Consider the following 370,670-nt stretch of genomic DNA (forward strand, 5'->3'; position numbering starts at 1 on the left):
TGGAACATCCGGCATTACCACCCGTTTCCAGGAGCTATTCCGGAGTACGGGGCAGGTCGGTCACGCATTACTCACCCGTTCGCCACTCTCACCCACCAGCAAGCTGGCAGGATCCCGTTCGACTTGCATGTGTTAAGCACGCCGCCAGCGTTCATCCTGAGCCAGAATCGAACCCTCCACAAAAAAACATTGCAAAGAGAACCATAAATGACCCTCATTAAAAACAATTGACGGAACCTCTAATAAGGAAAGAGGTTCGCACAAAAACCCCGACACCCATCAAACCCCCTCGGGTACTCCGGCAAACCGAAGCGGGCATCGGACTGGCAATCATTGACTATAAAGAAGTAAGTAGTACAACACACTCTTGAGTTCTCAAACCACCACACACACCGAACAACCCCGGAAAACCAACCAGAAGGAAGAAACCGGACCGCTCAGCGGCAGCGAAAGAACAACTTACACCACCAACCACCACAACGCAAACCAACCCCAACACAACACCACCAAAACCACTGAAACAACAGCGTTCCACCGGCGTGTCGAAAACCAACAACAAACACCCAAACAAACCACCCACCGACGCTACGCGCCACCTCCCGCCAGCGGGAGGGGAGGGAAACGCGCAGCCCGCCAACACATACCGACGCCACCGTTACCAAGCCGCACACCACCCCCGCACCACCGGACCACCCACCGACACCCACACGCCACCTCCCGCCAGCGGGAGGAAAACATCACACGACCACACATGGGGAATGACGGAGTAACGGACATGCGACGGGCGTATACCTGTAGGTATGACGAAGAAGATCGCAGTCCTGACCGGCGCAGGCATCTCCACATCCGCCGGAATCCCCGATTTCCGCGGTCCGGATGGCGTGTGGACCAAGCATCCGGATCAGATGAGCGTCTACGACATCGATGCGTTCCTCACCGACAAGGAAGCGCGCGAATACTCGTGGCGCTGGCAGAAGGAATCACCCGTGTGGAACGCGCAGCCGGGCGTCGCGCACAAGGCGCTCGTCAAGCTCGAGAAGGCGGGCATGCTCACGTTGCTCGCCACGCAGAACTTCGACGCGCTGCACGAGAAGGCCGGCAACAGCCCAAGCATCATCGTGAACCTGCACGGCACCATCGGCACCTCGCACTGCATGAAATGCCATGCGAAGTACAACACGGCGGACATCATGGCCCGTCTTGACGAGGAGCCGGATCCACGCTGCCACCGCACGCTCAAATACCAGGGTGACATGCCCTGCAACGGCATAATCAAGACGGACGTCGTCTACTTCGGCGAGGCACTGCCCGACGGTGCGATGGAGAAATCCTACAAGCTCGCCTCGCAGGCCGACGAGCTGTGGGTGATCGGCTCGACGCTGGAAGTGTTCCCCGCCGCGAGCATCGTGCCGGTCGCCGCGCAGGCGGGCGTGCCGATCACCATCATGAACATGGGCCGCACGCAGTACGACCGTCTCGCCGACCGCCTTATCCACGACGACATCGCCGTCGCGCTGCCGAAACTCGTCGACGAAACGATCGCCGCGAACAGCTGAACCACCGCAGACCGTATATCAACGCGTTTCTTAGGTACATACGACGTTCCCTAGGTAGGTGAATCGGCAAGAGGGGTGTTGCAACCATCACGTTGCAACACCCCTCCGCGTATGGAGCCGGACAGAACCTAGGAAACGGCCAACCTACCTAAGAAACGACATCGCTCCCAGCCAGCTCTCCCCAGTCGGCTCAGCCGACGGCCCAACCGCAATCGCACTCAGTAGATGCGCTTCGGCTGGAAGCCTTCGGCGCGCAACGCGGCGAGGATGCGGTCGATGTGGTCGGGGCCGTTGGTCTCGACGGTCACGCCGAGCGACACCGCGTTCGTGTAGTGGCCGGAAGCCTTGAACTGGTCGTGGTCGAGCGCGATCACGTTGGCGCGTTCGCGCGCGAGCAGCGAGGCGACCTTGACAAGCTGGCCCGGCGTATCCGGCAGCTCCACCTCGAAGTTCATGATGCGGCCGCGGGCGATCATGCCCTTCTGGATGACCGCGCCCATCGTCACCGTGTCGATGTTGCCGCCGGACATGATCGGCACGACCACGTGCGGGCCGGGAGCGGAGGCGAACTTGCGCGAACGCAGGTTGAGATGTTCGAGCGCGGCGAGCGACACCGCACCTGCCGCCTCGACGACCAGCTTGTGCTTCTCGAGCATGAGCAGAATCATCTCGTTGATGTCGCGCTCGGTGACGGTGACGAGATCGTCGAGGAACTCGTTGAGCAGCGCATACGGCAGATCGCCCGGATGCTTGACGGCGACGCCCTCGGCGGAGGTGACGACCTGATCCGCCTCGGTGACTCGGCCTGCGGCGAACGAGTTCTTCCACGCGGGGCTACCTTCCGGAATCGCGCCGATCACGCGCACTTCCGGCTTGAACGTCTTGATGGCGAGCGCGACGCCGGCACCGAGACCGCCGCCGCCAAGCGGCACGACCACGTCGGTCACGTTCGGCACGTCTTCGAGGATCTCCAGACCGATGGTGCCCTGGCCGCAGATGACCTCGTAGTCGTCGAACGGCGGCACGTAGATCATGCCTTCCTTCTCGCTCAGTTCGGCGGCGTGTGCGGCGGCCTCGTCGAAGACGTCGCCGTAGAGGACGACGTCGGCGCCATACGCCTTGGTGGCGTCCACCTTGAGCGGCGGGGTGATGGTCGGCATGCAGATCGTCGCTTTGGCGCCACGTTCGCGCGCCGCGTAGGCGACACCCTGCGCGTGGTTGCCGGCGGAGGCGGTGACGATGCCGCGCGCCAGCTCCTCGTCGGAGAGGGAGGCGATCTTGTTGTACGCGCCGCGGATCTTGAACGAGCCGGTGACCTGCAGGTTCTCCGGCTTGAGCAGAATCTCGTGTCCGGTCATCTCGCTCAGCGCGGGAGACGGGATGATTTCGGTGTGGCGCGCGGTCCCCTTCAACCGCTCGGCGGCCTTCTTGAGTTCGGCCGCATGGTCACGCTGCAATGCTTTGAGGACGTCTTTCTGTTCCATAGTGCGTATTGTAGGCGGGCACACGGCCGGAGCATGGCCGTGTGCCCGCCTAGCGAATCGACGCGAAATCGACGAGGAATCGACGGCGAACCGTCAAAGAACCGTCAGAGCCGCACGACGACGCCTTCCCACGGGTCGAGCTCGCGGTTGGCGAGCGAGACGACGGCGTGGGACGCGCCATAGGTACTGATCACGATGTCGTGCTCGGTGACGCCGTTGTCGACCAAGGCATACGCTTCGGCCGACAAATCGACGGTGCGGCCAGACAGGTTGACGGCGACGAGCAGCGTGCCGCCAGCCACTCCCGGTGCGCTTTCGAGCGAACGCGTGAACGCGTAGACGTTCGGGTCGTCCGCGTCGATCAGTGTCCAGTCGCCGGCCGCGACGACCGGATCGTCGTGCCGCAACGCGATGAGCCGCTTGTAGAACGCGTACACGGAGTCGGGGTCGTCGAATTCGGCGGCCGCGTTGATGCCGACATGGTTCGGATTGACGCCGATCCACGGTTCGACCGGGGCGTCGGGCGTGGTGAAGCCGGCGTACTTGGACGCATCCCACTGCATAGGAGTGCGGGCGTTGTCGCGGCTGATGAGTTCCAGCGACGCCATCATCGATTCGGCGGATTGGATCTTCGCTTCCTCGACGCGCTGACGGAACGCGTTAATTGATTCGAGATCCCTGTACTGGTCGAGCGACGTGAAGTGCGCGTTGGTCATGCCGAGCTCTTCGCCCTGGTAGATGTACGGGGTGCCGCGGTGCATGTGCAGGAGCAGGCCGAAGGCCTTGGCGGAACGCACGCGCGCCTCCTCGCTGGTGTCGTCGCCCCAACGGGACACGATGCGCGGCTGGTCGTGGTTGCAGAAGAACAGGCTGGCCCAGCCGGCGTTCCTGACGGCGGCCTGCTGGTTCGCCAGCACGCCGCGCAGCCACGGGGTGCGGAACGGGACGAGCTCCCACTTGGAGCGTCCTTCGCCTTCGCCCATGTGGTCGAAGAGGAAGAGCATGTCGAGTTCCTTGTTCGCCGGGTTGGTGATGTGCTCGTTGCGTTCCGGGGTGATGCCCGGCGCCTCGCCGACGGTCATGAAGCCGTCGCGCCCTTCGAACACCTCGCGGCGCATTTCGGCGAGGAACTCGTCCTGACGCGGACCGTCCGCGCAGAACGGGTTCGGGCTCGAGTAGCCTTCCTCGCCGACCGGAAGGTCCTCGAGTTCGGAGCCGGCTTCGCCGGGCAGGCGTCCGGACGCGTCGGTGCGCTTGGAGATCAGGGTGATGACATCCATACGGAAGCCGTCGATGCCGCGATCGAGCCACCAGTTCATCATGTCGTACACGGCATGGCGCACAGCCGGGTTCTCCCAGTTGAGGTCGGGCTGCTTCTTCGAGAACTGGTGCAGGTAGTATTCGCCGCGTTCCGGGCAGTACTCCCATGCGGAGCCGCCGAAGTAGGAGCCCCACTGGTTCGGTTCGGCACCGGGCGTGCCGGGCTCGAAGCCCGGACGCGCGGGACGCCACCAGTACCAGTCGGCGTGCGGGTCGTCGGGGTTCTTGGAGGCTTCGAACCACGCGTGCTCGTCGGAGGTGTGGTTGACGACGAGGTCCATCACGATCTTGAGACCGCGCTTGTGCGCTTCGGCGAGCAGCTCGTCCATGTCGTCGAGCGTGCCGAACAGCAGGTCGATGTCGCGGTAATCGGAGATGTCGTAGCCGTTGTCGTCCTGCGGGGACTTGTAGACCGGGGAGAGCCACAGCACGTCGACGCCGAGGTCGGCGAGATAGTCGAGGCGTGAGGTGATGCCCTTGAGATCGCCGAAGCCGTCGCCGTTCGTGTCCTGGAACGAACGCGGGTAGATCTGGTAGACCACGGCGTTCGTCCACCACGGGTTCGGGGTGGCGCCGTTCGTGCGGATGGCGTCGGGCAGGTTCTCACGGTTGAAAGCGGTCATCGTCGACTCCTTGGTAGGTTGCGTTCCTACCGAACAGGATAGGATTCCACGATTTTCATTCCCATCGGAAAGTCTTCCGGGCGCGGCGGAAAGAAATAGCGACAGGGCGTTCATGCGACGATGACCTCTCGCCGAAGAAGTCGGCGAGAGGTCATCGTGGTCTGAGGCGTCGTCCACTCCCGACACCCTTCGATTGCGGGTTCTCCGCTACTTGACCGCTCCACGCATCACGCCACCGATTACCCACTTCTGGGCGAAGACGTAGACGATGATGATCGGAGCCATGGCCATCAGGTAGCTGGAGAAAGCCATCGGATAGTTGGTGGCGAACTGGGAGCTGAAGACGTACTGAGCCAGCGGGATCGTCTGATTGGACTGGTCGGTCAGGACGATGAGCGGCAGGAGGAAGTCGTTCCACGCCCACAGCGCGGTGGTGATGGCGATCGTGGCGTTGATCGGGCTCATCAGCGGGAAGATGATCTTCCAGAAGATGCGCCACGTACCGGCACCGTCAATACGTGCGGCCTCCTCGAGCGAAACTGGAATCGACCGGATGAAGCCCGTCGCAATGAACAGGTTCGTGCCGAGACCCAGCACCATGTACAGCAGGATCAGGCCGACCTGATTGTCGAGATGCCACGAGCCCATCTGCTTGGCGATCGGCAGCATGACGACCGGGAACGGCACGAACATGGCCGCGATGAAGAAGTAGTACAGGAAGCGGAAGAACCGCTTGTCCATGTTACGGGCCACCGCATACGCAACGAACGTGTTGGTCAGAAGGGTCAGCACGACGGCGGCGACGGTGATGATCGCCGAGTTGAGCGCGGCCTTCGGATAGTTGACCTTGGCGGACGCGTCGGCGAAATTGTGCCACTCCCACGTGGTCGGCAGCGAGAACGTGCCGGCCTCGGCGGGGGTCTTCAGTGCGGTGACGATCGTGAAATAGAGCGGGATCAGGATCGTCAGGGACAGGACCGCGACGGCGGCCGTGAGCCACCAGTTGATGTTGTGGTCCTTGCGGAACTTCTCGGACTTGACACCCGACTTGACGGCGGATTCAGACACTGCGGCACTCATGACACTCACACCTTTTCCTTGCTGCCGAAGAACTTGAGCTGGATGAACGCGATGATCGCGAGGACGATGAAGAAGAGCACGGCGTTAGCGGTCTGGTACGCGTACTCGCCACCGGTCAGGCCGCCCTTCCAGATGAGATAGGTCACGGTCTCGGTGGCGGAGTTCGGACCGCCGTCGGTCAGGGCGACCACCTGGTCGAACGTGCCGAGCGCGTTCTTCATGGACAGGACGAGGTTGATGGTGAAGAACGGTCCGATCAGCGGGAAGGTGATCTTCCAGAACTTCTGCCAGGCGTTGACGCCGTCAAGCGCCGCGGCCTCGTAGATTTCGTCGTCGATTGTCTGCAGGCCGGCAAGGTACAGCAGCACGGAGTAGGCGACACCCTGCCAGACGGCGAGGAAGACAATCGGCACCCACGAATACTGCTCGCTGGTGATCAGCGATTCGGACAGCCATGCGATGCCAAGGGTTTTACCCAGGGCCGGCAGCGGGTTCATGAAGATGTACTTGAACACGTAGCCGATGACCAGCACGGACAGCGTGTAGGGCACGAAGAAGATCGCGCGGAAGCCGTTCTTGAACGCGATCTTGCCGTTCAGCGCGACCGCGACGAACATCGCGATGACGTTGATGAGGATGGTGATCGCCACGGCGATGAGGAACGTGAACAGATAGGCGTGGCCCACGCGGTTGTCTTGGAACAAGGCGATGTAGTTCTTGATGCCGATGAAGTCGTAGTCACCATAGCCTTGCGAATTGGTGAACGAATACATCACGCCCTGTAGGAACGGCACGTACAGGAAGATGGCGAAGACGATGGCGGCGGGCACGGCCATCCAGTAGAAAGCGTGGTCGACCTTGCGGTCGGAGAACGCAGAACGCTTCCGCGCGCTCTTCGCGTGGCTGGCGGGTTTCGTTGCGGTTGTCATGTTCTCTCTCCTTCCTTGTCAGTTCGTGAAGGTCCTGGCCTGAACCTTGTCCCATTCGGTCTGCATCTGGTTCAGGAAGCGGTCCGTGTCGCCGCTGGTCACCATCGTCTGCAGGTAGCCTCCGATGTTGATCGAAGACGGGATGTAGTGGTCGCAGAAGTCGGCGACCTTGTTCTTCTCGAAGAACGGGCGCACGGTTTCAAGGGCCTTGTTGCCGAAGTGCGTCTTCTTGAGCGGGGTGATGGCGGAATTCGCGTCGGCGTAGTCGTTGAGCGTCTTCTCACTCATCAGGAATTCGATGAACTTCATCGCCTCGGCCTTGTGCTTGGTGGTGGCACCCATCGTGATCATCACGTCGTCGCCGGCGGTGAGAATCTGCTCGTCCGCATCGTCGGTGGCGGGCATCTGTGCGAATCCCAAGTCGGCATTCTTGTTGATCATGAGAATCTGCGGAATCGCGTAGGTGCCGAGCGGGATGATCGCCGCGGAACCCTTGGCGAAGTTCTGCGTACCCTGCTGATAGGTGATGCCCTTGTCTCCGTCGGCGTACTTGAAGAGCTCCACCTCCTTGGTCACCGTCTCCTTCCACATCTTCTGGAAGTTCGTCGTCCCCTGCTTGAGGTCCGTGTACTCGCTTTCACGCACGAGCGTGCCGGCAAGGGAGGAGAGCGGCGCCTGCGTGGTCCACGCGTCGGCGACGGTGGCCTCGACCGGGTTGATGCCCTGCTCGCGGAACTTCTGCAGCATCGCGGTGAACGCGCTCCACGTGGTCGGCGGATTCTCCGGATCGACACCGGCCTTGCGCCAAATCGCCTTGTTGTAGATGTAGCCGGAAGCGTTGCCGGCGAACGGCAGACCATACAGGCGCTTCTTCGACTGGTCAGTGGTCTGCACGAGGTTCTTCGCGATGTTCACCATGCCGGGGTTGAGCCTCTCGACGATCGGCTCGTCGGTGAAGTCATAGAAGACGCCGGATGCGGCGAAGTTGCCGAAGCTGATGTCGCCGTTGAACGTGATGACATCGGGCACACGGTTCTTCACGAACCTGGTGCGCAGGTCGGTCTGCGCATTGGCGGAGTTGTTGATGTTGATCTTGATGGTCGGATTTTCCTGTTCGAATTCCGTCGCAGCCTGCTTGAACCAGTCGGCCGCCTCGGACTTGAATTGGAAGAAATCAAGCGTGATGGTGCCGGCGGTGTTCGCACCACAACCGGCCAGTCCGACGCCGACCGCGATCGCGCAGATGGTCGCGGCAAGACGAGTGGCAACCATGCGCAGTGGACGCGACAGACGCGACGAACGCATCGATTCCACATTCGAATTGGGGGAATCGCACTTCATTCGTAGACTCCTTAACTGTTCTCTGACGCCTGCGGCTTCAATGCCGCCGGGCATGGCCCCAACGATACGGTTCGAGGTTTTTCATTCCAAGTGCGAGCGAGTCCATCGCCGCTGGAAACTAAACCCACTCGATTTATGTATCCTAGGAATGGAATTCGGGCCGGTCCGCGGCTGGCACGCGCCGGCGCGCACGGCCCATGTCGGAAGGTATCCGGCGAATCTCCCGGAAGGATGGTGTCATGGTCGACGGAACGGGAAGAACCATGCAATCGCAGGATGCCGAGCATACGGACGCGCATACGAACACACGCACGGACGCACAGGACTTCCCCCGATGGTTCGAAGGATCCGAATACATGCATCGGGTGGCGCGCACCATCGCGAAATACGGGCCGATCGCGCGCACCACGCTCGCGCAGATGCTGGGATTGTCGCAGGGGGCCATGTCGCGCATCACCAGCGACCTGATCTACGCGGGAGTCATCGAGGAGATTCCCGGCGACGCCGTCACCACCGGACCGCTGCCGCAGGGATTCACGCCGAAAGCGAAGGAAGGCGCGACGCGACGCGGCCGTCCGCAGACCGCGTTGCGGCTGCGCGCGGACGCACGCACGTTCATCGGCATCAAGGCGCAAGGCGCGTCGGCGATCGCGGCCGTCGTCAACGCGCACGGCGAAGTCGTATCGTCACGTCACGAACGCGCGTTCCCCGGACGCTCGCCGCAGCAGGTGACGGCGGCACTCGCGACGCTCGTACGCGAGTGCCGCGACGACGTGGCCGGAACGCCACTGCCCACGCCGACGGCGGTGGGCGTGGCGGTCGGCGGCCACGTGCGCGACGAACGCGACGTCACGTTCGCGCCGTTCCTGCGCTGGGATCACGACGTGCCGCTCGCCGCGATGCTGGAGGAGACGACGGGACTGCCGTGCACCGTGTACAACGACATCGATGCCCTGCTCGTCGACGCGAGTTGGTTCGGTCCGGGCGTGGGATTGGAGGCGTTCGCCGTGCTCACGATCGGTGTGGGCGTCGGCTATTCGCTTGCGGTGCGCGGCGAGCCGGTCACGTATCCGGATAAAAGCTACGGTCTGCTCGGCCACGTGCTCATCGACCCGGAGGGGCCGCGCTGCACGGCCGGGCATATCGGGTGCGCGCAATGTCTGACCGACGACGCGATCGCGGAACAGTACGCGCAGATAATCGGACATCCGTGCACATTCGAGGATTTCGCGGCGGACGCACGCGCCGGGTTGCCGCTCGCGTCGCGGCTGACGGACCGCACGTGCTTCCGACTGGGGTCGCTGATCGCGACGATCGCGAACATCGCGATGCCGTCGAAGGTGATGGTCGCCGGGGAATCCGCGTTCCTCGCGACCATCGGCATCGACGCGGTGCGCGACGGGATCCGCCGCTACCGGCACAGTCAGGCGGCGCAGGTCGAGTTCACCGTCGTCGACCATGACTGGCAGCTGTGGGCGAAGGCCGCCGCCTCCCGAGCGATCGTGCGCTACATCGGCTGATCACTGCCGCACGGCGGTGAACAGGACCGACTGAGCCGGGTGAAGGCTCGGCGGGCGCAGGCCGTAGGTGGCGAGCGCACGGCCGGTCATGAGGACGCCGTCGGGCGTCCACCAGCCGAGCGGGGACTGGCCGTTGCCGATGCCGAGCGCCGCGAGATCGAGGTCGAGGTGCAGCGGCTGTACGCGGTAGACGGCGTCCGGGTCGAGGCCGGGCAGGCGCACCGGCGAGGCCGGATAGGTGACCGAGGTGGTGAGCTGCGTGAACCGGTAGAACGCGGCGGTTCGGTCCGGCTTGACCATGCCGTCGACGCGCACGGCCGGGTCGGGGGTGTCCGTGTGGACGCACGCATCCACGGCGAACCAGGCGCGGTGCCTCTTGAACTCGGCGACCCATGCGGCGAGTTTGGCCACGTCGGCGTCCGGTTCCTTGAGCAGGTTCCATTCGATGCCCATGTGGCCGTAGAACGCCATCGCCATGCGCAGTTCCTGGCTGGTGGCGCGCTGCGTGGAGTGCGCGGGGCTCGCACCCACATGCTCGCCCATCATGCACGGCGGCACGAGCAGCGACGTGTAGCGTTGGATGTCGGCGCGTTCGACCGGGTCGACGCAGTCGGACACCCAGATGCGGCTCGCGAGTTCGAGAATGCCGAGGTCGACACGGCCGCCGCCGGACGAGCAGCTTTCGATCTCGAGGCCCGGATGCGCGGCTGTGAGGTCACGGAAGATGCGGTAGACGGCGAGCGTCTGCGCGTGCACGGCCGGGCGGCCGGTCAACGGCGAGACGGCTTCGGTGACGAGCTTGTTGTGGTCCCACTTGATGTAGTCGATACCCAACTCGCCGACGAGAGAATCCATGCACCCGTAGATGTACGCGTACGCCTCCGGGTTGGTCAGGTCGAGCACCTGCTGGGAACGGCCCTGCATCGGCAGGCGTCCCTTGGCAGGCGCCAGCACCCAATCCGGGTGCGCGCGGTACGTGTCGGAATCGGGATTGATCATCTCCGGTTCGAACCACAGGCCGAACTCCATGCCCTTGCCATGCACGTAGTCGGCGAGCGCCTTGAGGCTCTTCGGCCCGTCCGGCCAGACCGCGGGCGAGATCTGCCAGTCGCCGAGTCCGGACGTGTCGTCGCGGCGGGAGCCGAACCAGCCGTCGTCGACGACGAATCGTTCGACGCCGGTTTCGGCGGCCTTGTCGGCGAGCGCGGTCAACGTGTCGTAATCGTGCTGGAAGTAGACGGCCTCCCACGTGTTGAGGATGACGGGGCGCGTTTTGGACGCGAGTTCGGGGTGCAGGTCGCGCAGGTAGGTGTGGAAGCGCGCGGCGACCTGGTTGAGACCGTCGCCGGTCGCGCCGTACACCCACGGCGTCGTGTACGCGTCCGTCGCGGCGTCACCATGCAACGTGATTTCGCCGCCGAACAGGACTTCGCCGCCGCCGATCACGCCATCCGTGTACGGCTGGCGTTCGGCGGCGAGCACGCTGTTGCCGCTCCAGCCGACATGCACGGCGTAGACCTCGCCGTGCTCGAAACCGAAGCCGGGCACGCCGGCGGCGAGCAGGAGACTCGCGTCGAAGTCGGGGCGTCCGGCCAGCGAGACCTTCTCGAACCGGCCGACGGTGAGCGGTTGGCGCTGCGGGCTGCGTTCGCGCAGATGATGTCCGGTGGTGGTGAGGATCTCGGTGGCGACGGCGGGCAGCGGGAAGCCGAGTTCGACCTTGCCGATCTCGAGCGCGTCGCTTGCCGCATCGGTCGTGTCGGTGATGGTGGCGCGCTGGCGGATGAGGCCGCCGTGCAGCAGTTCGACGGTCCAGACGAGACGCACGCGCAGTTCGGCGTCCGCGGCGGTGACGGTGACGACCGGGGTCTCGACGGTCACGGTCGGCGCGTTCACGCGTGCTTCGGCGGGCGTGGATTCGGGGGCGTCGACGGCCTGCGTCACGTCGAGCGCGGGGCGTGCGTCGAGCGTCGTGGCGATGTCGGTGACGGTGAACTTCGGGAACAGTTCGATGCCGCCGCGGCGGATTTCGAGGCGTTTCTGGCCAATCCACGATTCGCTTTGCGTGGGCAGGATCGACGGCCACATGGTCTCGTCGAGCGCGCCGGACACGCGCTGCGGCTTGAGGGCGTCGACCTGTGAGACAAGCGTTTCGGGCGCGGCGACCAGCTTGCCCCAATGCACGAAACGCGGTAGTTCGTCGCCGGGGAAGGCGAGTGCGAACGCGACGGCGGAGTCTGGGCGGGCGGTGCCGGACTGCTCGGGGCCGGTTTGTCCGGGGCCGGTTTGCTCGGCATAGATGATGGTGATGGGGGTGCTGTCGGCGCTGGTTCCCGTGAATCGTTCGATACGCGTCATTGCTGCTCCTTGAGATGTGCGATTCCGGCTGGGTTCCGGTTCTCGACCGGTCCGGTTCCGATTCCCGATGGTAGGGCAATCGCCTTTCCTTGCCATCCTCCAGAGTGTCCTTTGCCGCAGGAAAGAAATTACGGGATGGCGGGCAGCAAAAGCTGTAGGAACATCGGCCATGCCTCGGAATGTTCCGACGCATCCGGACTTGGCCGCACGGGAGCGGTCCCGCCATGCTTCGCGTGCCAAACTCATCGAGAGGAATCGGAGGGGATCAGCACCGTTCATGCTTCTTTCTCCGTTATGAGGGGTACATCGCGCCTATTCCGGATGCGTATCTTCGTTGCGAGGGGTATCGCAGCAGGCATATCTCAGGTATGAACGGCACGATATCGCCAGATATACCCGGGATATGCGTCGTGGGATACCCTTTGTAAGGCAGATAGATGTCTGCACCACAACGAATCCACCCCCGCATCGCTTGCATGAACGGTGCCATGAACGGGAGCGGGCAGGAGGAGGCTCGGCGGTTCGGCGACTGGGCGGTTTGTTGGTCCAGCGGCTCAGCGCTTGGCGGCGAAGAAGTCGGCGAGGAGGGCGGCACATTCGGCTTCGCGCACGCCGCCGTGGACCTCCGGTTCATGGCCGACGTGCGGGTCGCGGGGAATGTCCCAGACCGAGCCGCACGCGCCGAGCTTCGCATCCCACGCGCCGAACACGATGGTTCCGATGCGGGTCTGGAGGCACGCGCCCGCGCACATCGGGCACGGCTCCAACGTGACGACGAGTGTGCAGTCGGCGAGATTCCAGTCGCCACGGGTCGCGGCCGCCTCGCGCATCGCGATGATCTCGGCGTGCGCGAGCGGGTCGCCGTCGGCCTCGCGGGTGTTGAATCCACGGCCGATAATCGCGCCCGTGGCCGTGTCGATCACCAGCGCGCCGACCGGCACGTCGCCGGCGGCCGCCGCGCGCCGGGCCAACGCGAGCGCCCCGCCCATTTCCTCGTCATATCGCATGGACGCATTCTATCGATGACCGGGGCCGACCCCCTCAGTCCGCTACGCGGACAGCTCCCCCTGAAGGGGGCGCAGGGAAGAGGTCAGATGCCGGAATCGGCATCGACCTGCATGACATAGACGTTGCGGCGGAGTTCTCGGGCCTGGGGGCGGGAGATGTCGCCGGCTTCGAGCATGTCCTGCACGATGCCGAGCTCGATCGCGTAGCTCTGCTTCTTGATCTCGTCGACCTGGCCGAACGCGGCCGCGCTGCCCTCCATGTTCGGACGGGACTTGAGCGAGGCTTCGGCGCGGCGGTAGTCGAGGATCAGCGCGGAGCAGAACTCCGTGTTGTACCGGTCGCGGCTCATCTCCTCGCCGAGCTTGCCGATCACGTGTTCGATGGCGTCGACCTGCAGCGTGCGCATGTGCGCGAAGATCTGGTCCTCGCTCACCAGCGGCGTGGTGCGGCGGATCTTGTTGATCGTGCGCTTGACGAGAATCGTGGTGCGATGCTGCCATCCGCGCAGACGGCCGCTCAGCTGCCAGCCGAGACGCCCGCTTTCCGGACCGGCGGTCGTGTGGCGCAATGTGTTCATGATCTGGTCGAGCATGCGTTCGCACGCCTCCACGTTGAGCTCCTGCACGGCCTTGTCCGGATCCGGATGGGCCTTGATCGCGGCGAGACGGTCGCGCACGAACTGCTTCTCCCAGTTGAGCGCCTCGATCTGCAGCCGCCCGTACCCCTGCGGGTCGAGCTTGCCGAGGCGGTGCTTCAGTCGGCTGATGCGCTTCGTGTACGAGTCGATGACCATGAGCACGGCGCGGCGGTTGTCGGGCGTGATGCGGCTGGTGAGCTCCTCGACGGTGCGCCGCAGCACCTCGATGGTGATCTCGTTGAGCTCGGTGCCCGTGTCCTTGTTGCGGTTGGGGGCGAGCAGCGGCAGGAGGAAGTTGGCGAGCAGCAGCGTCAGCACGATCACGCCGGACGCGATGAAGATGAGCTCGTCGCGCATCGGGAACGGCGTGCCGCCGGACAGGTAGTACGGGATCGTGAACATCAGGGACAGCGTGATTGTGCCCTTCGCGCCGCCGAACGTCATCACCGCGGCGGAACGCCAACGTTCCGGCGTCATCCTGCGGCGTTTGCCGGTGGTCACGTCGTGCGCGAGGCGCAGCATGGCCGACACCCACACGAACCGCAACGCGATGACCACGCCGGTGACGAGAAGAATCACGCCGATGAGCAGCTTGTTGCTCACCCACGGGTCGGACCAGCTGGCGGTCATCGCGCCGGGCAGCAGCATGCCGAGCAGGATGAACACGGCGCCGTTCAGCGTGAACGACAGCACACCCCACACGCTGGAGGCGACGATGTTCGTACGCGCCACGTTCGGGCCGATGCCGGTGCGGTCGAAGCGGACGAGCAGTCCGGCGGCCACGACCGACAGGATGCCGGAGACGTGCACCTCCTCCGCGCCGAGATAAAGCAGGAACGGCAGGAACAGTTCCATGAGGATGCGCGTGGTCGTGGTCTCCCAGCCGAGCGAGCGCACCGTCTCGAACAGCCAGTTGACGACCATGCCGACGACCATGCCGAACAGCGCGCCGCCGATGAACGAGACGACGAAGTCGCCGGCGGCCTCGCCGACCGCGAATTCGCCGGTCACGGCCGCGGCGATCGCGAACTGGAAGCCGACGATGCCGGACGCGTCGTTGAACAACGATTCGCCTTTGAGCACGCCGCGCTGACGCAAGGTGAGCGACGCCTCCTTGCCGAGCGAGCTGACGGCGACCGCGTCGGTGGGTCCGAGCGCGGCGCCGAGCGCGAGCGCGGCGGCCAGCGGCATCGCGGGCCAGATCGCGCTCAACGTGAATCCGACCGCCGCCATCGTCGCGATGGCGAGGCCGATGGCGAGCGACAAGCTGAGCTTCAGCGTCTTGAGCAGCGCCGACTTGTCGATCTCATGCGCCTCCAGGTACAGCAGTGGCGCGATGAACAGCACCATGAACACTTCAGGGTTGAGTTCAACGCTGGGGAAGAACGGCAGGAGGGTCATCGCCGCGCCGAGCACGATCTGCACGAGCGGCGTCGAGACCTTGGGAATGAACCGGCTCAGGAACGAGGACGACACGACCGCCGCGATGATGCACAAAATCAGTTCGAGTACGTCCATGGGTGTTCCGAATCCTCCCGCCTTCTCTCGCTGTCAAGAGTATAGAAAACGGGTAAGGAAATCGTTTCGCAGGGTATGGCCCAGCGCGAACGCCCGCCGCGTTCACCGCGAACTCCCGGTGCGCACGTTCAGCGCGAACGCGTCGTCTTCGTCGTCTTCATCGCCTTCATCGCGACGAACACGGAACGCACGAGCAGGATGCCCAGATATACGGTGAACATAATCGCGCCGGCGCGCGGCGTGACGGCCGCCGCCATCCACGTGCCGAGCGGCGCGGTGATCGCGGCGACGACGCCGATGATCACCGCCGCCTTCACGTGCACCATGCGGCGGCGCACGTTCGCGACGGACGTGGTGATCGCGTTCGGGAACATGGCGAGCAGCGACGTGCCGCGCGCGATCAGATCGCTCGCGCCGAACAGGATCGACAGCGCGGGCACGCAGATCGCGCCGCCGCCGATGCCGAGCAGTCCGGCGAGAACGCCCGCGATCACGCCGAACGCGATGAGGCCGATCACCGTGCCGACGCTCATCACGATGCGCGAGTCGCGCGACGGGTTCGACATGGCCTGATTGACCATCACGAACAGGAGGAACACGACGAACGCCCACCGGAGCACGATTTCGGGGAGTTTGGACAGCAGCCACGAGCCGATCTGGCCGCCGACGAACATGCCGCAGAACACGATGAGCGCGGCGATCCAATCCACGTCGCCCTCGAACGCGTAGGAGGCGACGCCGGAGACGGCAGTGGGCACGATCGCCATCATCGACGTGGCGGCCGCATGGCGCTGCGTAAGTCCCAGCCACACGAGCGCCGGCACGATGACGGTGCCGCCGCCGATGCCGAACAGGCCCGACAGGATGCCGACGAGCACGCCCACCACGGCCATGATGACGAGTCCGCGCGGGGATTCGTCCAGATGGTTCTCGTCGATGGAGATGGTGGCGGTACGCGTGCTGATGCTGGTGTCGGTTGCTGCGTTCATACCGCCACTCTAGGCACGGCCGGGCCGGCCGCGGCGGCCGGTTTCCACTTGTTGTACGGGGTTCGCGCCTCAACCCCCTCAGTCCGGCCTACGGCCGGCCGGCTCCCCCTGAAAGGGGGCGCAGATTGTCCCCGCGCCCCCTTTCAGGGGGAGCTGGCGCGCGAAGCGCGACTGAGGGGGTGCCGAGCGCAAGGAAACAAGGAGTCACAGCACGCCGGAGGTGATGTCGTGGCCGAGGAGCCATTCGCGCAGGTCGGCGAGCTCTTCGAGACTCACGTTGTGGTCGAGCGCGCGGTAGCTCTTCGTGGTGAGCCACGTGCGCTCGTTGAGCCACGCCTGCGCGGCGAACAGCTCGTATTTCGGCACGACCTCGTCGTTCTTGCCGTATGTGTAGAACACGGGGATGTTGTAGCGTTCGATGAGCCCGTCGGCGGGCGCGGTGCCGGGCACGAGCCCCGGTGCGATGTACCCGGACAGGGAGATGACGGCCCGGTACCGTTTCGGGTTGACGCGCAACAGGTGGATCGCGAGCAGGCCGCCCTGCGCGAATCCGAGCGGCACGACCTCGCGCTCGTTCGGCAGGTTGTTCGTCACCCACCGGTCGATCGACACGGCCATCTCGTAGGCGGCACGGTCGAGGTCCTCGCCGAACGGCACCTGCTCGCCGAACCAGGCGAACGCGCCGGGCGAGTACGCGTCGCCGGCGGCGAGGCGGATCGGCCCGCGCAGGCTCGCGAAATCGTTGTACGGCGCGATCTGGCGCATCAGGTCGGCGAGCTCCGCCTCGTTCGACCCCCATCCGTGCAGGCACAGGAACAGTGGGTGCGTGGGATGCGTCGCTCCCCCGCCGCGCGAATACCGTGCGATGTTCAAGTCGATGGTCATGATGATTTCGCCTCGCTGCCTGACGTCTCCACGGTGGCGAGCGTACCACCCCACTCGCTCTGGAGCGCGGTCATGTTCTCTTTGCTGCCGAACGCGATCCATCGTCCGGCGGCGAGCGTGCGCCAGTCGCCCTTCGCGCGCGCGTCATCGGCGTGCTCGTCGAGCAGTTCGGTGATCTTCGACGTCACGGCGCCCTTGTACATGCCCGCGACGGTGTCGGAGTCGAACGTGATGTACGCGACGCGCGTCGCGGCGCAGACCGACGCGCTGTCGACGCCCGGATAGCCGCCCACGTCGATGTCGTTCCAGCCGGACGTGCAGGCGCCGAGGACGCGCTCGATGCCGAACTTCATGCCGTCGGCGCTGCCGCTCGGCGCATCGTCGCGCACGGCGGGACGGATCAGGCCGAGCGGGAACAGCACGCCGACGACCACGTCGAGTGCGAGCAGCAGCACGGCGAGGACGAACGTGATGATGCCGCCGGACGCGACGCCGCGGTGGCTGGCGCGCCGCGGCATGGTCGCGCGGGCGGCGACGACGAGGATGAACGTGACGACGATGAACGCGGCGCACGCGCCGGCGATGAAGCGGCCCGGCACCTTGCCGTCCGGATCGAGGTAGGCGGGCGCGATCTCGTGCGCGGCGGAGATGCCGCCGAACGCGACGGCGACGAGGCCGGCGAGCAACGCGAGCACGGCGAGGCGACGGCTGGTCTTGTCGGGGCGGTCGCCGGCGTGGAAGGTGGATTCGTGCGGGGCGCGGGATGCGGCGGCCGCGGCGGTCGCGTTGGCCGTCGCGTTCGCCGTGACTGTCGCGTTCGCCGTGGACGCCGCGTCCCGACGTCGGGATTTTCGTGGACGATCGCGCCATTCGTCCGGCCCGTCGTCCCTCCCCTCGAAGAAGTCGTATTCTTCGTCCTGCATGATGTTCCCCTTCGTGCCGACTGCCTGTACCACCTTGTCGCCGGGCGTCCGTCGCCCGCTTCGCCCAGTCTACCGCGCGGCGGTTCGCCGATGCGTCATCCTCCGGGATGGTGTTCGTCACGGATGGCGTTTGCCGCGCCCCCGTCCGGGCAAAGGAAAACCCCGGTGGAGGGAACCACCGGGGCCAGAGAAAGGAGAGAGAAGAAGAAAGGTTCAGTTGTCGGGGCTTGCGCTCCATGTCAGCTTTCGTTGACAGTTCATAGATAACCATGCGTTTCTGGGTTTCCCGATGTGTTTCCCTGTGAGGTTGCTGAGAATCGGGGCCGCAGATTCCGCAGGGCCTTGCGCGCACCCCGCACGAGCCCCCCGCACGAGTTCCCCGCACGACCCGTGTTTTGGGTGGGCGCTACGCTTGTGGGCGATATCACATCCGTCCTATTTCGTCTGTGAGGAGCTTTCATGCTGCTGTCCGACCATGACATTCTGGCCGCGCAGGCCGATGGGCATATCTCGCTCGACCCGTGGACCCCGGAGATGGTCCAGCCGGCCTCGATCGACGTGAGGCTCGACCGGTTCTTCCGTCTGTTCAACAACCACGCCTACACCTACGTCGACCCGTCCGAGAACCAGGGTGCGCTCACCGAGGAGTTCGCCGTCGACCCGGACGAGCCGTGGATCCTGCATCCGGGCGAGTTCGCGCTCGGCGCCACGTGGGAGTACGTCAAGCTCGACGCGACGATCGCCGCGCGATTGGAGGGCAAGAGCTCGCTGGGCCGTCTCGGCATCCTCACCCATTCGACCGCCGGATTCATCGATCCGGGCTTCGAGGGGCACATCACGTTGGAGCTGTCGAACGTCTCGACGCTGCCGGTGAAGCTGTGGCCGGGCATGAAGATCGGCCAGATGTGCTTCTTCCAGCTGAGCTCCCCCGCCGAGCATCCGTATGGTTCCGCCGGCGTCGGCTCGCACTATCAGGGTCAGCGCGGCCCGACGCCGAGCCGCTCCTACGAGCATTTCTACCGCACGCACATCGACGACTGAGTCGTCCGGACGCACGTCCCGCGGCGCCGATGCCGGCGCGTGCGGGACGTGCGGTGAGTCCGGTGCCGTGCGGTGCGCGTGATGCGTGCGCAACGTGCGGGACGTGCGCAATGTGCGGTTCCGGCGTGGGTGGTTCCGGCGCGAGCGCGACGATGTGCGCGACGTCCGGTCCGGTCGTGATGGCGCGTGACCGGATGATCGCGATGTGACGGGCGATGACGGCCGTCGTTACTATGAATGATTAGAGAAACAGCGATGCGAGACAGATACGGGATTGAGGAGACGCGATGACCGATCCGAGCGGTGAATTCCAATTCGACTTCCAGAAAAAGAGCGCGCAGCAGCAGCCGACTCAGCCGGTTGCGCCGAGCGCGCCGGCGGTGCCGTCCACGCCTCGGATGCAGCCGGGCTCGGCGTTCGCCCAGCCGGTCGCACAGCAGCCGATCGCGTCACAGCCGGTCACGCCGTCGATGGCGCAACAGCCGGCGATGATGCCGACGCAGCCTGTGCAGCAATCCATGCAGCCGATGCAGTATACGCAACCGGGCGGGCAGCCTGTCCAACCGTCGCAGCCCGCGCAGTTCTCACAGTCCGTGCAGCCGGGCCAGTACGCGCAAACCGTACAGCCCCAGTCGACGCAGGTCCCGCAGTTCACACAGCCGGGCCAGTATGCGCAGCCGGTCCAACAGCCGGTCCAATTCGCGCAGACCGACCAGCCCGGATTCGCGCAGGCCGTCGATCAGCCGGCTTTCGCCGACCCCGCGGGCGCGAGCGTCCCACGCCACGGACGTCATTCCTCGCCGGCGGCACCCGCCTTCGACAGCGGCACTTCGATTGGAGAATCCACGCAGGCGTTCGACCCACTGAAGGAGTTCGACGAGCCGCTGCCGCCTCAGCCGGTGCAGCCGGCGCAACCGCAACCGGCGCAGCAGCCCGTGCAGCCGACCGCCCAGACCATCGCGCAGCCGATCATGCCGCAGTCCGCGGCGCAGCCGATCACGCAACGGCCGGTGATGCAGCAGCCGATCACACAGCAACCCATGCCGACCGTGCCGACGATGCAGCCGACGCAGGCCACGCAACCGGTGCAAATGCCGCAGGCCACGCAGGCCTTCGCGCAACCAATCATGCCGCAGTCCGCGGCGCAGCCGACGCAGGCGATGCCGATGGCCGCGGCGACGGGCTCGCAAGCGCAGCCCGTCGACCAGCCGACGCAGGCGTTCAACCCGTTGCAGCCGCAGACGGACCTCGCGCAAACGCAGGCCACGCAGGTCTACGGACAGCCTCAGACTCAGCCGGTGGCGGGTCAGACCGAGGCATTCGGCGATCAGGCCACGATGGCGTTCCCCGCGGCGCAGCCGTATGGCCAGCCGCAGCCGCTCGCCGGCACCGATCCGCTGGCGGCAGCGGACGACGCGCCGGCCGATCCGGCCGAGGCGGCCACGCAGGTGTTCACTCCGGAGATGATGGAACAGGCCGGCCAGGAGGCGCGTTCGGCGCAGTCCTCGCCGGAGGCGATGCCGCCGGCCATCGCCCCGGACGATGACGAGGACGATGAAGACGACGAGGACGACGGCAAGGCGTCGAAGAAGGACGGCAAGGGCCGGAAACTGTCGAACGGCAAGATCGTCGGCATCGTCGTGGCCGTGATCGCCGTGATTGCGCTGATTGTCGGCGGTGTGCTGTTCTACCGCGCGAACAGCGGCAAGATCCTGTACGCCGCGTGCACGAGCGCGCAGGACAAGGCCAATGACGAACTGAAGACCCTCCAGTCCAAGGTGACCGCGGCGCAGCAGACCGTCTCGTCCACGACCGGCAGCCAGGTGGCCGACGCGAACACGCTCACCACGCTCAACCAGACGATCACCGACGCGCAGAACGTCAAGACGGACGCCTCCTGCTCGGCGGACATGTCCAAGGACGATCTGAAGTCGAACACGCAGAAGTTCAAGGATACGCGCAAGCAGGCGAAGGAGATGGAGTCGAAGATCGACGACGCCGAGAAGGCCGTGAGCGACAGCAAGGGCTCGCAGACCTCGAACACGTTGAAGTCCGATCTCAACAGCTCGGTCTCCACCGCGCAGAGCCTGCTCAACAACTCCGCCGGCCAGGTGGCCGACGAGAGCACGCGCACCGCGTTGCAGAACGCCATCAACAACGCGAACAACGTGGCCGGACAGTCGAACCCGTCCGAATCCGACGTGAACAACGCGAAGTCACAGCTGGAGAAGGCGATGTCCGACGTGAACGCGTCGATGTCCGCCAAGCAGCAGGCCGACGCCCAGGCGCAGCAGCAGGCCCAACCGCAGCAACAGCAACAACAGCAGAGCCAGCAGAATCAGCAGAGCCAGAACGATTCCGGTTCGGGTTCCGGTTCCGGCAGCGACTCGGGCAGCGATTCCGGCTCCGATTCGGGAACCGGCAACAGCTCCGGTGATTCCGGCGCCACCGTCGGTGGCTCGAACAGCTGATCGCCGGATAGCCCGAACAACGACCCCCTCAGTCCGGCCTCCGGCCGGCCAGCTCCCCCTGAAGGGGACGCAAAAAATTCCTTGCGCCCCCCTGTCAGGGGGAGCTGTCGCGCGAAGCGCGACTGAGGGGGTCAATCGTAGTATCCGCCGCTCAGCGCTTCGCCATCGCGCGCAGGGCGCATTTGCGTAGTTCGGAGGCGACGAGGACGAAGGCGGCGAGGCCGATGCATTCGAGCCAGGCCAGCGGGCTCAGCGGCGTGGTGCCGAACGCGGTGTTGAGGAACGGCACGTAGATCACGACGAGCTGCAGCACGACGGACAGGCCGATCGCGCCCCACAGCCACTTGTTCGAGAACAGTCCGACGAACACGCTCTGCAGGTGGGAACGCGAGGCGAGCGCGTTGAACAGCTGGGCGAACACGAGGATCGTGAAGCCCATCGTGCGCGCCTCGGTCATCTGCGCCTCATGGCCGAGCGCGTCCACCGAACGGTCGGTGAACAGGCCGCCGGCGAGGTGCATGTCCATGCCGATCAGCGTGACGGCCGCCATGATGATGCCGATGAAGATGATGTCGCCCCACATCGAGGCGTCGATCACACGGTCGGTGATGCGCCGCGGCCTGCGGTTCATCACGTCCTCGGTCTGCGGGTCGACGCCCATCGCGAGCGCGGGCGCCGCGTCGGTGAGCAGGTTGATCCACAGCAGCTGCGTGGCGAGCAACGGCACGGTCACACCGGTGGATTCGGGCTGCGTGATGCCGAGGAATCCGGCGAGCACGACGCCGAAGAACACGGTGAACACCTCGCCCACGTTGGAGCTCAGCAGGTAGCGCAGGAACTTGCGGATGTTGTCGAAGATCACGCGGCCTTCGCGCACGGCGGCCACGATGGTGGAGAAGTTGTCGTCGGCGAGGATCATCTTCGCGCTCTGCTTGGTGACCTCGGTGCCGGTGATGCCCATCGCGACGCCGATGTCGGCGGTCTTGACGGCCGGGGCGTCGTTGACGCCGTCGCCGGTCATCGCGACGATGTTGCCTTGCCGTTGCAGCGATTCGACGATCTTCAGCTTGTGTTCGGGCGCGACGCGCGCGTACACGGACACTTCGGACGTGGCCTTGTCGAACGCGTCCCTGTCGTCGCCGAGCGCGTCGAGCTGGTCTCCGGTGAGCGCCCTGCCGCCCTTCTCGATGATGCCCAGGTCGGAGGCGATGCGTGCGGCGGTCAGCGGATGGTCGCCGGTGATCATGACGGCGCGGATGCCGGCGCGATGCGCCTCGGCCACCGAGTCGCGCACTTCGGTGCGCGGCGGGTCGATGATGCCGACCATGCCGTTCCAGATGAGGTCGGTCTCAATCGCATCTGACTGGTCGGCGATGTCCGCGACCTGTCCGGCCGCGTTCGCGCGCACGCCGTCCACTTCGGACAGGTTCGCGGTGCCGAGCGGACGGTATGCCTCGCCGAGCGTGCGGTACGCCTCGCCGGAGAGCCGTTCGACGGTCGCGAGAATCGTCTGGCGGTCGCCTTCGGTCAGCGGGCGCACATGGCCGCCGACCGCGATGCGCGAGCAGTACGAGAGCAGCACGTCGGGTGCGCCCTTCGCGAACACGGTGAGCTTGCCGCCTTCCGTCGCGTCCTTCGCGATCACGGACATGCGTTTGCGCTCGGACGTGAACGGCACTTCGGCGACGCGCGTGAACTGGCCGTATCCCTTCATCGCGCCGGTCTTGCGCGCGGCCACGATGAGCGACACCTCGGTCGGGTCGCCGACGACCTCCCATCGTCCGTTCTCCTCACGCAGGTCGCCGTCGTTCGCGATTGTGCCGGCGGCGAGCGTGGCGAGCGCCTCCGCCTTGAGCGACGGGTCGCCGGAGAGCGGCGAACCGTCGGCGGCCGTCATCTTGCCTTCCGGCGTGTAGCCGGTGCCGGTGAGATGCACTTCGCCGCTGGGGGTGACGATGCGTTCGACGGTCATCTCGTTGCGTGTCAACGTGCCGGTCTTGTCCGAGCAGATCACGGACGCGGAGCCGAGCGTCTCGACGGAATGGAGCTTCTTCACGATCGCGTTGTGCGCGGCCATGCGCTGCACGCCGAGCGCGAGCACGACGGTGAGGATCGCGGCGAGGCCTTCCGGCACGGCGGCGACGGCGAGCGACACGGCGAGCAGCAGCGAGTCGATGACGTCGTGGATGTCGTTGAAGCCTTCGAGGAACGCGAGCGCGGCGAGCACGACCACGGCGATGATGACCACGGCTAGCCCCAGAATCTTGGAGACGTAGTCCATCTCCTTCTGCAACGGGGTCTGCTCGTCCTCGGTGGCGGAGAGCATGCCGGCGATCTTGCCGACCTGCGTGGCCATGCCGGTGCCGGTGACGACGGCGCGGCCGGTACCCTGCGTGACGGACGTGCCGTTGAAGATCATGTTCGTGCGGTCGCCGAGCGCCTTGGCCTCACGCAGCGTGTCCGGCTTCTTGCCGACGGGCACGGATTCGCCGGTGAGCGACGCTTCGGCGATGCGCAGGCTCGCCGCGGTGATGAGGCGGCCGTCCGCGGAGACCGAGTCGCCTTCCGCGAGCACGATGATGTCGCCGGGGACGACGTCGACGGTGTTGATGCGCACGACTTTGCCGTCGCGCAACACGGATGTGGTGGGGGCCGTCATGCCGGCGAGCGCTTCGACCGCGGCCTCCGCCTTCGCCTCCTGGATGTAGCCGAGCACGGCGTTGACGATGAGGATGAGCACGATGACGATCGCGTCGAACGGCAGCGCCTCGCCGCCTTCCGCCCCGGGCACGGCGTTCGCCTTCTCGATGAACCACGCGATCACGGAGATGACGGTGGCGGCGAGCAGCAGGTAGACGAGCGGATCTTTGAACTGGGCGAGGAACTTCTTCCATTTCGGCACGGGCGGTGCTCCCGCCAGCTCGTTCGGCCCGAACCGCTCCAATCGGCGTGCGGCCTCGGCCGAGCTCAGGCCGACGTTCGGATCGACGTCGAGCGCTTTGGCGACGTCGAGCGCATCGGTCAGGCTCGGATCGGCGTCGTTCGGCAACCCCTGCCGGGTGGGCGCGCCCTCGATCGTTGCGGACGCGGCGGATTGATCCTTCGTGCGATCAACCATGATGGTCTCCTTGGTATAGCCGCGGAGTAGTCAACACACGGACGCCGGTTGTCTCTCCGGCGGCCCGCATGCTGCGCGGTTATGGGCGCCGACGCGACTGCCGCCGACGCATGTGGCCCCATTATTCCACACGTTTTCTCCCGCCGGCATAAACAGGCCCCCGCCCGTTGCCTACCGCGTGTCGCTCCCCACCCGTCACGCTTTACCCCTCTACCGCAACGTTTCACTCCCCGAATATCACGGTTCCCTCCGTGGTCCGCCACGTTTTTCCGCAGCAAACCCCGGAGGGAACCGTGAATATCATGGAGGAAACCCGTCCGCTCAGTGGCTCCAGACCGCCGCGTCGGGGTCGAAGTCGGGGTTGTAGCCGTCGTCGGGGTCGTTGTAGGTGTACTCGTCGTCGACGACGCCGGAATCGGCCTCTTCGAGAAGGGTGTCGATGTCCTTCTTGTCGAGCATCTGGTCGGGCAGGACGTTCTTGATGTAGCTGGTCACCGCCTCGCTCATCGGCACGTCGTGGCCCGCCTTCTCGGCGAGGAACCAACGGTGGGTGAGCACCTCGTGGAAGAACTGGGCCGGCTCGATCTGCGAACGGTATTCGCGCGGAATCGAACGCACGGTCGGCTCGAACACCTCGCGCATCCAGTCGGTGGCGACGATCTCCAGATCCTCGCCCTCGCGCCACGTGGAGGCACGGTAGGCATCGAGGTCGTTGAGCAGGCGGCGGGCCTGGTTCTCCTGCACGTCGAGGCCGGTGAGACGCAGCAGCTTGCGGTTCGCATAGCCGGCGTCGACGACGCGCGGACGCACGAGCACGCGCTTGCCGTCCTCGTCGGTCTTCATCTCCAGCTCGTCCACGTCGAAGCCGAGATCGTTGAGCTTGTTGACGCGCTTCTCGATCTTCCACATCTCGTCCGGACCGAACTTGTCGGTGTCGGTCAGCGCGCTCCACAGCGAGTGGTAGCGCTCGACCAGACGGTTGCCGACCTCGATCTCGTCCACGTCGCTGGGCAGCAGCTGGCCGGAGCTCAGATCCATCAGTTCACCGATGATGTTCGTGCGCGCCAGATCGATGTCGTATTCGCGCTGGCCCTCGGTGAGGTTCACCTGCAGATCGCCGGTCTCGGCGTCCACGAGGAACGCGGAGAACGCGTCGGCGTCACGCAGGAACAGCACGTTCGACAGGGACACGTCGCCCCAGTAGAAACCGGCCAGGTGCAGGCGCACGAGCAGCACGGCCAGGGCGTCGATGAGACGCTCGGCCGTGTCCGGGCGCAGGTTGCGGGCGAACAGGGCGCGGTACGGCAGCGAGAACTTGAGATGCTTCGTCACGAGGATCGCCTCGAGCGGCTCGCCCTCCTTGTTGTGACGTCCCGTCACCACGGCGACCGGGCGCACGGCCGGCAGCTCGAGCTTCTGCAGACGACGCAGGATCTCGTACTCGCGCTCGGCCATCTGGCGCGTGATCTCCTTCATCGCGTACACCTCGTCGCCGACGTGCACGAAACGCACCACGTGGCGGGAGATGCCGCGCGGCAGGTTGGCGAGCAGGTCCTCCGGCCAGGTGGCGAGCGGCTTGTGCCACGGCAGGGTGAACATCTTCGGATTCGAGCTCGCCGCCGTGATGTTCAGGGCCCGGGGCTCCGCGTTACCGGGGGTCTCGGCCTCGGCGAGGACGCTTGTCGCCTTCGCCGCGCGCGGATCCAGTTTCGACAGATTCATCGATGCTTGCATCGTCGTGCCTACCTACCTTGTTGCCTGCTTATGTTGCCTGCTTGTACCTGTTTGTGCTTATGCCTGCTCGCCGGCCTTGCGGCGCGCGTTCGCGACCGCGTACAGGCTGATGCCCGCCGCGACGGACGCGTTGAGCGATTCGACCTGGCTGGAGATCGGGATGCCGGCGACCGCGTCGCACGCCTCGCGCACGAGACGGCTCACGCCCTTGCCTTCCGAACCGAGCACGACGACCAGCGGATCCGTCTCGAAGCCGGTCTCGCCGACGAGGCTGCTGCCGCCGCCGTCGAGCGCGACCGCGTAGTAGCCGCGTTCCTTCAGGCTTTCGATCGCCTTCGTCAGGTTGACGACGCGGCACACTGGCAGGTGCGCGGCCGCGCCGGCCGACACCTTCCATGCGGCGGCGTTCACCGACGCGGAACGACGCTCCGGCAGGATCACGCCGTTCGCGCCGAACGCGGCGGCGGAACGGATGACCGCGCCGAGGTTCTGCGGATCGGTCACGCCGTCGAGCGCGATGAACAGCGGACGTGCGGCGATGCGTGCGGCCGGCGAGTTCGCGGCCTCCATCGCGCGAGCCTTCTTGTCCGCGCGGTCGGCCAGCTCGGCGAGCGAGGAGTACTGGTACGGATCCACCTTGAGGATCACGCCCTGGTGGTTGCCGGAGCGGGCGATGCGGTCCATCTCCAGACGGTCCGCCTCCATCATGTGCAGGCCACGGACGCCGGCGAGCTTGACGATCTCGCGGGTGCGGTCGTCGTGCTCGATGCGCGAGGCGACGTACAGCGTGTTGCTGGGCACGCCCACGCGCAGCGCCTCGAGCACCGAGTTGCGGCCGAACACCAGATCGGAGGTGTCGTTCGTCGAGAACTTGTCGGCGCGACGGCGGGCCGCGAGACGCGGATCGGCCATCTGGCGGCGCATCGCCGCGTTCTTCATCTTGTATGCCTTGTGGTATTCGCGGTTCTCGGCCTTCGGCGTCGGTCCCTTGCCGCGAAGCGCGTTCCTGTGCTTGCCACCCGACCCCTTGGTCGGTCCTTTCTTAGTAACCATAAGGGTCATTGTCCCAGCACCCCGCCCCAACGCCCGCCGCCGCAGGCGAAATCACCCCCAACCCGTCACGGTTCGATCGGCTTGGAACCCGTGGTCGAGCGGATATAGCGACGCCCACGGGTCTTCCCCTCCACGAGCAGCATGCCGGCATCGACCATGGCCCGCACCGCACAGCCGGCCGCGCAAGAAAACCCGGGAATCGGCCCTTTCGTCCGGGAATATTTGCACTGAGTCGAGCTGAGCACAAGAAATCCCGGAACAAGCGGCAGTTTCCCGGGAAAACTTGCGCTGGGAAGTGGTCAGTACAAGAAATCCCGGAACAAGCGGCAGTTTCCCGGGAAAACTTGCGCTGGGAAGTGGTCAGTACAAGAAATCCCGGAACAAGCGGGGGATTTCCGGGAAAACTTGCGCCTCCGGGCGGGAACGAGCCGGGAATGAACCAAGAATGACCCGGGGGAATAGAGTGGGAAACGCCCCGGGAAACGGAGCTGGCGACGACCCGGGAAAACAAACTGGGAAACCGTCACCGCCTGCGGACGTGCCACGAAGTTGGCGTAGACAAAGAAAGCCCCGCGGCGTAGCGGGGCTTTCTCCAACGAGACGGAATAGAGAGGAAGAGAAACGTCTCGTTGACATGGTTGGCCGAATCAGGCGGCACATTCGCCGCAACCCGACCAAGTCTTTATAACCGGAACCGGGCCGGGCGTCAGTTGATGCGGAGCTCGGTGGACGGGGCGAACAGGTGCATCTTGGCCGGATCGATCTTGATCTTGACGATCTGGCCGACCTTCGGCAGCGCACGCGGGTTCACGCGAACCGTGGTGAGCTTGTTCTGGTCGGACATGACCTGGGCCTCCTCGGCGGCGGAGCCGTCGGTGATGATGTTGCCGTAGATGTAGCCGTCGGAGCCGAGATCCTCGACGTTGACGACCTTCAGGGAGAAGGCGTTCGGATCGTCGGCCGGGGCCAGCGAAGCGTCCTCCGGACGGAAGCCGACGACGATCTTGCCGCCGTCCTCCGGGGTCAGCTTGTCGACGGCGTCGGCCGGCAGGTCGACGGTGTCCTCACCGATCTGGGCCTTGCCGTTGACGACCGGGTGCACGTTGATGTTCATCGACGGGGAGCCGATGAAGCCGGCGACGAAGACGTTGGCCGGGCGATCGTACAGCTCGGTCGGGGCGCCGACCTGCTGCAGGACGCCGAGCTTGATGACGGCGATGCGGTCGCCCATCGTCAGGGCCTCGGTCTGGTCGTGGGTCACGTACAGGGTGGTGACGCCGAGCTGACGCTGCAGGGCGGCGATCTGGGTACGGGTCTGGACGCGGAGCTTGGCGTCGAGGTTGGACAGCGGCTCGTCCATGAGGAACACCTTCGGCTTACGCACGATGGCGCGGCCCATGGCGACGCGCTGGCGCTGGCCGCCGGACAGGGCCTTCGGCTTGCGGTCGAGGTACTCGGTCAGGTCGAGGATCTTCGCGGCCTCTTCGACGCGCTTGCGGATCTCCTCCTTCGGGGTGCCGGCGATCTTCAGGGCGAAGCCCATGTTGTCGGCGACGGTCATGTGCGGGTACAGCGCGTAGTTCTGGAAGACCATGGCGATGTCGCGGTCCTTCGGCTGCATGGTGGTGACGTCCTTATCACCGATGAGGATGCGGCCCTTGTTGACCTCCTCGAGGCCGGCGAGCATGCGCAGCGTGGTGGACTTGCCGCAGCCGGACGGGCCGACGAGGACGAGGAATTCGCCGTCCTTGATGTCGAGGTTCAGATCATCCACGGAGGGCTTGTCGTTGCCCGGGTAGATACGGGTGACGTGGTCGAAAATGACTTCAGCCATGGTTGTTCAATCCTTTCAGAGGCAGGTACGTGCCTCACGATCCGTTGTAAAGGGATTATTCGGTTGGTTGCTGTGCTTTGATCCGTTCGTCACCGTCCATCGCATCGCTGCAACGTCGGGCGATCTGCAAACCTCAGCGTTTACTTATCCGGACCGGCGGAATCGTTTCCGTCGAACCTTCGGCTCACTATACACGTTGTTCGCGCTCACGCAAGGAAAGCGCTTTCGCATTGGCGTTTCCCGCGCGGCGCGCGGCCGGCCGATACAATCGGGAACCGGAGGCCCGCACGAGGTGCCCACGCGAGACAGGGAGGTTGGTCATGCGCGACATCAGAATCGGGGTGGTCGAGGACGACGCCTCGGCCTGCCAACAGGTCCTGGACTATCTCAACCGCTATCAGGCCGAGAACGACGGCATCCGCTTCACCGTCTCCGTGTTCGACGACGGCGCGAGGATCGTCGAGAAATACGCGCCCGTCTACGACATCCTCCTGCTCGACGTCGAGATGAAGGAGATGGACGGCATGGAGGCGGCGCGGCGCATCCGCGAGCGCGACAAGACCGTCGTCATCGTGTTCATCACCGCGGCGCCGCAGTACGCGATCAACGGCTACCAGGTGGGCGCGCTGTCGTACCTGCTCAAACCGGTGCCGTGGTTCGCGTTCAACCAGGAGCTGAAACGGTCGATCGACACGGTGCGCCGGCGCGGCGACGAGTCGATCCTCATCGACGTGGGCGGCGCGCAGCAGCGGCTGGAACTCGCCGACGTGCTGTACATCGAATCGATCCGGCACACGATCGTCATCCATACGCTCGGCGGCAAACTGTCGGTGACGGGCACGCTGAAATCGTTCGAGGAGCGGCTGGCGGAGAAGGATTTCTTCCGATCGAACTCCTGCTATCTGGTGAACCTGCGTCACGTGACCGGCATGGCGGACCAGGACTGCGTGCTGTCGAACGGCGAGCCGTTGCGCGTGAGCCGGCCACGCAAGAAGGCGTTCATGACCGCGCTGGCCGCGTACATGGGAGGCGTGTGATGGGCGGTCTCGGCGCGACGATCACGAACGCGATGCCGGACATCCCGCGGCTGTTCACCGCGATCTGCGAGTGGGCGGCGTGCGTCACCTATCTCGCCGTGATCCACCGCCGCGTGGCCTTGCGGCGCACGGCGGCGGTCGCGGCGATCGGATTGGCGGCGATGATCGGCGTGCAGTATCTGGCCGGAGCGATGCCGCTGTGGTTCTGGACGCTCGGCATGCTGCTCGCGTTCGGCTGCATGTGGCTGATTGTGTGGCGCGGCAGCGGCGGCGGCAAACGCGAGTGCCTGTATGTGACGGCGCGTGCGTTCGTGCTCGCCGAGCTGGTCGCGTCGCTGCACTGGCAGCTTTCGACGTTCCTCACGTACGGCGTGGACCTGCCGCCGCGCCAGCCGTTCGCGACGTTGATCCTGGTCGGCGTGTACACGGTCTGTTTCGCCGCGGCATGGGCGGTGGAGCGGCGCAACTTCAGCCAGTCCGCGCCGACGACCGTCAGCGCGCAGCTGGCCGTCGGCACGGTGGCGATCACCGTGGTGACGTTCGCGATGAGCAATCTGAGTTTCGTTTCGACGAACACGCCGTTCTCCGGCAAGATCGGGCAGGAGGTGTTCTACATCCGCACGCTCGTCGACTTCTGCGGGTTCGCGATCCTGTATGCGCAGCAGGAGCAGGCGCGGCGGATGGAGGCGAGCGCGGAGCTCGCCTCCATCAACGCGCAGTTGGAGAGCCAGCATCAGGAGTATCTCGCGTCGAAGGAGAATCTGGAGTCGATCGGGCGGCTCGCGCACGATCTCAAGCATCAGATCGCCGCGTTGCGCGCCGAGGTCGATCCGGAACATGCGGCGGCCGGTTTCGAGCAGTTGGAGCGTTCGGTCGCCGAGTACAGTGCGCAGCAACATTCCGGCAATCCGGTGCTCGACGTGATTCTGACGACGAAGACGCGCGTATGCGAGGAGCGTGGGATCACGTTCACGGCGGTCGCGGACGGTGCGCTGCTGGGCGCCGCGAACATGAGTTCGATGGACATCGCGACGCTGTTCGGCAACGCGTTGGACAACGCGATCGAGGCGACGTCGCGATTGGACGATCCGGAACGACGGTTGATCCGTCTCGCCCTGTACCGGCAGGGCGCGTTCACGGTGATCCGCGTGGAGAACTACTACGACGCGGTGTTGAAGAAGGATGCGGCGGGCAATCTGCGCACCACGAAACGCAACGCGACCGGCCACGGATTCGGCGTCAAATCGATCCGGCACATCGCCGCCCAATACGGCGGCGAAGTGTCGATCAAGGCCGAAGACCACTGGTTCACGCTCACCGTGCTGATTCCGGGAGCATAGAGCGGTGATGCGATAGGCCTCCCTCTGACGAGGGAGGTGGCCGCCGAAGGCGGACGGAGGGAGAGACGTCGCCGCAGGCGGCAATACGGAATCGGCCGAAGGCCGATGCGGTTTTCCCGCGACCTCATGGCCGCTCCACCTCTCTCCCCCAGTCCGCTACGCGGACAGCCCCCTCGTCAGAGGGGGCCGATTCAGAACCGCCGCTACTTGGTCTTGGGCATGATCCAGAACTTGAGGAGGGGGTAGCTGACGACGACGGCGAGGAGCGTGTTCACGACGGAGGCGATCGTGCCGGCCAGCCCCGCGTTCATGCCCCAGCCTTGGCACAGCGCGGTCACGTAGCCGGGCAGCACGAGGTTCACGACGACGATCACGACGGCGAGGATCGCGTACTTCCACGCGGCGTCGTGGAAACTGGAATCGGACTTGAACACCCACTTCATCTGCACGAAGAAGTTCACGACCTGCGCGATCACCTCGGCGAAGAGGAAGGTGAGGAAGCCGCCCACGCCGTTGCCGGATTCCGGGTAGTTGAAGATCAGGAAGTGGAACGGCGCGGTGAGCCCGAGCGCGGCGACGAACACGGCGGTGCCGATCCATGTGACCACGAAGCGCGCGATCGTGGAGATGTTCGACAGCACGTTGAACAGGATGAACTCCCAGATCGTCGGATGCGTGGCGATCCAACGGCGGATCGGGCCCATCTTTGCGAGCTCCTCGGCGGTGGGCTTGGCGGACTCGGCCGAGGCGGACGTAGCGGTTTCGGCGGTCTTCGTCGCGTCAGTCATGGTTGATCTCCTTCGCGGTGCGCTTGTTGGCGGATTGGTTGCGGAAGTATGCCCCGATGAGCGAGCCGAGGCCACGGAACGTGTGCCCGTTGCCGATCTCGACGATCGCGTCGACCATGGCCGCATCGACCATGCCTTGCGTCATCTTGCTCATCGCCCGCGGCGGCATGTTGAGGATGAACAGCGTGTTGAGGTCGGGCGCTCCGGTCTTCTCGCGCACGCTCGCCTCCCGCTTCTTGAGCGTGTTCGCGACGGTCTTCGCGATGAATCCGCGTGAACCGCTCCAGCTCGAGATCGGATCGTTGACGCCGAACGTCGCCGCCCCGTCGCGGCCGGAGCGCGCGATCACGTCATAACCGAACAGCGCGGCCGTCTCGGCGTCGGTCACGTGCTTGACGTCGCCGGTCAGATAGTGGCCGAGCGCGGGGTCGGGGCCGGTCGCGTCCACGTCGCCGGCGACGGCGAACGACTCGCTCAACGGCAGCGTCTCGGCGTCGAAGCCGACCGACAGCGTCCACACGCCCGACTCGGTGCGCCACGCGCCGGCACCGTCGCGCGCGGCGGCGTCGAAGTGGCGGAACGTGTACCGGTCGAAGTCGATGCGCACGTCGCGCGTCTCGTGCGCGGCGAGCGTCACCTTCGCGAATCCCTTGAGCTCGCGCGCGGGACGCAGCACGCCGGCGGCGCCGTGAGCGCCGTCCGCGCCGGCGTGCGCGCCTGCCGCGCCGCACGACGGGCCGCTCACGTACAGCTGGACGACGGTCGCGCCGGCCACGTCGGAGTCGTTGGAGACGGTCACGGTGACGCCGGTCTCGTCGGCGACGAGTCCCGTCATCGTGAACGTGGCGTAGGACAGGCCGTAGCCGAACGGGAAGCGGACGGGCACGCTCGCGGTCTCGTAGTAGCGGTAGCCGACGAACGGGCCCTCACGGTAGACGGCGTCGCGGCCGGTCGCCGGGTACCAGCCGGCGGACGGGCAGTCGTCGTAGCGCATCGGCCACGTTTCGGCGAGATGGCCCGACGGATTGACCTTGCCGGTGAGCGCGCGCACGGTGGCGGATGCGCCGGCCTGTCCGGACAGTCCGATGTAGAGGATCGCGGCGACGTCGTCGTGCCACGGCAGTTCGACCGGGGAGCCGGCGACGAGCACGACGACGATCGGCTTGCCGGTCGCGGCGAGCGCGGCGATCAGATCGTTCTGCGCCTGCGGGATGGCCATCGTCGCACGGTCGAGGCCTTCGGATTCGCTGCGTTCGTCAAGGCCGACGACGGCGAGCGCGACGTCCACGTCGTCGCGCGAGACAAGGTCGACGGCCTCGCGCACGAGTTCCGGCTTCACGGCGCCCTGGCGGTCATAGCCGGGCGCGTAGCCGGCGACTTCGGCGGCGTCGGACTTGCCGAGTTCTTCGAGGATGTTCTCTTCGCGCGTGGCGTTCACCTTGGACGAGCCGGAGCCTTGGAATCGCGGGGTCTTCGCCATGTCGCCGACGACGGCGACGCGCGCGCCCGGACGGAACGGGAGCACGGGGGTACCGTCAATGCCGCTGGTGCCCACGGACGCGTTCTTCAGCAGGACCATCGAGCCTTCGGCGACGCGGCGGGCGACCTCGTGATGCGCCTTGATGACGGATTCGTCGAGCAGGTCGTCGCGGCCGACGCCGTCGAGGCGCGTGCGGCCCGCGACCTTCGCGACTTCGCGGGCGCGGGCGTCGAGGTCGGCCTCGTCGAGCGCACCGGCCTTGACCGCGTCTTCGAGTTCGCGCACGGACGTGAATCCGGGACTCGGCATTTCGAGCGAGCCGCCCGCCTTGACGGCGGCGACGGCCGAGTTGGAGCCGCCCCAATCGGAGACGACCATGCCGTCGAAGCCCCATTCGTCGCGCAGGATGTCCTGCAGCAGATGCTTGTTTTCGTGCGCGTAGACGCCGTTGATCTCGTTGTAGGAGGTCATGATCGTCAGCGGCGCGGCTTCGCGCACGGCGATTTCGAAGCCGGTCAGGTAGATCTCGCGCATCGTGCGCTCGTCGATGACCGAGTTGGAGGCCTGACGGCGCAGCTCCTGGCTGTTGACCGCGAAATGCTTCGGGCAGGCGGAGACGCCGTTCGACTGGATGCCGCGGATGAGGCCGGCGGCCATGCGGCCGGCGACGACCGGATCCTCCGAGTAGTACTCGAAGTTGCGGCCGCACAGCGGGTTGCGTTTGATGTTGAGGCCGGGACCGAGCAGCACGTTCACGTCGAGGTCGTGCGCCTCGCGGCCGAGCGCCTCGCCCATCCGTTCGGCGAGCGCCGGATCCCACGAACCGGCGACGGTGCCGGCGGTCGGGAAGCAGGTGGCGGGCTTGGAGGCGCCGAGGCCCAGATGGTCGCCTTCGCCGAGCTGGCGTCGCACGCCGTGGGGGCCGTCGCTCATCACGAAGCTGGGCACGCCGGCGCGGTCGTTGCCGCGCGAATCCCATTCGGATCCGCCGGACAGCATCGCCGCCTTCTCGGCCACCGAAAGCTCTTCGAGTTCCATGTCACTCTCCCTTGCAGTGATTGGCTTGTTCGTTCGATTTCTTCATCGTCGTTGCTTCGATTCAATCAGGATTCGCGGGCGCGTGGGGCGGTGCGCACACAACCTGTCGTTTCCCCCGCACGAATGGCACGCAGGCTCTTACGGAACGATCCACGCATACCACTTCTCAAAATTCTTAAGAAGTTCACTGTATTACTTCTCAAAATTTTTAAGAAGTGATACCGTAAAGGTTGCGACGATAAACGTATGAGAGGAACGAGGCGACCATGGTTCCGGACAATCCGCGCGAATCCTATGCCATGCTGGTACGCGAGGCCATGCGCCTCGACATCCCCACCCCCTCGCGCCGCGACGAGGTGATTCGTCAACTCGACAAGCCCGCCATGTTCAACATCGTGCACATCATCACCGGCATCCGGCGTTGCGGCAAGACGTTCTACCTGTTCCAGAAGATCCATGACCTGCTGGCCGCCGGAGTGCCGCGCGACCGCATCCTCTACTTCAATTTCGCCGACGACCGCCTGCTGCCGATGCCGGATGACGTGCTCGACGACGTCGTCAACGAGTACTGGCGTCAGGTGCCCGAAGCGCGAAGCGAAGGCGCGTACCTGTTCCTCGACGAGGTGCAGGAATGTGCGAACTGGCAGGGATTCTGCCAACGCATCACGGAACATGAGAAGGTGACGCTGGTCATCACCGGCTCATCATCGAAACTGTCCAGCGAGGAGATTGCCACGAACTTCCGTGGTCGATCGCACGCGCACGCGATGATGCCACTGTCGTTCCGGGAATACTGCACGTTCCGCGGCATCGCCGTGCCGGATGCCGTTCCGGACGGCCACGGCGAATCCGATGATGCTTCCGCAGTGATTAAAGTGATTAATGAGGCGTTCTCGCCACAGGAGGTCACCGGATTCGAAGGCGCATACGAACGCTATTTGGTCGAAGGGGGATTCCCCGGTGTGCAACGGCTGATCGAGCCGGATCGCGTCGAGATGCTGCAAAGCTACATGCGCGACGTGGTGGCGCGCGACGTCGCGGAACGGTTCGGACGAGAGAACATCGCGATGGCCACGCAGACCGCACTCTACCTATTGCGCAACACGGCGTGCGAGCTGTCCGTCAACGCACTCGTCGCCGCATTGAAAGCCACCGGCTGGAAAGTGTATTGGGACAAAGTCAATACGCTGCTGGAACTGTTCAAGCAGGCGTATCTGGTCTACGAGCTGCCCGAATACCGCACGGCGCTCAAACCGGGCAGCACCAGCGTGCCGAAGATGTACGCGGTCGATCAGGGCATGGCCTACGCGGTTTCCCGCGCGAACCAGCAGGATCTCGGCAAACGATTGGAGACGGCCGTGTTCTGCGAACTGCACCGCCGCACCGCCGGACGCAGGACGGAGGCTGTGACGTCCTACACCATGCCCGGCCCCAAGCAGGAGAAGGTCGACTTCCTGGTCGGCGACGCCCTCGCCGCCGAACCATACGCGCTGTATCAGGTGACCGCGGACATGACCGCCACGAAGACGCGGAACTGCGAGATCGGCTCGTTGGCCGCGGTCATGGCACGCACTCACCTCGGTTCCGGAAGCATCCTGACGTTGCATGATGAGGAGACCGTCGCGGTCGAAGCCGGCACGATACACGTCATCCCCGCATGGAAGTGGTCGCTGATGCGGTGATGCGGTACGTCAGACCGGGAAGGCGGCGAAACGATTTGGCCAATCGTGACGGAGATGGATGGACTTGGAGCCCTGTTCGCGGCCCGTACCCGAACAACTACGAGAAAGGCCCCTATTGCCATGCTTTCACTTCTCTACGGAAATACAACGCAATCCGATTGAGCTGATTGAGGCGCCGTCGCATTCCGTCTCCGTCCCCGACTATCGAGGTAACCGGATGCGGATGCGCCAGGTTCCGTTGCGGGTTTCGTGGGATAGGGTGCCGCCGTGACGCTCGACCTGTTCGCGCAGGAGGGCGAGGCCGAAGCCCGATCGCAGAGTCCGCCGGCCGGTACCGGCAACGGCGTCATGGTCCGTGTCATGGTCCGTGACGCCGTTGCTCTGCTCGATGATGATGGCGCCGACGTCACGAACGTCATCGCGTTCGCCTTCGCACCGCACCGTCAGCCGGTATGGCACAGCCGCATCCGCATGACGGGCGATATTGGCGCATATCTCCTTGCCACACGTGCGGATCGGTCGCGCCATACCCGGGGCGATCCGGCGGCCGTCGACGTCCACCATCATCGTCCCGCGGAATCCCAGATTCCGCAGCCGTCGCTCCTGCCGCCCGAAATACCGGGCGACATCCGACGCGGCCGACACAGCCGCAGCCGGCACAGTCGCCACACTCGGCGCACCCGCCGGCACCCCATCGGCCTCGGACAGCAGGCGGATGACCTCATGGGTGTTGTCCAAAGCCGCGAGGGACAGCCGGTTGATGTCCCTCATCAACGCACGACCATCCCCCGAATCCCCCGAATCACCGGAATCACCCGAACCAACGGAATCACCCGAGCCAACGGAACCAACGCGACCACGCGCACCATCGGCACCGCCGTACTCCCCCTCTCCCGCGCTCTGCGACAACAGCGCGATCGCGGACAATTCCCCGGTGACGGCGTCGTGCAGCGCGCGCCATCGCACGCCGTGGACGGCCAGATCGTCGTCGACCGGTCTCAGCGTCGTTTCGCCTGATTCCATTTGACCAGCGCCTCCCCCAACGTCCGTGCGTTCAGTTTGATGCGCGCGTGCCGCGCGTGGGATCGTGCGGTGGGCGGCTGGATGCCGAGCCGTCGCGCGATTTCGTTGAGGTTGAGCCCCTGCGCGCTCAGGTTGAGCACTTCCATCTCCGGCCATGTCAGCGTCGCCGCCGGTTCGGCGGGCGTGCGGCGGATGCGTTGGAACGCCGTCCCGGCATCGTCGAAACGCACGTCGGGTGCGGCCTGCGACGGCACCGTTCCGCCGGCGGCCACGATCCGTATCGCCCGTTGCAGGTCGCGCATGTCCGTTTTGCCGATGATGCCCTGCGCTCCCGCCTCGGCCGCGTCCGACGCGTACAGTTCGATCGGGTACGAGGTGATGGCGAGCATCGGCGGGCGCGGCGCGGCGGACCGGATGAGACGGCACAGCAGCGGGCCGGGCATGTCCGCAAGCCCCATGTCGACCAGCAGCACGTCGGGGCGGTCGTCGTCCTCCACGCATCTGACGAACGCCTCCCGACCGGCCGTCGCCTCCCACGCCAGCCGCATGCCCGGCATCCGCGGGATGATCGCGCGCAGCGCGTACAGGGTGATGGCGTCGTTGTCGACGATGCCGACCGAGACGCCCGTCCCGCCGTCATCGTTTCCACGTACCTCTTCGGACCGTTCCATAATCCGCAGTGTATCGCCGATTCCCACGCGGCGACGGGCGGCGGCACCGTGCGCGCGACGGTTCATCATCAAACGTTGACGGGACGCTGTGATGCGGGCGACGCCGGTCGCCGTCACGACAAACGTTGATGCCTTCGGCCGTATGCGCCGGCGTCGCGGAACGCCGCGGATACGCTGGAATCACGGATACGGCATCCGACGGAAAACGACAGAAACGACGGACGATGAAGGAGCCCTCCCATGTTCGGCCATGACACGCATCTTCCGGCGACGGTGCGCACGCTGATGCGCTCCACGCTCGCCTTCTGCACCGCGGTCGCGCTCTGCACGGCAGCTCCCCCAGCCGCGTCGGCGATCGAGCGCACCGGCGCGCTCCCCGTCACGACGCTGCGCGGCGCATCCTGTCTCGGCAGCGATCCGATCGCGCTGACGTCCGCTCCCGGCGGCCGGTTCCTGTTCGCGATCGACAAAGGCGGCACGGTCTGCCGAATCCGCATCACGGACCTGTCCGCGGACGGCACCGCACAGGTGGACGGCGGTTTCGCCACGTCCCGGCCGCACGTCGAGTTCACGCCGGATGGCAGGACGATGCTCGTCAACGGCGCGAACGGCATCGCCGCGATCGGCGTCGACGATCTCACGGTCACATTGCATCCCTCGACCGGAAGCGACTACATGCTGTCGCCGGACGGCGCGCGTATCGGCGTGATCGAACCCGACGGCACCGGCGGCGACGATACGCCGCGCTCGTGGACGTTGCGCACGTTCGCGGCGGCAGGCGGCGAGAACGTCGCCGCCGTCCCGCTGCGATACGCCGATTCCGCCGCCGGCCCCGCCGCCGCAATCCGCGACGTCACGCCGTACACGACGAACTCGGCCGGGACGGTATGGTTTGTCGGCGTCGATGACACGACCGGTGCCGGCGATACGGACGGAGGCTCTGGTGATGCCGATACCACCGACGACGATGCCGCCGCCGGACGATCGTTGCGGCTGATGGCGGTCGACATCGCCACCGGCGTGATGGACGACATCGCGGACGACGTGTCGCCGACCGTCTACGCCACCGGAACAGCGGACCGTCACGCGCTGTACGTGGGCACCGCCGATTCGCGGGTGCTGGCGATCGACGTCGACGCCTATGAGCCCGGCTCGGATTCCGGTTCCGGCTCGGACTCGGGCACCGGTTCGGGCGAAGCGACGGTGGCGCGCACGATGTTCGGACGGCACCTGCCGCTCGACCGCATCCTGCTCGCGCCGAACGGCGCGCGCCTGCTCGTCGGCATGACGAACGGCAGACTCGTCGTCGACGAAGGCACCATGCAGTGGCTGGACACGGGCGATCTCGTCTCGGCCATCGATCCGGACGGCACGCTGCTGTACTCAATCGACCACGGAAACGGTGACGCGATCGCACTCCGTGTGAACACGTTCGACAGGAACGATCCCACGGTCACGCGCACGCTGACGTTCGAGACCGCCGACGGCACTGGTGATTCCGGTCTTTCCGGTGCGGCGACCGGCCATGCGGCAGGCTGGACGTTCTCGCAGGACGGCGGCATCTGGTACGTGCTGCTCGCCTCGGCAACCGATTCCGCGCAACCGGCCGCGCTGCTCGCGATGGACGTCTCCCCGTTCACCGCGGAATCCGTGAGCCGGTCGACTACGGAAGGCGACGGGCGGCGGCCGCTCAGCACGACGACGATCGCCATCGTCGCCGCCGTCGCGGCGCTGCTGGTCGTGGCGATCATGATCGTGCGCCGGCGAACGGACTGGTGAGACGTAGCACGCGAGAGAACGGCCTATGCACACAACTTCTCAAAAATTTTGAGAAGTTTATGGCGTAACTTCTCAAAAATTTTTAGAAGCAACGAAGCGGCCGCAGGCGGCGGGAGCGCATCGGCCAGTAACCGATACTGCGTCTCCCGCGGCCTGCGGCCGCTTCTCTCTCCCGGTCAGCCTGTGGCTGACAGCTCGACCGTCAGAGGGGGCCGAGGGCTGCTGACTACTTCGTGGCCTTCACGGCGCGGCGGGCGAGGTAGCGCTTGATGGTGAGGACCTCGAGTCCGATCGCGAGGACGGCGGTCACGCCCCAGACCACGTAGGAGATGGTCTTCCAGATCGGGGTGGCGACGTCGGGCTCGCCGTTCTCGTACAGCCAGCTGTTGGCGGCCGTGTAGAGGATGTTGTGCGAGGCGGTGCGCATCGCCTTGACCGAGGTGGCGGACTTGTCGGTGATGTGGTTCGTCACGTCGGTGGTGGCGAGCATCAGGTCGTTGCCGCCGCGGATCGCGCGGTCGCCGCTCTGGTAGCCGTAGCCGCCGAAGTAGTCGGTGAGGACCATGCCGCGGAAGCCCCACTCGTCACGCAGGACGGTGTTGAGCAGTCCGGAGTGCGAGCCGGCCCACTCGGTGCCGATGTAGTTGAAGGCGCTCATCACGGCGCCCGCGCCGCCTTCCTTCACGCTCATCTCGAACGGCTTCAGGTAGATCTCGCGGATCGACTGCTCGTTGGCCCAGGTGTTGAGCTCGCTCAGTCGGTTCGTCTCCTGGTCGTTCAGGGCGAAGTGCTTCATGAAGGCGTACACGCCCTTGGCCTGCGCGCCGGCCACCTGCTGGGAGGCCATCACGCCGGACAGGTAGCCGTCCTCGGAGAAGTACTCGAAGGTACGGCCGGCGAACGCGTTGCGGTGGATGTTCATGGCGGGGGCATACCAGCCGGCCACGTGCATGTCGTGGGCCATGTCGCCGATGCCGTCGCCGAACTGGCGGGCCAGATCCTTGTTCCACGTGCACGCCACGGAGGTGGAGGACGGGAAGCCGATGGAGCCGACGCCGGTGAAGTTGTTGTTCAGGGAGGCGGGGCCGTCGACGTCGGTCAGGGCGATCTTGCCGACGGAGTTCACGGCCTGCGTGCCGTAGCCGCCGAAGGCGATCAGGTTGTCCATCTGGTCGAAGGTCAGCTGGTCGAGCAGCTTGTCCCACAGCGGATCGTCGTAGTCCTTGCCGGTGAGGTCGGCCAGACGCACGCCGTTCTTCGCGCCGGTGGTCGGCATCTGGTCGGAGTCGTCGTTCGTCTCGGACGGCTTGTAGTTCGACAGGTTGCGGAACTTGGCCTTGAGGTCGGCGGACAGCGTGTAGTTCGTCGGCTTGGCGGTCGCCTGCTTGTAGTTGGCGAAGTGGTCGGCACGGGACAGGTAGGTGATGCCCTGCTCCTCGCCCTCGGCGTCGTCGAACACGTTGGTCGCGACGGTCTTGTCACCCGAGTGCGTGTTGGACTTGGAGTCGTAGGTGATCGTCTTGTCGACGGTCACGGTCTTCTCGTCGATCGTGGTGTGCGAATCGGACTGGATGGAGATGCCGTAGTCGCCCGCCTCGAGCACGTAGGCCTTCGCGGTCTTGGAATCGTAGGAGGCCATGTCGTCATCGTCGAACGAGATCTTCACGGTCTCGGATTCGCCGGGCTTGAGCTCCTTGGTCTTCTCGAAGGCGACCAGGTTGGCGCTGGCCTTCTCGATGCCGCCGTTGGTGTACGGCGGGTCGAAGTACGTCTCGACGACGTCCTTGCCGGCCTTGTCGCCGGTGTTGGTGACGGTCACGTCGAAGGAGACCTTGCCGTCGGAGTACGTCACGTCGCCCATCTTCTGGTCGAAGGTGGTGTAGCTCAGGCCGTAGCCGAACGGGTACTGCACGTAGTCGTCGTAGTCGATCGCGCCTTCGTCGGCCGCGGTCTCCCAGTACTTGTAGCCGACGTAGATGCCTTCGACGTAGTTGACGAACGCCGGGGAGGTCTTGCCCTCCTCGAAGTTCTCGGTGGCGAACTCCTTCATGTTGTCGTACTTGAAATCACCGGCGTTGTTGTAGCTCGGCTGCTGGGTGAGGTCCTTGACGAAGGTGTCGGAGGTCCTGCCGGACGGGTTCACGTCGCCGGCGAGCACCTCGCCGAGCGCGGAGAAGCCGGTCTGGCCGGCGGGCGGGCACCACAGCACGGACTTGATCTGCGGGTAGTTGTCGACGAAGCCGAGCTCGAAGGTGTTGGCGCCGTTGTAGACGACGGTGACCTTGTCGAAGTTCTTGGTGACCAGGTCGATCATGTCCTTCTCGGTCTGGCTGAGCTCGAGGAAGCTGCCGCCCTTCTGGAAGTCCTTGTAGTCCTTGGAGTTGTCGTGGTAGGTGATGCCCTTGGCGGTCATGTCCTTCGGCAGGTCGGCGCCCTCGCCGCCGACGCGGGTGATGACGACCACGGCCTCGTCGGAGAAGGCCTTGGCATCGGAGATGAGCTTGCTCGAGTACTGCTTGGCCGGCACTTCGGGCAGGGTCCAGTCCTGCTCGGCCATGGCCACGACCGGACGGTCCTTGCGGTAGTCGGTGTACAGCTTGCTCAGTTCGGTGTTGGTCTCGACGCCCGCCTGCTTGAGGCCGTCGAGGATGGAGGTGGTCTTGTAGGACTGGTTCATCGAGCCGGAGCCGGTGCCGCCGTAGACCGGGTTCGTGGAGCCCCAGCCGAACACGTTGACCTTCTTCGAGGCGAGCGGCAGGTTGGAGTCCTCGTTCTTCAGCATCGTGATCGCCTCGGACTGGATCTCCTTGGCGAGCTTGTTCGCGTTGGAGATCGTGGTCTCGGACAGCGTGTACTTGGTGGCGGTCGCGCTGTTGAGCAGCGAGGCCAGCGGGCCGAACAGCATCATGGACACGGCCACGACCACGGCGACCAGGAACACGATCCACGATTCGGAATGCACGAGTTTGCGGGTGGCGACGTTCTTCACCGTCTTCTTGTTCACGCCGATGGTCAGCGCGAGCGCCAGCACGAACACCACGCCGATGGCGATCAGCTGCGGCGCGATCGAAGCGATGACGTTCATCACGTCGCTCCAGTTGATGCTCAGCATCGTTCTCCTCCTTGATTCTGCTTTCATCCGACACGTCGTCGATGTCGTTATCCCCGATTGTGCACGACCGCCGCGGGCCACGCCGCCCGCTCACCCCATCCTGTCGTTTCGCATGCATATTCTGCACGCCCGCCCATTCCCCGCACGCATGGGCGGCACGGCCGACCGGCACATATATACCGGCATGCCAGGCCCAAGGATAGGATGGGCGGTATGAGTGATCTGACGGCGTTGAATCTGGAACCGGGCGAAGTGGTGGGCGGCTATACGCTCGTCTCCCGCCTGGGTTCCGGCGCGATGGGTTCGGTATGGCGCGTGCTCGACGACGGCGGTCAGGTGTACGCGATGAAGATCCTGCGCGATTCGCTCGCCGAGGACGGTTCGTCCGATGATCTCTCCGGCGATGGCGCGGCGGCCAGTCCGGGCGCCCCCGGCTCCCCTGCCTCCCGCCGCCCCGCGCAGGACCCGAACCTCAAGGAGAACGTGACGCCGCGCGAGCGTCTGCGCCGCGAGGCCCTCGCGTTGAAGAAGGTGAATCATCCGGGCGTGTGCGGCATCGTCGACATGGAGCTCGACGACGCCCTCGCGTTCATCGTCACCGAACTCATCGAAGGCAGGAATCTCAAGGACGACGTCGCCGCGAACGGCAAATACGTGGGCGACGATCTGGAACGGCTCGCGCGCAAGCTGATGGAGGCCGTCAAGGCCGTGCACGCGGCCGGCATCGTGCACCGCGACATCAAACCGACGAACGTGATGGTCTCCGCGTCCGGTCCGGTGCTCGTCGACTTCGGCATCGCGATGGGCGAAGGCGAAAGCCACGTGACGCGCACGGGCCTCGTGATGGGCACGCCCGGCTTCATCGCGCCGGAGATCATCGACGGCGCCGATTCGAGCGAGGCGACGGACTGGTGGTCGGTCGCCTCCGTGCTCGCGTTCGCCGCGATCGGCGAACCGGTGTTCGGCACGAAGCCGCTGATGGCCGTGCTGGAACGCGAGGCGAGCGGCAACGCGAACCTCGCCGGGCTGCCCACGCACACGCTCACCGCGTTCCGCAGCGCGCTCAATCCCAATCCGCGCCGCCGCTGCACTCCCGACCAGCTGCTCCACGCGATCGCGCTGGACGCGCTCAATCCCGTGAATTGGGATGACGACGGCTTCGGCGGCGATTCCGCGACCGATGCGACCGGCGCGACCGGCAACGGCGCGACCGAGGTGATGCGCCCTTTTGACGGCGGCCCCAACGCGGCGACCAGAGTGCTCGGCACCGGCGCCGGTAACGCAAGTAACGCGGCCGGAGCGCCCGGCGCGACCGCCACATTGCCGGCGACGTCGGTGATGCCGTCGACGATGCGCGGCGCAGGCACAGGCATGCCGGTCGCGCCGTCCACGCCGCCCATGCCACGCATGGCCACCGGCCGCGCGGCATGGCGCGACGACGCGGACGACGGCGTCGACGCGACGCGCGCGCTGACGCCGGACCAGTGCACGGTCACGCTGCCCAGCGACGTGCTCGGTCCGGGCGACGCGGCGAATCCGCCGCTCATCCCAGCCGCCGGCTCGGGTTCCGCCGCGGCCGCCGGCACGAATCCGAACCATCCGAACCAGAGCGCGAACGCGAACCGCACGCCGCGCACGGCCACCGGCCGCGCGGCGTCGGCGCGCGAGGCGGCGGCCGGCGACGACCAGTCGCCGCTGCAGCGCGTGGCGGACGCCTCGAACCGTACTGGCTCCTCCCTGCCGCCCGCCTACGTGCCGACCTCCTCGCGCGACATTCCGATCGTGACGCCGAAGCCGAAGGGCGACGTCCCGCCGTTCCTGCGCGACCAGCCGGACGCGACGGCGGTGATGCCGCAGAACATGCAGCCGCCGGAACCGCCGCGGCCGCCGGCCGAGCTGCTGCCGCCGCAGTACGAGCCGCCGCAGCCGGAATACGTCCAGCCGGATTTCGCGCAGCCGGGGTACGAGACGCCGCAATCGCCGCAATCGCAGTACGGCCGCAACGCGGCGAATCCGAACGCGCCGCAGCATCGCAACACCGCCGACTCGCGGCGGGCGCAGTACCTCGAGCAGGGCGTGGCCGTCCTGTGCATGATGGCCGTCGTACCGGCGGTCGCCGCGGTGTTCCAGCCGCTGATCGGCCTCGCCGTGGCGGCGGCGCTGATGTGGCTGCTGTTCACCGTCGGGTACAGCACGGAGGCGCAGATCGAGCGCGAAAGCCGCCGCGGCGGCATGCGCAAGGGATCGGATTCCGCGTTGCGCGTCGTGCAGCTGCCGTGGCATCTGCTCAAAGGGCTGCTCGCCGCGCTCGGCCGATCCGTACAGTTCGCGATCATCGACCTCGTCGGCGTGGTCGCCGCGACCGCCGCGCTGCAGCTGCCGTGGGCGATGACACCGCTGCCGGACGGCATGTGGCCGTACGAACTGCCGTGGCTCACCGACGGACCGTTCACGACGACCGGATTGGCGCTGGCCGGCATGGCCGCGATCGCGTGGATCCTCACCACGCTCTGGCCGAGCAGCGGCATGCTACGCCTCGGCGCGGGCGCGATACGGCGGTAGCGCGGTCCCGCAGTTCATATGGAGTTCAATCAGCGACGGGCGTATATGTCGATTCGTGGGCTAGACTGACCCTCAGATCAGTCATCAGAGATCAGTCATTCAGTGGTTGGGAAAGGATCGTCTCGCATGGCCACGAAAGCGAACAACACCAAACAGCGCAAGACCCGCGCCGCCCGTCGCGCAGCCGAGGAGGCCGCGGCGAAGGCGCGCGCCGAGCAGGCGGCGAAGGAGCGCAGGCAGCAGACCATCATCGGCGCGATCGTGATCGCCGTGGTCGTCGCGCTCATCGCCGTCGCCGGCATCGCGATTTGGCGTTCGCACGTCGCCTCGCAGAACTCCGGCGCGAACCTGACCGTCGACCAGGCGTACTCGAAGCTGCAGGAGGTCTCCGACAAGCCGTCCGTCGCCGATGAGAAGGGCGGCGTCATCGTCTCGAAGGACGGCGTGGGCGAGAAGGTCGACGGCGTGCCGACCGTCGAGGTGTACATGGACTTCATGTGCTCCGGCTGCGGCAACTTCGAGCGCGCGTCCGGCGCGACGCTGGAGAAGCTCGTCGAAGCCGGCCAAATCAACCTCGACCTGCACCCGATGTCGTTCGGCGACACCTGGAGCCCCGACAAGTACTCGACGCGCGCCGCAAACCTGCTGCTCACCATCGCCGAGCAGGACAAGGACGCCTCGCACATCCTCGGCTTCATCCAGAACATGTACGCCGACGACTTCCAGCCGGCCGAGAACTCCGGCGTGAAGACCTCCGACGACCAGATGCGCCAGCAGGCGATCAAGGCGGGCGTCTCCAAGAAGGTCGCGAACGCCGCGAGCGTCGACAAGTACACGGCATGGCTGGACGCGATCGACACGTACAACCCGAAGCGTTCCGAACTGTTCAACGTGTCCGGCAGCTACAAGGGCCAGATGACCACGCCGACCGTGCGCATCAATGGCAACTACTGGGATATGAACCAGCTGTCCACCGCGGGCATGACCTCCAACGAGGGCCTCGTCACCGCGCTGGGTCTTACCGACGACCAGGTCGGCGTCGAAGGCCAGCTCCCCTCGATCGGCGCCAGCGGCAAGCCGATCTCCGTCACCACCGGCAAGTAAGCCAAGAGGACTAGGGCGGGCCGCTTCCGGCACCCCCTCGGTCCCGCTTCGCGGGACAGCTCCCCCTGAGGGGGCGCAGGGAGACGAGTGCACGAAGTGCATCCGTTGTTCTTTGCTCCCCCTTTCAGGGGGAGCTGGCGGCCGCAGGCCGACTGAGGGTGCTGGCGCTCGTCCGCTGGTAACTGCTATGCTGGGTTTCCGCGTGCGCGACACACTGTTGCGTGCCACGCCTCTTTAGCTCAGATGGCCAGAGCGGCCGCCTTGTAAGCGGCAGGTCGTCGGTTCGATCCCGACAAGAGGCTCGTCATGCGTGAAAAAGGCGTATACTGTGTGATGCGCCGGGGGCGCGCAGGAAATACTTAACACGGGTAAGTCGTCTAGGAGCCTTCCCCCGATTATGGCTTCCTGGACAGGGCAGGAGAGTCCCCCAACCATCTCCTTGCCTTGATAATAGGGGGCGGGAACTTCCCCTTCTCTCCCGCCCCCTTTTTCTTTTTCTTTGCAGATGGTGCGCTACGATGGGCACCGAGTGCGCCCGGACCGATCGCGGGCGGGAAACGAGGTAATGGCATGGCACGGCGGTGGACCCCGCAACGATTCGTGATGTTGCGTCGTATCCGTGTGGCCGTGTGCGTCGTGACGGTGCTCGCGGCGTGTGTGGCGACGTTCGCGTTCTCCGCGCGCAAGTCGGTGGCGCTGACGGTGAACGGCAAGACGACGACCGTCCAGACCTACGCGATGAGCGTCGACCGTCTGCTCGAGGAGCAGGGCGTCAGCGTCAAGACGCATGATCTCGTGCAGTCCTCGTCCGGCAGCACGCTCGCCAACCATGCGGTCGTCACCGTGCGCAGCGCCTACCAGACCACCGTGAACGTGGACGGCGAGGAGATCCCGTTCTGGACGGTGGCGGACAGCGCCGACCAGCTCATCGGATTCTTCAAGGCGAACGAGAAGCAGGCCTCGAAGATCACCGTCGACATCGACAACATCTACAACCAGCTGACCGGCGGCCTCGTCATCAACAAGGAGGGCCCGGTCACGGTCATCGCGGACGGCAAGTCGTCCGAAGCGCCGAACGGCAAGCTTCCGGCGGCCTCCATCCTCGATTCCAAGGGCATCAACGTGGGCAAGGAGGATCGCGTCAGCGTCGAAGAGGACGGCGGCGAGACGATCCTGCGCGTCAGGCGCGTGACCCACGGCCAGGAGACGCGCACCAAGTCGGTGCCGTACTCCACGCAGACGATCATCGATTCCTCACTCGAATCCGGCCAGACGGAAATCCGCCAGCAGGGCCAGAACGGCGAGATCCAGCAGGTCTTCGACGTGACCTATGTGGACGGCGTCGCGGAGAGCGAGACGCTCGCCAGCGAGACGACGACGAAGGCCGCGGTCGACCAGATCATCGCGGTCGGTCCGGAGAAGGTCGAGGAGCCGAAGGAGGACACCGGCAGCGGCAAGGCCGATTCCGGTTCGAACCAGTCCACGAAGCCGAACACGTCGAACAAGAACGACGACAAGGACAAGTCCGACAAGAACGATTCCTCCGACAAGAAGAACGAGTCGAACTCCGGCAACAACTCGAACAACTCGGGCAACTCGAACTCGGGCAACTCCAACAATTCCGGCTCGAACTCCGGTAACTCGGGCAACAGCGGAAACTCCGGAAACAACAACTCCGGCGGCAACAACTCGGGGAATTCCGGCAACTCCGGGAACAATTCGGGCAACAGCGGAAACTCTGGAAATTCCGGCAACTCCGGAAATTCCGGCAACTCCGGCGGCTCCAGCTCCGGTTCGGGCCGCCTGTGGCACCCGAGCGTCGCCCAGGCGCAGACCTACGCGGCCGCGGCCGCCGCCCAGCGCGGCTGGACCGGCGCCGAATGGGACGCGATCGTCTGGCTGTGGAACAAGGAGTCCGGCTGGCGTTGGAACGCCGCCAACCCGTATTCCTCCGCCTACGGCATCCCGCAGGCGCTGCCCGGCTCGAAGATGGGCACCGGCTGGCAGGACGACGGCGCCGTGCAGATCGACTGGGGTCTGAGCTACATCGCCCAACGCTACGGCACGCCCACCAACTGCAAGCGCATCTGGGAGCAGCAGGGCTGGTACTGATATCGTGAATCCCATTTCGGAAGGTGTATTGAACGACGTGACGACTGAACCCACCGCAACCGCCGAGGAGACGGCCACGGGCCATCTGCTCGGCGCCGCCGACATCCGCCGCATCGCCGCCGAGGCGGGCGTGAGCCCCACCAAGAAGTTCGGCCAGAACTTCGTCATCGATCCGGGCACCGTGCGCCGCATCGTGCGTGAGGCGCACGTCGGCCCGGAAAGCCACGTGCTCGAGGTCGGCCCCGGTCTCGGCTCGCTCACCTTGGCGATTCTCGAGACCGGCGCGCGCATGACCGCCGTCGAGATCGACCCGCCGCTGGCCGAGCGTCTGCCGGACACGATCGCCGAGTTCATGCCGGAGGCCGTGGACCGGTTCGCCGTCGTCAACCGCGACGCGCTCACCGTCAATCCCGCGAACCTGCCGGACTTCGCCGGAGACGAGCCGTTCACGCTCGTCGCGAACCTGCCGTACAACGTCGCGACGCCGATCATCCTCACACTGCTGGAACGGTTCGCGAACCTCGAATCGTTCCTCGTGATGGTGCAGAAGGAGGTCGCCGACCGTCTCGCCGCCACGCCCGGCAGCAAGATCTACGGCACGCCGAGCGTGAAGCTCGCCTGGTACGGCGAGGCCTCACGCGTCGGCACGATCGGACGCAACGTGTTCTGGCCGGCGCCGAACGTCGACTCCGCGTTGGTCGCGTTCACGCGCACGCGGCACGACGGCGTCGCCGGCGACGAGGTCGCGGCGCACGCCGAGTCCCTGCGCAAGGAGACGTTCCGTCTCATCGACGCGGCCTTCGGCCAGCGTCGCAAGACCCTGCACGCCGCGTTGAAGAAGACGGTTCCCGCCGGCACGTTCGAGGCGGCCGGCATCGATCCGACACGTCGCGGCGAGACCCTCACCATCGACGAGTTCACCGCGTTGGCCGAGGCGGTCATGCGGCTTTCCGGCGATGGCGACGACGCGCATGCCGACGACGTCGCGGCGGAGGCACGCGCATGAGCACGCCCGTCACGGTGAGCGTCGACTGTCCGGCGAAGACGAATCTCACGCTCGAGGTCGGCCCCTCCCACGCCGAGTGGGGCGGACGCCACGAGCTCGACACGATCTACTGCGCGGTCAGTCTGACCGACACGGTCACCGCCACGGCGAAACCGGCCGGCGCCGGATTCTCGCTCGACCTGGGCGGCGAGCATCTCGGCGATCTCGCGTCATCGTCGGCGGACATGCGCCGCAATCACGCCGTGCTCGCCCTGTTCGCGATGGCGGAGGCGGCGGGCCGCGAACCGGACGTCGCGCTGACGATCGAGAAACGCATTCCGGTCGGCGCGGGTCTCGCCGGCGGATCGGCGGACGCTGCGGCGACGATCCTCGCGCTGAACGCGCTGTGGGAGCTCGACTGGCCGCTCGACCGACTGCGCGAGGTCGCGGCGACGCTCGGCGCGGACATGCCGTTCTGCGTGGCCGGCGGCTACGCGCACGGCACCGGATACGGCGAGATCATCGAGACGATTCCCGACGATTCGGATGCGGCGCGAGGACTGCGCGAACAGGGCTACGCGGGATCGCTGCTCGTCGGCGCCTACCAGGCGCAGCTGAGCACGCCCGAAGTGTACGGCGAATTCGACGTGGTCGGTGCCGGCGAAGGCGACCGGAACCACCTGCAGAAGGCGGCGGTCAGCCTGCATCCGCGCTCCGGCGCCGCAATCCGCGAGGCGTTGGCGGCGGGCGCGAGCCACGCGTTCGTCTCCGGATCGGGCCCGTCCGTCGTGGCGTTCACGCCCACGCCGTCCATCCGCCGCGACGTGATCGCCGCATGGGAACGGTCGAAGGCGGTGGACCGCATCATCGCGGCCGAAGCGCCCGCCGTCCCGTCGGTCAGCGTCACGGTTGCACGCTAAGGTAAATAGGCACTGCGTAAGTCAGGCAGCGAAGGAAAGGGAACCGAATGGCCGAAGAGTATGACGAGCGCGAGGCACGCAAGGCGTATGTGCTACGCCGTCAGAAGATCGTGTTCTCCATCACCGGCGCGATTCTCGTGGTCGTGCTCATCGTCGCGACGCTGTTCTTCACCGGCGTGATCCAGGTCGACCAGCAGGCCAAGAAGGCCACGAAGCCGAACTACGGCGTGGCCGTGCCGTGCGCCGCGAAGAACGAGGACGGCACCGCGATGAAGTGGGCGGACAACAATTCGGTGATCCTGCGCGTGCGCAACGGCACCGAGTTCACCGGTCTGGGCGCGGCCGTCGGCGAGGCGCTCAAGGACCGCCAGTTCGACGTGCGCACCATCGACTCGTACACGAGCGCCAAGGTGACCCGCACGACCATCTACTTCGGCGTGAACGCGATCAACCCGGCGTACACGGTCAAGGAGTACATCCCGGATGCGGTGCTCGTGATGGACGACCGTCAGGATCGTCTCGTCGACGTGGTGATCGGCGCCACGTTCAACAACCTGAACTCCGAGAAGGAAGTCAAGAAGCACGGCGACACGATCAAGGACTTCGACGGCTGCAAGACCGTCGAGGCCATGCAGCAGGCCGGCCTGAGAAAAGCCGACAAGCACACCGAGATCAACTGATCGATTATCTGCCTCCCTCTGATGAGGGAGGTGGCCGCCGCAGGTGGCCGGAGGGAGAGACACGAGCGGCCGTAGGCCGCGGGGAAAACGCATCGGCCAAAGGCCGATTCCATGTTTCCCGCGGCCTACGGCCGCTCTTCTTTCTCTCCCCCACCCGGCTCCGCCGGGAGCCCCCTCGTCAGAGGGGGCCGAGTCTACTCACTCGCCCATCGTTTCAATTCGGCAACGGCGACATCGTGGTCTACGGGGCCGTTATCGAGGCGGTATTCGAGCATGTGGCGGTAGGCTTGGCCGACCATCGGGCCGGGCTCGAGGCCGAGGATCGACATGATCTCGTTGCCGTCCAGATCCGGGCGGATCGCGTCGAAGTCCTCCTTCTCCTTGAGCTCCTTGACGCGGGCCTCCATCTCGTCCATCGCCTCGGCGAAGATGCGCGCCTTGCGGCGGTTCTGCGTGGTCGCATCGGCGCGGGTCAGACGGTTGAGCCGCTCGTACAGATGGCCGGCGTCCTTCACGTAGCGGCGCACCGCGGAGTCCGTCCACGGTTCGTCCACGTAGCCGTGGAAGCGCAGGTGCAGGTTCACGAGCTCGCTCACGTCGTCGACGATGTGGTGGTCGAAACGCAGCGCCTTGAGGCGCTTGCGCGTCAGCTTCGCGCCGACGGCGTCGTGATGGTGGAAGCTCACCTTGCCGCCCGGTTCGAACCGGCGCGTCTTCGGCTTGCCGACGTCGTGCATGATCGCGGCGAGACGCAGCGTCAGGTCGGGGCGCGGCACCGGGCCGTCCTCGCCGGTTTCGAGCGCGACGGCGCGGTCGAGCACGATCATCGTGTGCTCGAACACGTCCTTGTGGCGGTGATGCTCGTCGATCTGCAGTTCGAGTGCGGGGATCTCCGGCAGGACGATGTCCGCCAATCCGGATTCGACGAGCGCTTCGATGCCGGCGCGCGGGCGGTCGGAGAGCAGCAGCTTGGTGAGCTCGTCGCGCACGCGTTCGGCGGACACGATCGAGATGCGTTCGGTCATCGCGCTGATCGCCTCGGCGGTCTCCGGTTCGATGGAGAAGCCGAGCTGGGCGACGAAGCGCACGGCGCGCATCATGCGCAGCGGATCGTCGTCGAACGACTGTCGCGGGTCGACCGGCGTGCGCAGGACGCCCTTCGCGAGGTCGTTCGCGCCGCCGAACGGGTCGACGAATTCGAGGTCGGGCACGCGCAGCGCCATCGCGTTGACGGTGAAGTCGCGGCGGGACAGGTCACCTTCCAACGTGTCGCCGTACTGGACCTCCGGCTTGCGCGAATCCGGATCGTACGTGTCGGAACGGTAGGTGGTGACCTCCACCTTGACCTCGGTGCCGTCGTCGCGGCGGCGCATCGCGCCCAGCGTGCCGAACTTGCGGCCCATGTCCCAGAAGCCGTCGTGGCCGAAGCGACGCAGGATCGGCTCGAACTGCTCGGGGCGCGCCGACGTGCAGAAGTCGAGGTCGTGGCTGCGGCGGTGCAGCAGCAGGTCGCGCACGGGTCCGCCCACCAACGCCAGCTCGTAGCCTTCGGCGGCGAACATGCGACCCAATTCAATGGCTTCAGGCCAAACTTCGAAATCCACGCCAATCCTTTCGGACACGGTTCATACGCCGCGCATCGGTCACGGTGCATCGTCTTGGTATCTGTCGCTACCAGCATACCGTTACTCGACATGCACAGGGACTTGAGTAAGGTGGAAGGCATGATTACGCCCGCGGACCTTGCGCGCATGCTGGAGCATGCCGACGATGCCGCGGTCAACCATGCCCAAAACGGCCATGACGACGACGTGCTCATGTACACGTCCCAATCCCGTCCGAAGCCCGTTCCCGCGCCCGTCACACCATCACCGAAACCCGCTTCCGCGACCGCGCGGACCGAACCGGCAGCCGTGCCGAAGCCGCCGATGGTGAGCGACATCATCGACACCGCCGGCACGCTCGACACGGCGCAGACGGTCGCGTCGGTGGTCGCGCGGGAGGCGGCGAAAGCGACGCCGATGTCGACGCCGACTCCGGCGACCGTGTTCGCGCGCGTGCGCGTCACCGGTTCCGACACGACGCCCAGCGGCCAGCGCATCACGACGCGCGTCGAGACGTCGGTCACGGCGTCCGTCACGGTCGAGCCGGCGGGCGGCGTCACGGTGACCACCGTGGACGCCGCGACGCCGGGCGCGGCCGCGACGAACCCGCGCATCCCGACGCCGGCGATGATGCCGCGCAAACGCACGTCCGACGGCCCGACGACGTTCGCCTCGCTCGACGCGCAGGAGCTGCCCGTCGTGCGCGAGTATTCGGCCGGCGGACTCGTGTTCGACGAGCGCGGCCGGGTCGCGATCATCGCCCGCCACTCGCGCAGCGGCCACCTCGAATGGTGCCTGCCGAAGGGCCATATCGAGAAGGGCGAGACGCCGCAGCAGACGGCCGTGCGCGAGGTGCACGAGGAGACGGGCATCCTCGGTGAGGTGGTCGAGTCGATTGCGACGATCGACTACTGGTTCACCGGCACGACGCAGCGCGTGCACAAGCTCGTCCATCATTTCGCGTTGAAGCAGATCGGCGGCGACCTCACCGTGGAAGGCGACCCCGACCATGAGGCGGAGGACGCGATCTGGGTGGATTTCAAGGACTTGGACGATGTGCTCAGCTACCCTAATGAGCGCAAGATCGCATGGCTCTACTCCCGGAAACTGAACAGGCAGGCAAACGAGTGATTCCATACGCCCCCCTACGACGCATCCAGGCATGGCGCATTCTGACGGGTCTGCTGATCGCCGTGGCGGTCGTGGCAGGTGCCGTGCTGCCGCCGGCCACCGCCTTCGCCGCCGACGGCGACAACGGCACCGCAACGCAATCCGCACAGTCGACGAGCACCGGCACGACCGACGACAACTCCGACGCGACCGCCACGCAGACGCTCGCGCTGACCGAGATGACCGCGGTCGTCACCGACACGTCCGGATTCCACCTCAAGGCGACCGTCACGAACACCGGCGACTCCGCGTGGGCGGCCGGCGAGGTCACGCTCGAGACGAATCCGATGTTCACGTTCACCTCCCGCACCGACATGCAGGAGTGGGCGCAGTCCGACAGTCCGATTCCCGCGCCGGCGAGTCTCGGCTCGGCGTCCGTGCCCGCGCTGCAGCCGAAGCAGAGCGCGACGGTCACGATCGATCAGGACGCCGGCGCGGACGCCCTCACGCAGATGCTCAACTGGGGTCCGAAGCCGCTGCTCGTCACGTACAGCCACGACGACGCGAACGTCGAGGTCCACACGTTCCTGACGCGTTCGGCCGCCGGACTCGACAACGCGAACACGCCGGCGATGAACATCACGATGGCGATGCCGCTGACCAGCGACCATTGGACCGCCGACGCAGACACGCTCACGAAGCTCGTCACCGACGCGGACGCCGACACCGACGGCTCCACGAACTCCTCCGCCACCTCCACCGGCGCGGCCGTGCTGGACGGCGACCACACGCGCTTCGACCATGCGCTCGAACAGGCCATCTCGAAGCACTCCTCGCTGCAGACCATCGCCGACCCCACGTATCTGGACGCGCTGGCGATGCCGCCGCAGACGAAGGCGATCATGCAGCCCGCGAGCTTCGACATCACCGCCTACGCGGCGCAGGAGAACGCCGCGGCACGCTACACGAACGCCGGCATCACCGACGACGCGTGGAACGCGGACGCCGCCCTCGCCGACTACCGTGCGGCGCTCGGCGACCAGAAGGCCACGTCGCAGACGATCGCCTGGCAGGGCCAGGGCCAGTGGACGCTCGACGCGCTCACCGCCGCCCGCCGCCAGGGCTACACGACCGTCATCTCCACGCATGACTTCGAATCGTCCGAAACGGACACCGTGCACACGGGCACCGCGATCGTGCCGACCGACGCCGGCGACGTGACCGTGCTCGTCGAACAGCGCGAACTGAGCAACCTCGCCAAAGGCAAGGCCACGAACGCGAAGGCCACGGCCGAGTCGACGATGGCGGGCCGTCTCGCCCGCTTCGTCGCGCAGAGCGCGTTCTACCAGATGGAGCAGCCGTACAACGAACGCAACCTGCTCGTCTGCTTCTCCGCCGACACGGACGCCTCCACCGTGGACGCGTTCATGAGCGCCGTCGAATCGGCGTCCTGGCTCAAGACCACCGACTTCGACGCGCTGGAGCACGCCGATCCCTACGTGACCGGCGACGACGCGCGCGCGGCCGTGCCCGCCGAATCGGGCATGTCCGCGGCGGACTCCTCGGACGTGACGAACGTGATCGCCTCGCTGTCCGCGGGACGCGGCGACATCACGCGTTTCCGCGACAGCATCCTCGACGGCGGCGACGCGACGGACGACGCGCAGGCGCTGGCGCGGCAGGACGCGAAACGCACGGCCTCACGCGCGGCCGCCGGCGGCACGGCGGCCAACGCGTGGGTCAAGCGGCTGCTCGCCGCGCACGCGGAACTCGCGCTGCACGCCCTCTCCATCGACGGCGGCTCGGCAGGCGTCGACACGACCACATCGATGACGGCCGTGGGCGGCGCGCAACAGCTCGCCAACGACGTGCTCGGCGGCGTGAGCCTCACGCCGTCCGAGACGGTGACGATGGTCTCGGAAACCGCGACGATGCCGGTGACCGTCAGCAACGCCACCCCCTATCCGGTCACGATCCGCGTCTTCTCGATCACCGATTCGCCGGAAATCGTCACGTCGCGCCGCAACACGGTGACGATCCCGGCGCGCGGCGAGGCGCAGGTGACGTTCACGCTGCGCGCCGCAACCTCCGGTTCGGCCACCGCGCACGTCTCGCTGCAGGACCGCAACGGCGGCACGTTCGGCGGCTCGCAGGACACCGCGATCAACTGCGTGCTCAAGATCAGCGACAAGACCGGCTTCATCATCATCGGCCTCGCCGTGGCGCTCGGCGCGCTCGGCCTGTGGCGACAGTTCAACCGTAAGAAGGACCCCGACGAATGAGTTCCAACGTCGGCCGCAACTCCCTGATCATGGCATCGGGGACGATGGCCTCACGCATCACCGGCCAGATCCGCACGATCCTGCTCGCCGCGTGTCTCGGCACGACCGGCATCGCGGCGAACGCCTACCAGACGGGCGCGATGATCCCGCAGGTGCTGTTCACCGTGATCTCGGGCGGCATCTTCAACGCGGTGCTCGTGCCGCAGATCGTGCGCACGCTCAAGGAGCATGACGCGCAGGACCGCCTCAACAAGCTCATCACCCTGGCGATCGCGATGCTCGCCGGCATGACCCTGCTGATGATGCTCGCCACCCCGCTGCTCACGATGCTGTACCTCGACAACAGCTGGGGCCCGGCGGAGCGCGCGCTCGTCAACGCGTTCACGCTGTGGTGCATGCCGCAGATCTTCTTCTACGGCCTGTACACGGTGCTCGGCCAGATCCTCGCCGCGAAGGACAACTTCGTCACCTACGCGTGGAGCTCGGTCGGCGCGAACGTGATCAGCTGCGCCGGCTTCACGATGTTCCTGTTCCTGTTCGGCCCCGCCTCCCGCGCGCCGCTCGAGTTCTGGACCACCGGCAAGGTGATGCTCACGGCCGGCACGTGGACGCTGGGCGTCGCGTTCCAGGCGGTGATCCTGTTCGTCCCGCTGATGCGCCTCGGCCTGCACTACCGTCCGCAGTGGGGCGTGAGCGGCATCGGCCTCAAGGCGATGGGCCCGGTGGCCGCGTGGAGCGTCGGCGTGATGGGCGTGCAGGAGCTCGCGAACATCGTCAACGCGCGCATCACCAACGGCGCCCCGTTCGCCGGCAACGACCTGTACGGCATCGCCGGCAACGGCTCCTATCAGAACGCGTTCACGCTGTACATCCTGCCGTATTCGCTGATCGCCGTGTCGGTCGGCACCGCGATCTTCCCGAAGATCTCGCGCGCGGTCGCCGCGCACAACCTCGACGAGGCGCGCGAGGACCTGAGCGGGGCCCTGCGCAACGTCGGCGTGATGATGATGTACTTCACGATGGCGATCGTCGTGATGCCGGTGCCGATCACGATCGCACTGCTGCCCAGCGTCAACGTGCCCGAGGCGAAGCTGATCGCCGGGCCGATGGTCGCGCTGGCGCTCGGCCTGCCGCTCACGAGCGCGTACCTGCTCATCCAGCGCACGTTCTTCGCGTTCGAGGACGGCCGTCACCCGTTCCTGTTCCAGCTGCAGGTGAGCGTCATCCAAGTCGTGTTCGAGATCGCCGTGATGCTGCTCGCGCCAGCCCGCTACTGGACGGCCGGCGTGGGCCTCGCGATGACGGTCGGCTACCTGCTGAGCTTCCCGTCGCTGGTCATGATGCTGCGACGCCGCTTCGCCGGCAGTCTGGACGGCCGGCGCATCGCGGTCACGTATCTGAAGGCGCTGCTGGCGGCGGTCGTCGCCGGTCTGGTCGCGTGGCTGCTCACCGATCCGGCCATGGCGCTGCTGGGCGCGTCGATGCGCGACGACCGTCTCAACTGGTTCCAGGCGTTCGGCTTCTGCGCGCTGACGACGGTGGTCACGGCGGTCGTGTACGCGGTGATGCTCGTCGTGCTACGTTGCGAGGAGTTCACCGCGATCGTGCGGTCGGCGTCCGCGCGCGTGCTGCGTCGCCGGTGATGGTCCGGCGACGTTGCGGCGATGGCGACGGCGACGTGATGCGATGATGCCGTGATGACGCCTTCCTTTTCGACCATCCCCATGATTAGAATGACAGCAGCGCCATCGACTCGTATGGTGGCGTCGAAGCGCTTACGCATTACGGAGTCGAAGAAACTATGAAGCCTCAGCTGGGAGACACGCTTTTCAACCGCTATACCCTGGTCACGCTGCTTCGTGACGAGCCCGGTGTGCAGGCTTGGAGGGCCAACGACCGCGTGCTCGCCCACGATTGCCAGCTGTTCGTGCTCACGGATCCGGGCACGCTTGAGGACGTGTCGTCGCTGGCCACGCAGCTCGGCCGCAAGAGCGGCATCACGCCGGTGCTGCAGTTCCGCCGTTCGGGCGACGCCGCCGTGCTCGTCACGCGCGTGGAAAGCGGCCTGTCCCTCACCGAATATCTGAACGGACCGGCCCGCGGCACGATCAGCTTCGAGGCGATGCGCTCGATCATCGCCGAAACCGCGACCATCGCGACCGCGCTGGAGCAGCCGCGTCTGTCCACCGACACGATCCGCATCTCCGTGCAGGGCATCGAGATCGCCGATGCGCCGCTGGCCGGACTGCTCGTCGAACCGACGAAGGCCCCCAAGACGATTCAGGGCGAACAGCTCGCCATCCGTCAGCTGGCGTCCGTGCTGTACGCGATGCTGACGCGCCGCCCGACCTCGCTGAACACGACGTATGATCTTGCGTCGATCGGCGACATCCCCGGCGAATTCCACGTGATCCTGTCCCGCGGCCTGGAGCTCACCAAGGAGGACGGCCGCCGCAGCGAGCCGATGCTCACGCTGAGCGAGCTGACCGCGCTGCTGGGCGAGTGCAAGCCGCTCACCGACCTGACCGATCAGGACATCGCGCTGCCGTCCGACGCCGGTGCCGGCTCGATTGCCACCGTGCACGTGCGCGACATGCGCAATGAGCATCTGACCAGCCTGCCGCATCACGTGGTCACGACGGAGAAGCTGCCGGACCTCACCATCCACCGCCCGCTCACCGAGGCGGAGGCCGCGCGTCACGCCGAACAGGTGGTGGCCGAGCAGAACAAGCAGACGTTCGCCGAAATGCAGGCCGCGTTCGACAACTATTCGCCGCGCGTGCTCGGCGACCAGCCGGGCCGTCTGCCCACCGACGCGAAGGGCAAGCCGATGCGCATGCCGGCGCTGCCCGAACGTCCGGCTTCCGACGACTCCGGTTATCAGAACGACCAGGGGTACCAGGGTTATCAGGGTTATCAGGGCGACGACCTGTTCCACGAGTTCTCGTTCCAGACGCAGGCGTTGCCGACGATGCCGTCCGGCGCGAATCCCGGCGAGGAGACCACGCGTATCCCCGTGTTCGTCGATCCGAACATGGCCACCGAGGCGATCGACGTGTCGTCGGTGCGTCACGAGATGAAGGCGAAGTCCGCTGCTCCGGCCGCCGGTACCGCTGGCGCGGGCGCGGCGTCCGGTGCGGCGAGTGCGGGAGCCCCGGTTGCGGGCGCTGGTGCGGCCGGTACGGCCGTCGCCGGCGGCCTGGGCGCTGGCGCGCCTGCCGCGGCGGGGACGTCCGGTGCGAACGGTGCATCCGGTGCGTCCGGTGCGAACGGTGCGAACGGAACGATCGGAACGCAGGCCGGGAACGGCGTTGCCGGCGCGAACGCCGGTGCCGTTCCGCCGAGCATTCCCGTTCCCGACGCCGACGCGACGATCGTCGACATGGCGCCGATCGGACATGATGGTGCGGCCGGAACGCCGGTGGCGTTCGCGCCTGCGCCGCACGCGCGCGGCGTCGCCATGCCGGACGCGTCGATGCAGCAGCCGCCGAGCTTCACCCCGAAGGAGTCTCCGGTGCAGGCCGATGCCGCCCAGGGCGACGGTGATAATCTCGCGAAGCAGCGTCTGTTCGGCAAGATGACCACGACGGTGGTGGTGGTCATCGTCGCCAGCGTGCTCATCGTCGCGGCACTCGTGTTCGCGGTGCTGACGTTCATGCACAGCAACACTAACCCGGCGGACAGCGGCGTCGACAAGAACAACCAGTGGCCGAGCCAGAAGAACCTGGAGAACGTGCCGTTCGGCGACACGTCCAACAACGAGACGTCCAACGACTCCGACGGCGCCTCCACCAACGGCTCCGCCGAATCCGACATCGAATACATCAACGTCACCGCCGCCTACTACCGCTGAGTGACCCCGTTTTCGGCCCCCTCTGACGAGGGGGCTGTCAGCCGAAGGCTGACTGGGGGAGAGACCGCGCCCGCAGGCCGCGAAAAACTAAATCGGCCTATGGCCGATACTATTTCTCCGCGGCCTGACGCCCGCTCTTCTTCTCTCCCTCCGTCATCGCTTCGCGATGACACCTCCCTCCTCAGAGGGAGGCTTTCTTTATCGGCTCCTCTTGGCCGACTGAGGGAGAGAACCCCCTTGGCTAGGCTGTCAGTATGACTGTGCATAACGTGATCATCATCGGTTCGGGGCCGGCCGGTTACACGGCGGCCATCTATCTGGGTCGCGCCGGCTTGCGCCCGGTGCTCGTCACCGGCGCCCTCGCCCCCGGCGGCCAGCTCGTCAACACCACCGAAGTGGAGAATTTCCCCGGGTTCCCGGACGGTATTCTCGGCCCCGATCTGATGGACGCGATGCGCGCCCAGGCGGAGCGTTTCGGCACCGAGTTCATTCATGAGGACGTCACGTCGGTCGAAGTGCTTGACGGCGATGACTCCTCGCCGGAATCCACCGTCAAGCGCGTCACGTTGGATTCCGGCGACGTGCTGGAATCCCGCGCGGTGATCGTCGCCACCGGATCGTCCTACCGCAAGCTGGGCGTGCCCGGCGAGGAGGAGTATTCCGGTCACGGCGTCTCCTATTGCGCCACCTGCGACGGGTTCTTCTTCAAGAACAAGCCGATCATCGTGGTCGGCGGCGGTGATTCCGCGTTCGAGGAGGCGCTGTATCTGACGCGATTCGGTTCGTCGGTCACGCTGATCCATCGTCGCGACGAGTTCCGCGCCTCCGCGATCATGGTGGAACGCGCCCGCGCGAACGACAAACTCACGCTTCTCACCAACACCGTCGTCACCGCCATCCACGGCGGCACCACGGGAACCGATAGTGCTGGTGCCGCCGGCGCGGGCGCCGCGGCCGTGGACGTCACCGGTGCGAACGCCGCACCCTCCGCGACGTCCTCCCTCCCGACCTCGCTCTCCCTCAAGCCGATCAACGGCATCACCCTGAACGCCGGCAAAACAGGAGGCCTCGGTCTCGCCGGTGGCGCGGACAAGACCGCCGACGCGAACGGCGCTAGCGCGGCAGGTTTCCCGCTCAAGCTGGGCAACGCGCTGGGCGGCGTGACGCTGCCCGCGGCCGCACCGGCGGCCGGCAGCGTCACGTCCGTCGACATCCGCGATACGGTGACCGGCGAGACCGGCACGCTGGACACGGCGGCGGTGTTCGTCGCGATCGGCCACTCCCCCGCGACCGCGTTCACCGGCGATGTGGTGAAGAAGGATGACGACGGCTACATTCTCGTGGACGGCGCGAGCACGCGCACGTACACGCCCGGCATCTTCGCCGCCGGCGACTGCGTCGACCGCACCTACCGCCAGGCCATCAGCGCCGCCGGCATGGGCTGCCGAGCCGCCCTCGACGCCCAAGACTACCTCGCCGACTGAGGCAAGAACCGAACCACTTGGCCCCCTCTGACGAGGGGGCTCCCGGCGAAGCCGGGTGGGGGAGAGACCGCGGCCGTCAGGCCGCGAAAACGGAATCGGCCTACGGCCGATACAATTTCCCCGCGGCCTCACGGCCGCTCCCCTTCTCTCCCTCCGTCATCGCTTCGCGATGACACCTCCCTCATCAGAGGGAGGCATATCGGATTACGCGTGACGGATAATCCTCTTCTACTCGCCGAGGATGACTACGCTGGAATCGTGTGAAGGAATATAATCGCGGCAATGTGGCCAATGCGCGTTCCCTGCGTCGCAATATGACGCCGTGGGAGCGGAAGCTGTGGTACGAATTTCTACGAGGTCAGCCTGTCCGGTGGCAACGTCAGAAGCCTATCGCTGATTTCATCGTCGATTTCTATTGCGCCAAAGCCCAGTTGGCCATCGAATTGGATGGAGGTGGACACTACGCGCAATCCCAACGTAATCAGGATAATCAACGCACGGCATTGCTGAACCAACAGGGAATACAGGTCGTCAGATTCAGCAATCACGATGTGGACACACGATTCTACGAAGTATGCACGGTAATCGACCGCACGACAAAGGAGCGTCTTGCCGCATTAGGAAGATGCTAACCCGATTGCCTCCCTCTGACGGGACATCGCCGTAAAGCAAACGCCGGAGGCGTTTGTAGGCGATGTGCGAGCCGACAGGCGAGCCGATATGAGGCCAGCCGCAGGCTGTCCGTTGTTACGGACGAGGTGGCCGCCGCAGGCGGCCGGAGGGAGAGAAGAAGAGCGGCCGTCAGGCCGCGGAGAAATAGTATCGACCGAAGGCCGATTCAGTTCTTTGCGGCCTACGGCCGCGGGTCTCTCCCCCACCCGGCTCCGCCGGGAGCCCCCTCGTCAGAGGGGGCCAAGAATGCTGTCATGCGTCGTAGGCGCATGTCCGGGGATTAGCGCCAGTCGTCCTTTTTGTTGTCTTTGGGCATGAGGAGGCCTAGGATGCGGTCCATGTCTTCGGGGGACGAGAAGACGATCTCGATGCGGCCGTGCTTCGGGGTGCCCTTGATCGAGACCTTGGTGTCGAAGCGGTCCTCCAGATTGCTCTTGATCGGCGAACCGGCCCACGGATCGTTCTTGCGCGCCTTCGGCTTCTTCGGTTCCTTGTCGTCGAGGTTCGCCATCGCGACGATCTCCTCGGTGCTGCGCACGGACAGGCCTTCCGCGATGATGCGGACGGCGAGCTTGTCCATCGCCTCGGGGTCGTTGAGTCCGAGCAGGGCACGCGCATGGCCGGCGGTGAGGATGCCGGCGGCGACCTTCTTCTGCACACCGGCGGGAAGGTTGAGCAGTCGGAGCGTGTTGGCGATCTGCGGACGCGACTTGGAGACCGACTTGGAGAGCTGCGCCTGCGTCAGACCGAACTCGTCGATCATCTGCTGGTAGGCGGCAGCCTCTTCGAGCGGGTTCAGGGCGACGCGATGCAGGTTCTCCAGCAGGGCGTCGCGCAGCATGTCGTCGTCGGCGGTCGTCTTGACGATGGCGGGGATCGTCTCCAGTCCGGCGAGCTGCGAGGCACGCCAACGGCGTTCGCCCATGATGAGCTCGTACGGGCTGTCCATGCGGCCGTCGAACTGATTGGCGGGCTCATGGCCTTCCTGCGCCTTGCGGGCCGCCTCGATCTGGGCGGCGGGACGCTTCCGCACGACGATCGGCTGGAGGACGCCGACTTCCTTGATGGAGGCGGACAGTTCGTTGAGATCGTCCTCATCGAAGACAGTACGCGGCTGGTGGGTGTTCGGGCCGATGTCGGACAGCTTGAGCTCGGCCAGATAGCCGCCCTCAACCGGCTTCAGCTCCGGCTTCTCGTCGCTTTCCTTCTTCGCGGTTTCACGTGAAACATGCTGTTCGGTCGCCTTCTCCAACGGGGACTGGCGGGAGGTGATCGACGACTGGATCGGCTTCTCCACGACGGCGCCGGTGACGGTGTCGTTGAAGAACATGTCGCTCGGGTGGGCGATGTCGCTCAGCGCCGGCATTGCGGCGCGATGCTGCTTCTTCGGCTTGGAGGAGGACTTCGGCTCGCTCTTCTTCTTGGTTTCACGTGAAACAGAGACGGGCTTCACCTCCAGCTTCCTACGCTGGGGAATGTCGTGCTTGGGCTTCTCCTCCGGAGAGTCCTCCCCCGGCAGTTCAGGGAACAGCGCGCCGAGGCCTTTGCCGAGACGGGATTTCGATGACATATCAGGCCTCCTTCATCCTGGTCGCGATGGCTTCCAATACGTTTTCGGAACGGCGGGTGATCTCCAGCGCGGCCTCGCCGTAGGAGATGGCGCCCATGCCGTGCGGGTCGTAGACGATGACGCTCTTGCTGAAGCTCGGCGCCTCTGAGATCTTCACCGTGCGCGGAATCGTCGTGTCGAGCACGATGGACGGGTAGTGCTTCTTCACTTCGTTGTACACCTCGCGGCTCAGCAGCGTACGACGGTCGAACATCGTGATGAGCATCGTGGACACGGTCAGGCTCGGGTTGAAGTGGTCCTGGACCAGGCCGATCGTGTTGATGAGCTGGCCAAGACCTTCGAGCGCGTAGTACTCCGCCTGGATCGGGATGAGCATCTCGTGCACGGCGCACATCGCGTTGATGACGAGCAGGCCGAGGCTCGGCGGGCAGTCGATGAACACGTAGTCGTAGTGATGCTCGGATTCCCCGAGGAACTTGTCGACGGCCTCCTTGAGCAGGGAGTTGCGATTCGGCAGGTCGGCGACCTCGAGTTCCGCACCGGACAAATCGATGGAGGCAGGCACCACGTCTAGGTTGTCGAAGTCGGGGCACGGCTGCATGGCCTCGGCCAGCGTGAGACGGCCTTCGAGCACGTCGTACACGGACGGCTCCCCCGAGGCATGGCTCACACCCAAGGCGGTGGAGGCGTTGCCCTGCGGATCCATGTCGATGACCAGGACGCGCATCCCGTGCTCGGCCAGCGCGGCCGCCAGGTTCACCGTCGACGTGGTCTTGCCGACGCCGCCCTTCTGGTTCGCGATGGCGATCAGACGCGTCCGGGACGGCTTCGGGAACTTCTGCTGCTGCAGCTTGGCGTAACGATTGGACTCCAATGCGATCTCCGCACCGACCGGCGACTCCCCCTCGGCGAAGATGCGCCTGATGGTCTGTTCGGCGGACTCCATCGGATTCTGATTATCGGCCATGACCTCTCCTTGACAACACAACATGCCGGAATCCGACCCCATTCGGGATCGGATTCCAGTACTGCCCACTTATCCACAAAAATGTGGATAAGTGTGGATAACTCGATTCTCTGGCTGTGGACGGACTGTTTTCGTTGGTTTCAAATCCTCAATATATCAACGTTCTTCGGCACAGCCACCGTTCGGTTGACAATGTGGATAACTTTGTTCGACCTGTGGAAATGTGGAAAACCGCACCCCTATCGCTTATCGACCAGCACCACGTGCGTCGGCTCCAGACCGGGCCCGACCTGGGCCTCGACGACCCTCGGATTCACACCGCGGCGCTTGCCGATCTCCTTGGCGGCCTTGTCGATCTCCGCCTGGGCGGAACGTCCCTTGAGCGCGACGAGCCTGCCGTGGGGCTTCAGCAGCGGCAGCGTCCACCCGGCAAGCTTGGTCATCGGGGCGACGGCGCGGCAGGTCACCACGGCGTACGGATGCAGGTCACGGTCATGGCGCATGGCGTCGATGACCTCTTCGGAGCGGGCGCGGAACACGCTCACGTTCTTGAGCCCCATCGCGTCACGACATTCCTTGAGCCATTCCACGCGACGTTCCATCGGCTCGATCAACGTGAACTCATGGTCGGGCAGGCACGCTGCTGCCACCAGACCGGGGAATCCACCGCCACTGCCGACGTCGGCCACGGTCTTGAACCGCTCGTCTTCGGTCGCCTCGCGCACGAACGGCACAATCGCCGCCGAGTTGAGGATATGCCGCTCCCAGATGATGTCGACGTCGCGCGGGCCGATGAGCCCACGCGGCTCCCCTTCCTCGGCGAGTTTCACGTGAAACACGCGCAACGGCTCATAGGCGTCGCCAAGCACATCGCGCAGCACCGGCGAACCGTCCAGCTGGTCGGCCATACCACTCCCCTCTTCTCTCTACGGTTTCCTGCAGTCTCAATCGATCGTCACACGGACCGGACGGGACGTCACTCCTCGTCGGAGTCGTCCGCGTTGGCACGCAGGTAGATGGTGACGTAACGATGCGGCTCCTCACCATGGGAGCGGGACTTCAACCCCTCCTCGCGCACGACGTCGTGAACGACCTTGCGTTCGAAGGAGTTCATCGGCTTGAGATCGACCGGCTCGCCGGTCTCCTTGACCTCGTCGACGGCGTCGAGCGCGATGTCGTGCAGACGCTGGCGCTTGCGCTTGAGGAATCCGTCGACGTCGACGATGAGACGGGAACGCTCGCCGGTCTTCTGCTGCACGGCGAGACGAGTGAGCTGCTGGAGCGCATCGACCACTTCCCCGTTGCGGCCGATGAGATGCTTGATGTCGGTGTCGTCGTCGGCGACGATCTGCACCATCGGGCGGCCGTTGCGCACGCCCATCTCGATGTCGCCCTCGTAGTCGGCGATGTCGAGCAGTCCTTCCAGGTAGTCGGCGGCGATGTCGGCTTCGTCGTTGAGCTGATCCACCGTCTTGTCGTCATTCTGGGCCATGAGGTCCTCCTTCGATCATGGGTCTATGGGAATAGTCTAAACCAGCCATCCGCTCCAGCCACGTAGGCGAGCCGGGATAGCTCGGCCCGGTGCTTCACGGTTTCACGTGAAACACCGGGCCTTACTTACTCGTCATTTCTTTTTGTTCTTGTTCTTGCGCTGAGGCTGCTGGCGCTGATAGCCGCGCGATTCCTTCTGCTGCGCCTCGACCTTGGCCTTCTCCAGCGCCTCATCCTCGAGGGACAGCTGGCCGGCCTTGGCGCGGCGGGCGTTCTCCTTCTCGTGATCGCGGACTTCCTTGGCGTCGGCCGCGGGCGATCCGGGAGTCGGGAAGGCGTACATCTGCCAGAAGGTACGCAGCAGGTTGCACACGTTGTTCGTCAGCCAGTAGACCAACACGGCGAACGGCATCGTGATGCCGGAGAAGATGTACATGACCGGGAAGATCCACAGCATGGTCTTCTGCATCGTGGCCGCCTGGCCCTGCATGGTGGCCGGGTTCATGTTCTTGTTCATGTTGATCCACTGCATGAAGAACATGCAGCCGCACATGAGCGCCACGAACACCACGATGATCGCCTTGGCCGTCATGTCGCCGTTGCCGAACGTGCTGGTGGTGTTCACCAGGCCGAGCACCTTGGATTCGGAGAACTGCTTCGCGGTCTCCACGTCGAAGGCGCCGAGCGCCGCACGCTTGCCGCGCGCGATGTACGGGATGGCGGACAGCACGTAGAACATGCACATGAAGACGGGGCCCTGGATGAGCATCGGCAGGCACGAACCGGCCGGGTTCGCGTCGTTGTCCTGATAGAGCTTCATCATCTCGCGGCTCAGGGCCTCTTTGCTGGCCTGGTCCGTCTTGCCCTTGTACTTGTTCTGGATCTTCTGCATCTTCGGCTGCAGCGCCTGCATCTTGCGCATCGACAGCATCTGCTTGTAGAAGATCGGGAGGATGCACGCGTGCACGACGAGCACGAGCACGATGATGGACAGCACCCATGAGACGCCGACCGGGTTCATGCCGAGCATGACGAAGAAGTCATGGACGACCTTCATGATCTGCGTCATCAGCCACTCGACCGGGGTCAGGATCTTGTACAGCCAACCCCAGAAGCCGCTGTCCAGCAGGAATTGATTTTGGTTCATGGTAAGGGATTCCCCCATTCGTCAGTCGGCAACGGCGTCAATCGAGGTTCCTCGTGAGCCTTCGACCATCGGAAACGATAGAACAACGAGAAACGTCGGGGCACGTCGTCGATGCCGCCGCGACTCCACGGCCGACACCGCAGCAGGCGCAGCACGGCGAGCGTTCCCCCACGCAGGGCGCCGAACCGCGCCACCGCTTGGATGGCATAGTTCGAGCAGCTCGGATAGTACCGACAACACGGCACCGCACGATGCGCGGAGAACGTGCGCTGATACCAGCGCACCCCGCGGATCATCATGGCGGCCATGCCGTTCATCGCGTCACCGTTCCCGGATATCCCGATCGATCCGTTCGGCGATCTTCGCGAACGCCGAGGCCACCTGCCCGTCCAAGGACTCGAACGGAGCCGAAGCCGCGCTCGGCTTGGCGCGCATCACGATGTCGCACCCCTCGGGCAGCCGGTCCTCATACGCGCGCGCGAGCACGCGGAAACGACGTTTGACCGTATTGCGCGTGACGGCGTTCCCGACCGCTTTTGATACGGCGAGACCCATGCGCCGCGCTTCGGGCGCCACCAGGGTACGCGTATGCGAATCGTCGCGCACCAGATAGTGCACGACGATGTCGTTGCGCGAAACCTTGTGACGGCGTTTCAGCACGGCGACGAATTCGCTGTGGCTTTTCAGCCGTTCCACGACCGTCTTGAAAAGTCTAAGACGCCGACCGTCTGAATCAGGCGGCCAGGGTCTTGCGGCCCTTGGCGCGACGACGGTTGATCAGGGCGCGGCCGGAACGGGTGCGCATGCGCTGACGGAAGCCGTGCTTCATGTGACGACGGCGGTTGTTGGGCTGGAAGGTCCTCTTCATAGTTGTGCTCCTAAGTCTTTCGGCCACGCTGACGCGCGGCTCCCACGTGAGTCAAGCTATACCAAACTACCCTCACCCCTCCCCCAACGTCAACACAGGTGCATTTCATTCACAATTCACCGTTCCGACACGACACGCCGCGACACGCCGAAAGCGCCATATGACGCCGTTCCGAAGCCGCGAGTTATCCACAAATTACAGGAATGTTATTCACAATCCAATGATTGCAACACGCAAGCCTGTGGATAACTTCCAAGCTATGAGTAACAATGGTGTGCGCACTTTATTCGTTCGAGCAGTGGAAGGAGGACCGGCATGGCCGATGAACCCCGCGACCCGGTGACCGAGGCCAACCATATCTGGTCCGACACGCTGACGCTGCTCAAGCACAATTCCTCGCTTTCCCCGCGCGACAAGGGATGGCTGGAAGGCGTGTACCCGGAGGGCGTGTTCGGCACGACCATCGTGCTGTGCGTCGAGAACGCCGGAACCCGCCAAGCGCTGGAGAACGAACTGCGCCGCCCGCTGCTCGAAGCGATGAACATGGTCACCGGTCAGGACATGACGCCGGCGTTCAAGATCGCGCCGCGACGACCGTCCACGCCGAAGACGGAGACCGTCACGCCGTCGCGCCGCGCCTCCGCATCGAAGCGGGGAGGCGCGATGGACGCCGAGAACCCGCCGTCCATCGCCGATCTCGGCAAGGAGCCGTTCGGTTCGCGCGGTCCGGTGCCGAACGTGCCGACCTCGATGCCGGCCACGATTCCGACCCCGGTCGACATGGCGACCGCCGCCGGATACCCGATGAGCCGCAACAAGGTGGCCCGCGATCCGGAGACCCACCTCAACAAGAACGCGACGTTCGACACGTTCGTCCCCGGCGATTCCAACCGTTTCGCCCGCACTGTCGCCCTCGCCGTGGCCGAGGGATCGGGCCGCGACTTCAACCCGCTGTGTATCTACGGCGGTTCCGGTCTGGGCAAGACCCACCTGCTCAACGCGATCGGCAACTACGCGCTCGTCAAGGACCCGAGCCTCAAGGTGCGGTACGTGAATTCCGAGGAGTTCACGAACGAGTTCATCGAGGCGCTGCAGAACACGACCCAGAACCAGGGCCAGATTGCCGAATTCAACCGGCGCTACCGCGAGGTCGACGTCCTGCTCATCGACGACATCCAGTTCCTGGGCGGCAAGGAAGCCACCCTGGAGCAGTTCTTCCATACGTTCAACGCGCTGCATCAGGCGAACAAGCGCATCGTCATCGCCTCCGACGTCGCGCCGAAGAACCTCAAGGGCTTCGAGGCGCGACTGATCTCGCGCTTCGATTCGGGTCTGACCGTCGACGTGAAGCCGCCGGACCTCGAGACCCGCATCGCGATCCTGCGCATGATGGCCTCGATGAACCACAGCAACATCCCCAACGATGTGCTCGACCTCATCGCCGAACGCTTCACGGAGAACATCCGCGAGCTGGAGGGCGCGCTGACCCGCGTCACCGCCGTCGCCAGCTTGAGCAACCAGCCGGTCACGCGCACGATGGCCGAGCAGACGCTGCAGGATTTCTTCACCACCGACGTGGAGGTGAAGCCCACCGACATCATCAGCCAGGTGGCGAAGTACTTCCATCTGTCGTTCGACGACATCGTCGGCAAGTCGCGCATGAAGAACATCGCGATCGCGCGGCAGGTGGCCATGTACCTCACGCGCGAGATGACCAGTCTGAGCCTCGTCGACATCGGCAAGGTGTTCGGCGGTAAGGACCACACGACGGTGATGCATGCCTGCGACCGCATTTCCAACGGCATGCAGGACCGTCAGGAGATCTACAACTACGTGATGGAACTGACCGTCAGGCTGAAACAGGGAAACACCGACTTCAAGCAGAAGTAGAGGGTACATGGGGTCTCTCCCCCAGTCGGCTACGCCGACAGCCCCCTCGTCAGAGGGGGCCACAACTGAATAGGCTCCCCTTGTCAGGGGAGCTGTCATGCGCAGCATGACTGAGGGGTAGTCACGCAGCGAATCGAAGGTCATCGTCGACCTTGGCCGTGTCGATCGCGTGTGGCGAACGAATCCGCGCTCTTCCGAAACCCGTCCGAAAATCACCCTGAAAACGTTCGCCAGAATCGATTCTCCCGGCCGAAATCACCCCGCGACACTCCGTGGAACGAGAAAAAGTGGGGTAAAGTTATCCACATACTTATTCACAAATGTGGGTAACCTCAGTGGAAAACCGGTGGATGACCGCCCGTTTTCATGTGGATAACCAGTGGATGAACCCGCATCGAATGTGGAAAACCGAAAAGAGACCCGAAGCCTGTGGATAACTCGCCGATTTATCCACAATATCTCGATGGGTTATCCACATTTTTCCACTGCCGCCGAAACGAGACGCCACAAGCCCTCAGCGAGGGTTTTCCACACTATCCACAAGCCTTATTACGACTACTACTTACGTGTTCTCTTGACTCACCATAGTGGGAACGTCACCTTCCGCGCGAGCGAAGCGAAGCGCGGGGCGCAATCGCCTAGAATGAATCCCAGCTCAGGAAAAAGCCGAAAATCGTTCGCCACAACGCATCGTGCGGGATTCGCGCAAGGAGCCGTCCGGGAGAATCGCGTGTGGCGAACGAAAACGACGAAAACGAAACGAAAGCAGGCACCATGAAGGTCGAAATCAACTCCTCCGCGTTGGCGGACGCCGTCGCGTGGACCACCAGGGTCATCGACGCCCGCCCGTCGAACCCGATCCTCGCCGGCATCAAGCTCGAAGCGGTCGACGGAACGCTGCAGCTGTCGGCGTTCAACTACGAGATCTCCGCCCGTCACCACATCGAGGCCGGCGTCGACGAGGCCGGTTCGGTGCTCGTGCTCGGCAAACTGCTCGCCGACATCACCAAGTCGCTGCCCGGCGAGAAGACCTACCTCGCCACCGACGGCTCGACGATGACGATTACCTCCGGCAAGTCGACCTTCACGCTGCAGCTCATGCCCGAGGCCGAATACCCGGATCTGCCCGGAATTCCGGGCAAACTCGGCCAGGTCGACGCCCCGACCTTCGTGCAGGCGGTCGCCCAGGCGTGCGTCGCGGTCTCCCGCGAGGAGAACCGTCCGGTCCTGACCGGTGTGCGCATGCAGTTCGACGGCGACAAGGTGATCATGACCTCGACCGACCGCTTCCGCCTGTCGCGTGCCAGCTTCACCTGGACTCCGAACGACATGGACGTGAACACGACGACGCTGGTGCGCGGTTCGCTGCTGCGCGACATCGCCCGTTCGCTCGACGAGCACCAGAACGTCGTCGTCGATTTCGACGTGGACTCCCCCTCGCTGCTCGGTTTCGAGAACGCCGGCCGCACCTCCACCTCGCAGCTCATCGACGGCGAGTTCCCGGCGGTCGACCGACTGTTCGCCGACGACTACCCGATCCAAGCGGTGGTCGATCGCCAGTCGCTGATCGCCGCGATCAAGCGAGTCGCGCTGGTCGCCGAACGCAACGCCCCGATCCGCATGGTGTTCTCCGGCCAGGAGGTCACACTGTCCGCCGGCGCGATCGACGAGGCACAGGCCACCGAGGTGCTCGACATCGACATGGACGGCGACGATATCACCGTCGCGTTCAACCCGTCCTACCTGATCGAGGGTCTGAGCGCGATCACCGAACCGTTCATCCGCATGAAGATGACGACCGCGGTCAAGCCGGTCGAGTTCAACGGCCAGCAGGAGGCCGACTCCGACGAGTCGATGGACTACCGCTACCTGCTCGTCCCGATGCGCTTCAACAGCTGATTCGGAACGGCGGCGCTTGCGGTAGCGTTAGCGATATCGCAAATCCGTCCGCCGTAACGAATATCATCATCGATACCACGGCCGGGGCTCCACGCTCCGGCCTTCCCAATCCGCACAAGTCCCCGCGAACCGCACAAAACCGAACATCCCGGCACGTGCCCCACTTCGCCCCACTCCCCCGTCCCCGCCAATCGCCCATTAATCACCCGCGATTCCAGCCGAATCCCCGTCGATCACCCCACACCGAAAGGCCGCAAACCCATGTACGTCTCCCGCCTCGCGCTCGACCACTACCGCTCCTGGGGGCAGCTGGTGGTCGACTTCGCGCCCGGCGTCAACGTGCTCCACGGCGCGAACGGTCTGGGCAAGACGAACATCGTCGAGGCGGTCGAGGTGCTGTCCACCGGAACCAGTCACCGCACGTCGTCGTCGCTGCCGCTCGTCGAGCGCGGCGCGACGAAGGCCACGATCCGCGCGAACGTGACGGACGGCGACGGGCGCGCGGCGGACGGCGACGGGCGCGCGGCGGACGGCGCGGCTGCGGCCGACGCCGGCACCGCCGCCGCGACGCCCGCGCGCACCGTCACCTACGAGGCGACGATCGCGGCGCGCGGCGCGAACCGCGCACGCGTCGACGCCGGTCCCTCCCGCTACCTGCGCGACATCGTCGGCGAGGTGCCGTCCGTCGCGTTCACGCCGGACGACCAGCGTCTCGTCGCCGGCGACCCGGCCACGCGCCGCAACTTCCTCGACCAGGCGGGCGCGCTGCTCGTCCCGCGGTACGCGGAACGCCAGCAGCGCTTCACGCGCATCGCCCGGCAGCGCGCGACGCTCCTCAAGCAACTCCAGAGCCGCGAGGGCGCGTTCGACGCGGCCCTGAGCGGCCTGGAGATCTGGACCGGCCAGTTCATCGACGCGGGACTCGAGCTCACGCGCGTGCGTGCGCACATCGTCGACCGTCTCGCCGGCCCGTTCGCCGCGATCTACGCGCGGCTCGCGTCCGGCAACGGCGAGGCGGGTCTCGCCTACGCGCCGTCGTTCGCCGAGGCGACGGCCGTTCCGGCCGGCCCCGACGGCGACGCCGCGTTCGACCCGCGTCCCGCCATCGCCGCCCACTTCCAGCGCCTGTACGCGGGCGAGGTGGCGCGCGGCGTGAACCTCATCGGGCCGCAGCGCGACGACCTCGCCGTCACGCTCGACGGCGTCCCGGCGCGCGAGTTCGCGTCGAACGGCGAGATGTGGACGATGGCGTTGGCGCTCAAGATGGCGTTGTTCGAGGCGGTCGCCGAGGATCGCGGCGTCAGGCCCGTCGTCATCCTCGATGATGTGTTCGCGCAGCTCGACGAGTCGCGGCGCGAACAGATCCTCGATTTCGCGATGCATCAGGACCAGGTGCTCATCACCGTCGCCGCGGCCGGCGACATCCCCGCGATGCCGCCGAGCGTGGCCGGACGCACGGTGAACGTCATCGACGTGGACGAGCTGCGGCGCGCGTCGGAGGCCGGCGACGGCGTGGATGCCGCCGCGCCGGAAGCGGCGGCGACGCGATGAAGCCGCCGATCGCCGTGACGCTGAAACTCGACCCGCGCGAACTGCCGGCGCAGGTGTTCGAGCGCTACGCGGCGCGCGAATCGTCGCGCAAGGCGCGCGCCGCACGCGCCGAGGCCGCGTGGGAGAGCTTCGGCAAGCCCGGGCGCGACCCGGCGCGGCTCGGCGGCGTCGCGAACCTGATCGCGCGCAACGGCGACTGGATTCCGCATTTGAAGCTCTCCGAACTCAACAACCACTGGGACCGCGTCGTCGGACCCGCCATCGCGCAGCACTCGCACGTGATCGCCCTGCGCGACGGGGTGCTCACGATCGGCACCGAATCGCAGGTGTGGGCGACGCAGCTCACCTACCTGATCCCGCAGCTGGAAAGCACGATCCGGCGCAATCTGGAGGGATTGACGGTCGAACGGATCCGCGTGGTCGGCCCGGCCGCCGGATACACGCGCAAGTGGGCGCGGCGGCGGTAGGCAAATCTCGGCCCCCTCTGACGAGGGGGGGCTCCCGCGAAGCGGGTGGGGGAGAGACCGGACAGGAAGGGACTTCGTCTCCGATATGCCCCTAAACGCGTTTCTACGGGGTGCTATGGCGTTCGTCGGCAAAAACGAGTAGAATTACCCGCAGTATGGCCGAAACGCTCCATGACCCCGTAACGGGCGATTTTGGGGCATAGGCCCGCGAAACAACCCTTCGCGTGAAGAACATGCAGGGAACATGTAGGAAGGAAGCCCTGTGGCGGATTCGTTGGACAATGCCGAGAGCAAGGAAGAACAGCTCAAGGCCGCGGACGAACACATCAACACCACCGAACTGCAGGAAGGCGAGCTCGACGAGTCGATGACCCCCGAGCATTACGACGCCTCCGACCTGAAGGTGCTCGAAGGCCTGGAGGCGGTGCGCATCCGCCCGGGCATGTACATCGGCTCGACCGGTCCGCGCGGCCTGCACCACCTCGTGTACGAGATCGTCGACAACTCCGTCGACGAGGCGCTCGCCGGCTACGCGAGCCACATCGAGGTGTCGATCCTGCCGGACAACGGCATCCGCGTCGTCGATGACGGCCGCGGCATCCCGGTCGACATCGTGCCCGGCGAGGGCGTCTCCGGCGTCGAGACCGTCATGACCAAGCTGCACGCCGGCGGCAAGTTCGGCGGCGGCGGCTACGCGGTCTCCGGCGGCCTGCACGGCGTCGGCATCTCCGTCGTCAACGCGCTCTCCACGCGCGTGGACGTCGAGGTGCGCCGTCAGGGCTTCCACTGGACGCAGACGTACATCAACCAGCACCCGACCGACCGCCTCGCCAAGGGCGAGCCGATGGCCGAGGGCGAGTCCACCGGCACGTCCGTCACGTTCTGGGCGGACCCGGCGATCTTCGAGACCACCGTCTACGACTTCGAGACGCTGCGCTCCCGCTTCCAGCAGATGGCGTTCCTCAACAAGGGCCTCAAGATCTCGCTGACCGACCTGCGTCAGGTCGACCAGGCGGGCGACGAGGTGGCCGGCGACGGCGACAACGTGGCCGAGGAGCTGCACCAGAGCGTCACCTACCAGTACGCGAACGGCATCAAGGACTACGTCGACTACCTCGTCAAGTCCCGCAAGGCGACGCCCGTCGAGGACGAGGTCATCAACTTCGACGCCGAGGACCTCAAGCTCGGCATCTCCGCCGAGATCGCGATGCAGTGGACCACCGCCTACTCCGAGGCCGTGCACACGTTCGCCAACACGATCTCCACCACCGAGGGCGGCACGCACGAGGAGGGCTTCCGCGCGGCGCTCACCTCGCTCGTCAACCGCTACGCGCGCGAGAAGAACATCCTCAAGGACAAGGACGAGAACCTGTCCGGCGACGACGTGCGCGAAGGCCTGACGGCCGTGGTGTCCGTCAAGCTCACCACCCCGCAGTTCGAAGGCCAGACGAAGACCAAGCTCGGCAACTCCGAGGCGAAGACCTTCGTGCAGCGCGTCATGACCGACAAGCTCGGCGACTGGTTCGACGCGCATCCGGGCGAGGCGAAGAACATCATCCAGAAGGCCATCGAGGCGTCCCGCGCACGTCTGGCCGCGAAGAAGGCGCGCGAGAACACGCGCCGCAAGTCGATCTTCGAGTCGGCCGGCATGCCGGACAAGCTCAAGGACTGCCAGTCCTCGAACCCGGAGGAGTGCGAGCTGTTCATCGTGGAGGGCGACTCCGCAGGCGGCTCCGCGATTCAGGGGCGCAACCCGATCACGCAGGCCATCCTGCCGCTGCGAGGCAAGATCCTCAACACCGAGCGCGCCAGCCTCGACCGCATGATGAAGTCCGACACCATCGAATCGCTGATCACCGCGGTCGGCGGCGGCTACGGCGAGGACTTCGACCTGTCGAAGGTGCGCTACCACAAGGTCATCATCATGGCCGATGCCGATGTGGACGGCGCGCACATCGCCACGCTGAACCTCACCCTGTTCTTCCGCTACATGCGCCCGATGATCACCGCCGGATACGTGTACGTGGCCATGCCGCCGCTGTACCGCCTCAAGTGGACCAAGGGCCCGCACGACTTCGTGTACACCGACTCCGAGCGCGACCGCGTGCTCGCCGAAGGCAAGGCGAAGGGACGCCAGCTGCCGAAGGGCGAAGGCATCCAGCGCTACAAGGGTCTGGGCGAGATGAGCTACCAGGAGCTGTGGGAGACGACCATGGACCCGGAGCACCGCGTGCTCAAGCAGGTGCAGATCGAGGACGCCGCCGCGGCCGACGAGACGTTCTCGATGCTCATGGGCGACGAGGTCGAACCCCGCCGCCTCTTCATCCAGCGCAACGCCCGCAACGCCGCCTGGATCGACGCGTAGCGCGGGGACCGCAGAACTTTGCGCCCCCTTTAGGGGGAGCAAATCGCAGGGCAGCTGACAGCTTCCTTCACGGGAGCGAATCGAAGACAAAGGAAACGTAAGTGGCAGATGAGAACAACAACGATGACGGCCTGAATGAGGGGCAGATCGACGGCCAGCCGACCGGCGACGGCTCGATGGAGCCGTTGAGCCCGCAGGAGGCCGACAACACCGACTACGGCCTGATGACCGGCGAACGCATCCAGCGCAAGGACCTCCAGGTCGAGATGCGCGAGTCGTACCTCGCGTACGCGATGAGCGTCATCGTGGACCGCGCCCTCCCGGACGTGCGCGACGGCCTCAAGCCCGTGCACCGTCGCGTGATCTACGCGATGTACGACGGCGGCTACCGCCCCGACCGCGGCTACAACAAGTGCTCCCGCGTCGTCGGCGACGTGATGGGCAAGTACCACCCGCACGGCGACTCCGCGATCTACGACACCCTCGTGCGCATGGCCCAGTCGTGGTCGATGCGCTACATGCTCGTCGACGGCCAGGGCAACTTCGGCTCCCCCGGCGACGACCCGGCCGCCGCCATGCGTTACACCGAGTGCCGCATGGCGCCGCTGTCGATGGAGATGGTGCGCGACATCGACAAGGAGACCGTCGACTTCGTGCCCAACTACGACGGCAAGACGCAGGAGCCGACCGTGCTGCCCGCGCGCTTCCCGAACCTGCTGTGCAACGGCTCGTCCGGCATCGCCGTCGGCATGGCGACGAACATCCCGCCGCACAACATGCGCGAGGTGGCGGACGGCGTGCACTGGGCGCTCGACCACCCGGACGCGAGCCGCGAGGAGCTGCTCGACGCGCTCATCGCCCGCATCAAGGGCCCCGACTTCCCGACCGGCGCGACGATCCTCGGCCACAAGGGCATCGAGCAGGCGTACCGCACCGGCCGCGGCCTGATCACGATGCGCGCCGTCGTGAACACCGAGGAGATCAAGGGCCGCATGTGCCTGGTCGTCACCGAACTGCCGTACCAGGTGAACCCGGACCGTCTCGTCGTGTCCATCCGCGAGGCCGTGCGCGACGGCAAGATCCAGGGCATCGCCGACATGCGCGACGAGACGTCCGGCCGCACCGGCCAGCGCCTCGTGCTCGTGCTCAAGCGCGACGCCGTGCCGAAGGTCGTGCTCAACAACCTGTACAAGCACTCCCAGCTGCAGCAGACGTTCGGCGCGAACATGCTCGCGCTCGTCGACGGCGTGCCGCGCACGCTCTCCCTCGACGCGTTCGTGCGCCACTGGGTCGCCCACCAGCTCGACGTGATCGCCCGCCGCACCGCGTACCTCAAGCGTGAGGCCGAGGAGCGCGACCACATCCTGCAGGGCTACCTCAAGGCCCTCGACATGATCGACGAGGTCGTGGCCCTGATCCGCCGCTCCCCCGACGCCGACGCCGCGCGCACCGGCCTGATGGAGCTGCTCGACGTGGACCAGGTGCAGGCCGACGCGATCCTCGCGATGCAGCTGCGCCGCCTCGCCGCCCTCGAACGGCAGAAGATCCTCGACGAGCACAACGAGCTCATGCGCAAGATCGCCGACTACGCGGACATCCTCGCCAAGCCGGAACGCCAGCGCAAGATCGTCGGCGACGAACTCGACGAGATCGTCGCCAAGTACGGCGACGACCGGCGCACGCGCATCCTGCCGTTCTCCGGCGACATGACCGAGGAGGACCTGATCCCCGAGGAGAACGTGGTCGTCACCGTCACGCACTCCGGCTTCGTCAAGCGCACCAAGGCCGACGAATACCGCGCGCAGCACCGCGGCGGCAAGGGCATCAAGGGCGCCAAGCTGCGCGAGGACGACGTGGTGGACCACTTCTTCCTCACGTCCACGCACAACTGGCTGCTGTTCTTCACGAACAAGGGCCGCGTGTACCGCCTCAAGGCGTATGAGCTGCCCGAGGGCTCGCGCGACTCGAAGGGCCAGCACGTGGCGAACCTGCTGCAGTTCGGCCCGGACGAGAGCATCCAGGCCGTGCTGTCCATCCCGAACTACGAGGTCGCCAAGTACCTGGTGCTCGCCACGCGTTCCGGCAAGGTGAAGAAGACCGCGCTGTCCGAATACGATTCGCCGCGTCAGGGCGGACTCATCGCCGTGCGCCTCATGGCCGACGAGAACGGCGACGCCGCGGACGAGCTGATCGGCGCCGCGCTGTGCAACGCCGAGGACGACATCATCCTCGTCTCCAAGCTCGGCATGAGCCTGAAGTTCCAGGCCGACGACGCCCAGCTGCGCCCGATGGGCCGCCAGACCGCCGGCGTGCAGGGCATGAAGTTCCGCGACGGCGACGAGCTGCTCGCGATGGACGTCGTGCCGTCCGAGACCGACAAGGACCTGCTCGTCGTCACGAACGAGGGCTTCGCCAAGCGTTCCGCGATCTCCGAGTACCGTCTCCAGGGCCGCAACGGCCTCGGCATCAAGGCCGTGCAGCTCGCCGAGGGACGCGGCTCTCTGGTCGGCGCGGTCGTCGTCTCCGAGGACGACCAGGTGCTCGCCATCATGAAGTCCGGCAAGGTGATCCGCTCCGCCGTGGCCGAGGTCAAGCGCACCGGCCGCAACACGCAGGGCGTCACGCTCGCCAAGCCCGACAAGGGCGACGAGATCATCTCCATCGCGCGCAACGAGGAGACGGACGACGAGGAGCAGCCCGCCGACGGACAGACGCCCGTCGGCGCGGACGCGACGGACGCCGCGGAAACGACCGCCGACTCCGCCGCCGGCGCCGCCGTCGAGGCGGCCGGCGCGGAGACTGTGAACAACGGGCCGGAGCAGGCGTAATCGTCTGCGAAGATTGCTAGTCTCTCTAGAGATTCAGCGAATCGTGAAGGAGCAACATGAGCGACAACCAAGAAGAGCTGCACGAGGAGCGCGTGCCGGAAGTGAAGCTGCCCGAGCGGCCCGAAGCCGAGCAGGAGCATGCGCCGCGCGTGGCCCGTTCCGTATCCAACAAGCCGCTGATCGATGAATCCCAGGCACGCGAGCACGCCGAATCCAAAGCGCAGCCGTCCGCCGGCGTCTCCGGCGGCATCAAGGTCCGTCCGGCCGTGCGCCGCGGCACCCCGCGCGCCCGCCGCATGAACCTGTCCCTCACGCGACTCAACGTGTGGAGCGTGGCGAAGGTGTCGTTCATGATGTCCATCGCCGGCGCGCTCATCCAGATCATCGCCGCGGCCCTCGTCTGGCTGTTGCTCAACGTGGTCGGCGTGTTCGACCAGATCACGCAGATCGTCGCCTCCACCGGCCTCAACGCGGACGGCTTCAACCTGGCGCAGGTGTTCTCCCTGCCCACCGTCCTGTCCGCCGTGACGATCTTCTCCATCGTCGAGATCGTGCTGGTCACGATCCTCACCGTGGTCGTCGCCGCGATCTACAACGTCGTCAGCTCCCTCGTCGGAGGCGTCCACGTGACGCTCGGCGACGACTGATCGCCGGCTGACGGATAGGCCGGTATCCGACCGGTTTCGCAACGCAAAGGGCCCGCTTCGGCGGGCCCTTCGTCGTATGTGGGCTGTGTGGGGAGGGCGTGTCTGTATTTTGCGCTGTATTTTGCGCCCCTTCAGGGGGAGCTGGCGCGCAAAGCGCGACTGGGGGTGCGTGTGTGCATGTGCGTGTGTGTACATGTGCGCGTGCGTGGTGTGTGTGGGGTTGTGTGCGTGGGCATGCGTAGGGCGTGTGGGGTGTGTGCGTAGGTCGTATTGGGGCATAAGGGGTGGCGGGGATGCCTGCTCCCCCATGCTTGGGGGAGCTGTCGGCGAAGCCGACTGAGGGGGGCCTGAAATTGCGGAAGGAAGTCCGCCGATCGCTCCTCCGCGGCATGGTGCAGCCTGTCCGTTCGTCCCTCGATGAGAACCGGGGGTGTTTCCATGTCGAGGGACAATCGTTCAGCCGAAATCCTGCCCCTCGGCGAGGAATCGGTCTGAACTTGCGTCGAGGGACAAGTTTTCTTGCCCCTCGACGCGATTCGCAGGTGATTTCGCGTCGAGGGGCGGCGCCCGGCGGCGTGGGCGGTATCGGTGGTGCGCGGAATCGTTGGAAAACAAGGGTTTTGGTGATTTGTGGCGATCGGGTTCGTTGGCGATTCTTGCCCCTCGGCGTGAATGACATGTGATTTCGCGTTGAGGGACAAGGAAATGCGTCTCTCGACGAAGATTCGGAACGATTCCTCACCGAGGGGCAAGATGCCTGTCCCTCGGCGTGAATCAGGACGAATCGGCTATCGAGGGGTGCCCTCCTCCGAGGATGCTTCTCAGCCCGGCGAAGCCGGACGGTTCCCCCTGAAGGAGAACAAGGTATGGGGAATGTGTGATTCGGCGAAATAGCAGGGTTGTAAGCGGTCACAATATTGGGTTATGATAAGGGCAACCATTGTTGGTTGCGTTATCATTCGCGCGGTATCAACGCGGACATGGGAAGGATATGTCCGGTGCCGGCACGATTCGATGACGAGGAAGGAACAAGGAGGATCTTTCATGATCATCAGGAAACTGTTCGGAGGGGGAATCGCGGCGGCCACACTGCTGTCGGCCGGCGTGCTCGCCCTGCCTCTGAGCGCCCAGGCGGATCAGACCGCACCTGCCGCTGTGTCTGCGGAGACCGTGGTCGCAGCGCAGGAGACGACCAAGCCGAATCCGCCGGCGACGGATGTGCCGGCCACCGACAAGGTGCCGACGTACACGAAGTTCGAGGCGATCGCCGATCCCGGCTCGAAGGACAAGAACTATTTCCAGCCGCTCTGGTACGCGAAGGACTCCGACGAGGCGACCACCGGCCACCACATCCAGGCGCACGGTGGACAGGTCGTGCCCGTCCAGGAGAACGGCCAGACCGTCTACTACTGGTACGGCGAGGACCGCTCCTCCGGCTACTACAACTCGCACGGCGTGCACGTCTACCGCTCCACCGACGGCATGAACTGGGTGGACAAGGGCGTCGCGATGCGCTCCATCTACTATGACGGCGAGCTCGCCGACGACAGCTACTTCACCGACCTGTACGGCCTGAAGAAGGCGGACGGCACGTTCGACGAGGCCAAGGCCAAGAAGATCGCGTTCTACCTCAACACCAACACCGACGAGGACGGCGACGGCGTCAAGGACACCGCCAACGCCATCTTCGAGCGTCCGAAGGTGCTGTACAACGCGAAGACCGGCAAGTACGTGATGTGGTGGCACGCCGACGGCTCCCCGACCGTCGCGTCGACCTCCAACTACGCGCGCTCGCTGGCCGCGGTGGCCGTCTCCGACTCCCCCACCGGCCCGTTCAAGCTGACCGGCGCGTTCCGTCTGCCGAACCGCGAGGACTACACGACCGGCCACAAGGCTGCCGTGCCCGGCGGCTCGCGCGACATGACCGTGTTCCAGGACGACGACGGCACCGCGTACCTCGTGTGCTCCTCCGAGGAGAACCGCACGCTGTACATCGCCAAGCTGAACGACGACTACACCAACGTGGTCAAGACCACGAAGGACACGTCGAAGGTCAAGGACATCGACCTGCAGTACTCCGAGAACGGCGAATACCCGTACACGCTGGCCGACGGCGGCGAAGGTGCCCCGGTCGCGGGACAGGACTTCGTGATCGTCAAGGACCGCGGCATGCTCGAGGCCCCCGCCATGTTCAAGGCCGACGGCAAGTACTACATCATCGCCTCCGGCGCCACCGGCTGGGCCCCGAACAAGCAGACCTACTACACGGCCGACTCGGTGTTCGGATCCTGGATCCGCGGCGTCAAGGCCGACGACCAGTACGAGAACACGAACTTCGCGAACCTGCCGGAAGGCGCGGACGGCCTGCTCTCCGTGGGCGACACCCGCGGCACGACGTTCGGCTCGCAGACCGCCTCCGTGTTCCAGATCCAGCCCGGCAAGTTCATCTACATCGGCGACCGCTGGGATTCCGGCAAGTCCGACTCCACGTACGTGTGGCTGCCGATCACCATCGACAAGACCACCGGCGCGCTGACCATGCAGAACCCGGCCACCCAGGATCCGGCCACGTACGGCGACGGCTGGGACGTGAGCTACTGGGAGCAGTCCGCCGACAACCCGCTGAACCTCGCCTCGATCACCGTCGACGGCAAGGCCATCGACGGGTTCAACGGCGGCACCACCTCCTACACGGTCGACACCGGCGTGTGGGGCAAGGTCCCGACCGTCAAGGCGGTCGCCGCGAACGCTGCCGACACGACGGTGAGCGTCGACGCGAACATCGCGCGCGCGATCATCACGGTCGCCTCCAAGACGGACCCGGCCAAGACCCGCGTGTACACGGTTCGCTACACCTCGACCACCGAAGGCGCGAAGGCCGTCTCCGACCCGTGGAAGACCACGAGCTGGGGCAACGCCGGCGCGTTCGCGCAGGGCGAGACCGACGGGCTGTTCCGCATCACCGACGCCTCCAACACCGGCGCGTGGACGAACAAGGACAACCTGACCACCATCTACCAGCCCGCCAAGCTGGGCGTCGGCGACTCCATCGAGACGACCATCGTCTCGTCCCAGGCCGGCAACAACGAGGACCCGCGCGCCGGCATCATCGTGCGCAACGATCTGAGCGCGTCCGGCCGCGGCACGGCCCGCGGCTACGCGCTGCTCGTCGCCAGCCTCAAGGGCAGCTACTTCCAGACCGATTCGGACAACAACGGCTACATCGACAAGGAATCCGCCAAGGCGACCGACGCCGTCACCTCGGTCGATACCCCGATCGCGCTCAAGCTCGTGCGCACCAGCGCGACCGAGATCGAGGGCTTCTACCGTCTCGCCGGCGCTTCCGCGTCCGAGTGGAAGAGCCTCGGCACGGCCACGCTCGGCTCCGACGCAGCCGACAAGCTCGACGTGGGCGTCTTCGCCACGTCGAACAACGGCCGCGGCGACTACACCGCCATCTTCGACGGCACCACGGTGACCGCCAAGGGCGAGCCCGAACCCGAGCCGACCGTGACCGGCATCACGGTGGACGCCGGCGAGGCCAAGACCGACTACGCGGTCGGCGACACCTTCTCCGCGTCCGGCCTCAAGGTCGCGAAGACCCTGTCCGACGGCAAGACGGCCGACGTCACGGAAGACGGCTACACGCTGACCGGCGCCGACCCGGACGGCAAGGCGGTCGACCTGACCAAGCCGTTCGCCGAGGCGCTCGCCGGCAGGAAGGTCACCGTGACCGTCGCCCTCAAGGACGACGCCACGAAGACCGCCTCCTTCGAGGTGTCCGTCAAGGCGAAGGCGGTGACGCCCGAGCAGGCCACCGTCACGTCCATCGCCGTGACCAGGAAGCCCGCGAAGACCGAGTACACGGTCGGCGACGCGTTCGACCCGGCCGGCCTCGAAGTGACCGCCACCCTGTCCGACAAGACCACGCGCGTGCTGACCGCCGACGAGTACCTGCTCACCGGTTTCAGCTCCGCCAAGGCCGCGGACGCGGTCACCGTCACCGCCACCTACACCGGCAAGGACGCGGGCAAGAACCTCAAGCCCGCCACCTTCACGGTCAAGGTCAAGGCGCAGCCGTCCGGCGAGGGCGGCAACGGCGGTAATGGTGGCAACGCGGGTGACTCCGGTAACGCTGGTTCCGGTTCCGTCAACGGCAATTCCGGTAACTCCGGCAATTCCGCGACATCCGGCAACGCCGCCAACGGCTCCGGTTCCGGCCTCTCCGCGACCGGCTCCGCCGTCGCGCTCGCGGCCGGCGTGACCGCGCTGCTCGCGCTCGCCGCCGTCGCGCTGTTCGCCCTCCGTCGTCGCGACTGACCGACGATGACGCGATGACCCCCTCAGTCGCGTGAAACGCGACAGCTCCCCCTGAAAGGGGGCGCAGGGAGACGGTCATGCGCAAAGCGCATGTCAATCCCTTGCGCCCCCTTCAGGGGGAGCTGGCCGGCCGCAGGCCGGACTGAGGGGGTTTCACTACGCGGACTGGCGGGTGATGATCGAGGTGGGGAGGAGCTTCACGTAGTAGGACGGGACGTCGTCGCCGTGCAGCATGCGCAGCAGCGTCTCGGCCATCTCGCGGCCGTGCAGCTGCGAATCCTGCCGCACCGTGGTGAGTTTCGGATTGGTGAGCAGGGCGAGCGGCGAATCGTCGAATCCGGTGACGGCGATGTCGTCGGGCACGCGGCGTCCGAGACGGGTGAGCTGGTTGATGACGCCGATGGCGATGCTGTCGTTGGCGCAGACGAATCCGTCGATGTCGTCCAGCATCGGCTGGAACGCGACGGCCGCCATCTCGCCGCTGGTGATCTCCCAATCGTCGGCGTAGTACACGCGGCGATCGTCGTAGGCGTCGCCCACCGCGTCGCGGAACCCGTCGAGACGGTTGCCGGCCGTGGGCGAATAGCCGGGGCCGCACACGTAGACGAGACGGTTGCGCCCGGATTCCAGCACGTAGCGCGTGATCGCGCGCTGGCCCTCCCTGTTCTCGAAGTCGATGGCCGGGTACGGCAGGTCGCCGCGGTCGCTCACCTCGGCGCGCACGACCGGCCGCCGGACGTTCAGGAAGGCGTTGGCGAGGCTGTCGTCCTCGCTCAGCGAGAACAGCAGGTAGCCGTCGGCGAAGTCGCTGTTGACGAGCTGCGTGATGCGCTTCGTCGAGTCCGCGGAGTTCGCGATGAGGGTGACCATCTGGTAGCCGGCGTCGCCGAGCACCTGGTTGGCGCCGGCCATCGCCTCGGAGACGCTGGCCTGCACGAGCGTCTCGTTCGCCTCGACCTGGATGATGAGCGCGATGGTCTGCGTGCGCTGCTGGGCGAGCGAGCGGGCGGCGTTGTTCGGCGTGTAGTGCGCCTCCTTGATGGCGGCCGAGATGCGCGCGGCGGCGTCCTTGGAGACGTGCTCGTTGCCGTTGAGGTAGCGCGAGACCGTGCCGTAGGAGACGCCGGCGATCCGCGCCACGTCGCGGATGGTGGCCCGTTTGGGTGCTGCTGTCATGTAAGCCATCGTAGGTGATTCCTTTCCCGCGCCTTCGCTCCCGCGCGCTCTCGCTCCTCGTCGATGCGACACGCACGCACGTGTGACCGGTCACACTTCAGTGTATACTACGGAAGCGTAATCGGTCACACGAGAGTGTCGGCCGAAGCCTCAAGGAAGAGAAAGGCGATTGACATGAAGTTCTCGCTGAAGAAGACCGTGGCGGTGGTTGGCGCCGCGGCGATGCTGGTTTCCGTGGCCGCGTGCGGCGGCTCCGATCAGGGTTCCGCCGGCGACGCGAACGGCGACGTCACGCTGAACCTGTGGGCATGGGAGCCCACGCTCAAGCCGGTCATCAAGGCGTTCGAGAAGAAGTACCCGAACATCAAGATCGACTTCAACAACACCGGCAAGGCGGACACCACCGTCACCTCGCTGAACAACGCGATTCAGGCCGGCAGCGGCATCCCGGACATCGTCCAGCTCGAATACATGACCATCCCGCAGTTCGTGATCGGCGAGCAGAGCCAGCTGGCCAACATCAAGGACAAGACCTCCGGCTACGACAAGTTCTACACGCCGGGCACCTGGAACTCGGTGAGCCTCAACGACGGCGTCTACGCGCTGCCGATGGACTCCGGTCCGCAGGCCATGTTCTACAACAAGGCCACGTTCGACAAGGCCGGCATCACCGAGGCCCCGAAGACGTGGGACGAGTACTACCAGGACGCCAAGAAGATCCGCGCCCTCGGCGACAACTACTACATCACCGCCGACGCGGGCGACATCAAGGTCATGACCGCGTTCCTGTGGCAGGCCGGCGCCAAGCCGTACGAGTCCAAGGGCGAGAACGTCACCATCAACTTCACGTCCGATCCGCAGGTGAAGACCGTCGCCGACTTCTGGCAGAAGATGATCGACGAGGACCTCATCAACACGAAGGTCGCCACCTGGGCCGACGAGTGGAACCGCGGCATCGGCGACGGCACCATCGCCTCCATCTTCGAGGGCGCGTGGATGCCCGCCAACCTGGTCTCCAACTCCGCGGCCGCCAAGGGCAACATGCGCGTCGCCCTGCAGCCGAACTGGGACGCCTCCAAGCCGTCCAACGGCGAGAACGGCGGCTCCGCGCTGGCCGTGACCGCCGCCTCCAAGAACCAGGACGCCGCGTACAAGTTCATCGAGTTCGCCAACCACAGCAAGGAAGGCATCAAGATTCGCACCGACGGCGGCGCCTTCCCGGCCGACAAGGCCACGCTCAAGGACGCCGACTTCCTCAAGGGCTCCGATGAGGTGCGCGCCTACTTCGGCGACCAGGACTACAACCAGGTGCTCGCCGAGGCCGCCGACCAGGTGACCGAATCCTTCCAGTTCCTCCCCTACGCCGGCCAGGCCAACACCATCTACGGCGACTACGTGGGCAAGGCCTACACCGACAAGTCCACGACCCTGCCGAAGGGCCTCGCCGCCTTCCAGAAGGCGCTGGTCAAGTACGGCACCGATCAGGGCTTCACCGTCAAGGAGGGCTGATTCCCCGGAACTGATTCCCCGGAAATCGGTCCGCTGAGACCGATGATCCAAGACTTCTCCTGAATCCTCCTTCACATCAAGGCCGGGCTCCCGTTCGCGGGAGTCCGGCCTTTTCCTTGTGTGATGATCTGCGCGGGGTATCTCTCCCCCAGTCCGCTTCGCGGACAGCCCCCTCGTCAGAGGGGGCCAAGACGGCGGATACCCCCTCAGTCGCGCTTTGCGCGACAGCTCCCCCTGAAGGGGGGGGGCGCAGGGAAACGGCCATGCGCGAAGCGCATGTCAATCCCAATCCCTTGCTCCCCTTTCAGGGGGGAGCTGGCCGGCCGTAGGCCGGACTGAGGGGGTCTCTCCCCCAGTCAGCCTGCGGCTGACAGCCCCCTCGTCAGAGGGGGCCGATTCTCAGACACCGCCTCATCACGCGGATTCGCGAATCACCAGGGTGGTGGGGACTGGGGTGGGGCCTTCCGGGGCCTGTCCGTTGATCGCGGCGATGAGGGTTTCGGACATCGTGGCGCCGAATCGTGCGAGATCCTGGTCGACGGTGGTGATCGCCGGGTCGCAGGTGCGCGAGATCTCGGCGTTGTCGAATCCGGTGACGGCGATGTCGTCGGGCACGCGGTACCCGTCCTCCTGCAGGTGGCGGATGACGCCGGCCGCGAGCGGGTCGTTGGCGGCGACGATGCCGTCGACGCCAACGCCGCCGTGCCCGTCGTCATTCCGGCTTTCGTCTCGTCCGTCGCCGTGGTTTCCGGACAACAGGGGACGCAGTTCCTCCCACGCCGCTTCGGCGCCGTCCAGACTCCAGTCCGCGGCGTGCGTCACCGCGACCTCGACGGCGTCGTCCGTCTCGGCGACCGCGTCGCGGAATCCCTGCAGACGTTGGCGTGCGAAGCGGATCGTCTCCGGCCCGGAGACGTAGACGAGCCGCCTCCTCCCGCGCTTCAGCTGGTAGCGGGTGACGTCGCGCATGGCCGCGCGGTTGTCGTTGACGACGGCGTGGACGTTCGGCGAGTGGATGTTCCAGTCGCCGGCGGTGACGACCGGTGACGGTCCCTGCGCGAACGTGTCGAGCAGCGGGTCGTCGCCGTTGCCGGGAAAGTACAGATAGCCGTCCGCGAACCGTTCGTCGACGAGCCGCCCGAGTCGTTTCGCCGCGTTGGCGTCGTTCACGGTCATGCACAGCATCTGGTAGTCGTGGTCCGCGGCGGCGGCGGTCGCGGCCGCGTAGTGCCGGCTCAGTCCGGGGTCCTGCGTGATGAGCGAGAGTTCGCCGCGGATGACGTAGAGCAGCACGTGGGTGCGTTGCGTGGCGAGCGATCGCGCCGTGCGGTTCGGCGTGAAGCGCAGGTCGCTCATCGCCTTGACGATCCGGTCCGCGGTCGCCTTGGACACGTAGCCGCGTTTGTTGATGTAGCGCGACACCGTCGTCTTGGTGACGCCGGCCGCCGCGGCGACGTCGGCGATGGTGGCGCGGCGGCCGGTCCCGCGGTCGTGGTCGGTGATGGTGCTCATGTGTGTTTGCGTTCCCGTGTGGAGTGGTTCCGGTCGGTCGATGATGCCGCCGGCACCGCATTTCGACTGTCCACAGTAGCGTCCGCCCTGTCCGTTTCGGATGGCGGCGGGTAGGTCGACACGTCGACGATGTCAATATGTTACCGGTTGCACACGAGGTATGTTACCATAAGTAACCGGTAACACAATCGTGGTTGCGTGAGCCGTTCGCCGTCGGTGTTGCAGGCGTATTCGGCGCAATGAATGAACGATGACGATTGAGTTTTCCGCACAAAGAAATGTTTGCGCTATCAATGATGACGCAGATTCAAGGAGGAAAGACAGGATGAGGATAGCCCGTAAGATCGCGGCGATCGCCGCAGGGGCGGCGACCATGGTGGCGTGCGCATTGCCGACCGCCGCCACTGCCGCCGAAACGCAGACCATCACCCCGAACCCGTGGTACCAGTCCGACACCTTCAAGGGCTGGGGCACGTCGCTGGCGTGGTACGCCAACGCGACCGGCCACTACGCGCTGAGCGACAACGCGCAGGCCAAGCAGCTCGCGAACGACTTCTACGACCTGCTGTTCAGCAAGGACGGCCTCGATCTGCAGACCGTGCGCTACAACATCGGCGGCGGCAACGCCTCCGACACCACCGACTACCTGCGCCAGGGCGCGGCCGTCGAAGGCTGGTGGAAGGCCAACCCCGAAGGCGACGGCCACAGCGATACGCTCTACGGCGGCACCGCCACCACCTACGCGAACAAGGACGCCATGCTCAAGGCGTGGAACCCGGACGACGACTCGAGCTACGACTTCGACGCCGACCAGTCCCAGCGCTGGTGGCTCCAGAAGCTCACCGACAACAAGCAGGTCGCCAACTGGGAGCTGTTCTCCAACTCCGCGCCCTACTTCATGACCAACTCCGGCTACGTCTCCGGCCACTGGAAGGGCAGCACCGACGACCAGCTCGCCGGCGACGGCACCGAAGCGGCCGACTCCGACACCAACGCCACCGTCAAGTTCGCCAAGTACCTCGCCCGCGTCGCCAAGTACCTCAAGGACACCTACGGCATCACGCCCGACACCGTCGAGCCGCTCAACGAGCCGAACGACTGCACCAACTGCTGGATCACGCAGGGCAGTGCCTCCAACCCGAGCGGCCGTCAGGAAGGCATGTCCGTCAAGTCCAGCCAGCAGACCTACCTCATCAAGGCGCTGCGCGAGGCGATGGACGCCCAGGGACTCACCGCCACCACCGACGGCAAGCAGCTCGTCTCCGCGATGGACGCCTCCAACTCGGTGAACTTCCAGCGTGAGATCTCCGGCTCCATCGACAACGGCAACGGCTACCTGAAGAACACCTCGAACTGGGACACCGAGCTCGGCCAGTTCAACACCCACGGCTACGGCGACCAGACCTACGCCCAGTGGATCCGCGACTTCGCCAAGTCCACCGGCAAGCCGCTCATGATGAGCGAGTTCGAAGGCGACCTCGGTTCCGGCGGATTCGACCCGTACAGCTTCGAGCGCGCCCTCAACTTCGCCGCCCAGGTCAACACGCAGATGCGCAACTACGAGCCGAACTCGTGGGTGCTGTGGCAGCCCGTCGAGGACTACTACAACATGGAGCAGGACAAGGCCCACGGCGGCGAGAACCTCAACTGGGGCTCCATCTACATCGACTTCGACTGCCAGACCTACACCAAGGAGAACGGCCAGTCCGTCTTCGCTTCCAAGCGCCGCGTGAACAACCTGTACGGCGGCGTGAACGCCGACGGCAAGGTCGCGAACGACGTGCCCGCCTGCACCACGCAGACCAACTCCAAGTTCAACGTGTTCAAGAACTACACGCGCTTCATCCAGGCCGGCGACCACGTGATCGCCACCGACAGCAACGACGCGACCGCCGCCGTGCGCTCCTCCGACAAGAGCCTGCGCCTCGTCGTCTCCAACACGTCCGGCTCCGCGCGCGCCACCACCGTCAACCTTGCCGGCTTCGGCGCGATCGACGCGAACGCCGTCGCCAAGACCTACGCGACCACCGCGGCCGACAAGTCCGGCGGCGACCCGACCTCCAACACGCTCGTGCACGACGACGCGAACGACGTGGCCGTCGACGCGGCGTCCAAGTCCGTCACCGTGAACGTGCCCGCCAAGTCCGTCACCACGATCGTCGTGACCGGCGTCTCCGGCGTCTCCACCGACGCCGTGCAGATCAAGGACGGCGCGTCCTACCCGCTGATGGACAAGAACGGCAACCGCGCGCTCACCGCGGCCTCCGACGGCACCCTGAGCCTCAAGCAGCGTTCCGACGATCTCGCGGACCAGCAGACCTTCACCTTCACCCAGGTGCCCGCCTCCACCTCCCGCCCGTCCGACCGCGCCTACGTCATCAGCACGAAGGACGGCAAGGTGCTCACCGCACAGGGCGACGATCCGACCAGCGGCGACACCGCGGCCGTGACACTCGCCGACAAGACCGTCGACGCCGCGAAGAGCGACCCGTCGGCTGTGTGGATTCTCAACTCCGAGGACGGCGCCACCTTCGGTCTGCTCAACAAGAAGACCGTGAAGACCCTCGACCTCGACGGCGTGAAGGCCGTGGCCAAGCGCTCCACCAGCGCCGGCAGCCAGGCCTGGCGTCTCACCGAAGCGCCCGAGGATCCGAACTGCCCGACCGTCAAGAGCCCGTGGTCCGCGACCACGATGGGCAATGACGCCGGCACCGTCTGCCAGACCTCCACGACCGCCAAGGACTACGGCTTCGCCATCACCGACGGCGCGAACGGCGGCGCATGGACCAACAAGAACGAGTACACCGCCGCCTACCGCGCCGATGCGCTCAAGACCGGCGACTCCCTCACCGCCACCGTCTCAGGCTTCGACGCCGGCGGCAACTCCGACGCCCGCGCCGGCATCGTCGTGCGCAACGATCTGTCCGCCGACGGCCAGAACTCCGCCAAGGGCTACGCTTTCCTGCTGCTGAGCAAGAACGGCCTGTTCTGGCAGAACGACACCGACGGCAACGGCTACATCGACTGGGAGGCAGGCGACAAGAACACGGCCGTCACCTCCGAGACCGTGAGCGGCGGCACCCCGGTAACCATCCGCGTGACCCGCAAGGACGCCAACACCCTGGAGGGCTTCTACAAGGCCGCCGACGGCACGTTCGTCAGCGTCGGCACCGTCGCCGTGCAGGGCGCGGACGACGCGCTCGACACGGGCGTCGTCGCCGAGGCCAACAACGGCAAGGCCGGCGCCACGATGACCTACACCGGCGTCGACCTGTCCAGCGACAAGGAAGCACCGAAAGACACCACCAAGCCGGTCATCTCCGGCGTGGATGACGTGACGCTCGACTACGGCGCCTCCTTCGACCCGATGGCCGGCGTGACCGCCACCGATGACGTCGACGGCGACCTGACGGGCCAGATCACCGTGCAGGGCACGGTCGACACCTCCAAGGCCGGCGACTACACGCTGACCTACACGGTCTCCGACAAGTCCGGCAACACGGCCACCGTCACCCGCACGGTGACGGTCAAGGAGAAGGCCGTGCCGGATCCGGACAACCCCGGCAACCCGACCGACCCGGACAACCCCGGCAACCCGTCGAACCCGTCCGAACCGTCCAAACCGAACCCGTCGCAGCCTTCCCAGCCGTCCGGCAGCGGCAACGGCAGCGGAACGCTCACCGGCGGCAAGAACCAGTCCAACGACTCCGGCACGAAGAAGCACCTGTCCGCCACGGGCAGCGCCGTGCTGCCGGTCCTCGGACTCTCCATCGTGTCGCTGATCGCGGGCGCCTCCCTCCTCCTTAGGGCGAAGCGCGAACAGTGACAATCCCGTCGCGCGCGAGGTTCTTCCTTCGCGTCGCGCGCGGCGCTCCTTCCGTTGGCGGCGGTTTCCTTCCCGCCGCCAACGCTCCTTTTTCCCGTCCTCTCGCTTGACGTGTATGCCGTGTCACGTAGCGGTTGTAACCGATCACAAAGTGTTCTATAATCTGACATGTAACCGGTGACACGGTGTGGTGGCACATATTGCGTCAAGAGCCGCTTCGAGAGCTGTGATGTCTCGTTGCGGCTGACGGGTTGCATTCACAGGAAGAAAGACAAGGACAATCAATGAAGAAGATACCCATCGGGAAACTCGCGCGCCGCGCGGTGGCGGCCGTCGTCGCCGCCGGCATGGCGGTCACGCTCATGCCGTTCGCGGCGAGCGCGGCCACCGCCGCCGAAACCGACGCGGCGGCGCAACCGGCCGCCTCCGTCGAGAAATACGCCTCGCAGAAGGACCTGCGCGACCAGGTCAACTTCAACCGCGGATGGAAGTTCATCCGTCAGGACGTCACCGGCGCGCAGGCCGCCGGCTACGACGATTCGGAATGGACCGACGTGGCCCTGCCGCACGACTTCGACATGCCCTACGAGGTGGGCGGCGACAACGGCGGCCAGAACTGGTACGTCGGCTACGGCTGGTACCGCAAGGCGTTCCAGGTGACCGACGACTGGCTCGCGAACGGCCGCCAGGTCGAGATCGAATTCGAAGGCGTGTTCCAGGTCGCCGACGTGTACGTGAACGGCCAGAAGGTCGGCACGCACGAAGGCGGCTACTCCGGCTTCGCCTACGACCTCACCAAGTACCTGAAAGCCGGCACGAACGAGATCGCCGTGCGCGTCAACAACATCTGGCAGCAGGACCTCACGCCGCGTGCGGGCGACCACCAGTTCAGCGGCGGCATCTACCGCGACGTGTACCTGCGCCTCACCTCCCCCGTGCACGTGGCCCGCTACGGCACGTTCGTCACGGCCCCGGCGCTGACCAACCCGGAGTTCGATTCGAGCGCGCAGAACATCGACTTCAGCCGCTATCCGAACGACGATGCGCTCGCCGCCAACCTCAAGGCGAAGCGCTCCAACCTGAGCGTCGCCACCGACGTGACCAACGCCGCGGCCAAGGACCAGTACGTGCAGGTCAGGCAGGAGCTGGTGGACGCCAAGGGCAAGACCGTCGCGACCAAGGACGGCCAGGACGCCTTCTACTCCAAGGTGACCAAGATCGAGGCCGGCAAGACCGCCACCCTCGACGCGACGAGCGGCGGGCTCGGCGACACCGGCAAGATGTACGACGGCCTGGACCTGTGGGATACCGAGAACCCGAACCTGTACACCGTGAAGACCACCGTGGTCGCCGGCGACAGCGAGAAGCTCGACGACGCCGCGACCGTCGACGAGTACGAGACCAGCTTCGGCTTCCGCACCGCGCAATGGAAGAACGACGGCTTCTACCTCAACGGCAAGAAGACGCTGCTCAACGGCGCCAACGTCCATCAGGACCACGGCGGCTGGGCCAACGCCGTCACCGATGCCGGCTTCGAACGCGACGTGAAGATGATCAAGGAAGCCGGCATGAACTTCATCCGCGGCTCCCACTACCCGCATGACGTGGCGTTCGCCGAGGCGTGCGACCGCCTCGGCGTCCTGTTCTGGTCCGAGAACGTGTTCTGGGGCATGGGCGGCCAGGCCGGCAAGAACGACGACCCGTCCGGCCAGGCCAGCGACTGGCTGCGCGACGCCTACCCGCAGAACGCCGCCGACCAGGACTCCTTCGACCAGAGCGTGCTCGACGCGATGCAGGAGATGATCCTCGAGAACCGCAACTCCCCGTCCGTGATCAGCTGGTCCGCCGGCAACGAGGTGTTCTTCACCTCCGACGCCACCCAGCAGCGCGCCAAGGAACTGGTGAACAAGGAACGCAACCTCGCCCACCAGCTCGACCCGACCCGCAAGACCGGCATGGGCGGCGCGCAGCGCCAAGGCTACGACCAGCTCTCCGTGGCCGACGTCGCCGGCTACAACGGCGACGGCGGACGCATCTGCGGCGGCGGCCAGTGCCCGAACACGTGGATGCCGAACATGGTCGCCGAATACGGTTCCCCGACCATCGATCGCCCGGGCGCCGTCGTCAACGACAAGGCCCAGTACAAGCCCGGCACGTCCGTCTACGGCGAACTCGACAAGGACAACGACGGCAAGTACACGCTCACCAAGAACAGCGCGGGCCTCGCCCTGTGGGCCGGCTTCGACCACGGCACCGTCGGCGGCAAGGACCTCGCCAAGATGGGCATGATCGACTACTTCCGCGTGCCGAAGAACCTGTGGTACTGGTACCGCGAGAACCAGGGCGACGGCTCCAAGCCGGAAGTCTCCAAGTCCGGCACCGCCACGCACATGGAGATCGCCGAATCCGCCGACTCCCCCAAGACCCTGACCAACGACGGCAAGACCGACGCGCAGATCATCGTCACGATGAAGGACGCCAACGGCGACTGGGTCTCCGACAACCGTGAGGTGACCCTTAAGGTCACCGACGGCCCCGGCGTGCTCGCCGGCGGCAAGACCTACAAGTTCACCAAGAACGTCTCGATGAAGGACGGCAAGGCCGCCATCGAGTTCCGCTCCTACTACTCCGGCACCACCACGCTGACCGCTTCCGCGGAAGGCCTGCCTGACGCCACGTTCCAGATCACCACGAAGGACGTGACCGGCGGCAACGAAGGCACCGAGCCGAAGAACTTCTACGAGGCCGGCCAGTGGGCCACCGCGGGTCTGAAGATCCCCGAGCCGATGGCCTACGGCGACACCAACAAGGCGCTCAACCGCCCGACCAGCCCGACCAGCTCCGAGGCCGGCCATGAGGGCGCGCTCGGCGCCGACGGCGACGAGAACACCCAATGGATCGCGGGTACCGCCGGCTCCGGCCAGGCGTTCGTCCTGTCCACCGAATTCGCCCAGTACGTGTACAAGATCCGCCTCGGATTCGGCGACAAGACCCCGTACCCGTACACGCTGTCCGTGCAGAACGACAAGGGCGAATGGGTGAAGGTCTCCTCGTACACCGCCGACACCGTCGCCTCCCGCCCCGCCGAGGAGAACGTCGGCGGCCTGTACACCGGCGCCGTCAAGGTGGAGTTCACCGACGTGCCGGACGGCGAGCACGCGTTCCTCAACGAGCTCGAGGTCTACGGCAACGACCAGGCGCAGGCCCCGCAGTACGCCGAGGACGGCGCCTACCTCGCCGACCTCGTCGCCGGCGGCAAGCAGGTGACGATCGGCGGCGTGAGCTACGCCAAGGGCGTCGCGCAGGGCGCGAACGCCAGCACCGAAGCCAAGGCCGACGGCAAGTACAGCCGCGTGCTCGGCGTCGCCGGACTCGACTCCTCCGTCACCTCCGGCTCCGCCACGTTCACGATCAAGGCCGACGGCGTGACCGTCTGGGAGCGCCAGCTCGCAGCGGGCCAGAAGGCCGACTTCGACGTGTCCGTGAGCACGGCGAAGAAGATCGAATTCTCCACGTCGGACGCGCCCTCCACCGTCACCGCGGACTGGGGCGACGTGCGCCTCCTCGGCGCCCTGCGTTCCATCACCGCGCCCGGCTCTTCGCTCGGCGTGCGGTTCGCCGGCGTGACCGCGCAGCTCACCGGCGGCACCCCGTACCGCGCGGCCGTGCGCCTCACCAACTCCGGCGACGCCGCCGTCAATGCGAAGGTCGTGCTGACCGTGAAGCGCGCCTCCGATGATTCCGTGGTCTCCACGGGTGCCGCCACCGCGTTCGTCGCGCCCGGCGCCACGCAGGACGCCGACGTGAGCGTCCCGGTCGACAGCGCCGAAGGCCTCACCGCCACCATCCAGGTGGTCGACGCCGCCTCCGGCGACGCCCTCAGCAAGGAGGCGGTCATCGGAACGTCCGACACGACCGCCCAGGCCGAGGAGACGGTGAACGTCGCCGCCGACTCGACGCTGCAGGCGTGGAAGACCGAGAAGACGCAGAACTTCTCCGGCAAGACCTACGTCGGCGCGATGCTGCCCTCCGGCTACGACTCGCTCGGCGAAGGCTTCAAGTCCACCGACACGAACGACGGCACCGACGCGAAGATGGGCCTGCTGCGCTTCGACCTCACGAAGTACCAGGGCAACGCGCCCAAGTCCGCGAAGATCGACCTGACCTACATCGGGTACAAGGGCTCCTTCGCCGCCACCGATACCGACACGGTCAAGGTCACCGCCATCGACCCGTCCAAGTGCACCAACGGCGCCTCCTGCGCCGTCGAGGACGCGACCTGGGCTAACCGCCCCGACTTCGACGCCACCGCGGAAGGCACGGTCGTCGTCGAATCCGAACCGTTCGCACTCGGCGGCTACAAGCTCGCCGGCACGGACAAGGACATGAAGATCACCGGCACCAAGGTGAGCGTCGACGTCACCGATATCGTGGCGCAGGCGATCGCCGCCGGCAAGACCTCCGTGACGTTCGCGATGAACGAGACCAAGGGCGCCGACGTGCGCTTCGTCAGCTCCGAAGGCGCGCACGGCGGCATGACCAACGCCAAGGCCGACATGGCTCCGGTGATGACCGTCACCGTGGACCGCAAGACCGAGCCCGGCGTCGCGCTCGCCGGCCTCGCCGTCACCGCGCCGGCGAAGACCGACTACCGCAAGGGCGACGTGTTCGACGCCACCGGCATGACGGTGAAGGCCGTCTACTCCGACGGCTCCGAGCAGGAGCTCAACGCCGACCAGTACGGCTACGAGTTCTCCCCCGCGCTCGTCGACGGCGGCCACTTCGCCAAGGCCGGCACGTACATGCTGACCGTCACCGAGAAGGTGAGCGCCGCCAGCCCGAAGACCGCCACGCTGACCTTCACCGTGCCCGACGAGGGCGCCGACTACGTCTACGTCACCGGCATCGCGGTGGACAAGCAGCCCACCAAGACGAAGTACCAGTTCGGCAAGAACGAGCAGTTCTCCGCCGACGGCCTCGTCGTCGTCAAGACGATGTCCGACGGCTCCAAGGTCGCGCTCGCCGCCTCCGACTACACGCTGGAGGGCGCCGATTTCGACACCAACGGCGTGGGCGCGCACGTCATCACCGTCCGCTACGGCGACTACACCGCCGCGTTCACCGTGTACGTGGTCTCCGATGCCACCGGCGGCGACGACGGCGACACCTCCAAGGACGACCTGCTCTGGTACAACCAGCCCGCCTCCAAGACCGAATTCCGCCAGCTCACCGGTGGCCATGGCTTCACCTGGTGTTTCATGTCGAACTGCGACACCGACCAGGTGTGGCAGCAGGCCACGCTGCCGATCGGCAACGGCCGCATCGGCGGCACCGTCTACGGCGAAGTCGGCAAGGAGCACGTCGTCTTCAACGAGGAGACGCTGTGGACCGGCGGTCCCGGCTCCTCCGCGAACTACAACGGCGGCAATATCGAGTCCAAGGGCAAGAACGGTGCCACGCTGCGCAACCTCAACAAGAAGCTGCAGCAGGGCGGCACGCTCAGCCAGGGTGAGGTCAACGGCCTCGTCGGCGGCACAGACGACGCGGCGCACGGCGGCTACCAGACCTGGGGCGACCTGACCATCGACTACGGCTTCGGCGACGACGCCCAGTACTCGGACTACAAGCGCGACCTGAACCTCTCCAAGGGCAAGGCCGACGTGACGTTCAAGCATGACGGCGTCACCTACACGCGCGAATACCTCGCGTCCAACCCGGACAACGTGATGGTCGTGCGCCTGAAGGCCAGCGAGGCCGGCAAGCTCAACCTGAACGTCGCGATGCCGACGTACAAGAACGTCACCAAGGACGGGGAGAAGACGGTCGTCAAGGGCGATACGCTCACCACGTCCGGCGCGCTGAAGAACAACGGCCTGCGCTACGATTCGCAGATCAAGGCCGTGCTCGAGGACGGCTCCGTCGCCGCGGGCGACGACGACGCCTCGCTCAAGATCTCCGACGCGACCACCGTGACCCTGTACATCGCGGCGGCCACCGACTACAAGCAGGTCTACCCGACGTACCGCACCGGAGAGACGGCCGAGGCGCTCGCCAAGCGAGTGGCCGAGACCGTCACGAAGGCCGCGAACAAGGGCTACGGCAAGGTCAAGGACGCGTCCGTCAAGGACCACGCCGCCCTGTACGACCGCGTGAAGCTGAACCTCGGCCAGGCCATCCAGGACGAACCGACCGACCAGCTGCTCGCCAAGTACACCGACGGCTCCGCCACCGACGCGCAGAAGCGCGAGATCGAGACGCTGCTGTACCAGTACGGCCGCTACCTGACCATCGGCTCCTCCCGCGAGAACAGCCAGCTGCCCAGCAACCTGCAGGGCATCTGGGCCGCCCGCGGCGCCGACAAGGCCTACCAGAGCGGCAACAACCCGTGGAACTCCGACTTCCACCTCAACGTGAACCTGCAGATGAACTACTGGCCCACCTATTCGAGCAACCTCGCCGAATCGGCCACGCCGCTCATCGCCTACGCCAAGGGACTCGTCGAGCCCGGCCGTGTGACCGCGAAGATCTACGCGGGCGCCGAGACCAAGGCCGGAACCCCGATCGGCGAAGGCAACGGATTCATGGTGCACACGGAGAACACCCCGTACGGCTGGACCACGCCGGGCGCCGCCTTCTCGTGGGGCTGGTCGCCGGCCGTCATGCCGTGGCTGCTGCAGAACGTGTACGAGGAATACGAGTACACGGGCGACAAGGCGTCCCTCGAACAGGACATCTACCCGCTGCTCAAGGAGGAGTCGAACTTCTACGTCAACTCCATGCTGCACGAGGCGTACCTGAAGGACAAGGACGGCAAGACCCGCCTCACCACCGGTGTGGCGTACTCGCCGGAACAGGGTCCGCAGGGCACCGACGGCAACACCTATGAGAGCTCGCTCGTCTGGCAGATGCTCAACGACGTGATCGAATCCGCCGAGACCCTCGGCAAGGACGAGAAGCTCGTCGGCGACACCACCGCCTGCGCCACCGCCAACTGGGCGAAGGACGACGACGGCAACTTCACCGACAAGAACGCCAACCGTTCGTGGAGCTGCGCCAAGAGCCTCCTCAAGCCGATCGAGATCGGCGACGACGGCCAGATTAAGGAGTGGTACAACGAAGGCAAGCTAGGCCACGACAAGGACGGCAACGCCATCCCCAGCTACCAGCAGAACCACCGCCACATGTCCCACCTGCTCGGCCTCTACCCCGGCGACCTGATCACCATCGACAACCCGGAGTACATGGAGGCCGCCAAGGTCTCGATGAACGACCGCGGCGACGTGGCGACCGGCTGGGGCCGTGCGCAGCGCATCAACGCGTGGGCGCGCACCGGCGACGGCGACCGCGCGTACAAGATCCTCGGCGAGCTCATCGCGCAAGGCATGTACGCGAACCTGTTCGACGCGCACCCGCCGTTCCAGATCGACGGCAACTTCGGCTACACCGCCGGTGTGGACGAGATGCTCCTGCAGTCCAACTCCACGTTCACCGCGAAGGACGGCACGAAGTACGCGAACTACACCAACATCCTGCCGGCCCTGCCGTCCAGCTGGGCGACCGGTTCGGTGGACGGTCTGGTGGCCCGCGGCAACTTCACCGTGAGCACCTCCTGGAAGGACGGCAAGACCACCGCGGTCACGCTCGTCTCCAACAAGGGCAACCAGGCCGCGGTGAAGCTCACCAAGGGCGACGCCTCCGCCGTGGTCGTGCGCGACGGCGACGGCAAGCTGGTCAAGTCCAAGGTCGTCGAGAACAAGGATGGCGCCAAGTTGGTCGTGTTCGCGACCAAGGCGGGTGCCACCTACACGATCGGCGAAGGCACGATCGCCGCGCCGGGCGCCCCGGCCGACCTGACCGCCGCCGAAGTCGGCAAGACCTCGGTCAAGCTCACCTGGAACGCCTCCGTCTCCGAAGCGGGCGTCGCCAAGTACCTCGTGAGCGTCGACGGCAAGCAGGTCGCCGAAGTGGACGGCACCACCACCGAGTACACGGCCACCGGCCTGACCGCCGGCACCGAGTACACGTTCCAGGTGACCGCCGTCGACACCCTCGGCGTGAGCTCCGATCCTGCCTCGATCAAGGTCACTACCGCCGCCGAATCCACGGTGGACAAGTCCGCGCTGACCGCGCTCATCGATTCGACCGCCGGCCTCGTCGAGACCGACTACACCGCCGAATCGTGGACGGCGTTGCAGACCGCGCTCACCGCGGCCCGCACGGTGCATGACGACGCCAAGGCCACGCAGGCCCAGGTCGACGCCGCCGCCAAGGCGCTGGACGCCGCGATCAAGGCGCTCAAGCGCGTGGATTCCGGCAAGCCCGATCAGCCCGGCAAGCCCGACCAGCCCGATCAGCCCGGCAAGCCTGACCAGCCCGACCAGCCCGGTACCCCGGGCCAGACCAACCACACGATCACTCTTGACCCGGTGGAGGTCGAAACCGGCAAGACGGCGACGATCGACGAACCGAAGAACGTCGACGGCTACACGGCCCGCGAGATCGCCAAGGCGGCCTCGCTCGGCACGGTCACGTTCAGGCACGGCGCGCTCGCGTACCGTGCCGGCGACAAGGCCGGCGACGACTCCTTCACCCTGCGCTACACGATGAAGGACGGCACCACGATCGACGTGGTCTACCGGGTGCGCGTCAAGGCCCCGCTCTCCGCGACCGGCACCTCGGTCACGGCCGTCATCCTGGCGATGTTCCTCCTCGCCGGCGCCGGAGTCACGATCCAGTTCACGCGCAGGAAGGAGGGACGCCACGTCGCGTGAGTGATTGAGTGATGCGGCGGATACCCCCTCAGTCGCGCTTTGCGCGACAGCTCCCCCTGAAGGGGGCGCAAGGGAGACGGTCATGCGCGAAGCGCATGTCGATTCTTTGCTCCCCCTGTGAGGGGGAGCTGGCCGGCCGCAGGCCGGACTGAGGGGGTATCCGCCGTCAGACGGACAATCGTATCGGCCTGCTGCCGATTCTCAGACGCCGCTCTCACGCGGAATCGCGGATCACCAGGTCGGTGGGGAGGACGACGGTGTCTCCCGGCTTCACGCCGGAATCCCCGAAACGCCCGGAATCACCCGGACCGCACTTGCCGCTTTTCCCGCGGATCTCGTCGATCACCAAGCCCGCCATCACCCATCCGCGGCGTTCCATGTGCTGGTCGATGGTGGTGAGCTGCGGCGTGACCGACGTGGCCGCCGAACTGTTGTCGAACCCGGAGACCGCGATGTCGCCGGGAACGTCGTAACCCAGTCGCTGCAGCTCCTCGACCGCGCCCGCGGCGAGCGTATCGTTCGCGCAGATGACGGCGTCGCGCGTGGCGAGCGTGCCGTCGGCCGCCCACGCGCGGACGGCGGCGACGGCGCTCGCCGGCCGCCAGTCCGCCGCGTAGTGGATGGGCAGCGCGTCGGCGACGTCCGGCAGCAGTTCGCGCGTGACGTCGCGGAACGCGGTGAGGCGTTCCGGCGCGCCCGGCATGTTCATCGGTCCGCAGATGTAGGCGGGTCGCGTGCGGCGCAACGCCGCCGCCGCGCCGCCGCTCGCGCTTCCCGTGAGCACGTACCGGATGAGCCGGGCCATCGCACCGGTGTTGTCGACGTCCACCGACGTGCACTGGATCGGCCGCGTGTATCCGGTGCCGGAGATCACGGCGGGCGTCGAGCGGCGCATGAACATCTCCAGCAGCGGATCGTCGTCCTCCATCGTGTACAGCAGATAGCCGTCCGCAAAACCGCCGCCCACGAGACGTTCGATGTTGGCGCGCGATTCGTCGTTCTCGCTCATCAGTGTGACCATCTGCCATCCCTCGTGCGTGATGCGCGCGTTGGCGCTGGCGATGATGCGCATGATGTTCGGATCGGAGACGATGTCTTCCGAGACGGCGTGGATGATGAGCGCGACGAGCTGCGTGCGCTTCTGCGCGAGCGTGCGTGCGGCGGAACTCGGCGAATAGTCGATGTCGCGGATGGCCTGTTCGATGCGTTCCGCGGTCTTCTTGGCGACGCCGGCGCGGCCGTTGAGATAGCGCGAGACGGTCGCGTACGAGGTGCCGGCGCGCTTGGCGACGTCGTAGATGGTGGGACGGTGGCCGGAGTCGGCTGCGATGGGTTTGGTCGTGGTTGTGGTGGGTTCGGTTTCGGTTTTGGTGGAAGTGGGTTCGCTGGGAGTGGTTCCGCGTGTATCGTACTGCTGCTCGCGGGTCATGGATGTCCTTTGCACAATGGTTCGGCAGTTCCGTGGTCGATGGTAGGGGGCGGCATGCCCAGGTGGTCATGGAAACCCTTTTCGTGATTTTCGACATACGGATGGTGAGCGCTTACATCATCGTGTATGATGGCGTTGTAACCGGTCACAGGGAGGTGTGTCCGGGAAGGGGTCGACGTGATGACCTCGGACAAGGAAGACTAAGGAGAGCAATGAAGCGACAGACAACAACCGACGCCGTTCCGACGGCGTCGAAGCGTCCGTTCGTGCGGCGCGCCATCGCGGCCGTCGCATCCGCCGCCATGCTGCTGACGATCGTGCCATTGGCCGCGCAGACCGCGGTGGCCGACGAACCGTCGTACAGCGACAACGGCACCATCCACACGTACGCGCCCACCGGCGCGGGCACCGACGTGCTCGGCAACAAGACCGACAGCCCCGACGTGGCCTCGGACAAGTACCAGGTGAGCGTCAACGGCACCGACGTGGAGGCCGTGCAGTACACGGCCAAGGGCCACAACTTCGACATCGCGCGATTCGCGTCCAGCTCGCGCACGCCGGTCGTCAAGGTCACGATGATCGACGGCGAGACCATCGACAAGGTCAACATCTACCCGGAGCACTACTACGAAGGCAAGTACGAGGTCAGCGCCGACAAGAAGACCCTGACCTTCAAGATGGAGCAGAGCCTGATCTCCGCGATGGTCATGATCAACAGCGGCGACCAGGTCAATGCCAAGGGCCAGCCGTACCTCGCGCTCATCAATGACACCATCGAGGACAAGACCGCCGCGCCGAGCGACGCCGAAGGCACCAGCGCCGACGAGAAGGCGTGGGGCTACAACGAGGCCACCGGCGTGCTCAACTTCAAGACCTTCGCCAAGAAGTACCTGGAGTCCGAGGCCGGCGCCAAGCTGCCCGACGGCGAGACCACGGTGAAGAAGCAGGAGGCCATCAAGGCCCACGCCACCTCGCTGTACAACGACGGTGCGGGCGCCACGGTCGGCGGCCAGAAGGTCACCGGCATGACCTCCGACGGCCAGATCGTCGACCCCTCCAAGACGCAGGTCGGCTACCCCGACCAGCGCAGGATGAGCGACGACGACGCCACCTACGCGCTGCAGGCCGCGTTCGACTTCATCGAGAACAAGGGCGCCACGCTCAACACCCTGTACTTCCCGAACGGCACCTACACCTACGGCGGCCTCGACGTCAACGGCATCGACGGCGGCAAGGTCAAGGGCGGCACGCTCAAGATCTACGCCGACGAGGGCGCGCTGCTCAAGAACCACGTGCAGCCGTACCGCGAGGCCCAGGAGCCGGCCATCGGCATCTGGAACTCGAAGCACATCGAGCTCTCCGGCCGCGGTATCTACGACGGCCAGGGCGCCAAGAACTACTCCGACAAGAACGGCAACACCTCCGGCGACAAGAACGACGCCTACAACAGCCAGCACCAGGCCGGTGTCATGGTCGTGCAGTCCAGCGACATCGTCTTCAACGACACGTACATGCGCGGCGCGAAGCAGTGGAACTGGGAGACGCACACCGCCAAGAACGTCACCTTCAACAACATCAAGGGCCTGACCCCGTACGAGATGAGCTGGGGCGACGGCATGGACTTCGCGTCCGGACAGAACCTCACCGTCAACGGCGCCGTGACCTTCGGCAACGACGACACCTTCGCCTCCGGCCACTACAACCCGGGCCGCTGGTTCCAGCCCGACAAGCCCGACCTGTACAACAAGATGTTCAAGTTCAACACGGACTCCCCCAACATCCAGGGCTATGACAACGCGGTCGGCGGATACGACGCCTTCGTGAAGTCGCACGGCATCGACAACGACTCCTGGGACACCGCGGACAGCCACGACATCACGCTGAACAACACGCTCGGCTGGTCGTTCTCCGGCGGCAACGGCATCCGTCTCGGCCATGAGGCGCACGGCTACCAGCTGCGGAACTACACGTTCAACAACTTCAACTCCCTCGGCTTCAAGGGCGGCGGCCGCGCGGTCACCATCCAGAACCACACCGACATCTACCCGCGCTACGAGAACATCGTCATCAAGGACTCCTCCTTCGACACCTCGCGCGTCGGTACGAACTTCGACATCAACGGCGCCGACGGCTCCAGCAAGGTGACCGTCAAGGCCGCCGACCAGAAGGAGAACGGCTATCGCCCGAACCCCGACGGCAGCGGCGCCGACTACAACGTCGACCGCGAGCCGATCGCCAACGTGACGATCGACAACACGTGGTTCTCCAACGCGAACGCCGGATTCGGACTCAACAACGTCACCAACGCGACCGTCAACGACCTGCACGTGGGCGGCAAGCAGGTGCAGTACAGCAACCAGGCGAAGTTCGCGAAGAACGACTCCGTCGCCAAGCTCGCCTACACGTACACCGACGCGGACGGCAAGACGCAGGACGTCAAGCAGAACACCGTCCCGACGTTCACCTCCCCCGCCGGCGACCTCGTCACGGCGACCGCCGGCCAGAAGCTCGCGTTCGACGTGAAGGCCGACGATCCGGACGTGGCGAACGGCGACAACGTCAAGCTGTCCGTCTCCGATCTGGGCGAACTGGCCGGCGCCGCGTTCGACGCCGCCACCGGCGCGTTCACCTGGACCCCGACCGAGGAGCAGGCCGGCAAGAACTACACGGTCACGTTCACCGCGGCCGACGCCGGCGCCCAGGCGGGCGACTACGACGCGACCGTCAAGACCATCCGCATCCGCGTGGTCTCCGCCAAGTCCGAAGTCAAGTCGGTCGCCTCCACCGCCGACGCCTACGTCGCCTCCTGGAAGACCAACAAGACCACCGACTACAGCGCCAACCCGGGCGGCAAGAACACGGCCGGCTACTTCGCCGTGCGCAACGCCTCCGGCAAGGGTCTGCTCGGCGAGCAGAACAAGAGCACGAACACCGGCGACGGAACCGACGTGAAGATCGGCTTCGTCCAGTTCGACCTCTCCCAGTTCGCCGGTACCACCCCGAGCGCCGCGCAGCTCAAGCTCACGCTGATCGGCCGCCGCTACGACACCGCCAACCGCGCCGACGAGCAGATCACCGTCACCCCGGTGAACGCCGACAAGCGCCTCGACGGCACCGCGTTCGACGGCAAGCTGTCCGGCATGACCTGGAACACCCGCCCCGACTTCAACGCCGCGGAGGACGCGACCACCACGTCCGCCGCGTTCGACAACGGCAACAACGAGGTGCGCAACGACGTGCCCGGATCCGTCGCCGGCACCGAAATCACCGTGGACGTGACCAAGGCCGTGCAGGACGCGATCGCCGCGGGCAAGACCACGCTGCTGCTGGCCGTCGGCGGCAAGAACGCCAACGACGAGCTGTACTTCGTCAACACGAAGGGCGCCGCCGAAGGCATCTACGGCGCGAAGGCCGAGCAGGCCCCGACGCTCGACGTCACCCTGCCCACCGCGCAGCCCACGTCCGACGTGCTCGCCGACTTCACGTTCGACGACCTCAAGGACGGCACGACCGGCTACCTCGATGATTCGTCGTCCGCCGCGACCGCCTCGATCGAAGGCAAGGCCGCGACCGGCACGAACGACTCCGACAACACCACCGCCGCGAAGATCGGCAACGGATTCTGGCTGAACCTCGCCAAGGCCGACGGCACGCCGCTGCTCAAGGGCGCCGACGCGCTGACCGTCACCTTCGACGCGAAGCCCGACTCCGGCAACCCCGGCTGGGCGTTCTACGCCGCGCCGAACGCGAACGCGCCGGTCTACAACAAGTCCGAGCACTACCTCGGCGTCATGGCCAAGCCCGGTTCGGTGACCGTCGAACGCTACAACACCGACGGCAACCGCGACACCCGCGGCAACGCGTCCGGCGACGCGCCCGCCTCCGGCTGGTACAAGGTGGCCGTCACCGTGAGCGACGACTTCACCCGCCTGTACGTCAACGGCAAGCTCGTCAAGGAAAGCACCGACGTCTCCGGCCTGGGCCTGCCCGCCATCCTCGGCGAGGGCGGCGGCATCCTCCAGATCGGCAAGGCGAACTGGGGCTCCGGCGAGTACTACTCCGGTCTGCTCGACAACCTGAAGATCTACAACCGCGCGCTCACCAGCGAGGAGATCGCGGCCGGCCAGGGCGGCGGCGAGACCCCGTCCGACAAGACCGCCCCCGTGTTCTCCGGCGTCGACGACGTGACGCTCGACTACGGCGCCACGTTCGACCCGCTGGCCGGCGTGAAGGCCACGGACGACGTGGACGGCGACGTCACCGCCTCGATCAAGGTGAGCGGCACCGTCGACACCTCCAAGGCCGGCAAGTACACGCTGACCTACACCGTGTCCGACAAGGCCGGCAACGAGGCGAAGGCGACCCGCACGGTCACCGTCAAGGAGAAGCCCGCCGAGCCGGTGACCGTCACGGCCATCGCCGTGGACACCGGCGCGGCCAAGACCGAGTACACGGTCGGCGAGACCTTCTCCGCCGATGGACTCAAGGTCACGAAGACCCTGTCCACCGGTAAGACGGTCGACGTCGCGGCCGGCGAATACACGCTGACCGCCGCCTCCGCCGACGGCACCGCGGTCGACCTGAAGTCCGCGTTCGCCGACTCCCTCGCCGGCGCGACGGTCACCGTGACCGTCACCTACACCGGTGCGGACGCGGCCGAAGGCCTCCAGCCCGCCACCTTCGCCGTGACCGTCAATGCGAAGGACGTCGAGCCCGAGCCGACTCCGGCGACGGATGCTGAGTTCAAGGCCCTCGGCGAGGCGATCGACGCCGCGAAGACGCTGCAGGAGAAGGACTACAAGTCCGGCTGGGATGCGTTCCAGTCCGCGCTTGACGCCGCGGAGAAGGTCTTCGAGAACAAGGCCTCCACCTCCGATCAGGTGAACGGCGCGCTCAAGGCGCTGCAGGACGCGGTCGCGGGTCTGAAGTCCAACGGTACCGGCAACGGCGGCGGCAACACGGGCGACAATGGTGGCAACGGCGGTAATGCCGGTGCCGACACCGGTTCCGCTGTGAAGCCCGGTTCCGCGAAGCCGCAGCAGAAGCCCGCTCAGGGTGGTCTGTCCAACACCGGTGCCGATGTGGCCGTGGTGTTCGCGATCGCTGCCGTGCTGACCCTCGCCGCCGGCGCGGTCCTCGCCCTCAAGCGTCGCGCCTGACAGCGGTACCCCCTCAGTCCGGCAAGCCGGACAGCTCCCCCCTGAAGGGGGAGCAAGGTGATGGAATGCGCTGGGTGCGCATGCGATTTCCCTTGCTCCCCCTTTCAGGGGGAGCTGTCGGCGAAGCCGACTGAGGGGGTGCCGTAGGCCTACAGCCTCCTTCCATCATTCTTTCAGCCGCCTTCGGGCGGCGTTTGTATAGTGGGGCTCGATGCTTGGGTATTTGGGTTATTTCTCCACGTCGTTCGCAATCGCGCTGCTACTGTGGCCGCTGGTAGCGGCGGTGCTCACGTTGCCGATTCTTGCCGGCCTCTACCACCGCTATCATCGCCTGCGCGCGTTGTCGGTCGGCGCATCGTATCTGAGCGTCCTGTACTTCACCGGACTCATCGCGTTCACGCTCTACCCGATGCCCGACGATCCGGACGCGTTCTGCGCGACCCACGTGGGCGACTACGCGCCGCAGCTCAATCCACTGCGCTTCATCGAAGATCTCCAATACGGCGGACTGTACGGGCTGCTCCAACTCGTCATGAACGTCGTGTTCTTCGTGCCCCTCGGATTCGTGTTCGCCCGCTGGCTGCGCTGGCGCTGGTGGGCGGTGGTCGGCGGCGGATTCGCCGCATCGCTGTTCATCGAATCATCGCAACTCACCGGATTCTGGGGCCTCTACCCGTGCGCCTACCGCCAGTTCGACGTCAACGATCTGATGACGAACACGCTCGGCGCGATCGTCGGCCTCGGCATCGCGAAACTGTTCGGCGTCTGGGCGCCGGCCGCCGCGCTACCGGGCCGCGACGAGGTGAACGCGCGGCCGGGCGCGCTGCACCGCGCCGTCGCGTACATCATCGACATGATGCTCGTCGCCGCCGCCTACTTCCCGATCACGATGGCCGTCGTCCTGCTGTTCCACGCACTCGCCACGCCGCTCGCGAACGGTGATTTCGCGCTGCTCGGCGGACGCGTCACGGTGGGCGTCGGCTGGATGAACGCGATCGCGCCGACCGCGGCGGCGCTCGCGTTCCTCGTGTTCGAACTGCTCGTGCCGCTCACGCACCGTGGGCAGACGCTCGGCGGCATGTTCACGCACATGACCGTCGAGACGGTCGCGCGGCACGGGGGCCGTCGCGCCGCGTTCTACGCCGTGCGCACGGCCGTGCTCGGCGCGCTGACGGTCGCCGCGATCACGGGGTTCGTGGCGGCGGGGTCGGCGGATGCGGGCACCGGTTCGGATTCTGGGGCTGGTGCGGCTGGTGTGGCTGGTTCCGGGGCGTCCTCTGCTGTCTCGTCCGCGGTGTCCGCCGCGACCGACGGGCCGCTGCGCATCGCCGTGATCGGCTTCATCGCGCTGTTCGCGTTCGCCGTAATCGCCCGCCGCATGCCTTGGGATTTCATCCCGGGCGAGCGAGCTGTCCATGTGGACGGCGGGTCCGTTTCACCGATTTCTCCGGCATCTCATTGCTGACCGTCGGTTCTGTGCCATTTGCGTCGGTTCCTTGCCAAGCTTGGCGTGCAAACGACGCTGGTGAGCTCCTTGGCGTCGCTGCTGTGCCATGGTTGGCACGCATGCGCCGCTGGGGCGCCGCTTACCGTCGGTTCCGTGCCATGGTTGGCATGGCGACGACGGCGATGGCAGGCCACCTCCGCAACATGGCGGCTACTTCGCGACCAGAGCGGCGGCGGCGCGCTTGGCGAAGCGGATGCTGGGCTTTTCGACCGCGTAGTAGAACGCGATGGCTAACGCCAGCAATCCGGCCGGAATGTCGGGCTGTATGGGCCGCTTTCCACCCGATGCAGGGCAAGACAATGGACAATGGTTTTGGCCGGCGGGCGGTCTCGTTCAAGGGTGTTGTGATTACCTTAATCACAATTAAGGTAATCACAACACCCTTAGAAGTGTTATGGTGGGAACTGCAATCGAATCATCGAAGGAAACGGAGACTGACATGTTCGTGGCGCGAGAGCATGAGCTGGAGGTGCTGGAACGTCTGTATGACAGCGATTCGTTCGAGATGGTAGTGCTGTATGGTCGCCGTCGCGTCGGGAAGACCGCGCTGATCGATGAATTCGTCAAAGACAAGCGAGTGCTGTATTTCACTGCGATACAGCAGAGCGCCAAGATGAATCTCGATGATTTCTCCCGCGTGGTGATGGAGTTCTTCGGTATGCCTTCCTCTACGCCGTCATTCGGCGGATGGCGTGAGGCGCTGTCATACGTCTCCGAGCAGGCGGGGAAGACCGGCGAACGTATCGTGTTCGTGTTTGACGAGTTTCCGTATGCCGCCGCGTCCGAGCCCGCGTTGCCGTCCATCATGCAGATCGCGATCGATCACGGTTTTCTGAAGACCAATGTGACGATGATTCTGTCCGGCAGCAATGAAGGATTTATGGAAAATAACGTGCTGGGACGTAAGAGTCCGCTGTATGGGCGTCGAACCGCGCAGATTCGCCTGTTGCCCTTCGACTACGCCGACGCGGCGCGATTCCTCCCGGATACGCCCGCGCAGGAGCGGATTCGCTATTACGCGGCATTCGGGGGGACCCCCTACTATCTCGCGCGGATACGTGAACAGGACGGTTTCGAGTCCAATGTGCTGCGTCTGATGTTCGATGGCCTCGGCGTGCTGCGTGAGGAGCCGATGATGCTTCTGCGTCAGGAGCTGCGCGAGCCGGCGGCCTATTACTCGATTCTGCTGGCCATTGCAGGCGGCAACGCGACTCCGAAGCTCATCGCCGAACATGCCGGAGTCGACGCCGATTCGATCGGCGCCTACCTGAAGACGCTGGTGGGATTGCGTCTGATCGAACGCAAGGTGCCGTTCGGCGACGATCCGGCCAAATCGAGAAAAGGCATGTATATCGTCGCCGACCCGTTCTTCGCATACTGGTTCCGATTCGTCGGTCGCAATATGAGCATTCTGGAAAGCAACATCGGCGAAGCCGTGGCGAGAAAACTTGCGTTCGGCCCGGCGTTCGATACGTATGTGGGGCAGCAGTTCGAGACGGTGTGCGGGCAGTGGCTGATCCGACGCAACGCCGCTGGAGAGCTGCCCTTCATCGCCACGCAGTTCGGCAAATGGTGGGGCAACGATCCCATAGCGCGCGAGCAGACGGACATCGACGTCATCGCCGCCGACCCCATAGGGAAGTTGATTCTGCTCGGTGAATGCAAGTGGCGCAACGCATTCAACGAGTCCGAAGCCATCGAACGGCTTCGACGTCGATCCGCTCTGGTGAAGGGGTACAAGACCGAGGAGGCGTGGTTGACGTTGTTCACGAAGACCCCCGTCTCCGATGCCACACGAGCCCGTTTCGCCGGCGACGGTCACATGTCGTTCGTCACTGCGGATGATCTATATGCGGAGCAGTGACATCATGGAATCGGTCGGAATGAACGATGCCGGAACGCCGGATGCCGGCTTCATCGAACGGCTGTATGCGGTGATGGAGCGGGAGATCGGGCCTACGGACTGGTGGCCTGCGGAGACGCTGTTCGAGATCATGGTGGGCGCGGTGCTCACGCAGAACACCGCATGGGGCAACGTCGACCGCTCGCTGACCGCGCTGAAGGCGGCCGGCATGCTGAGCCCACACGCCATCGCGGCGACGGAGCCGGCTTCGGAATCCGGGACGGGGGCGAACGTGCCAATGCTGGAGGATCTGATTCGTCCGTCCGGGTTCTACCGGAACAAAGCGCGTGCGCTGCGCTCGCTGAGCCGCTGGTACATCGACCGCTGCGGTGCCGATCCGTCCGGCGCGGCCGACGTGCCGGACGGCGAGTTGCGCGCCGAACTGCTGTCGCTGTTCGGCATCGGGGGCGAGACCGCCGACGACCTGATGCTCTACGTGTTCTCCCGTCGCTCGTTCGTCGCCGACACCTACGCCCGCCGCCTGTTCGCATTCCTCGGTTTCACGGTGCCCGCCGGCTACCCGGCGTTCCACAAGGCGTTCGCGCCGTCCGTGCTCGCCTCCGGCCTCGACGTCGCGCAGCTTCAGGAGTTCCACGGCCTGATCGACGAGTTCGGCAAGGCCTACCGCGACGAGCAAGCCAAAGCCACGTCGTTCCTCGCCGGTTGGTGGTGATGCGCCACGTATAGTGCCCCTCGGCGCGTGATTGGTCTGAATGTGCGTCGAGGGGCAAGAAATGTTGTCCCTCAGTGAGGATTACGGGAGATTATGCGTCGAGGGGCGAGATCCGCTGCCACCATCAGCGATGGTGCTCAGCGGATCGTTGGAAAATGGCGGTTTCTGGCGGTGTGATTGCGTGGGATGACAGATGATGTCGCCCCTCGACGTGAATCGGGCTTGTTTCTCCGCCGAGGGGCGAGGATTCTTGCCCCTCGGTGTGATTTGCAGGTGATTCCGTGTCGAGGGACAAACATCGGAGACCCGTCCCAGGTTGTGGACTTCTCATCCGACTTCTCATCCGACCTCTGGGCGGTGCCCGATGCGGACAACAAAGGGAAACCGTTTGCGGGGAACGGGCGGGGCGTTGTTAGGGTGTGCGCAACGGGCGGGCCGTGTGGATGCGGCCCGCAATCCACGGCCAGATCTATGAGGTGACTATGACAGTCAAAGGCAGCAGACAAGACGTCGTCGGAAACGGTGCGTTCTATCATGATGACTCGGGAAGCGATATCCGCCGGCATGGTATGTTCCGCCACGGTGTGTTCCATTACGGTGTGCCCCTCGGCATGTGTCGCCGTGGTGCAGTCCGCGAGAACATCATCCGTCGCGGCGCCGTCGCGCTGACGACGGCGCTGACGGCCGCGTCGATGGCGGTCGGTCTGGGAGTCGCGGTGCCGGCCAGCGCCGCTCCCGCATCATCCCCGGCATCATCCGTATCCCCGTCCTCCCCATCATCCGCGACCTCGCCGGGAATGGAGAACCTGGGCCGCGGGCTCGTCGTGGTACGCACGTCGTCGACATCCGCGTTCCTCACGTGGCGGTATCTCGCCGCCGATCCGCAAGACATCGCGTTCAACGTCTACCGCGACGGCGTGAAGCTGAACGACGCGCCGGTGACGGGCGGGACGAACTACACGGACGACGGCTCCGACGCGTCCGTCGCGCACGTCTACGCGATCACGCCGGTGCTGGACGGCCGCGAACTCGCGTCGCAGTACGGGCGCGACACCGGACGCGCGGCAGGACGCCGGTTCACGCTCGCCGCGCACACGGCGGCGGAGCCGGCGGTGCGCGTGCATCTCGGCGGCGACGGCACCGACCCGATCAAATACGTGTGGCCCGCGGATCTGGACGGTGATGGCGAATACGACTACATCCTCGACCGGCAGCCGGCGCATACGAGCAGCGACGAGTCCGACAGTGAGAAGATCGAGGCGTACCGGTCGGACGGCACGTTCCTGTGGCGCATCGACATGGGACCGATGTCCACCATCGCGATGCGCGGCGGCAAGGTACGCGAGACCCCCGGCTCCACCGTCATCGACACCGGTTCCATCGACGGCGTGACCGCCTACGACTTCGACGGCGACGGCAAGGCCGAGGTGGCGTTGCGCATCGCCGACGGCGTGCGCTACCCGGACGGCGAGGGCGGTGTGACCGAATACGCGAGGTACGGCGACCTGCGGCCCTATGACCTGTCCCAGCCGCAGGTCGAGGTGCGCAAGGTACGCGGCCAGTCGCTCGCCGTGTTTGACGGCATGACCGGCACGCTCAAGGCGGACATCGCCGTGCCGGACCTCCACAAGGAGGATGGTCCGCTGGTCGCGCGCCTCGCCGTCGGTCACGTGGCCGCGGACGGGCACGCGAGCATCATTGCGACGTACAAGAACCGTCCGCTGCAGGGGAACTTCAATCTGATGGAGGCCGCCTACGATTATCAGGGTGATTCCGGTTCCAGTGATTCTGGCATTGCCACGCTCACCGAACGATGGGTGTGGGACCGCGCTTCGACGCCGGCCAGCGACGGGCACCAGACGCGCGTCATCGACGTGGACGGCGACGGCCGCGACGAGGTGTGCGAGATCGGCTTCTGCCTGACCCCCGACGGCGAACTGCGGCAGAACTTCTCGGTCAGCGACAACATCCGACACGGCGACCGCTGGTACATCACCGACATGGACCCCTCGCGCCCCGGACTGGAAGGCTACGGCATCCAGCAGGCGACCGACGACGGCATGCGCGAATACGTGTACGATCCCGCGTACACGGACGCGTCCGGCAGCGGCGCGCCCACCGCCGCCGACGCCGCCTGCTCGACGCTCGCTGACCCCTCGCACTCCGCCAGGTGCGCGATCATGTGGCGCACGCCGGACCCGTGGACCGGCAAGCCGCAGGACGAGGGTCATGGCGTCGCCGCCGACGTGGACCCGACCAATCCCGGTTTCGAGGTGTGGGGCTTTTCCGGCATCCGCAGCGCCGCCACCGGCGCGATGCTCGCCCCGCCGGTGGATGGCGAACAGCCGATTTACCCTGAGCGGACACTGTATTGGGACGGCGACCTCGGCAAGGAGATTCTGAACCGCTACATCCTGTCCGACTATCGCGCGGACGCGAAGCGCACGTCGCGCATCGCCGTGTTCAACAAGTTCAACACGGAGAACGGCGTGAAGACGGGCGTGACCGGCGCGGTGCGCAAGGACGAAAACCCGCTGTTCTACGGCGATATGCTCGGCGACTGGCGCGAGGAGGCCGTCTACCAGACCGCGGACAGCCGCGAGCTCGTGATCTTCACGACGAACGTGCCCACCGACTACCGGGTGCGCTCGCTTGCCCAGAACCGCGCCTACCGCAACAGCATGACGATGAAGGGCTATATCCAGGACCACGAGCTCGACTACTACCTCGGCTTCGACAGCGCCGTGGATGGGTACGGCGAGCCGGTCATGCCGAAGGCGTCGGAGTGAGGACGAGGTGAGACGGAGGCGAGGGGCCGGCTGGGCGGTCCCATCCTCGGCCCCCTCTGACGGGCTGAGCCGTGAAGCGGAGAGCCCGGTGGGCTCTCCGTAGGCGAAGGCGAGCGACAGCGAGCTGATGCGAGGCCAGCCGAAGGCTGTCCGTAATTGCGGTCGGGCTCCCGGCGAAGCCGGGTGGGGGAGAGATAGCGGCCGCAGGCCGCGGGAAATGGAATCGGCCTCCAGCCGATGCGATGTTCCCGCGGCCTGCGGCCGCTCATCATTCTCTCCCTCCGTCATCGCTTCGCGATGACACCTCCCTCGTCAGAGGGAGGCGAGATGGGGTTCCCTCGAGGGGCGACTCCCCCTACTTCCCCGCTGGGGTGAAGCTGCTGCGGACTACCAGTTTGGTGGAGAGGAAGGTGTGGCGTTTGACGTCGCCGCCGTAGCTGATCGATTCGGTGAGTTGCATGAGGGCCGTGTTCGCCATGGCCTTCAGATTGATGGCGTAGGTGGTCAGCGGCGGCGACGTGTAGCGGGCGATCGACTGGTCGTTGATCGAGATGAGCTCCACGTCGCGCGGCACGACGATGCCGGCCTGCGTGAACTCCTGCAGCACGCCCACGGTGATCGGGTCGGCGCTCACGATGAAGCAGTCGGGCAGGTTCGCGTGCAGTCCGCCCTCCTTGGCGGACATCTCCTCGACGACCTGCCGCGCGAGTTCGCGTCCGGTGACCGGACTGGTCCGGTCGCCCACGAACATCAGTCCCTCCGTGTCGAGCCCGAGGCGTTCGCACCAGTTGCGGTAGGCCATCGAACGCGTGTCCTCCGGGTACTCGTAGGAACCCATGATGTAGCCGGATCCGCCGATGAATCCGATGCGCGTCATGCCGCGTCCACGCGCTTCGGTGATCGCGTCGAGCACGGTCTGCGCGAGATCGGGCTGCACCGAGTCGAACAGGTCCGGCGCGGGGTTTACGTCGACGAAGACGCCGTGCGGCAGGGTGTCGTGCAGACGCTCGAGGCTGTCGCGGGAGTGGAGTTCCGGGCCGATCGAGATGAATCCGTCGTACTGGTCCGCGCCGGCGATGAGCTGTTCCACGTCGGTGTGGAAGGTGAGCGTGACGTGGCGTTGTGCGGCGGTGGCAAGCAACGTGTCGCGCAGTTCGGCGAAGTAGGCGTTCTGCAGTTCCTCATCGGTGCCGAGCGCGTCGAGCACGGCGATGTCGCGCAGCGCGGGCATGCCGCCGCGGCGCTCCTGCACGTCGTAGCCGAGTCGTTCGCTTGTTTCGAGGATTCTTCGGAGGGTCTCCTCCTTGACGGAGAACGTCGGGTCGCCGTTGAGCAGACGCGAGACCGTCGCCGGCGAGAAGCCGGATTGCCGGGCTATTTCCTTGATCGTGACCATGATGGTTGTTCCGTACGCTCCCTTGCGAAATCACAGGTAAATCCGTTTACTAATCCCATCATAACGCATGCCGGGCGATATGCGAGCCGACGGGATCACCTCCCTCTGACGAGGGAGGTGTCATCGCGAAGCGATGACGGAGGGAGAGAAAAAGAGCGGCCGCAGGCCGCGGGAATGTCGTATCGGCTGGAGGCCGATTCCGTTTCCTCGCGGCCTGCGGCCGCTGTCTCTCCCCCAGTCGGCCTGCGGCCGACAGCCCCCTCGTCAGAGGGGGCCGGAGTCATGGGCATGTGGATTTCACGCGGCCTTGACGGGGGTTTCCTTGCCGAGGAGGACGGACTTGGCGATCGCCTTGCCGTATTCGGGTTCGCCGCCGTCGGCCATGTCGGATTCGATCTTGGCGACGATGCGGGCGTGCGCCTTCTCGCTGATCTTCACGCCGAAGAAGAACGTGAGGAAGCTGATCACGATGAACGCGAGCGGCAGCCAGAACGCGAACCCTTCGAACGTGGTGATGTTGGCGGAGGTCATGTCGGCGGCGGTGGCGGAGCCGATCATGCCGGCGGAGACGGCCACGAATCCGACGAAGCCGTTGGACAGGGCGCCGGCGATCTTGTCGAGCATCGGGCGCACGGAGAGCGTGACGGCCTCGTTGCGGCGGCCGGTCTTGAGCTGGCCGTATTCGACGGAGTCCTCGAGGCACAGGATGGCGGTCATCTGGATGAGTGTCTGCGGCGTGTAGAAGAGGATGAGCGCGATGACGACGACCACGATGTTCGTGGAGGCGGCGATGAACAGCACGTAGGCGACGGCCATCATCGCGAGGCCCGTGAGGAACACGTAGCGGCGCGGGACGCGGCGGGTGACGATCGGGAACAGCGGGGCGAGCAGGATGCCGGCGACGACCGGCACGACGCCGGTGATGAAGAACAGATCGGAACGGTTGACGACGTACTTGAACAGGTACACCATCACGCCGCCGGTGGCCACGTTGGCGAACGCGTAGAACAGGTAGGCGAGGGCGGTCCACAGCAGCTGGTCGTTCTGGCCGAGCGCCTTGAACGCCTGCAGCGGGTTGCCGTTCGCCTCGGCCTTCTTGCGCAGGGCGCTGTCCTTCTCCTTGACGCCGAGGCCGACGGTCCAGCAGGTGATGATGCCGATGAGCGCGCAGATGACGCCGAACGCGGTCCAGCCGCCCTGCGTCTGCGTGGTGTGGTCGGCAGCGAACATCGTGGTGATCGGGATGACGGCGATGGTCAGGCCGTTGTAGCCGAGCGAGCCGAACAGCGTGCCGGCGGCGGTGTAGACGGAGCGTTCGTGCGAGTCGGAGGAGATGGCCGGCACCATGCCCCAATAGGAGATGTCGCGCAGCGAGTAGAACACGTCGAGCACGATGAACACGATGACGAACGTGATGATGAACGCGGTGGTGTTGACGTTCACCAGGCCGAACATGCCGGTGAAGATGATGAGCAGCAGGATGGCGGAGACGGTGCCGCCGATGAACTGCCATGGGCGGAAGCGGCCGATTCGCGTGGTGGTGTTGTCGACGAGGTTGCCGAGCAGCGGGTCGATGAAGATTTCGGCGATGCGGATGATCATCACGAGCGAGGTGATGACGCCGATGAGCTTAGCCGCGAGGGCCTTGTCGATGCCGGCGAACAGCGACGTGGTCGCGTAGACTACGAAGTAGGTGCTCAGCGCGTTGTAGAAGAGCGCTTGGCCGAAGTTGCCGAACGCGTAGGCGGCGAGACGCCCTTTGTGGATCGTCGGCGCGGTGGCCGCGGTGGTCGCGGTGGTCGCGGCGGATTGGTTCGGGTGCGGTGCTGCCGGTCGTTGCGGATCGGATTGCTGGGTTGGTGGCGTATGCGTGGGTTCCGTGGGCGTGGCGGACATCCTGTGCCTTCTTTCGACGGTGAAGCCGCCCGGACGTTGTTGTCCGGACAGGTGCGATTGAGTGTATCGCATTACTTAAAATAAGTAAAATCGTAACTAAATATCGTTATAAAAACGGCTGTCGGTAAGGCGTGTCGCGAGTGTGTTGGTGTGCTGCCGATGTGCTGTTGGAAGGCGGTGTCGGCGGTGCGGTGTGCGGCGTCGTGTGTGATGTTGCGTTGGTGGCAGTGCGGCGATTGAAATGCCCTGCCGTCGGAGTGGGCGCGTGTCGTGGTTGCGTTATCGTATTGGCGACGGTAAATTTAGTAAACGATTTATCCCGGTGGGAAATCACGAAGTCGTGGTGCACAACAATCAAGCATCGGCGCACCATCGGGACCAGCAGAAAGGCAATGATTATGACCAGTCTCACCACAGCCGGATGGACAGGCGGGCAATCATCCGCGCAACCGGTCGCCGCCGACCGCTTCGATCCGGCATGGCTCACCGACCCGCGCACGTTCGCCGTCAACCGCCTCGCCGCCCACTCCAGCCACCGCGCCTACGACCACGTCCCGGCCGCGGGTGAGGCGTCCGACCTCAAGCAGAGCCTCGACGGCACGTGGAAGGTCGAACTCGTGGACCTCGCCGACTACGGCAAGAGCACGCTCGCCGAAGCCGCCTTCGCCCAGCCCGCCTACGACGACTCCGCATTCTCCCCCATCGACGTGCCCTCCGCGCTCGAAGTCAAGGGATTCCTCAAGCACCAGTACGTGAACCAGCAGTACCCGTGGTCCGGCCATGAGGCCCCGGTTGCGCCCGGCATCCCCGAACACAACCACGTCGCCCTGTACCGCCGCGCGTTCGCCACCGCTCCGAAGACCGCCGCCGCGATCCGCGACGGACGCACCGTCACCCTCACCTTCCACGGCGCCGCCACCGCGATCGCCGTGTGGCTCAACGGCACGTTCGTCGGCTACGCCGAGGACTCCTTCACCCCCAGCGAGTTCGACGTCACCGGAATCATCCGCGAAGGCGCGAACACGCTCGCCGTCGCCTGCTTCGAGTTCACGTCCGCGAGCTGGCTGGAAGACCAGGACTTCTGGCGTCTGCACGGCATCTTCCGCAGTGTCTCGCTCGCCTCCCATCCGCGCGTCCACGTCGCGAACCTCACCGTCGACGCCGACTACGACACCGCGACCGGCGACGGCACGCTCGCCGTCGCCGCGACGCTCGCCGGCCTCGACGGCGCCGCCGCAGGCGCGACCGTCGACCTCGCGCTGCGCGACGCCGACGGCACGGTCGTGTGGGGCGAGACCAAGTCCGCCGCCGACGTGACCGCCGCCGCGGCAGGCGGCGACGCGGTCACGTGGCAGGCGAACGTCGGCCGCGTCACGCCGTGGAGCGCCGAGAACCCGGCCCTCTACACGCTGGAACTCGTCGTGACGGACGCCGCCGGCACGCTCGTCGAAGCCGTCCCACAGCGCATCGGCTTCCGCCGTTTCGCCATCGAAGACGGACTGATGAAGCTCAACGGCAAGCGCATCGTGTTCAAGGGCGTCAACCGCCACGAATTCGACGCACGCACCGGACGCACCGTGCCCGAATCGGACATGATCGCCGACATCCGCTTCTTCAAGCGCCACAACATCAACGCCGTGCGCACCTCGCACTACCCGAACGAGAGCCGCTGGTACGAACTGTGCGACGAATACGGCATCTACGTGATCGACGAGACGAACCTCGAGACGCACGGCAGCTGGACCTCCCCCGGCGACGTGCTCACGCCCGACCTGGCCGTGCCCGCGAGCCGCGACGAATGGCGCGAGGCGTGCGTCGACCGCACGCGCAGCATGATGCGCCGCGACTACAACCATCCGAGCGTCGTCATCTGGTCGCTCGGCAACGAGTCGTTCGGCGGCGACGTGTTCCGCTCCATGTACGACTTCGTGCACGCGAACGACCCGCACCGCCCGGTCCACTACGAGGGCGTGTTCTGGCAGCAGGAATTCAACGACGTGTCCGACGTGATGAGCCGCATGTACGCGAAGCCCGCCGAGATCGAGGAACTGTACATGGGCGATGACGCCAAGCCGTACATCTCCTGCGAATACAGCCACTCGATGGGCAACTCCACCGGCGGCCTGCACCTGTACACGGCGCTCGAGAAGTACCCGAAGTACCAGGGTGGATTCATCTGGGACTTCGTCGACCAGGCGCTCGTCCAGCGCCTGCCCGACGGCACCGAGCGTCTCGCCTACGGCGGCGACTTCGACGACCGTCCGAACGACTACGAGTTCAGCGGCGACGGCATCGTGTTCGCCGACCGCACCCCCTCCCCCAAGGCCGCCGAAGTCAAGCAGTGCTACGCGAACGTCAAGCTCGTGCCGGACGCGCACGGCGTGACGATCACGAACGACAACCTGTTCGTCTCCACCGCCGATTACGTGTTCACCGCGCGCGTGCTCGTCGACGGCGTCGAACGCTGGCACGCCGACTACCGCTTCGACGTGCCCGCCGGCGAGACCCGCCGCGAGGCCGTCGGATTCCCGGCGATCACCGATTTGGTGGACGTGGCCGGTGGTGACGGTGCCGCTGCTGGTGGTTGTGGTTGTGGTTGCGGTTGCGCGGCCGGCGGACGCTACGAGGTCACGTATGAGGTCGACCAGCGGCTCGCCGCGCCCACCGACTGGGCGCCGGCCGGCTACGAGCTCACGTTCGGGCAGCACACGGCCGTCGTGTCCGTGGACGGCGCGGGTTCCGGCGACGCGTGCGGCTGCGGCTGCGGCCGCCGCGCCGCGACGCGCGCGACCGTCGCCGCCGACGGCTTCAACGCCGGCATCCACGACGATCGCGACGAAATCATCCTGTCGAAGACGCAGGGCGGCATCGTGTCGTTCCGTCGCGACGGACGCGAGATGGTCATCCGCCGGCCCGCATTGACGACGTTCCGCGCGCTCGTCGACAACGATCGCGGCAACGGCTCCGGATTCGACCGCGCGCAGTGGTTCGCGGCCGGCCGGTACGCGCGTGTGACCGGCACGTCGGTGGAACCGACGGCCGACGGTCACGGCCTGACCGCACGCTACGACTACGAACTCGCCGACGCCGCGCACACGCCGGTCGTCGTGCGCTACGACGTGGACGACCGTCTGCGCGTGCACCTGACGGTCGAATACCCGGGCGAGGCCGGCGCGGCGACGCTGCCCGCGTTCGGACTCGAATGGAAGCTGCCCGCGCAGTACGACCGGCTGAGGTTCTACGGACTCGGACCCGAGGAGACGTACGCCGACCGTCTGCACGGCGCGAAGCTCGGCGTGTACTCGCGCACGGCCGAGGAGGACTTCGCGCCCTACCTCGTGCCGCAGGAGACCGGCAACCACGAGCAGGTGCGCTGGGCGGAGATCACCGACGAGTACGGGCACGGCATGCGCGTTTCGGCGGGCGAGGCCTCGCCGTTCGCGGTGAGCCTGCTGCCGTACAGCTCGCTGATGCTCGAGGAGGCCATGCACCCCGACGAGCTGCCGCCGGTCCGCAACACGTACCTGCGTCTGCTCGCTGCCCAGATGGGCGTCGGCGGCGACGACACCTGGGGAGCCCCGGTCCATCCCGAGTTCCAGATCCCGTCGGACCGCCCGCTCAAGCTCGACGTGACCCTCGAGCTGCTGTAGGCAAGTCTCACCTTGGCCCCCTCGTCAGAGGGGGCCATAATTGCGGACGGCCTGTGGCCGGCCTCATATCTTTGTTGCTGTCGTTTTGCCATGGTTTGCCATGTTCCGCCGGGCCGTCGGCTGGCGGTGTTAGCATGGGCGGGCCTCAATGGTTGCGTTACCATTGACGGTTTGACGATGACAGCGAAGGAGCTCATATGAATCGCAAAGCCATCACCGAGGAGGGCTTGCGCACCGCGAAACGACTGCTGCGCAAGGTGACGACTTCCTGCGTCGCGCTCGTGGCCGCGGTCTCGATGGCCGCCGCCGGCGCGCCCGTTTCACTGGCGGCGCAGAACACCACTGCGGACGGTACCGCCGCGCCCGCCGCGACCACGGCCGCCGCCACTGCGAAGTCCGCGAAGTCCGTGAAAGCCACCACATACGACGGCATCCCGGTCGGCGAGACCTGGTACGACACCGACGGCAACCCCATCCAGGCGCACGGCGGCGGATTCCTGCAGGACGGCGGCAAATACTATTGGGTCGGCGAAGACAAATCGCATAATTCCGCCAACTTCCTTGCCGTCAGCCTCTACGAATCCACCGATCTGCTCAACTGGACCAAGGTCGGTTCGATCCTGACCGAGCACAGCGCCACCACCAAGGCGGCGTCCGGCGGCCTGACCGACATCAAGCTCGAACGCCCCAAGCTGTTGAAAAACGCGGCCGGCAAGTATGTGCTGTACGGCCATTGGGAGGACGCCACCGGATACGCCTCCAGCCAGATCGCCGTCGCCACGGCCGACAAGATCGGAGGCCCGTACACGTTCCAGGGCCACTGGCGCCCGGGCGCCGGCACCGCGGCCAAGTACCGCAACTGGCGTTCCGTCTCCGGCTCCGCCGGCACCATCCAGATCAGCGACGCCGACTACGTGGCCGTCAGGGAAGCGAACCCCGGCAAGACCGTCGACCAGGTCTGGGACCAGCTCAAGGCGCACGCCATCACCGACGACGGCTTCTCCCTCGACTACGACGCCGACGGCAACGCCGTCGAATCGCCGATGTACGGCGTCGGCAAATACGGTTACGGCTCCCGCGACATGACCCTCTTCCAGGATGGCAAGAAGGCGTACCTCATCGATGCCGAGGATCACATGAGCATGCGCATCCATCAGCTCTCCGACGACCTCACCGACGTGGCGTTCACCGACGCGACCGACACCAAGGAGACGATGAGCTACCGCATGTTCCAAGGTGCGCGGCTCGAAGCGCCCGCCATCACCAACATCAACGGCACCTACTACCTCATCATTTCCACCCAGTCCGGTTGGTACCCTAACCAGGCCCGCTACTACACGAGCACCGACATCACCGATCCGAACGCGTGGAGCGAACAGCACCTCATCGGCAACAGCTCCACCTTCTACAGCCAGCCCACCAGCATCATGGCCGTCACTGAGAACGGCAAGACCAGCTACATCTACCTGGGTGATCGCTGGAATTCCAAGAAGCTCGGATCTTCCACCTACATCTGGTTGCCGTTGAGTCTGTCCAAGGACGGTGCGCTGTCGATGCAGTACGCGCCCGGCTGGCGATTGGACAAGACCACCGGCAGCATCGAACTGCCGAACATCGACCTCGTCTCCCAGAACCGGCCCGTGTACGCCGACGCCGGCGTGCCCCAGGCCGGCGCATCCACCGCCGAAGCCGCCGCCGCAGGCAAGGCCAATGACGGCAAGTACGAGATGACCGGCTTCTGGGACAAGGGCGTCGAATTCTACGCGCAGGACAAGGTCCCGTACACGTGGACCGTCGACCTCGGCGAAGTCAAGGACCTCTCCCGCATCGACACCACGTTCGCCACCGCCAACGGATCGGAATCGCGCTATGGCTACATCCTCAAAGGCAGCAACGATTCCATCGCCTCCAAGGCGGACGCCGACGACGCGAACTGGACCACGCTGTTCGACAACACCGCCAACACCCAGGTCGCCTTCACCAGCGACAAGGTGAGCGGCAGGTACCGGTACGTACAGATCGAAGTGACCAGCGTCGTCAACGACCACAACGGCAACTCGACCGCCAACTGGGAGAACGGGCTCATCGAAGTGCAGGTGTACGCCAACCGCCTCGGCAAAGCCATCACCGCACTGCCCGAAGCGTCACTCGCCTCCGGCGTCTACACCACGCAGGACGTGACCCTTGCGGCCGCGGAGGGCAGCGCCATCTACTACACGCTGGACGGCAGTGAACCCACCGAGAAGACCGGCACCAAGTACACCGGTCCCATCGCGCTCGCCAAGGGCAAGTACACGCTGAAGGCGATCGCCGTCGCACCCGGCAAGGCGGCCAGCGGCGTCATCACGCGTACGTACACGATTCACAGCGCCGACGACCCGAAGACGCTCCTCTCCACCGACCTGTCCGGCGCGATGGTCGCCGGAACGGACATGGCCTCGGCGTTGCCGAAGACCCTTGCGTTCGAATCCGTGGGTGGCAGGACGGTCAACGCGGCCGTCGACTGGAAGATCCCGAGCGCGGAGGATACGGCGAACGCCCCCAAGGCGTTCGACTCCCTCGACGTGCAGGGCACGGTGGACGGCTACGACGGTACCGTGACCTACCACCTCGAGGTCGTACCGGACGATCTGGTCTACTACATCGACTCCGGCATGGCAGGCAAGGATTCCGCCGCCTACGACGCGGTGAAGGGTTCCGTGCCCACGCTGCGCAACGACGCCGCGGACCGGCAGTATGCCGCCGGTTCCGGTGAAGGTTCGTGGGGCGCCAACATCGGCGACGTGTCCGTCTACTCCGTCGGCTCCGAGACCGACAAGTACAACACCGTGCTCGGCGGCGAGAAGGGCGGCTCCAAGAAGGATATCGTCTACACGTTGCCCGTCAAGGCCGGCACCTACCGGTTCTCCGTCGGATTCAAGGAGCTGTGGACCGGTCCACGCTCGATGAAGCTCACACTGAACTACACCGCCGCGGACGGCAAGAACACGACCGTGGCGCTCAACGGCGGCGACGCGCTGCACGTGGGCAAGGGCTACGACACCAAGCTCGCCTACACGAGCGACGCCTACGCCGTCGGCGACGGCACCGTGACGCTCACCGCCTCCTACGGCGGTGATGGCGATGCGGCCATGGTCTCCTGGCTGGCGGTCGCAGGCCTCGAATCCACGCAGGAGCAGGCGCCCCGCGCCGAGCTGCGCGCCGCCATCGACCACTACAAGAACACGGTCCAAGGCCAGTACACGGCCGGTACGTGGGCCGCGTTCGAGTCCGCTCTGAAGGCCGCTCGCGAGGTCGCCGCCAAGTCCGATGCCTCCGCCGCCGATATCCGGTCCGCCACGGACGCGTTGGACACCGCCGCCGGCGCGTTGCGCGTCGCCGCCGACGTCACGGCGCTGCGGGCGAAAATCGACGAGATCAACGGCGAAATCAAGGCTGGTACGCTGGTCGAATCCGACTACACGAAGACGAGCTGGGCCGCGCTTGCCGAGGCGTTGGAGAAGGCGACCGGCGTGGCCGGTGACGCCGAAGCCTCCCAGCAGGACGCCGACGACGCGCTCGCGGCGCTGACCGAGGCACGGGCCGCGCTGGTCAAGGATTCCGGCGATAAGCCGGGGAGCGGGGATGGTTCCGGCGATAAGCCGGGTTCCGGTGATGGAACCGGCAGCCAGCCGGGAACCGGGAGCGGTGACGGCGCGTCCGGTTCGGGTACGCAGGCAGCCGGTTCGGGTGCGTCCGGTTCCGTCAGCGCGCAGTCGTCTGGTCTGTCGCGGACCGGTGCCCCGGTGGCCGCTGTGCTGCTAGGCTCCGTCACCCTGCTCGGTGCCGCCGCCGTGTTGACCGTCCTGCGTCGCGCACGTCGCCGCGACTGACGGAGCAACCGATCGCGGTGTATCCAGTACCGACGGCGTCGTGCCTGGTCGGATTCCGACGGTCTTGGGCTTGACCCCCTCAGTCGGCCTTCGGCCGACAGCTCCCCCTGAAAGGGGGAGCAAGGGGTTCTCGCCGATAAAGTCATGGACCGTTCCGCACTCGTCACGGTTCGCTCCTGATGAGTCACGGTTCGCTCCTTGGTTTGCCACGTTTTTCCGTAGCAAACCAAGGAGGGAACCGTTACGTTGGAGGGCGGAACCGTGCTATTAGCGGAGGGAACCGTCGGCAAAGTCGGAAGGATAATCCACCACTTGGTACCCTCTGACGAGGGGCCGAGACGCGAATGGGGGGGGTCTCCCGCCGGGTTCGGCGGGAGACCCCCCCCATTCACTGCCTGACCCTCGTTCGGCGGGTCAGGTCACAGCCGATCACAGCACGCCCTGGGCGACCATGGCGTTGGCGACCTTGACGAAGCCGGCGGCGTTCGCGCCGAGCATCAGATCGCCTTCGTGACCGTACTCCTTGGCCGCCTTCAGCGACTCGGCGACGATCGACTCCATGATGGACTTGAGCTTCGCGTCCACCTCGTCGAAGGTCCAGCTCAGGCGGTAGCTGTTCTGGCTCATCTCCAGACCGGAGACGGCCACGCCGCCTGCGTTCGCAGCCTTGGCCGGGCCGTACAGCAGGCCGTTCTTCTGGTACACGGCGATGGCCTCCGGCGTGGACGGCATGTTCGCGCCCTCGCACACGACCTTGCAGCCGCCGGCGACCAGCGCCTCGGCCGACTTCTCGTCGATCTCGTTCTGCGTGGCGCACGGCAGCGCGATGTCGCACGGCACGGTCCACACGCCCGAGCAGCCCTCGTGGTATTCGGCGCCCGGCACGCGCTCCGCGTACTCCTTGATGCGGCCGCGCTCGACCTCCTTGATCTGCTTGACGACGTCCACCTTGATGCCTTCCGGATCGTAGACGTAACCATTGGAGTCGGACACGGTGACGACCTTCGCGCCCAGCTGCTCGGCCTTCTCGGTCGCGTAGATCGCGACGTTGCCGGAACCGGAGATCACGACGGTCTTGCCTGCGAACGAATCGCCGCGCAGCACGCGCAGCGCCTCGGCGGTGTAGTAGCAGACGCCGTAGCCGGTGGCCTCGGTGCGGGCGAGCGAGCCGCCGAACTCCAGGCCCTTGCCGGTGAGCACGCCGGAGTACTCGTCGCGGATGCGCTTGTACTGGCCGAACAGGTAGCCGATCTCGCGCGCGCCCACGTTGATGTCGCCGGCCGGCACGTCGGTGAACTGGCCGATGTGGCGGCACAGCTCGGTCATGAACGCCTGGCAGAAGCGCATGACCTCGGCATCGGACTTGCCCTTCGGGTCGAAGTCGGAGCCGCCCTTGCCGCCGCCCATCGGCAGCGTGGTCAGCGAGTTCTTGAGGATCTGCTCGAAGCCGAGGAACTTGATGACGCCCTCGTTCACGGTCGGGTGGAAGCGCAGGCCGCCCTTGTACGGGCCGATCGCGGAGTTGAACTGGACGCGGTAGCCGCGGTTGACCTGCACCTTGCCCTCATCGTCCGTCCAGGCGACGCGGAACTTGACCACGCGCTCCGGCTCGACGAGACGCTCGAGCACGCCTGCCTTCTCGTATTCCGGATGCTTCTCGACGACCGGCTGCAGGCTTTCGAAAACCTCCTGCACGGCCTGCAGGAACTCCGGCTGGTCGCCGTCACGCTTCTCGACCTGCGCATAGACGCGCTTGACGTACTCGTTCGTGAGCATAGTGAAACTCCCCTTTGGGTTGGACCATCAATAGACGTCTCCGATTGTAGGCGTGGAATCGGGAAACGCTCAAGGGGCGGAAGCGATATTCGCCATCAGGTGGACGCGCTCACGTCAGGTCGAGCGCCTCGGCGACCTCGTCGACAATCGCATGCATCGCCTCGCGCGCACGGTCCGGGTCGCCGCGCCACACCGCCTCGGCGACCGCGTCGTGCGCGTCGAGCGCGGCCGGTTTCGGCCGTTGCGGGTACATGTGCAGTTCGACGCGTCCCTTGATCACGATGCCGATGATGTCGGCCATGCCGGCGAATAGTTCGTTGCCGCTGTTGAGCAGCAGCGCCGAGTGGAAGCGCACGTCGAGCTCGTGGAAGTCGGCGAGGTCGCCGGTCTCGCCGGTCCTGCGCAGTTCGCCCGCCATCACGGGGAACATCGCCTTCGCCTCCATCGTCGCGTTGCGTGCGGCTGCGGCCGCCGCCGCCGGTTCGATGGCGAGGCGCAGTTCGGTGAGCGTGCGCAGCTGCTCCTTGCGCCGCGTGGACATGAGCTTCCAGCGGATGACCTGCGTGTTGAGCGCCGCCCATTCCGCGACCGGCCTCGGGACGAGGCCGACGCGGCGGCGTACGGTCACGGCGTTCATCGATTCGAGGTATTTCGCGACTTCGCGCGCGACGGTGCGTGACGTGGAGAAACGGTCCTGGATGGCTTCCAGCGTGAGCGGTTCGCCGGGATTCCAGCGTCCGTCGAGGATGTCGACGGCGAGTTCGTCGGTGATGGCTTGGTGCAGCAGCTCGCTCGGCGTCTCCAGATTCGGTTTCGTCTGCGCCGATGACTTCGGCTGTGATTCTGGCTTCGGTCCGGTGGTGTCGTCGCCCATGATGCCCTCCTTGACTCGTCTCATCATACTAATCCGCGGAAAAATCGAACGATTTTCGGAAAAGTAGTACTTTTGACTTGACAAGTACGATTAAATCATCGTATAGTCATATCAACAAATCAACGAGGTAGTTGACCGACGGAACCAAAGGAGATTCACCAATGAGCATTCATGTCGTCGTGATGGGCGTCGCCGGATGCGGCAAATCCACTGTGGCGGAAGCGATCCGCGACCGACTGGGCTACACCATGGCCGAAGGCGATGACTTCCACCCGCAGGCCAACATCGACAAGATGAGCGCCGGCCACCCGCTGACCGACGAGGACCGCTGGCCCTGGCTGCGCGTCATCAACACGTGGATGGTCGCCCGCGAAGCCCTCGACCAGAACACCGTCGTCTCCAGCTCCGCCCTGAAGCGCACCTACCGCGACCTGCTCAGCGAGAACGTGGACGTGTTCTTCGTGCACCTCGCCGGCTCCGAGGAGCTGATCTACAGCCGCCTGTCCGCCCGCAAGGACCACTTCATGCCGCCGTCGCTGCTCGCCAGCCAGTTCGCCGACCTGCAGCCGCTCGGACCGGACGAGAACGGTGTCGTCGTCCCCGTCGACGGCACCATCGACGAAGTCGTCGAGCAGGCCGTCGCCGCCGTCAAGGCCTACCAGGAAAGCAAGATCCCCGTCGCGGCCTGAGCCGCCGGTCCTCCATAACCCCCTCAGTCGCGCTTCGCGCGCCAGCTCCCCCTGAAGGGGGCGCAGCTCGAATCTTCCTCCCCCTTTCAGGGGGAGATGGCCGGCGAAGCCGGACGGAGGGGGTGCGCCCAGCCCAAGACATCCTTCCAACGACTGTAAGGAACAACCCATGAATCTCATCATCGCGGCCATCGTCGGCATCGCGGCCATCGTGCTGCTCATCGCCGTGGCCAAGGTCCACCCGTTCATCTCGCTCATGGTCGGCTCGTTCGTCATGGCCGTGTGCGCCGGCGTCCCGTTCGACGAATCGTGGAACAGCTTCACGTCCGGCGTCGGCTCGACCGTCTCCAACGTCGGCCTGCTCATCGGCTTCGGCGCGATCGTCGGCACCCTCCTGTTCGCCTCCGGCGGCGCCGACGTGATCGTCGACACGATCATGGAGAAGACGCCGCTGCAGATGCTGCCGTGGGCGATGGCGCTCATCGCGTTCATCGTCGGCATCCCGATGTTCTTCGAGGTCGGAGTCGTCATCCTCATCCCGGTGGTCCTGTTCGCCGCGCGCCGCGCCAAGATGCCCGTCGTGCTCATCGGCATCCCCGCGCTCGCCGGCCTGTCCACGCTGCACGCGTTCGTGCCGCCGCACCCCGGCCCGCTGGTCGCGATCTCCGCGCTCAACGCGAACCTCGGCGTCACCCTCGGTCTCGGCCTGCTCGTCGCCATCCCGACCGTCATCATCTCCGGCCCGCTGATGGGCCGCATCATGGCCAAGTGGGTGCCGATCCAGGCGCCCGAGCAGGCGGCCGAGAAGGAAGCCGTCAAGGACGAGTCCAAGCGCCCCTCCTTCGCCCAGGCGATGACCGTGATTCTTCTGCCCGTCGTGCTCATGCTCGCCGCCTCCGTCGTCGACCTGACCGGTCAGAAGGAAGCCCTGTGGGGTCGCGTGCTCGTCTTCATCGGCACGCCGCTCACCGCCCTGTTCATCACCGCCGTCGTTGCGATGATTCTGCTCGGCTTCATGCAGGGCCGCACCCGCGAGTTCATCAACGGCGAAGTCGGCAAGTCCTTCGCCTCCGTGGCCGGCATCGTGTTCATCGTGGCCGCCGGCGGCGGTTTCAAGCAGACCCTCGTCGACTCCGGCATCGGCGACGTGATCGCCAACGGCATCACCGAATCCGCGATGAACCCGCTCATCGCCGGCTGGCTGGTCGCCGTGCTCATCCGCCTCGCCACCGGTTCCGCGACCGTCGCGACCGTGACCGCATCCGGCATCATGGTGCCGCTCGCGCAGGGCATGAGCCCGACCCACCTGGCGCTGCTCGTGCTCGCCATCGGCGCCGGCTCCGTGTTCTTCTCCCACCTCAACGACGCCGGATTCTGGCTCGTCAAGGAATACTTCGGCATGTCCGTCTCGCAGACGCTGAAGACCTGGTCCCTGATGGAGACCGTGCTCTCCGTCGTCGGCCTCGCCTGCGTCATGCTCCTCTCCCTCGTCTTGTAACACTCCCCCACTTCGGCCCCCTCAGTCGGCCTGCGGCCGCCAGCTCCCCCTAAGGGGGGGCGCAATTCCCCGCACAATCCCCTTCCTCCCCCTTGAGGGGGAGGTGGCCGGCGAAGCCGGACGGAGGGGGTGTCCCACCCAACTGCCCCACCTACCCCACACCGCTGTGAAAGGAAATCTTGCAATGCAGATCGGAATGATCGGACTCGGCCGCATGGGCGGCAACATGGCCAAGCGTCTCGTCGCCGGAGGCCACCAGGTCGTCGGCTACGACATGTCCCCCGAATCGGGCCGCGACGTCGATTCGCTCGAAGCCCTCGTCGCCGCGCTCGACGCCCCGCGCGTCGTGTGGGTCATGGTCCCGGCCGGCAAGCCGACCGACGACACCATCACCCGCCTCGGCGAACTCCTCGAAGCCGGCGACATGATCGTCGACGGCGGCAATACCCGCTACGTGGACGACGCCCGCCACGCCGAGGAGCTCGGCAAGCTCGGCATCCGCTTCATGGACTGTGGCGTCTCCGGCGGCGTGTGGGGCATTGACCGCGGCTACGCGCTCATGGTCGGCGGCTCGAAGGAGGACTTCGAGTTCATGCGCCCGATCTACGAGACCCTGAAGCCGAACGACGACTACGGTCTCGTGCTCGCCGGCCCGGTCGGTGGCGGCCACTTCGCCAAGATGGTGCACAACGGCATCGAATACGGCATGATGCAGGCGTTCGGCGAGGGCTTCGCCACGATGGTCCGCTCCGAGCTTGTCGACGATCCGGCCGCCGTGATGACCTCGTGGAAGTCCGGTTCCGTCGTCGGTTCCTGGCTGCTCGATCTGCTCGCCAACGCGTTCAAGGACGATCCGACGCTCGAATCGATGCCGCCGGTCGCCAACGAGTCCGGCGAGGCGAAGTGGATGATCGAGGCGGCGCTCGAACTCGGCGTGCCCACTCCGGCCACCGCGGCCGCGCTGTACGCCCGCCAGACCTCGCGCGGCGGCGGCGACGACACATTGCGCGTCGTCTCCACGATGCGCGCCCAGTTCGGCGGCCACGTCACCAAGGCCTGACGTTCGGTTCTCTCTCCTTTCCTTCAACCACCTTCAACCAACATGAAGCGCCCGAGACGGTTTTCCCATTTCCGGTGAAAGCCGTTCCGGGCGTTTCGTCGGTGTATGGTGGATGTCATTCAGCGCACCGGCGGCATGGTCACCGGTCTGCCCCAGTGCCGTGCTCCTGCTCGCCGTCGCCGGCATCAGCCTGACGATCTGGCGCAAGCGTCGCGCCCTGATCACGCCTGTCTCGTGCCCCGCGCGGAAGCGGACCGGCGATTTGCGCCCCGCGTGGGAGCGGACTGGTGATTTGCGCCCCCTTTAGGGGGAGCTGTCCGGCGCAGCCGGACTGAGGGGGTATGCGCGCCCGAGCCACCCGCGAACCCCCTCAGTCGGCCTTCGGCCGCCAGCTCCCCCTGAAAGGGGGCGCAAACGACTAAATCACCAGACACACAATTTGGCCTATAACCCGGCGCGCATCAGTAGGGGCGCGGATGCGCGAGTAACGAAAAACCCTTGGAATCGATTTGATTCCAAGGGTTTTGTTCGGCAATCCGATTGTTGCGATGGTGGAGCATACCGGGTTCGAACCGGTGACCCTCTGCTTGCAAAGCAAGACACAAATAAGCCTTGAGCCCTTATAATACGCCATTTTTGGGGTGGCTTATGTACCGTCGTGCGATATACGTGCGATTAGCCGTGAAATTGGTAGTGCGACATGCCGTCAACCCATGCCCGCACATGCCTAAACCTTGGTATGTTGCAGGTATGACGAAACCATTGACGAACTTGGATGCGGCTAGGCGCTTGCATAGCGCAATGGCCGCGCATGGCGTTTCGTCTGTCGGCTCGTTTGATGATTATGTCAATGAACTGTCCGCGCAAGGATGCAACCGGGCTACACGTCGTCACAAGTTCGGCAATATGGGGATACATAGTAGATTTCCCGTGCTGTCCGCCAAGTCGCGGCTAGTTCGGGGCCATGTGGCACACGTTCTACGTGATTGCTTCAAGACCAAGGACTACAGACGGTTGGAAGCGTTGATGCTGGAAGCGATGGACGCTCAAGGCATGGATGCGCGGATTGCGGTAGAGCACGCGCGGCGATTGGTGGGTGTGCTCGAAAAAACGCCGGACGCGCAAGCGCTTGAGACTGTGATGTTCGTGTTGTGTATGGGAGTGGTGAGTCACGCGAACCGTCGCGCCGAAACATCAACCGAGTACATAGTGTTGATAGTCGAACACGGCGATGCCGACTTGCTCCACGCTAGTGCACAACTTGTTGCGGCTTTCGCGCTGTGTCTTCTGTTTCTTGACTGGTTAGGGGACTACCGTCCTGATAGCCCGCCCCCTGATGTCACGCCTGATGTCGCGTCTTTGGTTGCGGCGGCAATACTCACGCCGCGTGCTCCTCAGCTCGTGTCGGTATGGCGGCTTCGCATACGCGAGGGCCGTTTAGACCGGGCTCTATTGCTGGTTGTATTCCGCTAACTGACGCGCGCCCTTGTCTAGGCGGCCCCCTGTACCCGACATAGGGGGACACCATGGAGAACAATACGTATCGGCTGCTTGACCGTACCGAAGCCGCCGATTATCTCGGCATATCTACGACGGCGTTGGATAGGCTGACGCGAAAGGGACATATTGCCTATATCGATGCCCCAAGTAGCGGCGAAGCTGGCCGTCCTACACGTAAATGGACGATAGGCGACCTGAACGAGTTTGTAGACAGTCGTCGTCGCCGTGCCACGCCGCAACCGAGAGAGGTTAAGGCCGCGCCGAAACGACGACGTTCCCGCACTCGTGCTGTTGATTTGCAGAACAGCAGCGCCGCCGACGTTCTCGCCCGTAACAAGGCGGGTGAACGATGACGCGTAAGACTAAGACTGTTAGCCGTACCACGGGTGAACTCAAAACATACATAGTCCGCCGCATACTTGCATATCTTGTTCAATCGTGCAACGCTGTGACGTTCACTCGCGTGGATTACCTCACCCTTGCCCGCCGTTCCGGTCTGCCTTGGATATGGTACGGCTCCGACAATGCGGAAACCATAGTGACGTTACGTGCCGGTCTTGCCCGCCTTGAACGCGCCGGAATGGTGAATGTGAAGGGACTGACCCATAACGATGTGCTGGTGAGGTTGCGACAGTCAAGGGGTGGGCGATGAACGAATTGGACGGCAACGCATGTAAGCGCCTGTATCTCTATATCGTCGAACGGCAAAAGAACAGGTGCGGATATTACGATATGGCCTATTACGATATGGCCCGCCATCTTGGCTTGCCATGGCATACCGGCACGGTTCACGCGCTGCGTCGCGCTTTGGAAAAACTCATGTCGCTTGGCCTTGTGCGTGTGAAGCCGAGCGAACGCCCCAACTCGGTGCGTCTGCTCTTGCGTATGAATCCTAGACGCGCCGCCGAAGAACATGGCCCGTGGTGGCTTGACGACTCGCTGGAGACCTGGGGCGTGTCTGACCCGTGGGCGGTGTTCGCCAATGGGTAACGGGTTGACGAAATGGGCGGGGCGGATATGCGGCCTGTACAGGCTCTCGCCATTGTCTCAATGTGTCTTACTACGCATGGCGAACACGGCAACCGACCCCGACGCGAAGGATAGCACACAACCGGGCGGACGGCGGGCGGTCTACTGGAAGTCGCGCGCTGCCCTTGCGATGGAGATATACGGCGATTCCGACAAGGCCCGGTACCTCGATAGGCCGATAGCAGACCTACGTCGCGCGGGTCTCATCGTCCCTGAAGGCGCACCGTCCCACAAAGGACATGTGCAAGAGTATCGACTATGTGTCTATGAGGCAGTGGCATTGCGGTATGACGAGTTGAAAACTATATATCCCAACGACGCGCAACACCTCGGGCGTATCCTCCGCATGTTCGAACGAAGATAGAGACTATGGGCGTGTATCTGTACATACATCATGTGGGTGCAGATACACGCCCTATGCACCTACATGATGTGTAGCGATGCACATACATCATGTGTAGCGATGCACATACATCATGTGTAGCGATGCACATACATCATGTGTAGCTGCACCTACATCATGTGTAGTAATGCACATACATCATGTGTAGATAGCACCTACGTCATGTATGTGCCAAAGGTAGTAAGGGATTAAGAAGGGATGATAAGGGATTAAGAAGGGAGGTCAGCTTTTTGAGAATCATGGTTCATGCGCAAGAGCCCGGCACCTTTCTGTTTTCTCTCTAAGGGTGTTTGAAAAAACGTTTTTTTAACGATGATTCCGAAGGGACACCCCGCGCCCACCGTTTCACTTCCCCCAACTCAGAAAAATAAATTCCCCCACTTTGGTATAGAAAAACACACTAAAATGAGTATGTTTCCCCACTTGAATGCAAATAACGCCCTATTATAGGGATAGAACATCATTTGTGTAACGGTAGAGAGATTCAAGGGGCCGGCATCCCCCTATCGGAGTGACGGCCCCTGATTCATCCCGGCTAATCGGTCATATCGACATATCGGCTAGCTGATTCGTACATCTCGGCGCGCATGGTCTCAAGGCCGACCGAGATGTTTCCCGATATGGTGCCGTCGTTGGTGCTCTGCAACTCTATGAAGCCTCTCGCTTGCAGCAACCGCGCCCCGGCCCTTACCGTACTGCCGCGCCGCGCGTGGCCTTCGGGCGGAATGTGCCATGTCTCCGCGAACGCTTCGGCGGGGATGCGGAACGAACGCGGGTCGTCGCCGCGCACCATATCGACCAACGGCCCCGTCTCGCCTTGCAGCATGGAAACGAGGATACCGGCGATAAGCATATTCGCGCGTTCTACTGCGATGCTGTTCGTCGCCGTCCTGCGTGGTGCCTTGCGCCGCGTGCCGTGCCCATTCTCATAGCGGTAATGAATCTTGCCGTTCCGGTGCCGTCTCACTTGCGCCGTCGCGTCCTCCACCGGTTCCACGCTCGGCAGCGGCTCCGGCCGCTCGGGCTTCGGCGGCTCCGGTGTGGAAGGCTGCGCCGTCATCGTGGTGGCCGACACAAGGCCGCGTAGCCTGTCGTCCGGCAACGCCGTATACGCCATGGTGGTTTCCGTGCTCGCGTGGCCGAGCGCCTTGGACACGCCCAGCATGTCGTGAGATTCCGCGTAGGCGACCGTGGCGAAACGGTGCCGTAGCTTATGCGCCGTGTACCCATCCGGCAGCAACCGGCTGACGTGTTTCCCGATATAGGACACTTCCACATGCCCGCCGAAGCGGCCGGGGAACACATACCCGCGTGCGGCGACGATTGCGGCGGCTACATCGTTCGGCAACGGGATGATACGTTGCTTGTCGCCCTTGCCATGGATGATAAGCGACTTGCCGCCGCTGGAATCGTCCACCACGTCCCGGCTATGCACCTGTGCTATCTCGGCGCGCCTTAGTCCGCACTCGGCGGCTAGTAGAATCATCAACCGTTCCGAAGCCGTGGCGCGCTGCAATGCGTCACGTATCACGCTATCCGGGCACGGCATGGGCTTCGGCTTCGCCTTGCGCACGTTCGGCAGCGCTTCGGCCGGATTGTCCGCGCGCCCTTGCTCGATATGGCAATACCACTTGAAGAACGACGAAAACGAGTTCTTCACGCCCTTCTTATACTCACGACTGGGGCAACGCCCCAACGCCCGCACCAAGTCCTTGGTGGTGACTTCGGCCGGTGAGACACCGGCAGCTACCGCGAAACGCCGCATATGGCTACGCCGCGACGCTATCGTGTTCGGACTGTAGCCCATAGCCTCTAGGTAGTCGAAATAAGCTGCAAGCGGCTCGCGCCAAGCTTCGGGCAATCCCCGCGTCACTGTTCCACCCCCTTGACAGTCTGACGGTCTGCGACACTCGCCATAGCGTCCATGCGCGCGGCAAGCTGCAAGTCGTCTTCTTCGGTGGCGTGCTGGTATATAAGCGCCGCCCGCATGCTGCTATGGCCGATGCGCTGCATGAGTTCCTTGGTGGTGGCCCCGGACTTGGCCGCAATCGTTGCGCCCGTATGCCGCAAGTCATGGAAACGCAAGTCAGGACGGCCCGCTATCTCACGCGCATGCCTGAACATCTTGCCTACGCTGTTGTTCATCATGGGCGTTCCATTACGCGTGCCGAACACATACGCCGTGTTATCGGTTCCGGTGTACCGCGCCATATGCTCCATAAGAGTTTCCGTTAGAAACGCCGGTAGATACACCACACGACGCCCCGCATCCGTCTTCGGTGTCACGCCATCGTAAAGGATGCCGCCTATCTTATATGTCTGCTTATCGACGTTTAGCCGATAGAACGTCGCTCCGCTCTTGTCGGCCACAAGCACCACGTCGGCGCGTTTCAGTCCGGCTAGTTCACTGAAACGCAATCCCGACCACGCCGCCACATAGATAAGCGCCCGGTAGCGTTCCGGCATGTTCGCTGCGATTGTGTCCAACTCGGCAAGCGTGGCGGGCTTGCGCTCTGCCGCCTTGACCTGTGCCGCCCCCTTAAGGACGCAAGGATTGTGTCGTATCACCTCATCCCGCACGGCTTCGGCCATGATGGTGTGCAGCAATCGGTATGCCTGCGATATGCGTGTCTTGCCGGTGCTGCGTTTATTGGGCATATCGCCGGCGGCGGCGCGAAGCGCAAATTGCTTCACAAGTTCGTTCCGCCATTGCTTGACCGTCAAGGGCGTGATGTCGTTCATCGATATAGCCCCTAGCGTTGGGAACAACAGCTTGTCGAGCAAATTGGAGTACAACGCTTGCGTCTTCGGGGCTAAGTCCCCCATGTGCCCCTCGAACCACGTCAGCGCGTACACCTTGAACGATTGTTCGGCAAGACGTGGGTCTATCCACTCATTGCGATTGATGGATACACGCACGTCGCTAAGCCATGCGTCGGCTTCTGTCTTGTTCGCGAATGTGTCGGGCGCGGTGAAACGTTCGTCGTTCATCATGTATGAAGCTTGGTATCGGCCCGAAGGCAATTTACGGACATACCCAAAACCTCGGCGTGCCATGTCATTGTCCTTTCAATCTCGGTCGTGCGATATCGTGCGATAACTCCGGCAAGAAACTTCTCAGCCCGGCGTGTCGTGCGATATACGTGCGATTACGTCTGATGAATAGGGCCTAAAAATGCCTAGATTTGCTTGGAGGGAGTTCAGCCACGAACACCGAAGGCGGTAACGAAAAACCCTTGGAATCGGCTTGATTCCAAGGGTTTTATCCAGTCGTTCACATCGTCGCGTTCGTGGAGCATACCGGGTTCGAACCGGTGACCCTCTGCTTGCAAAGCAGATGCGCTACCAGCTGCGCCAATGCCCCGAATGGGTCGTGCACAACGAATCTGAACTTGTCCGGATAGAAAAAAAGAGCGGCTCAAACATGGCCGCTGGTTTTTCCTGTGGGCCCGGGAGGACTTGAACCTCCGACCTCATCCTTATCAGGGATGCGCTCTAACCACCTGAGCTACGGGCCCGTCCATCGCGCTTCAGCAGCGCAACGAGTAGATATACTACATGCGATTCGGGTGGTGTCAAAACGGACCGCTCTTCGGCGTGTCGCGGCTTGTTTCCGCCGTTTACGGTTCGTGGGTTCCTCCACCCTTTCGACGGTTCGCTCCACCCTTTCGACGGTTCGCTCCACCCTTTCGACGGTTCGATCTAGGGTTTGCGACGTTTTTCCGTAGCAAGTCCCGGAGTGAACCGTGACTATCAAGGATGGAATGCGGCATGACCTGGGTGGAGTGGGGCTGGGCTCCCTCTGACGAGGGAGCTGTCCGCCATAGGCGGACTGAGGGAGAGATAGCTGGGATGTGACGTCATGGCGGAATGTCGCGTTCGGAATGTCGCGTTCGGAATGTCGCGTTCCAGCTATCTCTCCCCCACCCGGCTTCGCCGGGAGCCCCCTCGTCAGAGGGGGCCGGGATCGTCGTGACTTGCTTCGCCGGGAGGCCGACCGCAATCAAGGACGCCCTGCGGCTGACCTTATGTTGGCTCGCCTGTCGGCTCGCACATCGCCTACAAACGCCTCTGGCGTTTGCTTGACGGCGATGTCCCGGCAGAGGGGGCAAGTGCCCGTGGACAGCCCGACGAACTGCCCACCTTGTCCGTCTTTGCGGGACAATGGCGGTATGCCGTATCGCCGTCGTCCTTCCGCTGCCGCGCCGCGCTCCGCCTCCTCCGTCCGTGTCATCGAGGTCGATGGCGTCGCGGTGACGGTGACGCGCAAGCGCATCCGGAACCTGTATCTGCGTGTGCAGCCGCCGACCGGGGCGGTCGAGGTGTCCGCGCCGATGCGCATGGCGGAACGCCGCATCCGCGAGTTCGTGCGCGAGCGCCGCGACTGGATCGCCGAGCAGCGGTCGCGCATCGCGCAGTCCCGTCGTCTCGTGGTCGAGGAGATGGCGGCCCACGGCGCGGCAGGTGCCGTCGCGGTGCCGCTGGAGGGCCTCGACGATGCGTCGTTCGAGGCGCCGCGGCCTTTGTTCGACGACACGGATGGGGAGGTCGGCGGTGCGCGGCGGTTGGACGGTCCGGAGAATCAGGAGGATGCCCCGGCCGATGCGAACGCCCGGAACGGCCAGAATCCCCAGAATCCCCAGAATTCCCCGGTCGGGCCGCCTCCCGCGTTCGAGTGGACGGACGAACGTCGTCGCGAGGCGGCGGCCGCGATCGAATCGCAGCTGCCGGCACTGCTCGACAAGTGGTCGCCGATCGTCGGCAAACGTCCCACGCACGTCACGCTGCGGCTGATGACGTCGCGATGGGGGTCGTGCACGCCAAAGACCGGCCGCATCCGCATCAACCTGCAGCTGGGGCTGATGGAGCCGCGATTCCTCGAATACGTGCTCGTCCACGAACTGACGCACCTGTGGGAGCATGGTCACGGGCCGCGGTTCCGCGCGCGCATGGACGCGTATCTGCCGGGATGGCGCGCGTTGCGCCGCGAGCTCAACCGTCGTGCGGTGCTGTAGCCCGTCATCGGCAACGTCGATGACGACGCTGGCGTGTTTCCCTTCCGAAAGCGTAATGTCCGTGGCGATTGTATGGTGATATGTCATCGCACATGTCGATTCGAGATATCACGAACGACCACGAGATATCGCAACCAACGGAAGCAACGGAAGAGGACCATCATGCGCACAGGATTCACGAAACGCATCACCGCCGCGATCGCCGCGACGCTCGGACTCGCGCTCGCGCTGTCCGGCTGCGGCGCGACGGGCGACACGAGCGCGAACATCGTCGAACAGACCGACGGCAAGCAGGTGGTCGTCGTCAACGACGTCGAACCGGCGAGCGGGCTCATCCCGTCCGACACGAACGACCTCGCCGGCTGGAAGGTCGTGACGCAGCTGTTCGAAGGCCTCGTCACGTTCAGCGACACCGGCAAACTGATCTACGCGGATGCCGAGTCGATCACGCCGAACGACGACGCTTCGCAGTACACGATCAAACTGCGCGACGGCCTCGAATTCTCCGACGGCGAGAAGATCACCGCCGAGACGTACGCGAAGTCGTGGTCGTTCGCCGCGAACGCCGCCAACGGCCAGATGGGCGCCGCGATCTTCGCGACGATCAAGGGCTACGACAAGCTGCAGGACGAGCACGGCGACAAGAACGCGCAGCTCGAAGGCCTCAAGGTGATCGACGACCGGACCCTGCAGGTCACGCTCGCCGCTCCCGACTCGTCGTTCGACTACAAGGTGGGCGACGTGGCGTTCCTGCCGCTGCCGTCCAGCGCGTACAAGGACATCAAGTCGTTCGGCGAGAAGCCGGTCGGCAACGGCCCGTACCAGTTCGCATCGTGGCGTCACGACAGCGAGATCAAGCTCACGCCGAACCTGAAGTACACCGGCCCGCGCAAGGCGCAGAACGGCGGCGTCACGTACAAGCTGTACACGAACCTCGAATCCGCGTACGCCGACCTCACCGCCGGCAACCTCGACGTGCTCGACACGATTCCGAACAGCGCGCTCGCCACGTACAAGAACGAACAGTCGATCCAGTCGTTCAGCAAGGCGGGCCCAGGGTTCAAGGCGTTCACGATCCCCTCGAACCTCAAGCACTTCACCGGCGAGGAGGGGCGTCTGCGCCGCGCCGCGATCTCGTACGCGGTGAACCGCAGCCGCATCGTCGACAAGGTCCTGCGTGGCACCGCGACCGTCGCCACCGACTTCACCGCGCCCTCCATCGCCGGCTATTCGAAGTCGCTCGCCGGTTCCGACGTGCTCTCCTATGATGCCGCGAAGGCGAAGGAGCTGTGGGCGAAGGCCGACGCGATCTCGCCGTGGGACGGCACGTTCCGTCTCGCCTACGCGTCCGACTCCGGCTCGAAGCAGTGGGTGGACGCGATCGTCAACTCGATCAAGAACGCGCTCGGCATCGACGCGAAGTCGTACCCGTTCCCCACGCAGAAGGACTTCTCCGGTGCCGTGCACGACCGCACGATCGACGCCGCGTTCACGCAGGGCCTCCAGTCCGACTACCCGCATCCGGAGGGCTACCTGGTGCAGGCGTACGACTCCTCCGCCGCGGACGGCAAGGGCCTCAACAACGGCGACTATAAGAGCTCCGAATTCGATTCGCTGATCGATGAGGCCGCGAAGCAGACCACGCTCGACGGTTCGGTCAAGTACTACCACCAGGCCGAGGAGCTGCTGCTCAAGGATCTGCCGGTGATTCCGCTGTGGTACGGCAACGTCTCCGCGGGCGCGTCCAAGTCCGTCAAGAATGTGAAGTTCAACTACATGGGCCTGCCCGAATACCAGAACCTGGTGAAGGAGTAGCGGGGTAGACAGGAGCCGCAAGACAGGCGGGTGGTGTTGCTTCCGTGGTGTCGGTCCCCATGGTGCCGCTCCCGCTGGCGGGAGCTGTCCGGCATCGCCGGACTGAGGGTGGTCGATGGTGGTTGTTCGTGGCAGCGAATAACCGCGTAAGCGTCCCGCAGCGTAAGCGTCAGCGTCCCGAGTGTAGGCTCCCGGGTGTGAGCGTCCCGCAGTGTGAGTGTCCCGGGTGGAAGCGTCCCGTAGTCCGGAAATCCTCCCATTGCTCCGGACTACGGGACGTTGACGTTTGCTCAGCGTCCCGCTGTCGGGAGCAAAGGGCCGTGTTCCCGGCTATGGGACGCTGACATCTGCTTAGCGGCGTTTTGTCGGGAGCAATGGGGTCATTTCCGGACAACGGGACGCTGGGAACCGGTAACCAGCGCCGGGAACCGGCAACAGGCACTGGGAACGGGACTTTGGGAACCGGGCTGGGACAACGGGACGCTGGGAACAGGCGCCGGGGCAGGCAACGGAGCGCTGCGAACGGAGCGCTGGGGACGAGTGCTGGAAACGGGGCGCTGCGAACGGGACTCTAGTAATGGGACGGCGTCGGAAACGGGACTCTAGTAATGGGACGGCGCTGGGAACGGGACGCTGCGAACCGGCGCTGGGAATGAATGAGCGGCGGAAACATTGGAGTAAGGGGTGTGTCTCATCTCTGTGTTTTCCGCCGCTCGGGGCTGTGCGCCCTCACGCGAAGTGACTGCGCCTCGGGCTAGGTGCGTGTTCTCACGCGAGGTGGCTGCGCATGAACCACTGGAACTTCTAATAACCCCTGAGAAATGGCAGAATAGAGCCAATTCTGAGGTTTCTACGAAACTTCATAGAGTCGCTACATAGAGTCGCTATAATGGTGGTATGAGTAGCAAGAAACAGCGTCGAGCCAAGGGTGACGGAAGCCTGTATCAAACCATGCACAACAACCGCGTCGAATGGTGTGCAGCATGGTGGGGCGAGGATAAGAAGAAACACAGAACCTACGGACTCACTGAAACCGAAGCGCTGGTTAAGAAACAGAAGCTAATCAGTAAGTTAGCTTTACCTGACAATGAGAAGCCCAAGCCAAGAAGAACAACCCTGGGCACGGCCAGTAATCCGACCGTGGAACAGTTCATGGAACGCTGGTTAAAGAACAGAACCACATTAAGTGAAGTGGTCCGCAGACAATACAGGATGAATCTGAGTAACCATGTCATGCCAATTATTGGTAAAAAAGCGTTACGCAGATTATCTGATACTGACATAACAGCAGTGATGGATTCCATGTCAGCTAGAGATATTGGAAAAACCGCAACAGCTCACACGCTGAAACAGCTGAATACCATGCTGAACTACGCGGTAAAAATGAAGTTCTTAAACCGTAATCCATGCGAGTATGTTGATTTACCAACAATACGACCAGCAGTAAGACATCTTGACAATGAACAACTTGATTGGAGAACCAGCACTTTTCAGAACATTCTTGATGAACTGAAAGACCCGTCAAACAAATACCACGACGATTACACAAGAATCCTGTTAATGGGGTTAGGACTACGAGGCAGTGAGTTAGTTGGATTGACATGGGATTGTTTCAGTTTTACTGAAAAAACGCTCACAATCAGGCAGCAGCAGAAGAAAGAAAAAGGTGGTTCATACTACATTGCAATGAACACTAAAAACAAGCATGAAAGAGAAATACCGTTACCACAACTGTATCTTGAAGCATTAACAGAAGAGATGACGAAAGCCAGAAAGCAGAAAGAACCACTGAAAACCGACGATGGTAGAGAAATCAGTAACTGTATGTTCTTACACGAAGATGGCTCAATCATCACTTATCACTGGCATTTTGACCGTTGGAAATTGATACTACACGATTATCTGAAATCCGAAGGTAGAACAGAAGAAGAAATCAAGAAACTCACATGGCGACCACACTACAACAGGCATATAGCAGCGTCGATTATGGCAAGAAATAAAGTGCCACTCACAACGGCGCAGCAGATTTTAGGACATCTTGATAAAGAGATGACTGAATGGTATACACACGCATATCAAGAAGATGTAAGAGAGGCAGCAGAAACACTGGCAAAAACTTACAGTGAAGACCCGTGGCAATTTGCAAAACAACCAGTGCAGAAAGCCAATTCGTTACCTGTAAGCTGGGAGTAACACAAAAAGGGTAAGAGCTTAAAAACTCTTACCCAATGAGAAGAAACGATTTAAACCAATAAGTGAACGAATAAACGCTCACTTACTTAATATCATGCTGAAAGTTCTTATTATGATAGTAATCCAATAAAGCAAGCATATCTTTTATTGTTGTATCACTGTTACCAGCAGCACGATTATACGCATCAAGAACCCTGATAACATCAGTTATTGTTCCATCTAAAAAGGATATCAAATCCTCTAAACGACGAGTCGAATAATCATCAATGCCTTGTTCATTGAATTGCTCAACTGAAAAGTTACCATCAATCAGATTTTCATCATAAAGAGGTGAATCAAGAAGATAATCTGAGACTTCATCAACAACATCAATATAACTCATGCGGCAACCTCCATGAAACGAGCGTGGATGTTCTCTTTAACAAAATCAGCCGTATCAGGATGAATGTTGTCTTCAAGTTCTTGAATGAATCTGAACTTCCAATACTTATACTGTTTTTCAGTCATTGCATCATTACCAGTAAACCAGTAAGCATATTTTCTAACAATGGAATAAGCTTCATCGCCTTCAAAATCGTATTCTTTAAGAGTATTCCACAGAATATGTTCAATCTCTTCTCTACTATCAAGAGCAATAATTTTCTTGTTCATAATGTATAATCTTTCTACTCAATTTTCTTACCATAGTTGTTTTTTCCTTTCACTACACTCAACGGAGCATGTAACCGTTTTATTCCCATCATGCAGAAATAATTTCATCGGGTAACGGGTAATCAACATCGAGTAAATCATCAACAAACATATCATCAGATAGTTCATTTAATGGTGTGTGATAGAACTCGTTTTTCAGAACATCACGACCAGAACCAATTCTGAAAGGTGACTGATATTTACCAGTTTTCAGATACACATTTGAAATACGACGGTAAAACGGTTCTCTTTCATTGTAAGTTTTGAGATTTCTATATTGCTCATTCAGTGACCAATTCGTGGTAATCCACACTTCATCCCATAAGGCGAACTTGTTACGGTAACGGGATTCCATTTCAAACTGATAATGGTCGAGCATGTCATATAAGTCACCAACATCCTTGACTTCTGAACGAAACTCTTCAAGTAGCAAAACAGGCTGATTGTTATAAGAATCAAACGGATGTGCTTTTGTAAGACGAGTCTTAAACACCTCTTGTGGTTCATGTAACACATGCTGGACATAGTAGGATTTACCAACATCAGAATTACCATACATATAGTTCACAACTACATTTCTGTTTTCTAACGATTTCTTCTTCATTAAAGCGTTGAAATATCTATCAACAAAAGCAGAACCAGTGGTATTCATCAACAAGGATAATGTATCATCAAGAACAATTTCATCAGGAGTCATACCATCATCAAGAGCTTCTTTTAACATTGCAAGGTCATTTCTAACACCTTGTTGTGAAGCAGTTGGTTTAGCACTCATTTCATTCTTAAAATCATCGGATGACCACCATGGTCCAGCTTGTCTTGTATCAAGTTTTGAACAATAACGAGCAGCTTGTATTTCAGATTTCTTAACAATCTGAATAGCAATTGCAATACCTTTATCACTAAACCACTTATTCACATCCTTGATACGACGAGGACTGTCACGATTAAGAAAGAAACAACCCTGATAATGCAAGAAACCATTCTCATTCTTATCAGTTGATTGTTTACCTCGTTCAAGTTGGAATACAAACTTTTCAATACAATCTTGTGATTTCAAAACATCAATAATTGCATCAGCTGATAAAGTTGGTAAACCAATACTTTTATCTTCCAATGCATCACAAGTAAAGAAAAAGTTTCTTGATTGCTTATTGATTTTCTTGATATCTACCATAAAAAACTCCTAATTTTTACCAAAGTCGATGATTTTTTACCAAAGTTATTCAAATTTTTACCATTTCATTTTCAAATGGTAGAAAGTAGTTTCAAGCTTTAAAAGCCTAAAAAACAATGCTCATTTACCATTTACCAAAGTCCCTATTGGAATCAAGAGGTTTCTTGCGAAACCTCGTCATGCGCCGCAAGCGCCACATGACTACGGGACTTTGGTCACATACCACTCACAAGCAGCAGTAACACAGCAGCAGAAAGCAAACCACGCGGCCGCGCTGTTCATGGAAAGCCACCACCGCAGGAAGCGCAGAAACCGCCCCATAGCCGCTGTTTCTTGCTGGCAGGCTGTCCAAGCCAGGCTGGCATCAGAAAGGCGGCAGAAAGCGATTCTGAGCCCCTACGAGGATACTAATCTAAACAGCGCAGCAGCAGAAGAAAAGCCACGGCCACTATGAACCGCAGCCCATGAGAAGAACCGTTCACAATCCATTGAACCAGTTCAGTAACGAAGAAGATTCAATCATCCATTGATTCATAACCTTCTTACAGGTAACATTCACACGCTGAAAGTCACCAGCACGGCACCATTTACGAACGGTTGAATCCTTCACATCAATCAGTTTTGAAACCTCATTTACTGTCAGATACTTCTTCATCATCATCACCACCTTTATTCTTCTTCATCAGCATTGAAACCTGTTTATGGTTCAAACCAATCAGAAAAGCAACAATGATTAGTAACACATACAAGATTGCAGTGAGTGTAAAGAAGCCCAATTCAATCCAGATATAAATAATCATGAAGCAATTCCAGATTGTGGTAATCAGATTCATCACAGCAGATGAACTGATTTTCTCTTTTGAAAGCTTACTGGCAGAACCACTTAAACCAACCAGAAAAACTTTTTGTGAAACCTGCCATCCAATAATAGCAGATAACACTATTGAAAATACAACACTAACATTAAACATCTTTTCTCCTCTTTTTATCATCAGAACCAGTAGGAATTAAGAAACCAACTGATAAACAGAACACGGCGAAAGCACCACCAGCTATCAACAAATCTTTTGAACCAGTAATAGCAAAACTATTCAATGACTTATTTTCATCAGAATTAATCCATTCATCTTTATCAGGGTCATACTGATAAGCCGGATTATGTTGGAATAGAAACACATCAGGAACACCTTGCGCAGTGGTTGACTTGTTGATTATGTAATTATCCGATTTTGAACCAAAAACACTATCATCAAACAAACAACCAGAAGCAAAATTGCACCAAAGTTTATGAAGATTACTATCAAGCCAATTGGTATAGAAACTATATTTATCTTCATGCACATAGACTTTTATCCAGAAACCGGCGAATCCGTTACCATCATTCGGTCCAAGTTTCAAACAGACTTTACCTGTTGATGGTTCAGTTTGAACCACACCAGGAAGATTATCATTGACATTCACAAACTGAATATTTATATAAGCTCTATCATGTTCAACATTGGTTGATTCATGGTAGATATCCAACGGCTTGTTTTTCAAATCTGTTAAAGGCTTACCAGTTTCTTTATCAAGAATGTAAAAACACCAATAGTAACTATTAGAAAAGGTTGGCATTACACCTTCCGGCCAAGCAATAAACGGCGTTATCTTATAGTTTTTGGTTACACCACGACCAACATAACCACCAGTATCAGAAGCAAGTGCCGTACCGGCATGAGCGCCGCATAACACGACGCCCATAACCAGTGACAAGAAGAGACAAATTATTTTCTTACATGTCATTATTCAAACCCCCATGATTCCCATCTCTTCCGAAGCGAGGCTGCAAAGTCGGCTGCTTCTTTTGATTGCTCATAGGATGGTTTTGATTTTGACTCATACGAGCCTTTTCTTGTTCTATTTTTCTGCGAACCATCACTAATTGGTCGTTCACAAACAGGCTCATTGGACTGTGATTTTCCCATGCTATATTCTCCCAATACTTATAATCATCATCAGTAACCCAGACGGTCATTTTTCTTTTACGAGGCTGACCCATAATCAAACTCCTTTTGTATACGAATCCCAATCTTTAACATTGCCTACTGCATCAAAAGCATCCGGGTCACCGCCATGTTCTCTTACGCGGTCAGAAACCCACCTATCAAAATCATTCAAAGCGAATGGGTTATAACGACCCGAATGCGCATCATGCAATTCTCGACAACTTCTGAACTTGATAAGAACCTGCAACCATTCAGAAGCCGTCATAGTTACTTAACCTCAACCAGTGAATCGGCGGTAACACTCCAAGCGATTTTGTTATCTCTTACATAGGGTGTAAAAACAGGATTCACAAGAGCGTATTTCTTCAAACCAATCACATCAACTGGTTGGAAAACACGAAGTGAAACAAAATCAACAACATCATCATCCTGCAGGAAGCTAACACCATTCACACGATAAACTTTTTTACCATTAACCAGAACATCTTCATCAGTGCGCTTATTATCTTTATAAGCTTTAACTGGTTGTAAATCAGCGGCCTTGATAGTAGCAACGCTTACAACGAAAATGTTACCGGCAGGAACCATATTGAATTGAGTCATTTTAAAAATCTCCTATATGTTTAATCTAATTCATCAGAACCTTTCTGATATAAACATTGAAAAGCAAGTTATCATTCATTACTATTTTTCTTCACTTTTCTTTTTGTTGTTTTCAATGTTATCTTATATCTATCAAACTCGTATTTTGCGTAAAACGATGTCAGTTATGACTAAAAAATGTGATAAATACGCTTAAAAAGCCAGATAATAACCAAGTGCAATTATTCATGCAATAAAAAAGTGTGATGTAAATCACATTTTTCATCAAAAAACAATAGAAAACCCGAGGTTTCCAAGCCCCGGGCAATCCGAATGTAAAAGTAATAGATATCCATTGAAAGTATATTCCAATGTATGAGTATTTCTCATATCACTATATATCTATCAAACTTTTGTCGAAGGTAACAGAGAACGCCTTACGGCTATAAAAGAGCGCTGGTAAACCAGCTTGAACGGGGGGTATTCCTATTCGGCCATAGGATTCCCCCGAACCCCCAAAAACGGTCATTTTGTTCTTACGCCTGTTTTCGCAAGCTCAAACCCAGTCGTGCGAACAAAATAGTGTGGTGGTTCTAATTTCAATTTTAAGAGCAGAAAACCAACCAATGTGAGTAATTGGTCAGAAAGCCCAGTTTTTGTGATTTCTATCCGAACGCTCGATTATATGAACTGATACACCAGCGTAAATAAGCGACACCGATTTTCAGCGAAAGAAAAAGCGACCCCGTTCATGGTAGAATAGAGTCGCTAAATAGAGTCGCTACTGCAAGTCAGTAACTAAACCGTTGAAATTTCAACGATAAAGGTGGCTTCTAAGGAACCACTGGAACTTCTCAAGCTCCTGCACGTGGTCCTGGATGATGTTGGAGCTCACGAGGTCGAGGTCGTCCAGTTCGGCGATGGCCTTGCGGTCGTCGGCGATGAACGCGTCGTAGTACTCGATGAGCGCCTTGAGATACTCCTCGGTGCCGGCGCGGCCCTCGACGTCGAACGGCTTCCACGTGCGGTTGCGCGTGATCGCGTCGGCGCGGCCGTCCGGAGTGCCGCCCAGCGTGGCGATGCGCTCGGCGGTCTCGTCCGCCTGCGCGAGCACGACCTCGACCTGCGGGTCGAGCATCTCGTGCACGGCGATGAAGTTCGGGCCGGTTACGTTCCAATGCGCGTGCTTGAGGACGAGCGCCGCCTCCTGCTCCTGGCTGAGACGGTTCTGCAGAATGGCGATGGCCTTCTCCGAGGTCGCTTCGTCAAGACCCGGGACGATGAATGCGAGTGTCATGGTGGGTGTCCTTCCTTTCCTGATGAGGGACGTTCCTTGTGGGAATCTCCCGTAAGGAACCCGTCCCCCAAGTCTACCATTCAACGGATGGACGGTTTCACTTCGGCTGCGCAGGCCCCGGCGTCTCGGCGTGGTCCGGCGCGCCGGCCTTTCTCACCTCGATCGTGTCGATGCGGCGTCCGTCGATCTTGGTGACGACCATGTTGTAGCCGTCGGCGTGCAGCACGTCGCCCACCTCGCCCATCTTGCCGGTGTGTGCGAGGAAGTAGCCGGCCACGGTCTCGTATGGTCCGTCCTCCAGTTCGATGCCGGTCAGATCCTCGAAATCCTCGAGCGTCATGCCGCCCTCGATCGTCGCCACGCCGTTGACGAACGCGTCGCGACGGTTGCGTCGCGCGCCGCCCGGCTCGTCGGGCAGATCGTATTCGTCGCGGATGTCGCCGACAAGCTCCTCGGTCATGTCCTCGAGCGTGACGATACCGTCCGTGCCGCCGTACTCGTCGATGACGACGGCCAGATGGATGCCGCGCTTGCGCAGCAGCTCGAGGCTCGGCAGCAGCTTCGACGTGCCCGGCAGCGAGATGCCCTCGCGCGTCACATCGGCCACGGTCGTCGCCTTCGGATCGCGCACGTCGAGCAGGTCGCGCACGTGCACGAAACCGAGCACGTCGTCGAAATCCTTGCCGGTGACCGGGTATCGCGAATACGGCATCTCACGCACATACGCGGCGGCGTCCCCGATCGGCATCGCGCCGTCGATGAACACGACGTCGGCGCGCGGGCGCATCACCTCGGCGACGATCGTCTCCGACGCGTCGAACACGTCGTCGAGGATCGTGCGTTCGTCCTTGCTCAGGTTCGTGTTCGAATTGACGAGCACGCGCAGCTCGTCGTCGCTCACCTCGGATTCGGTCTCGTTCGGGTCGAAGCCGAGCAGGCGCACCAGACCGTTCGTGTTCTTGCCGATGAGCCAGATGATCGGGCTGCACACCTTCGCGAAGATGTCGATCGCGGGCACTACGGCGCGTGCGATCTCCTCCGTGCGCTGCATGGCGATGCGCTTCGGCACCATCTCCGAGATCACGATCGAGCAGTAGGAGATGATGAGCGTGAGGCTGATCGTGGTCAGCGGTGCGGCGATGTGCGCGGGCACGCCCCAACCCTCCACGACCGGCGTGATGTACGGGGAGATCGACGATTCGCCGAACGACGCGGACAGAAAGCCGCACAGGGTCACGCCGATCTGCACGGTGGACAGGAACGTGTTCGGGTCGCGGGCGATCTTGGCCACGCGGGCGCCGCGGGCGTCCTCCTGCTCCATCTGGTCGACCTGGGAGCCGCGCAGGCTCACCAGCGCCAGTTCGGTGCCGGAGAAGATCGAACCCAGCAGCAGGAAGACGAAAATCAGCAGGATGTTCAGACCAAGTGACATGCCCCCCACTCTAAGGGGCCGGCACGTCAAATCGCGGCGGTCCGGGAGGCGGTCCGGGGGCGGTTCGGCAGCGGCCCGGCGGCGGCTGGTGGCGTTTGCCGGGCGCTCACGAATACCGCGGGTCGTCCTCGAGCCCCACGTAGATGGGGCCGGTGACAGTGTCGTAGTAGTGGAGCAGCATGTGGTCGGAGTGGATGCCCAGCAGGTCACGCGCGATGCGGTTGTTCGCGCTGATGCTGCCGTCGTCCTCGCACGATCCGGCATCGAACGTCAGCGCCGGCGTGAACGTCATCGCGCACACCTGGTAGTCGCCGTCGTCGTCCGATTTCGTTTCGCGCGTCACCGTCGGGCGTTCCACCGCCATCGTCTTCGGCCCTTCGGCCAGCGCGGTCGCATATGAACCTGTACAGACCAGGCCGTAGCCGAACGCTGCGACGGCGATCAGCGCGGCGATCATGGCCTTGAGGAATTTGTTCCGGCGATACCATCGGACCGTCAGCGCCGCGATGATGGCTCCGGCCGGTATGTACAGCACTCCGACGATCAGGCGGGTGTAGATTGCGTTCGCGTCGTAGCTGCCGTTGGTGTCGGAGATTAGAAACGGCAGCATGAAGGAGAGGATGACCGCGAGCAGCGCCAGATAATACAGACAAACTCCGAAGAGGGTGAGAATCCCCTCGAGGATCATGAGAACGACGTACCCCGCGCCTTTCAGCACGCGCATGGGCAGGGAATCGGTGTCGGTGACCAGGAGCGACTTCGGGCGCTTGAACATGGATGATTCGTCGTCTGAGTCACCTGAGTCGGATGCCTCGGACGGCTCACTGTCTGAGGTCTTGACACGCATATCGGCGTTTGCTCCAGCGCTTGTGTCGTCCTCTGTGCCGAATCCGATGCCGTCGTCGAAGGGGACCTGCGCCCCGTCGCGTGAACCGTTCACTGTACCTGCCTTCGCCCGTCGTCGTAGCGTTTCCGGTGTTCCCACTTCAACGATACGTCCGCGGCGGGCCGTCACTCGTCCGCCCGCATGAACATTCGATGAAATGCTGCTGGGACGGCAACGTAGCCGGCCCGGAGCGTCCTCAGATGTCGTCCGGGATGCGGCGGTCGCGCCAGTAGTATTCGCGGTCGTGTTCGCCGATCTCGCGGATGACGCGCGCCGGCGTCCCCACCGCGACGCTGTTCGCCGGCACGTCCTTCGTGACGAGGCTGCACGCGCCGATCACCGCATTGTCGCCGATCGTCACGCCCGGCAGCACCGTCACGTTCGCGCCGATCCACACGTTGCGGCCGATATGGATCGGCTCGGAGAACTGGGCGACGCGTTCGCGCAGGTCCGGGCGAATCGGGTGACCGGTGGTCACGAGCGTCACGTTCGGGCCGATCATCGTGTGGTCGCCGATGAAGATCTCGCCGTCATCGACGAGCGTCAGGTTGAAGTTCGCATACACGTGATCGCCGAAATGCGTGCTGATGCCCCAGTTGGCGTGCACGGGCGGCTCCAGGTACACGCCTTCGCCGATCGACCCGAACAGCCGCTCGGCGATCTCGCGGCGCTTCGGATCCTTCGGGCGCGTGGCGTTGAAGTCGTAGAGCAGGTCGAGCTGCTCCTTCTGCGCGGCGTCCATCTCGTCGTCATCGCAGAAGTAGATGCCCGGCGAATGCATGGTGTCGAGCACGCGCTGCGGCACGGTCATGGTGGTCTCCTTCCGTATGCTCCGTGCGGGGATTGGCGGGCGGCGTAGGGCGCTTCGGCGGGCGCCCGGCGGGAGCGGAGCTCAGAACGACAGCACCTCGACCAGGCCGTCGTGCATCACGTAGCGGGCGCCGGCGATCATCAGACGTCCCTCGGCCAGCGCGAGACGGGTCACTTCGCTGCCGTCGGCCAGCAGCTCGATCGTGCGGGCCACGTGCGCGCGTTCGAAATCGGCGGCGTCCTCGAGATCGGCGTCCATCGCCTGCGCGACCGACGCGCCCACCTCGCGCACGATCGGCGAATCCTGCGCGGCGAGCATCGCCTCCAGATGATCGGCGTGCGCCTCGTCGCGGGCCGCGCCCTCCGGCACGTCGAAGCAGCCGCAATCGTCGAAACGATTCGCGAGTTCGGCGACGCCGTCCACGGCCGCCTTCACCGCGCCGCAGCCCTCATGACCAAGTACGACGATGAGGCTCACGCCTAGATGCTCCACCGCGTATTCGAGCGAGGCGATGACCGCGTCGTCGAGTACCTCGCCGGCCGTGCGGATGTCGAACAGGTCGCCGAGACCCTGATCGAAGATGATCTCCGGAGGCACGCGCGAATCGGAGCAGGAGAGCACGGCCGCGTCCGGATGCTGGCCGTCGAGCAGGCGTTCGCGGGTCTCGCGGTCCTGCCACGGGTGCTCGGCCGCGCCCTCGGCGAAGCGGCGGTTGCCCTGCAGCAGGCGGCTCCACGCGGCGTTCGCCTTCGCCTCGGGGGTGTCATGGGATTCGAACGGTTCGGTCGGTTCGGTCGGTTCGCTGAACGCTTCGGACATGCGGGCTCCTCGGAGTATGCGTTGCGGATCGCGGCCACGATCCACCGGAATCCAGTGTAGAAGGTGCGCGGGCCGAAAGGCTTATGCGCGGTTGGGAGGGATTGGAGAGAAGAAGGGAGGAACCTGCACGGTTGAGAGGTGAACCTGCATGGTCGCGGGGTGAACCTGTAGGAAGCAGACGCGAACCTGCATGGTGTGGGTCTGAAGAGCCGCCGCGCTTTGGAATGGCATGTGTTGGAAAATCAAGGTTTTCGGCGGATGCGGGAGCCCGGAGACGGGGGTTCTTGCCGGGGTATGCCCACAGGTTGCAGGTGGAATCATGCAGGTTCGGGTCGGAACCGTGCAAGTAGATACATGAATCATGTAGTTTCCATGCCGAACCGTGCAGGTTGCGGTCGGAACCGTGCAGGTTCGCGTCCGGTTCGTGCCAAGACCGTCCTCGCCGCTTGGCCCCCAATCCCATTCCCGGTGTGATGTTGTTCATACATCGCTCTGCGCGAGCCGCGGGATCGGGGGCGGGGGTTCCGGGATACGATGGACGAGGTTGCACAGATCGCGGGACGCCGCGCGAATCCCACGCGGGTCCGGAAAGGAACGACGATGACTCTTCTGCAGCATGAAATCACCGACTTCAAGGTCCAGGCCTTCCAGAACGGCGAGTTCAAGGAGGTGACCAAGGACGACGTGCTCGGCCACTGGTCCGTGTTCTTCTTCTACCCGGCCGACTTCACCTTCGTGTGCCCGACCGAGCTCGAGGATCTCGCCAACAAGTACGACGAGTTCAAGAAGATCGGCTGCGAGATCTACTCCGTGTCCTGCGACACCCACTTCGTGCACAAGGCGTGGCATGACGCCAGCGAGAAGATCGCGAAGATCCAGTACCCGATGCTCGCCGACCCGACCGCCCTGCTCGCCCGCGACCTCGACACCTACAACGAGGCCGACGGCATGGCCGAGCGCGGCGACTTCATCGTGAACCCGGAGGGCAAGGTCGTGGCCTACGAGGTCACCTCCTCCAACGTCGGCCGCAACGCCGACGAGCTGCTGCGCCGCGTTCAGGCCTCCCAGTTCGTCTACGAGCACGGCGACCAGGTCTGCCCGGCCAACTGGACCCCGGGCGAGGAGACCATCGAGCCGAGCCTCGACCTCGTCGGCCAGCTGTGATCCGTATCGCCTAGACGATAGGCGACTCGCAGTGGCCCCCTCTGTGAGGGAGCTGTCAGCGAAGCTGACTGGGGGAGAGCGCGAGCGGAACGCAACATCCGCGTTTTCCCTCCCCCACCCGGCTGCGCCGGGAGCCCCCTCGTCAGAGGGGGCTTGTTGCTATTCATCCCCATCCACCTCACCCGCTTTGCGGGAGCCCCCGCCGGCGGGGGCGAACGTACGCAAGGAGCTTTCATGACGCAACAATCCACCCAGAACGCCACCCAGAACACCGACGACCTCTACGACGTCGTCGTCATCGGCGGCGGTCCCGCCGGCCTCACCGCCGGCCTGTACCTCGCCCGCGCCCGCTACCGCGTGCTCGTGCTCGAGAAGGACGATTTCGGCGGCCAGATCACCATCACCAACGAGGTCGTGAACTACCCGGGCGTGGGCCGCACGACCGGCCGCGCGCTTACCCAGACCATGAAGAGCCAAGCCAAGGATTTCGGTGCCGAATTCCTCTCCGCCGAAGCGACCGGCCTCGACGTCGAGGGCGACGTCAAGACCGTGCACACCACGCGCGGCGACCTCAAGACCTTCGGCATCCTCATCGCCACCGGCGCCTCCCCGCGCAAGCTCGGCTTCGAGGGCGAGCGCGAGTACGCGGGCCGCGGCGTCGCCTACTGCGCCACCTGCGACGGCGAGTTCTTCACCGGCAAGGAGGTGCTCGTGGTCGGCGGCGGATTCGCCGCGGCCGAGGAATCCGTCTTCCTCACCAAGTACGCGAGCAAGGTCACCGTGCTCGTGCGCGAGGACGATTTCACCTGCGACGCGTCGGTCGCCGCCGAAGCGAAGAACAATCCGAAGATTGACGTGCGCTACGGCGTCGAACTCAAGGGCGTCACCGCCGGTCAGGGCGGCTTGCGCGAGGCGACGATCGCCGATCGCGACTCCGGCGAGACCGAAACGTGGAAGCCGGCCGACGGCGGCACGTTCGGCGTGTTCGTGTTCGCCGGCTACGTGCCTGCCACCAATCTGGTGAAGGGAGTCGTCGAGCTCGACGATCACGGCTACGTCGTCACGCACGATTATCTCGAAACGTCCGTGCCGGGCGTGTACGCGGCCGGCGATCTGCGCGTGAAGAACCTGCGTCAGGTGGTCACCGCGACCGCCGACGGCGCGATCGCGGCCGTCGAGCTGGAACGGTACGCGAAGTCGGTGAGCGAGCGAACCGGCCTCGTCCCGCCGCGGCCGACCGCCTCCGCCTACGAGAAGGCGGAGGCGCAGGCCGCGACGTCGGCCGCGTCGGGTGTCGGTGCCGCCGGCACGTCGCCCGCGCCCGCGCCCGTCAAGCGCAGCGCCGACGCGGCCGCCGCGAAGGCCGCGTCGCAGCGCAAGCCGGGCGAGCTGTTCTCCGCCGCGATCAAGCAGCAGCTCGGCGTCGTGTTCGGTCGCATGGCGCGCCCGGTCACGCTCGCGTTGGAACTCGACGACACCCCGCTTTCCGCGGAATTGCAGGGATTCATCGGCGAGATGGTCGCGCTGTCCGGCGGCAAGCTGAATTCGGTGGCCGTGGATGCGTCCGGGGTGATCACGGCGGTGGATGGCGCGTCGGCGCCGACCGGTCTGGTCGTCGGCGAGCCGTTGGAGATCGTCGCCTCGGCGGGGGGTTCCGGTGCCGATGGTGGTGCCGATGGTGCTGGTGACGGTGCCGTGCTGCCGGTGTATGGCACGCTCGACGATTCCGGTCGCGCCGAATTCGATCCGGCCGGCGTGATGCCGGTCGCCCGTCCGGCCGTGCGCATCTGCGTGGCCGGTGACGGTTCCGGGGATGGCGATGGTGACGGGGCCCGCCTCATCTTCACTGGTCTCGCCTTCCATGGCGTGCCGTCCGGCCACGAGTTCAACTCGTTCGTGCTGGGCCTGTACAACGCGGCGGGCCCCGGCCAGCCGCTCGACGACGACTTGCGTGCGCGGGCCGCGGCGATTGATGCACCGACCGACGTGATGATTCTCGTGTCGCTCACCTGCACGATGTGCCCGGAGACGGTGCTCGCCTCGCAGCGCATCGCCTCACTCAACCCGAACGTGCGCGCCGAGGCCTACGACGTCTCGCACTTCCCGGAGCTGCGCGACCAGTACGGCGCGATGAGCGTGCCCTGCATCGTCATCGACAAGGGCGGCGAACAGAAGGTCGAGTTCGGCAAGAAGAACATCGCCCAGATGCTCGACCTGCTAGGTGCCTGACGCTCCCATCCCCCAACCTTCCCACTCCTAACCCCACCCACCCCAACTCCCATGGTGCGGTAACGCGATTTCGCGGATTGGCGGAATAACGCCGTTTTGCGTGACCGCACCATGAGGGGTTTACCGCACCATGGGAGTGATGGTGGGTGTGAGGTGTGGGGTGTGAGGATGGTGGGGAGCGATGGTGGGTCAGGCGGCCTTGCCGATTGCGGGGGTGGGCGCCGGCGACGGGGCCGCGTCACGGACGGCCGCGCGCTTGCCGGAGGCCTTGATCAGGGCGACGCTCACCAGCGCCACCGCGTACAGCGCGGTGAGCACCGGAATCAGCGCGGCGTAGCGATGCGCCTGATCCGGCGCGTGCGTCACCACGAACGAGGCCAGCTGGTTGCCGGACAGGCCGGCGAAAGCCCACGCGCTCAGGGTGAGTCCGTGCGTGGTGGAAACGGTCTTCGTACCGAAATGCTGGTCGAGCAGCACCGGCAGCGTGGAGAATCCGCCGCCGTAACCCGCGTTGACGAGGAACAGCATGGCGAGCACGGCCCACAGCAGGGCGTCATCGATGCTGTTCAGGACGATCTGCAGCAGACAGACGGCGATAGACATGACGAAGAGCACCTGATACACGCTTTCGCGGCGCTTCAGGTGGTCGGAGAGCGTGGAGAAGCCGATGCGGCCGACCGTATTGAACACGGAGTCGACGGCCAGTACCAGACCGATGACGCCCGCGGATGCCGCGGCGAACGCGCTCGGACTCAGCGAGGAGTACCGGGGGAGCGCGGCCAGTACGTCGTGCAGGATGTCCTTCTCCTGGCTGATGAGCGCCAGACCGCAGGTGATGTTGAGGTAGAACGCGATCCAGATGCCCCAGAACACGGGCTTCCTGAGAATCGAGACGCGGCTGACATGCGAGGTGACCGGATCGTACGTCCAGCCGGCCGGACGGCGGATGAGCAGGAATCCGATGAACATCATCACCGCGTAGACCGCGGCCAGTACGTAGAACATGGGCACCAGGCCGACCGTGCCGATCAGGACCTCCATCAGCGGGCTGCCGATCGCCTTGGCGAGGCCGAATCCGGCGACCGCGATGCCCGTGGCGAGGCCCTTGTTGTCCGCGAACCAGAGCATCAGGTTCTTGACCGGCGTCAGATAGCCGACGCCGAGTCCCACGCCCATGATCGCGCCGTAACAGATGAACACGCCCGGCAGGAAGCCCAACGCGATGCTCACGCCCGTACCGGCGAATCCGGCCACGAAGCAAATCATCGAGACGAGCGCCGACTTGCGGATGTCTTTCTCCACCATCGGCCCGGCGAACGCGGCGGACATGCCGAGGAAGAAGATGGCGAGCGAGAACGCCCATTCCACGGAAGCGGGGGCGACGTGCATCTGGTCGGCAATCAGCTGCTTGAACACGCTCCAGCAGTAGACGGTGCCGATCGGGATGTGGATGAGCAGCGCGGGCGCGATTGCGCTGGTCCAACGATTCGCGGTGAGCCTTGCCATGCGCGGGATTCCTTTCGTAGCGGGATACGATGGCCTGCCGGCATGCGCAGAGGGAGATTGGTCGCCGAGCCGTTCCGTGTGGAACGGTCATGCGAAACGATTGTGCACGCTGATCGTGCGATGATGCGGGATCCGCATGCCATAGGTCGTATGGCGTGCACGATGATTCCGCATCATGCGCATCGCGGATACCCGATAATCAACCGAACATCCCCGATGTGTGTTTCGCCGGCGTTCTTGCCCCCTGTCGACGCCGACAAAGAGCACTATAACGGGGATTCATGCCGTGGCTCGCGGAAGGGCGGCGGCTGTCTGCGTGAGATTGTTCACACGCTTTCGCGGGGTGGCCGTGTCGGGGCTCGGATATCCATCTGGCTTACGAGGGGTGGTTGAACTGGTGATTTCCGGGTATGGAGGTTGATATCGGGCCGTACATACCCGGGATATGCGGGATTGGGTACCCCTTGCAACGCGGATACGCATACGGGAACGGTGGAATGTACCCCTCGTGACGGCGATACGGAGGAATCGAGGAATCGAGGTGGAGGCTGGAAGGGCTGGGCGAGAGAATGGACTCGCCTACGGCGAGACTGTGCCGATTCGCGGCTTCGCCGCGGCGGCGGGAAAAGGAAAGCCTCCGCTCGGTCGCGGAGGCTTGCTGTATTGCGGGGTGTTCGCGCGCGCGAAGCGCATGAGCGCGAACACCCCGCTACGTTTCGGGCTGGAGAAGCCCACCGGGCTTCTCCAGCGTGTGTGGCGCGGCGCAGGCCGCGCCACACACGACCCGAAACGTCAGCCCGTGTTCTGCAGGCCGGCGGCGACGCCCGAAACGGTGCAGAGGATGAGATAGATGAACTCGGCCTGCTGGCTCTTCGAGAGCTCTTCCTTGTCCACCTTCTTACGCAGCGAACGCAGCGCGAGCACCTGGGTGACGGACAGCGCGTCCACGTAGGGGGAGCGGATTCGGATGGCCTGGCCGAGCACGTGGCGGTGCTGGAGCGGCCACTTGTCGCCGACGATGGCGAGCACCCACTTGCGGGTGAGCTCCATCTCGTGCATGACCTTCTCCGGCAGATCGGTGCGGTCGTCCAGCGCCAGGTACATCTTCGCGATGCGCTCGTCGGTCTTGGCGAGCGACATCTCGATGTTGTCGATGAACGTGGAGAACAGCGGCCATTCCTCGTAGGCCTGGCGCATCGTCTCCAGATCGCCGAACTTCTCGCACGCGGTGCCGAGGCCGTACCAGGCGGCCAGGTTGATGCGGGCCTGGGCCCAGGAGAAGATCCACGGAATCGTGCGCAGGTCGTCGAGCGACTTCGCGCCGAGGCCGCGCTTGGCCGGGCGGGAGCCGATCGGCAGCAGGCCGATCTCGGTCAGCGGCGTCACGGTGGAGAACCACTGCGCGAAATCGGGCGTGTGCAGCAGGTCGAGGAAGCGCTCGTGCGCCGCCTCGTCGAGCTCGTGCGCCATCTCCGCGTACTTGACGGTCATGTCCGTGTTGCGCTTCTCGACGCTCGGCGCGGACTGGAGCAGGGTCGCCGCCGCGACGGACTCGACGTGGCGGATGGCCAGCACCGGGTTGCCGTAGCGGGCGAAGATGACCTCGCCCTGTTCGGTGAGCTTGAAGCGGCACTTGACGGAACCGACCGGCTGGGCGAGCACCGCGCGGTTGGCGGGGCCGCCGCCACGACCGACGGCACCGCCGCGGCCATGGAACAGGGTCAGGTCGATGTCGTGCGACTTCGCCCACTTGGCGATGCGCTCCTGCGCGGAGTGCAGGGCCAGCGTCGCGGAGGTCGGGCCGGCGTCCTTCGAGGAGTCGGAGTAGCCGAGCATGACCTCGAGCTTGTTGCCGGTGGCCTTGAGGCGAGCCTGCACTTCGGGGATTTTGATCATGTCCTCGAGCACGTCCACCGAGTTCTGGAGATCCTCGAGCTGCTCGAACAGCGGGATCACGTCGATGGTCGGCACGTCCTCCGGATGCGCGAAGGCGAGACGGTTCAGCTCGTAGACGTCCTTGATGTTCTGGGCGCTCTTCGTGAACGAGATGATGTAGCGGCGGGCGGCCTTCGTGCCGTTGCGCTTCTGGATGGAGCCGAGGGCGCGGAAGGTGTCGAGCACCTCCTGGGTCATCGGCTGCAGGTCGCCGCGCTCGCCGTGCAGACCGTGCTCGCGGATGTCCGCGAGGGCGCGCGAATGCACGACGGAGTGCTGACGGAACTCCATCTCGACCATGTGGAAGCCGAAGGTCTCGGCCTGCCAGATGAGGTCCTGCAGCGGGCCGTAGGCGGAGCGCTTGGCACCCGCGTCGGCCAGCGACTTCTGGACCGTCTTCAGGTCGGCGATGAAATCGTCGCACGTGTGGTACATGAGGTCGGCGTCGCGCTCGATCGTGTAGTGCAGGCGATCGGCGATCACCAGCATGACGGCGCGGTGCAGCTCCTTGGTGGAGATCAGCGCGGCCTTGTCGGTGAGACGCTCGCTCATCTCCTTCTGGTGGCTCCACAGCATCTTGAGCTCGGCGCTCGGCGGCGTGGTCTCGGCCTCCATCGTGAGGTTCTTGCCGACGGTGCGGGTGGCCTCCTCGAGGGCGGCGAGCACGTGGTCGGAGAACTTGCGGGCCACCTGGCGGCTCACCTTGGCGGTGACGTTCGGGTTGCCGTCGCGGTCGGAGCCGATCCAGCTGCCCGGGTGGAAGAACGCGGGGCAGACGGGCTCGACGAGTCCGGCCTTGTCGCCCAGCACCCAGTCGTCGAAACGACGGTAGACCTGCGGGATCGTGTGGAACAGCGTGTTGTCGAAGATGTCGAGGATCGTGTCCGCCTCCTCGACCGGGGTCGGCTTCTTCAGCGCGATCGGCGAGGTGCGGAACAGCGCGTCGATCTCGTTGTAGAGGCGGCGGCTGTTCTCCTTCTTGTCCGAGCCGCCGAGCGTCTTGTGCGCGGTGAGCAGTTCGGAGATGCGGCGAATCTTGCCTTCGACGGCCTTGCGGCGGGCTTCGGTCGGGTGCGCGGTGAACACCGGGTGGAACTCGAGTCGGTCGAGCAGTTCCTTCGCCTTCGCCGGGCCCATCTCGTTGATGAGCTGGTGGTAGGCGACGGTAAGCTCGTTGATCGGGTCCACGGCGCTGTCCTCGGTCACCTTGGCCTCACGCGCGTGCAGCACGGAGACGCGGTAGTCCTCCTCGCACAGGTTCGCGAGGTGGAAGTAGGTGGCGAACGCGCGGGCCAGCAGCTGGGCGTCGTGGAGCTTCATCTTGTCGATGACGTCCACGGCCTTCTTCAGTCCGTCGTGATCCGGGTCGGGATCGACCATGACGCCTTCGAAGTGTTCGGCGCTGGCCTCGACCGCGTACTGGCGCACTTCGTCGAAAGTGGCGAGCAGTTCGGGATCGAACTCGCCGAGCACGTCGCGCAGAATGCGCAGACACAGATCCATATCGCTGGCGAGTGATTCAGGCAGCTGACGCTCTTCGGGACCCTTGGTTCCGGTGCCGGTCGAGACTATCGTCGCGTCGGCGGGCGTGATCTGCTGATCGTTATCTGTCATCAGACCTCCTTCTGCCGCGTTGAGGGTTGCTCGGTCTGCCGATCGTCCATGGCTCCTCCATGGTTGTTGAGATCGGCCGTTGCGAGCCCACAGCCCTGCGCAGCGTTTGGTTGTGGTCGCCATTGTAGCCACGGGTAATCGCCGTTTACGTTACGAATCCCATTTTTCGCGCGAAATTGTGGGTGGATTGCGTGCGTTTGTCGAATCGTGACGCCGAAATGTCCGGTATGTGGGCAAAAAGATGGTCTCCGATGATTGCGGGGAGACTGCGCGGTAGTAATGGACACCGTGAGTGAGAGCCAAGAACAGAGCCAGCATCAGGACGGCGAGCCGCCGGTCCGGGGGCATACCGACATCAGAAACAGCCATGAGCACGGCGCGATCGCCGTCCAGCATTTCCACACCCACTCCATCCCGTTGGATATGGAGGACATCGAACGCGATTGGGACAAGCCCATCGCCGAGGCGGGCATCGCCGCGAAGGCCAGCGTGATCGTGCGCGTCGGCCTGCTCGACCTGTCGGCCGGCACCGGATCGTTCCGCGTGCGCGAGATGATGCATCGCATCGCGTACCCGCTCGGCGTGCACGTGCGCGCCGACGTCAACCTCACCGACATCGAGGCCGCGTGCACGGACGGCAAGGACCGCATCACCGAGGTCATCGACCTGCCGAGCACCGGCGTGAACACCGAACGCATCTGGCTGCTCGAGCATTTCGCCGACTGGTTCAGCGTGAACCTCGGCGAGGAGAGCATGTACCACGTGCAGCCCGAGGTCTCGCAGGGCCTCATGCAGCATCTCGACGCGAAGGACGCCTCGCAGGTCTCCGCCGACCTCTCCAAACAGCTGCGCAAGGAGGAGAAGGAGGAGAAGCGCGAGGAACGCGCCGCCTCCCGCCCCGGTCAGGACGCCGTGCTCGACGCGCTGGAGGAGGCCAACCGCCACAGCGATCCCGGCGACCCGCGCGCCCACCAGCTGCACGTGCACGAGGACGACTGGTCTCAGTCCGCGATGACCCAGTCGCTCGCCGCGCGCGCCGCCGACGAACAGGCCCGTGAAGCGGAACAGGAAGCGGAGCAGGAGGCGGCACATGCGGCCGAGGTGCGAGGCGTGGACGCGCCGGACGCGATGGAATCGGACTTCCCCGACCACGTCGCCGGCGGCACCGAGAAACCGGCCCAACGTCGCCGTCCCAAGGCCGTGAAGGCCGCGAACCGCAAGCCGCCGAAGGAATACGCCGAACACTTCGACGATCCCGCATCCGCGGCGAACGGCAACGGCGGCCGCGGCATCACCGTGCGGCAGGCGCACCACCGCCTCGACATGATCGAGCACCGCAAGCCGCTCTACTCGCCCGCCTTCGCCGGACTCGCCTCCGCGATCGCCTGCGCGTCCTTCGTGTTCCTGCTCGGCGGCGGCCCGTACGACATGGTCGGCGCGTTCTTCGGCGCCGGACTCGGCCACTGGCTACGCCGCCGCCTGTTCAAGCATCACCTCAACCAGTTCTTCGTCACGTTCGTCTGCGTCGCGCTCGCCGCGCTCGTCTGCACCGGCACGCTGCGCCTCATCGGCCTGTTCGATCCGATCGCCCTGCAGCACGACACCGCGTACATCGGCGCGATGCTGTTCGTCATCCCCGGATTCCCGCTCATCACCAGCGGCCTCGACATGGCGAAGATCGACTTCCCGTCCGGCATCCAACGCCTCACGTACTTCCTGTGCATCGTGCTGATGGCCACGCTCGCCGGCTGGATGGTCGCCTCGATCGTGCACCTCAACCCGACCGGATTCGAGCCGCTCGGCCTCAACGTGTGGGTGAACGGCGCGCTGCGATTCGTGTTCGCGTTCCTCGGAGTCTGGGGCTTCTCCGTGATGTTCAACTCGCCGCAGCGCATGTGCCTCGTCGCCGCGATCATCGGCGCCATCACCGATACGCTGCGCCTCGAGATCGTCGACATGGGCGTGCCGGCCGAGGCGGGCGCGTTCATCGGCGCCCTCCTCGCCGGCCTGCTTGCCACCGCATGGCGCTCGTCCGTGCGCAAGGGCTGGCTCGCGCCGCACTTCGGCTACCCGCGCATCTGCCTGACCGTGCCGTCGATCGTGATCATGGTGCCCGGCCTGTACATGTACCAGGCCATGTTCCACCTCGGCTCGTTCGACACATTGACCGCGCTCGACTGGGCGTTCAAGGCGTTCATGGTGATCATCTGTCTGCCGATTGGCCTCGCGATGGCCCGCGTCATCACCGACAAGTCCTGGCGCTACGACATCTGATTTCCTTTGCTCAGCCCCCTCGTCAGAGGGGGCCTTTTCTATGGTTTTCGCTCAGCATGCGAGACGTATTCGTGGGATTGTCCGCACTTTCGGGGAAGGTCGGCGAAAGCACTAGGAATTCCCAGAGAGAAACCCCACGGCCCTCGCGCGCAGGCGTCACGCGTCTGCGCGGCGTGCGGAGTCGTGGATATTTCGGATAAGGCGGTTAGCGTGGCGAACGATTTCTGGATTCTGCTGGCCATGGTCATCTACTTCGCGGCCATGCTGTCCATCGGATTCATCTACTCCAAGCGGTCCAACTCCTCCTCCAAGGAGTACTTCGCGGGCGGCCGCGGCGTCGGACCGTGGCTGACCGCCCTGTCCGCCGAAGCCTCCGACATGTCCGGCTGGCTGCTCATGGGCCTGCCCGGCCTCGCCTACTTCACCGGCGCCGCCGACCCGCTGTGGACCGCGCTCGGCCTCGCCATCGGCACCTACCTCAACTGGAAGATCGTCGCCCGCCGCCTGCGCCGCTACTCGGTCGTCGCCGGCGACGCGATCACCATCCCCGACTTCTTCGCCAAGCGTTTCCACGACACGAAGGGCGTCATCTCGACGATCTCCGCGATCATCATCCTCGTCTTCTTCTGCGTGTACGTGGGCAGCTGCTTCGTGACCGTCGGCAAACTGTTCAGCGCCCTGTTCGGCTTCGACTACCACTTGATGATGGTGCTCGGCGCGCTCGTCGTGTTCGTGTACACGATCGTCGGCGGCTACCTGTCCGTCGTGATGACCGACTTCATCCAGGGCCTGCTCATGTTCTTCGCGCTCGCCGTCGTGTTCGTCGGCACGGTCGCCTCCGCCGGCGGCATCGACGAGACCATCGCGTTCCTGCGCGCGATCCCCGGCTTCATCTCCGGCACGCAGGTCGCCTCGCCGACGCTCGACCCCGAGACCGGCAAGCAGATCGTCGAAGCCGGCAAGGCCGTGTTCGGCGCGCCGACCGACTACGGCATCATCACGATCGTCTCGATGCTCGCGTGGGGTCTCGGCTACTTCGGCATGCCGCAGGTGCTCGTGCGCTTCCTGTCGATCCGCGACGCCGAGGAGGTGCGCAAGTCGCGTATCATCGCCACCTCCTGGTGCGTGCTGTCGCTCGCCAGCGCCGTGTGCATCGGCCTTGTCGGCCGTGCGATGATGCCGACGCACCTGCTCACCGGCACCGATGCGGAGACCATCTTCATCGTGCTCGCGCAGACGCTGCTGCCGAGCTTCGTGTGCGGCGTGGTCGTCTCCGGCATCTTCGCCGCGTCGATGAGCTCCAGCTCCTCGTACATGATCATCGGCGCCTCCGCGATGGGCGAGAACATCTTCCGCGGCCTGTTCCACAAGAAGGCCACCGACCGCCAGGTGATGATCGTCGCGCGCATCACGTTGGTCCTCATGTTCCTGTTCGGCTGCCTCGTCGCCTACGACCAGAACTCCTCGATCTTCCAGGTCGTCTCCTACGCGTGGGCCGGCCTCGGCGCCTCGTTCGGCCCGCTCATGCTGTGCGCTCTGTACTGGCGTCGCGCGAACAAGGTGGGTGCCGTCGCCGGCATGGTCTCCGGCACCGCCACCGTGTTCATCTGGCACAATCTCGTCAAGCCGCTGGGCGGCGTGTTCGCGATTTACGAGCTGCTGCCCGCGTTCCTCGTCTCGTTGCTGTGCATCGTCGTGTTCTCGCTGCTCACCGAGAAGCCGAACGACCGGATGCTCTACGAGTTCGACCACTACATGGACGACCCGCTCCCCGGCACTCTCCCCTCCGGCTCCGTCCTCGTCGACGAGCCGATGGAGGTCATGGCCGAAGAGGTGAGTGGACAGCACGGTGTGCTGTCCACCGACTCGGCCGGAGAGAGGCGATAGCCAAACGACGGCAGGAAACCGCCTCGCCGCAGGCGAGTCGTTCAGTCACCGGCAAGTATCCTCGGCCCTTTCGGCCCCCTCTGACGAGGGGGCTCCCGGCGTAGCCGGGTGGGGGAGAGATACCGTCGACGTTACGTTCCGGCTATCTCTCCCCCAGTCTCACTGCGTTCGACAGCCCCCTCGTCAGAGGGGGCCAAGAAATCAGGTGCCTACTTCCCTCGTCAGAGGGAGGTAAGGCTGAACCCCCTCAATACGTCCGTCGTCCGGCGAGGAACGTCATCGCGACGTGGGTTCGCATCGCGCGCATCGCCTCCGGCGTCTCCATCGCGTACGGATCGGCGTCCAACAGCACGAAATCCGCGTCATCGCCGGAACGCAGATACCCGCGACCGACCTCAGTGGACGCCGCGAGCGCGACGCGCAGCGGCAGACGCTGCTCCGGCTGGAACGGTTCGCGTGCGGAACTCTCCGTCGCGAACACGGCCGCCGAAATCGCCATCCACGGATCGAGCGGCGCGACCGGCGCATCGGAGCCCAGACGCAGCCGCGTGCCCGCCGTGTGCAGCGAACGGAACGCGTACGGGACGCCGGCCGGATTCGCCCAGAACCGGTCGATCACATCGCGGTCGTCCATCGCATGCTGCGGCTGGATGCTCGCCTCGAGGCCGAGCGCGGCCAGACGCGGGATGTCCTCGCGGCGCAGCATCTGCGCGTGTTCGATCGACCCGCGCGCGTGCGTGAGCTCCGCCGCGTCGAGCACGATCGCGTTCGCCTCGTCGCCGATCGCATGGCAGGCGATACGGAAGCCGTGCTCGGTGGCGAGGCGCATGTAGCGCGCGATCTGGCTCGGCGTATAGCTGAGCGTGCCGTACGTGGCCGGCGTGATGCCCGAATACGGCGTGGAGCAGTAAGCGGAACGCGTGTTGAGCGAGCCGTCGGAGATGAGCTTCATCGCGCCGACCTCGCCGAGCCCGCGGCTGCCGGGCAGCGGCTTGCCGGTATGCCAGCCGGCGCGGATCGCGGCTTCCATCCGTTCCGGGTAGACGCCCGCCTTCACGCGCAGTCCGTCGATGCCGGCGGCGAAGCGCGCGATCCACGTGTCGATGTTCTCCGCCATCTCGTAGTCGCGGATTCCGGTGACGCCCTTGCCGGCGGCGTCTTTCTCCGCCTCGCGCAGCAACCGGTCGGTCTCCTCGGCTGCGCCCGGTGCCTTGTCGAATTTCGTGTACGCGTCGAACCATTCGAGCTCGCCGACGAGCCCGGTCTTCGAGTCCGCGTGCACGCCGAGCCGGCGGGCCGCCGCCGAATTCACCCATCCGCAGTGCATGTCCGCGCTCGACAACGCCACTGGCTGCTCACCGGCCACCGCGTCGATCGCGGCGAGCGTGGGCTGTTCGTCGTCGGCCCACAGCGAGTGACGGAACCGCATGCCCACCACGAAGGTGTCCGGGTCGAGCGTGCCGGCCGCGCGACGAGCGTCGAGATGCGCGCGCAGCATCGCCATCGCCTCGGCGGCGGATCTCGCGTCGATGAGGTCGAGGCGGCCGAGCGTCTTCGACCATTGCGTGAAATGCGTATGGCAGTCGACCAGTCCGGGGATGACCCACAGGCCGGTCGCGTCGATGGTTTCGTCCGTGTCGGGCCGCGCGACGGCGGGGCCGACGGCCGTGACCTTCCCGTCGCGGACGACGAGGTCCACGCGCTCGCCGCTGCCGGGGACGCGTGCGTTGAGGATGTTCAGCGATGTGCACATGAGTGCCATCATGCCACCGGAGTGTGAGCGCGCACACCCGCTATCCGACCCATGGGCACGTGAGTCGGATAGCGGGTGCTTTACGCTCCGTTCGCATGGTTTTCGCGCGGTGCGTTCCTGTGGTCTCCGGTCGGCCATGTCTCAGTTCGGGCCATCGGAGACCGAGAAACCGGTATGTGTCATGGGACGGTTTCTCGATCTCTGCTGATTATCCGCGCGTTTTCCTCGTTTGGCTGCGGAGAGTCATCCATTCGACGATAGTTGCGCAGATGAGCATGATGATGAATGCCTCGAACGCCTGCGCTCCCGTGAGCTGGGAGGCCAGCACGACGGCGGGGACTGTGATGATAGCTTGGAACGGCGAGGGCTTGTTTGGTTCTTTCTCGTGTTTGAGCATGGAGCTCCTTCGTTTTGGCGTGGACCGTACGGCGGGATGTCGCATGGCCGTCGACGTGTGTCCGGTTCCCGGTCCGGTGGGATGGACGTCTGCCGACGATGCCAGTGTAGAAGCAGCGCTCGACCTGCATATAGACCGCATATAATCTGCCGTGTGCGCTTCCCGCATTCCGCGGGCTATACTATAGCAGTCCATGCAATGAGACCGGTCCGGCCTGGGGCGTTGAGCAAATGCTCAAGAATTTCGTCCGAGGTGGTTTCGCGTGGATAGGGGCTTTGTTCCCATCTCGTATCTGAGTGATAGGCTCGACACGCTACAATGTCGAGCCTTCGTACATTAACGATTCCTAGGCTCCTCCGAGGATCTCCCAACATATCGGATAACCGCAGGATGACTTACCTTGAAGAGCCGCCGATATGGGTATCGACCTCGTGCTTCATATACATCGCTTCGCGCACTTCACCGAGGGGGCATGCTCGGCTGACACCATCCGTCATCCACCGGGTTCTCCACGATCGTCAACCGGTCGGACGGGGCAATGGTCGGGAACCGGGGCTGCCGCATAGACTGGAGGCTCTGCGGGCACGACGGCGTGCTGGGAGCCGTCGGGAATCCGTTGAGCGGGAAGGTGACGGTGATGAGTGAATCGATGGCGTTGACGGCATTGGCCGAACTGAAGTACCGAAGAATGAGAGATTGCGCCGAGCTGCAGCGGCGCAGCGGCTGGCGGCCTCCCTACGCGCTGACGACCGCCTTGGAGCTCGAATCGATCGAGATGCCGCGGCTGCCGGCCGGCTACGCAAGACTCAAACGGCGCATCATGGTCGCCGTGCCCCATGCGAATCGGAAATACCGGGTCGACGGCGTCGCCGCGGTGGTCTGGCGGTTCCCGTTGAACACGGTGCTCGTCGACCGGCGTTTCCCATGCGTATCACCGGCCTGCACGTGGGCGATGTTCGCCGCTTACCTGGATCTGGAGGAGCTGATCGTGCTCGCCGATTCGATGATGCGCCGCGACCGTCGTCTCCGCCGGACGACGATGGAGGAGCTGATCGCCTATCTGGACGGTGCCCGGTCATACGCGCAGGCCATGGCGGAGGAAGGCGGCAGCGGACGTCTGTTCCGGGGATACGCGAACTGCAGGCGTGCGCTGCGGTTGGCGAGAAGCGGCACGGACTCCTCGATGGAGACGCGGACGAGACTGGTGATGCCGCGGTATGGTCTGGATGTTCCTCAGGTGAATTACCCCGTATCCATCAAGGGGCGTCCGATATATCTCGATCTCGCCTACCCCGAGTTCAAGATCTGCATCGAATATGAGGGAGCACATCATGCGGGGCAGTGGCTCAACGATATGACGAGGCGACAGCTGATCGAGGACGCCGGATGGAGGTACGTGCAGGTGACCAAATTGGACATCGGGGATGCGGATGATGAGGAGCGGCTTGCCGAAAGGGTCGCGAGGCATATGCGGGAGGTCACCGGCAAGACCATCCGTCTGACGAGGCGCAAAACCATCATGCAGATCTGCGATGCCAGATCGATGCGTCGGAAACCGCTGTACGAGCGTCTGGGATTCCGCCCGCTGATGCCCATCGAGCCCGACGATGCCGCGTATGGCGGCGGGACCGACGAGTTGGAGGCCATCGCGTAGCCGTAACCCGTACGGTCGGAGTCCGTATGACCGTAATCCGTACGGCCGTCGTTCTGTGGTGTCGGCGGCGTAACGGCGTATCTCCATTCGAAGGGGTACTCCAGTGGCCGTCCGGACACCTATCTTCGTTGCGAGGGGTGCTGTACTGGTGCTAATCCACGTCGAATATGCCCAAAAACCTCCGATATAGAAGGGTGCGAGCGAAGGCGATACCCCTCGGAACGGAGATAGCCTCTCGGCCGCCACGTAATGTACCCCTCGTAGCTGGGTTAGGCGACCGCCTCCGTCCTAGGCGGCCGTCTCCGTCTTGCAATCGTCACGCATCCGTCGCGCGCTCGTCATGCACCCGGCTCACTGTGGTCCTTGCCCCAGTCGTTCGTCCATCCGCGGCTCGATAGCATGGGACCCCGCTCGAAGCGGGGTCCCATGCGGCTTGCTGTGCTCGTTCGCGTCTGCGATCCGCGGCTCAGTACTTCATGCCCATTGCCTCGCGCACCTCGTCGAGGGTGGCGTTGGCGATCTCGTTGGCGCGCTTGTTGCCGTCGTGCAGCACGTCGCGGATGTAGTCCATGTCCTTGGCGAGCTCTTCGCGGCGCTCGCGGTGCGGGGCGAGGAACTCGTTCACGGACTCGGTGACGTATGCCTTGAGCGCGCCGGCGCCGGCGGAGCCGATCTCGGCGGCGATGTCCTTCGGGTCGCGGCCGGTGACGAGGCCCGCGGTGGTGAGCAGCGCGGAGACCTCCGGGCGGTTGACCGGGTCGAAGGTGATGGTGCGCTCGGCATCGGTCTTGCTCTTCTTGATGAGCTTCGCGGTCTCGGCCGCGGTGGCGCCCAGCATGATCGAGTTGCCGTAGGACTTGCTCATCTTGCGGCCGTCGAGGCCCGGGATCTCCGGGGCGTCGGACAGGATCGCGGCCGGTTCCGGGAACACCGGATGCTTCTTCGCGTAGCGCTCGTTGAAGCGGCGGGCGATCGTGCGCGTGATCTCGATGTGCGGCAGGTTGTCCTTGCCGATCGGCACGACGTTCGCCTTGCAGAAGAGGATGTCGCACGCCTGGTGCACCGGGTAGGTGAGCAGCAGGCCGGTCAGCGCGTGGCCGGAGGCCTCCATCTCCGACTTGACGGTCGGGTTGCGGTGCAGCTCGGCCTCGGTGACGAGGGAGAGGAACGGCAGCAGCAGCTGGTTCTCGGCCGGCACGGCGGAGTGCGCGTAGATCATCGTCTTCTTCGGGTCGATGCCGGCGGCCATGTAGTCGAGCACGAGGTTGAGGACGTTGTCCTGGATGTGCTCGGTGGTGTCGCGGTCGGTGATCACCTGGTAGTCGGCGATGATGATGTTCGAATGCACGCCCTTGTTCTGCATGGCCACGCGCTCGCGGATGGAGCCGAAGTAGTGGCCGAGGTGCAGGCGGCCGGTCGGGCGGTCGCCGGTGAGCATCGTGAACTTGCCCGGGTCGGCCTCGAGCTTGGCGAGCGTCGCGTCGGAGCGCTTCTTCGCCGCCAGGAAGCTCGCGCTCATCTCGTTGCCGGCCGCCGTGACCTGCGGTTCGGTGGTCTGCGCCTGCGTGGTCTGCGCCTGCGTTTCGTCCGTCATGCTCATCGTCCTTTGATTGATGGAGGCAGCCCGATCGGGCGCGTGTCGCCGTCGCGGGTTGTGTCAAAACCGTGCAAAATATCGCTTTTATCGTAAAAGCGCGAGCCGACAAGCCCGCATCGGAAAACAAGTGGTACTCTTCTTAGTTGATGAATCGATAGCAAGCATTATTTCAGGGGGTCACATGGGCCGCGGACGTCAGAAAGCCAAGCAGCAGAAAATTGCCCGTAAGCTCAAGTATCTGACAACCGACACCGATTACGACGAGCTTGCCAAGGAGTTGAGCGGCCAGGAGCCGGGCACCGGTTCGGTCGACCCGTTCGCCGATCTCGACGATCATTACGATGACCACTATGCGGACGTCGCTTCGGGTGATTCCGCCCGCGACGCGGATGATGCCGCCGGCAAGTCCGCCGCCCCCGCCGAGGACGACCTCGACGAGTACGCCAAGTGGGCCGCCGAGGCCGCCGCGAAGGCGACCAGCGGTGAATTCCCGAAGACGTCGGCCAAGCCGGCCGCGCCGAAGCCGATGGCTCCGCACAAGCCGATTCCGATGCCCGTCCCCAGCGCCCTCAAGCCCAAGAAGGCCTGAGCGCAGGGTCTGAGCTCACGCCTCCAGCGGCAGCAGCCATCCCAGATCGTCCCGTTCGCCGACCGCGCTAATGCGGCCGGCGTCCTTTTCCTCCGCCCACGTGGTCACGCCGGTCGCGACGCGCAGCCACACGTCCGGGTCGAGTTCGACCACGTCCGGCGGCGTGAGATTATGCGGATCGGATTCCGGCCCGGCGAGGATCTTCACCGCGCCCCACGGTGCCACACGCACCTCCACGCCCGGCCCGGGGGCCTTGCGTTCCAGCAGGAACAGCGAGTAGCGCACGGCCATCGCCATCGTGGGCCGCGCCAGTCGCGGCGCGATCGCCAGCCTCGCGTCGCGCGTCGCGGCGGCGTCCCCCGCCGCGCGCGCATCCGCATTGTCGGCGGCGACGCCCGCCTCCCGCATCATCGCGGTCGCCGCGTCGCGCCACTCGTCGAACGCGCGTCGTCCGCGCGCCATATCCTTCTCCAGAATCACTGCCATACCGCCATTGTGCCGCGACCCCTGCCGCGCCGCCCGTGCGGCCGCGGCGGGGAGCGGCGATGGCGGATGATGTGACGCGACGATTGCGCGGGCTGCGTCCTCGCGCGTGACGACGCGTCGCGACGAACACGCGCGTCGCCGGTCTCGTTGGGGCTACGTAGTAGAGTGACGATTGTTGACCGATGAAAACGTATGCACGACGCCGTGCGAATGTAACGCACTGTTCATGTATGTGTTGGGGTGCGCCCCCGTGACGCGCCTTATGATGGTCAGGGAAGTCCCTCCCCGGAAGGAAAACGAGAATATGACCGAGATTACCGCTCCGAAATCTCCTGTCACGGCAGAGCAGTTCGCCGACGAGATTCGTGAACAACTGAAGTACACGCAGGGCGTCACCGTCGAGCAGGCCACCGCCGCCGACGTGTACGTCGCGGCCGCCAAGGCCGTTCGCAATCATCTGCAGGACGCCTGGTTCACCACCCAGGCCGACACCGTCAACGGCAGCACCAAGGCCGTCGGCTACCTGTCCGCCGAGTTCCTCATGGGCAAGCAGCTGGAGAACGCGCTGCTCAACGCCGGCCTGACCGACCAGTTCGACGCGGCCGTCGAGGCCCTCGGCTTCAAGCCGAAGGACATCGTCGACGCCGAGTACGAGCCGGGCCTCGGCAACGGCGGCCTCGGCCGTCTCGCCGCCTGCTTCATCGACTCCCTCGCCTCGCTGGGCGTGCCGGCCTTCGGCTACGGCATCCAGTACCGCTACGGCATCTTCAAGCAGCAGTTCGACAAGGACGGCAAGCAGGTCGAGACCCCGGACTACTGGCTCTCCAACGAGGAGCCGTGGGGCCACATCGACTACAACCGCGACCAGAAGGTCTCCTTCGGCGGCGAGGTCGTCGAGGAGAACGGCAAGAAGGTGTGGAAGCCGGCCTGGTCCGTGCGCGCCGTGCCGGTCGACTACCTGGTGCCCGGCTACAAGTCCCAGCGCGTGAACACGCTGCGCCTGTGGACCGCCCGCAGCTACGACGAGTTCGACCTGCTCGCCTTCAACCGCTCCGAGTACATGGAGGCCGTCGAGCCGAAGGTCAAGGCCGAGAACATCTCCAAGATCCTCTACCCGGAGGATTCCACCAAGGTCGGCAAGGAGCTGCGTCTCGAGCAGCAGTACTTCTTCGTCTCCGCCTCCCTGCACGACGCGATCCGCGTCTTCTACCCGGGCCAGGACAAGCCGGATCTGACCACCTTCCCGGACAAGATCACGTTCCAGCTCAACGACACCCACCCGGTGATCGGCATCCCCGAGCTCATGCGCATCCTCATCGACGAATACGACTACGACTGGGACACCGCGTGGTCCATCACGCAGAAGACCTTCAACTACACCTGCCACACGCTGCTGCCGGAGGCCCTCGAGGTCTGGCCGGCCAGCCTGATCGGCGAGCTGCTGCCGCGTCACCTCGAGATCATCGAGAAGATCAGCGACCAGTTCAAGGCCGAGCTCAAGGACAAGGGCGTGGCCGAGTCCACCATCAACGACATGGCGATCTACACCGGCGACGCCGTGCGCATGGCCTACCTCGCCACCTACGGCGGCTCCCACGTCAACGGCGTGGCCGAGCTGCACTCCCAGCTGCTCAAGGACGTCACGCTGAAGAACTTCTCCGACGCCTACCCGGACAAGTTCACCAACGTGACCAACGGCGTCACCCCGCGTCGCTTCATCAAGCTCGCCAACCCGGCGCTGTCCGACCTCATCACCGAGGGCCTCGGCACCGACAAGTGGCTGTCCGACCTTGAGCTGCTGCAGGGCCTCGTCCCGCTGGCCCAGGACGACGAGTTCGTCAAGAAGTTCGCCGCCGTCAAGCAGACCAACAAGCACGCCTTCGTCGGCTTCGCCAAGGACCACTACGGCATCGACATCGACGAGAACACCATGTTCAACACGATGGTCAAGCGCCTGCACGAGTACAAGCGCCAGAGCCTGAAGATCCTCGCCGTCATCTCCCGCTACGCCGGCATCAAGAACGGCACCATCAACGCCGACGACGTGCTGCCGCGCACCGTGTTCTTCGGCGCGAAGGCCGCCCCGGGCTACTACCTGGCCAAGATGACGATCCAGCTCATCAACAACGTCTCCCGCGTCGTCAACAACGATCCGGACGTCAAGGGCAAGCTGGCCGTCCACATGCTCCCGAACTACAACATCGAGATGGCCCAGAACCTCATCCCGGCCACCGAGCTCGACGAGCAGATCTCCCAGGCCGGCAAGGAGGCCTCCGGCACCGGCAACATGAAGTTCGCCCTCAACGGCGCGCTCACCGTCGGCACCCTCGACGGCGCGAACGTCGAGATCCGCGAACGCGTCGGCGCCGAGAACTTCTTCCTCTTCGGCATGAACGTCGAGGAGGTCGAGTCCCTCTACGCGTCCGGTTACGATCCGGCCAAGTACTACGAGGCCGATCCGCGACTCAAGCAGGCCATCGACCTCGTCGCCGGCGGCACCTTCTCCGAGGGCGACCGCAACGCCTACGCGCCGCTCGTCTCCGACTGGCTGACCAAGGACTGGTTCATGACGCTCGCGGACTTCTCCTCCTACGCCAACATCCAGGCCCAGATCGAGGAGCTGTACACCCACCAGCTCGACTGGAACCGCAAGGCCATCCTCAACGTCGCGAACTCCGGCTTCTTCAGCTCGGACCGCTCCATCGAGGATTACTTGGAGCGCATCTGGAAGACCGGCCCCCTCGCCTGACCTTTTCCTTGGCTCCCCTTGCAGGGGAGCTGGCCGCCGCAGGCGGACTGAGGGGTAGACAGCGCCGAACGCAACGTGGTTCCGTCGTCGCCCCCAGTCCGCTTGCGCGGACAGCCCCCTCATCCGAAGGGGCCAGCTGGCCGGCTCAAGCCAATGAACATGAAAGCCCCGCAACCTTCGTCAGGTTGCGGGGCTTTCATGTTGCTCACGTGGTTCACAGGCGCGCGTCACGGCCGCACGCGCCCGCTCGAAGAAAAAGAACTCAGGCCTCGGCAGCGGCTTCCGGAGCGTCCTCGGCGGGAGCCTCATCGGCCTCCTCGTCCTTGTCCTTGCCCTTGTTCAGGCCCAGATCGACCGGAGAGGAGCTGTTCTCCCACGGTTCCTCCCACGGATCGTAATCCGGGTTCTGCTGCTTGTAGATGTACAGGCCGACCAGACCTGCGAGCAACGCACCGAACAGCAGCGCAAAGAACTTCCAACCGTTCGAAGACTTGTTCTCCATGACGGCTCCTTTCCCATTCTCGTCGGCCTGTCCGTCCAAGCCAACCCTGCAACCCATCATAGGCGTGCTTATGTGTGGATTGGGTGGAACGACACCGGGATTCTCCCCGCCCGCTACGATGGCAGCATGCGTATGAGCTTCCCGACGAAACGGCAGATCCAGTACGAGTGGAGGAACGGCGGGCCCGTCGTCACGTGGTCGATCATCGGCCTGTGCGTGGCCGTGTGGGCGGTCGAGATGCTGTTGCGTCTCGTCGCGCCTGCCGCGTTCCAGACGTTCGTCGGCGCGGGCATGGTGATGCCGCTGACGATGCTCGCCAAGCCGTGGACGATTCTCACGTCGATGTTCCTGCATGCGCCGAACCTCATGCACATCCTGTTCAACATGATCGCGCTCTGGTCCGTCGGCCCGATGCTCGAACGGCTGATGGGCCATTGGCGCTTCCTCGCGCTCTATCTGATCTCCGGGTTCGGCGGCGCCGTCGGCATGCTCGTCTGGTCGCGCGTGACCGGCGACTGGATGACCGCCGCCTATGGCGCGTCCGGTGCGTTGTTCGGTTTGTTCGCGGCCGTGTTGGTCGTATACCGTCGCGTCGGTGAGGACATCCGTTCGATGATGATCTGGATGGCGGTCAACTTCCTGCTGCCGTTCGTGGTCGGCGGCATCGCATGGCAGGCGCACGTCGGCGGGTTCGTGGTCGGCGGCGTGCTCACCTGGCTGCTCGTCGCCGGTATTCCGGCGCTGCGGCGTCGCTCCTTCACCCAGCGCATGTGGCTCTACGGCGGTGCGATGGTCGTGCTTCTGGTCGCGGTCATGCTGCTGTGCGCGCCGATGTGGTGAGTGCGGTGATGTGGTGAGTGCGGTGATGTGGTGAGCGGTGATTGTCTATCGGTGATTCCCGTATTCCCTATATGTGGGTGATTCGGTGGGTAATCACACATATGTAGTTTTCCACAAATGTGGAAAAGAGTGTGGATAACTTGGGGATAACCAGTTGATAACTGGTGGACAACAGTGGATATATCCCGTGGATAAGTCGCGTAATCGTTGATTTTGCAACGATTGTGCGCTGTGGACAACGTGCGTCCGAAGTTATCCACAACGTTGCTTTCCACCGTGGATTACGCCGTTGTGGATGCGTGTGGACGCTGCACGGTGGATAACCTGTGGATTTCGGTGGATAACCAGTGGATAAGTTGTGCACAACTGTGGATAACCTGTGGATAACTCCGTGAACATCGTCCGCAATCCCAGTATTTCCAATATCTGAGGTCCTGTGGATAACTGTGGACAACTTTCCACATCCGTTATCCACAGTCGTCCACCGCGGCGCGGGGTCTCTCCCTCCGTCAGCCTGCGGCTGACACCTCCCTCGTCAGAGGGAGGCGAGTACCTCAGTCCCCAGTCCCTCGGCCCCGAACCCCCCTCAGTCCGGCGAAGCCGGACAACTCCCCCTGAAGGGGGCGCAGGGGAGTGGCTTGTGGACGGCGTATCGGGGCATATGCAGCTCCCCCTGAAGGGGGCGCGGAGATATGACGAAGGGGGATGTGGCCTACAGCCGCATCCCCCTTCGGGCACTAGCACGCTGGGCGCGCGTCGCTCTGCGCTCAGCGCCACCACATGGTCATGAGGAAGCCGATCATGATGATCACGAAGCCGATGAGCAGGTTCCAGGCACCAATGTTCGGAATCGGGTAGTTGCTGGTCAGGTAGTAGCAGACGACCCACACGAGGCCGATCACCATGAGGATGCAGAACAGCGGCACGAACCAGCGCGGGTTCGACTTGGTGCCCTTGATCGTCTCCTCGACGCGCTTCGTGTTCTCCTCCTGGCGGGCCATCATGCGCTTCATCTGCGGCGTCATGGCCGACTTGTCGGCGGTGGCGTTCAGAACGGCCTCGACCTGATCCATGTCCACGGTGAACCCGTTGTCGGTGGAATCATCGGAGGAATCGGACTTGGCCTTCGTGTCCGCCTTCGTGTCCGCAGTCGTTGCGGTCTCGGACTGCCAGTCCTTCTGGTCCTTCGCGTCGTTCTCGTTGAGCTCTTCGTCAGCCATCAGCGTAGTCTCCATTTCAATAGGCTAGGAGTCATAATAGTGGCTACACTCGAAAGCGGCGAACAATGCCCGCCATGACGTTCGCAATCTGGTGAAATCCGGGTGGAGCCATGGCCGGAACAGCCGGAATGACCGGGAACAGCCGGAACACAGACGAAAGGCGCGCGTATGGCCAGACATGGCGGCAAGCATATCGCGAAACGTTCCCTGTGGGGCAGCGTCACCATCATGGTCGTCGTGGCGCTCACCGGCTACCTGTTCGCGACGAATCTGCGCGCGAACCGCACGACCGTCGTCAATTCGGATACGGCGCAGCTCGTCGAACAGCGCGTCAAGGAGGTCGACGGCCTGTCCGCCGACGTGAAGAAGCTCAGCTCCGACGTGAGCACGCTCACCGAGCTCACCGCGAAGAACAGCGACACCCCGTCCACCAGCGAGGATTCCGGCACCGGCACGACGCTGCCGAAGGTGGAGGGCCCCGGCATCACCGTCACGCTCAACGATTCGCCGATGTGGGAGCAGGCGGTCGATTCGTCCGGTTCCAGCAGCGACATCGACAAGTACGTGATCCATCAGCAGGATCTCGAGGCGGTCATCAACGCCCTGTGGGCGGGCGGAGCCGATTCGATGCAGTTCATGGACCAGCGCATGCTGTTCAATTCGGCGGTCATCTGCTCCGGCAACGTGGTCTCGTTGCACGGCAAGAAGTATTCGCCGCCGTTCACGATCTCCGCGATCGGTGATCCGGACCAGCTCATCGAGGCGCTCGACGAGTCGCCGGCGATCGCCATCTACAAGCAGTACGTGAGCGCGTTCGGCCTCGGTTGGAAGGTGGAGCGCAAGAAGAGCCTCACGTTCGACGAGACGCCGTCCCTGCTGCAGCCGCTCAAGTACGCGGCCGTCACCAAGGGCAGCGGCACCGATACCACCGATACCACAGACGCCACCGATACCACGAACGATACGCAGTCGACGACCGGCTCCACGACCGGCCAATCCGCGACGGAAGGGGAATGACCAGATGAAGCACAGCGCACAGCACGGACGCGCCTCACGCAACGCAGGCATGCCGCCGGTACCGATGCCCCCCGGCGCCGCGGCGAATCCCGCGGCGAATCCCGCAACCGCGACGCCCCCCGCCCGCCGCAACGGCCCCGTCTGGCAGGCGGTCGGCATCCTCGCCGAGATCTTCATCACGCTCGCCGCGATCTGCGCGCTCTACATCGTGTGGCAGATGTGGTGGACCGGCGTCGAGGCGGAACGCACACAGGTCGAGACCCGTCAGAAGGTCTCCTGGTCCGACCCGTCCGCGAGCGGCGACAGCACGAAGATCGCGCAGGCGCAGCAGGGCGACGCCCCCGTGCAGCCGGAATCGGCGAGCTACGGCGACCTGATCGCGCAGCTGTACGTGCCGCGTTTCGGCGCCGGCTGGCAGCGCAACGTGGTCGAGGGCACGGACGCCGCCCAGCTGGCCCGCCACGGTCTCGGCCACTACGAGGACACGCAGCTGCCCGGCCAGGTCGGCAACTTCGCGATCGCCGGCCACCGCAACGGCTACGGCGAACCGCTCGGCGACGTCGACAAGCTCAAGGAGGGCGATCCGATCGTCGTGCGCACGAAGGACTACTGGTACGTCTACACGTTCACGAAGTACAAGATCGTGCTGCCCGAAGACGTCTACGTAATCGCCCCCGACCCGTTCAACAGCGGCCAGCAGGCCACGAAGCGCATGATCACGCTCACCACCTGCGAGCCGAAATACTCGACGCCGACGCATCGCTGGATCGTCTGGGGCGAGCTCAAGTACTGGGCGAAGGTGTCCGACGGCATCCCGCAGGAGCTCGCCACCACCGACTCGTCCGGCAAGGTGAAGTTCGCGAGCAACAGCACCACCGCCATGTCGCTGCCCGCGCGCATGGGCTCGATGAAGCCGGTCGTGATCGTCGCGCTCGTCGCGTGGCTCATCCTGTTCATCGCCGCCGCGGTCGCGTGGCGTTGGCCGGCGCGCGCCGCGATCCGCGCCGGCCTCCGCCCGCGCCCCGATGCGAGCATCTACGGCGGCCTGCTGCGGCTTCAGCCGGGCGTGCTGCCGGTCCGTCTCGTCCTGCTCGGCCTGCTGTGCGTCGCCGCCGCGGCGTCCCTGTTCGAGTGGACGTTCCCGTGGGCGGCCACCAACATCCCGTTCCTCCAGCAGATGAGCAATTTCGCGGTGTCGTCGTGACGTCGTGACGTCGCGCTCGTCGCGCGGCCGTGGCGTCGCCACGCGCCGGCCGCGCACGATGCGCGCGTCGCGTCCGTGGCGCGGGAAGCCCGCGGCCACGTCGCGCGCGCGGCGGTAGACTGGCGGTCAGTACGTCCCTATTTCCCGCGACGGGAGTCTGCGACAGGACGCCCGTGAGGATGCCGTAAAGGAGCCATCGTGACCGATTCCGCGCATATTCTGGTGATCGATAACTATGATTCGTTCGTCTACACGATCGTCGGCTATCTGAAGACGCTCGGCGCGACCGTGGACGTGGTGCGCAACGACGCCATCGACCCGTCCGACGAGCACGTGACCGACGGCTACGACGGCGTGCTCATCAGCCCCGGCCCCGGCGCCCCCGCCGATTCCGGCGCCAGCGAGGACATGATTCGACTGTGTGCCAAGCAGGGCAAGCCGATGTTCGGCGTGTGCCTCGGTCTGCAGGCGCTCGCCGAGGTGTACGGTGCCACCGTCGACCATGCACCGACGATCATGCATGGCAAGACAAGCCTCGTCGAGCATGTCGATGACGAGATCTTCGCCGGCGTCGCGAATCCGATGACCGCGACCCGCTACCATTCGCTCGCCGTCGAGCCCGATTCCGTGCCGGACACGCTCGAAGTGACCGCGTGGACGCAGGGCGACCACATCGTGCAGGGCATCCGCGTGAAGGGCAAGCCGATGTTCGCCGTGCAGTTCCACCCCGAATCGGTGATGACGCAGGACGGCTACCGTCTGCTCGCCAACTGGCTCGCCGTCTGCGGCCAGACCACCGCCGTAGCCAACGCCCAAGGTCTCCAACCCAAAGTAGTGAAGTAGCAGATAGGCCCCCCTCGACAGAGGGGGGCCTATTGCGAGAACCTACTTGGTGACGGGTTCGGCGGTGTCGCCGTTGCCTGAACCGGTGCCGCTGTCGGAACCGGAACCGGAGCCGGTTCCGGAGCTCGAGCTGGAGCTCTGCGTGGTGAGCGTGATCGTCGCGCCCTTGTCCGCCTGGCCGGCGGCCGGGTTCTGCGAGGTCACCTTGTCGCTCGTGCCGGTCGAACCGGACTGCGTGACAGTGAAGCCGAGCGCCTCCAGCTGGGCCTTGGCGGCCGAATACGTCTGACCGGTCACGTCCGGCACCGTCACCTGCTCCTTGCCCCTCGACACGACGACCGTGACCGCGGAGCCCTGCGCGACGGACGAGCCCGAACCCGGGTTGACGCTCATCACCGTGCCGGCGGCGATCGTGTCCGAATACTCCTCGGTGATCGTCACGGTGAAGCCGAGCGACTGCAGCGAGGCGACCGCGGCGTCCTTGGCTTGGCCGACGATGCCGTCCGGGACCTTCGTCATGCCGGAGGAGACGTACAGCTGGATCGCCGTGCCCTTCGGCTGCGAGGTGCCGGCCGCCGGATCGGTGCGCGTCACCGCGCCCTGCTCGATGTCGGCGCTGTTCTCGGACTGCACGCTGGACAGGACCTTGAACCCGGCCTTCTCCAGCGCGGCCTTCGCCTCCGACTGGGACATGCCCTTCACGTCGGGCACGGTCACGCTCTGCGGGCCGGCGGAGAACCACACCTTCACGGTGGAGCCCTTGGTCGCCTTCGTGCCGCCCTCCGGGCTCTGCTTGGTGAACGTGCCCTCCGGTTCGGTCGAATCGTTGTCGATCATCGCCTGGAACTGGAATCCGGCCGCCTCGATCGTCGACTTGGCGCGGTCCTTCGTCATCGCGGAGGTGATCGTCGGCACGGTCGCGGTCTGCGAGACCGTCTTCTCGCCGCCCATCGCGAAGAACACGGCGATGAGGATCGCGACGACGACCAGGCCGCCGATCACCGAACCGAGGATGATCTTCTTCTTCCGCTTCGCCTTCGCGGCGGCCTCGCGCTGCGCGGCGCGCGAGCGGGCGGCGGCCGCGGCGGTCTGCTGGCCGGCGCCGACGGCCGCCGGCACCTGGTCGAACTGGCCGGTCACCGGATTGAACGCCTGCGTCGAATTCTTGTCGTTCGGGTTGAGCGGCACGGTGGCGGCGTCCTGCTCGGCCTGCTTGCGTGCCTTCATGTTCGCCAGATCGGTGAGCGGGTTGAACGCGGCGGCCACCGGCACGCCGCCGTTCATGTACGTGAGGATGTCGTTCTTGAAGTCGGCGGCCGTCGCGTAACGGTTCTGACGGTCCTTCGCCATCGCCTTCGCGCAGATTGAATCCCACATCTTCGGCAGGCCCGGAACGACGGCGGAAGGCGGCGTCGCCACCTCGGAGACGTGCTGGTAGGCGATCGCCACCGCCGAATCGCCGGTGAACGGCGGATGGCCGGTGAGCATCTCGTACAGCACGCAACCGGCCGAATACAGGTCGGAGCGCATGTCGACGGTCTCGCCGCGCGCCTGCTCGGGGGAGAGGTACTGCGCGGTGCCGACCACGCCCTGCGACTGGGTCATCGTGGCGGCGGAATCGTCGAGCGCGCGGGCGATGCCGAAGTCCATGACCTTGACCATGCCCTGCTCGGAGATCATGATGTTGCCGGGCTTGATGTCGCGGTGGATCACGCCCATGCGGTGCGAGTACTCGAGCGCGTTGAGCACGCCGAGCATCACCTGTTCGGCGTCGCGCTGGCTCAGGGCGCCGTTCACGCGGATGATGTCGCGCAGCGTCTGGCCCTTCACGTACTCCATGACGAGGTACGGCAGGCGCTCGGGCTGGCCGTTTTCGGAGATCACCGTCTCCTCGCCGGAATCGTAGATGTTGACGATGTTCGGATTGTTCATCTGCGCGACCGAATGCGCCTCGCGGCGGAACCGCTTGAGGAAGATCTCGTCGTTGGCGAGGTCGGCGCGCATGATCTTGATAGCGACGGTGCGGCCCAGACGCGTGTCCGTGGCGACGTGCACCTCGGCCATGCCGCCACGGCCCACCAGCTGTCCCAGCTGGTAGCGGCCCTGGGCGAGAGAAGAGGGCATGTTGCTCATTGCTGCTCCTTCCAAAGCGTCTGCTGGTCCGTGCCGGCGGCACGCCTGTCAGGCGACGAGACGAGGGGGATGTGCGGGGTGCTGGCGATCCTGCGCGGCAGGCGCCTCCCCGTGGTGATGGTGGCGTCGTTGAGCTCGGTCTGCTGGTCGAGCAGGCGGCGTTCGATGCGCGCGAGCGTGCGCGAGACGACGAGCGCGTCCTTCGGGCGGTCGAGCGGGTCCTTGGCGAGCATCGACATGACGAATTCGCGCAGCTGCACGTCGACCGTGTCCGGCAGCGGCGGCACCGGGTCGTTCACATGCGCGGCCGCGATGTCGACGGGCGTCGCGCCGGTGAACGGGCGGTGCCCGCACAGGCCCTCGTAGGCGACCACGCCGAGCGAGTAGATGTCCGACTGCGGCGTGGCCTGCTGGCCCTGCGCCTGCTCGGGGGAGATGTACTGCGCGGTGCCGACGACCATGCCGTCCTGCGTGATCTGCTCCTGGTTCGTCGAATAGGAGACGCCGAAGTCGGTGATCTTCACCTCGCCGTTGTCCGCGACCATGATGTTCGCGGGCTTCACGTCGCGGTGGATCACGCCGTGGCTGTGCGCGACGAACAGGCCGCGCGCGGTCTGGATGAGGATCGGCAGCAGCTCCAGCGGGTCCATCGCGCCCTTCTCGTGGAAGATGTCGGCGAGGGACTTCGACGGCACGTACTCCATGATGAGGAACCCGATGCCGTCATGCTCGTAGTATTCGAACAGCGCGGCGATGTTCGGGTGCGCGAGGTTCGCGGAATTGTGCGCCTCGGCGCGCAGGCGGCGAAGCTTCGCCTCCGCGTTCGTCAGGTCCGAGCGCAGCGCCTTGATGGCGACCGGGCGGCCGAGCTGGATGTCCCAGCCCTTCCACACCTCGCCCATGCCGCCCTTCGCGATGCGCGAGTCAAGGCGGTATCGGCGATGGATCAGCTGTCCTTCGATCAGTTTCATTGCTTGAGCGCCTCCTCGAGTACGGAGCGGAAGATCGGGCCGGCGGAGGTGATGCCGTATCCGGTGGTGTTGTGGACGACGACGGCGATCGCGATCTTCGGGTCGTCGGCGGGGGCGAAGCCCATCACCCACGCGTCGATCGCGCTGTTGTCGGCGCCGATCTGCGCGGTGCCGGTCTTCGCCGCCACGCTCACGCCGGTCGGGGCGAGCGTCGGGGAATCCTTCGTGACGACCGCCTGCATCATCTGCGTGAGCTTGTTCGCCGTGTCCGAGCTGAACGGTTCGGACATCGTCGAGGCCTTCGTCTCGGACAGCACGGACAGGTCGCTGGCCCGCACGCGGTCGACGAGCGTGGGCCGCATCAGCGTGCCGTCGTTCGCGATCGCGGCGGCGATCATCGCGTTCTGCAGCGGCGTCTCGGTGACGTCGCCCTGGCCGATCGAGGCGAGCGCGAGCTTGTCGTCGGTCATCGACGTCGGGAAGTTCGAGGCTACGGCCTTCATCGGGGAGCCGGTCGATTCGGTGCCGTCCACGACGATCGAGCTGCCGAAGCCGAGCTTCGTGGCCATGTCGGCGATCTTGTCCTGGCCGAGCGCGACGCCGAGCTGGGCGAACGCCGTGTTCGACGAGTAGGCGAGGGCGTCCTCGAAGCTAATCGTGCCGTTCGAGCCGTTCGCCTGGTATTCGACGTTGGTGAGGTCGGTGACCGTGCCGGGCAGCGTGTAGCTCGCGCCGGCCGGGATCTGCGTGTCCGTCTGGTACTGGCCGGTCTCGAGCGCGGTGGCCGCCACGACGGTCTTGAACGTCGATCCGGGCGGGAACAGCTGGCTGGTCGCGTTGTTGAGCATCGGATTGTTCGGATCCTGCGTGAGGTTCGCGTAGTTGGTGGTCAGCATCTTGCCGTCATGCGTGGTGAGCAGGTTCGGGTCGTAGCTGGGCGTCGACACCATCGCGAGGATGCGTCCGGTCTTCGGTTCGATCGCGACGACCGAGCCGGACTGGTTGCCGAGCGCGTTGTACGCGGCCTGCTGCAGGCCCGTGCTGATCGACGTCTCGATGTTCGCGCCCTTGTTCTCGGACCCGGTGAGCGTCGACTTGATGCGCTGCCAGAACAGGCTGTCCGATTCGCCGGAGAGCAGCGAGTTGCGCGACGCCTCGATGCCGCGGTCGGCGCGCTGGCTGATCGAGAAGTAGCCGGTCACGGGCGCGTACAGCGGGCCGTTCGAGTAGGAGCGCTGGTATTTGAACGCGTCGTTCGACGGATTCGATTGCGCGAGCACCGTGCCGTCGGAGGCGAGGATCGAGCCGCGCGGCGCGCCGAACTCATGGTAGAGGGCGCGCGAGTTGCGCGTGTCCGTGTTGAGTTCGGTCGCGCGGATCGCGGTGATGATCGTCGTCGACAGGCCGAGGATCGTGAACAGCACGATCACGGCGGTGAACAGCTGGCGGAGGGTCTTGTTCATCGGGCACCTCCCTGCGTGGCGCGTGCGGCCCGCTCGGCGCGCGAGGCACGGCCGCCGCGGCCGGAATGTGCGCCATGGGCGGCGTGCGAGGCGTGGCGTTCGCGCTCGGCGTCGGCCTCGTCGGAGGCCGCGCGCTCGACCTTGCGCTCCTTGAGCTCATGGTCGCGCAGCACGGCCATCGCCTCGAACTGGAACGTTTCGGAATCGGTGTCCGGCGCGGGCTTGTTCGCCGAGTTCGAGATGATGAGCAGCAGCGTCGCGAGGATGTAGTTCGCGATGAGCGACGAGCCGCCGGCCGCCATGAACGGCAGCGTGAGGCCGGTCAGCGGGATGACGAGCGTGATACCGCCGACCACGGTGAACACCTGGAACGCCATCGTGAACACGAGACCGGAGGCGAGCAGCTTGCCGAAGCCGTCCTTGATCTTCATCGCGGTGATGAAGCCGGAGGCGATGATGATGATGTACAGCACGAGCACGCCCATGCAGCCGACGAGACCCATCTCCTCGCCGACGGAGGCGTAGATGTAGTCGGAGTTCGCGAACGGCGTGAGGTTCGGATGCCCCTGGCCGAGGCCGGTGCCGAGCATGCCGCCGGAGGCGAGGCCGAACAGGCCGGTCACGATCTGGTAGGAGCCGCCGTACGCGCGGTTGTACAGTGCGTTGTCGAACGGATGCAGCCAAGCCTCCACACGGGCGCCCACATGGCTGAACAGGCTCGCGGCGAGCACCGCGCCCGCGGCGAACGCGATGAAGCCGATGACGATCCAGCTCAGACGGCCGGTCGCCACGTACAGCATCGCGACGAACATCGCGAAGAACATCAGCGAGGTGCCGAGATCGTGCTGCATGATGAGCACGCCCATCGCGGCCACCCACACGATGATGATCGGGCCGAGGTCCTTGATGCGCGGCAGCTGCAGGCCGAGCACCTTCTTGCCGCCGACGGCCAGCTGGTCGCGGTGGTCGAACAGGTACGCGGCGAAGAAGAACGCGAGGAACAGCTTGGCGAACTCGCCCGGCTGGATTTGCCCGAGACCGGGGATGCGGATCCAGATGCGCGCGCCGTTGATCTCCTGGCCGAGGCCGGGCAGCATCGGGGAGAGCAGCAATACGAGGCCCACCACCATGCTCACGTACGAGAAGCGGCGCAGCACGCGGTAGTCGCGCAGGCCGATGACGAGCGCCGCGCACAGCACGATCGCCACGCACACGAACATGATCTGGCGCAGCGCCACCGCGGACTCGTTCTCATGGTCGATACGCGCGATCATCACGACGCCGATGCCGGTGAGCAACAGCACGCACGGCTGGATCACCTGGCTCGCATACGGCTGGAACCGGTCCACGAGAATCCAGAACACGAGCGACAGCACGCCGGCCGCGCCCAACGCCATCAGATACTCGGACGGGAACGAGCCGTCGACGCGCATGAACATCTGGTAGAACGCGATGCCGCAGATCGCGAACGACGCGAGCAGCAGCGCGATCTGACGGAGACGGAGGACGATCATCACTGGTCCCCGCCTTCCTTCTCCATCGTCTTCAACTCGTCACGGATCAGCTTGACATGGTCCTGCGCCTCGCTCAGGCTGTCGCGCACGATGCCCTGCTGCAACTCGGTGCGCCACGTGGCGGGCAGCTTGCTCACCTGGATCGACGTGCGCTCCACCTCATGCGACAGTTCGAGGCCGGCGAGGTTCGTGGGCACGCCCTGATAGATCGCGACGACGCCGTCCGCCTCGCCGACGTAGTACTTCGACTGGCTGTAGCGGTACGCGCCGTACACGCCGCCTGCGATCGCGGCGAGCAGCGCGACGATCGCCACGACGAGCGCGACGCGGCGCCGCCGGCGGCGGTCGTGCTCGGTCCTGCGCTGTTCGACCTTCTCCTCGCGGATCGCCTGCTTGACGGCCGGATCGTTCGGATCGGTGGTGACTTCGCCATCGCTTTTCTTGACGACCGGGATCTCGCCCGTGTCCGGATTGCGGCGTTCGCCCGCCTCCTCGCGCACGATGGACGGCTGGGCGACGCGCGGCGCCTCCTCGCGCTGGCCCGCGCCGGAGGCCGCGTCGTGCGCCTCCTGCGTGAGCGCGGCCGCGCGACGGGCCGGAGAGCCGTCGTCGCGCAGCGCGGGGGCCGTCGCGACCGGCTCGTTGACGATGTCGGCGAGCGGCTCGAGGCTGGCGCTCGCGGCACCGCCGACGAGCGGCGTCTGCTGGGGGAGCGCGAACGCGTGCGCGTCGAGCGCGAGCGTCGCGTCGCCGATCACGGCGGTCACATTGTCGGTGCTGCCGGCGCGCAACGCCATCGAGACGAGACGCTGGGCACATTCGGCCGGATCGGACAGTTCCGTCATCGTCTCGGCGATCGTGGAGTCCTCGAGCACGCCGCACAGACCATCGGAGCACAGCATCCAGCGGTCGGCCGGATGCGCCTTGAGAATCGCGATGTCCGGATGCGGGTCGATATCGAAGTCGCCGAGCACGCGCATCACCACGTTGCGCTGCGGATGGTTCTTCGCCTCCGAGGCGGTGATGCGGCCCGTGTCGATGAGGTGCTGGACGTAGCTGTGGTCCTGCGTGGCGCGGCTCAGCACGCCGTCGCGCAGCAGGTAGGCGCGGGAATCGCCGATGTGCGCGAGCACCCACCAGCCGTCGACGAGCGCGACGGTGGTCACGGTGGTGCCCATGCCGGCGAGCTTGCGTTCGCGGCGGGCCTTGCCGACGATCGCGTCGTGCGCGGCCATCACCGAGGTCTCCATCATCGAGGCGACGGAGGCGACGTCGTCGGTCACGTCGTCGCGTTCGATGTGCGCGAGCGAGCGGATGGCGATCGTCGAGGCGGTGTCGCCGCCTGCGTGGCCGCCCATGCCGTCGCAGATCGCGATGAGATGCTCGCCGGCGAACGAGGAATCCTGGTTGTTCGCGCGCACGGTGCCCACGTCGGAGACGGTGGTCGAGCACAGGAAGAGCTTCTGGTCGGCGGCGTCGGCGTCGGTCGCGGCGGAGACGGAGGTGTCGGTGCCGACGGTGTCGGGGTCGCCGGAGCCGTCGGCGTCGCCGATCATGTCGTCCATGTCGTCGCCGGCGGGGGCCGCATAGCCGTCGTCGGCGACGACCGCGTCCGGGGTCGGTTCCGGATTCGGGTTCACGACGATCGGCGTGGTGGTCTGCGTATCCCGTGCGCTGACGGGCATCGCCTGGGTGGCCTGCTCGTCCTGCTCGGGCGCGCGCCCGGCGGACTGCTGCGGCAACGGCGTGGTGGGCGACTGGTCGGCGGATCCTGTCATGGATGCATCACCTCAGCTCGAAAGTAGTGGCGCCGATGCGCACGGGCACACGGGCGGGAAGTACGGTTGGCACGGTCAGACGCTGGCCGTTGACGACGGTTCCGTTGGTGGAGCCGAGATCCTCGATCGCCCACTGGCCGGACAGCGGATCGGCGTACACGCGGGCGTGATGCGAGGAGACGAATTCGTCGTCGAGCACCACGGTGTTCGACGCGGCGCGGCCGAGGGTGATCGCCTCGCCGGTCAACGGCACCGAGGAACCGGCCAACGGGCCGTCGATGATGACCAGCAGCGTCGGCCCCTGGGACGTGCCGCCGGCGGCGGAGGGGGTGGTGGCACGCGGCGCGGCGGGCTTGGGCGCGCTCGTGCGCGGCGTCTCGCCGGAGGGCGCCACGACGGGCGCGCCGCCCGTCACCGGGACGGCGGGCGCGGCGGCCTTGCGCGCGGCATGGCGCTCCTTGCGACGACGCGAACGCGAGGGACGCGGACTGAAGGACTCGATGTCCTTGTGCAAAGAACGCACGGCGAACCACGCGAACACCCACAGCAGAATCAGGAATCCATACTTGAGCAGTGCGAATGTCAGTTCGGTCATGCGGTTTCGACCTTAATCTCTACGGAGACCCCTGCGGGGCCTCCACGGATCTTCACGCCGTGGGGCGCGTCACTCCTGCTCCTGGGAGGACGCCCAGTAGAGGATGCGCGTGCGGCCGATCGTGATGGTGTTGCCGTCCAGCAGCGTGGCGGCGGGCACCTGATGGCCCTCGACGTACGTGCCGTTCGTGGAGCCGAGATCGCGGGCGATCACGCCGTTCGGGGTGATGTCGATCTCGAGATGCTTGCGGGAGATGCCCGGGTCGTCGATGACGATGTCGCAGCCGGAGCCGCGGCCCAGGATCGTCTTGTCCTTGGTGAGCAGGTACTGGCTGCCGTTGATCTCCAGCAGCGGGCTGTCTTGGTTCTGGTCGGTGGTGGTGACCGGCACCGCGTTGCCCTGCACCGAGGCGGAGGTCAGCTTGAAGCTGCCCTTGCTCAGGTCGAGGTCCTCCTCGAAGATCACGACCACCGGGCCGACGAACGCGTAGTGCTGGGTGCGCGCGTAGTTCGTCAGGTTGTCGGCCAGTTCGTCGGCGAGGGTCTCGCTGCCCCACTGCTCGATGCGGTCGAAGTCGGGCGTGCTCAGCTTGAAGCGGTATTCGTTCGGGGCGACCGTGCGGTCGCGGCCCACAGGCATGGCCTCGTTGTCGATCTCGCGCTCAAGTGCGCTGGACAGGTCGACGGGCTGCAGATCCTTGGAGCCGAACTTCGAGAACACTCCGTTCACTGCGCCTTCCACGCTTTTCTCAAAACGGTCGAGAACGCTCATAGTCATCCCTTTCTATCCTTGACTAGTGTACGCAGGGGTTGGAACGGGCCATATTTCACGCGTCGATACTTGCAAAAGCAACAAATCACGGCGTGTTCCGGGCTCGACGCCATGCCATTTTAGGGCTGATTCCCCACTTGGTCGCCTGCTGGGGCCTCCGCGCGAAGACGGGTATCGTGGGCGGCATGAGTGTTATCGATGATTTCCCCCGCGCGAAGGCGCGCACCCTGCGGTTCACCTGCGGCGCTCCGCGTTCCGCCACGGCGATCGGCGACGGTTCCGAAGCCCTGTTCCTGCGTTCCGACGGCCCCGAGGATCTGGTGACCGCCCTGTGGCTCAGCTGGTTCGACGCGGACGGCCGCCATCACGAGACGAAGCTCGCCGACCCGCGCGACCTGCTCGGTGCCGGCGCGGACAGCGAGAACGTCCCGGCCGAGGAGAAGGCCCGCCGCGAGCGCGCCCGCGAAGGCGGCGCCGGCATCGTCTCCTATTCGGTGTGCGCCGACGGCGACCGCGTCGTGTTCACGATCAACGGCCGTCTGTATCTCACCGAAATCGACTGGGACGACGATGCGGAGGAAGGCGACGCGGAGGGGGCCGACGGCCACGCCGCCGCGCCGGACGTCGCCACGCGTGAGCTCGCCGGCGCATGGCTCGACGAGGACCCGGCGCTGTATACGCCGGTCCTCAACCCGCGCATCAGCCCGGACGGCGAGCACGTGCTGTACACCACCGGCGAACGGCTCATGCTCGTCGACATCGGCGACTGGCCGGATGACGCTGACGCCGTCGACGCCGCCGAAGTCGCCGACGAAGACGACGACTACGAGCCGCTCGACGACCGCGTGACCGCGATCTACGGCGTCTCCGTCGAGGACGAGGACGGCAATCCGGCCGAGAACACGTGGCGGATCGGCCTCGCCGAATTCGTCGCCGGCGAGGAGATGAACCGCTACGACGGCTTCTGGTGGGCGCCCGATTCGCGCCACGTGCTTTTCGAATCCTTCGACACCGCCGACGAACCCACCTGGTACATCGCCGATCCGGCCGACCCGGAACAGCCGGCCGCGGGTCGCCGCTACCCGCGCGCGCTCACCCGCAACGCCGACGTCTACCTGACCGCGCTCGCGCTCGACTTCGACGCGGACGGACGCTACACGGGCATCCTCGCGAACGCCGACGTCGACTGGGACAACGAATCTTACGAATACGTGGCCGCCGTGCGCTGGACGCGCGGCCACGACCCGATCGTGCTCGTCCAGAACCGCCGTCAGACGCGCGACCAGGTGCTCCAGGTCACAGTCGCGCGCCCGACCGCCGACCATCCGTTCGGCTCCACCCACGTGATGGAGGAGCACGCGAACGACCAGTGGATTGACCTCGTCGCCGGCACGCCCGCGCTCACGCCCGACGGACGGCTCGTCAGCGCGTGGAACGACATGGCCGGCGACACGAACCGGCTCACCGTCGACGGCCACGCGTTCACGCCGCTCGGCTGGAACGTGCGCACCGTGCTCGACGTGACCGACGACGACGTGCTTGCCGTCGTCCAGCACGACGCCCGCAGCTTCGACGTGGTGAGCCTCGGCTACGACGGTTCGACGACGCCGGTCACGACGACGGCCGGCGTGTGGGCCGCGTCGCGCGCCGGCCGCGGCATCGTCGTCACCGGCCGTTCGATGGCCGCCCCCGGCGTCACGATGGAACACGCGCTGACCGCCGGGCTCCCCCTGACGAGGGAGCTGTCGGCGAAGCCGACTGAGGGAGAGACCACGGTCGGAGCCGCCTCCGCCCGCCTCGCCGCGACCATCGCGAACCACGCCGCCGAACCCGGATTCACGCCGAACGTGACGTTCACGCGGCTCGGCGAGCATCGCCTGTACACGGCGATCGTCGCGCCGTCCGCCGGAAGCCCGTACGCGCACGCCGCGCAACTGCCCGTGCTGATGAAGCCGTACGGCGGCCCCGGATTCCAGCAGGTCGTCGCCGCGCAGTCCTTCTACTGGGACGCGCAATGGTGGGCCGACCAGGGCTTCCTCGTCGTCACCGCGGACGGCCGCGGCACCACCGGCCGCGGCCCGCGCTGGGACCGCGAGATCTTCGAGGACATGAAGGACGTGACCCTCGCCGACCAGATCGAAGCCGTGCACGCCCTGCCCGACGCCGTCGCCGCGCTCAACGCGGCGCAGCAGGTGGATGCCGCGGCGCCGATCCCCGCGCCGGACCTCGACAAGGTCGCGATGATCGGATGGTCGTACGGCGGATTCCTCTCCGCACTCGCCGTGCTTGACGCCCCCGACGTGTTCGCCGCCGCCTGCGCCGGCGCGCCGCCCACCGACTGGACGCTCTACGACACCCACTACACCGAGCGCTACCTCGGCCTCGACCCGGCCGTGTACGAACGCAACTCGATCATCGCGGACGCGCCGAAACTGCGCCGTCCGCTCATGATCATCCACGGATTCGCCGACGACAACGTGACCATCGCGCACAGTCTGCGCCTCTCCCAGGCGCTGATGGCCGCCGGCCGCCCGCACACGTTCCTCCCGCTCACCGGCATCACCCACATGACCAACGACGAGACCGTCGCCGAGAACCTGCTCACCCTCCAACGCGACTTCCTCAGGAACGCCCTCGCGTAGGTTCGCAGGCACCCCCTCAGCCGCGCTTCGCGCGACAGCTCGTCCGCAATTACGGACAGCCCATGGCTGACCTCCTGTCGGCTTGCCTGTCGGCTCGCACGTCGCCTACAAACGCCGCCGGCGTTTGCTCTACGGCGACGTCCCATCAGGGGGAGCTGGCCGGCCATGGGCCGAACTGAGGGGGTGGGCGACGGACCGGACCGCGCTATCACGTCGCCGCTCGCGTAGGATGGGCGGCATGACGCAGCTGAACATGATCGACGAACGCCGGTACGCCGAGACGATGCGCGGGACCGTGATCCCCGCGCTCGCCGCCTGCCGCGACGAAGGCTGGTTCGACCCGTCGGCCGCCGAGCGGGCCGCCGGGCTCGAACCGCTGCCCGGCAACATGGACACCGGCGGTCGCGGCGGGCAGCTGCACTACCTGTGCTACGACGCGGCCAAGTTCGACGCCCAGCGCGAGGCCGGCGCCACCGCGGCCTTCCGCGGCGCGATCGTCATCAGCCACGGGTTCACCGAGTTCGCCGAGAAATACGACGAACTCGTCTGGTACTTCCTGCTCGCCGGCTATTCCGTGTGCGTGCTCGACCATCGTGGGCACGGCAAGTCCGCGCGCGACGTCGACAATCCGTCGCTCGTCTGGATCGACGATTGGCGGCGCTACGTCGCCGACCTCGCCGGGTTCGCCGAGACGATCGGACAGTCGTACGCGGATGGCCGTCCGCTCAACCTGTTCTGTCATTCGATGGGCGGCGGCATCGGCGCAGCCGTGCTGGAACGCTACCCCTCGCTGTTCGACCGGGCCGTGCTGTCCGCGCCGATGATCGCGCCGCAGACCGGCATGCCGATGTGGCTGACGCGCGCGCTCGTCGGCGTGCTGTGCGCGTGCGGATTGGGTCGCCACCGCGTGTTCGGCCAGAAGGATTTCGACGGCGTGCTCGACCTGAGCTCCTACCAGCTGTCGAGCGAGCCGCGCGAACGCTGGTACCACGAACTACGTTGCGCCAATCCCGAATATCAGACGTACTGCGCCTCGTTCGAATGGGTGCGGCAGGCGATGCGCATGAACCGGGCCGTGCTCGCCCCGGCCGCATGCGCCGAGATCGAGACGCCGATTCTGCTGTTCCAATGCGGGCGCGACATCTGGGTGCGCAACCAGCCGCAGACCGAGTTCGTGCGCCGTGTCAAGGACGGCTCCGGCCAGGCCACGCTCGTGCGCATCCCCGAATCCGAGCACGAGGTCTTCTCGATGCCGAACAAGGTCGCCGGGCCTTATCTGGAACGCATCCTCGCCTTCTATGGCGACAAGATGCTCGCCGAAGAGTAGCGGACGGGCTTCGTGTGGCTCGGTCCTTGACCCCCTCAGTCCGGCCTACGGCCGGCCAGCTCCCCCTGAAGGGGGGCGCAGAGTCATGGCCGTCGCTTTCGCGGATGTCGGTTTTCCTTGCTCCCCCTTTCAGGGGGAGCTGTCCGCGAAGCGGACTGAGGGGGTTGGACGAGCGGAGGCGAAGCGGACTCCCTACGTAGGCGGGTGTTGTTTTTCATGCATTGTTCACTTTGATGTCGCTTGGCGGTATCGGCGGCGCAAGAAGTGCGTTCGACAATGGAATCATGGATAGGAAAGTTGGGTTTCGCCGTCGAATCGCCGCAGCGGCGGCAGTGATTTGCGCCGCCGCCATGATGCTCACCGGATGCGCGTCGGGCGGCAACGGATCGAATGGTTCCGGCAACGGGTCGAACGGCGCGAACGGCAACGCCTCCGCCCCCGCCGGCACCTCGTCGACGAGCAATAACGGCACCACGCAGACGTTCAAGCCGGGCTCCGGCTCCGCCGGCGACATCCGCATCGCCTCCGGCTCCGAGAACAAGGAGGTGGCCGGCGCGATCCAGAAGGCCGCCGACGCGTCCGGCGTGACCGTGACCGTCGACTACATGGGTTCGCTCGACATCATGAACGTGCTCGAATCCGGCGCCGCCGAGTACGACGCCGTCTGGCCCGCCTCCTCGATGTGGATCTCGATGGGCGACACCAAGCACCTCGTCAAGGACGCGCAGAGCACGTCCACCACGCCGATCGTGTTCGGCATCGCGAAGAAGAAGGCCGAACAGCTCGGCTGGGCGGACTCCTCCGGCAAGACGAAGGCCGTCTCCACCGCCGACGTGCTCGCCAAGGTGAAAAGCGACGACCTCAAGTTCTCGATGACCTCCGCCACGCAGTCCAACTCGGGCGCCTCCGCGTACCTCGCGTTCATGACCGCGCTGCGCGGCGGCACCGGCCCGCTCACCGACAGCGACCTCGCCGACGCCTCGCTCACCTCGTCGGTCGCGCAGCTGCTCAAGGGCGTGGACCGCTCCTCCGGCTCCTCCGACTGGCTGAAGGACATGGTCGTGGCCAATCCCGACCGCTTCGACTCGATGGTCAACTACGAGTCGCTCGTCATCCAGGCCGACAAGACGCTCACGAAGAACGGCCATGACCCGCTGCTCACCATCTACCCGTCCGACGGCATCGCCGTATCCGATTCGCCGCTCGGCTACGTGGACCGCGGCCAGGCCTCCGGCAAGCGCAAGGCGTACGACGCGTTCGCGAAGGCGCTGCGCTCCAAGGACTCCAAGCTCGAATTCGAGCGCGCGGGCCGCCGTACCGGACTCGGCGGCGCGCTCACCTACGCCTCCGACAGCCAGGTCAAGCAGTCGTTCCGCGCCGCCTGGGGCATCGACACGAACGCGAGCACGCTGAAGGCGATCCCGCTGCCCACCGCGAAGACCATCACCAAGGCACTCGACGTGTACCAGAACGGACTGCGCAAGCCCAGCTGGACCGTGTGGGTCGTCGACTACTCCGGTTCGATGGACGGCGACGGCAAGAACGGCGTCGTCAAGGGCCTCAAGGCGGCGCTCGACCCGACCGAATCGGCGGCGGCGCACATCCAGCCTTCCGGCAACGACGTCAACATCCTCATCCCGTTCGAAAGCATCCCGCACGATCCGATCCGCGCCAACGGCACCGACACCGGCAACCTGCTCAACACGGCCGAAGTCACCGCGGCCGACGGCGGCACCGACATCTACGCGGGACTCGAAGCCGCGTACCAGCAGCTGCCGGGCGCCGACCAGAAGAACGACTACACGACCGCGATCGTGCTGATGACCGACGGCCAGTCGCAGGTCAACAACCGTGACGCCGCGCTCGCCCAGTACAAGGACGACAGCCTCGACGTCCCGATCTTCTCGATCATGTTCGGCGACGCCGACTCCTCGCAGCTCGACCCGATCGCGCAGATGTCCAACGCGAAGGTGTTCGACGGCCGCACCGGCGACCTCGCCGACGTGTTCCGCACCGTCAAGGGATTCAACTGATGCTCCAGATCATCTGCGGAATCATCGCCGGCGGCGTGCTCGCCGTGCTCGGATTCGCCGTCTCCGGCGGCGGTGTCATCGGCCTCGGCGTCTCGCTCGCGCTCGCCGCGCTCGGCTACGTCGCCGGGTCGTCGCTCACCGATCCGGAACGCCGCATCGGCCACATGCTCGCCAGCGCGCTGCCGAACGGGCAGAAGGCGGCCGACGCGATCGACGCCGCCAACTCGCGCCTCAACGCGATCGCCATGCTCGCCCGGCAGGTGCATGACGAGCAGGTGAAGGCCGAGGCGGACGATTTCGTCGCCGCGACCCGCAGTCTCGTCGACTACGTCGCCAAGGACACGTCCGCGTATCAGATCCTGCGCCACTACATCACCGTGTACGGCGAACAGACGCAGAAACTGCTGCGCGCCTACGTGGACGTCGAATCGTCCGGCGCGCATGACCAGGCCGAGAAGGCGAGAGTCGAGACCATCGAGGCGCTGCAGGTGCTGGAACGCACCGCCGCCGGCGAACTGAGCCGCGCCGTCAGCTCGAAGACGCTCGGCATCGCCGCCGACTCCGACGCGATTCAACGCCTCGCCAGCATGGACGGCTACCAGACGGAAACGGAGTCGAAGGAATGAAACTGTCGAAATCGAAGATCATCGGATTGGTGGCGCTGCTCGCCATCGTCGCCATCATCGGAGGCACGCTCGTCTGGCGGCAGGCGCAGCCCAAGCCGGCCGCGCCCGTCGAGACGGTGAAGGTGAACGGCTACCTCGGCGGCGAGAAGATCGGACTGTTCGACGATCCGGACTTCCAGAAGGCCGCCGCCGCGCAGGGTCTCAACGTCGACTACCGCAAGGCCGGCAGCCTCGCGATGATGACCGCGGACACGAAGGGCATGGACTACCTGTTCCCCTCCTCCCGCGCCGCCGTCGAATACGGCGCGGACAAGGGGGTGAAGGCCACGCAGAGCGACATCGTGTTCAACTCGCCGATCGTGCTGTACACGCACAAGGCCGTCGCCGACGGACTCGTCTCCGGCGGGCTGATGAGCAAAAGCAAGGACGGCGTCTACTCGATGGACATGGCCAAGGCCGTCGACGCGATGGTGCACGACAAGACGTGGGCGGACGTCGGCTATGCGGCCGGCTACGGACAGTTCCGCATCGACTCCACCGACCCGGTCCAGTCGAACTCCGGCAACGAGTACGCGGCGCTCATCGCCAACGTGCTCAACGGCGGGCAGCCCGCCACCACCGACTCGCTCGCACGTGACAAGGAGACCATCAAGTCGATCTTCGCGAAGTCCGGATGGATGGAGAACTCGTCCGAGGATTCGTTCAACCAGTTCCTCACGCTCGGCGTCGGCTCCAAGCCGATGATGGTCGGCTACGAAGCGCAGATCCTCGACCTCGCCGTCAACCAGCCGGACGCGTTCAAGCAGATCAAGGACGACGTCGTCATCGTCTACCCGACGCCCACCGTGTGGAGCACGCACACGCTGATGGCGCTCGACAAGAAGGGGGAGAAGCTGCTCACCGTGCTCAAATCGCCCGCGATCCAGAAGCTCGCCTGGGAGCAGCACGGGTTCCGCGCCGCCAACTTCACCGGCACCGACTCGATCAAACGCTTCAAGGTGAACGGCACGCTCGACCAGATCCCCGCCGTCTCCGAACTGCCCCGCAACAGCGCCATGCAGGAGCTCATCGAAGCCCTCAAAGGACTGACGCCGCAGCCGCAGTGACGCTGCACCGGACTCCCGCGAAGCGGGTGGGGGAGAGACCTGCGCCCCCTTCAGGGGGAGCTGTCGCCGAAGGCGACTGAGGGGGCAAAAACCGTTTATCGAAAGGAACACAATCATCATGGCAAAACAGATCTCACTCGCCGACCTCGCCGGCGGCAACACGGTCACGAATCCCGCACTCGCCGGGCTGAACGGCGCCGGAACGGGCGCCGCAGCCGGCGAACTCGTCCCCACCGCCGCACAGGCCGTCGCCGACGCGACCCAACTCACACCCGACCAGCAGATCGCGAAACTTCCCGCCGCCGACCAGCAGACCGTCGCGCAGATGGCCGACCAGATCGACTTCACCCGCGACGGCATCGAATCCAGCTACGGCAAGGACGCGCAACGCGCCACCAGCACGTTCGCCGACGAAATCCTTTCCGAAACCCGCTCGAAGGACACCGGCGAGGCGGGCGAACTGCTCGGCACGATGCTCGTCACCATCGACGAGGCCGAACTCAGCGGATTCCGCAAGATCCCGATCCTCGGCCAGGTGGCCGTCTCGATCGACAAACTGCGCCGCCGCTACCAGAAGGTCGACGCGCAGATCGACGAGATTATCACCAAGCTGGAGGCCGCGCAGTCGCGCCTCGTCGCCGACATCTCCATGTACAACACGATGTACGAGCAGAACGCGCAGCAGTACCGCGAACTCAAGATCACCGTGCTCGCCGGCAAGAAGGCGCTCGCCGACTTCCGCGCCACGCAGCTGCCCGCGCTCGAGGCGGAGGCGACGAAGAGCGGCGACCCGATGCAGGCGCAGCTGCTCAAGGACTTCAAGGCGAAGCTCGACCGGTTCGAGAAGCGCCTCGACGACCTCGACCGTATCTCCGTCGTCACGCTGCAGACCGCGCCGCAGATCAAGATCATCCAGAACGCGGACCAGACCATCGTCGACAAGATCGACACGACCATCTCCACGACGATCCCGGTGTGGAAGTCGCAGATGGTGATCGCGCTCGGCCTGTCCAACCAGCGCAAGGCGCTCGACCTGCAGAACAAGGCCGACGACGTGACCAACAAGCTGCTGCAACGCAACGCATCCGCCCTGCACAAGGGCGCGGTGGACGCGGAGAAGGCGAACCAGCGGTCCGTGGTGGAGATCGAGACGCTGGAGAAGATCAACTCGGAGCTCATCGCCACGCTGAAGGAGACCGTGCAGATCCAGAAGCAGGGCAAGGCGAACCGTGAGGCCGCCCAGGTCAAGATGCGTCAGATCGAATCCGACCTCAGGAACGCCCTCATCGAAAACGCCCGGGCCATGTGACTCGTTTCATGCCTCCCTCTGACGGGACGCCGCCGTGAAGCAAACGCCAGAGGCGTTTGTAGGCGACGTGCGAGCCGACAGGCGAGCCGATATGAGGTCAGCCGCAGGCTGTCCGTAATTGCGGGGGAGCTGTCGCCAAAGGCGACTGAGGGGGTGTAAGGAGAGCCCTACTTCCGCTTCCCCGTGAACGGTTCGAGCAGCGTGTTCGGATTCGAGACGCCGAGCATGCTGCGCCCGCCCGTCTTCTCCGGGTGACGCGCGACGATCGCCATCGAGATCGCGCCCGGCACCATGATGATCGCGAAGATCGCCGCGAGCCCCCAATGCACGAAGAAACCCAACGCGAGGAACACGACGACCAGGCCGATCACGGTCGCGACGATGGTGACGGTGCGCGTCTTCGCGTTCACCGGCTTGAGACCGTCCTCGTCTTCGCCGGACCGCGGCCGGCTCTGTGACTGCTTCTCGGATTCATGTGCTTCGCTCATACGCCCCAGCATAGTGCCGCTCGGCCGTGGTTCTGCCGCGGTTCGGGAATCGTCCGGTGCCATACTGGTAGCCATGAGTGAAGAGCAACGGGCCCCGCGCGAACAAGTCGGGAACGGGGAATCATCGCGCGGGAAATCCGGGAACGCGCGCGTCGCCACATTCGAACGCACGCCGCGCGACATCCTGATCGGCGCAGGGCTCGTCCTGTTCGGCGGACTGCTGTGGGGCTGCAACGCCACCGTATCGAAGGTGCTGATGGGGCCGTACCACGTCGATCCGCTGTGGCTCGCCTGCATGCGCGAACTGTTCGCCGGCGTCCTGTTCCTCGCCGCGGCGGGCATCCGCACGCCGAAACTCGTCGCTGGCGCGGTGCGCGACCGGAAATCGTATCTGTCGTTCTTCGTGTGCTCGCTCGTATGCGTGCTCGCCGTGCAGGTCGCCTACCTCTCCTCGATCGACTGGACGAATGCCGGAACCGCCACCGTATTGCAGTCGCTGAACCTGCTGTTCGTGCTGCTGTTCGTCTGCATCCGCGGGCGGCGCTTGCCTGGACTGCGAGAAAGCGCGGGCGTTGCGCTCGCGTTCGCCGGCACCGTACTCATCGCCACCGGTGGCGACCTGTCCACGCTGAAACTGCCGGCCATGGGCCTCGTGTGGGGGCTCATCAACGCGGCGGCGACCGGCGCGATGTCGATTCTGCCGATGAAGCTCGTGCAGCGGTGGGGCAACATGGTGGTCAACGGCGTGATGTTCGTCATCTCGGGGCTGGTGCTGCTGCCGATCGTGCGGCCGTGGGCCGGGTCGCCCTCGTTCGACGGGCTCGGCTGGGCGCTGATGGCGTTCACCGTGGTGCTGGGCACGTTCGGGGCGTTCGGGCTGTTCCTCGCGGGCGTGGTGCGGGTCGGCGCGATGCGCGCCACGATGCTCGGCACGGTCGAGCCGGTCGCCGCCACGGTCTCCTCGGTGCTGTTCCTCGGAGCTGTGTTCACGCCCACCGACCTGGTGGGCTTCGTGCTCATCCTCGCCATGGTGTTCCTGGTGCGGTGACGGGCACATGCCTAAGGGCCTGCCCCCTGGCCCTTTCCCCTTACTTTCTCGCAGTCTCTCCCGGTCCCTGTCTTCTTTGCCTTCCCGTTCCCGTCCTTGCGAAGGGGACGCCGACCTATCGAACGATTGGAATGAGTAATGATGAGTGATGAGATCATCCGTGTGCATGCCGTGGTGACGGGCATGGTGCAGGGCGTGGGATTCCGCTACTTCGTGGTGACGAAGGTGCGCGCGATCGGCGGACTGTCCGGATGGGTGCGCAACCGCTATGACGGCTCGGTGGAGGTCGAGGCGCAGGGGTCGCGCGCCGCGGTCGCGCAGCTGATCAGCGCGCTGAAGGTCGGCCCCCGCTGGTCGCAGGTCGAGCATGTGGAAGTGCGCGAGATCCCGGCGGAAGACGGTGCCGGGATGCGTGCCGGCATTGGCTCCAAGCGAGGTTCCCGTGTCGGGGACGGTTCTCGCCGTGCGGCGGAACGGGCCGATTCCTTCCGCGTCTATCCCGATGCCTGAATGGCGTTGATCGCGCGGTGGCTCCGCTTCGTTGCCCTTTGGGCCGCGTTATATCCCGTATGCGGTAGGCGCATAGGCTGGCCGTATGGCGAATGTGTATGGTTTGCGGGGCGTTGTGTAGGGTTTCTGACTGGTTGTGTATGGTTCCGGGGCGAACGTGCATGATTGCGGAACGAACGTGTAGTCCATCTGAGCGAACCTGTGGGGTGGCGGCGTGAAGAGCCGCCTGTTCGCTCTGTCGGCCGGTAGGACGTTTGGCGGAATTCCAGGCTTTTGCGCAGGCGCTTGTGCCTGTGCCAGGGCGTTCTTCGGCACCACACCGTACACGTTCGGTCCGGAGGACTACACATTGCCCCGGGAATCGTGCAGGTTGCTCCGGAAACCATGCAGGTTGCGTTCTGAACCATGCACACCGCCCTCCAAACCATGCGCATTCGCGGGTTCGCGTCCGTATTCGCTGATTCCCGGGCATGTTCACTGTGGGTAAAACCGTGGAATGATTCGGGCTCTCGGGAATTGAGTGAAGTGAAAGGCGAAGGTGAGAGCCCCGGAAGGGGTTCCGGAACCGGCCACGATATCCGTTTCCGTTCGCCGCCTATGGCAGGGCGGCGGGCGGGACGGTAGCCAAGCCGTGTTCTCTCCTTGTTGAAGGAGTACCGATTATGGCGATGTTTCCGGCTTTGATGAATGACACGATGTTCTCCGATCTGTTCGATGACCCGTTCTTCGAGGGTTGGCGCAACATGGACTCTCAGATGGGCTCCATGATGCCGGCGAACACGATGGCGAACATGATGACCACGGATGTGCGTGAGACCGACAAGGGCTACGACGTGGACATCGATATGCCGGGCTTCAAGAAGGACGACATCAAGCTCGAGCTGAACAACGGCTACCTGACCGTGTCCGCCTCGCGTTCCAGCGAGCATGAGGACAAGGCTCCGGAGTCCGCGAACGCCTCCGACGCCCAGGGCAAGGGCGAGCAGTGCGCCTGCGGTTCCGACGAGTCCGGTCGTTGGCTGCGTCGCGAACGCTACATGGGCTCCTGCTCTCGTAGCTTCTACGTGGGCGACGAGGTGAAGGAATCCGACACCCACGCCAGCTACAACAATGGCACGCTGTGCATTCAGGTTCCGAAGATGCAGGCCCAGCCGCAAGTCGAGTCCAAGCACCAGATCGCGATTGAAGGCTGAGCCGTTAAGCAGACAGTCCGGTGGGCTGTCTGTAGGCTCAGCCTGAGCGAGGCGAAAGCCGAGCGAAGGCAGGTCTGAGCCCGGCCGTAGGCCGGTCCGTAATTGCAGGGCCGGAGGAGACGCCGTTAAGCAGGCAGCCCGGTGGCTGTCTGTAGGCTCAGACTGAGCACGTCTGACGGTACGCCGTCCGCCCCATACGTCCCCCTTCCTTGGGATTGAGTAGACGGGCGACGCGGAAACAATGCCAGCCAACAAGAGGCCGGCGCATCGAGAATCATCCCCGATGCGCCGGCCTCTTTTGTCGTTGTGCAGGGGTTGCCGCCTTCCTTATGGCTCCCTCTGACGAGGGAGCTGTCAGCCGCAGGCTGACTGAGGGAGAGATAGCTGGAACGTGACGTTTGCAACTATCTCTCCCCCACCCGGCTTCGCCGGGAGCCGACACCCCGCCCGCAATCAAGGACGGGGCCTGTGGCCCAACCTGAGTGAATCATGGGAATCGTCGGGGAGAATCTTGGGTTTTCTCGGCTCTTCCTGAATCGCGCGTTAGGCTTACGTGCGCATTGTGAAGCGCATGGTGAAGTATGTCATGGGGATGATCGAGATGGGTTCTGCTTCGGTCTCAACATTGGATATGGCGTCATCGGCATGGTTGATGCAGGTGTCGCTGGTCCGGGGCGTATTGCCGCGGACCGTGTTCATAGTCACCGCATGCGCCGCGGTCGCACTCGTCATATCGCTCGCCGTCGCGCTCGTCCGCCCGACTCAGGTTTCCAGCCAGGCTCCCAGCCAAGCTTCCAGCCCGGCTCCCGGCAAGCCCGCGGATTCCGCCGTCACACCAGCCTCCGCAACCCCGTCCGCAGCCTTCCTTCCCGCGCTCGCCATCCTCGCCGCCGCGCTCGCCGCCGGCCTCATCGGCCTGCTCCTCGCATGGTTCATCTCCGACGGCATCATGGTGTTCGGCGTCTCGCTCGGCTGGCCGGTCATCATCGCCGTCGCCTGCGGGTTCGCCGGTCTCGGCGCGATCGCCGCCGTAATCGTCGTCGCGAACCGTCGCCGCGCGCCCCGCGCCGTCGCTCGCCGCATCACCCGCGCGATTGCGGTCATCCTCATCCCGCTCACGCTGCTCGCCACCGCGCTGCGCGTTGACGCGATCTTCGGCGAATACCAGACCGTCGGCAGCGTCGTCGGGTACACGCCGTACGCGTCGATTGACTCGGTGACCATCCACCGCGCGGCGATGACGGTCGCGCAGTGGCGCGCCGCAGCCGAGCGCCACGACGCGCCGGACCATCCCGCGCACGGCCGCATACTGTCCGTGACCATCCCGAACACGAAATCCCATTTCGCGGCGCGCAAGGCGATGGTGTACCTGCCGCCGGCCGCGCTCGCGAAGCGGCCGCCGCGGCTGCCGGTCATGGAACTGCTCGCCGGGCAGCCGGGCAGTCCGGGGCGGCTGGTCGCGGCCGCCGGCCTCGCGCGCATGATGAACGCGTACGCCGACGCGCATGACGGTCTCGCGCCGGTCGTCGTCGTGCCGGACCAGAACGGCGCCGACACGCACAACAGCCTGTGTGCCGACACCAGCCAGGGCGACGCGGAAACGTATCTCACGCGCGACGTCGTCGCGTGGGCGAAACGCACGCTGCCCGTCGCGACCGACCCGCGCATGTGGGCGATCGGCGGATTCTCGCAGGGCGGCACGTGCACGACGCAGATCGCGCCGCGCCACCCGGAACTGTACGGCGCGATGCTGCCCGTCGACGGCGAACTCAAGCCGACCAACGGGTCCGTCGCCGACATGACGAAGAACTACTTCCGCGGCCGTCGCGCCGACTACGACGCGCAGGTGCCGGTCAACGCGCTCGCCGCGCTCGACCCCGGCGAGGCGCGCGGCCTCGCGCTGTTCGCCGGCGCGGGGGAACGCGACAAGGATTCGGTGCGCAACATGCGCACGATCGCCGCGGCCGCGCGCAAGGCCGGCGTGGGCGACGTGACCGAGATCGTCGTGCCCGGCCACGGCCACGACTGGCATGCGGTGCAGGCCGTGTGGAAGCCCGGCGTCGACTGGTTCAGCGCGCGCACCGGGCTCGGCGCGATGACGAAGGCCGTCAAGGATTACCCGCAAGTGGAGGTGCAGGAATGATGGAGGTGCAGGAATGAGCGGAGAGAAAGCACAACGGAACGGGACGGCCGGACAGGCGCAGCCCCGGCAGTCGGGCAAGACCCGGCAAGCTCAGCCCCGGCAGGCCGGCAAACCCCGGCCGACCACCCAGGCGTGGCAGGCGCTCGCCGGCGACGCACGCCGATGGGCGGACGCGCACCGGTTCGCCGTCGGCGCGACGCTCGCGTTCACGGCGGTGAATCTCGTCGCGTGGATCGCGGCGGCCGTCACCGGATTCGACTTCCCGCTGCGCCTGCACACCAGCATGGCCGAATTCAGCTTCGGCAAGCTCCTGTGCTCGCTGTTCCTCGCACGCGGCGTCATCCAATTGGTCTTCGACGCGTTGCTGTGGCTCGTCATGCTGTCCATCGCCGAACGATGGCTGGGCCGCGCGCGCACCGTGCGCATCGCCGTCGCATGCGCACTCGGCGGCGTGATCGTCGGACTGACGCTATGCGCCGCGACCGGGTCGCTGCTGCATGACACCCGCATCATCGAGCGCATCTCGTTCGTGCTGAGCCCGCTCACGCTGCCGGTCGGCGCGCTGATGGCCGCCAGCGCGTACTGCACGCACCTGTGGCGGCAGCGCATCCGTCTCGTCGGCTACGTGGCGATTCTGGTCACGCTGCTGTACAGCGGCAATCCCGGCGGCTACTGCATCCTCGCCGCCGCGATCATCGGCCATGTCGCCGGCGTGGTGATGCGGCAGCGCGAACGTCGCGTCGGCGCGCTCGACGCGACGCACGACGCGACGCGCGCCGAAACCGACGCCTCGGCCGGAACCGAATCCGCCGAAACCCGCTGGCACTGGCTGCGCGGCACCTCGTACGAAATCCGCCGCCTCTATGCCGCGATCGCCGTCGTGCTCGCGCTCGGCCCGGTGCTCGCCATCACCGCGCACACGCACGCCGGGCCGTTGAGCACGCTGGGACTCATCATGAGCCCCGCTGCGGCCGACGACGGCACGCTCGCCCGCTGCATCGCCGGCTCCACGCGCACCGACTGCTTCCTCCAGTTTGACCTGCTGCGCACGTCGATGCCCGGCGCGGTGCTGCGCTCGCTGCTGCCCACCGCCGTCACGCTCGTGCTCGCGTGGGGCCTGTACCGCGGCCGCCGGTTCGCCGCAGTCGCCTCCATCGCCGTCAATCTCGTCACAGCGGGCGTCGCGGTCGCCTACTATCTCGTCGTGCCGCTGCGGTTCGCGCCGGACGGCGTCTACTCGCTCGTCGACCATGGCGCGTTCGCCGCGTGCGTCGCGAACGCGCTGCCGCCGTTCGCGTTCGCCGTGGCGCTGCTCGTCGGTCTGCGCCGGTTCCCGGTGCGCGTCGGATGGCGGCGTCTCGCCGGCGGCGTCACGGCGTGCGTGCTCGCGCTGCTCGCATGCACGGCCGTGTACCTGCTGTACGGTCTCGCGCTTCCGGGCGAGTTCGCGCCGCGTGCCACGGCCGCGACGCTGCTCGCCGAGCTGCCGGGACGGTTCCTGCCGATTGGTTTCCTCAGTCACGTGCGACTCGCGTTCGTGCCGGTCACGCCGCTCGCGTCGATCGTGTACCAGGGCGTGGGACTCGTGTTCTGGATCGTCGTGCTGGTGGTCGTCGTGCGGTGGATGGGCGACGTGACGGCGGTCGACGAGCGTGCGCGCGCCCGCGCGGAACGGCTCGTCGAGGCCGGCGGCGAGTCGATGAGCTTCATGACCACGTGGGAGGGCAACGAGTATTGGATGTCCGATTCCGGGCGGTCCGCGGTCGCGTATCGTGTGTGGGACGGCGTGGCGCTCACCTGCACCGGGCCGTTCGGCGATCCGTCCGAGTGGGATGATGATCTGATCGCGTTCTCGAAGTATTGCGCGTCGCGGTCGCTGACGCCCGCGTTCTACGCGGTGCATCGCGAACAGCGCGACCGGCTGCTCGCGATGGGATGGCAGTCGATCGAAGTGGGCGGCGAGATGGTCGTCGACCCGCGGCAGTGGAAGACGACCGGCAAGAAATGGCAGGACATCCGCACCGCGATCAACAAGGCGAAGCGGCAGGGCGTTGTGGACGTGTACTCCACATTCCTCGACGCGTCGCTCGACGTGCGCGAGCAGATCGAGGACATCTCCGAGGAGTGGGCGCAGGGCAAGGCGCTGCCGGAGATGAAGTTCACGCTGGGTGGCGTCGAGGAGCTGCGCGACCCGCGCGTGCGGCTGCTGTACGCGATGGACGCGGACGGCCGCGTGCTCGGCGTGACCAGCTGGCTGCCCACGTGGCGCGATGGGAGGATCGTCGGATGGACGCTCGACTTCATGCGGCATCGTCCGGACAGCCCGAACGGCGTGATGGAGTTCCTGATCGCGCGTATGGCGGAACGGTTGCGGGATGAGGGGGCTTCGGCTGGTTCGGATGGGGCTGGCTCGGCTGGGGCTGGGTCGGCCGTCGAGTTCATGAGCCTGTCCGCCGCGCCGCTTGCCGGCATGAATCCGGAGCGGGACAACACGCTGCCGGGCGGCGCCGGTGACGGCATCGAGGTGCTGCAGCATGCGCTCCAGCTCGTGGCCGACTGGATGGAACCCGCGTACGGATTCCACTCGTTGTTCAACTTCAAACGCAAGTTCCAACCGAGCGAAGAGCCCGTGTACGTGTGCTACCCGGATGCGGCGAAGCTCGCGCAGATCGGCCTGGCCGTCACCCACGCCTACGTGCCGTCCGTCACGCCCGGCGAGATAGCCGGCATGCTCAGGACCCTGCGCAAGTAGTCTTGGGGACATGACTGATACGAACGAGAACAAGAGCAATGCGACGGATGTGACGGGCGTGACGGGCGGGGCTTCCGCGCCCGCGACGAACGTCGCCTATTTCGCGGGCGGCTGCTTCTGGGGGCTGGAACGCTACTTCCAGAACGTGGACGGCGTGACCGACACGACTGTCGGCTACGCGCAGTCCACCGTCGAGAACCCGACCTACGAGCAGGTGTGCGCGGGGCAGACCGACGCCGCCGAAACCGTGAAGGTGACGTTCGACCCGTCGCGCGTGACGTTGCGCACGCTTTCGCTGCTGTTCCTCGAGGTCATCGACCCGTTCTCCGTGGACCGTCAGGGCGAGGATTCCGGCCGCCAGTACCGCACTGGCATGTTCTTCACGTCCGATGCGCAGCGGTCGACCTATATCGCCGCGATCGAGCAGCTGATCGACCGCCAGCCGCAGCGTCCGGCCGTGCTCATCGAGCCGCTGCGCAACTTCTACCCGGCTGAGGCGCATCATCAGGATTATCTGGTGAACAATCCCGGCGGCTACTGCCATATCCCGCTCGCCGCGATCGCGAACGTGAAGCGCCGCCAGAAGTACGTGGAGAAGATCTGGGGCCTGACGCTCGAACAGTTCGCGGTGACGCAGAACGCCGCCACCGAGCGCCCGTTCGTCAACGAGTACGACCACACGTTCGAGCCGGGCATCTACGTGGACATCGTGAGCGGCGAGCCGTTGTTCTCGTCGCGCGACAAGTTCGATTCCGGTTGCGGCTGGCCCGCGTTCTCGAAGCCTCTGGAAGCCTCCTCGTTGACCGAGCAAGCCGACGACCGCGTGCCCGGCCGCCCGCGCATCGAGATCCGCACCGCGGACACGCAGATCCATCTCGGCCACGTGTTCGAGGACGGCCCCGCCGACCGCGGCGGCCTGCGCTACTGCATGAATTCGGCCTCGCTGCGGTTCGTGCCTCGCTCCCGCATGGAGGCCGAAGGCTACGCCAAGTGGATCCCGGCGGTCGACGGCGATGCCGACGGTGACGGTGTGGATGGTGCCGGTGCGGCTGGTGTGGCCGGTGTGGCCGGCGAGTGACGGCGCGGCTCGGCCAGCATCCGTTCTACCAAATCAATCATCACGTCCTTTTCGTCAGGGTCGCTTACCGCTACGAGTAACGTGATGGCCGCAAGATCGTTGTTGGTGATTTCCGGCGTATGGCCGCCGGCGAAGGCGTCGGCGTTTCCCTCAAGGAATCGCACGAACAGTGCGGCGGCCATACGTTTGTTGCCGTCGGCGAACGGATGGTCCTTGACCATGAAATACAGCAGATGCGCGGCTTTCTCCTCGACTGTCGGGTACAGGTCCTGGCCGTCGAAGCTCTGATAGATGGCGCCGATGATGCGTTCCACGGATTCGCCCCGTTCCCGTCCGAGCAACGAATCGGCGGGGTACGCCTGTCGCAGGCGCATCGCCAGAGCATGGACGTCATCGGCTCCGAGTTTCCAGACCGGATGTGTTTGCGGTTCAGGAGATAGTTCGCGCGCATCGTAGTCGCGCAGCATGTCCAATCCCGGCAGGTAGCTTGATACCACATCCGCGATGCCGGCCGCCAGCTGGTTGTCGCTGCGGGCAAGCACGTTGACGATTCTTCCCAGTTGTTCCAGACGTCGCTTGTTGGCCGCATAGCCATCGATGAGGTATCGCCTCAGCACGGTGGTGGCCCAGCGGCGGAATTGCACGCCGCGTTGCGATTTCACACGATAGCCCACGGAAATAATGACGTCGAGATCGTAGTAGGTGACGGGCTTGTCGGAGTGGGCAATTTGCACTTTTTGCAAATTGCTTTCTCCGTTGATTTCTCCTTCCGCGATGGCGTTGGCGATATGTCGAGAAATCGACGCTACGGAACGGTCGAACAGTTCCGCCATCTGGGCCTGAGTCAGCCATACCGTGTCGCCGTTCACATTGACTTCCAGTTGTATGGTGCCGTCCTCGGAACGGTACAGTTCAATGTTCTTGGCTGATTCGTGGGGCGGCGTGTTCGTGACGATGTCTGATGATGCGGCCACGTCGGGCTCATCATCGGCATCGGGCAAGATGATGCCGGTGAGGCTCGCCGTGGCCGGTGTGAGCGGGCTGGCGAGGGCGTCGAGCGCCTGCTCGTACCGCTGCAGGAAATCCTGCGTCGGATTTCCCTCGCGTTCCGCGCGCGACAGCGCCGACTGGGTGGTCCCCATGGCCTTCGCCACCGCGCCCTGCGTGACGTGCAGTCGCCGGCGCTCCCCGCGCAGCTCCTCAATGCTTTTCATATCCCCAATATAGCATATGTGCTATATGCAACACGGCGGATATGGCTTCGTCGTCCTCTCGGAATCGTACGTCGCCGATCGGCGCGAATCGGCGCGAATCGGTGTGATTCAGCGCAAAATCAGCGCAAAATCAGCGTGAATCAGTACGAATAGGCGTAACGCTGGTATGAGTCGACCGGTCCGTCCGCCGGAGCATCATCGTGGCCGTACGCGTTCTCGGACATGGACGCGGAGGTCCTTACTTCGGTCTTCAGCAGATAACGTTCGGCGAAATCCAGTGTGGTGAACACCATCATGACCTCCTTCTTTCGGTAACCATCATTGCGACAATCGTCGCGGGATCGTTGACCGCCGTACCCCGCTACGAATGTGAGCACCATGAAACCACGCCGTTCCGTGCGCCACAAGACGCGATGCATACGAAGATGCTATGACCCGTTCAAAATGCGTGGGATGACGGTCCTCCTGATGCGCTCCGTCGAAGTTGCATCACCGCACGCGTGGCATGACACTCCATGCGCCACCGCTGGCACAGTCGTACAGCAGGAGCGAGCCGTCGCCGATCGGTCGTCCGCTGCGGTATAGCGAATGTGTGTCGCAATACCACAACTCTGCACGGCTGCGTTTCGACGGGCGTCCAGCTGTGGTGAGTGTTCCCGTGCCGACACCGCACCGGCGGTACAGCACCGTATTGATCGGCGAGTGGCCGACGATCTGCCGGTAGCCGACGAGCGGGTCGAACGCCAGCTCCTCCATGCCCGCCCAGACCGGCGACGGAATCGTCCCGGGGAAACCGCCGCGTTCGGCCCCGACCATCACGCCGAACGGCCGGATGCCGCCGCCGATATGCCCCTGCGCGAACGTGTTGATGGCATCTGCCGCCTGCTCCGCGTTGGGTGTGAAGAGGTTCCTGGCGGGCTCTCCATCGGAATCGTCGCCCGGCAGCGGCTCGCCTGCGTCGGCGAGTTTGCCGATCACCCATTCCCACCATGTCTGCGTGACTCCGGCATGCGAGGCGAGTACCTGATTCCCGCGCGCGTCCGTGAGGCCATAGGCGAGCTGCGGGTACATCATGTGCAGCAGATAATGCACGTCTCGGTAGGCGCCGTCGTTGTAGCCGGGGCAGGTGTCGCGGAACGCACGATGGTCGGCCGTTCCTGGATCCACCCAGTAGGTGAGGTCGTGATTGCCAAGCAGTACGATGACCTCGCGCCGGTCGCGCTGTCGGTTCACCCAGTCCGCGAGCCGCTCGAACGCGGCGACCTCGCCGGCGACACTGGCGTCCCACTCATTGAGCAGATCGCCAAGCAGCACAATCACGCCGGCGTCGGTACGCTCCGCAGCCTCCTCGATGATCGGGCAGATCTTCGCGCCTTTGCAATGAATGTCGCCGGAGAAGAGGATACGGTCGGTGCGCGAGCCATTTTGGCCGAGACCGCGCCGCCATCGTTTCGCACGTTGCGGAGGTTCGGGCAGTACGCGCGCTCTGGCGATGGCCGCAGACCCGTCTTGGTCGTCGGCGTCGTACGTGCCGAATATGAGATCATCAATCCGCATGATTCTGTTCCTTCCGTCTGGACTTTGCCGGCCCCGCCAGTTCACCGAGGCTCCTTCCTGAGCCTGCCAAGGGCATACTGTGACTGCACTACGGCCGCGCCGCCGCTGTTCGTCTTGATTATCCCACTCTCTTGCCGCTTGCCTATGGTGGTCCGATGAGTCGACGCATATGCCGATGTTGCGTCTTCCGTAGGTGGTTTGTCGTTTCCGTAGGTTTCCGTCCGGGGAAATCCTTATGGCCAGGTCAACGAAAACGGCGTCATTGCAACGAAGTTGGCTATGGCGTTCTCTGCGAAATTGTCTTCAGTTATCTACGGAAGCCCCGAAGGACCTATGGAAGCCGTTTCGATGCTATCCCGAAGACAAAGCCGATGGAAAATCGAGCTTTGCCTTCGGGAGCCGTTGGAATCGGTGGTGAATTACCAGTCGTTGTGTTTGCTGCGTCAACCCCTGTCCTCGGCTGGTCGGTTCAGCTGGTCAGATGGCGGTAGAGTTCCGGGTCGAGTGGTTTGGCGAGTCGCAGCGTGGAGAGCGTCACGTTCACGCGGCCCTCGCCGGACGCGGTGGGTTTCGTCGTGAGCGTCGGATGGTCGAACGCGGCGACATGGCCGACGTAGTAGTACCGGCCATCCGCCTCCTCCGCCTTGCGCATGACGAACAGTGGCACGAAGTGCGTGCGGTCCCACTCCGCCGAGCCGACGCCATCCCGCACCCACCGGAATTCCGGCGACTGCGGCGTGCGTCCGTTCTTGCTGTAGTACCGCATCTCCTGTGCGTTGAGGAATTCGTCTTCGTACTGGCTGGCTGCGTATTTCACGAAGATCGGCATCGTGCCCGTCTCCTTGTCGAGCAGATACCCGCCTACGTTCTGCGGCGTGTTCTCCTTGCGCCATCCGCACAGCCGCATGACGTCCGCCATCGAGTATTTGCGTTCGTACAGGAACGCGCGGTCGAACGTGCGCCGATTCTCGCGCGCCTCCCGGAACAGGTCGCGGCAGTTGGCGAGTCCGGTGCGCAGCGTGTCCGCGAAGAAGATGCGGAACGTCCGGTTCCGGGCGAGCATCGCGGCGAACGTCGCGTTCAGTCGGTACGCGGGTTCGCCGCTGTCGCCGGCGACGTCCGTCGCGTCGATCAGCGGCTGCCCGCCGAAGCGTTTGCTGTTCGGCCCGGTGAAGTACGAGTAGTCGAGCACGCCGATCGCCGAGTCGAATTGCACGCTGGACAGGTCGGCTTGCGGGAAGTCCGCGCGGATCGCGTCGATGAGTGTGCTACGGGAGATTGGTGCCGATGGTGCCCACTCTGCTTCAGCGGCGGCGTCGCCGCCCGGCCGTTCGTCCGCGAACCGGCACAGCCGATCGAGGATGACGAGCTCGTGCGGTCGGATACCCGGCAGCAGCAGTTCCGTCGCCATTTTGAGGATCGCGTCCTCGACCTCGTTCACCGGTTCCAACTGGTCTGCGAATGACGTCTCCTTGGCTTTGCTGGCTTTGGCCGTTTTCCCACCGCCGAGACTCTTCTCGCGTGACCGCACGAAGTCGAGATAGTTGCTGCGCTTCGACGCCAGCGTGTACGGCAGCGAGGAGTCGTAGGCGTAGATATCCATGAGCATCGGGATGCGACCGAGCTCGTACCTCACCTGACGATACTGTTCCGACAGCTTCTTCATCTCGGACCAGTCGGCGGTGTCCAACGACTTCAGCACGCGTTCCTTAGCGATTCTGTCGAAGCTGATCGACGACAATCCGATCGACTTGCGTTGCAGGTTCCTGCGCGCCCGATCGCGGTCGCCGGTATTGCCGTACAAGGCGACCGGAATCAGGTAGTTGTTGGTGTAGTTGCCGATGAAGTCGATGACGACGACGCTTTCCTTATGCGGGAACTTGCGCAGACCACGACCCAGCTGCTGGGTGAAGATGATGCTGGATTCCGTGCTGCGCAACATCACGATCTGGTTGACCGCGGGAATATCGACGCCTTCGTTGAACATGTCGACGGTGAACAGATAATCGAGTTCGCCCTTGGTGAGTTGCCGCACGTACTCGTCGCGCTGCGCTTGCGAGACTTGCTTGCCGTCGGCGTCCGTGCTGGTCACGGCGGCCGTCCGGTAGAGGCGCTCCGCCTGCTGGTTCCACTGCTGGTTGAACAGGCGCGACAATTCGTGCGCCTCCTCCTGACGGCTGCAGAACACGAGCCCGGTGACGGGCACGTTGAACTGCCCGTACTCCTGCAGTTTGTCGATGATGTAGCGCACGCGCTTTTCCGATGCGAGCTGTCTGATCTCGTACTTGAGCTGCTTCGATTGTTTCGCGTCAAGGCCTTGCGTGACGTCCAGGCGATGCGCGGCCTGATCTGGATCATCGTCGGAACCGAGGTATTCGGCGACGCCGTAATAGTGGAACGGACAGAGCATGTTCTCGTCCAGCGCCTTCTGCAACCGGATTTCGTAGGCGATATTGTGGCCGAACAATTCGAAGATGTTGATGCCGTCGGTGCGTTCCGGAGTGGCCGTCATGCCGAGCATGAAATCGGCGTCCTTGAAATGGTCGATGACGTCCTGATACCCCTTGGCACCGGCATGATGCACCTCATCGACCAGCACATAGTCGAATTCGTCGGAAGCGAACTGCGACAATACTTCCGGCTGTCGCATCGTCTGCACGGTGGCGAACACGTATTTGCGATCCTGCTGCTTGCTGGTGCCCGAATAGATGCCCAGTTCCGATTCGTCGCAGCCGAGCACTTTTTGATAGGACTTCTTCGCCGCTTCGAGGATCATCTGCTGCTGCGCGATGTACAGCATGCGCTTCGGCTTGTACGCGCGCACGTCGAACGCGGACAGATAGGTCTTGCCGGTGCCGGTGGCCGACACGATGATCGCGCGATGCTCACCTTGCTCACGGAGCTTCCTGAGGTTCTCCAGCGCCTCCTTCTGCATGGTGTTCGGCTGGATGTCGCGGCCTTCGAGGGATTCGAGGATGTCGCGACGTGGCGGCGCGTACTTCTTGAAATCCTCCTCGTACTGTTTGATCCATTCCTCGGTGAGCGGCACCGAATCGGCCACCTGCGAGTCGATTTCGTCACGCACCTGTTGGACCAGTTCGCCATCGGCGAGGGAGGAGACCTTCAGGTTCCATTCGCGTTGCGTGCTCAGCGCCGCGCCCGTGAGATTCGAGCTGCCGATGAACAGGTCGTAATACGGGGTGCCGTTATGCATACGTCGTGCGAAAATGTAGCCCTTCGGATGGAACGGTTGGCCTTGCGATTCGGTGGCCGAATCGTTGTCGGAACCTTCCCAGACGCGCACGTCGATGTCGGCGGTGCGCTTCAGATGCAGCAGTTCCCAGAAGGCGCGGGGATCGTTGAAATGATTCTTCGTTGAAGTGATCAGACGGCTAGGGTGCCGAGGCTCGCTGTCGTGATGATCGACGAAGGATTGCAGCAGACTCTGAACGGCGCTGGCCGAGACGAACGCGACGGAGATGTCGAAGGAATCGCTGTTCGCGAGGGCATCGCTGAGCTGATCGTGCATGGTGAGTCCGCCGGGACGATTGGAGATGAGCGCGGGCTTATAGGTGACGGGGGCATCCGGCCGTGGTTCGATGAGACCGGCGATGGCGCCTTCGATCACGGAGTGTCTGGCGTCATTGTCAGATTCCATTGCGGTCGTGGTTGCGGTTGCGGTCGTGGCCGAATGGCCGAGGCGCAGGTTGATGTCGAAATCCGCGTTCGTCATGTCGTCTCCTGATTACTTGATTACTGCCGATTGATTGTGCGACTGGTTACTGGTGGCTGTGGATGGTCGTGTCCGGTCGCACCCGGTCGCGTCTGGCTACTTCGCCAGCGATTGCTTCTTCGCGATGATGCCGACCGCTTCCCGGTCGACCGGTGCCCAATCCAGCTGTGGCATTTCCGCCGGTTCCAACCAACGAATATCCGTGTGCTCGGTGAGATGCGGTGTGCCCGCGGTCAGGTGGCAGATGAACGTGGTGAGGCGCACGGTGCCGAACTCATAGGCGTATTCGCTGGTGCATACTTCCTCCGCCACGTCGACCTCGCACAGCAGCTCCTCTTCGATCTCGCGGTGCAGCGCCTGACGCGCGGTCTCGTGTGGTTCGATCTTGCCGCCGGGAAACTCCCAATACCCGGCGAGCGATTTGCCCGGTCCGCGCCGCGCGCACAACACCGCACCCTCGCGGACGATCGCCGCGCCAACGACATTGATGACCTTGGTCTTGGAACTGCCTGCTTCCATGCGGCCAGGATACAACGGCTACGCTGGAATCGTGGAGGACACGCAGCGGTGCGGATACGCGGATCGTAGATCACTCGTGGATCTGTCACGGTTCACCTTTGGAAGCGCGCGCTCATCGATCACGATGAATGGCATCCGACAACGATTCGTAAGGAGACTGATGATGAGTGTGCATATCCCCGCATGCGTGACGTTCGTGATGCCGAACGGCGAACGAATCCGCTGGTACAGCAATATCGTGAACGCCTTGGAAGCGGACGGCGAAACCGAAATCACCACGCGCGAGCGCTTGGCGGATGTTCTGGCCGACGCTGTTCCGTTGGCGGTCTCAGTGATGCTGCTGTCCGATGATTGGCTGAGCGGTGATGGCGTTGACGATGGTGATGATGATGGCAATGGCGTCGAATGACGTCGAAGCCGATAACGGAGACGAGACTATTTCCGGAACATGGCCCTGAGGCGTTTCATGCCCTGTTCGTGGCTCGTACCTTCCTCGGATTGATAGAGGCGCAACGCCTGTTCGGGGTCCATCTCGAATACTGCGATGGACCAAGGAACATCCTTGTCGTATATGCTCTGCAAGCGTTGCTGCATAAATGGGAAGTAGGTGGCACCGCGACGTGTCAGGAGTTTGCGATCCACGCGTGTTGGGAAGTTCTCATTTGTGTTCAGGGACCTCGTGGATTTCCCGGCCTTGGCGTCGCCGTCTTCGGAATCGGGAATCAACGGAATCTGGCCGGGCATGACGAACGCGTTGCCGGAGACTCGTACCGAGTCCTTCGCTGTTTTCTCCGGATCGGGCTTCGTCTCTTGCGGCATCAGGGCCAACAGATAGAAATACTGTTTGACGATGTCCTTCAGGCTAGGAGTGCGCGTGACATTTCCCTTCGGCTTCTTTTGTCCCGTTGATGCTGTGGCGCGCTTGTAGTTCGGAACGTAATACTTCGCATCGATGATGTAGCGCTTGCCGCCATCCTTGTCGAGAGCGACCACGTCCGGCTCCAATGGTGAACTTTCGGCGCTCTGCGTATCGGTATCATCCTCACTGGTTTCCTCGGCGTCGATGAAGGTCTTCTCCGAAGGTTCCGGGGCGGTCGCAGCCCATGCCAACGGTTCCACGTACCTCCAAATCGGGTTATCGGTCTTGTGGAGTTCTTCCTCGTCGTTGAACAGTTTCTTGCAGACATCCTCCCACACCAGATTGAACGAGCATGTCCCCTGAGCGAGCAACGGCATCGACCGCCCGCTGCTCCGCACCTCCAGATATTGGATCAACGCGCGTAGCAGCAGACATTTGCGTGTGACGAACTGGACACGCAGCTCCTTCCACAACAGACGCAACAGCTGGTCGCTGTCACCGATTTCGGCGAGTGTTTTCGGGGACGGTTCCGCGGTCGGCAGCCGGAACAACGCGTTCAATCCTGATGATTCCAGATAGTGCGAGATGTCCGTGATGACGGCGGCTTGGATAGAACGGATGATGGTCGTCGTATCGACGGTGGAACGGGTGCTGACGACGTCGACGTAGACCGGTTTGCGCGAGGACGTGCGCATCGGCATGATCTGATTGACGGTGCGGTTCCAGTCGATTTCGCCGTAGCCGTTCAACTCGGTGATGCGGCGGGTGGACTGGTAGAGGCCGTTCTCCGCGTAGTCGTTGAGCAGGAACCGATACAGGTCGATGAGATTGCCGTCACTGTTGTCGACGGCAGCTTCGTAATCGAATCCGATGGTGTTGTGCTTGTGGGCTGGGTCGGTGTTGTACCGACGGATGGCGCCCATGATGGTCGCGAATTCATCGAGTACTGCCGGTTCGTGGCCGGTGATGTTCTCCGGTGTGACTTCCCGATAATACTTGGGAAGAACGGCGAACATGTAGGGGCCGATTGCCAGTATTCCCACATAGTTGAACTGGTAGGTGTTCGATTCGGATATCGTTTCCGATGAGCCTTTGCTGATCGTGAAGATTGAGGTTCTGTTGATTTGCAAGTGCAATAGGCGACGAATCAATTGTTCGATATCGGCGGCCGAAGTCTCCGGTTTCTCTTCGCTGTCGTCAGTCGTCACGGCATCGCTTTGACTGAGGGTAGTCAAAGCGACATCGGCGCGCATCAAGTCATCCGCGGAGTACTCTTGCTGCTCGCGGAAGAAGAAGTTGGCGATATCGGACGGCTGGGGATTCATGGAGATTCCGTTCGTTTACATCACTTGAAAATGGCGAATTGCTTCTTATCCCATGCGGTAAATAGAGCGCTTAAGGTCAAGGGGCTGCCGTTGGCGTCCCCGACTCCCTTTTCGTCAAATACCTCAGTGCGCTTATACCGGGCGGCATCCTCGAACAGGTACATGATGACCTTGTTCTTGAACGCTTCGTTGAACTCGTCAGTGCCGGTAGTGAGGTTGGGTGAACCAAGGAAGAACGGGCCAAGCAGTTTGTCCTCGGACACCTTGGCTTTGGTGAGCAGTAGCATATTAATCTTGTTGCGCCAGTCTCGCCACTTGGTGTCTTTGATTTTTTCGGCGCCATCGTTGATACCTACATAGCGGAAATTCCAGCGGCGCTTGAACGCCGTGTCCATCGGGTACACACCTTGGTCGGCCGAATTCATCGTGGCCCAAATGAGCATGTTGCTGGGCAGGGCGATGGAGAGGGACTTGGGCGCTTCGCCGGTCGCGTCGTAATGCTGTCCGGTGATTTCCGCCAGCCGTTTCCTCCCCTGTTCATTAAGACCGTCCTTTGACCAGAGGTAAGCCTTCATGTCCTCACTGACAGTGATGGGGTAGGTGCTGTTTCCGGCGTCGTTCCGATCCAGCAGCTGGAAGATGTCGCCGAACACCGAGGCTGGATCGGCGCGATTGATCTCCTCGATAACCAGTACATGATCCTGTTCAGAGTCTTGATCGTTGAGGGCGTCGATCAGCACACGAGTGAACGGTCCCGGTGTGAACGCATATGTGAAGTCGGCTTTGCCCTGCTCCTTGGTGATGGCCTTCGGCCGGAACGAGCCGACGAACTGCGCGTGCAGATAATCCGAATAGAACGTCACACGTTCGTATCGTCCCTCGAACTGCCTCAGATCCTCGTTGAGCCTATAGCTCTTACCAGTTCCCGGCGCTCCGAAGTAGATGAGATTGCGGTTGAGGTCGTTAATTGGTGAAGATTTAAGGAATTCGGCATAGAGTTCAAGATCCCGTGCTGCGTATCCAGCAGTTACTTCTGGGGATTTCTCTTCTGGCGATTTGTATAGGGTGCGTGTTCCAATCCAATCAGACCGTATTTGTAGAAGTGTGTCGGAATCTATTAAGTCAAAGATTGTATCAAACTTGGGAAGATTATATGATGAAATGGGCTTCTTGTTAGTTCCTATCAAAGATGTGTATTTTATATCTTTTGCAGCATTGATATAGCTAGTTTTTGAGTTTGGATAAAGCTGTTCCAATTTAATGCCAAACAGCTTTTCCCTGATCTTGCTATTGTTGTAGCTGCTTGTAGATCTTCCTTTCGGATTGCATTCAGCATAGAATATATCCGAGTGGTTTTGCAATGATAGATAGGGTTCAATATTGGGCTTGTGTATCGAGATGGTTAAGCGGTTTTGATAATCAGAGAATAGTTTTTCTAATTGAATGGTTTTATTTGCAAAACTTATGTGGCCGGATCGTTCGGTCTTCTTATTATTTGAAGTTGTAGTGTTGCTAATATCAATAGTTGGCTCCTTGGCCGAGTGAACATCTACCAGCAGATACTCGCCGTCTTGTTCGAGTTTGGCGAAGGTGAGCACCACGTCGGTATCGCGGTATGCGTCGGAGTCGAACATGCCTTTCGGCAGATCAAAGGTCTGGCCTGCTGCGCAGTAGTCCAGCGCGAGACGGCCGCGGCTGTCGAAGTGTCCGCGTCCATCGGTGGAGATCAGCAAGGCGAAGATGCGACCATTGGTTTGTGCGAACAGTTCGTGGAATTCTTTCTGTTCCGGCATAGTCCCCGCTCCCATCATCATCGAGTTGCCGTCATCCTATCGCAATATCGGGTATCGGCCATGGATAGCCACTCCGGCGTGACGCGATTCGATGATCGTAGATCACTGGTGGATCTCCTGTCACGCGCCTACTGAAGCGCGTGCTTGTCGATCACGATGGGTGTCGGTTCATTTGTCACTTGACTTGCGGAAAGGTCGCCATGCCGTATTCGCATCACCATAGATATTCATCACCTGTCTCCGCTCTCCCTACGCTCTCCGACATCGAATCTCGGATGAGTGAGTTGGACGCTGCGCTTTACGTCAAAGCCGCGGAGCAGTATCGAAACCGTGAGATTCATCCGGAATGGGAGTGCTACCAGCTGGACGGGAACACATTCGTCACACAGGAGGAGTTCGAATCAATCGTCGGTGACGAATGCGATCACTATATGGCGTGGAAGAACGGGGCATCGACGAGTCATCGTTCCCATACTGGAACGAGCCGGCGGTCATGTCGTATCTCGTCAGTCGCAGCATCGACGAAGGTGACGGCGGCGAATGTTGCTGGACGGACGCGCAGCCCATCGACTACGCGCGATCATGCACCGTCGCACCATCCTCCGTACTGCAACGTCGCGGACTTGACTGGCGCATCGCGGGCACGGCGGACGACGGACTCACCTACGCGCTGTTCCGCCATCCCAACGTCGACATCATCGAAAACCCGCACGGCCTGCTGGCCATCGTCTCCTCACACCATCCTGAACGCACCGTCACCGCCGACTATCGCGACGACGCATGGCACATGCAGGCGCTCCTGCGTGACCATACCGACCGCGTCGCGCCGACGGTACTGTCCTCGACCGTCCGTGCGCCACGCCCGTCGTCTTCGACTGGCGTGGCGTGCCGCGAACCGGAGAATACGACGAAGGCCGCCGCCGCTTCCATGCGGCGAAAGCGGCCTTCGGCTACGCGATTGAGTGGGTGGACGGCGACGCTTGGTAGGCGGTGTCGATATCCACGCCGTTGCGCACGAACGACATCAGGCGGTTTTGTCGTTTGCTCTGCTTATTCCACCAATTCGTGTAGCTGCCGCACACTGATGACCCGCCCATGCCGTGTCATGAACGAATCATCACCGCCGTAGACCAGCACTTTTTGATTGGCATCACATCCCATCAATTCTCCTAGGGAATCCAACGTGGCGAACGCGTGGGGATCATAAGTGGAGGACGCCTTGATTTCCACGAGATACCGTATACGCCCCGCCTTTTCGACAATCAGGTCGGCTTCCTTCTGGTTGGAGTCGCGCCAATAGTAGACGTGCGGTGTCTTGCCGCGCGAGTAGTGCTCCTTGACGATTTCCGAAACGACCATGTTCTCGAATAGGTGCCCACGGAACGCATTGTTCGAACGCAGGTCTTCCACACTCTCCAGTCCAAGCAGGTGCGCGGCCAGACCGGAATCGTAGAAGTACAGTTTCGGCGTCTTGGTCAGGCGTTTGCCGAAGTTGCGGTAATACGGTTGAAGACGGAACGTAACGAAGCTCGCTTCGAGAATCGACATCCAATCACTGGAGGTATTTGTGCTGATGCGAGCGTCGGTGGCAAGGGAACTGTCGGAGGTGAGTTCTCCGATGCGGTAGGCGCACAATCCGAGGAATCGCCTGAAATCGGCGAGCTTGCGCACTCCCAGTTCGCCGCGCACATCGCGTTCCACATAAGTGCTGACATAGGTGTCGAAGAAGCGGTTCGGGGACAGGCGGCTGGAATATAGACGGGGGTATCCGCCTCGGAGCAGCCATTCGTCGAGATTGCCGGGCTGAAGCCCGGCCGCCAGGATTTCGGAATAGGTCAAAGGAAGCAGATACGTGAGCCCCACTCGTCCGGCCAGTGATTGCGAGATGGACTTCAGCAGCAGGAAGTTCTGGGAACCGGTGAGGATGAACTGCCCCGGTTCGTTGGTGGCATCGACGATGCCTTGGAGATACGAGAACAGCTCAGGAACGCGTTGTGCTTCATCGATGATCGTGTGCTTCGGGTACATGGTGAAGAACAGGCGCGGATCATCCTCGGCGAGATGCCGAGTGTCCGTATCTTCCAGGCTGACGTATCGGAATTCCGGATGTAGCTCTCTTGCCAGCGTGGTCTTGCCGCTTTGCCTTGGGCCTGTGATGGAAACCACGGGGAACCCAGCGAGCAGTTCATCGATATCCGTGGCCAATGTCCTAGGTATCATTATCTTCCCGTCATTTCAACGATTATCGACTCCTACTGAGAGTTTAACATAACTTCTACTGACAGTTTTGCATAGGAGCTACTGGCAGTTTGACATAATGCCTACTGAGAATTCTGCATGGAATCGTGACTGGTTGCTTCGCGCATGGCGCGGGTGTCACGGGAGGCACCGTCGCTGCCGTCAGGCGTGGTTCCAGCGCTCTCGATGACAGCGCCGCTGCTACCTGCTGCCGCCGACGATCTCGTCGTAGAGGCGGGCGAGGCGGTCCTCGCGCTTGGACTTCACGAGCTCGCACTCCCACACGTCGATCACGCGCCAGCCGGCCGCCCGGAGCTCCGCATGCTGGCGACGGTCGCGCTCGCGATTGCGCAGCAGCTTCGCCGTCCAGAACTCCACGTTCGACTTCGGCGTGCTATGCCGCGCGCACCCCTCATGCGCATGCCAGAAGCAGCCGTTCACGAACACGATCGTGCGCCACTTCGGCAGCACCACATCCGGGTGCCCGGGGTAGCGCTTGTCGTTCTTGCGGAACCGCAGTCCGCGGCGGAACAGGTAGCTGCGCACCAGCATCTCGATCGACGTGTCCTTGCCGCGGATATGCGACATCGTGTACGACCGTGTGCCGCGCGTGTATTTCTCCGGGTGCTTCGGGGTCACCACGGGATCTGCGCCTCGTCGCCCGAGAACGGGCTGTTGTTCGAGAACGTGTTGCCGCCCGAACCCGAGGCGGAGGGGCGTGCGCCTGCGCCGCTGCCTGCCGTTGTGCCGTCCGTCGTCACGCCGTGGGCGAGCTCGTCCAGGAACCCATCCACCTCGGCGACGTCGTATCCCTCTTTGAAACGCACCGTTTGGAACGTCCGGGCTGCGAGTTCGGCCGCGGTCATCGGGTTGCCGGCCTTCAGGCGGGCGATGACCTCGTCGAGAAAATCATCGACCTCGTCGACGTCGTACCCCTCCCTGAAACGCACGGTCTGGAACGTCTTGTTGCGGATATCATCCACGCTGACCATCGTCATCCTCCCGTCTGGCGACCGGTGGCCGGCGGCCGGCGGCCGGGCTCATGCTTCGGGCGGGGCCGGCTGCGGCTGGTCGTCTTATAGCCCTTCAGCTTAGCCTGGGTCGTTGAGACCCGGCGGCGCCGCAGGGAACGAGCCATCGGGCATCGAAGGGTGGGGAGCGGCGACGAATGTGCGGAGCGTAGGGGCGAACCTGTAGGGTTTGGTCGGCAACCTGCGGAGTTTCGGCACGAACCTGCAGGGTTTCCGCGCAGATGTGCAGTCCCTGACGGCGAATGTGCAGGGTGTCCCCTTGAAGAACTTCCGGCCGTTGGTTTTCCCGTTCCGGCGAATCCGCATGATTCTGCCGATTCCGGATGCCGCCATCGGCGGGTAGAGGCTCTTCTTCACGGGATGGCCCTGCAGGTTGCTGGTCGAATCATGCAGGTTGCTGTGGGAACCGTGCAGGTCGCCTTCCGAACCGTGCAGGTCGCCGCCCAAACCCTACAGGTTCCGCGCCAAATCCGGCGCCTAGGGCTCAGACGGTCTCACGCAGGCTCAGGTAGTTGTCGATGTCCTGCTGTCGTACCGCGCGGTCGGCGTAGATTCTGCGCGACGCGGCGTCGGCGGTGAAGTCGACGTCACGCCGCACCACGACGAAGCCGAGCTTGTCGGCGATCATGCAGGAGGCGTAGTTGCGCGCCAATGCCGCGAGGAATATGGGCAGTGCCGCATCGTATTGCGCGGCGATCTTCTGTCCGCTCGCCGCAAGGTATGAGCCGTACCGGAGATGCCAGAGCCGTGGCGGTATGTAGTAGCGCATGTTCAGAATGTCGCCGGCGCGACGGATGCCGCCCGTGCCGAGGAAGTGCCCGCTGTGGTCGCGCATGACCCAGTAGCCGATGCCATAGCGTTGCCAGTCGTGAATCCAGTGCTCCAGCATCGTCTGCGTCTGGTCGATGCTGGTGTGGCGATGGTTCGGCATGTTCCACCATATGCGCGGGTCGGCGAACAGCGTGTGCAGGTCGTCGAGGTCGTCCATCGTCGGCTTGGACAGGTGCGGCGCCGGCCCGCGACGTCCGCGGCGTCTGGCTCCGGTGTGTTTCCTTCTGGGGCGGCGTGGCTTGACGATGACGGCTTCGTCGTCGGCGCTGGGATCGGTCGCCGGTTCGTCCGTCGTATAGAAGTCGCCGCTGCGGATGTCCTGACGGACGGCGACCTGCGGGATCGACACGATGTGGATGGGCGCGCCCGGTGAGGGCGCGGTCGTGGCGGTGTCTTTGATGACATGGCGTCGCCCGGCGGTGGAACGTCCTTGGACCGGTGTGGCGATGTGCTGGTTGAAGGTGATTGCGTTGCTGGCATCCGAGCCGGTATCGCATGGCATGGTGCAGAATCCTTCTTTCCTTCTTGTTCCTTCCTTGATCCCACCCCCGAAAACTAGGTAGTTGGGCCCCTCGTATACACCCCCTATTCAATATGTGGCCGCGGGGGATGAGGATTGTGGTCTTGTTCACAACTACGTTCCGGCAGGGAGGGGGCTTGGTGTATCGGCGGAGTTCTACCGGCGGAGTTCCGCCGAGGGCACGCGGCCGGGGTGCGGGAATGTGCGACGAGGCAGGGTGAGATAGGGGGTATATGGGGGGCTGGAGGAGTGTGTAAGGGGGTGTGTGATGGGTATGGGCGCAGCGGCGCGCGCACGTCGACTCGGTCGCCGCCGGGCGCGCACGCCGCGGACCATGTGCCGGTCCTCGTCGCTATGATGGTCATAACGCGCGTGCGCGAAGCGGCGTATGCGGGTTCGAATGGAACCGAAAGCGGAATCGGATATGGAAGGCCAAGGAGGGCATCATGATTCTCGTCACCACTACGCCAACGGTCGAAGGATACGTGATTACGAATTATCAGGGCATCGTGTTCGGCGAGGTCGTCGCCGGCGTGAACATGTTCAAGGACATCGGCGCCAGTTTCCGCAACATGTTCGGCGGACGCAGCCAAGGCTATGAGGAGGAGCTGATGAAGGCGCGCAACGAGGCGATCGCCGAGATGCAGCAGCGTGCGGAGGCGCTCGGAGCCCATGCCGTCGTCGGCGTGGACGTCGATTACGAAGTGCTCGGCACCGACGGCTCCATGCTCATGGTCACCACCTCCGGCACCGCCGTCCAGCTCGCCCGCGCCCGGTGAGAGGAGTTGCCGGGCCAAGTCAAAGCAAAAGGGCAGGAACCTTTCGGTTCCAGCCCTTTCTTGCTGGTGCGAGTGGGGGGAGTTGAACCCCCACGAGCATACACTCACTGCCACCTGAAGACAGCGCGTCTACCATTCCGCCACACTCGCAGACAAGTGGATAACTTAGCACCACCTCGTCGAGAGACGCAAATCGAGCGTGTCTTCGGCGTGTCGCGCCGAGGATGCCGCGTTTCGACGCACCTAGGCTACGCGCCACTCCACCGTGTGCGGGGCGGCACCGATCTCGAAGTGGTATTCGGCACAGCCGAGACCCACGTGCGCGAACAGGCCGTCCAACGCCTCCGCGGTCACCGAGCCATCCTCGTTGAGCGTGAAGTGGAACGGCTGCTGGCTGAGCGACGTGGGCGCGGCCATCGCCGCTTCCATGCCGCGCACGAACCAGTCCGGCCAAGTCCCGGCGTCTCCGCCTTCCGTTGTGCCTTCCGTCGCACCGTTCGTCGCACCGTTCGCCACGCTCGCCAGTTCCTCGATCGGCTTCGTGCGGCGCCGCCCGCCCGGGCGTGCGCCATGGCCGAACGCGATCACCCACACCACGGATTCGCCATCGTCCAGCGTCCACCATGCATCGGCCGCCGGCACGGTTTCGGTGCCGTCCAGCACCGCCCAGGACGTCGCCAATCCCAGCTGCACGGCGCGCAGCACGAGACGTTCGCCGTAGTATCCGACCCGCTCTTGCAGCGCGGCGGCAGCCGGCGAGACCGGCGTGCCGTCCGCGTCCTTGAACGCTTGCAGCGTGGCACCACCCGCGTTGCCCGTGCCATTCACGTCGCCGGCGTCACCCGCACGCCCGATCAGCGCGATTGCGTTGTGTACGCCCTTGAACCGGCCGTAGTGCGTCTTCAGCCCGAGGAACGCGTCGTCCAGTCCGGTGGTCATCTGTATGTGCAGGCCGCTCGCCGCGTTGCACGCGTCGATTTCGGCCTGCAACGCGGCGAGCACGTCGGCCGCGACCGGTTCGTCCGTGTAGGCGCGGATCGCGTGGCGCGCGTCGATTGCTTCGAGAAGATTCATCATGATGCCTTTGCGGTGATTGATTGAGGTGATGGGTGGGGTGACGGGGTGATGGTGCGGATGGGACCCCCTCAGTCCGCTTCGCGGACAGCTCCCCCTGACAGGGGGAGCCAAGTCGGGTCAGGGATTCGCTGCTAAAAATCGTTGGCTGCTCCCCTGTCAGGGGGGCCAAGGATGGGCGGGGTCTACTTGCCGTAGAAATGGGCCAGGGATTCGTCGCGGAACTCTTCGAAGTAGCCGCCGTCGATCGAGGCGCGGATGTCGTCGAGGAGCTTCACGAAGAACCGCTCGTTGTGGATCGTGGCGAGCGTGAACCCGGTGAACTCGTGCGCGCGCAGCAGATGGTCCACGTAGGCGCGCGAGTAATGCGCGCACGTGTAGCAGTCGCAGCCCTCCTCCAACGGCCCGAAATCGAACTTGTGTTGCGCGCGCTTGATGTTGTAGCGGCCGTGGCGCGTGAAGATCGCGCCGTTGCGGGCGCATCGCGCGGGTGCCACGCAGTCGAATGTGTCGCCGCCGTTCTCCACGCACGCGAAGATGTCGTCCACGGACGCGATGCCGAGCACGTGACGCGGCCGGTTCTCCGGCATCGCGTCGCAGATCCACGCGCACGTCTCGCCGATGATGCGCTTCTCGATCGCGCCGCCGATGCCCACGCCGTCGAAGTCGAGCGAGGCGATCTGCTCGGCCGCGTGCCGGCGTAGATCCTCATAATTCGCGCCCTGCACCACGCCGTACAGCGCCTGGTACGGCTTGCCGAGGCGGGCTTCGGTGAGCCGCTGGTGCTCGGCCACGCACCGCTGCGCCCAGCGGTACGTGCGCTCCACCGACTCCTCTTGGTAGGAGCGCGTGTTCATCAGCGTGGTGAGCTCGTCGAACGCGAACATGATGTCGGCGCCGATCTTGTGTTGGATGCCCATCGAGATCTCGGCGGAGAAGCGGTGCTCGTCGCCGTTGAGCGGCGATTTGAACGTCACGCCGTCCTCGTCCACCCAGGCGAGGCGCTCCTTGCCTTCCGCGATGATGTCGTCCGATTTCATGCCGGTCACGTCCATCGCGAGCGTCTTCTTGAAGCCGACGCCCAGCGACATGACCTGGAATCCGCCGGAATCGGTGAACGTCGGGCCGTGCCAGTTCATGAACTTCGCGAGGCCGCCGGCCGCGTCGAGCACGTCCTCGCCGGGGCGTTCGAACAGGTGGAACGCGTTGGCGAGCAGGCATTGCGCGCCGAGATCCCGCATCGATTCGGGCAGGACCGCCTTCATCGCGGCCTGCGTGCCCACCGGCACGAACGCGGGCGTGCGGATGTCGCCGTGCGGCGTGTGGATGATGCCGGTGCGGCCGTAGCGCGCGCCGTCCTTGCCCTTGCCGTCGGCCGCGTCCGGCAGGCGCGTGATGGTCTCGAATGAGAACGCGGCACGGTCGCCGGGTTTGCCGGGGGCGGCACCGCGCGGATGCTCGTTGAGGTCGACTACGGCGGTTGCGTCGGTGTTCGCCGTGGCGTCGGCTGTAGTGTTCGTGGGGTTGTCGGTCATAGCTTCACTTTAGGCGGACAAGCGGATTGCGGGAAGGTCGATGGGGCGGGCGGAACCGCTGGAGATGCGTGCGGCGGAGCGGATGGAAGGACGACGTAGGGCTGTCTCGCTTATGAGGGGTACTTCGGAACGTACGTCGATGTGTATCTCCGTTGGGAGGGGTGCCGGAGACGGTGTACCCGGGAGGTTTTGGAGGAATTCCGACGCCCGGCGCAGGTTTCCCGTCGGCGGAGTACCCCTTGCAACGGGGATAGCGGTTCGAGGCCCGTCGCATCCACCCCTTGCAAGCGAGATAGGCGGTGGCGTCGGACGAGTGCGCGCAAAAGGCTCGGCCGGGCGACCCCGCCTAGGCGAACCGGGCGGGCATCCCGGATGGGCGCATGCGGGAAGTCGGTAGAAGATTCACTCGGCACTTCCAACGAACATTCAGGAAACATCCAGAGCTACTGCCTTTACTCTTAGGTAGCAATACGAACCGGCGGCGAGATTGCTGAAGTGCAGACAACGATATGAAGCCGCCGTTCCTATGAAGGAGCAGACGATTATGGCTGATGAGCAGAACAGCTGGAACCCGCAGGGTGACCAGAACACGCAGCCGCAGGAGGAGCAGACCTCGGCCACGCAACCGCTGACGCCGCAGACCGGTGCCGATACCTCCGACCAGCGGGATGCGCAGGCCACGCAGAGCTTCGCCCCCGCATACGGCGGCGAGCCCGCGGACAACGAGCAGCCCACCGAGACCATCGATCCGTCGGCCGTGCAAGGCGCGCAGGCGGCCGCCGCATCCGGCTCCGCCGCGACCCGGACGTTCCCGACCGCGCCTGTGGCCCCGATCGCCTCCACGCCCGCCACGGCGTCGAACACGCCTGAAGCGGTTCCCGACTACGCCGCCGCCAAGGGTGAGCAGACCGTGGTCTCCTCGGCGCCGACCGGCTCCACCGAGCCGACGGCCCCGGCCTCCCAGCCGTCCCAGCCCGCATACGGCCAGTACCGTCCGGCCCCCGAATACGGCGCCTACGGCCCGGTGCCCACGCAGCCCGGCACCGGCGCCCAGCCCGGCGCATCCGCCGGCCAGACGCAGCCCGCGCCGGACCGCAACCCGTACGCCGGCGCGCCGGGAACCTCCAACAATCCGTTCGCGCCGCAGGGCGTGCAGAATCCGCAGAACCCGCAGAACCCGCAGCAGAACCCGTTCGGCCCCAACCCGTCCGCCCCGGGCGCCCCGGGAACCCCGAACAACGGCAACCCGTTCGGTCTCAACCCGAACAACCCGAACGATCCGAATACCCCGAACCTCAACGCCCGCCCGAAGGCCGCCAACGGCACGGTGCGCGGCGTGGTCATCGGCGTGGTCGCCGCGCTCCTGTCCGCCGGCCTGTGCCTCGGCGTCGGTTACGCGGCCATCACGAGCGGCGCGGTCAGGGTGCCGACCACCAGCTCGCTGGCCAACGTCAACTCCGGTTCCTCCGGCTCCGGCTCCGCCACCGCGAAGTCCGGCGAGGCCCCCGACTGGAAGGCCGTCGCCAAGGAGGTCTCCAACTCCGTGGTCTCCATCCAGACCCAGCTGTCCGACGGCTCCGCCCAAGGCTCCGGCGCGATCCTCGACACCAAGGGCCACATCGTGACCAACAACCACGTGATCTCCGGCGCCCAGAAGATCCAGGTGACGCTCTCCAACGGCCAGATGTACTCCGCGCAGGTCGTCGGCACCGACACCACCACCGATCTCGCGGTCATCAAGCTCGACAATCCGCCGAGCGACCTCAAGGCCGTCGAATTCGCCGATTCCGACAAGCTCGCCGTCGGCGAGAACATCATGGCCGTCGGCAACCCGCTCGGCTACGACGACACCGCCACCTCCGGCATCGTCTCCGCGCTCAACCGCCCGGTCACGGTGATGGACGACAACAACAACGACATCGTCACCAACGCGGTCCAGATCGACGCGGCCATCAACCCGGGCAACTCCGGCGGCCCGACCTTCAACGCGGCCGGCCAGGTGATCGGCATCAACTCGTCGATCGCCTCCACCTCCAGCTCGTCGTCCTCCAGCACCGCCGGCTCGATCGGCATCGGCTTCGCGATCCCGTCGAACCTCGTCAAGCGCGTCGCCAACGAGATCATCGAGAACGGCTCCGTCAAGCACGTGGCGCTCGGTATCACGATCACCTCCGACACGGTCGAGGCCGACGGCGTGACCCGCGCCGGCGCGAAGATCACCAAGGGCTCGTCCGGCTCCGCGGTCGTCTCCGGTTCCCCGGCCGCCAAGGCCGGCCTGAAGGAAGGCGATACGATCGTCGCCTTCAACGGCAACGCGGTCGGCAGCAACGCCTCCCTGCTCGGCTTCGTGCGCGCCTCTGCCCTCGGCGACAAGGCGACGCTCACCATCGTGCGCGACGGCAAGACCATGGACGTCGATGTGACGCTCGACCAGCAGGAGGAGAAGGTCAACGGCTCCAACCGCTCCGACTCCAACAGCCAGAACGGCAACGGCTCCGACGGCTCCGGTTCGGATGGTTCCGGTTCCGGCTCCGACGGTTCGGACGGTTCCGGCAGCAACGGATTCCCATTCAACATGTGGTGATTGGCAGCGTCCGGCCCCGGCATTCGCTTCGCGCGAGTGCCGGGGCTTTCCCGTTTCCGGGCCGACCGCAGGTGGGGGACGCGGGTGCGCCGTTGTGCTCCTGCTCCCCCTCAGTCGGCTGCGCCGACAGCTCCCCCTGAAGGGGGCGCATAATGCGTGCGACCCACGCCGTGGGTTGCGGCGCTCGCGGGCCGCTGTTAGAGTGGCAGCGCAATAACCGAATATCGATTCTTTACGCCGTGTATCGAGCGATGCATCATGTGGAAGCGCAGGGTCCGGCCCCGCTCCCGCCCCGATGCCGCCGATGGGTTAACAAGGCGTGACCGAACCAGCCGTGCGTCACGTTTTGCATACCGTCAAGGCCAAGCGATTGCAAAGCGGCACGCCCGGCCCGTACCAGCGTAAGGAGCATCAGATGAGCCAGCTCATCCCATCCCTCACCGCCGATCCAGTCGACCAGGCCACCCCATCGAAACACCGCGGCATCATCCCCGCGCTCGCCGACCTGTGCCGTCGCCTGCCGATGCTGCCGGTCGTCGTCCTCTCCGCGATTCCCGTCGCCCTGCTGTGGAACATCCGCCTGTGGGGCGCGCTCCCGTCGCACGCGTCCGTGCTCGCCGCACTGAGTCATCTCTCGCTCGGCCAGTGGATCGTCGTCGCGCTCGTCGCATACACCGTGACCGACACCGTCATCGGCATGATCGACGACATCCGCCACGGCCAGGTCGGCATCGACCTGCTCGCCGTCCTCGCCATGCTGTCCACACTCGTCGTGGGCGAATACTGGGCGTCGTGGGCGGTCGTGCTCATGGTCACGTCCGGCGAGGCGATCGAGGAATACGCGCAATCGAAGGCGGAACACAGCCTCACCGCGTTGCTCGACGCCGCGCCGCGCACCGCACACGTCGCGAACCTGCCCGGCGTGGGCAGGGGAGCGGCGCGCAACATCGCGCCGATCCGCGACGATGGCTTCCGTCGCGCCACGCGGCCGACGGACGACGTGTGCGCGATCACCGGCCGTGACCCGGAATCCTGCGATCCGGCCGTCGCGCGCGCCGACGCGCGCGTGCGGCCGGGCGCGGACGCGCGATTCGACACCGTGCCCGTCGACCAGGTGCGGCTCGGCGACGTGATCATCGTGCTTCCCGGCGAAACCGTGCCGGTCGACGGCGAACTGCTGTCCGGCGCGGCCACGCTCGACCTGAGCGCGATCAACGGCGAGCCTGTGCCGCGTGAAGTGTACGCTGGCGCGCGCGTCATGTCCGGCGCGGTCAACGGCTCGACGACGCTCGCCATGCGCGCCGTCGAAGTCGCCGCCGACTCGCAGTACCAGCGGATTCTCACGATGGTGAGCCAGGCGCAGGAGTCGCGGCCGGCGGTCGTGCGGACCGCGGACCAGCTCGCCGTGCCGTTCACGCTGCTCTCGCTGCTCATCGCCGGCGTCGCGTGGGCGGTGGCCGGCACGCCGCTGCGGTTCGCGCAGGTGCTCGTGCTCGCGACGCCCTGCCCGCTGCTCATCGCCGCGCCGGTCGCGTACATCGCCGGCACGTCGCGCCTCGCCGCCGCCGGCGTGCTCATCAAGACGCAGGATGTGATCGAACAGTTGGGGCGCGTCACGCAGGTGTTCTTCGACAAGACCGGCACGCTGACCGTCAAGCAGCCGCAGGTCGTGCGCGTGGAGATGGTGGATGACGGCGATGCCGTGGGCGCCGGTGTTGCGGGTGCGCGCGTGCCGAGACTCGACGAGGACCATGTGCTCATGTTCGCGGGCGTGGTCGAAAGCTATTCGGTGCATGTGCTCGCCAAAGGCATCGCGGCGGCTGGGCGCGAGGCGCTCGGACGGCTGCATGCGCGGTACGCGGCCGGGCGGCGCGAGTGCCCGGAGAACGCGGCGGCCGTTGCGGGCGGCGGTGCGGCGGGCGACAGCGCGGCGGCCGTCGCGTCCCATGGCGGATACGGGCGTGACTATCCAGTCGTGACGAACGTAAAGGAGGAATCCGGCAAGGGAATCTCCGCCGAAGTCAACGGTCATGCGGTGCGCGTCGGGCGGCTGGCGTTCGCGGCCGCGGGCGAGGACGGATTCGTGACGGTGGCTGGTGCCGGACGGACGGGCCGGGGCACGGGAGACCCCCTCAGTCCGCTGCGCGGACAGCTCCCCCTGGAAGGGGGCGCAAAGGGGAGGCAGGGACGTGACGAGCTGGAGCGGCTTCCCTTGGAAGGGGGCGCAAAGGCGAGGCAGGGACGCGAACGCGAGCTGAAGCCGAGGGGCGCAAAGAGTGGGGCCCGGTTCGGGATGCTGGCGGCGGACGAGATGGCGTCGTATGTGGCGGTGGACGGGCGGCTGGTCGCGCGCATCGTGCTGCGCGACGTGCCTCGCGCGAACGCGAAGGCCGCCCTCGCGAAGCTGCACCAGCTGGGTGTCGCCAAGCTCACGATGCTCACCGGCGACAAGCGGGCCTCGGCCGAGATCATCGCGCGCGAGGTCGGTATCGACGAGGTGCACGCCGAGCTGTTCCCCGAAGACAAGGTGGCGGCGGTGCGTGCGGTCGCCGGCGGCGACAGGGAACGCGGGAACGGAGGAGCCGGCGAGATCGTCCGTTCCCATGCGGCGGTCGAGCCCGTCACGATGATGGTGGGGGACGGGGTGAACGATGCTCCGGTGCTGGCGGCTGCGGGCATCGGCGTCGCGATGACCGACGGCACGTCCACCGCCGCCTCCGAATCGGCGCAGGTCGTCGTGATGAACGACGACATCGCCGCCGTGCCGCGCGCCATCGCCATCGCGCGGCGTACGAAGCGGGTGATGCTCCAGGCCGTGATCGTGGGTCTCGCGCTCGCCGTCGTCGGCATGGTCGCGGCCGCGTTCAATTTGATCCCGGTGGTCGTCGGCGCGTTCCTGCAGGAGGGCATCGACGTGGTGAGCATCCTGTGGGCGCTCACCGCCGTGTTGGACCGGGACTAGTGGCATCGCTGTTCGCGCTGCGCCGGTACTGTGATGGTGACGCGTCGGTGCTGCGTTGCGGTGTGCGGGTTTCACGCGGTCGCAGTGCTTGCCCATGGCGCTTTCTCGTTCGGGAGGGGTACCTCGTCGTCCTTGCGCGGAGGCAACTGGCCTACGAGGGGTATCTGACAGAGGGCATAACGGGCTTGAGTGGCTCCATGCCGCTCTCCGTGCCCGGAATGACCGTGATTGAGTACCCCTCGTAACGCGGATACGCCTCCGGAACGGTCAAAACGTACCCCTCCCAAGCGAGATGCCGTTAAGAAACGGGGTGGACGCCGTAATACGCGGCATCCACCCTGTTGCGTCGCCTGCGCGGCGGCCAGCAGACTCACACGGTGATCTCGCCGGCGATGGATCGGGGGATCCAGGCGGCGAGATCCTTGCCGGTCAGGCCCTGCGAGAGCAGGAACACGATCTTCGCATAGGCGGCCTCGAGCGTCATGTCGCCCGTGCCGACCGCGCCCGCGCGCGCGATCGCGTCGCCGGCCTCGTAATGGCCGAGCAGCACGTTCGCCTGCTGGCACTGCGAGGCCACCACGACGGGCACGCCCTCGTCCAGCACCTTCGCGAGCACGTCGGTCAGGCCGGGTTCGGTGCACGGCACGTTGCCCACGCCGTACGCGCGGATCAGCACCGCCTCGGGACGCGGGGTGAGCATGGCGTCGAGTCGCGCGGCCGTGATGCCGGGCGCCATGTCGATTACCGCCACGTCATGCCGCGCGTACGGCAGCGGGTCGTACCAGCCTTCGCCGCGGCCCTCGTAGGATTCCCAGTGCCAGGGCGCGCCGGTCTGCGCGAGCAGTCCGGCCGACGGCGCGTCGAAGCCCTCGAACGCCCACGACGACACCTTGCTCACGCGGTTGCCGGCGATCAGATGATGGCCGAAGAACAGCGAGACGCCGTGCGCCCGGCCGCTGATGACCGCGTTGAGCGCGCCGGTCACGTTGGCCGTGGCGTCGGTTTCGACCATGCCCAGCGGATACTGCGATCCGGTGAACACGATCGGCTTGCCGAAGCCGGTGAGCGCATACGACACCGCGGCCGACGAGTAGCTCATCGTGTCGGTGCCGTGCAGCACGACGAACGCGTCGGCGTCGTTGCGGTGCGCCCGCAGGTCGTCGATGATCGCCTGCCAGCTGTCCGGCGTGGCGCACGACGAGTCGATCAGCGGGTCGAGTTCGGTGTACGAGACCTCGTCGGTGCCGATCTGCGTGCCGTCGAGCAGCCCGCGCAGCCAGCCGAGCATGTCGGCGCCGGGGGCGAGCCCGTGCGGCGAGTTGACCATGCCGATCGTGCCGCCCGTATACGTGATGTGAATGCGCATGATGATTGCCTCCTGTCCGGTATTCGGTCTAGTCGGTCCTGTCCGTTCCGTCCGTTCGCGCCGCCCGCTACTTGGCGGCTTCGACCTCGTCCACCGCGTCGGCGTCGAGCATCTCGTCCAGCAGGTTGCCGTCGATGCGCCCGCGCACGTAGTACCAGCCGATGACCATGGCAATCACGACGACGACGAACAGGGCCAGCGTCCAGCGGCCGGAGGCGCTCGTCAGGTTCGAGATCACGACGATCGCGAAGAACACCAGCGACACGTAGTTCGTGTACGGGGCGCCCGGCATGCGGTATTCGGGGCGCGTCTCCTCGCCGGCCTTCACCTTCTTGAGGAACGCGAGGTGCGTGACGAGGATGGAGGCCCACGTGCCGGCGATGCCGATGCCGGCGAGGTTCATGATGATGTCGAACGCGTCGGACGGCAGCACCGCGTTGAGCACCACGCCGATCAGGCCCAGCGCGGACGTGATGATGATGCCGCCGTACGGGATGTGGTGCTTGTTCATGCGGGCCGCGAACTTCGGGCCGGAGCCGGCGATGGCCATCGAGCGCAGCGTGCGGCCGGTGGCGTACAGGCCGGCGTTCAGCGACGAGAGGGCGGCGGTGAGCACGACCACCTGGATCACATCGCCCGCGTGCGGGATGCCGATGCCGGAGAAGAACGTGACGAACGGGGACTCGTTCGACGAGTACGCGGTGTACGGCAGCACGAGCGCCATCAGGATCACGGAGCCCACGTAGAACACGAAGATGCGGATGATCATCGAGTTGATGGCCTTCGGCAGGACCTCCTTGGCCTCCTGCGCCTCGCCGGCCGCGACGCCCACCATCTCGGTGCCGCCGAACGCGAACACGACGCCCAGGGTCAGCGCGAACACGGGCGCGATGCCCATCGGGAAGAAGCCGCCGTGCTCGGTGATGTTGGCGATGCCGGCGTGCGTGTCTCCGACCGGGGCGCCGGTGACGATCGCCCAGATGGCGATGACCATGAACGCGATGATCGTGAACACCTTGATTGCGGCGAACCAGAACTCGGCCTCGCCGAACATCTTCACGCTCATCATGTTGAGCACGAACACGAGGGCCAGCGCGCCGAGCGCGAGCAGCCACTGCGGCACGTCGGCGAACGCCTTCCAGTAGTGGAAGTACACGGCGACGGCGGTGATGTCCGCCATGACGGTGGTGGACCAGTCGAGGAAGAACATCCATCCGGTGATGTACGCGCCCTTCTCGCCCAGGAACTCGCGGGCGTAGGAGACGAACGCGCCCGACGACGGGCGGCGGATCGCCAGCTCGCCCAGCGCACGCACCATCAGGAACGCGAAGATGCCGCAGATCGCGTAGGCGATGGTCAGGCCGGCGCCGCCCTGCGCGAGACGTCCGCCCGCGCCGAGGAACAGGCCGGTGCCGATCGAGCCGCCGATGGCGATCATCTGGATGTGGCGGGGCTTGAGCTCCTTCGCATAGCCGGCGTCGCCCTTGTCCTGCACGACGGTGGCGGTTTCCTTGGCGGTATCCTTGCCGGTTTCCTTTCCGGCGTTCGCGGGTGCGGCCTCCGGCGTGGTCGTCTTCTCTCTCTCACTCATGATTCCGTCCTTTTGTTCGGTGGATTCTCCGATATCGCGGCATCGTGGCGCGCGATCGGTGAACATGATATGACGCTCGATAACCAATCAGGTGAACGGATTCCGCATTGGTGCCTCCATAGGTGCCGGGAGACCGACACGCCGTTGCCGACAAGGTTGTTCGCTGATTTGACTTAATGGTTGTTAAGTGTAAAGTAAGAATCGTCCAACACAGGAGGGACGCGCAGCCGGACCGCAGTGATGATGCTGGTTCATGGAGGAATCCCGTCGGCCGCCAAGCGCTCCCATAGTGAATGCAAGGCAAGGAGAAACGATGTCCGTTTCAATGCAAGCCGCACAATCGCCCCAATCGGTGCGGTCCTCCCAGACGGAGCAGTCCGCGCGCCCGTGGTCCGGTTCCGTCAGTGACGAGGAACAGCCCAAGGCTCCTATTCTGATCGGCATCGCCACGGCGCTCGGCGCGATGCTGTGGCTTGGCCCGTACCTCGGCGTCAACGCCGTGCTGCTGCCGGCCAAGGTGCAGGTCATCGATCCGGCGAACAAGGCCAGCATCATCGCGTTGCTGTCCGGTTCGGCCATGGTGTTCGCCACGCTCGCGAACATCATCATCGGCGGCCTGTCCGACTTGACCCGCAGCCGCTGGGGCCGCCGCACCCCGTGGCTGTTCGTCGGTTCGATCGGCTGCTTCGTGATGCTGCTCGCGTTCAACGCGGTGACGACCGTCCCGCTGCTGGTGGTCTCGTGGTGTCTCTACCAGGTCTTCCTCAACGCCCTCGTCGCCCCGATCGTCGCCGTCATCGCCGACCGCGTGGCGCCCCGGCACCGCGGCCTGGTCTCCTCCATCTACGCGTTCGGCTACGTGATCGGCCAGTATGGCGGTCAGCTCGTCGGCGCGCAGTTCCTCGGCCCGAAGATCGGCACCGGCATCATCGTGATGAGCGTGCTCACCCTGCTGTGCGGTCCGCTCACCGCGAGCCTGATGCGCGAGAAGTCCAGCCTCGGCATGGAGAGGAAGCGCTTCACGTGGGACATGTTCGTCCAGCACTTCATCTTCCCGGTCAAGGATTGCCGCGACTTCTACCTCGCCCTGTTCGGCAAGATGCTCGTCAACACCGCGACCACCGCGATCATGGCCTACCAGCTCTACATCCTGTCCGACTACATCGGCCTCGGCACCTCCGGCCAGCAGAAGTACGTGTCGATCATCTCGATGCTGCTCATGGTCACCGCTATCGCGATGTCCATCGTCGCTGGCCCGATCTCCGACAAGATTCACAGCCGCAAGCTGCCGGTCGCCTTCGCCGCCCTGCTCGTCGCCATCGGCGTGGCGATGCCGATGGTCTCCAACGCCGCGTGGACCATGGTCGTCTACGGCGCCGTCGCTGGTCTGGGCATGGGCATTTTCTTCGCCGTGGACCAGGCGCTCAACATCGAGGTGCTGCCGAACGCGGAGAACGCCGCCAAGGACCTCGGCATCCTCAACCTCGCCAACACCGGCTCCCAGCTGCTCGGCCCGCTGGTCGCGGCCGCGATCGTCGGCGTCACCGGCGGCAGCTACTACGGCCTGTTCCCGGTCTGCGCCGTGGTCTCGCTCGTCGGTGCCGTGCTCATCATGATGATCAAGCGCGTGAAGTGATTACGCACCCCAATCCGCACGCACCCCACCACGCCCAATTAGACTGAACACCGATTAACCAATAAGGAGAAGACATCACCATGGTCACATGGATCGAAACCACCGACGACGCCCGCTGGGTCGCCAAGCCCGCCCCGAAGGCCGGCGCGACGAGCGAGCTCGGCATCGCCCTGACCGGCGGCAAGGAGCAGGAGGTCGAAGGCTTCGGCGGCTGCTTCAACGAACTCGGCTGGCTGCCGCTGCAGTCCCTCACGGCCGAGGACCGCGAACAGATCCTCAAGGAGCTGTTCAGCCCCGACGAACTCGATTTCCGCCTCAACCGCGCCCCGATCGGAGCGAACGACTTCGCCGCCGGCTGGTACAGCTACGACGAGACCCCCGGCGACTACGAGCTCAAGGACTTCTCGGTGAAGGGCGACGAACGCGCTGTGCTGCCGTACATCCGCGCCGCCAAGAAGTACCAGCCGCAGCTGTCCGTCCACTCCAGCCCGTGGAGCCCGCCCACCTGGATGAAGAACCCGCCGGTCTACAACTACGGCAAGCTCGTCATGACCTCCGAGAACCTGCAGGCGTACGCAAACTACTTCGTCAAGTACGTGCGCGCCTACCGCGCCCTCGGCGTGAACGTGACCCGCATCTTCCCGCAGAACGAGCCGTGGTCCGACGCCAAGTACCCCACCTGCACGTGGACGAGCGAGCAGCTGCGCACGTTCATCCGCGACTACCTCGGCCCCACCTTCGAACGCGAGGGTCTGCTCGGCAAGGCCGAGGAGGGCGGCGTCGAGATCTGGCTCGGCACGCTCAACGGTCCGCGCGACATGCAGTTCGTGAGCTTGTACGGCATGGTGCTGGAGAACTACAACCGCTACGTCGACAACATCCTCATGGACGACGAGGCGCGCAAGTACATCACCGGCGTTGGCTATCAGTGGGAGGGCCGCGACTGCATCGAACGCACGCACAAGGCGTGGCCGGAACTCAAGCTCATGCAGACCGAATCCGAATGCGGCATGGGCGACAACTCGTGGGAGTACGCCGAATACATCTTCCACCTCGTCAACCACTATCTGACCCACGGCGCACTCGGCTACACCTACTGGAACATGGTGCTCGCCGGCACCGAAAGCACGTGGGGATGGCGCCAGAACTCGCTGTTCTCCGTCGACACCGAGGCGAAGACCTTCACCCGCAACCCGGAATACTACGTGATGCGCCACTACGCGCACTTCGTCAAGCCGGGCGCGCGCGTGCTCGACGTGGAGGGCCGTTTCTCGTCGATGGCCTCCGCCTACGAGAATCCGGACGGTACGCTGGCCGTCGTCGTGCAGAACGCGCTGGAACGTGAGGTGGAGTTCAGTTTCACCGATCCCGCGGACGCCTCCCGCGCCTTCACCGCGACGCTCGCCCCGCGCTCGTTCAGCACGTTCACGCTCGACTGAGCGGGAACGTGCGCGATGGCGGTCGCCGGCCCGGCGGCTCGGCGTTCTGCCGTCGCGCCGCCGGGACCGTGCGATTCCGCGAATCGTATAGGATGGTCGCGTCAACGACAATACGATTCAAAGGAAACGCAGGTACCCGGTGGGCGGAACGAAGACCGCGATGACAGCGCGCGAGCGCAGGATCAGCATCATCAACACGGCGACGCAGTTCGTGGCCCAGCACGGGTTCTGGGGATTGCGCCTGCGTGAGATCGCGGTGGCCGAAGGCGTGACGGAAGCGGGACTCCTCTACCATTTCGGGTCCAAGGAAGGCCTGCTGCTGGCGATACTCGACTACCGCGACCGCACCGACCGCGTGGCGCTGTACGGCGAGCTCGGCGTGCCGATGCCGCCGGACGACGCCCCCATCGGCGAACAGGACGATTTCCCCGTCGGGCTGCGCGATTTGACCGCGGCGACCGTGCGGCGCAACGCCACGCAGCCGGAGATCGTGCGACTGTACACCGTGCTGCAGGGCGAGGCTCTGTCGGAAAGCCACCCGGCCTTCCAGTACTTCCGCGACCGCGAACAGTGGGTGATGCGCGAATACACGAAGGCCGCGGCCAACGACGGCTGCCACGACCCGCATCGGACCGCGATGCAGACGCTGGCCGCCATGGACGGCCTGCAGATGCGATGGCTCCACGACCGCGAGCACATCGATCTGGTGGGCGAGTGGCAGGCGCTCATCGACCGCATCATCGGCTGACGCCCGTCCCCGAACACCCGTCTCCGGCACCCAATCCATCCCCGATTGGTCCCGATACCGACGATCATCCCCGCATCCGCAAGGCCGCGGGGCCGGCTTCGCACACCTTGAACGCCGGCTCCGGGGAAACCGCGCCATGGCATGGACGCCACGGCGTAATCATCGAACACACCGAAACGCATCGAAAAGGAAAGAGAACATGACCACCCATCCCATCCTGAGCAGAGCGGTAGGCGGACTGCTGGCCGCGGCGACGCTGCTCGGCGGCGTAGGCCTGGCGGCCCCGGCCGCACAGGCCTACCAGCCGACCGTGAAGACGCTCTACGCGGCGTCCGCGCAGGATAAGGTGAACTTCAACAAGAAGAACCCGATCCTGTACCCCAAGTCGGCGCAACTGGAGGACGGCGCGCTCGTGGCGACCTTCGAACGCAGCGTCGGCGACCCGGTCGGGCAGACGCTGCCCATCTACCGCAGCACCGACTATGGCACCACCTGGGAGGCGCTCTCGGAAGTCCAGTCGCCCGCCGCGCTCACCAAAGGCACCGACCGCGAGGCCGAATACGCGCAATATACGAGCGCGTGGACCAACCCGTACCTGTACGTGATGCCCGAAACCGTGGGCGGACTGGCCAAGGGCACGCTGGTGCTCGCCGCCATCGTCTCCGGCGACGACCCCTACCTCAAGGAGCACCTCGCCGCCGACTCGAACTTCAACCGCACGTCCGACGACTTCGACCGCAAGGACGTGGCGCTCGCGCTGTACTCGAGCGCCGACGGCGGCAAGGACTGGGACTTCCTCAACATCGTGGCCAAAGGCGGCTGGCAGGGCTCCTACGGCGGGCCGTTCGCCACCGAGAACGCCACGCACCAGAACGATCCGGTCTGGGAGCCGTTCCTCATGGTCTACGACGGCAAGCTCGTGTGCTACTACTCCGACGAGAACGACTTCGACTGGAACTCCTACGACAAGGAGACCGGCGCCATCGCGCTCGCGGCCGACAACGACACCGCGAAAGAGGACGGCGGCAGCGGGCAGATCCTCGCGCACCGCACCTGGGACGGCAATCTTGCCGATGATTGGAGCGCCATCGTCGTCGACGAGGCCGGCAACAAGTTCAAGAACAAGTACGCGGGCGGCGGCCGCCCGGGCATGACCACCGTCGCGCCCACCACCGACGGCAAGTGGATGATGACCTTCGAATGGTGGAACGGCCGCGACGCCAACATCCAGTACAAGATCGCCGACGATCCGCTGGAGTTCCACAAGGTCGACCGCCAGCCCATCACGAAGCTCGCCGGCGGACTGACCACCGGCGGCAGCCCGGTGCTCGTGCACCTGCCCGACGGGCGGATCCTCTACAACGCAGCCGGCAGCGCCGACATCTGGGTGAACGAATCCGGTGCCAGCGACGGTGCGTGGACGCGCTTCCGGACCGCGGTCGGCGCAGGCTACAGCCGCAACATGCAGTACGTGCCGCAGACCGGGCGCGTAGCGCTGCTGCGGGCCACGTTCGGCGGATTCAACGTCTCCTACGGCGAGGTCGATCTGGGCCGTTCGCAGGGCGCGTACTACCGGCTGGTGAACAAGAAGACCGGTGACGTGCTGAGCGTCGGCGACCAGGCGAACGACGGTGCGAAGATCGTCGCCGAGAAGGCGGGGGATTCGGGTGCTGGTGACGTGCGTGACGCGCAGCTGTGGCACATCGTTCGTCACGCCGACGACACGGCGACCCTGTTGAACAAGGCCGGCGGCCGCGCGATGGCGATCGACGGCGGCACGATCGCGGCCGGCGGCAGGCTGCTCTCCTGGGTGGACGACGGCGGCGCCGACAAGCAGTGGACGCTGGAACCGGCGGGCGACGGCGCGTACCGATTGGGCATCGGCAGCGGGCTGTTCGCCGCGGTCGGTGGCTTGGGAGCAAGTTCCGGCTCGGTTGCCGGCACGCAGGCGACAATCGGCGCGAAGGCGTCCGACGGCTCCGACGAGTGGACGCTCCAGCGTGATCCGGAACAGGTCAAGGCGGCCGCCGTCGAGCCGCTGGCCGGGGTCTCGACCGAGATCGGCACCGCGCCGTCGCTGCCCGGGACGGTGAAGGTCACGGTGCCCGGCGGACTGGCCGAGTTCGGTGACGACGCGACGGCGGTCGCGCCGGTCGAAGCGCCGGTCGCTTGGGATGCGATTGATTCGTCCGCATATGCGAAGGCCGGTTCGTTCACGGTCAAGGGCACGGCGCACGTCACGGCGGTCGGCGTGGATACGACGCTGCCGGTGCAGGTCGAGGTCGCCGTCACGACGGCGGACGGCGGCTCCGGTGACGGTTCCGGTGACGGCCAGAACGGTGGTTCTGGGAACGATTCCGGGAACGGGCAGAACGGTGATGGACACCACGGGTCCGGTGCCGCCGGCTCGCATCATGACGTCGCGGCCGATCGGCGGGACGGCACACAGGATTCCGCCCGTCGCGACGGTTCCATCTTGTCCGCCACCGGCTCGTCCGTCGTGGCCGTCATGACGCTCGCCGGTGCGGCGCTTCTGCTGGGCGCGGCAGGACTGGTGATGGTCCAGCGCCGCCGCGACTGAGCGTCCCGCTGACATTGCTCTGGCATTACCGAGGCGCCTAGGAAGCGCGAGGGAGCGGCTCCGGTCGCTCCCGAACGTGACGCCGAGGCGAGCGGGAATGTGCGGGCGAATGTGCGGAATGTGCGAAAAGCGTTGCAATGCATGGAAAATGGGGGTACCGCGATTCGGTGGCTTGCGATAACCTGTTACGCGTGACTGAATCTTCGAATACTGCAAACGAACTCCGCATCGCCGTGATCGGCGCGGGCCCCGCCGGCGTCTACTCCTCCGACATCTTCCTGCGCCAGCTCAAGAAGCTGGGCGAGGAGCTGGGCCTCGGCACCAAGGCCCGCATCGACCTGTTCGAAAAGCTGCCCGTGCCGTTCGGCCTGGTCCGCTACGGCGTGGCCCCCGACCACCCGTCCATCAAGTTCATCGCCTCCGCGCTCGAGAAGACGCTCGACAACCCGGACATCCACCTGTACTGCGACGTGGAGTTCGGCAAGGACGTCACCCTCGACGACCTGCTCGCCCGCTACGACGCCGTGCTGTTCGCCACCGGCGCCGTCAAGGACAAGCCGCTGCGCATCCCCGGCGCCGACCTCGACGGCGTGTACGGCGCCGCCAAGTTCGTCGAATGGTACGACGGCTACCCCACGGGCGCCCGCGAATGGCCGCTCGAGGCCGAGAACGTCGCCGTGATCGGCGGCGGCAACGTGGCGATGGACGTCGCGCGCGAGCTCATGCGCAACGCCGACGACCTCAAGGCCAAGACCGACATTCCGGACAATGTCTACGAGGGCATCCAGAACAACAAGGCCAAGGTGCTCCACCTGTTCATCCGCCGCGGCGTCGCCCAGGCGAAGTTCAGCGTGCAGGAGCTGCGCGAGATGGAGAAGCTGCCCGGCGTGCAGCTCATCATCAACGAGGACGACTTCGAACTGGACGACGACACCATCGAGGTCGCCGGCAAGGACAAGCTCACCCGCCAGATGGTCGAGGAGCTGTTCGCCATCCGCGAGATGGCCGAGGACATGGAGGACGACGGCGACGTCGACTACGAGGGCAACCCGGCCGACCGCAAGTACTACGTCCACTTCAACTCCGCGCCCACCGAGATCGTCGGTGAGGATGGCAAGGTGAAGGCCATCCGCGTCGAGCGCACCGAGACCGGCGCCGATGGCGTGATGCACCGCACCGGCGAGTTCACCGACTACCCGGTCGAGGCCGTCTACCACGCGATCGGTTACCAGCCGGCCGAAGCCCCCGGCATCGCCTACGACAGCCACGGCGCCCACCTCGCCAACGCGAACGGTGACGGCCGCATCACCACCGAGGCCGAAGGCGGCGAGGTGCGCGAACGCCTGTACGCCACCGGTTGGGCCAAGCGCGGCCCGGTCGGCTTGATCGGTTCGACCAAGTCGGACGCGCTCGCCATCGTCACCAACATGCTCGAGGACCTCGCCAAGGCCGCCGAGGGTGGCCGCGTGGCCGCCGACCGCGACCCCGAGTCCATCGACCGCCTGCTGGAAAGCCGCGGCGTCAAGCCGATCGACTTCGCCGGCTGGAAGAAGGTCGACGCCTTCGAACGCGCCGAGGGCGCGAAAGAGGGCCGTGAGCACAAGAAGGTCATCGAGCCCGCCCAGATGCGCGAGCTTGCCCACGCCGAGTGAGTCGCGAGTCGGTCGGTCACATTCCGGCCAGGTGTTTCACGCCGCGTTTCACGTGACACGTCGTAGCATGGCGTGAAACACCCGCCGGGAGTGCTCGGCCGCGCGCCACATCCGTGCGTCACACAGAAGCCGCGATCGGCGGAATCGGATCCGGGTCCCACCGGAATCCCTGCCGATCGCGGCTTCGTCATATGCTTCGTCCTATTCTCATACGTACACGTGCGCGCGTCGGCATACGCGGGCCCGTGCGCAGTCATCATCATGCGGTTCGATATCACGTTCGTGATATCCCGTGACCGTGATATCGCAGACGTGATATCGCGTATCCGCATAATCGGAAGGTGGTCCGTCATGAAGCAGTCGCGTGGCTCCTCGCATAGGGGGAGGGGAGCGCATGGCGGCGGACGGCCGTCGCGCAACGGCCAGGCGCGCCGCCATCACACGACGCAATACCAGCATGCGTCACGGCGGATGCGCGCCGTCTACCGCCGCCGGCGCATCGTCGTCGGCATGGCGGCGCTCGCCGTGGTCTGTCTCGTCGTCGGCGTGATCGTGCACGTGCCCGGCTGGGTGGCGGGCGCGGGCGACGTGGTGGAGGCCGCGTCCGGCCATCCCGCGCTGCACCGCGCGTCGACGGCCAAGCCGCGCGCGCTCACCGCCGCGGAGCGCGCGGTGAACGCGATCGGCGGCCTCGACGGCGCGGCCGACGTTTCCACGGAAGGTTTCACGCTGTCCGACGACGACCGTGCGGTGCTCGACCGAGCCGTCGCGACCGTCACGTCGGCCGGATACGGCGTATCCGCGACGATGGTCGACATGACGACCGACCGCGCGCTCGCCGTGCACGGCGGCGACGCGCGCTACTCGGCGTCCGCGATCAAAGGCCCCTACATCATCTCCCTCGCCGCGACCGGCACAATCGACCTCGACGCGGTCCAGCAGTCGTCGGACGCGAACCCGACCGGCGTCGGCGCCGACGGGCAGCCGGTCTCCTCCGCCGACGGCGACGCGACGGGCGCGTCGGCCGCGTCGGAGGAGGACGAGTCGGCGATTGCGTCGGACATGGCGCTCACCTCGACCGGTGCGGGCGTGAACCAGCTCATCGCGCAGACGATTTCCGTATCCGACAACAGCAGTTTCGCTGCGCTCCACCGCACGTACGGTTCGGGGGCGTTCGCCGCGTGGGCGACGCGCGCGCATGTGGGCGTCGACGTGACGGGCGGCGCGTACCTCAACATCTCGTCGATGGACATGGCGCGCATGTGGGCGATGGGGTACGGCTACCTGTTCGATGGCGATTCGGCGCTCGCCGTGCGCGGGTCGAAGCCGGCCACGTCCGATGCGGCGCGGCAATGGCTCGCGGGCGAGTTCACCGATACGCTCAACTCGAGCATCCACAACGCGCTCGGTGATCAGGACGGCTATGCGGTGTACACGAAGGCGGGATGGATTGACGAGGACGACTATCACGCGTTGAACGACGCCGGCATCGTCACGAACGCTTCCGGCGGGTACGTACTCGCGGTGATGACCGACGCGGTCGAACAGTACGACTTGGTGGCCGGGTTGGTCTCCGCGCTGGACGGCATCCACTCGTCGGCGATGGCGCAGTAAGCGGATCGTCTTTTCGGACCTGCCGGTGTGGCGTCGGGGTCTCTCCCTCCGTCACGGCTTCGCCGTGCCACCTCCCTCGTCAGAGGGAGGCGAGGCTGGTGTCGTCTTTGGTGGTGGCATGTTGGCTCCTCTGATGAGGGGGCTGTCGGCGGAGCCGACTGGGGGAGAGATTTCGGGATGCATGCAGGCGGTGTTTCACGTGAAACATCGCACGGTCCGCTCGGCTGCCGTCCAGCGAAATTTCAGATAGCCCCGTTAGCGTGAGCCGTATGGACGGCAAAATGCGTGTGCACGGCCATTGCAATGGCCTGAAGACAGCCCTGCTTTTCGGAGTGATGTGGGCCGTCGTCATGCTGGTCTGGTGGGCCACGGGCGGCAGTAGGGGAACCCTCGGCATCTTCATTCTCATCGGACTTGGTTCCACGTTCTTCTCCTACTGGTTCTCCGACAAGCTCGCTATCGCGTCGATGGGGGCGCAGGAGGTCAGCGAGGCGGAGGCGCCCACGCTGTACCGGATCGTCCGCGAGCTGTCCGCCAAGGCCGGCAAGCCGATGCCGCGCATCTACGTAGCGCCGACGATGAGTCCGAACGCGTTCGCCACTGGGCGCAACGAACGCCATGCCGCCGTCTGCTGCACGCAGGGCATCCTCAGGATTCTCAACGAACGTGAGATCCGTGGCGTGCTCGGCCACGAGCTGATGCACGTGTACAACCGCGACATCCTCACCTCGGCGGTCGCCTCCGCGATGGCGACCGTCATCACGTATCTCGGCTATTCGCTCATGTACTTCGGCGGCGGTACGTCGCGCGACGAACGCGACAACGCGTCCGGCGGGCTCGGCCTGATCGGCGTGCTGCTCAGCGCGATCCTCGCGCCGATCGCCGCGTCGCTGTTGCAGCTGGCGATCTCCCGCACGCGCGAATACGACGCGGACGAGGACGGCAGCATGCTCACCGGCGATCCGGAAGCGCTCGCCTCCGCGCTCAATAAGATCTCGTACGGCGCGCAGACCACGCCGATGCGCAAGACCGCCGGCACGCAGTCCGTCTCCGCGATGATGATCGCCAACCCGTTCTCCTCGGTGGGATTCTCGAAGCTGTTCTCCACCCATCCTCCGACCGAGGACCGCATCAAGCGCCTCATGCAGATGGCCCAGGAGATGCGCGCCGCCCAGGTGTACGGCGGTGCCGGTGGGGTCGGCGGTCCTGCGCAGGTGCGCTGGTAGCGTCTCGCCGTCCGCCGATTCGGCCGATGTGAGTCCCCGATGATTGAGGTCATCGGGGACTCACTTGTTATGAGGCGGGGAAAACGTTGGAATCATTGGGGACACGCCGTATGCGGCCTATTAAGTTCATTCGTTTGACAAACATTGTTCGACCATTTAACATATTGAATCGTCAATCGGAAACGGATGGCGGCGCACAGTGATGGGACGCCACGCGGATTCGACGAAGAACGCAGTGAACACGAACATCAAAGGAGACTGCAATGGGTCTGTGGGATATCGACAAGATCGAGTACGTCGGTCGCAAGGGCGAGAAGGAAGGCCTCGGCTTCCGCTACTACGACGCCGACAAGGTCGTCGCCGGCAAGAAGATGAAGGACTGGCTGCGCTTCGCGGTCGCCTACTGGCACACCTTCGACCAGCGCCTCGTCGACCCGTTCGGCGACGGCACCGCCGAGCGTCCGTACGACAAGTACACGAACCCGATGGACCTCGCCCTCGCCAAGGTCGACTACGCGTTCGAGTTCTACACCAAGCTGGGCGTCGAGTACTTCTGCTTCCACGACCGCGACATCGCGCCGGAAGGTGACACCCTGCGCGAGACCAACGCCAACCTCGACAAGGTCGTCGACAAGATCGAGGAGAACATGAAGTCCACTGGCGTCAAGCTGCTGTGGAACACCCAGAACCTCTTCACCAACCCGCGCTTCGTCTCCGGTGCCGCCACCTCGCCGTTCGCCGACATCTTCGCCTACTCGGGCGCGCAGGTCAAGAAGAGCCTCGAGATCGCCAAGCGCCTCGGTGCCGAGAACTATGTGTTCTGGGGCGGCCGTGAAGGCTACGAGAACCTGTGGAACACGCAGATGCACCGCGAGCAGGCCCACATGGCCAAGCTTTTCCACCTGGCCGCCGACTACGCCAAGGAAATCGGCTTCGAGGGCCAGTTCCTCATCGAGCCGAAGCCGAAGGAGCCGACCTCGCACCAGTACGACTTCGATGCCGCCGCCGCGCTCGCCTTCCTCAAGACCTTCGATCTGGACGACGTGTTCAAGCTGAACCTCGAGGGCAACCACGCCAACTTGGCCGGCCACTCCTACCAGCACGAGGTCCGCTTCGCCCGCGAGAACGGCATCCTGGGCTCCCTCGACGCCAACCAAGGCGACAAGCTCATCGGCTGGGACATGGACGAGTTCCCGTCCGACCTGTACGACTGCGTCGCCGTGATGTGGGAGGTCCTGGCTAACGGTTCCATCGGCCCCCACGGCGGTCTGAACTTCGACGCCAAGCCGCGCCGCACCTCCTTCGCCGCCGACGACCTGTTCCGTGCGCACATCGTGGGCATGGACTCCTACGCCGCCGGCCTGCTGGTCGCCGCCAAGATGCACGAGGACCACTACATCGAGGATCTGCAGGCCGACCGCTACAGCTCCTACGAGTCCGGCATCGGCAAGGACATCGAGGACGGCAACGTCACGCTCGCCTCCCTCGAGGAGTACAGCCTCGACAAGACCCAGGCCGAGCTGCGCGCCGCCACCAAGTCCGACCACCTCGAGCAGGTCAAGGCCACCATCAACAACTACATCATCGACGCACTGGCCGAAGCGTGAGCCGAAAGCCCGGTGGGCTTTCGGGTAGCCTCAGGCGAGGTTGAGGCGGGACGGCCGGCGACGGGGCTTTATTCGGATCGCAATCGCCCCATTGGGTAACTGGAGGCGATATATGGCAAACCCCCGGAATGAAGAACGGCTTCATTCCGGGGGTTTGCCATATGCGATGGCGGCTGATGCCGGCGGTGATTGCCACCGAACAGGAACCACATGAAGGCAAGTTCCTGCTCCCGCTGGCGGGAGCTGGCCGCCGTAGGCGGTCTGAGGGTGGTTCGGCGCCGAACCGCGACCACCCCCAGTCGGCTTCGCCGACAGCCCCCGCCGGCGGGGGCGTGAACATCGGTATCCGGTGGGAGGTCCATCGTGATGCGACAGCCCCTCGCCGGCGGGGCGGCGGCTCCTTCTTCAGCCGCGGGCCTTCACGTAGGCCTCGTATACGGCCTCGGTCGGCTCTCCGGTCTCCACGCCGTCGATGGTGAGCGGCCACTCCGGCGGCTCGGCCTCACCGGACAGCACCCACGCGGCCTGACGCGCCGCGCCGATCGCCACGTACTCGTCGGTGGCCGGGCGCGTCACGTCCATGCCGAGGATCGATGGGGCCAGTGTGCGGATCGCCACCGACTTCGCGCCGCCGCCGATCAGCAGGATGCGGTCGATCCGCGCGCCCAGCGAACGGATCAGCTCCAGGCAGTCGCGCTGTGAGCACAGTAGACCCTCGACGAACGCGCGCGCAAGATTCTCCTTCGTGGTGTTGTGCAGGGTCAGACCGGTGAGCGACGCGGTGGCGTCGGGGCGGTTCGGCGTGCGCTCGCCGTCGAAGTACGGCACGAGCGTGATGCCGCCGGCACCCGGCTCGGATCGGAAGGCCAGCTCGGCCAGTTCGTCGTAGTCGATACCGAGGGCCGCGCGGCCGGCATCGATGATGCGTGAGCCGTTGATTGTGCAGGCGAGCGGCAGGTAGTGGCCGGTGCAGTCCGCAAAGCCCGAGACCGCGCCGGTCAGGTCGTACACCGGGTTCTCGGCGATGGCCGCGGCCACGCCGGACGTGCCGAGCGAGATCGACACGTCGCCTACGCCCATACCGAGGCCGAGCGCGGCCATTGCGTTGTCGCCGCCGCCGGGGGCGAGGATGCAGCCGCCGTCGACGTTCTTGCCGGCGATGGCGGGGGAAGCGTTCACGGCGGCCGTCTCGCGCGGGCCGAGCACGGTGGGCAGGATGATGGATGCGGCGTGCGCCTTGGCGGCCTCCTCGCCTTCGGCGGCGGCCAGCACCATCGCGATGAGGTCGCGGCGGTACTCGCCGTGCGCGGCGTCGTAGTAGATGGTGCCGGACGCGTCGGAACGGTCGGTGAACAGCTTGTCGAGGTGCGCGTCCTCGCCTTCCGCGACAGGGCCGTAGCCGGCGATGCGCCAGCTCAGCCAGTCGTGCGGCAGGCAGATCGCGGCAATCCGCTTCGCGTTCTCCGGTTCGTTCTCGGCCACCCATGCGACCTTGGTGAGTGTGTAGGAGGCGACCGGCGAGGAGCCGACGGCCTTGACCCAGCGCTGCTTGCCGCGCGCGACGACGTCCTCCGGCTCGCCGTCCGCGGCCGGGGTGGCCTCGCCGAGCTTCTCGATGAGCGCGGCGGCCTGCGGCGCCGAGCTGGTGTCGTTCCACAGCATCGCGTCGCGGATCACATTGCCCTGCCTGTCCAGGATCACCATGCCGTGCTGCTGCCCGCCGACGGCCAGCGCGGCCACGTCGTCGAGTCCGCCGGCCTGTTCGGCGGCGGACCGGAACGCCTCCCACCAGTATTCGGGATTGGCCGACGTGCCGTCCGGGTGCTTGGCCTGGCCGAAACGCACCTGTTCGCCCGTGGTGGCGTCCGTGATGCGGACTTTAGTTGATTGGGTTGATGTATCGACTCCTGCGACCAATGTACGAGTCATGTTTCCTCCTCGATGAGGGCCGCGCGCAAGACTTTCGACGCGCCGCACCTAATAAGTTAGACGATTAAACTATACTGTATTCCGGCATGAAGATGCAAGTGAGGTCGCGTCGTACGCCATACGACATGCGACGGCCGGCCGGCACGCGTCGCGCGGCGTCTACTATGAAAGTCTACGTCGCCACACGGCCCGAAGCCCAAGACAAACAACAGAGAAGACGAAGACGACAGCATGAAGGGACAGGTACCATGGCCGCTTTGAGGAAGATCAATCAGGACGATCTGCGCAACCACAACCTGTCCGTGACGCTCGACGCGATGCTGTGCGCGAGCGACCCGCTGAGCCGCGCCGACCTCGCCAAAGAGACCGGACTCACCAAGGCGACCATGTCGCTGCTCGTCTCGATGCTGCTCGACTCCGGCGTGGTCGTGGAAGGGGAGCCGGTCGCCGCCGCATCCTACGGACGTCCCAGCACACCGCTGCGCATCCACGGCGGCCGCATCGCCGGCATCGGCCTACAGGTCAACACTGACGGCTACGGCTGCCTCGCACTCGACATCAACGGTGACACGCTCGGCCGCGAATGGGTGAACGACGACATGACCGACTGCGACCCGCAGGACGTGTTCACGAAACTCGACACCATGACGGCATCGCTGGAACAACAGCTCGCCCGCCGCGGCTGCACGGTGGCCGGCACCAGCCTCGCCCTGCCCGGCGTCATCACCGGCAACCGGCTGACGGTCGCCCGCAACCTCGGCTGGACCGACCTCGACCTCACGCGCTTCGACGTGGTGCGCCGCCTCGACGCCATCCCCGGCAACGAGGCGAAGATGGCCGCCATCGCGCAGATCCCGGGCTACGCCACAGAACGCGCCGACTTCCTGAACGTCGTCGACCGACGCGACTCCTTCATCTACGTCTCCACCGACGTCGGCATCGGCGGCGCCATCGTGCGCGACGGCGAAGTGGTCCGCGGCTCGCACGGATTCTCCGGCGAAATCGGCCACCTGTCCGTCGCGATGGACGGGCCGCGCTGCACGTGCGGCCGCCGCGGCTGCCTCGAAATGTACGCGGGCCGCCGCGCGATGGTCGAAGCCGCCGGACTCGCTGACGGCGGTCTCGCCACCCAATCGGATGCCGTCAGACGGCTCCTCGACGGCTGGCGTTCCGGCGACCCGCGGATCACCGCGGTGATCGACCAAGCCGTCGACGCGCTCGTCTCCGCCATCGCCTCCGCCGTCAACCTTATCGACGTGGACACCGTGCTGCTCGGCGGCCTCTGGACGCACTTCGGCGACGAACTCACCATCGTGCTCGAAAACCGCCTGCGCGGGGAGGTCGTCGGACCGGGCGGCATGACGGTGCGCGTCGCCACGCCGCCCGTCGCGGAACACCCCTCGCTATACGGCGCGGCCGAACGCGGCCTGCGCCGGTTCATCGACGACCCGCTGCGGTTCATCGGCGCGTGAACGTTCGGCGGCGACGGCGGGCGATGCGAGGACCGGTGCGGTGATTGGCGTGAGAACCGGTGGGATGGCCGGTGCGCCGGCCGCCCGAGTAGTGAGACGGCGGGGTATCACGTCGGGCGGCGCGTTTACACTGGTGGCTCGCGTCCAAAAGACGCACCCTTGCGGATGTAGTTCATCGGTAGAACGAAAGCTTCCCAAGCTTTAAAGGCGGGTTCGACTCCCGTCATCCGCTCCAGTCACGGGCCGGCGGAATCCCGCCGGCCCGTTGCGTTACGCCCCGTTTGCATGCCCCACTGCACCCATGGTGCGGTAACACATTTCCTCCACAACCCCGGAATCATGCGGTTTTTGAGCACCGCACCATGGGAAGTTTGCCGCACCATGGGAATGTTGGTTGGGGAGAGGTGGGGTTGTTGATGCGCAGCGGGGGTTATGCGCAGCGGGTGGCGCGGGAGATTGGCTCCCAGGGCTGCACGGGGACCGGCTCGGTCGTGAAGATCCGGCGCGTGGGCTCGTCGAGCACGCTCGTGTGGATCGTGGCCTCGTTCACGTATTCGTCGAACCAGGCGTCGGATGCGACGAAGTAGCCGTCGCGGCCCGCGTCCTTGCCCCAGCTGTTCTCGATCTTCCAGCGGTTCGGCTTGCCGTCCGCGTCGAGGTTCACGCCGAGCAGGGTCATCGCGTGGTTCGACGGGCTCACGCCGTACTCGAGACGATCGCCCTTGCCCATCGTGTACTCGATGCCGAACAGGTCCTCCACACGCACCACGTCGCGGCTGAACACGCCCTCGCCGCGCAGCGAGAACTGCTCGCAGTCGCACGCGAACCACACCGGACGCCCGCTCTTCAACTGGTCGATGATCGCCTTCTTGAACACGCTCATCTCCACGTTCGCGAACTCGATCGGGTGCCCGCCGACCACGTTGCCCGTGTGCGCGAGACGGTACAGGCGGCCGAACGGCGTGCGCGCCATCGGCGCGTTCACCACGCCCACGTAATCGTCGAGATCCTGCTTGACGTACTTCGCGTAGAAGTCGAGCGGCGTGATGCCGTGCTCGCTGATCAGTCTGCCCTTCACGAACCCGTCATCGGGCTTCTTGCCATCGGACTTCGTCGCGGCGTCGCCGGAATCCTTCTTCGCATCGTCCGCATCATCGTCGTCATCCTTCTGACGCGCCGTCCAATCGAACGTCTTCGGCGGCTCGCCGAGCGCGACGGCGACGATACGGTACACGTCGTCCATCTGCTCGCGCACGCGCGCACGCAACGCGGCGGCGGACTCGCCCGCCGCGTGACGTGTGCGCAGCTCGAGCGCGAACTCACGCAACTTCGCGTTGAGATATTGCGTGAACGCGTCCGAATCGCGGGAATTCGCGGTCTCCGGGTACGCGGACTTCGGCACCAGACCATACTTCGCGGCGAGCGAGGCGAACATCTGCCACCAGCCGCCGTCGTCCGCCGGATAGTCGTTGATCGCCTGGAACAGGCGCGAATCGGTCGGCTCGTCGAGCGTGGCCAGCACCTGATCCAGATAGAAGTTCGACTTCTCGATCTTGTCGTAGAAGAACAGGTAGGTCTCCGAGAACTCGAAATCGTCGAGGTTCCAGCGGCGGATCACATCGTGGCGGAGCGTGTTGAGGCTCGCGAACATCCAGCAACGGCCGGAATGCTCCTGCGCGGTGATCGAGCCCTGCTTGAGCTCGATCGAGAAATCGTCGCGGGGCAGCGCGCGCAGGCCGCGGTAGTCGGTCGCGGCCTTGAGCACGCCGGCGCTGGTCGCGGCGGTCGCGGCCACGCGGTTCGTGCGGGAGGCGTTGAAGTCGGCGGAGTAGGCGTCGAGCGCGGCGGGGGTGAGGGCGGAGGTTGCGGTTTCGGGTGTGGGTTGGGTAGTGGTATCGGTCATGGTTCCCTATTATCTCGCGGATTGGGGCGCGGGAGACCCCCTCAGTCGGCCTTCGGCCGCCAGCTCCCCCTGAAGGGGGCGCATGCACCGACTCCCAGTGCCACCGATTGAATACCAGCCAGCTCCCCCTAAGGGGGCACTTGTGCGGGGCATGTGGACGTGAGGCGACGGGGGCATGACTTGTGCGGGAATTCACAGCGGGGAATGATCACCCGGCGTGCGTGTTCCGGGCGGCGGCGCGATAATGGCCGTATGACTATCGCAACTCCCGAACGTTATGCTGAAATGCTCGACGCCGCACGTCGCGGCGGATACGCGTACCCCGCCATCAACGTGACGAGCACGCAGACCCTGAACGCCGCGTTGCAGGGCTTCGCCGAAGCCGAATCCGACGGCATCATCCAGGTGTCCGTCGGCGGCTCCGCCTACTTCTCCGGCCAGAGCGTGAACGATCGCGTCACCGGTTCGCTGGCGTTCGCCGCGTTCGCGCACGAGGTCGCGAAGAAGTACCCGAACATCACCGTCGCGCTCCACACCGACCACTGCGCCAAGCAGTACCTCGACGAGTGGGTGCGTCCGCTGCTCGCGCACGAGGCCGACGAGGTCGCGCACGGCAAGGAGCCGACCTTCCAGTCGCACATGTGGGACGGCTCCACCGTGCCGCTCGACGAGAACCTCGACATCGCCGAGGAACTGCTCGACAAGTCCGTCAAGGCGCATACCGTGCTCGAGATCGAGATCGGCGCGGTCGGCGGCGAGGAGGACGGCCACAGCCACGAGATCAACGACAAGCTGTACTCGACGCCGGCCGACGGTGTGAAGGTCGCGCAGCGACTGGGCCTCGGCGAGCGCGGCCGCTACATGGCCGCGTTCACGTTCGGCAACGTGCACGGCGCGTACAAGCCGGGATTCGTGAAGCTGCGCCCCGACCTGCTCGGCGACATCCAGCGCGAGGTCGCCACCGCCGTGGTCGACGGCCGCGTGGCCTCCGCCGCCGGCGCGGTCGACTTCCCGGCCGGCAAGCCGTTCGCGCTCGTGTTCCACGGTGGCTCCGGCTCCCGCCCGGAGGAGATCGCCGAGGCGGTCAGCCACGGCGTCGTCAAGATGAACGTCGACACCGACACCCAGTACGCGTTCACGCGTGCGGTGGCCGGCCACATGTTCGAGCACTACGATGCGGTGCTCAAAATCGACGGCGAGGTCGGCAACAAGAAGTTCTACGACCCGCGTTCGTGGGGCCGCGAGGCGGAGACCTCGATGGCCGCGCGCGTCGTCGAGGCCTGCCAGGAGCTCGGCTCCGCCGGCAAGGCGCTCAAGTAGCGCTCGAGTAGCGGTTTCGCGGGGAAAAGAGGAGGCCGATGCCGTCATGGCACCGGCCTCCCGCCGTTTGAGCTGTTTGATCCGTTTGGCCCGTTTGGCCCGCTTCGGTCTTGGCCCGTTTGCGGCCCGCTACATCACCTTCGTGCTTTCGAGGTTGCGGATGACCCAGTCGTTGAGGCGGATCACGGGCTTGCGCAGCACCAGGCCGAGCACGAGCGAGGGCACGAGGAACAGCGCGAGCTTGCCCATCGCCACCCAGTACTCCATGCCGTAGGCGCCGGCCATGGCCGAGTGCATCGCGTCCACCGCGTACGGGAACAGCAGCCAGTGCGAGACCACCTGGAAGAACGGCGGCAGCGTCTCGATGGGGAACGTGCCGCCCGAGCCGGCCACCTGCATGACGAGCAGCACCACGGCGATCGCCTTGCCGATGTCGCCGAACGAGACGGTCAGCGTGTACACGATGTTCGAGAACACGATCGCCGCCAGCCATCCGACCATCATGAACCGGATTGGATGCTCGCACTGCACGCCCAGATACAGCAGGTCGCCCAGGCAGACGAGCGTGCCCTGCATGAGCGCGAGCACGCCGAACAGCATGTAGCGCCCGAAATACTCCTGATGCATGCGCAATCCGAACCGTCGCGCGTTGCCGGGCGATTCCGAATGCGGCTTGCGCAGCACGTCGAGCATCGCGCCCGGGCCGGCCGTGCGCCCGATGATCACCGCGTCGCGCAGACCCACGTCCTCGCCGAGCGGCAGCACGTTGCCGAGTCCCAGGATCTTCGCCTTCTCATGGTCGGAGATTGCCACCTTGAGCATCGCGACGAGGATGATCGCGCCCACCCAAATCGCGAGGATCGTGTAGAACGGCGCCATCGCGGACCCGTAGTTCGCGATCGGGTAGATGGCCTCGCGGTCGAGGGAGACCGGCGCGGAGAGGATCGTGGCGATCGTGTCCGGATCGGAGGACGCGACCGCGGACAGGTCCGCCTTGGCGCCGGAACCGGAATCGCCGGAACCGGAATCGCTGCCGCCCCCGCTCACCGCGCTCGCGAACTTCGCGTTCAGATCGTCGAGCTTCGCCGCCGCCTTGTCGAGCGTCGAGGCGACGTCGCCCAACGCGGTGCGCACGTCCGCCAGACTGTTCGAGATGCCGCCGGACAGGCCACGCACGCTGGCCGTGGTCGCGGCGAGGCCGTCGACCACGCCGCTGGCCTGCGAGACCATGTCGTCCATCGACGAAGTGAGCGCGTCGATCTGCGGCTTCAGCGTGGACCGGTACGTGTCGGCCGCGTCGGTGACGGACTTGCGCGCGGCCGCGATCTGCGCCTGCAGATCGCGTCGCGTCGCGTCGAGTCCGGCCTTGCCGTCGGACGCCTGCTTCGCCGCCTCGCCGAGCGTGCCGGCGGCGGCGTTGAGCGCGTTCTGCGTGTCCACCGCCTGATCGGCCGCCGCGTTGAGCGCGTCCTGCAGCGCCTTGCCGTCGGCGTCGCCGCTTGCGCCGGCCGTGTCGGCCATGGCGCGCAGCGCGGTCGCGTAATCGCCGTACGCCGCGGCCTGCGCGCTCACCTGCTGCTGCAGTTTGGTGAGCGTGTCCGCGACCTTGCCGTTCTGCGTGTCCTCGTCGTCGAACGCCTTGTCGATCTGTTCGCTGATGGAGTCATAGGCGCCGCCGGCCTGCTTCAGCGCGTCGGCGACGCCGCCCGACGCGCCGTTCATCGCCTTGACGAGCGACTGCGCGCCCTGCGAACCCTGTTCGAGCGCCTGTTTCGCGGCGTCGCCCTGCGTGCCGGCGGAGCCGAGCATCCGGTCCGTCGAGTCGATGATGCCGTCGGCGGCGGCGAGCAGCTGCGCGTAGGAGTTCGCCTGCGCGGATGCGGTCTTCAGCCGCGCGGACATCGTGGTGATGTGCCCGGTCGCGTTCTCCACGTACTGCTGCATCTGCGGGCTGTCCGCGTAGCCGGCGACGTTGGAGGCGAGTCCCAGCGCCACCTGTCCGAGGGTCTTCGCGAAGGTCTGGTCGATGGTCGTGGCGACCGTGCCCGCGCCCTGATCGGTGATGTGCGGCGCGATCGGGTTGATCTTCGCGTTGAGGTAGTAGTCGAGCCGCGCGTGACGGATGGTCGGCGAGAACAGCGTCATCATGTCGGCGCTGAACGATTTCGGGATGACGAGCGCCGCATAGTATTCGCCGGAGTACACGCCGTCGATGGCCTTGTCCTTGTCGACGAACTGCCAGTCGAGCTGGTGGTTGGCCCTGAGTGCGCTCGTCACCGTCTCGCCCACGTTGATGCGCACCGGCATCAGATCGGACTTGTAGCCCTTGTCGGTGTTCGCGACGGCGACCTTGAGCGCCTTCGTGTTGCCGTACGGGTCCCAGCTCGCCGCGATGTTGTACCACGCGTACAGCGCGGGCACGATGACGAGGCCCACCGCCACGATGATCGCGATCACGTTGCGCGTGGCCTGCCGCACGTCGCGTGCGAAGATGCGCCAGATGTTCCTCATCGTTCGTCTCCCTTCGCGGAGTCGGAGTCGGTTGCGTCGGTTGCGTCGGTCGCGGCCGCGCCTGCGCCGCGTGCCGCGCGCTTGCGCCGCCACATGTAGCCGTCGAGCATCACGTCGCGGAACTGTTCGGACGTCATTGCGCCGACGCCCACCTGCTGCGCGTAGCTTTCGCGCGTGTATTCGACGACGATGAGATACACGTCGATGACGATGATCGACAGGATCCACGCCGACAGCATCGCGATCTTCGCCTGCGTGAAGAACAGCAGCATGAGGAACGCGATCGGCAGCACGGTGAGCAGCACGAGGCCGGCGACGATCATCCGCGGGTAGCGGTCGAAGAAGCGGTGCGCGCGGCGCTCGATCAGCTCGCGCATGCCCTGCGAGGAGTCGGAGGCGACGCGGAACGCGGAGGAGAGGCTCACCCGCTCGTTGACCATCGAATCATGTTCGGTGATCATCAGGTCGGTGTCGCCGAGACGACGGTCGAACAGCGCGTTGAGGTTCATCGCGTACCGGCGCACGACGAGTCCGACGAACAGCGCCGCCGGCACGTAGTAGAAGAGGTGCAGCATGTCGAGCCAGTAGTGGTTCGCGTACATGCCGCCGATCGGGCCGCGCATCGCGTTGATGCCGTAGGTGAACGGCAGCCAAGGGTGCAGTTCGCGGAAGAAGTTCGGCATCAGCTCGATCGGGTACAGGCCGGACGCGCCCGGGATCTGCACGATGACGAGGATCACCGCCACCGCCTTGCCGATGTGACGGAACGCGACCGCCAACGCGTAGATGATGTTCACGTACACGAACGAACACCAGACGCCGGCGAGGACGAACAGCAGCGGATGCGCGCATTGGATGCCGATCACCAGATTGCCGACGGTCACGATCAGCGCCTGCAGGAATCCGATCGCGACGAGCAGCAGCCACCGGCCCAGATACGCCTGCGTGGAAGTCATGCCGCGCAGCTCCTCGGCCGCGGCACCGGCCGCCGCGCCGGTCGCTTCTCCCGCCGCTTCTCCGGACTCGCGCGACTCGCGGTCCACCTCCAGCTTGTAGATCGCGATGAGCACGAAGCCGCCCACCCACAGGGCGAGGTTCGTGTAGAACGGCGTGACCGACGAGCCGTAGTTGTCCATCGGATACACGGTGCGCGTGTTGAGCGTGACCGGCGATCCCATGAACTTGCCGAACTCCTTGTCGTCCAGATGCAGCGCGTCCTTCACGGCCGTGTACGCGGCGGAGCTGTCGAGCGCCGCCACGTCGGTGCGGACGCCGGTCACGTCGCCGATGAGCTGGTCGAGCGAATCGTGCGTGCTCGTCACGGTCTGCTTGGTCTGCGTGAGCGTGCCGGACAGCTGGTCGAGCAGGCCCTGGGTCTGCGTGGCCGTGTCGGCGAGCGAGACGAGCGTGCCCGACATCGTGCCGTTGAGCGCGCCGAATGAGTTCAGCGATGTGTTGAGGTTCGGCATGACCGTGCCGGTGAGCGTGCCGCGCGCGTTGGACAGTCCGGTGATGCCGTCGCCCACGGCCTTGCCGGTCGTATCGGACAGGGAGCCGGCCGCCTTCTTGCCGCCGTCGATGAACGCGGTCGCGTCCTTCTGGAAGTCGTCGGCCTGCTGCTGTTGCTTGGCGACCGCGTCGCCCAGCGCGTTCACCTGCTGCCAGATGCGCTGCCCGTCCGGATCGCTGGTGTTCTCGTCGATGCCGTGGTCGCGCAGCGTCTTCTTGAGCGCGTCGACGGCGGCCGACGCCTGGTCGAGCGAGGCGGAGACCGAGGTGTGGATCTGGTTGACGGCCTCCTGCGTGCTGTTGAGCGTGCCGGTCGCGTCGCCGGCCGCCGTGTTCACCTTCACGCCGATGCCGCTCAGCCCGGCCGACCCTTGGTCGAGCGCGCCGACCATCGTCGTGGAGAGCTGCTGCGAGGAGGTCTGCGCCTGCGCGAGCAGCGTGCCCGACTGCGAGGACGTGCGTTGCGCGGCGGCGATCGACTGCTGGAGCGAGGCGAGCGTGTCGTTCGCGCTCGCGATCGTGCCGTCCGACTGGTCGAGCGTGGTCGCGATGTCGTCGAGCGCCGCGTTCACGTCGCGGATGTCGCCGGCCACGGTGTCGAGCGTCGCGATCACGTCGCGCTGCGTCGAGCCCGTCGCGTCGCTCAGGTCGCGCCCCGCGTCGGTCACGGCCTTCGCGACGGTGTTGCCGACGGTCGTGACGAACGTCTGATTAATCTGCTCGTCGATCGTGGTCGCGCCCGAATCGGTGATCTTCGGCGCGATCGCGTTCTTCTTCTCGTTCACGTAGTACGTGATCTTCGGACGCTGCTTCGGATTAGCGAGCGCGCCGACGAGCTTCGCGCTGAAGTCCTTCGGCAGGACGATGGCCGCGTAGTAGTCGCCCGTCTGCATGCCGTTGAACGCGTCCGTCTCGTCGACGAACCGCCAGCCGAGCTGGTGGTTGCGTTTGAGCTGCGTGACGACCTGCCTGCCCGCGTTCAGTTCGCCGACGAGCGGCGAGCTGGTGCCTTTGTCGTTGTTCACGATTGCGACCTGGATGTTGCCGGTGGCGGAGTATGGGTCCCAGTTCGCGAGGATGTTGAACCATGCGTACAGCGATGGGATGATCGCCACGCCCAAGGTGACCACCACGGCGACCGGGTTGCGCAGGATGCGCGTCAGGTCGCGGGTGAACACGCACCATATCGTTCGCACTTTCGACGGCTCTCTTTCTGTTCTTCGCTCTTCCGGCGTGTTTCGGTTCCGTGATGCACATTACTCAGGGCGGTGGCATTGGGCGGAGCATGCGTCCGAGGGGGTGGGGGATACTGGAGGCATGACCAATGCAGCGGATGTGAACGTGAACGAATCGACCGAGAGCGCAGGCACGGGCGCGGCGGACGCGGGTGCCGTCGCCGTCACCATCCCGGCCGGCACCGTGGTGCTCGCCGCCACCCCGATCGGCAACGTCGGCGACGCGTCCGCACGCCTGCGCGCGCTGCTCGAGCACGCCGACATCGTCGCCGCCGAGGACACGCGCCGCCTCTACGATCTCGCGAACCGTCTCGGCGTGCACGTGAACGGCCGCGTCGTCGCCTACCATGACCACAACGAGCGCGACAAGGCCGACGGCCTGCTCGACAACGTGGAGACCGGCGCGACCGTGCTCGTCGTCTCCGACGCGGGCATGCCCACGATCAACGACCCGGGCCTGGCGATCGTGCGCCGCGCCATCGAACGCGGCCTGCCGGTCACCTGCGCGCCCGGTCCGTCCGCCGTGCTCGACGCGCTCGCCCTGTCCGGCCTGCCCACCGACCGCTTCTGCTACGAGGGCTTCCTGCCGCGCAAACATTCCGAACGCGTGCAGCATCTGCGCATGCTGCAGGGCGAACGCCGCACGATCGTGTTCTATGAGACGCTGCACCGCATCGACGATTCGATGGACGATCTGCTCGATGCGTTCGGCCCGGACCGCCGCATGGCCCTGTGCCGTGAGCTCACCAAGGACTACGAGCAGATCCGCCGCGGCACGATCGCCGAAATCCGCGACAGCGTGCACGACGATCCGCCGCGCGGCGAGATGGTGCTCGTCGTCGCCGGCGCCTCCGACGAGGAGGCGGCCGCCGTCGCGCCGAGTACGCTGTCCGTCGAGGATTTGGCCGTGCTCGCCATCGACCGCGCGCTCGAGGACGGCCTGCGCATCAAGGAGGCGATCACGCAGGTCGTCGGCGAACATCCGCTGCCCGACGGCACGCTCGCCAACCGCAAGCAGGTCTACCAGGCCGTCCTCGCCATCAAGCAGTAACGTTCCGCGCCTCCAGCTCATCCAGCGATTCCAGCAGGACGGTGAGCGCGCGTTTGACGCCCGGCCCGCCGGCCTGCGAGACGTATTCGAGCAGCGCCGCGTCCGCTTTCGGATTCGCGACCAGCCATCGGCGCAGTTCCGGCGCGGTGCGCGCGATATGCCACAGCACGTCCATGTCCGTCGCCGGGTCGGCGGCCACCATCGGCGTGAGCACGAGTGGCGGTTCGGGCGGTTCCAGCGCCGTCGCGTGGGCGGCGTCGGCCGCCGCCCGCGCCAGGCGTCTGAGCCGGTCGGCGCGGTCGAGCGAGCGCAGTCGCCGCGACGGTCGCGCGCGGTTCATGGCGCGACCTTGACGCGGCGATGATCGTACGAATGACGCACGCCGGTGAAGAACGCGCGTGCGCGCGGCGTGGTGGACATGCACGGATTCTCGTCGAGGATCGTGATGCAGTCGTCGGGAGTGAAATCGTAGGCGTCCATGAAGTCGACGACCTTGTCCGCGTATTCGTTCGGATGCGTGGAGGTGACGAGCAATGACGCGACGTCGCAGGCGGTGCGCGTCGGATCGGTGACGCGCAGATTGCCGATCGTGACGAGATGGTTCGGCATGACCTTGCGCGTGAACGCGCGGATCCGGTGCCCGAAATGCCGCATGCGGAAATGCGACCGCGACAGCACGTCGAGCGTGCGCGGGAAGTCGCCGCCCATCCACACCCACATGGCGGTGAGCGCGCACGCCACCGTGGAATGCGGGATGAGCCGGTGCACGATCGAGGCGCGGCCGTAGAGGGTGGCCGCGTGCTCCGACCAGTAGCCGCTCTCCAGGTCGTCCAGCGTGGTGATCGTGCCGTCGGTGGCGAGCCGGCTGAGGCTCATCGGCCCGGGCAGGTCGCGTTCGCGCAGGATCGCCGGCACGAGCGGGGTGGTGCGCAGCGCGGGCGGCGGGGATGCGGATGATGGCGGTGTGGTCGTCGTTGAAGGTTCCATGACCATACGGTAGGGCGTGCGCGGCGTGCGCGCCAATCGTGCGCGACCGTACCCGCGCGAGGTGGATGATCCGGTGGATGGGCGAACGGTTATCCACATCCCGGCGTGTCCCCGGCGCGCCGGATAATTCGGTCTTATGAGTCATATTCTGGTGAATGTTGCATGGCCGTATGCGAACGGCCCCCGCCATATCGGTCACGTGGCCGGTTTCGGCGTCCCCTCCGACGTGTACGCCCGCTACGAACGCATGAAGGGCAACGACGTGCTGATGGTCTCCGGCACGGACGAGCACGGCACCCCGATCCTCGTCGAGGCGGAGAAGGAGGGCCTGACCGCGCAGGAGCTCGCGAACCGCTACAACCGCGTGATCGCCAAGGATCTGTGCGACCTGGGTCTGAGCTACGACCTGTTCACGCGTACCACCACCGGCAACCACGAGCACGTGGTGCAGGAGATGTTCACGCAGTGCCTGAAGAACGGCTACATCTACAAGGGCACGCAGCAGGTGGCGATCTCCCCGTCCACCGGCCGCACCCTGCCGGACCGTTACATCGAGGGCGAGTGCCCGATCTGCCATGCCGAGGGCGCGCGCGGCGACCAGTGCGACGCCTGCGGCAACGAGCTCGATCCGGACGAGCTCATCAACCCCGTCTCCAAGATCAACGGCGAGACGCCGCGCTTCGAGGAGACCGAACACTACTTCCTCGACCTGCCGGCGCTCGCCGAGGCGAACCTCGCCTGGCTGAACACGCGTGAAGGATGGCGCACCAACGTCATCAACTTCTCCAAGGGCCTGTTCAAGGAGGTCAAGCCGCGCGCCATCACCCGCGACATCGACTGGGGCATCCCGGTTCCGGTGAAGGGCTGGATCGACAACCCGAACAAGAAGCTGTACGTGTGGTTCGACGCGGTGATCGGCTACCTGTCCGCCTCGATCGAGTGGGCGCGCCGTCAGGGCGACCCGGAGCTGTGGCGCCAGTGGTGGAACGACCCGTCCTGCCCGGCCTACTACTTCATGGGCAAGGACAACATCACGTTCCACTCCCAGATCTGGCCCTCCGAGATGCTCGCCTACAACGGCCAGGGCTCCAAGGGCGGCGAGACCGGCAAGCTCGGCCCGCTGAACATGCCCGAGCAGGTCGTCGCCTCCGAGTTCATGACGATGGAAGGCAAGAAGTTCTCCTCCTCGCGCGGCATCGTCATCTACGTCAAGGACATCCTCTCCCGCTACCCGGTGGACGCGGTGCGCTACTACATCTCGATCGCCGGCCCGGAAAGCTCCGACTCCGACTTCACGTGGGCCGAGTTCGTGCGCCACAACAACGAGGAGCTCGCCTCCTCGTGGGGCAACCTGGTCAACCGCGTCGCCAACCTCATCGCCAAGAACTTCGGCGAGATCCCGGCGCTCGACGAGGATTCGATGACCGACGAGGACCGCGCCCTGCTCGACGAGACGCGCGGCGCGTTCGCCACGGTCGGCGGCTTCATCGAGAACCACCACCAGAAGGCGGGCCTCATCGAGGCGATGCGCGTGGTCGGCGACATCAACAAGTACATCTCCGCGACCGAGCCGTGGAAGATCAAGGACGACGAGAAGCGACTGGGCACCGTGCTGCACGTGGCCGCGCAGGCCGTTTCCGACGCGAACCACCTGCTCGCCCCGTTCCTGCCGCACGCCTCGCAGAAGGTGTGGGAGGCCCTGGGCGGCAAGGGCGTGTTCTCGCCGCTGCCGCGCCTTGAAGAGGTCGAGGACCTCGACAAGCCGGGCTTCAAGTACCCGATCATCACCGGCGACTACAAGCTCGGCGAGACCGTGCACCCGTGGGAGAGCGAGCCGATCGAGGTGGGCGCGCCCGTCGCCAAGCCGACGCCGATCTTCGCGAAGATCCCGAAGGAGGCCGTCGAGGAGGAGCTCGCCCGCTTCGACGAGGCGCTCGCCGCCCGTCGCGCCGCCGAGGCCGAGCGCCTCGCCGCCGAAAAGGCCAAGCTCGCCGCCGAAGAAAAGGCCGAGTAGCCCCGTTTTGCGTGGTCCCCTCGTCAGAGGGGGCCACGCGTCTGCGTGCCGGGCCGATGCTAAGCGGTTACAAAACCGTCACATAGTGCTCAGAGGTTTCTCAGGAACGCGCATCGTTCCTCCAAGGGAGGGACGGTTTACTAAAACATGTCAGCGGTTGGGAGTCCTTCCCGAAGTGAATATCACTGGCGAGGTTCTTCCCGAACCCCATAACTGAACCCTTCTTCTCTCTTCTCTCTCACCCGGCGGTTTCTCCCCGCCGGGTTTCTTTTTGCGTTGTGTCTTTGTGAGAGCGCACGGCCCGGCTGATGGCAAAAAGCGGCAAATCGTGGCAAGAACAAGGTTGGCAAAAACGGCAAACGGCGTGCGGGATTAGGTTGTGACTCGTCGTCCGGAACGGCGGCGGAGCCGAAGAATCGATGAAGCGAAGAATCGGCGCCGTCCCAACCGAGCCGGACATGGAACCCATGAGAAGGAACTAAGGAGTTCTCGATGAGCACTGCAACAGCGCAGCCGGCGAAGAAGACGCCGAAGAAACTGACCTGGCTCAACATCGTCGGCTACGGCTCGGGCGATTTCGCCAACAACATCGGCTGGCGCATGATGTCGATGTTCCTGGCCACCTACTACGTCTACATCGGCATCAACCCGCTGATCGTCGCCAACATCTTCCTGTTCGCCCGCTTCTTCCAAGCGGTCGTCTACCTGCTCGCCGGCAACTACGCCGACCGCGTCAAGGCCAACAAGAACGGCAAGTTCCGTCGTCTGGTCGTCTACTTCGGCGTTCCGATGATGGTCGCGGTCTGCCTCATGTACACGATCCCGACCGACATCGACATGGCCCTGAAGATCACGTGGGCCATCGTCACTTACCTGCTCTACCAGCTGTTCGGCGCCCTCGGCGGCGTGCCCTACGGCGCGCTCCTCGGTGCGATGACGCAGGACCAGAACGAGCGTCAGCGCCTCTCCTCCGCCCGCATGGTCGGCGGCGCCCTGTTCGGCCTGATCGTCACCTTCACCCTCGCCCCGGCCATCAACACCGTCAAGGACCAGTCCGAACTCGCCAAGCTGATGCTGCCGATCGTCTCGATCTTCTGCCTCGTCGGCGCGCTCATCTACGTGTTCCTGTACAAGACCACCATCGAGCAGATCGACGTGCCCGAGCAGCCGAAGAGCTCCTTCATCGACACCATCAAGGCCATCGTCCAGAACCCGGCGCTGCTCATCCTGTGCTTCGCCACCGGCTTCTACCTGATCGCCACCTGCGTCGGCTCCATCGGACCGATCATCGCCAAGGAGGTCCTCGCCAACGGAGTGGACGCCGGCACGCTCGCCCTCATCACCACGCTCGTCACCCTGATCAACGCCTCCATCGGCGTGGTCGCCTCCCCGTTCGGCCCGGTCATCGCCCGTCACCTCGGCAAGAAGGGCGGCTGGTACCTCGGCTGCGCGCTCGGTGTGATCGGCGGCGTGATGTTCATCTTCGTGAACAACGTGTGGCTGTCCCTCGTCGCCCTCGCGCTCAACGCGATCGGCGCCCAGTTCTGCGGCAACTACGTGTGGGGTATGGAAGGCGACACCGTCGAATACTACGAGTGGAAGACCGGCAAGCGCACCGACGGCGCCGCCATGGCCGGCCTGAGCTTCTTCCGCCAGATGTTCGGCGCCCTGACTTCCTGGCTTGGCCCGGCCATCCTCGCCTTCACCGGCTACAAGTCCGGCATGAACGTCGCCCAGGACCCGTCCGTCGCCGAGAACCTGCGTCTGGCCGCCGGCCTCGTGCCGCTCATCGGCTTCGTGATTTCCGCCGCGATCATGTACTTCTACCCGATCACCGAGGCGAAGTTCAAGCAGATCAAGGCCGACCTCGCCGAGCGTCGCGCTCAGGCGTGAGTCGTTCGTGAAGCCGATCGGGGGGGCCGCGCGGTACGTCGCGTGACCACCCCCGATCGGCTTCACGGGTTCCCGACCGCAAGCAAGCCATTGGGGCGAGGTCTGTACAATGAAACGGAATCGGATGGGAGGAACGATGGCGGCGCACGGATCGACCGAAAGCAAGGACGCGGCCGGCGGGAACGGGCCGGCGGTCGCGGCGACTTCATCGGCGGTCGCACCGAAGGCCACCAAACGTGTGCGGCTGGCCGACGTCGCGGCGGAGGCGGGCGTCGCGATCTCGACCGTGTCGCGCGTCTTCTCCGACCCCGATCGCATCAACTTCCAGACCGCCGAGCATGTGCGCGAGGTCGCGCAACGGCTTGGCTACCGGCGCAGACCCACCTCGCGCACGCGCGCCGGGAACGCGGGGGCCGCGGCGGGCGCCGGTTCCGGCGTCTCGCCGGCGTCCGCGCGCGGCGACGTCGCGACGCCCGGCACCGCCTCTGCGCCGTCCAATCGCGGCATGATCGCGATGATCGTCAAGGACACGGCGGACGGCGTCTCCTCGCAGATCCTCAAGGGCGCGCAGATCGCGGCGATGGAGTCGGACAGCGCGGTGAGCGTCATCGAGACCGGTGATTCCGCGCAACGCACGATGCAGATGCTCGACCATCTCGTCGGGAAGGTGGACGGCGTCATCCTCGCCTCCGACGCGCCGCGCACCGATTTCATCCGCGACTACGCCCGGCGCATGCCGCTGGTCGTGCTCAACCGTCCGGTCGAAGGCGTGGCCAGTGTGATCCCCGACCCGCGCATCGGCGTCGTGCGGGCACTGAGCCTGTTCAAGCGATACCATCATGCGGCCGTCACGTATGTGGCCGGGCCGTCCGCCTCATGGGCGGACCAGTCGCGGTGGCGGTTCCTGCACGACATCGGGCAGCGCATGGGATTCAAGGTCAACCGCATCGGACCGGTCCACGCGACCGTCGAAGGCGGGTATCAGGCGGCGCTCGCGTTGGAAGGCGGGTCGGCCACGGCCATCGTCACGTACAACGATCTGATTGCGGCCGGTATCGTATTGCGTCTGACCGCCGACGGCGTCGTCGTGCCGGATGACGTGTCCGTCATCGGATTCGACAACACGCTGATCGCGCCGGTGGTGACGCCGCCGATCACGACGATCCGCATCCCGCGCGCGCAGCTCGGGCAGGTGGCGGTGAACCGGTTGCTCGGGCAGCGGTCCGCTGCCTACCGCAATCCGGCGGATACGCAGGTGATGGCGAAGCTCGCCGAATACGGCATCCGCTGCGAGGAGGAGGCCGATCCGGAGGTGTCGCTCGTGGATACCTCGATCATCGTGCGCCGTTCGGTGGGGGAGCGCCGGCGGGCGTAGACCCTTATCCGGCCGTTATTTGACGGTGAAGCCTTCCTGACGGCCGTAGGTCTTGAGGGATTCGCCCCAGGTGACGAGGGCCTTGGCAAGGGTGGTCTTGCCATGGTAGGCCTGGCCGATCGAATCGACGGCGATCGAGTTCGCGTAGGCCATGTACGGCAGGTAGTCGAAGTCGGTCGTCACGTCGCGCGCGGCCTCGGCGATCGTCTCATGCGTCTTCTGCCCACCGAAGAAATCGTCGGTCTCGGCCAGCCAGCGCTTGTCCTCCAGCACCGATTCGAGCGGCGGGATGCCGCCCTGCTCGAGGTTCACGTCCACGCCGTCGCCGTGCGCGAACCATTCGGCGAACGTGTAGGCGGCCTTGGTCTTCGCCTCGTCGGAGCCCTTCGGCAGGGCGAGCGCGCCGCCGCCGTTCTCGCCGTTCGCGTGCGCGCCGGCCGTGTACTGCGGCATCGGGGCCATCCGCCATTGCCCGGCGGTGCGCGTGAGGTTCTTCTGCATCGACGAGACGAGCCACGCGCCGGTCAGGACGGTCGCGATCGACCCGTCATCGAGCCTGCGCCACCAGTCGTCGGTCCACATCGAGGTGGAGACGTCGATCAGATCGTCGTCGAGCATTCCCTGCCACAGGTCGGTGAACCGGGAGACGTGCTTCGCGGTCATGTCCACGCCGATAGTCGTGCCGTCCACGCTGAACGGCTTCGCGCCGGCCTGCCAGAGCATCGACGTGATGAAGCCGCCGTCGCCGGTGTCGTTGGTGATATGCGCCTTGCCGTCGGTGGCGTCCTTGATCTTCTCGGCGGCCTCGCGGTATTCGTCCCACGTGGTCGGGGCCTTGGCGACGCCGGCCTGGTCGAACACGGTCTTGTTGTAGAACATCACCATCGGGCCCGACGAGATTGGCAGGCCGTACGGTTCGCCGTTCACGGTGACATTGCGTTGCGCGGCCTTGGTGAAATCGCCGCGGATGGACGAGTATCCGAAGTCGTTCATCGAGCGCAGCTGGTCGGAGATCGCGAACTGGTGGACCGCGTTGAAGTCGAGGTAGACGACGTCCGGGATGCCACGGCCCGCGTTGAGCGCGTTGGTGAGCTGCATGTATTCGTCCTCGTTCGCGCCCGCGTTCGTCACCTTCACCTTGATGCCGGGGTGTGTCTTCTCGAACGCCTTCACGAAGTCGCCGATCGTCGATTGCCAGGTCCACAGCGTGATCTCGACCGGATCGTCGGCGGTCCCTTCCGCCGCCGTCGATCCGCCGCAGCCGCCCGTCGCGGCGATCATGCCGATCGCGGCGACGGCGCAGGCGGCGGTCGTCGCGACGTTGCGAAGACGTGAGAAACGAGACATGGTGACTGCTCCGATCTTCCTTGTTCCCGTGCGCGCGCCGTCCGTGCGCGCACACGTATGTCCGATGTCGGTACCGAGTGTAGCCAGCCGCGGACGTCCGGCCGCGGCGGTGCGTGATTTTGGCAAACGATGGCAATCGACGATGCGTGCGATGTCCGGCCGCGCGTTGGAATGGCGCGGATTATGCGCGATGATGCGGCGATGGTCATGGCAAAAGCCGGCAAACGTGGTATGGCAAACGGATGGCAAAAACCGGCAAACGCGACGGCCCTCTATCGTAGACCTCGTGATCCGGACGAAGACGGTTTCGCCACGGAGCAAGAGGACAAGCGAAAGGTATTGCAATGAGGCTCAACCTCAATGGCGTGTGGGACTTCTACCCCGACGGTGGCGACGAACGCCACGACATCATCGTGCCTACCTGGTGGGATTCGCTCAGCCGCACCACCGGATACCCCGAGGAATGGGAACAGGGACTGCGCCACGGCGTGTACGTGAAGACCGTGGACCTGCCCGAGGACATCAAGGACGAGGACGTGTTCCTGCATGTCGGCGCGCTCGCCACGCTCGGCAAGGTGTACGTGAACGGCAAGTCGGTCGGTCCCGTCACCACCAAGGGCTACCTGATGACCCTCCTGCCGTACGACCTCGACATCAACGACGTCGTCAAGGCCGGGGAGAACGAAATCCGCATCGAAGTGTGGAGCGTCAAGGCGCTGCCCGACGACGCGCTCGCCACCGAAGGCGGCCCCGACCGCCTGCTCTTCCCGTTCGGCGTCGAGAACATCGTCGGCCGCGTCGGCATCGGCGAGGACGTCGAGATCGTCACCAAGCCGAAGCTCAGGATCGACGACCTCCAGATCATGCCGGACCTCAAGAAGAACGCCGATCCGAGCGACGACGAACTCGCCGTCAACGTCACCATCGTCAACCACACCGGCGCGGACGCCGAACTGGATCTCGCCGCCGTCGTGCGCCCGGTCAAGGGCGACGACGCGGCGGACGGCGAAAAGCCGGTCGCGCTCGCCTTCGACGGCGCGACGGCGCACGTCGCCGCCGGCGCGACCACCGTCGTCAAGCTCGCCAAGGGATGGCCGGACGCGCACTACTGGTCGCGCGCCGACCCGTTCCTGTACACCGTCGACGCCACGATCACGGCGGCGGGCGCGGGCGACGCGGCCGCGCGGCCCGTGCACGAATACTCCGACCGCTTCGGCTTCCGCCAGTTCTGGCGCGAAGGCGACGCGTACATCCTCAACGGCGTCAAGATCCGTCTGCGCGGCGACTCCCTGTGTCTGCTCAACCAGGGCAACCGCGACCTCATCAATGAGATCGGCGATGCATATGGCGTGGTTCTCGACGACAACCACGCCACCGACGCGATGGCCAAGGCGTGGATCGACGCCTACCAGCACGCCAACTGCAACATCATCCGCAACCACATCCGCTCCGTGCCGTCGCACGTGCTGATGGACCACGCGGACGAGACCGGCATGCTCCTCGAGGAGGAGACCGCATTCTGGAACCCCGGCTCCACGTCCAACGTGTCCCTCGACCCGCCGTACTACCTCAACTACTCCGACGAGGCCATCGGCTACTACGTCGAATGGGTGGAACGCTGGGTGCGCGAATACCGCAACCACCCGTCCATCATCCTGTGGTCCACCACCAACGAGGCGTGGAACCCGAACGACGCGGAGATTCTCATCCCGCCGCTCGAAGCCGCTGCGAACCGCGAGGACCCGACGCGCATGGTCATCAACGACGGCTTCAACAAACCGATCACCAACGAGGACTCCCGCCACTACTACGGCGGCTACCCGTCCGGCATGACCAGCGCGCCCGACATCTACGACCTGTACCAGATCGACGGCGACCTGCCGCTCGGCGCGGGCGAGGAGTTCTCCGTCTCCACCGCCGGCATCCCGCAGTACGCGGAGGACGGCACCATCAAGGACATCTACCACGGCCGACTCAACGGCAACCCGGACACGATCTCCCGCGCCGACTTCGGGCGTGAGGTCGGTCGCGTGACCCGCGGCGTGCGCACCACGCGCATGGCCAACTGGAAGCCGTTCTGCCTGTCGATGTTCATCTACGACAACATCGAGAAGGTCGTCGAACTCGACCAGGAACACACGCGCCACGGCCTCAACCCGCGCGTCCTGCTGCGTCCGCAGTTCGACCCGACCGCCGAGGGCGACGCCCGCTGGATCGAAGGCGACGGCTACCGCTACTTCGCCAACTCCTACGCCGACGTGGCCGCGTTCGACAAGGAATACGACAAGGAGCCGCGCCTCGGCCTGCCGCACGCCATCTACGCGCTCGGCACCACCTCGCAGCGCACGCTCATCGTCTACAACGACGAGGAGATCGACGGCACCGAGCTCGAAGTGCGCTGGACCGTGTCCGCGCTCAACACACAGGACGGTACGCGTCGCGAGGTCGAAAGCGGTTCGAAGACCGTCACCGTGGAGCACGGCGAGTTCGTCGAGACGCCGATCGAGATCCACGTGCCCGGCGAGGTCGAGACCTACGAGTCGAAGCTCATCGAGACGCTGAGCGTCGTCAAGCAGGGCAAGGTCAAGTTCTCCGAAGACAACTTCCTCGGCTGGATCGGCCGCCCCGCGCCCGCGAAGATCGGCTCCAACCGCCCCGACATCGACCTGGGCGTCGTGGATTGGGCGTCGCGCAACGTCAAGCACTGCCTGCACCTGAACCAGCAGGGCGGCGCGCTGAGCGAGAAGTGGACCGCCCGCGTGGTGGACGACGCCTCCGGCTCGATCAGCTTCGAGCGTCTCTCCGGCAACCTGCGCCACGAGCAGGAACTGTTCTACACGGTCAACGTGGCCGGTCTCGAAACCGGACGTGCCTACACCGGTCAGATCGAATACACCGGCGAGAACGGCGACACCGTCACCGTCACCGTGCGTTTCACCGCCGGCAAGCTGCCGACCGGTTCGGGCGAGACCGGCTTGGGCGAGGCCGACGCCCCCGCGAACAAGGCGCTCGGCGCGACCGTGCGCGTGAGCTCCAACTCGACGCGCAACGGCTGGACCTCCGCCTCGCTCGTCGACGGCGAATTCAAGGCCGACTACGACCACTTCGGCTGGTCCAGCGAACCGACCGCCGAGAACCACGACGAGTGGGTGCTGCTGAAGCTCGCCCATCCGACCACCGTGGCGCAGGTCGTGCTCGCGCCGCGCGGCGAGAACCCCGGCGGCACCGTCGCCGAGGCGTTCCACGGCGAAGGCGAGGGCGTCGGCGGCGTGCAGGAGTTCGCCGCCGGCCACCGCGCGGTCGACCCGAACCAGGGCCAGGGCTTCCCGGTCGACTTCACGATCGCCGTCTCCGCGGACGGCAAGGCGTGGACGACCGTCGCCGACAAGCGCGACTACGCGCTGCCCGCCAACGGCACGCCGCGCGCCTTCGACTTCGCGCCGGTGGACGACGTCCGCTACGTCAAGGTCGAGGCCACGAAGCTGCGCTCCAACCCGAACGAGGGCGGCGAATACGCCCTGCAGCTCGTCGAGGTCGCCGTCTTCGCCGACCATCACATGCCCGCCATCCCGTCCGAGCCGACCGACGTCGCCGTGAACGTGCAGGCGCACGACGTGCAGGTGAACTGGCAGTTCGCCTCCGACGGCCGCTCGCCGATTCTCGGCACGACGCTCACGCTCGTCAACGCCGCCGGCGAGGTGATTCCGGCCGGCGTCGTCGGCACCGACACGCACGCGCTCGTCACCGACGTGCCCGCCGGCGAGTGGACCGTCACCGTGCAAGGGCGCAACGCGATCGGCGAAGGCGAAAGCGCCGTCTCCGTGCCGTTCAAGGTCGGCCGCGCCGACGCCGGCGCCATCGACGAGACGGTGCCGCGCCCGAAGGCCCCGACCGCCGAACTGATCGTCGAGACCGGTGCCGTGGCGGTCGCCTGGGACGAGGTCGACACCCGATCCGGCTTCGGCCGCGGCGGCGTCAACATCCACCTGACGCCGGTCGCCGGAGGCGCTTCCGCCGCGCCGAAGCGCACCGCATGGGCGCCGGTCGGCGTCACCGCCTACACGTTCGAGGACGTGGCGCGCGGCACCTACACGGTTACGCTCGAAACCACCACCGGCGAGGACCGCGTGTCCGAGACGAGCGAGCCCAGCGAGCCGGTCATCGTCGCCGCCGTGCCGTCCAAGCCCAACAAGCCGGGCGTGACCTCCGCCGACGACACGATGAACGTCACCTGGAAGGCGCCCGCCGACGGCGGCACCCCGATCGAGTCGTACGTGCTGACGCTCAGGAACCTCACCGAGAACACGGTCAAGGTCGTCAAGGCCGAGGCCGGCGACGAGGCCAAGAGCGTCTCCGGACTGACGCCAGGCAACTACACGGCATCGGTGATCGCGGTCAACGCCATCGGCATGTCTGCGGAATCCAGCCCGTCCCTGCCCTGCCTCATCAAGTAGTCACCAAGCAACACGGTTCCCTCCCGGACCGTCACGGTTCCCTCCTCGGTTTGCATCGTTTTTCCATGGCAAACCGTGGATCGAGTCGTGATGGTCCCGGAGGGAACCGTGACGGTCATGGACCGACCCACGGGCGACCGTGACATTCACGGACCAAACCGTGACGATCCCGGACCGACCCCATCACGGCGGACGCCGCACGAACTAGGCTGGATAATATGGCGAGAGCAGCGAGTGGAGCGAGCGAATCGAGCAACAAGAACCAGAAAGGCGCACGTGACCTCGTGCGCAAGATCACGATACGCGAGGCCGTCGGCTTCGGCGTCGGCGACTTCTACGGCGGTGGCCAGCTCACCATCATCGCCACGTATCTCGCCCTGTTCTGGACGCGCTTCTGCGGCATGAACATCGCCGCCGCGCAGGCCGTGATCGGCGTGAGCGCACTCGTCAGCGCCATCGCCGCGCTCGCGTTCGGCGTCCTCGACGACAATCTCTACCGCTACCCGATCGGCCTCAAATACGGCCGCCGCCGGTTCCTCCTCATGATCATCGGACCGCTCATCCTCGTCGGCGTCCTGCTGTGGATCCCCGGACTCCCGTTCGCCGCCTACGTGGCCGCCTACGTGTTCTGGGTCGTGCTCGCGCAACTGTTCCAGACCGCCTACAACCCGCTTCCCGGCGAGATGACCGCCGACTTCAACGGGCGCACCAAACTGTCCACCGTGCGCCTGTTCATCTCCACCGGCGCGGGCACGGCGATCCCGCTCGCCGGCGCCGCGACGCTCGCCGTGTTCGGCGAGACCGCGCCGACCGGCTACATGGCGTTCACGATCACGACGACCATCCTGTTCGCGCTCGCCGTGTTCGCATGCTGGCGCAGCACGTGGGAGATGACGCCCGAGCGCGCCGGCTTCGGCGCGTACGCGCGCGGCGAACGGCGCGACGGGCACGTCGGCGTACGTCGGTGGATGCGCCGCGCCGGCAAGGTGCTCGCCGAATACGCGACCACGTTGCGTATCCGCGAATTCCGCAAGCATCTCGCCATCTACCTGCTCGTGCAGGTGACGATGGACGTGTTCGGCCAGACATTCGTGTTCTTCGTCGTCTACGACTGGAACCGCACGGCCGCGTTCGCCTCGCTGCTGCTCGGCTGCGCGGCCGTCTCCCTGCCGCTCATGCCGCTGTTCGGTTTCGGCATGACCCGCCTCGGCCCGCGCCGCATGTACGCGCTCAACTACGCCGGTTGCCTGCTCGGCGTGGTGTGGTTCCTTGCGTTGTGGCTGTGCGCCGGCCACCTGCCGGGCGCGGCGTGGACCGCGCTCGCCGTCGCGGCCTCGCTGTGGTTCTTCGCGTTCAAATCCCTGTGCGGGTATCTGCCGTGGGCGGTGTTCCCGTATATCGCGGACATCGATCAGATCGTCACGCGCCGGTACCGTTCCGCCACGTTCTCCGGCATCCAGGCGTCGTTCCGTCAAGTGGGTTCCGGTCTCGCGACGATCTGCGTCGGCGTGATTCTCGGCGCGGTCGGGTTCGACGCGACGCGGGCCGTGCAGACGCCGGCCGCGCGCGTCGGTGTGGGCGCGTTGCTGCTCGGGTGGTTCTCGTTCGCGATGATCGCCGGCTGGATCGTCTCCACGCGACTCGTCATCGACAAGCGCACCGACGGCGTGGTCCTGCGCGAAGTGACGCGACTGCGCAACGGCGGCGCGAAGGCCGACGTCGCGCCCGCCACGCGCGAGGTGGTCGAACGCCTGACCGGCGTCGACTACGAGGACTGCTGGAAGTAGGGGCGGAGGCTCCCTCCTGGATTGTCACGGTGACCGTCACGGTTGACACCGGGATCGTCACGGCTCCTTCCCGGGACGTCACGGTTCGCTCCATTGTTTGCTACGGGAAAACGATGATGGTCAAGGAGTGAGCCGTGACGATTCGGGAGGGGATTGTGGGCTTGTGAAAGGGGCCGTGAGGGTCGTGGACAGAACCGCCCGATAGAGCTCCGGCAGGTTCCATCAACGCCGCTAGATATCCCAATGCAATGCGGTTGAAACCCCATGTCGAAATCGGCCATCGACCGAAGTGATGTGGCCTGCCTTTGTTGCTGATGCATGTCATGGGAGTTTGCCTATGCAGTTTTCTGTATGAGGGTTGCGTTCATCCCGGAGAACATGTGGAATCATAGAAGGATTATTGTGAATGGAGGCCTAGCATGCGACAAATGAGAAATGGGCGAATGGTCGAACGTGTGACGAAGAAAATGACCACGGTGATGATTGTCGCATTGCTGGTGCTGGGTATGTCGCCTGCGACGGCGTGGGCGGGGGATGTGCCGAATGGGGGTGTATCGCCACAGATGAACACTCGTGTCTTTCCATGTCCGTCATGGCTGTGGTGGCTCTGCGGATATCGGCGTTGATACGCTATAGCATTCAGTGCGGAACGATTAGAGTATCGCCGTGTCGTTGGGTATCTCAATATGGAGTGACCAGTATGAGGCCGTTCTCTGTTTTTCCCAGATTCCGCCGCATTTCTCAATGAGCTTGCGGTAGTGGGTCAATCCCATCTGCGTGCTCTGCGTAGGGGTGGCGGAACTGACTTGTTGAAAACCGTGGATGGAATTCGTTGTTTCAATCACAATGAATCTTGTGGTGTAGGAGACCATCAAAGTGTACGGAGATGAATGATCGCCGTGCTTGGCTATATTATTGAATAATTCCTTTAAAATGTTGCTTGCGACTGTGAGACTGTGTGGCGTTGTTTGTTTTTGGGGCTCGCCAATAATAATGATGCTGCCAGTCATGCCAAGGTTGTTTAATATTGCTTTCCCTTGGTCGACAACTTGCTGTATGTCTTGAGAGTGTATTGGTCTATGGGGCCGTTTTGGTGTTTCTGAATTGTCAAATTGTAGCGTTCTTATGGATTGACGTGTGCACGACAAAGCTTCGGAAGCAAGTTTCTTCGTCAAGTCAATTTGCTTCCTTGTCGTATTGTCAATATTTGCTTCTTGCATCTGAGATAGCAATAGGATGATATCTGACAAATTATTTGCTGTGTCATCATGTAAATTATTCGCAATCATTTGATTGTCTGCTAAATGCTGGTTCGTTTGCTGAAGAAGTTTTGTGCGGTATTGCTGCCGAATTTGCATGCCTATGCATATGCATACAATAACAAAAGCTGAGTAAGAGAGAAATCCTCCATTTCCCATGTCTTGATCTGTCGATAGAAGTCCATTTATAGTAGACGAAAGGACCAATATGGCACCTAAAGCAATTCCCTCTATTTCATTGAAATAACTTGCAAAAGTAATTGAAGATAGTGCGGAGATAGTTAGAATCCGTGGGACGGGCGTGGAAATGCAGATAGAAAATTGCAATTTCTACTGCAGTTATTCCTGTGATTGTATAAACTCCGATTTCTGGTTTCAGTATCAAAGTTATGAAGGCCGCTACTTGTAATGCGATGTGTGTGAGAAATTGAATGTCGGGTTTTATGCTGAGAAGTTCTGTATTGATGAACGGTATTATTTCCACTATATAAAGAAAGCAAAAAAAGCAAGATAAGGCGGAAATATATGGGTGTAGAAATTTTCTCCGAAGCCAATTCATGGCTTTGCTTTGACTGATTATTTTCAATAGTTTTTTCATATTAATGATGGAGGATAGGGCATATGTTCATACGATATGAAGCGATTGGCAGATGCTCAGAGCTTCGTACCACGTACGGGCATTCAGTTTTTGCCGTATGTTCCGGCGATACGAAGAAACAGTATCGACGTTGATTTCCATGCGTTTCCCAATCTGCTTATTGTTCAACGATTGCAGGCTCAAAGCGACGACTTGTATTTCCCTTGCGCTAAGAGGTCTTCGAGTGGGGGTGTCGGATTCGGGAATACTGGAAGGCCCACTCGTATCTTCAGGCGGGACGGCATACGTGGATTGCAGGATCCGTGAGATCGTCGGTTGTAATGTTTTCGGCAGGCTGGCTTTGTCCAGCAGGACAGGCACGCCGTTGGCCTCGGCATTTTCACGATAGGTTTCCACATCATATGACGTCATGCCGATGATATGGGTGTGAGGTGCTTTGCGCAGGATTTCATGGGCGATTCGCGGACCGGTGACGCCTCTCAGCGCCATATCAAGCAACAGGATTTCAGTAGGTTTCGTGCTGTCGCAACAGATTTGGATTGCCTCTGTGGGAAATGTCGTAGACCATATATTTACTCGATTATTGCAACGTTGTGTGCATACCCGAAGCATGCGCACGATGCAATCCAAGGCACAGGGGTCATTGTCCAATACACCGATGCGTGTGGGGTGCCGCTCATCCGTTCCGCCTTCATTCATGGCCTTTATGATAGCCCATGCTATTGCTTCATGCTCACCGTATGCAGTTTTCTGCATAGTGCTGGCTTTGCACTCTACGTCATCATATTGTTATAGCCAAGATATTCCAGAGCAATTCGAAACAGCAACAAGGAGGTTATAATGAGCAGTCTGAAGATTATCGGTAAACGTTTAAGCGCTGTATTCGCAGTGCTTGCGGCATCGCTGTGTTTTGCGACACCGGCATTGGCTAACAACCATGGGGACACTGCATGGAGCATGTATCTCGTCGGTTGGAATGCGCAGGATACGCAAAACCGCTGGAAGGAGGACGCTTCCTCAGGATATATTGCGCTTCATAGCGCAGATGGCGGGCGCCAGATTCGCGCTTGGATGTTGCAGTATTGGAATAAGGATATCAATTCCGAGACTGTACGTCTGACTCCAGGGCACTGGGCGTATGTCACGAATTATGCATATGAATGGTTCAACCGCACCCAAGTTCATATGCGTATACAGAATACGGCTAACGTATCAGGCAGTGCTTCCGGTGTTTGGAGCCCGGACTCAGTCTGATGCCCGTGCGTAGCGCTGGCGAATTATGGTGTGCCGCTCCGGCGGGTGCCGGAGCGGCACGTTTTTGCGTACTGATGACATGAGGGGGTGTCGTGGTGAACGGGGCGTTGTTGGGAAAGCAATTGGTTTCCAATCTGCGAAGCCTGCGAATGCTGGCGTTGGTGGCGCTGTCCGTGGCTTTGATTGGGATGCAGTATTGGACGGTGCACCATGCGGCGTATTGGCGGTGGGGAAGCAAGCCGACCTTTCTGCGTGAGGTCATGCTGTTCAATGCAGATGGTAACGGTTCAGGCCTGTATTTGTTTATGTTGCCGTTCCTTGCCGCATTATTGGGAGGCGGTGTACTCGCCAAAGAACGGTTCAGTGGGCGGCTGTATGAAGTCCTTGCGCGGGAGGGGCGTGGCACGGTGTTGCGGACCTCAGTGCTGTCCGGTTTCCTACTCGGTGGCATTGGCGGTTCTTTGCCGCTCATCGTTAATTTGATTGCCGCCGCCATCGCCATTCCGCATTTGAGTTTCATCGATGGCGATGCGGTTGACCATACCACTGGTCAGGTGCTGCCGAGATATGTACTCATCGATGCCACGTCCTGGGCCTATCCGATGTACCGAATCAATCAGGTGCTGCTGATTCTCTTCATCATATTGCTGGTGTTCGTCGTCGCTGGCCTGTTCTCTGCTGTCGCAGTCGGCGCTTCGTTCTTCACCCGCCATCGGTATGTGGAGTTGCTGGTGCCTTTTGTGTTGAGCGTGGTGTGGTGGATGATGCCGACGCTCACGTTCTACGCGGTGCCGGACCAATGGAGCCATAACGTTTTCCTGTACATTGCGGTGGGCAATTCGCTGCCAGATGCGGCATTGCGCAGTTGGACCGGCATCGCCATCAATGTCATCGGGCTTTCCGCTATCGTTACTTTCCTATCGTTCGTGGAGTTGTCGCGTGATGTTCGCTAGGGCGCTGTTGGAGATTAGACGATCGTCTCCGATGATGAAAGCCGTGTTGATTGCGGTCGCGGTGGCATCCTTATTGTTCTGTGCGTCTATGCTGCTTGTCAACGCCTATCGCGGGCCTGCGACAGCGGAGCAGGGCGCCGTGGCCGACTATCGTGGGTTCATGGTGGATTGCGCAGCACGAGGCGTTTTGCCGCTGGCTCTTCTATTGCAGCTGATTGGCGGCGTGCGTTACGGCGTGTTCGAACGTTGCCGGAAAGACCCGACGCGGGAGCTGCGCGACAATTTCATCTGGCTCGTGATCGTGTCGGTCGGCAGCGGAATCTGGTCCGTGGTGTTGTTCGGGACATTGGAATTCTTGGTGCTCCGCCGCTCGGCAGTTGATGGTCTGTTGACGTCCGTATTGGGGATGGTGCTCGTGCAGACCGTGATGATGGTTGCTTCGGTATCGCTGTTGGTGCTGCTGTTGGTGAATTGCGGCCTATCGTTCGGCCAAGTGGTGCCGGCGATGCTTGGTTTCTTCATGATGGCCGCATGGCTGTTCGCTCCGCTCATCGGTGATGTGACACGATATGTGTACTACTTCTGGTATCCGATTGCTCCCTCATGGTCCGTGGTTGCGGTCAACCAGATCATGCCGTTTGTCGGCTACTGTGTATTCATGGGGTTGGGCAACGTCATGGCATTTGACCGCACCGATCGTTTGGGGGAGTGACATGCACGCACTGAAGGCCGCTACTCAGTCCTTTGCGGGGGACTCGCCGATGCGCCTGCTGCTCATCGCCATCTACATAATTGTCATGTACCGATTTTTCTGGACGGTTCCGCACTCGGATGTCTTCATCGGCATGGTCAGACCGGTGTCGCCCGGTGAGACGTTCGATTTAGTCGCAAGTCTGTATCCAATCGCCTATATGGCGTTCGGGCTGGCACTTCCGCTGGGTTGTGACTCGCGGTATCTTTGTACCCCTGATTACCTTGTGTATATCCGCAAGCCTCGTGGCGTCGCCCAGTTCCTCCGGTATCTCGGTGTCGTGACTGCGGAGTGCGCGGTCTTTAGCGTCCCGCAGTCAATGGTCACGGCATGGCTGCTGCCGGATGTCGACCAAGACATGCTGGTGCGTACATCGCTCTGCTCAGCGCTGATTCTTATGGCGCTCGTTCTTATCGTCAATCTCGCATACTTGATGAACGCGCATGGGGTGGGGTATGGCATGGCGGGTTTCGTATATCTTGTCGTCATCGCCATTCCGCCGATTCGCCAATGGTTGGGAGAGTCGTCGTTTCCGTGCATCGTGACGTTGGTCGTCGTCGCGATTCTGGCCCTTACGGATTGGATGGTATTCGATCATGTGCAGATTCAATGAATAGCCACGAGCATCGGGCGGAGTCGAAACCGAAGAGAATCAATTCATCAAAGGAGGACATCATGCATGTGACTATCACCGACTACTCCAAGACCATTAAACATAAGCCCATCCTGCGCAACGTCAACGCGGAATTCGATTATGGACATGTCTACGGTATTGTGGGGCCGAACGGCTCCGGCAAGACCATGCTACTGCGTGCCATCTGTGGGTTCATTAGGCCCGATTCCGGCTCTGTGACGATTGAGGGCAGAACGGTGGAATTCAACCGCCGACTTCCTGAACCAGTGGGCGTAATCATCGAAAGCCCCGGTTTCGTGCTGTCCGAGAGCGGAGAGCAGAATCTGCGGTATCTGGCCGACATCAACCGCTGCTATGACGAGGAGGAGACGCGGCGTCTTCTGACGGAATTCGGACTAGAAGTACATCGTAACGAGAAAGTCAGCTCCTATTCTTTGGGAATGAGGCAGAAGCTCGGCGTCGTACAGGCGCTGATGGAGCATCAACGCCTGATCCTTCTCGACGAGCCGACCAATGGGCTGGACGAGGCGTCGGTGACGGTGTTCCTGCAGGAGATGCGTCATCAGAAGGACTTGGGGAATACAGTCATCATCGCGAGCCATCACAGCGATGAACTTGGCCAGATAGCGGATACGCTGTACACGATGGACAATGGAACGCTGCGCAGGGAGGAATGACCTGTCAATCAATGGGTTCATTCTCCTGAAGGTCGCTCGCCGCCTCCGCAACTACACTGGGCAACCATGAGCAAGCATCATCATCGCGACCGCAGCTGGGCGCCCGCGCCGGAATCGCTGCCGGAGGACGCCCACGTCATCGACAACCACACGCACGTCGCATCCGTCGTGCCGTTCGCACGCGCGATGAGCTACGAGGCCGTCGCGAAAGGGCAGCCGGAAGTGCCCGTCTACGACGTCGACGAACTGCTCGCGCAGGCGGCGGCGGTCGGCGTGACCGGAATCATCGACTGCGGCTGCGAGCTGCCGAACCTCCAACGCGCGATCGACATGGCCGTCGCGCACCCGGGCGTCGTGCACGCGGCCATCGCCATCCACCCGAACGAGGCCGTGCGCCACGGCCACCGCGCGGTGGCCGGGCCGGACGGACTGGCCGTCACGTACAAGCCGTACCACGACGTGCCGTTCGACGAGGCCATGGCCGAGGTCGAACGCCTCGCACGCGCATACCCGGACCAGGTCGTCGCGATCGGCGAGACCGGCATGGACCTGTTCCGCACCGGCGAGGGGGCGCTGGAACTGCAACGCGAGGCGTTCCGCGCGCACATCGCGCTCGCCAAGGAGCTGAACCTGCCGATGCAGATCCACGACCGCGACTCGCATCGCGAAGTGATCGAGACGCTGCTCGCCGACGGCGCGCCCGAACGCACCGTCTTCCACTCGTATTCCGGCGACGCCGAGATGGCCGCGATCGCGCGCGAGAACGGCTGGTACCTGAGCTTCTCCGGCACGGTGAGCTACAAGGGCAACGAGGGAATCCGCGAATCGTTGCGCATCGTCGGACTCGACCACGCGATGGTGGAGACCGACGCGCCGTACCTCACGCCGATGCCGTACCGCGGGCGCACGAACGCGCCGTACATGATTCCGTACACGTTGCGCGCGATGGCCGATACGCTCGACATGCCGCTCGCGGCGGTGGCGCGCGGCACCCGCGCCACCACGCGCGCGGTGTACGGCGTGTGAGTCGCGTGCGAGTGTGGCGGTGGCGCACGGTGCGGTGACGGCACGGTGAATATCAGGCGAAGTGGGGGAGGAATGGTGGATTTCCGCTGATTTCGCGGCGATGATTGGTGCCGCTGGTGAATTTGTGGTGATTGCGGTGGCGGACTACGATGTGTGTCCGAAGAAAAGCGAGTGTGACGCAAGAGACGAAAGAGCATCGAGAACGGCAGGCAGTGTGAGGCTGCTCCGCATGGAGGATTGAGCGTATGGCTGACCGCAATCAGCAGACCAAACGCGCCCGCAAGGTGGTAGGCGGCACCGCGACCGAAACGAATACGAAATCCGGCAGATCGGCCCTGGACGGGAAACGGCGGGAACGCCGGGAATGGCAGGAGCGCCAGGAGAAGGCCAAGGCGGAGAAGGAGGCGCTGCTGAGGGCCGACACCTTCACCAACGCCCCGAAGGTCTCACGCCGCACCCTCACCAAGGAGGAGCGCGAGGTCCTCGCCAAGCAGGCCGAGGCCGAGAACAAGGAGGCCGCCAAGCTCGCCACCACCGCCGCGAAGGGACGCTTCGGCCGCTGGTGGGCGCGCCTGCAGTCCGGGCCGAACAAGGTCAGCTGGGGCATGATGATCGTCGCGCTCGGCGTCGTCTACGGCGACATCGGCACCTCGCCGCTCTACACCGCGCAGACGTTCCTCTCCGGGCAGGGCGGCATCGGCAGCGTCGACCGTGAGGCCGTGCTTGGCATGCTGTCGCTGGTGTTCTGGTCGATCACGCTGATCACCACCGTCAAATACGTGCTCATCGCGATGAAGATCGACAACAACGGCGAAGGCGGCATCTTCGCGCTGTACTCGCTGATTCGCCGCCGCGGCGCGTGGCTCGCCATCCCCGCGATGGTCGGCGGTGCCGCGTTCCTCGCCGACTCGGTGCTCACGCCGGCCGTGTCGATCAGCTCCGCCGTCGAGGGCCTGCAGACGCTGCCGCCGCTCGAGGAACTGTTCGACGACAATCCGAGCCTCACGCTGATGATTACCGTGGTCATCATCGTCGTGCTGTTCATGGTGCAGTCGCGCGGCACGGAAAGCATCGGCCGCGTGTTCGGCTCGATCGTGCTCGTCTGGTTCAGCTTCCTCGCCGTGGTCGGCCTCGTGAACCTCGCGCAGGACTGGACGGTGTTCGCCGCGCTCAACCCGGTGTACGGCGTGCGGTTCCTGTTCAGCCCGCACAACGACGCCGGCATCGCGCTCATGGGCACCGTGTTCCTCGCGACCACCGGCGCCGAGGCGCTCTACTCCGACATGGGCCATGTGGGCCGCGGCAACATCTACTTCACGTGGCCGTTCATCAAGGTCGCGCTCGTGTGCTGCTACTTCGGCCAGGGCGCGTGGATCCTCGCGCACAGCCGTGACCCGCACTACACGACGATGAAATCGTTGAACCCGTTCTTCCAGATGATGACGCCGAACGTGCGCTACGTGGCGGTCGTGCTGTCCGTCACCGCCGGCGTGATCGCGTCGCAGGCGCTCATCACCGGCGCGTTCACGATGGTCTCCGAGGCGACGCGACTCAACTGGATGCCGCATCTTCAGGTGCGCTACCCGGCGCGTACGCGCGGGCAGCTGTACATCCCGGTCGTCAACGCGGTGCTGTGCGTCGCGACGCTGCTCGTGCTCGCGATGTTCAAGGATTCCGAACACATCTCCGCCGCGTACGGACTCGCGCTCACCATCACGATGATCACGACGACGATCCTGCTCGCCGTGTACCTGTGGTACGCGAAGCGGCGGGTCGGCGCGATCGTGTTCCTCGTGCTGTTCCTCGCCATCCAGATCCTGTTCTTCATCGCGTCGATGGCGAAGTTCCTGCACGGCGGCTGGTTCACGATGCTGCTCACCATCGCGATCCTGTTCGTCATGTACACGTGGAACGAGGGCACGAAGCTGGAACGCGCGCAGCGCCGCCACATGCGCCCGAAGGACTTCCTGCCCACGTTGGAGAAGCTGCACGGCGACTTCCGCATCCCGTACTTCGCCGACAACATCGTCTACCTGACGTCCGATACCGAGACGAAACGACTCGACACCGACATCTTCTTCTCCATCTTCGCCGACCATCCGAAGCGCGCCCGCGCATGGTGGGCGGTGAGCGTGGAGACCACCGACCAGCCGTTCACGCGCGAATACGAGGTGCAGAACTTCGGCACCGACTTCCTGTTCCGCGTGCGCATCCGGCTCGGATTCAAGGTGTCGCAGTCGATTCCGGCGTACCTGCACCAGATCATGCACGACCTGTCGAAGACCGGCGAACTGCCGCAGCAGAAGTCGCTGTACCCGAAGGTCGACGCCGATCCGAACATCGGCACGATCCGCTACGTGCTGATTCACAAGGCGCTGATGCCGGAGTCGAAGGTCTCCGCGCGCGGGGCGCTGTCGCTGCAGACCAAGTACGCGATCCGCCACGTCGCCGGATCGCCGGTCAAATGGTTCGGACTCGCGCCGTACAACCCGCTCGTCGAAGTGCAGCCGCTGTTCGTGTCCACGCGCAGGCCGCCGCGGCTGAAGCGGATCGAACGCGCCGCCGGGAACGAGCCGGTCACCGGGGATCTGCCGCCGGTGCGGTGAGGCCGCGATGCGGCGCGGACGAGACGCGCGGACGAGACGCGCGGGTGAAACCTATAAGCAACGCTTATAGCACCGGCCGCGCGTCGAATCGTGTGCGGGTTATGGTAGCCAACTATGTGCAGATTACTGGGTTACGCGACGGCAGGGTTCAACCTGAGTCTCAACGCAATCCTAGGCACGGAGGGTGTGGATGCCTATCGTGAGATGAGCGAGATCCACAACGACGGCTGGGGTTGCGCGATGCTCTACGAGCCGATCGAACGACCCGGCACACTCGACGGCGGCGCGCCTTCGCCCGAGACCGGCACCAAGTTGTACAAGACCACCGTGGCCGCGCGCCTCGACCCGGTCTTCCCCGAACTCGCCTCCGAACCGGCGCGAGGTGGCCTGTGGCATCTGCGCCTCGCCTCCTCGAACCTGCCGCTCATCCTCGAGAACCAGCAGCCGTTCTTCGCGAACGGACTGAGCTTCATCCACAACGGCGACATCTCCGATTCGCACGGCCGCAACATCGTGACGAACCGCCAGTACCCGGTGAACCACAGCGTGTTCCTGTCCACCGGCGGCCGTTCCGACTCCGCGATCTTCTTCGCCGTGATCCTCGAATACATCGGCTTCGGCTACGACCTCGACGAGGCCGTGGCGCAGGCCGTGCGCGAGCTGCGCCAGGCGTACCCGCGTTCCAGCTACAACTGCATGATCCAGTCGCAGGACCAGTTCATCGCGTTGAACGCGGCCGGCCGCGAACGCACGTCGTCGCGCATCGTCGAGATCTACGACCAGTACGGCCAGGGCGAGAAGGCGCAGGACTACCGTGTGATGCGCTACCGCGCGCTCACCGACGAGGAGGGCGCGCCCGCGGGCATCGTCGTCGCCTCCTCCGGATTCGACCAGACCGAGGCCGACGGCTGGGAGGAGCTCGAAAACGACCAGATGATCGTCGCCTCCAACCGCACCGGCGAATGGTCGATGCGCTCCATCGACTGATCGCGGGGGAAGGCTTCATCTCATACGATGACGATCGGTTCGCGGCCGGGGAGGGTGGCGCTGACGTGCAGGATGCCGCCGAGTCCCTCGACGTAGCGCTTCAGTGTGGAGACCTGTGTGTGGTCGATGTCGCCGCGTTCCAGTTCGCAGACCCGTTTCTGGCTGACGCCCATGTGGTCGGCGAGTTGCTGCTGCGTCAGTGCGCAGGCTTTACGTGCCTCCTTGAGCTCGTAGACGCGGATGCGCTCCTGCAACTGATCCTTGTATGGCTGCAGGTCCTGCTCGGTGAGTCCGCGCTTGGCCATGTAGTCGTCAAATGATGTGCGTTTCATCGTGCTTCCTCCTGGTTGATGGCATCGAGATGCACTGAATAGATATACCTTTTAACGTATATCGAGTATGCGTTTCTGTTGTGTTGGTTGTTTGGAGATTCCGTTGGGAAGTGGCTTGGGGGAGTGATTGGGCGCTCCGATTTAGAATCGGCTTTATTCCGCGGTTTTGCAACTGAGGGTGTTGTCATTTTCTGACTGTTTCCGACGTATGGTTTCCAATGGAATGCGGAAACCGCCTACGGAAAGGCGCGTTCCGAGGCCGCCATACAATGGCGGTATGGTTCCTACGCTTGAGCAGATCGAAGAGCTTCACCACAAGATCGCGCCTTCCGAAGAGGCGTACAACCTGATCCACACGCATTGCGTGATCGTCGCGCGCATCGCCCGCATGCTCGCGCATCGCCAGAACATGCTGTTCGCGCGCCGCTGCACGCTGCCGAAGGATGCGGCGGAACTGGCCGCGCCGTCCGCGGCGGGTGCGGAGGCGGTGCTCGCCGGCATCGAGGCGGGAGAGGGCGGCGCCGCCGGAGCCGGGGCCGGAGCGTCCGGGGAACCCGCCGCGCGCGATCTCCTCGCCGTGCCGCCGTCCGACGGGGTGACCGGCGGGCATGTGCCGCCGCGGCTCATCGACGAGCATCTGGTCACGATCGGCGGACTGCTGCACGACATCGGCACGTACAAAGTCCTCAAGCATGACGGCACCGACGGCGAACCGCTGAAATTCGCCGGCAAGAAGTACATCAAGCACGGCCTGCTCGGCTATGAGTACCTGCTGGAGAACGGCGTGGACGAGGAGATCGCGCAGTTCGCGCGCAACCACACCGGTGTGGGATTGACGCGCGACGACGTGATCCGTCAGGAGCTGCCGCTGCCGCCGGCCGACTACGTGCCGGTCAACCTCGAACAGGAGACCGTGATGGTGGCGGACAAATACAACAGCAAGTCGCTGCCCGCCAAGTTCGTCACCGCGGAAAGCTACACGAAGCGCGCGGCCCGCTTCGGCGAGGAGAACAAGCGCCGCTGGCTGGAACTCCTCGACCAGTACGGCGTCGTCGACGTGCGCCCCCTCGCCAAGGAATACGGCATGGTCATCGTGTGAGGGCTGTGCCTACACATGTGGCCCCCTCTGATGGGACATCGCCGTGGAGCAAACGCCGGAGGCGTTTGTAGGCGATGTGCGAGCCGGCAGGCGAGCCGATTTGAGGCCAGCCGAAGGCTGCCCGTAATCGCGGTCGGGCTGTCAGCCGAAGGCTGACTGGGGGAGAGTAGAGGAGCGGTCGCAGGGCGCGGGAGATACTGCATCGGCCGAAGGCCGATTCTATTTCCTGCGGCCTGCGGCCGGTGTCTCTTCCCCACCCGGCTTCGCCGGGAGCCCCCTCGTCAGAGGGGGCCGATTCGAATTGGTCTCAGTCGGCGAGGGGGAAGGTCTGGTCGGCGGCCTGTGCGACCTCGTCGGAGGCGGTGACGATGATGACGGCGCGCTTCGGGTCGCGGGCGTGCGCGATCGAGGCGAGCAGCTTCAGAATCGCGGCCGCATCATCCGAATCCAGGCCCTTCGTCGGCTCGTCGAGGATCACGACGTCCGCCTCGCAGCTGATCGCGCGGGCGATCGCCACGCGGCGCTGTTCGACGAGCGGCAGCTCGCCCACCGGACGCCCGCTCGTCGCCTCGGAGAATCCGACGCGGTCGAGCAACTCGCGCGCAATCACCGGCTTCGGCTTCAGGTACGTGCGCCCGGACGCGTCCATCGCGTACCGCACGTTCGCTTCCGCGTCGAGGTCGCCGCGCACCGCGTAGCGCTGCGGCACGATGCCGAGCCGATGCCCGCGCAGTTCGTTGATCTCCAGTTCCGCGAGGTTCGAGCTCTTCGTCATCGCCGTGCCGGACGTGGGCAGTTGGTAGCCGCCGAGCACCTCCATCAGCGTGACGCGCTGCTCCGGATCGTCCGTGTCGGGCAGCACGCGGATCGCGTACAGCGAGCCCGCGTAGCAGGCGATCGACACGTTGTCGAGCACGTGACGCCCGGTCTTGCGGTTCGTCGTGGTCGCATGGTTGAGCGAGAACGTCGGGTACGACTTGAGCAGCACGCGGTCGCCGACCTGCTTGTCGAGCGCGCGTTCGGAACGCTTCACCGACGCCTTGATTTCGTTCGGGTCGGCGGTCGCGTCGAGCGTCGCGTGCTTCGCGGCCAGCGCGAGCGTCTCGTTGACGCGTCGCGCGTTCACCGCCGTGGCCGCCGCGCTCGTCTCCTTGGGATTCGCGTCGGCCGCCTTGTCTTCGGCGGTGTCTTCGGTATCGGCGGTTTCCGCGGGTGCCGTGGGTGCGTCGGTTTCGTTGACGGTTTCGTCGTCCGCGGCGGTGTCCGTTTCACCGGCATCCGTCGCGTCGTCAGCGTCCGCGTCGGGCTCGCCCGCGGTGGCCGTTTCACCGGAAACGTCCACCGGCGCGGCGTCGCCTTCCGCGGTGTCATCCGTCTCGTCGGTTTCGTCGGTTTCGTCGATATCGTCGATATCGTCGGCATCGTCGGCATTGTCGATGGCGTCCGGATCGAACGCGATCTGCGCGTCGCCGTCCTCGTCGTAGACGATGCTGAATTCGACCGGCTGCGCGTTGATGTCGGCATCCGTGATGCCGTCGTCCGCATCCGCGTCAGCGGCTTCCGTGGCTTCCGAGGACGACTCCGTGGAGTCCACGTCCGTCTCGGCGGAATCATCCTTCCCGGCGGTCTCCGCGGTCTCGTCGATGGCGGTCTCGTCGGCGACCGTCTCGTCGGCCGCGACGTCGTCCTTCTTCTCGACGATCGTCTCGTCCTTGTCGATGTCCTTCTCGCTCATGCCTTGTCCTCCGAAATCTCCGATGCCTTGAACAGATTCGCGTTGGGGAACGTCGCCGGACGCAGCATCGCGACGATCGCGAGCACGACGACGATGCCGATCGACTCCCAGACCAACGGCCAGACGATGCCGGACGTGACGGGCGTGGCGTGGCCGTTGGCCAGCGCGGCGCCGATGGCGCCCGCGCCCAGGCCTCCGGCCACGAGGCCGACCGCCGCCGGAACCACGGTGAGTATGAACGTCTCGACCATGAACTGCCAGCCGAGGCGCGGCTTCGTCACGCCGGAGACGAGCGCCATGCCGATCTCGTCCGTGCGGCCGGACCAGGTGCGCGCGATGGTGAGCGCCGCGAGCACGATGCAGCCGCCGAGCGCGAACGCCCACAGGGCGACGCGCGCGCCGGACGCGGCGGAGGCGAGCGGCTCGATCGACTTCGTGTAGGCCTCAAGCGAGGGGGATTCGAGCGTGTAGCCCTTCGGCAGCTTCGCCTTCTTGACGAGCGTGACGAACTTGTTGTAGGTGGCGACGTCGCTGAAATCGAAGATGATGTCGAGCTTCGGCATCGACCAGGTGTTCTTCGCCTTGGAGTCGTCGAGCTTGTCGAGGCCGAGCGTGTACGTGGTGGCGTACGCCGTGTAGATCACGTTCTCGCGGTTGTCCTTCGCGTACTTGCCGCTGGTGCCGCTGGCGCTGTCGTTGTACTGGTAGATGCCCTGCACGGTGAGCTCGTAGGTCTTCGACTTGTCGGTCGGGTCGGCGACCTTGAACTTGTCGCCCACCTTGAGGTTGTTCTTCTCGGCCACGGACTTGGAGATCAGCGCGCCGGTGAACGAGGTGTCGGTGAACTTGAGCGCCTTGCCGTCGACGATCGTGTACTGGCCATAATCGTTGTCCTGCTTGGTCTTGCCGTCGTAGAAGGAGCGCAGCTGGAACTCGCCGCCCGTCTTGTCGGCGGAGGAGTCGGTGTCCGCGGTGCCGGCGATCGCCTTGAACTTCGCGGTCTGGCGCACCGGAATGGTCTCCATGAACGTGTACGTGAACGAGACGGCCTTCTCCTGTGCGGCGACCGCGTACGGGGTGTAGTCGTCGAACGTGAGGTAGTGGGCGGTGGTCGCCTTCGCGTCGTCGGACTTCATCGTGGCCTGCGTGGCGGCGGTCGGGCGCAGGACCGCGTTCGGGGTCTGCGCGTCGTAGGCGCTGCCGTGCGCCGTGTCGTTCTCCTGCACGATGGCGAGCGAGGCGATCGTGCCGAACGATGCGAGCAGCGTGACCACCACGGTCAACGCCGAGATCGCCCAGCGGCGCGTCACGGCACGCCAGGCGTTGGTGAGAACGAACATAAGCTGCTTCTCCAGTCCTCTATATCCCTATGCGCGCGGTGCGGGATGCCGGCGGAGGCCGGGGGTGCGGGATCCGCGCGCGTTTCGCTATAACAGTAAGACAGTACGTCGGCAAATGTGGGGGTTCTCTTGCCTGATGCTGTGAGGTGGCTGGGAAAACCCCTCAGTCCGCCTGCGGCGGACAGCTCCCCCTCAAGGGGGCGCAAAGAAAGGTCTTTTCTGCTCTCCTTCTGAAGGGAGGAGCAAGGGAATGGCCTTTTGCGCCCCCTTCAGGGGGAGCTGTCGGCGAAGCCGACTGAGGGGGTGCCGGGTGCCTGGCCTGGAAACCACGGCCGGAACCCTGTCCGAACGGACCGGCAAGTGGGACAATATGAAGAGGTATAACGAGGTACTGAGAGACATAGGGAAAGGGAAGGAGTCCATCATGATGGAGCCGTATGTGAGGCCGGGCATCGACGATCGCCCCGACTACGAGAAGGCGCTGAGCGCCGAGGACAAGGCCTCGGTCTCCCGTCTCGCCGCCGATCCGCACCGCATCGCCCCGGAGGCGTCCGCCGAACAGCCGACCGCGCAGGCCGCCCGCCTCGCCGCTGACGGCACCGCATCGGTCGTCGCGGCCGCCAAGGTCGACGCCGCCGTACCCGACTATGCGTCGTCGTTCCTCGACATGCGCGACCCGATGGTCGCCGCCGACGGCGAACGCCCCGACGCCGTGCAGCTCTCCCGCCTCAAGTGGGGGTTCGCGACGGGTGCGCTGCTCATCACCGCGCCGTGGGCCGCATTGAACCTCGTCGCCGTCCCGAACCAAATCGCGCACGCGGTCGGCCTGTACGCCGCCGTGCCCGCCGTCGCTCCGAGTAACGGCAGCGGTAGCGTGGCCGTCCCCCTCGCGGATGCCGCGGCGGCCTTGCCTCCCGCCGAACTGGTTTGGCCGCTGGCCGCACTGCTCGCCGTCGGCGCGCTGTTCGGCCTCGTGTTCATGCCGCTGGTCGCCGCGCTCTCCGACCGCACGCGCGTGTCCCTGGGCCGTCGTACGCCGTGGCTCGTGGGCGGCGGCGTCCTGTCCGCGCTGATCGCGCTCGCGCTCAGCGCGGCCACCGCGGTCTCCCTGCTCGTCATCCTGTGGGTCGCGCTGCAGTTCTCCTACGCGATGCTCGTCTCGCCACTCGCCGCCGCGCTCGCCGAACGTGTGCCGGACAAGTCGGTCTCCCCATCACCGCATCCGTGGCACCCTAGCGCTCGCCGAACGTGTGCCGGACAAGTTCCGTGATGGCATCGAACGCTGGTATGCGATTGGCGTGATCGCCGGCCAGGCGACGGGCGGCGTGGTCGGCGGCCTGGCCGTCGGCTTCGGCGCGTTCAACCCGTTCCTGTGCGCGGCCGTCCTGTTCGCCGTGTCCGGTGTGGGCGCCGTGGTCGTCTGGCCGCAGGAACCTTCCAGCGTCGAACAGCCGCATAAGCGGTTCGACTGGCGTGAGGTGTTCGCCGCGGCGTCGCCGCGCCTGCCGCGCGGCGCTGAGGCGAAGACGTTTCGCCGCCTGTTCTGGTCGCGCGTGTTCGTCAGCGCCGCCGTCGCGATGACCGGTGCCTACCTGTGGTACGTCGTGCGGTTCTCGGTGTACGGCGACCAGCCCGTGTTCACGTCCGCCCCCGTCACGCTACCGTCCGGCGTGCTCATCGCGCTGCTCGCGCTCGCCTCGTTCGCCGGCATGCTGCTCGCCACGCAGTCCGCCGGTGCGATCACCGACAAGTTCGTCGAAGGATTCGGCCCGTGGTGGCGTGATTCGCGCGCGGCCGTGGTCTGCACGTGCGTGCTGTACGCAATCGCGCTGGCGGTGGGATTGGCGATCGCCGTGATCGGCGGCGAGAAGAGCCTGATGATTTTCTCGTTCCTCGCCGGATTCGCCGTCGGACTCTATGATGCGCTCGTCCAGCCGCTCGTCATCGAGGCGCTGCCCGATGCGCGCGACGCGGGCCGCGCACTCGGCGTCTACGGCAACGCCCGCCCGGTCGGCGTGGTGATCGGCGCGCTTGCCGGCGCGCTCGCCATCGTCGTGGCGCCCGCGTCGCTCGGCTACGTGGCGGTGTTCCCCGCCGCGATCGTATGCGTCGCACTCGCCGCGTTCTTCCTGCGCAAGTAGGACTTCCTTATCCCCTGTGCCCCCTTGAGGGAGCCAGTGCGATTCGGACAGACGGTGGGACCACGGCTTCTTTGCGCCCCCTTGAGGGGGAGCTGGCGCGCGAAGCGCGACTGAGGGGGCTGTCGGCGGAGCCGACTGGAGATGATGGTGCGGGTACGATAGTCCCGTATATATGGTCATAGCGCGAAAAGGGAGTGGTGCATGGTCGGTATGCGCGACGTGGCCCGTCGGGCCGGAACCTCGGTGAGCACGGTGTCGCTCGTCGTCAACGGCACCGGATACGTGTCCGACGAGATGCGCAAACGCGTGCAGGACGCGATGGACGCGCTCGGCTACATCCCCAACGAGCTCGCACGCAACTTCTACCGCGACCGCACCAACATGGTCGGCGTGATCGTGCCGACCGTTCGCCACCCGTTCTTCGCCACGTTCGTCGCCGCCCTCCAGCGCGGCTTCTCGGCACGCGGCATGCGCGTCGTCCTGTGCTCGGTGGCGGACACCGGCAAGGACGAATCCGAGTACATCGACATGCTGCGACGGCACATGATGGACGGCATCGTCATGGCCGCGCACACGCGTCATCCCGCCGACTATTGGACATCCGTAGACCGTCCGATCGTCGCGTTCGACCGCTATCTCGGCGAAGGCGTGCCGTCGGTGAGATCCGACCACGAGCAGGGCGGCCGCATCGTCGCGCGCGAGCTGATAGCGTCCGGCGCGCGTCACGTCGCGCTGGTCGGCGGCCCACGCGCCCAGTTCCACGATCTGACTGACGATGATCCGTCGGACGGCCCGCATCCGGAATCCACGTTCCCCACCGTGCGCTACTACCTCACGCTGGAACGTGAGCTGGACGCGGCCGGCATCGCGCACGAGTACGTCGAGTCGGGCGGCGTCGACGATTTCGCCGGATACGTCGCCGCCGTGCGCGGCCTGTTCGACCGTCGCGGACGCGCGGTCGACAGCGGCGATGCCGGTAACGTCGACGGCGGTGACGACGGCGTCGCGCCCGTCGCGACGGACGCCGCCGTGCCGCCCGTCGACGCGATCGTCGGCAACGACGTCGTCGCCGCGCTCGCCGTGCAGGAGGCGGCGAGGCGCGGCATCCGCGTGCCCGACGACCTCCAGATTGTCGCGTACGACGGCACGTATCTCGTCGACGCGGCCGGCGTGCGGCTCACGACCGTCGCGCAGGATTTCGGCACGATCGCCGAGCGCATCGTCGACCGGATGATCGCGTTGATCGGGGATGGTGGTGACGACGCGACTGCCGGTGACGCTGCGATTGTCGATGATGGCGATGATGACGGAGCGGGGGAGCGCGGCGTCACGCTCGTGCCGCTCGTCCTGCGCAAGGCCGACTCGACGCGGTGACGGCGGCGCGGTGGCCGCGGTGGTGGCTGCGACCTGTCCCGCAGGTTACGGGAATGTGATGGGAAAATGCGACGAATTCGCATGGTTCACATAGTGAACATCAGTGGCCGGCGGCGGAACGGCGCTCCTATGGTGTGGAACCAGTTCGAGCGATAACCGCTCGGAGGACAAACTTCTAGACCGAAAGGAGGCCGCCGCGATGACTGGATACACTGCCGATACCACCGTTGATGAGTCCGTTCTGACCCTCGTCAACGTCGCTCTGCTGTCCGCACGAATTATTATTCCGTCTTCGCTGGCGGCATGATCGGCTTACAAGCTTGAGCCCCGTCAGCGAAGGCAGGGCGAGAGCGATTGATCACGTTTCAAGCCCTGCATGAGATGCGGGGCTTTTTCATTGCCCGCCCGCCACGATCCACAAGATCAGGGCGTGCGATGGAATTCCGCGAAATAGAGAGAGAAACCCCATCCAATTCAGGAGACAATCCCATGAGTGCAGTCGAGGAAACGGCTGAAAACGCAGCTGAAGGCAAGCTGCAGGCGATGGCCCACGATTCCGTGAAGACCGTCATCGCCGCCTCCATGGTCGGCACGGCCATCGAGTTCTACGACTTCTACGCCTACGGCACCGCCGCGGCGAACTACTTCCCGCACATCTTCTTCTCCGCGAAGGACAACCCGACCGTTGCGCTGCTGATGAGCCTGCTGACCTTCGCGATCGCGTTCATCGCCCGCCCGCTCGGCTCCCTCGTGTTCGGCCACTTCGGCGACCGCATGGGCCGCAAGACCACGCTGGTCGTCTCCCTGATGACGATGGGTATCGGCACGTTCCTCATCGGCTGCCTGCCGACCTACAACCAGGCGGGCGTCTTCGCCGTCGCCATCCTGTGCCTGCTGCGCTTCATCCAGGGCATCGGCCTCGGCGGCGAATGGTCCGGCGCGGCCCTGGTCGCGACCGAGAACGCGCCTGAGGACAAGCGCGCCCTCTACGGCTCCTTCCCGGAGCTCGGCGCCCCAATCGGATTCTTCCTCTCCAACGGCACCTACTTCCTGCTTGAGACCTTCAACGACTCCGACGCGATGCTCGCCTGGGGCTGGCGCGTGCCGTTCCTGCTCTCCGCGGTGCTCGTGATCATCGGCCTCGTCGTCCGAGTCCACATGGAGGAGACCCCGATCTTCCGTATGGCCCAGGAGCAGAAGAAGGTCGTCAAGTCCCCGCTCACCGAGGTGTTCCGCAAGTCCTGGAAGCAGGTCCTGCAGGCCACGTTCCTCGTCGCCGTCACCTACACGCTGTTCTACACGCTCGCCACCTGGTCCCTCGCATGGGGCACCAAGGAGCAGGGTGAGGGCGGCGGTGGCCTCGGCTTCACCAACCAGGAATACCTGCTCATGCTCATGATCGCCATCTGCGTGTTCGCCGCCTTCATCGTGATCTCCTGCGTGAACGCCGACAAGTGGGGCCGCAAGCGCGTCATCATCACGTCCTCCGTGCTGCTCGTCGTGTTCGCCGCGCTGTTCCCGTTCCTCCTGAACGGTGAGATCGTCGGCCAGCGCAACTTCTTCGCCAACATGGTCTTCCTGTGCGTCGGCTTCGCCCTCATGGGCACCGCGTTCGGCCCGATCGGCGCCTTCCTGCCCGAGCTGTTCGACGCCAACGTGCGCTACTCCGGCTCCGGCATCGGCTACAACCTCGCCGCCATCGTCGGCGCGGCCTTCGTGCCGACCATCGCCACCTGGCTGAGCTCCCACTGGGGCGTCCACTCCGTCGGCATCTACCTCGGCGTGATGGCCCTGTGCTGCCTCGTCGCCGTGCTCTCCTGCCACGAGACGAAGGACGTCGACTTCACCAAGTGACGTCTTCCCTTGGCTCCCTCTGACGAGGGAGCTGGCCGCCGCAGGCGGACTGAGGAAGAGATATTGCGGGCCGTCACGTTCCAGCTATCTCTCCCCCACCCGCTTCGCGGGAGCCCCCTCGTCAGAGGGGGCCGGAGAAAGCCCTCGCCACTTCCCGCCAGCGGGAGGGGCGCAGGGAATGCGAATCCCCCAAACTTTCCAGCTGTAATCGCGTTTGATTTCGGCTTGATTCCATAACTGAAAATTCAATTCAATATTTGGACGCGGGCGACCGCGCCGCCCACTGCGGGACTAGAAATAGTCCCCAGTGAACCGATGACTTTCCCCGACACAAGGACACAATCCTTCTCGCCGAAGGCCGTCAGCAATCTCACCGATTGTCGGACGTGGAGTTTCGTTCGGCACACTGAACAACATAAAGGAGTGCCTATCATGGCAGCAACTATCTGGTACGAGAAGGACGCCGACCTCTCCGTGTTCGAAGGCAAGAAGGTCGCCATCCTCGGCTACGGTTCCCAGGGCCACGCCCACGCGCTGAACCTGCGTGACTCCGGCGTCGACGTCGTCGTCGGCCTGCGTCCGACCTCCAAGTCCGTCGAGTTCGCCAAGGAGCAGGGCCTCGAGGTCAAGTCCGTCGGCGATGCCGTCGCCGAGGCCGACGTCGTCATGATCCTGCTGCCTGATCAGTACCAGGCCGCCGTCTACAAGAAGGACATCGAGCCGAACCTGAAGCCGGGTGCCGCTCTGGCCTTCGCCCATGGCTTCAACATCCACTACGGCTACATCAAGCCGTCCGAGGATCACCCGGTCTTCATGGTCGCGCCGAAGGGCCCGGGCCACATCGTGCGTCGTGAGTACGCCGCCGGCCGTGGCGTCCCGGTGGTCGTGGCCGTCGAGCAGGATCCGGATGGCAAGACCTGGCCGCTGTGCCTCGCCTACGCGAAGGCCCTCGGCGCGCTGCGCGCCGGCGCCATCAAGACGACCTTCACCGAGGAGACCGAGACCGATCTGTTCGGCGAGCAGGACGTCCTCATGGGCGGTATCAACCACCTGTGCGACATGGGCTTCGACGTGCTGACCGAGGCCGGCTACCAGCCGGAGATCGCCTACTTCGAGGTCTTCCACGAGCTGAAGATGCTCGTCGACCTCGCCAACGAGGGTGGTCTGAACAAGGCCCGTTGGTCCTGCTCCGACACCGCCCAGTACGGCGACTACACCTCCACGGTCATCACCGAGGAGACCAAGAAGCGCATGCAGTACCAGCTCAAGCGCATCCAGGACGGCTCCTTCGCCAAGGAGTTCATGGATGACCAGGCCGCCGGCGCCCCGAAGTTCAAGAAGCTGCAGGAGGAGTTCTCCCACCCGCACCTCGAGACCGTCGGCCCGAAGCTGCGCGCCATGTTCTCCTGGAACAACGGCCCGGCCAAGGATCAGGACGAGGCCGAGTCCTTCAACGGCAAGATTGCTCGTACCCAGGTTCAGTGAGCTTGACCGCCCCGGCTCCCGTCCGATGAGGACGCGGCCGGGCGACCATATCGGTCGGTGAAAGGCCGCCATCCGTTTACCACGGGTGGCGGCCTTTTTGGTTGTTTCTGTTGTTTCTGTTGTTTTGGTTGTTTGGGTCTTTTGGGTTTCGTTTCTTTGCCGGCGGTTGTCGGCCTCGATTGCCGGTCGGCGGCTGTCGTCTGCCCCGTATCGGTCGCCCCGTCCTCGGCGCGATAAATCCCGGGAATTCGGCCTATGCTCCGGGAATCTTTGTGCTGACTCGGTCTCAGCGCAAGGATTCCCGGGTGATGGGGCTGTTTTCCGGGATTTCTTGTGCTGGTGACGGTTCAGTGCAACAATTCCCGGATGACAGGGGTGATTCCCGGGAAAAATTGCGCTGGGAATTTGCGTTGGGGAATGGGGCGCAAGGATTCCCGGGTGATGGGGATGATTCCCGGGAAAAGTTGTGCTGGAGGTGTTTCAGCGCAACGATTTCCGGACGACAGGGGTGTTTTTCGGGAAAAGTTGCGCCGTGTCTGTGGTTGCGCCATGGTCGGCGGGGCGACGCGATGGGATGAGGCCCCGGCTGTCCACGATGCGGGGGAAAGGGTCGGATGATGGCCCGAATCATGGACGTGGGCCACTATCCGACCGCAATATCGCTAGGATTGAGCGCAGTTCACGGGACACAATCCCGTACGATCGAGGTCATCCGGTCAACGCACAACGCACGCGTCACCACGCACACGCGACCGGCGGACCACCCACCCGCGCAACATGCGCCAACGCATAACGCGCAACCACATAACGACACCGTGTACCGTTCGCACGAACGGTCGAACCGGTTGGACACGACCGACGGCGGCCCCGCAGGGGCGATGCCGGCGGGCGTCGTCGGACCGGCGCATCGACCGACGCCGTGCGACGGTACGCAAGTAAAGGAGTGCCACCATGGCTGCACAGATCTGGTATGAGAATGACGGCGATCTCTCCGTGCTCGAGGGCAAGAAGGTCGCGATCATCGGCTACGGCTCGCAGGGCCACGCCCACGCGCTGAACCTGCGCGATTCCGGCGTCGACGTCGTCGTCGGCCTGCGCCCCACCTCCAAGTCTGTGGACTTCGCGAAAGAGCAGGGCCTCGAGGTCAAGTCCGTGCCGGAAGCCGCCGCCGAGGCCGACGTCATCATGATCCTCGCGCCGGACCAGTACCAGCGCAACATCTGGAAGGACGACATCGAGCCGAACATCAAGCCGGGTGCGGCCGTCGCCTTCGCCCATGGCTTCAACATCCACTACGGCTACATCAAGCCGTCCGAGGATCATCCGGTGTTCATGGTCGCGCCGAAGGGCCCGGGCCACATCGTGCGTCGTGAGTACGCCGCCGGCCGTGGTGTCCCGGTGGTCGTCGCCGTCGAGCAGGACCCGCGCGGTGACGGCTGGGCGCTGACCCTGGCCTACGCGAAGGCCCTCGGCGCCCTGCGCGCCGGCGCCATCAAGACCACGTTCAAGGAGGAGACCGAGACCGATCTGTTCGGCGAGCAGAACGTCCTCATGGGCGGCGTGAACAAGCTCGTCGAGATGGGCTTCGAGGTCCTCACCGACGCCGGCTACCAGCCGGAGATCGCCTACTTCGAGGTCTGCCACGAGCTCAAGATGCTCGTCGACCTGATGAACGAGGGCGGCCTCAACAAGGCCCGTTGGTCCTGCTCCGACACCGCCCAGTACGGCGACTACACCAACACCGTCATCAACGAGGACTGCCGCAAGCGCATGGAGTACCACCTGGGCCGCATCCAGGACGGCTCCTTCGCCAAGGAGTTCATCGACGATCAGGACGCCGGCGCCCCGCACTTCAAGGAGCTGCAGGAGAAGTACTCCAACGAGCGCATCGAGACCGTCGGCCCGAAGCTGCGCGCCATGTTCTCCTGGAACAAGGACGGCGTGAAGGACGCCGACGAGGCCAACTCCTTCACCGGCAAGATCGCCCGCGCCCAGGTCCAGTGAGCCTGACGCTCTGAGCTGAGCCCATAAGCAAGGCCGCCGTTCCCCGATACGTGGGGAACGGCGGCCTTTCGCGTTATCGAAGAAATCAAAAGAATCAAAAATATCAAAAGAATCAAAAGCTGGGGTCGGGGAGGGGGAGTCGCGCGCCTGCGGTGCACGGCGTCGGTTCTGCTCCATGCTTGGCGCGGAAGCGACGCTGACGGCCTTCTTAGCGTCGTTGCCGTGCCATGGGTGGCGTGGGGACGACGCATTTGGCACGGATGTGATGGGGATGGCGGTCTTGGCGGTGGTTCCGTGCCATGGGTGGCGTGGGGGCGACGCATTTGGTGCGGAGGCGACGGAATCGGGGGAGTCGAAAGCGGCAAAGTGGGGGTGGGCGGGGGTCTCTCCCTCAGTCAGCCTTCGGCTGACGGCTCGACCGCGATTATGGACAGCCTTCGGCTGGCCTCATATCGGCTCGCCTGGCGGCTCGCACATCGCCTACAAACGCCTCTGGCGTTTGCTTGACGGCGATGTCCCGTCAGAGGGAGTCCCGCTTTGCGGGACAGCTCCCCCTGAAGGGGGAGCAAAGGTGGGGCGTATAGCACGTCTCGGCTGGGAAAACAAGTCTTGTGTTCTGGGAATTTGCGGCGTAAGTTGACGAATGGACTGTGAGTGTTCGACGGCGGCACCGGGAACGGGAAGATAAGGTGCCGTGTCCGGGGGTGGCGTCGGCGCTCGTCGTAACCGATTACGGGATTACGGGCAATCAGCATGGTCGGCCATCACCGATGGTCGTCGTGCGAAGTCGTCGTGCGAAGTCGTCGTGCGAAGTCGTCGTGCGAGGCCGTCGGTCGAATGACCGTAGTGCGTACCGTGCGTGCCCCGTGCCCCCGCGATCGGCAATCATCGACAGACCGATCAGATATGGATATGAGAGGGAACACCCGTATGGTTTCAGGGCATCATCATGCCGGACCATGGCGGTCGATCACGGCGCTTGCCGTGACAGCCGCCATGCTGCTCCCGGCCAATGTGGCGATGGCCGCGCCGGCTGCGTCGCAGCCTGCCGCGGCATCGCAGGATTCCGCCGTGGCCGCCGCGTCCAACGGCACCGGCAGCACCGCCAGCAACACCGTCACCACCGCTGATAGCGGCAAGAACGCCACCGGTAGCACCGGTAGCACTGCCGACACCGCCAAAGCCACCGCCAAGACCGCCGACAAGACGGACGGAAAGGACGCCGACGCGCTGCTGCGCGCGGTCGGCGAGTCCGCGGACAAGTCCGGCAAGAACGACAAGTCCGGCGACAAGGGGCTGCTGTCCGGCTCCGGCGACACCACGACCGGCATCGCGACGATCATCGTGCAGCTTGACGACACCACCGCAGGCGTGCCGTGGTACCGTTCGCTGTTCGGCGTGAGCAAGCAGACGCGCCACCGCGAGATCAAGAACGACATCCGCGACCTGGCCGCCAACGAGCCGTCGCTGATGTCCACCGACGGCGCCAAGGCCAACGGCAAGGCGAAGTCCGTCCAGGTCTCCGACGTGCAGGACTACTACCACGCGATCGACGGCTTCGCGGTCAAGGCGCCGGCCGCGCTGCTCGACGGCATCCGCGAGCTGCCGGGCGTCAAGCGCGCGTTCATCGAAAGCAAGTACAGCATCCCGGACGAGAAGTCCGCGGCCGACGATTCCACGCCGGACCTGAAGAACCAGTCGTCGCTCGACATGACCGGCGCCGACAAGGCCGCGCAGAAGGGCGACGGCCAGACCATCGCGATCATCGATTCCGGCCTCGACACCGACCATGAGGCGTTCCAGGGCGACCTCGACGACGCCAAGGTGAAGATGAGCAAGTCGGACGCCGAATCGAAGATCAAGGAGCTCGGCCACGGCACGTACGTGTCCGAGAAGATCCCGTTCGCGCGCGACTACGCCGACAACGACGACAACGTGAACCCGAGCGACCTGTCCGGCATGGAGCACGGCACGCACGTCGCCGGCATCGCGGCCGCCAACTCCGGCGACCAGATCCGCGGCACCGCGCCCGACGCGCAGATCATGCCGATGAAGGTCGCCGACGATTTCAGCGGCGCCATCTACGATTCGTCCCTGCTCGCCGCCATCGACGACGCGAAGGCGCTCGACGCGGACACCGTGAACATGTCGCTCGGCTCCGACGCGGGCTTCTCCGAGGAGTCCACCGCCACCTACGGCGACGCGATCAAGGCGCTGCGCGACGGCGGCGCCACGGTGAACGTGGCCGCCGGCAACGCGACCACCGCCGCGCTCGGCAACGCCTCCGGCGCGAACCTGCCGTACGCCTCCGATCCGGACAGCTCCGTGATCTCCTCCCCGTCCTCCTTCCCCGACTCGCTGTCCGTGGCGAGCGTGAACAACGCGCAGCGCCAGTCCGCGTTCCTCGGCCCCGACGGCACGGCCATCGGCTACCTGCAGCTCGGCTTCGCCGACGAGAACGGCCAGGCCACCGGCGACAGCACGCCCGGCCTGTCTGACAAGGACAAGGGCCTGAAGGACGGCGAATACGAGTACGTGGACGGCGGCATCGGCTCCACCGAGGACCAGAACCGCCTCGCCAATGAATACAACTGGGACCTGTCCGGCAAGATCGTCGTCGTCAAGCGCGGCGGCACCGAGCCGAGCGACGGCCACGCCCTCACCTTCGGCGACAAGCTCATGAACGTCGGCACCGCGCTCAACGCGGCCGCCGTCATCTTCTACAACAACGCGGACGGCGCGATCACCGGCGCGGCCATCAAGACCGGCATCGTCGTCAACATCCCCGTCGTCTCCATCTCCGGCAAGGACGGCGAGAAGCTCATCGCCGCCGCCGATAAGAAGCTCACCGTCAAGGCCGACGCCACCGCCGCGCCCGCCGGCTACTCGATGAGCGACTTCACCAGCTGGGGCGTCACCCCGGACCTCAAGCTCAAGCCCGAGATCACCGCCCCCGGCGGCAACATCTGGTCCTCGATCCCGAACGACAAGTACGAGTACATGTCCGGCACGTCGATGGCCACGCCGCAGCTGGCCGGCATCTCCGCGCAGATACACGAGTACGTGGACGGCGACAGCAAGTTCTCCGGCATGTCCGACGCCGAGAAGGCGAAGGCCGTCACCCGCCTGCTGATGAGCACCGCCAAGCCGGTCGCGTCCGGCGACTCCTACGCCTCGCCGCGCCAGCAGGGCGCCGGCCTCGCCGACGTGCCCGCCGCCACCTCGACCGACGTCTACCTGACCGTCGACGGCGCCGCCGACGACTCCCGTCCGAAGGCCGACCTCGGCGACAGCACGGACGGCACGTGGTCGTTCACGATGACCCTGCACAACCTCGGCGGCAAGGCCCGCTCCTACACGCCCGACGCGCAGGCCCTGTCCGAGGCGGTCGCCGACGGCCTGTTCCAGAACACCGACACGAACTGGACCGGCAAGGGCATCGACGTCGCCTACTCCGGCAACGGCTACGACGCGAAGACCGGCAAGGTGACCGTCCCGGCGAACGGCAGCGCGAAGCTGACCGTCACCGTCGCCACCGCGCAGGCGTTCAAGGACTTCGCCGCCGCGAACACCCCGAACGGCACGTTCGTCGAAGGCTTCGCCCTGCTCAAGGCCGCCGACAAGAACGGCGTCGACCTGTCCGCCCCGTTCGTCGGCTTCTACGGCAAGTGGAACCAGGCCTCCGTGTTCGATTCCGCGCTGTGGGAGAAGGGTGACAAGGCCTACCACATCTACGGCACCGCGCTCGCCAACCCGAACAACGGCCTGCCGCTCGGTGTGAACCCGCTCGACGGCGACGCCACCGCCGGCCCGGTCTACGACATCGACCCGAACCGCATGGTCGTCTCCCGCACGAACTACAGCGCCTCGCCGATCGCCGCCTGGCCCGTCACCGGCCTCCTGCGCAACGCGAACAAGCTCAAGTACGAGTACACGGACGCGAACGGCAAGGTCGTCAGGAGCTACTCCTACGACTACGTGTCGAAGTCCACGCTCAACCAGACGACCGGCAGCGTGCTGTACGCCGAAGCGCGTCTCGGCAACGGCTCCGGCGCGTTCGACGGCAAGTCGAACGACGGGACCAACCTGCCCGACGGCACGTACACGCTGCGCCAGACCGCCACGACCGCCGGCCCCGGCGCCACCGAGCAGCAGAGCGCCGCGTACCAGGTGACCCTCGACACGAAGGGCCCGCGCATCACCAACATGCAGCTCACCGGCGAAGGCGACGCGAAGACGTTCTCCTTCGACGTGACCGACGAGTCCTGGCTCTCCGCGATCGACTTCCACGATCCGACCACGCTCGCCTACTTCAAGCGCATCCTCGCGCCCGCCGACTACACGACGAACGCCGACGGCACCCGCACGTGGCACTTCGACGTGAAGGTCGCCGACGTGGCCGCCGCGTGGACCGCGTCCGGCCTGTCCGGCTCCCTGCCGAACACCGTCCCGCTGTACGCGTGGGACTACGGCCTCAACGCGAGCGATCGCACGGCCGCCGTCATGACCCCGGTGGCCGCCACCGGCATCACCGTCACGCCGGACAAGCTCACGATTGCGCCCGGCCAGACGGCGAAGCTCAAGGCCGCCGTCCAGCCTGCCGACTCCACCGAGCAGGATCTGACGTGGACGAGCGCCGACCCGGCGAAGGTCAAGGTCGACGCCGACGGCACGCTCACCGGCGTCGCCCCGAGCGACGGCAAGCCGGTCGCCGTGACCGTCGCCTCGAAGATCGATCCGGATGTCAAGGCCGTCGCGCAGGTCACCGTCGCCGACGTGACCGACGAGACCGGCATCGCGATGGCGCAGGATTCCGCCACGATTGAGCCGGGCAAGACGCTCGACATCGCCGCGATCGTCGCGCCGTCGCTCGACGGGAAGAAGATCGCGTGGTCGAGCTCCGATGAGAAGGTCGCCACCGTCGCCGCGAAGGACGGACAGTCCGGCAAGGCAATCATCACGGCGGGCGAGCAGGTCGGCACGGCGACGATCACCGCCACCGTGGCCGGCAAGTCCGCCACGATGACCGTGCGCGTCCAGCCCGCCGACTTCGCCCAGTTCGTGTTCGACAAGGACGGCACGACGCTGCTCGGCTACACCGGCAACGCGCGTGACATCGTGATCCCGAACAACACGAAGGCGATCGACTACAACGCCTTCGCCAACACGCAGGCCGTCACGATCACCGTGCCGTCCAGCGTGGAGACGATCGGCAAGCAGGCGTTCGCCGGCTCCGGAAAGCTGACCACGGTCACGTTCCAGAACGACGCGAAGCACCCGAGCCACTTGAAGTCCATCGGCGACGAGGCGTTCACGCAGAACCTCGCGCTCGACACGGTGAACCTGCCGGTCGACGTGAAGGACTTCGAGCTCGGCGTCAACGTGTTCTCCAGCTCGACGCTCCGCCACGTGACGCTGCCCGCCTCCCTCACCGAGATCCCGGACGGCACGTTCAACGGCGATCCGCAGCTCGCCGACGTGACGATCTCCGCCGATACCACCGTGATCGGCGACAACGCGTTCAATGCGAACCAGTCGCTCGGCGCGCTCAAGCTCGTCGACCGGAAGGGCGACGTGACCACCGGCTGGCCGCAGAAGCTGAAGACGATCGGCGGCTCGGCGTTCGCCGGCACCGCGTTCGGCGGCGTCATCGAACTGCCCGCCAGCGTCCGTTCGATCGGCGACAGCGCCTTCGCCCTTGTCGGCGCCGATGTGCGCCTGAACGACGGACTGGAGTTCATCGGCGCGACCGCGCTCTCCGACACCACCGGCACCGAGGTCGTCATGCCCGATTCGCTCGACGAGGTCGGCCACGGCGCGTTCTCCAACATGCCGAACCTCGCCAAGGCGACGATCGGCGCGAACGTGCCCGACAAGCAGTTGGAGGCCGCGTTCGTCGGCGACGCCAAGCTCGCCGAGTTCACCGTCGGCAAGGACGTGAAGCACTACAGCGAGTTCGGCGGCGTGCTGTTCAACAAGGACCGCACGCGCATCATCGCCTACCCGAACGCCAACGCGCAGGGGCCGAAGGACGGCGTCTACACGATCCCGGCCAAGGGCGAGAACGGCTTCGACACGACCGTGACCGACGTGGCCCAGTACGCGTTCTACGACAACTCCACGCTCAAGGGCGTGAAGTTCACCGAAGGCCTCAAGATCATCGGCGACTCCGCGTTCCTGAGCACCGACTTCACCGAGGTCGTCCTGCCGAAGACCCTGGAGACCGTCGAACACGGCGCGTTCATGAACATGGCGAACCTCAAGTCCGTCGACTTCGGCGGCACCATCACCGTGGGCGGCAGCGCCTTCTACAGCGATCCGGTGCTCACCGACCTCAACATGCGACCCGAGTACAACAGGCTCAAGTCGTTCGGTTCGCTGGCGTTCGGCCAGTCGCCGGCCATCACCGCGCTCGACTTCCCGGATTCGGTGACCGACCTGGGCGACCTGGCGTTCTCCAACATCACCTCGCTCAAGAAGGTCCACCTCGGCGCGGGCATCACGTCCGGCGTGGCCGGTGTCTTCACCGGCGCCAACGGCCTGAGCGAGATCACCGTGTCCGAGAAGAACCCGGTGTACTCCGCCAGCGGCAACGTCCTCTACCAGAAGCAGGATGACGGCCTCCACCTGGTGCTCTCCGCTCCGGGCAACCCCGTCACCGACTACACGGTCAAGGACGGCACCGTCGCCATCGAGGCGCAGGCGTTCCGCAACAACCACCAGTTGAAGCACATCACCCTGCCCGCGAGCCTCAAGACCACGACGACCGGCTCGTTCAACTCGACCGACGGGCTCACCGAAGTCGTCTTCCCGGACGGCTTCGAGAGCACGAAGTCCTCGTTCCTGTTCGCCTCCGGCCTCGAATACGTCGAGTTCGGCACGAAGACCAAGAACATCGACCAGGAGTTCTGGGGCCACCGTCCGACGCACCTCGTGGTGCGCGGCGGCCAGGACGGCACGTACACCGGCGGCATCATCGCCGGCGGCATGCAGACCGCGTACTTCGGCGAAGGCATGACCACGCTGAACATCTCCGATACGCCGAGCATCGTCGTCGTGCCCGCCAGCCTGAAGACGCTGAGCCTCGCCGGTGACGGCACGGTGTACGCGCCCGCCGGCTCGGAAGGCGAGAAGGTCGCCATCGCGACCGTCGGCGCCGACCGCGTGAAGGCGTACACGCCGCTCACCCTCACCGCCGACATCGACGGCGAGGTCAAGGCCGGTGCCAAGGTGACGGTCAAGGCCGAAGCCGAGGGCGGCGTCGACGGCGCGAAGCAGTACCGCTTCGTCGCCGTGGCCGCCGACGGCGCCGAGACCGTCCTGCAGGACTGGTCCGACGCCGCGCAGGCGGAGTGGACCGTGCCGGAGCAGGCCGGCGGCGTGAAGGTGCGCGTCGAAACGCGCGACGCCACGTGGTACAGCGTCGCCGCGAACGCGACCGACGCCACGCTCGACGCCGCCCGCGCGGCGCTCGACGAGTCCATCGCCGCCGCCAAGGCCGTCAAGCAGGGCGACAAGGTCGATTCCGCGTGGAAGACGCTCCAGGACGCGATCGCCGCCGCCGAGAAGGCGCGCGACAACGCGACCGCGACCGCCGGCGACCTCCAGCAGGCCTCCGCCACGCTCGACGCCGCCGTGACCGCGTTCGGCAAGGCCGACGCCAAGGCGACCGACGCCCAGCGCGCCGCGCTCGCCGATGCGATCGCCGACGCCAAGGCCGTGACGCAGGGCAAGAAGACCGACGAGGCGTGGAAGACGCTGCAGGACGCGATCGCCGCCGCCGAGAAGGTCGCGTCCGACACGAGCGGCGACCTCTCCGGCCGCGAGGTCGCCTCCGCCACCGCCGCGCTGACCGCCGCCGTCAAGGCGTTCCAGCAGTCCGCCGACAAGCCCGATTCGGGCGATAACGGTGGGAACGGTTCCGGCGATAACGGAAACGGTGGCAACGGTTCCGGTAATGGTTCCGGCGATAACGGTGGTTCCGGTAACGCCGGTGGTTCCGGAAACGCTGGTAACGGCAACGGTTCCGGCGCCGGCTCGGCTGCCGGCAACGGCCAGTCCGGCCAGTCCGGCCAGAACGCCGCCGACCGCGGCGGACTGTCCGCCACCGGTTCGACGATCCTCCCGCTCGCCGTCTTCGTGACGGTCTGCATGGCGATCGCCGCAGCCGCCACCATCGCCCGCCTCCGTCACAAGGAGTAACGGCATGCGATGACGGAATGCGCCTCTAGACGCAAGGCGTTTTGTGGCCCCCTCTGTCGAGGGGGCTGTCCGCGAAGCGGACTGGGGGAGAGTAGAGGAGCGGCCGCAGGCCGCGGGAGATACGGCATCGGCCGAAGGCCGATTCGATTTCCCTGCGGCCTGCGGCCGCTCTTCTTCTCTCCCTCCGTCATCGCTTCGCGATGACACCTCCCTCGTCAGAGGGAGGTTGTTTTTTGTTTCAAGCGGTTTCGCGGGTGTCGGGCGGGGGTGTAATAATAGGCGGCAGTTTTCTATGAGAACGTTCACATTACAGGCGGACGTCGTTGAGGAGCGACGGACGGCGACCGATGCGAACGGGTATCGTGGAACGTCACGTGCGCGGGTGACGGGACGAACCGGAACCGGCGTGCGGAACGTCCGGCATGGCCGTGGTGTGGCGTAGCACCGTGGTACGGCGATGGCGGGGGAGAACGGAAGGAAGAGGCGCTGCGTCGCGCCTGGACGAAAGTGCATAGCAGCATATGAAGAACTGGAAGAAAGCAGTCGCGCTGATCGCGGCCGTGCCGATGTTCGCGGCGTTCGTGCCCGCGGCCACCGCCGCCGACGCGACGACCGCGGCCGCGCAGTCCGCGCCCGCCGTCACCGCCGCGGCCGACGCCGCACCGACCCTGCTCGCCAGCTGGGACTTCACCGGCAAGAACGGCACCAGCAGCGGCTCTATCGCCGATTCGACCGGCAAGTACAACCTGACCCTCAACGGCGGCGTCTCCGTCGGCAAGTTCGGCGACCGCTCCAACAACGAGGCGCTGAACCTCAACAACGACGCGAACAGCGCCAAGTACGCGCAGATCGACGACCAGCTGTTCAAGGACGCCGGCGACTCCTTCACCCTGGAGTTCGCGGCCAAGTCCCGTCAGGCGGACAGCGACGCGTTCTTCACCTTCGCGGTCGGCAAGGACTACAACAAGTACTTCTTCAACCGCATCAGCACCACCAAGGTGAAGACGGTCATCTCCGACAACAAGTGGAACAACGAGCACGGCGACAACGTCACCGTTTCCGGTAACGACAATACGTGGCACACCTACAAGATCGTCGTGGACGGCACCAATCTCGGCGTGTGGCGTGACGGCTCCCTGCTGAGCTTCACCACCAACACCGGTATCAAGATGAGCGACCTCGGCGGCTACACCACGTACATCGGCAAGTCGTTCTACGACGGCAGCGGCTCCGGCATCGGCACCGACAAGTACTGGAACGGCGCGATGGACGACATCAAGGTGTACAAGGGCGCCGAACTCGCCTCGCCGACCGGCGTGACCATCTCCGGCGACGGCGTGGTCGACGGCAAGCTCGCCCTGACCGAGAAGTCCACCGCCAAGCTCACCGCCACCGTCACCCCGGACGACGCCGTGAGCAAGAACGTCACCTGGTCGTCCTCCGACGAGGGCGTGGCGAAGGTCTCCGACGACGGCACCGTGACCGCCGTCAAGGCCGGTTCCGCGACCATCACCGCGACCACCGAGATCGGCGGCGTGAAGGCCGAGCTGCCCGTCACCGTGAACCCGCTGGACGCGAAGAGCGCCGCCACCGAGGACCTCGACTCCGCGATCAGCGCGCTCAAGACCACCACGACCGAGAACCTGCCGCTCGTCGCCGAAGGCACGAAGAACGGCTCGACGATTACGTGGACCTCCTCCGATCCGAAGCTCATCACCGGCACGGACGCCGACTACAAGGCGCCGGCCAACGGCGCGGCCGCCGACCCGTACCAGGGTGCCGGCGTCGTGACCCGCCCCGCCTACGGCGACGGCGATTCCAAGCCGGTCACGCTGACCGCCACCGCCAGCTACAACGGCGGCGAGAAGGTCACCAAGACCGTCGAAGTCACCGTCAAGGAGAAGACGCGTTCCGTGCCGGACGGCGCGTATGCGTCCGTCACGTTCCTGTCCGACGCCGCGACCACCAACGGCAAGATTGGCGAGGCCCTGTACGAGTCCGCCACCGACGGCAACAACTTCTTCTCGTTCAAGGAGATCAACGGCTCCGACCCGGTCATCGTCTCGAACACCGACACCAAGGGCCTGCGCGACCCGTACGTGCTCAAGTCCCATGACGGCGACAAGTTCTACATGATCGCCACCGACCTCAAGGTCTCCTCGCAGGGCTGGGGCCAGAACCAGCAGTACGGCTCCCTCAAGCTTGAGGCGTGGGAGTCCACCGACATGGTGAACTGGACCCGCACCAACGCCGAGGACGGCGACACCGGCATCAAGGTCAACGCCGACAACATGGGCATGACCTGGGCGCCGGAGGCGTTCTGGGATGACGACCTCAACGCCTACGTCGTGTTCTTCTCCTCCCGCGAGTACACGGACGACACCCGTTCCACCGCGGTGAAGAGCTCGAAGACCGGCGGCGCGTACAACATCGTGATGATGGCCATCACGCGCGACTTCAAGAACTACACCCCGGTGCAGAAGTGGCAGGACACCCAGTACTCCCGCATCGACTCCACCGTGTTCAAGATCGGCGATATGTACTACCGCCTCACCAAGAACGAGGAGAACGGCAAGGCCGGCGACTACATCACCACCAAGAAGTCCACGTTCCTCGAGCGCTCCAAGTGCCTGACCTGCGAGACGACCTCCGCCGATCCGAACGCCGACGTGACCAAGACCTGGCAGCTCGTCGACCAGAACATCCTGCCGTTCGAGGGCCCGGAGTCCATCAAGCTCAACGCGGGCGACCCGAACCAGAACGAGGCCGGCGACGCGATGATCATCATGGCCGACTCCGGCGGCTACAAGCCGTACATGACCTCCGAATCCGCGATCGCCGCCTCCAGCTGGGCCAACCGCCTGTCGCAGACCGACGGCTGGAACACGGAGAAGCAGTGGGGCCCGGGCGTCACCGGCAAGGTCACCCCGACCAACATGCCGACCCCGACCCGCCACGGCGCGTTCGTGAACGTGTCCGCCGCCATCGCCGAGAACATGCACCAGTGGACGACCGCCAACCCGACGAAGCTCGCCGCCGTGGACTCGACGACCACGCTCAAGTATGACAAGGACTCCCGCGTCCTGACCGCGACCGTCGCGGCCGCCGACAAGGGCACCGTCGCCGGCTCCGTGAAGTTCGCCACCGCGAACGGCAGCTGGACCGAGACCGTCAAGCTCGACGCCGACGGCGTCGCCGCCGTGACCGTCCCCGCCGCCGTCTCCGGCGACATCACCGCCACCTACGACGGCTACACCGACGGCCTCGTCAAGAGCTCCGCCGGCGAGGCCGTCACGGTCGCGCAGGGCGAGAACCCGAACCCGGATCCCGACCAGCCTGACCAGCCCGGCGCGACGGTCGACAAAGACGCGCTGTGGACGCTCTACAACAAGGTCAAGGGATACGAGGCGTCCGACTACCAGTCCGGTTGGGCCGCCTTCGCCGCCGCCCGTGCCGCCGCCGACGCTGTGCTGCGTGATGACAACGCCAGCCAGCAGCAGGTGGATCAGGTTCTCGCGAAGCTCCAGTCCGCCGTTGACGGTCTGGTGAAGAAGAGCTCGTCCGGCAAGCCGAACGGCACGAACACGACCGCTGCGAAGAAGCCGGTGCTGTCCTCCACGGGTAGTGCGATCGCAGGCGTGACCGCCGCCACCGCGCTGGTCCTCGCCGCCGGCGTCGCCCTCACCGTCTGGCGTAAGCGCCAGGCGTGAGCCGCTTGCTCCCCCACGAATGTGGGGGAGCAAAAACAGAATGCGCCGAAGGCGCATGCCGATTTCGGCCCCCTCTGACGAGGGGGCTCCCGGCGAAGCCGGGTGGGGGAGAGATACCGCGAACGTAACGTTCCAGCTATCTCTCCCTCAGTCAGCCTTCGGCTGACAGCTCCCTCGTCAGAGGGAGCCACCCCGCTCGCCCCCCCAACAACGTATGCGCCAAAGGCGCATTGTGTTGGTGCATCGGTGCATCAACGGCCGTGTCATTGGTGATGCGGCACTACTGAAGATGTGCGTGGGACAACGTAGGTCTCACGCGAAGGAGGAAACAATGACCACCCAACCATCACCGATCGGGCGGCTTTCGGCCGTGCGACGGGCGGACGGTCGGCACGCGATCCGCAGGCGTCTTATCGGCGCCGTGATCGCCGTGCCGATGGCGCTGTCCGGACTGGCGCTCGGCGCGACCACCGCGGTCGCTGCCGACGGCGACACGGCACAGACCATCGCCGCCAAGGCCGCCACCGCCACCGCCAACGCGACCACCAAGGCCGCCGCCCTGCCCACCCCGCTCGCCAGCTACTCGTTCGCCAAGGACGACGGCAGCGGCGCCGTGGCCAACGAGGCCACCGGCTCCGCGTTCGGCGCCGCGCAGGTCAAGGACACGAAGGACGCCGACAAGGCCGGCACCTACGCGGACGGCGCGCTCCAGCTCACCGGCGACGAGTACGTGAAGCTCCCCGATAATCTGCTCAAGGACAAGACCTCCGCCACCGTGGTCACGATGGTGAAGAACAGCGACTTCAGCATCAGCGATGCGAAGTGGACGTACTTCTTCACGTTCGGCGGTTCGCGACTGAAGAAGGAAGGCAACTGGGCGGTCTCCACCCACAACGGCCTGTACACCTCGATCACCGATTCGGAGAACGGCGTCAACGAGAACTACTTCAGCGCCTCGTCCAACCTGTCCACCGAAAAGTTCCAGCTGCTCGCCGCCACCATCGACGGCGCGACGAAGCAGGCGAACCTGTACATCAACGGCCGTCTCGTCGGCTCCGGCACGTTCAACACGCTGCCGAACCAGTTCAAGGCGCAGAACTGGAACACGATCGGCAACTCCACGTATCCGGGCGTCGGCGACGCGATGTTCCACGGCGCAATCAAGTCGTTCGCCGTGTACGACACCGCGCTCACCCAAAGCCAGATCGTCACGATGATCGACGCCGACGGCGCCGCCGACCTGCTCGAAGGCGAAATCGGCAACCTCACCGTGCCGACCACCGCGAGCGCCGACTTCGCGCTGAAGACCGCCACCGACAACGCCGCCGTCACGTGGACGAGCGACAACGACAAGGTCATCAGCGTCGACAAGGCCGGCAACGCGACCGTCACGCCTTCCACCGCAAGCGACGTGACCGTGACGCTCACCGCCACGCTCTCGCCGAACACGGGCGTGCCCGCGCCGCCGCAACCGGTCACGAAGACGTTCACCGTGACCGTGCCGCAGAAGCTCGGCGACGAGGAGATCGTCACCCGCGACCTGAGGGCGCTCTCGATCGAGAACGCGACCGACATGCGCTCCAACTTCTCCGTGCCCACGAAGGGCGCCAACGGCGCGACCATCTCGTGGACCGTCAAGGACGCCGGCAAGGCGAACCCGACCATCGCGAACGGCGTCAACGCGACCTCGAAGACCGTGAGGATCGCTCGCCCGGCCGCCGGCGCGAAGGCGACCACCATCACGCTCACCGCCGCCGTGACCAGCGGCAGCGTCACCAAGACCCGCGACTTCGCGGTCAAGGTGCAGCCGATGCCGTCCAGCAAGACCGACACCCAGGCCTACGTGTGGATGTACTTCACCGGCGAAGGCGGCGAATCACAGAAGGTCAGCATCGCCGCATCCAAGGGCAACAACGCGCTCGACTGGAACGCGCTCAACACGAACGCCGAAGGCAAGGCCGAGCCGATCATGACCTCCACGTTCGGCGAGAAGGGCCTGCGCGACCCGTTCATCATGCGCTCGCATGACGGCGACAAGTTCTACCTGCTCGCCACCGATCTGAAGGTCGTCAACGGCGACTTCTCCACCGCCCAGAACAAGGGCTCCAAGTACCTGGAGATCTGGGAGTCCACCGACCTCGTCAACTGGTCGAAGCAGCGCCACGTGAAGGTCAGCACCGACTACGCGGGCAACACGTGGGCGCCCGAAGCCTACTGGGACGACGAACTCGGCACCTACGTGGTCTACTGGGCGTCGAACCTGTACGACACCACCGACGAGAACGACCGCACGTCGCTGACCTACAACCGCATGATGTTCGCCACGACCGACGACTTCATCACCTTCTCCGAACCGAAGGAATGGATCAACGTGGACCGCCGCGGCCAGGCCGGCGCCGGCTCGATCGATGCGACCGTGCAGAAGGTGGGCGACACCTACTACCGCATCTACAAGGACGAGAACTCGATGACCCTGCGCGAGGAGAAGTCCACCGACCTGACCGCCTCCATCGGCGCCGACGGCGTGACCGACTATGCGACCGCGCTCAAGGGCTCCAAGTGGACTGAAATCGGCGTGAACATCGGCAAGGGACAGCCCAACGGCTACGGCGGCACGTTCACCGCCGGTGAAGGCCCGTCCCTGTTCAAGGCCAACAAGGGCGACGTGAACGGCTACCAGTACTACCTGTTCGCCGACCAGCCGAACTACCACGGCGGCCCGAACCACTACGTGCCGTTCGCCACGACCGACATCACCGACGCGTCCAAGTGGACGTCCGTCGGCGAGAAGATGCCCGAATCGCAGATGCCGCTCAACTCCGACGGCGGCCGCCCGCGCCACGGCACCGTGCTCGGCGTCACCCGCGCCGAATACCAGACCGTGCTCGAGGCGTACGAGCCGAGCATCGCCGTCAAGTCCGTCGACGCGCTCGACGCGACCACGAAGCCCGGCGAGGCGCCCACGTTGCCGCAGTCCGCGCACCTCACTATGGCCGACGGCAAGTCCGAGGACGTCGCCGTCGTCTGGAACGAGATCAAGGCGAGCGATTACGCGAAGGAAGGCACGTTCACCGTGTCCGGCGTCGCGCAGGACGCGTCGCGCATGCCGGTCGAGGCGACCGTCACCGTCGCCGCGAAGGCCGCGACCGTCACCGACGTCAAGACCGACGCGATGACGGTCTCGACGAACGGCACCGTGACGTTCGCCGAGCCGGCGGCGGTGAAGGGCCACGCGAAGCGGGCCCTCACCAAGGCGCCGGCGCAGGGCGTCGCGACGCTCGCCGACGACGGCGTGCGCTACGACGCGCTCGGCGTCGCGGCCGGAACGTTCGCGTTCACCGTGCGCTACACGATGAAGGACGGTTCGATCGTCGACGTGACGTACACGGCCGACGTGACCGCCTCCCGCGCCGACGACACGCACCACCGCGGCAGCGCGCACGACCCGAGCATCGTCAAGGAAGGCGACACGTACTACGTGTTCGGCTCCCACCGCGCATGGCTCAAGTCGAAGGACCTGCAGAACTGGGAGCCGTTCCAGAACAACCTGAGCACCGATTACAAGACCGTGCTCGGCGGCATCTGGAACGAGTGGTCGTCGAAGAACGACGCCGGCAACGGCGAGATCGACGGCAACATGTGGGCGCCCGACGTCTCCTGGAACGCGACGATGGGCAAGTGGACGATGTACCTGTCCGTCAACGGCGGCGGCAAGGGCAACTACCAGAAGACCGTGATCGTGCTGCTCACCGCCGACCATCTCGACGGCGACTGGACGTACGTGGGCCCCGTGGTCTACTCCGGCTTCCAGGATTCCGATGTGGCGGCGACCGACGTGGCCAAGGTGCCCGGCGTGCTCACCACGGACGGCAAGGTGCCCGCCCGCTACAAGAGCCTCGACGACACCGGCATCAACGCGATCGACGCCGACGTGCACACCGACGACGACGGCCAGCTGTGGATGAGCTTCGGCTCTTGGTTCGGCGGCATCTGGGCGATCAAGCTCGACCCGGCCACCGGCCTGCGCGACTACGGTGCGACCTACGCGACCAAGGCGGACGTCTCCGACGCCTACTACGGCGTGAAGCTCGCCGGCGGCCACAACAACTCCGGCGAAGGCGCATCGTTCGTCAAGCACGGCGACTGGTGGTACATGTTCGTCTCCTACGGCAACCTCGGCGTGGACGGCGGCTACCAGATCCGCGAGTTCCGCTCGAAGAAGCTGACCGGCCCGTATGTGGACCAGAACGGCAACCCGGCGATCTACACGTCCGTGTACGGCAACCCGGGCTCCGGCGCGAACAAGACCATCAACCGCGGTCTGCGCGTGCTCTCCACCGTCGAGCAGAACGGCTCCACCGAGATCCGTACGTCGCAGGGCGGCAACGAGGTCTACGTCGGCTCCGACGGCGCGATCTACAACGTGTACCACACGCGCTTCGTCGACAAGACCGCCTCCGAGACGGCCACCAAGTCCGACAACGAGCTGCGCGTGCAGCAGATGGTCGCCACCGCCGACGGTTGGCTCGTCTCCACCCCGTACGAGTACTCCGGCGCGTTCCGCCAGAAGGCCTCGTACAAGGTCTCCGACGTGGCCGGCGAATACCAGATCGCCGTCAACGATCCGACGCGCAGCTACGCGACGAACACGGAAAAGGCCGATCTCGCGACGCGTCTCGCCGATGCGGGCATCGTGCACGCGGTCACCGTGCGCCTCAACGAGGACGGCACGATCTCCGGACGCGCGCAGGGCACGTGGGAGCTGTCCGGCAATACGGTCACGCTGCACGTGACCGCCGCCGCGACCGGCAGCGACCTGATGGGCGACTACACTGGCACGCTCGCCGGACAGCCCAACGAGACCGGCGGCTACGCGCTCGTGTTCGGCGCGGTCGGCGGCAGTGTGTTCACCAACGCCGGCACCGACGTGGCCGCCGCCACGCCGGGCGCCGTCTCCATCTGGGGCGCCAAGCAGACCGCCTGGCCGTCCAACGAGGACCCGGACAACCCGACCGGCCCGGGGGACAACGGCAACGGTGAGAACGGCACGGGTGACGGTTCCGGCAATGGCGCGGGCAACGCCGGCAGGAAGCCCGGCCTGTCCGCCACCGGCGCGTCCGTGACCGCCGCCGCGACCGTTGCCCTCGCGACGCTCGCCGCCGGCATCGCTCTAGCCCTCCGCCGCAAGCGCGCATAGCGGTGAGAGCCGGGTATGGCATTGCGCCCGGCTCTGGCCCCCTCTGACGGGACATCGCCGTGAAGCAAACGCCGGAGGCGTTTGTAGGCGATGTGCGAGCCGACAGGCGAGCTGATATGAGGCCGGCCGCAGGCCGTCCGCAATTGCGGTCGAGCTGTCCGCGAAGCGGACTGGGGGAGAGATAGCTGGAACGCAACGTTTGCGGTTGTCTCTCCCCCACCCGGCTTCGCCGGGAGCCCCCTCGTCAGAGGGGGCCGGTACCCCCTCAGTCGGGCTTCGCCCGCCAGCTCCCCCTCAAAGGGGGAGCAAGGAGTGTCGCCAGCTCCCCCCTAGGGGCGCGGTGTGTGATTCCTTTGCGCCCCCTTCAGGGGGAGCTGTCCGGCCGCAGGCCGGACTGAGGGGGTACCGGAGCCGGATCCGGCCGAACAATACATCGATTTCGAAGGAGAAACACGTAATGTCCATGTCAACTACCAGGCGCTGGGGGAAGAGGATCCTCGGCGCGGCGCTTGCGGTGCCGATGGCGCTCGCGGGCATGGCGCTCGGCGCGACCACGGCGGTCGCGGCCGACGCCGTCATCCCCACCGACCATCTCGTCGCCGCCTACGACTTCACGTCGAAGCCGGCCGACGGCAAGACCGTCGCCAACGGCGCGCCCGCCGCGAACTCGAGCCTCGGCGCGGCCGAAGTCCAGAACGCGGCCGATTCCCTCTGGTCGGACGGCGCCCTCACCTTGTCCGGCGGCGCGAAGACCGGCTCCGGCGACTGGGTGAAGCTGCCCGCCGGCCTGCTCACAGGCAAGGACGCGGCCACCGTGCAGATGGAGGTCAAGGCCGACAAGAGCATGCTGAGCTCGTTCCACTTCCTGTGGAACGTCGGCAACGACAGCTCCGACACCGAATACTTCTTCTCCACGCTCAACTGCGGTTCCGGCCGCAATCCGCTCGTCGGCCTCAAGTCCGGCGGCGCCGAGACGCTCGTCCAGGCGAAATCCTGCGTCGCGTCCGCCGACCGTTGGTTGTCCGTCACCGCGACGATTGACGGCAACACGACGAAGATGTACATCGACGGCGTGCAGGTCGCATCCGGCACCGTGCCGGCGAAACTGTCCACCGTCAAGGACCAGTCGCTGAACACAATCGCACGCTCGCCGTGGCCGGACGCGCTGTTCAAGGGCGCCGTCTCCACGTTCCGCGTGTACGACGCCGCGCTGAGCGCCGACCAGGTCGCCGCGATCAGCACGGTCGACGCGAAGATCCACGCCGACGAGCTCACCGGATCGGCGCTCGATGGCATCAGCGTGCCGGGCGAGATCAACGCATCCTACGTCGCGCTGCCCACAGCGAACGGCGTCACGTGGACGTCGTCCGACGAGAGCGTCATCGCGACGAACGGCACCGTCACGCAGCCCGCCAAAGGCGAGGCCGCGAAAACGGTGACGTTGACGGCGACCGCGACCGTGCGCGGCATCACCGCGACGAAACGGTTCACGGTGACCGTCAATCCGACCGACAAGACCGCCGCCGAAGTGCTCAAGGAAGCCGCCGACGGCTACGCGATCCCCGCCATCGTGCGTTCCGGCGACGCACTGCCCACGCCCGGTGACGGCACCACGGCGACCGTGAAGGCGACCACCGGCGGCGTGACCGCGGCCGACGGCGTCATCGCCGCGGCCGACGGGAACGCCGACAAGGCTGCGGAAGGCACCATCACCGTGACGTTCGCGAAGGACGGCACCGCCGGCACCGTCGACAAGACGTTCGCCGTGACCGTCCTGCCGAAGTCGAAGTCCGCGACGATCGCCGCCTACGACCGCAACGCCACCAGCGTCGACGACGCGAACAACGGCGACATCGCGTACAGCATGCACCTCGCACGACTCGCCGACGACGGCTCCTACTCGCCGTACAACGAGAACTACGGCATCTTCTTCCCGCTCGGATACAAGTCCCAGCCGCTCAACATGAACACCGAGGACGTGGCCCGCAACCTCAAGGACCCGAGCCTGTTCCGCCTCGCCGACGGCACGTTCGCCGTGATCGCCGTGCGCACCAACCGCGGCACCGCGAACGGCGACTCCACCGCCAAGTCCAGTGTGCTCATCGCCACGTCGAAGGACCTGCTCGCCTACAGCGAGAAGGCGAACTCCGGTTCGATCGTCGACCTCGGCGAGACCAACGGCGTCAACGAGCCGTACGCGGTCTACGACACCGCCGCCAAGCAGTACCTCGTCGGCTGGAAGGACGACAACGGCGTGGCCAAGCACACGACGTTCGCCACGCTCTCCAACGACGGCAAGGCCGCCAAGCACGGCGACGTGGTCGTCGGCGCCTACGCGACGTCCGGCAGGCTCGCCGCATCCGGCGCGGGCGCGGTCACGGGCATCGCCGACTTCCGTTCCGGCGCGACGATCGCCGTCGACACCGCCACCGCGAAGGCGCTCGAGACGCGCTTCGGCCGCTCCACCAACACCGGTGCCAGCAACCTGCCCGAGACGATCACCGTCAAGCAGGGCGCGTCGATGGACGAGGTGACCAAGCAGCTGCCGAAGAATGTGGACCTCACCTACTCCGACGGCTCCACCGGCTCGTTGCCGATTTCGTCGTGGGACACTTCGGCGGTGGACACGTCCAAGGTGACGGGCGAAGCGAGCGGCGACGCGGACGGTTACACCGTGACCGGCACCGTCAAGCAGACCGAATACCAGATCCCGTTCGCCGAGGATCGCGCCGACCCGTCCATCACCAAGTGGGAGTGGACGCATCAGGTCGACGGCAAGGAAGTCACCGAAACCAAGTTCCTGATGATCGCCTCCAACGACATCCAAGGCGACGTGACCTGGCAGCACGGCTCCCCGCACATGCCGTTCCGCATGGCCGACTCGATCGCGGCGCTCGCCGACGAGCCGGGCAACCCGGACGCGACTATCCAGTCGAATGGATACAACAACAAGGAGGTGTCGCTGCTCACCGCCGGCGTCAAGGACTCCGAAGGCAAGGCGATCATGCACAGCTTCTGGGCCCCCGAGTTCCACGAGATCAACGGACGCCTGACGATTCTGTTCATGGCCGGCTACGGCAACACGTGGTCGAACGGCAAGTCCGTGTACATGCAGCTCAAGCAGGACGCGAACGGCTACGACCTCGACCCGAGCAAACCCGAGAACTGGACCACGCCGACGCCGATCTACCGTGACGCCGCCTCGCAGGTCAACGGCAAGAAGGACCTCGCGCTCGACGCGAACGGCAACGTGGGCATGTCGCTCGACATGACCTACTTCAAGGACGCGAACGGCAAGTCCTACTACGCGTGGCAGCAGCTCGGCGCGACCTACATCGCGACGATGGACCCGTCGAACCCGGGCCTCATCACGTCCAAGCCGGTGCGCATCGTCTCGCCGGAATACCCGTGGAACGTGACCATCGCCGAAGGCCCGAACGTGACCATGCGCGACGGCAAGCTGTACCTCATGTTCTCCGGCTCGTCCGTCGGCAAGACGTACACCACCGGCCTCGCCGTGGCCGACGCCTCCGGCAGCGACCTGACCGATCCGGCCAGCTGGACCGTGCTCAACTACCCGATTCAGAAGTCCGGCCCGTTCAACGGCGAGATGCAGCTCGGCACCGGCCACGGCATGTGGAGCGAGGACGAGGACGGCAACATGATCTACGTGTTCCACGCCTACGCGACGAAGAACCTCGGTTCCGTCAACGCGACCGGCCGTGACACGTTCGTGCGCCGCGTCCACTGGGCCGCCGACGGCATGCCCGTGTTCGACATGAGCTCGTCCGAGGAGCTTGCGGCTTCCTTGAAGACCGTGACCGTCAAGGTGAAGGTCGTGGCGGATGACGGCGACACGACACCGACCGACCCGGACAAGGGCGACGGCGATGGTGACGCGACCAAGCCGGAGACTCCGTCGGCCAAGCCAGGTGCTGGTGCTGGTGCTGGTGCTGGTGCTGGTGCTGGTGCGAACGGGGCAAACGGCTCGAACGGGGCGAAGAAGCCGGGCCTGTCGAGGACCGGCTCGTCCGTGGCCGGTGCCGCGGTCGCCGCGGTCACGCTGCTCGTGCTTGCCGCCGGCGCCGCGCTCACCCTCCGCAAGCGCCGCGCCTGACGGTCGCGTGCATCCCCCCTGCGCCCCCTTCAGGGGGAGCTGGCTCGCGCAGCGAGACTGAGGGGGGCGACTGATTTCGGCCCCCTCTGACGAGGGGGCTGTCCGCGAAGCGGACTGGGGGAGAGATACCGCGAACGTAACGTTCCAGCTATCTCTCCCCCAGCCTCACTTCGTTCGGCAGCCCCCTCGTCAGAGGGGGCCAATGTATGCGGGCTGCCTGCCATGTGGAATCGCTCTGCGCACACGCTGGTGATGGGGGCGTGGCGTAATGGGAGCGTTCACAGTACACTAAACAAGTGTATGGCGTGCGCGCGGTCGAGGTTGGTCGTGCGCAGCGGGAACCGGCGGAGACCACGACAGGTCGTCGCGTGGGCGTCGCGAGGAAGGGCGGCGTGCGGTTCACCCGGCGCGATACGAGGAGATACAGACGATTCCCTTATCGAAGGAGCATTATGGGGATGTGGACAAGAAAGGCCGTCGGCATCGTGGCGAGCGTCGCCACGCTGGCCGCCGGTCTCATGCTGCCGATGACGGCGGCCGCGGCGAGCGTGCCGAAGCCGCTCATCCATTATTCATTCGACACCGCGCCGAGCGGCAAGACCATCGCGAACGAGGGCGCCGCGGCGAACAGTGACGCCACCCTCTCCGGTGACGCGACCGTCGCGAACGGCCAGATCAACCTGACCGGATCGCAGACCATCAGCGTGCCGACCATCGCGATCAAGGGCCAGAAGGACGTGACCGTCTCCATCTGGCTGAAGAACAACTACGGTAACGGCAACGTCGCCGCCGCGTACATCGGCAACGGCGCGACGAAGAACGGCTACTTCCTGCTCAATCCGGCGAACCCGTCCGGCTACGTGAAGTCCGTGATGACCACCGCCACCGCGGCCGCCCCGAACAACAGCCCGTGGGGCACCGAAGTCGGTCCCGCCGCGACCAACGCCGCCACCACCGGCGCGAAGGCGACGAACGCGCTCGCGCTCTACACCACCGTGATCGACGGCACCGACGGCACGATGAGCTTCTACCTGAACGGCCAGCCGGTCGGCGACAAGACGTACACGATCCCCGCCGGCGGCCTCACGAACTACGGCGACCTCGTCGCCTACATCGCGAAATCCTCCTACGCCGATCCGAACACGAAGATCGACGTTGACGACTACGCGGTCTACGGCACCGCGCTCACCGCCGACGACGTCGCCGGACTCTACAGCGCCGAAGCGCTCGACAAGGCCGCCGCGGCCGTGGCCGCAGCTGTGCCGTCGAGCGCGACGGAGGACTTCACGCTGCCGGTCGCCGCCGCAGGCGCGACCGTCGCGTGGAAGTCCGACAACGCGGCCATCGCCGTCGACGCCGCGACCGGCAAGGCGACCGTCACGCGTCCCGCCGCGACCGCGGGCGACGCGACGGTGACGCTCACCGCGACGTTCACGCTCAACGGCGCGACCAAGACCGCGACGTACACGGTGACCGTGCCAAAGCAGCTGTCCGACAGTGATAAGGCGCAGGCCGACCTCGACGCAATCGCCATCGAAAGCGCGGACGACGTGCGTTCGAACATCTCCGTCGCGACGAAGGGCGACAACGGTTCCGCAATCACGTGGAAGATCGTCAAGGGCGGCGACTACGCCACCGTCGGCGACGGCGTGAACGACAAGTCGGCGACCGTGACCGTCAAGCGTCCCGCCTCCGGCAAGGACGCGGTCAAGGTCACGCTGGAAGCCACCGCGAAGAACGGCGCCGCCACGCTCACCAAGGACTTCGAGATCACGATCCAGCCGATGCCGGCCGCCGAGGAGAAGGACGAGGCCTACGTGTGGGCGTTCTTCACCGGTGAAGGCGTGGGCGGCGAGAAGATCAGCCTCGCGGCCTCCAAGGGCGACAATGCGCTCGACTGGAACACGCTCAACAACGGCACCCCGCTGTTCACCTCCGAATACGGTGAGAAGGGCCTGCGTGACCCGTTCATCATGAAGTCGAAGGACGGCGACAAGTTCTACATGCTCGCCACCGACCTGAAGATCTCCGGTCGTGCCAACGCCAACGGCATCAGCAGCCTGAACGGCTTCGCCGGCGCGCAGGTCAACGGCTCCAAGTACATCGAGATCTGGAAGTCCGACGACCTGGTCCACTGGTCCAAGCAGTCGCACGTGAAGGTCAGCTCCGACTACGCGGGCAACACGTGGGCACCCGAGGCGTACTGGGACGACGAGATCGGCAAGTACGTCGTCTACTGGGCGTCGAACATGTACGACACCGAGAACTCCGCCGACCGCAAGGCGATGACCTACAACCGCATGATCTACGTCACCACCGACGACTTCGTGAACTTCTCGGAGCCGAAGGTGTGGATCGACTCGCAGCGCGGCAACGGCAAGGATGGTAAGGGCTCCATCGACGCGACCGTGCAGAAGGTGGGCGACACCTACTACCGCGTCTACAAGGACGAGAACTCGATGAGTCTGCGTCAGGAGAAGTCCACGAACCTGCTCGCCACCGTGAAGGGCGATTACCCGGGGACCACCGGCGCGGCCGACCAGTGGACGTTGGTCGCCGAGAAGATCGGCAACGGCCAGCCCAACGGCTACGCCACCGGCAGCGGCAAGTTCACCTCCGGCGAGGGCCCGTCCCTGTTCAAGGCCAACGACGGTGACGTGAACGGCTACCAGTACTACCTGTTCGCTGACCAGCCGAACTACCACGGCGGTCCGAACCACTACGTGCCGATGGCGACCAACGACATCGCCAGCGGCAAGTGGACGGTCATCGGCGACAAGATGCCGGAAGAGAACTTCCCGACCAACTCCGACGGCGGCAAGCCGCGTCATGGCACCGTGCTGCCGGTGACCCGCGCCCAGTACCAGAAGGTGCTGGAGGCGTACGCCCCGGCCGTGGCCGTCAAGTCCGTGGGTGCGCTGGACGTCGTCGAGACGAAGGTCGGTGAGGATCCGACCGCCAAGCTGCCGGCGACCGTGCACCTCACGCATGCGGACGGCTCCGAGGCGGATGTCGCGGTGAAGTGGGATGCGGTTCCGGCTGATTCCTACGCGAAGACCGGCACGTTCACCGTGAAGGGCGTCGCGCAGGATAATTCCCGCATGCCGGTCGAGGCGACCGTCAGCGTCACCGGCATCGACATCTCCGGCGCGACCGTGAAGCTCGCGCAGACCGAGTACACGGCCGACGGCTCCGCCAAGGAGCCCACGGTCGAGTCCGTGACGCTCGCCGACGGCACCGTGCTCGGGGCTGGCGATTACACCGTGTCCTACGCGAACAACGTCGAGCCGGGCACCGCCACGGTGACCGTGACCGGCGCGGGCAAGTACTCGGGTACGGTGAAGGTCACGTTCACAATCAAGGAGGCCGAGACGCCGACGCCGTCCACCAAGTACGGTGTGGCCGACCTCAAGAATGTGACTGCGAACTACGCGGATAACGGTGCCCAGGTGGCGTCGTTCCGCTACGACCAGTCCGGTCCGTTCAGGATTGCGAAGGGCCGTAAGGTCAAGCTGCAGGGTGTTCCGGTTGCATGGAAGTTCGCGGATGTGACCTCTGATGCGTCGAAGGGTCAGGTGTTCAAGGTGACGAGCCCGGATGGCAAGTTCACGCAGACGTACACGTTCGCGTACGACACCACGAACCCGCCGACTCCGAAGCCGCAGCCTACGCCTGCGCCGAACACTGGTAGCGTCCTGTCCAAGACGGGTGCCGCCGTGGCGGGCGTGCTGGGTGTGGTGGCCGTCCTGGCCGCCGCTGGCATCGCCTTGACCATCTGGCGCAAGCGCCGCGCCTGACGGTTCCCTAGGCCCCCTCTGATGGGCTGAGCCGTGAAGCGGAGAGCCCGGTGGGCTCTCCGTAGGCGAAGGCGAGCGACAGCGAGCTGATATGAGGTCGGCCGTAGGCCGTCCTTGATTGCGGTCGGGCTGTCGGCCGTAGGCCGACTGGGGGAGAGACAGCGGCCGCAGGCCGCGGGGAAACGGAATCGGCCTTCGGCCGATGCGATATTCCCGCGGCCTGCGGCCGCTCTTTTTCTCTCCCCCAGTCCGCTGACGCGGACAGCCCCCTCGTCAGAGGGGGCCTATGTTGGCTGGCCTTATATCGGCTCGCTGTCGCTCGCACATCGCCTACAAACGCCTCCGGCGTTTGCTTCACGGCGATGTCCCCCCTCAGTCCGCTTCGCGGACAGCTCCCCCTGACAGGGGGAGCAGAGGGATGGTATGCGCCGTGGCGCATTCCGTTATCTTGCTCCCCCACGGATGTGGGGGAGCTGGCCGGCCGTAGGCCGGACTGAGGGGGGAAGGAAGGTCCGAGAAATCCCGTCCCCACGTTGCCATCGCAAAATTGAAGCGCTACAATGGATTGTGTTTTGTAAGCGCTCACATTACTGTGGGCAGTAAGGCGCACGCGGTGTGGACTGGGTGCGCCGGAACGCGGCGGGGAGGCCGTGCCGACCCAATCGAAGGAGAATCATGGGACGATGGAAGGCGGTGGTGGCGGCGTTCGCCGCCATACCGATGATGCTGGCGATGGCGCCGGCTGCGACCGCGGACACACCCAGCGACGTGCGCGAAAGCTCGATCGTCGCCACGAGCGACACGTTTGTGGCCTCGTGGAAGAAGCAGAAGCTCGACAACTACAACACGGCCAACGACCTGGTCGTGCAGAACACCGCCGACGGCGGCCGGAGCCAAGGCGAGCTGGGCGAGCAATTCGTCTCCACGAACACGAACGACGCCACCGATCTCAAGATGACGTTCCTCGCCTTCGATCTCTCGTCACTGGGCGGTCAGAAGCCTCTGTCCGCCGATCTAGCGCTGACGTTGATCGGCCGCAAGACCGGCGTGGCCAGTTCGACCGGCACCCTGCGCGTCGCCGCCATCGACCCGTCCACCGCGTGCACGACCGACGCGCAGTGCGACTTCTCGAAGATCACGTGGGCGAATCGCCCGCAGTTCACCGCCGACGCGAACGACGTCGTCACCTCCGAATCGTTCGCCATCGACGGCACCGACGTGCCGTCCGTCACCGCCGACGTGACCATCAGCGGCACGCAGGCCACGGCGGACGTCGCCGGGCTCGTCGACGCAGCCATCGCGCGCGGCGACTCCACGCTGCTGCTCGCCGTGAACGATACGGCCGCCGAACAGCTGCATTTCGTCAGCACGGAGGGCTCCCGCAACCTCACCAACGCGAACACCGGCATGGCTCCCGCGCTGCGCGTCACCCGCAGCGCGAAATCCGTCGGCGTCTACGGCCAGAGCGCGATGAGCGTGCTCGCCGGGTACGCGGCCACGACGTCGCCCGCCTTCGACGTCACCGGTGACGGCGCGACCGTCACCGTGACGGACGCCGGCGACGGCACCACGGGCGGCGACGGCACGGCCGCCGGTGCCGTGGCCGCCGGCAAGGTGACATGGGACGCGGCGGCGAAACGACTGGACATCGCCGCCGGACTCGCCGCCGGCACGTACCCGATGCGCCTGACCGCCACCGACGCGACCGGCGCGCACGCCAGCCTGACGTTCACGCTCACCGTGCAGAAGGCCGCGCCGTCGGCGAAACAGGCGGGCATGGACAACCCGCTGATGGACTACCAGTACGGCGCCGATCCGTGGGCCATGGAATACGACGGGCGACTCTACGTGTACATGAGCTCCGACGCGATGCAGGTCACCAGCGACGGGCAGGTCGTGCAGACCTACGAGACCAACGGCGACGGATCGTTGAAGAACAACACGTACCGGCAGATCAAGACCATCTCCGTGATCTCCACCGACGACATGGCCAACTGGCGCAACGAAGGCCAGATCCGCGTCTCCGGAACGGGCGGCGCGAACCCGAACGGCCGCTGGTCGTGGGCGCCGGCCGTCGTGCACAAGACCATCGACGGCGTGGAGAAGTTCTTCATGTACTACACCGACAACAACGAAGTGCACGTGCTGACCTCCGACTCGCCGGTCGGCCCGTGGACCGACCCGCTCGGCGGCCGCGCGCTCGTGAAGAAGAGCACGGCCGGCGTGAAGCTGGACGGCGCCACCACGCCGGAATGGGTGTTCGACCCGGCGGCGCTCGTGGACGACGACGGCACCGGCTACCTCTACCTCGGCGGCGGCCAGGGCAACGAGGGCGGCACGGGCGCGAACGCCGCGCATCCGAAGTACACGCGCGTGTTCAAGCTCGGCGACGACATGATCTCCCTGACCGGCGACGTAAAGGCGATCGACGCGCCCGGCATGTACGAGGACTCCGGAATCATGAAGATCGGCGACACGTACTACTACTCGTACTGCTCGAACCTCAGCTACGACGTGACCACCGACGGCCTGACCCTGCCTAAGGGCGACATCCACGTGATGACCTCCAAGGACCCGATGGGCCCGTACACGTACCAGGGCGACGTGATGCGCAATCCGGGCGACTTCTTCGGCATCTTCGGCAACAACCATCACGCCATGTTCACGTTCAAGGGCAAGACGTACATGGTCTACCACGCGCAGACCGTCATGAAGTCGCTGATCGACGCGGGCGTCGCGCCCAGCGGCGGCACCACCGACGACGGCGTCGAGAAGGGCTACACCTACCGCTCCACGCACATCGACGAGATGACCGTGAACACGGACGGCACGATCGAGCCGGTCACGATGACGATGACCGGTGTGCCGCAGACCCAGCGCCTCGACCCGTACGTGTCCGGCGGCGTCGCGGCGACCACGATCGCCCGTTCGTCCGGCCTCCAGACGCTCGACCGGAATTCCGGCGTGCGTGTGAGCGACTACGGCGTGAGCAATGCGGACGGCGTGCGGCTCACGAACGTCAACGCGGGGGAGTGGACGTCGCTTTCCGGCGTCGACTTCGGCGCGGATGGCGCGACCGGTGCCGCGAGCGTCGCGGTGCGCGCCATCGGCAAGGCGGGCGGCACCATCGCCATCCACCTTGATTCGGTCGACGGGCCGCTCGCCGGCACCGTGACGATTCCCGCCGGCGACGGCGCGTCCGCCACGGATTTCAGCGGGTACGCCACGTATGACGCCGACCTCGCCGGCGCCACCGGCGTCCACGACGTCTACTTCGTGTTCGACGGCGATTCCGCCGACGAGCTGTTCGACGTAGCGTCGTACACGTTCACCGCCGCGAAGCACGATGGCGGTGATGGTGATAACGGCGGTCCCGGCGATAACGGTTCCGGGGACAATGGCGACGGCAACCAGGGCGGCGACGGTGGCACTGGTGATGACGCCGATGGCGGCACCAACGGCACCGGCACCGGTTCGGATGCGAACGGCACTGTGACCGCCCCCGGCAAGCAGCCGTCCACCGACACCGCGCAGCAGCCGGGTGCCGGCACCGCCGGTTCGGCGCTGTCGGCGACGGGTGCGGGAATCGTCGGCGCGACCGCATTCACCGCGATCGCGCTCGCCGCCGGCATCTCCCTGACGATCTGGCGCAAGCGCCGCGCATAACGGACCGCCACGCGCCTCCGGCGCATGCCGATTTTGGCCCCCTCTGACGGGACATCGCCGTGAAGCAAACGCCGGAGGCGTTTGTAGGCGATATGCGAGCTGACAGGCGAGCCAACGTGAGGCCGGCCGCAGGCCGTCCTTGATTGCGGTCGGGCTGTCCGCGAAGCGGACTGGGGGGAGAGACACCGCAAACGTTACGTTCCAGCTATCTCTTCCCCAGTCGGCCTGCGGCCCGACAGCCCCCTCGTCAGAGGGGGCCTATGCATGCGCAGGGTCCCCCCTCAGTCGGCCTCACTGCTCAGCGCTTTCGCCCGGCCGTGCTTTCGCGGATCAGCAGTCGTGAGGGGATCACCACTTGGGCGTGCGCTGCATGGCCCCGTCCGTCCGCATCCTGCCGGGCCTCCGCACCGGGCAGGCTTCCATCGCTCTGCCCGTCCGCCTCCTGCCGGCTCCCATCGCGAATCTCGTCCAAAAGAACCCGGATCGCGGCGGCACCCATCTCGTAGCCGTGCGGCTCGATCGTCGTCAGCGGCACGCTGCCGCCCCATGCCAGCGGATTGCCGTCGCACCCCATCACCGCGATGTCGTCGGGGACGCCCAGTCCGCAACGCCGTATCCCGTCGATGCATCCCGCCGCCAGCACGTCGGTCAACGCGATGACGAAGTCCGGCCGTTCCGCCGCGGGCCGCCCGGCGAGCCGCATTCCGGCATCGAGCCCGGCGCGCGGCCCCCGCCAGTCGGCCGCGGTCACGATTTCGGCGCCGTCGCCGAGCACCGACCGGACGCCGTCGATGCGGTCGGCGAGGGACTGGATGTCGTCGTCCGCGGTCAGCACGGCGATGCGCCGCCGCCCGAGCTCCAGCGCGTGACGGGCCGCCTCCCGCCCCGCCTGCACGTTGTCGGCGTACACCTGTCCGAATTCCCGCCGGTCGTCGTGATAGTCGACGAGCACCACCGGCAGGTCGTCGGGCCATTGCGGAATCCACGCGGCGCTGGGACGCGGCTCCATCACGATGCCGGCCACGTGCGCGCCGCGGAAGAAGTCGACGTAATGGTTGGCGAGCAGCTGGTCGTTGTCGGTGCTGGTGATGAGCAGATCGTATCCGGCCGCGCGGGCCGCGTCGTGCGCGCCCTGCGCGAGCTGCAGCGAGAACGCGTGGTCGAGTCCGGTGAGCAGCAGTCCGAACGCCTGGTTCGTGCCTCCGGCGAGCGCCCGCGCGCTGCGGTTCGGCACGAAGCCGAGCCGGTCGATGGCGGTCTGGATGCGTTTGCGTGTTTCGGGCCGGACGCGTTCGGGATGGTTGAGCATGTTGGACACCGTCCCCATCGAGACGTGCGCCTGCCGTGCGACGTCGCTGATGGTCACCCGTGCCATGGATCGTCCTTTCGTTGCGTCGGTACGGCTATCCATGATACGGAAAAGATACAGAAAAACGGCGTCGTCGCAGTGGAATCACCGCGGCGACGCCGTCGTCATGCCGTCATCGTCGTCGTGTCAGACGTGACGTTTGCGCCAGACGGTGAGACCGACGCCCGCCGCGGCGCACAGCGCGGTCGCGGCGATGGCGACGGCCACCGCCGCGCCGCTGTGCGACAGCGTCGTGCCGTGCGCGGCGTTCGTGTCGGCGGCGTTCGCGCCGGAACCGGTGGCGCCGTTGCCGGAGCCGTTCGCGCCGGTGCCGGTGCCGTCGCTGTCGTCGCCGTCGCCGGAATCACCCGGCTGGTTCGGCTGATTCGGATTGTCTGGCTGATTCGGCTGATCCGGATTCGTCTCGCCGGACGATGCCGTGTAGCCATCGGCGATGGCGGCGGACAGCGCGCCGTCGCGGATCTCGAACGCGTAGCCGCCGGATTCCAGCTCGAAGCGCGCGGTCTCGACGCCGTTGTGCTCGGTCATGCCCTTGTAGGTGACTCCGGCGATGTCCTTGAACCCCTTGGCGGCGGATTCGGCGACGGGCAGGTACAGGGTGGCGGTCGTGTTCGCCGGAACCGTCGCCTTGTAGGTCTTCAACGTGGAGGCCGCACCCTTGCCGGTGCTGGTCCATTCGGACGCGATCGTGCCGTAGTAGGAATCGTAGGTGCCTTTGGCGTGGGAGATGCGGCTCTCGTCGTTGTACTGGTCACCGGTGTCGATGGTCGGCTGCAGCACGATGTGCTTGAAGCCGGGGGCGTCCTCGGAGGAGGCGATGCCCGCCATGTAACGGTACATCCATTCGACCACCGCGCCGTACGCGTAATGGTTGAACGAGTTCATCTCGGAATCGCCGAAGCCGACGCCCGGGGTGTAGGAGTTCCAACGCTCCCAGATGGTCGTCGCGCCCGCGTTCACCTCGAACAGCCACGAAGGCTGCGCGTCGTTGAGCAGCAGGTCGTACGAGACGCTGGACTGGCCGGCGTCGGTGAGCGTCGGGGCGATCACGTTCGCGCCGAGGAAGCCGACGGCCAGCGAGTTCTTCGCCATGTTCGCGCGCACCGAGCCTTCGGCCGGGTTCTCGTTGCGGATGTTGTCCACCAGCAGCTTCGTCGCGGCCTCGCGCATCGCGTCGGAATCGTAGAAGCCGAGCTTGAGCATCCACAGCAGCGCGGTCTGGGAGTTGTCCTCCCACGTGCCGCCCTTGCCCAGGTTCATCTGGAACTGGTTCTTGCTGCTCGCGGTGTCGCCGGACTTGATGGTCAGGGTGCCGTCCGTGAACGTCACGTGCGTGGCGAGGAACTTCGCCTTGATCGCCTCGAACTTGGCCGCGTAGCGGGCCTCGTCATCGGACTTGCCCAGCACGCCGGCGATCTTCGCCATGAGCTGCGCGTCATAGCCGTAGTAGTAGTCGGCCATGATGTTCACGTTCGTGCCCTGGAACGACAGCCAGTCGCCGAAGTTCTTGTCGCCGGTCACGCGCGCCTGGTCGGGGCCGCGCTCGCCGGCGATCATGAAGTCCATGTACTTGGTCAGGGCCTCGTAGCTGCGGGAGAGGATGGACGCGTCGCCGGTCTGCTGGTACATGACCCAGGCGTCGATGATGAGCGCGTCGCTCCAGCCGGCCGCCTGGTTGCTGAAGTAGCCGCTCAGCTGGTCGGCGACCGAGGGCGTGTATCCCTTGATCATCGTGTTCTCGTCGAGGATGTCCTGGATGTCGTCGAGGAACGCGACCGAATCGAAGTTGTAGGTGGCGGTCTGCGCGAACGCCTGCAGGTCGCCGGTCCACAGCAGACGTTCGTCGCGCTGCGGGCAGTCGGTGGACGTGGTGTAGTAGTTGCTCAGCTGGCCGTGCAGCGTGTTCGAGAACAGCTTGTTCACGTGCGCGTTGTCGGTGCTGATCGTGCCGGTCTGGCGGCTCACGGACGAGAGCGCGTTCGACTTCGCCGCGTACACGGTCATGTCGGCGGTGGCCGTCAGTTCGATGTACTGGTAGCCGAAGTACGACATCAGCGGCTGGTAGGTCTCCTTGCCGTTGCTGCTGTTGCCGTTGTTGCTGTTGCTGCCGCCGCCGTCGAACACGTAGGTGGCCTGCGAACGGGCGTTGCGCAGGTTCTTCTGGTACATCGAGCCCTTCGGCCCGTCGGCCTGCGTGTTGCCGTTGCCGACCGCGCTGCCGTCGTTGAGCATCTCGCCGAACCGGACGGTCGCCTTGGTCCCGGAGGCCGCGGCGAAGGTGAGCGTCGGCACGGCGGTGAGGTTCTGCCCCATGTCGATGATCATCGTCTGTCCCTTCTTCAGGGTGAGGCCGTTCCTGCCGAAGAGGCTGTCGCCTTTGGCGACGTTCGTGTACGCGGACTGGTACAGGGCGTCGGAGGGCTTCGCGTAGGCGCGGTAGTCGACGACGTTCACCTGCCCGCCGGCGAACTCGCTGGTCGCGGCGTCGCCCTCGTACACGGTGGCGGACACCGGTTCGGCGGAGAACGCGTCGACGATGCGCCCGGTCAGGCCCGGCTTGGCGACGATCTTCCCCGCGTAGGTGGTCGTGCCCAGCGCGAGCGCGCCGGCGAGCACGGTGTTGCGCACGCTGCCGGCGTCCACATTCCTCTTGACGTCGGTCCAGGTCTTGCCGCCGTCCTTCGAGACCTGCACGGAGTAGGTCTGCGGGTAGTTCGCGGCGGTGCCGGAGAGGACGGAATCGACCTTGGTGCGCGGGGTCATCGTCAGCCCGGCGATGGAGACGGCCTTGTCGAAGTGGAAGTCGAACGTGATCGGCTCGTCGATGTCCTGTGTGACGTTCCCCTTGCCGAGGATGGCGCTGGACCATCCCGCATCGCTGGTCTCGCCCAGGTCGCCGTCGGTCAGGTTCGCGGGCTTCCACTGGCCGCCGCCGGTGAACGTGTCGGACACGGTCGGCGTGACGCCGCCGGACACCACGTCGCCGTCGGCGTCGGTGAGCTGCATCTCCATGATCTGCAGACGGTTCTCGTTGTCTTGCGCGTTGGCCGGTCCGGACTGCGAGACGCTCACGCGCACGTCCTTGGCGGTGGTCTCGTCGAACGAGGTGGTGACGGCCGGCATCGCGGTCTGTGGGTGCAGCACGGTGTTGCGCAGCGAGTCCACGTGCTTCGTGGTCACGTCGGTCCAGTGCTCGCCGTCGTCGGAGATCTGCAGCGTGTAGTCCTTCGGATAGTTGGCCGCCTGCACGCCGTCGATCGAATCGGCCTGCACGCGCGGCTGCAGCGTGAGCCTGTCGAATGATTTCGCCTCGCCCAGGTCGAAGGTGAGCGTGATGGGCTGCGTGAGCGCGACCTCGCTCTGGTTGTTGGCGAGCACGCCGCTGGAGTAGCCGGCGTCCGATTCGACGCCGTCGTCGCCGTCGGTCAGCTTCGCCACGCCCCACGTGTCATCCCAGTCGAAGGTGTCGGACGCCTGCGCGGTCAGGCCCTTGAGCAGATTGGTGGTGCCGGAGCCGGTACCGGTGCCGTCGCCGTCGGCGTACAGTCCCATCTCCATGATCTGCAGGCGGTTCTCGTTGGTGTCCTCCTTGATGGCCGGGCCGGTGGCGCTCACCGAAAGCCGCACGTAGCGCGCCTTCGCGGTGTCGAAGGTGTCGGTGAGCTTCGGCACGACCGTCGCGGCGGTATCGTCCGCGCCGGTCCAGTCGCCGTCGTCGTAGCCGACCTTGGTGAAATCGCCCAGTCGGTCGGCCACGCGCGCGTCGTAGTCCTCGCCGTAGTAGACGCCGTTCTTGAGGATGCCGCCGCTGAGCGTGCCCTTCCAGTCGGTGGTGTTGGTGGGGATGTACGTGACGTCGCCGTCCGTGCCGGTCACGGCGAGCAGCGCCTTGACCGCCGGCTGCGCGGCCGTCGTGTTCAGGCCGAACTTCCAGCCGTTGCCGGCCACGACGGACAGGGCGATGTCGCGTTGTCCCTTGAGATAGCCGGTGACGTCGTAGGTCTGGTAGCCGAGGGATACGTCGCCGTTGCCATATCCGGGATTCATATGGTCGTGCGTGACGGTGCCGTCCGCCTGGGTCTCGCCGACCTCCTTGCCGTTCAGATACGCCTGGTAGGCGCCGAGCGCGGTGATGTAGAGACGGGCGGAGACGATGTCGCTGCCGACCTTGCGCTCGGTGCGGAAGATCGGGGCGCTCGACGACTTGTTCATGCGGATGAACTGCGCGTCCTGCCATTGCTTGGTGTCGGTCACGCCGGTCTCGAACGTGGCGGGGGAGGAGACGGCCTTCGCGCCGTCGCCGTCCCAGACGGTGACGGTCCACGAGTACGCCGTACCATCGGTCAGGTCCGGTCCCGCGTAGGGGATGCCGACGGACGTGCCGCCGTCCGTCTTGCCGCTGGACCATACCGTGCCTTTGCCGTCGGCCGTGACGTCGATCTGGTAGGCGGACTGCGTGGCGCCGATGACCTTCGAGTCCATCCGCCAGCCGAAGGTCACGCCGTCGGTCTCCACGCCCACCGGATTGGTGAGGTAATCGGTGGTGAGACCGGTGATGGTCGGGGCGGGGCGCGCGGTTTCGGCGGCGGTGGCCGTCATCGGCGCGATGAGCATGCCCGCCGCGGCGAGCAGGGCGCAGAGGATGCGCGCCGGCGTCCTGGTCGTGCCGATGTTCCGGATGATGCCTGTGCGCCGGATGATGCCGGTGTTCCGGCCTGTACTTGTGCCTATGACTGCGTCGGTGTCTTGTCGCGGGCGTTCCGTTGCCCGCGTGATGACGTGATGCATGAGCTACCTCGTTGTAAGTATGTTATCGTTGACATGCAAATTGAAACGCTTCAATTATAAACCAAGGGAGGACACGTGATGACAGCAATGTGACCGCTTACGAAAAGCGTTTTCTTACGAGGTGCCGGCTAACGGAATGCACCTTACGGCGCATGCCATTACTTTGCTCCCCCCTTCAGGGGGAGCTGTCGGCCGTAGGCCGACTGAGGGGGCATCGCCGTCAAGCAAACGCCGGAAGCGTTTGCAGGCGATGTGCGAGCCGACAGGCGAGCTGATGTGGGGCCGGCCGCAGGCCGTCCTTGATTGCGGACGAGGTGTCATCGCGAAGCGATGACGGAGGGAGGGAAGAAGAGCGGCCGCAGGCCGCGGGGATATCGCATCGGCCGAAGGCCGATTCCGTTTCCTGCGGCCTGCGGCCGCCGTCTCTCCCCCAGTCGGCCTGTGGCCGACAGCCCCCTCGTCAGAGGGGGCCTATGCGGCCCTCGGCCGAACGAGGTCTCGTTGTAAGCGCTTAAGTAAAGTGAGCGTTCACAGTATAATGAGGGGCACAAGAGCCGGGGAGCCGGCCGTGCGAAAACGTTGTTCCGGGAAACGTTGTGGTGACTGGGATTGCGGGTGCGGCGGGCGTTTCCGGCGAAGGAAACCGATTGCGGCGTCGCGTGCGCCGTGAAGGAGGGCGACGGCGAAACACGCCACTTGAGGAGGATTGGCGGCCGGTCGTCGATAACGATTTGGTAACAAAATTACAAATCGGGTGTTCGTTTGCCAGACATCGAGTCCCCCCCCCTCAGTCGCGCTTCGCGCGACAGCTCCCCCTGAAAGGGGCGCAAAGGAATGGTTGTGCTGCGTGGCGCGTTCCATTCCCTTTGCTCCCCCACGTATGTGGGGGAGCTGACCGGCCATAGGCCGGACTGAGGGGGCAGGCGCGCGGTAGACGAACGCAATCCAACGAAGGAACTTGAGGAAATCCGAGGAAGGAATCTCAGTGAAGAGAGCCACACGACTCGCGGCCATCGTGGCCGCGGTATCGACGCTCGGCATGGGACTGATCCTGCCCATGACCGCGTCGGCGGACGACGCCGTGACCACGGCCACGCAATCCGCGACGGCATCCACCGCGCAGCTGCGTGCCGCCCAGGCCCAGGCCCAGGCGCAGGCCGCCGCCGACACGACCAAGTCCGCCAAGGCGGCCGCCGCAACCGCCGTCGACCCGATCGCCAGCTTCGACTTCAACGCCAACCCGGCCGCGCAGGACAACGGAACCGCCGCGTTCACGAGCGCGAAGGGCGACGCGAAGGCGACCGTCAACGGCACCGCGAACCTCGTCGCCGGCCAGAACGATGACGCCGGCAAGGCCGCCCAGCTCGGCCAGAACTTCTGGCTGAACGTCACCAAGTCGGACGGCAGCCCGCTGCTCGCCGGCCTCAACGACGTGACCATCAGCTACGACTCCAAGGCCAACGCGACCGGCGGCGCATGGACCGTGTTCGCCGCGCCGAACGCGAACGGCGTCAACGGCAACGCGCCCACCTATCTCGGCGTGCTCGACCAGACCAACAAGACGCGCGTCGAACGCTACCTGAACGGCCGCAACAGCGACGTCGCCACAATCGACCAGAACGCGGGCACCAAGGACGCGTGGAAGCACGTCGACCTCGTGATCTCCGGCAAGACCGCGAAACTGTACGTCGACCGCAAGTTCGTCGCGAGCAACGTGAACGGCGAGGAGCTCTCCACTATTCTCGGAGGCTCCGGCGGCGTGCTGCAGATCGGCAAGGGCAACTGGGGCAACGGCGAATACTTCACCGGCCTGCTCGACAACCTCACCATCTACGGTTCCGCCCTCTCCGCCGCGGACCTCGGCGTCGCTTCGCCCACGAAGCTGCACATCGGCGGCTCCGCCGTGGCCGACGACGGCACGCTGACCCTCAAGGAAGGCTCCTCCACCTCGCTCACCACGACCGTCGAACCGGCGTCCGCCGAGCCGACCGTCACGTGGGAGTCCGACAACCCGGCCGTCGCCACCGTCGACGCGAGCGGCAGCGTGACCGCCAAGAAAGCCGGCACCGCCACGATCACCGCCACCTCCACCGCCGCCGCGAACGTCACGGCGAGCATCAAGGTGACCGTCAAGGAAGTCAAGGCCGACGATCCGTACGGCTACGCGATGGTCCACTTCATCGAGAACAACAAGGGCTACGCGGAGAAGATCTACCTCGACATCTCCCGCGGCGACAACCCCTACCAGTGGGATACGCTCAACGGCGGCGAGCCGATCCTCGCCAGCAACGAATCCACGACCGGCGTGCGCGACCCGTTCATCGCCTACAACCCGCAGGCGAAGACCTACTACATCCTCGCCACCGACCTGCGCGTGTTCGGCGGCGACAACGCCAACTGGACCGCGTGGACCAACGGCTACAGCACGAAGCTGCACGTGTGGGCCTCGAAGGACCTCATCCACTTCGACGACATGACCGAACTCGACACCGCGGTGGACGAGAACGGCAAGCATGACACCACGCTCACCGACAGCGTGACCGGCAAGACCATCTCGAACATCGGCATGGCGTGGGCCCCCGAAGCCACGTGGGTCCCCGACTTCTACGACCTCAACGACGACGGCAAGGACAACGGTTCCGCCAAGGGCGGCGCGTTCGTCATGTACTGGTCCGTCTCCGCAAGCGTGGACGGCGGCTCCAAGAACAACAACGTCGTGTGGGGCTACACCAGTGACTTCACGCAGGACACCTACCACTTCGGCGGCGTGTTCGTGCCGAACAGCGCGGTGAACCGCAACACCATCGACACGACGATGACCCAGAACAACGGCCGCTCCTACCGCATGAGCGGATCCGGCCGCATCTTCATGGAGTACACCGACCGCGCCGACTGGTGGCGCGGCGACCAGGGCGCCACCAATCCGGCCAAGGGCTGGGTCATGGGCCAGAAGAACATCGGCAGCACGTTCGGCTCCTCCCAGGAAGGCCCGAACGCGTTCAAGGTCAACGGCGAGAACAAGTGGATCCTGTTCGTCGACAACTACGGCTCCGTCGCCTCCGGCGCGCGCTACGGCTACAACCCGCTGATCGCCACCGACCTCAACGCGGAGAACCCGTGGACGCCGCTCAACGTGAGCGAGACCAACTTCTTCCTCACCGCGAACACCAAGCACGGCGGCGTCGTCTCCCTCACCAAGGCGCAGTACGACGCGATCCGCAACGCCGACGCGAAGGCCTCCGACAACCAGAACCTCTCCGTCGACGACGAGGTGACCGTCAAGCAGAACGCCGACGCGAAGGACGTCACGTCCAAGCTCCCGAAGACGCAGACCGTCACGCTCGCCAACGGCTACGGCACCGCCGACCGCGACGTCACGTGGGACGTCTCCGGCGTCGACACCGCCAAGCCCGGCGAGTACACGGTCACCGGCACGGTCGACACGATCGGCGCGAACAAGAACCACTGGAAGTGGACCAACACGGCCGGCGAAGCCAAGACCGACGAGGACGACCTCATCAACAGCGGCGCGAACGCGAACAACAGCTGGAAGCAGACCGGCGGCTTCGTCGACAACGCGACCGCACAGAAGAACCGTCCGCTCTACAGCTCCACCGCGATCACCGTCACCGCCACAGTGAAGGTCGTCGACGACGGCAGCGGCGAGCCGACCGAGCCCACCGACCCGGACCAGCTCGCCGACTTCACGTTCGACAAGGCCTCCGCCGACGGCACGTTCGACGGCGGCAACGCGACCGGCGCCACGCAGGGCACCGCCGCGCTCGCCGACTCCAAGGACGCGAAGGACGGCAAGGCCGTGAAACTGAGCAAGGACTTCTGGCTGAACGTCACCGCCAAGGACGGCTCCCCGCTCCTGAAGGGCAAGACCGACGTCACGATCTCCTACGACTCCAAGCCCGACGCGGGCAACGCGAACACCGGATGGACGTTCTTCGCCGCCTCCAACGCCACCAAGCAGGAGTACGGCAAGGAGCACTACGTCGGCGTCCTCGACAAGACCACCGGCATCACGGTCGAACGCTACAACAACGCGAGCGGTCGCGACTCCTCCGGCAACCTCTCCACCACCGCGAAGAACGAAGGCTGGAAGCACGTCGACATCGTCATCGCCGGCAAGACCGCGAAACTGTACGTCGACCAGCAGCTCGTCGCCGTCAACACCAACGGCCAGGTCCTGACCGACATCCTCGGCGCCGACGGCGGCATCCTCCAGATCGGCAAGGCGAACTGGGGCAACGGCGAATACTTCACCGGACTCCTCGACAACCTGACGATCACCGGCCGCGCGCTCACCGCCGACGAACTCGGCGTCGAAGGCGCGAAGACTGACTACGCCGCCGCGCTCGCCATCCCGTCGCGCATCACCGGCGACCTGCCGTCCACCGTGCTCGGCAAGACGGTCACGTGGAAGGCCGCGGGCGACGGCGCGAAGCTCGTCGCCGCGGACGGCAAGGTCACGCTGCCTGCCGCCGGAAGCGCGCCCGTGAAGGTCGCGCTCACGGCGACGATCGACGGCGTCGCGACGCCGGTCACGGCGGACGCGACGATTCTCGACGACGGCGGCCAGATCGCGTCCTACGTCAAGGACGTCGATCGCAGCGATCAGAACGGCGCGAAGTACGATCCGCTCGCCTACAACGACGATCGTCGCGCGGACTCGCTGTATGTGGCCGACAAGGCCGCGGGCGAGGGCGCGTGGACGACGCTGAACCGTTCGCAGTCGATCCTGTCGGTCAAGTGGGACGGCTCGCAGTCCGCCAAGCCGAACGCGCAGATGGGTTCGCCCACGTTCTACCGCGCCGCGGACGGCACGCTCGGCGTCGTCGCGTCGCAGAACAACGCGACCGGCGCGATCTACGTGTGGGACGGCAAGGGCGACGGCGCGACGTTCACCAACCAGCGCGCGATCACGCTGTCCTCCTCCGATACCGTCACCAACCCGCGCATCGTCTATGACGCCGCCGCGAAGGGCTACAAGGTGTTCTTCACCGACGGCCTGACCGGCGAGGGCCGCGTGGCCGTGCTCTCCGACCTGACCGCCTCCGCGAAGGTCACGGGCCTGTACAAGGCCGACGCCGCCCAGATGGGCGTGTCCGGCGCGACCGACGGCCTGCCCGCGTGGGCCGGCGAAGGCCAGACCAGCGCGTTCACGGTGAGCCAGACGGAGTTCGCGAAGTTCCACAAGAACTACGTGGACCTCCAGAACACCGGCGTTTCCGTGAAGGGCGTCGAGGCGGACGCGAAGGACGCCACCGCGGAATCCATCGCGAAGGACGTCGCCAAGACCAAGGCGACGATGACCTACAACGATGACTCCACGAAGTCGTTCGACGTGGCTTGGAACACCGACTCGATCGCCGATCAGCTCGCATCGCTCGACAAGTCGAAGGGCGGTTCGTTCGAGGTCCAGGGCACCGTCAAGCAGACCGACGAGGCCATGTATAACGACGCCCGCGCCGATCCGGACATCTTCTACAACGAGGACGACGGCTACTACTACCTCACCGGTTCCACCTACGAGGTGAAGTCCACCGATCCGAGCACGTTGCAGAAGAACAGCTACCGTTCCATCGGACTCAAGCGCGCGAAGACCATCAACGGCCTCAAGAGCGCCGAGGAGCACATCATCATCAAGCCGGAGAACGGCACTCCGGGCCACAAGGACCAGTACCCCGACTCGTTCTACGGGTGGAGCGCGTTCATCTGGGCCCAGGAGTTCCACAAGATCAACGGCAAGTGGTGGATCGTGGCCGGCTTCCATAAGGGAGCCTCGAGCGTGAACGGCGGCTGGTGCAACAACACCATCCTCATCCCGTACACCGGCGACGAGCAGTCCATCAAGGACGGCGGCTTCCTCAAGGCCGAGAACTGGGGCGAGCCGACCGTGCTCGAAGGCGCCGCGTTCGACGTGACGTACTTCGAACGCGAAGAGAACGGCAAGACCCAGGGCTACTGGCTGTTCCCGAAGAGCGCCGGCCTGTACCTCGCCAAGGCGAAGATGGGCGACGGCGTCACCCCGCTCGTCGACGGCTCGCTCAAGCACATCTACCAGGTGAGCCAGCAGTTCGAGTACGGCAAGCAGTCCCCGACCCCCGGCGACAACACCGAAGACTCGGACCAGGCGATCGTCGAGGCGCCGTTCATGTTCGCGCACGGCAAGTACGTGTACATCGCGTACGCGGGCGCCACGGTGGACAAGTACTACAACACCAACGTGATGCGCGCCTCCCTCGACGCCGACCTGACCGACCCGGCCAGCTGGACGACCGCCGACTTCCCGTCGATCGACACGAACGACACCTACACCGGCAAGTACGGCGCCGACGAGACCTCGTACGAGCGCAAGCAGGCCGGCCCCGGCCACATCTCGCTCGTGCACGACGAGGCCGGCAACATCGTCATGGCCTACCACGCCCGCCCCTACCCGGAGCCCCACTCCGGCAGCGCGGCCGGCGGCCTGTTCGACCAGGACCGCAACACGTGGGTCAAGTCGGTGAACGTGCGCGCCAACGGCATGCTCGACATGTCGCTGAGCAAGGACCAGGAGGTCGCGCCCGCCAACCGCACCGTCACCGTCACCGTGACCGTCAAGGGCACGGGCGAGACGCCGGTCGACCCGGACAAGCCCGGTGAGAGCGTCGTCACCGCCGTCAAGGTGAGCGGCAAGCAGCAGCTCACCGTCGGCGACGTCGCGCAGCTCGCCGCCGACATCACGTGGTCCGGCGACGCGGGCGACGCCGCGGCCGCCGGTCTCGTGTGGACCAGTTCCGACGCGACCGTCGCCTCCGTCGACCAGAACGGCGCCGTGACCGCGCGCGCCGCCGGCGACGCGACGATCACCGCCACCGCCAAGAACGGCGTCTCCGGTTCCCTGAAGATCACCGTCAAGGCGAAGGATTCCGGTGATAACGGCGGAAACGGTGGAAACGGCGGCAACGCGGGTGATAACGGTGATGCCGGCAACGGCAACGCCGGAGCCGGTTCCGTGAACGGCAACGGTTCCGCGACCAAGCCGAACGGCAACGGCGCGGGCCTGTCCGCGACGGGCACCGCCGTGGCCGGTGCGCTCGGCGTGGCGGTCCTGCTCGCCGCCGCCGGCGTCTCCCTGACCATCCAGCGCAAGCGCCAGGCCTGAGCCGACCGTGCGAATTGGCCCCCTCTGACGAGGGGGCTCCCGGCGAAGCCGGGTGGGGGAGAGACTGCGGCGTGAGCCGCTGAGGAAACGGCATCGGCCGAAGACCGATTCGATGTTCCCGCGGCCTACGGCCGTGGTCTCTCCCTCCGTCATCGCTTCGCGATGACACCTCGTCCGCCATTACGGACAGCCTGCGGCTGACCTCACATCGGCTCGCCTGTCGGCTCGCACATCGCCTACAAACGCCTCCGGCGTTTGCTTCACGGCGATGTCCCCTCAGAGGGAGGCAGTTTTACCCAACACACTTCACCACATAACTGAATATCGAAGGAAGAAATCCCCTTACCGAAGGAGCATCATGGGGAATTGGAAGAAAGCGGTGGCGGCCCTTGCGGCGCTGCCGGTCATGCTCGCGGGGCTGGCCTTGGGGCCGAGCACCGCGATGGCCGCTGATCCGGCCGATGGCGGTCTCACGGACGCGAACCTGCTCGCATCCTATGATTTCGAGGATGAGAACGACAAGGGCAAGGACGTCTCCGGCCACGGCAACGACCTGACCATCAAGGGCGACAACGTCGAGTACGGCAAGCCCGGCGACTTCACCAGCAAGGTCGTCCAATTGCGCGGCAACGACGGCCAGTACCTCGAGCTGCCGAAGGGCCTGCTCAACGGCACCGACTCGTTCACCGTGCAGTTCGACTCGAAGTCGCGCATGGCGGACGGCGACAACTTCTTCTCGTTCGCGATCGGCAACGACAATCAGAAGTACTTCTTCTCCCGTCTGCGCCCGAGCAGCGTGTACACCGCCATCACGAAGGGCTCCAACCGCGCCGAACAGGGCGTGACCGTGAACACGAACACGTCCAACGTGTGGCACACGTACCGCATCTCCGTGAGCCCGAACTTCATCGCCGTGTTCCAGGACGGCGCGCTCAAGGGCATCAACAGGAACGTGACCACGAAACTCTCCGACCTCGGCGCCGATCTGCCGGTCACGTTCGGCAAGTCCACGTGGAACGGCGACAAGTACTACAACGGCGGACTCGACAACATCAAGGTGTGGAAGGCCGCCTACGTCTCCGACGCGATGATCTGGGACGGCGTCACCGTGCCCGGCTCCACCGAGACCGGCGTGACGTTGCCCGCGACCGATGCACTCGGCAACCCGCTCGCGTGGTCGTCGTCCGACACGACCGTGCTCGGCAATGACGGCAAGGTCGTGAAGGCGCCCGCCAAGGACACCGAAGTCACGCTCACCGCGTCCTCCACCGTGAACGGTGTCGTCTACACGAAGCAGTTCACGGTGGTCGTCACCGCGGCCATCACCACCGCCGACGCGGCCGCGGACCGACTGCTCGTCGACTACCAGCTCACCGCCGGCGCGACGTTGCCCGCGACCGTCGCCGCCGCTCCCGGCGCGACCGTCGCGTGGAAGTCGTCCGACACGTCGCTCGTGAAGGACGACGGCACGGTGGTCGGCGTTTCCGGTGATGCCGAGAAGACCGTCGACCTGACCGCCACCGTCACGCTGAACGGCAAGACCGCGACGAAGAAGTTCACCGCCGTGCGCGTCATGCCGAAGAGCGCCGAGACGCTCGCATCGTACACGCGCGACCACTCCATCAACGGTGGCGCGCGCGTCGGCGACGCCCTCCATCTCGCGCTCAGCGCGGATGGTTCCTCCTACACCGCACTGAACAGTGACTACGGCGTCGCGTTCGCCGAAGCGCAGATCACCGTCGGTCCGAAGAACGACAAAGGCTATCCGACGCAGACCACCGATGTCCGCGGACTCGTCGACCCGTACCTGTTCCAGCTCAAGGACGGCAAGTACGCGTACGTGGCCGTCTTCACCGACGTCAACGGCAACCGCGTGGATGGCGGCAAGATCGCCTTCTCCACGTCCGGCGACCTGACCGAGTGGTCCGGCAAGCCGAACGACGACGAACGCGGCGACATGGTCCAGGTGACCGACGATGCCACGCTGTTCGACGCTGGTACCATCGCCGCCGGCTACGACGCTTCCACCGGTGAATACCGTATCTCCTGGAAGACCAGCGGCGTCAGCCGTTACGTGACCACCAAGGACTTCAAGACGTTCTCCGACGTGAAGACCGGTGTCGGCTTCGCGCGTACGCAGGCCGACCTGAGCGGCGTCGCCAACGCACTCGCCGGCAGCGGCAACACGATCGCCCTGACCAAGGCCGCCGCGGCCGCCGTCACCGAGCGGCTCGGCCGCGTCCACAACACGGGCGTCGAAGCCCCGAAGACCGTGACCGTCGAAGCGGGCAAGACCACCGAGCAGGAGCTGCTCCAGCAGGTCAATGGCGGCACGACGCTCGACAACGGCCTGCTCTCCAAGGGCGCGACCGCGACCGCCACCTACTCCGACGGTTCCACCTTCGACTTCCGCGTCAACTGGAACCAGGACGAGCTGAAGAACATCGACCTCACCAAGGCCGGCGAATACACGATCAGCGGCACCATCAACCAGCAGAACTACTCCGAGCAGTTCCCGATGATGAAGAACCGCGCCGACCCGAACATCGTGTACTGGAAGGGCAAGTACTACGCGATGGGCACGTCCGACGCGGGCGGCATGCACACGCTGTTCATCCGCTCCTCCGACACGCTCGCCGGGCTCAAGGACCAGAAGGCCGGAGTGGTCGCAGACGGCGGCTACAAGGTCGAAGGCCAGGACACCTACCTGTTCGGCGACAACGACGGACTCGGCCACAAGGGCTACCACTGGGCGCCGGAGCTGCACGTCATCAACGGCAAGCTGTACTGCTTCTACGCCACCGTGCCCGACAAGGCCTACGGCGGCCCGAACTGGGTCGGCACCGCACCCGTCGCGTACATCATGGAGCTCAAGGACGGCGGCGACCCGACCAAGACCGCCGACTGGATCGAGCACCGTGTGCAGCGCCAGCTCGCCGACGGCAGCCTCGACAACCTCTCCAACCTCGGTCTGACCATCGACATGACCTACTTCGAGGCGGGTGGCAAGTCCTACATCGCCTGGAGCCAGGGTGACGAGGAGCGCGCCGGCGCCAAGGCCAATGTCTCCATCGCCGAAGTCAATCCGGACAAGCCGTGGGTGGCGCTCACCACGCCGCAGCGCATCATGCGCCCCGAATGGGGATGGGAGCTCGACGGCGTCAACGAGGGCCCGAACGTGCTCGTCTCCGGCGGCAAGGTGTACATGGTGTTCTCCGCCCAGCTCGTCACCCCGCAGTACGCGACCGGCATGCTGATCGCGAACGTGGGCTCCGACCTGACCAAGGCGTCCAGCTGGACGAAGTCGAACTACCCGTGGCTGCACAACGGCACCTTCGCCGACCAGTTCGGTCTTGGCCACAACTCCTACTTCACCGACCCGTACGGTGACGTGTACAACGTGTACCACGCAATGACCAACGGTTCGCGCAACACCGCGCGCGACGCCGGCATCCTCCCGGTGCACTTCCGCGCAGACGGCACGCCGATCATCGACATGACCACCAGCGAGGAGCTTGACCAGTCGAAGAAGGACGTCACGCTGAAGGTCGTCGTGGCCGACAAGCCGGTGTCCACCGATGCGTCGCTCAAGTCGCTCACGGTGGCGGGTTCCGAGGTGTCGCTCGATGACGCCGCGTCCGACAAGGGCGCGACGCTGAAGGTCGACGATCCTGCCGCGGTGACCGTGGCCGACGTGGCCGCCGAGACCACCGACGCCGGCGCTTCGGCCGATGTGGCCGTGGCCGACGGCGTGGTGACCGTGAAGGTCACCGCCGCCGACGGCACCACCACGAAGACCTACAAGGTCACCCTCGTCAAGAAGGATTCGGAGAACCCGAACCCGGGCACTGGCGACAACAACGGTAACGGTGACGGTTCCGCGACCAAGCCGGGTGCTGGTGACGGTGCTGGTAATGGCACCGCGGCCAAGCCGACGGCCAAACCGTCCGGCAACGGTGCGGCTCTGTCGAGGACGGGTGCCGCCGTGGCGTCCGTGCTCGGCGTGGTGGCCGTGCTCGCCGCCGCGGGTGTCGCCCTGACCGTCTGGCGCAAGCGCCGCGCGTAGCGCGCTGGGTTCCCCCTCAGTCCGGCCTTGCGCCGGACAGCTCCCCCACATGCGTGGGGGAGCAAGGCGATGGCATGTGTCTGACGGCGCATGCCATTCCTTTTGCTCCCCCTTTTAGGGGGAGCTGTCGGCGAAGCCGACTGAGGGGTGGCCCCCCTCTGACGGGCTGAGCCGTGAAACGGAGAGCCCGGTGGGCTCTCCGTAGGCGAAGGCGGGCGGCAGCGAGCCGATGTGGGGTCAGCCGCAGGCTGTCCGTAATTGCGGACGGGCTGTCCGCGAAGCGGACTGGGAGAGAGTAGAGGAGCGGCCGCTGGCCGCGGGAATATCGTATCGGCCGAAGGCCGATTCCGTTTCCTGTGGCCTGCGCCCATTGTCTCTCCCCCACCCGGCTTCGCCGGGAGCCCCCTCATCAGAGGGGGCCTATTTCGGTAGCGGCCGGCCCACGTTCTGCAACCGCTTTCGGCGTGGCTTTGTGACCGCTCACATGTATGATGGGAACGAACATTTCCGATGGTAGGTTCGGTCATCGGCTCCTTGGGGAAGATGGTGAGGTCTTCGATGGGCGGCTGGTGCACAGGCGAATCCCGTCATCGCAAGGTAGGCGATGACGGGCGAGGAGGAGACCGTCGGAAGAACATGATTCCCTGATCGAAGGAGCATTATGGGGAACTGGAAGAAGGCGGTGGCGCTGGTGGCCACAGTGCCGATGCTGATGGCGTTGGCGCCGGCCGCGAACGCGGCCGACACGACGACGTCGGCGGCGAACACGCCGGCCGCGCAGCAGGCGCTCGCGGCCGCCGTCGCGCAGAACGGAACGATCACGGCGGACGATACCGCCGCCGCAACCGCCGACGCGACGCCCGCCGAGGGGCCGAGCGACCTCGCGAACTACGAGAAGGACGCGAACCTGCTCGCCAACTACGACTTCAACGACGTCAAGGCCGACCAGACCGGCACGCTGAACGACAAGACCGGCAAGGCCAAGGCGACCATCAACGGCAAGGCCACGACCGCGACCAACACGAAGGACAGCACGACCGCGCTCACGCTGGGCTCCGGCAACTGGCTGAACCTGACCAACGCCGACGGCTCCGCCCTGCTCAAGGGCAAGCACGCCGTCACCATCAGCTACGATTCCAAGGCCAACGCGACCGGCGGCGCCTGGACGGTCTTCGCCGCGCCGAACGCGAACGGCGTCAACGGCAGCGCGCCCACGTATCTCGGCGTGCTCGACCAGACCAACAAGACGCGCGTCGAGCGCTACATCAACGGCCGCAACTCCGACAAGGCCACCATCGACAAGAACGCCGGAACCGCCGGCAACTGGAAGCACGTCGACATTGTCGTGACCGACGAGTTCTCCGCGCTGTACGTGGACGGCAAGCAGCAGGGCGTCTCCACCGACACCGCCGATTCGCCGCTGACGTCGATCCTCGGCGCCGAGGGCGGCGTGTTCCAGATCGGCAAGGGCAACTGGGGCAACGGCGAATACTTCACCGGTGACATCGACAACCTCAAGGTCTACGATTCCACCGCCGCGGCCATCGCCGACGCGCTGGCCAACGCGGACGTGCCGGAATCCGTGACCGCCGACTTCACCGTGCCGGTCAGCTCGAACGGCACCGCGATCGCGTGGACGTCCGACAACGCCGCGATCGCGATCGACGCCGCGACCGGCAAGGCGACCGTCACGCGTCCGGCCTCCGACCAGGCTGACGTGAAGGTGACGCTCACCGCCACCGTCGCGGGAACGAGCGAGTCCAAGACCTTCACCGTCACCGTCAAGCATGAGGAATCCGCCGCCGACAAGGCGCAGGCCGACCTCGACGCGATCGGCCTCGGTAACCTCAACGCCGTGTACTCGAGCATCACGCTCCCGACCACCGGCTCGAAGTTCGGCAGCCCGATCACGTGGACCTCGTCCGATCCGTCCGTCATCTCCGACAAGGCCGACGGCAAGGTCGCGCCGGGCGTCGTCACCCGTCCGGCCGACGGCGACAAGACCGTCGTGCTCACCGCCTCCGTCGAGGGCGCGACCGCCGTCAAGCGTTTCGTCGCGACCGTGAAGAAGGCCGTCAAGCAGGAGGCCACCACCGACTACCTGTTCGCGCACTTCACCGGCTCCGAGCGCAACGTCACCGATGAGCAGATGTACTTCGCCACCAGCGAGGACGGTCTCAAGTGGACCGACACGCATAAGGACGGCGACCCGGTGCTCACCTCCGACGTGGGCGAGACCGGCGTGCGCGACCCGTACCTCGTGCGTTCCCCGGAGGGCGACACCGTCTACCTGATCGCCACCGATCTGAGCGTCAAGAAGTACGGCTGGCACTTCCGTCCGGGCGCGGGCGGCAGCACCAAGCTCGTCATCTGGGAATCCCATAACCTCGTTTCCTGGTCGAAGCCGCGTCTCGTCGACGTCGCCTCGAAGATTCCGGGCGCCGGCTGCGCCTGGGCGCCGGAAGCCTACTGGATTCCGGAGATCGGCGAATACATGGTCTACTGGGCGACGACCGCGTATGAGCGCAGCGACCCGAGGTCCAACGACAGCCCGCTGGCCAACGAGTACAACGATCAGATGAACATGTACTATGCGACCACGCGTGACTTCGTGCACTTCTCCGATCCGGTCAAGTGGATCGACCGCAACGTCTCCGTCATCGACACCACGATGATGAAGGTGGGCGACTGGTACTACCGTGCCAACGGCGACGGCAAGAACTCCATCGAGAAGTCCAAGGACCCGTTCGCCGTGGTGGACATCAACGGCGAGGCCGCGGACAACACCAACACGGACGAGAACCAGTGGTCGTACGTGGGCGCGCTGCAGGACATCCTCAGCAACCCGAAGTACAGCGGCAGCTACCTTGAAGGCCCGGAGTTCTTCAAGTACAACTCCGACGACATTCCGACCGTCAACGGCAAGAAGATGCCGTACGGCCTGATGTGGGACCAGTACCGTGAGGGCAAGGGCTACCTGCCGTTCTTCACCTCCGATCCGGGCAGTAACAGCGCCTCCGATTGGTCGTTCGCCTCCTCCGTGAACTTCGGTTCGCTCAAGAAGCGCCACGGCACGATCCTGCCGATTACGAAGACCGAGTATGACGCGGTGATGAAGGCCTACAACGGCACCACTCTGCAGAACAACTACTCCGAGGGCGCCGCGGCCGCCAAGTCACTCACCGTGCTTGACTCCGCGAACGCGTCCGTCGCCGGCACGACCGTCAAGGTCAAGGCCGGTGCGACGGCCACGTTCAGCGCCGTGACCAGCGGCCTCGCCGACGGCACGCAGGTCGCGTGGACTTCCGCCGATCCGTCCGTCGCCTCTGTCGACCCGGCGACCGGCGACACCGCCACGTTCACCGGCGTCAAGGCCGGCACGACCACGGTGACGGTGAAGGCCGGCGACCAGACCGTCGAGTTCACGCTCGAGGTCGAGAAGTCCGGCAACGAGCCGACGACCAAGTACGGCGTGGAGGACCTCAAGGCCGTGACCGCGAACTATGCGGACAACGGCGCTCAGGTGGCCTCGTTCCGTTACGACCAGTCCGGTCCGTTCACGATCGCTGCTGGCCGTAAGGTGAAGCTGCAGGGCGTTCCGATCGATTGGAAGATCGCGGAGATCACGCCCGACGCCACGAAGGGCCAGACCTTCACGGTGACGAGCCCGGATGGTCTGTTCACGCAGACCTACGCGTTCGTGTTCGCCGGTGCCGAGACGCCGAAGCCGAACTCGGGCGCGGGCGACGCGAACCAGAGCAACGGCGCGAACCGGGGTAACGGCACGAACGCCGGCAAGGGCGGCCTGTCCGCCACCGGCTCCGCCGTCGCCGGCCTGATCGGCGTGACGGCGATGCTCGCCGCCGCCGGCGTCACCCTCACCCTCCGCAAGCGCCGCGCCTAGCGCGACCGGTGTGTTCTGGCCCCCTCTGACGAGGGGGCTCCCGGCGAAGCCGGGTGGGGGAGAGACAGCGGCCGTAGGCCGCGGGAGATACGGCATCGGCCGAAGGCCGATTCGATTTCCCCGCGGCCCGTGGCCGCTCATCTTCTCTCCCCCAGTCGGCCTTCGGCCGACAGCCCCCTCGTCAGAGGGGGCTTGGTTTTATGCGTCGTGGGTTTTGTTACCGCTCACAGGTATGATGGGGGATTGTACATGGCCGATGCTGGTTTGTTCGGTCGTGGGTGCCTTGGGGGAGTGGTGGAAGAGCTCCGATGGGAGCCTGCGAACGGGGACGATGTCGCAAGCGGGCATCGGATGTGCGAGGAAGCAATCCCCTTACCGAAGGAGCACTATGGGGAGTTGGAAGAAAGCGGTGGCCGCAGTCGCGGCGCTGCCGATGCTGATGGCGATCGTGCCATCGGCGACGGCCGCGGACGCGTCATCATCGGCCACAACCGCGCAATCACAAACCGCGCAACAGGCGCTGCAACAGGCCGTCGCGCAGAACGCCGCGGATACCGACCTGCTCGCGAACCTCGACTTCAACGACGTGAAGGCGGGCGCGACCGGCAGCATCACCGACGCGACCACCGGCGTGAAGGCGACGATCAACGGCAAGGCCGCGACCGGCACCGGCAAGGACGGCACGACCGCCGCCCAACTGGGTTCCGGATTCTGGCTGGACGTGACCAAGTCCGACGGTTCGGCCGTGCTCAAGGGCAAGGACGCCGTCACGATCAGCTACGATTCGAAGTCGGCGAGCACCGGCCAGGGCTGGTCGTTCTACGCGGCGCCCGACGCGAAGGCGCCCGTCTACAAGTCCGAGCATTACCTCGGCGTCATGGACCTGACCACGTCGCTCACGTTCCAGCGCTACAACAATGACGGCTCCGGGCGCAACGAGTCCGGCAGCGTCGCGGCGAAGGACCTGAAGAACGACTGGCGTCACGTCGACATCGTGCTCGCCCCGACCTCGTCCACGCTGTACATCGACGGCGAACAGGTCGCGACGGCCACGCCTGACGGCGCGGTCAAGCAGGGACTCACGGACATCCTCGGCGCGGACGGCGGCGTCCTCCAGCTCGGCAAGGCGAACTGGGTGAACGGCGAATACTATTCCGGACTGCTCGACAATCTGAAGATCTACGGTTCCGCGCACACCGCCGACCAGATCAAGAAGGACTACGAGGCCGGCACGCAGCAGACCAAGCAGGCCGAGGCGGATGCCAACGCGCTCACCATCCCGAACGCCGACGACGTGCGTTCCAGCATCACCCTGCCGACCACCGGTACCGTGAACGGTTCGACGATCAGCTGGAAGTCGAGTGATCCGGCTGTCGTCACCGATGCCGACAACGGTGACGTGAAGGCTGGCGTCGTCACCCGTCAGAAGGCGGACACGAAGGTGACGCTCACCGCGACCGTCACCGGCAAGGACGGCTCCACCGCGACGAAGACCTTCGACCTGACCGTCAAGGCCGCCGTCGAGAAGCCGAAGACCACGGATTATCTGTTCGCGCACTTCACCGGCACGGAACGCAACGCCACCGACGAGCAGATGTACTTCGCGACCAGCAAGGATGGACTCACCTGGCACGACACCCGTGCCGCGGGCAATCCGGTGCTCACCTCCGATCTGGGCGAGAAGGGCGTGCGCGACCCGTATCTCGTGCGCTCCCCGGAAGGCGACCACTTCTACTTGATCGCCACGGACCTGAGCATCTACCATCGCGGCGGCTGGGGCGACAACCCGGCGCAGAAGTACAACGGCAGCAAGGACCTCATCGTCTGGGAGTCCGACGACCTGGTGAACTGGGGCGAGCCGTACGCCGTGGACGTGGCCTCGAAGATCCCGCACGCCGCGATGGCGTGGGCACCGGAGGCCTACTGGATCCCGGAACTCGGCCAGTACATGGTCTACTGGGCGACCACGTCCGATCAGGACGACAAGGATCCGAGCGCCGCCGACCCGACCAACATGTACTACTCGCTGACGCGTGACTTCAAGACGTTCAGCACGCCGGTCAAGTGGATCGACCGCCCGCAGTCGGTGATCGACACGACGATGCTCAAGGCGGACGACGGCTACTACTACCGCGTCTCCGGCGACACCGAGCTCGGCGTCGAACGCACGAAGAACCCGCTCGCGACGACCTTCGTGGGCGAGGGCGACGGCTACAACCACGGCAAGGACGACCAGCAGTGGGAGTTCGTCGGCTACTTCCGCGACCTTGTCGGCAACAGCAAGTGGACCGGCAAGAAGCTGGAAGGCCCCGAACTGTTCCGCTACAACGACGACGACGTGCAGACGACGGCCTCCGGCAAGCAGATGAAGTACGGCCTGATGTGGGACCAGTACGCGGAGGGCAAGGGCTACCTGCCGTTCTACTCCGCGGACCTCGGCAGCACCGACACCGCCGACTGGGCGGCCGCGAGCAAGGTCAACTTCGGTTCCCTCAAGAAGCGCCACGGCACGATCCTGCCGATCACGGCCTCCGAATACGAGGCGGTCATGAAGGCGTTCGACGAGAACCAGCCGCTTGAGCCGGTCACGCCGGACAAGTCCGGTTCCAAGCCGATCGCGTCCTACGATTTCGAGGACGACAACGATCTGGGCAAGGACACGACCGGCAACGGCAACGATCTGACGCTCAACGGCGTCAAGGAGTTCGGCAAGCCGGGCGACTGGGGCAGCAAGGTCATCCAGCTGCGCGGCGACGGCGGATACGCCGAGCTGCCGACCGGCCTGTTCGACGGGCGCAACGAGTTCACGCTCGAATTCTCGTCGAAGTCGCGCCAGACCTCCGGCAACTTCTTCTCGTTCGCGCTCGGCCAGGACAACAACAAGTACCTGTTCATCCGCCTGCGCGGCAACGAGGCGTACGTGGCCATCACGAAGGGCTCGTACCAGAGCGAGCAGAAGATCTCCGGCGCGATCGACACCCAGACGTGGCACAAGTACACGCTCACCGTCACCGCGAAGCACATCGCGCTGTACGTGGACGGCGAACTCGCCGGCCAGGTCGACACCGACGTGGCGATCACCGATTTCGGCAGGAACACGAAGGCGTACTTCGGCAAGTCGTTCTACTCGGCCGACGGCACCTACAACGGAGGCATCGACGACGTGAACATCTACAACTACGCGAAGTCCGCGCTCGACGTGCAAGGCCCGGCCGCCGCGCTCAAGGTGAAGAAGACCGACCAGATCCTCTCGCAGAACACGACCACCGCCACCGACGGTTCCGGCGCGGTCACGAAGACGATCGTGCTCGACTACTGGTCGGACGCGAAGACCGGCGCGAAGTCGGACAAGTCGAAGGTCTCCTTCGACTATGAGATCCCCGACGGCGTGACCGTCGCGGACGAGTCCGGCAAGACGCTCACCGCCGCCGACCTGAACAAGATCACCGACTACTCGCAGCCGCTCAAGCTGAAGCTCACCTACGACGGCAAGACCGTGGACTACACGGTCGGCGTCGAGGTGCTCGTCACCCCGGTGCGCATCAGCGGCGACGAGGCGAAGGCCTCCGGCATCGGCGAGAAGGATCCGACCGGCAACGAAGGCTGGAAGTTCTTCGCCGACCCGCAGGTCGTCGCCTACGGCGGCAAGTACTACATCTTCCCGACCACCGACGGCTACTCCGGCTGGGCCGGTCACTCGATCCACGTGTTCGAGAGCTCCGACATGGTCAACTGGGAGGACAAGGGCACCGTCGTCGACCTGTCCAAGGACTACAACGACATGATCGACGGCCGCAAGGAGAAGGCGTGGGCCCCGGGCTTCGCCGTCCGCAACGGCAAGTTCTACCTGTACTTCTCCGGTGGCGGCATGACCAACGTGGCCATCTCCGACCCGGCGAAGGGCGGCACGATCACGTCCGGCTACAAGATCCAGAAGGTCAAGGTCGAGTCGAGCATCGACCCGGCCGTGTTCCAGGACCCGAACGAGCCCGACAAGTACTATCTCGCGTGGGGCCAGTCCCCGGGCAAGTACGCCGAGCTCAACGACGACATGACCGGCATCAAGGCGGGCACCACGGTGACCACCAACGCCACGAAGGACATGCGTGAGGGCTCCTACATCACGTCCCGTCCGGATCCGAACAAGCCCGGCAACACGATCTACTACTACAGCTACTCGTGCTGGGACACCAACGAGCCGCGCTACAGCGTCGGCTACGCGTACGTCTCCGCCAAGAAGCTGAGCGACGTGAAGGGCACGGACTGGCAGTACGGCGGCTACATCCTGACGAAGGACGACGCGAAGGGCATCCTCGGCACCGCGCACCACTCGTTCGTGCAGGTTCCGGGCACCGACGACTGGTACGTCGTGTACCATGCGTTCCTCACCGACGAGATGCGCCCGCGCGGCTACGATTCCACGCACAACAACGCGCAGCTCGCCAACGGCAACAAGCGTGAGATTCGCATCGCGCGCGTCACGTACGGCGCCGACGGCACGATCAACACGATCCCCGTCACGTACGAGGGCGTGCTGCCGGAGACGACGCCGTCCGTGTCCGTCACGGGCGCCGTCGCCGGTTCCGGTTCCGGTGATGCCGCGGACGCCGCGACTCCGATCGGCACGAAGCTCACCGCCGCGTTCAACGATGGTTGGAAGCTTTCGTCCGTCCAGTGGTATCGCGCGGATTCCGCCGATGCCGCGGACGTCGCGAAGGCCGTCGCCATCGACGGTGCGACCGCCGCCGAGTACACGCTGACCGATGCGGACGCGGGCAAGACCGTGTTCGCGAAGGCGGTCGGCGAGAACACGACCGGCGTGCTGCAGAACGCGCAGCCGGGCACGGCGGGCGCGTCCCCGTCGAAGACGTTCGAGCTGACCAGCGCCGACACCGTCAAGGTCGCCGCCAAGCCGGCCACCGTCCCGGTCGAGTCCGTCACGATCACCGGCGACGGCGTCGCGGACGGCAAGGTGACGGTCAAGGAAGGCGCGTCCGTCGCGTTGAAGGCGACGGTGACGCCGTCCGATGCGTCCGATGCGGATGTGGCGTGGACGACGTCGAACGCCGCTGTCGCGACGGTCGACGCGAACGGCAAGGTGACCGGCGTCAAGGCCGGCACCGCCACGATCACCGCGACCGCGGGCGGCAAGACCGCCAGCGTGACCGTGACCGTGACCGCCAAGGGCGATTCCGGTGACAACGGTGCGGGTGACAACGGTGCTGGTGATAACGGCTCGGGCAACGGTTCCGCGACCAAGCCAGGTGCCGGCAACGGCTCGGGCAACGGTAGTGGTGCCGTGACGAAGCCGACGGCCAAGCCGTCCGGCAACGGTGCGGCTCTGTCCAAGACGGGTGCCGCCGTGGCGTCCGTGCTGGGCGTGGTGGCCGTGCTCGCCGCCGCGGGCATCGGCCTGACCGTCTGGCGCAAGCGCCGCGCGTAGCGCGACGTCGTCTTGGCCCCCTCTGACGAGGGGGCTCCCGGCGAAGCCGGGTGGGGGAGAGACAGCGGCCGCAGGCCGCAGGAAACGGAATCGGCCTTCGGCCGATACGATATTCCCGCGGCCAGCGGTCGCTCCTTTTCTCTCCCCCAGTCGGCCTGCGGCCGACAGCCCCCTCGTCAGAGGGGGCTTATTCGTCTCGTGTCTGAATCATCCGTTTCCCCTGTAACCGCTTCCGGCGTGGCGTAATGGTAGCGTTCACAGTACAATGGGAACGTACATCCGCGGGGTCGTGGCCGTTGTCGACTTCGGAATCGCGGGAATCGCCGGGGAACGGTGGGGAACAACGTCACAGCGGAAGGGTGACGGCCGCCATCGCCGGCGATGTGAGGAAAGCGAAGTCCCCTCATCGAAGGAGCATTATGGGGAACTGGAAGAAACTGGTGGCGGCGCTGGCGTCGTTGCCGATGATGGTCGCGGGGCTCGCCCTGGGGCCGAGCACCGCGATGGCCGCGGACGCCACGTCGCTTGAGGAGAACGGCGGCATCACCGTCGCCTCCGGCGATGCGAACGCGACCATCGCCGACGACGCCGACTACGGCAAGGTCGTCAACATCTCCGGCAGCTGGGTCAACGGCAGCGCCACGGACGGCGTGCCCACCAAGGCCGTCGCCACGTTCAAGGACGCCACCGTGTTCAACAAAGTGGCATGGACGCTCAACGCCGACGTCAAACTCGCCGGCGACGCGAACGAGAAATCATCCGCATTCACCATCGGCACCAAGGGCGAGGCCGTCAACCTGCTGCTCGGTACCGGCAAACTCGGCTACGGCGCGACCGCCGGCGGCAACAGCGGCAAGACCGCGGCCCTGTCGAAGACGCCGGAAGTCGGCCAGTGGGCCGCGCTGTCCGTCGTCTACAACGAGAACGACACGACCGGCAACGTGGCCGTCTACATGGACGGCGAACAGATCCTCGCCCCGACCGCGCTCGGCTTCAAGCTCAGCGCGCAGCAGGGCACGCAGGCGTACATCGGCCACGGCTACGAGACCAGCTTCGTGCTCAACGGCACGTATGACGGCATCACCGTCGCCGATTCCGCCGCGACCGCGGACGCCGCCAAGAAGGACACCGCCGACCGTCTCGCCGCCAAGAAGCAGTCCTCCGTGCTGCCCGGCGCCGGCGAACACGGCAACAACGGCTACCTGTGGCTCAACTTCAAGGCCACCGATTATGAGAAGGTGAACCTCGGCTACAGCGCCGACGGCTACAAGTGGACGGCGCTCAACGGCGGCAAGGCCGTCATCACGTCCACCGTGGGCACCAAGGGTCTGCGCGACCCGCACCTGCTCAAGCTCGAATCCCCGGACAAGGACGGCAACAAGTACGTGATGATCGGCACCGATCTGCACGCCGAGGGTTCCGCCTCCGGCGGCAGCTGGGGCCAGATCACCGCCAGCAAGTACCTGGTCGTCTCCAAGTCCAAGGATCTGGTGACCTGGACCACGCCGAAGCTCGTCTCCACCGGTCTCGAGGGCAAGGTCGGCAACGCCTGGGCCCCCGAAGCCATCTGGGACGCCGAATCCAACGACTACCTCGTGTACTGGTCCAGCCGTGACCTGTCCACCGGCGGCAACGACCCCACCACCTCCAACACCGCGTTGAAGGTGTACAAGGCCCACACCAAGGACTTCGAGTCCTTCGAGAACCCGACCGTCTGGATCGACCAGAGCTCGCAGAGCCTGCACAACATCATCGACACCACGATCGTCAAGGGCGACGATGGCGACTACTACCGCTTCTCCACCTCCGACTGGTTCACCACCGTGGATGTCGCCTCCTCGCTGGAAGGCAAGTGGACCCGCCTGGTCGAGCGTGATTCCGACATCAACGCCGACGGCACCTCGAAGATCACCGGCGACAAGGTGATCTCCACATCCGCCTCCGGCCTGAGCAACCACATCGAAGGCCTCACCGCCTACCAGCTCAACAGCGGCGCGTGGATGGTCATGGGCGACAACGGCGGCTACCGTGGCTTCACCATCGACCGTCTGTCCGACCTGAAGAAGGGCCGCACCTTCTCCGCCGCCTCCGGCGTGAGCTTCAGCGAGAAGTTCCGTCACGGCACCGTGGTCGAGCTGACCGCCGACGAGCAGAAGGCCGTCCTCGACGCCTACGGCGAGGACTCCGGCACCGTCAAGCCGGTCGACCCGGACAAGGCCGGCTCCAAGCCGATCGCCTCCTACGATTTCGAGGACGGCAAGGGCACCGACACCACCGGCAACAAGCACGATCTCACCTTCAACGGCAACGCCAAGGTCTCCGAGGACTCCGCGAAGGGCAACGTGCTGACGCTCGACGGCGCCTCCGGCACGTACGCCGAATTCCCGCAGGGCCTGTTCGACGGCCGCAACAAGCTGACCGTGCAGATGGACGTCAAGTCCGAGATCAACGCGAACCAGTTCACGTTCACCTTCGGCCAGGACAACCAGAAGTACTACTTCCTCAAGTACAACAACTCGGGTGAGCTCGCCAGCCGCATCACCACGAACTCGTACGGCGCGGAGGACGCGGCCAACGCCTCGCTCACCGGCAACGGCGCGTGGCACAAGGTCACCGTCACCCTCGACGACAACGTGATGACCGTCTACGCGGACGGCGCCCAGGTGGCGCAGAACGCGGCGACCAAGAACAAGGTCACCGATCTGGGCAAGAACCTGCTCGCCTACCTCGGCAAGTCGTTCTACCAGGATGACTACTTCAAGGGCTCGTTCGACAACGTGAAGATCTGGAACCGCGCGCTCACCGCCGACGAGATCAAGGCTTCCAGCCCGGTCGCGCTGCAGAGCATAGCCGTGGGCACCGTTCCGGCCGATCCGTCCGCCGCAAGGGGCACCGACGACCACTCGCTCGTGCGTTCCGCGCTCGACTGGTCCACGAAGACCGTCACCACCGTGCTCAACCGTCGCGGCGACCCCGCCAAGACGCCGGTCACCGTGACGTTCAACCGTGACGCCGACACCGTCAAGCTCACGCTCGACGGCAAGGCGTTCACGAACGGCGGCACCGCGGATCTCACCAAGGACCGCACGCTGGTCGTCACCTACGCCGACGGCACGTCCGAGACGTGGACGCTCAAGGCGGCCACTGTGGGCAACAACCCGGTGCTGCCCGGCCAGTACGCCGATCCGGACATCGACTATTTCGACGGCAAGTTCTGGATCTTCCCGACCACCGACGGCTTCTCCGGCTGGAGCGGCAACTACTTCCACGCTTGGTCGTCCACCGATCTGGTGAACTGGAAGGACGAGGGCGTGATCCTCGACGTGGACAAGAGCCACGAGGGCCAGAAGCAGGACTACTGGACCGAGCAGACCACCGTCTCGCCGTGGTCCGTGGGCTCCGCGTGGGCGCCGACCATCGAGAAGAAGAACGGCAAGTACTACTTCTACTACTGTGCCAAGTACCCGAACGGCCAGTCCGCGATTGGCGTCGCCGTGGCCGACAACCCGGCCGGCCCGTACAAGGCCGCCGACCAGCCGATCGTCACGCGTTCCATGGAGGGCGTGACCGTCGGACAGGCCATCGACCCGTCGATCTTCACCGATCCGACCACCGGCAAGTCGTACATCACGTACGGCAACGGTTCGCCCGCCATCGCCGAACTCAACGACGACATGGTCAGCGTCAAGGCCGGCACCGTGCGCAAGCTCAACGGTCTGACCGACTTCCGCGAGTCTGTGGTCGTCGCCTACCGTGACGGCAAGTACCACTGGACCTGGTCGTGCGACGACGCCGGTTCGCCGAACTACCACGTGAACTACGGTGTCTCCGATTCGATCGACGGCGCCATCACGTACAAGGGCGTGCTGCTCGAGAAGGACACCTCCAAGAACCTTCAGGGCACCGCGCACCAGTCCGACGTGCACGTGATCGACAAGAACGGCAACGAGCGCTGGTTCATGGCCTACCACCGCCACTACACGCCGCTCGGCGTGTTCACCTCCGGCCTCGGCTACCACCGCGAGACCGCCATCGACGAGATCCACTTCGACGCGGACGGCCTCATGGAGACCATCCACCCGACCGATGAGGGCGTCTCCGTCGAGATGGCCGACGTGACCGCGCTCCAGGGCGCGATCGAGGCGGCCGACAAGCTCGGCGACGATGGCGCGAAGTACACGGAGGCCAGCTGGACGGCGTTCACCACCGCCCGCGACGCCGCCAAGAAGCAGCTCGCCGCGTTCGAGGCGAACGGCCTCGCCCAGAAGGACGTAGACGCCGCTATGGCCGCGCTGACTGAGGCGCAGGGCAAGCTCGCCGAGAACACGCCCGAGCCGGAGCACCCGGCCAAGGGCACGATCCTCGGCATCGAGGTGACCTCCAAGCCCGCGAAGACCGAGTACAAGGTCGGCGAGAAGCTCGACGCCACCGGTCTGGTCGTCACCGCGACCGTGGCCGACGGCAACGGCGGCACCACCACCCGTGCACTGGATTCCGACGAGTACGATCTGCTCGGCTTCTCCTCCGAGAAGGCGTCCGATGCGGTGACCGTCACTGTCCAGGCCAAGGCCGATCCGAAGCTGACCGCCACGTTCACCGTGTCGGTCAAGGAGGCGGAGACCCCGACGCCGGACACCAAGTACAGTGTGGCCGATCTCAAGGCCGTGACTGCGAACTACGCGGATAACGGTGCTCAGGTGGTTTCGTTCCGTTACGACCAGTCTGGTCCGTTCAGGATCGCGAAGGGCCGCAAGGTCAAGCTGCAGGGCGTCCCGGTCGACTGGAAGGTCGCCGATGTGACCTCCGATGCGGCCAAGGGCCAGGTGTTCAAGGTGACGAGCCCGGACGGCAAGTTCGCGCAGACGTACACGTTCGCCTACGACACCACGAACCCGCCGACCCCGAAGCCGCAGCCGACGCCGAACCCCGGTAGCGGCCTGTCCAAGACGGGTGCCGCCGTGGCGGGCGTGCTGGGTGTGGTCGCCGTGCTGGCCGCCGCCGGCGTCGCCCTGACTATCTGGCGCAAGCGCCAGGCCTAACGGTTCTCTAAGCCCCCTCTGACGAGGGGGCTGTCGGCCGTAGGCCGACTGGGGGAGAGACAGCGGCCCCCAGCCGCTCCTAGTCTTGCGCACAACACCACAACCCCAAGGGGCCGTGAGCGAGAATTCCATCCCAGAATCCCCGCCCACGGCCTCTTGTCGTATCCATGGTGCCTGCTCGCTGGTTTTGCCCGCCGTAGGCGTCGGCGCATGCCACATAAGCTCGTGAGAGCGGAGTTGTGGCAGGGCGGCTGCCGCAACTGGGGGAAATCGCGCTGGGAGAGGCTTGTGTGGCGCGCTGTGACTGCGTGCATCTGGGTTTTCGGATGCGCTGCCTCGTTTCTTAGGCGCATTGCGTGTTGCTTAGGTTGATGTGCCGTGGATCGGGCACGGGGCCTCGATGAGACAAGCGCCGGAGGCGTTTGTAGGCGATGCGCGAGCCGACAGGCGAACCGGCATAAGGCCAGCCACCATTGCCTCCCTCTGCGAGGGAGGTGTCATCGCGAAGCGATGACGGAGGGAGAGAAGAAGAGCGGCCGCAGGCCGCGGGGATATTGCATCGGCCGCAGGCCGATTCCGTTTCCCGCGGCCTGCGGCCGCTGTCTCTCCCCCAGTCGGCCTACGCCGGGAGCCCGACCGCAATCAAGGACGGCCTACGGCCGACCTCATATCAGCTCGCTGTCGCTCGCCTTCGCCTACGGAGAGCCCACCGGGCTCTCCGCTTCACGGCTCAGCCCGTCAGAGGGGGCGTCGTGCCCGGACATGTGTGAACCGCACATCGCTGTTGTGCGAAAACGTTGTCACGCACTTTCGTCATTCCGCCCGGTGAACGCTAACGATATAATGCTGTAAGCAGTTTGACTGTGCCGTGATGCCGCGCGCAGGCTTCGCGAAACCGTTGTGTTTCGTGGGTTTGGGCACGGCGTCACCCAGCCTGCAGCGATGCGGGTACAACGTCGGATCGGGCGGTAAGAGGAGCCGCCGCGCTCGTGTGCGGTTGTCACGGCGGGCGATTCGATAACGATTCGATAACAATCGACAACAACGAAGTGCATTGAAGGAGAGGCTCTCAGCGTATGAGAACTACCGATAATCACGGAAACGAACAGAAGGGGAAGGGCGTGTGGCGCAAAGGCGTCGCGGCTGTGGCCGCGCTGCCGATGGTGTTCACGTTGATGACCGCGGGCACCGCCGTGGCCGCCGACGCGACATCGACGATCGCCCCCGCCACCAACAGCGAGAACAACGTGCTGAATCTCGCGTTCGACGGCAACACGAACGACGCATCCAACGCCAAGAACAACGGCACCATCGTCGGCGACGGCTCCAGCTACGTCGACGGCGCGAAGGGCCAGGCCCTGAAACTCACCGGCAAGCAGCATGTGAGCCTCAGCACCGCCGACACCCTGCAGTCCGGCAAGCTCACGTTCTCGTTCTGGCTCAAGCCGGACGGCTCGATGGGCAGCGGCGAGCAGCTCATCGCCTGGAACAAGGCCGCATGGTACGGCGACGGCTGGTACCTGACCACCACGAAGAACAAGGCGCTGCAGCTGTCCGCCGGCCCGGCGAACGCCAACAAGCAGCCGTACATGATCTCCGTGCCGACCGCGCGCGACGACTTCTTCCCGGCCGGCCAGTGGACGAACGTCGTCGTCACCTACGATTCCGACACGAAGACCGCCGCGATCTACCGCAACGGCGTCAAGCAGACCACCGAAGTCACCTATAACTACGGCGCGGACGGCGCGACCGGCGTGATCGGCACCACCGCGGACGAGAAGGGCCTCGGCTGGAACGGCGCCCAGTACAAGACCGATTCGCTCAACGCGACGATCGACGAGGTGCGCCAGTACAGCACCGTCGCCACCACCGCCGACGTCGAGAACCTCGTCAAGGAGGGTGACGCCAAGTTCGACGCGAAGACGCTCGCCCAGGCGGCGCTCGACAAGGTCGACATCGCCAGCGAGGCGACCGCGAACCTCACCTTCGTCGCCGACGCCGCGAACGGTTCGACGCTCACCTATGCCTCCGACAACGAATCCGTGATCTCCAACGATGGCGTCGTCACCCGCCCGGCCGTGGGCGAGAAGGACGCGACCGCGAAGATCACCGTGACCGCGAGCTACGGCTCGGCGGCCGTCTCGAAGACGTTCACCGTGACCGTCCCGGCGCAGACCGAGAACGGCGGCGACCACGACGTCCAGTACCTGAAGAACTACCTGTCCGAGCAGGGCATGGAGAACGTGACCATCTCCGACTCCTACCTGCAGAACGCGGGCAAGAAGGAGGTCGAATACCTCCTGAGCTTCGAGCCGGACCGACTGCTCACCGAATTCCGCGCCAACGCGGGCCTCGACACCAAGGGCGCGAAGAACTACGGCGGCTGGGAGAACGGCCCGTCCGCCTCCCGCAACCCGGACGGCACCAGCAATCCGACCCGCTTCACCGGCCACTTCGTCGGCCACTGGATCTCCGCCGCATCCCAGGCGCAGCGCTCCACGTTCGCGACCGACGACCAGAAGGCGCAGCTCGCCGAGAAGCTCAAGGCGGTCGTCACCGGCCTGCGCGAGGCGCAGGAGGCCTACGCGAAGAAGGACGCCACCAACGCCGGCTTCTTCCCCGCGTTCCCGGTGAGCTACGTGCCGAACGGCGGCGGCGGACTGCTCGTCCCGTTCTACAACCTGCACAAGGTGGAGCAGGGCATGGTGCTCGCCTACGAGTACGGCACCGACCAGGACACGCGTGACGCCGCCAAGGCGTCCGCCGTCGACTTTGCCAAGTGGGTCGTCGCCTGGAAGAAGGCGCACGCCTCCACCAACATGCTCAAGACCGAATACGGCGGCATGAACGACGCCCTCTACCAGGTCGCCGAGATCGCCGACGCGAAGGACAAGCAGACCGTGCTCGAGGCCGCGCATCTCTTCGACGAGACCGCGCTGTTCGAGAAGCTCGCCAACGGCCAGGACGTCCTCAACGGTCTGCACGCGAACACCACGATTCCGAAGCTCACCGGCGCCATGCAGCGCTACGTCGCCTACACCGAGGACGAGGACCTGTACAACAGCCTCTCCAAGGACGAGCAGGACAAGCTCACCAGCCTGTACCTCAAGGCGGCCGAGAACTTCTTCGACATCGTCGTGAAGGACCATACGTATGTGAACGGCGGCAACTCGCAGTCCGAGCACTTCCACGTGGCCGACCAGCTGTGGCATGACGCCACGCAGAACGGCGACCAGAACGGCGGCTACCGCAACTTCTCCACCGTGGAGACCTGCAACGAGTACAACATGCTCAAGCTCGCGCGCCTCCTGTTCCAGGTGACGAAGGACTCCAAGTACTCCGAATACTACGAGCACACGTTCATCAACGCGATCGTGGCCTCGCAGAACCCGGAGACCGGCATGACCACGTACTTCCAGCCGATGAAGGCCGGCTACCCGAAGGTGTTCGGCGTGACCGGAACCGACTACGACGCCCAGTGGTTCGGCAACGCGATCGGCGAGTACTGGTGCTGCCAGGGCACGGGCATCGAGAACTTCGCGAAGCTCAACGACTCGTTCTACTTCACCGACAAGAACGACGTCTACGTGAACATGTTCTGGTCGTCCACCTACACGGACAAGCGCCATGACCTGACCATCACGCAGACCGCGAACGTCCCGAAGCAGGACACGGTCACCTTCTCCGTGGCCGGTTCCGGCTCCGCGAACCTCAAGCTGCGCGTGCCGGATTGGGCCATCGCCTCCGGCATCAAGCTCGTCGTCGACGGCCAGCAGCAGGCCCTCACCAAGGACAAGAACGGCTGGGTGACGGTCGCCGTCAAGAACGGCACGCAGATCGCCTACACGCTGCCCGCGAAGCTCCAGGCCATCGACACCGCCGACAACAAGAACTGGGTCGCCTTCCAGTACGGCCCGGTCGTGCTCGCCGGCGCGCTCACCGAGACCAACTACAAGACGAACTACTCGTACGGTGGCGTGAAGGTCCGCGTGGCCAACTACGACTCCGACGCGAACGCGAAGGCCGCGGTCATCCCGACCAACGGCCAGACCGTGACCGAGTGGCTCAAGGGCATCAAGGAGGACGGCCTGTCCGGCAACCTGGTGCGCACCGACGACCCGAACACGGGCGCCCGCGAGACCCTGAGCTTCAAGTTCGCCAACGTGGACGGCGACGCCGCGAACCTCACGCTGCAGCCCTACTACTCGACGTACAAGACCACGTACGCGATCTACTGGGATATGGCCGAGGTCGACTCCGACGCCTACCAGCAGAACATCCTCAAGAAGAAGAACGACGCCGCCAACGCGAATCTCGTCTCCGACGCGGTCGACGCGTTCGACAACGAGTTCCAGCAGGAGCTCGCCCACAACGCCGCCAAGTCCGACGATTCCACCGCCGGCACGTGGCAGGGCAAGCAGTACCGTGACGCGAAGGCGGGCGGCTGGTTCAGCTACGACCTCGCCGTCTCCTCCGACAAGGACGAGTACCTCGGCGTCCAGTACGTCGGTGCGGACAACAACCGCAGCTTCGACGTCTACGTCGACCCGACCCCGGTCGCCGACAACTCGAAGGGCGAGCTCTCCGCCAACGCGGTCAAGCTCACGCGCAAGACCCAGTCCGTCGGCAACACCGAGTTCTACTGGGACGTCCAGCAGCTGCCCGCCGACCTTCTCGCGAAGGTCAAGGACGGCAAGGTGCGCGTCATGTTCAAGTCCAACGGCGGCCTGGTCGGCGGCGTCTACGGCGTGCGCATCCAGAACGCGAAGGCGCTCTCCGACGACGCGTCGCTCGAATCCCTCAAGTTCAGCGCCGGCACGCTCGCGCCCGCGTTCGACGCCGCGAAGCACCAGTACACGCTCACCGTTCCGGCGGACGCCAAGTCCGTCGAGGCCGTGATCGGCGTGAACAAGCCGGGTGCCTACGTGAAGGTGAACGGCATCGTCATCGACGACACGAAGGCCCGCGCCATCGCGCTCGACGGCGACGTCACCACCGTGGAGATCGCCTCCGTCGCGCAGAACCACGAGGCGACCGTGTACTACTCGGTGCAGATCGTGCGTGAGGGCGCCGTCGTGCCCGCCGCGACCGGTCCGGTGCTCAAGTACACCTTCGACAAGGACACGATTGCGAAGGGTGGCACGATCGCCAACAGCGGTTCCGCCGGCTCCAAGCTCGACGGCAAGGTCGTCAACGACGGCGCGTCCGCGTCCGACCACGCCGACAACGGCAAGGCGCTCACGCTGACCGGCGGCGCCAAGAGCACCGCCTCCCCGTACGTGCAGATTCCGGCCGGCGCGATCACCGCCGACCAGAAGAACGTCACCATCTCCGCCGACTACCAGTGGGATGGCAACAACACCTGCATCTACCCGTGGGCGCTCGGCCAGAACAACAAGAACTACCTGGTGAACATCGTCTCCTGCGGTTCCAACACGCGCGTCGAAGCGTCGAAGAACGGCACGCAGACCCAGCTCGCCGGCACCACCCCGGCCAAGGGCACGTGGGTGCACGTCGACGTGGTCGTCAAGGGCGGCAAGTCCATCGACTACTACCTCGACGGCGCGCTCGTCGCCACCAAGTCGACCACGCTCACCGCCGCCGACTTCATCGGCACGTCCGACATCTCCGGCTACCTCGGCAAGTCGTTCTACGACGACCCGTACTTCGGCGGCCAGGTCGACAACTTCCAGATCTGGAACCGCGCGCTCACCGCGGCCGAGCTGTTCAACCCGGACACCGACGAGCCGACCCCGGCCCCGTCCGATGACGCGACGCTCAAGTCGCTCACCGTCGCCGGCCAGGCGGTCGACCTCAAGGCCGCCGCCTCCGCGGACGGCGCGTCGATCACCGTCGACGATCCGGCCGCCGTCAAGGCGTCCGACGTCGTCGCCGAAGTCAACGATTCCGGCGCGAAGGCCGTCGCGACCATCGCCGACGGCGTCGTGCTCGTCAAGGTGACCGCCGCCGACGGCACCACCGTCAAGACCTACACGGTCAAGCTGGTACGCAAGGCCGTTCCGGTCCAGTCCGTCACCATTTCCGGCGACGGCGTCGCGGACGGCAAGGTCGCGCTCGAAACCGGCAAGACCGTGCAGCTCAACGCGACGGTCACGCCGGAGAACGCCGACGACAAGACCGTCACGTGGAAGGTGACCGAGGGCGAAGGCGTCGTGACCGTCGGCGCGACCGGGCTCGTGACCGCCGTCAAGGCGGGCGCGGCCAAGGTCGTCGCCGTCGCGGGCGGCGTCGAGTCCGCGCCGGTCGAGATCACCGTGACCGACCCGACGCCGGTGCCGCCGGCGGCGAGCGTCGATTCCGTGACCGTGACCGGTGACGGCGTCAAGGACGGCAAGCTGGCGCTCAAGGCCGGCGATACCGCCGCCTTGACCGCCGACGTGAAGGTGACCGGCGACGCGGCGAAGACCGTCGCGTGGACCTCCTCCGACGCCGCGGTCGCCACGGTCGACGAGAACGGCAAGGTGACCGCCGTGGCCGCCGGCAAGGCGACCATCACCGCCACCTCCACCGTCGACAACACCAAGTCCGACGCGGTCGCGGTGACCGTCAGCGCGAAGGACGACGGCAAGCCGGATCAGCCTTCCAAGCCCGAGCAGACCGCTCCGACCGAAAAGGACCTGACCGATGCGAACAAGGTCGTCGATCTGATCGGCGTCGACTCCGTCGCACCGGGCGCCAAGCTCACGCTCAACGCGGGCAAGGCGTTCGCCGGCAAGACCGTGAACGTGTACGCGATCGCGGGCGGCAAGACGGTGCTCGTCGCCTCCGGCGTGACCGTGGGTGAGGACGGTACGGTGGTCGTCACCGTACCGGCCGACCTCGCGCAGGGCGCGACCAAGTTCGTCGTCCAGTTCGCCGACGGCGCGCTCATCTGGGATGCGGTCAACGTCGCCAAGACCGCCGCCGAACAGCCGGGCACCGGCAACGGTTCCGGCCTGGGCGGTGTCTTGGGCGGCGTGACCGCCTCGACCGGCGCCGCCGTGGCCGGCGTGCTCGGCGTGGTGGCCGTGCTGGCCGCCGCCGGCATCGGTTTGACCATCTGGCGCAAGCGCCGCGCGTAGCGGCTGACCGGCTGACTGGTCACACTGATCGAAGGGCCTCCGCACTCACCCGGGTGCGGAGGCCCTTCCGCATCCCACGGCTATAATCGGGGCGTAATCATCCGCAGGCAACCATCGACGTGGAAGGAAACCGACATGCGCGAACTCAAGTGGGCGACGCTGGGATGCGGCGTCATCGCCAACCAACTCGAACAGGCGCTGGAACAGGGCGGACGCACACTGTACTCGGTGGCGAACCGCACGCACGCGAAGGGCGTCGCGTTCGCCGAAAAGTACGGCATCGGCAAGGTCTACGACGAGATCGACGACGTGTTCGCCGACCCGGACGTGGACGTCATCTACATCTCCACACCGCACAACACGCACATCGGATTCCTGCGCAAGGCGCTCGCCGCCGGCAAGCACGTGCTGTGCGAGAAATCCATCACGCTCAACTCCGGCGAACTCGACGAGGCGATCGCGCTCGCCGAAGCGAACCACGTGCTGCTCGCCGAGGCGATGACCCTCTACCACATGCCGCTGTACCGCGAGCTCGACCGGATCATCGCGGGCGGCGAACTCGGCAAGGTCAAGCTCATCCAGATGAACTTCGGCTCCTACAAGGAGTACGACATGGCCAACCGCTTCTTCAACCGCAATCTCGCGGGCGGCGCGATGCTCGACATCGGCGTGTACGCGCTCTCCTGCATGCGTTGGTTCATGAGCTCCAAGCCCGACCAGATCGTCTCGCAGGTCAAGGCCGCACCCACCGGCGTGGACGAGCAGGCCGGCATCCTCCTGACCAATCCGGACGGGCAGATGGCCACGATCACGCTGTCGTTGCACGCGAAGCAGCCGAAGCGCGGCACCATCGCGTTCGAGAACGGCTACGTGGAGATCTTCGACTATCCGCGCGGCGAACGCGCCACGATCCACGACACGACCGGTGCCGTGGTGCGCGAAGTCGAGGCGGGCGAGACCGCGCACGCGCTCGCCTACGAGGTCGCGGACATGGAGGCCGCGATCGCCGCGTACGAGGCGGGCCTGTCCGGTGAGATTCCGGCCGATGAGGCCGCGGCGAAGGTCGAGGGCCTCCTGCACATCGGCTACACGCGCGACGTGATGGACATGATGACCGAGATTCGCCGCGACCAGTGGCACATGACCTACCCGGAAGAGGAGTAGGGGGAACTGGACGGTTCGCTCCCGGATGCGTACGGCTCGCTCCGGGGTTTGTCGCACTATTCCGTGGCAAACCTCGGAGCGAGCCGTGATGGTCGGGGAGTGAACTGTGATAGTCGGGGAGCGAGACAGACGGTCAACACGTGTTGACTGAAGTCGACAAGCACGGTCCGGCGGCGGATTCGCGGCCGTAGGCTGGGAAGCGTAATCGCACGGTGACGTGAGAGGAGCGGACCATGACGGCGAAACAAGGCGGTTCCGGTGGCGGTGCGGCCGGTGGCGGTACTCGGTCCGGCGGCGGTGCGGGCTCGGTCGGCCGGCGCATCCGCGAGACCTTGGGATGGCGGTGCTGGACGGTACCGATCGCATTGGCGGCGCTGGCGCTGTCCGCGTCGCAGTGGCGCGTCGAACTGATGGGCGCGCAGGATTGGGCATGGCCCAAACTGCTGATGCAGCTCGTCATCATCGCGTCGACCGCGCTGTTCGTGGTCACGCCGTCCGTCTCCAGTGTGCTGACGATTGCGGCCTACTCGGTCGACGTGCTGCTGCCGTACCCGTATCTGGAATCGAACGGATGGTGCCTCGCCATCGCGCTCGGATACATCGCCTACCGGGCGCGCGTGCCGCTCACCATCGGCGTGTCGGCTATCTCGTCGGGATGAAATGGCTGGAGATGGCGACGTGGAGCGGCGGCATCGCCCTGAACATGCTGATTCCGCTCAACTCGACGTACATCGCCGCCGTCATCATCGGACTGATGGCGCGCCGGCAGACCGAACTCGCCACATTGCGCCGGCAGGCGATGCATGTGCGGCAGGTCGAGCGCAATCTCGACGTCGCCCACCGACTGCATGACGCCACCAGCGGCGAACTCACCTCCATCAGTCTGATGGCACGGCTCGGCATGCAGGACGCCGCGTCAGAACGGCAGCGTGAACTGTTCGCCGACATCATGGCGCGTGCGGGCGAGGCGCTGGAACATGTGCACCGCATCATCCGCATTCTCGCGGAGGATGGCGGCGGTGGGCGTAAGGATGAAGACGGTGACGGTGCTGGTGCCGATGTCGGCGGTGGTGATGTCGCATTGGGGGAGAGCGGGGACTCCGGTGCGGGGCATGTCGAGGACGGGATTACGGGGACCGGCGATACCGCCGATGTGGTCGCCGCCGTGCTGCGCGAGCTGACGGCGAACATCGTCCGATATGGTGGCGAGGGCGGCAGAAACTACACGTTGGACGTCGACGCGTCCGGTCGGGGAGTGGACATCGTGCAGACCAATCCGATGGGCGGTTCCGGGAACACGGATGAGGCGGGGAATCCGTCGGGCATAGGTGCCGGCTGGGGTGGAAGCGTTGACCAGAATATCGTCGGGACTCCGGTCGCATTGCCGCAGGGGCATGGGCTCGCATTGCTGCAACGTCGTGTTGAGGCGTGCGGCGGCGTCATGACGGTGTCGGCGGAAGCCGGGGTGTGGCGGGTGCGGGTCCACGTGCCGTTCGTAGAGGAGACGGGGCGGACGCTCCCCCAGTCGGCTTCGCCGACAGCCCCCTCGGCCGAGGGGGCCGGGATAGATGGGGAGGCTCGGGAATGAGCGTCATCACCGTCGGGATCGTCGACAACGACGTCATCACCGTGAAGGCGCTCGCCGCGCTGCTGGAACGCAACGACGACTTCCACGTCATCTGGACCGCGTCGTCGGGGCGGCAGGCCATCGTCAATTGCCTTGAGGACGAACGATGGCCGGATGTGCTGCTCGTCGACGCGGAACTCGGCGACGACCTCGGCACGGAGGTGTGCCGTCGGCTGCGCGCCGGCAACGGGGAATGCGCGATGCTCGTCATCACTGCGTACCCACCCGAACGCTACCGGCGCGACGCCGCGCGCGCCGGTGCGCAGGGCATCGTCGGCAAGGCCGACTACCCGTGGCTGGAACGGGCCATCCGGCTCGCCCGCGCCGGGCGCGTGTTCGCCGTGCCGACGCCGCGGAGAGAAGGCGTTGACGCCGGTGGTCCCAGTAGCGCCGACGGGCATCGGAGTGGCGGCTCCGCGGATGATGGCGGTCGTCGCCGGAATGGTAACAGTATCGGAGGCAAACCCGGCAATGGCGGGATAGGAGCCGGAGTCGGGGCCCCCGATACCGGCATCGGCTCCGGCGGTGGGATTGCTGATAACCCGGACGAGGCTGATGACGCCGCGCGGTTCCTGCCGCCGGAGGAGGCTCGGCGGCGGCTGCTTGCACAGGCCGCTCGATCTGCCGGTGCCGGTGTCGATGTGGCCGATGCTGCCGGAGTATCGGCCACATCGCGGCTGAGCTTTCAGGAATCGCAGGTGTTGGCGATGTCGGCGGACGGACTGACGCAGAACGAGATCGCCGACCGGCTCGACATCACCCCGGCGAGCGTGCGCACACATTCGCTGCGCGCACGCCGCAAGCTCGGCGCCGCCACCCTCACCCAGGCCGTGGTGACCTGGCTGCACCAAATCGGTCGACGGTAGTGGTCATGGCTGCTCTTCGACGTCGGTTGCATGTTTCTTCGCTAGAAGGGGTACTTTCGCCGCTTCGTGAAAGGCCATCTGCGTTACGAGGGGTACTCGGATGGGGATATTCCGGGCGCCGAGGGCGATTTCAGACCGTATATCCCCGGGATACCCCTGTTGGGATACTGTCTAGTTTCAGCGGATAGTTGACGTATGTCTCGGGGCATGGTTGACGTCATGTCCTGGGGCATGCCTGACGGGTGTCCTGGGGCATGGTTTACGGTCTGCTGATTGTT

At 65.0% G+C, this 370,670-nt stretch carries 218 protein-coding genes, 5 tRNA genes, 1 rRNA gene and 3 pseudogenes; 125 read left to right on the top strand and 102 right to left on the bottom strand.

Annotation, left to right across the window (positions count from 1 at the left end; all coding sequences use genetic code 11):
* Nucleotides 1–183 (bottom strand): 16S ribosomal RNA (locus AC1AYD_RS04005); the annotation flags it as partial.
* A gap of 617 nt (nucleotides 184–800) precedes the next feature.
* Here AC1AYD_RS04005 and AC1AYD_RS04010 point away from each other — a divergent pair.
* The gene (locus tag AC1AYD_RS04010) at nucleotides 801–1,556 is read left to right on the top strand and encodes a Sir2 family NAD-dependent protein deacetylase (protein ID WP_476512097.1); all 756 of its coding nucleotides are present in this window, start codon (nucleotides 801–803) and stop codon (nucleotides 1,554–1,556) included.
* Between the two features lie 218 nt (nucleotides 1,557–1,774).
* Here AC1AYD_RS04010 and ilvA read toward each other — a convergent pair whose 3' ends face one another.
* The 5 genes from ilvA to AC1AYD_RS04035 all read right to left on the bottom strand — a co-directional run bounded on the left by ilvA (nucleotide 1,775) and on the right by AC1AYD_RS04035 (nucleotide 8,333).
* On the bottom strand, nucleotides 1,775–3,040 hold the full coding sequence (gene ilvA, locus AC1AYD_RS04015) for a threonine ammonia-lyase (RefSeq protein WP_476503259.1): 1,266 nt from the start codon (nucleotides 3,038–3,040) through the stop codon (nucleotides 1,775–1,777).
* Between the two features lie 104 nt (nucleotides 3,041–3,144).
* Nucleotides 3,145–4,983: a glycoside hydrolase family 13 protein gene (locus AC1AYD_RS04020; protein WP_476503258.1), complete on the bottom strand. Its 1,839-nt coding sequence runs from the start codon at nucleotides 4,981–4,983 to the stop codon at nucleotides 3,145–3,147.
* A gap of 207 nt (nucleotides 4,984–5,190) precedes the next feature.
* A complete protein-coding gene (locus AC1AYD_RS04025) occupies nucleotides 5,191–6,063 on the bottom strand; it encodes a carbohydrate ABC transporter permease (RefSeq protein WP_476503257.1) in 873 nt (290 codons plus the stop codon).
* 5 nt (nucleotides 6,064–6,068) lie between these two features.
* Nucleotides 6,069–6,992 carry a carbohydrate ABC transporter permease gene (locus AC1AYD_RS04030; RefSeq protein WP_476503256.1) on the bottom strand — a complete coding sequence of 308 codons (924 nt, stop codon included), beginning with the start codon at nucleotides 6,990–6,992 and terminating at the stop codon, nucleotides 6,069–6,071.
* Nucleotides 6,993–7,010: 18 nt separating this feature from the next.
* Complete coding sequence (locus AC1AYD_RS04035; protein WP_476503255.1) at nucleotides 7,011–8,333, bottom strand: ABC transporter substrate-binding protein; 1,323 nt, start codon at nucleotides 8,331–8,333, stop codon at nucleotides 7,011–7,013.
* A 263-nt stretch (nucleotides 8,334–8,596) separates the two neighbouring features.
* Here AC1AYD_RS04035 and AC1AYD_RS04040 point away from each other — a divergent pair, with 263 nt between their 5' ends.
* The gene (locus tag AC1AYD_RS04040; protein WP_476503254.1) at nucleotides 8,597–9,853 is read left to right on the top strand and encodes an ROK family protein; all 1,257 of its coding nucleotides are present in this window, start codon (nucleotides 8,597–8,599) and stop codon (nucleotides 9,851–9,853) included.
* On the opposite strand, the gene AC1AYD_RS04045 is transcribed toward AC1AYD_RS04040, so the two are convergent.
* The 6 genes from AC1AYD_RS04045 to AC1AYD_RS04070 form a co-directional block, all read right to left on the bottom strand.
* Nucleotides 9,854–12,211 carry an alpha-galactosidase gene (locus tag AC1AYD_RS04045; protein WP_476544708.1) on the bottom strand — a complete coding sequence of 786 codons (2,358 nt, stop codon included), beginning with the start codon at nucleotides 12,209–12,211 and terminating at the stop codon, nucleotides 9,854–9,856.
* 554 nt (nucleotides 12,212–12,765) lie between these two features.
* Nucleotides 12,766–13,218 (bottom strand): nucleoside deaminase, encoded by a 453-nt coding sequence (locus AC1AYD_RS04050; RefSeq protein ID WP_476544709.1) that lies wholly within the window; start codon nucleotides 13,216–13,218, stop codon nucleotides 12,766–12,768.
* Nucleotides 13,219–13,301: 83 nt separating this feature from the next.
* Nucleotides 13,302–15,374 (bottom strand): Na+/H+ antiporter, encoded by a 2,073-nt coding sequence (locus AC1AYD_RS04055; RefSeq protein WP_476544710.1) that lies wholly within the window; start codon nucleotides 15,372–15,374, stop codon nucleotides 13,302–13,304.
* Between the two features lie 128 nt (nucleotides 15,375–15,502).
* Nucleotides 15,503–16,363, bottom strand: a complete 861-nt coding sequence (locus AC1AYD_RS04060; protein ID WP_476544711.1) for a sulfite exporter TauE/SafE family protein — start codon at nucleotides 16,361–16,363, stop codon at nucleotides 15,503–15,505.
* 204 nt (nucleotides 16,364–16,567) lie between these two features.
* Nucleotides 16,568–17,248 (bottom strand): alpha/beta hydrolase, encoded by a 681-nt coding sequence (locus tag AC1AYD_RS04065; protein ID WP_476503249.1) that lies wholly within the window; start codon nucleotides 17,246–17,248, stop codon nucleotides 16,568–16,570.
* Entirely contained in the window at nucleotides 17,245–18,171 is a 927-nt protein-coding gene (locus AC1AYD_RS04070; protein WP_476544712.1) for a hypothetical protein, read from the bottom strand. The genes AC1AYD_RS04065 and AC1AYD_RS04070 overlap by 4 nt, the downstream gene beginning before the upstream one ends.
* A 459-nt stretch (nucleotides 18,172–18,630) precedes the next feature.
* Here AC1AYD_RS04070 and dcd point away from each other — a divergent pair, with 459 nt between their 5' ends.
* Both dcd and AC1AYD_RS04080 read left to right on the top strand, forming a co-directional pair.
* Nucleotides 18,631–19,212 carry a dCTP deaminase gene (gene dcd / locus AC1AYD_RS04075; RefSeq protein ID WP_476544713.1) on the top strand — a complete coding sequence of 194 codons (582 nt, stop codon included), beginning with the start codon at nucleotides 18,631–18,633 and terminating at the stop codon, nucleotides 19,210–19,212.
* 287 nt (nucleotides 19,213–19,499) lie between these two features.
* Nucleotides 19,500–21,683, top strand: coding sequence for a hypothetical protein (locus AC1AYD_RS04080; protein WP_476544714.1), 2,184 nt, complete (start codon nucleotides 19,500–19,502; stop codon nucleotides 21,681–21,683).
* Between the two features lie 151 nt (nucleotides 21,684–21,834).
* Here AC1AYD_RS04080 and AC1AYD_RS04085 read toward each other — a convergent pair whose 3' ends face one another.
* From AC1AYD_RS04085 to AC1AYD_RS04100, 4 genes are all read right to left on the bottom strand, one after another.
* Complete coding sequence (locus tag AC1AYD_RS04085) at nucleotides 21,835–24,801, bottom strand: cation-translocating P-type ATPase (RefSeq protein ID WP_476544715.1); 2,967 nt, start codon at nucleotides 24,799–24,801, stop codon at nucleotides 21,835–21,837.
* Between the two features lie 321 nt (nucleotides 24,802–25,122).
* Nucleotides 25,123–26,523 (bottom strand): DUF4032 domain-containing protein, encoded by a 1,401-nt coding sequence (locus AC1AYD_RS04090; protein ID WP_476503244.1) that lies wholly within the window; start codon nucleotides 26,521–26,523, stop codon nucleotides 25,123–25,125.
* Between the two features lie 69 nt (nucleotides 26,524–26,592).
* Nucleotides 26,593–27,588: a 23S rRNA (guanosine(2251)-2'-O)-methyltransferase RlmB gene (gene rlmB, locus AC1AYD_RS04095; RefSeq protein WP_476503243.1), complete on the bottom strand. Its 996-nt coding sequence runs from the start codon at nucleotides 27,586–27,588 to the stop codon at nucleotides 26,593–26,595.
* A 706-nt stretch (nucleotides 27,589–28,294) separates the two neighbouring features.
* Nucleotides 28,295–29,422, bottom strand: coding sequence for an ABC transporter ATP-binding protein (locus AC1AYD_RS04100; RefSeq protein WP_476544716.1), 1,128 nt, complete (start codon nucleotides 29,420–29,422; stop codon nucleotides 28,295–28,297).
* A 320-nt stretch (nucleotides 29,423–29,742) separates the two neighbouring features.
* Between AC1AYD_RS04100 and AC1AYD_RS04105 the strand changes: the two genes are divergently transcribed.
* Nucleotides 29,743–30,459 (top strand): LytR/AlgR family response regulator transcription factor, encoded by a 717-nt coding sequence (locus tag AC1AYD_RS04105; protein ID WP_476544717.1) that lies wholly within the window; start codon nucleotides 29,743–29,745, stop codon nucleotides 30,457–30,459.
* The gene (locus tag AC1AYD_RS04110) at nucleotides 30,459–31,799 is read left to right on the top strand and encodes a sensor histidine kinase (RefSeq protein WP_476503262.1); all 1,341 of its coding nucleotides are present in this window, start codon (nucleotides 30,459–30,461) and stop codon (nucleotides 31,797–31,799) included. The genes AC1AYD_RS04105 and AC1AYD_RS04110 overlap by 1 nt, the downstream gene beginning before the upstream one ends.
* A 203-nt stretch (nucleotides 31,800–32,002) precedes the next feature.
* On the opposite strand, the gene AC1AYD_RS04115 is transcribed toward AC1AYD_RS04110, so the two are convergent.
* Both AC1AYD_RS04115 and AC1AYD_RS04120 read right to left on the bottom strand, forming a co-directional pair.
* The gene (locus AC1AYD_RS04115; RefSeq protein ID WP_476544786.1) at nucleotides 32,003–32,503 is read right to left on the bottom strand and encodes a GtrA family protein; all 501 of its coding nucleotides are present in this window, start codon (nucleotides 32,501–32,503) and stop codon (nucleotides 32,003–32,005) included.
* A gap of 76 nt (nucleotides 32,504–32,579) precedes the next feature.
* The gene (locus AC1AYD_RS04120) at nucleotides 32,580–35,105 is read right to left on the bottom strand and encodes a glycoside hydrolase family 3 C-terminal domain-containing protein (RefSeq protein ID WP_476544718.1); all 2,526 of its coding nucleotides are present in this window, start codon (nucleotides 35,103–35,105) and stop codon (nucleotides 32,580–32,582) included.
* 266 nt (nucleotides 35,106–35,371) lie between these two features.
* Here AC1AYD_RS04120 and AC1AYD_RS04125 point away from each other — a divergent pair, with 266 nt between their 5' ends.
* Nucleotides 35,372–36,787 (top strand): ATP-binding protein, encoded by a 1,416-nt coding sequence (locus AC1AYD_RS04125; protein ID WP_476544719.1) that lies wholly within the window; start codon nucleotides 35,372–35,374, stop codon nucleotides 36,785–36,787.
* 201 nt (nucleotides 36,788–36,988) lie between these two features.
* On the opposite strand, the gene AC1AYD_RS04130 is transcribed toward AC1AYD_RS04125, so the two are convergent.
* Together AC1AYD_RS04130 and AC1AYD_RS04135 are read right to left on the bottom strand one after the other, a co-directional pair.
* Nucleotides 36,989–37,810, bottom strand: coding sequence for an ATP-binding protein (locus AC1AYD_RS04130; protein WP_476544720.1), 822 nt, complete (start codon nucleotides 37,808–37,810; stop codon nucleotides 36,989–36,991).
* The gene (locus AC1AYD_RS04135) at nucleotides 37,786–38,481 is read right to left on the bottom strand and encodes a response regulator transcription factor (protein ID WP_476544721.1); all 696 of its coding nucleotides are present in this window, start codon (nucleotides 38,479–38,481) and stop codon (nucleotides 37,786–37,788) included. The genes AC1AYD_RS04130 and AC1AYD_RS04135 overlap by 25 nt, the downstream gene beginning before the upstream one ends.
* A gap of 240 nt (nucleotides 38,482–38,721) precedes the next feature.
* Between AC1AYD_RS04135 and AC1AYD_RS04140 the strand changes: the two genes are divergently transcribed.
* A complete protein-coding gene (locus AC1AYD_RS04140; protein ID WP_476544722.1) occupies nucleotides 38,722–40,260 on the top strand; it encodes a hypothetical protein in 1,539 nt (512 codons plus the stop codon).
* A 226-nt stretch (nucleotides 40,261–40,486) separates the two neighbouring features.
* On the opposite strand, the gene AC1AYD_RS04145 is transcribed toward AC1AYD_RS04140, so the two are convergent.
* Nucleotides 40,487–43,372 carry a beta-glucosidase gene (locus AC1AYD_RS04145; RefSeq protein WP_476503235.1) on the bottom strand — a complete coding sequence of 962 codons (2,886 nt, stop codon included), beginning with the start codon at nucleotides 43,370–43,372 and terminating at the stop codon, nucleotides 40,487–40,489.
* A 213-nt stretch (nucleotides 43,373–43,585) separates the two neighbouring features.
* On the opposite strand from AC1AYD_RS04145, the gene AC1AYD_RS04150 reads away from it, so the two are divergent.
* From AC1AYD_RS04150 to AC1AYD_RS04180, 7 genes are all read left to right on the top strand, one after another.
* Nucleotides 43,586–45,934: a serine/threonine-protein kinase gene (locus AC1AYD_RS04150; protein ID WP_476544723.1), complete on the top strand. Its 2,349-nt coding sequence runs from the start codon at nucleotides 43,586–43,588 to the stop codon at nucleotides 45,932–45,934.
* 126 nt (nucleotides 45,935–46,060) lie between these two features.
* Nucleotides 46,061–47,038: a DsbA family protein gene (locus AC1AYD_RS04155; RefSeq protein ID WP_476532560.1), complete on the top strand. Its 978-nt coding sequence runs from the start codon at nucleotides 46,061–46,063 to the stop codon at nucleotides 47,036–47,038.
* A 228-nt stretch (nucleotides 47,039–47,266) separates the two neighbouring features.
* Nucleotides 47,267–47,340: transfer RNA gene (locus tag AC1AYD_RS04160), tRNA-Thr, on the top strand.
* Between the two features lie 268 nt (nucleotides 47,341–47,608).
* The gene (locus tag AC1AYD_RS04165) at nucleotides 47,609–49,150 is read left to right on the top strand and encodes an aggregation-promoting factor C-terminal-like domain-containing protein (RefSeq protein ID WP_476532559.1); all 1,542 of its coding nucleotides are present in this window, start codon (nucleotides 47,609–47,611) and stop codon (nucleotides 49,148–49,150) included.
* Nucleotides 49,151–49,187: 37 nt separating this feature from the next.
* Nucleotides 49,188–50,156, top strand: coding sequence for a 16S rRNA (adenine(1518)-N(6)/adenine(1519)-N(6))-dimethyltransferase RsmA (gene rsmA / locus AC1AYD_RS04170; protein WP_476532558.1), 969 nt, complete (start codon nucleotides 49,188–49,190; stop codon nucleotides 50,154–50,156).
* Nucleotides 50,153–51,055 (top strand): 4-(cytidine 5'-diphospho)-2-C-methyl-D-erythritol kinase, encoded by a 903-nt coding sequence (locus tag AC1AYD_RS04175; RefSeq protein ID WP_476532557.1) that lies wholly within the window; start codon nucleotides 50,153–50,155, stop codon nucleotides 51,053–51,055. Before rsmA ends, AC1AYD_RS04175 begins: the two co-directional genes overlap by 4 nt.
* A gap of 47 nt (nucleotides 51,056–51,102) precedes the next feature.
* Complete coding sequence (locus AC1AYD_RS04180; protein WP_476503266.1) at nucleotides 51,103–51,735, top strand: LytR C-terminal domain-containing protein; 633 nt, start codon at nucleotides 51,103–51,105, stop codon at nucleotides 51,733–51,735.
* Between the two features lie 194 nt (nucleotides 51,736–51,929).
* Here the strand turns inward: AC1AYD_RS04180 and AC1AYD_RS04185 are convergent, their stop codons facing one another.
* Nucleotides 51,930–53,339 (bottom strand): CCA tRNA nucleotidyltransferase, encoded by a 1,410-nt coding sequence (locus AC1AYD_RS04185; protein WP_476532556.1) that lies wholly within the window; start codon nucleotides 53,337–53,339, stop codon nucleotides 51,930–51,932.
* Between the two features lie 120 nt (nucleotides 53,340–53,459).
* Here AC1AYD_RS04185 and AC1AYD_RS04190 point away from each other — a divergent pair, with 120 nt between their 5' ends.
* The 6 genes from AC1AYD_RS04190 (at nucleotide 53,460) to AC1AYD_RS04215 (ending at nucleotide 62,700) form a co-directional block, all read left to right on the top strand.
* Nucleotides 53,460–54,470 carry an NUDIX hydrolase gene (locus AC1AYD_RS04190; RefSeq protein WP_476532555.1) on the top strand — a complete coding sequence of 337 codons (1,011 nt, stop codon included), beginning with the start codon at nucleotides 53,460–53,462 and terminating at the stop codon, nucleotides 54,468–54,470.
* Nucleotides 54,428–56,731, top strand: coding sequence for a DUF6049 family protein (locus AC1AYD_RS04195; protein WP_476544724.1), 2,304 nt, complete (start codon nucleotides 54,428–54,430; stop codon nucleotides 56,729–56,731). Before AC1AYD_RS04190 ends, AC1AYD_RS04195 begins: the two co-directional genes overlap by 43 nt.
* Nucleotides 56,728–58,374 carry a murein biosynthesis integral membrane protein MurJ gene (murJ, locus tag AC1AYD_RS04200; RefSeq protein WP_476503270.1) on the top strand — a complete coding sequence of 549 codons (1,647 nt, stop codon included), beginning with the start codon at nucleotides 56,728–56,730 and terminating at the stop codon, nucleotides 58,372–58,374. The genes AC1AYD_RS04195 and murJ overlap by 4 nt, the downstream gene beginning before the upstream one ends.
* A gap of 230 nt (nucleotides 58,375–58,604) precedes the next feature.
* A complete protein-coding gene (locus AC1AYD_RS04205) occupies nucleotides 58,605–60,584 on the top strand; it encodes a protein kinase family protein (protein WP_476544725.1) in 1,980 nt (659 codons plus the stop codon).
* 254 nt (nucleotides 60,585–60,838) lie between these two features.
* Nucleotides 60,839–62,068 carry an NAD(P)/FAD-dependent oxidoreductase gene (locus AC1AYD_RS04210; protein WP_476544726.1) on the top strand — a complete coding sequence of 410 codons (1,230 nt, stop codon included), beginning with the start codon at nucleotides 60,839–60,841 and terminating at the stop codon, nucleotides 62,066–62,068.
* Nucleotides 62,069–62,328: 260 nt separating this feature from the next.
* Complete coding sequence (locus AC1AYD_RS04215) at nucleotides 62,329–62,700, top strand: endonuclease domain-containing protein (RefSeq protein WP_476503273.1); 372 nt, start codon at nucleotides 62,329–62,331, stop codon at nucleotides 62,698–62,700.
* Nucleotides 62,701–63,020: 320 nt separating this feature from the next.
* On the opposite strand, the gene AC1AYD_RS04220 is transcribed toward AC1AYD_RS04215, so the two are convergent.
* From AC1AYD_RS04220 to rpmH, 8 genes are all read right to left on the bottom strand, one after another.
* The gene (locus tag AC1AYD_RS04220; protein WP_476503274.1) at nucleotides 63,021–64,310 is read right to left on the bottom strand and encodes a ParB/RepB/Spo0J family partition protein; all 1,290 of its coding nucleotides are present in this window, start codon (nucleotides 64,308–64,310) and stop codon (nucleotides 63,021–63,023) included.
* A gap of 1 nt (nucleotide 64,311) precedes the next feature.
* Entirely contained in the window at nucleotides 64,312–65,256 is a 945-nt protein-coding gene (locus tag AC1AYD_RS04225) for a ParA family protein (RefSeq protein WP_476503288.1), read from the bottom strand.
* 260 nt (nucleotides 65,257–65,516) lie between these two features.
* Complete coding sequence (gene rsmG, locus AC1AYD_RS04230) at nucleotides 65,517–66,185, bottom strand: 16S rRNA (guanine(527)-N(7))-methyltransferase RsmG (protein ID WP_476532549.1); 669 nt, start codon at nucleotides 66,183–66,185, stop codon at nucleotides 65,517–65,519.
* 68 nt (nucleotides 66,186–66,253) lie between these two features.
* Nucleotides 66,254–66,769, bottom strand: a complete 516-nt coding sequence (locus AC1AYD_RS04235) for a Jag family protein (protein WP_034525659.1) — start codon at nucleotides 66,767–66,769, stop codon at nucleotides 66,254–66,256.
* A 132-nt stretch (nucleotides 66,770–66,901) separates the two neighbouring features.
* Nucleotides 66,902–67,915, bottom strand: coding sequence for a membrane protein insertase YidC (gene yidC, locus AC1AYD_RS04240; protein WP_476503276.1), 1,014 nt, complete (start codon nucleotides 67,913–67,915; stop codon nucleotides 66,902–66,904).
* On the bottom strand, nucleotides 67,912–68,211 hold the full coding sequence (yidD, locus tag AC1AYD_RS04245) for a membrane protein insertion efficiency factor YidD (RefSeq protein ID WP_476503289.1): 300 nt from the start codon (nucleotides 68,209–68,211) through the stop codon (nucleotides 67,912–67,914). The genes yidC and yidD overlap by 4 nt, the downstream gene beginning before the upstream one ends.
* Nucleotides 68,212–68,236: 25 nt before the next feature.
* Nucleotides 68,237–68,611 carry a ribonuclease P protein component gene (gene rnpA, locus AC1AYD_RS04250; protein WP_476503277.1) on the bottom strand — a complete coding sequence of 125 codons (375 nt, stop codon included), beginning with the start codon at nucleotides 68,609–68,611 and terminating at the stop codon, nucleotides 68,237–68,239.
* Nucleotides 68,612–68,648: 37 nt separating this feature from the next.
* Nucleotides 68,649–68,783, bottom strand: a complete 135-nt coding sequence (gene rpmH, locus AC1AYD_RS04255; RefSeq protein ID WP_034525651.1) for a 50S ribosomal protein L34 — start codon at nucleotides 68,781–68,783, stop codon at nucleotides 68,649–68,651.
* A gap of 315 nt (nucleotides 68,784–69,098) precedes the next feature.
* Between rpmH and dnaA the strand changes: the two genes are divergently transcribed.
* The 8 genes from dnaA (at nucleotide 69,099) to AC1AYD_RS04295 (ending at nucleotide 84,750) form a co-directional block, all read left to right on the top strand.
* A complete protein-coding gene (gene dnaA / locus AC1AYD_RS04260; RefSeq protein ID WP_476532548.1) occupies nucleotides 69,099–70,673 on the top strand; it encodes a chromosomal replication initiator protein DnaA in 1,575 nt (524 codons plus the stop codon).
* A 774-nt stretch (nucleotides 70,674–71,447) separates the two neighbouring features.
* On the top strand, nucleotides 71,448–72,572 hold the full coding sequence (gene dnaN / locus AC1AYD_RS04265) for a DNA polymerase III subunit beta (protein WP_476503279.1): 1,125 nt from the start codon (nucleotides 71,448–71,450) through the stop codon (nucleotides 72,570–72,572).
* Between the two features lie 261 nt (nucleotides 72,573–72,833).
* Nucleotides 72,834–74,123, top strand: coding sequence for a DNA replication/repair protein RecF (gene recF, locus AC1AYD_RS04270; RefSeq protein WP_476532547.1), 1,290 nt, complete (start codon nucleotides 72,834–72,836; stop codon nucleotides 74,121–74,123).
* Nucleotides 74,120–74,590, top strand: a complete 471-nt coding sequence (locus AC1AYD_RS04275) for a DciA family protein (RefSeq protein ID WP_034525641.1) — start codon at nucleotides 74,120–74,122, stop codon at nucleotides 74,588–74,590. Before recF ends, AC1AYD_RS04275 begins: the two co-directional genes overlap by 4 nt.
* A 262-nt stretch (nucleotides 74,591–74,852) precedes the next feature.
* Nucleotides 74,853–76,955, top strand: coding sequence for a DNA topoisomerase (ATP-hydrolyzing) subunit B (gene gyrB, locus AC1AYD_RS04280; protein WP_420796381.1), 2,103 nt, complete (start codon nucleotides 74,853–74,855; stop codon nucleotides 76,953–76,955).
* A 101-nt stretch (nucleotides 76,956–77,056) separates the two neighbouring features.
* The gene (gene gyrA, locus AC1AYD_RS04285) at nucleotides 77,057–79,783 is read left to right on the top strand and encodes a DNA gyrase subunit A (RefSeq protein WP_476503283.1); all 2,727 of its coding nucleotides are present in this window, start codon (nucleotides 77,057–77,059) and stop codon (nucleotides 79,781–79,783) included.
* Between the two features lie 56 nt (nucleotides 79,784–79,839).
* The gene (locus tag AC1AYD_RS04290) at nucleotides 79,840–80,430 is read left to right on the top strand and encodes a DUF3566 domain-containing protein (RefSeq protein ID WP_476503284.1); all 591 of its coding nucleotides are present in this window, start codon (nucleotides 79,840–79,842) and stop codon (nucleotides 80,428–80,430) included.
* Between the two features lie 1,044 nt (nucleotides 80,431–81,474).
* On the top strand, nucleotides 81,475–84,750 hold the full coding sequence (locus tag AC1AYD_RS04295) for a bacterial Ig-like domain-containing protein (protein ID WP_476503285.1): 3,276 nt from the start codon (nucleotides 81,475–81,477) through the stop codon (nucleotides 84,748–84,750).
* A gap of 156 nt (nucleotides 84,751–84,906) precedes the next feature.
* Here the strand turns inward: AC1AYD_RS04295 and AC1AYD_RS04300 are convergent, their stop codons facing one another.
* Nucleotides 84,907–85,926: a LacI family DNA-binding transcriptional regulator gene (locus AC1AYD_RS04300; protein WP_476503286.1), complete on the bottom strand. Its 1,020-nt coding sequence runs from the start codon at nucleotides 85,924–85,926 to the stop codon at nucleotides 84,907–84,909.
* Nucleotides 85,927–86,100: 174 nt separating this feature from the next.
* Here AC1AYD_RS04300 and AC1AYD_RS04305 point away from each other — a divergent pair, with 174 nt between their 5' ends.
* The gene (locus tag AC1AYD_RS04305) at nucleotides 86,101–87,435 is read left to right on the top strand and encodes an ABC transporter substrate-binding protein (protein WP_476503287.1); all 1,335 of its coding nucleotides are present in this window, start codon (nucleotides 86,101–86,103) and stop codon (nucleotides 87,433–87,435) included.
* A gap of 414 nt (nucleotides 87,436–87,849) precedes the next feature.
* Here the strand turns inward: AC1AYD_RS04305 and AC1AYD_RS04310 are convergent, their stop codons facing one another.
* Nucleotides 87,850–88,947 (bottom strand): LacI family DNA-binding transcriptional regulator, encoded by a 1,098-nt coding sequence (locus AC1AYD_RS04310; RefSeq protein WP_476502210.1) that lies wholly within the window; start codon nucleotides 88,945–88,947, stop codon nucleotides 87,850–87,852.
* Between the two features lie 325 nt (nucleotides 88,948–89,272).
* Here AC1AYD_RS04310 and AC1AYD_RS04315 point away from each other — a divergent pair, with 325 nt between their 5' ends.
* Nucleotides 89,273–92,773, top strand: a complete 3,501-nt coding sequence (locus AC1AYD_RS04315) for an immunoglobulin-like domain-containing protein (protein ID WP_476502211.1) — start codon at nucleotides 89,273–89,275, stop codon at nucleotides 92,771–92,773.
* Nucleotides 92,774–93,057: 284 nt separating this feature from the next.
* A complete protein-coding gene (locus tag AC1AYD_RS04320) occupies nucleotides 93,058–101,544 on the top strand; it encodes a glycosyl hydrolase family 95 catalytic domain-containing protein (RefSeq protein WP_476502212.1) in 8,487 nt (2,828 codons plus the stop codon).
* Nucleotides 101,545–101,758: 214 nt separating this feature from the next.
* On the opposite strand, the gene AC1AYD_RS04325 is transcribed toward AC1AYD_RS04320, so the two are convergent.
* Nucleotides 101,759–102,973: a LacI family DNA-binding transcriptional regulator gene (locus AC1AYD_RS04325; protein ID WP_476502213.1), complete on the bottom strand. Its 1,215-nt coding sequence runs from the start codon at nucleotides 102,971–102,973 to the stop codon at nucleotides 101,759–101,761.
* 212 nt (nucleotides 102,974–103,185) lie between these two features.
* Between AC1AYD_RS04325 and AC1AYD_RS04330 the strand changes: the two genes are divergently transcribed.
* From AC1AYD_RS04330 to AC1AYD_RS04350, 5 genes are all read left to right on the top strand, one after another.
* Nucleotides 103,186–108,132 (top strand): LamG-like jellyroll fold domain-containing protein, encoded by a 4,947-nt coding sequence (locus AC1AYD_RS04330; RefSeq protein WP_476502214.1) that lies wholly within the window; start codon nucleotides 103,186–103,188, stop codon nucleotides 108,130–108,132.
* Between the two features lie 211 nt (nucleotides 108,133–108,343).
* Complete coding sequence (locus tag AC1AYD_RS04335; RefSeq protein WP_476502215.1) at nucleotides 108,344–109,597, top strand: VanZ family protein; 1,254 nt, start codon at nucleotides 108,344–108,346, stop codon at nucleotides 109,595–109,597.
* Between the two features lie 436 nt (nucleotides 109,598–110,033).
* Complete coding sequence (locus AC1AYD_RS04340) at nucleotides 110,034–111,503, top strand: ATP-binding protein (protein WP_476502216.1); 1,470 nt, start codon at nucleotides 110,034–110,036, stop codon at nucleotides 111,501–111,503.
* Between the two features lie 19 nt (nucleotides 111,504–111,522).
* The gene (locus tag AC1AYD_RS04345) at nucleotides 111,523–112,215 is read left to right on the top strand and encodes an endonuclease III domain-containing protein (RefSeq protein ID WP_476502217.1); all 693 of its coding nucleotides are present in this window, start codon (nucleotides 111,523–111,525) and stop codon (nucleotides 112,213–112,215) included.
* A 611-nt stretch (nucleotides 112,216–112,826) separates the two neighbouring features.
* Nucleotides 112,827–115,004, top strand: a complete 2,178-nt coding sequence (locus tag AC1AYD_RS04350; protein WP_476502218.1) for a rhamnogalacturonan lyase family protein — start codon at nucleotides 112,827–112,829, stop codon at nucleotides 115,002–115,004.
* A 355-nt stretch (nucleotides 115,005–115,359) separates the two neighbouring features.
* Here AC1AYD_RS04350 and AC1AYD_RS04355 read toward each other — a convergent pair whose 3' ends face one another.
* Nucleotides 115,360–116,400 (bottom strand): LacI family DNA-binding transcriptional regulator, encoded by a 1,041-nt coding sequence (locus AC1AYD_RS04355; RefSeq protein ID WP_476544727.1) that lies wholly within the window; start codon nucleotides 116,398–116,400, stop codon nucleotides 115,360–115,362.
* A 297-nt stretch (nucleotides 116,401–116,697) separates the two neighbouring features.
* Nucleotides 116,698–118,296: a glycoside-pentoside-hexuronide (GPH):cation symporter gene (locus tag AC1AYD_RS04360; RefSeq protein WP_476544728.1), complete on the bottom strand. Its 1,599-nt coding sequence runs from the start codon at nucleotides 118,294–118,296 to the stop codon at nucleotides 116,698–116,700.
* A gap of 398 nt (nucleotides 118,297–118,694) precedes the next feature.
* Here AC1AYD_RS04360 and lacZ point away from each other — a divergent pair, with 398 nt between their 5' ends.
* Entirely contained in the window at nucleotides 118,695–121,946 is a 3,252-nt protein-coding gene (lacZ, locus tag AC1AYD_RS04365; RefSeq protein ID WP_476544729.1) for a beta-galactosidase, LacZ type, read from the top strand.
* A gap of 197 nt (nucleotides 121,947–122,143) precedes the next feature.
* Nucleotides 122,144–125,818, top strand: a complete 3,675-nt coding sequence (locus tag AC1AYD_RS04370) for an FN3 associated domain-containing protein (RefSeq protein ID WP_476502221.1) — start codon at nucleotides 122,144–122,146, stop codon at nucleotides 125,816–125,818.
* A gap of 429 nt (nucleotides 125,819–126,247) precedes the next feature.
* Here AC1AYD_RS04370 and gdhA read toward each other — a convergent pair whose 3' ends face one another.
* Both gdhA and AC1AYD_RS04380 read right to left on the bottom strand, forming a co-directional pair.
* Nucleotides 126,248–127,594 carry an NADP-specific glutamate dehydrogenase gene (gene gdhA / locus AC1AYD_RS04375; protein ID WP_476544730.1) on the bottom strand — a complete coding sequence of 449 codons (1,347 nt, stop codon included), beginning with the start codon at nucleotides 127,592–127,594 and terminating at the stop codon, nucleotides 126,248–126,250.
* Between the two features lie 109 nt (nucleotides 127,595–127,703).
* On the bottom strand, nucleotides 127,704–128,468 hold the full coding sequence (locus AC1AYD_RS04380; protein WP_476544731.1) for a FadR/GntR family transcriptional regulator: 765 nt from the start codon (nucleotides 128,466–128,468) through the stop codon (nucleotides 127,704–127,706).
* 161 nt (nucleotides 128,469–128,629) lie between these two features.
* Here AC1AYD_RS04380 and AC1AYD_RS04385 point away from each other — a divergent pair, with 161 nt between their 5' ends.
* The 6 genes from AC1AYD_RS04385 (at nucleotide 128,630) to AC1AYD_RS04410 (ending at nucleotide 134,205) form a co-directional block, all read left to right on the top strand.
* Nucleotides 128,630–129,157, top strand: a complete 528-nt coding sequence (locus AC1AYD_RS04385) for a gluconokinase (RefSeq protein WP_476544732.1) — start codon at nucleotides 128,630–128,632, stop codon at nucleotides 129,155–129,157.
* 169 nt (nucleotides 129,158–129,326) lie between these two features.
* The gene (locus AC1AYD_RS04390) at nucleotides 129,327–130,655 is read left to right on the top strand and encodes a GntP family permease (RefSeq protein ID WP_476544733.1); all 1,329 of its coding nucleotides are present in this window, start codon (nucleotides 129,327–129,329) and stop codon (nucleotides 130,653–130,655) included.
* Nucleotides 130,656–130,839: 184 nt separating this feature from the next.
* Complete coding sequence (gene gnd, locus AC1AYD_RS04395) at nucleotides 130,840–131,715, top strand: phosphogluconate dehydrogenase (NAD(+)-dependent, decarboxylating) (RefSeq protein WP_034525618.1); 876 nt, start codon at nucleotides 130,840–130,842, stop codon at nucleotides 131,713–131,715.
* 750 nt (nucleotides 131,716–132,465) lie between these two features.
* Nucleotides 132,466–133,188: a hypothetical protein gene (locus AC1AYD_RS04400; RefSeq protein ID WP_476544734.1), complete on the top strand. Its 723-nt coding sequence runs from the start codon at nucleotides 132,466–132,468 to the stop codon at nucleotides 133,186–133,188.
* Nucleotides 133,189–133,241: 53 nt separating this feature from the next.
* The gene (locus tag AC1AYD_RS04405; protein WP_476544735.1) at nucleotides 133,242–133,568 is read left to right on the top strand and encodes a helix-turn-helix transcriptional regulator; all 327 of its coding nucleotides are present in this window, start codon (nucleotides 133,242–133,244) and stop codon (nucleotides 133,566–133,568) included.
* A 295-nt stretch (nucleotides 133,569–133,863) separates the two neighbouring features.
* Nucleotides 133,864–134,205, top strand: coding sequence for a hypothetical protein (locus AC1AYD_RS04410; protein WP_476544736.1), 342 nt, complete (start codon nucleotides 133,864–133,866; stop codon nucleotides 134,203–134,205).
* 977 nt (nucleotides 134,206–135,182) lie between these two features.
* Here AC1AYD_RS04410 and AC1AYD_RS04415 read toward each other — a convergent pair.
* The 4 genes from AC1AYD_RS04415 to AC1AYD_RS04430 form a co-directional block, all read right to left on the bottom strand.
* On the bottom strand, nucleotides 135,183–136,520 hold the full coding sequence (locus AC1AYD_RS04415; RefSeq protein WP_476544737.1) for a tyrosine-type recombinase/integrase: 1,338 nt from the start codon (nucleotides 136,518–136,520) through the stop codon (nucleotides 135,183–135,185).
* Nucleotides 136,517–137,704, bottom strand: a complete 1,188-nt coding sequence (locus AC1AYD_RS04420) for a tyrosine-type recombinase/integrase (RefSeq protein ID WP_476532531.1) — start codon at nucleotides 137,702–137,704, stop codon at nucleotides 136,517–136,519. Before AC1AYD_RS04420 ends, AC1AYD_RS04415 begins: the two co-directional genes overlap by 4 nt.
* Before the next feature lie 234 nt (nucleotides 137,705–137,938).
* Nucleotides 137,939–138,011: transfer RNA gene (locus AC1AYD_RS04425), tRNA-Ala, on the bottom strand.
* Between the two features lie 80 nt (nucleotides 138,012–138,091).
* Nucleotides 138,092–138,165 (bottom strand) — tRNA-Ile (locus AC1AYD_RS04430).
* A 654-nt stretch (nucleotides 138,166–138,819) separates the two neighbouring features.
* Between AC1AYD_RS04430 and AC1AYD_RS04435 the strand changes: the two genes are divergently transcribed.
* The 3 genes from AC1AYD_RS04435 to AC1AYD_RS04445 all read left to right on the top strand — a co-directional run bounded on the left by AC1AYD_RS04435 (nucleotide 138,820) and on the right by AC1AYD_RS04445 (nucleotide 143,670).
* Nucleotides 138,820–139,662 carry a M48 family metallopeptidase gene (locus tag AC1AYD_RS04435; RefSeq protein WP_476502223.1) on the top strand — a complete coding sequence of 281 codons (843 nt, stop codon included), beginning with the start codon at nucleotides 138,820–138,822 and terminating at the stop codon, nucleotides 139,660–139,662.
* A gap of 162 nt (nucleotides 139,663–139,824) precedes the next feature.
* Nucleotides 139,825–141,477, top strand: coding sequence for a peptide ABC transporter substrate-binding protein (locus tag AC1AYD_RS04440; RefSeq protein WP_476544738.1), 1,653 nt, complete (start codon nucleotides 139,825–139,827; stop codon nucleotides 141,475–141,477).
* Nucleotides 141,478–142,374: 897 nt separating this feature from the next.
* Complete coding sequence (locus tag AC1AYD_RS04445; RefSeq protein ID WP_476526226.1) at nucleotides 142,375–143,670, top strand: tyrosine-type recombinase/integrase; 1,296 nt, start codon at nucleotides 142,375–142,377, stop codon at nucleotides 143,668–143,670.
* Nucleotides 143,671–143,752: 82 nt separating this feature from the next.
* Here AC1AYD_RS04445 and AC1AYD_RS04450 read toward each other — a convergent pair whose 3' ends face one another.
* The 14 genes from AC1AYD_RS04450 to AC1AYD_RS04515 form a co-directional block, all read right to left on the bottom strand.
* Entirely contained in the window at nucleotides 143,753–144,052 is a 300-nt protein-coding gene (locus AC1AYD_RS04450) for a hypothetical protein (RefSeq protein ID WP_476544739.1), read from the bottom strand.
* A complete protein-coding gene (locus AC1AYD_RS04455) occupies nucleotides 144,049–144,321 on the bottom strand; it encodes a hypothetical protein (RefSeq protein WP_476526228.1) in 273 nt (90 codons plus the stop codon). The genes AC1AYD_RS04450 and AC1AYD_RS04455 overlap by 4 nt, the downstream gene beginning before the upstream one ends.
* 88 nt (nucleotides 144,322–144,409) lie before the next feature.
* A complete protein-coding gene (locus AC1AYD_RS04460; RefSeq protein ID WP_476526230.1) occupies nucleotides 144,410–145,537 on the bottom strand; it encodes a hypothetical protein in 1,128 nt (375 codons plus the stop codon).
* 478 nt (nucleotides 145,538–146,015) lie between these two features.
* Nucleotides 146,016–146,198, bottom strand: a complete 183-nt coding sequence (locus AC1AYD_RS04465) for a helix-turn-helix domain-containing protein (RefSeq protein WP_476544740.1) — start codon at nucleotides 146,196–146,198, stop codon at nucleotides 146,016–146,018.
* On the bottom strand, nucleotides 146,167–146,508 hold the full coding sequence (locus tag AC1AYD_RS04470) for a hypothetical protein (RefSeq protein WP_476544741.1): 342 nt from the start codon (nucleotides 146,506–146,508) through the stop codon (nucleotides 146,167–146,169). The genes AC1AYD_RS04465 and AC1AYD_RS04470 overlap by 32 nt, the downstream gene beginning before the upstream one ends.
* A complete protein-coding gene (locus tag AC1AYD_RS04475) occupies nucleotides 146,501–147,289 on the bottom strand; it encodes a hypothetical protein (protein WP_476544742.1) in 789 nt (262 codons plus the stop codon). The genes AC1AYD_RS04470 and AC1AYD_RS04475 overlap by 8 nt, the downstream gene beginning before the upstream one ends.
* 19 nt (nucleotides 147,290–147,308) lie before the next feature.
* Nucleotides 147,309–147,575, bottom strand: coding sequence for a hypothetical protein (locus AC1AYD_RS04480; RefSeq protein ID WP_476526237.1), 267 nt, complete (start codon nucleotides 147,573–147,575; stop codon nucleotides 147,309–147,311).
* A gap of 2 nt (nucleotides 147,576–147,577) precedes the next feature.
* The gene (locus tag AC1AYD_RS04485; protein ID WP_476526239.1) at nucleotides 147,578–147,787 is read right to left on the bottom strand and encodes a hypothetical protein; all 210 of its coding nucleotides are present in this window, start codon (nucleotides 147,785–147,787) and stop codon (nucleotides 147,578–147,580) included.
* Between the two features lie 2 nt (nucleotides 147,788–147,789).
* Nucleotides 147,790–148,125, bottom strand: coding sequence for a hypothetical protein (locus AC1AYD_RS04490; RefSeq protein ID WP_476544743.1), 336 nt, complete (start codon nucleotides 148,123–148,125; stop codon nucleotides 147,790–147,792).
* A 793-nt stretch (nucleotides 148,126–148,918) separates the two neighbouring features.
* A complete protein-coding gene (locus AC1AYD_RS04495) occupies nucleotides 148,919–149,401 on the bottom strand; it encodes a Dps family protein (protein WP_476544744.1) in 483 nt (160 codons plus the stop codon).
* Nucleotides 149,402–149,498: 97 nt separating this feature from the next.
* Complete coding sequence (locus tag AC1AYD_RS04500) at nucleotides 149,499–150,833, bottom strand: hemolysin family protein (RefSeq protein ID WP_476544745.1); 1,335 nt, start codon at nucleotides 150,831–150,833, stop codon at nucleotides 149,499–149,501.
* Between the two features lie 106 nt (nucleotides 150,834–150,939).
* Nucleotides 150,940–151,608 (bottom strand): hypothetical protein, encoded by a 669-nt coding sequence (locus AC1AYD_RS04505; RefSeq protein ID WP_476502226.1) that lies wholly within the window; start codon nucleotides 151,606–151,608, stop codon nucleotides 150,940–150,942.
* A 307-nt stretch (nucleotides 151,609–151,915) separates the two neighbouring features.
* A complete protein-coding gene (locus AC1AYD_RS04510) occupies nucleotides 151,916–152,530 on the bottom strand; it encodes a sugar O-acetyltransferase (protein WP_476502227.1) in 615 nt (204 codons plus the stop codon).
* An 81-nt stretch (nucleotides 152,531–152,611) separates the two neighbouring features.
* Nucleotides 152,612–153,349, bottom strand: a complete 738-nt coding sequence (locus AC1AYD_RS04515; protein WP_476502228.1) for a carbonic anhydrase — start codon at nucleotides 153,347–153,349, stop codon at nucleotides 152,612–152,614.
* A gap of 600 nt (nucleotides 153,350–153,949) precedes the next feature.
* Between AC1AYD_RS04515 and ahpC the strand changes: the two genes are divergently transcribed.
* Together ahpC and AC1AYD_RS04525 are read left to right on the top strand one after the other, a co-directional pair.
* Nucleotides 153,950–154,513, top strand: coding sequence for an alkyl hydroperoxide reductase subunit C (ahpC, locus tag AC1AYD_RS04520; protein WP_034525582.1), 564 nt, complete (start codon nucleotides 153,950–153,952; stop codon nucleotides 154,511–154,513).
* A 234-nt stretch (nucleotides 154,514–154,747) separates the two neighbouring features.
* Nucleotides 154,748–156,742: an FAD-dependent oxidoreductase gene (locus AC1AYD_RS04525; RefSeq protein WP_476502229.1), complete on the top strand. Its 1,995-nt coding sequence runs from the start codon at nucleotides 154,748–154,750 to the stop codon at nucleotides 156,740–156,742.
* A 189-nt stretch (nucleotides 156,743–156,931) separates the two neighbouring features.
* Here AC1AYD_RS04525 and AC1AYD_RS04530 read toward each other — a convergent pair whose 3' ends face one another.
* Together AC1AYD_RS04530 and AC1AYD_RS04535 are read right to left on the bottom strand one after the other, a co-directional pair.
* Nucleotides 156,932–158,248, bottom strand: coding sequence for an OFA family MFS transporter (locus tag AC1AYD_RS04530; RefSeq protein ID WP_476544746.1), 1,317 nt, complete (start codon nucleotides 158,246–158,248; stop codon nucleotides 156,932–156,934).
* A 792-nt stretch (nucleotides 158,249–159,040) separates the two neighbouring features.
* Complete coding sequence (locus AC1AYD_RS04535; protein ID WP_476544747.1) at nucleotides 159,041–161,797, bottom strand: phosphoenolpyruvate carboxylase; 2,757 nt, start codon at nucleotides 161,795–161,797, stop codon at nucleotides 159,041–159,043.
* 423 nt (nucleotides 161,798–162,220) lie between these two features.
* Between AC1AYD_RS04535 and AC1AYD_RS04540 the strand changes: the two genes are divergently transcribed.
* Complete coding sequence (locus tag AC1AYD_RS04540; protein WP_476544787.1) at nucleotides 162,221–164,071, top strand: threonine/serine exporter family protein; 1,851 nt, start codon at nucleotides 162,221–162,223, stop codon at nucleotides 164,069–164,071.
* A 210-nt stretch (nucleotides 164,072–164,281) separates the two neighbouring features.
* Nucleotides 164,282–165,958, top strand: a complete 1,677-nt coding sequence (locus AC1AYD_RS04545; protein WP_476544748.1) for a sodium/proline symporter — start codon at nucleotides 164,282–164,284, stop codon at nucleotides 165,956–165,958.
* Nucleotides 165,959–166,205: 247 nt separating this feature from the next.
* Here the strand turns inward: AC1AYD_RS04545 and AC1AYD_RS04550 are convergent, their stop codons facing one another.
* Both AC1AYD_RS04550 and AC1AYD_RS04555 read right to left on the bottom strand, forming a co-directional pair.
* The gene (locus tag AC1AYD_RS04550; RefSeq protein ID WP_476544749.1) at nucleotides 166,206–167,723 is read right to left on the bottom strand and encodes an amidohydrolase; all 1,518 of its coding nucleotides are present in this window, start codon (nucleotides 167,721–167,723) and stop codon (nucleotides 166,206–166,208) included.
* Nucleotides 167,724–167,919: 196 nt separating this feature from the next.
* Nucleotides 167,920–168,108 (bottom strand): hypothetical protein, encoded by a 189-nt coding sequence (locus AC1AYD_RS04555; protein ID WP_476544750.1) that lies wholly within the window; start codon nucleotides 168,106–168,108, stop codon nucleotides 167,920–167,922.
* Between the two features lie 637 nt (nucleotides 168,109–168,745).
* Between AC1AYD_RS04555 and AC1AYD_RS04560 the strand changes: the two genes are divergently transcribed.
* Nucleotides 168,746–169,762 (top strand): hypothetical protein, encoded by a 1,017-nt coding sequence (locus AC1AYD_RS04560; RefSeq protein WP_476544751.1) that lies wholly within the window; start codon nucleotides 168,746–168,748, stop codon nucleotides 169,760–169,762.
* Between the two features lie 466 nt (nucleotides 169,763–170,228).
* On the opposite strand, the gene trpS is transcribed toward AC1AYD_RS04560, so the two are convergent.
* Nucleotides 170,229–171,356, bottom strand: coding sequence for a tryptophan--tRNA ligase (gene trpS / locus AC1AYD_RS04565; RefSeq protein ID WP_034529448.1), 1,128 nt, complete (start codon nucleotides 171,354–171,356; stop codon nucleotides 170,229–170,231).
* Between the two features lie 184 nt (nucleotides 171,357–171,540).
* On the opposite strand from trpS, the gene AC1AYD_RS04570 reads away from it, so the two are divergent.
* Nucleotides 171,541–171,948, top strand: coding sequence for a DUF3073 domain-containing protein (locus AC1AYD_RS04570; RefSeq protein WP_476532517.1), 408 nt, complete (start codon nucleotides 171,541–171,543; stop codon nucleotides 171,946–171,948).
* Nucleotides 171,949–171,963: 15 nt separating this feature from the next.
* Here the strand turns inward: AC1AYD_RS04570 and AC1AYD_RS04575 are convergent, their stop codons facing one another.
* The gene (locus AC1AYD_RS04575; protein ID WP_476502237.1) at nucleotides 171,964–172,434 is read right to left on the bottom strand and encodes a sterol carrier family protein; all 471 of its coding nucleotides are present in this window, start codon (nucleotides 172,432–172,434) and stop codon (nucleotides 171,964–171,966) included.
* A gap of 304 nt (nucleotides 172,435–172,738) precedes the next feature.
* On the opposite strand from AC1AYD_RS04575, the gene AC1AYD_RS04580 reads away from it, so the two are divergent.
* A complete protein-coding gene (locus tag AC1AYD_RS04580; RefSeq protein ID WP_476544752.1) occupies nucleotides 172,739–175,183 on the top strand; it encodes a glycogen/starch/alpha-glucan phosphorylase in 2,445 nt (814 codons plus the stop codon).
* A 262-nt stretch (nucleotides 175,184–175,445) separates the two neighbouring features.
* Here the strand turns inward: AC1AYD_RS04580 and AC1AYD_RS04585 are convergent, their stop codons facing one another.
* Entirely contained in the window at nucleotides 175,446–175,685 is a 240-nt protein-coding gene (locus AC1AYD_RS04585; RefSeq protein ID WP_476502239.1) for a hypothetical protein, read from the bottom strand.
* A gap of 132 nt (nucleotides 175,686–175,817) precedes the next feature.
* Here AC1AYD_RS04585 and AC1AYD_RS04590 point away from each other — a divergent pair, with 132 nt between their 5' ends.
* Nucleotides 175,818–176,525, top strand: coding sequence for a rhomboid family intramembrane serine protease (locus AC1AYD_RS04590; RefSeq protein ID WP_476502240.1), 708 nt, complete (start codon nucleotides 175,818–175,820; stop codon nucleotides 176,523–176,525).
* Nucleotides 176,526–177,292: 767 nt separating this feature from the next.
* Here the strand turns inward: AC1AYD_RS04590 and crgA are convergent.
* Nucleotides 177,293–177,760 (bottom strand): cell division protein CrgA, encoded by a 468-nt coding sequence (gene crgA, locus AC1AYD_RS04595; protein ID WP_476502241.1) that lies wholly within the window; start codon nucleotides 177,758–177,760, stop codon nucleotides 177,293–177,295.
* 153 nt (nucleotides 177,761–177,913) lie between these two features.
* On the opposite strand from crgA, the gene AC1AYD_RS04600 reads away from it, so the two are divergent.
* The 3 genes from AC1AYD_RS04600 (at nucleotide 177,914) to AC1AYD_RS04610 (ending at nucleotide 180,809) form a co-directional block, all read left to right on the top strand.
* Nucleotides 177,914–178,762, top strand: coding sequence for a DUF881 domain-containing protein (locus AC1AYD_RS04600; protein ID WP_476532512.1), 849 nt, complete (start codon nucleotides 177,914–177,916; stop codon nucleotides 178,760–178,762).
* 4 nt (nucleotides 178,763–178,766) lie between these two features.
* Complete coding sequence (locus AC1AYD_RS04605) at nucleotides 178,767–179,966, top strand: class E sortase (RefSeq protein ID WP_476532511.1); 1,200 nt, start codon at nucleotides 178,767–178,769, stop codon at nucleotides 179,964–179,966.
* A 198-nt stretch (nucleotides 179,967–180,164) separates the two neighbouring features.
* Entirely contained in the window at nucleotides 180,165–180,809 is a 645-nt protein-coding gene (locus AC1AYD_RS04610) for an anthranilate synthase component II (protein WP_476502244.1), read from the top strand.
* A gap of 42 nt (nucleotides 180,810–180,851) precedes the next feature.
* On the opposite strand, the gene pknB is transcribed toward AC1AYD_RS04610, so the two are convergent.
* The 7 genes and pseudogenes from pknB to AC1AYD_RS04645 form a co-directional block, all read right to left on the bottom strand.
* Entirely contained in the window at nucleotides 180,852–182,942 is a 2,091-nt protein-coding gene (gene pknB / locus AC1AYD_RS04615) for a Stk1 family PASTA domain-containing Ser/Thr kinase (RefSeq protein WP_476544753.1), read from the bottom strand.
* Complete coding sequence (locus tag AC1AYD_RS04620) at nucleotides 182,939–183,913, bottom strand: serine/threonine-protein kinase (protein WP_476502246.1); 975 nt, start codon at nucleotides 183,911–183,913, stop codon at nucleotides 182,939–182,941. The genes pknB and AC1AYD_RS04620 overlap by 4 nt, the downstream gene beginning before the upstream one ends.
* A complete protein-coding gene (locus AC1AYD_RS04625) occupies nucleotides 183,910–185,376 on the bottom strand; it encodes a peptidoglycan D,D-transpeptidase FtsI family protein (RefSeq protein ID WP_476544754.1) in 1,467 nt (488 codons plus the stop codon). Before AC1AYD_RS04625 ends, AC1AYD_RS04620 begins: the two co-directional genes overlap by 4 nt.
* Nucleotides 185,373–186,890, bottom strand: a complete 1,518-nt coding sequence (locus AC1AYD_RS04630) for an FtsW/RodA/SpoVE family cell cycle protein (RefSeq protein ID WP_476544788.1) — start codon at nucleotides 186,888–186,890, stop codon at nucleotides 185,373–185,375. Before AC1AYD_RS04630 ends, AC1AYD_RS04625 begins: the two co-directional genes overlap by 4 nt.
* Nucleotides 186,891–187,248: 358 nt before the next feature.
* Nucleotides 187,249–188,455, bottom strand: a pseudogene (locus AC1AYD_RS04635) (PP2C family protein-serine/threonine phosphatase); the annotation flags it as partial.
* Nucleotides 188,456–188,675: 220 nt separating this feature from the next.
* A complete protein-coding gene (locus AC1AYD_RS04640; RefSeq protein ID WP_476544755.1) occupies nucleotides 188,676–189,263 on the bottom strand; it encodes an FHA domain-containing protein FhaB/FipA in 588 nt (195 codons plus the stop codon).
* A 69-nt stretch (nucleotides 189,264–189,332) separates the two neighbouring features.
* Nucleotides 189,333–190,034 carry an FhaA domain-containing protein gene (locus AC1AYD_RS04645; RefSeq protein ID WP_476502248.1) on the bottom strand — a complete coding sequence of 234 codons (702 nt, stop codon included), beginning with the start codon at nucleotides 190,032–190,034 and terminating at the stop codon, nucleotides 189,333–189,335.
* A 185-nt stretch (nucleotides 190,035–190,219) separates the two neighbouring features.
* Here AC1AYD_RS04645 and AC1AYD_RS04650 point away from each other — a divergent pair, with 185 nt between their 5' ends.
* From AC1AYD_RS04650 to AC1AYD_RS04675, 6 genes are all read left to right on the top strand, one after another.
* On the top strand, nucleotides 190,220–192,676 hold the full coding sequence (locus AC1AYD_RS04650) for a prolyl oligopeptidase family serine peptidase (RefSeq protein WP_476544756.1): 2,457 nt from the start codon (nucleotides 190,220–190,222) through the stop codon (nucleotides 192,674–192,676).
* 229 nt (nucleotides 192,677–192,905) lie between these two features.
* Nucleotides 192,906–194,003 carry an alpha/beta fold hydrolase gene (locus tag AC1AYD_RS04655; protein WP_476502250.1) on the top strand — a complete coding sequence of 366 codons (1,098 nt, stop codon included), beginning with the start codon at nucleotides 192,906–192,908 and terminating at the stop codon, nucleotides 194,001–194,003.
* Between the two features lie 284 nt (nucleotides 194,004–194,287).
* Nucleotides 194,288–196,036, top strand: a complete 1,749-nt coding sequence (locus tag AC1AYD_RS04660; RefSeq protein ID WP_476544757.1) for a VWA domain-containing protein — start codon at nucleotides 194,288–194,290, stop codon at nucleotides 196,034–196,036.
* Nucleotides 196,036–196,662, top strand: a complete 627-nt coding sequence (locus AC1AYD_RS04665; protein WP_476544758.1) for a hypothetical protein — start codon at nucleotides 196,036–196,038, stop codon at nucleotides 196,660–196,662. Before AC1AYD_RS04660 ends, AC1AYD_RS04665 begins: the two co-directional genes overlap by 1 nt.
* A complete protein-coding gene (locus tag AC1AYD_RS04670) occupies nucleotides 196,659–197,768 on the top strand; it encodes a hypothetical protein (protein ID WP_476502253.1) in 1,110 nt (369 codons plus the stop codon). Before AC1AYD_RS04665 ends, AC1AYD_RS04670 begins: the two co-directional genes overlap by 4 nt.
* 118 nt (nucleotides 197,769–197,886) lie before the next feature.
* Nucleotides 197,887–199,077, top strand: a complete 1,191-nt coding sequence (locus tag AC1AYD_RS04675) for a toxic anion resistance protein (RefSeq protein WP_476502254.1) — start codon at nucleotides 197,887–197,889, stop codon at nucleotides 199,075–199,077.
* 167 nt (nucleotides 199,078–199,244) lie between these two features.
* On the opposite strand, the gene AC1AYD_RS04680 is transcribed toward AC1AYD_RS04675, so the two are convergent.
* The gene (locus AC1AYD_RS04680; protein ID WP_476502255.1) at nucleotides 199,245–199,565 is read right to left on the bottom strand and encodes a hypothetical protein; all 321 of its coding nucleotides are present in this window, start codon (nucleotides 199,563–199,565) and stop codon (nucleotides 199,245–199,247) included.
* Nucleotides 199,566–199,638: 73 nt separating this feature from the next.
* Between AC1AYD_RS04680 and AC1AYD_RS04685 the strand changes: the two genes are divergently transcribed.
* From AC1AYD_RS04685 to msrB, 6 genes and pseudogenes are all read left to right on the top strand, one after another.
* Nucleotides 199,639–200,613, top strand: a complete 975-nt coding sequence (locus tag AC1AYD_RS04685; RefSeq protein ID WP_476502256.1) for a DMT family transporter — start codon at nucleotides 199,639–199,641, stop codon at nucleotides 200,611–200,613.
* Nucleotides 200,614–200,751: 138 nt separating this feature from the next.
* Nucleotides 200,752–201,036, top strand: a pseudogene (locus tag AC1AYD_RS04690) (acylphosphatase); the annotation flags it as partial.
* A 749-nt stretch (nucleotides 201,037–201,785) separates the two neighbouring features.
* Nucleotides 201,786–202,316 carry an Hsp20/alpha crystallin family protein gene (locus tag AC1AYD_RS04695; protein ID WP_476502257.1) on the top strand — a complete coding sequence of 177 codons (531 nt, stop codon included), beginning with the start codon at nucleotides 201,786–201,788 and terminating at the stop codon, nucleotides 202,314–202,316.
* Nucleotides 202,317–202,947: 631 nt separating this feature from the next.
* Nucleotides 202,948–204,459 (top strand): alpha/beta hydrolase, encoded by a 1,512-nt coding sequence (locus AC1AYD_RS04700; RefSeq protein WP_476502308.1) that lies wholly within the window; start codon nucleotides 202,948–202,950, stop codon nucleotides 204,457–204,459.
* 13 nt (nucleotides 204,460–204,472) lie between these two features.
* Nucleotides 204,473–207,211, top strand: a complete 2,739-nt coding sequence (locus tag AC1AYD_RS04705; RefSeq protein WP_476544759.1) for a bifunctional lysylphosphatidylglycerol flippase/synthetase MprF — start codon at nucleotides 204,473–204,475, stop codon at nucleotides 207,209–207,211.
* Between the two features lie 10 nt (nucleotides 207,212–207,221).
* Entirely contained in the window at nucleotides 207,222–208,289 is a 1,068-nt protein-coding gene (gene msrB / locus AC1AYD_RS04710; RefSeq protein ID WP_476502259.1) for a peptide-methionine (R)-S-oxide reductase MsrB, read from the top strand.
* Here the strand turns inward: msrB and rhuM are convergent.
* The 5 genes from rhuM to AC1AYD_RS04735 all read right to left on the bottom strand — a co-directional run bounded on the left by rhuM (nucleotide 208,193) and on the right by AC1AYD_RS04735 (nucleotide 215,312).
* Nucleotides 208,193–209,503, bottom strand: a complete 1,311-nt coding sequence (gene rhuM / locus AC1AYD_RS04715) for a RhuM family protein (RefSeq protein WP_476502260.1) — start codon at nucleotides 209,501–209,503, stop codon at nucleotides 208,193–208,195. The two genes, msrB and rhuM, sit on opposite strands and share 97 nt — an antisense overlap.
* Nucleotides 209,504–209,643: 140 nt before the next feature.
* Nucleotides 209,644–209,799: a hypothetical protein gene (locus AC1AYD_RS04720; protein WP_476502261.1), complete on the bottom strand. Its 156-nt coding sequence runs from the start codon at nucleotides 209,797–209,799 to the stop codon at nucleotides 209,644–209,646.
* A 193-nt stretch (nucleotides 209,800–209,992) separates the two neighbouring features.
* Nucleotides 209,993–211,060, bottom strand: a complete 1,068-nt coding sequence (locus AC1AYD_RS04725) for a metallophosphoesterase (RefSeq protein WP_476502262.1) — start codon at nucleotides 211,058–211,060, stop codon at nucleotides 209,993–209,995.
* A 469-nt stretch (nucleotides 211,061–211,529) separates the two neighbouring features.
* Nucleotides 211,530–214,718: a DEAD/DEAH box helicase gene (locus tag AC1AYD_RS04730; protein ID WP_476502309.1), complete on the bottom strand. Its 3,189-nt coding sequence runs from the start codon at nucleotides 214,716–214,718 to the stop codon at nucleotides 211,530–211,532.
* A gap of 171 nt (nucleotides 214,719–214,889) precedes the next feature.
* Nucleotides 214,890–215,312: a (deoxy)nucleoside triphosphate pyrophosphohydrolase gene (locus tag AC1AYD_RS04735; protein ID WP_476502263.1), complete on the bottom strand. Its 423-nt coding sequence runs from the start codon at nucleotides 215,310–215,312 to the stop codon at nucleotides 214,890–214,892.
* Between the two features lie 160 nt (nucleotides 215,313–215,472).
* On the opposite strand from AC1AYD_RS04735, the gene AC1AYD_RS04740 reads away from it, so the two are divergent.
* Nucleotides 215,473–215,721 carry a hypothetical protein gene (locus AC1AYD_RS04740; protein WP_476502264.1) on the top strand — a complete coding sequence of 83 codons (249 nt, stop codon included), beginning with the start codon at nucleotides 215,473–215,475 and terminating at the stop codon, nucleotides 215,719–215,721.
* Between the two features lie 26 nt (nucleotides 215,722–215,747).
* Here the strand turns inward: AC1AYD_RS04740 and AC1AYD_RS04745 are convergent, their stop codons facing one another.
* The 6 genes and pseudogenes from AC1AYD_RS04745 to AC1AYD_RS04770 all read right to left on the bottom strand — a co-directional run.
* A complete protein-coding gene (locus AC1AYD_RS04745; protein WP_476502265.1) occupies nucleotides 215,748–217,496 on the bottom strand; it encodes an LlaJI family restriction endonuclease in 1,749 nt (582 codons plus the stop codon).
* 20 nt (nucleotides 217,497–217,516) lie between these two features.
* Nucleotides 217,517–219,289, bottom strand: coding sequence for an AAA family ATPase (locus AC1AYD_RS04750; protein WP_476544760.1), 1,773 nt, complete (start codon nucleotides 219,287–219,289; stop codon nucleotides 217,517–217,519).
* A gap of 1,050 nt (nucleotides 219,290–220,339) precedes the next feature.
* The gene (locus AC1AYD_RS04755) at nucleotides 220,340–221,494 is read right to left on the bottom strand and encodes an ATP-binding protein (RefSeq protein WP_476502267.1); all 1,155 of its coding nucleotides are present in this window, start codon (nucleotides 221,492–221,494) and stop codon (nucleotides 220,340–220,342) included.
* 234 nt (nucleotides 221,495–221,728) lie between these two features.
* Entirely contained in the window at nucleotides 221,729–222,169 is a 441-nt protein-coding gene (locus AC1AYD_RS04760) for a very short patch repair endonuclease (RefSeq protein ID WP_476502268.1), read from the bottom strand.
* Nucleotides 222,163–222,393 (bottom strand): DivIVA domain-containing protein, encoded by a 231-nt coding sequence (locus AC1AYD_RS04765; protein ID WP_476502310.1) that lies wholly within the window; start codon nucleotides 222,391–222,393, stop codon nucleotides 222,163–222,165. The genes AC1AYD_RS04760 and AC1AYD_RS04765 overlap by 7 nt, the downstream gene beginning before the upstream one ends.
* Nucleotides 222,394–222,419: 26 nt before the next feature.
* Nucleotides 222,420–222,525 (bottom strand): annotated as a pseudogene (locus AC1AYD_RS04770) (DivIVA domain-containing protein); the annotation flags it as partial.
* 202 nt (nucleotides 222,526–222,727) lie between these two features.
* Between AC1AYD_RS04770 and AC1AYD_RS04775 the strand changes: the two are divergent.
* Nucleotides 222,728–222,901 carry a hypothetical protein gene (locus tag AC1AYD_RS04775; RefSeq protein ID WP_476544761.1) on the top strand — a complete coding sequence of 58 codons (174 nt, stop codon included), beginning with the start codon at nucleotides 222,728–222,730 and terminating at the stop codon, nucleotides 222,899–222,901.
* Nucleotides 222,902–223,042: 141 nt separating this feature from the next.
* On the opposite strand, the gene AC1AYD_RS04780 is transcribed toward AC1AYD_RS04775, so the two are convergent.
* Nucleotides 223,043–223,891: a GNAT family N-acetyltransferase gene (locus AC1AYD_RS04780; protein ID WP_476502269.1), complete on the bottom strand. Its 849-nt coding sequence runs from the start codon at nucleotides 223,889–223,891 to the stop codon at nucleotides 223,043–223,045.
* A gap of 464 nt (nucleotides 223,892–224,355) precedes the next feature.
* Here AC1AYD_RS04780 and AC1AYD_RS04785 point away from each other — a divergent pair, with 464 nt between their 5' ends.
* Complete coding sequence (locus AC1AYD_RS04785; RefSeq protein WP_476502270.1) at nucleotides 224,356–224,688, top strand: putative heavy metal-binding protein; 333 nt, start codon at nucleotides 224,356–224,358, stop codon at nucleotides 224,686–224,688.
* Nucleotides 224,689–224,752: 64 nt separating this feature from the next.
* On the opposite strand, the gene AC1AYD_RS04790 is transcribed toward AC1AYD_RS04785, so the two are convergent.
* The 3 genes from AC1AYD_RS04790 to tgt all read right to left on the bottom strand — a co-directional run bounded on the left by AC1AYD_RS04790 (nucleotide 224,753) and on the right by tgt (nucleotide 227,297).
* Nucleotides 224,753–224,838 (bottom strand) — tRNA-Leu (locus AC1AYD_RS04790).
* Nucleotides 224,839–224,931: 93 nt separating this feature from the next.
* Nucleotides 224,932–225,765 (bottom strand): nitroreductase family protein, encoded by an 834-nt coding sequence (locus AC1AYD_RS04795; RefSeq protein ID WP_476544762.1) that lies wholly within the window; start codon nucleotides 225,763–225,765, stop codon nucleotides 224,932–224,934.
* Between the two features lie 182 nt (nucleotides 225,766–225,947).
* Nucleotides 225,948–227,297 (bottom strand): tRNA guanosine(34) transglycosylase Tgt, encoded by a 1,350-nt coding sequence (gene tgt, locus AC1AYD_RS04800; RefSeq protein ID WP_476502272.1) that lies wholly within the window; start codon nucleotides 227,295–227,297, stop codon nucleotides 225,948–225,950.
* A 544-nt stretch (nucleotides 227,298–227,841) separates the two neighbouring features.
* Between tgt and AC1AYD_RS04805 the strand changes: the two genes are divergently transcribed.
* Complete coding sequence (locus AC1AYD_RS04805) at nucleotides 227,842–229,881, top strand: S1C family serine protease (RefSeq protein ID WP_476502273.1); 2,040 nt, start codon at nucleotides 227,842–227,844, stop codon at nucleotides 229,879–229,881.
* Nucleotides 229,882–230,404: 523 nt separating this feature from the next.
* On the top strand, nucleotides 230,405–232,843 hold the full coding sequence (locus AC1AYD_RS04810; RefSeq protein WP_476502311.1) for an HAD-IC family P-type ATPase: 2,439 nt from the start codon (nucleotides 230,405–230,407) through the stop codon (nucleotides 232,841–232,843).
* 370 nt (nucleotides 232,844–233,213) lie between these two features.
* On the opposite strand, the gene AC1AYD_RS04815 is transcribed toward AC1AYD_RS04810, so the two are convergent.
* Nucleotides 233,214–234,209 (bottom strand): asparaginase, encoded by a 996-nt coding sequence (locus tag AC1AYD_RS04815; protein ID WP_476502274.1) that lies wholly within the window; start codon nucleotides 234,207–234,209, stop codon nucleotides 233,214–233,216.
* A gap of 67 nt (nucleotides 234,210–234,276) precedes the next feature.
* Entirely contained in the window at nucleotides 234,277–235,800 is a 1,524-nt protein-coding gene (locus AC1AYD_RS04820; RefSeq protein ID WP_476502275.1) for an amino acid permease, read from the bottom strand.
* A gap of 313 nt (nucleotides 235,801–236,113) precedes the next feature.
* Between AC1AYD_RS04820 and AC1AYD_RS04825 the strand changes: the two genes are divergently transcribed.
* The 8 genes from AC1AYD_RS04825 to xylA all read left to right on the top strand — a co-directional run bounded on the left by AC1AYD_RS04825 (nucleotide 236,114) and on the right by xylA (nucleotide 248,303).
* Nucleotides 236,114–237,436: an MFS transporter gene (locus AC1AYD_RS04825; RefSeq protein WP_476502276.1), complete on the top strand. Its 1,323-nt coding sequence runs from the start codon at nucleotides 236,114–236,116 to the stop codon at nucleotides 237,434–237,436.
* Nucleotides 237,437–237,516: 80 nt separating this feature from the next.
* Nucleotides 237,517–238,875: a glycoside hydrolase family 30 protein gene (locus AC1AYD_RS04830; protein ID WP_476544763.1), complete on the top strand. Its 1,359-nt coding sequence runs from the start codon at nucleotides 237,517–237,519 to the stop codon at nucleotides 238,873–238,875.
* Nucleotides 238,876–239,035: 160 nt separating this feature from the next.
* On the top strand, nucleotides 239,036–239,623 hold the full coding sequence (locus AC1AYD_RS04835; protein WP_476502278.1) for a TetR/AcrR family transcriptional regulator: 588 nt from the start codon (nucleotides 239,036–239,038) through the stop codon (nucleotides 239,621–239,623).
* A 199-nt stretch (nucleotides 239,624–239,822) separates the two neighbouring features.
* Complete coding sequence (locus AC1AYD_RS04840) at nucleotides 239,823–242,204, top strand: RICIN domain-containing protein (RefSeq protein WP_476502279.1); 2,382 nt, start codon at nucleotides 239,823–239,825, stop codon at nucleotides 242,202–242,204.
* 191 nt (nucleotides 242,205–242,395) lie between these two features.
* Nucleotides 242,396–243,856, top strand: coding sequence for an FAD-dependent oxidoreductase (locus AC1AYD_RS04845; protein WP_476502280.1), 1,461 nt, complete (start codon nucleotides 242,396–242,398; stop codon nucleotides 243,854–243,856).
* Nucleotides 243,857–244,207: 351 nt separating this feature from the next.
* On the top strand, nucleotides 244,208–245,470 hold the full coding sequence (locus tag AC1AYD_RS04850) for a serine hydrolase (RefSeq protein ID WP_476502281.1): 1,263 nt from the start codon (nucleotides 244,208–244,210) through the stop codon (nucleotides 245,468–245,470).
* 269 nt (nucleotides 245,471–245,739) lie between these two features.
* Nucleotides 245,740–246,696, top strand: coding sequence for a zinc metalloprotease HtpX (htpX, locus tag AC1AYD_RS04855; protein WP_476502282.1), 957 nt, complete (start codon nucleotides 245,740–245,742; stop codon nucleotides 246,694–246,696).
* Between the two features lie 263 nt (nucleotides 246,697–246,959).
* Nucleotides 246,960–248,303 carry a xylose isomerase gene (xylA, locus tag AC1AYD_RS04860; RefSeq protein WP_101621831.1) on the top strand — a complete coding sequence of 448 codons (1,344 nt, stop codon included), beginning with the start codon at nucleotides 246,960–246,962 and terminating at the stop codon, nucleotides 248,301–248,303.
* Nucleotides 248,304–248,708: 405 nt separating this feature from the next.
* Here the strand turns inward: xylA and AC1AYD_RS04865 are convergent, their stop codons facing one another.
* A complete protein-coding gene (locus tag AC1AYD_RS04865) occupies nucleotides 248,709–250,232 on the bottom strand; it encodes a xylulokinase (RefSeq protein ID WP_476544764.1) in 1,524 nt (507 codons plus the stop codon).
* A gap of 248 nt (nucleotides 250,233–250,480) precedes the next feature.
* Here AC1AYD_RS04865 and AC1AYD_RS04870 point away from each other — a divergent pair, with 248 nt between their 5' ends.
* Nucleotides 250,481–251,704, top strand: coding sequence for an ROK family protein (locus AC1AYD_RS04870; RefSeq protein ID WP_476502284.1), 1,224 nt, complete (start codon nucleotides 250,481–250,483; stop codon nucleotides 251,702–251,704).
* Between the two features lie 161 nt (nucleotides 251,705–251,865).
* Nucleotides 251,866–251,939: transfer RNA gene (locus AC1AYD_RS04875), tRNA-Gly, on the top strand.
* 195 nt (nucleotides 251,940–252,134) lie between these two features.
* Here the strand turns inward: AC1AYD_RS04875 and AC1AYD_RS04880 are convergent.
* Nucleotides 252,135–253,607: a C1 family peptidase gene (locus AC1AYD_RS04880; protein WP_476502285.1), complete on the bottom strand. Its 1,473-nt coding sequence runs from the start codon at nucleotides 253,605–253,607 to the stop codon at nucleotides 252,135–252,137.
* Nucleotides 253,608–253,859: 252 nt separating this feature from the next.
* Between AC1AYD_RS04880 and fbaA the strand changes: the two genes are divergently transcribed.
* The gene (fbaA, locus tag AC1AYD_RS04885) at nucleotides 253,860–254,927 is read left to right on the top strand and encodes a class II fructose-bisphosphate aldolase (protein WP_476502286.1); all 1,068 of its coding nucleotides are present in this window, start codon (nucleotides 253,860–253,862) and stop codon (nucleotides 254,925–254,927) included.
* A 129-nt stretch (nucleotides 254,928–255,056) separates the two neighbouring features.
* On the opposite strand, the gene AC1AYD_RS04890 is transcribed toward fbaA, so the two are convergent.
* Nucleotides 255,057–257,438: a YhgE/Pip family protein gene (locus AC1AYD_RS04890; protein ID WP_476502287.1), complete on the bottom strand. Its 2,382-nt coding sequence runs from the start codon at nucleotides 257,436–257,438 to the stop codon at nucleotides 255,057–255,059.
* Nucleotides 257,435–260,143 carry a YhgE/Pip family protein gene (locus tag AC1AYD_RS04895; protein ID WP_476502288.1) on the bottom strand — a complete coding sequence of 903 codons (2,709 nt, stop codon included), beginning with the start codon at nucleotides 260,141–260,143 and terminating at the stop codon, nucleotides 257,435–257,437. Before AC1AYD_RS04895 ends, AC1AYD_RS04890 begins: the two co-directional genes overlap by 4 nt.
* A gap of 121 nt (nucleotides 260,144–260,264) precedes the next feature.
* Here AC1AYD_RS04895 and rsmI point away from each other — a divergent pair, with 121 nt between their 5' ends.
* A complete protein-coding gene (gene rsmI, locus AC1AYD_RS04900) occupies nucleotides 260,265–261,233 on the top strand; it encodes a 16S rRNA (cytidine(1402)-2'-O)-methyltransferase (RefSeq protein ID WP_476502289.1) in 969 nt (322 codons plus the stop codon).
* Here rsmI and AC1AYD_RS04905 read toward each other — a convergent pair.
* The gene (locus AC1AYD_RS04905) at nucleotides 261,223–261,573 is read right to left on the bottom strand and encodes a variant leucine-rich repeat-containing protein (protein WP_476502290.1); all 351 of its coding nucleotides are present in this window, start codon (nucleotides 261,571–261,573) and stop codon (nucleotides 261,223–261,225) included. The two genes, rsmI and AC1AYD_RS04905, sit on opposite strands and share 11 nt — an antisense overlap.
* Complete coding sequence (locus AC1AYD_RS04910; protein WP_476502291.1) at nucleotides 261,570–262,220, bottom strand: hypothetical protein; 651 nt, start codon at nucleotides 262,218–262,220, stop codon at nucleotides 261,570–261,572. The genes AC1AYD_RS04905 and AC1AYD_RS04910 overlap by 4 nt, the downstream gene beginning before the upstream one ends.
* 136 nt (nucleotides 262,221–262,356) lie before the next feature.
* Here AC1AYD_RS04910 and metG point away from each other — a divergent pair, with 136 nt between their 5' ends.
* The 3 genes from metG (at nucleotide 262,357) to AC1AYD_RS04925 (ending at nucleotide 267,502) form a co-directional block, all read left to right on the top strand.
* The gene (gene metG, locus AC1AYD_RS04915; RefSeq protein ID WP_476502292.1) at nucleotides 262,357–264,234 is read left to right on the top strand and encodes a methionine--tRNA ligase; all 1,878 of its coding nucleotides are present in this window, start codon (nucleotides 262,357–262,359) and stop codon (nucleotides 264,232–264,234) included.
* Nucleotides 264,235–264,726: 492 nt separating this feature from the next.
* Complete coding sequence (locus tag AC1AYD_RS04920; protein ID WP_476502293.1) at nucleotides 264,727–266,127, top strand: MFS transporter; 1,401 nt, start codon at nucleotides 264,727–264,729, stop codon at nucleotides 266,125–266,127.
* Nucleotides 266,128–266,251: 124 nt separating this feature from the next.
* Nucleotides 266,252–267,502, top strand: coding sequence for a LacI family DNA-binding transcriptional regulator (locus AC1AYD_RS04925; protein ID WP_476502294.1), 1,251 nt, complete (start codon nucleotides 266,252–266,254; stop codon nucleotides 267,500–267,502).
* A gap of 15 nt (nucleotides 267,503–267,517) precedes the next feature.
* Here the strand turns inward: AC1AYD_RS04925 and AC1AYD_RS04930 are convergent, their stop codons facing one another.
* Nucleotides 267,518–268,849, bottom strand: a complete 1,332-nt coding sequence (locus AC1AYD_RS04930) for an ABC transporter substrate-binding protein (protein ID WP_476502295.1) — start codon at nucleotides 268,847–268,849, stop codon at nucleotides 267,518–267,520.
* Nucleotides 268,850–268,978: 129 nt separating this feature from the next.
* Here AC1AYD_RS04930 and AC1AYD_RS04935 point away from each other — a divergent pair, with 129 nt between their 5' ends.
* The 3 genes from AC1AYD_RS04935 to AC1AYD_RS04945 all read left to right on the top strand — a co-directional run bounded on the left by AC1AYD_RS04935 (nucleotide 268,979) and on the right by AC1AYD_RS04945 (nucleotide 275,090).
* On the top strand, nucleotides 268,979–269,197 hold the full coding sequence (locus AC1AYD_RS04935; protein WP_476544765.1) for a hypothetical protein: 219 nt from the start codon (nucleotides 268,979–268,981) through the stop codon (nucleotides 269,195–269,197).
* Nucleotides 269,194–273,303, top strand: a complete 4,110-nt coding sequence (locus AC1AYD_RS04940; RefSeq protein WP_476544766.1) for a fibronectin type III domain-containing protein — start codon at nucleotides 269,194–269,196, stop codon at nucleotides 273,301–273,303. Before AC1AYD_RS04935 ends, AC1AYD_RS04940 begins: the two co-directional genes overlap by 4 nt.
* Before the next feature lie 218 nt (nucleotides 273,304–273,521).
* Nucleotides 273,522–275,090, top strand: a complete 1,569-nt coding sequence (locus AC1AYD_RS04945) for an MFS transporter (protein WP_476544767.1) — start codon at nucleotides 273,522–273,524, stop codon at nucleotides 275,088–275,090.
* 653 nt (nucleotides 275,091–275,743) lie between these two features.
* On the opposite strand, the gene AC1AYD_RS04950 is transcribed toward AC1AYD_RS04945, so the two are convergent.
* On the bottom strand, nucleotides 275,744–276,508 hold the full coding sequence (locus AC1AYD_RS04950) for a histidine kinase (RefSeq protein WP_476544768.1): 765 nt from the start codon (nucleotides 276,506–276,508) through the stop codon (nucleotides 275,744–275,746).
* Nucleotides 276,509–276,974: 466 nt separating this feature from the next.
* Nucleotides 276,975–277,703: a response regulator transcription factor gene (locus AC1AYD_RS04955; protein ID WP_476544769.1), complete on the bottom strand. Its 729-nt coding sequence runs from the start codon at nucleotides 277,701–277,703 to the stop codon at nucleotides 276,975–276,977.
* Between the two features lie 84 nt (nucleotides 277,704–277,787).
* Between AC1AYD_RS04955 and AC1AYD_RS04960 the strand changes: the two genes are divergently transcribed.
* From AC1AYD_RS04960 to AC1AYD_RS04995, 8 genes are all read left to right on the top strand, one after another.
* Nucleotides 277,788–278,201: a hypothetical protein gene (locus AC1AYD_RS04960; RefSeq protein ID WP_476544770.1), complete on the top strand. Its 414-nt coding sequence runs from the start codon at nucleotides 277,788–277,790 to the stop codon at nucleotides 278,199–278,201.
* 92 nt (nucleotides 278,202–278,293) lie between these two features.
* Nucleotides 278,294–279,154: an ABC transporter permease gene (locus tag AC1AYD_RS04965; protein WP_476544771.1), complete on the top strand. Its 861-nt coding sequence runs from the start codon at nucleotides 278,294–278,296 to the stop codon at nucleotides 279,152–279,154.
* A gap of 31 nt (nucleotides 279,155–279,185) precedes the next feature.
* A complete protein-coding gene (locus AC1AYD_RS04970; protein WP_476544772.1) occupies nucleotides 279,186–279,866 on the top strand; it encodes a beta-carotene 15,15'-monooxygenase in 681 nt (226 codons plus the stop codon).
* Between the two features lies 1 nt (nucleotide 279,867).
* A complete protein-coding gene (locus AC1AYD_RS04975; protein ID WP_476544773.1) occupies nucleotides 279,868–280,518 on the top strand; it encodes a hypothetical protein in 651 nt (216 codons plus the stop codon).
* A 62-nt stretch (nucleotides 280,519–280,580) separates the two neighbouring features.
* Nucleotides 280,581–281,216 (top strand): ABC transporter ATP-binding protein, encoded by a 636-nt coding sequence (locus AC1AYD_RS04980; RefSeq protein WP_476544774.1) that lies wholly within the window; start codon nucleotides 280,581–280,583, stop codon nucleotides 281,214–281,216.
* 66 nt (nucleotides 281,217–281,282) lie between these two features.
* Complete coding sequence (locus AC1AYD_RS04985; RefSeq protein ID WP_476544775.1) at nucleotides 281,283–282,242, top strand: TatD family hydrolase; 960 nt, start codon at nucleotides 281,283–281,285, stop codon at nucleotides 282,240–282,242.
* A gap of 245 nt (nucleotides 282,243–282,487) precedes the next feature.
* The gene (locus tag AC1AYD_RS04990) at nucleotides 282,488–284,848 is read left to right on the top strand and encodes a KUP/HAK/KT family potassium transporter (RefSeq protein ID WP_476502300.1); all 2,361 of its coding nucleotides are present in this window, start codon (nucleotides 282,488–282,490) and stop codon (nucleotides 284,846–284,848) included.
* A gap of 114 nt (nucleotides 284,849–284,962) precedes the next feature.
* Nucleotides 284,963–285,835: a class II glutamine amidotransferase gene (locus AC1AYD_RS04995; protein ID WP_101621691.1), complete on the top strand. Its 873-nt coding sequence runs from the start codon at nucleotides 284,963–284,965 to the stop codon at nucleotides 285,833–285,835.
* 20 nt (nucleotides 285,836–285,855) lie between these two features.
* Here the strand turns inward: AC1AYD_RS04995 and AC1AYD_RS05000 are convergent, their stop codons facing one another.
* Nucleotides 285,856–286,167, bottom strand: a complete 312-nt coding sequence (locus tag AC1AYD_RS05000) for a helix-turn-helix domain-containing protein (protein ID WP_243394279.1) — start codon at nucleotides 286,165–286,167, stop codon at nucleotides 285,856–285,858.
* Between the two features lie 277 nt (nucleotides 286,168–286,444).
* On the opposite strand from AC1AYD_RS05000, the gene AC1AYD_RS05005 reads away from it, so the two are divergent.
* Nucleotides 286,445–287,266, top strand: coding sequence for an HD domain-containing protein (locus AC1AYD_RS05005; protein ID WP_476502301.1), 822 nt, complete (start codon nucleotides 286,445–286,447; stop codon nucleotides 287,264–287,266).
* Between the two features lie 307 nt (nucleotides 287,267–287,573).
* On the opposite strand, the gene AC1AYD_RS05010 is transcribed toward AC1AYD_RS05005, so the two are convergent.
* Together AC1AYD_RS05010 and AC1AYD_RS05015 are read right to left on the bottom strand one after the other, a co-directional pair.
* Complete coding sequence (locus AC1AYD_RS05010; protein WP_476502302.1) at nucleotides 287,574–289,001, bottom strand: ATP-binding cassette domain-containing protein; 1,428 nt, start codon at nucleotides 288,999–289,001, stop codon at nucleotides 287,574–287,576.
* On the bottom strand, nucleotides 288,998–290,341 hold the full coding sequence (locus AC1AYD_RS05015; protein WP_476502303.1) for an FtsX-like permease family protein: 1,344 nt from the start codon (nucleotides 290,339–290,341) through the stop codon (nucleotides 288,998–289,000). The genes AC1AYD_RS05010 and AC1AYD_RS05015 overlap by 4 nt, the downstream gene beginning before the upstream one ends.
* Nucleotides 290,342–290,765: 424 nt before the next feature.
* On the opposite strand from AC1AYD_RS05015, the gene AC1AYD_RS05020 reads away from it, so the two are divergent.
* From AC1AYD_RS05020 to AC1AYD_RS05075, 12 genes are all read left to right on the top strand, one after another.
* Nucleotides 290,766–291,611, top strand: a complete 846-nt coding sequence (locus AC1AYD_RS05020; protein ID WP_476544776.1) for an MFS transporter — start codon at nucleotides 290,766–290,768, stop codon at nucleotides 291,609–291,611.
* Nucleotides 291,592–292,482: an MFS transporter gene (locus tag AC1AYD_RS05025; protein WP_476544777.1), complete on the top strand. Its 891-nt coding sequence runs from the start codon at nucleotides 291,592–291,594 to the stop codon at nucleotides 292,480–292,482. The genes AC1AYD_RS05020 and AC1AYD_RS05025 overlap by 20 nt, the downstream gene beginning before the upstream one ends.
* A gap of 201 nt (nucleotides 292,483–292,683) precedes the next feature.
* Nucleotides 292,684–293,856: a LacI family DNA-binding transcriptional regulator gene (locus AC1AYD_RS05030; protein WP_476503135.1), complete on the top strand. Its 1,173-nt coding sequence runs from the start codon at nucleotides 292,684–292,686 to the stop codon at nucleotides 293,854–293,856.
* 489 nt (nucleotides 293,857–294,345) lie between these two features.
* Nucleotides 294,346–295,710 (top strand): MFS transporter, encoded by a 1,365-nt coding sequence (locus tag AC1AYD_RS05035; RefSeq protein ID WP_476503136.1) that lies wholly within the window; start codon nucleotides 294,346–294,348, stop codon nucleotides 295,708–295,710.
* Nucleotides 295,711–296,142: 432 nt separating this feature from the next.
* Complete coding sequence (gene ilvC / locus AC1AYD_RS05040; protein ID WP_476503137.1) at nucleotides 296,143–297,195, top strand: ketol-acid reductoisomerase; 1,053 nt, start codon at nucleotides 296,143–296,145, stop codon at nucleotides 297,193–297,195.
* 951 nt (nucleotides 297,196–298,146) lie between these two features.
* Nucleotides 298,147–299,199 (top strand): ketol-acid reductoisomerase, encoded by a 1,053-nt coding sequence (gene ilvC / locus AC1AYD_RS05045; RefSeq protein WP_034529598.1) that lies wholly within the window; start codon nucleotides 298,147–298,149, stop codon nucleotides 299,197–299,199.
* 984 nt (nucleotides 299,200–300,183) lie between these two features.
* Nucleotides 300,184–307,401 carry a leucine-rich repeat protein gene (locus AC1AYD_RS05050; protein ID WP_476544778.1) on the top strand — a complete coding sequence of 2,406 codons (7,218 nt, stop codon included), beginning with the start codon at nucleotides 300,184–300,186 and terminating at the stop codon, nucleotides 307,399–307,401.
* Between the two features lie 521 nt (nucleotides 307,402–307,922).
* Nucleotides 307,923–311,111 carry an Ig-like domain-containing protein gene (locus tag AC1AYD_RS05055; RefSeq protein WP_476544779.1) on the top strand — a complete coding sequence of 1,063 codons (3,189 nt, stop codon included), beginning with the start codon at nucleotides 307,923–307,925 and terminating at the stop codon, nucleotides 311,109–311,111.
* 331 nt (nucleotides 311,112–311,442) lie between these two features.
* Nucleotides 311,443–316,308 (top strand): family 43 glycosylhydrolase, encoded by a 4,866-nt coding sequence (locus AC1AYD_RS05060; RefSeq protein WP_476544780.1) that lies wholly within the window; start codon nucleotides 311,443–311,445, stop codon nucleotides 316,306–316,308.
* A 457-nt stretch (nucleotides 316,309–316,765) separates the two neighbouring features.
* Entirely contained in the window at nucleotides 316,766–320,425 is a 3,660-nt protein-coding gene (locus AC1AYD_RS05065; RefSeq protein ID WP_476544781.1) for a family 43 glycosylhydrolase, read from the top strand.
* A 452-nt stretch (nucleotides 320,426–320,877) separates the two neighbouring features.
* Nucleotides 320,878–324,222 (top strand): immunoglobulin-like domain-containing protein, encoded by a 3,345-nt coding sequence (locus tag AC1AYD_RS05070; RefSeq protein WP_476503142.1) that lies wholly within the window; start codon nucleotides 320,878–320,880, stop codon nucleotides 324,220–324,222.
* A 675-nt stretch (nucleotides 324,223–324,897) separates the two neighbouring features.
* On the top strand, nucleotides 324,898–327,888 hold the full coding sequence (locus tag AC1AYD_RS05075; RefSeq protein ID WP_476503143.1) for a glycoside hydrolase family 43 protein: 2,991 nt from the start codon (nucleotides 324,898–324,900) through the stop codon (nucleotides 327,886–327,888).
* Nucleotides 327,889–328,186: 298 nt separating this feature from the next.
* Here the strand turns inward: AC1AYD_RS05075 and AC1AYD_RS05080 are convergent, their stop codons facing one another.
* Both AC1AYD_RS05080 and AC1AYD_RS05085 read right to left on the bottom strand, forming a co-directional pair.
* The gene (locus AC1AYD_RS05080; protein WP_476503144.1) at nucleotides 328,187–329,263 is read right to left on the bottom strand and encodes a LacI family DNA-binding transcriptional regulator; all 1,077 of its coding nucleotides are present in this window, start codon (nucleotides 329,261–329,263) and stop codon (nucleotides 328,187–328,189) included.
* Nucleotides 329,264–329,383: 120 nt separating this feature from the next.
* Nucleotides 329,384–334,045 (bottom strand): family 78 glycoside hydrolase catalytic domain, encoded by a 4,662-nt coding sequence (locus AC1AYD_RS05085; RefSeq protein ID WP_476503145.1) that lies wholly within the window; start codon nucleotides 334,043–334,045, stop codon nucleotides 329,384–329,386.
* Nucleotides 334,046–335,030: 985 nt separating this feature from the next.
* Between AC1AYD_RS05085 and AC1AYD_RS05090 the strand changes: the two genes are divergently transcribed.
* From AC1AYD_RS05090 to AC1AYD_RS05135, 10 genes are all read left to right on the top strand, one after another.
* Complete coding sequence (locus tag AC1AYD_RS05090) at nucleotides 335,031–341,201, top strand: LamG-like jellyroll fold domain-containing protein (RefSeq protein ID WP_476544782.1); 6,171 nt, start codon at nucleotides 335,031–335,033, stop codon at nucleotides 341,199–341,201.
* A 358-nt stretch (nucleotides 341,202–341,559) separates the two neighbouring features.
* Nucleotides 341,560–345,267, top strand: a complete 3,708-nt coding sequence (locus AC1AYD_RS05095; RefSeq protein ID WP_476544783.1) for a family 43 glycosylhydrolase — start codon at nucleotides 341,560–341,562, stop codon at nucleotides 345,265–345,267.
* Between the two features lie 661 nt (nucleotides 345,268–345,928).
* Complete coding sequence (locus tag AC1AYD_RS05100; protein WP_476503148.1) at nucleotides 345,929–349,171, top strand: immunoglobulin-like domain-containing protein; 3,243 nt, start codon at nucleotides 345,929–345,931, stop codon at nucleotides 349,169–349,171.
* A gap of 388 nt (nucleotides 349,172–349,559) precedes the next feature.
* Nucleotides 349,560–354,614 carry a family 43 glycosylhydrolase gene (locus AC1AYD_RS05105; protein WP_476503149.1) on the top strand — a complete coding sequence of 1,685 codons (5,055 nt, stop codon included), beginning with the start codon at nucleotides 349,560–349,562 and terminating at the stop codon, nucleotides 354,612–354,614.
* Between the two features lie 419 nt (nucleotides 354,615–355,033).
* Complete coding sequence (locus AC1AYD_RS05110) at nucleotides 355,034–359,653, top strand: family 43 glycosylhydrolase (RefSeq protein WP_476544784.1); 4,620 nt, start codon at nucleotides 355,034–355,036, stop codon at nucleotides 359,651–359,653.
* A 1,076-nt stretch (nucleotides 359,654–360,729) separates the two neighbouring features.
* A complete protein-coding gene (locus AC1AYD_RS05115) occupies nucleotides 360,730–366,735 on the top strand; it encodes a beta-1,3-specific beta-L-arabinofuranosidase (protein WP_476503397.1) in 6,006 nt (2,001 codons plus the stop codon).
* A 135-nt stretch (nucleotides 366,736–366,870) separates the two neighbouring features.
* Nucleotides 366,871–367,899: a Gfo/Idh/MocA family protein gene (locus tag AC1AYD_RS05120; protein WP_476503396.1), complete on the top strand. Its 1,029-nt coding sequence runs from the start codon at nucleotides 366,871–366,873 to the stop codon at nucleotides 367,897–367,899.
* A gap of 233 nt (nucleotides 367,900–368,132) precedes the next feature.
* Complete coding sequence (locus tag AC1AYD_RS05125) at nucleotides 368,133–368,558, top strand: hypothetical protein (protein WP_476503395.1); 426 nt, start codon at nucleotides 368,133–368,135, stop codon at nucleotides 368,556–368,558.
* On the top strand, nucleotides 368,555–369,487 hold the full coding sequence (locus AC1AYD_RS05130) for a sensor histidine kinase (protein ID WP_476544785.1): 933 nt from the start codon (nucleotides 368,555–368,557) through the stop codon (nucleotides 369,485–369,487). Before AC1AYD_RS05125 ends, AC1AYD_RS05130 begins: the two co-directional genes overlap by 4 nt.
* Complete coding sequence (locus AC1AYD_RS05135; RefSeq protein ID WP_476503410.1) at nucleotides 369,484–370,392, top strand: response regulator; 909 nt, start codon at nucleotides 369,484–369,486, stop codon at nucleotides 370,390–370,392. Before AC1AYD_RS05130 ends, AC1AYD_RS05135 begins: the two co-directional genes overlap by 4 nt.
* Nucleotides 370,393–370,670: the final 278 nt, after the last annotated feature.

The organism is Bifidobacterium sp. LH_426 (assembly GCF_056356875.1).

What these genes read in the sequence shown, in the direction of transcription:
- gdhA (WP_476544730.1), bottom strand. Translation starts at nt 127,594, where the DNA reads ATGCTCACGAACGAGTACGTCAAGCGCGTCTATGCGCAGGTCGAGAAG.
- AC1AYD_RS04290 (WP_476503284.1), top strand. Translation starts at nt 79,840, where the DNA reads ATGAGCGACAACCAAGAAGAGCTGCACGAGGAGCGCGTGCCGGAAGTG.
- AC1AYD_RS05115 (WP_476503397.1), top strand. Translation starts at nt 360,730, where the DNA reads ATGAGAACTACCGATAATCACGGAAACGAACAGAAGGGGAAGGGCGTG.
- AC1AYD_RS04920 (WP_476502293.1), top strand. Translation starts at nt 264,727, where the DNA reads ATGAGCACTGCAACAGCGCAGCCGGCGAAGAAGACGCCGAAGAAACTG.
- AC1AYD_RS04115 (WP_476544786.1), bottom strand. Translation starts at nt 32,503, where the DNA reads ATGGGCCCGATCCGCCGTTGGATCGCCACGCATCCGACGATCTGGGAG.
- AC1AYD_RS04275 (WP_034525641.1), top strand. Translation starts at nt 74,120, where the DNA reads ATGAAGCCGCCGATCGCCGTGACGCTGAAACTCGACCCGCGCGAACTG.
- AC1AYD_RS05120 (WP_476503396.1), top strand. Translation starts at nt 366,871, where the DNA reads ATGCGCGAACTCAAGTGGGCGACGCTGGGATGCGGCGTCATCGCCAAC.
- AC1AYD_RS05065 (WP_476544781.1), top strand. Translation starts at nt 316,766, where the DNA reads ATGTCCATGTCAACTACCAGGCGCTGGGGGAAGAGGATCCTCGGCGCG.
- AC1AYD_RS04990 (WP_476502300.1), top strand. Translation starts at nt 282,488, where the DNA reads ATGGCTGACCGCAATCAGCAGACCAAACGCGCCCGCAAGGTGGTAGGC.
- AC1AYD_RS04700 (WP_476502308.1), top strand. Translation starts at nt 202,948, where the DNA reads ATGGCGTCATCGGCATGGTTGATGCAGGTGTCGCTGGTCCGGGGCGTA.
- recF (WP_476532547.1), top strand. Translation starts at nt 72,834, where the DNA reads ATGTACGTCTCCCGCCTCGCGCTCGACCACTACCGCTCCTGGGGGCAG.
- AC1AYD_RS04110 (WP_476503262.1), top strand. Translation starts at nt 30,459, where the DNA reads ATGGGCGGTCTCGGCGCGACGATCACGAACGCGATGCCGGACATCCCG.
- lacZ (WP_476544729.1), top strand. Translation starts at nt 118,695, where the DNA reads ATGACCAGTCTCACCACAGCCGGATGGACAGGCGGGCAATCATCCGCG.
- AC1AYD_RS04175 (WP_476532557.1), top strand. Translation starts at nt 50,153, where the DNA reads ATGAGCACGCCCGTCACGGTGAGCGTCGACTGTCCGGCGAAGACGAAT.
- AC1AYD_RS04145 (WP_476503235.1), bottom strand. Translation starts at nt 43,372, where the DNA reads ATGCTGAGCATCAACTGGAGCGACGTGATGAACGTCATCGCTTCGATC.
- AC1AYD_RS04925 (WP_476502294.1), top strand. Translation starts at nt 266,252, where the DNA reads ATGGGAGGAACGATGGCGGCGCACGGATCGACCGAAAGCAAGGACGCG.
- AC1AYD_RS04330 (WP_476502214.1), top strand. Translation starts at nt 103,186, where the DNA reads ATGAAGCGACAGACAACAACCGACGCCGTTCCGACGGCGTCGAAGCGT.
- AC1AYD_RS04465 (WP_476544740.1), bottom strand. Translation starts at nt 146,198, where the DNA reads ATGATGATGAAGAAGTATCTGACAGTAAATGAGGTTTCAAAACTGATT.
- AC1AYD_RS04125 (WP_476544719.1), top strand. Translation starts at nt 35,372, where the DNA reads ATGGTTCCGGACAATCCGCGCGAATCCTATGCCATGCTGGTACGCGAG.
- AC1AYD_RS04680 (WP_476502255.1), bottom strand. Translation starts at nt 199,565, where the DNA reads ATGAGCGAAGCACATGAATCCGAGAAGCAGTCACAGAGCCGGCCGCGG.
- AC1AYD_RS04745 (WP_476502265.1), bottom strand. Translation starts at nt 217,496, where the DNA reads ATGAATCCCCAGCCGTCCGATATCGCCAACTTCTTCTTCCGCGAGCAG.
- AC1AYD_RS04325 (WP_476502213.1), bottom strand. Translation starts at nt 102,973, where the DNA reads ATGACCCGCGAGCAGCAGTACGATACACGCGGAACCACTCCCAGCGAA.
- dnaA (WP_476532548.1), top strand. Translation starts at nt 69,099, where the DNA reads ATGGCCGATGAACCCCGCGACCCGGTGACCGAGGCCAACCATATCTGG.
- AC1AYD_RS04935 (WP_476544765.1), top strand. Translation starts at nt 268,979, where the DNA reads ATGGCAATCGACGATGCGTGCGATGTCCGGCCGCGCGTTGGAATGGCG.
- AC1AYD_RS04055 (WP_476544710.1), bottom strand. Translation starts at nt 15,374, where the DNA reads ATGGACGTACTCGAACTGATTTTGTGCATCATCGCGGCGGTCGTGTCG.
- AC1AYD_RS04530 (WP_476544746.1), bottom strand. Translation starts at nt 158,248, where the DNA reads ATGGCAAGGCTCACCGCGAATCGTTGGACCAGCGCAATCGCGCCCGCG.
- AC1AYD_RS04735 (WP_476502263.1), bottom strand. Translation starts at nt 215,312, where the DNA reads ATGGAAGCAGGCAGTTCCAAGACCAAGGTCATCAATGTCGTTGGCGCG.
- AC1AYD_RS04575 (WP_476502237.1), bottom strand. Translation starts at nt 172,434, where the DNA reads ATGGCAGTGATTCTGGAGAAGGATATGGCGCGCGGACGACGCGCGTTC.
- AC1AYD_RS04455 (WP_476526228.1), bottom strand. Translation starts at nt 144,321, where the DNA reads ATGAACAAGAAAATTATTGCTCTTGATAGTAGAGAAGAGATTGAACAT.
- AC1AYD_RS05105 (WP_476503149.1), top strand. Translation starts at nt 349,560, where the DNA reads ATGGGGAGTTGGAAGAAAGCGGTGGCCGCAGTCGCGGCGCTGCCGATG.
- AC1AYD_RS04300 (WP_476503286.1), bottom strand. Translation starts at nt 85,926, where the DNA reads ATGACAGCAGCACCCAAACGGGCCACCATCCGCGACGTGGCGCGGATC.
- AC1AYD_RS05100 (WP_476503148.1), top strand. Translation starts at nt 345,929, where the DNA reads ATGGGGAACTGGAAGAAGGCGGTGGCGCTGGTGGCCACAGTGCCGATG.
- AC1AYD_RS04830 (WP_476544763.1), top strand. Translation starts at nt 237,517, where the DNA reads ATGGTCACATGGATCGAAACCACCGACGACGCCCGCTGGGTCGCCAAG.
- AC1AYD_RS04815 (WP_476502274.1), bottom strand. Translation starts at nt 234,209, where the DNA reads ATGCGCATTCACATCACGTATACGGGCGGCACGATCGGCATGGTCAAC.
- AC1AYD_RS04370 (WP_476502221.1), top strand. Translation starts at nt 122,144, where the DNA reads ATGAATCGCAAAGCCATCACCGAGGAGGGCTTGCGCACCGCGAAACGA.
- AC1AYD_RS04995 (WP_101621691.1), top strand. Translation starts at nt 284,963, where the DNA reads ATGTGCAGATTACTGGGTTACGCGACGGCAGGGTTCAACCTGAGTCTC.
- AC1AYD_RS04580 (WP_476544752.1), top strand. Translation starts at nt 172,739, where the DNA reads ATGACCGAGATTACCGCTCCGAAATCTCCTGTCACGGCAGAGCAGTTC.
- AC1AYD_RS04400 (WP_476544734.1), top strand. Translation starts at nt 132,466, where the DNA reads ATGACGAAACCATTGACGAACTTGGATGCGGCTAGGCGCTTGCATAGC.
- AC1AYD_RS04930 (WP_476502295.1), bottom strand. Translation starts at nt 268,849, where the DNA reads ATGTCTCGTTTCTCACGTCTTCGCAACGTCGCGACGACCGCCGCCTGC.
- AC1AYD_RS04035 (WP_476503255.1), bottom strand. Translation starts at nt 8,333, where the DNA reads ATGAAGTGCGATTCCCCCAATTCGAATGTGGAATCGATGCGTTCGTCG.
- AC1AYD_RS04340 (WP_476502216.1), top strand. Translation starts at nt 110,034, where the DNA reads ATGGTGGGAACTGCAATCGAATCATCGAAGGAAACGGAGACTGACATG.
- AC1AYD_RS04085 (WP_476544715.1), bottom strand. Translation starts at nt 24,801, where the DNA reads ATGGTTGATCGCACGAAGGATCAATCCGCCGCGTCCGCAACGATCGAG.
- AC1AYD_RS04865 (WP_476544764.1), bottom strand. Translation starts at nt 250,232, where the DNA reads ATGACTCGTACATTGGTCGCAGGAGTCGATACATCAACCCAATCAACT.
- AC1AYD_RS04525 (WP_476502229.1), top strand. Translation starts at nt 154,748, where the DNA reads ATGACGCAACAATCCACCCAGAACGCCACCCAGAACACCGACGACCTC.
- tgt (WP_476502272.1), bottom strand. Translation starts at nt 227,297, where the DNA reads ATGACCGACAACCCCACGAACACTACAGCCGACGCCACGGCGAACACC.
- AC1AYD_RS04605 (WP_476532511.1), top strand. Translation starts at nt 178,767, where the DNA reads ATGAAGCACAGCGCACAGCACGGACGCGCCTCACGCAACGCAGGCATG.
- AC1AYD_RS04685 (WP_476502256.1), top strand. Translation starts at nt 199,639, where the DNA reads ATGAGTGAAGAGCAACGGGCCCCGCGCGAACAAGTCGGGAACGGGGAA.
- AC1AYD_RS04955 (WP_476544769.1), bottom strand. Translation starts at nt 277,703, where the DNA reads ATGCAGAAAACTGCATACGGTGAGCATGAAGCAATAGCATGGGCTATC.
- AC1AYD_RS04785 (WP_476502270.1), top strand. Translation starts at nt 224,356, where the DNA reads ATGATTCTCGTCACCACTACGCCAACGGTCGAAGGATACGTGATTACG.
- AC1AYD_RS04155 (WP_476532560.1), top strand. Translation starts at nt 46,061, where the DNA reads ATGGCCACGAAAGCGAACAACACCAAACAGCGCAAGACCCGCGCCGCC.
- ilvC (WP_476503137.1), top strand. Translation starts at nt 296,143, where the DNA reads ATGGCAGCAACTATCTGGTACGAGAAGGACGCCGACCTCTCCGTGTTC.
- AC1AYD_RS04750 (WP_476544760.1), bottom strand. Translation starts at nt 219,289, where the DNA reads ATGCCGGAACAGAAAGAATTCCACGAACTGTTCGCACAAACCAATGGT.
- AC1AYD_RS05085 (WP_476503145.1), bottom strand. Translation starts at nt 334,045, where the DNA reads ATGCATCACGTCATCACGCGGGCAACGGAACGCCCGCGACAAGACACC.
- AC1AYD_RS04010 (WP_476512097.1), top strand. Translation starts at nt 801, where the DNA reads ATGACGAAGAAGATCGCAGTCCTGACCGGCGCAGGCATCTCCACATCC.
- rsmG (WP_476532549.1), bottom strand. Translation starts at nt 66,185, where the DNA reads ATGGCCGACCAGCTGGACGGTTCGCCGGTGCTGCGCGATGTGCTTGGC.
- AC1AYD_RS04640 (WP_476544755.1), bottom strand. Translation starts at nt 189,263, where the DNA reads ATGACCGAACTGACATTCGCACTGCTCAAGTATGGATTCCTGATTCTG.
- AC1AYD_RS05010 (WP_476502302.1), bottom strand. Translation starts at nt 289,001, where the DNA reads ATGAGCGAGAAGGACATCGACAAGGACGAGACGATCGTCGAGAAGAAG.
- yidC (WP_476503276.1), bottom strand. Translation starts at nt 67,915, where the DNA reads ATGAACCAAAATCAATTCCTGCTGGACAGCGGCTTCTGGGGTTGGCTG.
- AC1AYD_RS04320 (WP_476502212.1), top strand. Translation starts at nt 93,058, where the DNA reads ATGAAGAAGATACCCATCGGGAAACTCGCGCGCCGCGCGGTGGCGGCC.
- AC1AYD_RS04535 (WP_476544747.1), bottom strand. Translation starts at nt 161,797, where the DNA reads ATGACAGATAACGATCAGCAGATCACGCCCGCCGACGCGACGATAGTC.
- AC1AYD_RS04620 (WP_476502246.1), bottom strand. Translation starts at nt 183,913, where the DNA reads ATGAAACTGATCGAAGGACAGCTGATCCATCGCCGATACCGCCTTGAC.
- AC1AYD_RS04480 (WP_476526237.1), bottom strand. Translation starts at nt 147,575, where the DNA reads ATGGGTCAGCCTCGTAAAAGAAAAATGACCGTCTGGGTTACTGATGAT.
- AC1AYD_RS04655 (WP_476502250.1), top strand. Translation starts at nt 192,906, where the DNA reads ATGGGCGGCATGACGCAGCTGAACATGATCGACGAACGCCGGTACGCC.
- AC1AYD_RS04020 (WP_476503258.1), bottom strand. Translation starts at nt 4,983, where the DNA reads ATGACCGCTTTCAACCGTGAGAACCTGCCCGACGCCATCCGCACGAAC.
- AC1AYD_RS04960 (WP_476544770.1), top strand. Translation starts at nt 277,788, where the DNA reads ATGAGCAGTCTGAAGATTATCGGTAAACGTTTAAGCGCTGTATTCGCA.
- AC1AYD_RS04555 (WP_476544750.1), bottom strand. Translation starts at nt 168,108, where the DNA reads ATGCTCAAACACGAGAAAGAACCAAACAAGCCCTCGCCGTTCCAAGCT.
- AC1AYD_RS04810 (WP_476502311.1), top strand. Translation starts at nt 230,405, where the DNA reads ATGCTGCCGGTCGTCGTCCTCTCCGCGATTCCCGTCGCCCTGCTGTGG.
- AC1AYD_RS04080 (WP_476544714.1), top strand. Translation starts at nt 19,500, where the DNA reads ATGACCGATCCGAGCGGTGAATTCCAATTCGACTTCCAGAAAAAGAGC.
- AC1AYD_RS05055 (WP_476544779.1), top strand. Translation starts at nt 307,923, where the DNA reads ATGAAGAACTGGAAGAAAGCAGTCGCGCTGATCGCGGCCGTGCCGATG.
- AC1AYD_RS04560 (WP_476544751.1), top strand. Translation starts at nt 168,746, where the DNA reads ATGAGTGAATCGATGGCGTTGACGGCATTGGCCGAACTGAAGTACCGA.
- xylA (WP_101621831.1), top strand. Translation starts at nt 246,960, where the DNA reads ATGGGTCTGTGGGATATCGACAAGATCGAGTACGTCGGTCGCAAGGGC.
- AC1AYD_RS04825 (WP_476502276.1), top strand. Translation starts at nt 236,114, where the DNA reads ATGTCCGTTTCAATGCAAGCCGCACAATCGCCCCAATCGGTGCGGTCC.
- dnaN (WP_476503279.1), top strand. Translation starts at nt 71,448, where the DNA reads ATGAAGGTCGAAATCAACTCCTCCGCGTTGGCGGACGCCGTCGCGTGG.
- AC1AYD_RS04180 (WP_476503266.1), top strand. Translation starts at nt 51,103, where the DNA reads ATGGCCGAAGAGTATGACGAGCGCGAGGCACGCAAGGCGTATGTGCTA.
- AC1AYD_RS04030 (WP_476503256.1), bottom strand. Translation starts at nt 6,992, where the DNA reads ATGACAACCGCAACGAAACCCGCCAGCCACGCGAAGAGCGCGCGGAAG.
- AC1AYD_RS04970 (WP_476544772.1), top strand. Translation starts at nt 279,186, where the DNA reads ATGATGAAAGCCGTGTTGATTGCGGTCGCGGTGGCATCCTTATTGTTC.
- AC1AYD_RS05080 (WP_476503144.1), bottom strand. Translation starts at nt 329,263, where the DNA reads ATGGCACGGGTGACCATCAGCGACGTCGCACGGCAGGCGCACGTCTCG.
- AC1AYD_RS04795 (WP_476544762.1), bottom strand. Translation starts at nt 225,765, where the DNA reads ATGATGAATCTTCTCGAAGCAATCGACGCGCGCCACGCGATCCGCGCC.
- AC1AYD_RS04380 (WP_476544731.1), bottom strand. Translation starts at nt 128,468, where the DNA reads ATGGGCGACGACACCACCGGACCGAAGCCAGAATCACAGCCGAAGTCA.
- rpmH (WP_034525651.1), bottom strand. Translation starts at nt 68,783, where the DNA reads ATGAAGAGGACCTTCCAGCCCAACAACCGCCGTCGTCACATGAAGCAC.
- AC1AYD_RS04090 (WP_476503244.1), bottom strand. Translation starts at nt 26,523, where the DNA reads ATGAATCTGTCGAAACTGGATCCGCGCGCGGCGAAGGCGACAAGCGTC.
- AC1AYD_RS04360 (WP_476544728.1), bottom strand. Translation starts at nt 118,296, where the DNA reads ATGTCCGCCACGCCCACGGAACCCACGCATACGCCACCAACCCAGCAA.
- AC1AYD_RS04470 (WP_476544741.1), bottom strand. Translation starts at nt 146,508, where the DNA reads ATGTTTAATGTTAGTGTTGTATTTTCAATAGTGTTATCTGCTATTATT.
- AC1AYD_RS04335 (WP_476502215.1), top strand. Translation starts at nt 108,344, where the DNA reads ATGCTTGGGTATTTGGGTTATTTCTCCACGTCGTTCGCAATCGCGCTG.
- AC1AYD_RS04050 (WP_476544709.1), bottom strand. Translation starts at nt 13,218, where the DNA reads ATGCGATATGACGAGGAAATGGGCGGGGCGCTCGCGTTGGCCCGGCGC.
- AC1AYD_RS05135 (WP_476503410.1), top strand. Translation starts at nt 369,484, where the DNA reads ATGAGCGTCATCACCGTCGGGATCGTCGACAACGACGTCATCACCGTG.
- AC1AYD_RS04550 (WP_476544749.1), bottom strand. Translation starts at nt 167,723, where the DNA reads ATGATGGCACTCATGTGCACATCGCTGAACATCCTCAACGCACGCGTC.
- AC1AYD_RS04385 (WP_476544732.1), top strand. Translation starts at nt 128,630, where the DNA reads ATGAGCATTCATGTCGTCGTGATGGGCGTCGCCGGATGCGGCAAATCC.
- AC1AYD_RS04625 (WP_476544754.1), bottom strand. Translation starts at nt 185,376, where the DNA reads ATGAACAAGACCCTCCGCCAGCTGTTCACCGCCGTGATCGTGCTGTTC.
- AC1AYD_RS04140 (WP_476544722.1), top strand. Translation starts at nt 38,722, where the DNA reads ATGTTCGGCCATGACACGCATCTTCCGGCGACGGTGCGCACGCTGATG.
- AC1AYD_RS04765 (WP_476502310.1), bottom strand. Translation starts at nt 222,393, where the DNA reads ATGACCGCGGCCGAACTCGCAGCCCGGACGTTCCAAACGGTGCGTTTC.
- AC1AYD_RS04065 (WP_476503249.1), bottom strand. Translation starts at nt 17,248, where the DNA reads ATGACCATCGACTTGAACATCGCACGGTATTCGCGCGGCGGGGGAGCG.
- AC1AYD_RS04665 (WP_476544758.1), top strand. Translation starts at nt 196,036, where the DNA reads ATGCTCCAGATCATCTGCGGAATCATCGCCGGCGGCGTGCTCGCCGTG.
- AC1AYD_RS04315 (WP_476502211.1), top strand. Translation starts at nt 89,273, where the DNA reads ATGAGGATAGCCCGTAAGATCGCGGCGATCGCCGCAGGGGCGGCGACC.
- rlmB (WP_476503243.1), bottom strand. Translation starts at nt 27,588, where the DNA reads ATGGTTACTAAGAAAGGACCGACCAAGGGGTCGGGTGGCAAGCACAGG.
- AC1AYD_RS04190 (WP_476532555.1), top strand. Translation starts at nt 53,460, where the DNA reads ATGATTACGCCCGCGGACCTTGCGCGCATGCTGGAGCATGCCGACGAT.
- AC1AYD_RS05020 (WP_476544776.1), top strand. Translation starts at nt 290,766, where the DNA reads ATGATGGAGCCGTATGTGAGGCCGGGCATCGACGATCGCCCCGACTAC.
- AC1AYD_RS04505 (WP_476502226.1), bottom strand. Translation starts at nt 151,608, where the DNA reads ATGTTCAAGCGCCCGAAGTCGCTCCTGGTCACCGACACCGATTCCCTG.
- AC1AYD_RS04165 (WP_476532559.1), top strand. Translation starts at nt 47,609, where the DNA reads ATGGCACGGCGGTGGACCCCGCAACGATTCGTGATGTTGCGTCGTATC.
- AC1AYD_RS04445 (WP_476526226.1), top strand. Translation starts at nt 142,375, where the DNA reads ATGAGTAGCAAGAAACAGCGTCGAGCCAAGGGTGACGGAAGCCTGTAT.
- AC1AYD_RS04305 (WP_476503287.1), top strand. Translation starts at nt 86,101, where the DNA reads ATGAAGTTCTCGCTGAAGAAGACCGTGGCGGTGGTTGGCGCCGCGGCG.
- pknB (WP_476544753.1), bottom strand. Translation starts at nt 182,942, where the DNA reads ATGAGCAACATGCCCTCTTCTCTCGCCCAGGGCCGCTACCAGCTGGGA.
- AC1AYD_RS04985 (WP_476544775.1), top strand. Translation starts at nt 281,283, where the DNA reads ATGAGCAAGCATCATCATCGCGACCGCAGCTGGGCGCCCGCGCCGGAA.
- AC1AYD_RS04590 (WP_476502240.1), top strand. Translation starts at nt 175,818, where the DNA reads ATGAGCTTCCCGACGAAACGGCAGATCCAGTACGAGTGGAGGAACGGC.
- AC1AYD_RS04500 (WP_476544745.1), bottom strand. Translation starts at nt 150,833, where the DNA reads ATGTCACTTGGTCTGAACATCCTGCTGATTTTCGTCTTCCTGCTGCTG.
- AC1AYD_RS04495 (WP_476544744.1), bottom strand. Translation starts at nt 149,401, where the DNA reads ATGACACTCGCATTCATCGTCCCGGGTCTTGACGAAGCGACCTCGGAG.
- metG (WP_476502292.1), top strand. Translation starts at nt 262,357, where the DNA reads ATGAGTCATATTCTGGTGAATGTTGCATGGCCGTATGCGAACGGCCCC.
- AC1AYD_RS04805 (WP_476502273.1), top strand. Translation starts at nt 227,842, where the DNA reads ATGGCTGATGAGCAGAACAGCTGGAACCCGCAGGGTGACCAGAACACG.
- AC1AYD_RS04975 (WP_476544773.1), top strand. Translation starts at nt 279,868, where the DNA reads ATGCACGCACTGAAGGCCGCTACTCAGTCCTTTGCGGGGGACTCGCCG.
- AC1AYD_RS05125 (WP_476503395.1), top strand. Translation starts at nt 368,133, where the DNA reads ATGACGGCGAAACAAGGCGGTTCCGGTGGCGGTGCGGCCGGTGGCGGT.
- AC1AYD_RS04540 (WP_476544787.1), top strand. Translation starts at nt 162,221, where the DNA reads ATGGAGGACATCGAACGCGATTGGGACAAGCCCATCGCCGAGGCGGGC.
- htpX (WP_476502282.1), top strand. Translation starts at nt 245,740, where the DNA reads ATGGACGGCAAAATGCGTGTGCACGGCCATTGCAATGGCCTGAAGACA.
- AC1AYD_RS05015 (WP_476502303.1), bottom strand. Translation starts at nt 290,341, where the DNA reads ATGTTCGTTCTCACCAACGCCTGGCGTGCCGTGACGCGCCGCTGGGCG.
- AC1AYD_RS04510 (WP_476502227.1), bottom strand. Translation starts at nt 152,530, where the DNA reads ATGACCGTGCCGCAGCGCGTGCTCGACACCATGCATTCGCCGGGCATC.
- AC1AYD_RS04390 (WP_476544733.1), top strand. Translation starts at nt 129,327, where the DNA reads ATGAATCTCATCATCGCGGCCATCGTCGGCATCGCGGCCATCGTGCTG.
- AC1AYD_RS04485 (WP_476526239.1), bottom strand. Translation starts at nt 147,787, where the DNA reads ATGACGGCTTCTGAATGGTTGCAGGTTCTTATCAAGTTCAGAAGTTGT.
- AC1AYD_RS04705 (WP_476544759.1), top strand. Translation starts at nt 204,473, where the DNA reads ATGAGCGGAGAGAAAGCACAACGGAACGGGACGGCCGGACAGGCGCAG.
- AC1AYD_RS04220 (WP_476503274.1), bottom strand. Translation starts at nt 64,310, where the DNA reads ATGTCATCGAAATCCCGTCTCGGCAAAGGCCTCGGCGCGCTGTTCCCT.
- AC1AYD_RS04910 (WP_476502291.1), bottom strand. Translation starts at nt 262,220, where the DNA reads ATGGAACCTTCAACGACGACCACACCGCCATCATCCGCATCCCCGCCG.
- AC1AYD_RS04730 (WP_476502309.1), bottom strand. Translation starts at nt 214,718, where the DNA reads ATGGAATCTGACAATGACGCCAGACACTCCGTGATCGAAGGCGCCATC.
- AC1AYD_RS04120 (WP_476544718.1), bottom strand. Translation starts at nt 35,105, where the DNA reads ATGGAACTCGAAGAGCTTTCGGTGGCCGAGAAGGCGGCGATGCTGTCC.
- AC1AYD_RS05110 (WP_476544784.1), top strand. Translation starts at nt 355,034, where the DNA reads ATGGGGAACTGGAAGAAACTGGTGGCGGCGCTGGCGTCGTTGCCGATG.
- AC1AYD_RS05000 (WP_243394279.1), bottom strand. Translation starts at nt 286,167, where the DNA reads ATGAAACGCACATCATTTGACGACTACATGGCCAAGCGCGGACTCACC.
- AC1AYD_RS05070 (WP_476503142.1), top strand. Translation starts at nt 320,878, where the DNA reads ATGGGGATGTGGACAAGAAAGGCCGTCGGCATCGTGGCGAGCGTCGCC.
- AC1AYD_RS05075 (WP_476503143.1), top strand. Translation starts at nt 324,898, where the DNA reads ATGGGACGATGGAAGGCGGTGGTGGCGGCGTTCGCCGCCATACCGATG.
- AC1AYD_RS05005 (WP_476502301.1), top strand. Translation starts at nt 286,445, where the DNA reads ATGGTTCCTACGCTTGAGCAGATCGAAGAGCTTCACCACAAGATCGCG.
- AC1AYD_RS04350 (WP_476502218.1), top strand. Translation starts at nt 112,827, where the DNA reads ATGTGTCGCCGTGGTGCAGTCCGCGAGAACATCATCCGTCGCGGCGCC.
- AC1AYD_RS04210 (WP_476544726.1), top strand. Translation starts at nt 60,839, where the DNA reads ATGACTGTGCATAACGTGATCATCATCGGTTCGGGGCCGGCCGGTTAC.
- AC1AYD_RS04150 (WP_476544723.1), top strand. Translation starts at nt 43,586, where the DNA reads ATGAGTGATCTGACGGCGTTGAATCTGGAACCGGGCGAAGTGGTGGGC.
- AC1AYD_RS04870 (WP_476502284.1), top strand. Translation starts at nt 250,481, where the DNA reads ATGGCCGCTTTGAGGAAGATCAATCAGGACGATCTGCGCAACCACAAC.
- ahpC (WP_034525582.1), top strand. Translation starts at nt 153,950, where the DNA reads ATGACTCTTCTGCAGCATGAAATCACCGACTTCAAGGTCCAGGCCTTC.
- AC1AYD_RS04025 (WP_476503257.1), bottom strand. Translation starts at nt 6,063, where the DNA reads ATGAGTGCCGCAGTGTCTGAATCCGCCGTCAAGTCGGGTGTCAAGTCC.
- AC1AYD_RS04585 (WP_476502239.1), bottom strand. Translation starts at nt 175,685, where the DNA reads ATGGAGAACAAGTCTTCGAACGGTTGGAAGTTCTTTGCGCTGCTGTTC.
- AC1AYD_RS04880 (WP_476502285.1), bottom strand. Translation starts at nt 253,607, where the DNA reads ATGACCGATACCACTACCCAACCCACACCCGAAACCGCAACCTCCGCC.
- AC1AYD_RS04695 (WP_476502257.1), top strand. Translation starts at nt 201,786, where the DNA reads ATGGCGATGTTTCCGGCTTTGATGAATGACACGATGTTCTCCGATCTG.
- AC1AYD_RS05060 (WP_476544780.1), top strand. Translation starts at nt 311,443, where the DNA reads ATGACCACCCAACCATCACCGATCGGGCGGCTTTCGGCCGTGCGACGG.
- AC1AYD_RS04435 (WP_476502223.1), top strand. Translation starts at nt 138,820, where the DNA reads ATGCCGTATCGCCGTCGTCCTTCCGCTGCCGCGCCGCGCTCCGCCTCC.
- AC1AYD_RS05030 (WP_476503135.1), top strand. Translation starts at nt 292,684, where the DNA reads ATGGTCGGTATGCGCGACGTGGCCCGTCGGGCCGGAACCTCGGTGAGC.
- AC1AYD_RS04405 (WP_476544735.1), top strand. Translation starts at nt 133,242, where the DNA reads ATGGAGAACAATACGTATCGGCTGCTTGACCGTACCGAAGCCGCCGAT.
- AC1AYD_RS04460 (WP_476526230.1), bottom strand. Translation starts at nt 145,537, where the DNA reads ATGGTAGATATCAAGAAAATCAATAAGCAATCAAGAAACTTTTTCTTT.
- AC1AYD_RS04355 (WP_476544727.1), bottom strand. Translation starts at nt 116,400, where the DNA reads ATGGTCACGATCAAGGAAATAGCCCGGCAATCCGGCTTCTCGCCGGCG.
- AC1AYD_RS05130 (WP_476544785.1), top strand. Translation starts at nt 368,555, where the DNA reads ATGAAATGGCTGGAGATGGCGACGTGGAGCGGCGGCATCGCCCTGAAC.
- fbaA (WP_476502286.1), top strand. Translation starts at nt 253,860, where the DNA reads ATGACTATCGCAACTCCCGAACGTTATGCTGAAATGCTCGACGCCGCA.
- AC1AYD_RS04645 (WP_476502248.1), bottom strand. Translation starts at nt 190,034, where the DNA reads ATGAGCGTTCTCGACCGTTTTGAGAAAAGCGTGGAAGGCGCAGTGAAC.
- AC1AYD_RS04890 (WP_476502287.1), bottom strand. Translation starts at nt 257,438, where the DNA reads ATGAGGAACATCTGGCGCATCTTCGCACGCGACGTGCGGCAGGCCACG.
- AC1AYD_RS05035 (WP_476503136.1), top strand. Translation starts at nt 294,346, where the DNA reads ATGAGTGCAGTCGAGGAAACGGCTGAAAACGCAGCTGAAGGCAAGCTG.
- AC1AYD_RS04660 (WP_476544757.1), top strand. Translation starts at nt 194,288, where the DNA reads ATGGATAGGAAAGTTGGGTTTCGCCGTCGAATCGCCGCAGCGGCGGCA.
- AC1AYD_RS04310 (WP_476502210.1), bottom strand. Translation starts at nt 88,947, where the DNA reads ATGAGCACCATCACCGACCACGACCGCGGGACCGGCCGCCGCGCCACC.
- crgA (WP_476502241.1), bottom strand. Translation starts at nt 177,760, where the DNA reads ATGGAGACTACGCTGATGGCTGACGAAGAGCTCAACGAGAACGACGCG.
- AC1AYD_RS04905 (WP_476502290.1), bottom strand. Translation starts at nt 261,573, where the DNA reads ATGAACCGCGCGCGACCGTCGCGGCGACTGCGCTCGCTCGACCGCGCC.
- AC1AYD_RS04100 (WP_476544716.1), bottom strand. Translation starts at nt 29,422, where the DNA reads ATGGCTGAAGTCATTTTCGACCACGTCACCCGTATCTACCCGGGCAAC.
- AC1AYD_RS04840 (WP_476502279.1), top strand. Translation starts at nt 239,823, where the DNA reads ATGACCACCCATCCCATCCTGAGCAGAGCGGTAGGCGGACTGCTGGCC.
- AC1AYD_RS04225 (WP_476503288.1), bottom strand. Translation starts at nt 65,256, where the DNA reads ATGGAGTCCGCCGAACAGACCATCAGGCGCATCTTCGCCGAGGGGGAG.
- AC1AYD_RS04570 (WP_476532517.1), top strand. Translation starts at nt 171,541, where the DNA reads ATGGGCCGCGGACGTCAGAAAGCCAAGCAGCAGAAAATTGCCCGTAAG.
- AC1AYD_RS04060 (WP_476544711.1), bottom strand. Translation starts at nt 16,363, where the DNA reads ATGAACGCAGCAACCGACACCAGCATCAGCACGCGTACCGCCACCATC.
- AC1AYD_RS04070 (WP_476544712.1), bottom strand. Translation starts at nt 18,171, where the DNA reads ATGCAGGACGAAGAATACGACTTCTTCGAGGGGAGGGACGACGGGCCG.
- yidD (WP_476503289.1), bottom strand. Translation starts at nt 68,211, where the DNA reads ATGATCCGCGGGGTGCGCTGGTATCAGCGCACGTTCTCCGCGCATCGT.
- AC1AYD_RS04650 (WP_476544756.1), top strand. Translation starts at nt 190,220, where the DNA reads ATGAGTGTTATCGATGATTTCCCCCGCGCGAAGGCGCGCACCCTGCGG.
- AC1AYD_RS04675 (WP_476502254.1), top strand. Translation starts at nt 197,887, where the DNA reads ATGGCAAAACAGATCTCACTCGCCGACCTCGCCGGCGGCAACACGGTC.
- AC1AYD_RS04740 (WP_476502264.1), top strand. Translation starts at nt 215,473, where the DNA reads ATGATGAGTGTGCATATCCCCGCATGCGTGACGTTCGTGATGCCGAAC.
- trpS (WP_034529448.1), bottom strand. Translation starts at nt 171,356, where the DNA reads ATGACGGACGAAACGCAGGCGCAGACCACGCAGGCGCAGACCACCGAA.
- AC1AYD_RS04295 (WP_476503285.1), top strand. Translation starts at nt 81,475, where the DNA reads ATGATCATCAGGAAACTGTTCGGAGGGGGAATCGCGGCGGCCACACTG.
- AC1AYD_RS04235 (WP_034525659.1), bottom strand. Translation starts at nt 66,769, where the DNA reads ATGGCCCAGAATGACGACAAGACGGTGGATCAGCTCAACGACGAAGCC.
- ilvA (WP_476503259.1), bottom strand. Translation starts at nt 3,040, where the DNA reads ATGGAACAGAAAGACGTCCTCAAAGCATTGCAGCGTGACCATGCGGCC.
- AC1AYD_RS04450 (WP_476544739.1), bottom strand. Translation starts at nt 144,052, where the DNA reads ATGAGTTATATTGATGTTGTTGATGAAGTCTCAGATTATCTTCTTGAT.
- AC1AYD_RS04720 (WP_476502261.1), bottom strand. Translation starts at nt 209,799, where the DNA reads ATGATGGTGTTCACCACACTGGATTTCGCCGAACGTTATCTGCTGAAG.
- gnd (WP_034525618.1), top strand. Translation starts at nt 130,840, where the DNA reads ATGCAGATCGGAATGATCGGACTCGGCCGCATGGGCGGCAACATGGCC.
- rsmI (WP_476502289.1), top strand. Translation starts at nt 260,265, where the DNA reads ATGACCAATGCAGCGGATGTGAACGTGAACGAATCGACCGAGAGCGCA.
- AC1AYD_RS04040 (WP_476503254.1), top strand. Translation starts at nt 8,597, where the DNA reads ATGCAATCGCAGGATGCCGAGCATACGGACGCGCATACGAACACACGC.
- dcd (WP_476544713.1), top strand. Translation starts at nt 18,631, where the DNA reads ATGCTGCTGTCCGACCATGACATTCTGGCCGCGCAGGCCGATGGGCAT.
- AC1AYD_RS04135 (WP_476544721.1), bottom strand. Translation starts at nt 38,481, where the DNA reads ATGGAACGGTCCGAAGAGGTACGTGGAAACGATGACGGCGGGACGGGC.
- AC1AYD_RS04940 (WP_476544766.1), top strand. Translation starts at nt 269,194, where the DNA reads ATGAGGCTCAACCTCAATGGCGTGTGGGACTTCTACCCCGACGGTGGC.
- AC1AYD_RS04980 (WP_476544774.1), top strand. Translation starts at nt 280,581, where the DNA reads ATGCATGTGACTATCACCGACTACTCCAAGACCATTAAACATAAGCCC.
- murJ (WP_476503270.1), top strand. Translation starts at nt 56,728, where the DNA reads ATGAGTTCCAACGTCGGCCGCAACTCCCTGATCATGGCATCGGGGACG.
- AC1AYD_RS04195 (WP_476544724.1), top strand. Translation starts at nt 54,428, where the DNA reads ATGGCTCTACTCCCGGAAACTGAACAGGCAGGCAAACGAGTGATTCCA.
- AC1AYD_RS04440 (WP_476544738.1), top strand. Translation starts at nt 139,825, where the DNA reads ATGCGCACAGGATTCACGAAACGCATCACCGCCGCGATCGCCGCGACG.
- AC1AYD_RS04820 (WP_476502275.1), bottom strand. Translation starts at nt 235,800, where the DNA reads ATGAGTGAGAGAGAGAAGACGACCACGCCGGAGGCCGCACCCGCGAAC.
- msrB (WP_476502259.1), top strand. Translation starts at nt 207,222, where the DNA reads ATGACTGATACGAACGAGAACAAGAGCAATGCGACGGATGTGACGGGC.
- ilvC (WP_034529598.1), top strand. Translation starts at nt 298,147, where the DNA reads ATGGCTGCACAGATCTGGTATGAGAATGACGGCGATCTCTCCGTGCTC.
- AC1AYD_RS04045 (WP_476544708.1), bottom strand. Translation starts at nt 12,211, where the DNA reads ATGACGCGTATCGAACGATTCACGGGAACCAGCGCCGACAGCACCCCC.
- AC1AYD_RS04850 (WP_476502281.1), top strand. Translation starts at nt 244,208, where the DNA reads ATGAAGCAGTCGCGTGGCTCCTCGCATAGGGGGAGGGGAGCGCATGGC.
- AC1AYD_RS04410 (WP_476544736.1), top strand. Translation starts at nt 133,864, where the DNA reads ATGAACGAATTGGACGGCAACGCATGTAAGCGCCTGTATCTCTATATC.
- AC1AYD_RS04105 (WP_476544717.1), top strand. Translation starts at nt 29,743, where the DNA reads ATGCGCGACATCAGAATCGGGGTGGTCGAGGACGACGCCTCGGCCTGC.
- AC1AYD_RS04490 (WP_476544743.1), bottom strand. Translation starts at nt 148,125, where the DNA reads ATGACTCAATTCAATATGGTTCCTGCCGGTAACATTTTCGTTGTAAGC.
- rhuM (WP_476502260.1), bottom strand. Translation starts at nt 209,503, where the DNA reads ATGAAAAGCATTGAGGAGCTGCGCGGGGAGCGCCGGCGACTGCACGTC.
- AC1AYD_RS04835 (WP_476502278.1), top strand. Translation starts at nt 239,036, where the DNA reads ATGACAGCGCGCGAGCGCAGGATCAGCATCATCAACACGGCGACGCAG.
- AC1AYD_RS04345 (WP_476502217.1), top strand. Translation starts at nt 111,523, where the DNA reads ATGAACGATGCCGGAACGCCGGATGCCGGCTTCATCGAACGGCTGTAT.
- AC1AYD_RS04600 (WP_476532512.1), top strand. Translation starts at nt 177,914, where the DNA reads ATGGCCAGACATGGCGGCAAGCATATCGCGAAACGTTCCCTGTGGGGC.
- AC1AYD_RS04130 (WP_476544720.1), bottom strand. Translation starts at nt 37,810, where the DNA reads ATGGAATCAGGCGAAACGACGCTGAGACCGGTCGACGACGATCTGGCC.
- AC1AYD_RS05095 (WP_476544783.1), top strand. Translation starts at nt 341,560, where the DNA reads ATGGGGAATTGGAAGAAAGCGGTGGCGGCCCTTGCGGCGCTGCCGGTC.
- AC1AYD_RS04670 (WP_476502253.1), top strand. Translation starts at nt 196,659, where the DNA reads ATGAAACTGTCGAAATCGAAGATCATCGGATTGGTGGCGCTGCTCGCC.
- AC1AYD_RS04945 (WP_476544767.1), top strand. Translation starts at nt 273,522, where the DNA reads ATGGCGAGAGCAGCGAGTGGAGCGAGCGAATCGAGCAACAAGAACCAG.
- AC1AYD_RS04515 (WP_476502228.1), bottom strand. Translation starts at nt 153,349, where the DNA reads ATGTCCGAAGCGTTCAGCGAACCGACCGAACCGACCGAACCGTTCGAA.
- AC1AYD_RS04950 (WP_476544768.1), bottom strand. Translation starts at nt 276,508, where the DNA reads ATGGGAAATGGAGGATTTCTCTCTTACTCAGCTTTTGTTATTGTATGC.
- AC1AYD_RS04780 (WP_476502269.1), bottom strand. Translation starts at nt 223,891, where the DNA reads ATGCCATGCGATACCGGCTCGGATGCCAGCAACGCAATCACCTTCAAC.
- AC1AYD_RS04725 (WP_476502262.1), bottom strand. Translation starts at nt 211,060, where the DNA reads ATGCGGATTGATGATCTCATATTCGGCACGTACGACGCCGACGACCAA.
- AC1AYD_RS04420 (WP_476532531.1), bottom strand. Translation starts at nt 137,704, where the DNA reads ATGGCACGCCGAGGTTTTGGGTATGTCCGTAAATTGCCTTCGGGCCGA.
- AC1AYD_RS04630 (WP_476544788.1), bottom strand. Translation starts at nt 186,890, where the DNA reads ATGATCGTCCTCCGTCTCCGTCAGATCGCGCTGCTGCTCGCGTCGTTC.